Origin of the sequence: Candidatus Poriferisodalis sp., assembly GCF_965208925.1 — a bacterium.
GTDB lineage: Bacteria > Actinomycetota > Acidimicrobiia > Acidimicrobiales > Poriferisodalaceae > Poriferisodalis.
In genome coordinates this window covers 2296589-2757961 of sequence record NZ_OZ242364.1, presented here as the reverse complement: position 1 = coordinate 2757961, position 461373 = coordinate 2296589, and the positions used below count along the sequence as shown (strand labels likewise).

The following is a 461373-nucleotide window of genomic DNA, read 5'->3' as shown; positions in this document are numbered from 1 at the left end:
GCACGTCGAAGCCGGTGGCCAGCACCAGCACGTCGGCTTCCCGTTCGGTGCCGTCCGCAGTGCGGATCGTCTGGCCGGAGATCTCGGCGATCGGGTTGTCGACCAACTCCACATTGGGGTTGCGCAGCATCCGGTACCAGCCATTGTCCATCAACATGCGTTTGCCGAATGGCGGGTAGGTGGGCAGCACCCGGTCTGCCAGCTCGTCGGCCCGGTCGCCCAGTTCGTCGATCACGTACCGGGTGAAGTAGGCGCGGTGGGCGTCGTTCTGCGCGTTGAGGGAGCGCTTAGGGTGCTCCCAGTCGGGGTCCTTCTGCAGGGCCGTGTGGATGCGGTCGTTGAACGTCCAGCCCAAGCGCACCCGGTACCAGGCCCGGTACAGCGGCACCGCTTCGAACAGGGTTCGCATGGCGTCGGGCACCGGCTTGCGGAACTGCTCGAAAGGCGCTGCCCAATGGTTGGAGCGCTGGTAGATCGTGAGCGACTCCACGTCGTTCTGGATCTCGGGGGCAGTCTGCATGCAGCTCGCCCCGTTGCCCACAATCGCCACCCGCTTGCCGCTGACATCGGCGCCGGCGGGCCAGCGCGACGTGTGCCAGGTCTCGCCGCTCCAGGTCTCCAGACCGTCGATGTTGGGGCGGATCGGCGGGTTGAAGATGCCGGCGGCGCTGATGACGACGTTCGCTTCGATGATCTCGGCGGGCCCGTCGGCGCCCTGTGCATGGCCGTTCGCGCCGGGAGCGGTCGCCGCTCCGTCGTCCCGCCGCCGCAGTCCGGTCTCGTCGGGTGTGGCGCTCAGCCCCAGCCGTCCGGTCTCCCAGCGACCTTCATTGTCAGCCACATGGCGCACCTCGGCCCGCCAGACCTGACGCTCGGCGTCGTAGCTGATGCGCTCCACTGACGTGTTGAAGCGGATTCCGTCGCGCACATCGAAATCGTCCGCCACCTTCTCGAGGTAGCCGTGCAGCTCGTCGCGCAAGCAGAAGTACATCTTCCAGTCGTGCGGCGCGAACGAGTACGAGTAGAGGTGGTTCGGCGTGTCGACGCCGGCACCCGGGTAGCGGTTCTCCCACCACACGCCGCCCACCGTGCCGTTGCGCTCGACCATCTCGAAGGGCACGCCGGCCTGCTTCAGGTTGATGGCAGCGCACAGCCCCGAGGCGCCGGCGCCGATCACCAGCACCTTGAAGCCGGCAGGGACATCGATGGCGTCGTGATCCAGGAACTTGGCGAGGCCGAGCTGGGCGGCGGTGAAGGCGCCGTACTCATCGGGCACATGCTCGCCCATCGCCGTGCTGAGCATGCGCACGATCAGTGCGTCATCGGGCTCGGGAATCGCCATCGGGCGGCCGTCGCGCCATGCCGCGATGGCCTCGAGGGCGGCGTCGCGCACCTCCTGCTGATGGGAAGGTGCGAGACCGCCGGTGTCGTTGTCCCCCAAGCCGGGCTGGCGCTGGGGGCGATACGGCTCGTCCAGCCAGTGAAGCTCGCCGGTCATCTGGACCAGCACCATCAGCAGCGTCGGGATGTTGGCCACGGCAACTGCGGCAGCGAGCGTTTCATCGTCCACGTCGGGCCGGCCGGCGGCCGTCGGCGCACCGTACTCAGCCACACCTGCGCCGTTCGATGCGCTTGCCCCGTTGGATCCACTCGTCTGCGACAGCTGCGACATCGCTCCCCCTCTGCCCTTCGAGGATGCGCAAGCGGTGAGCCGTCCGTCGCGCTGCCTCTCGCTTCCCGCTCTTGTTCGCTCCGCTCACGGGCCGCTCGGGCCACGGCTTCGCCTGCCGGCTCAGCCTCTTGCAGCCAGCGTAGGGCGTCGCAGCCGGTCGAACCCGGTGTGCAGGCGGCCTCCGAAGTGTGCTGCGCGCCGATCCGGTGGCGTCAGGCCTGCAGGGTCAGTTCGCCTCGAAGATGGTGCAGCAGTTCGCCGTGCCCCACGGCGGCCATCCACAGCTCGGAGACCAGCGTGGGACCCTCGCCGGAACCCAGCCCGACGATGCTCAGCTCCCGTCGCACCGAGGTGACCTCCTTGGCGGTGGGGCTCAGCCCCACGTGCTCGCTTTCCAGCTCGATCGCCAGGCCGTCGGCGGTGGTGCGCACCATCCCGAGGCAGATCTCGGTGACGCCCGACGGCTGTGCCAGCGAGAGCTCGATCTGGCCGTCGCCCACCGCCCGCAGGTAGCCCGCCTCCGAGTGGAGCGGCTCGCCGGTGACGGCGTTGCGAGTGCGCTGGATCATCGACACGAACGGCTTGCCCACGTGGCCGAACGTCAGCTCCTCGGTATAGGAGAAGTCGTCGATGGTCGGGTACTGGCCTGTGCCGCCGCCCTGCCAGGTTCCCAGCAGCGGGGCGAGGGGCACACAGTTCGGGTGCAGCTCTGCCATTCCCGCAAGCTAGTAGGCGGACTCTGCGGCCAAGCCCGAGCGCAACCTCTAGGGTCTGCCGCCATGAGCGCAGCCTTAGAGGTCGGATTCGGTGTCAGCGAGACACACCGGGTCACCGACGAGATGTCACCGCCGCACCTGCCCAACAAGGTGCTGTCCACCCCTGACATGGTCCGGCTCATCGAGGGCACGTGTCTGTTCGGCGTCCAACCGCACCTCGAGGAGAACCAAACCACCGTGGGGATCCACATCTGCGTGAGTCACCAAGCCGCGGTGTCCTCAGGCGAGGAGGTGGTGGTGTCGGGCGAGATCAGCGAGATCGACCGCCGCCGCCTCGTTTTCGACATCAAGGTCACCCACGGCGACACGCTCATCTCCGAGGGCACACACCAGCGGTTCATCGTGGGCGGGTAACCGCCCAGCAAGAGACACGTAGGCGGGTAACCGCCCAGCGATCAGCACGGGGCGGCTAGCCCTGCCGCTCCCGCATCTGCTGCACGAATCGGATGATGCGCATGGTGTCGAGTGCAGTGAACCGACCGATGGGCCCGGTCGAGTAGCACGCCTGGGCCACCTTGCCACTTGGGGACAGGATGAACCCGGTGGCGTGCAGGATGCCTCGCGCCTCCTCGGTGTAGGCACCGGTGAGCGACGACACCTCGGCCATGTCAGCGCTGTGCAGCATCTTCACCGTGCGCAGCTGCAAGCCGTCTGACAGCCGCTGCGTGGTCTCTTTGTCGTCCACGGAGAGCGCCACAACGCTGGCGCCCAGCGTCTTGAGCAGCGAGCCGGCGCCGTCGAAGTCAACCAACTGTTGACGGCAGTACGGTCACCAGTGGCCCCGGTACACCAGCACCACGCCCCAGCCGTCGCCGAAGACGTCGGGGATCGTGACCTGCTCATCGTCGAGGTCGCTCAGGGTGAGCTCAGGGAACTTGTCTCCGCTGTCGAGCTTCATCGGTTGCCGCACCTTTCTGCCATTGCCGCAGGACACTACCGTCGAATGCTCCGTCGAGTCCCTCCGCTGCACACCGCTGAAGGCAATACTGGCGGTCGGCGCATGCATTCGTGAAAAGGGGTGTTGCTCATGATCGACTGGCTCGGCATCGACCATCTGTTCAAGCTGACTGCCGGCGAGGCGGTGCTGGGTTTCCTCACACCGCTGTTCGTCTGCGCCTTCGTCTTCGTGGCGCACATGATCCTGCCTGCCCGGCGCGTGACGGGCTACGCCACCAACCGTGAGACAGGCGAGCCCCGCAGCTACCGGCTCAACGGCATCCTGGTGTTCGTCCTGGCGCACATCATCTGGGCGTTCGAGCTGTTCGGCCTGCCGCGGGAGTGGTTCTACGAGTCGACCATGTACGCGATCGCCGGCGGCGTGATCATCGCCGCCATCGCGACCGTCTTCGTGGTGTTCACCCAGCCCCCCGGCGAGCACAAGAACCCGCTCAAGGCGTTCTATCTCGGCCGCGCACAAGAGCTGCAGTTCTTCAACAACCGCTTCGACCTCAAGATGTACTTCTACATCGTCGGCGGCACGATGCTGTCGCTCAACGCCTGGTCGGGACTCGCATGGCATGTCGACTTCGTCGATGACGTCAACCCCGGCCTGATCCTCTACGTCGCCATCAACTCCTTCTACGTCTTCGACTACTTCGTGTGGGAGCGGGTGCAGCTCTACACCTACGACCTCATCCACGAGAACGTCGGATTCAAGCTCGTCTGGGGCGGACCGTTCGTGTGGGGCTGGATGTTCGTGCTGCCGCTGTGGGGCTTGGCGAAACATCCCGACCCAGGCTGGGTCGGCGGCTGGATGTACTTCTGGCTGATCGGCAGCGCCGTGCTGTTCGTGGCGGGCTGGGTGATCTCACGTGGCTCCAACATGCAGAAGTACACCTTCAAGCGCTGGCCCGATCGCCCCTTCCTCGGCATCAAACCGGAGATCATCGTGGCCGGCGACCGCAAGATCCTCTGCAGCGGGTTCTGGGGGAAGGCGAGGCACTTCGGCTACTCCGGCGAAGCCCTCTACGGGCTGTCCAACGCGCTGGTGTTCGGGCACTTCACCAACCTGTGGGCCTGGAGCTACTTGATCCTCATCGTGACCTTCTTCGTGCCCCGCCAATTCGAAGACGACAAGGTCTGCGCCGAGAAATACGGCGAAGAGAAATGGGCCGAATACCAGGCCCGGGTGCCGTACCGGATCATCCCCGGCGTCTTCTAGCGGCAGCCGGCTGAGGGGTATCGGAAGGGAGGCCGCTGATGTTCGAGCGCCTCGGCATCGGGCACTTGGTCGAGCTGACCGCGGGCGAGGCGGTACTGGGATTTCTCACACCGCTGTTCGTGATGGCCGCATTCTTCGTGCTGCAGATGGTCATTCCCGGCAAGCGCGTCCCTGGATACGTCATCGACACCAAGACGGGCCAGCCCCGCAGCTACCGCCTCAACGGGCTGCTGGTGTTTCTCGTGGCACAGGTGCTGTGGTGGTTCGAGCTGACGGGCATGCCACGCGACTGGTTCTACCGTTCATCGCTCTACGCCGTCGCCGGCGGAACGGCCTTGGCCGTCATCATGACCCTGATTGCGGTGTTCAGCCAGCCCGAAGGCGAGGTCAAGAACAAGTTCCTGGCATGTTGGTTCGGCCGCGCCCAGGAGATGCAGTTCTTCAACAACCGCATCGATCTCAAGATGTACTTCTACGTGGTGGGCGGCACGATGCTGTCGCTCAACGCCTTCTCCGGCGCCGTCTGGCACTACGAGAACGTCGACAACCCGAATCCGGGCGCCTACCTCTTCGCAGCGTTCTTCACCCTCTACGTGTTCGACTACTTCGTGTTCGAGCGAGTGCAGCTCTACACGTTCGACATCATCTACGAGCGCCTCGGGTTCAAGATGTTCTGGGGCGGCCTGTTCGTCTACGGCTGGATGTTCATCATCCCGATGTGGGGCATGGCAGCGCACCCGGATCCGGGCCACTCAGGGGGCTGGCGCGCGCTCTGGCTGATCGGCGCACCGGCGCTGTACCTGGCGGGTTGGTGCATCAGCCGTGGTGCCAACATGCAGAAGTACACGTTCAAGCGATGGCCCGAGCGCACCTTTCTGGGCATCAAGCCCCAGATCATCGAAGCCGGCGAGCGCAAGATCCTCTGCAGCGGCTTCTGGGGCGCATCCCGCCATCCCAACTACATGGGCGAAGTGTTCTACGGGCTGGGCCTCGCCGTGGCCTGGGGCCACTTCGGCAACCTCTGGGCGTGGCTCTACCTGATCTATGTCTTCGCGCTGTTCAGCTACCGGCAGATGGACGACGACAAGCGCTGCGCGCAGAAGTACGGCCCCGAGAAATGGGCGGAGTACCGGGAGCGAGTCCCCTATCGCATCGTTCCCGGCATCTACTGACTCCGGCTTGCGAGCCGGTCCCACGTGCGACGCCGCGCACGTCGGTGGGCGCTGCAGGACTCGAACCTGCGACCCCCTCCTTGTAAGGGAGGTGCTCTCGCCAGCTGAGCTAAGCGCCCGGTCGGCCGGGTTTCGCAGGCTACCGGCCGTCACCTGACCCGGAGCCCGGCTGCCGAGCGTGTCCGAGCAGTGCTGCCAGCTCGGGCGTGCTGGCAGCGATGGGCCCCCGGCGCTCGCTGTGGCTGAGGTGAAACAGGTCTCTGCCGCCAGCCTCGCCGGTCCATGTGCCCGCTTCGCTGCAGATCAGGATGCCCGCGGCGTAGTCCCAGACGCCGTGGTTCGAGTTCAGGTCCAGGTACGCATCGAGCCGACCGCAAGCGACGGCGCAGAGGTCAAGCGCTGCTGAGCCGAGCACCCGTACCTGCCAGACCGGCAGCTCGAGGCCGGGTCGCCCCGATACGCCGATCACCGCGCGTGCGCCATGCTCTCGCCCACTTGGAGCTATCGGCTGGCCGTTCCGGTGCGCTCCCGCGCCGGCCGCAGCAGTGAATTCCTCGCCCGAGACGAGGTGACGCACAAGCCCGGCGACCGGCACCACCCCGTCGACGACGCAGAGGCTGATGCAGTAGTGCGGGATGCCCCGCGAGGCGTTGGTGGAGCCGTCCACCGGGTCCACGATGACGGTCTCGCTGCCTGATCCAGCCCGCAGGCCGGACTCCTCGCTCAGCACGCCCACGCCTGTCTCGACGAGCACCGAGAGTGCCGCAGCGTCCGCCACCTGATCGGCTGCGTACTGATCGGATCGTTCCCCGCCGTCCTGCCAACGGTCGAATCCGGCAAGCGCCGCCTCAACCGCATCGGCGGTGCTCCGCAGCAGGCCGAGCCAGTCGCTGACGGCCGTCATCGGCTGGAGACTAGCTGCGGCCTGCTGAGCCCTTCCGGCGCAGCCAGCAATTGCGAGCAAATTCTGTCGAGCTTGGCCAACCGGCGCTATAGCCTCCGCGCATCACCTCAGCGCCCCGTGGGGAGCATCCCGATGGCAGCGATTGACATCTCCGGCTACATGGCGAGCCTGAAAGACCATGCGCATGCGCACGGCTTCCACATTCACGACGAGCGGCAGTTCATCGAGACCTACAGCCTGCGCCAGACCTGGGAGGTCGACCTGCACCCGGCGGAGGCGTGCGGCGGTCCGCTCGACCTGCACCTCACGCTGGAGGCCGACCCGCGCACCATGCTGTCGTTCGAAGAGGTGCTGTGGGCGACACCAGAAGACGAACTGCCTCCCGATGAGTTCTGGCTGCCGCTGATGTTCACTTGGGCGCTCCCGCCGCTGGATCGCAGCCCAGACATGCTCGTGCTGGCGACCGACCTGGCCGGCCTCGGCGGCACGGCCCTGCCGGTGGAGGTTTCCGCCATCGATTCGCTCACATCGGTAACCGACGCAGCGAAACGGACGTTGATGATCGTGGCGCGCAAGGACCTGTCGCTGCAGGCACTGCTGCGGGGCGAGGACGACATGTGCGAACCCTTCGACCTGTGCACCAAGATCTGCGACTACCTGCTGCACCACGCCCAGGACTGGTACGAAGAAGTCCCGTCGTAACCGCCTCGGCATGCTCGGCCGCGTCGGCCGGCATCCGCCGCATCGGGGTTGAAGCTAGGTGGGGTTGATCACGACCCCGGCTTCGCTGACCCGGCCGGATGCGATGTTGCGCTCGAACGCCTCGGCTGCCTCGGGCGTGCCGACCGGGTAGAAGCAGCGGTACAGGTGCACACCCGCCGCGGGATCGGACTCCACGTCGTCGATGCTGTCGGTGATGCTCGAGCGAGCGGGCACCGCCGTCGGCACCTCGATGAGCGCCGGCTCTTCGGCGTAGCAGAGGTCCTGCGCGTACTTGCAGCGGGGGGCGAACTTGCAGCCGGACGGAAGGTCGGTCATCTGGGGTGGCTGGCCGCCGATGATTTCCAGACGCGCATGGCTGTCATCGGTGACCTTCGGGATCGACCGGAACAGCGCCTCGGTGTAGGGCATCTTCATGTCCCGAAAGAGCGTCTTGGTTGAGGCGCGCTCCACGATGCGCCCCGCGTACATCACGATGATCTCGTCGGTGCGTCCCGCCACGATCCCAAGATCGTGAGTGATGAGGACGAGCGACATGTCCCGTTCTGCCCGCTCGGCCTCGAGGAGATCCAGAATCTGTGCCTGGACGGTGACGTCCAGTGCCGTGGTGGGCTCGTCCGCAATGAGCAGGCGGGGGCTGCAGGCAAGTGCGATGGCGATCACGATGCGCTGGCGCATGCCGCCCGACAGCTGGTGGGGGTATTCGTCGATGCGTCGGTGGGGCTCGGGGATGCCGACCTCCTCCAGCAGCTCGAGCGCAGCGCTGCGTGCGGCACGCGCCGAGAGATCTCGATGAACGCGTAGGCCCTCGCCCACTTGCTTGCCGATCTTCATCACCGGATTCAGCGAGCCCAGCGGGTCCTGGAAGACCATCGAGAGCTGCGGACCCCACATCTCGAGCAGTTCCCGGCGGCCCAGCGACATCATGTCGACGCCGTCGAAGTTGACCGTGCCCGTCGATGTCACCCGGGACTTGGGCAGCAGCCGCATGATGGAGCGCGACATCACGGACTTGCCCGACCCGGACTCCCCCACCACGCCGAGGCGAGCCCCGGGGCGCAGAGACCACTCGACCCCGTCGACCGCTGCCAACGGTCCCACCGGGGTGTGAAAGGTCGTCCGCAAGTCGCCGACTTCGAGCAGCGGCGGATCGCCAGCCCATGGGGAGCTCTGCGCTGCCGTCTCGCTCATGACGCACCCTCGGTATTCGTCGCCAGATCGACCCGCGCAGGGGCTGGCTCGCCGATGAGCGGCGTGTGGCAAGCCACAAAACGGCCGGGCGCTATCTCGCGCATCTCGGGCTCTTCAGCCGCACAGCGCTCGGCCGCGAGCGGGCAGCGAGTGCGGAAACGGCATCCTGACGGGGGATCCATCGGTGACGGCAGCTCCCCGCCGATGCGTTCGGTGCCCAACTCCGCTTCGGGATCAGGTTGCGGTATCGCAGCCAGCAGCAGCTCGGTGTACGGATGGGCGGGCTGGGCGAACATTGCATCGGGCTCGCTGACCTCGCACAGCTTGCCCAAGTACATGACGGCGACCCGGTCGCTCACGTTCTTGACCACGGCAAGGTCATGCGCGATGAAGACCAGCGTCAGACCCATCAGGTTCTTGAGGTCTTCAAGCAGGTTGAGAATCTGCGCCTGCACCGAGACGTCCAGCGAGGAGACGGGCTCGTCGCAGATGATCACCTGCGGCACGCTCACCAACGCTCGAGCGATCGAGAGCCGCTGTGCCTGGCCGCCCGAGAACTCCCACGGGCGTCGGTCCAAGGCGTCATCGGGGTTGATGCCGACGTATTCGAGCACCTCCCGCACCCGCGGCTCGGCCCGTTCGCGCTCGGCGTCGCGATTCGCGCGGTAGCACCGCAGCACCCACCGAAACAAGAGGGTGTCGATAACGGCTGATGCCACCAGCACCGCCAGCTTGATGCCTCCGTCCAGACCGGCGACATAGAAGACCTGCAGGACCACCATGGCGCTCAGCGTCGTGGCAACCCCGCTGGCGCCGGCCCGTTCTGGCTTCACCATTGACAGCACGAGCCACACCGCCAGCACGGCGGTGAGCAGGCTCAGCCCGCCGGAGTTCAGCCACTGCGCCCAGCCGCCGAAACTCGACCAGGTGCGCCACAGCAAGAACGCGCTGGCGCCGGTGGTGACGACCACGCCCGCGAGCCCGACAGCACTGGAGACCTCGCCGAACTGACGCGACATCAAGCTGAACGGCAGCATCACGGCCAGCAGTACCCAGGTCAAACCCAAGAGGAGGGCGATCGCAGCGGCCAGCAGCAGCAGCGCAAGCGACGGGAAGCCGATGACCGCCGCAGGCACCTGCGTCCACCCCAGCCACGGCTCAGCAGCGCGCTCCTCGACGGTCTCCGACAGGATCCACAGCACGAACGCCACCGACGCCAGCAGGCCCACGATGCGCATCACTCCAGATGCTCGCCGCAGCATGTTCTGCAGCAGCTCGCCGATGCGGTCCTGCCACACTGCCATGGCGGTTCGTCTCGACACGTTCTCGAGGGCAATGAACAGCGGTTCGGCGATGATGTCGCGCACCCTGCGCCGGGGGTTCAGCGACGAGATCGGATCCTGGTAGATCATCTGCAGCCGGGGCCGCACGTCGCGTATGGCGTCCTCGTCGAGCTCGGTCAGCTCCTGGCCGTCGAGCTGCACAGTGCCCGACGTGGGCCGGGGGAGCTGCAGGATGGCCCGTCCCGTGGTGCTCTTGCCGCAGCCCGACTCCCCGACCAAGCCGAGGGTCTCGCCCTCCTCCAGGTCGAGCGACACACCCGAGACCGCGTGCACCGTGCGACCGCCGGCCGCAGGGAACTCCACCACCAGGTCCCGCGCGCTCAGCAGCGCTTCCGGGCGCAGATGGGCGTTGCCGCTGCCCGCCATCAGAAACCCGCCCTCACAACACCGATTCCCGCGGCTCAAAATACTGCTGCAGTTTGTCGCCCACGAAGTTGAGCGCCAGCACCGTCACGAACATGACGATTGCGGGCATCAGGCTGATGTGCGCGGCGACGTCGAGGTTGGTGCGCCCCTTGTTGATCATGTCGCCCCAAGTGGGTGTCGGCGGCGGAACGCTCAGGCCCAAGAACGCCACCGAGCCCTCCACGACGATCAGGCCCGCCATGATGATGAGCGAGTAGCTGACGAACGAGGGCGCCACATTCGGCAGGATCTCACGGAACAGCACCCTGCCGTCCCGGGCCCCCAGCGTCCTGGCGGCAAGCACGAAGTCCTGCCCGGCCCAGCTCAAGGTGGCAGCACGCACCACTCGCGCGATCGGCGCGATCGACAGCAGCACGAACGTGAACACGAGGATGAAGATGCGCCGCTTCGCTTCGGAGTCCAAGAACAGCACCAAAGCGAGAAACAGGATCAGCGGCGGGATCACCAGCGACGCGTTCAGCGTGGCCGTCAGCCAGCGATCGACCCGGCTGCCGTAGTACCCCGAGACCATGCCCAGCAGGCCGCCGATGATCAGCGCCAGCACCGTGCCGACGGTGGAGATCACCAGGCTCACCTGCGCTCCGTAGATCACGCGGCTGAATACGTCACGACCGACGCCGTCGTTGCCGAACCAGTGCGACAGGCTCGGGCCCTGTTTCGAAGTGCCTGGGAACGTCTCGGCAGGATCCTTGATTGGCAGGACGTCGGCGAACACGGCGGCAAGGGCGAGCACGACGAGGTACACCACCGCCAACCAGAAGACGAACCCCAGGCGCTTACGCACGAGCGCCAACCTCCCGGCCGCGCAGTCGCGGGTCGAGCGCCAGATACAAGAAGTCGGACATGGTGAGCACCACGATGTACAGCGTCGAGATCACCAGCACACCGCCCTGCACCGCGATGAAGTCGCGTTGGGTCACGCCCAGGAAGATGTACGCCCCCACACCCGGGATGGTGAAGATGAACTCGATGATCAGCGCGCCGCCGATGAGCAAGCCGACGGTCAGCCCCACGACCGTCAGCAGCGTGAAGCTCGACGGCCGCAGCGCGTGCCGCCACAGGATGCGCCGCGTCGGCAGCCCTTTGCTGCGAGCCAGGTCGATGAACGGCAGGCGCAGCGTGGCGATCATGTCCGATCGAAGCAAGCGCATGAACACAGCCGCCTGGCCCATCGCCAAGGCCAGCGACGGCAACAGCATGTGCTTGAAGTGCAGCACCACGTCCTCGCCGAGCGGCACATAGCGCGCTGCCGGGAGCGCGCGGAATCCGATCTCGTTGCCGGCGACGCTGAGCCCCCCGATCGCGAAGAAGAGCACGAGCATGACAGCGAGCACGAAGTTGGGCGTGGCCAGGAATCCCAGCATCACGTTGTTGATCGTGCCGTCAGTCTTGGTTCCCTGCCGGTAGCCGGCCCAGATGCCCAGCGGGATGGCGAAGCCGAGAGCCAGCACCACCGAGTACGCCATGATCTGCAGCGTCGGGGTCATCGAGCGCGAGATGCCGTCGGCGACGTCCTCGCGCAGCACGATCGAGGTGCCGAGGTCTCCCGTCAGCACGCCGCCCAGCCAATTGCCGTAACGATTGAAGAACGGCTCGTCGAGCCCCAGCTCGGTGCGGACGATCGCAATCTGATCTGCGGTGGCGGCCGGGCCCAGGATGTTGATGGCGGGATCGCCCGGCAGGCTTGCCATCAGCGCGAACACCACGAACGACACCCCGACCAGCACTGGGATCACGCTTGCGATGCGCCGCAGTGCGTAGCGGCCGTCGGCGATGCCGGCCCCGACGGTGCCGATGACGACCAGCACGCCGAAGGTCCAGCTGAACGGGGGCCGCCAGATCCACGCCCACACGATCGTGGCCAGCAGTGCCGCCGCGACGATGCGGCCGAGCTGATCGCGGATGGCCTGCTTCATCGCAACCGCCTGCCTGCGGCTGTTTCCCAACGGCGCACGTTCGTTGCCCTCATCGCCTCAGCCCTGACAGTCGCCGTCGATGCACCAGATCTGCGACAGATGGTGCTTGCCGGTCACCACCGGGAAGACGGGCGCGTCATTGCCGGGTATCGACAGGTTGGTGAGGTTCTGCACGCGCGGATCCGCGACGATCCCCCACAGCGTCCAGGTGACCCACAAGTTCCAGACGTTGCGTCCGAACTGTCGATTCACTTCCTCGGCTGCTTCGCGGCGGGCGTCAGGATCCGGATTGTGGCGGATGATCTGGTACAGCGCGTCGATCTCGGGGTCCTGAAATCGTCCGATGTTCAGAGCGATCTCGTTGACCGGCGCAGCCGAGGCGGAGTGCCACCAGAACCACTGCTCGGAGGGGTCGACGCCTCCGTGGTTTCGCATTCCCGTCAGCTGGTAGTGCCCGGCCAGCATGAGGCCGATGAACTGGCCCTGCTCAATGGTCTGGATGAGCACTGACAGCTCGTCGCCGAAGACCTCCTGCCACATGGCAACCATGTACTCGACCGATTCCACGCCAGCCGGGTCGTTGGGGGTGTTGAACGAGAACGTGACCGGATTCTGGCCGCTGTCCGCCTTGCACTGGGCGAATTCGACAGCGGCGGCCTCAGCGTCGTAGGCGGGATATCCGCTGTCTTCCAGATAGCCCATGGATCCGGGTGGGAACGGCCCATTGGCCGCCCGGACGATCCCGCCGAACAGCTCGTCGACGTAGCGCTCGCCGTCGAATGCGTGGGCCAAGGCCTTGCGGCAGCTCAGATGCACAAGCGGATTGTCTGCGTTGATGCCCAGCGGGTCCATCGGCACCGGTTCATCCACACCCCTGGTCGTCGCCAAGACTGGGTTGGCGCCCGCTGCCACATTCACCATGTTGTAGCCGGTCTCGCCGTAGTCGTTGGCCTGCAGCAGGACGAAGTCGGGATTGCTCTCGTACTTGGCGATCTCGTCCGCGTTCGAGGTGTGGATGATGTCGAACTGGCCCGCCTTGAGGCCGCTGGAGCGGCCCACGATGTCGACCGACACGACGAACTCGATCTCGTCGAGGTACGGGAGCTGTTCGCCCGTGATGCCATTGGCACCTCGCCAGTAGTCCTGGTTGCGCTCGGCTATGAAACTGTTCCCGTTGCCCGGCGTGTAGCTCACGAACTTGAAGGCACCCAGACCCACGGGCGCTGCGGGGTTCCCAGTGGCCCGAGCCATGCCTTCGGCCCGTTCCTGCGGGCTCAGGGGCGAGAACGGCGATGAATACAGCGGATTGTTGGGCAGCGTCTCGAGCCACGCCGGCGAGAACATGAATCCGCAGGACTCGGCTCTGCCGTAGGGACCGAATCCCATGGCAAACGGCAAGGCAGTCCTCACCTTGACGGTCTGACCTTCACCGGTGATTTCCTCAATGCCCAAGAACGCGGTTCCGGTGAGCTGGCCGATCTTGCAGAGATTGAGGTTGTAGGCCACTGCCTCGCCGGTCAGCGGCGTGCCGTCGTGGAACCTGATGCCGTCCCGAATCTGGAGGGTCCATTCGGTGTAGTCCTCGTTGTGCGCTTCGGACTCGACCAAGTACGGCACGACTGCGCCCGTGGCATCGGTGACGTACAGCGAGTCGCTGATCGCGCGGAAGATCATCCGGCAGCTGATCGCGCACGACGACGCATAGTGCACGAACGGATTGGCCGTGTCGGCCTCGATCCCGTACACCAATCGACCGCCATGGACTGGCCCCGCCATCTCGTCACGGGTGTCCTCGCCCGAGGCCTCACCGGCCTCGCGGGCCTCCACAACCGCTTCCTGCTCCTCCGACAGCGTCGTGGCCGGCCCTGATGCCGTAGTGTCCGCCGGTTCCGGGCTCGCTCCGGTGTCCTCGCCGGCGTCACTGCGGCACGCCGATGCGATCAGAGCGAACGAGATCACGATGGCCCACGCCGCAGCCCCGCGGTGCGCGCAATGCTCCAACGGTTTCGTCGCACCGGTCCCCCGGTCGGCCCCGACGTCGCCGATCATTCTTGACAGTCTCCGTCAATGCACCAGATCTGGGCCACATGGTGCGCACCTGAGTTCACTGCAAACGCTCCCATCTCGCTGCCCGGTATGGACAGGTTGGTGAGGTTCTGCACCCGCGGGCTGGCGACGATGCTCCACAGCGTCCAGTGCGTCCAGAGATTCCAGACGTTGCGGCCGAATGCCCGGTTGACCTCTTCCGCAGCTTCGCGGCGGGCAACGGGATCGGGATTGTGGCGAATGACGTCGTATGCCGCATCGATGGCGGGATCCTGGAAACGTCCCACGTTCGACGCCAGCTCGGGCACCCTGGGGTCGATCGGCAGCGCGGTCACCGAGTTCCACCACAGCCACTGCTCGATCGGGTCCACCCCGCCGTGGCTGCGCATGGCCATCATCTCATAGAGGCCCGCGAGCGCCAGGCCGAAGTACTGGCCTTGCTCGATGGGCTGGATCGTCACTGCGATCTCGTCTTCGAACGCAGCCCGCCACATCGACACGATGAGCTCATTCGACTCGACATTGAACGGGTCGTTGGTGCTGTTGAACCCGAACGTCACCGGGTTCTGGCCGCTGTCGGCCTTGCATTGGGTGAACTCTGCGCGGGCGGCCTCGACGTCGTAGGACGGGTATCCCGAGTCAGCCAGGTGGCCCATGCTGCCCGGCGGAAAGGGCCCGTTCGCCACCTGGACCAGGCCGTGATACCGCTCGTTGACGAAGCGCTCTCCGTCGAATGCATGCGCCAGCGCCCTGCGGCAGCTCAGGTGCACCAACGGGTTCGCGGCGTTGAGGCCCAGCGGGTCCATGGGGACCGGCTCGTCGAGGCTGCGCTGGGCCGCGAGCACCGGGTTGGTCCCCGATGCCACATTCATGAAGCTGAAGTGCGTTTCGCCGAAGTTGTTGGCCTGCAGCAGCACGAAGTCGTCGTTGCTCTCGTACTTGGAGATCTCGTCTGCGTTGTCGGTGTGGATGACGTGGAACTGGCCCGCCCTCAACCCGTTCGAGCGGCCCGTGATGTCCACGGACACCACGAACTCGATCTCGTCCAGGTACGGCAGGTTCTCGCCCGTGATGCCATTGGGGCCACGCCAGTAGTCCGGGTTGCGCTCGGCGATGAAGCTGTTGCCGTTGCCGGGCGTGTACTCCACAAACCTGAACGCGCCGAGTCCGACCGGTGCCGACGGATCGCCCGTGGCACTGGCCAAGCCAGCGGCCCGCTCATCGGCCGACAGGGGCGAGAACGGCGAGATGTACATCGGATTGTTCGGCAGCGTCTCCAGCCACGCCGGGGAGAACATGAAGCCGCAGCCCTGCTCCCTCGACGCCGGGCCCGGCCCCGTCGCGAACGGGATGGACGTCTCGTAGTGGACGAGTTGGCCTTCGCCCCAGACGTTCTCGATGCCCAGGTAGCCAGGTCCGGTCTGCTGGCTGAAACGGCACAGGTTGATGTTGTAGGCGACAGCCTCGCCGGTCAGCGGCGTCCCGTCATGGAACGTGATTCCGTCGCGGATCGTCAGCGTCCACGTCAGGAAGTCGTCGCTGGCAGTCTCGGATTCGACGAGATAAGGCACGATGTCGCCGTTGGCATCGGTGACATACATCGACTCGGTGATCGCACGCATGATCATGCGGCAGCTGATCGCGCACAGCGCCGCGTACGGCGCGAACGGGTTCGCCGTGTCAGCCTCGATGGCGTACACCAGTCGGCCGCCATGGACTGGCCCCGCCGTCTCTTCTCGGACGTCCGCGCCCGTGGCCTCGCCTGCCTCGCGAGCTTCGACCACTTCTGCCTGCGCCGCCCCCAAGGTGGTCGACGGCGCAGGCGCAGCGGCATCGGCGGCGTCAGGCTGAGCACCTGAGCCGTCCCCGTCACCGCCCGCGCAGGCGACGGCAATCAGCGCGAACGCTGCCGCTGCTGCCAGCGAACGCGCTCGCGCCAATTGCCGCCTCCCCCTTCGTTCTGGTGGGCCCTCAGCCTTGGCAGTTCCCGTCCGTGCACCAGATCTGCGTCAGGTGGTGCTTGCCGGAGATCACCGGGAAGGTGTTCTCGGCATTGTCGGGGATCGGAAGGTCGGTGATGTTCTGCACCCGCGGGTTGGCGATGACGCCCCACAGGGTCCAGTACGTCCACAGGTTCCAGACGTTCTCGGCGAACGATCGGTTGATCGCCTCGGCAGCCGCGCGCCGTGCCTCGGGATCAGGCACGTGCCGGATGACGTTCAGCGCATCAAAGATCGCCGGATCCAGGAAGCGCCCGAAGTTCAGCGCCAGCTCGGGCACCGACGGGTCGACCGGGCTCGCCGTGAACGGGCTCCACCAGTACCACTGCTCGGACGGATCCACGCCGCCGTGATTGCGCCAGCCCTGCATCTGGAACACGCCGGCCAGTGCGAGGCCGATGTACTGGCCCTGCTCGATCGGCGCGATCGACACCGCCAGCTCGTCTCCGAAGGCGTCGTCCCACATCGACACGATGAGCTCGTTGGACTCCACGTTGAACGCGTCGTTGGTGGTGTTGAACGCGAACGCCACCGGGTTCTGACCGCTGTCGGCCTTGCACTGCTCGAACTCGGCCCGTGCGGCGTCGACGTCATAGGCCGGGAAGCCCGAGTCCTCCAGGTAGCCCACGCTGCCCGGCGGGAACGGCCCGTTGGCCACCTGCACCAGGCCCTGGTGGCGCTCGTTGGCGAACCGCTCGCCGTCGAATGCATGCGCCATGGCCTTGCGGCAGCTCCGGTGCACTAGCGGGTTCGCTGCATTGAGCCCCAGCGGATCCATCGGGATCGGCTCTGCGGCACCTCGAACGGCCTGGAGCCACGGGTTCACGCCGGATGCGACATTGATGAGGTTGTGGCTGGTCTCGCCGTAGTCGTTGGCCTGCAGCAGCACAAAGTCTTCGTCGCCCTCGTACTTGGAGATCTCATCCGCGTTGGCCGTGTGGATGATGTCGAACTGGCCGGCCTTCAGACCGTTCGAGCGGCCTTGAATGTCCACGGCCACCACGAATTCGATCTCATCCAGGTACGGCAGGTTCTCACCGGTGATGCCGTTCTCGCCACGCCAGTAGTCCGGGTTGCGCTCGGCGGTGAAGCTGTTGCCGTTGCCCGGCGTGTAGCTCACGTACCTGAAGGCGCCCAGCCCGACCGGAGCCGAGGGGTCGCCGTTGGCGTTCGCAAGCGCCGCCTCGCGCTGCTGCTCAGTGAGCGGAGACGCAGGCGACACGTACAGCGGGTTGTTCGGCAGCGTCGACATCCATGCCTGGCTGAACATCTGCCCGCACACCTCGGCTCGACCAGCCGGCCGACGCCGGCCGCCAGCGGCTGGCCGGGGCTGGCAGTGACCGTGACGGTCTGGCCTTCGCCGACGACGCTGTCGACGCCGAGGAACGCCGGGCCTGTCAGCTGGCTCAGGCGGCACAGGTTGATGTTGTAGGCCACGGCCTCGCCGGTGAGCGGCGTGCCGTCGTGGAACGTGATGCCGTCGCGGATCGTGAGGGTCCACACCATGTAGTCGTCGCTGTGCGATTCGGATTCGACCAGGTAGGGCACGATCTCGCCGTCGGCATCGGTGATGTAGAGCGAGTCGGTGATGGCACGGAAGATCATGCGGCAGCTGATGGCGCACGACGTGGCGTAGTGGACGAACGGGTTGGCCGAGTCGGCCTCGATGCCGTACACGAGCTTGCCGCCATGTACGGGGCCGGTCTCGGTCTCGCGGACGTCCTCGCCGGTGGCCTCGCCCGCCTCGCGGGCCTCGACCACCTCTTCCTCCTGCTCTGACAGGGTGGTGGTGGGCGCTTCGTCGACGGTCGCCTCGGTGGTGTCCGGCTCAGGTGCAGCGCCATCGCCGGTATCGCCGCCGTCATCTCCACCGCCGCACGCAACGGCGATCAGGGCGAATGCGGCGAGCACCACGCCCAGCCGAATGCCGAGCGAGCGCCGGGACCCGCGGCGGCGGCGCCTGCTCGTGAGTTGATCGGCATGGCGCCGCGATTGACCTGTGTGCATCGTGGAATCTCCTCCCCCACTGCGCCACCGCGGCGCTTTCGGCGAAACCTACTAGCCCCACTGCGGGGCTCTGTACCCGGCCCTGTTCTCGGCTCGGAGCCTCGTATCGCTCGCGACAGGCTTGCTCGCTGGACCGGTACGGTGCGGCCGGGCCGGTAGCTCAGTGGTCAGAGCAGGCGACTCATAATCGCTGGGTCGTGGGTTCGATCCCCACCCGGCCCACCCACTGTTTGAGGTGCAAGACAATCGCTGTGCAGACGGCGCACACTGACCGCGCCGTCGGCGGCGCACATCTACTCAGTATCGTTTCCCCGCACGTTCGGGGCGCTGCGCGGCTCGTTCGGTCCGGGGTAGCTCAGTTGGCAGAGCAGCGGACTGTTAATCCGTTTGTCGTGGGTTCGAGCCCCACCCCCGGAGCACACCTCACTCGCACACAGGCCCTTTCGATAGACCATCTACTGGTCACGAGGCTCGTCTTCAGGCTCGAACACGAGTTCAGGCACGACGACCTCCCAGTGGTCACACTTCAATTCCTGCTTGTACTGGGCCTCGGAGTACTCACTGCTCCACGTCGCGATCGCTGAGACCTTGGCTTCGACGCAACGCATGCCGCTCGGGGCCTCGAACCAACGCGACAGCATCCCTACCTGTACCCCGTTGCTGTCGCGCAGCTCCCACTTACCCTGATGTTCTCGAGCCTGCAGAGGATCGCCTGGCGACAGCGCCCTGATGCTGCGATGCACGCTGTCTCCAGCGGGCATGCGGCCAGCGAAGCTGAGATAGACGTCCTTCAGAGTCAGGCTCCGGTACCGGCGAGCCAGTTCCGGCGTTGGCGGTGGCAGTACGACCGGCGAGCGCCACAGCACCGAAGGCATCCCGTCGAGCACATCGTGAAACCCACGCTCGCCGCGCAGTCGGCAGAGCGTCAGCGTTTGCTTGGCGCGCGTCATGGCCACGTAGTACAAGCGCCGCGGCGCGTCGGCATCTTCATCGCGGCTGAGACGGCTCCATCCCCCGTCGAGCACGATCACGTGGTCGAACTCCAGCCCTTTGGCGCGGTGCGCAGTCAGCAGCAATAGACCTCGTTGACGACGCCGCGCATCTCGGCACCACTCTGCCAGCCACTCGATGAACGACACCGCCGGTACGTCGGCACCACCAGTCTCGATCTCGTGCTCGGCGATTGCCTCTGTCAGCAGGTCGATCCACGGGCCCCGTTGGTCGATGATCCACCTGCGAAGGGCATCGCTTCCCAACAAGCCTCGGTGCCGGCGAGCCTTCTGGATCAGGGCTTGGGTCTCGCGTAGATGCCACAGGCTCAGATCGCCCTCATTGGCAAGCTGCACGGGGATGTCGACCTGCTCGCAGATGCTCCGAACCGGTTCGAGGTAGCTCCACTCGCGGGCGATCACGGCGCAGTTCGCCCAGTTCCAATTCGGCGCCAGACCTTCCAGACGCCTCAACTCGACCATCGCTGCCTGTGCCTGGGTGATGAAATCCTCGGCGGGGTGCAGCATCTGGACTCTGCCTTTCGCAACCGGGTCGAGTGATTCCCAGTCACCACCGGCTGGCTCCCCCCGGCGTGCCCGGTCGATGCGGATCGCGTGGCCTGTCTTCATCCGTGACTTCGCCGGTGCGATGGCTACGTTGGCGGCGTCAATGATGTGGCCGTTCGAGCGGTAGTTGTCCACCAGGAACGCTGGCCTGGCGCTGTAGTCCTCCTCGAAACGGCGGATGAACTTGGGCGAGGTTCCATTGAACGCATAGATGTTCTGGTCGTCGTCGCCCACAGCGAAGATGGTGAGGCGGGTGTCGGCATCGGCAGCCGTTCGTCCGGCCAAGGCAGCGATCAGTTCGTATTCGTCGTCGCCTATGTCTTGGTATTCGTCGACGAGAATCCATCGAAACCCGGTCAGCAGGCGTGCCCGTGAGTCCTCCACCTCGTCCGGTTCGAACTCGTCGCCGCGCAGTAGCGCGATGGCCTTCCTCATAACCTCGCTCAGAAGCTCGTCGAAGCTGCGAGTGCTGGACAGCGCTGCGGTACCTGAGAAGCTGGCCCCGACCAGCCGCATGGCGAGCGCATGGCATGTGAGCACCGTCACGCCGTTGGCGTCGTCGCCTACCAACTCGTGCAGGCGACGGCGGATGTCCGCAGCAGCATGCCGGTTGTAGGCGAGTGCCAGGATGCCGCGCGAGTTCTGGCGTCTCACTCGGATCAGATATGCGATGCGGTGCACCAGCACTCTTGTCTTGCCCGAGCCTGGTCCAGCGAGGACTAGCACGTTTGTGGCTTCGCGATTGTCTGCCACCAGCGCTCGCTGCCGCGGATTCGAGAGGCTCTCGACGATTGCTCGCCACGACTCGGGAGTCGTCTCACGGTCGATCTCACCACGGCGGCCGGGGAGCCAGCGGCGTACAAACTCGTCATCGCCGTAGGTGAAGTAGTCGAGCGCCAAGCACACAGCGTCGGCTACGCGGACAAGACCCTGCTCGGCGTAGGCGGCCATCACATGGATCTGCCGGACAGTTCGGTCGTAGTGATGAGCCAGTTCTGCGAAGTCAGACTGCCAAAAGCCGCGCGTTTCCGGCTCCAGCGTGATGGACATGGCCGAGCGAAACACCGTCAGTCCGCGGTTGAGCCTGACCACCTCTTGCTCGTGCAACCACAGCAATGCCCGCTCCATGAGCCTGCGTTCGGCGTCGGGCGAACCGACATTGAGGCTGGGGTCGGCCTCGATTGCTTCGTCAACGGCGTGCTGCAACTTGCCCAACGTCGTCTCTGCAAGCAAGTCACTGCCGCGGCTTCTCGCTGGCAATACCTCTAGGAGATGGTCAAGCAGTGTTCCCGCAGCTGACCGACGACGTCCCGCGATGCCTTCCAGCTGGTGCCAACTTCGCCTGAGCGTCACTGACATGCTCTCGGCGCCGTGCTTCCGCAACGCGACACTGCCCCCTGATCCACCCGGACCGATCCCGTCGCGAGCAAGTCCCTGCAGCGTGCGTGTTATGTGTTCGGGTCGGACGTCAGCAAGCCCGGCCTCTTGGAGACGTTGGGAAGCGACGCGCAGGTTCATGAGTGCCGATTCGCCCACGTCCAAGTCGTGAGCCATCTCGCGCATCTGCTCAATGAGCAACTGCTCCAGTTCCGCAGCTTGGGCGAGACGTCTGCGGGAGGGTCTGGGTGCCCCCACATGGACAAACGCTGTAACCACAGTGTCATTGGTTGCAAGACCGAGCTGTTCGAGCTTGTGGAGCGCGCCCGACACCTGGTCCGGACCGAGTCCGGACATCGACATCAGCATGTCGGTGGAGATGCCTTCGTCAGGGTTCGCGTCGATCAGCCTTGCCACTACCGACAGCAGCGCAGCCTGGTAAGCGGGGTCGATACCCGAACCGGTCAGCCTGCTCTTGGCTTCCTGGACCGTGTTCACGCGGAGGGAGGAAGGGAACACCATCACCCGGTTCTCGTCGCGGACGAGCAACTCCGCCTCCTCAAGCCAAGCCACTGCCGTTCGGACACGCGTGTCGTCAGTCGCCGAATCCCGTTGGAAATCCTCCGTTTCTTCCTCGACAAGGATCTCGCCTGGCGTGGCAACCACCGCACCACGTCTTCCTCCCCGCCGGTCCAGAGTGCGCAGCGCCCGTAGCACGCCGTGAATCTCCCGTCGGGTGAGCCGTGACATCGCTGACAATCCGAACTGGCGCTCGACGTCTTTGTTGGTGTAGAGCAGCACGCAATGCGCAGGCTCCCGATCGCGGCCAGCGCGGCCCGCCTCCTGCAGGTAGTTCTCCAGCGACGAGGGGATGTCCGCGTGGACCACCAACCGGACGTTCGGCTTGTCGATACCCATCCCGAATGCGTTCGTGGCGGCGATGACCCGAAGCTCACCCTCAATGAAGCGCTGCTGGATCGTTTTCTTCTCTTCAGGCGGCACTCTGGCATGGAAGCGATCGGCCGCGATGCCCTGCGCTTGGAGGAAATCTGCTACTTCCTCGGTGCCTCTGCGGGTCGCGCAATAGACGATCGCTCCACCGTCTGTGTGCGACGGGAGGTGGTGTTGCAGCGTCGCCAAGATGTCCTGCCGCTTGGCGGAAGCAGATGTCTGCACAACCTCGAATTCGAGATTCGCCCGGCGGCTGCCGCCGTCAAACACCCTCATGTCGACACCGAGATGCTCACGGAAGTAGTCGCAGATCTCGGTCTTGACCTCCGGCTTAGCGGTCGCGGTCAAGCACAGCACCGGCGGGATGCGCTCGTTCTGAGCTCGTTCTCGGATGAAGCGGCCTACATAGCGGTAGTCAGGCCGGAAGTCGTGCCCCCACTTCGACAAGCAATGCGCCTCGTCAAGAACCCAGGCACCGATCTCGCGCTGATCGAGGGCGTTGCGCACCGACACACTGCGCAACTGTTCGGGAGAGATCAGCAGGATCGCAGCGTCGCCAAGACGCACCCGCTCCAGTGCCTCAGACCGCTCGGGTGACGACAACAGTCCATTGACGCTCACACATGAAGTGACTCCGAGCTTCTGGAGACCTGCTACCTGGTCTGCCATGAGCGCCACCAGCGGGGACAGGACCACAGTGAGCGCCCCCGTCTTGTCATAGCGGGACAGCGCGGGAAGCTGGTAGCACAGCGACTTACCAGTGCCGGTCGGCAATATCGCCAACACGTCTTCGCTACCCATGACCGCCTCGACGATTGCCTGCTGCATCGACTGCTTCGTCTCCCCGAGAGCCGGCTCGGCCCGGAACGACTCGAAGCCGAACAGGCGCCTGAGTTCCCCGGTGGCGTCGTGGCGGCTGCGGCACCAGGTGCAGCGATCATCGCTGCAGGCCTCGTCGCGCAGGCGCCTCACCAGCCGTCCCGCTTCCGGGAATCGATGGCGCACCCAAGGCGGCATCACCGAGCTTCCGCCCGACTCCCAGATCCATGCCATCGCATAGGCGAGCGCCCAACCGTGCTCGGCCGCGTCGCCAACCGCCCGGTGCAGATGCGACCGGCAAACGCGATTCTCCAAGTGACTCCGGATCGCATCTCGAGCTTGAGCTACATCGGGCCGGGGTACCCCGCGCAACGCAGTGAAAAACCGGTCGAAACCAGCCGACCGTTCCCCGCCAGCCGTCAGCCAGTGCCACGCCACCAAGAGCTCCGACGGCGCCTCCGCCAGCTTCGAGCGCTGATCCGACAGCACCTGCAATGCAAGCTGAGCGTCCAAGCAGGGGTCATTGAGCTCGCTGCGAACGAGTCCTGCGTCCTTGTAGTGCTTCACCAGATGGTGATACGGGTGGCGCGGGAAAGCCAGCGGATTGAGCCACAGCGTGTCCACCGCCGGCAGGGCCAGCAACTGCAGCTCAGGCACGGCAGCCTGCAGGCGCGGCAGGTCGAAATCGATCAGGTTGTGACCGACAACGAATTCCGCACCCTCAGCCAACTTGTCCAGCACAACCAGCGCTTTGTTCGCTGTATTCGCCGGCCTAGTCCAGACGACTCTGTCGCCCTCATAGATAGCGACGCACTCGTTGGGTTGCTCGGTGGACCGGCTCTTCTTCGCCCACACGACGCGCCGGTCTGTATCTGCCGCCACCCCTGCGAAGGCATAGATGCGACCATCCTTGCGAGAGACCTCAAGATCCAGCGCCAAGCAGCGCGACAGCGCATCTGCGGTCGTGGCCATGACCAGGACATCATGACCGAAAGGCACCCACCAGCGGGCAATTGCCACGCCGACCAATGGCGAGCGCACGTGCGGGTCCGTGGCTGTCCATCCGGTCCGAGCTACTTCAGAAGGTAGGGCTATGGCCTCCTAGCCCCTTTGTCCTGTATTCGAATTCCACTTCGAGAGCACTGGATCGAAGTTGACCGCTGACTCAGTAGCGCTCACTCGCCGACATTCGTCAGGGCGAGCAGTAGCTCCGGTGCCTCAACACCTCCCGTGAGCAACCTCGCGAGATCCTGCACGGCACCAATTCGAAGATCTTCCTGGCCCAATTCGCGTTCCCGCTGCATGTGCCACAGCAGCAGCGCGCGGCGCAGCCGATACCACTCGGCCTGCGAAAGCTCACCGCCTGTCGAGACGAATGGGATGTCGCCGCCTTGCTCGATGCGCGAGAGATTGGAACGTACGGCATCCAGCAGCGACTTCGCTACTCGGTCGATGGCCTCTGGTGCGGTCAACTTCTTCGCTTCTTCGGCAACTGATGTCAGGAGCTCGCGCACGATGCCATCGGCCGAATCCGAGTCCTCTCCCTTGACATCTGCGATGGGGTGAGTGGGATCGACACGGGGAAGCCAATTCGGGTCTGATGCAATTCGCGAGAATGCCGCCCGGGCAGCATCGCTGTCGAAGAGCTCTGTCGTCACGAGCGTGATCGCGTCGCCTTCCGGTGCCGCCACTGCCTCGAGCAGCAAGCGCTCCCGCCTCGCTCGGCCCTGGTTGGCATGGTTAATCCGCACTTGCACGCGGCTCGCCAGCGTTGATTCGGGCAGCCTGTCGTTTGCCGAGAGTGCGGGATCCCAATCGCCCGGATACTCAGGCACGAAGTAGTCCTCGCCTGGATCAGGCGGTGGTGGGGCGTCGTAGTAGTCGGGAGCCGAGGACGTGGGACGTCGCGTCAGTCTTTCTCGTGCAGCGTTCACCCGCAGACGTAGGTCGGCCACTTCCATCGGGATGCGACTCGCAATGGGCTCGAAGTCTGCGTCCTTGAGAACATCGGGCGGGTAGACGGCAAGCACCTCGGCCGCTTCGTCTGCTGCGCGATCGCGGCCACTCGGGCTGTCGAGTTCGGAGCGTTGAAGGATTCGTTCGGCGCGGAACGCGTGCAGTGGCTGGGCTTCCTCGAGTGCACGGCGTAGAGCGGGCGGGTTCGTTTCGGCCAATTCGCCCGGGTCGGCACCCGGCGGCAGCGTCGCCACGAAGATGTCGAGACCGTGCTCGCGTTCCCACTGATGCACTCGTTCGGTGGCGGTCTGCCCCGCGGCATCGGCATCGAAGGCCAGCACGATGCGTGTCGCCGAACGTGACAGAAGCTCGGCATGCTGCTGGGTGAGCGCTGTGCCACAGGTGGCCACCGCTTCGGAGATCCCCGCTAGATCGCACCCGATGACGTCGGTGTAGCCCTCGCAGACGACGATCCGCTCAGCCGTTCGCGCTGCTTGCCTGGCGAAATTCAGCCCGTAGAGCACCTTGCTCTTGTCGTAGACCGCTGTGCCAACCGTGTTTTTGTATTTCGGGCCCTTCGGAGCCGGCTCGTCGGGCCGAGGCAGCAGACGTCCGGCGAAACTCACGACCCGACCGCTTGCGTCACAGATCGGGAACATGATTCGATCGCGGAAGAAATCTGATGCGCTGGCAGCATCGCGGGCGGCGACGTCATCGTCTGCGGGTTCGTCACCGGGGTCATCGCAGGGTTCGTCGCTTGCTGTATTGCCGGGTTCGCCGCTAGTAGCTGCGTCGAACGTTGCGCCTATATCTGAGCTAGGGCGTTCCTGCCCCCGCCGCGATGCCGATCGTGCGCGACCCGCTTCGGCGTAGACCAATCCCGCAGCGGCCATCTGTTCGGGCGGCGCGCCTAGATGTCGGCACAGCTCATCCCACCGTGGCGTCGCGTATCCCAAGCGCCACTTCACGACGGTGTCACGGTCGTAGCCACGCCGACGTAGGTAGGCGCGAGCCTGGCCCGCATCGGCGCTGTTCATCAGGCGCTCGTGATAGAAGCGAGCCGCCTTCTCAAGCAGGTCGAGCAGCTCTTTGCGGCGCTGGTTGGCCCGCTGCGCGCCGGGCGCGTCATAGGTCAAGGTGATGTTGGCCGCAGCAGCCAGCTGTTCGACGGCGTCGGTGAAGTCGAGGTGCTCGACCTCGCGCAGGAAGGTGATTGCGTCGCCGGAGGCCTTGCAGCCGAAGCAGTGGTAGAAGCCCTTGGCCGGATCGACGCTGAATGACGGCGTTTTCTCGGTGTGGAACGGGCACAGTCCTACGTGACGGCTGCCGACTCGCTTGAGGCTCACCCTGCGGCCGATGAGCGCAACGAGGTCGGTGGCTTCGCGCACACGCTGCACATCAGAGTCTCGGATACTCATTTGCGCACGACGCTAGTAACTGACTGCGACATGTCCCGCCGAGGGGCAAGCGCCCAATCGAGGCACGCGGCGCATCAGTTCCGCCTGAATGTGCACGCCCGATCATTGAGCACGATTTCGAAGAGTTCCAGGAAATCCATGCCGAGCAGGATGTCGAAGTTGGGTGGCGCAGGTGGCAGCAGCCGCCATACGGAGAGTTGCTGACCGCACTGGATTGGTTGGTCGCGTCCTGGATCGAGTTCGACACCCAACCAGAGCCAAAACGCAGGTGTCGATCGGGCAGAGCTCCCGATCCCACCGACGTCGAGATACTCGACCGGGTCTTGGGAGGATCCCATCGAGTTGATGACGCGCTCAGACACAGCCGATCTTTGGCTTCCGGTGTCCACCAGCCCCAGGAATCGACTGGCCTCGGCCTCGGGTGTAACTGCGACAAGCGTCTCAGCCAGAACCTGTCGGTTCCAAACAGACACCGTCAGTTCGTTCAACGCTCCTGGTCCACCATGGGGAGGCTCACGAAGATCGGCTGTGCACCGATCTCTTCAAAGGAGAACTCGCCAATCCCGTACCTGCTCACCCCGACGGAGTACGCGGCTTCTCTGTCTTCGTAGACGCCAACGACCTCCCCATCGTGCAGGAGGGCAATCTTGCCGGAATGCTCGGCCTCCATCTGCTCACGGTGAAGGCGCCGGTAGGCATAGTGGTTAGACAATGCTTGGGTAGGCATGGGCAACTCCGACGACTACAGCTGCCGACATCCACACCTTGGCACAGCCATCGGTCCCAAGCACGACATTTTCTCGGCTGCGCTCATGTGGCGACAGGCGCACACGTCGCCTCCGCCGGGCTGGTTCACTAAACGGATGCTGCGAGCAGCGCCTGGGCGACGGCGAGGCGGGCGGCCGGCACACGGTAGGGCGAGCAGGACACGTAGTTGAGCCCTGCTAGCACTGCGAACTCGATGCTGGCCGGGTCGCCGCCGTGCTCGCCGCAGATGCCGGCGCGTAGGCCTGGATTGGCCGCGCGCCCTCGGTTCATCGCAGTGCTCAGAAGCTCGCCGACGCCGGCACGGTCCAGTGAGGCGAACGGATCGGTGTCCAGCAGCCCGCCGGCGACATACGGCGCAATGACCTGTGCCGCCGTGTCATCGCGGCTGAAGCCAAACACCATCTGGGTGAGGTCGTTGGTGCCGAAGCTGGCGAACGACACGCCGGTGGCCAACTGCCCGGCGATGAGGCAGGCACGCGGCGTCTCGATCATCGTGCCGATCGGCGGCGCGTCACCGGCATCAGCGCCCGCCCAAGCCGAACGCACAGCGTCGACCGCGGCCGCCAACTCGTCGGCGGTGGACACGAGCGGCACCATGATTTCGACGCGGGGGTCGCCGCCGACGACACGACGGTCGGCCACCGCACCCGCCAAGGCCTCGACCTGCGCGGCGTAGAGCTCGGGGCGCAGCAGGCCGAGCCGGACGCCGCGCACGCCGAGCATCGGGTTGTGCTCGTGCCACTGCGCGGCGTCGTCGGGATCTGCGCCGGCAAGGAACTCATGCATGGGCGCATCGAGCAGCCGAACCGTGACCGGCAATGCGTCCATGGCTGCCAGCAGCTCGCGAAAATCCGCTCGCTGGGCAGCCGCCAGATCGTCGACGTGCTCGTCGTGCCCGCGCAGCACGACGTGCTGCACGACTTCCAGCCGGTCGGGCTCCAAGAACATGTGCTCAGTGCGGCACAGCCCGATGCCCTGCGCCCCAAGCGCCCGCGCCGTCGCTGCATCGGCCGCAGTGTCCGCATTGGCGAGCACAGCAAATCGGCCGGCCGCAACCCGATCCGCCCACCCGAGCACCTCATCGATCTCTGCCGGCAGCGCCGACCCCGGTGACGGGCCGACCCCGGCAGCGCCTACGGCCGACCCGGCAATCTCACGGTCCCCCAGCGTCACCTCGCCCGTGGATCCATCGATCGAGATTGGTGTGCCATTGGCAATGCGCCGGTCGCCGATCACGAAGCTGTCAGCCTCCACGGTGATCTCGCGGGCGTCGCATACAGCCGGAATGCCCCAGCCCCGGGCCACTACTGCCGCATGGCTCGCCAGCCCGCCCCGGGCGGTCAGGATCCCCGCCGACATGCCCATCGCCGCCACATCGGCAGGAGTGGTCTCGGTGGCAACCAAGATCACCGTGCTGCCTGCCGACGCCAGGTCCAGCGCCGCCTCCGAGCCCACCGCCACCAGCCCCGAGGCAGCTCCCGGCGACGCCGCCAGGCCAGTCGTCAGCACCACACCGGCATCGCCTGCAAATGTCGGGTGCAGGGCCGCTGTCAGCTCGTCGCAGCTGAGATCGGCCACGGCCCGCTGCTGGCGAGCGCTCAGTCCGGTCTCAGCGTCCGCCATGGCGCTCAGAGATCCAAGCGGCCGGTGAGATGTTCGACCAAAGCGTCGATCGGCACACGGTCTTGGGCCATCGTGTCACGGTCACGCACGGTCACGCATCGGTCGTCAACGGATTCGAAGTCGACGGTGACGCACAGCGGAGTGCCGATCTCGTCCTGGCGGCGGTAGCGGCGCCCGATGGCCTGGGTCTCGTCGTAGTCGCACATCCAATGCGGCTGGCACATCGCCAGCACGTCGCCGGCCAACCCAGGCAGCGGCTCCTTGCGCGACAGCGGCAGCACCGCCACTTTGTACGGCGCCAGCCGCGGGTGCAGCCCCAGCACCGTGCGCAGCTCGTCGTTGACGACTTCGGTACGGAACGCAGCCAGCAGGAACGCCATCAGTGCTCGCGTCGCCCCGGCAGCCGGCTCGATCACGTGAGGCACATACCGCTCGCCGCTGGCCTGGTCGAAGTACTCCAGCTTCTGGCCAGAGTGCTCGGCGTGCTGGCGCAAGTCGTAGTCGCCGCGGTTGGCGATGCCCTCCAGTTCGCCCCAGCCCCACGGGAACAGGAACTCGACGTCGCTGGTGCCGCTGGAGTAGTGGCTGAGCTCGTCGGCGTCATGGGCGCGCAGGCGAAGCTGATGGGTCGGGATGCCCAAGTCGGCATACCACCGGAGCCGCTCGGCGAGCCAGTACTCGTACCACTGCGGGGCCTCGACGGGCGGCACAAAGAACTCCAGCTCCATCTGCTCGAACTCTCGGGTGCGGAACACGAAGTTGCCCGGCGTGATCTCGTTGCGGAACGACTTGCCTACCTGGGCGATGCCGAACGGCGGCCGCTTCCGGCTCGTCTCCAAAATGTTCTTGAAGTTCACGAACATGCCCTGGGCCGTCTCAGGTCGCAGGTACACCTCGGCGCCCGCGTCCTCCACCGGCCCGGCCTGCGTGCGGAACATGAGGTTGAACGCCCGCGCTTCGGTGAACGTGCCGCGGCTGCCGCAGTTGGGGCACAGGTCGGGGTCGTCGAGCTGGTCTTGGCGGTGGCGGGTCTTGCAGACGGTGCAGTCCACCAGCGGATCGGTGAAATTCTTCAGGTGGCCTGAGGCCTCCCACACCTGGGGCGGGCCCAGGATGGACGCGTCCAGACCCACCACATCGCTGCGCATCTGGACCATGGATCGCCACCAAGCATCCTTCACGTTGCGCAGGAGCTGCGCCCCGATCGGCCCGTAGTCGTATGCGCTGCGGAAGCCGCCGTAGATCTCGGCAGAGCCGAACACGATGCCGCGGCGCTTGCAGAGATTGACGATCTTGTCGAACAGTGCGGGATCGGGGCCCGGCCGTTCAGATTCGGCGCCAGCGGTCTTCGTCACGGGCGGCAAGGGTACTGAGGGCCTGCGGGGCGCCGGAGCGAATTCCGGCGAGAGGCGAAGCCGCGTCCTGAGCGGCTCGTGAGCGCAGCGCACAAGAGCGGGGAGCAACGGGAGCTTCACTGGCTGCGCGCCGCTCATTAGGCTCCGAGTCATGCGGCTGCGCGACACCACCGTGGTCTTCCTGTGTGCCTTCCTCGGCATGATGGTGCTGTTCATGCCGCTGCCGGTCTTCGGCGGCCCGTACGAGGACATTCAAGAGGGCCAGGTCGACTGGACCTGCTCGATGCCACTGCTGAGTCTTGCGCCGCCCGACGTGGATCTGGACGAGGTGCGTACCGCGGTTGACGAAGCGATCACGGCGAACCGCACCACCGGGCAGGCCTATGTGCCGCCCGAGAGCCGGCATCCGCTCTGTGGCGGCTTGGCCCGCACCCAAGTGGTGCTGGCCCTGCTGGCGTTCGCGGGCGCCTTCTGGCGGGGCCGCAAGTGGTGGCGCTCAACCGCCGACGTACGGGCAGAGAAGCGCTTCAAGCGGCTTCACGAGAGCGTCGAGAACCCCCAGGGCCGCAGCCGCATCTTCCGCTAGCCGAGCAAATCGGCGCTCCGCAGGCGCCGGACCGAGTCCGATGGGACCGGCGCCGACCCGCCGCTCAGCCGAGCAAGTCCGCACTCCGCAGGCGCCGGTCCATGTGGTACTCCCACATGCGGGTGACGGCTGCTGCGGCCTCATGCGTGTCAGAGAACGGCTCGACGTCGAGCACGGCATTCACCCGCCCGTCGATGATCGAGCGCAGCATTTCCAGCGCGCCACTGGACAGCTGGCGGCCGCGACGGTGAGTGGCGCAGGTCACGCCGCCGGCGGCGGGGTCGAATGCCACGATGGGGGCATCATCGCAGTCGGTGCCCACCACGCACCGGTCGAGCATCGGCGCGGTCCCCTCGTGTGCCAGCAGTCGCAGCAGGAACGCAGGCAGCAGCATGTCTGAGTGAGCCCGGTCGAGGCGGCCCAACGCTCCGATCAGCATCTGGTACGGCACCGGGTCGTCGGCCCGGTCGTGAACCGACTGGTCCACCGCTTCGGCGAGCGTCATGGCCGTACCCAGCCGGTCGAGATCCGAGCGCAGCGCCGGCCAGCGGTCGAGCGTCACGGCTCCGGTCACGATGTCGAGCTCGCCGCGTCCCCGGTAGAGCTGCAGATCGACATGGCGCAGCGGTTCGACGTGGCCGGCCAGCTTGCTTCGGGTGCGCCGCGCACCCTTCGCCACGGCGCGCACTTTGCCGTGCCCGGAGGTGATGATCGTGATGATTCGATCGGCCTCGCCGAGCTTGGTGGTGCGCAGCACCACCCCCCGGTCCCGGTACTGCATCTTGCGGGGGCTTTCCCTTCGCTGTGTCGGATGGGCTGTGTGGGACTGGCGCTGCTCGGATGCCTCCGCAGCGTCGGGGACGTGCGGCCTCAGCGGTTCAGGCCGCCGAAGCGCCGGTCGCGGGCCTGGTAGATGCAGATGGCGTCGAACAGGTCTCCCCGCCGGAAGTCGGGCCAGAGCGTGTCGGTGAACACCAGCTCGCTGTAGGCCATCTGCCACAACAGGAAGTTTGACAGCCGGTTCTCGCCAGAGGTCCGGATCATGAGGTCGACCTCAGGCATCTCGGCGTCGTACAGATGCTTGGCGAGCGCTGCCTCGTCGACCTCGTCCGCGGGGACGCCCGAGCGCACGAGGCCCGCGGCGGCGTCCACGATCTCGGCCCTGCCGCCGTAGTTGAACGCCACCGTGAACGTGAGGCCGGTGTTGGCTGCTGTCAGCTCGACGGCCTCGTCGATGCGCGCCCGGACCCGTCGCGGGATGCGGGCGTCAGGCCGGCCGACGAAACGGATCCGCACGTTTTGCTCGTGCAGCTCATGGCTGCGCCGCACCAGCAGCGACTCGTTGAAGCCCATGAGGAAGCGCACCTCGGCCGGCGGGCGACGCCAGTTCTCCGTGCTGAACGCGTACACGGTGAGCCACGACAGGCCGATCTCGGCCGCGCCCTCGACGGTGTCGATCAGGGCTTCTTCGCCGGCTGCATGACCTTCGGTTCGTGGCAGCCCACGCGCCTGGGCCCAGCGTCCATTGCCGTCCATCACACAGGCCACGTGAGTCGGCAGGCGCGACACATCGATTCCCGCACCTCGGTTCACACTGCGCAGGGTAGAACCAGAGCGGGAAGGAGGGTGAGCAGATGTCCGACGAGCCAACCGATCTTGCCCCGGCAACGGGCGAGGGGGCATCAGACATCGGCGACGTCGCTGCCGCACTCGGCGAGGTGATCGCAGGGCTTCCCGGCGGCGGCGAGCAACGAGACGGCCAGGCCGAGATGGCAGCCGCGGTGCATGACGTGATAGCCGCCGGGGGCACGCTGCTGTGCCAGGCAGGCACCGGCGTGGGCAAGTCGCTCGCCTACCTGGTACCTGCTGCGCTGGCTGCGGCTGCGGGCAAGCGAGTGGTGATCGCCACCGCGACGCTGGCGCTGCAGGACCAGCTCGTCGGCAAAGACCTCCCGCTCGTGGCCTCCGGGATGGCCCAGCGGCTCGGACGTCCCGTCCGGTGGGAAGTACTGAAGGGGCGCAACAACTATCTCTGCCGCCACCGCCTTGGCGAGCTCGCCCAGCAGCAGTTCGACTTGGGTGACGGCCCGGCCACGCCCGCCGAGCTGGCCCGGCAGCAGCAGCTCGCCGAGGTCTCACAGTGGGTGACCCGGACGCGCACGGGAGACCGTGCGGAGTTGGCCATCGCGCCCGACGCGCGCGTGTGGTCGTCGGTGTCGGTGACCAGCACCGAGTGCATCGGCGCCGAGCGCTGCCCCGAGGGTCACCGCTGCTTCGCCGAGGAGGCTCGGGCCCGGTCGGCGAAGGCCGGCATCGTGGTGACCAACCAGCACCTCTACTGCATCGACCTGTTCGGCGACGGCTACCTGTTCGGGCCGCACGACGCCGTCGTGTTCGACGAGGCCCACCAGCTCGAGCCGGTCGTCACCCAAGTGGCCGGCCTCGAGATCACTCCGGCGGGCTTCACGCGGCTGGCTGCCGAAGCACGCTCGGTGGGCGCTGCGGGCACGGCTGCGGATGCCGTCGCTGATGTATCGAACCGTCTGGCCGACGAGCTCGGCCCGTTGCGCGACACCCGCTTGGGCGCGATCACTGGCGACTTGGCCAGCCTGCTAGAAGTCGCCGACAGCAGGGTCGTCGATCTCGCCGCCGAGCTGCGATCGGCTGGTGACGACGCAGCCGACCTGGAACGGCTGCGGGTCGGCCGGATCGCAGCGGAGTCGCTTACTGCGTTGCGTGCTGCGCTCGACCCCCCGCAGGGAACGGTGATCCTCGTTGAAGGCCGCGGCCGGCTCCGCCTCGCGCCGCTCGACGTCGGAGACCTGCTCGCGAGCCGGCTGTGGGGCCGTCAAGCGTGCGTGCTCACGAGCGCAACGCTCGGCCCGCACTTCGTCGGGCGACTCGGCGTGCCCGCCGCCGACCACGCGTATCTCGCAGTGGACAGCCCGTTCGACTACCGCACCAACGCGCTGCTGTACTGTGCCCGGCACCTGCCTGCGCCCACCAACGATGCGTACCGGGCGGCGGCCATCGACGAGCTGGCTGAGCTCGTGGCCGCGATCGGCGGGCGCACGCTCGCGCTGTTCACGAGCTGGCGTGCACTCAATGACACAGCCGACGCGCTCACCGAGCGGTTCAGCGGCATCCGGGTGCTGCGCCAGGGAGGCGAGCTGTCGAACGCCGCGCTGCTCGATGCGCTCGGAGGCGATCCCGCGACGGTGGTGTGCGGCACGATGAGCTTCTGGCAGGGGGTGGACGTGGCTGGGCCGGCCCTGTCGCTGCTCGCGATCGACCGTCTCCCGTTCGCCCGGCCCAACGAGCCGCTCGCGGCAGCCCGGCGCGAAGCGGCAGGCAGCGATGCCTTCATGACCGTCGACGTACCGAACGCGGCAGACATGCTGGCACAAGGAGTGGGCCGGCTGATCCGCACTACCGCTGACCGGGGGGTGGTGGCGGTGCTCGACTCACGGCTCGCCACCGCCGGCTACCGGCCGCGCCTGCTCGATCCGCTGCCGCCCATGCGCCGCAGTGTCGATCAGGCCGATGCAGTCGAGTTCCTCGCCTCCATCCGCAACCAGCACGCCGCCCAGAGGCTGAGCCGTTAGGCGAAACCGTGGCCCGAGCGGCCCGTGAGCGCAGCGAACAAGAGCGGCAAACAGCGGGATGGGTCGTCAGTTGAGGGGCTCGGAGGGAGCCTCAGGTGCGAGCATGCGGGCGACTGCGTCGGGGGTGCGCTGCCAGTCCGGCTCGACTCGCACCCGCAGCTCCAGATACACACCGTCGAGGCCGAGCGCACGGCGTGCCGCCGTGCCCACCTCTCGCAGCATCCGGCCGCCGCGGCCGATCACGATGCCCTTCTGCGAGGGTCGCTCCACGGCGATATCGCAGCGGATGCGGTCAGGTTCCCACTCGGTGACGCGGACCGCGATGCTGTAGGGCAGCTCGTCGTCCAGCCGCGTCAGCAACTGCTCGCGCACCGCCTCGGATATTCGCCACGCATCGGGCAGATCGGTGATGCTCTCGGGAGGAAAGTAGGCAGGACCCTCGCCGAGGCCGGCCGCCAAGTGGTCGAGCAGGGCATCGGTGCCCTCGCCGGTCAGGCCCGACACAGGGAAATACGCATCGGCGTCGAATTCCGCAGCGGCGGCCAGTTGAGCCAGCACCTGGGCCTTCGACGCCCGATCGCACTTCGTGACCGCGACGACAGTGGACATGCCCGGCGGCAACGACTCCCAGATGAGCCGGTCGCCGCGGCCGAGTGGCGCTGTGGCGTCGAGCACCATGCAGATCACGTCCAGCGGCTCCAGTTCGGCGACAGCGATACGCGCGGTCTCGTTGAGCTGCTCCCCCAGCGAAGTGACCGGCTTGGCGATGCCGGGCGTGTCGACGAAGACAACCTGCGCGTCGGGCAGGTGCCGCACACCCATGACACGCAGCCGTGTGGTCTGAGGCTTGGCAGAGGTGATGCTGATCTTGCTGCCCACCAAGCAGTTCAGCAACGTCGACTTGCCTGCGTTCGGGCGCCCGACGAGGGTCACAAAGCCTGAGCGCACCGCCCGCTCCGGGCCTACCCCGAACCCACCGGATCGGCACCTCGACGGGCGCCGACGAGGTTGATGCGCCGACCCTCCACTTCGAGGGCAGACAGGCACCATCCGTCGAGATCGGTGGTCTCTCCCGTCTCGGGCACGTGACCCATGCGGTCGAGCACGAGCCCGCCGACCGTGTCCCAGTCGCCCTCAGGCAGCCGAAGCTCCAGCACCTCGGCCAGCCGCGACGCCGGCAAGCGCCCGGAGAACATGAACGCACCGTCGCCCACTTCCTGCACGAGTGCCTCGTCGGCGTCGTACTCGTCGGCAATCTCCCCGACGAGCTCTTCGATGATGTCCTCGAGCGTGACCAGCCCTGCCACGCCGCCGTACTCGTCCACGGCGACGGCCAAGTGCGACTTGGACTCCTGCATCTCGCGCATCAGGTCGCTGACTCGCTTCGTCTCGGGCACAAAGGTGGCCGGCCGCAGCACCTGCGCGCAGGTGGCCGATCCATCCGAAGGGGTGCCGTGCAGGTAGGCCGCAACGAGATCCTTGGCCAGCACGATGCCCCGGAGGTCGTCGACGCTGGCGGCTGTCACCGGCAGGCGCGTGAAGCCCGACGCGATGACCTTCTCCAGCGCATCGGCGACGCTGTCATCGAGACTCACTGTGACCATGTCGGGGCGAGGCACCATCACTTCACGCACGATGGTGTCGCCGAGCTCCATGATCTGACCGATCAACTCTGCCTCGCTGTCCTCGATCAGGCTGGCCTGCGCGGCAGCCGATGCCAGTGCCACCAGCTCATCCTCGGTGACCTCGCCGCTGTCGCCCTGTGTAACAGCAGGCCCCACCGCCCTCGCCGGGAACGCCAGCAGCCGCGCCACCCAAGCGAGCGGCCCGGTGCGACTCAGCACCCGGGCAACTGGCGCGAGCACCCGCGCCATGCGGTCGTTGGCCTCGACCCCCCAGCGCCGGGGCATCGCCTCGGTCACGCCGAACAGCACGACGGCCGTCACGGCAATGGCGGCCACGATGCCCGCTGGGCCCGTCCGGCTCGCGGCAACCCAGGTGACACCGCCTACCAGCGCCACCTGTGCCAGCACGCGCAGCAGCGAGACGGGTCCCAGCACCACCTCGCGATCCGCCACGAGCTGTTCCAGCGAGGCCTTCGGCGTGGGACTCGGGTGCCCGTTGTCGCGGTCGCCGTTGTGGCGCTCGCTGTTTCCGTTGGATTCATCCAAGCCTGAAGCGCGGGCCCGGCCCAGACGCACGAACGTCGCCTCGACCAGTCGCAGGAACATGGCCGCCGCGAGCAGGATCGCCGCCGCGACAGCGCCCAGCACCCAGTTCATGAATGGCTCCACAATCGGCGCAAGTGCTCAGTCTCGCGGGCGCGCATCGCTGCGGCTTCGGTGGGCTCTGCGTGATCCATGCCGAGCAAGTGCAGCACGCCGTGCACAACGAGCAAATCGATTTCCGCGCTGACGCTGCCGTCGTGTCCTGGCCGAGACCCCTTGCCTGCGGTTGCGTTCACCGCAGCGACGGCTGGGCACACGACGATGTCGCCGGCCAAGGCTGCGCCGGCGGGATCGGCACCGATCCCCGTATCGCTGGCCGGCGTCTGCGGACCCGGCACGAGGTCCAGCGGGAAGGCGAGCACGTCGGTCGGCCCGGTGTGGCCCATGTGAGCTTCATTCAGCTCCGCCATCTCGTCGCGGCCCACGAACGTCACGGCGGTCTCGGTGCCCGGCGGCACACCCTCGGCCTCCAGCACCTGCCGCACCAGCACGCGGTAACGGCGGGAATCGATCTGCACGTCGCTCTGGCGATCTGCAATCAGCACGCCGTCGTCGCCGGTGCAGCCACCAGCCACTCGTTCACTCGCTGCCGTTGCGTTTCGCGTCACGCCGGTCATATGCCGCCACGATGTCGCCGACGATGCGATGCCGGGTGATGTCCCGCCTGCCGAGGCGGGCGAACGCAAGCCCCCCAATGCCGTCGAGCGCCTGTTCCACATCGATCAGCCCGCTCTTGCCGCCGGGCACGTCGATCTGCGTGCGGTCGCCGGTCACGACCACCTTGGAACCGAAGCCGATGCGGGTCAGGAACATCTTCATCTGCTCGGGTGTGGTGTTCTGTGCCTCGTCCAGGATGATGAAGCTGTCGTTGAGCGTGCGGCCGCGCATGAACGCAAGCGGCGCCACGTCGATCGTCTTGCGCTCGAGCAGCTTGGCGGCCGTCTCCACGTCCAGCATGTCGTAGAGCGAGTCATAGAGCGGAGCCAGATATGGATCGATCTTGGCCATCAGATCCCCTGGCAGGAAGCCGAGCCGTTCACCCGCCTCCACAGCCGGACGGGTGAGCACGATGCGTCGCACCGCCTTTGACATCAGCGCATCGACGGCAAGCGCCACCGCCAACCACGTCTTGCCGGTGCCGGCCGGCCCGACGGCGAAGGTCACGATGTTGGAGCGGATCATCTCCACGTAGCGCTTCTGTCCGGCGCTCTTCGCCCGCACCACCCGGCCGTTGGGCGCTCGCACGATCGGCGCGGACAGCACATCGCTCGGGCTCTCGTCGGCCTCGACCATGTCGATGACGCGGTCGAGCATCTCGGGCTCGATGCGCTGGCCGGCCTCGAGCACGTGCACCATCTCCTCGAAGACCTGCCCGACGAGCGCTGCGCTGGGCCCCGCCACGGTGATCTCGTTGCCGCGCACGTGAATGTCGGCATCTGCGAAGTGGTCTGCCACCAGCCGCAAGTGCTCGTCGCGATGTCCCAGCACCCCGACCATGAGGTGATTGCCCGGCACGTGTATCCGGACCTGTGTGTCGGTCACTGGGCTCCGGCGCAGTAAGTCGTCAGCGCAGCGCTCATGAGTCGATGGCGCGCAGACGGCAACCAGACTTGCCGACGGTTGGTTCGGTCACGATGGTCGCAAGGCTAGTCGCGTCCCGCGATCTGCCATTGTCCAGTTTCTTGCGTCACGAACGCAGGCCGGCATAGATCTCCTTGCAGGCCGGGCACACCGGGTAGCGCTCGCCGTCTCGCGTCGGCACCCACTTCTTGCCGCACAGCGCCACGACCGCTTCGCCGCTGACGGCCGAGCGAGTCAACGCCGTTTTGTTGACGTAGTGAGAGAAACGGTCGTGATCGCCCTCGGTCGTGCGGGTCTCGGGGCGCTCGATGACGTCGGGACTGCCCGCGGCAGAACCGCTGGCGACCGGACTGCTTCTGGCGCCGTCGCAGAGGCTCTGGGCGGTCATCTCGCTGGTCCCCTCCGAAACGTAGTCGGCTCCTGCCGGTGCAACGGTACGGCAGTAATGTGCCCGTTCGCGCCGGAACCGCAGCAGCGGTGCACGCGTGTGTCGAAGGGCAGCCCACACCCAGCATGGCCAACACGTCTTCCACGACCGTCGAAGGCGGTCGACTCGACTCGGCTGCTGGATGGGCGGTCGCGCTGTCGGCCTCGCTCGCCACCTTCGCTGTCTTCGCCGTGGCATACAGCTTCGGGGTAGTGCTCGCCTCCGTCCGCGACGAGTTCAGCATCGGCACCGGCCTAGCTTCGCTGCTCTTCGCGATTCCGACGTTCCTCTATTTCGTGCTCGGTGTGTTCACCGGTCGCCTCGGCGACCGCTACGGACCCCGACGTGTGCTCTTCGCTGGCGCCGTCGCCCTCGGAGTCGGCCTCTGGGCGACCAGCCTGGCCCAGAGCCTGTGGTTGGCGATGACGACCTACGTGCTCGGCGTGGGGATCAGCGTGGCGTGCGCATACGTCCCGATGGTCTCGGTGGTCGGCGGCTGGTTCGAACGTCACCGCACAGCGGCACTGGGCGTGGCCGTGGCTGGAATCGGACTGGGTCATTTCGCCGGTGCCTGGGCTGCGCAATGGCTCATCGAGCTCTACGGCTGGCGCGACACCTACCGGGTGCTGGCTGTCGTGTCGACGGGATTGCTCATGCTGGCTGCGATCGCCGCTCGGCGACCGCCCTATGTCGCGCCCCCGAGCGAGATGCCGTCGCTGCGCAGGCTCATGCACAACCGGCGGTACACGCTGCTCTATTTCTCGATGATGCTGCTGAGCGCCAGCCTGTTCGTCCCGATCATCTACATCAAGGACTACCTCGACGACCTCGGCAAGCCAGGCGGTCAGTGGCTCATCAGCATCATCGGCCTGGCCTCGCTGCTCGGACGGCTGGCACTCGGTGCACTCGGCACCGTGCTGCCGCTCATGCGGCTGTACCAGCTCTCCTTCACGATCATGGGGCTGAGCTACCTGATCTGGCTCTTTGCCGGCGACAACTACACGGTGCTCGTGATCTACACGTTGGTGATGGGCTGCAGCTACGGCGGCTTCATCGCCCTGTCTCCTGCGGTTGCCGCAGAGCTCTTCGGGCTCGCCGGACTCGGCGGCGTTTTGGGTGCGCTGTACACCGCTGCAGGCATCGGCGGGCTTGTCGGGCCACCGTTGGCGGGGCTGCTGATTGACGGCGCTGGTTACCGCGTGACGATCGTGGCGGCGATGATCATTGCGCTCACATCGGTGCCGTTGCTGGTCGCTTCCGGGCGCGCCCGCGTCGTTCCCCTCGCCACCGTCGGCGCCGGTGAGGCTGCCGCCCGTGCCACGACGCCGGCACAGCGCGAACAGTTCCAGACGGCGTCGGCGGCTCGTGCGGGCGATGTCACTGCCGCAGGCGCTCTGGGCAATGCAGCGCCCGCCGCTGGACACGGGCGCCGCAGGCCGGTCACGGTGCAGTCTTTCCGGGCGGCACCGGCCCAATCAGCAGCCGGGCCCGCGTCGATCGACTCCGTGCTCCTGCTGTCGTTCGGGGGGCCGGAAGGCCCCGACGAGGTGATGCCGTTCTTGCAGAACGTCACCCGGGGACGCGACGTCCCAGCAGAGCGGCTTGCTCGAGTCTCCCAGCAGTATCTGCGGCACGGCGGCGTGAGCCCGATCAACGAGCAGAACCGCGCTTTGCTGGCGGCACTGTCGGGCGAACTGGCTCGCCGGGGCACGCCGTTGGCGTGCTACTGGGGCAATCGCAACTGGCACCCCTACTTGCGCGACACCGTCGAGGTGATGGCCGGCGAAGGCCGCCGCCACGCCGCGGTGATCGTGACCTCCGCATTCAGCTCGTATTCGGGCTGCCGCCAGTACCACGAAGACCTCGCACGGGCTGCCGACGAGGTGCCCCAAGCACCGCTCATGTCCCGCGTGCGCGTCTACGGCAATCACCCCGGGTTCGCCGGCGCCCTGGCCGAACGCATCCGTGAGGCAGTCGAAGGCGCTCGACTGCGCAGCGATGTGCACACACTGTTCACAGCGCACAGCCTGCCGATCCGGATGGCCGCGTCGTGCGACTACGAGGCGCAGCTTCGCGACGCCGCTGAGACCGTCGCCGCCATGGCAGGCCTGAGGGGCGAGATCGAGGTGGTGTACCAGTCGCGCAGCGGACCGCCGCAGGTGCCGTGGCTGGAACCCGATGTCAACGACCGTCTCGCACAGCTCGGCTCGGCGGGCTGCCGTACCGCCCTCGTCGTCCCGCTCGGATTCGTCTCCGACCACATGGAAGTGCTCGTCGATCTCGACACCACGGCACGCGCCACCGCCGCCCGCGCCGGTATCGCCATGGTGCGGGCCCGAGCGGTCAGCACGCATCCATTGTTCCTGGAGGCGCTGGTGGACCTCGTGGAGGAGACGGCAGGCTTGCGAGCCGACCGGCCCGCGGTCGGACACCTCGGTCCTCACCCTGACAGGTGCGCTCCGGGATGCTGCCCGATCGAGCGAGGCGCCTGACTGCTGGCTTGGCAGCTCGACGTTCAGCCGCAGCCGCTGGTTGCGCCGCAGGAGCGGCAGGCGAAGCATGAGCCAGCGCGCACCATCCGGTCGCCGCACGTCATGCACAGCGGCGCATCGGCATATCCGCGGGCCTCGGCGCGGTGCGACGGCGGGTCTGGTGCCGGCTCGGCGCCGATCGCGCTCTCGACAGATGCGCTCTCGAGCCCGGGCAGCGGTGGATCGGTGCGCTCGTCGACGCTGAGCACGCCTAGCTCGGTCCGCTCTTCAAGCGACAGGTACTCGAGTGCCAAGCGGCGGAAGATGTAGTCGACGATGCTGGTGGCGATCCGCAGCTCGGGGTCGTCGGTAAGCCCCGCCGGCTCGAACCGCATGTTGGTGAAGGCCTCTACGTAGGAACGCAGCGGCACCCCGTACTGCAAGCCATGGCTGACCGATATGGCGAATGCATCCATGATCCCGGCCAGCGTGGAACCCTGCTTCGCCACGGTGAGGAAGATCTCGCCAGGCCGGCCGTCGTCGTACTCGCCCACGGTCATGTAACCGTGGCAGTCGGTCACCCGGAAGGAGAACGTGCGTGACCGCCGGCTGCGCGGCAGCCGGTTGCGCGGCGGCACCGCGGCTCCCCCCAACGCGGCGGAAACGGATGCCGCAGCCCTGTCGGCCGATACACCCATGTCCTGTGAGCCAAGAGCCGTTGCGCCAACGGACGCCGCCGGTCCGACCGACAGCGGCTGGGACACCTTGCAGTTGTCGCGATAGATCGCCACCGCCTTGAGCCCGAGCCGCCAGGAATCGACGATGAGGCTCTCGATGTCGGCGGCGGATGCTGACTCGGGCAGGTTGACGGTCTTGGAGATCGCACCCGAGACGAAGGGCTGGCAGGCAGCCATCATCGCGATGTGGCCCTGCGGCGAGATGGCATCATCGCCGATCGAGCAAGCGAACACCGCCCGGTGAGCCTCGGTCAAGTACGGCGCGCCGGCGAGGTGGCCCGCAGCGAGGATGTGCGCCTCGATGTCGGCGATCTCCGAGAGCGAGTATCCGAGCCTGCCCAGGGCCACGGGCACCGTCGAGTTCACGATGCGCAGATCGCCGCCGCCGACCAGCTTCTTGTGCTTCACCAAACCCAGATCGGGTTCGATCCCGGTGGTATCGCAGTCCATCATGAACGAGATCGTTCCGGTGGGGGCGATCACCGTGGCCTGGGAATTGCGAACGCCATGAGACTCGCAGCCCGCCACGGCATGGTCCCAGCGAGCACGCGCGGCGGCACGCAGGTCCTCGATCAGCATCGCCAGACCCGCGCCGGCGTCCGGCGGGTCGGCACACGGCTCGATGCCATCCAACGAATCGCGGTGGCGGCCCAGCACGCCGCACATCGCATCGGCATTCGCGTCGAAGCCGTCGAAGGCCCCGAGCCGCTCTGCCAGATCGGCTGACGTGGCGTACGCCTCGCCGCACATGAGCGCAGCGAGCGAGGCCGCGAGCGCTCTCGCCGGCGGCGAGTCGTAGGGAACGCCCGCTGCCATCAGCAACGCACCCAGGTTGGTGAAACCCAGCCCGAGCTGGCGGAAGTTCCGGGAGGTCTCGCCGATCAGCTCCGTCGGATAGTCGGCGTGGCTCACCAGCACGTCCTGGGCGATGAACGTGATGCGCACCGCCTGACGGAAGCCCTCGATATCGAAGTCGCGACCGGCGGCGTGGTCCCCAAAAAATGGCAGCAGGTTGACGCTCGCCAAGTTGCAGGCCGAGTTGTCGAGGTGGACGTACTCGCTGCACGGGTTGCTGGCGCTGATCGGGCCGTGGGCCGGTGCCGTGTGCCAGCGATTGATCGTGGTGGAGAACTGCACGCCCGGGTCGGCGCATTCCCACGCCGCCTGGGCGATCTGGCCGAGGAGGTCGCGCGCACGCATGACCGAAGTGACCTCGCCTGTCGTGCGGGCCCGCAGCTCCCAAGTGCCATCGGCGGCAACCGCCTCCATAAACTCGTCGGACAGCCGGACCGAATTGTTCGCGTTCTGGTACTGCACCGAGAACGAATCGGCGCCGTCGAGATCCATGTCGAAACCGGCGGCGGCCAGTGCCCGTGCCTTGCGCTCCTCGGTTGCCTTGCACCACACGAAGGCCTCGACATCGGGATGGTCGGCATCGAGCAGCACCATCTTGGCGGCGCGCCGGGTCTTGCCGCCGCTGCGGATCGTCCCCGCTGATGCATCGGCACCGCGCATGAAGCTGACCGGGCCGCTCGCCGTGCCGCCGCCCGACAGCGGCTCGCACGACGCCCGCAGCGCCGACAGGTTCACTCCGGCGCCCGAGCCGCCCTTGAAGATCCGTCCTTCAGTGACGTACCAGTCGAGGATCGATTCCATCTCGTCGTCGACGGCGAGGATGAAGCACGCCGACGCCTGCTGGGGGACGCCCTTCACGCCGATGTTGAACCACACCGGGCTGTTGAAGGCCACCCGTTGATGAACCAGCAGCCACGCCAGCTCTGCGGAGAAGGTCGCCGCCTCGTCCGGCGATGCGAAATAGCCGTCGCTGGCTGCCCAGCCGGTGATGGTGCCCGCAACGCGGTCGACGACCTGGCGCAGCGACTGCTCCCGCTCCGGCGTGCCGAGGGTGCCCCGGAAGTACTTCTGGGCAACGATGTTGACTGCGGTTGGGCTCCAGTCGGCGGGGAATTCGACGTCGGGCTGGGAGAACGCGATCGATCCGTCGACCGCGTTCGTGATGGACGCATCGAAGCGCTCCCACCGCACGGAGTCATAGGGATGGGTGCCGTCAGCGGTGAAATGCCTGCGCAGCCGCAGCGGCGCGCCGGCAGACCGGCGCCCGGAGCCATCGCCCCGCACCTGCTGCGCCTCAGTCATCGCCACGTACCGCTGACCTCCTGCTCCAGTGTCGCAAACCGCAGTCGGCGCGCTACGCGGTGCCTGCCGAGCCGTGCGGCCGCCGGCAACAGGCGCACGCTACGAGCACTCCCCTGTGGAAGGAAAGTGGGCAACGAACGGACCTTCATGGGGACTTTCCTGTGCATAACCGCCGGTTGCTGTGGATAACCGCCCACGACTGCACCCGCTAGAGGCACCGGGTGGCAGACTCGCCGCGTGCACCGGCTGTACCCGCTGCCCTCCGAGCCCATCGATGCTGCGCGAGCCGCCGGCGCGCGGCGCGCACCGCACGCCGATCGTCCTTGGGTGATGCTCAACATGGTTGCGAGCATCGACGGCGCCGCTGCGATCGACGGCGTGTCGGGGGGACTCTCGGGCGAGCCCGACAAGACGATGTTCGCGGCGCTGCGCTCGCAGGCCGACACGATCTTGGTCGGTGCGCGCACGGCAAATGCCGAGCGGTACCGCCCGGCGCGGCGATCTGGCGCCCGCATTGCTGTAGTCAGTGCATCGCTCAGCATCGACCCGGAGCTGCCGCTGTTCAACCAGGCGCGGGATCGACCTTCAGCGCCGTTGCCCCTGGTGGTGACCACCGCCGATGCAGACTGCGACACCGCAGCACGGCTGGCAGATCGCGCAGAGCTCGTGCGCACCGGCACCGGGTCGGTGGATCTGCTCGCGTGCTTGAGGCACCTGGGTTCGCTGGGAGCGCGCGTCGTGCTCTGCGAGGGAGGGCCTGCGCTCAACGCCAGCCTGCTGGCAGCCGATCTCGTGGATGAGGTGAACTTGACCAACGCGCCGCTGGCCGTGGGGACCGACGCCCCGCGCATCGCCTCTGCGCCCAGCGGCGGTTCACCGGCGGCTGAACCCCGCGAGTTCATGCTGGAGCACGTGATCGCCCACGACGACGTGCTCTTCGTGCGCTGGGTGCGCTCCAGGCACTGACGCTTCGAACAAATGCGCGCAATTCGGAACATTTGTTGTTAGTGTACTGGCCGGAACGAGAGTTCCTTCCCGTCGACGAGATCACCAGAGCAGACCGGGCAACCGATGCCGGACATGCAGATACTGAGAAAGGTTCACCATGCCAGGAACCAGCGCCGCAGACCAGCGGGTCGCACATCTCAACGAGCGTCAGCGCGCGATGCTCGAATTCATCGACGTAATGCAGCGTGAGCGCGGCTATCCCCCTTCCGTTCGCGAGATCGGCGACGAGGTCAATCTCAATTCGCCTGCGACCGTCCACCGCCACCTGCGGACGCTCGAGGCCGACGGATGGATCCGGCGCGACCCGTCGCGACCCCGGGCGCTCATCATCAATTGCGACTGGCAGACAGGAGTGAAGGGCGAGCGGCGGCCGGCCCGTCACGTGGCGCTCGTCGGAGACGTCGCGGCGGGCACCGACGTGCTTGCTCAGCAGAACGTCGAGGAACTGCTGCCGCTGCCGGCCGACTTCACCGGCAGCGGCGAGCTCTTCATGCTGCGAGTGCGAGGCGACTCGATGATCGATGTCGGCATCTGGGATCGCGACTACGTAGTAGCGCGCCACCAGCCCGAAGCGGAGCCAGGCGACATCGTCGTCGCCGGCATCGACGGCGGGGAAGGCACCGTCAAGCGCTACCGGCGCGAGGGCGACAACGTCGTCCTCGAACCTGCCAACCAAGACCATCGTCCCATCGTCCGCCCCGCCGACGAAGTCACCATCTACGGCAAAGTCGTGACGGTCATCCGGCGGCTGTAGCGGCGGACCATCAAACACAGCGGCGGCTGTAGCCGCCGGTGCATCAAACACAGCGCCGCCTGTAGCACTCCAGCCGCGACGTACAGATGTCATAGCTGCGGAGGCGGCAGGAAGCTCTGCGACGTTGCGACCTGCCGGATCGCGGGAGCAGAGAATCCTGCCGCCGCCGCAGCGGGCACAGCGTTTCAGTGCACTGTGTGCTCAACTTGACCGGTGTTCACGGTTCTGACCCAGCCGCCTGACGAACTCGACGAATCGTCGCGGGTGTGGATCCCCATCCGTTCTGGAACGGTGTTCACCGAGCCGGGCAGCGGCCTGTGCGCGAGTCCCACGGCGCCCGTCGGTGACGGTTCACCCCCCGCTTCATTCCTCGGCGTGCTCGATGGCGTCGGCGTGTGGGCTGTCGACATGGATCCAGCCGAAGGGCCGCCGCTGGACGAGGGCGATCTGGAGCCGGTGCCGCTGCGCAAGCTCTACGGCCGCATTCCCGACGAACACTGGCAGATCGCCGGCCGCGCCGCACAGATCGTGGAGTTCGAGCGCACTCACCGCTATTGCGGGCGCTGCGGGCACCCGACGAGCACCAATGCGTCCGACCGCGCAAGGGTTTGCAGCAACTGCGGTCACATGGCGTTTCCGAGGCTCAGCCCCGCCATGATCGTTCTCGTTGAACGCGGTCCTGAGGTGCTGCTCGCATGGGGCAGGCAGTTCCCCGGCCGCTTCTACAGCGCGCTCGCCGGATTCGTAGAACCCGGTGAGAGCCTCGAGGACGCCGTGGCCCGGGAGGTCTACGAGGAAGTCCAGGTGACGGTCGGCAACGTCCGCTATTTCGGAAGCCAGCCGTGGCCCTTCCCGCACTCGCTCATGTGCGGCTTTACCTGCGAATGGCGAGCCGGCGAAATCGAGATCGATCCCGAAGAGATCGTCGAGGCCGGTTGGTACACCGCCGACAGCCTGCCGCCGTGCCCGCGCGGCGGGATGTCGATCGCCGGCTGGCTCATCGACGACTGGCTGAAGCGAACCGGCGCCGGCTGATCAGGCGCGGTGCCAGATGGCGCCCGCGGCTCCGTCGGAGACGACGATGCCGGCTGCTGCCAGCTCATCGCGAATGCGGTCGGCGGTGTCGAAGTCGCGAGACGAACGCGCCGCTGCCCGCTGCGCCAGCAATGCGTCCACCTCGGCATCGGAGAGCCGGCCGTCGAGATGGTCTTCGCTGCGGTCATCACCGCAGGTGAGCCCCACGACGCTGAGCAGGTGCAACGCAGTGCGAGCCGATCGGGAAGCCTCGGCAGGTACGGCACCGTCAAGCGAGGCGTTCGCACGGCGCACGAGCCGGAAGATCACGTCCAGCGCTGTGGGCGTGGAGAAATCGTCGTCCATGGCCGCTGCGAACGCCGCCACGGCGTCGACATCCACATCGGCAACGGCGCCGCGTTCGATGTCGGGCCGCCGCATCGCAGCGTGAGTGCCGATCGGGATGCCCGCAGCAGTGGCCCGGCGGGCAAACGCATCGAGCCGGCCGACGGCACTGCGGGCCGCTTCCAGCGCGCCGGTGCTCATCTCCATCGTCCGCCGGTAGTGGGTCTGCAGCACCAGCAAACGCACAGCGCGGGCGCCGGCAGCGTCGATCGCGTCGGCGAGCTGGGTGTAGTTGCCCAGCGACTTGGCCATCTTCTGGCTGCCGACGTTCACCATGGCGCTGTGCACCCAATAGCGGGCGAACGTCTCGCCGGTGGCGGTCACCTGCGCCCACTCGTTCTGGTGGTGCGGAAAGACCAAGTCGTCCCCCCCGCCATGGATGTCGAAGCCGGGTCCGAGCGCGCTGAGCGACATCGCCACGCACTCGGTGTGCCAACCGGGCCGGCCCTCCCCCCACGGCGTTTCCCAGCTCGGCTCCCCCGGCTGCGCGGCCTTCCAGAGCGCGAAGTCCAGCGGCGAACGCTTGTCGGGATCGACGTCGATGCGCGCGCCGGCATCCGCGTTGAGCTGTTCGGTGGTCCGGCCCGCCAACTCGCCGTACCCCCGAACCGTGTCGACAGCGAAGTACATGCCCTTGCCCGGCACGTCGTACGCGGCACCGAGCGAGCGCAGCTCGGCGATCACATCGATCATCTGCGAGATGAAGTGGGTGGCATGGGGCCGCGAATGGGGCCGAAGCACGCCGAGTCGATCCATCTGCTCGTCATATGCGACCGTGAACTCAGCGGCGACGTCGGCCTCGGAGCGCTGCTCGCGCTGGGCGCGTTCCACGATCTTGTCGTCGATGTCGGTGACATTGGACGCCACCGTCACCTCGTATCCAGACCACTCCAGGTAACGCCGGATGACGTCGTAGGTGAGCGCAGTGCGGCCATGGCCGAGATGCGGCACGTCGTACACCGTCGGTCCGCAGACATACATCGAGATCTCGCCCGGCGTTCGCGGGACGAAGGCGGTCTTGCGCCGTGTCATCGTGTCGAAGATCTGCAAGCTCACTGATGCCGGAGTCCCGATCGGGCTGCAAGGGTACCGATGAGCCGCCGGACGAGCCCCGGGATTTATCAGCCGAGAGCGCTGGTCACGCTCCAGACCGCAAGATTGTGGAACGCGTGCAGCACCAGGCCTGCCCACCAGCCGTAGCGCACCCGCGCAATGGTGAACATGAGGCCCAGCCAGATCTGCGGGCTCACTACCAGGGGTGCCACGACGATCGTGGCGACGGTCCAACCCACTTCGTAGTTGGCGAGATGCACGACGCCGAACGCGGCGATCGAGAACCACACCGGCCACTGCGGGTGAGCTTCCCACCAGCGAGCAACGTCCTCACGCCAGGCCCCAGGCCCGGACTCGCCCGAAGCATCGGGCCGCCCCACGCCGGCGACGAGTGACTGGATCCACAGTGCGCCCGACAGCAGCACCATGAGGGCGAAGACGGCCGCGACGACGATGACGGGACCGTCGCCTCCCGCAAAGTTCAGCAGTCCGAATGCGCCCGTGATCGCCAGCACCCCCAGGCGCAGGCGGGCGGTGAGTGCGAGCCGGAAGACGAGTTCTTCGATCAGCGGGGCCAGCAGCACAACGAGCAGAAGCTGCTCGACGAGGGGCCGGTCGAGCAGTTCAGTCTCGAGCGTGTTCACATAGCCGGTTCGCGCTGCGAGCAGCGACACCGCAAGCAGCGCGATCGAGCCGCCGAGCCCGATGACGAACAGCAGGGCCAGGCCTCCGGGCCAGCGCCTCTGATTCGCGGCGGCCCGCCAATCGGGAGACGCGCCAAAGCGCGGGCTGATGGTGCTCCACACGCCCCCTGGCGCGGCGGCGTCAGCGGGTGGAATGCCCTCGTTGCTCAAGCGCCGTCGACCTACCCGGCTGCTGGGTCGTCTGGGTCGTCTTCGTCGGGATCGTCCGCGCGGGCTTCGGGGTAGAGATGCTCAAGGCTTCCCGGCTCGACTCTGCATTCCTCGATGAACCTGTCCACGTCGCTCAGCCGCAGCCGGATGACCCGTCCGAACCGGTACGCCGGCAGGTCGCCCCGGTCGATGAAGCGGTACAGCGTGCGGGTGGTGATGCCCATGCGGTCTGCGGCCTTCAGCGTGGACAGCCAGATGATCTCGTCGTAGGGAACCTGATGCAGTTCTTCGTCTGCTGCACCGTCGTCGCCTGATTCGGTCGGCTCCTCAGCCATCTCGCACCTCGCAGTCGGTCGGCTGTTGGCGCTCGAGGGACGTAATCGATCCCTGCGGGCCAACGCTAGTGCGCGTACCGGTGGCCAACGTGCATTTCGACATCAATCATTGATATTACGCGCTATACCGTCATATCTCTGCGACCCACTGAGTAAGTTTGCTGAACTTTTGATAATTATTTGGTGACTTCATGTGAACGTGGTTAAGTCTCCAGCGTGCCCACGGATCCGCCGTCGCAAACCGGTCATCGGGCCCTGCCGCCCGCACCTGCCGCGAGCCGCCGCAGCGGCGGTGGCCGATCATCGCTTCGCCCACGCGTCATCGCGGGTGGGGTCCTGTGCGGCGTTGCAGCGCTCGGCATGTGGTGGGCGTTCGAGCGCTCAGCTGCTGGGCCCGAGACCAGCTATGTCGTCGCACGGACGCGCCTCGCCCCGGGCAGGGTGATCGAACCGGCAGATGTCGCCTGGGTCTCCGTCCGCTTGCCGGCCGAGATCGAAGCAACCGTCTTCGGCGATGGTGACGGCAGTGACGTGGTGGGCAGCCTGGTGCTCGAAGCCATTCACGCCGGGGAGTTGCTGACCCGGGGTGACATCGGCACGCGCCGGGCAGCGACCGATCGAGTCGCGGGCTACGCCGTAGCTGTTGAGCTCGATCGCCCCGGGGCCCTCAACGGACTGATCGCAGCCGGCGAACGAGTCGACGTCGTCGCCACGGATCGCAATCTCGCGGCCCCAGCCGACCCGCAGGCGCTAGGTCTGGTAGCTGCCGACGCCCTCGTGCTTGACGTGGATGACCTCGCTGCTGCCCCGCAGCCATCGGACATGATCACCGTCACCCTGCAGGTGCGCGACCGCGCCGCCGCCGTCTCGGTTGCCGCAGCCGCCGATGCCGATGCGATCACCTTGATCCGGCCCTGGGGGGCTCCGACGCAGGTCGCGCCATGACCGATCCGGCGGTCCTCGCTGAGATCGAACGGTCGGTATCGGAACGCGCCCGTCACAGCGGCTTGGACCCGCGTGCGCCCGGCGCGGTTCGGGCAGTCACCGGTCTCGCTCACGAGGAGATCCGGCGCTGGAATCTCGGCTTCAAGAGCGGCGTTCACGACCATGCGATCGACGACGCCGACGCCCTTGCCCACCGGACGGTGCGCAACCTGCTCGGATACGGACCGCTCGAAGCGCCGCTGGCCGACGCCGATGTCTGGGAGATCATGGTCAACGCGCCCCATGAGATCTTCGTCAAGCGCCACCGCGGTCCGAGCGGTCAGCACGGCGAGTCGTTCCACGATGATGAGCACGTCCGCCGCACTCTCACGAGAATCATCGATGACGCGACGGCATCCCATCGCAAGCTGGATCCCAGCGAGGGATTGCAGGATGCGCAGCTCGACAACGGCGCCCGCCTGCACATCGTCCATCCCGACATCGGCCGCGACGGTCACCTGATCTTCAACATCCGCAAGTTCACCGGGATCTCCTTCTCGAATCTGAATGACCTGACGGCGGTCGGGACGCTGACCGGTGAGATCGCCGAGTTCCTGCGCGGTGCCGTGCGCGCCCGGCTGTCGATCCTGTTCGCAGGCGCACCCGGCAGCGGCAAGACGACGCTGCTGGGTTGCTGCGCTGCCGAACTCGACCCGCGCCTGCGGGTGGTCACCGCCGAAGAGGTGTTCGAACTCGACATCCCGCTGCCCAACGTTGCGGGGATGCAGACGCGGCCGGGCCGGACTGAGCGAGCGCCCGTGGACCTGCGGCGCCTGGTGGCCGGCTTCCTGAGGATGGCGCCGGATGTGGCCATCGTGGGCGAGGTGCGGGACCGCGAGGCGGTGCCCTTGCTGCTGACGCTCTCCAGCGGGGTCACCGGCTACGCGACCATCCACGCGGGATCCGCACGCCAGGCGCTCAGCCGGCTGCGGCTCATGTGCCAGCTCGCCCCGGACATGGGTGAGATGCCTGCGACGGCGATCACCCAGCTCGTGGCCGAATCGATCGACATCGTGGTGCACCTGCGGCGCGGTCCCGCTGGCGTGGAGGTCACCGAGGTCGTCGCGGTAGAAGAGCCCAACGGCGACCGAAGCATCTCGTTCGACACGACGCCGCTCTATGCACCGAGGGATCACGGCCAGCCCGCTCAGAGAACCTCGGGCGTCTCGGGGCGGGTGGCGTCACGGTTCGCGGCGGCCGGAATGGAGATGCCAGCGCCCGGCGGGCAAGAAGCGGGTGCGCCGGCATGACCGCGATTGCATTCATCGCGGCCGGCGCTGCGGGTGTGTGGCTGCTGTCCACGCCCGGCGGCGGCCCGGTCACCGGAGCCGCTCGTCGACGCGTATCAGTGCACCGGACAGCGTCGACATCTCCGCCGACTTCGGCGACCCTGCTCGGTGGCGTGCTGACTGGCGCCGCTGCGTGCGTCACGGGATGGATCGGTGCTTGGACGCTGTTCGGCGGCGTCGCAGCACCCACGCTCGTGGCACTGATCAGCGCAGCGATTCCCCCATGCGCTGCAACGCAACGGCGCCGTCGCCGCGCAGCCAGCTCGTGGCAGGCGTGGCCGCGACTGCTCGCAGAGATCCGGATCCTGGTGGCTCACCGGGGTCAGTCGATCCCGGCCGCACTGTTCGCAGCGGGAACGCACGCCCCACCTGGCATGCGTCAAGCATTCTCCGAAGCGGCGCGCACGTGGTCGTTGAGCACCGACTTCGAGGCCTCGCTGCGCATTCTCAAGACATCGCTCGCGGACCCGACCGCAGACGCCGTTTGCGAGACGCTGCTGGCGGCACACCAGATCGGCGGCGTGCGGATCGACGCTCGACTGCGTGCGCTGGCCGAGGCGGCCCACGCTGAGGCTGCTGCTCGATCCGACGCCAGTGCCAAGCAGGCCGGCGCCCGGTTCGCACGCAGCTTCGTCGCGTCGGTACCTGCATTCATGGCTGTGATCGGCCTGAGCATCGGGCGCGGGCGGCAGGCCTACGAGTCGGGCGACGGCCAACTGCTCGTGGCGTTCAGCGTGCTCGCCGTGGCCGGCTGCTGGCTGTGGGCTGGGCGGATCATGGCGATCCCCGCGCGCAAGCGAGTGTTCCTGCAGTGACCGCTGCAACTTCGTGCCTGCGGCGCATCGCCATGCTGGCGAATGCCGATGCCGAACTCGCAGCCCGGCTGCGCGAAGCCGGCATGGCCGGATCTCCGTTCGAGTTCCGCTTGCAGCAGGTCGGCGGTGCTGCAGCAGGCCTCGTCGCTTCGGGCACAGCACTGGGAGTCATGGGGGTCAGACTGCTGCTCGCGCTTGCCGGAGCGCTCGGTGTGGCTGCCGCTGTCTACGGCACGTCCGAGTACCGCCTCGGGCGATCGACGGCGTTGCGGCGAACTCAGATCACCGAGGAGCTGCCGATCATGGCCGAGCAGATCGGCATGCTGCTCGCAAGCGGTATGTCGCTGACCAGCGCCCTGGACACCGCTGCCCGGCGGGGGAACGGCATCTGTGCCGAGGGATTGGAACGTGTCGGCGCCCGCGTCGCCGGAGGCGCAGCTGTCGAGGTGGCACTGGCCGAATGGGCTGACGACGCCGGATCGGCCGCGATCCGCCGATTCGCCGGCGTACTCACCCTGCACGAGGATGCGACTGACGTCGCCGCGCTGGTGTCAGACGAGGCTCGCGCGGCGCGCATGGAGGCGCACCGGCGCCTCATCGCCCACATTGAGCGTCGCAGCGAGCAGGTGTGGATACCGGTCACCGTTGCAGCGCTTGTGCCCGGGTGCGTGCTGCTCGCGATCCCGTTCAGCGACGCACTGAGCGGGTATGCGGCGCTGTGAGTCGGCAATGAAAGGACAGACCCATGTACGACAGCCTGATGTACGCCACTCCGATAGCGGCAGTGCTCAGCGCGGCATGTGCCGTTGCACTCGCCGCTGCGGGGGCCGCTCGGAAGCGCGCCAGACACAGCGAGCCCAGGCACGACGAGCGAGGCGAGGGAGTGATCTCGGCGGCGATCGCCGTGCTGATCATCGCCTCGCTCGGCGCCCTCATGTGGGTCGGCTTCAAGACGCTCTGGGAAAACGCCGAGGAAACGACGAACTCAGAGATAGCGAAGATCGGCAAGTGAACCGTCTGCATGCGAGCCCGAGCCGCGATGAGCGCGGCGCCGGCCTGGTCGCCTTGCCGTGGGCCGTCTTGGCGTATCTGACGTTTCTCACGCTGGCGGTCCAGGCTGCCGTGTACTTCTACAGCACCTCGGTTCTGACGGCCGTGGGCCATGACGCGACGCGCCGAGCAGCGTTCGGCGGTGGCAGCCCAGCGGCAATCGCCGATGCTGAGCGGTGGCTGCGCTCGAGCATCGGCGCTGCAGTGGACATCGAGCTACTCCGCTGGAGCACCACCACCGAGACCGTCGCTCTGGAGTTGGCAGCGAGGCCGCCGACGGTCCTCTTCGATGCCTCTGCGCTGGTCGGCCTGCAGCACATCGAGCGCCGGTTCGAGGTGCGGCGCGAGCTGGCTCGCTTCGCTGGTTGACCATGAGGCAGTTCGCCCCCAAACGCGCCCGCCATGACGCTTCCGGCGTCGTCGGGGCCGAGGTGCTGCCGTTCATCGTGCTCGTCTTCGTCGGGGGCACGCTGATGTTCGCCCAGGCAGCCGCAGCGCTGGACGCCAAGATCACCGCAGTCGCCGGCGCCCGTGAGGCAACGCGGACATTCGTCGAGCATCGCGGGCCTCGCTCCGGCGATGCCGTTGACGCAGCGGTTGCCGCCGGCACGCGGGCAATGTCCGGCTATCGGCTGAGCGGCGAGGCATCGGTGCTGCCGGTCGGCGCTGCCCGGTTGCACCGCTGCGAGCAGGTGACGTTCGAGGCCACGCGGGAGGTCCCCCGCTTGGCTCTGCTCGGCGGCGGATGGTCGCCCGTGACGGTTGGCGCTCGCGCCAGCGAGACCGTCGATCCCTTCCGGCACGGCCTCAGCGGGCGAGCGCCCTGTGGGCAGTGAACGCGGCTCGGCACTGCTGCTCGTGCCAGCCGGCGTGCTGATCGTGGCACTGCTGGCCAGCATCGCCATCGACAGCACGGCTGCATTCCTGGCGCAACGCGAAGCACAAGCAGCAGCGTCTTCGCTCGCGAACGACCTCGTCTCGCTGGGCCTCGACGAATCCTCGCTTCGCCATCACGGGTCCTACCGCCTCTCCCCTTCCCGGCTCCGGCGGCTGGGGCCGTGGAGCCTGCAGACGACGCAGGAGCGGTTGTCGGCGGTGTTCGAGCCCGGATCCGTCTCGGTGGCAGTCAGCGCGGTGGGCCCGGCAGCCGTGCGCGTGTCGGTGCAGGGTTCGGCACGGCGGGTCATCGGCTTGATCGGGAAGGTCAACGGGCAAGCGAGCCGGTCGGTCGCCGCAGAGGCGATCGGGCGCGTCCGGCTGTCGGGTTGACCGCATGTGCGGCTTCGCCTCCCGGCTCAGCCCAGCACTCCCCGCTCAGGTTCGCTTCGCTCACGGGCCGCTCGGGCCACGGCTTCGCCTGCCGGCTCAGCCTCCTACTGCTCGGAAGGAAGGCCGAGCCTCACGGCCACCTCGTTGGCCAGGAGACGCCCTCGCGCGGTCAGCCTGAGGCGGCCCCCGGCGGCAGGTTCCAGCAGATGCTCCACCTCATCGGGCACCGCACCGGCGGGGACACCGATCGACGTGCGCAGCGCAAGCTGCAAGGCCTCCACACGGCGCTCGTCAGGTCCTAACTCCTCGCTGCCTGCCATGGGTGGGGTGCCGGCCGAGATCGCCGCGATGAACCGCTCAGGTGTGCGAACGCTCCAGAAGCGGCGCCCACCGCGATGGCTGTGCGCGGCACAGCCGATGCCCGCGTAGGAGCCCTGCTGCCAATACAGCAGGTTGTGCCGGCATTGCGCACCGGGCCGAGCCCAGTTGGAGATCTCGTAGATCTCGTAGCCCGCGCGGGAGAGCAGTTCGTCGGCGAGCAGGTACTTGTCGGCCATCTCGTCGTCATCGGGATGTCGTGACGGGTCGTCGCCGAGCGGTGTTCCGGGCTCGGGCGTCAGGCCGTACACGCTCAGGTGGTCGGGCCCCAGATCGATGGCCTCGACCAGAGTGCGCTTCCAGTCGGTCAACGACTCAGTCGGCGCGCCGTAGATCAGGTCGAGGTTGAGCTGGCCGATGCAGGCCCGCCGGACAGCGTCGACCGATGCCGCCACCATCTGCGGATCATGGCGACGGCCCAGCGCGTCGAGCACATGGGGAACAGCGGATTGCACGCCGAGGCTGATGCGATTCACGCTCAAATCCCGGTATGCCTGCATCTGTTCCGGCGTGACCAAGTCTGGATTGCACTCCACTGTGATCTCGGCGCCCCGTGCCAGGGGCAGCTCCGCCAACAAATCGCCGAGCAACGAGGGCGGCACCAGGTTCGGCGTACCGCCACCGAAGAACACCGAGGTCACCGGCGGCATGCCGTCAGCCAGCTCCTGAGCCTGCCGGCGGCAGCTCGCCATGTAGTCGCCGATGAGGTGGCTGCGATCGGTCCAGGTCGCGAACGCGCAGTAGTCGCAGCGGTGCGTGCAGAACGGGACATGGCAATAGACGCCGAAGGCGGGCGGCGCGCAATCAAGCTCGGTCACAGCACTGAATCGGGTGGGTAGCGCGGCGACGTCCCCGGGACTTGGCCGCTGTCCTGATCGCCATCGGGCAGCAGCTCGGCAGGCGCCACTCCGTAGAGCTGTGCCAAGCGCAGCAGCCGGTTCACCGCCAAACCCCGTTCGCCGCGCTCATAGGCGCCCAGCACCGACGTTCGGAACTCGCCGTCGGAGGCCGCCTCGACCTGCGCCAGCGTCATGCGCCGCCGTTTGCGCACTGCCCGCAGCCGCTCCCCCACCAGCGCGTCGATGTGCCGGCGGTCGACGGACATGTCAGCCCTTGCCGCGACGTGCGCGACGTTGCCGGGCTTCCGTGCTGCCCCGCGCCTTGGATCGATCAGCCCGAGCCTCGACACGTGCTCGTTGACGATCGTGCGACTCGGCCGGCGCGGACCGATCCGCGACGATCCCGTCCACCTGTTCGCCACGTTCGCTGGCGACGTCTCTCAGCTTGGCCGCCTCCGATTTCGACAGCTTTTTCGGGATGTCCACCCGCACCACCACATGCAGGTCGCCGCGCCCGCGCCCGTTGGCGCGCGGCACGCCCAGCCCGTTCAGGCGGATGGTGTCGTTCGGCTGGGTGCCGGCCTTCACCGCCAGATCGCGCGGCCCGTCCAGCGTCTCGAACGTCACCGTTGCTCCCAGGGCAGCCTGCAGCATCGTCACCGGCAGCTCGGCCACCAGGCTGTCGCCCTGCCGCACGAAAGCGTCGGATTCGGCGACTCGCAGGTGCACGTACAGATCGCCAGCAGGACCGCCGCGGGGTCCCACCGATCCGCGGCCGCCCAGGCGAAGCGTCGCGCCCGAGTCGACTCCGGGCGGCACCCGCACGACCAGTGACACATGCTCAGCCCGGCGGCCTTCGCCCCGGCAGGACCTGCACGGATCGGCGATCTCCTCGCCGATCCCGCGGCACCGGCCGCAGGGCGCAGCGGTGACCATCTGGCCCAACAGGCTCTGGCGCACCTGGCGCACCTGCCCCACGCCCTCGCAGACACCGCACACCGTCGGCGACGTGCCCTCGGCGGCACCCGAACCGCCGCAATCGTCACATGACACCAGTGTCCGCACGTCGATCGGCCGGTCGACGCCGAAGACGGCTTCCGCGAAGTCCAGATCGACAACCGTCTCGTGATCGTCGCCACGCGGCGGGCCTGACGGGCGGCGGGATCGGCCCCCGCCGAAGGGGTTCCCCCCGAAGAACGACTCGAAGATGTCACTGAGGTCGAAGTCGAAAGCCGGGCCGCCCATGCCGCCCCGCAGGCCCTCATGCCCGAAGCGGTCATACCGAGCGCGCGCCTCAGGATCAGAGAGCACGGCATACGCCTCGCTGATCTCTTTGAAGCGGGCCTCGGCCTGCGCGTCGCCCGGGTTCGCATCAGGGTGGTGCTCACGCGCTTTTTGCCGGTACGCGCGCTTGAGCTCGCTCTCGCTGGCATCGCGGCCTACGTCGAGCAGCTCGTAGTAGTCGGCAGGCATCCGTGGCAGGTCTACTGCGAGATCGATGGCGCGATGTCCGCCGACGCATGCGCGCTGTCGCCGTCTCCGAGCGAGGCCGACAGCCGCCGGCTCACCGTGTGCACCGCTGCCAGCGCCTTCGAGTAGTCCATCCGGGTCGGACCCAGCAATCCCACGCTGCCGACCGTGCGACCGTCGACCTCGTAGGGCGCGACCACCACGGAGCAATCTGCCAGCGGCTTCATGCCCGTCTCGGACCCGATGGCCACGCTGAGGCCGCGGTCGACGAGGCTGCGCAGCAGCGTCACCACCATCAGCTGCTCTTCCAGCACCGACAGCACCGAACGGAGCGACGATACGGCTTCGAACTGCTCGGTGATCTTGGACGTGCCGCCTACGTAGAGCTCGCCGGGGTGCGATTGGTCGTCGGCCAGCGCGGCCAGCGCCGCCGCCACCAGCGCATCGGTCGCCGCATCGCCAGTCTCGGGGACTGCCGGCGGTTGCGACCGGGTGCGCCCCACCAGCGCTTCGGCCAGGATCGCGGAGGCCGCCCCCGCGGCCGGACCCTGGGCTGCGTCGGCCAGTTCCCGGTTGTCATACACGTCGACGTAGGTGCGCTCCACAACACCCGACGACATCACCAGCACCACCAGCAGCCGGCCGCCGCCGAGGTCCACCAGCTGAGCCGACCTGATGCTGTCTCGATCATGGCGGGGCGCGACCACCATCGCCGCGTACTCGGTCAGATCCGACAGCAGCCGGCTGGTGTCGGCGAGCAGTTCCTCGATCTGCCCCTGGGCATGGGCGAAGAACGCCCGCACCTGTCGGACTTCGGTGTTGTCGAGGGATCCCGGCCCGAGACCGTCCACGAAGTACCGGTAGCCAGTCTCGGTCGGCACCCGACCGGCGCTGGTGTGCGGCTGCATCAGGTAGCCGCCCGCCTCGAGCGCTGCGAGATCATTGCGAACAGTCGCAGGCGATACATCGAGGCGGGTCATCTCGAGCACCGCGGCCGATCCGACCGGCTGCGCGCTCTCGATGAAGTTCTCGACTACCGCCTGCAGCACCGTGGCTCTGCGCTCGTCCATCACTCCTCCGCAGGCCGCACCCGCAATAACCCGATGCTACCGATGCCCCTCCTACCCAACAGGGGGAGCACTCACTGGTCGAGACGCAATGCGGAGACAAAGGCCTCATTGGGCACCTCGACGCGCCCAATCGCCTTCATCCGCTTCTTGCCCTCCTTCTGACGCTCCAGCAGCTTGCGCTTGCGGGTGATGTCGCCGCCGTAGCACTTCGACAGAACATCCTTCCGCTTGGCCTTGACCGTCTCGCGGGCGATGATCCGCCCGCCGATGGCGGCCTGGATGGGCACGTCGAAAAGCTGGCGCGGGATGAGCTCGGCCAGCTTCGCCGTGATGGCCTTGCCGTACGGGTAGGCGCCGTCACGGTGGCAGATGGCCGAGAACGCATCCACCGGCTCGCCGTTGAGCAGGATGTCCACCCGCACGAGGCGTTCGGCGCGGTAGCCCGCGTGGTCATAGTCGAGGCTGGCGTATCCCTGGGTACGGCTCTTGAGCTGGTCGAAGAAGTCGGTCACGACCTCGGCCAGCGGCAGCTCGTAGCGCAGCTCCACGCGTTCGGGCGACAGGTAGTCCATGGAGCTCATCGAGCCCCGGCGCGACTGGCACAGATCCATGACCGCTCCCGTGTAGGCGCTCGGCGTCAGCACCGACACCGTGAGCATCGGCTCTGCTATCTCGGCGATCTGGCCGGCCGCCGGCAGTTCCGACGGGTTGTCGACCTCGAGTTCCTGGTCGTCGTCGGTGCGCACCCGGTAGGCCACCGAGGGCGCAGTCGCGATCAGCGAGAGCCCGAACTCGCGCTCGAGCCGTTCACGGACGATCTCCATGTGCAGCAGGCCCAGGAAGCCGCAACGGAAACCGAATCCCAGCGCACCGGAGGTCTCGGGCTCGAACGTCACCGATGCGTCGTTGAGCCTCAGCTTCGCCAGCGCCTCGCGCAGGTCGGGGTATTCGTCACCGTCGACGGGGTACAGGCCGCAGAAGACCATCGGCTTCGGGTCGTCGTAGCCGGCCAGCGGCGCATCCGCCGGCGCTGTCGCCGAGGTCACCGTTTCGCCCGAGCGGGCCTCTGCAACGTCCTTGATGCCGGCGATGAGGTACCCCACCTCGCCGGGGCCCAGCGCATCGGTCGGCGTCACCGCAGGCAGGCGCAGGCCCACCTCCTCGCACAGGTGCAGACCGCCGGCGTGCATGAAGCGCAGCCGGTCGCCGGCGCACAGCCGGCCGTTCACCACACGGACCGAGGAGACCACGCCGCGGTACTGGTCGAAGTGGGAATCGAAGATCAGGGCTTGGAGCGGGGCGTGCGGCACGCCGCCCGGCGGGGGGATCCGCTCGATGATCGCGTCGAGCAGCGCTTCCACGCCCTCGCCGGTCTTGGCCGAGATGGCCAGCACCTCGCTCGAGTCGATGCCCAGCACACGCTCGATCTCGGATGCGTACAGATCCGGTTGAGCCGCGGGGAGGTCGATCTTGTTGAGCACCGGGACGATGGCGAGATCCGACTCGAGGGCCAGGTAGCAGTTGGCCAGCGTCTGCGCCTCGATGCCCTGCGCCGCATCGACGAGCAGCACGACGCCTTCGCATGCCGCGAGCGACCGGCTGACCTCGTAACCGAAGTCGACATGTCCGGGCGTGTCGATGAGATGCAGCGTGTGGCCCCGCCAGCTCACCCTGACGTTCTGGGCCTTGATGGTGATGCCGCGCTCGCGCTCGAGCTCCATCGAATCGAGGTACTGGGCGCGCATGGAGCGCTCCTCCACGGCACCGGTCAACTCCAGGATCCGGTCCGACAGCGTGGACTTCCCGTGGTCGATATGGGCGATGATCGAGAAGTTCCGAATCAATCCGATTCCGGCGCCGCCGTCGGGGCTCAGCCTCTTGGGTGGCACGTGGGGCATCGCAGGCCGCACGGTACCCTGCGGGGCCGGTTTCGAGACGGAGAGCATGCCTTCGTGGCCAACATCAAGAGCCAGATCAAGCGCAATCATCAGAACGAGGCACGGCGGGTGCGCAACCGTGCCGTGCGCTCGGAACTGCGTACACGCGAGAAAGCGGTGATCGCAGCCGCTGAGGCGGGCGAACCCACCGATGAGCTCATCCGTCTGGCTCAGAAGCGTCTCGACAAGGCTGCCGCCAAGGGTGTCATCCACCGGAATGAGGCCGGCCGGCGCAAGTCGCGCCTCATCACTCGCTCGGCATCCAGGGGCTGAGCCCCGGGCCCGAGCGGCCCGCGAGCGCAGCGAGCTAGAGCGGGAAGCAAGCGGCTGAGCCGGCAGTCAGCGGGCGCCGGAGGCGAGCCGCGCACAGAGAATCTCGGCAACGCAGCGAGCGTCGAGTCCCGACCGTCCACGCATGTCCATGTCGGCCGCCGCGAGGAGCTCGACGGCTCGGGCAATTCCCTCGCTGCCTCGCCTCCGGCAGCCATCCAGCGCCTTGCGGGCCGGAAACGTGGAACCGCGCAGGCCCAGCAGCGCAGCAGCCTCCTTTTCGTTCGTGGCGTCGGCGCCATCGAGGCGGGCCATCCGGGTGATGTGGTTGGCCACGGTGGCCGTGACCGCCAGCGGGTGCCGGCCCGCACCCCACATGCGTTGCAGCACTGCGAGGGCCGCATGCACGTTTCCGCGGTCGATCGCGTCGGTCAGCTCCCACGGCGGGACATCGCCTTCGGCACCGAGGTACGGCAGCACATCGTCGGCGTCCAGCCGGGCGCCTTCGCCGAACACCGCTGCCAGCGTGTCGAGCAGCGCCCCGAGTCGGCTGAGCTCAGCGCCGAGGTGTTCGGCGACGATCGCACGGGCTCGCGCATCGAGCTGGACCGGTGCCCCCGCGAGACGCTCTTCGAGCCAGGTCCGGCGCTGGCGTGCCCCGCCGGGCACATCGGATGCGACCCGGTGGCCGCCGCCGGCCTCGACCGCCTCGGCCAGCGGGCGGGGCACGCGGCCTGAGTCCCACTCGAGCACCAGGTCGGTGGTGGGGCAGGGATCGTCCAGCCACGCGATCAGCGGGGCAAGGTCTGCCGCGCCGAATCGGCTGAGCCCCCGGGCCACGACGACCCGATGGGTGGCCAGCATCGGCGGCGTCGATGCTGAGATGAGGACATCGTTCAGCGTGTACTCATCGCCGGCGAACTCATCGAGCACCTCTGCGCGGTCGGCATCGCCCACAAGCTCGGCGACAGCGGTTCGCACGGCTTCAGCCGTGAGGATCTCGTCGGCTCCGCTGACCAGTCTCACGGCACCGCCTGCCATCCGGCCGACGCTAGTTCTGCTGAGACGTGCAGGCGCTCCGCGGCAGGCTCCACCGTGAGCCCTGCGACGACGACGGGCTCGGTCACTGTCTCATGCGGGACCCGGCCGCCGAGACCGGCCGGCGCGAGCACATGAGCGACGTCGTGCCGGGCGTCGAGGGCGCGCACCGCTTCACGCCCTGCCCGGCTCGCCGAGCGCGCCACGAGCACGTCGATGCGGTCGATCCCCGCAGCATGAAGCTGGCCCAGTGCACGCGCAGGATCGGGGCGATCCACCACCACCACAACCGGGTCGGTGTGCTGAACGGCGAGATGGGACCCCGCTGGAGGCGCAGGTCGGTGGGTGCTGGCCACCGCCCAGACGCCGACGCCGGCCGCCACGACCGCCAGGCTGCGCAGGGTTCCGGCAAGGTGCCCGAACAGGTGCGGCGCCAACGCGAACACTCCAGCGCAGCATCCGACAACCGCAGCCGCGGCGGTCAATTCAGCGGCCTCGATCTGCGGCCAGCCCAGTGATGCGCCCCAGCGTGCCACCCCCGCGACCCACCCCATCATCAGCTTGGTCGGCAGGTGCAGCACCGATGCGACTGCATCGCCGGCCAAGCCGCCCACCAGGCCGCCGACGAGGCCCCAGACCATCGCCGGGCCTGCGACCGGTCCGGCCAGAACGTTGGCGGGAATGCTCACGAGCGGCAACGAGCCGAAGACGGCGATCTGAACCGGCAGCACTCCCGCCTGGGCGCACAGGGTCGCGGCGAGCGCCAGGCGCAGCCACGGCGGACCCCACAGCAGACGTGAAATGCGGCGGGCCCCGATCACGATGGCGGCCGTCGCAGCAACCGACAGCTGGAAGCCGACCGAGCGGACGAGCAGCGGGTCGACGAGCAGCAACAGGATGACCGCCAATGCCAGCAGCCGCGTCGCCGATGCCTGCCTGCCGACTGCGTGCGCGCCGACAGCGAGGGTGGCGAGCACACACGCCCGCAGCACTGAGGGCTCGCCCCTGGTCAGCACGGCGAACTGGATGAGCAACACTGCCACGGCGACCAGCCGGACCCGGGGTCGAAGCCCGGCCAGCAAGGGCGCGAACAGCAGCAGCACGAATGCCACGTTCGAACCCGACACGGCGAGCAGGTGGGTGAGCGATGTCGCTCGGAAGTCGTGCACGACCTCAGGAAGCTGACCCCGGTCGTCGCCGTACACGAATCCGGCGAGCAGCGCTGCATCCCGCGGCGACAGCGATTCACCCGACGCCTCCACGAGCCCACGCAGCGAGTTCGCGACGCGGAACGGCGCGCTGCCGCCGTCGAGGCGGAGCGCAGTGCGGATCTCCGCAGTCCCTGCGAGATGCCGGGGCCACAGGAAGGGACGGCCGGCGGGCTCGGTCGGTTCTGCGGTCGCCTTCAGGAGCCAGCGCTCTCCCATTGCCGCGTGTTCCAGCCGCCATGCGGGTGGGCCCCGTGCCCAGCCTTCCCACCGGTGCTCGGCGCCGTCGATCGTCACGCTGAACGGCACGACCAGGGCACCGGCACGCCAGCGGGGATCTCCGACCAGCTGCACCTCACCCTCGAAGCCCCCTCCCGTCACTGCGCTGAGCTGGGCGAGCTGCGCTCCCATGGCGGCCGCAGCCAACATGAGCAGACCGGCCGGGATGAGCACCCGCGCACGACTCGCGATGCCCGCGGCACCGAGCCCGATTCCCAGTGCAACGCCCCACCACCACGAGCCCATCCACAGCGACGCCGGGGGCGCCCACAGCGCGCCGGCCGCTGTGGCGATGGCACCTGCCACCAGCCACCGGTCAGCAACAGCGCTGAGGCCTCCGAACCGTCGAGGCCCTGCCCGTGGCGGTCCCAGCCGGTGCCGCGGAGGGGGCGAGTCCGGCCAGCGCGATGGCATCGGCCGCTCGGGCGGGTCAGACGGTCGCATGGGGCCGCAGCCGGGACAGCTTGGACGGCCCGATCCCAGGCACCTGTTCGAGCGCGTCCAGGGTGGCGAACGGCCCGTGCTCGACCCTGTAGGCGATGATCGCCGCAGCCAGTGACGGGCCGATGCCCGGCAGCTCGTCGAGCTGCGCTGCCGTGGCGGTATTGACGTCGATCGGCCCGGCCGAGTCCGAGTTCCGTGCCCCGGCGGCGGGCAGTTCGCCCTCCACCGGCACATAGATCTGCTGCCCGTCTTGCAGGCGCTCCGCCAGATTGATCGCTGCATTGTCGGCATCGACGTCCAGCCCGCCGGCCCTCTCGACGAGGTCGCCTGCGCGGAAACCGGCGGGGACCTCATACAACCCAGGCCGCTGGACGGCACCGGCAAGGTGCACCCACAGCATCGACGGTTGCGTGGTGGCCACTGGCAGCGGAGCGCCTGCTGCTGCCGAAGGCAGATCGATGGGCGCAGGCGCACCGTGCCGCACGCCCGCCAGAAAGCCCACGCCCACGACGGCGACAAGTGCCCCGGCGGCAACCAGCACCGGCACCAAGCCGACGCGACGGGCAAAGCCCGCCAACTCTGCCAGCACAAGACGCCAGTCAGTTGACCGCCCGTGTGCTGAACGCCCCTGTGCTGAGTGCCCGTCTGCTGAGGGACTTGGGCCCGGCGCCCGCATTCAGGCGAATTTAGTGACTAACTTTCACAATCTTTGGGGGAATTTCCACTGTTTTCATTCGCCACATGGCCAGCAGGGCCAGAACCAGGCAGACAGCCGCCCAGCCGCCGAAAAGCCAGCGCGACCCGATCAGGCCGTACAGCGGAGGGCCGCCGAACGCGGCGACCGATGCGACCGTCAGACCGACCGCCTCCAACACGCCCGTTCCCGTCGCGGCCCGTTCGGCACCGGTCACCTCCAGCACCAGCACCTGCGCTCCCATCACGCCGTACGACTCGGTCACGGCCTCAGCCAGGCCGACCAGGATGAATGTCAGCAGACCACCGATCCAGCCGTAGAGCAGCACCGCCGGAACGAAGAGCAGCAGCGCCGGCACAGCTACACGCCCGCCGCCGAGACGCTCTGCCAGCGCACCGGTGTAGGGCGGCAGCGCCATGAGCGGGACGCCGATGATGAGCAAGCCGACGGCCAGCTCCACCGACGACACACCGATGTCGGTGAGGTAACGGTCGACGGTTGCGTCGAAGATGCCGATGAGGCCCCAGATCCCCACGTGCACGCAGATTGCGGCCTGCACCCGGGGCCGGCGAAGCAGGTCCGCTAGGTCCGAGTAATCCACCACCGCCGCGGCGATCGGCGACCTTGAGATCTGCACCGCCGCGATCGGGCCGAGCAGCGCCATCACAGTGCCGGTGAACAGGAACGGGGCTTCGAATGAGATGCCGCTGAGGGCCGCGCCGATGGCCGGACCGCTGATGAAGCCCGCCACCGCGCACGACAGCAGGCCGCCCACCTTGGCACCGCTGCCGCTGACGTCGCGTCCGATCAGCGCTTTGCGGGCCACCAGGCCGAACAGTCCGAACGCGAGGCCGGCAAAGGCCCGACTCGTCACCAGCGACCACGTGGACTCCGCGAACACAAAGCCGTACGCCCCCAGCACTGCAGCCGCCAGTGAGAGCCACACCACAAAGCGATGGTGGCCGCGGTCGATCAGCGGCGAGAGCAGCAGTTGCGCGGCCAGACCTGCGATGAACCCTGCGGCCGCGACGAGTCCCAGCTCCCAGTGGCTGAGGCCGAAGCGGTCTTGCAGGTCCGCCAGGTAGGCGAAGATCACACCCATCGATGCCGTGACGAGGAACTGCGTCGTGTAGATCGTCACATACAGCACCGGCGCAGCGTATTGGCGCACTTCTGTTCCCGGCGCGATCCTGCTCTGTGGAGAGACCGCCGACTCGCGAGACACCCCGGTTCCCCTGAGGCCATGATGTTGTCGGCTCAACTGACCGCGGGAGGCAACGACGGTGACAAGTTCAGCCCACGCCGCAGACGACGGCACCGTCGCGGGCATCGATGCCGCGCCGGTCACTGCGTGGCTGGCCGAGCGAGTCGAGCTCAGCCCGCCGTTGTCGTTCGAGCTGATCACCGGCGGTCACTCGAATCTGACCTACTGGGTCGCAGATTCTGAAGGGCGGCGGTGGGTGCTGCGCCGCCCGCCGCTGGCGCACCTGCTGGCCAGCGCGCACGACATGGTCCGCGAGCACCGCATCCTGGCGGCGCTCGAGCCCACGCCGGTCCCCACTCCCCCAGTGGTGGGCCTGTGCACCGATGCAGACGTCAACGGTGCCGACTTCTATGTGACCGGATTCGTGGACGGCACGGTGCTGCGGTCCGTGGCCGATGCCGAGCTGCTCACGCCCGAGGCCCGGGGAGAGCTCAGCCGGCAGCTGGTCGAAGTACAGGCCACCATCCACGACACCGACCTGGAGACCACTGGCCTGGACACGCTCGGCCGCCCGAACGACTACGTCGCCCGGCAGATTCACGTGTGGCGCCGGCAATTCAACGCCATGACCTCGCGAGACCTGCCGATCATCGAGCGAGTCCACGACATGCTCGTGGCCTCCATCCCGCCTCAGACCGAGGCCACGCTGGTGCACGGCGACTACCGCTTGGACAACTGCCTGTCGAGGCACGACGGCGAGCTGGCTGCGGTGCTGGACTGGGAGATCTCCACGCTGGGCGACCCGCTGGCCGACTTCGGGTTCTCGCTGGGCTACTGGGTGGAGCCTGGCGACGGCTTCAACCCGCTGGGTCACGACGCCACGACGGCTGAGGGCTTCTGGACGCGCGAGCAGCTGGCGAACGAGTACGCGGCGTTGACGGGCCGCGACGTCAGCGCCATGCAGTGGTTCTTCGCCTTCGCGAGCTGGCGACTGGCATGCATTCTCGAAGGTGTGCATGCCCGCTACGTGGGCGGCGCCATTCCGGACATCCCGCCTGAGGTGCATGAGTTTCCCGACGGCATCGTGGCGCTTGCCGAACGGGCGGAGTCGGTGCTGGCCGATCTCTGAGCAGGACGCGCCGCCGCACTGCGCCTGTCTCCTCCGCAGACACGGCAAACGGAGGCCACTATCGTCCCCGCCATGAAGGTAGACGGCGGTCTCGGAGTCAGCAGCGGATTCGACAACCTCATGGAGTCGAGTCGAGAACAAGAAGAGTTGGGCTACGACGGCCTGTGGGTGCCGGAGACCAGCCACGACCCGTTCACGATGCTCCCGCTCGTAGCGCACGCAACCGAGTCGGTGGATCTGGGAACGAACATCGTGGTGGGCTTCGCCCGCAATCCGATGTCGCTGGCCTACAGCTCCAACGACATCCAGACGCTGTCGGAGGGGCGATTCGTCCTTGGTCTCGGCAGCCAGATCCGCCCGCACATCACCCGGCGATTCTCGATGGAGTGGTCGAAGCCTGCTGCGCGCATGCGCGAGATGATCATGGCGATCAAGGCCATCTGGGACTGCTGGAACAACGGCGAGAAGCTGAACTTCCGCGGCGACTTCTACGAGCACACGCTGATGACGCCGTTCTTCGACCCTGGGCCGAATCCGCACGGACCGCCCCGCCTGGCGCTGGCGGGCGTCGGGCCGCTGATGACCGAGGTGGCCGGCGAGACCTGCGACATGTTCCTCTGCCACGGATTCACCACCGAGAAGTACCTGCGCGAGGAGACGATCCCGGCGCTCGAGCGAGGCGCCGCCCGGGCCGGGCGTGACCCCAGCGAGATCACGATCTCGGGGCCGTCATTCATCGTCACCGGCAACACCGAAGAGGACATGGAGAAGGCCCGGCAGGCCACCAAGCAGCAGGTCGCGTTCTACGGCTCGACGCCGGCGTACCGGCCCGTGCTCGACTGCCACGGCTGGGGCGACATGCAGACCGAGCTGAATGCCATGTCCAAGGAAGGCCGCTGGGTGGAGATGGCCAACCTGGTCGACGACGACATCCTCGATGCGTTCGCCGTCGTGGCCGAGCCCGAAGGCGTCGCCACCGAGCTCAAGCGCCGCTTTGACGACGTGGTGGACCGCATCAGCTTCTACGCGCCCTACAAGGGCGACCGCCAGCGCTGGCAGACGATCTTCGACGACCTGAAGAGCTAGCGCCAGTCGGCGCCCGGCATCGAGTCAGGAACTCAGCGGGGCGCAGTCCGAGCTGCAGTTGGGGTTGGCGGCCGGGGTAGCCGGTGTTGCGGGCCGGTGCAGGACGCCCGAGGTCGGCCGCAGTTCCAGTTCGAGACCGTCGTCGCCGTCGACGGTGCGGGCCTCGGCGTCCACGATCATCGAGTAGCCACCCGGCTCGAACGGCGGCCACAGCAGCGAGATCGTCGGCCGCTGCGCCACGTTGGCGGCAGCGGATCGGCTGGCGCCGCACCGAAGCACGTCACCGTCGAGCCGCATGTCCAGGTGGGCGATGTGCGGCGTTGCGTCGTCGCGCACCGTCAGCACGTACGCCGCAGTACCGAACTGCTCCATCTGCTTGCCGATATCGGCCGGCTCCACGGGGATGCTCATGAGCCTGACGATATGCCCGCAACAAGCCGCACGCGCACTGATATGCCGTCCGATCAACTCTCGAATCCCGCCAGCGCGCTGGTATCGTCGTGAGGCCTCGGGGCTATAGCTCAGTTGGTAGAGCGCTTCCATGGCATGGAAGAGGTCAGGGGTTCAATTCCCCTTAGCTCCACCCGAGAGACTTGTAGCGGACCTCAGCGACGAGGCGGCAACACGTGGCGCGCCATGTAGTCGACCTCGCGGGGCCACGCTTCCTGACCCATCGTGAGCACCTGACGCTTGCAGATCCTCCAGCCGGCGTCGGTGCGCACGAACGAGTCGACGTAGCGTCCGAAGACCCAGGCGTTGTCGATGTCCTCGTGGAACTCGTGCCACGCGTCGAGATAGGTCACCGTCTCGGCCGAGTCCTCGCCGTTGAAGCTGACCTCGATGTTGCTCACGTAGTGCGCAGACCGCTTGTAGATCTTGTCGGTCCCGGCCCGGAAGAACTTGTACGCATACGCCTTGTCGTTGAACGTCCCGAGTTCGCCGCCGTAGTCGTACTCGCAGTCATCGGTGAACAGCTCGACCACGTCGTCGGGACGGTTGTCATCGATGGCGCGGCAGTACGAGTGCAGGACGTCGCGGATGTCCTGGAGGTCCGACAGTTGTTGTGCGGTGTAGGGCATTGGCTTCTCCTACTGGTCGGGGAGTTCTCTGAACGCCAGACCCCGAGTCGGATCAGGCTCTTTGGGAAGACCGAGCTCGCGCTCACCGATGAGGTTGCGCTGGATCTCGTCGGTACCGCCGGCGATGGCCATGCCCTGGGCGAACAGTGCCGTCTTCAGGAAGTGACCGCCGTCGGGCTGATCGTCGCGGCCGAGCTGTGCGGGCATTCCCTTGCCGAAAAAGCCCAGATCGCGCAGGGTGCGGCACAACAGCGAGTTGCCGAGCTTGCCGAGCGACGGATTCACCTGTCGAGCGCCGTTCCAGTCCAGGACAGCTCGTTCGATGTGTGCGTTGGCCAACGCCTGTCGCAGCAGCGGATCGGTTCGATCCTCGTCATCGAGCAACGATCGGACGACCTGGTCTTTCATGGCGCCTGTGGTGTAGCTGAAACCCGAGATGCCGGTGCTGGTGGCCTGGGAATGCTGGACCACTCCGACAGGTGCCGAGAGATCGACGTCGTTGACGACGTCACCGCCGCCGTCGTGGCCCACCGCATCGAGCTCGCGCTCGACGGCCAGCATCGTCATGGCCGCCCGCCAGCCGTTGTTCAGCCCGCCGATCGCATCGTCGTGACGCACGCGGGCGTTGTCCATGAAGACCTCGTTGAACTCGCAATCACCGGTCATGTCCCGCAAGGGGCGAACCTCGACGCCGGGCTGGCCCATGTCGATGCAGAAGAACGAGATGCCCTGGTGCTTGGTCACGTCGGGGTCGGTGCGCGCCATCACGACGGCCCGATCGGCCGTGTGAGCAGCAGTGGTCCAGACCTTCTGGCCGTTGATGATCCACTCGTCGCCGTCTCGCTCGGCGGTGGTCCGTAGCCCCGCCAGGTCCGATCCGGCGCCGGGCTCGGAGAAGAGCTGACACCAGAGCTCTTCGCCTGTGGCGATCTTCGGCAGGTAGCGATCGAGGAGCAGGTCGGGACCGTGCTCAAACAGTGTGGGCGCCACCAGCGTCACCGCCACCCCGTTCGGAGGCCCGAACGCCCCGACGTCATCCCGGGCGCGGTCGGCTTCGGCTGCTTCGACGTGGCTGAGGCCGCGACCGAACCGATCGGCCGGCCAGAACGGATAGCCCCATCCGGACTCGGAGATGAGCCGCCACCAGTCCCCCACGGGCATCTCGGCATCCCAGTGCGTCGAGTACCACTCGTGCGCCTCGTCGTAGACCGTCATGTTCGAGCCTGTCCCCCGCGGCCTCCGCTGAGACACTAGTGCCATGGCGTTGGTCGGGATCTTGGGCGCGGGCCTCAGCGGCGTGGTGATGGGCATCCAGCTCAAGCGTCTGGGCATCGACGACTTCGTCGTCTACGAGAAGCAGTCCGATGTCGGCGGGACGTGGCTGCGCAACACCTACCCCGGACTGCACTGCGACATCCCGTCGCACATCTACTGCTACAGCTTCGAGCCCAACCCCGACTTCTCGATGGTGTTCTCCGGCCATTCCGAGATCCAGGCCTACATCAGGTCGTGCGCCGAGAAGTACGGCATCGCCGACCACATCCGGCTCAACACCACCGTCGACCGGGCATCGTGGCAGCCTCACGACACCTGCTGGGAACTCGAGTTGGCAGAGGGCGAACGGCTCCGCCACCGCTTCGTCGTCTCAGCCACTGGCGGCCTCACCGAACCCCACTACCCCACCCTCGACGGCTTCGACTCCTTCGAAGGCCTGGTGTGGCACGCCGGTTCGTGGCGCCACGACGTCGAGCTCGCCGGGCGTCGGGTCGCGGTGGTGGGCAGCGCAGCGGCCGCGGTCCAGGTCGTTCCCGAGGTGGCGAAGGACGCGGCCGAGGTCTTCGTGTACTCGCGCACGCCCAACTGGGTTCGCCCTCGCCGCAACCGCTTCTACACCGATGAGGAGAAGGCGGAGCTGGCCACCGACGAGGGTTGGCACCGCGCTCGGCGCCGGCAGTACCGCGACACCATGCTGTGGCAACGGGCGTTCGAGAAGAAGACCGACGCCATCGAGGAGCTGCGCGCTGAGGTCATGGACCAGATGCGCGCCGCGATCTCGGATCCGGACACGATCGCCGCACTGACACCCTCGTTCGAGCCGGGATGCAAACGCATCCTGGTCTCCGACGACTACTACCCCGCCCTGGCACTGGATCACGTGACGCTCGTTCCGCACGGCGTCACCGCGCTGACCCCGAGCGGCGTGGTCAGCGCCGACGGCACCGAGGTCGATGTCGACGTCGTCATCTTCTGCACCGGGTACAAGCTGGGTGGCCGGGCCGATGGCGGGCCTGCGCTGGAGATCTACGGACGCGATGGCCTCGACCTGCGGACAGCCTTCGGTCGGGCGCCCGAATCATTCCGGGGCGTCGCCATCCCGGGCTTCCCGAACTGGTTCACCGTCGCTGGTGTCAACGGATCCCCAGGCCATGCCCCTGTGTTCATGACGGCCGAAGTCGCCACCGACTACATCGGCCGCTGGATCCATCACATGCTCGCCCGCGGCGCGAACGCCATCGAGGCTCGCCGAGACGCCACCCACGAATGGGGCGAAGCCACCCAAGCGGAGCTGCAGGAGATGAGCTGGGCGGGCGACTGCCCCGGCTGGTACCGCGACCGCAACGGTCGCATCCTGCCGTTCTTCCCCGGCAGCTGGACCCGCTTCCGTCGCGAGATGCGCGACCTTCACCTCGATGCGTTCGAGGTGCGCTGACACCGACTCACATCCCGCAACTCCCGTGAGGCGTCCGCGCCAATAGTCTCGGGTGCAAGTGCTGTTGGCTGCGTCGGCACCGCCGTTGTTCACTGAGCTGGCGATCCTGCTGGTTGCGGGGACGCTGATCGCCTTCGTGTCATCGCGTCTCGGGGTGGTGCCGATCGTCGGGTTCCTCGCGGCGGGCACGGTCATCGGGCCCAGCGGCGTCGGCCTCATCAGCGACATCGACCTCGTCAACCAGTCGGCAGACATCGGTGTGATGCTGCTGCTGTTCACGCTCGGCATCGAGTTCAGCCTCGAACGGGTCCGGCGGCTGGCATCGCTGTTCCTGATCGGCGGGACAGTCCAGGTGGGCCTCACCACGGGCATCGTGGCCGGGGTTGTCGCGGCCTTCGGCGTCGAATGGCGAACAGCAGTCTTCACGGGACTGCTCGTGTCGCTGAGCAGCACGGCCATCGTGCTCAAGGTGCTCGCCGAGCGGCGGGCCACCACGTCGCCCGTCGGCAACGTCTCGGTCGCGCTGCTCATCTTCCAGGACCTGGCGATCGTCGCCATGGTGCTGGCGGTGCCGCTGCTGGGCGGCCAGACCACCGGCCCCGCCGACGTGCTGATCGCCTTCGCCAAGGCAGCCGGCATCGTCGTGGCGGTGATCGTGGTGGCGCGGACGCTGGTGCCGGCGGTGCTGCAGTACGTCTCGCGAATCCAGTCGGGCGAAGTGTTCCTGCTGACCGTGCTGGCCATCTGCTTCGGGACCGCGTACGCGACCAGCCTGCTCGACGTCTCGATCTCGCTCGGGGCGTTCCTTGCGGGACTGATGGTCAGCGAGAGCCGCGTGGCCGCGCGAGCGCTCGGCGAGGTGATGCCGCTGCAGATCCTGTTCTCGGCGACGTTCTTTGTGTCGATCGGCATGCTGCTCGACGTCGGCTACCTCGCGCGCAACCTGCCGCTGGTGGTCGGCTTGGCCCTGGCGGTGGTGGTCGTCAAGATGCTGACGACCACTGCTGCGGCGCTGCTGGTGCGCCAGCCGCGGGCGGTGGCGCTCTCGGGGGCGCTGGTGCTGGCACAGATCGGCGAGTTCTCCTTCGTGCTCGAACGAGCCGGAGAGGAAGTCGGACTCGTCCCGGCGGGACTCGCCGACGGCACCGACGCGTTCATCGCCGTGACCGTGCTGCTGATGGCATTCAGTCCCTTCGGCGCTCGCTGGGGCCAGTCGCTCGCCGCACGATCCGACGCCGACCGCCGCGCCCGCCAGAACGATCGCGCGCACGACGGCGATGCCCCTCAATTCGATCCCAGCGAGCACGAAACGCTGGTCGATCACGCCGTCGTGAATGGCTTCGGCCCGCGGGCACGCCGTATCGTCTCCGCGCTCGAGCTGGCGCACATCCCCTACACCGTCGTGTCGCTCGACCCCGAGGCGCAGCGATGGGCCGCATCCACAGGACGGAGAGTGCTCGTGGGCGACGTCTCCCGTCACGTGATCGCCGAGCGCGCCGGCCTGCGTGACGCCCGGATCGCGCTCGCGGTCGACAGCCCGCCCTCAGCGGTCGAGCAGTTCGCCCGTATCGCCCGCGAGCACAACCCCGACATCGCCGTGCTGGCCTGGGCCGCCGATCCCGCTGATGCCGCCGACCTCGAACGCGACGGGCTGGTCGATCACGTCGTCGCAGAGCGCCAAGCCGCCCACGACGCGCTCATCGCCCACGCGCTCGGCCACTTCGAGCTGCCCGAGCCCGACACCGAAGCGGTCACCCACGCCGTCCTCCACACCGAACTCGGTCCCGACTCAACCGCCGACGACGGCACTGACGATGGTGATGACACCTACCGCCACGAAGACGACGGCGCCGATCCGGGCAAGTCTCGGACCTGACAGGCGCTCGACAAGCTGCTGACCGACCACGACAGCGAGCCCGGTCGCCGCGACCATGGCAGCAAACGAGCCCAGCCACACGAAGACAGCCGAGCGCTCAGCGGCAAGTGCAGCGGTCGCGATCATGGTCTTGTCGCCGAGCTCGGCGAGCAGGAACAACCCGGTCGCGCCGAGCAGGCTCGCCCGGCCCAATCCCTTGGGCATCTCCTCCTCATCCCCGTCCGCCGACCACCACGTCCACAGTCCCAGCACGACGAACAACCCGCCGACGACTGCCGTGGCAGCCCGGCCCCCGAAGATCGACCCGACTGCCGATCCTGCAGCGACCGAAATGGTCTGCAAGAGCGCGATGGCGGCAACGAATGCCGCGAGGGTCTTGACGGCGCCGTGACGTCCCGCGGTTGTCAGAGCGACCAGCTGGGTCTTGTCGCCGATTTCCGCCAGGAACACGATGCCGAACGCAACGCCGACGTCAGCCACCGCGGCACCCTACGTCGAGCGTCAATTCACCGGGCCGGTTCGAGGCTCACGAGGGTGCCGTGCACGGCACTGCAGCCCTCGATGTCGGCCGAGTTGCCCTCGTGCAGCGCATTGACATTGCATCCGCCCGGCTCGAGCTTGGGCCAGCGCCCCTTGTAGGCCACGAGCACGCCGCGAGGTGCGATGTCGCCGATGGCCGTCGCAAGCGTGATCTCTCCGGCGCCATTGCGGAGCTGCACCAGATCGCCGTCGGAGATGCCGAGATCGGCCGCGTCGGCGGGGTGAACGGTGACGGTTGCCGGCCCTGACCGCCGACCGATCGTCCGGTCATTCGCATGCGAGTCGTTGAGACGCCAGCGAGATGCCGGCGTCAGCAGCCGAAACAGGCCCTCCGGTCGGGCGGGATCGGTTGCCGGCGTCGGCACCGGGTCGAGGCCGACCTCTGACAACGATGCCGAAGCGATCTCAATCCGCCCCGAAGGTGTGCGGAACCTTCGAGCCGCGAAGTAATCGAACGGCTCCTCGGTGAGATAGACGTGACCCCGTTCGGCCAGTTCTTCGAACGAGAGCCCCAGGTCGAGCCCGTCCAGGAGCCGCTCGATGAGCACTTCATCGGTCTCGTGCAGCTCGGGTTCGTGGTATCCCATCGCTGCGGCGAGCCGGCGGAAGATCTCCTGGTTGGGCAGCGAGTCTCCGACGGGTTCGCGGACCTTGCACTGTGCTCCCACGATGGGGTTCATGTAGCTGAAGGTCAGATCGTCGAACTCCAGGAAGCTGGCCGCCGGCAGGACGATGTCGGCATAGTCGACGGTGTCGGTGGGGAAACAGTCGACGACCACCGTGAACAGGTCCTCACGGCGGAACGCCTCCCGCAGCCTGAGCTGTTCAGCGGCCGAGGCCAGCGGGTTGGTGTTCCAGCTGAACATGGCGCCGAAGCGATCGGGATCTTCGAGCGCGCCGGCGAGACCGATGTGGTTCATCTGGCGGGCCTCGCCGTCCACGAGCGACGCTCCGGCGAGCTCGTCGAAGTCGGCTCCGAGCAGCGCTGCTGCGACGTTGAGGTAGCAGATCCCGGCCCCTGGTTTGCCGATGTTGCCGGTGAGCGCGGGCAGCAGGCCGATCGCTCGCATCACGTTGGCGCCGGTGGGCTGGCGCTGCAGCCCCTGTCCCGCCCACAGCAGCGCGGGGCCGGACGCATAGAGCTGCGCTGCTCGCCGGATCTGTTCAGCCGGGACACCGGTCTGTGCCTCGCCCCAGCTTGGCGAGCACGTCTCGATGGTCGGGAGCACATCGGGGGCGCCATGGACATGTGCTGCGATGAACTCGTCGTCGAACGCCCCGAGGGCCCTGAGCTCGTGCGCCATGGAGAACGCCAGCGCAGCATCGGTGCCCGGGAACGGCTGGAGGTGCAGATCGGCCCGCGCGGCGGTGTCAGTGCGGATCGGGTCGACAACCACCACCGCGCCGTCGAAGTCGCCCAGCCAGTGTTCGTCCATGTGAGGACCGCTGTGGGACGGATTCGCACCCCACACCACAATGCACGACGAGTCTGCAGCGGTCCGGGGGTCGAAGCCGGCGACCGAGATGCCGAACATCGCCGACCAGGCGATGTGCCCTGCCAGATTGCAGATCGAGTCCGGCTCGACTTCGGTGGCGCCCAACCGGTTGAAGAACCGCATCGGGAACATGAATGCCAGCATCGACAGCGTCCCCGAGTAGTGGGTGTGAACCACGGCCTGAGGCCCGCGTTCGTCGACGACCTGCTGGGTTCGCTCGGCGACCTCGCTCAGCGCAGCCTCCCAGCTGATGGCCTCGAACGCTCCCTTACCCTTCGGTCCGACGCGACGGAGCGGCGTGGACAAGCGCTCGGTGGGGTCCTGCCACACGCCGTTGTACGCAGTTGCGCACTTGGTGCACAGCGTTCCCCGGTTGATCGGATGTTCCGGATCGCCGCGCACGATGACCCGGCCGTTTCTTCCCGGACGCACCACGATCCCGCAATTGTCGTAGCAGTCACGGGGGCAATTCGTTCGCAGCTCGGTCATGCCGCACCCCGCCGCTCATTAGACCACAGCCGTTGGCGAGCGGAATGCGGAACTAGTTTCCGCGTCACCATGACGCTGCTGTCGCCGTACCGGGTGCTCGATCTGACCGACGACCGGGGGCACATGGCCGGGTTCATCCTGGCGCGGCTCGGCGCCGAGGTGATCGCTATCGAGCCGCCGGGAGGCTCCCCTGTTCGGCGGCTCGCACCGTTCGATGCGAGCGGCGCCTCGCTCACCTACGCCTCCTACGCACGCGGCAAGAGGTCGGTCGAGCTCGACATTGCCAACACTGCAGGCGCCGATTCGCTGCGGCAGCTCGCGGCTGGCGCTGACGTGCTCATCGAGTCAGCCCCGCCAGGCCATATGGCATCGCTCGGCCTCGGGCCCGACGCGCTTGCCGAGATCAACCCTGCGCTCGTCGTCGCCTCCATCTCGCCGTTCGGCCAGACAGGACCCAAGGCCAGTTGGGCGGCGACCGATCTGACCGTGTGGGCGTCGGGCGGACCGATGCACATGTGCGGCGACGAGGACCGCTCACCGCTGGGCGTCGGTGTGCCGCAGGCATTCCTGCACGCAGCCGGCCAGGCCGCTGCGGCGGTGACGCTGGCGCTGGTCGAGCGCAACCAGTCCGGGCTCGGCCAGCACATCGATGTGTCGGCGCAGGCCGTGGCGATGAACTCGACGATGTCATCAGTGCTGTGCTCGCTGGTCAACGCCCCGCTGACGCTGCGAGGAGGCGGCGGCATCCGCAGCGGGCCCATCCGCCTGCGTGTCGTCTATCCGGCCAAGGACGGGTACGTCTCGTTCACGCACGTCTTCGGGGCGGCCATCGGGCCCGCAACGGCCCGGATGATGGCGCTGGTGCACGAGGCCGGCTTCTGTGACGAGGCCACGGCCGGCAAGGACTGGGTGCAGTACGGCATGGCGCTCGGCGACGGCAGCGAGACGCTGGAGGACTTCGAGCGGATCAAGGAATGCGTGGCGGCGTTCACGGCGTCCCGCACCAAGGACGAGCTGTTCGCGCTCGCTCTTGAGCGCCGCCTGCTGCTTGCCCCGGTTGCGACGACGGCCGACCTCACGGCATCCGAACAGCTCGCCTCCCGCGACTACTGGGACATCGTCGATGGCGAGCGCTACCCGGGCCACTGGATGAAGCCCGAACCGGGCGACGGCTCGGCCGCCCGAGTGCCAGCCGTCGGTGAGCACAGTGCCGAGGTGCTGGCCAGCGAGCGGTCGCCCGCCGTCTTCGCGCCCGCGACCCCGGTCGCCCCCGAACGCCCGCTCGAGGGGCTCAAGGTGCTCGATTTCATGTGGGCGGTGGCCGGGCCGACGGTGTCCCGCCTGCTGGCCGATGCAGGCGCCACGGTGATCCGGGCGGAGTCGTCGATCAAGCTCGACGCCGTCCGCACGTTCCTGCCGTTCATCGACAACGACCCCGGACCCGAGAACGGCGCCACGTTCAACAACATGAACGCCGGCAAGCTCGGCATCACGCTGAATCCCGCCACCGACGCGGGCCGCGAGGTTGCATACGACCTCGTGCGCTGGGCCGACGTGGTGTGCGAGTCGTACACGCCGCGCATCATGCGCTCGTGGGGGCTCGACTACGACAGCGTGCGCGACATCAACCCTTCGGTGGTGATGCTGTCGAGCTGTCTCTACGGCCAGACCGGCCCGCTGGCCAATTTCGGCGGCTACGGCAACCTGTCGGGCGCCATGGTCGGCTTCTACAACATCACCGGCTGGCCGGATCGTGCCCCGGTCGGCCCCTACGGCGCAATCACCGACTACACGTCACCCCACCCGGCGACGGCCAGCCTGCTCGCGGCCATCGACCACCGGAGGCGCACCGGCGAGGGCCGCTACCTCGACTTCTCCCAAGCAGAGGCCTCGGTCCATTTCATCGCGCCGGCAGTGCTGGAGTACCTGCGCAATGGCAACGTCGTGGGCGGACGAGGCAACCAGAGCGAGCACCACTGCCCCCATGGGGTATTCCTCGCCGCCGGCGACGACCGATGGGTGGCTGTGGTGGCCCAGAACGACGACGCCTGGACAGCGCTGGCCGACCTCATCGGGTGCGCCGAACTTGCGCCGCTGCCGCTCGCCGACCGGCTGGCGCGCCGGGAAGAAATCGAGGCCGCGGTCTCAGCGTGGACCGGCCAGCTCGACGAAGCCGACGTCGAGGCGCAGTGCCAGGCTGCAGGCATCGCCGCGCACCGGGTGCAGAACAGCCCCGAGCTGGCGGTCGATCCCCAGCTCGCGCACCGGGGCCACTGGGTGGAAGTCCCCCACTCCACGCACGGCACGACGGTCATCGAGGCGCCCCGGTTCACGATGTCACGCAGCCGTGTGTGGCCCGAGCGAGCCGCTCCGGCTCTCGGTGAACACCTCTACGAAGTGCTCACCTCCCATCTCGCCTACGACCCCGACAAGATCGCCGAATTGGCCGCAGCAGAAGCCTTCGACTAGCACAGCCGGCACTGACTGGCCTGCCACCCGTGGCTAACGTGCCCGCATGGCAGCAATCGATCACATCGTCGTCGCAGCACCCGACCTGGCGGCCGGCACGGCCGCCGTCGCAGAGCTCGTCGGGATGCAGCCCGCGCCAGGCGGGCCCCATCCCGGCGTCGGCACCCGCAACACGCTCCTGTCGCTCGGCGACGAGGTGTACCTCGAGATCATCGCCCCCGATCCGGAACAGCCCGAGCCAGCGAACCCGCGTCCGTTCGGCATCGACAGCCTCGGCGGGCCGAAGCTGGTGACATTCGCCATTCATGCCTCCGCGGGCGAGACCATCGAAGACGTCGTGGCTGCGATGCGCGGCTGCGGCGAAGACCCGGGCGAGATCATCTCGATGAGCCGGGTCAAGCCCGACGGCGAGGAGATCCACTGGTCGCTCACCCTCTCCCCCGCCGGCCTTGCCGATGGTGCCGGCCTCGCTCCATTCGTCATCGAGTGGGGCGACACCACCCACCCCGCCAAGGTGACGCCGACCGGCTGCACGCTCGTGTCGATGTCGGGCACCCACCCCGACCCTGACCACATCCGGGCCCTCTACAGCGCGATCGGCATCGACGTGTCGGTCGAGGCCGGCGACGACGTCAGCGTCGAAGCCGTGCTCGACACCCCCAACGGGCAGGTCACCCTGCGCTAGCTCACAGCGCTGAATCAGTCGGCGATGCGCCAGTCGACCGGCTGGCGGCCACCGGCTGCAAGGGCCGCGTTGGCGCGGCTGAACGGCTTGCTGCCGAAGAAGCCGTTGTGCGCGCTGAGCGGCGACGGGTGAGCGGACTCGATGACGACGTGCCGGGTCAGGTCCACCAGCGACTTCTTGCGACGCGCAAAGCCGCCCCACAAAATGAACACCACGCGCTCGGGCTTCGCACTGACCGCCCGGATCACCTCATCGGTGAAGGTTTCCCAGCCTGCCGAGCGATGTGATGCGGCCTGGCGGGCACGGACTGTCAGGAACGCGTTGAGCAGCAGCACGCCCTGGCTCGCCCATCCTTCGAGATTGCCGTGGGACGGCGGCTCGATCCCCAGGTCGTCGCGCAGCTCGGCGAAAATGTTCTGCAGCGACGGCGGCTGCGGGATGCCGCGGGGCACCGAGAAGCACAGCCCGTGCGCCTGCCGCGGGCCGTGATAGGGGTCCTGGCCCAGGATCAGCACCTTCACGTCGGCATAGGGCGTCAGGTGCAGGGCTGCGAACACCTGGTCATGCGGCGGGTACACGGCGCCCTGCGCTCGCTCGTCGGCCACGAACTGCTTTAGGATCGGCCAGTAGGGCTTGTCGAACTCGCCCCGCAGGATCGGGTTCCAGTCGGTACGCGGCATGCCCCGCAAGGACCTCGGTGCTAGGAGATCGTCTCGGCGGCGGCCGCGGACAGCTCGATGCCGCGCCCGATGCGAGCCCGGTAGAGGTCGAGGTCGACATCGTCGGCGGGCTTCTGGCCGCGCATGTAGCGGGCATACACGCCGTGGATGATGCACGCCGACTTCCAGTGGTTGAAGCTGACGTAGTACGCCAGGTCCGACAGGTCGGCACCGGTCTGCTGCTCGTAGCGCTCGACGAGGTCAGCACGGCCGACGAAGCCGTCCACCAGCGTCGGCGGGTCGGAGCCCTCCAAGATCTCATCGCTGGGCTCGGTCCAGCTGTTCAGCGCATAGGCGAAATCGGCCAGCGGGTCGCCGAGCGTGGAGATCTCCCAGTCCAGCACGGCCTGCAGCTCGCCTGCGGGGTTGAACAGGCAGTTGTGCAGCCCGTAGTCGCCGTGCACCACCCGGGCCGGGCCCTGTTCAGGCTTGCGATCCTGCAAGAAATCGTGCAGCTCGTGCACGACCGGCGTGTCGTAGCTCGCCGACTCTGCCGAGGCCGTCCACGACCGGTACCACGTCCGGATCTGCCGCCCGACGTAGTCCTCCTTCTTGCCGAGTTCGCCCAGCCCGACATCATCGGGGTCCACCGAGTGCAGTGCGGACAGCACGTCCATGAACGACATGCCCACGTGTGCCCGGCCCTCGGCGGTGAGGTGCTCGCGGGCATCGGCGGATTCGAAGAGCGGCTTGCCCTCCACGTAGCTCATCACGTAGAAGTGCGCCCCGGTCACGTCAGGGCTCTCGCAGTAGCCGTAGGCCTTGGCCACCGGCACATCGGTGGGCCCGAGACCGCTGATGATCGTGAACTCGCGGCCCATGTCATGCGCCTTGGGCAGCAGCTCGCCCATCGGCGGGCGGCGAACCACCGCCGTGGTGCCGTCGGCGGTAGTCAGCTTGTAGGTGAGGTTGCTGTGCCCGCCTTCGAGCTGACTCCATTCGAACGGCGGCTCGAGGCCGTCGACGTTCGCGTCGATCCACGCCTCCACCGCGGGAACGTCATAACCCAGAATGCCCGAAGCCACAGCGCCGTTCGTCGCCCCGTCCGCCATCTCGCCCCTCCTTCTCGCTCAGCCCGCACACACTACGGCAACCACCTCACCCGACGGCAGGCTGTGCACGACCGCGCCGATGGGCCACGAGGGGCAGCGAATGCGCCACGAGACGCCACGACGCTGACCGGTAGCGTCGGCGCCATGGATGAGATCGATCCAGAAGTCACCTCGCCGCCTGCACACATGACGCCGGAGGAATTCCGGCGCCACGGTCGTGAGGTGATCGACTGGATCGCCGACTACTGGGAGCGCATCGAGTCGCTGCCGGTGGCTTCCACCGTCCAGCCCGGCGACATCCGGGCACTGCTGCCAGACTCCGCCCCCGAGCAGCCCGAACCCTTCGAGCACCTGCTGGCCGACTTGGATCGGGTGGTCGTGCCCGGGGTCACCCATTGGCAGCATCCCGGCTGGTTCGCCTACTTCCCCGCCAACAACTCGCCGCCCTCGGTGCTGGCAGACGCTGTGTCGTCTGGGCTCGGCCTGATCGGCCTGCTGTGGTCGGCATCCCCGGCCATGACCGAGATCGAGAGCCACATGCTGGACTGGCTCGTGGACCTGACGGGCCTGCCGAGCCACTGGAAGACGACGGCCAGCGGGGGCGGCGTGCTGCAGGGCAGCGCGTCGGATGCAACGCACGTCGCGCTGGTGGCGGCTCGGCACCGTGCCGCCGAGCGCAGCGGGCAGCCGGCGACGCAGATGGTCGCCTACACCTCTGCTCAGGCACACAGCTCGGTGGAGAAGGGCGCCAATATCGCGGGCTTCGGCCACGTCCGGCTGGTCGAGGTCAACGAGCACCAGGCCATGCGATCTGACGCTCTGGCCGCCTCGGTAGAAGCCGACATCTCAGCCGGCCTGGTGCCGACATTCGTCGGCTCGACCGTCGGCACCACCGGCACCACAGCGGTCGACCCCGTGCGGGCAATCGCTCAGATCGCCGTCGAGCACAGCCTGTGGCACCACGTCGACGCTGCCTACGCGGGCACCGCCATGATCTGTCCCGAGTTCCGTCACCACAACGACAGCGTCGAGCTCGTCGACAGTTACGTGTTCAACCCCCACAAGTGGATGATGGTGAACTTCGATTGCTCGGCGTTCTACGTCTCCGACAAGGCCGCGCTCACTGATGCCCTGTCGATCGACCCGCCGTATCTGCGCAACGCCCAGAGCGACGCCGGCAACGTGATCGACTACCGCAACTGGCAGGTGCCCCTGGGTCGTCGCTTCCGGGCGCTCAAGCTGTGGTGGGTGCTGCGCAGTTACGGCGCTGCTGGCATCCGCCAGATGGTGCGCCACCACGTGGCGATGGCTCAGGAGTTCGCGCAGCGGCTCAGCGAAGACGCCCGGTTCGAGATCGTGGCCCCGCACCCGTTCTCGCTGGTGTGCTTCCGCTGCCGTGCTGCGGACGACTCACCGGCCGCCCAAGACGCTGCCGACAGCGCCACCGATGCCATAGCGGCCGCCGTAAACACCAGCGGCATCGCCTACCTGACTCCCTCGAAGCTGGATGGGCGCAGCATCATCCGCGTCGCTGTCGGCCAGTCGCGCACCGACCGCTCGCAGATGGACATGCTCTGGAAGCTGATCAGCGAGGCAGCCGTCTAGCTGCGGCCAGCCCGACCAGCCCAGTCAGCCGGCCCGACTCAGCCTGGCCAGCTCGGCCGGCGCAACTCAACCGGTGGGGTCGATGTCGCCCAGCGCGGCTAATAGCCGGTCGTTCTGCCCAGGAGTGCCCAAGCTGATCCTCACGCCCTCGCCCTCGAACGGGCGAGTCACCAGACCCCGCTTCTCCAGCCTGACGAACAGATCCATCGCGCTGTCCACGACTGGCAGGTACACGAAGTTGGCCTGCGACGGCACCACGGGCCAGCCCGCCGACACCATGGCGGCGCTCACGCGTTCGCGCTCGGCCAGGATGCCGGCGACCCGCTCGTCCAGCTCGGCGCTGGCCTGGGGTTCCAGCGAGGCAAGCGCCGCGGTCTGCGCGAGCCCGCTGACGATGAACGGGAGCGCCACCTTGTCGAGCGCCCCGATGACGTCGGGGTGCCCGACGCCGTAGCCGACGCGCAAGTTGGCCAAGCCGTACGCCTTGGAGAAGGTCCGCAGCACCAGGGCGTTGGGGTGTTCCGGCACGATGGCCTCAATCGGATCGGCCACGTCGGGGTCGGTGACGAATTCCCGGTATGCCTCGTCGATCACCACGATCACATCTGCGGGCGCTGCCGCCAGGAGACGCTGCAGCTCAGCCGTGGTGCACACCGTGCCGGTCGGATTGTTGGGGGTGGACAGCACGATGATCTTCGTGCGATCGGTGACCGCCGCGGCGACAGCGTCGAGATCGAACGCATGGTCGACCAGCGGCACCGTCACCGCCTCTGCCGCAGACACAGCGCAGAACACCGGGTGCACTTCGAACGAGCGCCACGGGTACACCACCTCGTCACCCGGGTCGACGTATGCGGCGAACAGCTGCTGCAGCACACCCACCGAGCCCGAGCCGACCGTGACCTCGTCCAGCCCGACACTGTGCCGATCGGCCAGCGCCTCCCGGACGTCCATGCAGCGATGGTCCGGGTAGCGGTTCATTCCCAACGCGGCCTCGGACACCGCCTTGGCTACCGAAGGCAGCGGGTCGTTGGCGTTCTCGTTGGATGCCAGCTTGATCGCCTCGGCCAGGTTGTGCTCGGCCTCTGCCTGCGCCGCCGAGCGACCCGGCTTGTACTGCGGCAGACCCTCCACGGCCGCCCTGGGTCGTCCGATCATGCGCTGGCTCCTAGCTCGCTGCGGGGGTTCGTGAGTGGCCGCAAGCTACAGGCGGCGATTGGCGCCGTCCCCCGGCGTGGCGGCGGCCCGGAAGTCGTCGGCCACCTGCTCCATCGTGGCGAAGGTCACTCCTGGCCGGGACGCCATGTGGTCGATGAGCCGCTCGAGCATCAGCATGCGGCTTCCCCGCCCGATGCACTGCGGGTGCATCGTCAGCACGAACACCCCGCTGCCGATGCGGTCGTGGAGGTAGTCGAACTCGGCTGACCACACGTCGTAGACGTGATCGGGCGTGCGCAAGCCCTGCACCGTCGGGCCGTCGTAGCTGAAGTACGGCCAGTCGTCCAAGACGTACTCGAAAGGCAGCTGCACCAGGTCCACCTCGTCGCCGAACTGGTGCGGGCCGTCAGTGGTGGGCACGTCGCCGAGGCGGCACCAGGTGGGCGCATAGTCGTGGCGCGCCATCGAGGAGTCGTAGGAGAAGCCGTGCTCGATGAGCAGGCTGATCCAGCGGTCGCCGCAGTTGCCTCCCGGCACCCGGTGCCCCACCGGGGCGCTGCCCGACAACCGCTCCAGGCAGTCCATGGACCGGGTCAGGATGGCACGCTCGTCGGCCTCGTCCCGCTTCGACGACGGGGCTTCGTGGCAGTAGCCGTGGTAACCCACCTCGTGCCCGTCGGAGACCACACGGGCGCACACGTCGCCGAACGTGTCGATGGTGTGCCCGGGGATGAACCAGGTGGACGGGAGGCTGCGTTCGTCGAGCAAGTCGAGCAGCCGGTGCGCCCCGATCGAAGAGAACTCGCCCCTGGCGGTGAGGTTCGGCGACCGTGAGCCTCGCGGTCCCGTCCAGATCGAGATCGCATCGAAGTCGAAGCTCAGACAGACCGTGACGCCGGTTTCCTGGCCGTTGGATGGTTGTGCAGCGCTCATCTGCGGACCCTACTGAACCCCTGGTTCGCACTGCCACGCCCGACGGCCGGGCGATACCGTGGCCCGATGCCCGATCCGGCCGATACGTCAGCTGCCTCGGAGCCGCCGCTGGCAGGGATGCGGGTGCTGGAGCTGGCGACCGGCATCGCCGGGCCGTTTGCCGGCCGGCTGCTCGCTGGTGCCGGCGCGACAGTGGTCAAGGTGGAGCCGCCCAGCGGTGACCCAGCGCGGCGTCAGCCCGTCGACGACGTGCCGCTGCAGCCTGGCGAGCTGAGCCCGCTGTATGTGCACCTGAATGCCGGCAAGCTCAACTGCCCCGCCAGCGACGTCGACCCGTCCTGGCCCGATGTGGTCATCGCGAGCGACACCGTCGCCGGTCTCGCCGGCGGCCCCTGGGATCCACAGCGATTGGCCGGCCGCAGCGCAGCGGGAGAGCGGGTCCCGAAGCTCGTGACCGTCACGGCTTGGGGGGCGGACGCCGACAATCCGGGCGTGATCGCCGACGAGCTGCTAGTGCAGACTGCCACGGGCTTTCTGGGCTTCAACGGTGACGAGGGCGCCGAGCCGCTGCGGCTGCCCGGTTGGCAGGCCCAGTACACGGCGGGCGGGCTCGCCGCGTGGGCCGCACATCTGATCCTGCGACGGCCCGAGGCGCACATGGATGTCTCATGGCTGGGGGCGCTGCTCACCGCCGTCGAGCTCTGCTACTGCGACGCGCTGCACTGCGAGCGGCCACGGCCGCTCGTGGGGCCGCACCCGCCCACGGCGTACCCCTCTGGTGCCATCCGCTGCGCTGACGGCTACGTGTGCCCCGGTTCCCTTCGCCGGGACGACTGGGAGATGCAGTGTTTGCACATCGGCGTGCCCGAGTGGATCGACGACCCTGAGCTGAGCCACCGCCACCGCCGCGCCCGGCACATCGAGGTGATCCGCGAGGTCATCGAGCCGTGGTACGCAGCACGAACCAAGCGCGACCTCTTCCAGTTCGCTCTGGACACACCCTGGGCGGTCGGCATGGTGATGACCCCGCTCGACGCGTTGAACGACGAGCATCTCGCCGCTCGGGGTTTCCTCGGCGACGTGGCGACTCCTTCCAGCACGGTCACGGCGCCGATCCGGCCCTTCGCCGCAGCTGGCCTGCCAGTGCCAAGCCAACGAGTCAGCGATCAGGGCATTGACCCGTTTCCCGCTGTCAGTTCAGCGCCCGAGAGCTCAGCAGCCGCTGGAGCTCTTGACTCGCATCGAGCGGTTGGGTCTAGCCCGGCGGACGGGTCCACAGCCACGCTGCGCCCGGCGCACCGGCTGCGTGTCATCGAGATGACTATCGCCTGGGCCGGTCCCTACATCGGCAACCTGCTGACCCCGCTGGGCATCGACGTGATCAAGATCGAGGCGCAGAATCCCTTCGACGGCTTCCGGACCCAGCGACCGTACGACCACGGCATGGCGCCCGGCCTCGAGCATCTGGTCAACGACAATCGCTTCTTCGAAGCAGGCGGCCACTTCAACGCGGTCAACAAGGGCAAGCGCGACTGCGTGGTCACACTCGCCACCCCCGAGGGTCGGGCAGCATTCCTGGAGCTCGTGCGCAACTGCGACGGGATCGTGGCCAATTTCTCAGCGCACGTGCTGCCACAGCTCGGGCTCGATTTCGACACGCTGGCCGAGGCCAATCCTCGCATCGTGCTGGTGCGCATGCCTGCTTTCGGCGTCGACGGTCCCTACTCGAACGCGGTGGGCTACGGCTCGATCATCGAGGCAATGGGCGGCTTGGGTCACCGTCAGGGCTATGAGCACGAGGGCGCCCGCATCTCCAACATCTACTTCCCCGATCCCATCGCAGGCATCGCCGCCGGCTTCGCCCTGCTGAGCGGCCTGCAGCACGCAGAGCGCACCGGTCGGGGCATCGAGATCGATGTCTCCCAGCAAGAGGGCACCTGGCAGCACAGCGGCGAGGCCATCGTGCTGGCGTCGCTGGCGGGCCGGGACATCGGAAGGATGGGCAACCGCGAGCCAGGCGCTGCCTGGAGCGGCTTTATCGAGGGCACCGACGGCTGGCTGGCCGTCATGGCAGAGGGTTCTGCCGACGATCCGTCGCTCGGGTTCGACGTGGTCAATGTGATCTGCGGCCTGCTCGACGAGATCGAGGCCAACGGCAGCCGGCCCACCCGCACTCGGGACGGACTGCAGGCAATCCTGCACCCCGCAGGTGCTCGCACCGAGATCTGCCGCGACCCCTGGACAGCCCCGGCTCACGAGCCGCTGGCCAGCCACATCGAGGTGGTCGAGCACCCGGTCACCGGCGATAGGCGGCACATAGCCAGCCCCTTCACGCTCGACGGGACCCGCCCCTCCCAAGCCGGCCCATCCCCCCTGTTCGACCAGCACACCGACGAGGTCATGGCCGAAGTAGCCGGCCTCACGCCAGGCCAGATTGCCGACCTGCGAGCCGGCGGCCACATCGGCGGCGAGCTCCCACCCCCCGCCGAGCTCGGCTTCGTCTACGACTGACAGGCGCACGAGGGGTGTGCGAGGGCAGGGGCGGCCGCGCGCAGTTATGCGGCGCCCCTGCGACCCCGCGACCGGGCAAAGGCGCCGCATCTGTTTGAAGCACGGACGCCCCTGCCCTCGCACACCCCGGAGTCGAATGCACACCGCGGACTACCGTGCTCGGATGCGTATCGAACCATTCCAGATCGACGTCCCGGACGAGCAGCTCACAGATCTCCGGGACCGCCTGGCAAGAACCCGCTGGCCGGACGAAGAACCGGTCGACGACTGGTCCCAGGGCATACCCCTGGCCTATGTCCAGGAAGTGTGCGACTACTGGGCCAACACCTACGACTGGCGGGCCCGCGAAGCCGCGCTCAACCGGTTCGACCAGTACATGGCCGATGTGAACGGCATGGACGTGCACTTCGTCCACGTCCGCTCTCCCGAGCCCGAGGCCATGCCGATCGTCATCACGCACGGCTGGCCCGGCTCGGTGGTGGAATTCCACAAGGTCATCGAGCCCCTGGCCGATCCGGTCGCCCACGGCGGCAGCGCATCCGACGCCTTCCACGTGATCTGCCCGTCGCTGCCCGGGTACGGCTTCAGCGCCAAGCCGACCGAACCCGGCTGGGGCATCGAGAAGATCGCCGATTGCTGGGCAGAGCTCATGACCGGATTGGGCTACGACCGCTTCGGCGCGCAAGGCGGCGACTGGGGATCAGCGGTCACCAGCGCGCTCGGCAGCCGGCACCCCGACCGCTGCATCGGCATCCACCTGAACATGGTGATGCGCGGCAGCCGCCCCAAGGATCGCGAACCCAACGATGAGGAGATAGCGGCCCTCACAAAAGCGAAGCACTACAACGATTGGGACTCCGGCTATTCGAAGCAGCAGTCCACCCGTCCCCAGACACTGGGCTACGGATTGACCGACTCGCCCGCCGGCCAGGCAGCGTGGATACTGGAGAAGTTCTGGGCATGGACCGACTGCGACGGCCACCCGGAGAACACGCTGGGCCGCGACGAGATGCTCGACAACGTCATGCTGTACTGGCTGAACGCCAACGCAGCCTCGTCGGGCCGCCTGTACTGGGAGAGCTTCCGGCAGCTCCCTCGCATGACGGTGGACGTTCCGACCGGCGTTGCCAAGTTCCCGGCCGAGATCATCCCGCCGGTGCGCTCATGGTCGGAGCCGATCTACTCCGACATCCGCCACTGGACCGACATGCCCGCGGGCGGCCACTTCGCGGCCTTCGAGCAGCCCGAGCTGTTCGTCGACGACGTGCGCGCCTTTTTCAGCCTGTTCCGATGAGCGCGAGACCGCAGCGACTGGCGCGGATTCGCTGCAGATGACGGCAGAGCCCGTCGAGCCCATGCTGCCCGGCAACACCATGGATCGGCCGCTGCTGGTCTCGAGCCTCATCTCCTATGCGGCCCGCAGCCATGCCGGCACCGATGTGGTTTCTGTCGACTCTGCGGGCGTCACCACCCGCAGTTCCTGGGGGAAGGCGGCCGAGCGGGCCCGCTTGGTGTCCGGAGCGCTGGTCGCCGATGGCATCACGCCCGGCGACCGGGTCGCCACCATCGCATGCAACGATCACCGCCACCTGGAGGCCTACTACGGCATCACCGGCATCGGTGCTGTGCTGCACACGGTCAACCCCCGGCTCCACGACGACCAGCTGGCATTCATTCTCAACGACGCCGCCGACAGCGTGGTGCTCGTCGACCAGTCGTTCGTCGACATCGCTGCACGCCTAGCGCCGCTCACGCCGACGGTCCGCCGCTGGGTGGTGCTCGGCCGGCTCGATGCCCCTGCCGGCCTGCCCGGCGAGATCGCTTACGAAGACTGGATCGCAGCCGCACCGGGCCCCGCTGCGTGGCCCGATTTCGACGAGCGTGCGGCCGCAACCCTCTGCTACACGTCGGGCACCACCGGCAACCCCAAGGGCGTCTTGCAGAGCCACCGGTCGATCGTGCTGCAGACCTGGGCCACCTGCACCGGCGACGGCCACGACGTGCACTCAGGGCATGCCGTGCTCGGCACTGTGCCGATGTTCCACGTAAACGGCTGGGCGCTGCCGTTCGCCACCGCGATGAGCGGTGCCAAGCTCGTGCTGCCCGGTCCCGACCTGAGCCCCGAGGCCATCGTGAACCTCATCGAAGCCGAGGACATCACGTTCTCGGCCGGGGTGCCCACGATCTGGCTCGGCGTTGTGCAGTACCTGCAGGACACGGGTCGCAGCGTGCCCTCCCTGCAGAAGGTGGCCGTCGGAGGTTCGGCCGCGCCGCGGGTGCTCATCGACACGCTCGAGGACGACTACGGCGTCACGGTCAGCCACGTCTGGGGCATGACCGAGATGACCCAGGGAACATCGGGGCGCTTTACGCACCGGGTCGACCGTGCCAGCCGCGACGCCCAGCGCGACCGCCAGGCCAAGGCCGGCCGCGAGCTGTACGGCATCGAGCTGCGTGTGGTCGACGCCGACGGCAACGTCTTGCCCCGTGACGGTCGCAGCGTCGGCGAGATACAGGCGCGCGGTCCGTGGATGTGCGGCGCGTACTACCTCGGCGAACTCGCCGACCCCGACGCATTCGCCGATTCGTTTGTGGACGGAACTGACGGCGGCTGGCTGCGCACAGGCGACGTGGGCGCACTGGATGCCGAGGGCTACCTGACCCTGACCGACCGATCGAAGGATGTCATCAAGAGCGGCGGCGAGTGGATCAGCTCGATCGAGCTGGAGAACGCTGCGCTCGTTGCGCCGGATGTGACGGCGGCTGCGGTCATCGGCCTGCCGCACGAGCGCTGGGGCGAACGGCCGCTGCTCATCGTCGAACTCGCCGCTGGTGCCACCCTCGATGCCAGCGCCGTGCTGGATGCGATCAGGCCCCGGGTGGCGTCGTGGTGGCTTCCCGACGACATCGTCGTCACAGACGAGATCCCGCTGACAGGCACAGGAAAGATCGACAAGAAACTCCTGCGTACCCGCTATGCCGACCACGCCTGGCCGGGGACCTGAACCACCGACCTGCACCCGGAATCAGGCAGGTCGCCAGTAGCATGGTCCGCTGGACAGACGCGAGGTATTGACATGGCTGCCGGTCGCACAACGTTCGAGAAACTGCAGAGGGACCGGGCCAAGAAGGCGAAGGCCGAGGCCAAGCGCGCCAAGCGCATGGGCAAGATCCCCCAGAGCGGTCCGCTGGTCAACGAGACTCCTGAGCCCGAAGGCACGGGTGCCGTGCTCGACGGCAACCTCGACGAGGAACTGTCGGCGGCTGATCTGATCCGCTTGGTCGAAGAGGTGCAGACTCAATTCGACAACGACGAGATCAGCTTCGACGAGTACGAGGAGCGCAAGATCGAGCTCCTCGCCCGCCTGCCCACCGACTGAGCCACTCCGGCCGACCGAGCCTCAGCCGGAACGGCGGTGAACTGAGACCGCGTAGTCACCGCCCTCGAACGGGGCGCCTTCCCATGTGGAGTAGCGGGCGTCGAGCTCCAGCCCGTTGCGCTCCGCGAGCGCGTCGTAGACGTGCAGCTGCATGTAGCCGTCGCTGAGCTGGAAGCCCGCCACGAGCACGCCGCCCGGACGCAAGTGCGCTGCGATATTGGCCACCACCGCGGCCTCGGTGCCGCGTTCGAGGAAGATCATCACGTTGCCCGCAGCGACCGCAGCGTCGAACAGCCGCCGCTCGCCGGTGTCGCTCGATGTGCCGGCATCCCTCGATATGACGGTGCTGGCCAGATCGCCCTGGATCCACGCGAGCTCGGGCGCCTTGTCGCGCGCCAAGTCGAGCATGGCGGGGTCCAAATCGACGCCGACGAGGTGGTGGCCGCGCCGGGCCAGCTCGATGGCAACCCGGCCGGTGCCGCACCCCGCGTCGAGCACGCTGCTGCCCGGCGGCAACAGCGAATCGACCAGGTCGGCTTCGCCGTGAATCGACTCGCCGCGCGCAGCCTTGCGGGCCCAGCGGTCGTCGTAGTCGGCGCCGCGGGGTATGTCGCCTCGCTCGGCCCAGCGGCTCAGCGGTCCTCCCAATTCGGGTCACGTCGCTCGGCAAAGGCGGTCGCGCCTTCGATGGCATCGGCCGACGCGAAGACATCCTCGAGCGCCGGCTGCTGGAACGCCCAGAAGTCGTCCTCGGACACGCCCAGCACGTTGCGGATCAGCGCCTTGGAGGCGCGCACGCCTTTCGGTGCATTGCGGGCGATGCGCTCGCCGAGTTCGACGGCCACGTTCACGGCCTCGCCCTTCGGGCACACCCGGTTCACCATGCCGTGCTGGTGCGCGACCTCGGCCGTGATCGGCTCGGCAGTCAGCGCCATCTCCATGGCAAGGCTGTAGGGAAGCTGGCGTGGCAGGCGCAGCAGCGCACCGGCACCAGCGAACAGCCCGACGCCAACCTCAGGAATGCCGAGCATGGTGCCCTCTGACGCCACGATCAGATCGCACGACAACGCCACTTCCAGCCCTCCCGCCAGCGCGAAGCGCTCCACCGCGGCAATGAGCGGCTTGGCCGCGCTGCGCTCGGCGATGCCGCCGAAGCCGCGGCCGGCCGGGTTCGGCATCGCATCGATCCCGCCGCCGCTGACGAACGCCTTGAGATCCATGCCCGCGCTGAAGCCCCGTCCGGCGCCGGTGATCACCCCGACGCGTGCATCAGGGTTCGCATCGAGCTCGTCGAGTGCCTCGCCGAGCGCTTCTGAGAGCGCCATGTTGAATGCGTTCATTGCATCCGGACGGTTCAGCGTGAGGATCTGCACGTAGCCGCGCTGTTCGACCAGGACCAGGGGTTCTTCGCTCACCGGAATTCCTCTGTTTCAGGCGGGCGTGCCGGAGTGCGCCCGCGTGCGGCGCCGCTGCGCCGGTGCCGGCGGCCCCGGCAGCGGTTCAGGCGCCGACAGTAGCCTCGCAACGCGATCAGGGGACAAGCGGTCCCGGGACGCGTGGGCTCGGGCGGAGGGCGGCATGGACGAAGTGGGCGACCTGCTGACCCGGATCGAGATGGCCGAGCCTGCCGAAGTGCCCATGCTCGTGCAGCTGCTGGCCCGCACCCCGGAATTGCAGCAGGCACAAGGAGCGAACGCACTTCGGGCTGCCCGGGCGCTGAGCGTCCATGGGGGCCCGCAGTTGTTCTCCATCGCCGGTGAGCTGGCGGCCCGCGCCCACCGAGAGGGCGTGCCGGGCGCCGGCGCCGTCTTCGCCGAATGCGCCGACAAGATGAGCCTGCTGAGCGGCAGGCCCCAGCAGTTCGGGACGGTGGTCACGACGCACTTGGGCGATCTGGTGCTGGCGCCGACCGATGACAGCGTGGACGACGAGTCGCGCTCCCGGATGGGGCTGCCCACGCTGACCCAGCGGCGCACCGAGATCGATCGACGCAACCGGGAGCTCGCCCGCGAACGCGCCGCAGACGGCGGTCTGCCGCCGGGCCAGCGCATGTGCCGTGTGTGGCGTGACCCGTCTCCCGAATTCCTGAATGCACAGCTCGCCGCCCACCCCGAAGGCTGCTGGGCCGACGGCGACGAACTGACCTTCGCATGTCACAGCGACGCTGCCGGCCTGCTGCCCGGCCCGGTCATCGAGCTGCCCATGTGGCGAGTCGGCGACGGCAAGGACAGTGACGGCGACCTGTGGGCACTCAGCGTGCGCATCGAACGGCTGCCAGAAGCGGTCATCGGCTACGGCTTCTGGCCGCTTGACTCCGGCGGCGGCCTGCTGGGCGGCCAGCGGGGCCCGGTCCCGCACCGCTTCCGGGGCCCCGAAGCGCCTGCCGAGCTGCCATCCCATCCAGACGACGAACTGCGCGGCGTCACCCAGACGCACACGGTCGACAGCACCTCGCTGCGCACCAAGCGCACCGTGACCGTGTACCTGCCTCCCGAGCACGCCCCCACAGAGCGATTGCCGGTGCTGTACGCCACCGACGGCGGCATGATCGGCCCCTACATCCGCCGGCTGGACGCCGGCATCACGAACGAGACGGTTCCCCGGTTCGTGCTGGTCGCCGCCCACTCAGCGCCCATGGGCGGCTACGGGAATGAACGAGCCATGGAGTACCTGCCGGGCTTCGACAACGATCGCTTCGACCGCCACCAGCGCTTCTTCGTCGAGGAGCTGTCGGCGTGGGCCGAGCAGTCATTCGGCGTCTCCAGCGACCGAAGCCAGCGCGGCGTGTTCGGCGCGTCGGACGGCGGCGGTCACGCACTCGCGGTCGGCCACATGCACCGCGACAAGTACGGCCACGCCATGGCGTATTCGACGGGCATGCCGCCGAACGAGCAAATGAACTGGAATGCCGCCGAGGCGCCGTTCGTGCACCTGTGCGCCGGCACGCTCGAGGGCGGTTTCCACCAGGCGACCGAGGCCTGGGCGGCGTGGCTGCACTTCGCCAAGTCGCCGCACGACTGGACCGAGCGGGTCTGCGGCCACGATCTCATCCAATGGATCGAGGAACTCCCCCGCGCCGTCACACGCGCTTGGGGCTAAGCACATGACCTAGCTGCGGAGGCGGCGGGAAACTCTGCGACGTTGCGACCTGCTGGATCGCCGGTCGCAGAGGGTCCTGCCGCCTCCGCAGCGGGCGCACCGCCTAGTCGCGGAGCAGGTAACGCTTGACCTTGCCCGTGGCGGTGAGCGGCAGCTCCTCAACCACATCCACCCACCGGGGGTACTTGTACGCCGCAAGCCGCTCGCGCACGTGCGCCTGCACCCGCTCGGCCAGCGTGTCGCGCTGCGCGCCCGCCGTCGGAACCACGAACGCGTGCGGCTTGGTCAGGCCGGCCGCATCGACATCTCCGACCACAGCGGCCAGCACCACGTCATCCATTTCGAGAATGCAGCCCTCGACCTCGATCGGCGACACCCAGATGCCTCCCACCTTCAGCATGTCGTCAGAGCGCCCCTGGTACGTGTAGGTGCCGTCGGGGTTGCGCACATAGGTGTCGCCGGTGGCGAGAAAGCGTCCCTGGAGTGCCGCGCGGGTTCGCTCCGTGCGGTTCCAGTAGCCGGTCATCACCGAGCCGCCCGCGACATGCAGCGCACCCGGCTCGCCGTCGGCCACCTCATTGCCGTGCTCATCGCGCAGCGACACCTCGTAGCCGTCGAGCGGCGTTCCGGTGGTGCCCGGCACCGAGGCGCCCCGCCGGTTGGAGATGGCGATGTGGGCCAGTTCGGTGGTGCCGATGCCGTCGAGAATCTCCACGCCGAAGCGCTCGGCGAAGCGCCGGTGAATCTCCGGAGGCAGCGGCTCGCCGCCAGAGATGCCTTGCCGCACCGACGAGAACGTGTCCTCCGGCAGGTCTGCGGCCAGCAGCTGCGCGTAGTTCGTGGGCACGCTGAAGAACAGCGTGGGCCGGTGGACGCGGACGTGGTCGGCGACGGCCGCGGGTTCGGGCCGGTCGGGGTTCAGCACTGCTGTCGCGCCCGTGCCGGAAGCGAAATAGCCGGAATTGCCCAGCCCGTAGGCGAAGAACAGCTTGGGCACCGAGTAGATGACATCGTCGGGCCCCATGTCCAAGACGCCACGGGCGTAGCTGTCGGTGCAGACCGACATGTCGATGTGGCGGTGCATGGCGCCCTTGGGCTGCCCGGTCGTGCCCGAGGTGTAGAGCCAAAACGCAACATCGTCGTCGGTTGCCGGGAAGGGCTCAGGGGCCAGGCTGGGATCGCCCAGCGCGCCCGTGTCGGCGTCGCCGAGCGTCCAGCGCAGGAACGGCTGACTGTCGGCTGCGGGCACCACTTCGGGAGCGAACGGCGGCGAATACACCAGCCCGACAGCACGGCTGTCCCGCAGCAGGAAGTCGTAGTCGTGCTGGCGGACCATGGTGGAGACCGGCACCGGCACAGCGCCGATCCACATGGCACCCCAGAACCACCACAAGAACGCAGGCGTGTCGGCCGCGCACATCATCACCCGCTGCTCAGGCTGCACGCCGCGCTCCGCCAGCGCTGCCGCCGCTGCCCGGGCGCCCGCGACCATCTCGGCTCTGCTGGTGTGCCGCCCGCTTGCAGCGTCGATGATTGCCGTGGCGGAAGGCGCGGCCTCCGCGGGTTCGATGACAAATCGATGCACGGCGTTCGCACTCACGCTGCCCTCCCCGTCCGGTCGGCACCTGTTGGGACACGCGGGTGTCGAAGCGAACACTAACGATGCACACTCATCGTGTGAACACCGCAGAGACCCGGCCGGCAGGCGCCGGGGTGTATCTCGACTTCTTCGGCGACCTTCGGCCGTGGCGGCACTGGGCGCTGCACGTTGACGGCGCCGTCGCCACGCTGTCGATGCAGGTGCAGCCGGACGGCGGCATCTTCGACGGTGCCGAGCTGAAGCTCAACAGCTACGACATGGGTGTCGAGCTGGAGTTTGCCGACGCCGTCCGCCGCATCCGATTCGAGCATCCCGGGGTGGGCTGCGTGGTGATCAGCAGCGGCTATGAGAACGTGTTCTGCGCGGGAGCCAATATCCGGGCGCTGGCTGCGGCGACTCACGCCCACAAGGTGAACCTGTGCAAGTTCACCAACGAGACCCGGCTGGAGCTCGAAGAGGCCTCCGCCCACAGCGGCATCCGATTTCTCGCCGCCGTGGGCGGCGCGTGCTCAGGAGGCGGGTACGAGCTGGCCCTCGCGACCGACCACATCCTGCTGGTGGATGACCGGAACACGGCAGTGTCTCTTCCCGAGGTGCCCTTGCTGGGCGTCCTGCCGGGAACCGGCGGGCTGACCAGGCTGACCGACAAGCGCCACGTCCGCCGCGACCGCGCAGACGTCTTCGCCACCCGAGCCGAAGGGCTGCGAGGCGAGGTGGCACTGGAATGGGGCCTGGTGGACGAGTTGGCACCGCGCACGTCCTTTGCCGACGCGGTCGGCGCTCGGGCGGTTGCATTGGCCGAGCACAGCCGAGCCTCGGGGCGTTTCGCCGGCGACGAGGCGGTCGTGCTGGAGCCGCTGGGACTCGCCCCCACTCCTGACGGCAGCGTCGTCGGCGAATTCGTTGCCATGGCGCCGGATCGCGACCGGGCCTGCGCCGAGGTGCTGATCAGCGCCAGCGCCGAACCCCGCTGGCCGCTGCGAGCGGCGCGAGAACTCGATGCACTGCTGTGCCACCTGCGCTTCAACGAGCCCGAGCTGGGCACGATCGTGCTGCTGGCAGAGGGCAGCCACGCAGATGTCACCGTCCACGACCGGGCGCTGTGCAAGCCCGCCAGCCATGCCGAGCAGGAAACAGCGCTGCTGTGGCGCCGCACCCTGTCCCGGCTTGACCTCACGGCACGCACGCTCATCGCGGCCGTCGAGCCCGGCTCATGCTTCGCCGGCGTGCTCGCCGAGGTGGCGCTGGCCGCCGACCGCACCTACCTCCTCGACGGCGAGTTCGTGGACGACCGTCCCGACGACGCTGTGGGCATGGCCGTGCGAGCCCTGCGGGGACCCCAGGCGGCAGAGGCGGGCCCGCCGGTGCTGGCGATGACCCAGGTCAGCCTGGGCTCGATGCCCATGGCGAACGGCCTCACCCGGTTGCAGTCTCGTCTCTGGGGAGACGACAAAGCCATCGCCGCAGCCAGCGGCACGGTCGGCTCTGCCCTTGACGCTCAAGCTGCGACCGAGGCGGGGCTGGTGACCGCAGCCCCGGATGATCTCGACTGGGACGACGATCTGCGCCTCGCAGTCGAGGAACGTGCCGCCTTCTCGCCCGATGCGCTCACCGCCATGGAAGCCAACCATCGCTTCTGCGGCCCCGAGACCATGGCGACGAAGATCTTCGGCCGGTTGTCGGCCTGGCAGAACTGGATCTTCATCCGGCCGAATGCGACAGGCCCTGACGGCGCGCTGACCCGTTACGGCACGGGAACTCGCCCGAGCTACGCCACAGGCCGTGTGTAAGGTCAATCCCCGCGGTGACGAGGGGCAACGCCCGTGAGCAAGATCGACTACAGCGAGCGCATCCCCAACAACGTCGGGCTCTCCGAGGACCGCCGGCTGCAGCGGGCGCTGGAAGGCTGGCAGCCCAAGTTCGCTCGCTGGTGGGATGAGCTGGGCCCCGCCGGCTTCTCGGGAAACGACGTCTATCTGCGCACCGCCACCGACACCAGCGCCGAGGGCTGGGCTCACTTCGACTACGTCAAGATGCCCGACTACCGCTGGGGCATCTTCCTGTCGGCTCCCAAGCCCGACCGTCGCATCGGATTCGGCGAGTCAGCGGGCGAACCCGTGTGGCAGGAAGTGCCCGGTGAGTTCCGCAGCGACCTGCGCCGGCTGATCGTGGTCCAGGGCGACACCGAACCGGCCTCGGTCGAGCAGCAACGCCACCTCGGCCACACAGCGCCGTCGCTGTACGACCTGCGCAACCTCTTCCAGATCAACGTCGAGGAGGGCCGCCACCTGTGGGCCATGGTGTACCTGCTCCACGCGCATTTCGGCCGCGACGGCCGGGAGGAGGCCGAGGCACTGCTCGAGCGGCACTCGGGCGATCCCGACAATCCGCGCATCCTGAATGCCTTCAATGAGAAGACCTCCGACTGGCTCTCGTTCCTCGCCTTCACCTACTTCACCGACCGTGACGGCAAGTACCAGCTCGGGGCGCTGGCCGAGTCGGCGTTCGATCCGCTCAGCCGCACCTGCGAGTTCATGCTGCGCGAGGAGGCGCACCACATGTTCGTGGGCGCCACCGGCATGGGGCGCGTTGCCCAGCGCACCTGCGAGGTGATGGTGGAGCACGACACCGACGATGTCCGTCCCTTCGGCGTCGTCGACTTGCCGACGCTGCAGAAGTACATCAACTTCCACTACGCAGTCTCGCTCGACCTGTTCGGCGCCGAGGCTTCGACCAACGGAGCGAACTTCTACACCGCCGGCCTCAAGGGCCGTTTTGATGAGTCGGCCTACGACGACGATCATGTGCTCACATCCACGACGTTCGCCTGCACCGAGGTTGTCGACGGCGCCCTGGCAACCGTGGAGCGGCCATCGCTGCAGGTGGTGAACCTGCAGCTGCGCGACTCGTACTCCGACGACTGCGCGAAGGGGCTGCGGCGCTGGAACCGACTGATCGCCGAGGCCGGTGTCGATTTCGAGCTGACGCTGCCGCATCCGGGCTTCAACCGCGCCGTGGGCGTGTTCGCCCCGCACGACATCACGCCCGACGGCAGGGTCGTCAGCAGGGCCGAATGGGAGGCGTCGTCCGGCGACTGGCTGCCCACCGACGACGATCGCGACTACGTCAACTCGCTCATGTCGCCGGTGTACGAGCCAGGACGCATGGCCGGCTGGATCGCTCCCCCGGCCCGCGGCATCAACACCAGGCCGGTCGAATACGACTACGTGCGCCTGTAGTCGCCATGGGCGCTGCATCCGGCGACATCGACCCAGGCGCCATCCTCCCGGGCGCAATGGACTCCGCCGAGACAGTCACGCTGGGCGGCCGCCTGCAGGTCGACACGGTCGGCATCGCCTACCGCCGCTTCTCTCCCCGAAACGCCAGCGGCGCCAACCTTCCCGTGATCGTGATGCTGCACGAGGGTCTCGGCAGCATCACCCAGTGGCGAGACCTGCCTGATGTGCTAGCGCGCCGTTGCCGGCTCGAGGTCATCGCCTACGACCGCGGCGGCTACGGCCGCTCCGACCCTGAGCCCGAGGTCTACGGCGACGGGTTCATGGAACGCGAGGCCACCGAGGTGCTGCCTGCGGTGCTCGACCAACTCGGCATCCGCCGCCCCATCCTCATCGGGCACAGCGATGGGGCATCCATCTCCCTGATCGCAGCAGGGCTTGGGTCGGTGATGCCGCTCGGCGTGGCCGTGATTGCGCCGCACTCCTTCATCGAAGACATCTGCATCGACGGCATACGCGGCATCGACGGCCAGCGCGAGCAGGTGATCTCGGGACTGGCCCGCCACCACGACCATCCGCGTCTCGCCTTCGAACGCTGGCGAGATGTCTGGCTGACCCCGCGATTTCGCCACTGGGACATACGACCGCTGCTCGAACGCATCGCCTGCCCGGTCCTGGTGCTGCAGGGTGAGGGCGACCAGTACGGCACCGAAGCGCAGGTGTCAACGATCGTCCAGTCGGCCCCTGACGCGGTCGGCCACCTGCTTGCCGACTGCGGCCATGTCGCTCACCGCGACCAGCCCGAGCGCATCGCCGACTATCTGGCCGACTTCGTCTCGGAATGTGCGACCGCCGGATCCTGACCGAGCACTGTCGCCAGTGCGTCTGACGCGATCACGTCGGGTGCCTCGAACGGTCCGAAGTGCCCCAGGCCGTGGTAGGCGATGAGTCGCGAGTTGCCCAATGCCTCATGCGCGGGCACACCGATGTCCTCAAAGGTCATCTCGAGCCCCTTGCCGATGACCACCGGCGTCTGACTGCCCTCAAGACGAGCCGTCGTGGAGACCCACTCGCCGTCATAGGTTGCTGCCTCGTCCGCGGCGCGGCAGCGCAGCCGCACAGAGCCGTCGGGCAGATCCTCGAACCCGTGGGCGACGTAGCTCGCCAGCGCATCGGCGCGCACACCGCTGAACGGCGGCCGCGACGCGAAGCGCTCGAAAGCCTCGCCACGCGAGACGAACTCCTCTCGGCGCTTCGTCGTGAGAGCGATCAGCGGGTTCTCGCCCGGACCGAATTGATCTTCGATGCGCCACACGACCGGCTCGTAGCCGTACATGCGCCGGATGGTGCCGGGCCGCTGCGCATCGGCCAGCAGCAGCGTCGCCGCGCCGATGGAATGCCCGACGCAGTCCAGCTCGCCGTGGGCGATGCCCAGATGGTCGACGATGCCCAGCAGATCATTGGCCAGCGTCGTCCAGAGGAAGTCCCGATCAGCGGGCGGCGGACTCCAGCCGTGCGCACGGAGGTCAGGCGCCCAGACGGTGAAGTGCTCCGTCAGGCGATCTGTGAATGGTCCATAAGCACGGCCGTTGAAGCCGGTGGCATGCACGAAGAGCAGCGGCGGCCCGTCGCCGCCCAGTCGATGCAGCGCAAGCTCCACGCCCTCGGCCACTTCGACCATCTCCGGCGCCGGCGCGTCGGTGTCGGGACCACTCATGTCAGCTGGGTCCGTGTGCTAGCCATGCGCGCATGAGTACTACAGACCACGTGGCAGGTGCTGAAACAGACGCCGACCGCCCGCATGATCTTGAGTTCTTCTGGGATCCGGTGTGCCCATTCGCCTGGATCACGTCGCGCTGGGTCGAAAAGGTGGTTGCGCAGACCGGTTACTCGGTCGACTGGCGCTTCATCTCGCTGCGCATCCTGAACAAGCACCGCGACTACGACACTGAGTTTCCCGTCGGGTACGAGCAAGGCCATACCGCGGGGCTGCGGATGCTGCGCGTCGCTGCGAAGGTCCGAGCCGAGCTGGGCCGCGACGTCATGGGCCCGCTGTACGACGCCATGGGCCAGCACTACTGGGAGATGCCCAAGGGCTCGGGTCTGCGGGACCGCATCGGCACCGCAGAGCACACCGCCGAAGCGTTGGCCACTGCAGGCTTGCCCACGGAGTACGCGCTGGCAGTCGACGACGAGACGTGGGATGCCGAGATCTCCGACGAGACCGAGCTGGCCCTGAGCCGCACCGGGCGTGACGTCGGCACGCCGATCATCACCGTGGAGCCACCTGATGGCCTGTCGTTCTTCGGCCCCGTCATCTCGCGAGTCCCCACGGACGAACAGGCCGTGCCGCTGTGGAACGCGGTCATCGAGCTGGCGCGCTTTCCTGGATTCGCAGAGCTGAAGCGCTCGATGCGCGAGGCACCGCAGCTGAATGTGCTTGGCACGATCACCGACAACCCAGAGATGGAAGATTGGGAAGCAGGCTCCCGCAAAGCCCACAAGCCCAGCTGAATCCCCGACGGTTCAGCTATCGAATTCAGGAATCGAAACGGTAGGCCTCGGCATGAGGCTTCAGCGGGCGCGCCAGCCACGTTGGCCGACGCAGCCCCCCAGGACCGGGAGCCGGTCGCGTCATCGCCAGCCACTCTTCGTAGGCCTCACGGGCCAGCGCAGTGTCGACCACGACGTCGCCGTAGCGGTCGCCGGGTTCGGCCGGCCCCACACGCACCCGCTGGTGCCAGCACTGCATGCCGGAGATCGGGTCAGGTTGCACCGAGAACGTGAGATTCTGGTGGACGCCGGTGTCGTTCCACCACACCCGGTCAGAATCGGGATCATCAGAGGCGAACGGTGCCATCGTTCCCGTGCGCCGAAGCCGCCATGTGGTGCCCTCCCGATCGATCTCTGCCGGTCCGCCGGCCCACGACTTCGGCGCGCCGCCGTCAGCGCGGCCAGCCGATCCGCCGGAATTCGCTCCGGGATCCAGCCGCCAGCGGCCCATGTGGTGCGACGCAGCCACCACGCCTGGCCGGATGCCTTCGGTGCGCCAGGCCGAGATGACGAAATGGCCGATGCGGGTGCTGATCCGCACGAGGCCGCCCATCTCGATGCCGAGCGCCTCGGCATCGGACGGGTGGATCCACAGCGGATGACGGTGGCTGATCTCCGCCAGCCACTTGGCGTTGGCCGACCTGGTGTGGATGAGCGTCGGGATGCGGAATGTCGGCACCAGGATCCGCTCGTTGCCGGCCAGGTCGAGCTGCTGCCAGTGAACGTGGCTGGGAATCCAACCCGGCGTCGCATGCTCGGGCCAGCCCCATTCGGCCAGCGTCGTGGAATACAGCTCCAGCTTGCGCGAGGGCGTCGGGAATCCCTGACGAGCCGCCCCGGCGACCTGCACCGCCACTGAGCCGTCGCCGAGCGGCGGCAGCGCCGCGGCGGCGCCGCGGACGGTGTCGCGCGACGGCCGGTAGACGGCATCGTCGCCGAGGACGGTGCTGGCCAGCTGCTCCGGTTGAACGACCCGCTCATGGTGGCCGTAGGGATCGCCGCGCACGGCGTAGGCGCCCCGGTCGCGCATGAACTCGAGCGGCGTCTGCCCCGCCGCAGCGGCGTCGTCGGCCAGGCCCGGCACTTCGTCGGCGAAGATCGCCTCGTAGTACTCGTCGATGCTGATGGGCTCGCCCAGGCGCGCTGGGCTCTCGAACCACTGGCGGATGCCGAGCGAGCCATCGGGATCGATCCGCCATGACAGGTCGATCCAGAACTCGTTCTCCTCCCAGACCTCGCCTGGGTTGAATTCGTGAGTCCGGCTCTCGGGGCCGAGCTCGGCTCCCCGCAGTTCGGCATAGCGGCGCATCACCGGCTGGCGGAAGCCCAGCCACTGGCCTGCGTGGGTCTCGAACGACGCCAGGTCATGGCGTTCCGAGCCGACGCCCATCGGCAGCACGTAGTCGGCGAACCAAGCGGTCTCCGACCACGTCGGCGTCAGCGCCACATGGCAGCCCACTCGCTCGGGGTCGCTCAGCGTCTCCAGCCAGCTGAACCCGTCGGGATTCGTCCACACCGGGTTGTAGACGCGGGTGAAGTACGTGTCGAGCTTGCCCCTGCCCTCGCGCAGGAAGTGCGGCAGCAGAATCGACATCTCGTGGTGGCAGAGCGGGTACTCACGCGGCCACGACAGCTCGTTCCAATGCTCCACCGGCGGCGGTCGCAGCGGCGGTGCCGGCTTCATCTTGTGCCAGCCGGCCCCCGTGGTGCCCCCCACCGTGCCGACCGACCCGGTGAGCACGTTGAGCAGGAACAGGCACCGTGCGGTCTGCCACCCGCCGAGGTTGCCCGCGCCGGCCGCGCGCCAGTTGTGGGATGCGAACCGGCCCAACGCCCCGCCGATGGCGCGTGCGATCTCGCGCAGATCGCCGGCATCTACCCCGCACAGTTCTGCGGCCCGCTCAGGGGTGTAGTCCGCGTAGGCGTCGCGCAGCGCCACCTCGACTGACTCGAACGTCGGCGGAAGATCGGGCCGGGTCTCGGCCAGGTAGGTCTGCCAGTTCGTCCAGCGGTGCATGAAGGCGCGATCCCATGTGCCAGCTTCAAGCAACAGGTGGGCCAGGCTCAGCAGCAAGACCGGTTCGGTGCCGGGCCATGCCGGCAGCCAGTGATCGGCCTTGGCGCCCGTATTCGAGAGCCTCGGGTCGACACAGATCACCGTCGCCCCCCGCTGCTGGGCCTCGATGATGCGCTGGGCGTGCGGATTGAAGTAGTGCCCAGCCTCGAGGTGACTCGAGATCAGGAAGATCACCTCGGCATTGGCGAAGTCCGACGAGGGCCGATCGTGGCCCATCCAGGTCGCGTACCCGACGCGGGCGCTGGACGAGCAGACGTTGGTGTGGCTGTTGTGCCCGTCGACGCCCCAGGCGGTGAGCACACGCTCGGTGTAGCCGTCTTCGCCCGGTCGGCCGACGTGGTACATGACCTCGTCGCGGCGGCCTTCGACGATGGCCGTCCGGATGCGTGCAGCGATCTCGGTCAGCGCTTCGTCCCAGCTGACGCGTTCCCATCCGCCCCCGCCGCGCTCGCCCGTGCGTCGCAGCGGGTACAGGATGCGCTCTGTGTCGTGAACCTGGTTGATCGTGGCGGGGCCCTTGGCGCAGTTCCGACCCCGCGAGGCGGGGTGCTCGGGATTGCCTTCGAAGCGAACGACCTCGTCGGTGTCACGGTCGATGTACGCGACCAGGCCGCACGCCGCCTCGCAGTTGAAGCACGTGGTGGGCACCAGCGTGTAACGGCGCTGGATGCGCTCGGGCCACGAGGCCGCGTCGAGCTCGGTCCAGTCATGCCACGCCTCGTGCGGCGGCGTCGCCGACAGACCGGCCGCGCCGGCCCGGTCAGATGTCTGCTCCGGGGCAGTCATGACAGGGGCACCGCCTGGGCGGCACGCAGGTACGCGCGGTCGTGCCGGTAGAGCCACACCAGGACACCCGCAGCGATGACCGGAGTCCAGGCAAACACCGCAGCGTCTGCCCGCAGGGCCACGAAGGCTCCCCACACCGCGCCGCCTCCCAGCGCGGCCTCACCGGCCAGACGGCCGATGAGCGCTAGCACCGGACGGTCCGCCCACATCACGCGGCCTCGGCACTGGCGCAGCAGCAATGCGGTGTACGCCGCGGTCAGCAATGAGAACGCTGCCGTGGGGCCGATCAGCACCACGAACCACGTCGAGCCTCCCCACAGGCCCGCTATGCCCCAGAGCGTCACCAAGGCCGCGTCGATCATGATCACCCAGGCACCGGCGGTGATCCAGCTGCGAAGCCGTCCTTTGGCGAACAGGTACCAGAAGCGCTCGGGCCGTTTCAGATCGGCGATCAGCAGAATGCCCGTCACCGCCAGCGCCACCAGGGCGATCAGGGCCGGACCGGTGGCGACGGCGGCACGATCTTGCCAGCCCAGCAACGCAGCGGCGGCCGCCCACAGCATCACGCCGGCCGCCACGCCCTTGGTGACCATGTAACCGGCCACCTTGGCACCCCATGGCTCGTCATGGGGCACCGTGTAGGCCGTGCGTGCCGCCGGTTCGGCCTGAGAGACGTTCTGCGCTGCCTGGGAGGCAGGAGGCCAGGCGGCACTGCCAGTCCAGTCCGCCCAGATCAGGCCGTCATCGGCGACCGGTCGAGTGAGCGGGTCGAGCGCTTCGGGAACGGTGCCGGCGTAGTGAACCTTCGGCAGGGTGCGTCGCTCGGGCGCACGTACGGGGAGCTGCTCGGCCTGGATGCGTTCGGCGACCGCGTCATCGGGGTCGTCATGGTCGACCACCGTGATCGCGCGAGTCGGGCAGACAGTGACGCACGAGGGTTCCAGCCCGACCTCGAGCCGGTGCTGGCAGAAGTTGCATTTGTGCGCTGTTCCGGTGGCCGGCGAGATGTAGAGCGCGTCGTAGGGGCACGCGTTCATGCAGCCCTTGCAGCCGATGCAGCGGGAATCGTCGAAGTCCACCACGCCGTTCGACGCCCGGAAGAGCGCGCCGGTCGGGCAGATCGAGATGCAGGGCGCGTCGTCGCAGTGGTTGCAGCGCATCACCGCGAAGTGCCGTTGCGTCTGCGGGAACTCCCCGGTCTCCACGTAGTTGACCCACGTGCGGTTGACGCCCAGCGGCACGTCGTGCTCGCTCTTGCAGGCCACCGTGCACGCATGGCAGCCGATGCACGCGCCGCTGTCCAGCAGGAACCCAAGGCGCGTCACGGCCAACAGATTGGCACACGCTCACCCGACGCCCGTTCTTTCGCGACAGCACTCGGAGCTCGAACCAGCCCTGCCCGCCAGTTCGTTCTCACAGCCCATCGCCGCAGCGAGTCACACGCGCTCACGGATTACCGACCTGCTTCCGCGGCGCGCCTAACGTGGCACGGGACACATCAGGGGGACTCATGAGCGACGACGCCAACAACCTGGGCAATGGCGCTGCTGAGGGCGACGAGATCATCCGCCTCAGCGAGGTGTACAAAATCTTCGGGCCGCAGCCCAGGGGCCGTGCGTTCGAGCTCGCCCGTTCAGGCGTGCCCAAGAACGATGTGCAACGGCTCTCGGGTCATGTTGTCGGGCTCACCGACGTCAACTTCTCTGTCAACCGCGGCGAGATCTTTGTCGTGATGGGCCTCTCCGGCTCGGGCAAGTCGACGGCGATCCGGATGGTCAACAAGCTGCACGACGTCACTCACGGCGAGGTGCTCGTGGACGGCGTCGACGTGCAGAAGCTCGACGGCACCGACCTGCAAGAGTTCCGCCGCGAGAAGATGGGCATGGTCTTCCAGCATTTCGCCCTCTTCCCGCACCGCAGCGTGATCGACAACGTCGGCTACGGACTCAAGGTGCAGAAGGTCGACCGCACCATGCGAAACGACGCCTCCATGCGGGCGCTATCGCTGGTGGGGCTCGCCTCATTCGCCGATCATCGGCCCGCGCAGCTCTCCGGCGGCATGCAGCAGCGTGTCGGACTCGCTCGAGCACTGGCCTCGGATCCAGACATCCTCCTCATGGACGAGGCGTTCAGCGCGCTCGACCCCCTCATCCGGCGCCAGATGCAAGACGAGATGATGGAAATCCAAGCCGAAGTCCACAAGACGATCCTGTTCATCACCCACGACCTCAACGAGGCTCTGCGCATCGGCGACCGAGTCTGCATCATGAAGGACGGCGCTGTCGTTCAGATCGGCACGCCCGAGGAGATCCTGACCGAACCCGCCACCGGCTACGTGGCCGAATTCGTCCAAGACGTCGATCAGGGACGGGTGATCAAGGCACACGAAGTCATGAGCGAGCCCCGGCCGATCCCTTCCGACATGTCACTCAGCGATGCACTCACGCTCTGCCAGGACATCGCCGGCCGGTTCTGCTGCGATGCGTCGGGCAAGCCGATCTCGCTGCTGACCGCCGCCGACGGCTTGCGAGCTCGAAGCATGGGCAGCAACGACCTCGCCAAGGCGCTGCGAACCGACTTCGACAAATGCGGGCCCGACGCCACCCTCAATGAGCTGTACGCGGCGGCGGGCCGCGGCCTGTCCATCGCAGTCATCGACGATGACGGCAAGCTCATCGGCAACGTCGATCCCCGCTTGATCATGGAGGAGATGGGCCGGGTCGAAGGGCTCATAGAAGGCTTCGAGCGGGAGGTGTTCATGTGAGCGCCGCCGTGCTCCTCGCCCAGGCCGACGGCGACGTAGCAGACGATTCGGGCCACTTCATCGACCAGTTCATCGACACCGTGACCAGCCCCGAGGCGGGTGATCGAATCGCCGACTGGACAGCGACCGTGATCGAGTGGGGGTTCTTCGTAGCGATCTTCGCTGTCCCGTTGCTGCTGCTGGGGGTCGGAGCGTGGAAGCGCCGATACGGGCTGGCGGCTGGCGGCTTGGTCGGGCTGATTTTCGCGTTGTGGTACCGCAGCACGCCCGAGCAGATGGTCGCCTCCGGGGTGCGCAGATACCGGGTTAACGGCGAGGCCATCGAGTGCCGGGACGCCGTCGTCGACGCCGAGGGCGAGTTTGTGAACTGCTCGTCGAGTGTCATCGCACAAGTTCGGCAAAGCACCGTGCTCGACAACTGGCAGATCTCCTTCGGCGAGTGGTTCGAGCAGTCGGTGTTCTGGGTAAACAACAACATGAAGGCCACCCTCGAGATCGTCGAGTGGCCGTTCCGGACCTTGACCAACATCATCGTGAACCAATGGCTCCTGAGCATGTCGTGGCTCACGATCTGCATCGCGATCTTCTTGCTCGGCTGGTTCTTCCGCAATCTCCAAGTCGGCCTCATGGCGTTCACCGGACTGCTCATCTGCGGCCTGCTGGGAGAGGCCTACTGGCGGGAAACGGCGCTGACGCTCGGTTTCATCGGCGTGTCCGTCTTGCTGTGCGTGGTCATCGGCATACCCATCGGCGTCCTGTGCGGTCGAGTCGACGCAGCTTGGAACGTGGTACGGCCGGTGCTGGATGCCATGCAAGTGGTCCATTCGTTCGTCTACATGCTGCCGTTCGTCTTCTTCTTCGGCGTCGGCAATGTCACCGGCACGATGCTCACCATGACGTTCGCCTTGCCGCCACTGATCCGTCTCACGAACCTGGGAATCAGGCAAGTGCCCGAAGATGTCGTGGAGGCGTCACGTGCCTACGGCGCCCCCGAGTGGCGCGTCCTCACCGACGTGCAATTGCCGCTCGCACGCCCGGCGATCATGACCGGGCTCAACCAGACGCTGCTGTTGGCGATCTCCATGCTGGGCGTGGCCGCCATTGCTGGCGTGGGTGGGCTGGGTCGATTGCTCTTGCAGGCCATCTCCAATAGCGACGCTGCCCAAGCGGGTGCTGGCGGCCTCGCGTTCTTCCTGGTGGCAGTGGTGCTGGACCGGCTCAGCCAGCCCGAGGCAGGCGACAGCGGCAACCTTTTGAGCCGGATTGCGCAGGCATGGCGGCACCGCAGAACGCCCGAAGAGCTGCTCGTCGAAGCCGACGACTCACCGGACGCTCAGAGGGGTGCTGAGTCGCCCGATCCCGATGAGGCATTCGTGGAGACAAGCGGTCGCGAGCGGACCGCCGTGATGGTGACCGCCGTGGGCTCGCTGGTGGTGCTCATCTCGCTGCTGCTGCCCTGGAACATCAACGCCGGCTTGATATCGGGTTACGCCCGCTCTGTCGATGTCGATCTGCGAACCGAGGAATGCGCCGGCAACTGGGTGGAAGCACGCGAGCTCGACCCGCTGGCAGCGAACGGCACCGAGCTGATCTGCGACACCGGTAGCACGTCGTTTACCTCGAACAGCTTCAACGGCATATCCGCCTCTGGCGGCTCGTGGTTCGGCATCACCATCGGCGTTTTGTCGGCGTTCTCGCTGATCGCTGCTGCACGAACGCTGCGACGACCCGGCGAAGGGTCGCGCTGGATGTCGAGTCACGGCGCCGTCGTATTTTCTGCCGCGTCCGCAGTCGTGGCCATCGCGCATCTGTTTGCACGCCCCGCGAACGACATCGCGGCTCTCGGCATCTTCAGCAGGGGCGTTGGTGTGTATGTGGCGGTGGCTGGAGCGCTCATCGCCATCGTCGGCGCCGTCTCCTGGTTGTGGCGCGCGCCGATGACCGCTCGCACCCCGTTGCCAGCAACGGTGAGTTGGGGCCGCATGTTCGGAGCGATGTTTGCTGTGGCACTGCTGGTGATGGGCGGCTACTCGGGCTGGAGCTTCGACACGCGCATCGAGCGAGTGATCGACGACGACCTGGCCGCCCAGATCGAGCAGATCGAGACCAGCGGCCGGGAAGCCGCTCAACGCGCCGCAGCAGCCCGCATCGCTGCGGACGAGGCGGCAGAGGCTGGCGATCTCCAACGCGAGGAGGAATTGCGCAGAATCGTCACCGAGGCGCAGAGGGAGGAAACCGCGGCCTCGGCTGAGCTGGCCAGCGCAATCTCGACAGCGCAAAGAACACGCGACGTCATTCACGACGGCTTCGAAGAAGAGGGCGCAGGCATCGGCATCTGGCTGTTGATCGCAGGGCTCGCCGCGGTCGCCATGAGCGCGCCAGCGATCGGGTTGGCGGGCATCGACGAGACGCGCAGGTACCGCTGGAGCGCACTGGTGGGAGCGGCTGGCGCCGGCATCACTGCCGTATCGCTGGCGTGGATCCTTTCGATCACACGCGTCGCGGACACAAACCTCGTTACCGGCGTCGGCGTGGCGCTCGTCATGGCAGCCGGCGTGACCATCTTCGCGACTGCCAGAGGAACGCTGTCGGAATTCGAGCGGAACAAGATCTACGGCGATATTCCCGCCAACACGGGCTAGTCACCGTTTCGTGCTGCGCAAAGCACTCCGAACATGTATGCGCGGTCTAGGGTGTTAGGCGCGCATATGACCCGACTACGCTGCTGCGCAAGGAGCCCTCGTCGAGCCGGGCGAACGGCGCCGCACATGCGTGGTCGCAGCACGATGCGCCGCGTGACGCAATCTGTCGCAGATCAGGGAGGATCTCCGAGATGAAAACAAGACGATTGACCAAGCTGCTGTTGCTACTAGCAGCCTTCGCTTTGTTCGCTGCAGCGTGCGGCGACGACGGTGACGGCGATGCCACGGAAACTGCCGAGACCGAGGCTCCCGCCGCTACGACTGAAGCAATGGTCGAAGAAGAGCCGATGGAAGAAGAGATGTCGATGACGCCTGGCGAGGGCGTCACCGTCACCATGGGCCGTGCAAACTGGAGCACCGGCTACTTCCAGGCGGAGCTCTACCGCCAGCTACTTGAGGAATTGGGCTACGAAGTCACCGATCCTGCTGAGCTCGAGCTGGGACCGAACAACGCTTATGTCGCCATGGCACAGGGCCAGATGGACTTCTGGGCCAACAGTTGGTACCCGGGGCACCTTGCTTGGCTTGCCGGTGAGCTGACCGACGGTTCACTCGTCGGCGACCACCTGACGGTGCTAGGCGAAGAGATGATCGCCGGCGGGTTGCAGGGCTTCCTGGTGACCAAATCGTTCGCTGACGAGTTCGGCGTCTACACCATGGACGCGCTGAACAACAACCCTGACGCCATCGCTGCCTTCGATGCGAGCGACCCCGTGCCAGGCAACGGCATCGCCGACATCTTCGGCTGCCCGGAGTCGTGGACCTGCGACAACATCATCACCAACCAGATTGCATTTAGCGGTTGGGACAATATCCAGCAGACGATTGCTGGCTACGACGCCATGTTCGCCCAAGCTGTGGACAGCGCCAACGAGAATGTGCCAATGGTGGCCTACACGTGGACACCCTCGGCGTACATCACCCAGTTGCGCCCGGGCGACAATGTGTACTGGATGGGTGTTGACGACATTCTCGACGACTCCAACCCGGCCAACCAAGAGGGCGGCGAAGAGCACTCGCAGCGCGGCGAGGACGGCTCCGGCGGCTACGCAGCCATCGGTCCCGACCAGTGTCCGTCAGCGGCGGACAATGCTGACGGGCTGTGCCCGATCGGCTGGATTGCCGCTGACATCCTGGTTACCGCCAACAACGATTTCCTCGCTGCCAACCCGGCCGCTGCCGCACTGCTCGAAGCAGTGAAGCTGTCGGTGATCGAGGTGTCGCTGGCCAACGTGGAGCAGGGCGAAGGCGCTGCCCCGGGCGATCTCGCGACTGACTGGATCGCCAACAACCGGGCCACGGTTGACGCCTGGCTCGACGCAGCACGCGCCGCTGCGTAAACAACTGAACGCAGCCCCAGCCCGGCAGGGCTGACGGCTCAGGCGCACATCGGAGGGCGCCGGACTGCGGTCCGGCGCCCTTCGCGCGTCCGGAACGCTGCTCAGTCCTCAAGCTCGGGCAGTGCCGGTGGGGCGGCCGATGCCGTCACGCGGGCCAGCCCGCCGTCCACCACCAGCGTCTCGCCGGTCACGTAGCGGGATGCATCCGACGCAAAGAACAGCACCACGTCGGCGATGTCGTTGCCGAAACCCCAGCGCTTGAGCGCAATCTGCCCGGCAAGATCCTCGATGAGGCCCGGCACGTTGTTGCGCGCATCCTCCCAGATGGCGGTCGCAATCAGTCCTGGTGCGATGGAATTAACCCGGATGCCGTCGGGACCCCAGTCCGCTGCGAGCGCTCGGGTCATGGCGTCGACAGCACCCTTGGTGCCGGCATAGGCGACGCGGCCCAGCGGACCGTGCACACCGGCGACCGAGCTGATGTTGATCACCGATCCCCCACCGCGAGCGATCATCGACGGTGCCAGCCCGACGCTCAGCATGACCAGCGACCGCACATTGATCGAGAACACCAAGTCGAAATCGTCCTCAGTGAGCTGAGCCGGCGTGCGCCGCATCGGGATGCCGGCGTTGTTGACCAGTACATCCACGCCGTCGACTTCGCCGAGGATTCGCCGGGCCAAATCGGTGCCCGCACCAGCCGGCGCCAGATCGGCCGTCAGGATGACCGGATCATGCGTCAGTTCCGCTGCGACGCGCTCGAGATCTGCCGTCGTACGACCGGTCAGCACCACCCGAGCACCCGCGGCATCCAGCGCTCGTGCGCTCGCTTCGCCGATGCCCCGGCTCGCTCCGGTGACCACCGCCACTTTGCCGTTCAGCCGGTGTTCGGCACCCTGGGAACTGTCTGTGCTACCTGCGGAAGTCATGCGCGCAAGGTACTGCTCAAAGGGTCATAACACCCGTGACGCATAAAGAAGCGTCGCCTCAATCTCTACGTTGGCCTTGTCAGGGTCTCGCAGTCGACGGCTACTCGAGCACTGGCATCAACTCCGTGCGCAACCTGCTCAAGCTGCTGCGCACGGCGTTGCAGGAGACTGGCTATTCCTTCCACTTGCTGTTCCGGATGCCACATCGACAGCCGCAAGTGCCTCGACCGAACTCCTGGCTGGCGCGTGAGGCCATGCATGTCACTAGGGGCGCGTCATACTTCAGAGGGTCCATGGAGGATGCCATCGTTCAGGAGCTGCACGCGGGTCAGCAGGTCAAGCTGTACGGAGATCCCGCATCCGAGCAGCCGGTCGTCGGATACGGCGGACGTGCTGGTTCTCATCAACCTTCTGACGAACTTGTACTTTCTCCCTTGGGTGGGTCCGTAGACACATCGGCGTCGGTTGCCGTGTCACATGTCCAGCAGTGCACTTGCTGTCGAAGCCCTAGCACTCGCGCATGGAAATGGCATCGCCGTCATGTCTGTGCCCTCTCGACCGATTGAAGGCGTCGGTAGGGTACCGCCGCTGCGTCAGTCATCTCGGCCGAGACGCGCGCTTATGCGGCCACCTCGTCAATGAAAGTGCCGTTGACGGCAGCCACTTCGATTCGCCCCTCCAGCCGGATTAGGAGCGTGCGCCGATAGGTGGGTCATCGGAGTTGCCAGCGGTTTCGGTGGTCGATGAGTTTGATGGTGATGATCAGGGCAAGGGCGAGGGCGATCTGGGCGAGCCGGCGCTCGGGTCTGCGGTCGGTATCTCGGCGGAGCTGGCCGTAGTTGGAGAGCCATGAGTTGGTGCGCTCGACGCTGCTGCGCAGTCCTAGCCGCGCCGGTTCGGGCTCAGCAGAGCCGTCGCCGGGGCTTGCGTCTTGGGGGCCGCACCAGGTCGGTGATGCCTGCCGCTGTGGCTGTGTCGTCGACGCGGGCGCCCGAGTAGCCGCGGTCGAGGTGAACGGTGTCGACGTCGTGGTGGAGGCCGCGTGCGACGATCTGGTCCGCGGTGGGGTCGAGCAGGGTGATGTCGTTGCGGTTCGCGCAGTCGGCGGCCCACCCGACCGGGATCCCTGATCCGTCGACCGCTATCGAGGTCTTCCAGCCCAGTTTGCGCCGATCAACAGGGCCTCTTGCCGGTCCGTTCGCCTCCGCAGGTGGCTTTGTCGATCGACCCGTCGATGCACAGGTCATCGAGCCGCAGGCCCATGATCCGGTCCTAGGCGGTGAGCGCTTCGGCAGCTATGTGGTCGGACACCCCAGCGGCGACCCACTCGTCGCGGCGGCGCAGCGTCGTGTTCGACACCCGGTTGTCCAGCAAGGTCTCCACCGAGGCACACGAGCAGCCCAGCACCAGCCGCCAGACGATCCCCGGCAGGCACAGCCGGTCGCTGACGCGGAGCCGATGACAGCCCAACGGGTGATCGTCGGGCGGCCCCAGCAGCAGCGGCTCGACCGCCGCCCAGATCACATCCACCACAGCCTTCGTCAGAGCGCGCGTGATGAACAGGCACCTCCACCACGTCCTCGGTTCGATCAGCAACCCGCATCACAGTGAACCCAACCCGACGACTGGTCGATGGTCGCCTATCGGCGCGACCTCTAAGGTGCCATCTACATCCGGCAACGAGAGAGGACAGGGGCCGAGAGCATCCGCTATGCGAAGTCGCAGCAAGTCAGCCCTCACGCATTTCATGAGCGGACCGTTCAAGGGACTTCCGCGCCCGCCACTGAACGCCACCTGGCCGGATGGGTCGCCACTTCATCAGCTTCCTCACAGCCGTTCGCGGCAGAACCCGCGCAGGCAGAAGCTCATCTACCTCGGATTGACGCTCGGCATTGCAGCATCTCTCTTGTTGCGGGCCGCTGACAACGCAATCGCAGATGCTCTCAACGTCTCGGGCAGCGCCCTGAGCTGGGGCGTTGTATTGGTTTGCGTTGTGACGGCCGCCACAATCTGGGGCGTCGGTCGTCAGAATGCCCGACAGCAGTACGTCGAACGTCTCATCGAAGTGAGGAAGGAACGACAAGAGAACATTGGCGGCGGAGACACATCACCGCCTTCCTGACAGGGCGAAACTGGCTCAACCGTCGAATCACCCCAGCTCGTCCCGCTTAGAGGCCGCGCCGATAGGTGACCATCCAGCAGTCCTCGGGTTGGGCTCGCTGTGATGCGGGCTGCTGGCCGAGCCGACGACGTGCCGGACACTGCGGGATATGCCATGGCAGCTCACTGCTACGTCAGGGGGTGTGTGCGGCCAGGAAGGCGGCGAACTGTTCCATCGCGGCTGTTCTGCCGCTGCCGTCCATCCAGTCCTCGATCATCGTGGAGTTGGGTGCGGCCTCGTGAACAATCCGAGACGACGACTCGGGGTGGTACAGGTCGTTGCCGAGCAGCACCAAGAGCGGCGTCTGGACGGTCGCAACGAAGTCCCGGTCCACGTTGAACAGGAAGTTGTCGCCGTCGTACATGTTGGAGCGGAACCGATTCCAAGCTGCATCGTCCGCCTCGGGATGGTCGTCGCGGATCGCTTGCGCCCAGTCGTCGAACATGTCGTAGAAGGCGTGACGGTTCTCGTCGAGCCCGATGGTCTGGAACAGCGTGGCGCTGGCGACCCTCTCGGGTGCTGCCTGGATCAACCCCATGATGTACGGGCCGCCGATGCACATGCCCGCCAGGTGGAACTGCTCGCAGCCGAGATGGTCCATGAGCGCCAACTGGTCGGCCGTGTAGGTGGCCCAGCCATCATCGGCGGAGATGGGTGCCGTGGAGCGTCCGGCGTTGCGCTGGTCCATCGCGATCACCCGGTAGCGGTCGGACAGCTGGGTGACGGGGTTCCACGGTGTGTGCTCCCAGAAGGACGCCGCCGAGCGCATCCCTCCCGGAGCGATCAGCAACAGGGGGAAGCCCGAGCCGTAGTCGTCGTAGTGGATGTCCACGGAGCCACGTGTGAAGTTCGCCATGGCGCCAGTCTGCCGCAACGATGCTCCCGCGGCCGAGGCGACCCGCGAGTGCGGCGCAGCGCTGCACTATCGTGCGGCGGCGATGATGCGCCTGACCACCTCTGACGGCGAGCACGCCGTGCTCCACGATCTCGGCGGCCACGGAACGCCGCTGCTCATGACGCATGGCAACGGCCTCAACGCCGGCATGTGGGCCACCGTGGTGCCGCACCTGCAGGACACGTTCCGGTGCTGGGGGCTGGACTTTCGCGGCCACGGGGCTTCGCGGCCACAGCATGACGGGATGTCCGTGGAGCGGTCACACTTCGTCGAAGAAGTGCAGAGCGCGGTGAACGCACTCGGCGGCGAGCCGATGCTGGCTGTCGGTCATTCGCTGGGCGCCGCCAGCTTGCTGCTGGCCGAGCTGAATCACCCGGGCACCTACCGGGGCCTGTACCTCTACGAGCCCGTGCTGGTCCCCGACGGTTTCCCCATGCCCGATTCCGATCACGAGCTGGTGGTGGCATCGAGACGGAGGCGCATCCGGTTCGCAACGGTCGACGAGGCCTACGAGCGGTTCGTTTCCAAGCCGCCCTTCTCGCACTGCGAGCCCGCCGCAGTCAGGGCCTATGTCGAGATCGGCACCTATCCCTCGGGCGATGACGCAGTGCGGCTGTCATGCTCGGGTGACACCGAGGCCCGCATCTACGAGTCAGGCGAGCCTGTGGACTACAGCACCTTCGGTGCCGTGACCTGCCCGACGGTCGTCGCACGCGGCGACTCCCCCGCTATGTGGAACACGATCCCGCCGCAGGTCGCGCAGCCCATTGCCGAAGCCCTCGGCAACGGTCGCCTGGAGGCGTTCGCTGAGCTGAGCCACTTTGGCCCGATGGAGAACGGCGAACGAGTCGCCAAGGCCATCCGCGCTCACCTGGAGCCCCTCGTCGCCGCGTAGGCGGCGAGCAGCAAGCACAGCGGCGCAGCTGCGAGCAGCAGGCACCGCGCTGCAGAGATCTAGGCGGCTGCGGGAAGCGAGTCCGGGTCGAGGTCGTAGAGCTCGAGCACGTTGCTCCAGACCATCTGTTCCTTCTCGTCGTCGGGAACGCCCGAGAGGATCTCGTCGAGGATCGGCCGCGAGTTCGGCCAGATCGAGTCGTGGTGCGGGTAGTCGTTGCCCCAGAGCAGATTGCCGACGCCGATCGAATGCCGCGTCGCGACGCCTTCCACGTCGTCCTCGAAGGTGACCCAGAAGTTCCGGTCGAAGTACTCCGAGGGCTTCATGGTGAGCTCGTCGGACACCTCCCAGGGTGTGCGATACGCCGCATGGTCGAGGCGCTGTTTGAAGTGGCCAACCCAGCCGGTCTCGTACTCGGCGCACACGAACCGCAGGTCGGGGAATCGCTCGACGACCCCGCCGCAGATCAGATCGATGATCGTGTTGGCGATGGTCGTATGCGCGAGCGTGTAGCCCTTCAGGTGGCCTCCCGGCGTGCCCCAGTGCTCGGGCATCCCGCCCTCGAGGCTGGACCCGGTGAAGATGTGCATAGTGAGCGGCACGCCGAATTCCTGGGCACGGGCCCAGAACGGGTCGAAGTCGGGGTGGCAGTACGGCTTGGCGGGGTCGACGTGGGCGGGGATGGCGAAGCCGCGCACGCCGAGCTGGGCCGAGCGGTCGATCTCGGCGATGGCCCGCTCCACGTCGGGCAACGGCAGGCAGCCGACGCCGATGAGCCGGTTGCGGTCCACCGAGCAGTAGTCGAGCACCCAGTCGTTGTGGTTCCGGAACGCCGCGTCGCGAACCTCGTCGTCGGGAATCGCGAAGGTGAACATCGACAGGCTCGGGTACATGACTTCGCCCACGATGCCGTCCTGGGCCTGCTCGTCGAGCCGTGCTGTCGGGTCCATGACGCCGGGGTTGAAGCCGTCGTAGCCCTGCTCGATCCGCGCGTGGGTGGCCGGGTCGGACAGGCTGGCACCGGCGATGCCCAAGCGGCCTACCGGGACCGGGCGGATGCCGCCCGGAAGCACGAGCCAGGTGCCCGGCTTGTCGTTGTAGTCCTTGCTGATGAACGGTGCCCGATCGCCGAACCTGTCCGTCAATCCCGCATAGATCTCGGCTGCCTCGACTACGTGCGAGTCGCACGAGTAGTACCGCATCGCTCTCCCCTATCGGCGCTGGCGCGCCTGACCAGCGTCCGCGGCCAACAGTACCAGCGGCCCCGATCGCGGTCCTGAGCGTGCGCGGCCGTGCGGAGTCTCCCATGGTGACGCCCATCGTCTCCCGCTCTTGTTCGCTGCGCTCACGGGCCGCTCGGGCCCCGGCTTCGCCTCCTGTGGCACAGTGACGCGATGCGTGCATTGGAAATCCAGTCCCTCACAGGCCCAGCCGGCGTCGCCGTCGTGAATGCTCCCGAACCGGTGGCCGATGGAGACGGCGCCTCGGTCATCGTCGACATCGTCTGCGGTGGCGTGTCGTTCCCCGACCTGCTCCAGAGCCAGGGTCTCTACCAGTACCGCCCCGACCCGCCCTTCCGGCCGGGGATCGAGGCCGCGGGCGTCGTGCGCTCAGCACCTGCCGACTCGGGCTATGCGGCGGGTGACCGAGTGTGCGTGTGGTCGAACGGCTGCCTGGCCGAAGTCGTGGCGGCCAAGCCACGCGACCTCTTCGCCCTGCCCCCGGAGCTGAGCTTCGAAGAAGGCGCCGCTCTGGTCATGAACTACCAGACCGCTGTGTTCTGCATGATCGACCGGGCAGGCTTGCGCGAGGGCGAATCGGTGCTGGTGCTGGGCGCATCGGGCGGCGTGGGCACCTCGGGCATCCAAGTGGCGAAGGGAGTCGGTGCCGGTCCCGTGATTGGCCTGGTTTCGACCCAGGCCAAGGGCGAGATCGCCCGAGCGGCCGGGGCCGATCACATCGTGCTCATCAGCGACACTTGGAAGGACGAGGTGCGCGAACTCACCGGCGATCGCGGCGTCGACATGACCTACGACCCGGTCGGAGGCGATCGCTTCCTCGACGGCATCCGGGCGCTGGCGCGCTTCGGACGGCTCGTCGTGGTCGGGTTCGCGGCTGGCGAGATCCCGACCGTGAAGGTCAACCGGCTGCTGCTGCGCAACGTGAGCCTCGTCGGCGCCGCCTGGGGCGAGGCCGTGGCTGCCGACCCGACGATCCCCGCCCGCATCCACGAACGCCTGCTCGGCATGATCGCGTCGGGTGCGGTGAAGCCGCCCATCGGGCAGGTGCTGCCCTTCGAACAGAGCGCCGAGGCCTACCGGCTGCTCGACGAACGCGAAGCCGTCGGCAAGGTGCTCGTGCGGATGCGCCCCGACCCTTCGTAGCGCACGCGTCCGGTTGCTCAGCCGGCAGGAAAGTCGCGGGCGAGCAGGGCCATCGACACCGCCACATAGGCAGCGTCCTCACCGACATTGTGGCCGCCAGCGCCCTCGCTGCGGGTCACGGCCTGTTCGCTGTTCTCCACCGTGACCAAGCCGAAGCCAACCGGCACGCCAGTCTCCAGCTGAACGGCCATCACACCCTGTGCGGCGCCCTCGCTGACCAGCTCGTAGTGGGTGGTCTCCCCGCGGATCACGGCCCCGATGACGACGATGGCATCGACCTGCCCGCTGCGAGCGAGCACCTGTGCCGCGAACGGGATCTCGAAGCACCCTGGCACCGTCACCTCGGCGGTGCGAATGGCCGCTAGCTCGTGGAGTCCCCTCTCCACCCCTGCAGCCAGCCGGTCCACGATCTCGGGATTCCACGTCGCTCGCACGATGCCGACACGGAGTCCCGCACCGGCCCCTGCCGCTGGCCTGCTGGCACGCTGATCGCCGCTCGCCACGCCTGCACGGTATCCCCCACAGCGCAGGGGGCGGCCCCAGACGGCGCGCCTACGCTGGGCGGATGGCCCCCAGGCGCGCCCGGCTCGCAGCCGACATCGGCGGCACCTTCACGGACATCGCGCTCGAAGTCGGCGCCGACGGCGGTCCCGGCGAGCTGCACACCACGAAGGTGCTGACGACCTCGGAAGCACCAGCCGATGCCGTGCTCGACGGCGTCCAGACGGTTCTTGCAGCCGCCGGCGTGGAGCCCGCCGACGTAGAAGTGTTCATCCACGGCACGACGCTCGCCACCAACGCGCTCATCGAGCGTCGCGGCGCTCGCACAGCGCTGCTCACGACTCAAGGCATTCGCGATTCGGTCGAGATGGCCCACGAGAACCGGTTCGAGCAGTACGACCTGTACATGCGACGGCCCGAGCCGCTCGTGCCGCGCAACCGGCGTATCGGCATTCCCGAGCGGCTCGCGGCCGACGGCAGCGTGCTGCTGCCCCTCGATGAGGACGCCATCCGGGACGCTGCCGAGAAGCTTGCCGCCGACGGCGTGACGTCGGTTGCGGTGGGCTACCTGCACTCATACCTCGACGACCGGCACGAGCAGCGCACTGCCGAGATCCTGGCGGATTGCTGGCCCGAGGCGACCGTCACGCTGTCGGCCGAGGTGTGCCCCGAGATCCGCGAATACGAGCGGTTCTCCACCGCCTGCGCCAATGCGTACATCGCACCGCTCATGCGGCGGTACTTGACCGACCTCGACGGGCGACTCACGAAGCTCGGCCTGGGCTGCGAGCTGTTTCTCATGATGTCGGGCGGGGGACTCGGGACGCTCGCTGAAGCACTGCGCTTCCCGGTGAGGCTGATCGAGAGCGGTCCCGCCGGTGGGGCGCTGCTGGCCGCAGAGCTGGCTCGGGGACTTGACTGCGAACGGGCGCTCAGCTTCGACATGGGCGGCACCACCGCGAAGCTCTGCATCGTCGAGTCGGGCCAGCCCCGCACCAGTCGTGAATTCGAAGTCGGGCGCGAGTACCGGTTCCTGCCGGGCAGCGGGCTGCCGCTGCGCCTGCCGGTGATCGAGATGGTGGAGATCGGCGCCGGCGGCGGATCGATCGCCAGCGTGGACGCACTGGGTCGGATCACGGTGGGTCCGGCCAGCGCGGGTTCCGAGCCTGGTCCTGCTGCGTACGGCCGCGGCGGCACTGAGCCCACGGTGACCGATGCAGATGCGGTGCTGGGCAGGCTCCTGCCGGAACGCTTCGCCGGCGGCACGCTGACGTTCGACACCGAGGCTGCTGCCAAGGCGGTCACTGCGGCTGTGGCAGAGCCGGCCGGCCTGCAGACCACGGTTGCTGCCATCGGCATCTCCGAGGTCGTGGACGAGAACATGTCCAACGCCGGCCGGGTTCACGCCGCCGATCAGGGCTGCGACATCAGCCGCGGCACGCTGATCGCCTTCGGCGGGGCCGCCCCGCTGCACGCCGCCGGCGTAGCCGCCAAGCTCGGCATCGACGACATCGTGGTCCCTGCGGGAGCCGGTGTCGGATCGGCGATCGGCTTCCTGCGCGCCCCGGTGTCCCACGAGTCGGTGCGCACCCGTCACGCCCGCGTCAGCGAGCTGACAGCGACAGCACTGGCTGACCTGCTGGGTGACATGGCCGATGAGGCTCTTGGCATTGTGCACACCGCTGCGCCTGGCGCTCCCACCAGCACCCGGGTCCGGGCGCTCATGCGGTACCGCGGCCAGGGCCACGAGATCAACGTCGACATCGACGCAGCTGGGCTGCTCGCCGGTCGTGACGGCGGCGACATCCCGGCACCAACCGATGCCGAACTGCGCGCCCAGCTGCAGACGGCGTTCACCAAGGCGTACCAGCAGCTCTACACCCGCCATATCGGCAATCTCGAGGTCGAGGTGCTGAGCTGGCTGCTCGAAGTTCGCACTCCCGGACCCCAGGCGGCACCGCTGCGCTTCAAAAAGAACGCCGAGGCCGTCACATCGTCGGTGACCACGCCGGTCATTGACACGAGCACGGGCCGGGCAGTCGACCATGCGACGTTCGAACGAGACGCGCTCAGCGAGGGCAGTTGGCTGGTCGGACCTGCGCTCATCACCGAGGACCAGACCACCACGGTTGTGCCCGCGGGATTCGTGGCGACGGTCACTGCCGGTGGGCACCTGCGGCTCAGCAGTGCGACGGTGCCGGACGGTGCCGTACAGCGCGCCGGCGCCCACGCAAACCCTCAGGCACGCAGCGGTGCCGCCAGCACGGTCGATCTGGACGCTGTGCGCCTCGGCGTGCAGTGGAACCGCCTGATCTCGGTGACCGAGGAGCAGGCACGGGCACTCGTGCGTGCCGCCTTCAGCACGTCGACCCGCGAGGCCGGCGATCTCTCCGCGGGCATCTTCGACCCGCACGGCCGGATGCTCGCCCAGTCCGTCACCGGCACGCCGGGCCATGTCAACTCGATGGCGTACTCGGTGCTGCACTTCCTGGAGCGCTTCCCGGCCGCCGAGATGCGCCCCGGCGACATCTTCCTCACCAATGACCCGTGGAAGGGCACCGGGCACCTCTTCGACATCGTCGTGGTCACGCCGGCGTTCCGCCACGGCGAGCTGGTGGCACTGTTTGCCTGCACCAGCCATGTCGTCGACATCGGCGGGGCAGGCTTCACCACTGACTCGAAGGAGGTGTACCACGAGGGCCTGTACCTGCCGATCCTGAAGTTCGCGACCGACGGCGTCTTCGACCCGAACGTGGTGGCGATCATCGAGGCCAACGTCCGCGACCCCGTACAGGTCATCGGAGACATCCACTCCCTGGCCGCCTGCAACGAGACCGGCGCGGCCCGCCTCATCTCGATGATGGACGAGTACGGCATGGCCGACCTGGACGAGCTTGCCGGCCACATCATCACGTCATCGCACCGGGCGATGCTCGACGCCATCGGCGAGCTGCCGTCGGGCACGTGGCATTCGACGATGCGGGTCGATGGCATGGAACAGCACATCGACATCGTGTGCGCGCTGACGGTCGCCGATGACGGCATCGAGGTGGACTTCGACGGCACCGGGCCCCAGTCGGGCTGGGGCATCAACGTGCCGATGGCCTACACCGACGCGTACACGTCCTTCGGCGTGCGCTGCATCATCGGCCCCGACATCCCGAACAACACCGGTTCGCTCGACGCCGTGCGCGTTGGGGCACCCGAGGGCTGCATCCTCAACGCTCCGCATCCGGCGGCGGTGAATGTGCGCCATGTCATGGGCCAGCTGCTGCCCGACGCCGTGTTCGGCTGCCTGGCGCAGGTCGTGCCCGAGCGGGTGCCGGCCGAAGGCACCTCGTCGCTGTGGAACCTGCTAGGTACTGGCATGTGGGAGCCCGACACAGGCGTCAGCACCACGAATCGTTCGATCACGAGCGTCGGCCAGCAAGACAGCGAGAGCGCCCGCAGCAGGCTCGAGCGGTACATCCTGATGAGCTTTCATTCCGGCGGCGCCGGCGCTCGCCCTCGTGCGGACGGGTTGTCGGCGACGGCGTTCCCCAGCGGGGTGCGCAACATGCCGGTGGAGGTCAACGAGATCGGCACGCCGCTGGTGTTCTGGCGCAAGGAGTTCCGCACCGATTCGGGCGGCCATGGAAAGCACCGTGGCGGGTTGGGGCAGGTCATCGAGCTCGAGAATCGTCAGGGACGCGACTTCTCGATCAGTGCGACGTATGAGCGGACGGTGTTCGCTGCTCGGGGTCGACACGGCGGCGGGCCTGGTGCGCTGGGTCGCCTGTCGCTCGACGACGGAACTGAGATGCGCGCGAAGGGACGCTCGGTGATCCCGGCAGGTCGGCGCCTGATCGTGGAGTCCCCCGGAGGCGGCGGTTACGGCGACCCGTCCGATCGCAGTCCCGACGCCGTGGCACGTGACCTGCAGCTGGAATTCACTTCTGCTCGGCCAGATACAGCGCGATAATCCTGCGTTGGCGTTGGTCTTCAGCGCCTGAATCCCCGACGAGCGCTAGGAAACCCTCTCGATGAACGCACCAGCGGACGCCACCACCGTCGCCGAGACTGCGGACAGCGATCCCACCCGCCATCGCAGCGCAGCCGAGCTCACCGCAGCACTCGGTCACATTCGCGAGGCCCCTGCCGACAGCGGCACGATCGAGCTCATCGTCCGGCGCCCAGCGGAAGACGCCCGCGAAGTGCTCGACGTGGCCGAGATCAACGAGGCCGAAGGCGTCGCGGGCGACACGTGGAACCAGCGCAGCTCCCCGAGATCACCCGATGGCGGTCCGCACCCAGACGCGCAGCTCACCATCATGAACGCCCGTGCGGCAGCCGCCGTCATCGGACCGGTCGAACGCTGGCCGCTCGCGGGCGACCAGATCTACGCAGACCTCGACATCAGCCACGAGACGCTGGTAGCCGGCACCCGGCTGGGCATCGGCGACGCCATCGTGGAGGTCACGGCCAAGCCGCACAGGGGCTGCGCCAAGTACGCAGCCCGATTCGGCAGTGACGCCCTGCGTTTCGTGAACACCGGCGAGGGCCAGGCCCTGCGCATGCGCGGCGTCAACTGCCGCGTCATCCAGCCCGGCACCGTCCGGGTCGGCGACGCCATCACCCGCCTCTGACAGCTGGCTTCCGTCCCAGAAGCATCTCGCAAGCCCAAGGGCGCACCTACAGCACCGATCGGTGTGTCACCGCTGCTGCCCGACGGCTGCGGCGCTGGCCGCGCACCACGCCACAGCGCGTTCTGAGAATGATCCATAGCGCGTTTCGGGAGTTAGTCTAGTCATTGGACTAAGCTAGACAAGACCATAAACGTGAAATCCATTTGGAAGGGCTGAGATTTCATGGAACCATCGGGTGTTGTGAATGTGCACGAAGCCAAGACGCATCTCTCGAAGCTGTTGAGCCGGGTGGAGGCAGGCGAAGAAATCGTGATTGCACGAGCCGGCAAGCCCTGCGCCCGCCTCGTGCCCTACGTGCCGCCGCCATCCCGGCGGATGCCTGGCAGGTTCCGCGGGATCAAGATCCCTCCCGAGTTCTTCGACCCGTTGCCCGACGATGAACTTGCCCTTTGGGAGGGCGAATGAACGACCTCCTGCTTGACACGCACGCGTTGTTGTGGTGGTGGACTGATCATCCGTCACTCTCAGCAGTCGCCCGCGAAGCGATCTCAGACGAAGAAACCCTGGTGTTTGCGAGCGCCGTGAGCGCATGGGAGATGGCAACCAAGGCGAGGATGGACCGGCTGGGTGAATTCAGCGACCTCGTTCCACACTTCGGCGAGTCAGTCACCGCAGACGGCTTCTTGCATCTTCCAGTCATACACGAGCAAGCACTGATGGCAGGCAGCTATGAAGCTGCACACAAGGATCCGTTCGACCGGATGCTGGCAGCGCAGGCCGAGCGCGAGTCGCTGACCCTCGTGACCGCCGACCGTGCGTTCGAGGACTTCCCCATCGCCACACTGTGGTGAAGCGACGCAGCTTGTGATGGCCGTGCCGGCCGCGTTCAGGTCAGGGGGGCGGTGGCGGGGAGTTGTGAGGGGCGGCTGAAGACTTCGTCGAGCAGAGGGCGGAAGTCCTCGACGGCCAAGTTGGGGTATCTCGGGTCGAAGCAGTTCTGGTCGTAGTTCTCGCAGAAGTCCACGCAGGCGTCGTAGTGGGGCGACTCCTGATACTGCTCGCGGGCGTCCCGGTCTCCGCCGAGATGGTGGAAGTAGTAGTAGCCCTGAAAGAGCCCGTGGTGGGCAATCACCCAGTGGGTGCGCTCGTCGACGTAGGGCTGCAGCACCGCAGCGCCGGCAGCGCTGTGATTCTCCGGCGCGAACGCATCGCCGATGTCATGCAGCAGCGCTGCGGTCACCAAGTCAGTCGATTCGCCGTTCCTCAGCGCCCTCGTTGCCGACTGGAGGCTGTGGTCGTAGCGGTCGATCGGGTAGCCCAGCGTCGGTCCGCGCAGGCACTGCAAGATGTTCAACAGGTTGTCGACAAGCCCGGATCGCACGTGTGCGTAGTGCTGGCTGTCCAGGAACGCATAGTCCTCGGCAGTCCCGTGCTCCATGGCGGTCCAGGACACCGTTCGGCTGGCGTCCTGGCTGGCCACGAGGCTCAACCCTTCACTGGGGTGCGCCAGCCGAACGGATCGGGTGCAGCGCCGATCTGGATGTCGACCAGCGCCTGGCGCAGCCGCATCGTATTGCTGCCGGGTTGCCCGTCGCCCACGGTGAGCGTCTTGCCCTCGTACAGGATCGTGCCGACCGGCGCCAGCACGGCGGCTGTCCCCGACAGGAAGGCCTCGCCTCGCTCGGCCCACTCGACGAGCTCCTCGGGGTCGATGGATCGCTCCTCGACTTCGTAGCCCAGCGATGCGGCAAGCTCGATGACCGACGACCGGGTGACGCCATGGAGGAACGACTCATCGAGGTGGCGAGTCACCACCCGCTCGTCATCGGCGAGGAAGAAGTTCGATGCCCCGGTCTCGGTGATGTCGCCGCCGGTGGCAAACAGCATCTGATCGATCGCCTCGTTGCCGGCCATCGCATCCAGCGTCGGCGCCAGCGCCATCGCGTAGTTGCCGCCGCATTTGACCATGCCGAACTGCGGGACGGTCCGGGGGATCTCAGTCTCCACCAGCAACGTGAGTGGCCGAACGCCGCCCTTGAAGTAGTCGCCCACGGGGCAGTTGACGACGTACAGCAGCGCGCTGCGCGTCGGGCGGGCGGCGGCCCCGATGTCGGGCTCGGTGCCGATCAGCGTTGGGCGAATGTAGAGAGAGCCGGGCGGGTCCGGCACTTCGCCGGAGTTGGCCTCGACGGCGTCGATGGACATCTGGTACAGCACATCGCCGTCGATCGCGGGCAGCCGGAGCCGTTCCGCGCTCGCGACCATGCGTGCAACATGGCTGTCCAGCCGGAAGATCGCCAATGACCCGTCGACTTGGCGGTGCGCCTTCAGCCCCTCGAAGATGGCGCTGCCGTAGTGCAGTACGTGCGCTGCGGGGCTGATCGAGAAGTCGCCGAACGGCTCTGCTACGCCGCCGTAGACGTACGGCCCGTCATCGGCGCGCGCCGTCGTCATCCAGTCGCAGAAGATGGTCCCGAACGGGACCGTGAACGGGTCGGGCTTTTCGGTCACCGGCGCTCCATTCGATGCGGCTCGGGGCCCGCAGGCTCCCAGGACATTCGCAGCGTATCGCCGGGCTCCGCCTGCACCGGGGAGAATTCGGAGCCGAGCCGCCCGGCCCGGTCCGGTACGGCCGTCGTTGCGTACGCTGCGGCCCATGACACAGAACGATCCGATGCAGTTGACCGAGTCGGTCCGCCTTGAGCGCCGTGACGATGTGGCGCTGCTCATCGTGAACAACCCGCCCGTCAACGCGCTGAGCTATCACGTGCGCCAAGGCCTCATCGATGGCATGGCAGCGGCCGAGGCCAGCGACGCCGCAGCCATCGTGCTGATCTGCGACGGGCGGACGTTCATCGCCGGCGCCGACATCACCGAGTTCTCCCAGCCGCCGAAGCCCCCTGGCCTCGTGCCCGGCCAAGAGGCCATGGAGAACTGCAGCAAGCCGGTGGTAGCAGCAATCCACGGCACCGCACTCGGCGGCGGGCTCGAGGTAGCGCTGTGCGCGCACTTCCGGGTGGCGATCAGCTCAGCCCAGTTCGGCCTGCCCGAGGTGAAGCTGGGTCTGCTGCCCGGCGGCGGCGGCACGCAGCGCCTGCCGCGCATCACCGGTCCTCAGCGGGCGCTCGAGATCATGGTCAGCGGCGATCCCATCGGGGCTTCTGAGGCGCTGGACTGCGGTCTGATCAATGAGATCGTGGGCGAGTCGCTGGCCGATCTCGAGGCCGGGGCGGTGGCATTCGCACGCCGGGCGGTGGCGGAAGGCATGCCCCGCCCGCGCATCCGAGACCGCAACGACCGCCTCGAGGGCTTCGGCGCCGAGCAGTTCGCAGCGTTCCGAGCCTCGATCGCCCGCCGCACTCGCGGCTTCGAAGCGCCCGACTGCATCGTGCGCTGCGTAGAAGCAGCCGTCGAGACCGGTGCCAGCGGCGACTTCGAGGCCGGGCTTGCCGCCGAGCAGCGCATCTTCGGCGAGCTGATGGGCAGCTCGCAGGCCAACGCGCAGCAGTACTACTTCTTCGCCGAGCGAGCCGCGCAGAAGGTGCCCGACGTGCCGCGGGACACGCCACAGGTCGACATCGGACGTGTCGGCATCCTGGGAGCGGGAACGATGGGCGGCGGCATCGCCATGAACTTCGCCAACATCGGCATCCCGGTCACCCTGGTCGAGCGGGACGAGGCCAGCCTCGAACGGGGTCTCGGCGTGGTGCGGCGCAACTACGAGCGCACCGCAGCGCGCGGCGGCATCTCCTCCGACGACGTGCAGACCCGTATGGATCTGCTGCATGGCTCGACGGACATGGGCGATTTCGCGGACTGCGACCTGATGATCGAAGCCGTCTTCGAGAACATGGATCTCAAAAAGAACGTGTTCGCGCAGCTCGACAGCATCTGCAAGCCGGGCGCAGTACTGGCCAGCAACACCTCCGCGCTCAACGTCAACGAGATCGCCTCGGCGACGTCACGTCCCGAGGACGTCATCGGCATGCATTTCTTCTCCCCCGCCAACGTCATGCGGATGCTCGAAGTCGTGCGCGGCGACGCCACCTCGCACACGGCCATCGCCACTGCCATGTCGATCGGCAAGCGCATCGGCAAGACACCGGTGCTGTGCGGCGTCTGCTACGGCTTCATCGGCAACCGGATGCTGTTCATGCGCGGCATCGAGGCCGAGAAGATGCTGCTGGAGGGCGCCACGCCGGCCCAGATCGACAAGGTCGTGTACGACTTCGGCTTCCCGATGGGGCCGTTCGCCATGAGCGATCTGGCAGGGCTCGACGTCGGCTGGAACGAGGCCACCTCGTCGAGCTCGACGGTGCGCGAGGTGCTGTGCGAGTCGGGCCGCCGCGGCCAGAAGAACGGCCGCGGCTACTACACCTACGACCCCGATACCCGGGCGTCGACCCCCGATCCGGAGGTCGAGCAGATGATCCGCGATTTCGCCTCTGAGCGGGGGGCGGTGCTGCGCGATGTCACCGACCAGGAGATCCTCGAACGCTGCCTGTACCCGATGGTCAACGAGGGCGCCAAGATCCTCGACGAGGGCATCGCGCTGCGGGGCAGCGACGTCGACGTCACCTGGATCAACGGCTACGGCTGGCCCATCTACACCGGCGGGCCGATGTACTGGGCCGATGAAATCGGGCTCGACGAGGTGCTGGGCCGTATCCGCCACTACGACGAGACGCTGGGCGGCGACCACTGGACGCCGAGCCCGCTGCTCGAACGGCTGGCGGCCGACGGCGGCTCGCTCGCCCGTTACGAGAGCTGACGGAAGGGACTGGCGACCGGTCGTCGCGGCCAGAATTGACGCTGGAGTTGCTGTGCCGCATCCAGCAGGGGGGAGATGCCAGTGCTGACGTTCGAGCCCATCCATCCCGATTTCGGCGCCAAGGTCAGCGGCATCGACCTGTCGAAGCATCTCGACAGCGCCGCTGTTGCCGGGCTGCACGACGCCGTCGACACCTACTCGCTGCTCCACTTCGCGGGCCAGCAGATGTCCGACGAGGCACAGCTTGCGCTCACCCGCAGCCTCGGCGAACCCGAGCCGAACCATGTGGTCTTCGGCAAGACCGGCAAGGTGGAGTACTTCGGCACGATCGGCAACGTCATCGACTCCCAGGACAAGCGCGACGAGCGCCACCCGCTGACGCAGAACCAGAAGGGCAACAACCTCTGGCACTCCGACTCGTCGTTCCGCCTGGTGCCGTCGTACGTGTCGATCCTGTGCGCCTACGAAGTGCCCGGCGAGGGCGGCGAGACGCTGTACGCCAGCCAGCGCGCCGCCTACGCCCGGCTCAGCTCCGAGCGTCAGGCCGAGATCGACGACCTCGTGGTGCTGCACGACTACGTGTTCAGCCGCACCAAGGTCGCCCCGGTCGATCCGAACCACGCTGCGTCGCTGCCGCCGATCCCCCAGAAGCTGGTGCGCACCAACCCGAACAACGGGCTCCGGAACTACTACGTCGGCTCGCACGCCCGCTCGATCGTGGGCTGGCACGGCGTCGACAGCCGCCGACTGATCGACGAGCTCAACGAGGCCGCGACCCGCTCACAAGACGAGTACGCGCACCGGTGGAGCCCCGGCGACGTCGTCATCTATGACAACCGCTGCCTGCTGCACCGCGGCGCCGGCTACGACGCCGACCGGTGGCGTCGCTACATGCGCCAGACCCGCGTCCAAGGCGCCGGCCCCACCCTCGAGGAATAGGGCACCGGCGTCACGTCGCGACGTTCTCAGCCAGCATCACCTCTGCGCAAGGGTCGATGGCTCGACCCCATGGCTCGCAAGGACGCGAGCCACACCATTGTGCTTGCCTGCACGGCGGGTGCATCCGCTGGGCGATTCTCAGATATATGTGGCAATACACATTTAGTTTTCATTCATATGAACTAGCTTCATATGAATGGTTCGAGCGTTCGGAAGTTGGCCGCCGCAGCTGCGCGTGATTGCGGGGCCCGTCCTGCGGGGGGGGGGGGGTAGCGGCCGCAATGGTCTAGCCGGCGTTCGGCAGCAAGGCCGCCGTTGGGCGGCGGTGCTGTTGTCAATCGTGCTGTTGGGAGCCGCGGCACCTCCTGGAGCGGGGGCGCAGTCCGACGGTGCTGATGCGCCGGCGTTCGCGGTGGCGTTGGGGTCGTCGTTGGCTGACGTGGGCGCCGCAACGCTGCTGGTAGCAGCGGGCCAAGCAGATGCGGTATTGATGGTCGATGCGCCTGACATGGCCGGTGCCGCAGCCACCTCACTGGTAGGCGAACACGGCGCGTCGGCCTTTGTGCTTGTGGGCGGCTCTGCCGCGGTCGGGCCCGAAATCGAGACTGAGCTGGCTGCTTTGGCGCCGCGCGCGGCGATGTCGAGAGTGTGGGGCGCGGACCGCGAAGCGACCGCGGCGGAGGTGGCGCGTCAGGTGCTGGACGTGTGCCCGGACCCTCGCGGCGCGGTGGTGGCGCTGGCGAACGGCTGGTCCCCTGCTGACACCGCAGCAGCAGCCGCGGCGGTGGCTGCAGGAACCGTCGACGCAGTGCTGTGGACGTCTGCAGACAAGCTGGGCGACGCCGCCACGGAGGCACTCAAGGAGTTCAGCGTGAGGCGGGTTCTGGTCGTGGGTGGTCCCGCCGCGCTCAGCGAGCAGATCGTTGATGCTGCGAGCGCCGCGGCAGGGCCTGCAGCGCAGATTCGGCGCGTGGGCGGCGCGGATCGCGCCGATACCGCCGTGATGGTGGCGCGCGTCGCCACCGCAGGGCGCGCCTCCGCGGCGGTGATCGCGGACGGCTGGGACCTTCCCACGGCCGCGCAAGCGGCGGCGCTCGCAGCCGCCGCCACCGACGCTGTAGTGCTGTTCAGCGAGCCCGGCGGAACCCTCGGTGACGCAGCGGTGCAGTTCCTAGCCGACAGTAAGCCCGAGCGGATCTGGGCGCTCAGCAGCGACGAAGCCACCCGAGGCGCACTCGCCCAGAACGCCGAACAGGCCGCATCCGAAGCACGAGTCACCAAGATCGACAGCCCAACTGCCGCCACAGCGGCAGCAATCCAAGTCTCCCGCCAACAAGACAGTCAGGCCGGCGGCTGCATCGACGCCGGTGACAGCGCTGGGGTCGGATCGTCCGGATCCGGCGGCGGCAGCGGTAGCGGCAGTGACGGCGGGACACGGGCGCGGAACCCGATTCCGCCCAACCCGACGGGAGTCGATGCCTCGCCTCAGGGACCCAACACCGTCCTCATGACTTGGGATCGCTACCCAACGGGTCACTCGGTGATCGAATTGACCGTCGCCTGGAACCCGGCTGTGCACCCCCCCACAGGCATGGTCACCACGGTTGTCGTCGGTTTGTCTGACACTCAGTACACGGTCACAGGGCTGACCCCCGGCGTGGAGTACCAGTTCAGCGTCTTCGCGCGCAACAGCTACGGCGAGAGACGTGGCACCGCTGTGTTCGCCACGACCCCAACGTCATAGTCCCGTGCTCACAGTGACGAGGAACCGGCAGCGGCGATCGTCGATTCGGGGACGCCGGCGGCGCGGGCGCCGCCGCAGATGCTCTCCCAGGTCTCGGCGGGCAGCGTGATGCCGTTGGCCATGCGGTGCTGGCGCCGCTCGTGCTCGACGTCGCCGGGAAGCTTCACCCCCTCGGCGGGATCGATGGCATCGGCGTCGTAGAACCAGTCCAAGTAGTCGGCCGCGATGCCGTTGTAGCCGTCGTCGGTCTCGCCGACAGCCGCGTCCACTTGTGCCGGGTCGACGTAGACCGACAGCATCCCGTTCGCGAAACGAACCCGGCGCGGCCCCGCCGTGCCGGTGCCGGTGAGCGCCCCGGCCAACAGCTCGCACATCACCGAGATGCCTGAGCCCTTGTGCTCGCCCATGGCCCGCAGCGCCCCGGGACCGTCCATCGAGTTCGGCCGCTGGCCCTCGGCGAACGTGTACAGCACCCGCGGATCGCCGGTGATCTCCCCGTCGCCGGAGACCAGCGCGTTGTCAGGGACGGCCGGGCCGCCGTGCAGTGCCACCATGGCCTTGCCCTCGGCCACGACCGATGTCGCGAAGTCGTGAATGACGGGCCGGCGACCGGCCACGGGCGCCCCGTAGGCGCAGGGATTGGTGCCCATGCGTCGGGCTTTCGCACCGAACGGCGCCACCAACCGGCTGTTGGCGACGTTCACGAAGTGCACCGAGACGAGGCCTTCAGCGGCAGCCATCTCGGCGTACTCGCCGATGCGGCCGAGGTGCCCGGCGTTGCGCAGCCCCACCACGGCGACGCCGAGCTCGGAGCAACGCTCGATGCCGAGCTTCACCGCAGCGGGACCGACGGTCTGGCCCATGCCGTACTGGCCGTCCACCAGCAGCAGCGAGCCCGAGTCGATCAGCACCTTGATCTCCTGATCGGCGAGCTGAACGCCGTTGGCCAGCAGCTCGACATACAGCGCCGAGCGGATCACGCCGTGGCTGTCGTGACCGGCCAGGTTGGCCCCCACGAGGCTCGTGCCGATGCGCTCGGACTCGGCGTCCGAGCATCCGGTGTGGCGGAAGATCTCGGCGATGAAGCTCGCCAGTCGTTCGTGGTCGATCACCACCGGCGCATCAGAGCCGGCCTCCGCGGATGTCTGGGTCTCGCTCATCGCCGCAGCGTAGGTCGCCGGCCCAGGGTGTACCGCTCTGGCTCGCTTCGCTCGAGGGCCACTCGGGCCCAGCGCTCAGCCTCATAGGCTCGCCCGGCGTGAGCGAGACCGGTGTGGCTGCGCAGGAGCGACCGCAGCAGTACGACGTGGTGGTGGTCGGTGCGGGCAACGCTGCGATGTGCGCGGCGCTCGCGGCGCACGAGAGCGGCGCCAGGGTGCTGGTGCTGGAGCGGGCGCCGGAGGCCGAGGCCGGCGGCAACAGCCGCTTCACCGCCGGTGCGATCCGCTTCGCCTATGACGGCGTCGATGACCTGCGGGCGCTGATGCCCGATCTCACCGACGCCGAAGTGGCAGTGACCGACTTCGGCACCTACACCGAAGAGCAGTTCTACGCCGACCTAGGCCGCATCTCCGACTACCGGTGCGATCCCGAACTGGCCGACACGCTCGTCACTCGCAGCAAGGACACGCTGATGTGGATGGCGAGCCACGGCGTGCGCTTCGCACCGATCTGGGGCCGTCAGGCCTTCAAGGTGGACGGGCGCTTCACATTCTGGGGCGGCCTCACGGTGGAGTCGGTGGGCGGCGGCGAAGGACTCGTGGAATCGCTGCGGGCGGCGCTTGACCGGAATCGGATCGACCTGTGGCACGAGGCAGCCGGGCGTTCGCTGCTGACCGACGACGCCGGATCCGTGTGCGGCATTCGGGTTCGGCTGCACGACGCCGGCGGGCGGGCGGCGGCGCGTGCAGCAGCGGCGCGCATGGTCGACGTCCAAGCGGACGCTGTCGTGCTGGCTGCGGGCGGCTTTCAGGCGAATGCCGAGTGGCGCACCCGCTACCTGGGACCGGGCTGGGATCTCGCCAAGGTGCGCGGCACCCGTTTCAACACCGGCGACGGCATCAATATGGCGCTCGAAGCGGGCGCGATGCCATACGGCAACTGGAGCGGCGCCCACGCCGTGGCGTGGGATTACAACGCGCCCGAGTTCGGCGACCTCGCCGTCGGCGACGGCTTCCAGAAGCACAGCTACCCGTTTGCGATCGTGCTGAACGCCGACGGTCGGCGCTTCGTGGACGAGGGTGCCGATTTCCGCAACTACACCTACGCCCGCTACGGCCGAGAGATCCTGGCCCAGCCGGGACACTCGGCGTGGCAGGTGTTCGACGCCAGCACCGAACACCTGCTGCGGGACGAGTACCGCATCCGCCAGGTCACCAAGGTGACCGCCGACAGCATCGAAGAGCTCTGCTCGCGCATGGACGGCGTGCACACCGAGCAGGCGCTGGCGACCATCAGCGAGTTCAACGCAGCGGTCGACCGAAGCGTCGGTTTCGACCCGAACGTGCTCGACGGCCGCCGCACTAGGGGCCTGAGCCCCGACAAGACGAACTGGGCGATGCCGATCGAGACGCCTCCCTTCGCCGCGTACCACGTGACCTGCGGCCTGACCTTCACGTTCGGAGGCCTCCGCATCGACGAGACCGGGTGCGTGATGGACACTGACTTGCGGCCAATCAAGGGCCTGTATGCCGCAGGTGAGTTGGTGGGCGGCCTGTTCTACGGCAACTATCCCGGCGGATCGGGCCTGTCGGCGGGCGCAGTCTTCGGCCGCTTGGCGGGAGCCTCCGCTGCGGCGCACGCCACCGGCTGAGCCGCCGCTGCCGAGCGGGCGACGACTCCCCGGCGGGCGATAGCGTCCAATCGCTATGTCCTCTTCGCCCCAAGACGCTGACTCCATGAACACTGGCTCGAAGATCGTCTACACGCACACCGACGAGGCCCCGGCGCTTGCGACGTACTCGCTGCTGCCGATCATCACCGCATTCACCGAGGCTGCGGGTGTCGATGTCGAGACCCGGGACATCTCCCTGACGGGCCGCATCCTCGCGGTGTTCAGCGACCTGCTCGAGCCCCACCAGCGAACCGGCGATGCGCTGAGCGAGCTCGGCGAGTGGACCCAGGATCGCGACGCCAACATCATCAAGCTGCCGAACATCTCTGCCTCGGTGCCCCAGCTCAAGGCCGCCGTGGCCGAGTTGCAGTCGAAGGGTTACGCAGTCCCCGACTATCCCGACGATCCCGCCGACGCATCCGAAATCGAGATCCGCGAGCGCTACGACCGGGTCAAGGGCTCGGCGGTGAACCCGGTGCTGCGCGAGGGCAACTCTGACCGCCGTGCCCCCCGCGCCGTCAAGGAGTACGCCCGGCAGTACCCGCACTCGATGGGCGCCTGGTCGCCGCAGAGCCAGAGCCACGTCGCCACGATGTCTGCCGGCGACTTCCGCTCCAACGAGCAGTCGGCGACGGTGCAGAATGCCGGCTCATTGAGCATCGAGCACATCGACGCTGACGGCAACATCCGCCTGATGCGCAAGGTCGCCGTCGATGCGGGCGAAGTGGCGGATTCCACGTTCATGTCGGTCGCCGCCCTGCGCGAGTTCCTCGACGCCCAGATCGCCGACTCGCGCTCGTCGGGCGTGCTGTTCTCGCTGCACCTCAAGGCCACGATGATGAAGGTCGCTGACCCGATCGTGTTCGGGCATGCAGTGCGTGCCTTCTTCGCTCCCGTGTTCGAGCGGCACGGCGAGGCGCTCGCGGCGGCCGGGGCTGATCCGAACGACGGCTGGGGCAACGTGCTCGCCGCAGTCGAGTCATTGCCAGCGACAGCGCGCGAGGCGATCGAGGCCGACATTGCCGCGGTCCTCGGCGACGGGCCCGGGCTGGCGATGGTCGACTCCGACCGCGGCATCACCAACCTGCATGTGCCGAGCGACGTCATCGTCGACGCGTCGATGCCTGCGATGATCCGCGCCTCCGGCCAGATGTGGAACGCCGAGGGCAACCAGCAGGACACCAAGGCCGTCATCCCCGACTCCAGCTACTCGGGCGTGTTCCAGGCGGTCATCGACGACTGCCGCGAGCACGGCGCGTTCGACCCCACGACAATGGGCTCGGTGCCCAACGTGGGCCTGATGGCGCAGAAAGCCGAGGAGTACGGCAGCCACGACAAGACCTACGAGGTGGACGCAGCGGGGACCATGCGCGTCGTCACCGAATCCGGTGAGGTGCTGATGAGCCACCAGGTCGCCGAGGGCGACATCTGGCGCATGTGCACCACCAACGACGCGGCCATCGCCAACTGGGTGGACCTGGCGATCGAGCGGGGACAGCTCACCGGCGCCGCCGTGGTGTTCTGGCTCGATTCGCAGCGGCCTCACGACGCCCAGCTCATCTCCAAGGTCGATGCCCGGCTGGACGAGCGTCGGTCCGCAGACCCGACGATCGACGAGCTGGACATCCGAACACTGGCGCCAGCCGACGCGTGCCGCTTCTCGCTGCAACGCATCCGGCGCGGGGAGGACACCATCTCGGTGACCGGCAACGTGCTGCGCGACTACAACACCGACCTGTTCCCGATCCTCGAATTGGGCACCTCGGCCAAGATGCTGTCGGTCGTGCCGCTCATGGCCGGCGGCGGTCTCTTCGAGACCGGAGCCGGGGGCTCGGCGCCCAAGCACGTGCAGCAGATGGTGGCCGAGAACCATCTGCGCTGGGACAGCCTCGGCGAATTCCTCGCGCTGGCCGTCTCGCTCGAGCATTTGGCCCGTGTCGCCGACAACGCCGCCGCCCAACTGCTGGCCGACACGCTCGATGCCGCCATCGGCACGTGGCTGGCCGAAGGCCGCGCTCCGAGCCGCCGGGTCAACGAGCCCGACAACCGGGCCAGCCATTTCCACCTCGCCAAGCACTGGGCCGACGAGATGGCCCGCCAGGGATCAGATGCCGATCTGGCCGAGCAGTTCGCCCCGCTCGCAGCGGCGCTGGCCGCCAACGAGCACCAGATCGTCGCCGAGCTGGTGGAGTGCCAGGGCGCGCCGGTCGATCTCGGCGGCTACTACCTGCCCGATCCCGCGCTCGCCGAAGCCGCCATGCGGCCCAGCACCACCTTCAACGAGATTCTCGACAGCTTCCGAAACGGGTAGCCGACGGTCAGGTGTCCAGCTCGGCCAGTCCGCCGGGCCCCAGTCGGCCCGCGTCCCGGTAGGCAGCCAGCTTGTCCCGGCTGTCGGCGATGTCCAGGTTCGCCATGGTGAGCTGACCGATGCGATCGGTCGGACCGAACGCAGCATCCTCCACTCGCTCCATCGACAGCCGGTCCGGCTCGTAGGTCAAGCCCGAACCGGTGGTGTCCAGCACCGAGCAGTCGTCACCACGGCGCAGCCGCAGAGTGACCTCGCCAGAGACGGACGAGCCCACCCAGCGCAGCAGCGAATCGCGCAGCATCAGCGCTTGGGGATCGAACCAGCGACCCTCATAGAGCAGTCGGCCCAAGCGACGGCCCATGGTGCGGTAGTTGTCGATGGTGGCCTCGTTGTGAATCGCCGACAGCAGTCGCTCATACGCGATGTGCAGCAGCGCCATGCCGGGCGCCTCGTAGATGCCGCGCGACTTGGCCTCGATGACGCGATTCTCGATCTGGTCGCTCATGCCGAGCCCGTGCCGTCCGCCGACGGCGTTCGCTTCGAGCACCAGCGCTACGTGGTCGCTGCCTTCGGCACCGTCTGCGTCGAACGTCCGACCGCCGATGGCCACCGGCCAGCCGCCGGCGAAGCGGATCGTCACGTCCTCGGTCTCGATATGGACTGCCGGGTCCCAATGCGCCACGCCCATGATCGGCTCGACGATCTCCATCGACGTGCTCAGGTCCTCCAGTTGCTTGGCCTCGTGGGTGGCGCCCCAGATGTTGGCGTCGGTCGAGTACGCCTTCTCGGTGGGGTCTCGGTACGGCAGGCCGCGCGACACCAGGAACTCGCTCATCCCCGCTCGCCCGCCCAGCTCGTCCACGAACGCGGCGTCCAGCCAGGGCTTGTAGATGCGCAAGCCGGCATTCACCAGCAGGCCGTAGCGGTAGAAGCGCTCGATGTCGTTGCCCTTGTAGGTCGAGCCGTCGCCCCAGATGTCCACGCCGTCGTCAGCCATCGCGGCCACGAGCATCGTGCCCGTCACCGCGCGGCCGAGCGGCGTCGTGTTGAAGTAGGTCCGGCCGGCGGTCGAGATGTGGAACGCGCCGCATTGCAGCGCCATCAGCCCCTCGCGCACCAGCTCGGCACGGCAGTCCACCAGGCGCGCCGCCGCTGCCCCGTAGTCGAGTGCCCGCTGCGGCACCCCTGCCAGGTCCGGTTCGTCGTACTGGCCGAGGTCGGCCGTGTAGGCGCACACCTGCGCGCCTCGCTCGGTCATCCACGCCACCGCGGCTGACGTATCGAGTCCGCCGGAGAACGCGATGCCGACGCGCTCCCCCACGGGCAGTTCGGCCAGCACGCGCGAGCCACCGACGGGCGCAGAACCGTTGGACATAGGCGATAACGGTACGGCTTCGAGTCCCTGAATCGGCCGTGCATTTCGGCCGGCCTCACGCCGTCGTTCACCGCGCTGCCCTCACGTTGCGCGTACGCTCCGCGCCAAGAGGACGGGCATATGGGCACAACCATGAACGACGGCACCCACAACGGCACGGCGACAGGACAGTCGATAGCCGAGTTGCTGAGCGAGATGGTGCGCATCCCCAGCGTCAACCCGCTGCACCACGGGCCGCGTTCAGGCACCGTCGCCGAAGCCGACATGGCCGACTGGGTGGCCGAACGAGCAACGGCCCTCGGCGCAGACGTAGAGCTCGACGAGGTCGAGCCCGGTCGGCCCAACGTGTATGCCCGCTTCGCCGGTCAGACCGAGCGCATGCTCGCCGTCGACGTGCACCTCGACACCGTCGGGGTCGAGCACATGGAGGGCGACCCCTTCGACGGCCGCATCGGCGAAGGACGAGTCTGGGGGCGAGGCTCGGTCGACACCAAGGCGACCATGGCCGTGGTGCTCGCCGTGCTGGGCGAGATGGTTGCTGCCGGACGCCAGCCGATGTGCACCATCGAGCTGGTGGGCACGGTGTCAGAGGAAGGCGGCGGCCTGGCGGGAGCGGGGGCATATCGGGACCGCTTGCTGGAGCGAAACGAACGCCGTGAGCAGATCGTCGTCGCCGAGCCGACGATGTGCGTCCCGGTGTACGGCCACAAGGGCGGACTCGGCCTCGAAGTCGAGGTCGAGGGGCGTGCAGCCCATTCCTCCAAGCCCCACCTCGGCATCAATGCGCTGTCCGCAGGCGCCCGGATCATCGCCGCCATCGACGCCGAGCAGGAACGCTTGGCGAGCCAGCGCGAGGTCGGCGTGCTCGGGGCCGGCACGGTGTCGGTCAACGAGATGGCCGGCGGGAGGGCCCGCAACATCATCCCCGACCATTGCGAGCTGTACATCGGCAGGCGCATCGCCGACGGCGAGGACTACCAAGCCGAGTTCGCTCGCCTCACCGAGCTTGTGCGCGCCGCAGCGCTGCCGGCCCGGGTGAAGGTCCAGCTCGCGAACGACATGGGCGAGAACGCCTTCTTCCAGGCCCCCGGAAGCGATCTGGTCACGGCGATGGCGGAGATGTCAGGCAACGAGCCTGCAGTGGCCGACTTCGGCACGAACGCGCTGCGCTACGGCGAGGTGGCCGACCAGATCGTGGTGTTCGGCCCGGGTTCCATCGATCAGGCCCACCAAGCGATCGAATGGGTCGAGATAGCGGAGCTCGAACGAGCGGCGAACGTCTACCGCCAGCTGCTCGCCCGCTGACTGACGGTCTTGGCTGCCGGATCAGCCTGCTTGATCAGTCGGGGCGGGCCGAGATGAAGACCGGGATCTCGCGGTCTGTCTTGGCCTGGTACTCCGCATAGGGCGGGAAGGCCTCGACGCACCGCTCCCACCACTGCTCGCGCTCGGCCCCGCTGACGAGGCGCACGGTCGTCTCGAAAGGCTCGGGGCCGTCCTGGATCAGGACAGTCGAGTCGGCCATGAGGTTGTGGTACCAGCCCGGATGCGCCGGCGCTCCGCCCTTGGAACCGACGATCGCGTACTCACCGTCGTGCTCGACACGCATCAGCGGGACCTTGCGCACCAAGCCGGTGCGGTGCCCGACGGTGGTCATCACGATGATCGGCAATCCGGTGTCGCGCAGCGTGTTGGCTTCGCCGCCGTTCGACGCCTCGTAGGCGTCTGCCTGCTCCCGGACCCAACCCCATGTGCTCGGTCCGTATTCGCCATCGAACTTCTCGCTCTGTGCCATGCCGGGCAATCTACGAGGCTGAGCCCCAGGTCCGAGCGGTTCGCCCAAATGCGTTCGCCTGTCAGGTGTGCGACACGCCTACGATCCACAGCGTGCAGATCATGTCCGCGCTGTTCATCGAGCACTTCGACATGCGCCAGGCCGCGGGCGGCGCTGCGCGCATCGATCTGGGCGGCGTCCACTTCTCGATGGCGGCCCCCGGGCCATTCCCCGTGACGATCAACCCGCACATGCTGGTGCTGGTGCGCTGCCCCGCGTCGCACACCGGATTAGCAGCGCTCGAGGTGCGGTTCATGCGCGGCGACGAGCAGGTGGCGCGCAACGTGCAACCGCTCAGCGTCGAACCCGGGAAATTCGGCTACAACCTCGTGCAGGCTGAGCTCAGCTTCGACGAGCCGTCGACCGTCGAAGCCCACTGCCGCATCGACCAAGGCGATGTGGTGGTGGTCCCCTTGACCATGAATCCTCCGGCAGATGATCCCGCTCCAGCGCCGACGGCACCGGCCGCGGGCGGGTGGACTGGCACGCCCGCTGCCGAGAACGGCTAGCCGGACCGCACAACGATGCCGTTCACCGTCGGGCTGTCCCAGCACTCCGATCCCGGAGCAGCAACCGGTGAGATCGTGGGCCACGTGCTCGAGTCATTGGGCGTGCAGCCCGACGTGGCCCTGCTGTTCACCTCGGGTGATCACATCACCCACACCGAGGAGATCGCGGCGACCGTCGTCGAGCTGCTCGCGCCGGCAGCGCTCGTCGGTACAACGGCCGTCTCGGTGGCAGCTGGCGAGCGCGAGATCGAAGAACAGACCGCGGCAGTGCTGTGGGCCGGGAGCCTCGGTTCAGGCGTCCGCAGGCGTGCACGCGCAGTCCAGCTCTCGGGCGTGCCAGATCCGGCTGCCGACGACGAGGCCCTCGCGGCCGCGTTCGACGAGGTCGACGCCGTCAGCGATCCCTCGATGATCCTGCTGGCCGACCCGTACTCCTACCCGGTTGATGCGGCGCTGGGCCACTGGGCCGAGCGATGGCCGCACGTCAGCGTGCTGGGCGGTCTGTCCTCCGGGGCGCCGATGCCGGGTGGCAATCGCATCGTGGTTGACGGCGGCGTGCATCGCTCAGGCGCCGCGGCGCTGATCGTGGGCGGCAGCGTGACGGTCACGCACCTGGTCTCCCAAGGATGCCGGCCCATCGGTCAGCCCTACATCATCACCGAGGCTGAGGGGAACGTCGTCCGCTCGCTCGGCGGGCTGCCCCCCTTCGAGCGGCTGCAGCAGATGTTCTCCAAGCTCGATCCGGCCGATCAGCGGCTGGTCCAGCGGGGCCTCCATGTCGGTCGAGTCACCGATGAGGCCAAGGTCGAATTCGAACGAGGCGACTTCCTGATCCGCGGCGTGCTCGGCGCCGACCGCGAGAGCGGCGCGATTGCCATCGGTGACGAGGCGCCGATCGGCGCGACCGTGCAGTTCCATGTGCGCGACGCCGTCACGGCCGACGAGGACCTGCACGAGGCGCTCAGCTACTCGACGCCGGCCGCACGCGCAGCGGCAGGCGCTCTGCTGTTCACCTGCAACGGACGCGGCACCCACCTGTTCGAGACCCCTCACCACGACGTCTCGGTGCTGGCCTCCCACGTCGGGGCTCAGGTCGGCGGCATGTTCTGCGCCGGCGAAATCGGACCGGTCGGGACGCGTTCGTACGTGCATGGATTCACTGCGTCAATGGCGCTGTTCACCGACAGCGACGCGCCATGATGAACCGAGCGTCATGAACCCAGCCGCATGAGTCCCGACGTCACGGACACCGCCTCCATGAACACCTCGCTCGAAGCCCGGCAGATCAACACCATCCGGGCACTGGCGATGGACGCCGTGATGCGCGCCAACAGCGGCCATACCGGAACGGCCATGGCGCTGGCACCCACGGCACACGTGCTCTTCAGCCGCATCCTGCGCTACGACGCCAGCGCACCCGACTGGCCCGACCGCGACCGGTTCATCCTGTCCGCGGGCCACGCCTCGATGCTCGTCTATGCAATGACGCACTTGCTGGGCTACGGCGTCACGCTGGACGACATCCGCGACTTCCGCCAGCTCGGCTCCATCACTCCCGGACATCCCGAGCGCGGCCTCACTCCCGGAGTCGAGGTCACCACCGGTCCGCTCGGGCAGGGGTTCGCCAATGCCGTCGGCATGGCCCTGGCCGAGCGCGGGCTGCGCGCCCGGCTGGGCGCGGACCTCGTCGACCACCGCACGTTCGTCATCGTCAGCGATGGCGACCTGATGGAGGGGATCAGCCACGAGGCGGCGTCGCTTGCCGGCCACCAGCAACTCGGTCGTCTCATCGCGATCTACGACGACAACCGCATCACGATCGACGGCACCACCGACCTGGCGCTCAGCGACGACGCTGCCCGACGCTTCGAGGCCTACGGCTGGCACGTCACCGACCTCGGCGAAGCAGCCGAGGATCTCGAAGCGATCGAACGGGCGCTGCGCTCTGCGATGCTCGTCGACGACCGGCCGTCGATAGTCATCCTGCGCACACACATCGGCTACCCGATGCCCACCGCCATCGACACCTCGGCGGCGCACGGCGCCATCACCGACCCGGCCGAGATTGCTGCCGCCAAGCAGGCCATGGGCATGGATCCTGATGCCGAGTTCGCTGTCGACGACGACGTTGCGGAGGCCTACCTGACCGCCGGCGCGCGGGGCACCGCAGAACGCCTCGAATGGGAGGCTCGACTGGCGGCCAGCGGTCACGACCGCGACTGGCTGGAAGCGCTGTGGTCGGCCCGCTCCACCAACGGCGACCCGGCCGCCGGCCAGACGTTCGAAGCCGGCACCCAGATGGCGACCAGGGTTGCCGCCAACCGCGTGCTGGACGCTTCGTTGGACAACGTGCCCGCTCTCATCTGCGGCGGTGCCGACCTGACCGGCAACACCGGCACCAACATCGCCGCCGAGGTGCTCACCGCGGACAATCCCGGTGGCCGCAAGCTCTTCTACGGCGTACGCGAGCACGCGATGGGCGCCGTCGCCAACGGCATGGCCCTGCACGGCGGGGCGCTTCCCGTGGTCGGCACGTTCCTGGTGTTCAGCGACTACATGCGGCCTGCGGTGCGGTTGGCTGCGCTGAGCGGGGCCAAGACCGTGTTCGTGTGGACACACGACTCGATTGGCGTCGGCGAGGACGGGCCCACCCACCAGCCGATCGAGCACCTCGCGTCGCTGCGTGCGATCCCGGGGTTGAGCGTGATCCGCCCAGCCGATGCCAACGAGACCGCGCAGGCATGGCAGCTCGCGGTCGACCGCGACGGACCGACGGCGCTCGTGCTGACCCGCCAGAACGTCCCCGTGCTCGACGGCACCGATCGCGACGCGCAGGTCGCCCGGGGTGCGTACATCCTGATCGACACTCCGGCCCCCGCGGTCATCCTGGCCGGCACCGGCAGCGAGGTCCAATGCTGCACGGCAGCCGCTGCACTGCTCGCCGCAGACGGCATCGCCAGCTCGGTGGTGTCAATGCCGAGTTGGGATCTCTTCGAGGCCCAAGATCCCGAATATCGAGCCGCTGTGTTCCCCGACGGCGTACCGGTTCTGGGCGTGGAGGCCGCCTCAGCGATGGGCTGGGACCGGTACGCCCACGCCACCGTCACCATGAACCGATTCGGTGCGAGCGCACCGGGCGGGGACCTCATGGATCACTTCGGCTTCACGGCAGCAAGCATCGCCGATGCAGCCCGCAAGCTGCTCTAGAAAGAGACTGCGGAGCTTGATCTCAGAAGGCCCGATCTCAGGAAGATGACCATGATCGACGGCGGCAGCGGCAGGACCACGAACGGCAGGCTCGCCTCGCTGTACTCCGAGTGCGGTCAGAGCCCGTGGCTCGACAACCTGCGCCGGGGCTGGATCACCGGCGGCGAGCTGGACGCCTGGGTCGAACAGGGCATCCGCGGCCTCACATCGAACCCGTCGATCTTCCAGAAGGCCATCGAGTCGTCACCCGACTACGACGAGCAGTTCGGCGACCTCGTGTGCGGAGGCGTCTCGGTTGACGATGCGTACTGGCAACTGGTCACCAGCGACATCCGGGGCGCCCTGCGAGCGCTCGAAGGCGTCTACGCAGCATCGGACGGCACGGATGGCTTCGTATCGGTCGAGGTGGATCCATCGCTCGCCCACGACACTGCAGCCACGGTCACGGCTGCCCGGGAACTGCACGAGGCCATCGCTCGGCCGAATCTGATGGTGAAAATCCCCGGGACGATCGAAGGCCTGGCTGCCATTCGCCAGATGATCGCCGAGGGTCGCAGCATCAACGTGACGCTGATCTTCTCGGCGGCTCGCTACGAGCAAGTTGCTGAGTCGTATTTGCAGGGCCTCGAGGACCGGGTCGAGTCCGGCGTGAACGACCTGTCGGATGTGGCCAGCGTGGCCTCATTCTTCGTGAGCCGCACCGACACCGAGGTGGATCGACGGCTCGACGCTGTGGGCACTACCAGCGCGCTGTGCCTGCGCGGGCGCACGGCGGTCGCGCAGGCACAGGCCGCATACGGTCGCTTCGGCGAGATCTTCAGCGGGCCTCGCTGGGAACGCCTCGCTGCGCTCGGCGCGCAGGTCCAGCGTCCGCTGTGGGCATCGACGAGCACGAAGAACCCCGCTTATCCCGACACGCTGTATGTCGACGAGCTCATCGGCCCGCACACGGTGAACACGATGCCCGACGCGACGCTCGAGGCCTTCTGCGACCACGGCAAGCTGCGGCGCAGCGTGGATGCCGACCAGTCTGCGGCCCGTTACGTGCTCGACGCAGTCACCGCGCACGGCGTCGATCTGGATCATGTCGCGGATGTGCTCGAAGCACAGGGCGTCGCAGCCTTCACCAAGAGCTTCGACGAGCTACTGGTGTCGCTGCAGACGAAGGCTGACTCGCTCGTCTGACGACTCGCCCGGGTTTTGCGGCTGAGTCAGTTGCAAACCGAAACTGACTCCTCTAGGGTGCGCGGCCGTGAAGACCGCCACGACGGGCCAGCCCAGCTGTTCCATCCAGGCAACCCTCGACATCGTGGGCGATCGCTGGACGCTGCTCATCCTGCGTGACCTGTTCCGCGGCGTGCGCCGTTTCAGCGCCATGCAGCATGACCTGGGCATCGCGCGCAACATGCTTGCCGATCGGCTCAGTCGCCTGACCGACGCCGGCGTGGCGGCCAAAGTGCCATACCAGCATCGGCCCGTCCGATACGACTACGTCTTGACTCCCAAGGGCCTCGACCTGTCGAACAGCCTGCTCGCGCTGATGGCCTGGGGTGACCGCTGGTGCCACGACGGCGACGCACCGACGGTCTTGGTGCATGCCGACTGCGGCACGCCGCTGGAGATCGCCACCCGTTGCCCCGAGTGCGACGAGCCCGTCACCCCCACACGCATACGCAGCCGCGCCGGCCACAGCGAACCGCCGGCCAGCGACGTTCTCGCCGCCGCCGGCGCGGCCCGAACCTTCCAACAGCACCCCACAAACGGAGGGGCCCTGTGACCATTCTCGACCGACCGCACAGCGTCGCCAGCGATGCACCGCAGCCCACGGCGGAATCACTGGCACTCGCGGCCTTGCCGCTGCCCGAGCTGGCCGCGCGCGCTGCCGAGGTGCGCGATCGTTCCTTCGGCACGCGCGTCACCTACAGCCCGAAAGTGTTCATCCCGCTCACCATGCTGTGCCGCGACAAGTGCGGCTATTGCACGTTCGCCCAGCCTCCGGCACGGCTCGACTCGCCGTATCTCACACCAGAGCAGGTGCTGGAGATTGCGACCAACGGCGCCCGGGCGGGCTGCCACGAAGCGCTGTTCACCCTCGGCGAGCGTCCCGAGCTGCGCTACCCCGCAGCGGCGGACTGGCTTGCAGAGCACGGCTGGGAATCCACCGTCCACTACCTCGTCGAGATGTGCCGTCTCGTGCGCGACGAAACCGGGCTGCTCCCCCACGCCAATCCGGGGGCCATGACCGCAGACGAGTTGGCGGCACTGCGCGAGGTGTCGCCGAGCCAGGGGATGATGCTGGAGTCGCTGAACCCCCATCTGGACTGCCATCGGGGATCGCCGGACAAGGAGCCGGCTCGACGGCTTGCAACGCTCGAGGCTGCCGGCGAACTGGCCATCCCGTACACGACCGGAATCCTCGTCGGCATCGGCGAATCGCTGGCCGACCGGCTGGCGGCGCTTGAGGCCATCGCCACGAGCCACGCCCGCTGGGGCCACATCCAGGAAGTCATTGTGCAGAACTTCCTGCCCAAGGCAGGCACGTCCATGCACAACATGCCTGCCTGCCCGCCCGATGAGTACGCGCAGGCCATCGCGCTGGCGCGGCTGATCCTGCCTGCCGACATCCACCTGCAGGCACCGCCGAACCTGACGGAGGATTTCGGCGGCCTGCTCGATTGCGGCATCGACGACTGGGGCGGCGTCTCGCCGATCACTGCCGATCATGTGAACCCCGAGCGCCCATGGCCGGCACTGGACCGGCTGCGCGAGGTAACCGAAGGCTGCGGCTTCACGCTGGCACCCCGGCTCACCATCTATCCCGAATTCGTGTACCCCGGCGGTGCGTATCCCACCTTCGCCGTCGAACAGCACCCGTGGCTCGCCGAAAGCAACCGTTTCGGCGTGCTCGACCGGGCCGACGCCGAAGGTCTGGGCCGTGACGACCCCGGCAGCCAGATGCCGGAGCGGACGATGGAGAACCTCGACGCCGGCTCCGGTGCGGACGTGCTGGTGGCCGACGAGAATTCCACCCAGTGGTATTCAGGCGGCGCCGGCCACCGGCCCATGAACATCATGGACGGCCCCTCGTTCGCCCGCGGGGCCGTGCGGGAGGTGCTCGACGGGGTCATGGCCGGCCAGCAGGTCGGCCACGACGAGATCGTGACGTTGTTCAGCGCGCGCGGACCCGAGGTGGTCGCCATCGGCGAAGTGGCCGACGAACTGCGCCGCGAAGCCGTCGGCGACATCGTGACGTGGGTGCACAACCGCAACATCAACTACACGAACGTCTGCACGTTCAAGTGCAAGTTCTGCGGCTTCTCCAAGGGGCCCCTGTCGCTGAATCTGCGGGGCACGCCCTACATGCTGACGCTGGCCGACATCCAGGAGCGAGTGATCGAGGCCGCCGAGCTCGGCGCCACCGAGGTGACGCTCCAAGGCGGCATCCATCCCAGCTTCGACGGCGACTACTACATCGACGTCTGCCGGGCCATCCACGATGTCGTGCCCGACATGCACCTGCACGGGTTCACGGCCCTCGAGGTCATCGAGGGCGCCAAGCGGCTCGGCGAGTCGCTTGTGGACTACCTGATGCGGCTGAAGGAAGCCGGTCTGAAGTCCTTGCCCGGCACCGCCGCAGAGATCCTCGACGACTCGGTGCGGGCGGTGCTGTGCCCGGACAAGATCAACACCGCCGAGTGGCTCGAATGCCATGAGGCGGCGCACGCCGTGGGCCTGCATTCGAACATCACGATCATGTTCGGATCGATCGAGCAGCCCGAGAGCTGGGCGAACCACATCGTGGCCACCCGGGAGCTGCAGAAACGAACAGGCGGATTCACTGAGTGGGTCCCGCTGCCGTTCGTGCACATGGCCAGCCCCATCTACCTGCGCAAGGGAGCCCGCCGGGGCCCGACGTTCCGCGAGACGCTGCTCATGCACGCCGTGCCGCGGATCGCCTACCGGGGACTCATCGACAACGTGCAGGTGTCGTGGGTGAAGATCGGTCCACCCGGAGCGCAGCAGATTCTGCGAGCGGGTGCCAACGACTTGGGCGGCACGCTGATGGACGAGAACATCTCGCGCGCTGCGGGCGCGCAGCACGGCCAGGGCCTCACCGAGCAGGACTTCCGCGACCTGGCCGAGCCCCTCGGACGCCGCACACGTCAACGGCTTACCGGCTACCAGAGTGCCGACGGTGCTCCCGAGGTCCGCAGCCGTGTGCTGCGTCCGACCGACAACGCCACCGATCGAAAGCTCATCCCGCTCGAATCGCTCGGCAGTCGCGTCTAGCGACTGCGCATCGGACACAGCAGTCGCGTCTAGCGACTGCGCATCGGACACAGCAGTCGCGTCGAAGTAGTTGATCGGGTGGGGCGTACGCTGCGCCCCAGATGAAGTCATCGCTCTCGCGCTCTGTCGCAGTTGGCGTCTTGCTCGCAGGTGTTGCGCTGATCGTCTGGACGGCTGTCAGCGATCCTGACGATGAGCTGGGTGTCACAGCGACTGCAAGCACGCCGACCGCGGCCACGCAGGCCGAGCCGAGCGACGCGCCCGCGACGACTGCGGCGGTGGAGGCGGCGCCGCGTGCAACAACAACGGCTGCTCCGGCATCGACGACCACGACGACTGAAGCGCTCGAGCCCATCCCGGTGCTGGGCACCGCATTCACCCTCAGCAAGCTCGACGGCTGGCTGAACACCGATGCCATGTCGCTTGAGGAGATCCGGGCGGACAACGAGATCACGGTGGTGCAGTTCTGGACGTTCGGCTGCCGGAACTGCAAGAAGACCCTCGACGCGCTGGGCCAGCTGCATGCCGACTTCCGGGATCGAGGCGTGGAGGTGGTGGGGGTCCACTCCCCTGAGTTCGGCTACGAGGCCAACGTCGACAACATCATCAAGGCTGCGGCCGAGCTCGGCGTGGTCTGGCCGATCGCTCTCGACACGACCAAGTACAACTTCCATGTCTGGCAGGAGGGCCCCACCGGCTACTGGCCCCGCGTCTACATCATCGACAGCGACAACCAGATCCGCTTCGATCGCCGGGGCGACGGCGCGCACACCTACCGGGAGCTCTACGCAACCGTCGAGCGACTCCTCGCCGAGGCCTGATCGGCGAGCCGGCGGCCGTGGGCACCCTCATCGACACCCTCACCGAGGGCATCAGGGTGATCACGTGGGCCTGCACGCTCACGGCCCTGGTGCCGGGGCTGGCGCTGGTGCTGGTGGCCCGCCGGGCGCGGCTGACGGTGGCGCTGTACTACACCGCGGGTGCGGCGTTCCTGGCCTGGGCGCAGGCAGCCGGTCACTGGTGGGTCGCAGCACGAGGCACAGCGGTGGTGATCGCCGGCATTGTCGCCGCCGGCACCTATGTGGCGGCGTGGCGGGCGCCTGGCCATTCGTCGCCGCTCGCCACTGGCGCGGGGCTCGTCGGCGGAGCGCTGGCCGGATGGCTGTGGCGACCCTGCGTCGGCGACCGCCTCGGCGACATCCTCAACGACGCTTCCACCGCCGGACCGCGCACGCTCGCACTCATGGCGGTGTACATGGTCGGTGTCCTGTTGCCGCTGCTGCTCATCGCCATCGCTGCCTACGCGGTACCCGGGGTGGGCCGGCTGCTGGATCGGCTGCCGTTCGCCATTGCCGGCGCCGCTGTCGGCGCGGCGTACGCCGTGGCCCTGGCCATCGGCCAGTACGACGACCTCATCGGCGAGCTGTACCGGATCTCGGCTGGCTACTGAGCGGCCAGCTTGGTCGGGGCCGCTCGTGGGCCTCTAGTCGTCGAACGGCTCTGACGGGCCCACGGACTCCCGCAGGATCGATGCGGCCTTGATCGTGGCCCTGCGGGCACGGGTCACGCTTCGCTCGAGCCGGGATCGCTCGTCACTCGTGTCTGCATCGGCAAGGGCCCCCTGCAGCAGCTCGATGCTCAGCTCGGCCAGCCGCTCGGCCGTGTCGTCGAGCCGATCGGCGAGTTCGGTGACCTCGTCGTGCACGGCTCAGGCCCTCCGGGCGGGCAGGTGCTCGGCCACGATCTCCAGCGGGTGACGGACGTCGAGGCCCACTGCTCGCAGGTGCAAGGTGCATCCAGGGTTTGCGCTGGCCACGACGCTCGCGCCGGTGCGCTCTATGGCGGCCACCTTGCGCTCCCGCACGGCTGCCGCAACATCGGGGTGCTGCTGGGAATATGCGCCGCCGGCGCCGCAGCACAGGCCGTCGTCGTCCAGCTCGACAACGTCGAAGAACCGGCTCAGCACGGTTCGCACCGGCAGGTGCGCCTGCTGGACGTGGCGGAGATGGCACGGGTCTTGCACCGCGATCCGCAGGCGTTGTGCTGCACTGACCGCACCCGGGCCACCGGCATCAGGGGCAGTCGCTTCGTCCGCCGGCAACTCGTCGACCCTGGCGGCAAGCCACTCGTGCACGTCCTGTACGCGTGCTGCGAAGCGGCGGGCCTCGTCGGTGCCCAGCAGGTGACCGTACTCCTTCATCGTGGCGCCGCAGCCGGCCGAGTCGATCAGGATCGGGGCGTCGCCGGGCAGCGCCGCCATCACCTTGCGCGCCAGTCGCCGGGTGTCGGAGGCCAAACCAGCGTGAAGGTGCAGCGAGCCGCAGCAGGCAGCTCCCGCGGGCGGCAGGGCCACGCCGGCGCCGGTTGCCTCGATCACGGATTGCACCGCCCGGTGGGTGTCACGCATCCATGCGTCCATGACACATCCGGTGAACAGCCAGACGTCGTCGCCGCTGGCCGTGAGCGGTGCCTGGCGCACTGGCACTCGCGGCAGCGAGGCGGTCATGGCATCGAGCTGTCGAAACGGCCGCACACGACCCAGCAGACTCAGCATGCGCATCAGGCCGAGCCGTTGTGACAGACCCAGCAAGCGGGATCCGAATCCGAGCAGCCGGGGCATGCCCAGCACGCGGTAGGCGAGCCGTCGCAGCCGGGGCTGGTAGCGGGTCTGCGCTGCCAGCGCCTCGCGGGTGACCTCCATCATGTGGCCGTAGTGGACGCCGGCTGGACAGGCCGTCTCGCAGCCACGGCACTGAATGCAGGCGTCCATGAACTCCACGAACGCAGCGTCGGCCTCGCCTCGCTCGGCGACGTCACGCATCAGAGCTATGCGTCCGCGCGGCGATGCCGACTCCTCGCCGGTCACCCGGTAGGTCGGGCAGTGAGGCAGGCACATGCCGCAGGCAACGCAGGAAGCAAGCGTGTCGCCGTCGATATCGAGCTGCAGCGGAAACGTGTCGGAAGAACTCACTGTGCCCGTCGGTTCGCCCACGGGGCTCACTGTGCCCGTCGGTTCGCCCACGGGGCTCACCAGGCTCTCCGGCCGGGGTTGAGCCGTTGGTCAGGATCCAGCCGTTGCTTCAGCTGGGACATCAGCGCCGCATTCGCCGACGAGACTTGTGCCGCTTGCACTGGTGCGGCGCGATGCACCAAGCCGACACCGACCTCCGCAATCCACCCGCCTGGCGTGCCGGCGAGCGTTCGCAGCGCCGAAGGCCGCATCGATTCGCGCCCCGCACTAGGGATCGGCGGCGGACCGTCGCACGCAGCGAATCCCGCTGGCTCCAGCTTGTTCGCCTCTGCCGCGACATCGGCCGGGTCGCCCTCGAGCAGGATCCAGGTCTGCAGACCATTCCACAGGATGCTGCTCGGCCGGTACAGCAGGTCGAACGCCGCGAACGGGTCGCCGTCGCCTTCCAGCCACTGCGCAGCGGGTGGTATCGGCAGGGTCCGCAGAATCACCTCGGCCAGGAACCCCAAGGTTCCCAGCGAGCCCACCAGCAAGCGGGGCAGGTCGTAACCCGAGACGTTCTTGACCGTGGGGCCACCCGCAGTGACGACCTTGCCTGCGGCGTCGACGTGACGCGTCTGCAGCACGAGATCGCGCACGTGCCCGTAGCGAAGTCGCCGGTGCCCGCTGAAGCCGCACGCCAGCACCCCGCCCACGGTCGCCGCGCCGTCGGCAGGGTCGAGCGGCACCATCTGGCCGGTGCGAGCGAGATGTGCCGCCAGCTCAGCCACCGTCGTGCCGACACCGCAGCGAACCGTCATCTCCGACGGCTCGTGTTCCCACACGCCCGCAGGTGCGCAGACCTCGCGTGTCCCCGCGAGCGCAGCGCCGCCGACACCCCAATGCGTTCGGGCGCCCACGACTGTGACCGGATCGTCGCTGCCGACCTCGCCGGCAAATGCGGTCACCTCCGCAGCAATATTCGCCGCCAGGCTCGGCCCCGCTTCGGCCGCTCCGGTACTCGCTCCCGCTGCCGGCGTCACACCGGCGCTGCTCGGCTGTGAGCTCACACCCAAGCGCCTTCGGGCACGTGCTGGTGGAATGAATCGCTGCAACGCGAACCCGTCGGGATCACCTTGAGGGGGTTGGCGAACCCATCGGGATCGAACGTCTCGCGCACCACGTCCTGGGTGTACATGTCGTGGGTGCTGAACAGCATCCCCATGTAGTCGCGCTTCTCCAGACCGATGCCGTGCTCGCCGCTGAGCACCCCGCCGGCCTCGATGGAGGCCGCAACAATGTCGCGGCCGGCGGCTTTCACCCGCTCGTCCACGCCGGGCTCGCGCCGGTCGAAAGCCAAGATCGGGTGCAGGTTCCCGTCCCCAGCGTGGAACACGTTCACCGCGATCAGGTCGTAGGCATCGGCGATCCGGTACACCTTCTCGAGCACCTCGGTGAGCCGTGACCGCGGCACCACGGTGTCGTGCAGGTAGTAGTCGGGCTTGATCCGCGCCACCGCTCCGAACGCGTTCTTGCGGCCCTTCCACAGCAGCGCTCGCTCCTCGTCGTCAGCGGCAACACGTACATGGCCGACATGGTGCTTCAGCGCCACCTCGCGCACGATCTCCACGCCCGCCTCCACCCCGCCCGGCAGGCCGTCCAGCTCCACGAGCAGCACCGCAGCAGCCCCGGTCGGGTAGCCGGCGTGGGCGAATGCCTCCACGATCTCGATGGCGCGCTGGTCCATCATCTCCAGCGCAGAGGGCACCAGCCCGGCGGCGATGATGGCGCTGACCGCCGCAGAACCCTCGCTGACGTCGTCAAAGTCGAGCAGCAGCGTGCGCACCGACGGGGCGTTGGGTGTGAGGCGCACGGCGGCCTTGGTGGCGATGCCCATCGTGCCCTCAGAGCCCACGAACAGCCCCCGCAGATCGAGCCCGGCCGGTTCTGCCTCGACACCGCCCAAGGTGGTGGTCTCGCCGGAGGGAAGCACCACCTCGAGCGCTGCGATGTGCGCTGTCGTGACGCCGTACGCCAGACAATGCGGCCCGCCGGAGTTGTTGGCGATGTTCCCGCCGATCGAGCACACCTGCTGAGAGGAGGGATCCGGGGCAAAGTGGAAGCCCAGCGGCGTCAGTGCTCGCGACAAGTCCAGGTTCAGCACGCCGGGTTCGACCCAGGCCACCCGGTTGTCGGTGTCCACCTCGACGATGCGGTCCATCTTCGCGGTGGCGACCACCACCGGCCTGCCGACGGGCACGGCGCCCCCGGCCAAGCCGGTCCCCGATCCACGAGCCAGGAAGGGCCGACTGTGGCGCCGGCAGATACGCACGATCTCGGCGACTTCGGCAGCAGTCTCGGGCAAGCACACGATTGCCGGCGAGCTGCCTTCGATCGAGCCGTCACGGCTGTACAAGCCCCGTTCGAAGTCGTTGTCACGGGCGCGTTCACCCAGCACCCCGCGCAGGTCGGCAAGCAGGGCAGCATCGGCCGCGCCGTCCTCTGAAACCACGCCCCGACCGTACCCCACACGCGCCGCAGATCGACTGGGCGATTCGGCGCGGCTTGATGCTGCCCGCTCTTGTTCGCTCCGCTCACGGGCCGCTCGGGCCCCGGCCTCGCGAGCTCGGCCTCGTAGGCTCGCCGCGGATGGCATCTGAGACTGCGTTGGACTTCGATGGCCAGAATCTCGGTGACGACACGCGGGAGTGGCTTTCGCTGGAAGATCCGCTCGAACACCGCACCTGGTTGTTCGATGTGACGTTTCTGGCCAGCTCCTGGATGTGCATCTACGGCGCTGGATGTCCGGGGATTGAAGACATACCGGCCCCCGAGTCGGCTCTGGGCTGCTGCAGCCACGGCGCCTTTCTCAACGGTCATGACGATCTCGCACGTGTCCGGGAGATGATCGCCGAATTGGACGCCGAGATCTGGCAGCACCATTGCGGTCCCGACGAAGCACTCACCCAGGACGGCGAGGGCTGGTGGCGCACCCGGGTCGTCGATGGTGCGTGCGTGTTCGCAAATCGGGCCGATCACCCTGCTGGCGCAGGCTGCGCATTCCACCTGCTGGCCGAGCGCACCGGCCGGCGGCCGATGGACACCAAGCCTGAGATCTGCTGGCAGGCGCCGCTGCGCCGCGAGGACCACGAGACCGTCACCGGGCACGTCTACACGATGGTGCGGGAATGGGAACTGCGCGACTGGGGCGGCCCCGATACCGACGTCGCCTGGTGGTGTACATCCGCCGAGAGCGCCCACATCGGCACTCAACCCGTGTTCAGGGCACTTCGCGACGAGTTGACTGCGATCTGTGGACCAGCGATCTACGCCGAGCTGCACTCCCGACTCGACGAGCGCATCGCCTCAACCCAGCTGCTGCCCCACCCAGCAGTTCGCCGCACTAGCTGCTAGTCAGGCGCTTTCGCGCTGGGGAGCCCCGGTGTTGGCGTCAGAGTCAGGGTCGGCGTCGGAATCGAAATCGGCGTACTTGGCCTCGAGATCCGAATAATCGTCGTACTTGTCGGCCAGATGGCCGTACTGGTCATCGGGCGCCGATTCCTCGTCAGCCAGGTCGCGATCTCCAGGGTCCACTCCGAAACGGTCGGAGTTGTCGAAGTCGTAATCCTCAATGGTGAAACGCTCCGCCGTGGCCCGCTGAAACTTGCGGGCCTCCTCATAGCGGCGATGTCGACCCTTCTTCACCGGCTGGCTCCTCGTGCTCGACTGCGAGGCTTCGCTTGCCTGCATCCGGACATGCCCCTCTCCGCGGCGGATGGGGCATCTGTGTTCTACGAAGTGCCCTGCCACCCTACCGTTTGAGGCGCGATGCTGCGTGTCATTGGGCTGCGTGTCCGTCGCATCCCTCAGGCACGCTGCGCGACCGCGACTCGAGCTGCAGGCCGGCCGAGGGATCGAACGCAAGTGCGGCCTCGCCCGCCAGCAGCGACCTGATCCCGTCGCCCACGACTTCAGCCCGCCAGCCCGAGCTCAGCCTCGAGGCCGGATCGCCCGCAAGCAGTGCGGCGATGTCCGAACGGGTCGCCAACAGGCTCCGATCGATGTCCTCGGCACGTGCTACCTCGTCCACCCATGCGCCCACGAGTGGGACTGCCGGCTGCAGAGACGCATCCACGTTCGGCCCCGCCGGCAGCGCACTGGCCGGAATGTCGCCCGGCGCCATGTCGAGTCCGCGCTGCACCTCGGCCATGATCCGATCACCGGCCGCCCCACGGAACTGGTTGCCGTCCACCCCCCGCAATCCTCCGAGCTGATCGATGCTGCGAGGGCGGCGCTGCGCGATCGACAGCAGCGCCATGTCCGACAGCACGAAGCGCACGGGGATATCGCGCTCGCTGGCCGTTCGCTCGCGCCAGGCAGCCAGCCGGTATGCCACCGCTCGCTGGCGCCCGCGCAGCTGGCGTGCCCCCTTGATGCGGGTCCACGCTTGGGCAGGATCTGGTGGCGGCCCGGGAGGCCGGCGCCACTGCTCGCACTCGTCGAGCGCCCACTGCCAGCGATCCCGCGCCGTCAGGCGTGAGCGCAGTTCGTCGAGCAGGGGGATCAAGTACGCCACGTCATCGGCTGCGTAGCGCTGCTGGGCTGGTCGCAGCGGCCGCTCGAACCAGTCAGTCAGGCGGTTGCCCTTGGCCAGCCGCACGCCGAGCAAGCGGTCGGTCAGCGCCGCCAGCGACGGCGTGCTCATGCCCAAGAAGCCAGCGGCCACCTGTGTGTCGAAGAGCCTCGACGGGATGGCGTCGCACTCCTGAGACAGCACCTCGATGTCCTGCGCGCAGGCGTGCATGATCACCAGGACATCGGCTGCCAGCACAGCACCCAGCACCGAGACGTCGGTGGTGGTGGGATCGATGAGAGCGATCCGCTCGCCGAACGCAACCTGCACCAAGGCCAACTGCGGTCGGTAGCTGCGCTCACGGTGGAACTCGGTGTCGACGGCCACGCAGTCAGCGTCCAGCAGGTCGGCGACCAGCGCTTCCAGGCCAATTTGATTGTCAACCCATTCGTGCCGGGGTGCATCCTGGCGAGACGAGTCGCTGCGGCGTCGATCGCTGCGAGACGAGTCGCGGCCGCGGCGTTCGTTGCGAGGTGCCATGCGCGTCAGCTCACTCCTGGCTGGCCCGCTTCACGTGCAGCCAAGATCGCCTCGGCTGCTGCCAGATCGGCAGGCGTGTTCACGTTCAGCACATCAGACGGCGCCACCGGCACGGTCGGGACACGCTCGATGTCGAAGGCCTCCTTCGGCCCGCGCGCGCCGGCCTGCTGGCCTGCGCGCAGCATCGAGAGCGATTCGCGGGCGTAGTGGCCGATGAGCGGCTCCGGCCGGTCGCTGCGAGCCAGCACGACCGGCGCACCCGTGCTGCGGGCGCGCTCAACCAGCGTGGCCAGCAGCTCGGCGGGAACTGTCGGCACGTCGGTCGGGCACACGAGCACCTCGCCATGGCGCTCCAGCGCATCGATCAGGGCCGACAGCGGACCGGCTCGTGGCGAGCTGTCGGGTTCGGCCACGAGCGGCGGCGGCGGGTTGCCGCCCTGCGCCACGACCGGTTCTGCTCCCGCGGCCGATAGCGCATCGGCTACCCACAGCGCCAGCGGCCGGCCCGCTAGTTCCAGGCCCGTCTTATCGCTGCCCATACGCGTGGATGCGCCCCCGCACAGCACGACGCCGGCGGGCTTCACGCCTGCGGCCACTCACCCGTCGACGGCTCGCCTCCGGGGTCGAGCTGCATCAGGAAACCGGCACACCGGTCGGCCTCGTCATGCTCGCCGATGGCACCAGCGCAGCGCCCCAGGCCCAGCAGCGACCACAGGAAGCCGCTGTTGGTGGGCTGCGCCCAGCGGACGTAACCGCTCCCCCGCCATCCGGCGGCGCGCAGAGCGTCGAGTCCCCGGTGGTATCCCACCCTGCAGTAGGCGTAGGACTCGATGTGACGGCCCGCGCTCGCCGCCCAACGCCCCAGTTCCGCCCAGGCCTCCAGCAACCGCGGCCAGCGAGCCGCCACCTCCGACAGCGCGGCGCCCCGTTCAGCCGCCGGCTGAGCCATCGCCGCTTCGAGTGCCGCTACCGCGACGGGAGGGGCCGGATCCAGCACTGTCTCGGGCAGACCGCCCGGACGCAGATCAATGGGTGTGGCCGCCATACGCGGAACCTCGCGGATCGTCGAATCTGCCACTCGGACTCTACTGAGCGCCTTGGCGCTGGCCCGGGAGCGATCCACGGGCGCTGCCGGGACGCTGCGTACTCTCTGTTGAAGTGCTGCCCGAATGGCTCGATGCCGACCGCTTGAGCATCGCTCTGGCCGGCGGGATCGCCGCTCTGGCTGTCGCGGCCTTCATTGCGCTCCGATTGATCCGCCGGCTGGTGCTGGCCGTGCTGATCTCAGTGGTGCTGGTGGGCGGGGCGGCAGTGCTCGCCGTGCAATGGACCGGGCTGCGAGACTGCCAAGAGACCTGCTCATGCGAGGTCTTCGGCCGTGCAGTGCAGGTGCCCCAGAACCCGTTGTGCGGACCTGACCGCATCGACCCATCCCGTATCGACGTCGACATCGACATCGACACCGGCTGATCCGATCTCAGGGCACGCGCATGGCGCGCAGGTTGTCGGTGGCGTGCGACTCGGGGCTCGAGCCTGACACCACCACCACCATGTCGCCGCTGCGGACGAGGCCGGTACGCGACGCTGCGTGCACCGCTTCGAGGGCTGATTCGGCAGGGGTCAATCGTTCGCCGAAGACCAGCGGGCGCGTCCCCCAGGACAGCGAGAGCTGCATCGCGGTGCGAGGCTCGGGCGTGAGACCCAGCAGCGGCATCGACGGACGGAACCTGGCCATGCTGCGGGCGGTGAACCCCGACCGGCTCAGGCAGATGATGGCTTGAGCGCCCAGCTCGGTCGCCAGCCGTGACGCCGACTGGGTGATGCCGTCGGTCACGCGAAGGTAGTCAGCAGCGCGTTCGTCCAGCCTGCGCACTGACAGCAGCCGGTTCCACCACGCCTCGTAGTCGAAGCGCTCATCTGCTCGCTCGGTGATGCGCGCCATGGTCCGCACGGCGTTCACCGGATCGTGGCCGATCGCCGTCTCGCCGCTCAGCATCACTGCTGAGGTGCCGTCGAATACCGCATTGGCGATGTCGGAGGCCTCGGCGCGCGTCGGTACGGGCGAATGCAGCAGCGACTCCAGCATCTGTGTCGCGGTGATGGCCGGCCGGCCGTGTGCGACGCAGGCCTCGATGATGCGCTTCTGCAGGTGGGGCAATTCTTCGATGTCGCACTCCGCACCCAGGTCGCCGCGGGCCACCATGACTGCCGAAGAGGACTCGATGATCCCGTCGAGATTCTCCACTGCGGCATTTGTCTCGATCTTGGCCACCAGCAGCGGGCCGCGCGGATGGGGCTCGACGCCCAGACGCCGCATGTCATGTGCCGAACGGACGAACGACAGTGCGACCATGTCGGTGCCCAGGTCGATGAACGTGTCCGCCAGCTTCAGGTCCTGGGGGGTCGGCGTGCTCATGCGCAGCTTGGATGAGTCGACATGCAGACCAGGCCGGCCTTCGAGGTGCCCGCCGTGCAGCACACGGGTCTTGAGGGCGTTGGAGGCACGGTCCTCGACCACCAGCACGACGTTGCCGTCGCCGAACGACAGCCGGTCACCCGGGCCCACGTCGGTCAGCAATCCCTCGTAGTCGACGACGAGCCGATCGGCGGTGCTGGCGTCGCCGTCAATGGTGAGCGAGAGCAACGCGTCTTGAGCGACGTCGCAGCCGCCCTCGGGGAAGGGCTTGCAGCGCACCTTGGGACCCGGCAGGTCCACGAGGATCCCGATATGCCGTCCGGACTCTTCCGATACAGCGCGCAGCCGCCGGAAGGTGTCGACCTGCTCGTCGAGCGTGCCGTGTGCCAGCCCGAGACGCCAGACATCGACGCCTGCTTCGATCATGGCTGTCATGGTCGCCTCGTCGCTGCAGGCTGGTCCGACGCTGGCGATGATCTTGGTCCGTCTTGCCATGTGTCACCACGGTACCGCTCCCGTCAAGGCACTCAGCCATTGATTTCGCCCTCTAGGGTCACCCGCCGTGGAACTCGTCTTCGTCCGCCACGGCCAACCTGAACGAGTCGTACGGCACGACGGGCAGCCCGCAGACCCGTCCCTGTCGGAGATCGGTCAGCAGCAGGCCGCGGCGGTTGCCGGGTGGCTCGCCGAAATGGGCATCGATGCGTTGTACAGCAGCCCGATGCGCCGGGCAGTGCAAACGGCCCGAGCGATCTCCGAAGCGACTGGTCTCGAGCCGTCAGTGCGCGACGGGCTGAGCGAGTTCGACCGCGACTCACCGGCGTACGTGCCCATGGAGGTGCTCAAGGAGACCGACCGGGAGCGGTGGGACGAGTTGGCGACCGGTTCGTTCGGGGATGCAGAACGCACCGCCCAGTTCATCGCCATCGTCAACCACGCAGTCGACCAGATCGTCGCCGACCACCGCAGCCAGCGGGTGGCGCTGGCGTGCCATGGCGGCGTCGTGAACGCCTACCTGGCCCGCTGCCTGGGCTTCGACCCGGGCTCATTCCTGAAGTTCGACGTGGACTACACCTCCGTCACGCGTGTCTTCGCGTCGAGCCATGGCCACCGCAGCGTGCTCTCGGTCAACGAACGCACCCACCTGCGCGGCCGTCCCGACCTGGCCATCGGCTTGTAGCCCGCGCTGCCGGCCTCGGCCCAATTGAGATCGGCAGGGTCGGTTAGGTTGCCGTGATGCTCTCGTGGAACGAGATCAGAGTGCGCGCTGCCCAGTTCGCTTCGGAGTGGTCTGACGCCTCGTACGAGAAGGGCGAGACGCAGACCTTCTACAACGAGTTCTTCGAGGTGTTCGGCAAGCGACGGCGCGACGTGGCGCGCTACGAAGAGCATGTCAAGAAGCTGGACAACTCACATGGCTTCATTGATCTGTTCTGGCCCAGCGTGCTGCTGGTGGAGCAGAAGAGCGCCGGCCGCAGCTTGTTGGCGGCAGCTCAGCAGGCGGGCGACTACTTCGATGCAGTCTCGGAGCGGGAACGGCCGCGCTATCAGCTGCTGTGCGACTTCAAGACGTTCGAGCTGCTCGACCGCGATACGCGCGATGAGATCCGGTTCTCGCTCTCCGAATTGCCGGACCACGTCGAGGACTTTGCGTTCATCGTTGGGCAGCGGCGCCGGGCGCTGCGTGAGGAGGACCCGGTCAACATCGAAGCGTCAGAACTCATGGGGCGGCTGCACGATGCGCTCGACGAGTCGGGCTACCAGGGCGAGGACCTCGAGCAATTCCTAGTGCGCATGGTGTTTTGCATGTTCGCCGACGACTCGGGCATCTTTCCCCGCCAGGACATGTTTCTGCATCTCGTGGAGGAACGAACCTCGGTGGACGGCACCGACCTGGGCTCACGGCTGACGCGGCTGTTCGGAGTCCTGAACACGCCGGCTGAGCGGCGGCAGCACAAGCTGGACGAGGACCTGGCCAAGTTCCCCTATGTGAACGGCGAACTCTTCGCCGCGCGGCTGGAGATCCCTGACTTCGACAGCGAAATGCGGACAGCCCTGCTGGACGCGTGCCGATTCAACTGGTCCAAGACATCGCCGGCGATCTTCGGCGCGCTGTTCCAGTCGGTGATGGAGCCGATTGAGCGCCGTTCCCAAGGCGCGCACTACACCACCGAGCAGAACATCTTGAGGGTGATCGAACCGCTGTTTCTTGACGACCTGCGATCCGAGTTCGACGACCTCGCCTCCAAGCAAAGCGGCGATGTCGTAGCTGAGCTCTACCGCTTCAGGGACCGGCTAGGAGAGCTGCAGTTCTTCGACCCTGCGTGCGGTTGCGGCAACTTCCTAATCATCGCCTACCGCGAGCTGCGCCTGCTTGAGATCGACATTCTCGACGAGATCGCAGCCCGCACCCGGGTGTCGGCCCAGCAGGTAATGCCATTCGAAGTGAAGTCGGTGATCGACGTCGACCAGTTCTACGGCATCGAGATCAGCGAGTTCCCGGCGCGCATCGCCGCCACCTCGTTGTGGATGATGGATCACCTCATGAACCGGGAGCTCGCTGACACCTTCGGCGAGCCCTATGTGCGTATCCCGCTTGAGAAATCGCCGCACATCGAAGTCGGCGACGCACTGGAACTTGACTGGGCGACGTTCCTGCCGCCCGCGGAGTGCTCCTATGTGTTCGGCAACCCGCCCTTCATCGGCGCCAAGTACCAGAGCACCGAGCAGCGAGCGCAGGTGCACCGCATCGCGCAGCTCGGCGGCAGCGGCGGAACGCTCGACTACGTCACTGCATGGTTCATACGCGCCGCCGAATACGTCCGCCGAACGGACACCGCAGCCGGTCTCGGCCACCGACCTCCGCGGATCGGGTTCGTCGCAACCAACTCCATCACCCAAGGCGAACAGGTCGCGCAACTTTGGTCAGTCATCTTCGAACGGCACCAGATGGAGATCTCATACGCCCACCGGACATTCGCGTGGGGCTCCGACGCCCGAGGCAAGGCACACGTCCACGTGATCATTCTCGGCCTCGACCCAGCCGAGCACGCGCCACCGGACAGGCCGCTCTACACCTACCCCAACATCAACGGGGAACCCCTCGTCGGCACCTGCAAAGTCATCACGCCCTACTTGGTCGACGGCACGAGGCTCAACAATCCGCACCAAGTCGTCAGCGAAGTGGGACGTTCCATCAACGGCATGAGGAGACTGCTGACTGGCTCCCAGCCCATTGATGGCGGTGAGTACATCTTCGATGGTGACCAACTGGCGGAATTCCTGGCACAAGAACCCGACGCCACGCCATTCATGCGTCCTTTCGTCGGAGCCCGCGAGTACCTCCGAGGCAGCGAGCGCTGGATACTCGCCCTGCAGGAAGCATCCCCAGCCGTGCTGTCAAGCTTGCCGCTGGTTCAGCAGCGAATGAAAGCGGTGCGCGAGACTCGGCAAGCGAGCCAGCGAGCATCAACCCGTCAGCTGGCACAAACCCCGCGGGCGTGGCAAGTCGAAGTACTCCCGGAGCAACCGTTCCTGGTGATTCCCGAAGTGAGTTCGGAACGACGCGAGTACGTGCCATTCGGCTGGCTCGAACCGCCAGCCATACCCAGCAACAAGCTGAGAATCCTGCCCGACGCATCTCTCGCCGAATTCGCGCTCTTGAGCTCCGCGATGCACATGGCTTGGATGCGGACGGTCGCAGGACGCCTCGAGAGCCGCTACCAATACTCGGTCGGCATCGTCTACAACACGTTCCCCGTGCCCCAAGGCTTCAGCGACGGCAGTGCATCAGCCAAGCTCGACGCTCCCGCCCAAGCAGTGCTCGACGCGCGCGGAGCATCGCGACGCCGCGCTCGCCAACCTCTACGACCCCGACCTCATGCCCACTGATCTGCGCAAAGCGCACCGCAACCTCGACCGAGCCGTCGACCGCCTCTACCGCACCCGGCCCACGTTCAAGTCGGAATCCGAACGCGTCCAACACCTCTTCGGCCTCTACGAACAAATGACAGGCACCCTCCGCGCTTGATCCTGGGGGCCGATGCTGCGCTGCTCACCGTTTCGGTGCGCTTGGCAGCGGCCCGCTGTGCAGCCAGCATCCACTTCCGCTGCCTGCACCGACTTAGGTGTGCCGTTCAGCCTCTGCGAGATCTGTGAGCCTTGTTCAAGCCGGCGCCGATTCGACCTGCTGCTTCGTCAGACAAGCACATGTCGAAGCGGCCGAGAGCTCAGTTGCCGTGGTCTCCTGCGTTCAGGGCTTGCCGAGGTTCGATTCTCGAGGCCTCTCACCTCGACCTGATGACGACCAAGGTCCCAGAGCCTGGCGCACTCGTTGGCAACAATGGGCGAATGCGCGCACCACGAAGCGGCAGCAATAGGGCCGTAGAGACTACGGTCACGATCGGAGCGAGGTGAACACTCGGGTCCGTTGGCCGCTGGTGGGCGCCCTCGCTGCCGTCGCCTCCGGGTTTCTGCTTGTTGGAGTCGCAGGCGGCGGGTGGACGCTTGCGTCCTGGTCGAGCGCATCGCTGGCAATTGCGACGGGGATCGTGGTCTTGCTCATTGGCGCGTTCGTGGAACCACGTCTCGTCCGTCGGGTCGAGGCTGCCGTAAGCGACGCTGTCCAAGCAGGGACAGCACCGTTGACAAGGCGCGTCATGGACTTGGAGTCACTGGCAGCCAGCCAGAACGAGCAACGCCGAGCTGTCGATGACGAGATAGCGGCTGCGGTCGCGGCGCTACGTTCTGCTGTCTCTCGCGATGCCATCGCCGATGCGTTGAGGCTCGGCGAGGAGCTACGGCTGTTCAACCCGCACATGTTCCGACTGCGCACCTCCGGGAACGAAGCTTCGCCGGACCTGTACGCCTTCCTGATGGAGTACGGCCAGGTATCGGAACTCTGGTTGAATTTTGGTCCCGTGCTGTTTGGCTCGCTTGACCCGACACAGTGGGACCCCCGCTACGGACCGGATGAGGAGAACCCAGTCGGCACCATCTGGCGACCTGAGGAGTCCGCCGCCGAGATCGTCAGGGTTCTTGAACGCCAGCTACTTGCCAATGACGTCGTGGGGCGCGACCTGTTTGACTTCGCCAGGGCGGTCGACATGCTGGCGCTCAGTCTCCAGGTCGCGTTTGCCGCGCGCTCTGGAAACGGTGGACCGGTCAAACTTAGCGCGCCGCTCATCTGCTTGGTCAACGCCCAATGGGCCCTCACGGATGAGGGTCTTGAATCGCTATTGGCCGACTGCCGCCACCCGATAAGCGATGAACTCCCGGCCGGCGTGCCGTGCCCCCCTCAGCATTCAGCTGATCTCTGGGCAGACGCCATCGGATACTTCGGCGCTCGCCAACGAGACATCGCAACCATGTTCGAGGGCATGGCTGCGTACGAGCTTGCCAACTCTTAGCTGGCGAGTCCCTTCCGTAGGGACCGTCGGTTAGAACGGTGGCGGGCGTTTGAGCCGCTTGGGACCGTGATCGGACAAACCGGAACTAGGCCCATCGGAGCCAAGTCAGAGACCACTGTCGAGCGACTCGAGCCACGGCCGGTAACGCTCGACGTCGTACCTTGCCGCTGTCAAGAGCCCCTCCATTTCGACGACTAGACCCTCATGTACGTCCGAGTCGGCTTTAAGTATCGAGTCGATGTCCTTGCGACGTGCCGCGCGCCTGACGATTCTCTTCGCGGTCTTGCACTCGTCGAATGGCTGCGGAGGTGTCGGAGACAGCGCGTTCGCGGGGCGGGAAAAGATCGGTTCACATCGCAGCGCGATCGAAACGAGATCCTCGCACGGCGCGCTCTTGACTACCCGATAGCCGAGGGTGCTAGCTAGCACCACCTGGCTGCTTCTCGATGCCTGAACGAGTTCCGCAAGCCACTTGCCCAAGGCGACGATCATGAGCTTGAGGTAGTCGAGGTCACTGCAGGTCGAGGGTTCAATCGCCGTTGCATTGAGGCCCAAGTGTTGCTGGCACTCTTCGATAAATCCGTCGCAAGTGCCGACGTTGTCGCGAAAGCGCTGAAGAATCGCCGCTTCGGCATTGGGGTCAAACATGCGCGGACCGATTCGAGTGGTGATGAGCAGCAGCCACGGTGTCAAGCTGTGGCTCTGCAGAGCAGTCACCTGACCCAGCGCGTCATAGATCGACTGACGGATTGTTGGCGAATCGGATGCCAATCCGTCGCACAGGTCCAAGTTGACAACATCGAAGGGCCCGATCGCCCTTGCACGTTTCCATGCAATCGAGGACTCGTCGCTGATGCGCCGGAAGTCGTCGTGGATGACATCAGACTGCCGCTGCTGGACGTTCGGCAGCCGACCTACCTCGTAGAGCGAGATGTTGAGCTCGTCTCGAGCTGGGCTGTTTGGTTGTGCTTCTGAATTGAATCCGAGGAAGATCAGCGGCCGGTCAGCCGGCCTGCATACCTCATCGTGCAAATATCTCAGGTCGATGAGGTCCGTGCCTGGCAAACCCAAGTAGCGAAGCGGGTCCGTAGGTGGCCGATCGGCATAGAGGCCTCTGACCTGCTTGGCCCACTGTTCACGTCGGACGAATTGCTTGCGGGGTCGGTGCCATGGTCTGAATTCTCTTCGCTTCAGTTCAGCGATCCCGTACTCGAGACCGCCGAAGATCCCCGCGACAAGTTCATCGTTGTTGTCCGAGACATCGCTCACTATGCGGATGCCTCGAGAATCTTGCGAATGCCCGCCAGGAGCCGTTCCTGCTGTTGCTCCGACAGATTGTCGAGCACATCGAATGCTGCGAGCAACTGTACGAGCGCCTCCATCTGCTTCTCGGTCGTCGTCTCCGCAGCCGTGGGCCGAGCGGCCTTGTCGCCAAGAACCGGCGCCCGTCGGAATCGGTAGGTGCCGGACTCTTCGAACATCGGTTCCTCGGGAGCATCATCAAAAACGACATGAGGAGGCTCCGCACCTGGGTCGTCCGACTCCTCTCGCCAGGCCCTTCGAGCGACGTCCGACACTGCAGCCTGCGTCTCTGCTGCGGCAGTTGCACGACGTCCGGCCCGTATCTCGCCGGCAACTCGCTTCTGCTCCGTCGCGACGCGGCGAAGCGCGGCGTGCAGCCACTGAGTGAGGTACACAACATGCGGGTGCGCGAAGTTGAACGACTCTCGGTCGATATTCAGTGCTGCTTCGAGGCCGCGCGTGACGAAGATCTCGCAGGTGATCTGCTTGAGCCGGGTTTGCTCAGACACCTGGTAGCGCATGAACGTCGGGTCGAATGGCGTTCCGCTGGAACCGTGAACGCGAGCGAGGACGCCTTGGTGCTCAGTGGGAGCAACCTTGGGTGTCCAAATCAGGTACGCCTCGAACTCAAGTGGACCGGCGGACAACTCATGTGGGATGCCTTTGAATTGCTCACTGCAGCGACCCACGAACAAGATTGGTTTGCGGACGGCGTGCGCCGTATTCGGCAGGTCCGTGAACTTGAGGGGGCGTCTGAGACGCAAGTCATCAAAGTAGACGGCGAAGTCACTGCCGACGTTGGCGCTATGGCCGATCGACCGCGTGCCAAGAATCGTTTCCCCCTCGTCCAGCTCAAAGCTCTCAGCCGCGGCCTTGGTGGCCATCGGGATTTCGTAGAGGTACATCCCATCGCCGAAAGCCAGTTCGAAGGGGCTCCCGAACACGTAGGGCGCTGGTATGGACAGGCTGAGCTGCCAGACCATGCGCAGGTAGTAGTCGAAGATGTCGCTGAGTCGCGGGTTCTTCGCTTTCCCCTCGACTTGTTCCCAGACGGCGTTGACCAACTTCTCAAAGGCGACATCAGGAATGTCGCCTGGAGACCAAGGAAGCTTGTCGAAGGGGTCTGCATCGCCCTCAAGGCTTGATGGGTCGTCATGCTTGACTCGTCCGATGTGGAACGTCGGCGGTTCGACCGCTCGCGATTCTTCCGGGTCCAGCGACGGGTCCGCGTCGACGACCGCCCACACCTCATTACTACGCAGCGTGTCACGGGTTTGAGGCCGGATGTCGGTCAGGGTGACTGTCGTGCCGTGGGCCTCCGGGTCCGAGGCTGGCTCGCGCCAGATCTTCACTAGACCTGCTTGGTACTTGCCTTCGTCGTCGGTCTCTGCTGGGCTGTGGTCCGAGTACTGGCGAAGCACCACGGATGCGATCGTGAGAGAGTCATCACCTTGAGTCTTCGTGACGAGGTGAAACCGGTTGGTGAGCTGGCTCACCGAGAACAGGCCGATTCCGATTTTGCCGATCAGCTTTCGGCCATTCGGGCTGCGCATCGGATCATCCCGATCCGTGATACCTAGGTCGCTGCCACCCGGTGATCGCTTCGCACTCCCCCCGATGTGATGAAGCAGATAGGCGAGCGCATCAGGCGTCATGCCGTTGCCGTTGTCTTCGATCGTCAGCGTTTCGAATCTCGGACGATCGGTCTTGATGATTACTTGGGTCGCGTCAGCGTCGTACGCATTTGACACCAGTTCTCGAATGGCTGACCCCGGCTGTCGATAGATCCCGTCGGTGACTCGGGCCAGTACACGCTCATCGGTTCGCAAACGGGCGCTGACCGGCTCGTCTCGCGTGCTGGCCCTGATATCGGCGGTCAGTTCGGCGTCCGTGGCCGCCTGAGTTTCTGGTGCGGAACTCACACCGCCTCCAACGACTTCAGCAGTTGCCGAGCGACAGCCTCAGAGAGCGCAGGAGGCACGGCGTTCGCTACCTGAAGCGGCTGCGCCGAGCGCGGACCGCAAAAGAAGTAGTCATCAGGAAAGCCTTGGATGCGGGCCGCCTCACGAACTGTGATCGTACGATCCTGGTCGGGATGCACGGGCAGCGCGCGGTGGCCCGCGACCAATGTGCGCGCCACGTCGCTCTCAAGCCGACGGTAGGAGATTGGGCCGCCGCCAGCCGGTATCGCGTTGATTTTCGCAACCACTCTCGGCGAATGCGCCATCGCTTGAGAGTTCAGCACGACACGTCCATCTGGGAGTCGCAGTCGTTCTGCCCCCGCGCCAGGCGCGAGACGAGGCAGACCTTCCAAACGCTGTGCCAAGGAAGGCGTCCGCAGCAGCGTCGAGTCGACGGCGGCGCCCCCATACGGAGCGTGCGTCGGCACCGGGGCTTCGGGTAACTCAATCCCGCCCTTGACGCCTACGAAGAAGAGTCGCCGACGGTTCTGCGGCACGCCATAGTCGGACGCTCGGAGGGCAACCGGCTGCTTCCATGGCCGATAGCCACATCGTCGCAGTGAATTTGTGATCTTGTCTGTGTAGGTGACGCCGTTGACGCGACGCAAGCCAGGAACATTCTCGATGACGACTGACTGAGCCCCAAGTCGACGAGCGAGACGTCCTACATGTCGGAAGAGCAGATTGCGCCGATCGTCGGAGTCACGTGAGCCAGCCGCCGAGTAACCCTGGCACGGCGGCCCGGCGATGACCGCCGACGGGGCAGTCAAGGCCGGCAGCCACGCCTGCAACTCGTCTGCAGTGACGTTCTCGACAGAAGCCTCGAGCACGGGCACACCGGGATGGTTGAGCCGATATGTCTGTGCGGCATCTCGATCGATCTCCACAGCCGCCACGATGCTGAATCCCGCCGACCTGAATCCCAGCCCGAGCGCGCCAGCACCACCGAAGAGATCAACCACCGTGGCCGTCGCTTGTTCAGACCTGATACGACTGCGACCGGTTTCACAGAAGGAGACGAGAGGACAACTTGCGCAGCGCGGTTCGGGATCGGTGCACACCACGCGGCTGTGGGCCATCAGATGCCGCGCCAAGTCGGAACGGTCCTTCTTCGGAGCCGAATCCACAAACGCGCGAACCTCACCGATTGTGTTGTGATGGCCGATCATGCCGAGACGGCCAAGCATTCGGTTCACGTGCATGTCGGTGTCGAGGTTGCACTTGCGGGACGTCTGACCGGATCCTGACCTGTCGGCTTCGAATGACACCGAGGATGTGCCTTCCACGCCGTGAACTGCACCACCGGCGACGGCGATGCCTCGAGAAGCGGCTCGACGGCCAACGCCGCGAGCGTCCTCGCAATCCGCATACGTCGCCGCAAGGAGTTCGGCCATACGTAGGGCAACAGCGCTCGTGGACATCTCGCCCAGTTCGATCAGCCCAGCACGCGTCCTCATCGGCGAGGTATCCCAGCACATGAGATCTCGATCTGATGGAACATCACGATCTCCATAACACCACTGTCGTCACCATATTGGTGCTCTCCGCCGGTGCAGTTCTCGTCGGTCGATGGCCGTTCATGTTCGCAGGGGGGTGTAACCGAGTGAATTTCCGACGGGCCTGGTCAGTTCAGCTGGGCCCACAAGCGCGTCGCTGCGTGCCGCAGGTGCTCGCCGTCGCGGCTGCCGAACCGGTCTGCGGCGTCTTCCAGCGCTCGCGCGCCCTCGTCGGGCCGTCCCAGCGTCGCGAGCGCTTGGCTGAGGCGCAGGAACTCGTCGGGCGGGCAGCCCGGCAGCTTGGTCAGCAACTCCAGCACGGCCAGCAGCGATGGCGCATCGGGTTGGCGCAGGTGCAAGGTGCGCAGGTTGTTCAGCATGCGCAGCAGGATCGCTTCAGGCGGTGTCGGCTGCAGGAAGGAGTCGTCGAATGCCTGGCGTGACTCGAAGCGGGCGAAGATCGCAGCGGCACCGGCCCGGTCGATGAGGCGACCTTCGAAGGCGTCGATGAACATGCCGGCATCCGGCGTGCCCACCAGGAAGTGCCCGGGCATGCCGACCCCGTGCAGCTCCAGTCCCGCGCGGCGTGCCACCTCGATGGTCACGACCGCGAGCGTGATCGGGATGCCCAGCCGTCGCGAGACCACCAGGTCCAGGTAGCTGTTGGCAGGATCGGCGAATCTTCCGCGGTTCGGGCCGAAGCCCTCGTCGCCGAAGAGCAGACCGACGACCGCTTCGGGGACGGGTTCGCGCACAGCGGCACCGAGACGGTCCAGCTCGGCCAGCGCCGCAGCCTCGTCGACCGCATCCGTCCGGCAATGGGCGGCGATAGCCAAGGCCGCCCGGTCGAGCGGAACCGGCTCGCTGGCCGCCCACTTGCCGAAAGCGTCCGCTGGCGACAGGTGATCACTTGAGGGTTCCTGCGCCCCTTCACCGTCTGACATCGACGTGACGGTACCGGTGACAACGCCGAGCTCGGTGCGGCGCACTCGATGCAGCCGGAAGCCGAGCGGCGATACTGGCGCTGTGGGGGCAGCACACGGAGGTCATCCGCTCTTGAGCTTGCCGGGACCTGTGCCGATCGCCCATCGGGGTGGCAGCGCTGTGTGGCCGCAGAACACGATGGCCGCCTTCGAGGGTGCCATCGGGCTCGGCTATCGCTTCCTGGAAACGGACGTGCAGGCCACATCCGACGGTGTGCTCGCCGTCTTTCACGACGACGCGCTCGCACCGGTCTCCGATCGCGAGGGACGGATCTCGGAGATGACCTGGAGCGAGGTGTCGGTGGCTCGCGTCCGCGGCGAGCCGATTCCCCGGCTCGAAGAACTGCTCGATGCATTCGACGATGTGCGGATCAGCATCGACCCCAAGACCGATGCCACTGTCGAACCGCTCATCGAAGCGCTGAAGCGGCCCGGCGTGCTCGACCGGACGTGCGTCGGCTCATTCTCCGACGCACGCCTGGAGCGAATCGACGAAGCCTTCGGCGAAGCGGTCTGCCTCAGTTTCAGCCCACGCGAGATAGCCCGGCTGAGACTGCTGAGCGCTGCGGGACTTCGGCCCCTGCCCAGCCGGCAACCACGGTCCGGCACGAAGCGCCCGCAGCGACGCGATCGCCCGTTCCGGGGACGCATCGCTTCGATCCCGCTCCGGCAAGGTCTGATCCCGCTCGCAACCCGCCGCTTCGTCCAGCACGCTCAACGTGCGGGGGTGGCGGTGTATGTCTGGACCGTCGACGATCCCGTCGAGATGGGCCGTCTCCTCGACATCGGTGTGGACGGCATCATGACCGACGAGCCGGAAGTGCTACTGGAGGTCATGGTCGAACGCGGCCTCTGGCCTGCAGGCGGCGAGGCCAGCACATGAGCGCCGCCGCGATCGCTCCCGATGTCATGGACGAGCTCGCGGGCATCGTCGGGACAGCGCACGTGCTGCACGACCCGGAGATGACCGCCGGCTACAGCATCGATTGGACCCGCCGCTTCGCCGGCGCAACGCCGCTGGTGATCCGACCCGGCGACACCGCGGAAACCGCCGCCGTGATGGCCGTGCTGGCGGCTGCCCGCGTGGCCGTCGTGCCCCAGGGAGGCAACACGGGCCTCGTGGGCGGCAGCGTGCCCCTCGCCGGTGAAGCCGTGCTGTCGATGCGGCGGCTCAACAAACGCGAACCGGTGGACGAGCTCGCGTCGCAGGTGACGCTGGGCGCTGGCGTGACGCTGGCCGATGCCCAAGCTCATGTCGCCTCGTCAGGCCTCAGCGTGGGCGTGGACCTTGCGGCGCGCGACTCGGCCACAATCGGCGGGATGGTCGCCACCAACGCGGGCGGCATCAACGTGCTGCGCTATGGCGCCATGCGGGCCCAGGTCGTCGGCATCGAAGCGGTGCTCGCCAACGGCACGGTGGTGAGCCACCTCGCAGGCCTCGAGAAGGACAACACCGGCTACGACCTCGGGAGCCTGCTGGCGGGCAGCGAGGGCACGCTCGGCGTCATCACCCAGGTGCGCCTGCGATTGCATCCCACCCAGCCTGAGCGCGCGACCGCCCTGCTGGCGTTCGAGACGGCAGCCGATGCCGTCAGCGCAGCCGCCGCACTGCGCCGCAGCGTCGCCTCGCTGCACGCGCTGGAAGCTGTCTTCGAGGGAGCCATGACGCTCGTCTCGCGCCACCTTGGCGTCGCCCCGCCGGTCGGCAGCCTCGGCGGCGATTCGCATCGCAGCCGCGACGGCGGCGGAGCGTGGCTGATCGCCGAAGCTGCGGCACGCACCGATCCCAGCGACGAGCTCGGCACTGCAGTCGAAGAACTGACGGATCTCGTGGTCGATGCGGCGGTGGCGCTCGATCCCGCGTCACGGCAGCGGCTGTGGGCATTCCGCGAGAACGTCACCGAGGCGATCTCGGCAGCTGGCATCCCCCACAAGCTGGACGTGACGCTGCCCGCGGCTCGTCTTGCCGAGTTCGTCGACGGCGTGCCCGACGTGATCCGCACCGCGGATTTCGATGCCCAGCCACTGCTGTTCGGCCACCTCGGCGATGGCAACGTGCACGTCAACGTGCTGGGTCCAGACGGCACCGAACCGTCCGAAGACGTGGATGACGCCGTGCTGCGCTACGTCGCAGAACTCGGCGGCAGCATCTCGGCCGAGCACGGCATCGGCACCGCCAAGCTCTCCCAGCTGCACCTCAACCGCAGCGAGGCCGAGCTGGCCGCCTTCGGCGCAATCAAGCGGGCGCTTGACCCTGCCGGCCTGCTCAACCCCAACGTCTTGCTGCCCTGAGCGACAGTCGGTTCAGCCTCTAGCGTTCGAGGTGTGAGCCGATCCCGACCGCAGGTCCCGTTTGCCACCCGCTACGCCCGCAGCGGCATGGTGTGCAGCGTCGACCATCTCGCGAGCGAGGCCGGCGTGTCGCTGCTGCGTGCCGGCGGCTCGGCGGCAGACGCAGCGGTGGCGGCCTCATCCGTGCTCGCCGTGACCACCCAGCACATGTGCGGCATGGGCGGCGACCTGTGGGCGCTGGTCCATCACGCAGACGGGACGGCCCCAGCAGCGCTCAATGCGAGCGGCCGGGCCGGCAGCGGCGCCGACCCCGACGCGCTGCGCGCCGAGGGCCGCACACGGATGCGCTTCCGAAACGACATCCGCAGCGTGCCGGTGCCGGGATGCGTCGACGGGTGGCTGAGCCTGCACGAGCGGTTCGGGCGAGCCCCGCTGGCGGAGGTGTTCGCACCCGCCATCGACCTCGCAGCAGGCGGCTTCCCGCTCTCGCCCCACGGCGCTGCCGCCGCAGCACTGCTCGACGGCGTCGCCAACACCGACGACTATTCACCCCAGAGCAAGCCGGGAGACCTCATCATCCGGCCCGGCGTCGCTGCCGCCCTGCAGGAGGTCATCGACGGCGGCCGGGATGCCTACTACGAAGGCGATTTCGGCCGTGACCTCATCGAGCTGGGCAGCGGTGAGTTCACCCCCGCCGACCTGGCTCGATCCCAGGCCGACTGGGTGACGCCGCTGCAGGCCGATGCCTGGGGGCACAGCTTGTGGACCGTGCCGCCGAACTCGCAGGGCTACCTGACGCTCGCCGGCGCATGGATCGCCGCCGGGCTGGACCTGCCCGCAGACCCCGACGATCCGCTTTTCGCCCACCTCCTGGCTGAGGCAGCCAAGCAGGCAGGATGGGATCGGCCCGCGGTGCTGTCGGCCGACGCCGACGGCGCAGCGCTGATCGCGCCCGAGCGGCTCGCACCACGCCGCGGCGCCATCTCACCCGATACGGCGGCGGTGCTCGGCGCCGGAACCAGCACCGGCGACACGATGTACCTCGCGGCGGTGGATTCCGAACGCATGGGCGTCTCGCTGATCCAGTCCAACGCGGGCGGCTGGGGCATCGGCCTGTGGACCCCGACGCACCGGATCAGCCTGCACAACCGGGGAATCGGCTTCAATCTGGTCGAGGGCCATGCTGCGGAGTACCGGCCCGGTCGACGCCCCCCTCACACGCTCGCCCCGGCCATCGTCCAGCGCGCCGACGGATCGCTGTGCTCGGTGGTGGGGACGATGGGCGGCGACGCCCAGCCTCAAGTGCTGCTGCAGGTGCTGGCCCGGTTGCTGTGTGCAGGCGAGGAGCCAGCGACGGCCATCGGATCGGGTCGCTGGCGCTGGGGCGCTGCGGAGGGAACCGGCTTCGACACGTGGGCCGATCCCGGCAGCCTGCAGCTGTATATCGAGGGTCATGCTGCGTGGGCAGGCCCCGACGGCGTCGCCGATCTCACCCGGCGGGGCCACCGCGTCGGAACCGACAGCCCGCATGACAACTCGTACGGGCATGCGCATCTCATCGAGGTGCACGACAGCGTGCTCGCCGGGTCTTCGGATCCCCGGGCCCTCACCGGCGGCGTCGCCGGCTATTGACTACAGACGGCTCAGCGCTAGTGCGGCAGCGGCTCGGCCACCTCCAACCGGGAGGGGCCGAGTGACCGGGCGACGAAGAGAGCCGCGTACGCACGGTCGCGCAGATCGGCCGCTTCCAAGGCGTGAGTGGGATAGCTGGCCACTCCCATCGAGAGCGTGACGCCCGTGTGATACGAGCGGGCGGCCACCTCACGGCGCACACGATCAGCGGCCCACACAGCACCACCGTGAGGCGTGTCGTCGAGCACGGCGGCCAGGATTCCGTCGGCGCAATGGCAGACGGTGTCCGATTCGCGCAGCGTGCCGCGCACCAGCCGCGCCGAGAGCCGCTGAGCCACCCGAGCCTGCGTACTGCTCAATGCCTCGAAACCATCGACCTCGAAGAACACCACGGAAAGCGGCTGGAGTGCCCGCCGAGCCAATGCCAGCTTGCGGTCGAGCAGGACCGCAAAGACGCGCACATCGGGAAGTCCCGTCACGGGATCCAGCACAGAGTCGAATACGCCGGGGGTGGAGCCCCCGGCGCCATGGCGAGCCATGGAGCGCCAGAGTGCCACTGTCGAGCGATTCGCACAATGCCGAACCGCAAAACGGCGCTGTCTCCGGGGCGGGGGCTAGCGTCGGCGCATGCGCATCGCACGACATCTTGTGGACGGTCAGCCCGCGCTGGCCGTGGTGACCGACGAAGGAATTGCAACGCTGGAATGCGACCACACCGACCTGCCGTCGCTGCTCGAAGCATGCGACGGCGCCGTGCGGGCCGCCGTCGAAGCCATGCCGACGGGCCCGGTCACGCCGATCGAGGAGGCTGATCTGCTGTCCCCGGTTGGCCGTCCGCCCGCAATCCTCGCCGTCGGGCTGAACTACCGCGCCCATGCGGCCGAGGGCGGGCGCGAGCCTCCGAAGGTGCCGATCATCTTCAATAAGCATCACAACTGCATCGTCGGGCCGGGTGACCCCATTCACCTGCCCGCAGCTGCACCCGACATGGTGGACTACGAGGGCGAGCTGGCGGTCGTGATCGGGCGCCCCGCCCGTGCAGTGCCTGCGGTTGAGGCTGCCAGCTACATCGCCGGCTACACGGTCATGAACGATGTCAGCGTGCGCGATTGGCAGCGCCGCAGTCCCACCATGACGATGGGCAAGTCATGGGACACTCACGGCCCGTGTGGCCCGTGGATGGTGACCGGCGACTCGCTCGACCCCCATTCGTGCCGCTTGGTCACCAAAGTGAGCGGTGAGGTGCGCCAGGACGCCAACACCGATGACCTCATCTTCGACTGCTTCGCGATCGTGGAGCACCTGTCCACAGCGTTCACACTCGATCCCGGCACAATCATCGCCACAGGGACGCCGGCAGGCGTGGGAGCGTTCACCGATCCGCCCAGCCTGTTACGCGACGGCGACGAGGTGGCAATCACCATCGAGGGCATCGGCACCCTGACAAATCCCGTGATCGCGGAGCCCATCGCCTAAACAAGACAGATGATGCGCCTCGGCACCAATGCTGCTGTCGCGCCGGGCATAGCTCCGCCCGACGTGCGCCAGCACTTCGAGTTCGACTACTCGCTGGACCCTGGCAGGTCGCTCGGGCGCGTCGGTGGCAAGGGCACTGTTGGCCCGGTGCTCTACGACGGCCCCAACATCTGGCGCACCCAGGACACACCTGCGGGCGAGGCCACGCTGCGCATCACGCGCTCGGGGCACATCGCAAGTGTGGCCGCATGGGGACCTGGCGCCGAGGTCGCTGCGGCCGGCGTGCCGGCGCTGCTCGGCGCCCATGACGATCCCTCGGCACTCGTGCCCCAAGATGCCGTCGTGGCCGGCTGGGTGCGCCGCTGGCCTGCACGCCGGCTGACCGCAACCGGCACGATCTGGGAGCACGTGGTTCCCACCGTGTGCGGCCAGAAGGTGCCGGGGCTGAATGCCAAGAACTCGTGGCAGGGAATCCTGCGACGCTGGGGCAGGCAGCCGCCCGGCCCCGCCCCGAGCGCGCTGCGGCTGCCGCCGACCGCGGAGCTGATGGCCTCGCTCGCGTACCACGAGTTCCACCGCTTCGACATCGAGCGTCGCCGTGCCGAGGCGATCATCGCAGTCGCCCGCCGCGCCGACACGCTCGAGCGCCTGGCCCAGTGCCCGCCGCAGCCAGCTCGTGAACGCCTGCAGAGCGTCAGGGGAATCGGCCCGTGGACTGCGTCGATCGTTGTGCTGCTCTGCCACGGCGATCCCGACTCGGTGATCGTCGGCGACTACCAGATCCCAAGTTACGTCACTTGGCACTTCGCCGGCGAGCGACGCGGCGACGATGACCGGATGCTCGAACTCCTCGAGCCGTACCAGGGCCAGCGCGCCCGGGTCCAAGCGCTGGCCAAGTCAGCCGGACCGCCGCCGCGCCACGGCCCCCGCATGCCCCTGCAAGACCTGCAGAACCGCTGACGAAACGCGTCCGCTACCGCAGCAGCACCTCGGGAACTTCGACGATCTTGGCGCGCAGGTACTCGCCCAGCGCCTTGGCCTGCGGATCCTGCCGCGTCGACGCCGCCACACCCTCTTCCAGCAGCCCATGGAAGATGAAGTTGAGGCTCCAGATGTTGGGAAGGTCGTAGCGATCCACCCGGTGCTCGGCAGCCTCGGGCATCAAGGTGGCGAGCCGCTCGACAGTCAGAAAGTCGGACAGCCACCAGAAGGCCTCAGCCGAGCGGGCAAAGATGCCCAAGTTCGCGTTCGGCCCTTTGTCTCCGGACCGGGTGCCGTACAGCGTGCCGAGCGGTACCGCCTGCGTCGGCCCTGCGGGCGGATCCACCCGTTCGGCCCGTGCGGTCTCGACCGCGCCGGACGAAGCCCCCGCAGACGGAACATCCGGAGGCGTGCTGTCGACCACGGTTCGACGACCGTCCACCACCACCTGCATGGGCACCAGCGATGCGTCCACGAGCGCCGGCCAGTACACACCGAAAGGCTGGCCCGGCCCCGGGCCTCCCCCCGTGCCGAACATCCCGGGAATGGAGCACAAGCCGATCTCTGTGCCCGCATTCGAGAATGCCCGACCCACCTTGCGCTCGTCGGGGTCCTTCACGATGATCTTGTAGACGGCGACTGCTTCCTCGTTGGTGCCAGGGTCGGCCTTGTGGGTGGGCAGAAACTTGCGCACCACGGTTTCGTAGTCGTCGGGGCCGTAGGGGCATGCATGCCAGAACTGGCGCTCGATGAGCTCGGCCTTTGCCTCGATGTCCAATCCCGTCAGCCCGATCGAGATCTGGTTGCGGAAGCCGCCCTGATAGTTCATGGCCACCTTCAGCGTGGGAGGCGCCGGCTCGCCCCGTGTTCCGCTGATGCGCACCCGATCTCGCCCGACCTGGTCCAGCTCGATGGTGTCGAAGCGGCTGACCACATCGGGGTTCAGGTAGCGCTCGCTCTGGATCTCATACAGCAGCTGGGAGGTGATCGTGCCCACCGAAACCTCCCCGCCGGTGCTGGCGTGCTTGCCGATCACGCTGGAGCCATCGGCTGCGACCTCCGCCCACGGGAAGCCCGGGTAGGTCATGTCGGCAATCTCGGTGAAGAAGCTGTAGTTGCCGCCGGTGGCCTGCCCGCCGCACTCGATCACGTGCCCGGCGACGATGGCGCCAGCAAGCGCATCCCAGTCGTCACGGGTCCAGCCGTGATGCCACGCAGCGGGGCCGGCCACCACGGCTGCGTCGGTGGCTCGCCCGGTGATGACGATGTCTGCACCCTGGTTCAGCGCCTCGACGATCCCCCAGCAGCCGATGTAGGCGTTGGCGGTCACGATCCGATCGGCCAGCTCGCCCAGGGGCTGGCCGGTGTCGAGATGGGCGAAGTCGTTGCCGGCTGCGATCAGCTCACCGAGCCGGTCGGTGAGATCGTCACCGTCTACGTAGGCGATCGACGGGCGCAGCCCCAGCCGGTCCGCCACCTCAGCTACGGCGTCGGCGCACCCGGACGGATTGAGGCCGCCGGCGTTGGATACCACCTTGATGCCCCGGTCCAGGCAGGTGCCCATGACCTCCTCCATCTGCGTGACGAAGGTGCGGGCATAGCCAGCGCCAGGCCGCTTGGCGGCGATGCGCGACAGGATCAGCATGGTCAGCTCGGCCAGCCAGTCGCCTGTGAGGGCATCGATCGGGCCCCCAGACACCATCTCCTGAGCGGCAGAGAGCCGGTCTCCGAAGAAGCCGCTGCAGTTGGCGATCCGGATGGGCGGTGCGGTCGTCGTGCTCATATTCGGTGCCTGTCCCCTATTGGCTCCGATGCAGGGTAGGTCACCGCTCTGCGAGACTTCCGGCCATGGCGAATCCTGTGCTCCTGCTTCACGGCTTCACCGGCTCGGTAGCGAGCACTTGGCAGCCGACCGGCATCATCGATCTGCTGTCCGACGGCGGCCGTGAGGTCATCGCGTGGGATCTGCCGGGCCACGGCTCGGCTGAAAAGCACCGCGACCCGGCTGGCTACGCAGACATGGAGGCCAAGCTGGTGGAGCGGCTGGCAGCCGAGGTCGGCGAGCAGATGGTCGACGGCGTCGGCTTCTCCATGGGGTCACGCACGTTGCTGGCCATGGCGGCGATGGCACCCGGTCGCTTCGGCCGACTCGTGGTCTCGGGCGTCGGACGGAATCTGTTCGAACGCGACGACGAGCAGGCCGAACGCATCGCACGCGGCGTTGCCGGGGAGGCCGAAGCTGACGACGTACATGCCCAAACCTTCGCCCGGTATGCCGCCGAACCGGACCAGGACGGCCAGGCGCTGGCCGCGTTCATGCGCCGCAAGCACGCACCGCTCGGAAGCGACGAGTTCGCACGCATCACCCATCCCGTTCGGGTGGTGCTGGGCACCGAAGACTTCGCCGGCCCTGCCGACCCGCTGCTCGACGCCCTGGCAGATGCATCGTTCACCGGGCTGCGTGGCTGCGACCACTTCGCCACGCCCAAGAACTTCGGCTTCATTGACGCGGTGATGGAACACCTCGAGGTCTTCTGAGCCCTGCCGCCCGCAGCCGAGCCACCAGTTCACGGCTGTTCACTGCAACAGCGCCCGCTCGCAGGGCCAGCTGCCGCTCGGTCTCATCGACGTCGTAATGGTCGCCCTGAAAGGCGGCCCGTCGCTTGCCGATAAGCGCCGCGAACCGGTGCAGCTCGTCGTAGCTCTCGTCGGAGACAAGATGAGCCCAGCGGCGACCGCGCCAGGGCCAGCGGGCGTCGTCAACGAGAATTGTCACGTCTGCCGAGCGCCCTTCTCGGCTGATGGCTGAAGTGCATTACTGAAGTGAATTAGAGTTGTTCCTTTTCCGGGGCGCCTGCAGGGGGGAGGCGCGACGTGAATGCGTTCTGGCATGACATGCGCCGGTGGGCCAGACGGCCTTGGCGCGCTCTGGCCGCCGTCATGCTCGCCTGCACCATCGCGTTCGCCGGTACTCCCAGCGTTCAGGCCACCGATCTCTCGATCGAAGTGCCAAGTCCCAACCTCCACCTCAACGCCTGCTTCCCCGAACCCCCGCTGCCCGCGCTTCCTCACCTGGGTCCTGCGATCGAGAACGCCCTCATCTACGACGACTGGCTCGCCACCGTCATCACGACGGTGCAGGGCTGCGAACCGCTGCGCGTCCCGCTCTTCGGCGAACTGCGCATGCCGCTCGCCGATCCGGTCATGACCTCGGCGTTCGGAAACCGCTACCACCCGCTGCGCAGACGCTGGTTGCCGCACACGGGTGTCGACTTGGTCGACCGGGAGCGGCGCTGGCGAGTGCCGGTCCTGGCGTCCGGCAAGGGAACGGTGATTGCGACCGGGGACTTCGCTGCATACGGACGCACGATCGTCATCGACCACGGAGCACGGGTCGCGACGATGTACACCCACCTGAGCAGCATCAGCGTGCGGGACGGCGACACCGTGGACGCCGGTGAGCGCATCGGCCGACTCGGTTCGACGGGCGCGGTCACCGGGCCCCACCTGCAGTTCGAATTGCGGCTCGGAGGTGCTGCGGTCGATCCGCTCGATTACGTCGCACCGTGGTCTCAACCCCCCGGAGGCCATTGGTAACCGGTGCCGGAGGGGTGCGAGCACCTCAGCCCGCCGACGACGGGTCGGTTTCGGGTGCCCCGTCAGGGTCACGAGATCGGGAGCTGGAGGCATCGACAGACTCCGGCTCATCGGTGGCGTCTGGCTCCGCCGTCTCGTCCGGATCTGTCTCGTGCGTCTGGAACTGAGCTGACTCGAATAGGTCCGATTCGATGAGCTCGTGCCGCTTGATGTAGGTCGACACGAACGCCTGAACCGTCGCGGCCGCCGGCACCGCCAGCAATGCGCCTGCCGAGCCCAGCACAGCCGCCCCCACCAACACTGCCCCGAAGGCCACGGCGGGATGGATGTTCATGGTGTGGGCGGTGACTCGCGGCGCCAGCAGGTAGTTCTCGATCTGCTGGTACGCGAGCACCACCACGGCGACCCAGAGAGCTGAGATCGGTTCGTCGAGCAAAGCGATAAGCAATGGCAACAGTCCCGCCAGGTACGTGCCGACAACCGGCACGAATTGCGAGAGCACACCCACCCACATCGCCAGTGGAATCGGGAACGGCACACCGATGATGGCAAAGGCAGCCCAGTGCGCCCCGAATGCCGCAATGGCCAGCAGCGTGCGGGAGTAGATGTAGCCGCCGGTCTTGTCGATCGCCAGTTCCCAGCCGCGCATCACGGCGGCCTGACGGGCGGGTGCCAGCGCCGAGCAGACCAAGCGTCGCAACCGCGGTCCGTCCGCAACCAAATAGAACGTGAACAGTGCAACAGTGAGCATCTGTATTGCCACGTTCACCACGGTCGAGCCGACCGACACCAAGTTGCCGGCGACATCGCCTAGCAGCGATGCTGCGCTCCCGCCTTCGATGAACTGGGCTCTCAGGTCGTCGGTGCTGATCTGAATGCCGAATTGTTCGTCCGCCCACTGCTCGATGTCGGCCAGATAGCCCGGAGCCGCGTCGATCAGCTTCGTGATCTGGTCGGCCAGCACTGAGGCCATCGCCGCGACAAACCCGGCGGCGGCCGCGGTGAAGGCCAAGAAGACGACTGCAGTGCCGAGCCCCCGCTTCCAGCCCCGGCGCGCCAGCCAATTCACTGCCGGCTCCATCGCAAACGACAGGAAGAGCGACACGAGCAGCACCACCAGCAGATCGCGCAGCTTGTCGAGCAGCCACGCTGCGGTCGCGAGGCCGACCACCGCGGCCATGAGCAAGCCGATGGCGCGCGGCACCCATCGCGGCATCCGATCGCGCTCGGGCAGTTCGAGATCGGCGCGGCGTCGTGCTTCACTCACCATGTGCGGCTCCCTGCGGACGCCGCGCCGCCGCCTGGCTGTCGCTCGGCCCCTGCATCGCGTCGAGCACCGCTGCGTGCACCAGCCCATTGGTGGCGACGCCGTTGCGGTTGCGGTACTCGGGCTGACCCGCGACATCGGTGAAGGTCCCGCCTGATTCGGCCATGATCACCGGCATCGGCGCCAGATCCCAGGTCTCGCACACCGGGTCGATCATCGCCTCAGCCTGTCCGGTCGCCACCAGGAAGTAGCCGTATGCGTCGCCCCATGTGCGCATCATCGCGCCACGAGAGCACAATGCCTCGAATTGGGATGGCTCGAAGGTGTTGTAGTCGGAGGTGTTGACGAGTGCTCCGTTGAGCTCGGGGTGATCGCTCACCGAGCAGCGGTGGTCGCCGAACCAGCAGCCGGCGCCTCTCCCGGCGGCGAGCGTCTGCCCGAGCACCGGCAGATCGATGACTCCCACCAGCGGGCCGTCAGGATCCACCAGTGCCACGAGCGTCGCGTAGAGGGGGACGCCGCGCACGAAGCCCCGCGTCCCATCGATGGGATCGACGATCCAGGTTCGGCCGTCGGGCCGGATCGAGCCGCCCTCTTCCTCGCCGAAGACCGCGTCGTCGGGAAACTGCTCGGCGATCCGGTCGCGAACGAGGCGCTCTGCCGCCCGATCGGCCTCGGTCACCTCGGTGCCGTCGCGCTTGTGGGCGACGCCGAGGTCGTGCCGGCCGAACCATCGCAGCGTGAGCGCACCGGCCTCGGCCGCGATGTCGCGCGCAGCCTCCACCAGTGACTCCCCCGCTGGGCCGCCACCTGCCTGCGGCGTACTCACTCGCCGCGGCCTGTGCCTTGCCACGGCAGCCGTCGCTGCCGCGGCGTCTCGTCGGCATCGTCAACGACGTCCTGGTTCAGCGGAAAGTTCAGCACGGGCACGGGGAGCTGCCGGGCAATCCGTTCCGAGGGCAGCAGCACCAGGCGTGACGCACCCGTCGGCGGGCGCTGGGAGAACAGCACCACTAGGTCCGCATGGTGCTGGCTGCGCGAGCGCACCACTGCGCCAGTGAAGCTCTCGTTGCGCAGCGAGCGGAACTCGAAGTCGACATCGCGGCTGCCGCAGAGCTCGCCGATCTTGACGGCATGCGGCTCATCACGCTCGCCTGGCATCAACACGACCAGCGACGACCGCCATCGCGCTGCTTGGTCGATCAGCCATTCGGGAAGATCCACCGGCACCGGCGCTGCTACCAGCACACGATGGGGCAGTTCGAATTCCTCAGGCGCGGCACCGTCCGGGTCTTCAGCCGACGACCAGCCGCGCAGATCGCGGGCCACGAGCAGCGGCCCCACCAGCTCGAACAGCACGACGGCGCCCAGCACCACCGTGGCGGCCTCTGCTCCCGGATCTCCGAGCCGCTCCGATGCGATGACCGCCAGGCCCACGGCAACGCCGGCCTGCGGCGTCAGGTTGACACCCAGTCGCAACGAAGTTCGCCAACCCAAACCGCCCACCAGACCGCCGCCGAGACCTCCGACGATCTTGGCTGCAACGCGCACCACGATGTAGGCGACACCCACCAGGCCCACCTTGGGCACGTCGGAGAGGTGGATCGAGGCGCCGGCCAGCGCGAAGAACAACAGGTACAGCGGCTGCTCGATGGTCTTGATCGTCCGGAACAGCCGCACCGAGAACGCCTGCGGCGACACCGTTGCCGCCGTGGCGCCCGCCACCAGCGCTGCCAGCGGCAGCGAGATGTCCAGCCAGCCGGCGATGGTCCACCCGATGACGATGTGCACCAGCACGAACAGCAGGAGCTCGCCGGAGGTCTCGATCTGGAACCCGAGACGCGAGATGAACCAGCCCCCGAGCAGTCCCAGCACCGCGCCGCCGATGCCGAGCTGCACGAAATCGAGCACGGCACCGCCGACATCGGCAGCCTCGTCGGAGAGCACCACGGCAATGGGCAGGACTGCCGCGAACGTGGTGGTGGCCAGCGCATCAGACACCGCGTGGGTGCCGACGATGCCGGTGGGATAGCTGCCGCGGGCGCGCACCGAGCTCACGATGTGCGCGATCGTCATCGGGGCGCCCGCTCCTGCAAGCGCTCCCAAGACCAGCGCCACCGGGCGGTCAGCCCCCAGCCTGCTGGTGACCCAGAAGACGGCCACGGCGCTCAATGCAAACTGCACCACACCCGTGGTCAGCGTCCAGCGGGCAGCGCGCAGTGCCCGTACCGAGACGCGCTCGCCGATCACGAACATGAGCACGGCCAGCGCCACCTCGGTGACCGGACGCAACGCGATCAGCGAAGGCTCGTCGATGAGGTTGATGACGGGCGGCCCCGAGGGGCCCAGCAGGGCACCGACGATGAGGAACGCGACCAGTTCGGGCAGGTGGTGGCGTGCCAACAGCCTGCTGGCGAGGTACGCCAGCCAAGCCAGGACGGCGAAGGCGACGAGCGTGTCGTTCATCGCCGGCTCATGCCGGAGGGCCGACTAGCCGTCGGAGACCACGGGCGCGAAGTTCGGATCGCGCTGTTCGACGAAGCTCTGCACGCCTTCCTTGAAGTCGGGTCGCTGCAGCGATTCGCGCATGATCGCGTTCGACTCCTCGAGCGCATCGCTGCGTGCCTCGTCGAGCTGGCCCCACACCTGCCGCTTGATCTGTGCCATCGACCACGGCGCGCTGAAACGGCCGAGATCGCGGGCATAGGTGACCGCTTCGGCAAGCAGCTCCTCGCGGGGGAAGACCTTGCTGACAACGCCCATGTCCTTCGCCTCTTCGGCCAAGAAGACCCGACCGGACATGAGGATGTCCAGCGCATGCGAGGGGCCGACGACCCGTGGCAGCATCCATGACACACCGTGTTCGGCGATGAGGCCTCGGCGAGCGAATGCACTGGTGAACTTGGCCCCTTCGGCGGCAAAGCGGACATCGCACATCATGGCGTGCACGAAGCCGAGCCCAGCACATGCTCCGCTGATCGCTGCCACGACCGGCTTGGGAATGCTCAGGGCGTAGTCGTGACGCTCGGCGCGCAGCCGCGGCGCATCTTCGTCTCCGCCCTCGCCCTGCCCGCTGGAAATGCCCTGCAGGTTGTCCATGTCGGCGCCGGCGCAGAATCCGCGACCTGCCCCGGTCACGACAACGGACCGAACATCGGGATCGGCCGCGGCACGGTCGAGAGCGTCGAAGTAGCCGGTGCCCAGCTCGCCAGTCCACGCATTCAGGCGTTCGGGACGGTTCAGCGTGACAATCGCCACACCGTCGTCAACCTCGTACAGCACCACCGCATTCGATTGGGGGTCGTTGGTTCGGCCGCTCATCCGGGTCCTCCCTGTTGATTCCGATGCGCCAAGCGCACCGGTGCTTGTGCCGACGCATCCAATCGCATCGGTGCAGACACCGCCGCGGTCACGCTACTCGCGCTAGTTGCGAGCCATCTCTTCCACAGTCACGGTGTCCATGGTGTCGCCGACCGCGATGGCGAGTGCGACATCCATCCCCTCGGTGACGTAGCCGAACAGGTTGTAGGCAGGCTGCAGCTTGGCGCGGCAGTCGTCGATGCAGATGAAGAACTGGCTGCCGTTGGTGTCTGGCCCGGCATTGGCCATGGCCACGGCACCGAGCGTGTACTCGCCCTTCACGGGTTCGTCAGCGAACCGGTACCCCGGGCCACCGCGGCCCGAGCCCTCCGGGCAGCCGCCTTGGATGACGAAGTCGGGAACGACTCGGTGGAAGGTCAGCCCCGTGTAGTAGCCGTCCTGCGCCAGGTTGACGAAGTTGTTCACCGTCACAGGGGCGAGCTGGGGGTCGAGATCCATGACGATGCGACCTTTGGACGTGTCGAGGGTGACGCGCCAGATCGCATCGGTGTTGATGTTCATTGCGGGTGCAGAAGCCATAAGGCGCCGACCCTATTGGGTGAGCGCCCTAATCAGTTGAACGCAAGGTGCGGCCGGCGAGTGCGCCGGTGTGCTCGCCGTTGCGCATGAACACCTGCCCGTTCACCAGCGTGGCCTCATAGCCGGTGCCGCGCTGGATGTAGCGGCCCGCGCCGCCCGGGAAGTCGTACACGTACTCAGGACCCGACAGCGAGAGGCCGTCGACGTCGATGACGTTGATGTCGGCGAATCGCCCGGCCTCGAGCCGCCCCCGGTCGACCAGCCCGAACAGGTCGGCGGTGTCCGAGGTGATCCGGCGGACGCCCTCGGGCAGCGAGAAGAACCCGTTGTCGCGCACCCAGTGACTGAGGAAGAACGTGGGCTGGCTGGAGTCCATGATCTGCCCGACGTGAGCGCCCGCATCGGCGAGGCCCATCACGATGGAGTCGTGGGAGAGCATCCGCTCGATCGCATCGAAGTCCTGGTTCAGGACCGGCAGGCTCAGCATGACGGTTCCGTCGGAGCGATCGGTTGCATCCAGGAACAGCTCCACCGGCGACACGCCGGCCGCCGCGGCCTGTGCCTCGAGCGTGCCGTCTGGCCCGATCCGGTAGTTCGGATTGACCGCATCGAGCAGGTACAGGCGGCTCAGGTCGACGAGCGAGTTGGCCATGCCGGTCGAGTTCTGATCCGACGAGTTGGCCTCTGCCACCAGGGCCGCACGAGTCGCAGGGTCGCGGATCGCCTCAAGTCGCCCGGCGACATCGAGGCTGCGCAGCGAACGCCACGTCTCGCCCGCCCGATCCCACGGCGTCCGGTGCTGGATGCCGAGCACGACGCCGATGGCACGGCAGGTGGTCTGCGGTCGCAGGTTCGCTCCGGCGGCGTTCTGCTCGCTGACGTAGCCGAGCACCAGATCGCTCATCTCGGGCTTGCGAGCGGAATACACCAGGCCGAAGGTGCTGGGCCGGCCGCTGCGCCGCGTGATCTCGCCGAGCACCTCGATCTCGTGACGGCCGCCGGCGAAGTCCGGACCGGCAGCCTCGAAGCGCGGCGCCGACTCGAACACGCCCCGGCCGTGGCGGCCCAGGACGTCGCCGAAGGCGTACAGCTCGTCGTCATCGGCGAAGGTGCCCGGGATCGGGCGACCGTCGGGTGTGCGATGAAGCAAGGTGCGCGACGTCGAGAAACCCAGCGCGCCGGATCCCATCGCCTCGTCCACCAGCTCGCACATCGCCGTGATCTCCGACTGCGATGCGGGTCGTTCGTCGAGGCTGTCGGGGCCCATCGTGTGCCAGCGGACGGCGACATGGCCGACCATGCCGCCGACGTTGAGGCCCTTGGGCATGCCGTCCAGGAACGCCAGATACTCGCCGTAGGAACGCCAGTCCCACGGCAGGCCCTGCATCATCGACTGCTTCGGGATGTCCTCTACCGACTCCATGACCTCGGCGATGTACTCGATGTCTTCGGTCTTCACGGGAGCGAATGTGACACCGCAGTTGCCCATCACCACCGAGGTCACGCCGTGCCAGCACGAGCTCGAGCCGATGGGATCCCAGGCGAGCTGCGCGTCGAGGTGTGTGTGGATGTCGACGAATCCGGGCGTCACCACCTTGCCGGCGGCGTCGATCTCGGTGCGTCCTGGCGTCTCCACCGTGCCGACCGCGGTGATCCTCTCGCCGTCGATGGCGACGTCGGCGACCTCGGCATCGCTGCCGCTGCCGTCGACCACCAAGCCGCCTCGAATGACTGTGTCGTGGGACATCGCGCGCTCCCGTTCGTGTGAGGTTCCCGACGCGTGAGCTTACGCCCGCCAGGACTCGGCCCGCCGTGTCTCCGCGCCCCGGTGCTGGCTTCGGTACTCTCGAATGGATGCCGACTCCCCAGAGGGCTGTGACTGGAAGGGCGACTGCCGTGCACGAACTCGACTCCCGCCAAGACGCTGAGCCGCATGGCAACACCGCACGCTGGCGTGTGCTTGCGGCAGCGCTGGCCGCTGCGATGCTGGTCAGCGCCTGCGGCCTGCTGAGCGACGACGACACCGACGCGACCACGACCACCGCCGCTGATGACGCAATGATGTCGGACGCAGACGATGAGCCCACCACGGTCGTGACGGCCGCGCCCACGACGACTGCAGCCGGCGATGCCATGGCCGAAGACGAGGCCGGTCCCGACGTGACGCCGGAATCGAAGCTGTCGACCGCCGGCTTGGGACCCGTGCAGATCGGGCACTCGCTGGAAGATGCCCGGACGGCCGCCGGCGCACTGATGATCGCCGTCCCAGGCGGTTCGGACGCCTGCCGCTACTACACGGTTCAGAACGGTCCTGAAGGAGTCCGATTCCTGGCTGTCAACGCCGAGATCGTGCGCGTCGACATCGAATCAGGGCCGATCACGACGATCTCGGGCTACGGCATCGGCTCCACCCGGAGCGAGATCATCGAGGCCTTCGGCGACCGGATCGAAGACGGGCCTGGCCTCTCCGCGATCCAGTACGCGCCGGTGGATGCGCCCGACATCGACAAGCGCGTGGTGTGGGAAGTGGACGAGTCCGGCGCGGTGATCTCACTGCGAGCCGGGCGCCTCCCCCACATCGAGCCCCGGGTTGCCTGCACCGGCTAGGCACATCGGTCTGCATCAATGTGACCGCTGCGGCGGCGACAGGGACTAGCGGTTCGCCACATCGCCGAGATTGCGGATCACGTCAATCCACAGCTGCGTGCTGAGTGCGAGCGAATCGACGTCGACTCGCTCGTCGTTGCCGTGGAAGCGCAGCATGAAGTCGTTGGAGTTGACCCGGTTGCTGAACAGGCCCGCCCCGTAGGCCACGGCGCCCTTGAGGCGGAAGAAACGGGCATCGGTCGCGCCCACGATCAGCTGCGGGATTACCGGTGCACCCGGGTGCGCCTTGGCCACGAGCTCGCTCAGCAGCTGCCACATCGGCGTGTTGGTCGGCGAGGAGCTGGCCGGATCGTCGTGGAGATGCTCGATCTCGACCTCGTCGAACAGCTCCCCGAGTGCCGCCCGCAGATGCTCGTTCACCTCGACGGGATCGCCGGGTGCGGTGCGGATGTCGACCTCGATCTCCACCTTGTCCGGGATGATGTTGGTCTTGTTGCCGCCGCCCACGACATTCGGGCTGAAGGTGGTGTGGCTGCATGCGTGCAGATGGCGAGCGAGGCCCGGCGAGTCGATGCCGGCCACGGCGTCGTAGACGCGGGCCGGGTCGAGCAGCGCTTCGCGGGTCTCGTCGTCGACCCTCAGCGTCGAGACATGGTGCTGCCACATCTCGGTGAGCTGGGGCGCTGGGCGGTACTCAGCGATGCGACGCACGATCTCGGCCGCCTTGATCAGCGCATTGTCGGTGCCGAACGGCATCGAACCGTGACCGGGCGTGCCGCGCACGGTGAGGCGCCGCCAGCCGATGCCCTTCTCGCCGGCTGCGAGCGTGATCTTGGTGCCCTGAGGCGTGTGGTTCGGCATGCCGCCGAACTCGGTGAGCACGTAGTCGCATTCGATGGCATCCCAGTGGTGCTCCGCCATCCACTTGGCGCCGTAGGTTCCGCCGGCTTCCTCGTCGGCGACGCCGAAGTAGATGACGTCGCCCCTGGGGCGATAGCCGCTGCGGACGATGTGCCGGAATGCCACCGCCATCGACGACGTGAGGTTCAGCATGTCGACGGCGCCGCGTCCCCACACTTCGCCGTCCACCAACTCGCCGCCGAACGGGTCCCGGCTCCAGCCGTCTGGGTTGACAGGCACCACGTCGGTGTGGCCCATCAGGCACAGCTTCGGCGCGGCAGGATCGGTGCCGGAAAGGCGCGCCACGAGCGACCGGCGTCCCGGCTCGGACTCGAAGCTCTCGACATCGACGCCGGCGCCCTCCAAGAAGGTCTCCAACAGGTCGCTGTTGCGAACCTCTTCGCCTGATTCGACGGTCCCGTCGTTGACGCAGGCGTTGCGGATCAGCTGCTGCAGCAACTCGATGGTCTCGTTGGTCAGCGCTGGATCGGTGTGGTCGAGTTCGCCCATGAGAGCGATGTTATGGCTGCGGCCGATCCCCGGATGGCGAGCGGAGGCCTTCGGCCCTGCGTTCCCGGTCACGGCTACGGTGAGGGTCATGAGCGCCGCGGTTACATCTGCTGGCACGTCGACAGCCGAGAGTCTCGAGGCATTCAGAGGCACGACGGCGGCGTTCCTGCAAGAGGCTGTCGCAGCCGGCGAGGCCTGCCCCGCGTACGGCGCAATCTTGGTGCCCGCACTGCACGATCATGCGCGCCGGTGGCAGGAGTTCTGCTTTAACCACGGCTGGGCCGGGCTGCATTGGCCAGCCGAATACGGCGGCCGCGGGCTGAGCCGGGCGCACACCGGGGTGTGGATGGAGGAATGCGAGCGGGCCGGCGTTGCCCCTTACCTGAACCTGCAGGGGATCGTGCTGGCCGGCGAGGCAATCATGCGCACGGGCACTGATGCCCAACGTCAGCAGTTCCTGCGTCCGATCCTGACGGGCGAAATGCTGTGGTGTCAGCTGTTCAGCGAACCCGGGAACGGCTCGGACTTGGGCGGACTCACCACCGCAGCAGTGCCCGACGGCAGCCACTTCGTGCTGAACGGCCAGAAGGTGTGGTCGTCGAACGCCCAGTTCGCCGAGTACGGCATCCTGATGGCCCGCACCGAACCTGATGCCCCCAAGCACCGCGGCATCAGCTTCTTCCTGCTCGACATGACACTGCCCGGCATCGAGGTGCGGCCGATCAAGCAGATGACCGGCGACAGCGAATTCTGCGAGGTCTTCTTTGACGACGTCGCTATGCCGGGGGACGCACTGCTGGGCGAGCGCGGCGGTGGCTGGGGCGTCGCCATGGCCGTACTGGAAGACGAGCGGGGCGGCGCCGGCTCCTCCGGGGTCATCAGCCTCCGTAAGCGCCTCACCAAGATGATCGATGCGGCAGGCGATGCGGGACCGCTGGGTCGGCAGTCACTCGCTGAGCTGCACGCCCGGGGAAACGCTCTGGCAGCGCTGATGGAGCTGCACGGCGCCGATCCGCGCATGGCGCCAGTGGCCAAGCTGGCGAACAGCGAGCTCGGTTACGACGAAGTCGCCACCGGCGCCAGCCTGCGCGGCGCCGAGGCCATGTTGGCTTCAGACGAGACCGAGGCGTTCCTGTATGCGCCGGGCATGCGCATTGCTGGCGGCACCAGCGAGATCCAGCGCAACATCATCGGCGAGCGGGTGCTCGGCCTGCCGCGCGAGCCATCCTCCTAGAGTTGGCGGGCTGGCCAACGTCGTGCGGCCGAAACACAGCCCTGCACAGAGCACCGAGTGGCGAGGGAACCGACATGGCGATTGCAACCGAGTCTGAGCGGGAGGAATGGCGAGCAGGCGGCGCGGTGAATCCCGATCGAGAGCAAGCGCACTTCGGCGCGGGCGTCGGGGCCGCCTCCGATCTCACCATCGATGAGATCAACCCGCTGAATCCTCATCTGTTCCGCGAGGATCGCTGGCACGATCACTTCGCACGCCTGCGTCGCGAAGATCCCGTCCACTTCAACGAGCTGGGATCGGCCGGGCGCTACTGGTCGGTCACGAAGTGGACCGACGTCCGTGACGTCGAGAGCGACGACGAGACGTTCTGCTCGGCTCACGGCATCACCGTCGGGCCGCCCGCAGACACCGACTTGCCTCCGACGACTCCGCTGGACTCGTTCATCACCATGGACGCGCCCGAACACCGGCGCCAGCGCCGCACCGTCCAGCCGATGATGGCCCCCACCAACCTGCGAAACCTCGAGCCGCTCATCCGGGAACGCGCGACGAGGGTGCTCGACTCCCTGCCGGAGGGCGAGACGTTCGACTGGGTCGACACGGTGTCGGTCGAGCTGACCACGCTGATGCTGGCGACCCTGTTCGACTTCCCGCTGGAGGACCGCCGCAAGCTCACCCGTTGGTCCGACTTGGTCACCACCATCCCCGGTCCGGAGGGCATCGTCGAGACCAGCGCCCAGCGGCGCGAGGAGTTCTCCGATTGCCTGCCGTACTTCGAGCGGCTCTGGGAGGAGCGGCGGACGAACCCCGGCAACGACATGATCTCGATGCTGGTGCACGGCGAAGCCACGAGTCACCTGCCCGCCGCGGCCCACCTCGGCAATCTGATCCTGCTGATCGTCGGCGGCAACGACACGACACGCAACACCATGTCGGGCAGCGTGTACGCACTCAACAAGCACCCCGATCAGTACGACAAGCTCAACGCGAATCCCGATCTCATCGCCGGCTTCGTGCCGGAGATCATCCGCTGGCAGACGCCGCTGGCCTACATGCGGCGCACTGCCACCGCCGACTGCGTGATCGGCGGCAAGCAGATCCGCAAGGACGATCAGGTCCTGATGTGGTACGTCTCGGCCAATCGAGACGAGGAGATCTTCGGCGACAACGCCGACGACCTCGACATCGAGCGTCACAACGCCGCCAGTCACCTCTCGTTCGGCTACGGCTTTCACTATTGCCTTGGCAGCCGGCTGGCCGAGCTGCAGCTGAGGGTTTTGTGGGAGGAGATCCTGCCGCGCTTCGAGCGAATCGAAATCCAGGCTGAGCCCCAGCGCTCGCTCTCCTCGTTCATCCACGGCTACACCTACCTGCCGGTCCGCGTCACCCGCCGATAGCCCAGACTGTTGGCTCGCCTGCGACCGTTTCGTCTGAGACTGTCTCGTCCGAACTCGATCCTCGAAGGAGCCCCCGCATGACCGTCAAGTTCTGCTGGTTCAACCTGATGCCATGGCCCGACCTGCCCGACGACTTCAAGACCGAGCACCGGTCGGTTTGGGTGGACATCGACGGCTCGCTGTTCGACCCCGAGCGCGCCAACGGCGTCTACCACGAGTACATGGACCAGCTCGAATTCGCTGACGAGCTCGGCTTCGACGGCATCGGTGTCAACGAGCATCACCAGAACGGCTACGGCATCATGCCGAGCCCCAACATCATCGCTGCGGGCCTGGCCCGGCGGACCTCACAGGCGGCAATCTGCGTGATCGGCAATTCGATCGCGCTCTACAACCCGCCACACCGGGTGGCCGAGGAATTCGCCATGCTCGACTGCCTCAGCGGCGGCCGGCTGGTTGCCGGGTTCCCGGTGGGCACGCCCATGGACACCAACTTCACCTACGGGCAGATCCCGGCACTGACCCGCGAGAAGTACTACGAAGCTCACGACCTGATCATGGAGGCGTGGACCAACCCGGACGTGTTCGCCTTCGACGGCAAGTACACCCAGCTGCGCTACGTGAACTGCTGGCCAAAGCCGATCCAGCAGCCGCATCCGCCCATCTACATCCCCGGCGGCGGTTCCATCGAGACGTGGGACTTCTGCCTCGAGAATGACTACAACTACTCCTACCTCAGCTTCAACGGGTACCTGGCCGGCCAGACGCTGATGGACGGCTACTGGAACCGTGTCGGCGAGATGGACAAGTCCATGTCGCCCGGCCGCGCCGGCTTCGCGCAGATCATCTGCACTGCGGCCACCGACGCCGAGGCGGAAGAGCTGTACAGCGAGCACATGCTGTACTTCTTCAACCGCTGCCTGCACGTGTTCCCGGGCTTCGCCGACCCGCCCGGCTACCGGACCGTCAAGACCATCCAGGCGGGCAAGCTGGACCAGTTCCGCAAGGAGAACCAGGAGCTGTTCAAGCGGCTGACCTGGAAGGACCTGGTCGAGGGCGGCTACGTGATCGCCGGCTCGCCCGACACCGTGCGCGAGCGCATGGAGGACATGATCAAGCGGCTGCGGGTCGGCACGGTGTTCTGCCTGCTGCACATGGGCAACATGCCCGACTGGAAGACCCGCTACTCCAGCCAGCTGTTCGCCGAGAAGGTCATGCCGGGCCTGCGCGGCATCTGGGGCGACGAGTTCGCCGACGCCCCCGACTGGTGGTGCAAGCCGATGGACGACCGGGTGCGTCCCGAGGACACGATGGCTGACGCTCGCCGCTATCCCGAGGCGCCCAAGGGCCCGGTGGCATGAGCGCAACCGATACTGCACCCGCGCCGACCTTTGAAGAGGTTCTCATCACGACCCGGCGATCAGTGACTGCGCCGGTGCGCGTCTACGAGCCAGCCGGCGCTGATGTCGCTGGCACTGCGACCGTGTTGGCGCTGCACGGCGCAGGCGGTTGGCTGCCGGGCGAACCGGTGCTCGACGGTTTGGTCGCGGCTGGGCTGCGAGTGGTTGCGCCGGTGTGGCCCGCATGGAGCGAGCACGGCGACGAGGACCGCCTGTCCGACATGCAGGACTTCGCCCTGCACGGCTGGGACGTGGCCACCGAGATGGGCCTGCTTTCAGGCCCGGGAGCCGGCGAACTGCACCTGATGGGCCACTCGATGGGCGGCATGATCGCCGCCGATATGGCGGCGCTGGCACCGCAGTCGGTGGATCGCATGGCTCTGCTGTGCCCCGCGGGGATGTGGCTGGGCGATCACCCGATTCCCGACATCTTCGCCATGCTCCCCTACCAGCTCGCCGAGGTGCTCTTCGCCGACCCGAATGTGGGCGAGGAAGTGCTGACGGGCGGTGCCGACTTCTCAGACAACGCCACGCTGACGCGCTTCATGGTGGCCAGAGCCCGCCAGCAGGGCATGGCCGGCAAGATCCTGTTCCCGATCCCGAACCGACGCTTCTCGGAGCGGGCATACCGGGTGACGGTGCCGACTCTGCTGGTGTGGGGCCGTCAGGACCGGCTGATCCCGCCTGCGTACGCCGACGCGTGGCAGGCGGCGCTGCCCGAAGCGGCGGTCGAGCTCGTCGACGGGGCCGGGCACATGCTCCCCTATGAGCAGCCCGCGGCCGTAGTGGCGGCGGTCACGGCCCACTTGGCTGGCTGAGGAGTGCTGCCAGGAAGGCAGCCGCCTCAGTGAGGGCCTGGTCGGCCTCTGGCAGGTGGTGGTAGTGCCATGTGTGCCACAGGTGCTCCCACAATTCGAGCGTGATGTTGGTGCCCACGGCGGTCGCGCGAGCCTGCAGTTCGACGGCCTGAGACGCGAGGGGCTCATCGGCCCCTGCTTGCACGAGCACCCCAGGCAACCCGCTGAGATCGGCGCGTAGCGGCGACAGGCGAGGGTCATCTGGATCGGCACCGCCGACGTAGTGATCGATGAGGCGTCGTCCCTCGCCGTCGACGAGCGGGCTGCCGGGTACGGCAGCGTGGTCGAGCAAGGGGCTGAACAGCGCGACCGCTGCCGGCCGAGCGCCTCGAGCGGTGGCCACCACCGCAGCGCTGAGCGCGAGCGCTCCACCGGATGAATCGCCGGCGAGCGCCACCGGCACACCGTCTGCAGCAGGCGCGGCTGGCATATCACCAGCGGCAGGAACTGCCGGCCCACGCTCAGCAGCCAGCACCTGATACACAGCCAAAATGTCGTCGAGGGCGGCCGGGAACGGGTGCTCCGGCGGTTGGCGGTAGTCAACTGAGACCACCCGCAAGGTCCGGCCCAGACGAGCGGTGATCGGGGTCGCCACCGCTGCGCTGCCCAGCACGTAGCCGCCACCGTGCGCATACAGCACGACCGGGGCGCCGGAATCCGGCGGTGGGCCAGCGACGAGGCACGACACGCCTCCGATTTCCTCCCGTCGGTGCGGAATCTGCGGATCGTCGTCTTCGCCCCACAGCGCGTTGGTCGCCGCACGCCAACGCGCGACCGCCGCATGGTCGCAAAGATCGGGCATCTCGATCGGCACCGACGGCTTACGCCGGGCCCGGTAGGCAGCAGCCTCGGGCGACAGCTCGTGCCTCCGGACGAACGGAACGGCGGCTGCGTCCGCGCTCACGCTGACCCGGGATTGGAGCGGGCAAAGAGGCCGTGCTGCAACGCCGGTCTAGATCTCGTGCTCATGGGCCGTGACTTCGGCCACTGCGTCTGAGCTGTAGGCCATCGGGACGAGCTCGCAGTCCAGCCAGGCCTGCCGCTGGTCGAGGTCGTGGCCGCTGCCGCGTACGCCCGACACACCATGGGGGACCACCCAACCGGAGCTGTCCCAGTCGCCGAGATCGAATGCGTACCGGGCTACGGAGCCGTGAATGGCTCGCTCGCCAGTCTCGGGCGCGGTGCCGCCTTGGCGAACGGTGTCACCGTCGCCGGCGCAGCCGTCGATCGGCGGATGCAAGTCCCGTGCCGCGGAGAGCGCCGAGGCCAGCGGATGCGGCGATGCCATGCGATGCACCCGTCCCCAGGTCCATTTAGTCGGGTCGTCGCCGAGTCGCTGCGACAGCTCTGCTGCCGTCTCGTCCACGCACGCGCTGGCCGCCATACGGCGCCCGATGGGGTTGTCCAGCCCCGGCACCACGTCGAGATTGCGCTCGCAGAGCATGCGTGTAGCCGCAGCCGCCGCCATGCGGCTGGCCTCCGCAGCGGGAGGCCATCCGGCAGCGCCAAGCTCCGCGCCGGCGATGCCGAGCCGCTCGACGATCGCCTCGACGAGCCGGCGCTTGACGACCGCGTAGATGGTTGCCGGAGCCGAATCGGCAGTCATGCGCTGATCCCACTCGGCCAGCATGTCCAGCAACCCATGGGACAGCTCATGGCCGCACTCCACGGCGTACTCGGTGATCAGGCCGAGCACCTTCGGGGCCACCAGCGAGGTGACGTCACCGTGGACCGCGCTCATGTCGGCGACGGCGGCATCTGTCATCGGCATCACCAGCTCGCAGATGCGGTCGTGTCGGCTCGGGCCGGCGAAGTCCAGCGAGATGTACGGGCCACCGTCGGCGGTGCGGTTGTTGGCCGTCACCAGGAAGCCACGCTCGGGATCGGCCCATTCAGGAAGGTCCTCGAACGGCACCGGCTCGAGTCCGTCCCAAGCGAATTCGTCGGTTCCGGGCACAGGTGTCCAGCGGCTGGCCGCAGAGCGCTCGATGACGCGCCCGCGGATCTTGAAGGCGATCGAACCTGCCCGGTCGGCGCCCAGCAGGTTGTTCACCGGCAGCACCCACGGTCGGACTGCCTCGATCAGCTCAGCCGTCGAGCCCGCAACCAGCATCGGCCAGAGGGCATCCAGCGTTGTGTCGGCGCCATACATGCCGGTCCACTGCATCGAAAGCGCGACGCCGTCGGCAGGGTCGCCGAGTACCACTGGGCCCCTCGGCGTGGCGCCGCAGAGCACCTCGACGGTGCCCTCGCCACGGATCTCGAGTGTCTCCGTGCACCAGTCAACGGGCATGCCCTCACCCAGCCGCCACGAGCCAGCGTCTTCGTCGAAGCGCTCCACAAACACGTCGGTGTCGTCGCACATGCCGTGGGTGATGCCCCAGGCCACCTCGGCGTTGTGGCCGAAGTGCGGGAAACCGGGAACACCCGGGAAGCCCATGCCGATCGCATCGAACTCGTCGCAGCGCAGGTGGCACTGGTGGTACACGTTCGGGAACTCGATGCCCCGGTGCGGGTCGCCCGCCAGCAGGGGCTTGCCGCTGGCAGTGCGGTCACCGCTGAGCGCCCATGAATTCGACGCCCCGTCGGAGTCCATCGCCGCGGCCAATGCCGCCATGTCAGCCGCGCACGCATCAAGCACGCTCGCTGCATCGGCCAGCAAATCGGGACGGGGTCCGTCGCCGGGCACCATCGCCGCATCAGCCTCGATGTCCCCAACCGTGGCCATCACAGCTTCGGAGCCGGCTTGAGCCATGATCCGCCCCCGCCACAGCTTGCGGGTGAGGGTTCCCATGAAGATATGCCGCAGCTTGTACACCGCCACGCAGTGCCACGGCTCCCAAGGCTCCGGCGGTGCTGGATGATGCTCGAACTCGGCGGGCAGGCCATCGCCGTGATCCGCCAGCCACCGGTTCACGCCTTGCGTGTAGGCCTCGCACATCGCCTGGGTGTGCCCGTTGAGCGCTGCGTAGTCGGCTCGGGAGATCGCGGCGACCCCCAACCGGCGGAAGAAAGCGTCCTCACGGGCGCCAGCCATGCCGACGACTTCGGCCCAACGTCCGAGAGCCCGGCGACGATCCCACTCCATCTGCCAGATCCGGTCGTCGGCCGCCACCCAGCCCTGAGCCGCGAACGCTGCCGCTGTCGTCGGGGCCTCGATGTGGGCGATCCCCCACCGATCCCGACGGACGGTCGCTCCTAGCGAGCTGACGGTTTCGCCACCCCGGTCACTGCCTTGGGTCATGGCAGCCACGCTAGAAGCCTGAGCATCACGCGTGGTCGGTACCGCGCGAACAGTGTTGCCGACGTCGTAGTCGCAGTAGATGTATGCGAATCCTCTCATTTGAGCTGACAATGCACTGTTTGCACACAGGACCTAATCTCCCCGCATGGCCTGCCTCAGAACTGTGGCGGCGCTTGCCCTCGTCCTGACAGTCGTGACTGGCTGCGCTGACGCCGCCACCGCTGAAGACTGCCGAGCTCTCGAAGCAGCGACAGCAAGGTCCATCGACACTGCCATCGAAGCGGCGACCGGAATGAGCGAAGCCGTCTTCAGCATGGAACTTCCCAAAGCCCAGGACCACTACCGCGACCTCGAACGGGTGCTCCGCGACTTCGAAGACGAAGCCGACGACATGCTCGACGCGTGCGCACCCCACAAGACAGTCGAGGAGCTCGACGCACTCAGCGACGAAGTAGACGAAATCTTGTCATCGTGGGACGAAATCCAGCAGTGGTGCTACGAACTCTCCTCCACGTTCGGCCGCGTCTGCTAGGCGTCACATTCCTACGAAACCGCCCTGCTCGACGCTGTGGTCTGCGTGTTCAGCCCTATGACGAACTGACCAATCACTCCGTCAATTCGCGCCGACGGTCGCAGCGCCAAGTCAGATCGCGTCGGCGAGCGCGTCTGCGAGATCGGGATGCCCGAAGCTGAAGCCGTCGTCAGTGAGGGCATCGGGAAGCACGCGGGTCGAGTCGAGCAGCAGCGCTTGGCCCATCTCGCCGAGCGCCGCACGGATCGCTAACCGGGGCGCCGACATGAACGACGGGCGTCGTAGCGCCGCGCTCAGTGCCCGCTGGAAATCACGCTGCCGGACGGGGTTGGGAGCCGTCAGGTTGAACGCCCCGCTCGCATCGCTGTCGATGAGATGCCGGATTGCCCGCACTTCGTCGTCCAGGCTGATCCAGCTCCACCACTGCCGGCCACCTCCCAGCGGACCGCCAGCGCCGAGCCGCGTGATCCTTGCCATCCGCTCGATGGCCTCGGCCCCTGGGCCCACGACGAGACCGGTGCGAATGCGCACGAGCCGCACCCCGGCGTCCGGGATCGGCACCGCTGCGCGCTCCCAGCGCATGCACACGTCGGCCAGGAAGCCCTCGCCGGGCAGTGATCGCTCGGTCAGCTCCTCGTCGCCCCGGTCGCCGTAGAAGCCGATGGCCGAACCGCAGACGAACACCGACGGCTTGGCATCGAGCTCGCGGATGACCCCTGCGAGCAGCCTGGTGGATTCGACGCGGCTGGACATGATGGCCGTCTTGCGCCTGTCGGACCACCGCCCGCCGATGCTCTCGCCCGCCAGGTGAACGATGGCGTCGAGGCCCTCCAGCGCAGATGCGTCGATGGTCCCGGCGGCCACGTCCCATGCCAGCGTCCGCTCGGCCGTGTCATCGGCAGCGGCTGGCGCACCGACCGGATCGGGCCGCCGGGAGATGCCGACGACCTCGTGGCCATCGGCACGCAAGCTCGCGGCCAGCGCTCCTCCGATCAGTCCCCGAATGCCCGTGATAGCGACTCGCATTGGGTTCATCACGTCCATCATGTCGCGCCAGCCCGCCCCCGCAGGGACGCGCAGAGCGGTTGCGAGGATTAGCGGCCGAGGAGTCTGATGCTCGGGTCAACGCCCGACGTGTCGGATGCTCGAGCTATCGCCCGACGAAGTTCCCCGCGCGGCGTTCCGACACGGCCTTCATGCCTTCGCGGGCGTCCTCGGTGCCCGACAGGCGCAATTGCTCTGCGGCCTCGCGCTGGGTGATCTCGCGCACCTTGTCGCCGAGGCCCAGCCGCAGCGTGGCCTTGATGGCCCGCACGGCCAGCGGCGCATTGGCTGCGATCTCGCTGGCCACCTCGATGGCGCGCTCTCGCACCTGATCGGCCGGCACGCATTCGTCTGCCAGACCCAGCTCGACAGCCTCGTCGCCCTTGTAGCGCTTGGCACCCAGCAGCACCTTCGCTGCACGTTCGGGCCCCAGCAGCAGCGGCATCGTGGCGCTCATGCCGAAACCCTGATGGATGCCCAGGGAAGCGAAGTTGGCGCAGAACCGGGCCTCCGGACAGGTGATGCGGATGTCGGGCACCATGGCGAGACCCAGACCCCCGCCGATGGCCGGGCCGTGAATCGCCCCGACAATCGGCAAAGTCACATCGAACAGCCGACCCGAGCCCTGGTAGAGCTGCAGGGTCGCGCTGCCGCCGACCTTCTCCTCGGCACCGCCGCCGACGCCCTCGCCGCCCAGGTCAGCGCCCGCGCAGAACGAACGGCCTTCGGCGGCCAGCACAGCACAGCCGATGCTCATGTCGTCTTCCAGCTCCACCATTGCGTCTGCGATGTCGTGGACCTGGCGGTAGCTCAAGAAGTTGTGGGGCGGGCGATCCATGATCACCAGGCCGACACGCCCGTCCCGCTCGACTCTCAGTCCGTCTGCCATCGACCCGTCTCCTGTCACCTTGTCTTCGGTAGCTCAGCCTGCGCTTGCTCGGCGGCTCACGCTAGTGGTCGCCGAACTAGCGTGACCTCTCGAACGCAGCTGTCCGCGATTCCGCGAACGACAGGGCGGCCGTGCGCACGAGGCTGAGCCGGATGGCGCAGCCGTGGCCCGAGCGGCCCGTGAGCGAAAGCGAACAAGAGCGGGAAGAACGGGGGCAGCCGTGACGCAAACCGAGACAGCCGAGGCAACCACCGAGACTGCAGCGCACGTGCGCACAGCGTCCATCGACTGGGACGAGCTGCTGGCGCGCCTGAATGCAGTGTTGCGGATCCGCACCACCCCGATCGGGATGAAGCTCTTCGAGTCCGAGGCGGCAATGAACGAGGTGCCGCGAGTCCGCCGCCCGAGAGACATTCACACCACCGATCAGCTCGTGGGCATGGCATGCCGGCTGAACTGGACGGTGGGCTTCACCATGGACGATCTCGTGGGAGCGCAGTGCGGCGCCGTCATCGGCCTGCATCCCCAGGACGACGAGTGGCTCTCCGGCGATCGGATGGCAGGTGTGTGGTACGAGACGCTCGAGGACGCCTCGGCGCACCAGCACGCCATGGACTTCGTGCCGTATGGGTCCTATGAGGCCATGGTGGTGTCACCGCTGTCGGCCAAGCGCCTCAACCCGCCCGACGTGTGCCTGATCTACGCCACCCCGGCGCAGATGATCATCCTCATCAACGGCCTGCAGTGGCGCGGCTACAAGAAGATGGAGTGGGGCTGCGTGGGCGAGTCGGCGTGCGCTGACTCCTGGGGCCGGGCGCTGCGCACCGGCGAGCCGAGCGTGTCCATCCCGTGCTTTGCCGAACGGCGCTACGGCGGCGTGATGGAAGACGAGCTGCTGATCGCGCTGACCCCCGATGATCTTGTCGTCGCAGTCGAGGGCATGGAAGCGCTGTCACGCAACGGCCTGCGCTACCCCATCCCGCCGTACGGCATCCAGACCGATGCGCGGGCCGGCTTGGGCGTCAGCTACGACTGATCGCGCCCTGCCAAACACGGCAAGCTTCAACCCGGACTCACCGACCGAGACAAGGAAAGAGATCAACGTGGCACTGCAACCCACCAAGGAAGGCTTCGACCTGGGCATCGTCACCGACAACGGCGACGAGATGCTGGCGTTCTACCGGGACGTGCTCGGGCTGGAGTTCGAAGCGACGCTGAACATGGAGCAGGTCGGCATCGCCCAGATGCACCGGCTGTGGGCGAACAAGAGCCTGCTCAAGCTGGTGGTGCCCGTCGCTGACGTGCCCGCCGGAGCGGGGGGCGGCATCACCGGTGCCACCGGGCTGCGTTACTTCACGTTCAACGTCGGCAACTTCGAAGAGGTCATGACCGCCTGCGAGGACGCCGGGGCCAACATCATCTGGCGACGGCTGGAAGCCCGACCTGGCGTGGTGGTCGGAATGGTCGAGGATCCCGACGGCAACTGGGTGGAGTTCATCGACAATCCCGCCTGATCGCCAGAGTGTCGGCTGCAACTGCGGACCGGCGTGCCGTGGGCGCAGCAGAGCCTGCGAAGATCTTCTGCAGCGCAGCAATGGGAGGCCCGCGCAATGCCTGAACCTCGGCGCACGACAGTCCACCAACTGCTGGCGCAGGCGCGCTCGGGCCTGGAGCGGGTCGGCCCCGCCGAGCTCGCAGAACTGATGGCGGCCGCTGGTTCCGCCGAGGGCGGGCGACTGCGCGTCATCGACATCCGGCCGCGAGACGACCGGGAGCGAACCGGCGTCATCGAGGGCTCTGAGCACATCGGGCAGCTGGTGCTGGAATGGCGTCTCGACCCCGACTCGGGCGCCTCGGAGGGAACCGCTGCAGACTTGGATGACCACCTCGTCATCCTCTGCAACCAGGGCTACAGCTCCAGTCTCGCCGCGGCTCAACTGCAGCGGTTGGGCTTCGCACGGGCCACTGACCTAGACGGCGGCATCGAGGGCTGGATCGAGCACGGTTTGCCCGTGGTGCCGCCGCATGACAACAGCGGCGGATCGGACGGCTAGTCGATCAGAGCCTCGCCGGGCGCCGAGAGCCGTGAGGCATCCCTAGCCCGCCGGCGGTGCCGGTCGCTCGCGCAGTCTCGTGATGACGTCGGCCATGAAGTCGTCGTCCTGCGCGCCCGGGATCACGAGCCGACCGTCGAACAGCCAGCTCGGCGTGGCGCTGATCCCCCACTCATTCGCCCGGGCCATCGACGCCCGCAGTGCAGGCAGCAGCTCGTCGTCGGTGACCACTCGCCGCAGAACGTCGGGGTCGATGGCTACGTCGGACGCCAGGCTGACGAGCACCTCAGGGTCAGCGACGTCGAGCTCTTCTTCCCAGTAGGCGGCGTAAAGCCGGTCGTGGTAGCGCTCGCCGGCGTCGGGGTCGGCGTGCTCGACGGCCAGCGCGGCCTGGTGCGCCTTGGCGCTGTTGCGGAGGCGTTTCGGCACCACGAACGTGATGCCTTCGGCTTCGGCCATCGCAGCGATTCGCTCGAAGCTCATGCGCACCTCGACGCCCTCGGGCGGCACTTCGGGGTGGATCTCGTACGCCAGCCAGGTGATGTCGAGGTGGTGACGCTCAGCCAGTCGGACCGCCCGGGCCCGTGCCAGGTGGCACCACGGTCACAGGTAGTCCGACCACACCAGCACAGACATCGAAGTCGGCGTCGACATCTCGCTCACCTCCGTCGTCCATCCTCGCACACGGCCGCTGGGATGCAGGCGGGAGCAGCACAGGCCCATCCGGCGGGGCTACAGGCAGCCGGGTAGGTTGCCGCGCATGGACTTCACCATCCCCGCCGACATCGCGCAGTTGCTCGACGATCTGGACACGTTCATCGACGACGTCATCAAGCCCATCGAAAACGAAGACGACAACATCCGCTTCTTCGACCACCGCCGGGAGGACTCGCGCACCGACTGGGAGCGCGACGGCCTGCCCAACGCCGAATGGGAAGCACTGCTGGTGCGCATGCGCAAGGAGGCCGACAAGGCGGGATTCCTGCGCTGGCATCTGCCCAAGCGCTTCGGCGGCAGCGACGGCACCAACCTGGGTATGGCGATCATCCGGGAGCATCTCGCCCGCCGCGGCCTGGGATTGCACAACGACTTGCAGAACGAGAACTCGATCATCGGCAACTTCCCGACCGTGCTGATGATGGAGCGCTACGGCTCAGAGGCTCAGCAGGAGCAGTGGATCCCCAAGATGCTGGAAGGCCAGGCGCGCATCGGGTTCGGCCTGACCGAGCCATTGCACGGCTCAGATGCCACCTGGATGGAGACCACGGCCGTGCGTGACGGCGACGAGTGGGTGATCAACGGCGAGAAGTACTGGAACACCGGCCTCCATCACGCCACCCACGACTACATCTTCGCCCGCACCTCCGGCAATCCCGGCGAGGGGCACGGCATCACCTGCTTCATCGTGCCGGTGGACACGCCCGGCTTTGCAGTCGAGAAGTTCATGTGGACGTTCAACATGCCCACCGACCACGCGCATGTCCGGCTGACCGATGTGCGGGTGAGCAACGACGACATCCTGGGCACCGAGGGCCGGGGCCTGCAGACGGCGCAGCTGTTCGTGCACGAGAACCGGATCCGCCAAGCGGCGTCATCGGTGGGCGCAGGCCTGCACTGCATTGACGTGGCCGTCGACTATGTGAAGAACCGCACCACGTTCGGCAAGCCCCTGGCGCAGAACCAGGCCATCCAGTTCCCGCTGGCCGAGCTCTACACCGAGGCCGAGATGACCCGGGCGCTCATCTGGAAGACCGCCTGGCAGATGGACGAGGGCGTCGACCACATGGAGATCACCGACAAGGTGGCCATGTGCAACTACCGCGGCAACCGGTTCTGCTGCGATGCGGCAGATCGGGCCATGCAGAGCTGCGGCGGCAACGGCTACGGGCGCCACATGCCCTTCGAGCACATCTACCGGCACCACCGCCGGTACCGGATCACCGAAGGCTCAGAGGAGATCCAGATCCGCAAAGTCGCCGGCAAGCTGTTCGGCTTCGCCGGACGCGCAAAGGGCTAGCGCCGGGCCCAGAGGGCCAAGAGCTAGTACGGCGCTGGACGCGCCGAGGGCTAGTGCCGCTCAGTCGTCGAGGCGGGCGGTGGCCTGGCCGGTGAGGACTGGGCGGTCGTCCTGATTGGTGGTGGTGATGGTGAGGTCGACCAGCTTCTGGCCGTCCTCGTCACGAATGTCGGCGACCTCGGCCTTTGCGGTGAGGGTGTCGCCTGGCCACACCTGGCTGGTGAACCGCACGCCGTAGTAGGTGAGGCGGCCGTCGCCCACGAAGTTGGTGACCATGCGGCCGGTCATGCCCATGGTGAGCATGCCGTGGGCGAATACCGTCGGGTAGCCGGCTACCTCGGTGACGAACTTCTCATCGGTGTGGACGGGGTTGTAGTCGCCCGACGCGCCGGCGTACTGGACGATCTGGGTGCGGGTGAGGTCGTCGACGATCTGCTCGGAGTAGCTGTCGCCGACGCTGAGCTGCGATGCGCTGAGTGCCATGTCTGTCTGCCTTCCTAGTCCTCGATGACCTTCTCGGTGACGACGCCGACGCCCTTGGCCGTGATGACCAGCTCGTCGTCCTCGTCGCGGTACTCGGTGACGGCCTCGGAGAACTTGAGAATGCCTGCCCGCTTGGACTGCTTCTCCCACCGCTCGCCGTCGTAGGTGACCGTGTGCAGCACGTCACCGGGCCTCAGGTGCCGGTGATAGGTGAAGTGCTGCTCGGCGTGCAGCCCGCCCGCAGCCGCGCCGGATTGCTTGTCATCCTCGCGCTCGTCTTTGACGTCGTCGCCGTCGGCCTCAGACAGGTCGCGCACCAGCGTTCCCGACGCCGTACGGCCGCTGCCGAACCACTTCTTGTCGGGCTTGGGGCGCAGGAAGTAGTCGGGGTCGAACTGCGCGCTCGACTGCGCGAACGTCGGTGGCGCGATGATCGAGCCGACCTCGGTGCCGGCCGCATACTCAGCGTCGCTGTAGATCGGATTCGTGTCGCCGATGGACCTCGCGAACATCAATATGTGCGTGGCCTCCACCGGGAATCGCTCGACTGCCATGTCCGGCTCCTTTTGCGGCAGGTTGCGTCAGAATGCCGCCGGCACATGATGGCAGCCGCGCCGCAAGCGCGCACAACCAGCACAGCGACAAGCGCGCTCGGCCGACCGGCTAGGCGAGTGCTTTGGCCAGAGCCGTCCGGACGGCGGCAGGATCCTCGTTCATCATCATGTGACCGGCTCCGGCGAGGTGAACGACGTCGCAGTCCGCGAAATCGGCGATCAGTGCTCCCGCCGCTCGTGGCGGGGTCATCTTGTCCTCGCTTCCGACGATGACCGTGACCGGGCATTGGACGCGGGCGGCGACGTCGCCGGCCTCGTAGGCCGCGCAGGCCGCCAGATCGGCGTGGATCACGCCGTCATCGGCGCGTTCCAGCAGGGCCACGCTGCCGCCGAGCATCCACAATCCCGGCGTGGGGTTGGTAGCGACGTGAGCGCGGTTGCCGTGTCCCCATGCCGTCATGAGCTCTGGTGCCAGCAGCTCGTTGTTCTCGGCTGCGCCCAGCAGCGCCGGATGGACGGGCATGCCGGCGGCAGTGCCCAGCAGAACCAGCCGGGCGATGCCATCGGGATGGGTCGCGGCCGCCTCGGTGCACACCAGCGATCCCATCGAGTGACCCACCAGTCGGACTTCGTCGCAGCCAAGCTGCTCGCGCACGGCCGCGATGGCTTCGGTGAGCCAGGCAGCCATCTCGGCGACCGAACCCAGCGGCTCGCCGTCGCTGTTGCCGTGACCCGGCAGGTCGATGGCGAGCGGCGTGTAGCCGTGGTGCGCCAGCCAGCGGGTCTGCAGCTGCCACACCGTCCGGTTCATGCCTGCGCCATGCACGAGCAGCACCACCGGCGCTTCAGCTGCCGACGCCGCGTCGGGAACCACGCCCCCGGCGGCCACGCCGACGGCCTGACCGCGAACATCGAGCGAGAAGGCTTTGGTAGCTGTCATCGGTTCAGCCCTTCTGCGATGCCCGCAGGGCGCGGGACAGGTCCGAGATGATGTCGCCCGGGTGCTCGAGGCCCACCGACAGCCGCACCAGGTCCTCGCCGACGCCGGCAGCAGCCAGATCCTCAGCGCTCATCTGCTGGTGAGTGGTGCTGGCGGGATGGATCACCAGTGTCTTGGCGTCGCCCACGTTGGCCAGATGCGACGCCAGCCGCACCGCCTCGATGAACCGCCGTCCAGCCTCGCGGCCGCCTTCCACGCCGAAGCTCAGGATCGCACCGGCGCCCCGCGGCAGCAGGCGCTTGGCCAGCTCGTGGTCGGGGTGCGACGGCACCGACGGGTGGCTCACCCAGCTCACGGCGTCGTGCGAGGCGAGGAACTCGATGACCGCCTCGGTGTTGGCAACGTGACGATCCATGCGCAACGGCAGCGTCTCGACGCCCTGCAGCAGGTGAAACGCCACCGCCGGGCTCATGGCGGCGCCAAAGTCGCGCAGACCTTCCGCCCGGGCCCTCATCGACAGTGCCTGGGGCCCGTACTCGTCGGTGAAGGCGATGCCGTGGTAGCCCGCATACGGCTCGCTGAGCGTCGGGAACTTGCCCGAGGCGGCCCAGTCGAAACGGCCGCCGTCCACCACGACGCCGCCGATCGCCACGCCGTGCCCGCCGAGGAACTTGGTGGCGCTGTGCATCACGATGTCAGCGCCCAGCTCGATGGGCCGCATCAGGTGCGGCGTGGTGAACGTGGCGTCGAGCATCAGCGGCAGGTCGGCCTCGTGCGCCACTGCGGCCACAGCCGGGACGTCGAGCACGTCGATGTTGGGATTGCCGAGCGTCTCGGCGAACAGCACCTTGGTGTTGGGCCGTATGGCGCCGCGCCATGCGTCGAGGTCACGGGGATCGACGAACGTCGTGGTGATGCCGAACCGGGGCAGCGTCAGACTCAGAATGTTGTGCGTGCCGCCGTAGATGTTGCGGCTGGCCACGATGTGGTCGCCCGCAGAGGCGATGGTGGCGCACGCCAGGTGGAACGCTGCCATGCCGCTGGCTGTGCACACGGCCCCGACGCCGCCCTCGAGCGCGGCGATGCGCTCTTCCAGCACGGCCACGGTGGGATTGGAGATGCGGCTGTAGATGTGGCCGGGAATCTCCAGGTTGAACAGGCTGGCCGCCTGCTCGGTGTCGGTGAAGCTGAACGAGGTGGTTTGGTAGATCGGCACGGCGCGAGCCCCGGTGGTCGGATCGGGCCGCTGCCCGGCGTGCAGCGCAAGCGTGTCGAAGTGCAGGAAGTCTGGCTCGACCATGGGTGCCTCCCAAGCAGTGTGCGAGAACCCAAGTATTCAGCACGCGTGCAGGCGTGCCACCCCACCCGGCTGCCGCGCGCCCGCCAAGAGGCGTCAGTTCAAGTCGCGGCAGCCTCGGCGGAGGTGACGGCTTCCCAGACGCGCTGGGGGGTGACCGGGATGTCGATGTGGGTCACGCCGAGGTGCGCCAGCGCGTCGATGACAGCGTTCTGCACGGCGGGCGGGGCGGCAATGGCGCCGTTCTCGCCGATGCCGCGGGTGCCCAGCTCGTTGCGGTCGGTCGGGGTGCCCAACCGGGCTGTGCGGATGGAAGGCACATCGGCAGCAGCGGGGATCAGATAGTCAACGAGCGTCGTGGTGCGAGGAGTGCCGTCATCGTCCCACTGCCCCGCCTCCATCAGCGCCTGGGAGATGCCGGCCACCGCACCGCCGTGCTGCTGGCCTTGCACCGATGTCTCCGACAGCATCCGTCCGCAGTCGTCCACGGCGGCGAACGCCACGAGGTCGACACGTCCTGTCTCGACGTCGACTTCGACGACTGCAGCGTGAGTTCCGTAGGGATGGGTCACCTCGGCACGGCGCTCGGTGACCGTTGCGCTGATTCCCGCTGGCGCGGCCGCGGCAATGTCGGTCCAGCTGGTCAGCCGGGACGGCACACCGGCAACGTGCGCGCCATCGGGAGTGACTTCCACGTCGTCAGGACTGGCCTCAAGCAGTTCTCCTGCCACTTCGCAGATGCGGGCACGCAGCTCGGCCGCTGCCTCGGCGATCTGGCTGCCCAGCACCGTCGCTGTGCGGGAGCCGCCGGTAACGCCTCCGTAGGACGACGTCACCGAGTCGGCGTCGTTCACCCGGACGGCGCCTTCGGCGACCCCGACCCGGGCGCTCGTGATCTGGGCCCACAGGCTGTGATGACCTTGGCCGTGACCGTGGCTGCCGCAGGTCACCAGCACGCTCCCGTCTGAGCCCAGCTCCAGCGAGGCGTAGTCGGGATCGTCGCCGCTGCCCGCGCTCTGGCTGTAGCAGCCATAGCCGATCCCGATCAGTGCCGATCGGCTGCCTGCTGTACGACGCTCAGCTGCCAGCGTCTGCCAGCGCTCGACGTCGATGAGCTGTTGGGCAGTGTCGAGCGCGCGGTGCGGATCGCCGCTGTCGAGGGTGATGCCGGTGCCGGTGTCGAACGGCAGCTCGTCGGCGCGCAGCAGGTTCCGGCGGCGCAACTCGGCCGGGTCGAGACCGAGCTCGCGGGCACCGGCATCTATGGCTCGTTCGAGTGCAGCATTCACTTCGGGCTGGCCCGCGCCGCGGTACGCGCCGGTCGGCGGCGCGTTCGTGACCGCGGAGCCGATGCGGTAACGCAGCCGCGGCACCCGGTACAGGCCGGTGCTCTGGCGGTAACTCGCGGCGGTGAGCATCGGCGCCATGTGCGGGTAAGCACCGGCGTCGCACCACATGATCACGTCGATGCCGATGATGTGTCCGTCAGGGTCGAATCCCATGCGGATGCGGTGCCGCTGACCGCGCCCGTAAGGCATCGAGACGAACTGCTCCTGGCGGCTCTGCACCCAGCGCACCGGGCGTTCCAACAGCTGGGCGGCACGCGCCACCACGAAGAACTCCGGCATCGGGTCGCCGCGACCGCCGAAGCCGCCGCCGACGTGCGGCTCGCGTACCCGCACCGCTGTGACCGGGATGCCCAGCAGGCGCCGGTACAGGTACGGGGCGCTGTGCACACCCTGGCCGGTGCTCCAGATGTCCAGCTCGCAGTCGGGTGATGCCCCTTCAGCCAGCGGCGTGCCGCGGATCAGCTCGAACGGCGTCGCGACGATGGCGCACGGCTCGATCGGCAGTGAGGTGATCCGGTCGTTCTCGCAGGTCAGCTGCACCACGCAGTGAGCACCCGCACACGGGTCCTCGCCGGGCTGGGCAGGGGGCGCTGCAGGGTTGTCGACGCTGGACGGCTCGGACAGGAAACCGCCCTCGGTGGGACTGTCCAGCGGGCGCACCACGTTGGTGTCGGCATCACCGAACAGCAGCACGTCGTCTGTGGCGGCGCGCTCGACGTCGATGACCGCGGGCAGCTCATCGATCTCGACAGCAACCAGTTCCGCCGCGTCGAGCGCGCGGGCGGGCGAGTCGGCCAGCACGACGGCGATCGGCTCGCCGACGAAGCGGACCCGTTCAGTCGCCAGCAGCGGCCGGGCCATGCGACCGCCGAGCGTGGTGGCCCGGTAGTACTCCAGCGGCTCCAGGTCGAGCAGCGCTGCATCGAGCACGGCAACGACTCCGGGCGCCCGCTCAACCTCGCGGAGATCGACGTTGCGCAGCTCGCCATGGGCCACCGTCGAACGCACGAAGGCGGCGTGCAGGCAGCCGTCGGGCTGTGGCAGGTCGGCAGTGAAGGCCGCCTCGCCGCGCAGCATCGGCAGGTCCTCGGAAGCGAGTCGCGCCGTCGCCATGCCGTCACCGTACCGAGGTTGATTCGCGTCTTCGAGCCGCACCCGGCGAGCCTCAGTCGGCGGCGGCAGGCGGCGCGCCCGCGCCCGGGAGCGCTGCGAGCTCCGCCTCGACCTCCGCCCGATGCTCATCGAGGAAGGGAGCCCTGCGCATGGCCACTTCGATGCCGCCGACGAGCGAGCCGACCTGGTTCATGGGTCCCCATTCAGTCTCGGGCAACTCCACCACGTGGCTGTTCTGGAGTGCGACCGCTGCGCCCACGAAGCCGCGCCGCTCGGCTGGCAGTTCGCTGGTGCCTTCCGGCGTCGACTGGCGCCAGAACCACTCGGGGCCGCCGGCACCCGGCACCTCCAGGTAGGTGCGGTCGGGGCCGGCTCCCCGGTAGTCCATGCCGCCTGCGAGGGCGGGCGGCCGCCCCTCGAAGGAAACGAACTCGGCAGCCTGAGCCGCCATGACGGTCTGGGTGAGCGATGTGCGCACGGTTCGGCCCACGCCGTCGGCCACGCGCCGGTACAGCGAGCACAGCACGCCGAACGCAGCGATCATCGGCGTGGCGGCATCGTGGACCGGCACGGTCAGGAACACGGGCTCGTCATTGCCGCCCTGCGCGGCCATGATCCCGCCGAGCGCCTGCAGCAGCGGATCGAAAGCCGGCACCTCGGCCATCGACTCGTCTCGGCCGTAGCCAGGACTCTTGACCAGCACGGCATCTGGCCGGATGCGTCGCAGGTCGCTGTCGGCGACGCCGAGGCGTGCTGCGACGCGAGGCCGGAAGTTCTCCACGATGACATCGGCCTCGGCGACGAGCTGCGCCATGACCTCGTGGTCGGCTGCGTCCTTCAGGTCGAGGCAGATGGAGCGCTTCGACTGGTTCCAGCCGTTGAAGTAGGGCCCGAGCACGCGGAACGGGTCGCCGCCGGGCTGCTCGATCTTGGTGACCTCTGCGCCGAGCATCGCTAGATGGCGGGTGATGACCGGCCCGGCGATGAACGAACTCAGATCGACTGCCTTCACACCGCGCAGCGGCGCCGTGGCCGGCATCGGTGGATCCGGTGCCGGCTGGGGCGGCCACGCCCCGCCGTCCAGCTCGGCTTCGACCTCGGCGGTGTGCTCGCCCAGTCGCGGGGCCGGCTGCAAGGCGACCTCGTCGCAATCGTCGATCCACATCGGCTGGGGCGGGGTGCGCACCGTCCCGAGTTCCGGATGCTCGACTGTTGTCACGAGCCCGTTGGCCTGCGCAAGCGCCGAGCTCACGAACTCCTCGCGGGTCTGCGTCGGCTGGCACGGCACGTCATGCGCAGCGAAGACCTCCAGCCACTCGGCGAGCGGCCGGGCTGCGAAAGCCTGCTCCAGGATCGGCGTGATCTCTGCGAGCGGTTCGAGGTCGAGCAGTCCCCACGGCGGGTCACCGAAGCGCTCGTCGCCCAGCAAGTCCTCGCGGCCGATTGCTCGCAGCATCGCGACGTAGAACGGCAGCGTCCCGCAGGCTACGAACATCCACCGATCGTCGGCGGCCCGGAACAAGCGGTACACCGGCAGCCGGCCTGCCGAGCCCAGCGGGCACGATCCGTCCCGGTCGAGTTCGGCCATCTCGGGCGTCTCGAAGTCGCCGATCTGCATCGCACCCGAACCGGACACCTCCGAGACCGTGTAGGTCGGCGCCGAGCCGTGGGCCCTCCGTGCGTACAGGCCCGCTGCGGCCGCCATCGCTCCCAGCATCCCGGCCCCGTACGAGGCCAAGGGCACCACCAGCTCGACCGGCCCCTCCGAATAGCTGATCTGGTTCCAGCCGATGCCGGTGACCGCGGCGACCTGTGACGGGGTGCCCCTACGGGTCGCGTAGGGCCCGCTGTCGCCCCACGTCGGGCACGAGATGATCACTGCACCCGGCGCAATCCGGCGCGCGGCTGACGCAGTCGGGCCGTCGGGCACGAAGACGAGATCTGCGCCGCCCAGCAACGCGGCGAGCGCTGGCGCAGCGATCGACTCGGCAGTCGGCCGCAGAATGCCGGGCAGTTGCGCTGGCGCCCCGTCGACCGCGGCTGGGAGCGGGGCCCGTTCCCATTCGATGCCGTCGGGCACCACCGAGCGCTTGTTCCGGCTCACGGCCTGGAATCCCGGATCGCTTCGGTACGGATCGCCGCCGGGCGGTTCCACCTTCACCACATCAGCGCCCTGGTCGGCCAGGAAGCGTGCCGCGTACGGTCCCGCGATACCAGTCGCCATCTCCACCACCCGCACGCCTTCGAGGCAGCGCACAGGTGCCCCGCCGTCTCGGGCCGCCACAGCTGTGCTCACCGGCGCGACTGTAGGGGGACCGCTCGCAAGCCCGCCCGACGCACCGCGGACGACGCAGTGGAGCTCATGCGGGCGGGGCGACGTGCAGAGCACCGCTCTCCGGCCGAGGCAGCCTGAGCGTCGTACGATGATCGCCGTGACGACGACAACCGACTCCCCCGCAGATCCATTCACCGAGATCCCGATGCCGCAGGCGCCGAGCTTCGACACGATCGAGGCCGAGCGCCAGCATCGCAAGGAGCGCCTCGCGTCGGTGTACCGGGCGTTCTCGCTGTTCGGATTCGAGGAGGGCGTAGCCGGCCATGTGACCGCCCGCGATCCCGAATTGACCGATCATTTCTGGGTCAACCCCTTCGGCGTGGGTTTCGGTCAGATCAAGGTGTCCGACCTGCTGCTGGTGGATCACGACGGCAACATCGTCGAGGGCCGCTACCCGCTGAACCAAGCCGCCTTTGCCATTCACAGCGAAGTGCACAAAGCACGGCCTGACGTCGTGGCCGCAGCGCACACCCATTCGCTCTACGGCAAGACGTGGTCGAGCCTGGGCCGCCTGCTCGACCCGCTGACCCAGGACGCGTGCGCCTTCTACGAGGACCACGCCCTGTTCGACGACTTCACCGGCGTGGTGCTCGACACCTCCGAGGGCAAGCGCATCGGGCAAGCGCTGGGCAGCTGCAAGGCCGTGATCCTGCAGAACCACGGCCTCCTCACCGTCGGTCGCACCGTCGACGAGGCGGCGTGGTGGTTCATCACCATGGAGCGGACCTGCCAGAGCCAGCTGCTGGCTGAGGCCGCCGGCACGCCGATCCCGATTCGCCACGAATCGGCCAAGGTCACGGCGTCGCAGACGGGCAGCCCGCTGGCCGGCTGGTTCAGCTACCAGCCGATCTACGACAAAGTGCTCGAGCGAGATCCCAGCTTCCTCGACTGAGCGGCTGCGCCGTCCCGGCGCGGACGTGCGCCGCCTACCACTCCGCGGCGATGTACTGCGTCTCGCAGAACTCGTAGATGCCCTCGCTGGCACCCTCGCGGCCCAGGCCGGACTGCTTCATGCCGCCGAAGGGCGCAGCCGGGTCCGACACGGCACCGCGGTTCAGCCCGATCATGCCGGCCTCGATGCGCTCGCTGACCGCGAGACCCTTCGCCAAGTCCTGCGTGTACACGTAGCCGATGAGGCCCATCTCGGTGTCGTTGGCCGCTGCGATCATGGCGTCGGTATCGGAGAAGCTGGAGATCGGCGCGACCGGCCCGAAGATCTCCTCGCGGGTGATGGGTGCGCCAGCTTCCACGCCACCGAGCACGGTCGGCTCATAGAAGAACCCCGGTCCGTCAATGGATGAGCCGCCGGTGACGGCCGTCGCTCCCCCGTCGACCGCTGAGCGAACCAGGCGGTCGATGTTCTCCACTGAAGCGGCGTTGATCATCGGTCCGCAGGTGACGTCGGGGTCGCTGCCGTTGCCGACCTTCATGGCACCCATGGCCGCCGCCAGCCGTTCGACGAACTCGTCGTGAGCGGGCGCTTCCACGAAGAATCGATTGGCGGCCGTGCAGGTCTCGGCGGAGTGACGCATCTTGGCGACCATGGCGCCGGCCGTGGCTGCCTCCAGGTCGGCGTCGGCGAACACGACGAACGGGGCATTGCCGCCCAGCTCCATCACCACCTTGAGCACTCGGTCGGCGCAGCGCTTCAGCAAGACTCTGCCGACTTCGGTGGAGCCGGTGAATGACAGCATCCGCACTGCCCGATGGTCGACGACGGCATCGAGCCAGGCCCCGGAGTTGGCGGTGGGCACCAGATTGACGACGCCAGGCGGCACGCCTGCCTCGCCCAGCAGCTCGGCGACCCGCAGCGAGGTGAGCGGCGCTTCCCGGGGCGGCTTGATGACCACCGCGTTGCCCGCTGCGAGGGCCGGGGCGAGCTTGCGAGTGATCATGGCCGCCGGGAAGTTCCAGGGCGTGATCATCGCCACGACGCCGACGGGAGGGTGACGGGTGATGATGCGGTTGGCACCAGACGGGGCGACGCTGATCGAGCCGTGGATACGCACCGCCTCCTCGGCGTTCCAGCGGAAGAACTCCGCGGCGTAGGCGACCTCGCCGATGGCATCGGCACGGGGCTTGCCGTTTTCGAGCGTGATGAGGTCGGCCAGCTCGTCGGTGTGCTCGATGAGGATGCGGTGGGCGTCCCGCAGGACTTCGGACCTGACTCGCGGCGCAGTGGCCGCCCATCCGGGCCGCGCTGCCGCGGCTGCATCGCATGCGGCCACTGCGTCCGCGGGTGTTCCGGCCGCGACGCCTGCAGCTGTGTCGCCGGTGGCCGGGTCGATGACGTCGATCAGCTCGCCGCCAGCGGCCCCCCGCCAATCGCCTCCGATGAGCATCTGCGTTTGCATCACGCCAGCATCGCAAATCAACCGCTCATTGCGCGCCGCCGTGTGCTTCTGGGTTCTGCGATTCGAACAGCGAGGCTGCTGGTCAGCCGCCGTAGTGCAGCAGGCCCTTCTCGCCGGCGCGCATCTCGTCGATGGCTCGCTGCGCGTCGCCGATGGCGTCTTCGAGCTGGGCGATGACCGCATCGCGGTCCGGGGTGAACTCCAGTTCGTCGATGAGATGGGCGAGGCGATCCTTGCTGCGCCAGGCCGCGAACTTGGCCCACTCGGTCCACAGCGTCTCGTGGTCGTCAACGCCGACGAGGTTCTTGGTGCGGCTCTGCTCGTCGGCGGTGGTGTCCAGGGACACGTAGCCGTTGACCATCGAGATGCGCTCGCACAGCTCGTCAAGCGGGCCGGCGCGGTGCACCACCATGTCGCCGTGCAGTGCGACGGCGTAGCCGGGCCCTGGGAATTCAGGAGCCACCGTGCGTTCTGCGGGCACCGGTTGACCGGCGTCGGCCAGCGCAGCGGCTTCGTGCTTGGTTCCCTCGAACCACTCGAACCGTCCGCCGGCAACCTCGGCCGGATCGGTCACCGCCAGCACGTAGTCGAGCGGCAGCGTGTCGTGGTGCCATTTGTCGATGCCGACGTCGATCTGCGAGGGCTCGTAGTTGAGGTGGCCGAGATGCACCGGCATCGGGTGCGGGGCGATCTCGATGCCGTAGATCGTTTCCAGATGCGCCGTCACCTCGGGGCTCAGGCACAGGTCGCGCAGCCAGCGTGAGCGGTAGCAGCCGCCGCGCACGGTCCGCTCGATTCGCTCCCCCGCCGGACGGGTGAAGCACCGCAGGCGGCGGGCTGTCTCCAGCATGAGCGCCGCGCCTTCGTCGCTGAGCATGCGGAACGGCGACGACAGCGCCACCGGCGTGGCCTTCGTGGCGATCTCGGCGTCGTCGTAGCCCAGATCGGCCAGCATCAGCACCTCTGCGGGCTCCTCCAACTGCAGATGCCGCTCGGGATCGAACGCCGGCTCGCCTTCCAGCCACTCGTAGCCCCTCGGCTGGCTCTGCGGAAACGGAATCGCCTCGCCCATCAACGCCTGCCTTCCCGGTTGATCTTGGCGGCGACCGCGGCCAAGAACTCGTCGTCTGCCCGGCTGGCTGCGATCTCGGTGGTCACGTAGCCGGGGTATGCCTCAAAGTACTGGTGGCTGCGGGCAGTCGTCTCCGGCTCAGGACCGGGCGGCACGCCGGCCGTGTGATGCAGCGGGATGACCTTGGCGTGCAGGTGGTCGATCATCATCCCCTCGAACACGATCGCGCAGCGATCTACATCGTCGTAGGCGTCTGCGATCTTGGCCGCAACGTGGCGGGCTGCCTCGAACAATCCCGCGGCCATCTGGCTGTCGGCGCGTGCAATATCGCTGGCGAGGTGCTGCTTGGTGATCACCACGCTGAACGCTTCAGTGTTGGGGAAGATGTCCAAGAATCCAAGATGGCGTTCGTCCTCGTAGACGACGTGGCAGGGCTCAGCGCCAGCCACGACCCGGCAGAACACGCACTCGTCCACTCGCTGCATTGTGGCCCACGTCGACGCCGACTCGAATCGTCCGGTCGGCCCCTTAGCGAACGTTTCGGCACAGTTGGAGGCTTCGCGCAGTTATGCGGACAAGGCTGCGAGGAGCTCTTCGGCTCGGTCAGTGGTGACGGAGAGCTTGCGGGGTGTGCCGTTTCGGTGGAATTCGACGGTGACTGCAGTGGTGCCGCCGACCGAATAGAGCACATCGCGCCGTCTGGTCCTGACGCCCCAGCCCCCGTACTGCCTCAGCGGTCGCACCTGGCGCACGTAGGCCAGCGTGATTGCCTCCCGCGGAACCTTCGACTTGAACGGCAAGGGCCACAGTTGAAGCCTGAACAGACGGTCATCGACCTGGATGCGTACGGCCGCTCTCGACCAGAGAGCGAGCACCAACAGCACAACGAACGCTCCCGGCACGATGCCGATGAATTCGAACTCAATCGACCCCGAATCGGCCAGCAGCACGGCCATCAGGATCACCGCCACGATTGCCACTGCAACCACGACGATGAACGACACCATGAGGCGACGCATCCGTTCGGACAATCTCTGATCGTGTTCGAAGGCTGCGGGCGTCTCCACGCGAACCAGTATGGACGACAACCGGTAAACGTCGGCAGTGACCGTTGCCGGGCCAGGCGCAGCGAAACGTGACTCCCCCGAAGCCCCACTTGGTCAGCGCCCGCACGCCTAGTTGCCGTCACCCGACCAGACGAGAGTCGCATCGTCGCTCAGGGCGCAATTCGACCTCTCACTAGCCTCGATGGTGTCGAGCGCAGGAGGCTAGGCGTGGTGAGCGGCTCATTCTGCGGGAGATCCGCGCCTCGCCTCGTGCGCTGTTTCCTTCCGGTGATCGCTGCCGCCATAGTGCTGGGCGCATGCTCGGCGCCGGTTACCGACACTGAGCAATCCTCGGTTCCCACAGCGCGGACCGAGGTCTCAGGTACCGATGCCGATGCGGAACCCCGAACGGATTCCGCGCCGATCAAAGCGGCACCACCTGAGACGGTCGCCACACACCCAACGGCAGCCGTTGGTCCCAGTAACCCGGACACAGCGCCCGATGGAGCCGGCGACAGAGATGCCGCCGATTCTGCGGATCACACCCCGGCTGAGTCCGATCCCGCCGACGAGTCCGCACCGGGCGCAGAGCCCGCCAGCGACCCAGATTCCGAGCCCACCGAACCGGGAGCTGGCGAGGATCCCGACGGAACGGCTGCCGAGCCGGACGACGACGGTGAGCCGCGAACGCCGGAGCCAGATGAATTCCCATCTGAGCCCAACACGACAGCGACCTATGTCCGCGAGACGGAGGCCTCCGTCTTGGTCGGGGGCCACGGCAGCACCGAAACGACGGTGCACCTCCCCTCGGGCCTTTGGACTGCGCACCTGTACGTCCGCAACAACGCCGGCGAAGTCGTCATGGTGCTCGGCAGTCACAACTCGGAGTGCCAGAACTGGCCGCGAGGAATCACGCTGATCGACGACGTCATCACCGATGGCGACCGCGGCTTTGCCGTTCGCCCATTCAGAATCGGTCACGAACGGGCCGATTGGTGCCGTCCCGGCCCCTTCTCATTCGAAGTCACTGCGACCGGCCAGTGGAGCGTGGTGTTCGAGCACTACTCCGAGCAAATCGTCGAGCGAGATGCTGTCGACGACTCGGGCACCATCCTCACGATCGAGGGACATGATGCAACCCAGTTGCCGCTGACGCTTGCGAGCGGCTCATGGACCGCTGCCTTCTCATCGGTTGACGGAGAGAGCTCGGCTGACTTGGCGTACGTCGGCCCCCACTACTCGGACCTGCCCGAATGTCAGAACGGGGCCGAGGACCGAGTCGCCGGCGGACTGAGCGGAGAACTCTCGCCCCGCAGCACGGCGACCCTGACCATCAGCCCACCCGATCATGAGTGGTGCGAGGTGATCGTCTTCACGCTGAGGGTCAGTGCATCCGGCGACTGGACTCTCGAACTGCGCGAAGGGACCGGAGAGGCCCGCAAGGACGCGGACAACAAGCTCATGATCGCGGAGTCCGACGGGTCGGTCACGGTCACGGGCTCCGGACCGGTCGGCACGCCGGTAGATCTCAGTGCAGGCAGCTGGATTGCAGAGTCATCAGTCACCGGGAATGACGGCAAGGCGTTCAGGGTTGTGCTGCACGGCGCAGCCATCTACTGCGGGCATCAGCCGCGCCTCGTGACCCTTGCGGACCTCAGGGGTGATTCGACTTCCGGCAACAGCACGCTGCCGGTGCTGATCGGCGAATCCGAAGATGCCCTCTGCGAACCCGGGACGTTCATCTTGGGAGTCGATGCGTTCGGCGACTGGAAGGTGGTGTTCACCGACGTATCGGATCCTTCGGACGCCGACGATCGAGCCACCGTCGGAGGCATCGAGCTCAGACCCGTTCGACGGCACGCGAAGACAGGACCAGAACCTCAGGATCCCACGTTCACCCAGATATCAGTGGGCGACAGATACGCCTGCGGGGTGACACTGGATCACGAAATCGAATGCTGGGGCTCCAACAACACCTGGGGCCACGCGAGCGCCCCCAGCGGCAAGTACCTGCAGGTGGCAGCCGGCGACAACCACACGTGTGCACTGACCGTTCAGAGCACCGTGCACTGCTGGGGCGACGGCTACTACGGCCAAACGGCGTCGCCGGACGGCGAGTTCATACAAGTGATGACCGCAGACGGAATCTCGTGCGCACTTCGCGCTGACGGCAGCTTCGCCTGCTGGGGCTCCCTAGGCGGCTATTCGCTCGGAGATGTCGAGTCACCCCCGGATCTGCGACTCTCCTCGCTCGGCGAGGGAAGCCTGTGCGGTCTGCGAGACGATCAGACGATGGCCTGCTGGTACTTCGCCCGGGGCGAGTCCTACAACGACCCGCGCGAGATACGTCTCACCGAGTCTCTGCCGGGGAGATTCGCCCACGTCGGGAGCAGGTGCGGCACCCGCACCGACGGCAGTGTTGCCTGTTGGTACGCGAGTCCGCCCGATCCCGCGTCACCCCCAGGCGGCGGCGAGTTCGTCCAGACCTCTGATCTCTGCGGCATCACCGCCGACGGCCACATCGAATGCTGGGGATCGGGCCAGTACGGCTATGCGAATCGGCCGGCGCTGGCACCGGCTGGGCGATTCATCCAGATCTCCTCTGGCGGATTTCATGCGTGCGCGCTGCGAACCGACGGCAAGGCGCGCTGCTGGGGCAACGGATACGGCGACGGTCCTCAACCGCCATCGACCGGATTCGCCCAGGTATCCGTGGGGTCCACTCATCCTTGCGGCATCACGGTCAAGGGCGCAGTCGAATGCTGGGACCGCGAATATCTCGGCATATCGCTCAGCGTCGAAGGGTGGCGGCCGCCCGATCCCGGGGCTCTGCCCGAAGGCAGCTTCAGCCACGTCTCTGTCGGCGGCTTTCGCGAAGCCAGCAGCGTGGCGTGCGCCGTCGGGGCCGGCGGACGCCTCGCCTGCTGGGACTACTACGGCGACATGACCGTGCCTGACGGCGAGTTCACTGACGTTTCGGTCGGCCGCGGTCAGACCTGCGCTGTGCACTCGAGCGGGAAGGCCGAATGCTGGGCCTGGTCGAGCGACGACACAGTGCCACCGCCGAGCGACGACCAGCGATTCAGTTCGGTGTCGGCCACGATCGGCTATGCGTGCGGGGTGCGCACCGACGGAACGCTCGCCTGTTGGGGCAGCAGTGAGGCATGGCCTGACGATCCGCCGTCGGGCACATTCACCGAGGTGTCCGTCGGCTGGTACCGCGCCTGCGCAGTGACAACCGCGAACCGGCTCGAGTGCTGGACCTGGCGATCCGAAATCCTCGAGACGACCAAGCTGCGGACGCCTGCCGATCCTCCGTCGGGTTCCTTCACGGCGGTGTCGGTGTCGACGTACTACGCGTGCGCTCTGCGGACCGACGGAACCGTCACCTGCTGGGGGTCGGGGACCATCGGCAGGGCACGTCCTCCGGGCGGCAGAATCACGCAGATATCGGCAGGCCCTGACTACGCATGCGGGGTTCGCTCCGACGGATCCGTCCGCTGCTGGGGCTGATCGCAGCGTCGAAGACCTGATGCGCCAGCGGTAGCGTGCGGCGCTATGGCGAGCAGCACGGGTTCGGAACGGGGAACGCTGGCGGTCACGGGCGATCCGGCGTCCGATCAACTCGTGCGGGACGACCCGTTCTCGCTGCTGCTGGCCATGATGCTCGACCAGCAGATCCCCATGGAAAAGGCCTTCAAGGGGCCGGCTGTGCTCGCCGAACGACTGGGAGACCGGTATTCGGCGGCATCCATCGCCGAGATGGATCCCGACGAGCTTGAAGCGGCGTTCAAGGAAAAGCCGGCGCTGCACCGCTTCCCTGGGTCGATGGCGAAGCGCTGCGGCCAACTGGCCCGCTACATCGTCGAGAACTATGACGGCGATGCTGGCGCCGTCTGGGCCGATGTGCGCAGCGGCAAGGCGCTGTATGACCGGCTGAGGGCTCTTCCCGGCTACGGCGACGAGAAGGCCAAGATCTTCGTGGCGATCCTGGCCAAGCGCTTCGGCGTCGCGCCTCGGGGTTGGAAGGCGGCCGCGGGACCATTCGCCGACGGCCACCCGCGCTCGGTGGCTGACATCGATGGCCCCGATGCCCTCGCCGAGGTCCGCATCTGGAAGAAGAACCAGAAGGCCGCCGGCAAGTCCAAGCAGGACTGAGCTTCAGGCCAGCCGGTCGGCGGCCCAGTCGCGCAGCTCGGTCTTGAGCACCTTGTTGGAGGGGTTCAGCGGCAGCGCTTCCACGTTCCAGAAGTACCGGGGCACCTTGTAGTTGGCCATCTGCTCGCGGCACCACGCACGCAGCTCGTCCGCATCGGGCGCCCCCGCAGGCGACGGCACCACGAACGCAGCGCCGGCTTCGCCGAGCCGCTCATCAGGCACCCCCACCACGGCCACCTGGCCGATCAGCGGGTGCTCGGACATGACGTTCTCCACCTCGGCGGGGTACACGTTGAAGCCGCCGTTGATGTACATGTCCTTCTTGCGGTCGGTGATGTCGATGTAGCCGAGGTCGTTCATCACGCAGATGTCCCCGGTGTGCAGCCAGCCGTCGGAGTCGATGGTCTTCGCCGTCTGGGCAGGGTCGTCGAGGTACCCCGACGTCACGCAGTACCCGCGCACAAGCAGCTCGCCCGGCTCGCCGACCGGCACGTCTCGACCGTCGTCATCCACCACACGCAGCTCGATGCCCCGCAGCGCCTTGCCGCTCGTGGAAGCCACCAGCTCGGGAGGATCGCCTGCTGAACAGATGGTGGCGATGCCGTGCGTCTCGGTCATGCCGAATGCGGTGATCGCCGTCTCGAATCCGAGCCGCTCGCGCATCGCTACGACGGTCTCGACGGGAACGGTGGCGGCGCCAGTGACGGCTGAGCGCAGACTGGACGTGTCGTAGTCGTCGAGGCCGGCGAAGTTGACCATTGACTGGAAGATCGCCGGCGGGCCCGGCAGCACCGTGATGCGCTCGGACTCGATTCGTGCCAGCACTGCTTCTACGTCGAAGACCGGATGCGGCAGGATCGTCGCACCCCGCACGATGCAGGGCGTGATGGATCCGCAGAATCCGAACGCATGGAAGAACGGGTTGATGACCAGCATGCGGTCGCCCTGACGCATGCCCAGTTCGTCGGCGTACTGGCTGAAGCCGCGAATGATCGCCCCCGGCCGGATCATGACGCCCTTGGGCAGCCCGGTCGTGCCGGAGGTGAACATCACCAACCCGAGGTCGTCGCCGGCGGCGGCCGCGGCACGGCGGGCAGCCTCTTCGTGTCCCTCGGCCGTCGCCGCAGTGACGAAGTCCTCGAACGAGGTCGTGCCCGGCGGGGTGTCACCGCGCAGGATTACCGTGCGTTCCAGCGAATCGACGGTGTGACCCTCGGCCGCGGCGGCCTCAAGGTCGCGCACGTAGTCGTACCCGAGGAACCCCACCACGGTGAACAGCAGCTTCGCCCGCGCCCGATCGAGCACGTACGCCGCCTCACGACCCCGGAAACGCGTGTTGACCGGCACGATGACGCCGCCCGCCCGCAGCGTCCCCATGGCCGCGATCACCCATTCCCACGCGTTCGGTGCCCACAGGCCGACGGCGTCGCCTGGCTCGAGGCCATTGGCCACGAGTGCCGCCGCGCATTCGGCGGTGCGGTGGGCCAACTCGGTGTACGTCATCGACATGTCGCCGTCGCGAATCGCCTCCGTGTCGCCGAACGCTGCTGCGGCCCGTTCCACCAGCGCGGGGTAGTTGTCGGGAATCGTGCTGTCCACGGCGGACAGTCTCGCGGTTGACACCTGCCGTTTCATGGCCGCTGCCAGCGAGACTGCCCCGATGGAGTCCCGGCGGTGATCGTCTGCTGCGGCGAAGCACTGGTGGACGTGCTCGACGGAGACGAATCGCGTGCCGTACCCGGGGGCGGTCCGATGAATGCCGCCATCGCCGCGGCGCGCCTGGGGGCACCGAGCGCATTCGTGGGACGGGTGTCCACCGACGGTGCAGGCCAGCTCATCTGGCGCCACTTGCAAGGCAGCGGCGTCGACCTGCGGGCGTGCGAGCGGGGCGCAGAACCCACGGCAAGAGCGATCATCAGCTTGACGCCGCATCCGTCGTTCCGCTTCGAAGGAGACAGCACCGCCGACACGGCTCTCGAAGCGGCGGACCTCACCGTTCTTGACGAAGGGTCTCACATCCTGCATGGCGGCACGCTCGGGATGTTCCGCGGGCGCACCGCCGGAGTGCTGGCCTCGCTGGCCGAGCGTCATGACGGCCTCGTCTCGCTCGACCCCAATGTCCGGCCCGCCATCATCGAGGATCGAGATCGGTGGGATCGTTTCCACCAGCGCTGGCTGCATTCGGCCGACCTCTACCGGGCCTCCGATGAGGACCTGGAGTGGATCTGGCCCAGGCGTGCCGCCGAGGACTGCGCCGCTGAGCTGCTTGCCGGCCACGTCGCGACGGTGATCGTCACCCGCGGCAAGGGCTGCGTCACCGTGTTCACAGCCGAGGGCCAGCTCGATGTGACGGCCCCGCAGGTCGATGTCGTCGACACCGTCGGCGCCGGCGACTCGTTCGTGGGCACTGTGCTTGCCTCGCTGTGGGAGCTGCTAGGTGCCGACCGGACTGCATTCGCCGCGCTCGAACTGGGGCAATGGCGAGACATCGCAGAACGTGCAGCCGCGGCAGCCGCACTCACCTGCACGCGCGCAGGCGCAGACCCGCCCACTGCCCGCGCTCTGGAGACGGCAGTCACGGCACACCGGAGCGGCGGGTAGCACGCAGGCCGCTGCGGGCTCAGGCGACCTGCGCCAGTGCCTCGCTGTGAATGAAGTGGAAGTAGCCGTCTGGATGGTCGGCCCACGCTCGCCAGCCGGCGGCAATCTGTTCCATCTCGGCTGACGTCGCGTAGCCGTAGTCGACGGCTTGGCGAGCGAAGCTCGTGTTCAGGCACCGATCGGCCCACGAGTAACCCCAATTGCGCCGCGTCTCGGGCGTCCAGAACTGCCACACCGACGCCGACATCTGCACCTCGGGCAGGCCCGCGGCGCGGAACCACGCAAACAGATGCCGGCCGGCATCGGGTTCGGCGTCGTTGTGGCGGCAGACCTGCCGGTACACCTCTCGCCATCGTGTGATCTCGGTGCTTGAGGGATAACCCCGCATCGTCGAGTAGTCCGAGTCGCGCACTGCCACCCAGCCGCCTGGGCGGACCACCCGGGCCATCTCGGAGATCGCCGCCACCGGGTCGGACAGGTGCTGGCAGACCTGGTGTGCATAGGCCACATCGAAGCTGCTGTCGTCGAACGGCAGCTCGTACACCGACTCGTTCGCCAGCGTCACATTCGCGACGCCGGCTTCAGCGACCGTGGCCGCGGCAGTCGCCAGGATCTCGTCAGTCACTTCGATGCCGATGACGTGGCCGCGCTCAGCCCATCGAGCCAAGCCGACGGTGATCGAGGCCGGACCGCAGCCGACATCGAGGATCCGGGAGTCCGGCTCGATCACGTGACGCACGAATGCCGCACAGTCCTCAGCGGTACGCCTCGCATGCTGGGCCACCACCGCGGGCTGATGGCCGTGGGTGTACACGTCTCCGCCGGTCACGGCGGCAGCGTACGGCACAGTGCCGCCGGTCACGGCGGCAGCGCAACGACCGCACCCGTCCGGACCGGCGTGACGGCCCGTCGATAGCCTCGCCGCCCATGGCCGGATCGATCCTGGGCAACGAGGTACGACGCAACGAGGACCCTGAGCTGCTCACCGCGGGCGGGCGCTACGTCTATGACCACGACGCCGACGGCATATGCCATGCGGTATTCGTGCGCTCCCCTGTCGCCCACGCGCATATCGGCGGCATCGACACCAGCGAGGCGAGTCGGGCGCCTGGCGTGATCGAGATCGTCACCGCAGCAGAGCTCGGCGTGGCCCCGCACCACGGGTTCGTCAAGGTGGCCGACGAGTTCGCCCGCGCCCCGCTTGCGGACGGCAAGGTGCGCTTCGTGGGCGAAGCAGTGGCCGTTGTCGTGGCCGAGACCCTGGTCCAGGCCGTCGACGCCGCCGAGCTCGTTGCCGTCGACTACGAGCCGCTGCCCGCTGCCACCGACGCCGAGGCCGCGCTCGCCCCCGGAGCGCCAGCGCTCTTCGACGAACGGCCCAACAACGTCGCCACCGAGATCACCGATCCGCCGGGCGTCGATCCGCTCGACGGCGCCGCCCATGTCGTGCGGGGCCGGTACGTCAACCAGAAGATCGCCGCGGTGCCGCTCGAGCCGAACTCGTGTGCAGCCGTGCCCGGCGACGACGGCCGCATGACCGTGTACTGCGCGACGCAGATGCCGCACCTCACGAAGATGCAGCTGGCAGGCGCGCTCGGCTGGGATGCCCAGCGCCTCCGTGTCATCGCTCCCCACGTCGGCGGCGGTTTCGGCGCCAAGGCCGGCCTGTACCACGAGCACACCGTCGTGGCGGCGCTCGCGGACCGGCTGAACCGTCCCGTCACCTGGACGCCGGGGCGCAGCGAGGACATGACCACCCTGGCGCACAGCCGCGCGCAGGTGCAGTACGCCGAGCTCGGCGTGCGCGACGACGGCACGTTCACCGGGCTGCGGGTGCGTCTGGTGGGCGACACGGGCGCCTACCCCAACATCGGCACGATGCTGCCGGCGGGCACTAAGCGGATGTCCAACGGCACCTACGCCTTCCCCGCGATCCGGTTCGACGTGGCCACGGCGGTCACCAATACGACGCCCACCGGCGCCTACCGGGGCGCCGGGCGGCCCGAGGCGGCCGCCCTGCTCGAGCGGCTCGTCGATCAGGCCGCCATCGAGACCGGCATCGATCCCATCGAGATCCGGCTGCGCAACTTCATCTCGCCCGATGCCTTCCCCTTCGACACGCTCACCGGCGTCACCTACGACAGCGGCGACTACGCGCTGCCGTTGCGCCGAGCTGTCGAGCTCGCCGGCTACGACGATCTGCGAGCCGAGCAGCGCGTGAGGCGCGAACGCGGCGACGTGCGCCAGCTCGGCATCGGCATCGCCAGCTTCGTGGAGATCACCGCCGGCGGCCTCACCAGCGAGTTCGCTGCGGTGCGCATCGAACCCGACGGCGGCGCCACCATTCGGGTCGGTACCAGTGCCCACGGCCAAGGGCATCACACGACGTTCGCCCAGATCGTCTCGGCCCGCACCGGCATCGATGTGGAGCGCATCGGGTTCATCCAGTCCGACACCGATCTGGTGCCCCGTGGCGGCGGCACCGGCGGCTCCCGCTCGGTGCAGGTGGGCGGCTCGGCGGTGGCCAACGCCACGGACGTACTGATCGACCGGGCCCAGCGGCTCGCGGCGCACCTGCTCGAGGCCAGCGTGGACGACATCGTGCTCGATGCCGCAACGGGCACGTTCAGCGTGGCCGGCGTGCCGGCCCGATCGGTCGACTGGGCGCAGCTGGCCGGGACGGTCGACGACGCGCCTGACGGGCTGCTCGGCGACCCGACCGAGGCTGAGATCAACGCTGCCGCGCGAGGCGAGCCCGTCGACCCGGGACTCGCGGCGCAGCTCGACTTCGACCAGGGCGAGGCCAGCTTCCCGTTCGGGGCGCACGTTGCGGTCGTGGAAGTCGACACCGACACCGGCGAGATCGGCTACCTGCGCCACATCGCCGTCGACGACGCGGGCACGGTGATCAACCCGCTGCTGCTGCGGGGCCAGCAGCACGGCGGCATCGCCCAGGGCGCAGCGCAGACGCTGTACGAGGAAGTGGTCTTCGACGACGACGGCAACCCGCAGACCGGCACGCTCATGACGTACCTGTTCCCGTCTGCCGCCGAGTTCCCGAGTTTCGAGGTGCACAGCACCGAAACGCCCTCGCCGCTCAATCCCCTGGGTGCGAAGGGAATCGGCGAGGCCAGCACCATCGGATCCACGCCGGCGCTGCAGAACGCCGTCATCGACGCCGTAGCGCACCTCGGCATCCGGCACATCGACATGCCCATGAGCCCCCAGCGGGTGTGGGAAGCAATCGAGGCGGCCAGAACAGGCAATCCAGCGGAATCGTGGCGCGAGCCGCCCGAGATCTTTGCCGCCATGGCGGCCGGTCAGGACGTCGATCCCGAAGGCCTCGCGGCCGCCGAGAGCATCTGAGCGAACACCGCATCGGCAATTCAGTACACGGCTGCATGGGTCGGGCCAGATGGACCGGTCAGCCGGGCGGGCTGTGAGACAATCTGCCCAGTGACCGAGCGGGTTCCTGCCCATCCGCCCACACCGGACTGGCCCGCTGCGGACTGGCCTACGCCGGACTACTACACGTACCCGTGGGCGGCGCTGGCTTCAGCCAGTCTCGCCGCAAGCGGTGCTGCGGTGCTGGAATGGCCCGACGGGACGACACTCGAGTGCCATCCAATGTGGCTGCGAGAGAACGCACCCGGTGCCGGCGGCATCGACCCGGTGACCCGCGAGTGCGAACTGGACCCCGCTCATATCGATGCCCATCTGTCACTCGGCCGGATCGAACTGGACGGCGGGGCGCTCGAGGTGACCTTCGAGCCCGAGCACCGCGACGCCAAGTTCCATCCCGGGTGGCTGCGCCATGTCGCCGACCAGATGCACCGGCCCTTTGCGGTCATTCCCGCTCCCGTGGCGTGGACCGCGGCCGAGCACAGCGAGCCGGTCACCCACGACGGCCCAGCCCTTCTTGATGACGACAGCGCGCTCGCCGCGGCACTGTGCGATCTAGCGCGCTACGGGCTCATCCGCCTCGCCGACAGCGGGAACGGTCCCGACACTGTCGCACAGATCGCGGGACTCATCGGCGCCATGCGCGACTCCAATTTCGGACTGACCTGGCACGTCGATGTGGACATCACGCCGACCTCGCTGGCCAACACCGGGCAGCGGCTCGCGCCCCACACCGACTTGCCGACCCGGGAAGTCCCGCCCGGACTGCAACTGCTGCACTGCGTGGAGAACAGCGTGGAGGGCGGATGGTCGACCATGGCCGATGGGTTGGCCATCGCCGAGCATCTGCGTGTGGCTGAGTCCGACGCGTTCGAGGCGCTCACCATGCTGGAGTGGGTGTTCTTCAACCGTTCGCCCGACCACGATCATCGCTGGCAGGGGCCGGTCATCGATACGGGCGACGGGCGGATTCCGTACACCTACCGGGCGTTTCATCCCGTGAGAGCCTTCCCCGCCATGCCCGCCGCCGAGGTGAACCGTGCGTATGCAGCGATGCGCCTGCTGAGCGAGACGGCCGTCTCGGACCGGTTCCAGATGCGATACCCGTTCCGGCCGGGCGACATCGTGGTGTTCGACAACCGCCGCGTGCTGCACGGACGGGATGCCTTCGAGCCGCGTCCGGGAACCCGCCGGCGGCTCATCGGCACGTACATGGACACCGACGAGTTCTATTCACGGCTGCGCGTGCTGCTGCGCCGCAGTGCTCATCAGGAGGATCCAGCTGATGCCTGACGTCTTCATCACCTGCGCGGTGACCGGAGCCGGCGACACGGTCGGCAAGTCCGACAAGGTGCCCTATACGCCCGCCGACATCGCCCAGAACGTGATCGATGCTGCCGACGCAGGGGCTGCCATCTGCCATGTGCACGTGCGCGACCCGATCACCGGCGACGCAGGCCGCGATGTCGACTGCTACCGCGAGGTGGTCGAACGCGTGCGGGCGTCGAGCACCGATGTCGTGCTGAATCTCACTGCCGGCATGGGCGGCGATTTCGTGATCGGCTCGGTCGAGCAGCCGCTGCCTCCCGACCCGCTGCGGTCCGACATGGCCGGCGCCACCGAGCGCCTCGCTCACGTCCGCGAGCTGCTGCCGGAGATCTGCACGCTCGACTGCGGCACCATGAACTTCGGCGAGGGCAATTACGTGGCCACCAACACCCACGACACGCTGATGGAGATGGCCCGCCAGATCCAGGCGCTCGGCGTGCGTCCCGAGATCGAAGCCTTCGACACCGGGCAGCTGTGGGAAGCCAGGGCGTTGGTGGACGCCGGGGTCATCGAAGCACCGGTCATGGTGCAGCTGTGCATGGGCATCCGCTGGGGCGCCCCGCCGGACCTGAACACGTTCATGGCGATGGTCAACAACGTGCCCGACGACTGGACCTTCTCTGCCTTCGCACTGGGACGCGATCAGCTGCCGTACGTGGCACTGGCGGCCGTCGCGGGCGGCAACGCCCGGGTCGGGCTCGAGGACAACCTGTATCTCGAACGCGGCCGACTCGCGACCAACGCCGATCTCGCAGCCCGGGCGAAGCAGATCCTCGAAGCCATGAACTACCGGGTCATCGGCCCCGAAGAAGTCCGCGACAAGCTCGAACTGAAGCGGCATTGACTGACCCGTCGCCTGCCGGCGGCCTCGCCGCAACCGACGGGAGGCTTCCCGAACGCGTCACCGTCGTGGGCGCCGGTGTGATCGGCGCGGCGTGGGCCGCACGCTGGGCGCTGTGCGGTATCGACGTGGCCGTGGCGGATCCGTCGCCTGACGCTGCCCGCATGATCGAATCAACCCTGGTTGCAGCGCGAACGGCATGGCGACGCCTGAGTTTGCTCACTGACGACACGAGCGCAGCCGAAGGCGTCGTCCGCATTGCCGATCCGGATGCCGGCTGTGCGGCCGCCGTGGCGGGTGCCGAGCTGATCCACGAGTGCGTGCCCGAGCGCCTCACGGTCAAGCAGGCCGCCTACGCAGAGATCGAGGCCGCTGCGGCGCCGGATGCCGTGATCGCCTCGTCCACGTCAGGCATCCGCCCCAGCGATCTGCAGGCCGAGATGCGTCACCCTCGGCGTCTGGTGGTCGGCCACCCCTTCAACCCCGTGTACTTGCTGCCGCTAGTGGAAGTGGTAGGCGGCGCTCGCACCTCCGAGGCCGCGATCGGACGGGCAATGGGTTGGTTCAGCGCAGCGGGAATGTCGCCGCTGCGGGTGCGCTCCGACATCGACGGATTCGTGGCCGACCGTCTGATGGAGGCCCTCTGGCGGGAAGCACTGTGGCTGGTCCACGACGGCGTCGCCACGGTTTCGGAGATCGACGATGCCATGCGGCTCGGGTTCGGACTTCGCTGGGCGCAGATGGGCGTCTTCCAGACCTACGCCACTGCCGGCGGGGAAGGCGGTTTCCGGCACTTCGTGGAGCACTTCGCCCCGACACTCGACCTGCCCTGGACCAAGCTCACCGACGTGCCGGAACTGACTCCAGAATTCGTCGCCACGCTGATCGCCCAGTCCGACGAGCAGTCGGGCGGCCAACCAGTCGCCGAACTCTGTGCAGCGCGAGACCGCAATCTCGTCGACTTGCTCCTGGCCTTGGAAGCGAACGATTGGGGTGCCGGCCGCAGCTTGGCTGCGCTGCGTGAGCGGCTCGCCGACAGACGCTGACGACGCGCCGCCGCCGGTAGCTGGAGGCGACGCTGTCGTGCCCGAGGCGCTGTGGGCTATTCGGTGATGATGACCGCGTACTCGGGACAGTTCGCGGCGGCCAAGCGGGCCTTGTCCTCCAGGCCCGCAGGAACTTCGCCGTCGCCGGCCGCAGTGGCGTAGCCGTAGTCGTCCACGTCGAACAGCTCCGGCGCCAGCGAGTAGCAGCGGTTGTGACCTTGGCACTTGTCGGCGTCAACGCTGATCCGCACGAGCAGTCCTTCCTGCCAGCCACCGCGGCTGGCGTTCATCGAGGCCGGGCACGGCATCCCGGTCGGCCCGAAGCTAGCGCGGCGCCATGCAATGTTCGCAACCGGTCGACGCGAGGGGGCTTCCCGGCAACGACCACTACGGCCCCCTACGCTTTCATGTTCGAACTGCCGCCACGGCAGAGCCGCATCGCCGCACCACAAGGGGACGCCATGTCCGACGCTCAGGACCGACTCGCAGCACTTCGAGCCAAGCGCGCCGGCGCGACAGCCACCAAGGCGCCGTCGAATGGCGCGGACACCGACCCCACCAAGGTCTGGCACAAGACCGCCTGCGTGCTCTGCTCCAACAACTGCGGCATCGAGGTGCGCCTGGACGGGCGCAAGATCACCCGTGTGCGCGGTGACAAGGAGCACCCCGCCTCGAAGGGCTACACCTGCGAGAAGGCCCTGCGGATCGACTACTACCAGAACGGGCGCGATCGCCTCACGACGCCGCTTCGCCGAAAGGACGACGGCACCTTCGAGGAGGTGTCGTGGGACGTCGCGATCGCCGAAGTCGCCGAGCGCCTCACCGGCATCCGCGACTCGGTCGGCGGCGACAAGATCCTGTACTACGGCGGCGGCGGACAGGGCAATCACTTCCCGGGTGCCTATGCCCGCGGCGTGCTGCAGACGCTGGGCGTGAAGTACCGCTCGAACGCGCTGGCGCAGGAGAAGACCGGCATGTTCTGGGCGCAGGGCAAGATGTTCGGCAAGCAGAACCTCGGCGCCCTGGGCGACTTCGAGCACACCGACTGCGCGGTGTTCATCGGCAAGAACCCGTGGCAGAGCCATGGCTTCCCCGAGTCGCGCAACGAGCTCAACAAGATCCGCAACGACGACGAGCGCAAGCTCGTGGTGATGGACCCGCGAGTGTCCGAGACGGCAGCGATGGCCGATCACCACCTGCGCGTCCGTCCCGGTACCGATGCATGGGCGCTGGCGGCGCTGCTGGCGATCATGGTCGAAGAGGGACTCACCGACGAGCGATTCCTCGCCGAGCACTGCACCGGCTGGGATGAACTGCGAGGCCTGATCTCGGGCGCCGACATCGCCGAGTGCGCTCGCAAGTGCGGCATCGACGAAGCTGAGCTGCGCGCCGCCGCCCGCACCATGGGCAATGCACGCTCGCTGTCCACCGAGGAGGACCTCGGCATCGAGATGGCGCCCCATTCCACGCTGAATTCCTGGCTGCAGCGCCTGCTGTATCTGATCACGGGCAACTTCGCGAAGGCGGGCGGGATGAACCTGCCGCTGCGCCTCGCCCCCATCTGCGGGCATTCGGGCGAGGGCGAGACCGACCCCGTCACCGGCAGCGCCATGCTGTCGGGTCTCCTCGCATGTGCCGCGATTCCCGACTGCATCGACACCGACCACCCGAACCGGTTCCGGGGCATGATCGTGGAATCGGCGAACCCGCTGCACACGCTGCCCGACTCGAAGCGGTTCCGCGAGGCCTTCGCCAAGCTGGAATGCCTGGTGGTGATCGACGTCGCCATGACCGAGACTGCCCGTGCGGCCGACTACGTGCTGCCGGCGTGCTCGCAGTACGAGAAGCCCGAGGCCACATTCTTCGCCGGCGAGATGCCCGCCAACTACTTCCAGGTTCGCCACCCGATCCTGGAGCCGCTGGGCGATTCGCTGCCCGAGGCCGAGATTCACAGCCGGCTCGTGGCAGCCATGGGCGGGCGTGCAGCATCCACCGAAACGCTGGCCGGCGCAGCCCAGCAGAGCCGTGAGTCGTTCATCGAAGCACTCGGCGAGGCCTCGAGCACTGATCCCGACGTCGGCGCCAAGCTGCCGGTGGTGCTGTATGACGCCCTCGGGCCCACGATGGGCGACATGGCACCAGCGGCGATCATGTTCGGCGCCTCGATGCAGGCCTCGATGCGCTATCCCGACGAGGTACGCGCCGCCGGCGTCGAGGGCGACGGCTTGGAGCTGGCCAACAATCTGTTCGACAAGCTGATGAACTCGCCGTCGGGAATGATCTACAGCGTCAGCGAGTACTCCCAGACCTGGGACCGCATTGCGCACCCCGACGGGAAGATCCACCTCTTCATCGAGGAGCTGGTGGACGAGTTCAGGTCGTTGAACGACGAGGAACCCACTGGCGCTGCCAGTGACCGTTTCCCGTTCGTGCTCTCTGCTGGTGAGCGTCGTTCCTCCAACGCCAATGACGTCGTGCGCGACCCCGACTGGCGCAAGAAGGACAAGGACGGCTCGTTGCGCATCAGCCCCGACGACGCCACAGCGCTCGGCGTGGTCGACGGCGATCGGATTCGCATCATCTCCAAGCGGGGCGAGGCCGAGGCTCCCGCCGAGGTCACTGACACGGTCATGGCCGGTCACGTGACGCTCCCGCACGGTTTCGGCACCGAGTACCCCGACCCCGACGGCGAGCACAAGATCCACGGTGTGGCCGTCAACGAGCTCACCGACATCGAAGACCGCGACTGGCTGTCGCTCACCCCGCACCACAAGCACGTACGAGTCGCCCTCGAACCTGCCGCCGGCTGACGTCGCCGGCCGTCGGCTTCACTTACGGAGTCGGCGGATCAACGGCAAAACCGTCGAGAAGATGCGATGACGACTCGCTGTCGAATGTCGCTTCGCGGTTCAGGCGCAGGCAGTCGTCTGTCACGATGCTCACCGCCTCGGATGCGCCGGTGAGCGGGAAGATGACCCTTTCCGGCACCAGCTCCTCGGGTTCCGCGTCCTCGCCGTCAGGCAAGACAGTCATCTTGGCTTCGAGCCAGAGCTCGTAGGGGCGGCCGAAACGGACCCCGTTCGCGTCGCCGAAGAGCACCAGCCGTGCGTCTTGCCCCCCGATGAGTTCATCCACCAAGTCGTCTGGCGCGAATGCAACCCGTACCGGATGGGGACCGCCGCTGGGCTGTTCCACAATCGCTTCGGCATCGTCGTCTGAGTCGAGACCGCCGAGCGGCTCCTCGGCCGCCTCGGCAACGCCATCCGCATCGAGATCACCGAGCAGCTCCGCGATCGCATCGCCAACTCGGTCCGCGTCGAGAGGGCCTGTCAGCAACCCGTCTTCTGATTCTGTCCAAGGAGACGGGCTTGGAGCCGGGACCTCCCAGTCCACCCACGGATCAGATGCATATTGAGTGATGGGAAGCACCCAGTACCGCATGCGGACATCAGTGATCTCACCTGCTCCAGCGAAGGGCGGCAGTACTGCGAACACATGCATCGCATGCTGGCGCGGGCCGACCCAGCGACACACCAGACCGAAGGCAGTCGTCGGCCCTTCCGTGACGTAACCGGCGCAAGAGCCATCTCGGATTCTGCTCACGGTCCAATGGCCGTATTGGGCTTCGGCGCATGCGGTCAGGTCGCGGTGCTGCGCGGTGACTCCCCGGGAAGCGCTGGTGGTCCGACCAGGCGGTCCAGGCTCATGATCAAGCGCGCCGACCCCATCGACAGCCTCACCGGCTGCGCTCAATGCGGCGACGGCGTCAGTGACCAGGTTGTCGCCGGACAAGGCGGCCAGCGCCGTGTCAAGTTGCGGGATGACGACGAGAGGCGACGCCTCGGACGTGGCAGGGACCTCACCGGAAGCTCCTGCTTCGTCAATCGGGAGCGACGCCGCGCCGTTACCCCCCCCCCCCCCCCATTAGGCCGCAACCAGCGAGGAGAGCGGTGACGGCAAGCGTGGAAGCGGCAGCTCGCCTCATGGCGGTCCCGGAGGCGCTCATCGCAAGCCGGATGCGTTGGCTGGAGGCATCTGCACGCTTGAAACAATAACCACGACTCTTCCACGGGATCTTCACTGAATCGGCCACAGGGCGATTCCCGCGAGTCTGCGCGTGCCACTCGCTTTGGAGGACACTGATTCCCGCTCTCGATCGCGGCCCGCGCCAACGGAGAGAGGAGGCGCCGAGAGTGGCCGTGCGGTGGGCTGGTCGGCAACGAACCGCTTCTTTGATGTAACACCCTCTTCGTACGGTTGTTCTATGACAAGCGGCAGCAAACTGGCGCCTGGCGCCAGCACATCCGGCAGTGGCCCGGGAGCCATGAACACCCCGATGGCTGGCGGTGCTGCGGGTACTGCGGAGTCGAGTGGGGTACGCGTGGATGCGGTGGAAATCGCCGGACTGTGCGGGGAGGGCCTGCGGGCCCGGCTGGGTGAGATCGCTCGGGCCGAGTCGCGACTGGCGGTGATGAAGGCCGACGCGTGGGGCGAGATAGCCCGTCGCAGCGGCGATGGTGCCGCTGCCTGGGCTGCAACCGATGCGATGTCGGTCTCGGGCCGGCGGGCGCGCAGCGAGGTCCGCGACGCGGTGAGGCTCGGCGAGTTGGAAGCGACCCGGGAGGGGCTCGCTGCGGGCGCGGTTCCGGTGGGTCACGCGCAGCTGATCGCCCGTGCCGCCGGTGACGCACCGATCGATGAGAGATTGTTGGCCGAGCGGGCAGCTCAAGAGGGCTATGACGAGTTCCGTCGCACAGTTGCCCGTCACGTCGCCGACATCAGCCGCGACGACGGCGCATCGGTGCTCGAGCGGCAGCGCCAGGCGCGCAGCGGGAGGATCTACACCCGCAAAAGCGACGGTATGACCGTGCTCGACCTCGTCGTCGACCCCGTCACCGGCGCCCGGCTCGGTACCGTGATCGCCGCTGCCGAGCGGCGCCTGTTCAAAGACGAAGACCCCAACGCGCGGCGCACTCCCCCACAGCGCGCTGCCGACGCCGTCGTCGAGCTCATCTGCGAGCCCGACGCCAAGCGGCCCTCAGGCGCGTCGCTGATCGTGGTCGCCGACTACGACACGGTCAACCACCAGCTCACCGGCGGACGGCTCGGCGACGGCACACCGATCCCCATTGGGGAAATCGCCAAGCTCGCAGTCGACGCCGAAGTGCTGCCGTCGATCTTCGAGGCTGCCACCGGCGACCTGCGCATGGGACGCAGCCGCCGCACGGCCACCGATCTCCAACGCGCCGCCCTTGCACTGCGCGACAAGGGCTGCGTGGGGTGCGGCATCGCCCCCGAACGCTGCCAGCATCACCACATCGACCACTGGCAGCACGGCGGGCACACCGACTACGACAACCTGCTCACCGTTTGCCACCATTGCCACAACGACAAAATCCATCTACAAGGCCACACCCCCAGCTGGCACCCCGGCAACCCCACCCAACCCGGCCAGCCACCCAGCCTCGGCCGCTACGAACTCGAACCGCCCACAACGCCGCTCAACGACACCACCACCGGCTCCAAGAGCCACCCGGAGCGGCCAGGGCCAGAGCACCCCCACGCTGACCGCGGCGGGCGCCGTCCCGGCCCCAGGAAGCATCGGGCAGCTACGAGTCCCCCACTGAGTCCTGCCGGGGGGACTGTCGGGTAGCCAGCAGCCGGCAAGTCGGTCTGTAGACAGCACACGCCCTGACTCGAACTCCCTTGCCCGATCCCGGGGGGAGGAAGGAATAGGCGCAGCTCGGCGGGCTGCGGAGATGCGCGCCCGGTGGGCGGACTGCAGAAAAGCGAGCCGGGTGGACAGGGGCTAGCTGGCTGCGGTGAGGGCGGCGTAGTGGTCGCGGACTTGGGCGGGGCGGTGGGCTCGGACGTAGTCGGGATTCTGTGACAGCGCCAGATCGAGCAGCTCGAGCCGATCGGGGGTCTGCAGCCACGGCACCGGCACATACAGGGGCAGGTCGAAGCGGCGCAGTTCCCCCAAGCCGCTGTAGATGGCTCGCTGGTAGGCCGCCCGTTCGGGCCAGTCCATGTCGTGGGGGCCGAAGCCGACGCCGCAGTCGAGCAGCAGCCGCTGGGTGACGCCTGCCTGGCGCAGCCGTTCGATGCGCGACGCGAACCACTCGACCATCACCGTGACGGGATCGCCTCTCACATCACGCACGCTGCGGAAATCTCGCCCCAGCATGAACGGCAGCACCACCGGTACGCCGCTCTCGGCCGCAAGCTCGACCATCTCCGGCGACTGCAGGGCGTCCCCGGCATTCAGCACCGTGGCCCCCGCGTCCAGAGCCCGACGCGCTATCTCGGGCTTGCGGGTGTCGATCGCCAACTCTGCGCCCAGCGAGAGCAGCCCGCGCAGCGGCCCTTCGACTCGCTGCCACTCGTCGTCCGTGCTCACCTCGTCGCTGCCCGGCGTGGAACCCTCCCCGCCGAGGTCGAAGTGATCGGCACCCTCGGCCAGCAGCTCGGCTCCTCGCGCGGCTGCTTCGGCGCAGCCCTGAACAACCGAGAAATCAGCCTTCGAGTCCGGAGAGGCGTTGACCACGCCGAAAATCTCCACGGCCGCAACATAGTCAGGGCACCAAAGCCCTGACCGGGGTCGGCCCTAGGACTGGGGCCGATGATGAAGATCGTCTCGAGATCTCAGGCGAGGTCGCGGTGCCGAAGGGCTTCCGCAGACTGCCGGATGTTGATCACGTGGCCGACTTGGGACGGCAGTGGCAGATGCTGATGTGCCTCCCAGATCTCGCCGAGCCGCCGGTACGGCTCATCGGCCATCGGCCCGACGCGTCGAGTCGGACCGTCGATGTGCAACGACATGACTTCGCAGGTGGCGACGAGGTAGGCGTCCCGAGTCTGGGTCATGGCCTGGAATGCATGAATTCGCTTGCGATCGAAGCCCAGCAGCTGGACCGAGATCACGTACGGCTCGTCCGGCCCGATCTCGCGTACGTAGGTGATGTGGTTCTCTGCGGAGAACGTCGTGATGTCTCGAACTTCTCGGTGTGCGGTGCCCAGACCGATGAAATCCATCCATGGTGCGATGGCGTCGTCGAAGGCCACCAGGTAGTAGCCGGCGTTGAGGTGGCCGTTGTAGTCGATCCAGCCCTCCTGCACGGTTCCGCCGAGCACCTCGACTGGTGCCCGGAACACCGCATCGGTCGGTTGGGGGTTCAACAGCTCGTCGCTCATGACTGTCCGTTCGGCGAGACGGCCTCATCGGGAACCGGCCAGAACACCGACGGCGGAGCATCTTGCAAGGCGGCGGAACGCGGCCGTGACATCGCAACCACGAGTCCATCGTGCAGCGGCCGCGTTCTCGGGATCGCGGAGGGAGCCGGCGACGACGCTGTCGTACTCGCTGTCAGCGGCGGTCGCTGCATGGATCTTGCCGTCCCCGGGACGGGTGCCGTCCCCGGTGACCGCACCGGCGCAAGCGGCCGCGGTGCCACGGCAGTTGGCGGAGGCGTGGGTGACGGCATCCCTCCAGGCCCGATGTAGGTCGGCAGTGCCAGCGGATGCCGGGTCATCGGCAGGAGTACCAGGACACCTGCGAGAGCAATGACCCCCACCATGAAGATGGGCACGCCGGGACCGCCGCTCGCGTCGTGCGTGAAGCCCAGCAATGGCGGGCCGATCAATGCGCCAGTCCCGGAAAAGAAGAAGAAGATGCCGACGACCGCACCGATGTTCGCCAATCCGAACAGGTAGGCGGTGACATCGCCCAGAAGCGCCACGAATCCGCCGTAGGAGACGCCGAGCACGGCGGCGAATACCACCAGCAGCCCGTACTTGGTTCCGGGCGCGTCGACCCGCGTTGTGATGAACCAGATGGCGTAGGCCACCGGCAGTCCGCCGAAGGCGATCTTCAGCAAACGGATCGAACCCAGCGGTCTCGCCAAGCTGGTGAGGGCGAGCCGACCCACGATGCTCGACAGGCCGACGACGAACACCAGCCATCCCGCCGCGAGCTCAGCCACTCCGTCGTCGATCGAGAACGGGATGATGAGACCGATGGTGCCGATCACAGCGATCGTGAACAAGATGCCGGAGGTTCCCATCTGCCAGAACGTCGCGGTCCTCACCACCAGCGAGAGGTGACGGCGGGGGCTGCCGACGTGGGTTCGCGGCGGCTGGCGAATGACCAGCAGCCCGAACACGAGAATCGCCGCAGCGATCACGGCCAGCCAGCGCATGCCGACACGCCAGCCGTACTCAGCGAGGAGCCGCTGCGCGAACGGGACGTAGATCATCGTCCCGAGGCCTGAACCGGTCGCCACCAGGCCCTGGGCCATGGCGCGGTGCTTGTCGAACCATGTGGCCGTCAGAGCGAACAGCGGTGCATTGAACAGCCCGCCGCCGAACCCCAGCCCGACGCCGTACAGGACGTACCCATGCCACAGCACCGTCACCTGCGAGGTCGCCACCAGCCCGCCGACGAACAGCGCGCCGCCGACGATCAGCAACGGCACGATGCCGAACCGGTCGTAGAGGCGGCCTGATACCAGGGCGCTGCCGAAGTACAGGAATACCGTGATACCGAACACGATCGAGATCGGACCCAGGCCGGTGTCGAACTCCTCAGCCATGTCATTGGCGAAAGCCGTGAAGCTGTAGATGCTGCCGAAGCCGGCCATCACGACAATCGCGGCGCCGCAGGCCGTCACCCAGCCGCGCGCTGAGTCCAAGTGGACTGCAGGACCTTCGGCTGTGTCGACAGCGGTCACCGGAGTGAGATTACGGCGCTGTGCTGATCCGAGTCAGGGGTGCGCCGGCAAGCGCACTCAGCCCAGCAGCGAGAGGTCGCGCACCGCGCCCCGGTCGGCGCTGGTCGCCATGGCGGCATAGGCGCGCAGGGCCGTGCTGACCTGGCGTGGCCGGGGTTCCGCCGGCTGCCAGCCTGCGGCGTCCTGGGAGACACGGCGCCGTTCCAGCTCGGCATCGTCGACGGCCAGGTTGATCGTGCGGTTGGGGATGTCGATCTCGATGATGTCCCCACTGCGGACCAGCCCGATGAGGCCGCCTGAGGCCGCCTCGGGCGAGACGTGGCCGATCGACAGTCCCGAGGTGCCGCCGGAGAAGCGGCCGTCGGTGACCAGTGCGCAGGCCTTCCCGAGACCCTTCGACTTCAGGTACGACGTGGGGTACAGCATCTCCTGCATGCCCGGGCCGCCCTTGGGGCCCTCATAGCGCACCACCACGACGTCACCGGCCACGACCTCGCCGTCGAGAATGTGCTCGACCGCTTCGTCCTGGCTCTCGACCACATGAGCCGGGCCGGAGAACACCCAGATGGATTCGTCCACACCGGCGGTCTTCACCACACAGCCGTCGGGGGCCAGGTTGCCGTACAGGATGGCCAGCCCTCCGTCGGCGGAGTATGCGCTGTCGACCGAGCGGATGCAGCCGCGGTCGCGGTCGAGGTCCAGCGTGCGGTAGCGCTCGGACTGGCTGAACGCCACCTGCGTGGGGATGCCCGCCGGACCGGCCCGGAAGAACTCGTGGAGCGACGCATCGTCGTTCGTCGCCACGTCCCAGCGGGAGATGGCATCGAACATGGTCGGCGAGTGCACGGTCGGCACCTGGTTGGCGATGAGCCCGGCCCGATTCAGCTCGGCCAGGATCCCCATCACACCGCCGGCGCGGTGCACATCCTCGACGTGGAAGAACTCTGATGCTGGCGCCACCTTGCAGATGTTGGGCACCTTGCGAGACAGCCGGTCGATGTCGGCCATCGTGAAGTCGAGCTCCGCTTCCTGGGCAGCTGCCAGCAGGTGCAGGATGGTGTTGGTGGAACCGCCCATCGCGATGTCGAGCGTCATCGCGTTCTCGAACGCCTCGAAGCTGCCGATCGACCGCGGCAGCACCGATTCGTCGTCCTCCTGGTAGTAGCGGCGGCACAGCTCCACCACGAGACGCCCTGCCTCCAGGAACAGCTCACGACGGTCTGAGTGGGTCGCCACCACGGTCCCGTTGCCGGGCAGCGACAAGCCGAGCGCCTCGGTGAGGCAGTTCATGGAGTTGGCGGTGAACATGCCCGAGCACGAGCCGCAGGTGGGACAGCCCGACCGTTCCATCTCGGCCACGTCCTCGTCGCTGACCGAGTCGTCGGCGGCCACCACCATCACGTTGATCAGGTCCACCTTCTGCGTCGCCAGCTTCGTCTTGCCGGCCTCCATCGGGCCGCCCGAGACGAACACCGTGGGAATGTTCAGCCGCATGGCGGCATTCAGCATGCCCGGTGTGATCTTGTCGCAGTTCGAGATGCACACCAGCGCGTCAGCGCAGTGGGCATTCACCATGTACTCGACCGCGTCAGAGATCAGATCTCGCGACGGCAGGCTGTAGAGCATCCCGTCGTGGCCCATGGCGATGCCGTCGTCGACGGCGATGGTGTTGAACTCCTTGGCCACGCCGCCGGCGGCCTCGATCTCGCGGGCAACCAGCTGGCCGAGGTCTTTCAGGTGGACGTGGCCCGGCACGAATTGGGTGAACGAGTTGGAGACGGCGACGATCGGCTTGCCGAAGTCCTCGTCGGTCATGCCGGTGGCCCGCCACAACGCCCGGGCCCCGGCCTGATTCCGGCCCGCGGTGGAGGTGACAGATCGGTAGCTCGGCATATGTTCAGCCTACGCCCCGGCCGCCTGTTCGCTTCGCCTGAACGCCCGTGCCCGAGTTTCCGCCCGCACCGGCGCAAGGGTCCATGTTCTGCATTCATGACGGGCATTCATGGCACGATCTTGGCCCGATTCGAGGGCGAAGTAGCCTGCGCAAACCAATGAACCCGGATGACCAGGCAGCGCCGAGGGACACGATCCTCATCCGGGTGACCGGCCCCGACGGCCCGGGCATCACCACCGACCTGCTCAGCCTGCTTTCGAATGCGGGCGCTGACGTACAAGACATGGAGCAGGTCGTCGTCCGCCGCCAGCTCACCCTCGGGCTCGCGATCACGGTGCCTGCAGGCCGAGACCTGGTCAAAGAAGTGCTGCTGTTCGGCTACGAGCGGGGCTTGGAGATGAACTTCGAGGTCGTCGACGCCACGCCGACCCGGCACGCGGAGCGCCTCGTGGTCACTGCCCTCGCTCCCGAGCTCAAGCCGGCGGACCTGTCCGTCGTGACCGGCGCCATCGCCACCAGCGGCGGGAACATCGATCGCATTCACCGACTCTCACGCTTCCCGGTCTGGAGCTACGAGTTCCTGGTCGAGGGCGCGCAGGGCGACAAGCTCCGTACCGATCTGATCGAGGTGGCCGCCGATCGGCGCATCGACATTGCCGTCCAGCCACACGGTCTGTCACGGCGCTCGACCCGCATGATCGTGATGGACGTCGACTCCACGCTCATCCGCAACGAGGTCATCGATCTGCTGGCCGCGGAAGCAGGGCACGAGGCGCGCTCGGCCGAGCTGACCGCAGCCGCGATGGCCGGCGAGATCGATTTCGAGACGTCCCTGCGGCAACGGGTGAGACTGCTGGCCGGCCAGCCTGAGGGGATCATCGAGGCCGCGATCGTGCACATGTCGCTGACGCGCGGCGCCCGCACGTTCGCCCGCACGCTGAAACGACTGGGCTACAAGGTCGCAATCATCTCCGGCGGCTTCACGCACTTCACCGATCACCTCGCGCAGCGATTCAAGTTCGACCACGCCTACGCCAATGTGCTCGAGATCCGCGACGGCCGGCTGACCGGCGAAGTGGTCGGCGATGTGATCGACGCCGAGGCCAAGGCGCGGCTGCTGCGGCAGCTCGCGTACATCGAGGGCGTGCCGCTGGAGCAGATCGTGGCAGTGGGCGACGGCGCCAACGACCTGCCCATGCTGACCGCAGCCGGGCTCGGCATCGCCTTCAACGCCAAGCCGGTCCTGGCCGAGTCGGCCGACGCCACCGTGAACGTGCCCTACCTCGACGCGATCCTGTTCATGCTGGGCGTCACACGCGAAGAAGTCGAAGCCGCCGACGCCTCCACGACCCCGCTGAGCGCTGAGCGGCCGCTGTCGAAGCTGTTGCCCTGACGTACGTTGCCGCGACGATTGCTGCAGTGACATTCATGCCCGCATGTCCATTGTTGGGCGGCTCGCGCAGGTAACTTCGGCCTCATGGACGAGGTGACCATCTATCACAACCCGCATTGAAACTCTTCCCGGAATGCCTTGGCGGTCGCCGAGGAAGCTGGGGTCGAGGCCGACGTCGTCCTGTACATGAAGACGCCGCCCGACCGGGAGACGCTCGAGCACTTGGTGTCGATCCTCGAGGATCCCGTCGAAGACCTGGTGCGCAAGGATTCGCAGTTCAAGAAGCTGGGGCTCGACGCCGACGACTACGTCGGCAATGCCGAAGCTGTGGTGGACCTGCTGAGCCAGCGCAAGGCGCTCATGCAGCGCCCTGTCGTCGTACGCGGCAACCGGGCCATCGTCGGACGTCCGAAGGGTCGCATCGCCGAGCTGCTCGCCGACTGAGACGCACCGGTAGAAATCCCTGAATTGATGATTGACCCAGACACCGGGGGTCTTCGCACCCCGCTGTTCGACCTGCATACCGAGCTCGGCGGCCGGATGGTCAACTTCGGCGGCCACGCGCTGCCGATGCGCTACGGCGACGGCACGGTGGCCGAGCACCGCTCGACCAGGACCGCCGCCGGCCTCTTCGACGTGAGCCATATGGGCATCGTCGAACTGCACCCTGCGGACGGTGGTGAGCCCGGCGCTGCCGCGAACTGGCTGGAACAGTGCGTGCCGGGGTCGATCGTGAACCTGGCACCTGGCCGGATGCGCTACACGCTGTTCACGACCGCAGCAGGCGGGGTGCTCGACGATCTCATCGTGTCGAACCTCGGGAGCCACCTGCGCATCGTGGTCAACGCCGTGCGAACCGAGGCAGATCTGGACATGCTGCGGCGCGCCAACGGCGGCAGCGACGACGGCCTCGTGCGCATCAGGCTTCGGACGGACCTAGCGCTGCTGGCGGTGCAAGGCCCCGCTGCTGCGCAGGTCGTCGCCCGTTGGGCCCCTGCAGCCGCCGATCTGGCGTTCATGTCGACAGCCACCATGTCGATCGGCGGCGTCGAGTGCGAGGTCGCACGTTGCGGCTACACGGGCGAGGACGGCTTCGAAGTCGCTGTGCCCGCTGGACAGGCGCCGCAGATCGCAAGGCTGCTACTGAGCTCCGATGAGATCGTCCCCGCAGGTCTCGGTGCTCGCGACACGTTGCGACTCGAAGCAGGCCTTCCTCTGGTGGGCCATGAGCTCACCGAGGCGACGACGCCGGCTGAGGCCGGCCTGGGCTGGTCGATACCGAAACGCCGGCGCGCCGAGGGCGGTTTCCCCGGCGCTGCTGTCATCGTGGCCCAGCTGACCGCAGGGCCACCGCGACAGCGTGTGGGCGTCTCGGCCGATGGTCGCCGTCCGATTCGTGACGGTGCCGTGCTGGCAGATGCCGGCGGCAATCAGGTCGGCATGGTCACGAGCGGCGGGTTCGGGCCGACAGTCGATGCGCCCGTCGCCATGGCCTACGTGGGAGCCGAGCACTCGGCCGACGGCACTGAGCTGTTCGCCGAGGGCCGCAAGGGTCTCGAGCCGTGCCATGTGGCCCCGCTGCCGTTCACCGAGCACCGCTACTGGCGGCCGACGTGACTGACGGCTGTGACCGAAGGGCGTGATCAGCAACCGTGATCAGAAGAGGCACTACCCATGAGTGAGCCCCATGTAGGTACGAGCGCAGGCGGTGAATTCGCATCGCGTCACATCGGCCTGCGACCCGACGATGTCACCGCCATGCTCAAGCGCCTCGGGTTCAGCTCGCTCGGTGACCTCGTCGACGCCGCGGTTCCTGCCGAGATCCGGATCGACGAGCCGATCGTGCTCGACGGCATCGACCGGCCGTTGACCGAGACCGAAGCCACCGCAGCGATGCGCTGGCTGGCGAACGCCAACACACCGGTGCACTCGCTGATCGGGCTGGGCTACTACGGCACGCTCACCCCGGCGGTCATCCGGCGCAGCGTGCTCGAGAATCCGTCGTGGTACACCGCGTACACCCCCTACCAGCCCGAGATCTCCCAGGGACGGCTGGAAGCGCTGCTCAACTACCAGACGATGGTCTGCGATCTGGTGGGCATGGAGATCGCCAACTCGTCGCTGCTGTGCGAGGGCACTGCAGCAGCCGAGGCAATGGCCATGGCGCGTCGCATCACGCGCAGCGGCCCCGACCGCTTCTTCGTCGATGCCGACTGCCATCCGCAGGTCATCGACGTCATCGCAACTCGCGCCGCCCCGCTCGGCATCGAACTGGTCATCGGCGATACCGACGCCGATCTGCAGCCGGCCGAGGTGTATGGGGCCCTGCTTGCGTACCCGGGCAGCAGCGGTGCCATCCGCAACCTTCAACCGGTGATCGAGGCGCTGCATGGCACCGGCGCGATCGCGGCAGTCACCGCCGACCTGCTGGCGTGCTGCGTCCTGCAGCCACCCGGCGAGCAGGGCGCCGACATCGTGGTCGGCAGCTCGCAGCGCTTCGGCGTGCCGTTGGGCTTCGGCGGCCCGCATGCTGCGTTTCTGGCCACCAGCGAGCAGCACCGGCGCTCGATGCCCGGACGGCTCGTGGGCGTCTCGGTCGACGCCGCGGGCAGACCCGCCTATCGGCTGGCGCTGCAGACCCGTGAGCAGCACATACGGCGGGAGAGGGCCACCAGCAATATCTGCACCGCACAGGTGCTGCTCGCGGTCATGGCGTCGATGTATGCGGTCTGGCACGGCCCCGAGGGCTTGGCCGAGATCGCCGGGCGGGTACAGCGCCTGACCGCAGCGCTTGCCGCCGGTCTGCGGTCCATCGGGTCAGATGGCATGCCGCGCGGCGCCTTGGGTGGTACCTCAGGCGGACTCTCGGTGCGCAACGACACCTTCTTCGACACGCTGACGGTGGAGGTTCCCGGCGCCGCCGACGCGGTGGTGGATGCCGCACGCACGGCGGGCTTCAACCTGCGTCGCGTCGATGCCGACACGGTGAGCGTCTCGCTGGACGAGACCTGCGACGAGGCAACGGTGGCGCACCTCCTCGACGCGTTCGGCGCACTGCCCGACGGCAGGACGCTCGATGTCAGCACCGTGGCCGAGTTGGCCGCCTCGGCGCCGTCGGGAATCGCCGGCGAACTGGCGCGCACCAGCGAGTACCTCACCCATCCCACCTTCCACTCCTACCGCTCCGAGACCGAGATGATGCGCTACCTGCGCCGTCTTGCCTCGGCCGATGTGGCCCTGGACCGGTCGATGATCCCACTCGGCAGCTGCACCATGAAGCTCAACGCCGCTGCGGAGATGACGCCGGTCACCTGGCCCCAGTTCGCCGACGTCCATCCCTTCGCGCCGCCCGACCAGTGGGAGGGCTACCGCCAGATCATCGCCGACCTCGAGCGATGGCTGGCAGAGGTCACCGGCTACGACGCCGTGTCGCTGCAGCCCAACGCCGGCTCCCAGGGCGAGCTGGCCGGGCTGCTCGCCATCCGCGGCTACCACGACGACCGCGGCGACGCACACCGCACGGTATGCCTCATCCCCTCATCCGCGCACGGCACGAACGCAGCGTCGGCGGTGATGGCCGGCATGCGGGTGGTGGTGGTGGGCTGCACCGACGACGGCGATGTCGATCTCGACGACCTCGACGCCAAGATCGCCGAGCACGGCGATCAGCTCGCCGCGTTCATGGCCACCTACCCCTCCACGCACGGCGTCTATGAGGACGGCATCCGGCAGGTCTGCCTGAAGGTGCACGAGGCGGGCGGGCAGGTGTACGTGGACGGCGCCAACCTCAACGCCCTCGTCGGGCTCGCCGCACCGGGCACCTTCGGCGCCGATGTCAGCCACCTCAACCTGCACAAGACGTTCTGCATCCCCCATGGCGGGGGCGGGCCGGGCATCGGGCCGGTGGCCTGCCGGCTGCACCTGGCCAAGTACCTGCCCAACCACCCGCTGGTGCCCACTGCCGGCCCCGACACCGGTCCGGGAGCCATCTCGTCGGCACCCTGGGGCTCTGCGGGCATCCTGCCGATCCCGTGGATGTACATCGCGATGATGGGTGTCGAGGGGCTCACGCAGGCCACCCAGACGGCAATCCTGTCGGCCAACTACCTGGCCTCCCGGCTCGGCGAGCACTTCCCGATCCTGTACCAGGGGCGCTACGGCCTCGTCGCGCACGAGTGCATCGTGGACCTGCGGCCGTTCTCGGACTGGGCCAGCGTGGACGACGTGGCCAAGCGGCTCATCGACTTCGGTTTCCACGCCCCGACCATGTCGTTCCCGGTCGCCGGGACCCTGATGATCGAGCCGACCGAGAGCGAGTCGCTCGCGGAGATCGACCGGTTCTGCGATGCGATGGCAACGATCCGATACGAGATCGACAAGATCGCCTCGGGCGAGTGGCCGGCCGACGACAATCCCCTCGTCAACGCACCGCACACCGCGGTGGATGTGCTCACCGGCGAGTGGGATCACCCGTACTCGCGCACCGAGGCCGCCTACCCGGCCGGCACTGATGTGGCGACGCTGGTCGCGGACAAGTACTGGCCGCCGGTGAGCCGCATCGACGGTGCCTACGGGGACCGCAATCTCATGTGCGCCTGTCCCGACCCCCGCGCCTTCGAAACCTCCTAGCGTTCGAGCATGGCGCGAGTCGATCCTTCCGTGCTGGAGATGCCGGCCGACGCTGCGGCCGGCACGATGCCGTACTTCTCCCATGTCGACACTTGGCTGCGCGCCGAGATCGACGGGCTGAGCGACGAACAGCTCGACCTCGACGACCAGTCCCCTGATCGGGAACTGATGTGGTGGTCGATCCGCCGGCAGATCAGCCACATCGCCTGGGTGTCGCTGATCTTCTCGAAGCGTCGCTGCGGGTCCCTGCTGTGGCCCGACGGCAACATCCCCGAGCCGATCGTGTGGTCCGAGCATCACCAGGGGCGCAACAACAAGCACGGGCTGCGTCTCGACCCCAAGCTGTTCTGGGACGTGCCGGACCTGCTCGACAAGCTGGATCTCGGACTGAGCTGGATGCGTTACGTGGTGGCGTCTCACCCGATCGAGACATTCCGCGAGATGGTCGAGTCACGCCACAGCACGCACTTCTGGGACGACGCCATCACCGTGCTGCCCAGGGGTGCATGGCACGACCCCGATGACGAGCGCATGATCGTCAACACGCTCGAGTGCGCCGTCTGGATGCTGTTCTACGAGATGGCCTCGCACATCCGATCCATCCAGCGCATCAAGGAGATCCAGGGGCTGCTGCCGACCGTCGAGCTGACACGCTTCGGCTACCTGCGCCTCCCCCACTACTGGGGTGAGACGGACGCGCCGGCACCCAGCATCACCAAGCTCTAGTCCTGATCTGCACATGCTGTAGTCATGGCGAAGCCGAAGATCATTCTCGACTGCGACCCAGGTCACGACGATGCAGTGGCGATCCTGCTGGCAGCCCGCCAGTGCGAGATGCTGGCCATCACGACGGTGTCAGGGAACGCCCCGCTCGAGATGACCACGGCGAACGCCTTGATCATGTGCCAGCTCGCCGGGCTTGACATTCCGGTGCACGCCGGCGCGGACCGGCCGCTGCTGGTGCCCGCGGCCCACGCCTCGCGTGCCCATGGGGCAACCGGGCTCGACGGACCGCCGCGACCCGGCGTGCACCTGGAGGCAACAAGCAACGATGCCGTCGGCGCCATCATCGAGACAGCGCGAGCCCACGACGACGTGTGGCTCGTGCCGGTCGGGCCGCTCACCAACATCGCGCTGGCCATTCGCCAAGCGCCAGACATCGTCGATCGAGTGGCGGGCATCTCGCTCATGGGCGGCGCAGTCGGTCCAGGCAATGTCACGCCGACGGCCGAGTTCAACATCTGGGCAGATCCCCATGCCGCCCAGATGGTGTTTGCCGCCGGGGTGCCGCTGGTGCGCATGGCCGGGCTCAACCTCACCCACCAGCTGTGCGTCGGTCCGAACGAGACCGCCTCTTTGCGGGCGCAGGGCGGCATGGTGCCCGAGTTCGTAGCGGCCCTCTTCGACTTCTACCTCGCCGGCTACCGCGAGCGCGCCGGGCTCGAGGCCGCGCCTATGCACGACCCGTGTGCGGTGCTCGCCGTGACCCACCCCGAGCTGCTCACCTTCGGCGCTCGACATGTCGATGTGGAAACGAACGGCCAACTCACGCGAGGGATGACGGTGGCCGACGAGCGGCCCGGCGCCGAGGCCACGCCGAACTGTGAGGTCGCCTACAGCATCGATGCCGCCGCCGCGCTCGAGCTCATCGTCGACGCCGTCAGCAGTTACGACTGAGACTGCTGGCCCCGACGCTGGCGGCCAACCGAGCCGTCACGTCGGTACCGTTGCCGCTGTGCCGACCCACAGCGCTGAGACGAGTTCAGCGAACAGCCCGGCGTTCAGGCTGAGCCAGTACAGCCACGGTGCGGGCTGAGCGTGCAAGCTCGGGCCATCCGAGCTGGCGCAGGTCCTGCGCCATCTGACCCCCCCGTCGCATCCGGATCTGCTGGTCGGCACCGACACCAGCGACGACGCCGCTGTGTGGCGGCTCGATGGCGGCGCGCTGCTGGTGACATCGACGGACTTCTTTGCGCCCATCGTGGACGATGCCCGCACGTGGGGACGCATTGCGGCAACCAACGCCGCCAGCGACATCTACGCGATGGGCGCCAGCCCGCTGTTCGCCCTCAACGTGGCGGCGTGGCCCCGCGACGTGCTGCCCTTGGACCTGCTGGGCGAGGTGCTCGCCGGCGGCGCGGACGCGGCCAGTGACGGGGGCTGGGTGGTCGCCGGCGGTCACACGATCGACGGGCCCGAGCCCCTCTACGGCATGTCGGTCACTGGCACCTGCCGGCCGGCCAGCGACGGCACCGGGCTGCTCACCAATGCCGGCGGTCAGCGAGGACAGGCACTCGTGCTTACCAAGCCGCTGGGCACCGGCCTGCTCGCAACGGCACTGAAACGCTCCGAGCCCGAGGCAGTCGCCCAGGGCGGCGCGCTGGCGGGCACCTACGAGGCCGGCGTGGCCGAGATGTGCAGGCTCAACAACACGGCTGCCGCTGTGGCCATCAAGGCCGGAGCAACGGCAGCCACCGATGTCACCGGCTTCGGACTGCTGGGCCACCTGGCAGAGCTGGCCGCGGCCAGCGAAGTGAGTGCCGTAGTGGATGCCACCGCGGTGCCGACGCTGCCCGATGTCACCCGGCTCGCGACCGGCGGCCATGTGCCCGGCGGCACCGGGCGCAACCTCGACCATCTTGCCGAGCGCCTCGACGGCGGCGACGAGCTGACCCGCACCGTGCTCGCAGATCCGCAGACCTCGGGGGGCCTGCTGTTCAGCTGCGATCCCGGACGCGCCGAAGGCGCCGTGCGCGAGCTGCGAGACAGCGGTCACGGCGCTGCGGTGATCGGCGAGTTGGTCGCCGGCAGCAGCGGCACGATCACAATTGCGGGTGCCATCACCGCAGACTCCGCCTCCGACGCGGGCTGAGGTTCACCGTGGTCGCTTCGGAGGGGACGACCAAAGACCCTGCAGGGGCGCCGGCCGCTGCAGCACCGCCCGCGTCGGCTGCAGGCACGTCACGAAGGGGCGTTTTTCCCGGCTCGTTCAACCCGCCTACCATCGCTCATCTCGCCATCAGCGAAGCCGTACTGGTGCAGCGCCGCCTCGATGTGCTCGTGTGGTCGGTGAGCCGGGTGGCGCTCGCCAAAGAAGACGTGCAGCGCCCGCGCCTGGCCGACCGGATCGCCGTTCTGGAGGACGTTGCCGACAAACTCGACTGGCTCAAGATCAGCGTCACCGATGCGCAGCTGCTGTCGGAGATCGCCGCGGGATTCGACGTCATCGTCATGGGCGCCGACAAGTGGCAACAGATCCACGACCCGGTTTTCTATGGCAACGACCCAGCACGCCGGGACGCCTCCATTGCAGCGCTGCCGACGGTCGCCATCGCGGCCCGCCCGCCGCACGACTGCCCCGTCGAACTGGTCCTGCAGCTGCCGGACTGGATCGGCACCGTGTCGAGCACCCAGGCCCGTACCACCGACCCCGCGCTGATGGCGCCCGAGGCAGCCCGCTTCGACAAAGAAACCGGCGCCTGGACCGACCCGGCCCGCTACGAGGCCTGGCTGAGGGGCGAACAAGGAGACTGAGGCGCCCAATGGACGAGATTCTTGATGTTGACCTGCTGGCCTTCGAGCAGGGTTCGGCGGTGCAGCGCAGGGCCGTCACCGATGGTGTCATGGCCAGCCTGCGGACCGGTTTCGTGTACACCGCGCACGATCTCCCGGGCGGGCTGCTTGACGACGCCTACGACGTGCTGGGCAGGTTCTTCGCACTCGAGCCCGACGCCAAGAGGCAGTACGTCGACGCGGAATCCTTCGGCGCCCGCGGCTACACGGGCCGCCTGACCGAGACCGCCGCGATCTCCGACCTGCCCGACTGGAAGGAGATGTTCAACTGGAGCGACCAGCCCCCGGCTGGCCATCCGCTCACGACCAGGTACGGCCGGTGGTACCGACCATCGATCTTCCCCGACGCTGACATCGCCGATGCCGGCGACATCCTCACCGAGTTCCACCGGCGGCTCGTCGAGCTGCAGCGGCGCTTTCTGCGGGTGATCGCGGAGGGCATCGGTGCCCACGAGACCTACTTCGACCGGATGACCACCTACGGCACGCACCTGTCCCGGGCCATTCACTACCCGCCAATGTCGCACGCCCCCGGCGGCGGCAGCGAGGGCCACATCTGGGCGGACGAGCATGCCGACATCAACCTCATCACTGCCCTGCCCCGGGCGACCGACCGTGGGCTGCAAGTCCGCATCAATGGCGAGTGGGTGGATGCGGCGCCGCCGCACGACCACGTCATCGTCAACTCGGGGATCATGCTGGAGCACGTCACCAATGGCCTGATCGGCGCCGGCTGGCATCGCGTCAAGGCCGATCCAGACCAGCACACCAGCCGGCTCAGCGTGGTCCAGTTCTGTCACCCCCGCCCGTCCACCATCCTCACGCCAGCGCCGCCGACGGTCACACCAGCGCGGCCGTGCCGTTACGAGGCGGTCTCGGCCGAGGACCGGCTCGAAGAGGTGATCTGGGAGATCAACCTGATCCCCGACGCCCGCCGCATCGACTAGCCGGTACCGAGCCCGCTAGAGCTCGAGCAGGGCGTTCTCGATGACCCCCCGAATGGGCACGCGCGAGACGCAAAGACGGCCTGAGTCCTGCTAGAGCTCTAGCAGGGCGTTCTCGATGACCTCGGTGAGGGCGGGGTGAATGTAGAACTGCTCGTGGGCCATCTGATCGACGGTCTGGCCGAACGCCATGCCCTGGATCAGCTGCTGGATCAGGGTGGAGGCCTGCGGACCGATGATGTGGGCGCCGAGCAGCTCGCGGGTCTGCGCGTGAGCGATCAGCTTGGCGAAGCTGGCGGTGTCCTCCATCGCCCAGCCGTAGGCGGTATGGCCGAACGGCTTGTTCGCCACCGAGATCGGCAGACCTGCTGCGCGGGCATCGCGCTCGGTGAGACCCACTGACGCGACCTGCGGGTGCGAGAACACCGCATGGGGCACCAGCCGCTCGTCCACGCTGCACATCGGCCCGTCCGCGTGGCCCTCGGCCACCAGCAGGTTGTGCCTCAGCGCTTTTGCCTGCGCGTTCGCCAGGTGCTTGAGCTGGATCTCACTGGACAGGTCGCCGAAGGCCCACACGCCCGGCGCTGAGGTGCGAAAGAACTCGTCAGTCAGCACGCGGCCGTCTTGGTCCTCCACGCCTCCGAGGTCGAGCGCGAGCTGGTCGCCATTGGGCACCCGCCCGGTGGCCACAAGCAGCACATCGGCGTCGACTGACTCGGCGCGGCCGTCACGGCTGAATTCGACGGTGTAGGTGTTGCCGCTGGCACTGGGTGAGCCGTCGGCGGCAAACGTGAAGTCTCCGCGCACTGAGCTGCCGGTCGCGGCGCCGCCGCGCACTGAGGTCACCGTCGCGCCGAGTCTCAAGTCGAAGTGGCGCTGCGCCGCGGCAGTGAATGCCACCGAGACATCGTCGTCCTCGGCGCGCAGCAGGCGCTCCCCCCGGTTGACGACAGTGACTTCGGTACCCAGAGCCGAGAACACGTATCCCAGTTCGCATGCGATGTAGCCCCCGCCGAGCACGATCATCGACGCCGGCAGGGCATCGAGTCGCATCACCGTGTCGGACGTGTGGTACGGCACGGTTCCGAGGCCCCGATAGGGCGGGACGAAGGGCCGGGCACCGGCACCGAGCACGATGTGACGGCCCGAGACTGACTCGGTGGTCCCGTCGTGCATGCGCACAGCCAGACGCCGGTCGCTGACAAATCGCGCATCGCCCTCGAACACAGTGACGTTGGGACACTCGTCGCCGATTCGGTAGCCGCGACCGCCGCCGGCAATCGGATCGATCCGCCCGAACACGCGGTTCCGGATGGCGGGCCAGTCGGCGCTGTCAAAGCTGGCGGCAATGCCGTAGCCGGCCGCCGTTGCGATCGTGTCGGCCACGTCGGCCGCGTACACGAACATCTTGGACGGAATGCACCCCACGTTCAGGCAGGTGCCGCCGAAGACGCCCCGTTCGACGATTGCGATCGACCAGTCGTCGAACTCGGGGCCGGGAATGGAATTGGCCGAGCCGGTGCCGACGATGACCAGGTCGAAATCTGCCATGTGCGCAGTCAATCAGCGCCCCGCATCACACGAGTGCTTGGTACACGAGGGCCTTCAGCTCAGGCCGGATCGGGTGGACGCTGGAGGGCAGCAGCTGCGTCAGGAAGACGAGGGTGATGTCCTCGACCGGATCCACCCAGAAGGCCGTCGACGCGGCCCCTCCCCAGGCGAACTCTCCCTTGCTGGAGACGACCTTCGCCTTCGCAGGATCGAGCACCACCGAGAAACCGAGGCCGAAACCCACGCCGTCGAATGCCGCCTCGGAGAACAGGGCCCGACCGCACTCGGTGAGGTCGGTCCCGCCCGGCAGGTGATTGCTGGCCATGAATTCGAGGGTGCGCCGGCCGATGACGCGGGCACCGTCCAGCTCGCCGCCGTTACGCAGCATCTGCGTGAAGCGGTGGTAGTCGCCCATGGTCGACACCAGGCCGCCGCCGCCGGAGAGGATCTTGGGCGGTCCCAGATAGGCCGACGTGCGCGGGTCGTCCATCAGCGTCCGTTGCAGGCCCGGATCGTCGGGCCGGTATGCCGGCACTGTCGGCCCCGTGTTGCCCGCGGCCTCGCGTGCCGCCAACGTTGCCGTCGTGTAGTTGGCTGCGAATCGCTCGACATCGGCAGCAGGAACCTCGAAGCCGGTGTCGACCATGCCGAGCGGCCCGGTCACGTGCTCGACGAGGTACTCGTCGAGCGACTGGCCCGAGACGAGCTCGACGACACGACCCAGCACGTCGGTGGAGTAGCTGTAGTTCCATTCGGTGCCCGGATCGAACAGCAACGGGAGCGATGCGAGGGCTTCGCAGGTCTCTTCCAGGTTGCCCGGAGCACCCCAGTTGAAGCCGTTGGCCCGGTACAGCGCGTCGACTTCGTTGGCAAAGTGGAAGTCGTAGGTGAGGCCGGAGGTGTGGGTCAGCAGGCTGTGCACGGTCACTTCGCTCGCCGGTTCTCGTGTCTGGTACTGCATCACATTGCCGCCGGCGAAGACGCGTGCATTGGCGAATTCCGGTATCCAGCGCGAGACCGGGTCCTTTAGCTGGAAGCAGCCCTGCTCGTAGAGCTGCATCGCAGCAATCGACACGATGGGCTTGGTCATCGAGTAGATCCGGTAGATCGTGTCGGAGGTGACCGGCAGCGACCGCTCGCAATCCCGTTCGCCGTAGCGATGGGTGTAGGCGATCTGGCCGCCACGCGTCAGCAGCACTGACACGCCCGGCAGGCGCCCGTCGTCGACATAGCGATCCAGATGGGCGGCGATGCGCTCCAGGCGGCCGGCGTCGAAGCCCACATCTGCCGGATCGACGGTCGGTTCGATATCGGGCGTGCTCGATGCCATCACTGCCTCTGCCTTGTCTGCCTGCGGCGCTGACGTCCTATGTCACGCGTCCTCGGGCCGCAGGCTACGGCGCTGGCGTCGGCCGACGGCCCTGTCAGTGGCTCTCAATGGCTCTCGGGCAGGTTCAGGACGCAGCAGCTGACGGTGGCCGCGGCCGGGAGCTGCTCAGTGGCCGCGAGGCCGCGCTCGACGACCGCCTCGGCCAAGTCGGGGTCAGACCAGCTGGAGACGATCTGGAAGCCCCGCTCCTCGTAGACCTCGACGGGTTGGCCGCCCATGAAACCCATCACCGGCCGCAACGACGGCGACGCCTTGGCCACGACGGCCGCCGCGCCAGTGGAGGCCGCCCACTCCAACAGGTGATCGAGCAGCCCGGCCCCGATGCCCCGACCGAAGTAGCTGCTGTCGCGGTCGTCGGTGTCGTCGAGCTGGCCGACGTGATAGCAGAAGACGCTGATCGTGCTGGGGGGAAGAGTCGGTGCATGGCCGTCGAAGTCCATCCAGTACAGCGGGTCCCAAATGCTGTCGGGACTTCGCTGTCCCCTGATGTATCGCCGGAACTGCAGTTGCCCGACGTGGCGGTCTCCGTCGAACGCCAGGATCGCAGCAGAGCCAAGGCTGGCGATCCGCGCTTCCAGCTCGTCGGGTCCGCCCATGCAGCCCACAGGCACCGAGCCGACATCGGAGGCCGACATTGCTCGGTAAGTGATGTGCTGCGTGGCCGATATTCCCGTGCCGCTTGTCATCAGGCCGCAGGCTACACCGCTAGAGACAGCTTCCTAAACTACACAATAACTATGGAAATAGATTGAAAATAAAGCTCTTGACAGCAGCCAAGCAACGGCAACTAGAGTGCCGCAGACCTGTCGGACGCTCGGCCATGCGACCGGGGCTTCCGGCATCAAGCAATGCAGCGAGAGGTGAGACGCCTGTGATGACCACACATGAGTTCTGTTTGTTTGTCGACGGCGCCGACTTAACCGCTGCAGCAACGGTTGAGCGACTCGAATGCGCCGGCTACTCCCACCCGGCTGCTGCGGCCCACGACGGCGTCCAGGCACTCGTGTTCTCGCATCGAGCGGAGCGTCTCGTCGACGCGGTGACCGCTGTCGTGACAGCAGCCGAGGACATTCCCGGGCTCTGCATTGCCAGGGAGGCGAAGAGTGGCGCTGTACCGGTATTCGACGCGGCTTCGCTGGAGCTTGCGACGACCTGCGTGGTCACCACACCGACCGATCCCGTCGGCGCCGCACCCGGGCGGACACGCCGCCGATCAATCCTCCCGCGACATGCCGACAGCCTGAACTCTGTGAGCTGACGCAGGGCGAGCCAGCAGAGTCTGCCCGTCGGCACGGGACGCGCGCTCGTAGAGTTCTGCGGTGTGGATGTCCGCGGCAGGCGACATGGCTGAGCACGAGCTGCTCTCGCGCCTGCTCATTGTCCGCCATGGCGAGTCGGTGGCCATGGCCGAGGGCATCGTCGGCGGGCCCAACGGATGCCGGGGGCTCACTGAGCGGGGCCGGGCACAGGCCAGCGCTCTGCGGGACCGGTTTGCCGCGGGCCGGGAGCCTGCCGTGGACGTCGTGTACACCTCCCCGCTGCCGAGAGCACGCGAGACCACAGAGATCGTCCTGCCGGCGCTGGGGAACGGATCGGGGTGCGGCGAGCTCGAAGTGCTTACGCACGCCGAGCTCGAGGAGATGCGCCTCGGACCTGCCGACGGCATGACGTGGGAGGCCGCACGCGAGCGCTTCGGATTCATCCAGCCGATGGACCAGCCGTATGCGCCCGTTGTGGAGGGCGGCGAGAGCCGGGCGGGCTTCCGCCACCGCGTCGCGCAAGCTCTGAACGACATCGCCGCGGCGCACCCGGGAGACACCGTGTTCGTGGGATGCCACGGCGGCATCGCTTCCGCCGCGATGGCCATGGCATTCGGCATCCCGCCCAGCCATCGCGGCGTCGGCGTCGTGACGGCGGTGACGTCCATCACGGAGCTGGAATTGCTTGCATTCGAAGGCAGACGCCTGTGGCAGGTCCGCCGATTCAACGACGCTGCGCATCTCGCTGCCGTCGAAGCAGCCTGAGGGGTTTCTCGCCGAACAGCAGCAACTACAGCGCCTCCGAGGCTCTAGCTTGGCCTTGGCTGTGTTGTCGGACGCAGGCTCATGACGTCTCCGGGAGGACCAGATGCTGGTTGAGCGAATCGAGGCCAAGTGGATCGACACGTTCTCGTCGGTTTTCGAGCTGTGCGGAGTCGAGGAATCCCAGACCGCCGCCATCCTCTCGGAGAGTCAGAGCCGGGCGGTCAACGTGAACCTGGCAGAGCTGGCGCTGGATCGCCTGGGCACACCGCCGATCCATGTCGTCGTGCCCACGCCGCGCCAGTCCGCACCTGTGCCGGTGCGCTCCACCGGCGCGTCCGATGCGATCGCCGGCTCGCCGGCAGTGATGGCAGCGCTGAGCGCGGTGGACTTCGTCGTCGACTGCACCGTGGAGGGCCTGCTGCACGCGCCCGAGCTCCCGTCGATTCTGAGCGAGGGCACGCGGATTCTCATGGTCTCCAATGAGCATCCCGAGGCCCTGGAGCGGCTGCGTCCCCAGCCCGACCTAGAGCCGAAGGTCAAGGTCGGCATCAAGAAGCTGATCGGGGCATCGGAGATGAAGGTCACCTCGGCGGCCGGCACCGATCTCACCGTCGACGTCAGCGGGGCGCCGTGCGGGGGCGGCTGGGGCTACACGTCACGACCGGGGACGATCAGTCACTGGCCCGGCGGGCTGTGCCTCGCATTTCCCAAGGCCGGGACGGTCAACGGCACCATCGTGATGGACCGCGGCGACATGAACCTCACGTTCAAGCGATACATCGAGTCGCCGGTCACGTTGCACATCGACGACGACTACGTAGTCAACGTGGAGGGCGCCGGCACCGACGCTGCGCTGTTCCGCAGCTACACCGATGCCTGGGGCGACCGCGAGGCGTACGCCACCAGCCACGTGGGATGGGGCATGAATCCCGGCGCTCGCTGGGACACCATGTCGATGTACGACCGCAGCCAGACCAACGGCACCGAGCAGCGGGCCTTCGCAGGGAACTTCCTGTACTCCACCGGAGCCAACGAGCACGCCGGCCGGCACACGCTGGGCCACTTCGACCTGCCGATGCGCAATCACAGCGTGCTCCTCGACGGCGAGGCGGTTGTGATCGACGGTCAGCTGCAAGGCGAACTTGCCTGAGTCGGGCTACGGCCGGCCCCTCGCGGCCGGCGCCGATCTTGCGGCGCGTGTCGAGCGCTGGGCCAACCATCGCCCGGAAGCCGTTGCGGTGTCGTTCGAAGAAGCCGAGCACAGCTACCGTTCCTTCGCCGACCAGATCGCGGCGACCACCGGCTGGCTGGCAGATGCCGGCATCGGCGAGGGCGACCGGGTGGCATGGCTCGGTCCGAACCGGCCCGCGGCGCTGCGGCTGCTCCTCGCGTGCTCGTGGCTCGGCGCCATCTACTTGCCGCTGAACTCGCGCCTGGCGCCGCCCGAACACCGCTGGATTCTCGACCACGCCATGCCGAGCCTGCTGGCGACCGATGCAGCGTTCGCCAGCCATGCGGCGTCTATCGGAGCTGCGTGCGAGACCCGGGTCGTGCCGGACGAGCCCGACTGCTTCAGCGCGCCGGGCACAGCCCGGCCGCGCCGTGGCACGCCGGCTCACCCAGTGCTGCTCGCCTACACCTCGGGCACCACCGGGCATCCCAAGGGTGCGCTGCTCGATCAGGCGGCGATGTCGGCGAATGCCGTCAACTCGACTCACGCCCATGACCTCACCAGCCGGGACCGAGTGCTCACGACGATCCCGCTGTTTCACGTGGGCGGGCTCAACATCCAGACCCTCCCGGCCCTGCTGGGAGGGGCAGCCGTACGGCTGCAGCGCGCCTTCGATGCCGGAGTGTTCCTGGATGACGTCGAGACATGGCAGCCCACGTGGACGGTGCTGGTCCCGGCCGCCCTCGCCGCCGTGTCGGCCCACCCGCGATTCGCCGGGGCAGACCTCAGCTCGCTGCGCGGCATCATGACCGGCTCGTCGCCGGTGCCCGCGGCCGTCACCCAGCCGTACTTCGACCGCGGGCTGCCGGTCGGGCAGATCTACGGTTCCACCGAGACCGCCCCGATCGCGGTGCATCTGCGCTGCGACGAGGCAGCCGGCCATCCGGGTTCGTGCGGCAAGCCGTCGACCATGTGCGAGGTGCGGATCGTCGGCGACGCCGGGACAGATGCTGCCGCGGGCGAGCACGGCGAACTGTGGGTGCGCGGGCCGAGCGTGCTGCGGGAGTACTGGAACGACCCGCAGGCCACCGCCGAGGCCCTCACGGACGGCTGGTTCCACACGGGCGACATCGGGCACGCCGACGCCGACGGCTGGATCTTCATCGACGATCGGCGCACCGACTTGATCATCTCCGGAGGCGAGAATGTCTACCCCGCCGAGCTCGAGGAAGTGCTCTCCGGTACCGACCTCGTCGCAGAATCGACCGTCGTGGGTGTGCCCCACGAGCGCTGGGGGGCGGTACCCGTGATCGTGGCGGTGCGAGCTTCCTCGGACGCTGGCGCGCCCGATGCCGACGACGAGACCGCTGCCGAGCTGCTCCGGCTGTTCGACGGACGGCTGGCACGCTTCAAGCGTCCCAAGGCCGTCATCTGGCTGGACGAATTGCCGCGCACCGCCTTGGGGAAAGTGCGCAAGCACGAGGTGAAGGCGCTGCTCGCTGCACGCCGCTCGACACACGACGACGGGAGAACCCCCCATGAGCGATGACCCGACCAGCTATCAGCCCGGCGACAGCCCCACAGAGCCGGCGCAGGAGTCGGCCGACGTCGCCTTCATCGGACTCGGCGTCATGGGCTACCCGATGGCCGGTCACCTCGCTGCGTCCGGTCACCGGGTCGCTGTCTTCAACCGAACCGCCAGCGTCACGCAGCGGTGGTGTGGCGAGCATCCGGGTCGTGTCGCCACGACGCCTGCGGATGCGGCTAGCGGCGCCGAGTTCGTGTTCATGTGCGTGGGCGCCGACGACGATGTGCGAGCGGTCACCTACGGCGACGACGGGGCGTTGGGGGCTATGAGCGAGGGCGCTGTGCTGGTGGATCACACGACCGCCTCGGCCGATCTGGCACGCGAGCTGGCCGCTGCCTGCGCGAAGCGAGATGTGGGCTTTGTCGACGCGCCGGTGTCCGGCGGCGAGGCCGGAGCACAGGGCGGCGTGCTGACCGTCATGTGCGGCGGCACCGATGAGCATTTCGAGCGAGCCCGACCGGTCATGGATGCCTACGCCCGAGCCGTCACGCTCATCGGCGGAGCCGGAGCGGGACAGCTGACCAAGATGGTGAACCAGATCTGCATCGCCGGGCTGGTTCAGGCCCTGTCAGAAGGCCTCGAATTCGGCCGCCGCGCCGACCTCGACCTCGACGCCGTGCTGAACACCATCGCCCAGGGCGCCGCAGGGTCGTGGCAGATGTCCAACCGCGGCACAACGATGAAGGCCGACGAGTTCGACTTCGGCTTCGCGGTGGACTGGATGCGCAAGGATCTCGGCATCGTGCTCGCCGAGGCGCAACGCAATGGCGCTCCCCTGCCGGTCACCTCGCTCGTCGACCAGTTCTACAAGCGTGTCCAGGAGCTCGGCGGCGGCCGCTGGGACACCTCCAGCCTCATCACCCTCCTGCGCCCCCTCGAAGAGCGCTAGCGCTGAGTGCGCTCGAACGTCACCGGTGTGCGACCGGTACCGTGCGGGCCCGTGACACACAGCGACCGCATCCTGATGGGGCCGGGACCGTCCAATCCCTACCCCGAAGTCATCGAAGCCTTCACTCGGCCTGTGCTGGGTCACCTCGATCCCGAGTTCATCGCCCTGCTGGATGAGATCAATGACCGGCTGCGGACCGTGTGGCAGACGGAGAACTTGCTCACGTTTCCTGTCAGCGCCACCGGCTCGGCGGGCATGGAAGCTGCGTTCTGCAACTTCGTCGAACCCGGTGACGTTGTGGTCATCGGCGTCAACGGCGTCTTCGGCACGCGCATGTGCGACGTGGCAGCACGGTGCGGTGCCGACGTCGTGGAGGTGAACGAGGACTGGGGTCGCGCCATCGATCCCCAGCGACTGATCGACGCCCACCCGTCGCCGAAGCTGATCGCCGTCGTGCACGCGGAGACGTCCACCGGCGTGCGCAATGACATCGCACCGCTCGGCCAGGGCAAGGGGGAAGCACTGCTGCTCGTCGACTGTGTCACGTCGTTGGGGGGCATCGATGTCGACATCGACGGCTGGGGCGTCGACATCGCCTACAGCGGCACGCAGAAATGCCTCGGCGTCCCCCCAGGTCTGGCGCCGCTCACCGTCAGCGATCGGGCGCTGGAATCGCTCGTCGAGCGACCCCAGAGCTGGTACCTGGACCTGAACATGATCCGGGCGTACGTCGTCGGTGAGGGCGCCCGCGCCTATCACCACACCGCGCCGATCTCGATGCTCTACGGGCTGCATGCCGGCCTCGGCGCGGTGCTCGACGAGGGGCTCAAGAACGCCTGGGCTCGCCATCAGGCCTGCGGCGACGAACTGCACGCGCGCCTGCCGGAACTCGGCTTCGAGCTCTGGGCCCAGGAGGGCCACCGCCTGCCCGAGCTCACCACCGTCACCCTGCCGGACGGCCTTGACGATGCCTCCGGGCGCCGTGCCCTGCTGGAGCGCTACGGCATTGAGGTGGGCGGCGGGCTCGGACCTGTCGCCGGCAAGGTGTGGCGGATCGGCTGCATGGGGCACACAGCCCGGATGCGCAACGTCAGGATGCTGCTGGGAGCACTCGAAGAACTCGTGGACGGCTGAGCGCCTGGCAGCGAGATGGACCGCGACGCCCGTTCAGGGTGTCGGGTGCAGCGGCAGCAATTCCTGTCCGAGCGCGGCCCTGTACGTGTTATGGAAATGGTGCAGCGCGGGCTCGTTGCGCCCGAACACGACGTGTTCGAGTGCCCCGCTGTTGGCCGAGCGCTGCTGGCTGGCGCTCATCACGTAGTCCTCATCCCGGATGACGTTGCTGAATGCCCGCGACGCTTGGGCCAGGAAATCGAACTCGGCGTCATCGCGCGCAATGTCGGGCCGCAAGTAGAAGGAGATCTGGCTGGTGTGACGGCCGGGTTCGGTCGGATGGGGATACGCCCGCACCAGGAACAGCACCTCGCGCGACGGGATCAGCTGCACGTTCGGGAACAGCCAGTACACCGGCAAGCCGTACCGGGTGATGTCCCACTCCGAGGGCGGCCGCTCGCGAGCCTCCTCGATGACGCGGCGGCACAGGATCAACCGGTGGTGGCGCCCGAACTCGTCGTAGCACTGCACGTTGCCGTAGAAGTCATTCGACAGCGTTTCCGAGTGCAGCACGGGGAAGTGGTAGGTCTCGCCGAACGTGTCCATGGCGAGCTTCCAGTTGCAGCCGACCTCATAGGTGTCACAGCCCAGCCATTGCAGGTTGCCGAAATCCCAGCCGGCGATGTCGGCGGTGAGCTCGTCGCCCAGCAGCGCATCGGGATCGAGCGTGCCTTCGGGTTGCGGGTGCACCCACAGCAGGCCATGACGTTCCGCTGCCGGCAGCTCCACCAGTCCTAGGTCGTCACGATCGAGCTCGCCGAAGTGATCTGACTTCGGCAGACCGACCAGCGCGCCGTCGGCGTCGTAGGTCCAGTTGTGGAACGGGCAGGCAAACCGGCGCTTCCGCCCGCGCGGCTCGGTCTCGATGACCACGCCGCGGTGGCGGCAGGCATTCACGAACGCTCGGAACCGGCCGCTGGGCGACCGCACCAGCAGCATCGGCGTGCCCAGATCGTCCTGGGTCATGAACGAGCCGGGTTCGGGCAGATCGCCCGACAGCCCCACCATCTGCGGATGGGTGTCGAAGAACTCCCGCCGCTCGATCCGTGCGAGCTCGCAGTCGGTATAGGAGGATGTCGGGTTGTAGCGCACGCCGCCGGCATCGACGTTGGTGCCGGAGTCAAGCCGTGCGAGCAGCGTCTTGATGTGACTGATCTGTTCGGCGTGGTCCACGGTCGGCAGTATGCCAGCATGCGGCGCCGCGGAGCAGCCCTGTGCTTCCCGCTCTAGCTCCCAGTTTCGATTGACTACGGGCTCGCGGGCCGCTTGGGCCCAGGGTTCAGCCAGTCGTTGAACTCAGGCGGCCGCTTGGCCAAGAACGCCGAGACACCCTCAGCCGCATCGGGCAGGTGATCGGTGATGGCCGTCTTGGAGGCGATCTCGTCGAGGGATTGCTCCCAGGTCATCTCTGCGGCCAGCAGGATCGACCGCTTCAGCATGCGCATGGCCACCTGCGGGCCGTCGGCCAGTTCGGCCGCGAGCTCGGCGGCAGCAGCAGGCAGCTGTTCGTCGTCGACCACTTCGTGCACCAGTCCGAGCTCGTGTGCGGTGTCAGCGTCCACGATGCGCTTGCGCATCATGAAGTCAGTCGCCTTGGCGACACCCATGTGCTGCACCAGCAGCCACTGGCCGCCCTCGTCGGGCAGCAGGCCGAAACGAAGCGTCGCCGAACCCATGCGAGCCGATCGTGCTGCGATCCGGAAATCGCACGCGAGGGCGAAGCTGAAGCCTGTCTGGATGGCGAAGCCGTTGATGGCCGCGACCGTCAGCTTGTCCAGGCGGCGCACCGCAGTGTTCACTGCTTGCGAGATGGTCCGCAGGCTGTTGTAGGTGCCCGCGGCGTTGTGGTGACCACCGAAGATCTCGGGCATCGCCGAGGGACGCTCGACCTGGTAGCCGCCCAAGTCGTCTCCAGCCCAGAACGCACGCCCCTGCCCAGTGAACACCACGACCCGCACGGCGTCGTCCATCTGTACCTGGGTGACCAGCTCGATGAGGTCTCGCTTCATCGCGTGGTTCGAGGCGTTCATCGACTCGGGCCGGTTGAACGTCACGGTGAGCACTCCGTCGGATCCCAGTGCTTGGGAGAATCCGAAATACTCGGTGTCCAAGTAGCCCGCTTCTTCGCTTGCCATTGCTCGATACCCCCTGTGTGAGTCGATCCGCTCCGGGGCGGCTCGCATGCCGAAACTAGTGAAATCTCGACTCCTCGGTACGCTGCCCGCCGTGGCTGTCGAGACCGGCGACGCAGGCGGTGCGTCGTTCGCTCCTTTTGCTCCCTATGACGGCGTGCTCATGCTGCGACTCGACACCCAGACGCCGACCGGCGACCGCACCTACTACGTCACACCGTTCGTCACCGACGGCAACCGGATGTTCGTCTTCGACGAGCCCGGCGACCGCAGCGACGCGCTCGAAGAACTGCTCATCGGCAATCGCACGACGATCAGCTCCGCCTCCACCGGCGAGCTCAGCATCAGTGCTGTCGGGCGCTACCCGACATCGGACGAGGAGGCATGGGCGCGTGACGCGTGCTCGGCGCGCTTCTTCTACGACCAGGCCTTGCAGGATCTCGCCCAGCTCGGCGGTCTCGTCACTCTGACCCCCGAGATCTAGGGTTCCGGGCGTGCGGACAGCTATTGGATTCGGCGGGCCGGCGTCGGGAAAGCGCCGGGACTGGGATGAGCAGGTCGACTTCCTGCGGGAGGCCGACCGCTTAGGCGTGGACATCCTGTGGTCCGCCGAGGCATGGGGCATGGACGGGGTCAGCACGCTGGCCTACCTCGCTGCGGTAACGGAACGCTGCCAGCTCGGCACGGGCATCTTGCAGATCTCGGCACGGACGCCGGTGATGACTGCCATGACGGCGCTGTCGATGGCTGCAATCAGCGGCGACCGGTTCATCCTGGGTCTGGGCGTCAGCGGGCCCCAGGTGGTCGAGGGGCTCCACGGCGTGCGCTTCGCCGACCCGCTGGGACGGCTGCGCGAGACGGTGGACATCTGCCGCCAGGCTTTCGCCGGCGAGAAGATCGCCTACGAAGGCCGCCACCATGTGCTCCCGCTGCCGGACGGGCAGGGCAAGTCGCTGCGGCTGGCGCAACCGGCCAACGACTCGATCGAGATCTGGCTCGCAACGCTCGGACCCAAGTCGTTGCGCTACACGGGCGAGGCCGCCGACGGCTGGGTCGGCGTGTGCTTCGTGCCGAGCCGTCCCGAGGTCACCTGGGGCCAGGTGCTGGACGGTGCTGAGGCCGCGGGGCGCCCGCCAGGCTCGGTGGCCTGCCAGGCTGGCGGTGCCATCGAATTCGGCGACGACCTCGAGGCGCTGATCGAGCCGAGGCGGCCAGGCATCGCCTTCACGCTGGGCGCGATGGGATCGGCCACGGCCAACTTCTACAACGACGCCTACCGCCGAGCGGGCTTCGAGGAAGAATGCCGTCACGTGCAGCGCCTGTGGCTCGATGGCGACCGGGCCGCCGCAGCCGCCGCGGTCCCGGATCGGCTGATCACCGAGACCAACTTCCTGGGCAGCCACGAACAGGTCATCGCCCAGGTGCGGGCGTATCGAGACGCCGGCGTGGACGTGTTGCGCCTGCAGCCAGAGGGGCCGACCGCTGCTGACCGGCTGGACGCCCTCGCCCAGATGATCGACATCGTTCAGGCCGTGAATGCGGAGGCGTCAGACGGGGCGCCCTAGTCGCACCCTTCACCCCATCCGCAGGCGACCCAACCGCCGTCTGCTGCATCACTACCGTGGTGCCCATGACTGGGCAATCTGAGACTGCACGCACTGTCACCTTCTCCGAATCGGAGCTGCGGGAACGGCTCACGCCGATGCAGTACCACGTCACTCAAGAGGCAGGGACTGAGCGACCGTTCACGGGCGAGACCTGGGACAACCACGACAATGGTGCGTACCACTGCGTCGTGTGCGGCGCCGAGCTGTTCGACTCAGAGACGAAGTTCGAGAGCGGCTCCGGTTGGCCCAGCTTCACCAAGCCGGTCTCGGAGGACGCCGTCGACACCGAGGTCGACCGCAGCTACGGCATGATCCGCACCGAGGTGATGTGCAAGGCCTGCGGAGCTCACCTCGGTCACGTGTTCCCGGATGGTCCCCGCCCGACAGGCGACCGGTTCTGCATGAACTCGGCGTCGCTGCAGTTCACGCCCACGCCCGACGTCGACGCCGACTGAACACCGCCGACGACGTGCTTGGGGCCCTCAGCCGGTGCCGTCGCCGCCAGAGTTGCCCCCGATATCCAAGCTGAGCTGAACAGCAATCGGCTCATCGGGGAACAGCTTCACCACATCGGCATCAAGCTCACGGCGCACTCCCGCCACCGGCAGCACCGTCAGCATCGCCGCCTGACCCTGGCGCAACAGGCTGAGCACCTGATCGTCGTCGACCAGCAGCACATCGCTGCCGCTGATGACGATGTTCGCCGAGGCAACCTCGCCCCCGAGCTGGTTGCGCAGGTAGTCGAATGCGCGGGCGATCGACTTCAGGTCGATGCCCTGGTCGCGCATCGTCTTGGCGATCTTCAACTCGACCAGGTCGTTGTAGGAATAGCGACGCCGCGAGCCGCTGCCAGCGGCTTGGGCGACCGACGGCTTTACGAGCCCCTGACGGGCCCAGTGGTCGAGCTGGCGGTAGCTGATCCCGACCAGTTCCGCGGTCTGCGGGCCGAAGAACCCTTCGGCCAGCGCACCGGCCGCCTCGGGTGGTGCCGGGGAGTCGGATTCGGTGGATGGCTCGGGCAGGGGCGCCGGTGTGCGGTCGCTCCCGGAGTTGATCGCTACAGATGAAGCGGACCGCTGCTGATCGGCCATCGTTCTCGCCTCCCCGTTGTGACAGGACCTCTCAAATCACACCCCGCGAACTACCTGGCTGTGATCTGCACTCCCTCAAAGCGTACGAGCACTCTCCACCGCTGCGCAAGGGCGACGCAGCGAGAGCGTGCGGCGACCGATCGGGCCGCAGCGGCCCGATCGCCACACCTCACTCTTTGTCGCCGGCCTCCGCCGCCGGCCCGAAGTCGTCAGGCTGCACGTCGTCCAGGAATTGCTTGAACTCGTCGAGCAGCTCATCGGGGTCGACGTCGTCGGGGGGATCCGCGGGGAGCTCGATGATCTGCCCCGCTTCGTCCAGCACCGATTCGCTGGCGAAGATGGGGGTGTCGGCCCGCACTGCCAGCGCGACGGCGTCGCTCGGCCGGGCGGAGATCGTGTGGGTGTCCGAGCCGATGGTGACCTCCATCTCGGCGAAGAAGGTGCGATCCCGCAGGTCGGTGACTGTCACCTTGACCAGCGTCGCTCCGAGGACATCCAAGATGGCTGCCATCAGGTCGTGCGTGAGGGGCCTCGGCACGCGAATCTGCTCGATGCCGCGGTAGATCGCCTGGGCCTCGGGCGTGTCGATCACCACCGGCAGCACTCGCTGAGAACCGCCAGTCTCACGCAGCAGCATGAGCGGGCTCTGCGAGGGCATCTCCACCTGCACGCCAAGCAGCTCCATCTCGACCATGCCCGCACACTACTTCGGCCCCTGTGAGCAAAGAACAGTGACGCTCTGCGACTAGCGCCGATAGCGGCGCAGCGCCTCCCCCATCACGACCGACCGCAGGCGCTCGCACAGCGCCATCAAACGGCCCAGCGAACGCTGCGCGTCGAGGTCTGCCGAGACGCCGCCGGCATGCAGAATCGGCTGGATGCCCTGCTCGAACATGGATGCATCCCGCGCCGCGGCATTGCGGATGACACGGAGGTGGCGGGCCTGCAATCCGTAGGTGGCAAACTCACGCGAGATACGGGCGATGAGCAACGCAGTGCTGCCGTAGCGCGGCTCGGGCGGTTCGAGCCCCAACGAGGCCTGCACTGGATCGGGTTGCGCCGCGCCGGGCTGTGGCGGCAGTAGCCGCGTCGCGTCGTCATCGGCGAGCGGCACGAGCAACCCGAAGTCGGTCAGCTCAGCGATTTCGGCGACGGTGAGTCCGCTCTCGGCACTCAGCTCCGCTGCGGAGTACGTCAGCGAGTCGTCGGCTGCAATCCAGGGCGACGGAATGCTGGCAGCGGTCGCAGGTGCATCGGGCTCGCCAGCCGATCCGCCGGTGACGTCGGCCGCCAGCGTCTCGGGGGTATCGACCGCCGCGGGTTCGCCGAGGAGTTCCGGCTCGGAAGCCCCGGCTCCAGACAGCTCTGCGGGCTCGGGAATCCCGATGCCCCAGATGTCGGCCAGATGCTCACCTCGATCGATCCGCTCCCCGATGATGCTGAGCGGCAGGTACTGATCGCGTTGACGGGTGAGGATCCAGCGCAGCACTTCGATGTCATGGGATCCAAAGCTGCGGTAGCCGCCCGGCGTGCGGGCAGGCGAGATGAGCTTGCGATCTTCGAGGAACCGGATCTTGGAATCGGTCAGATCACTGAACTCGGGCCGCAGCAACGCGACGACCTCGCCGATCGACAGTCGTGCTCCAGGTGAGGAAGGCTGGACCCCGGTGCTCACAGCCCGACCGAGGCAACCAGGTAGAGCAGTTTGAACTTGCCCACCTGCAACTCGTCGCCGCTGTGCAAGATGACCTCGCCGTCGGTGCGAACGCCGTTGATATATGTGCCGTTCAGCGACCCCACGTCGTACAGGATGTGACCCGCCGTGGCGAGTTCGAGCACCACATGACGGCGCGACACGGTGATGTCGTCCAAGAACACATCGCTGTCGGGATGGCGGCCGACGGTGACCCGGTCTCCGGCAAGCTCGAATCGCGTCCCCGACCGATGGCCGGAAGTGACCACCAGTTCCGCCTGACCGCTGTACGGCGGGACCTCCGTGACGCCGACAGGCGAGAGCACCTCGGTGGGCGCATCGGCAGAAGGGTCGAGACGCATCCCGCAGCCCGAGCAGAAGCGTGCATCGTCGGTGTTCGAGTACCCGCACCTTCCGCAGACGATGGCCATGACGATCAGACGTCCTCGGCGATCAACGCGGCATAGCCATCGGCATCGAGCAGAGCCTCCATCTCGGCGGACGCCTGCGCTGCGTCTTCGGCCGGGGCGATGACGCAGATCCACCCGTCGCCGTAGGGCGATTCGTTCACCAGCTGCGGCTCATCCTCGAGGGCGACGTTCACCTCGACGACCTCGCCCGAGATCGGGGCGAAGATGTCCGAGACCGACTTGGTGGACTCAATCTCGCACATTGGCTCGTCGGCAGTGACCTGAGCGCCGACCTCGGGCAACTCCACGTACACGACATCACCGAGCGCATCCTGTGCGAAGTCGGTGATGCCCACCTGCACCCCGCCATCGGCGGGGCGCACCCATTCGTGATCGCTCGAGTAGCGAAGCTCGGCGGGAATCTCCATGCTCGTGAAGCTACCGGATGGCTGTCACACAGATAGCTCAGCCGCTGGCGCTGCCGGCACGCCCCTCACGCACGGCATCGAAGGCCTGGGGGATATAGCCCACCGCCGACCAGTAGTGGACCGGCAGGCCGGTCGCCACGAACACCCAGGCGGCCACGCCGAAGGCCTCCGCCACGACGATGTCGCTGTGGGAGGCCAGGAAGCACGGCACTGCGAACATCATGAGAAACGTCCCGGTCTTGCCCCACCAGGTCACGTCGATCTTGCGAGCTCCGAGCGCACCGAGCACCAGCGCCGCCACCGCAACCACTCCCTCGCGGAACAGCGCCAGCACCGCGACCCACAGCGGCAGCGAACCGTCCACGATCATCACCACCAGCGCCACCAGCAGCAGCAGTCGATCGGCAGTGGGGTCCAGGATCTTGCCGAGCTCGGAAACCTGATTGAAGCGCCGCGCCACCCAGCCGTCGACCCAGTCAGTGGCACCGAGAGCGCCGAGCAGCAATGCCGCGGCCCAACGGTCCTCGGCGCCGAACACCAGCCACACGAACCACGGCAGGCAGCACAGGCGAGCCAGGCTGATCAGGTTCGGAACCGTGAACGGCCGCCACCCGCCCTCGGGGGCCGGCGACGCGCCCGGGCACTCGCTCACGCGGCTCACAGTACCGAGGGCATAGGAGCCGCGCGGGTGGGTGCGCCCGCTGCGGAGGCGCCAGGACCCTCTGCTCCCGCGATCCGGCAGGTTATGAGATCGGCACCTCACCGCATCTCTTGACCGATGTCATCCACGCGTCTCCGTGCATCTGAGAGGCGACTGGTCGCAACGTCGCAGAGTCTCCTGCCGCCTCCGCAGCTATGGCATCTGTGCCAACTGGCCGGAGTCCTTAGGCTTCGCGCATGAGCACCGTGTTCACGCGGATCATCGAGGGCGAGCTGCCCGGGACGTTCGTGTGGCGCGACGACCGGTGCGTTGCATTCCTGTCGATCAATCCGCTGTCGCCGGGTCACACGCTGGTAGTGCCGATCGCCGAGATCGACCACTGGCTGGACGTCCCGGCGGACCTGCAGGCTCACCTGTTCGACGTGTGCAGGCGCATCGGCCAGGCGCAGATGCAGGCTCTGAAACCCGAACGCATCGGGCTGGTGGTCGCCGGATTCGAGGTGCCGCACTGTCACATCCATGTGTGCCCGGTGAATTCGATGGCCGACATGAACTTCGCCCGGCCCCTGCCGATGGCCCCGGCCGAGGAGCTACGCGGGCCCGCCGAGGCCATCCGCGCCGCGCTCGACGGCTGAGCCGGTCCGCTCGCAGCGCGGGGCTAGACGAGCCGATCCGGCTCCGCTGGCTCGATGAGACTCGGGTCGCGATTGCGGACGTTGCCCACCTCTCGACCCACCTGGTGCGAACGCAATGTGCCCTCATCCGCGGGCACGCACAGAGCCGACAGCATCTCGACGTGGTCGTTGGCAGGGTCGAGCCAGGCGTCCCACTGCGAGCGTTCCAGCAGCACCGGCATGCGGTCGTGAATCGGCGCCATGAAGCTGTTCGCGGCAGTGGTCAGCACCGTTGCCGAGTGCAGGGCCTGGCGTGGACCGGTCGGGGCATCCGCGTTCGCTCCGTCGGCTGCATCACCGGCAGGGGGCGGCAACCAGCGCTCCCACAGGCCCGCCATGGCCAGCATGGCGCCGTCGGCGCGGGTGATGTAGTGCGGAAGCGGTCGGTCGTCGCGGCTCGTCCCTTTCGGGGTCTTGGGCCACTCGTAGAACCCGTCGGCAGGAACGATGCAGCGGCGCCGCTTGAACGCGCCACGGAACGAGTTCTTCGTTGCCGCTGTCTCGGACCGGGCATTGAACAGCGGCGGGCCCTGAGCAGGATCCTTGGACCATTGAGGCACGAGGCCCCACCGAAACGTCTCGATCCGGCGGGCATCGTCGTTGCCCACGACCGCCACGATGTCGGTCGTGGGTGCCACGTTGTAGCTGCGAGGTGCGTCGAAACCCGGCAGTGGGGTGTCGAAGTGCGCCGCAATCTGCTCGAGACTGGCTGCTGAGACAAACCTCCCGCACATGGGTTTCCGCCTCGTCGGGTGCTGTCGCGCCGCTACACGTAGGTGGAGCCCTTCATGGCTCCGCGGTCCTGGCGGATCTCCACGTTCACCAGTGCAGGCAAACCCGAATCGAACGCCCGCTGAAGCGCAGGTGCGATCTGGCCGGGCTCGGTCACGTGCTCGCCATGGCCGCCCATGGCCTCGACCACCTTGTCGTAGCGGGTGTAGTTGAGCTCGGTGGCCACCACCCTGTCCTGGCCGTAGAGGCTGGCTTGGGGACGCAGCATCTGACCCCACGCCGCATCGTTGCCCACGACTCCCACGATGGGCAGCCCGAAGCGAACCGCTGTGTCGTATTCGAAGCCGTTGAGCCCGAATGAGCCGTCGCCGTAGACGATCAGCACCCGCTTCGACGGGTGCGCCTTCTGCGCCGCGAGGGCGAACGGCATTCCGACGCCGAGCGTTCCGAGCGGTCCCGGATCCATCCAGGTGCCGCGCCTGGGCACCCGGATCACCTTGGACGCCTGCGCCACGATGTCGCCGCCGTCGCCGATCACGATCATGTCGTCGGTGACGGCGTCGGCGATCTCGCGGCACAGTCGCAGCGGGTCGATCGGCACCTCGTCGCTGTTGAGCTCGGCGCTGCGCGCCTCATCCAGTTCGGCCTCACGCGTCGCGAGCACGGCAAGATGCGCCGATGCATCCACCGCGACGCCGGTCGACTTGAACACCTCAAGCAACCCATCAAAGTTCCGACCCAGATTGCCGACGAGGCTCACTTCCGCTGCACGGTTCTGGCCGATGAGCGTCTCGTCCAGATCGAGTTGCACGATGCGGGCGTCGGCTGGGATGGCGCGGCCGAACTTCATGCGAAAGTCGAGTGGCGTGCCGGCCAGGATCACCACATCAGCGACCGCGAGGGCCTCAGCCCGTGTCAACGACAGGAACGAGGGGTGATCCCAGTCGATCTCACCGCGCGCCATTCCGTTCACGTAACACGGGATGGCCGTGGCATCCAGGAAGGCCGCCAGTGCGCCGCCGCCCTCGCTCCATTTCAGCGACGTGCCGGCCATCACCACAGGTGTGCGGGCACCGGCAATGATCTCTGCCGCCTGTGAGAGCACATCGGGATGTGCGGCCGAGGCGACCCGGTAGTCGCGGAACTGGGGCATCTGCACGGCGTCGAGGTCCACCTTGCCGTGCAGCACGTCCATCGGGATCTCCAGGAAGGACGGTCCGGGCACACCGCTGAGTGCCGTGCGCACGGCCAGCTCGATGTACTCGGCGATGCGGCGGGTCTCCCCGCACGCACCGGACCATTTCGTCACCGGTCGCATGAGCGACACGTGGTCCATTTCCTGCAGCGAGCCGCGGCCAGCGTGCTTGAACGGTCCCTGGCCGCCAAAGACCAGGATCGGCGAGTTGGCTCGCCAGGCATTCGCGACGCCGGTGACGCCGTCGGTCACCCCGGGGCCCGCGGTGAGAATGGCCACGCCCACCTTGCCCGGGTGCAGGCGGGCCCATGCATCGGCGGCATGCGTCGCGGCTTGCTCGTGACGGACGTCGACTACCTCAATGCCCTCGTCGAGGCAGCCGTCGTAGATGCCCATGACATGCCCGCCCGACAGGGTGAACACGCATTCCACGCCGGCTGCGGCCAGTGCCTTCGCGGCGAGCTTGCCGCCATGGGCTTCGGTTGCCGTCACACCCAGCGCTCGCCGTTCCTTGTCGCTCATGTCGTCCTCCCGCTCCCGCCAGCACGTGTCCGATGCTGCTGGCTTATGCCAGCACGTGTTCGATGCTGCTGGCTTATGCCAGCACGTGTTCGATGCTGCTGGCTTATGCCAGCACGATGTTCACCAGCTTGCCCGGTACGGTCACGACGCGCCGGATGTCTGCACCGGCAGTGAGCTGGGCGATGCGTTCGTCGGCCTTCGCGGCAACTTCGAGGTCGGCCGGCGAGATTCCGGCATCGACCGTGATCCGGCTGCGGACCTTGCCGTTCACCTGCACTGGCACCTCGATCACCTCGGCTGCCAGCATCGCAGGGTCCGCCTGCGGGAACGGCGCGTAGACGACCGTGGTCGAATTGCCCAGTTTCGACCACAGCTCCTCGGCCAGGTGCGGCACCAGCGGCGCCAGCAGGCGCACCAGCACATCGGCGACTGATCGGGGTGTCAGCCCACCGCGCCGCGTCAACTCGTTGTTCAGCTCGGTGATGCGCGCGATCGCCGAGTTGAAGCGCAGATCGGACATGGCATCGGTGACCGCGTCGACGGTTCGATGGACCATGCGCTCGAGGTCAGCGTCGGGTTCGACATCGGTGACCGTGAGCTCACCGGTTTGCTCGTCGATCAAGCTTCGCCACACGCGCTGCAGCAGACGGTGCGAGCCGATCACCGAGTGTGTCTCCCATGGACGCCCCTGGTCGAGCGGGCCCATGAACATCTCGTAGGTCCGCAGCGTGTCGGCCCCGTACGCGCTGTAGATGTCGTCAGGCGTGACCGCGTTGCGCAGCGACTTGCCCATCTTGCCGAAATGGCGGGTGACCTCGACGTCGCCCCAGAAGAACTTGCCGTCCCTCTCGGTCACCTCGGACGCCTCCACGTACACGCCCCGGTGGTCCTGGTACGCAGCCGCCTGGATGTATCCCTGGTTGTACAGCCGGCCGAACGGCTCGGGGCCGCTGACGTGACCCAGGTCGTACAGCACCTTGTGCCAGAAGCGCGCATACAGCAGGTGCAGCACGGCATGCTCCACGCCGCCGACATAGAGGTCGACACCCCCGACCCCGCCATCGGGGTCAGCCATCCAGAACCGTTCCACCTCGGGATCCACCAGGGCGTCGTCGTTAGCGGGATCGAGGTAGCGCAGGTAGTACCAGCACGATCCGGCCCACTGCGGCATCGTGCTCAGCTCACGGCGGTATATGCGCTCGCCGTCGCCCAGGTCGTAGGCGGCGGTGGCCCACTCGGTGGCGCGGCCGAGCGGCGGCTCCGGATCCGATGACTCGTCGAGCGCGCGGGGCGCCCAGTCGATCAGGTCAGGCAGCTCCACCGGCAGCTCGCTTTCGGGCACCGCCAGAGGAAGCCCCGTCTCGTCGAACACGATCGGGAACGGCTCGCCCCAGTAGCGCTGCCGGCTGAACAGCCAGTCCCGCAGCTTGTAGGTGACCGTGCGGCGGCCGCAGCTCCGCTCCTCCAGCCAGTCGCAGATGGCATCGACGGCATCGGCCTTTTCCAAGCCATTCAGGAAATCGCTGTTGATGGCCGGACCGGGACCGTCGTAGGCCTCGCCGTCGAAGTCTGGCGGCGGCTGCACCGTGCGCATGATCGGCAGCCCGAACCTGACGGAGAAGTCCCAGTCACGCTGGTCCTCCCCCGGCACCGACATGACCGCGCCCGTGCCGTAGTCGATCAGCACGTAGTCGGCGACGAACACCGGCACTCCCTCACCGGTGGTCGGCACCACGCAGTTCACGCCCAGCCACACTCCGGTCTTGTCGCGCTCGGTCTGGCGCTGCAAGTCGGTCATCGCTGCTGCCTGCGCCCGGTATGCGTCGAGAGCCTCACGGGGTGTAGCGGCACCGCCGGTCCAGCGCGGATCGGTATCCGGTGGCCATTCGTCGGCGACCAGCTCGTCGACGAGCGGATGCTCGGGTGCCAGCAGCATCGCCGTCGTCCCGTAGATCGTGTCGGGACGGGTGGTGAACACCTCGATGGCTGGGCCGGACGGTCCCGCTTCGGCGTCGGTCGCGAAGCTGATATAGGCGCCCTCGCTGCGGCCGATCCAGTTGCGCTGCATGATCTTGACGCTCTCGAACCAGTCCACCCGGTCGAGGTCGGAAAGCAGCCGGTCGGCGTACGCAGTGATGCGCATCATCCACTGCTTCATCGGGCGGCGGAAGACCGGATGGTTGCCCCGGTCGGAACGCCCCTCGTTGGTGACTTCCTCGTTGGCCAGCACCGTTCCCAGCGCGGGGCACCAGTTGACCGGTGCCTCGCCCAAGTAGGCCAGGCGATGCTCGTCGAGCTCGGTGCGCCGCTCGACGTCGTTCATCTCGGCCCACGCAGCACCGCTGGTGGTGGCCTTTTGCCCGGTCTCGAACAGCTCGATCAGCTCAGCGATCAGGCGGGCCCGCTGCGCATCGGTGTCGTACCAGGAATTGAAGATCTGCAGGAAGATCCACTGCGTCCAGCGGTAGTACTCCACATCGGTCGTGGCCAGCGATCGCTGGTCGTCGTGCCCGAGTCCCAGTCGGGCCAGTTGGCGCGACATGTTGGCAATGTTCCGCTCGGTGTTGATCCGGGGGTGCTCGCCGGTCTGGCGGGCATGCTCCTCAGCAGGCAGGCCGAACGCGTCATAGCCCATCGGGTGCAGCACCACGTAGCCGCACATGCGCTTGAAACGTGCATACACGTCAGTGCCGATGTAGCCCAGCGGATGCCCCACATGCAAGCCCGAACCCGACGGGTACGGGAACATATCCATGATGAAGAGCTTCGGCCCTCGTGGGGCCGAAGCAGTCAAACTCAGGTTGTTGCCAGCAGGCGAGTCCGCCGACGGCCCGACGGGATTGGATGTTCGGTACGTGCCGTCGGCCCTCCACCGCTCCTGCCAGCGCAGCTCGATCTCGTTCGCCATCTCGGCGTTGTAGCGATACGGAGGGAGATCGCTCCCCTCAGCTGAGTGCGCGACAGCGACATCGGCCGATGAGGAGGGATTCATGCGGGCAAGGATGCCACGGTCACCCTCGAATCACTAAGAGAGCGCCACGGGAGAGCCACATTCCCGTCTGGAAGGCGACCGCTACCCTGCGGACCGTGGCTGAGACGCCCACATCGCAACACGACGCCGCGCTCAGCGATCCCGATTTCGCCGATGTCTCCGGGAGCGACTGGGAAGCTGCGGCCGCAGGCGCGCTGCGGGGCGAGCCGCTGTCGTCGCTCCACACGATGCTGCTCGGCGGCATCGAGACTGCCCCGCTGTACACGGCGCATCGCCACGGCACCGAAGCTGACCCCTCCGGCTTGCCCGGCAGTGCACCGTTCGTCCGCGGAGCCGCCGCCGCGAGCGGCGCACGGGGCTGGGAGATGCGCCAGATTCACGACGTACGACTCGCGGGCACACCCGATGCCGTCGCGGTGGACACGACATCGGGCGTGGATGCCGTCACAGTCGCCAGGGGCTGGGATGCCGACGGTGACGCTGCCGCACTCGCCGCAGGCATCGGCGACGCGGCCGGAGCTGGCGTCACGATCCACCTGCAGTCCGGCGCGTCGCCCGCGCAGGCCGCTGCGCTGCTGGATGTCTTTGCCCATCACGATGTGGATCTCGCAGGCCTGCGCTCATGGTTCGGGCTCGACCCGATCGCCGCGGCCGCAAGCGGTTGGCGCCCCGCCGATTCCGGTGACAGCGCCGCACTCGTCTCCGCTATGTGCAGCACAGCGCGCAGCGCGGCCGGGATCGCACAGCGCTCGCCTCGGGCCGTGCCGCTGGAGGCTGACGGGTCGGTCTTCGCAGATGCCGGCGCGAGCGACACCACCGAGCTGGCTGCGATGCTCGCGACCGGGGTGGCGTGGCTGCGGGTGATCTGCGACAACACCGACGGGCCGGGGCTCGACCCCGCTGCGGCTGCCCGCCTGGTGGGCTTCACGCTGTCCGCGGGGCCCGACGCCTTCCTGGTCACCGCCAAGTGCCGGGCGATGCGGATGTGCTGGACGCGTGTGCTGGGCGCCTGTGGGGTCGACGTTGGCGGCGACGATGGACCGCCGATGCGGCTCCACGCCGTCACGGCGATGGCCATGCTGAGCGCTCTCGATCCGTGGGTGAACATGCTGCGCGCCACCACCGCGTCGTTCGGCGCCGCGAACGGCGGTGTCGACGCCATCACCGTCCGACCCTTCGACACCGTCAGCGCCGGCCAGGCGTCCAGCAGCTTGGGTTGGCGCGTCGCCGCCAACACGCAGCTGATTCTGCGCCACGAGAGCCGTATCGGGTCGGTCATCGATCCCGCCGGGGGATGCTGGTACCTCGAAGACCTCACACGCAAGCTGGCGCACGCAGCCTGGGACCGCTTCCGAGAGATCGAAGCGACCGGTGGCATGTGTGCTGCGATGGCCGGCGGCGAGCTGGAGACATCGATCGCCGCCGAACGAGCGATGCGCAACGAGCGGATCGCCACGGGCGAGCACGTGCTCGTCGGCGTCACCGACTTCGTGGACTCACAGGCCGAGCAGGCATCGGCCGTGAGCGTCTCCGCAGGCGATCCGGCCGGCTCGCCTGCGGTCGGGCTGGGCGTGCACCGCTGGGCGGCGCCCTACGAGGCCGGGACGACGGGCCAAGCCGCGACGGGAGCGGCAGGGTCATGAGTGTCATCAGGAACTTCTCGAACCTCCAGCTCGATGACAGCGGGCCGGCCGGGGCTGGTTCGAACGGCGCCAGCAGCCCTGGATCGTCGGCCCAGCCTGAATCGTCGGAAAGAGCGGAGTGGGCGGAACGATTCGCCTCCGAGACCGGCCGTGCTCCCACTTCCAGCACCACGCCTGAAGGAATCGACATCGCGCCGCTGTACGTCGCTGCGGACGTCGCCAACCTCTACGACAGCGGATCTGATGCCAGCGGGAACGATCCCCGAAGCCGCACGTACCTCGACGGCTACCCCGGCTTCGCCCCGTACCTGCGGGGCCCGTACCCCACGATGTACACGAACCAGCCGTGGACGATCCGCCAGTACGCCGGGTTCTCCACCGCCGAGGACTCCAACGCGTTCTACCGGCGCAATCTGGCCGCGGGTCAGCGCGGCCTGTCGGTTGCCTTCGACCTCGCGACCCACCGCGGCTACGACTCGGACCATCCCAGGGTGAGCTCCGATGTGGGCATGGCGGGTGTCGCCATCGACTCGATCCTCGACATGCGCACGCTGTTCGACGGCATCCCGCTCGACCGCATGAGCGTGTCGATGACGATGAACGGGGCGGTACTGCCGATCTTGGCGCTCTACGTCGTGGCGGCCGAGGAACAGGGCGTCGCTCCGGCCCAGCTGACCGGGACCATCCAGAACGACATCCTCAAGGAGTTCATGGTCCGCAACACCTACATCTACCCGCCCCAGCCATCCATGCGGATCATCAGCGACATCTTCGAGTTCACCTCCGCCGAGATGCCCCGCTTCAATTCGATTTCCATCTCCGGCTATCACATGCAGGAAGCAGGGGCGACTGCCGACCTCGAATTGGGCTACACGCTGGCCGACGGCCTGGAGTACCTGCGCTGCGGCATCGGCGCCGGCATGAGCATCGACGACTTCGCGCCACGTCTGAGCTTCTTCTGGGGCATCGGGATGGACTTTTTCATGGAGGTGGCCAAGCTGCGTGCGGCCAGGCTGCTGTGGGCCAAGCTGGTCGCCGGCTTCGAGCCCGAGAATCCACGATCGCTGTCGTTGCGGACTCACTGCCAGACCTCGGGTTGGTCGCTCACCGCCCAGGACCCGTACAACAACGTGGTGCGCACCTGCATCGAGGCCATGGCCGCCGTCGACGGCCATACCCAGAGCCTCCACACCAACGCATTCGACGAGGCGTTGGCGTTGCCGAGCGACTTCAGCGCCCGCATCGCCCGCAACACACAGCTGTTCCTGCAGCATGAAGCCGGCTCGACTCGGGTGATCGACCCCTGGGGCGGGAGCTACTACGTGGAACGGCTCACCGCCGAGCTGGCGCAACGGGCCTCCGCGCACATTGCCGAGATCGAGCGGCTCGGCGGCATGGCGCGCGCGATCGAGGCCGGCATTCCCAAGATGCGCATTGAAGAGGCCGCGGCGCGCACCCAGGCTCGCATCGAGGCCGGGCAGCGCACGGTTGTCGGGGTCAACCGCTACAGGTCTGAGCTGTCCAATGAGGTCGACATCCTGCGGGTCGACAACGCTGAGGTGCGCGCCGCCCAGCTGGCGAAGCTGGATCGGCTGCGCAGCGGCCGCGATGCCGATGCGGTTCGCCGCTCATTGGATGCTCTGCGCGACGTGGCCCGCAGCGGCGAGGGCAACCTGCTGGCCGCATCCGTCGACGCGGCGCGCTGCCATGCCACCGTGGGGGAGATTAGCGCGGCGATGGAGGACGCCTTCGGGCGGCACACTGCCCAGATACGCACCATCAGCGGCGTGTACGGGAGCGAGATGGCTGGCGACAGTTCGGGCGACGACAGCACCGCCGCAGGCGACGGCAGCACGAATCCGATTGCGGCAGCCGTCGACGCCGTGCGCAACCGGGTAGCTGCCTTCGGCGAGCAGACCGGGAGGCGGCCGCGCATCCTCATCGCGAAGATGGGTCAGGACGGCCATGACCGCGGCCAGAAAGTGGTGGCCACGGCCTACGCCGATCTGGGATTCGATGTCGACATCGGCCCGTTGTTCAGCACGCCTGCCGAGACGGCTCGCCAAGCCGTCGAGAACGACGTCCACGTCGTCGGCGCCTCGTCGCTCGCCGCGGGACACTTGACGCTCGTGCCGGCGCTGCGGGACGCACTCGCAGAACTCGGTCGGCCCGACATCGTGGTCGTGGTCGGCGGCGTCATCCCAGCACAGGACTTCGACGCGCTGCGCGCTGCAGGCGCAGCCGCGATCTACCCGCCAGGAACGGTCATCGCCGAAGCTGCGGCCGAGATGCTGGACCTGCTCGAGGGGGCTGGATAGCACCCCGCCGCCACCGCCGGCTCAGCGGTGGCGACGTCCCACGTTGCGGACCTTCTTCTTGGCCCGAGCGGCGCGGTACGCGCTGCTGGAAGCCGCTCTCATGCTGCGCGGCGCAGCGGCGAGCCGTGCATCGGCGTCTTCAAGGTGGCTGTGGTAGCGGCGGTGCACCCACAGCTTTTCGCTGCCGACGACGATCTGTCCCCACGCCGAGCCGCGGATGTCGAACGGCTCGACACGCTCGATGCGGTCGAGCAGCTCGACCGGCTTGGCCGGCCGCAGGGCCCGGGTGCGCATGACCACGATGTCGGCATCGGTCAGTGCGAGCAGGCGGTAACGCGACATGGTCAGCACTGCCGCTGTCGCAAAGACCGTCGTGGAGATCAGGCTGACCTGCACCCACGGCAAGTCGACGGTCAGCACGATGCCAGCCAGCGCCGCCACGCCGATCACCAGCATCGAGAAGGGGTGCATCCCGCCCTGCGCCGGCACGAGTGCGTGCAGGTGGTCGCCTTGGTTCAGGTACTGCTCGGCGGGGTGGGAACGGTCCCCAGTGCGCATCCGCTTCAGCAATCCCACCCGCACATTGTGCCCGAAGCGCCGATGCGCGCAGGCAGGCCGTCGCCGTGGCTCCCGGTACCTTGCTACCGATGGCCGAAGTCGATGTCGCCGAACTTGCCGCCGGTGTACGGGCGTGCGACCGCGCCGCCATCGGCAGGGCCATCACCCTCGTCGAGTCCCGGCTGGCGGACGACGCCGAACCAGCACAGGAACTGCTCGCCGAGCTGCTGACCGACACTGGCGGTGCGCACCGAGTGGGCATCACCGGTGTTCCCGGCGTAGGCAAGAGCACGCTCATCGAGACGCTCGGCACTGCGCTGACGGAGCAGGGTCACCGTGTCGCCGTGCTGGCCGTCGACCCGACCTCGGCGATGCACGGCGGCTCCATCCTCGGCGACAAGACCCGCATGACGGCACTCGCCAACGATCCCGCGGCCTTCGTGCGACCGTCTCCGACGCAGGGAGAGCTCGGCGGTGTCACCAGGGTGACCCGCGAGACGATCCTCGTCGTCGAAGCCGCCGGGTTCGATGTCGTGCTCGTGGAGACCGTGGGAGTCGGCCAGTCAGAGACAGTCGTTGCGGACATGGTGGACTTCTTCGTCGTGCTCATGCTGTCCGGCGCCGGCGACGACCTGCAGGGCATCAAGAAGGGCATTCTCGAAATCGCCGACTTGATTGCCGTGAACAAGGCCGACGGCGACAACACTGATCGTGCCGCAAACGCGGCGCGCGACTACCAGCTCGCTCTGCACATGACCCAACCGGCCTCGCCGACGTGGACGCCGCCCGTGATCACCTGCTCGGGCTTGACCGGCGACCGCCTCGAGGTGCTCTGGGACCATGTGGTCACCCATCGCCGGCTGATGTCGGCCTCGGGCGAGCTCGACGCACGTCGAGCCGACCAGCGTGTGCGGTGGATGCGGGCGATGCTCACCGAGCGCATGCGCTCCCGCCTCGCTGCCGGCGTTGCAGGCCTGCTGACCGACCTCGAGGCCCAAGTGCGAGCAGACGAGCTGACGCCCACCGCTGCTGTGGACCGGCTGATGGCAGCCTTCGACGGATCAGAGGCGAGCGCTCGGCATCGCTGATTCCTCATGCACAGCCATTGAATGTGCATTACTACATTCCAAGACTTGTTAGGTTTCCTGGCGTTGCCATCACGTGACCTCTGAGCGGCGTCTGCGCTGCCGCACGGTCTCACTCGACCAGGAGCAAGCCAATGACCCCCCTCCCCCCTCCCCGCGGAATGACCCGAGGGCGACGCTCGCGGCGGGTGACCGCTGCCTTCGCCGTGCTCCTCGCCGTCACGACAGTCCTTGCATCACCGGCGGCGGCACACGAGCCGTCACCGCGTACGCCACCACAGGCGAAGTCGGGCAACTGCAACGATGCTCTGCCGATCGTGGTCGCGTCCGACGCGGGCGCCCAGTCCGACATGTACTCGGCTGTCACGCTGGCCGGCGCACTCGGCACCCAGTGCATCATCCTCGCCGGCGCCCGAGGCGCTGCATTCCCCGCCGCCGAGCTGGAATGCCTCAAGGCCGCAGCGAAGGGCGGTTATGTGGTCGGCGGCAAGACCGCAGTGCCCGACAGCAAGCTCGCCGGCCGCAGCATGACCCGCATCGCCGGACGCGACCGTTGGGCGACCGCCGAGGCGGTCGGCGCCGAAGTGCAACGCGTGCTCGGCACACTCAGCGCCGCCGCACGCAAGCAGAACGCCGGCACACCTGTTGCGAGCGGCGGCCGCGGCTGCGGCACCACAGCCGACAGAGCGCTGTCAGCGAGCGAGATCCTCGCCAAAGTCGGACCATCGATACCGGCAGTGGCGGGGTGCCTTGAAACCGGCAGCGGCATCTTGATCGACGGCGGCTACGTCCTCACTGGTTACCAGACAGTCGGACAGTGCGAGACCGTCAATATCTTCTTTCCTGACGGCAGCGAGCATGCAGACGTACCGGTAGCCGCGCGCGTGCCCCTAGGCGACTACGCCGTGCTCGGACCCATCCGGACGACAAAGAAGGCGTTGACGCTCCACGACGGAGAGCAGTTGCGCAGCGGCAGCCGACTGTACGGAATTGACGGCCGCGACACGCGGCCATCGATTCAGCCTGGTCGCTTGGCGCAGGTCCCATATGTGGACTCCAACGGCTTTACGCTGTTGAAAACCGATGCGGCGCTCAAGGACTTCTCCAGCGGCGATGTGCTCGTCGATGAGCAGGGGCGGATCGTGGGCGTATTCACGTCGCGCTGGGGTTCGACTGCTTACGGCCTCGCCTTCTCTACCGCCATCCACGCCGAGGCCATCCCATCCTTCGTGCAAGATGATCCCGTCGACGGTGGTTGGGTTGGTCTCGTCGACGCCAGCGCCGGTGCCAAGCGGTGGAATATCGATCTGACCGCAGGCGCATCCCAGAGAACCTTCGTCATCGACAACTCCTACGACGGCGAGGTCGACATCAGGCTGAGCGGTTGCGTTGGCGGCGCCGTCTGGGTGGCGGACTCGCATGGGTCGTGGACTGAGCCAGGTGATCGCAGCGCTAGGTACAGCCAAGGCCCGATCCCTGGCGCAGAGTTTCCAGCACCGAGTCTTCCCACGTTCGCGACGGTGTACCGATACGGCTCAGGCTCTGCGTCGTGCCGGTTGACCAGCAACGTCAACTTGTACGAGTACTTCGCCGGTTGGAATGGCTCCGAAGTGATCTTGGACGAAGGCGGTTCAACCTCCGTCTCTGGCCTGATTGAGCACGACGGATGGGCAGACTTCGTCGCCGTCCGCCTCGCTCGAGGCGACACGCTTCGGGCCTGGGCCGACTCGTTCACTGCCGACACCAACCTCGTTGTGTACGACGACGCTGGCAACCAAGTCGCCGGGGACGACGACAACGGCCCGCCGGACATCTTCGGCAACGCCCTCAATCCCGAGCTCAGTTACCGCGTGCCCGCAAGCGGCCTCTATTTCATCGAGGTTGGACACCTGCCCGGTTCAGGTGTCCCGGGCGCGGGCTCGTGGACGCTCTTCATGGAGCGCACCCGTTGAGGTTGCGCACCCAGCTTCACGGCAACTGGCAGCGTCACGCAATGACCTCCATCCGGGGCAAGCGCTGGAACCGCTTCCGGCGTGCCATGGCGCTGCTGCTTGTCGTGGGGCTCGCCGCGTCCGCATGCTCGGCGGTCGAATCCGATGACGGCGCCGACTCGGCTGGTGCCGCCGACACCGGGTCGGGAGCGCCGGTGCTCGACATCGACGATGACACCACTTGGGTGCAGGTGGCCGCAGCCATCGCCGGCGAGGACAAGGCGGACTGCGCCGATGACGCCTACGAAGACGACGGCGTCGACGGGTTGCTCCAGTCTCCGATGCTCGTTCTCGGCGAGTTCGACGGCTGGCCAACCATCAAGACAGAGTTGCTGGGCATCGGCATCGGCGGTGACAGCTGGCCGCACAAGTCCTGGCGTTGCCTGTCAGATCGCGACGCGACTGCGCTGTATCTCAGCGCGTTCATCCAAGAGCTAGACGTCGAGGTTGCGGGGCTCGCAGACGGCGATCGGGCGTGCATCTCACTGCTCCCCCAGGGGAAGAGCCTCACCAGGACCGCCGCGCTGGTACTCAAGAACGAGCATGAATTCGCCGGGTCCGACGCCTCGGAGTTCTTTGACGAACTGGCCGCCATGGCACTGAGTCGCTTGTTCTGGTGCCTGCCTGACCTCGCCGGAGCCGCGCTTGAGTCGTCGATCGCTGAGCTCTACGACGCAGAGCTCAGCGGCGCGGAGCTCCGATGCATGACCGACGCCGCGTTGGCCGCCGCCCGCGGCCCCGACATAGACCGCGACGCCATGTTTGTCATGCTCACGAGTGACGACGCTGATGTCGACGCCGACGCACTTGTCGACTTCTTGGGTCTCTTGGAATCCGGTGCCGAGACCTGTCTCGGCGTGCCGGACGGCACCGGCAGCGGAACCGAACCGGACGGCACCGTCGATCGGAACGAGGAAGACGACGAAGCCGGTGGAGACGTCGACGCGGAGGCAGTGCAAGCGTCGCTTGGCCAGCCGGTTCATGGCTATCTGGACGACGACGGCGACGTTGACGTGTTCTTCTTCGAGGCCACCGGCGGCGAGTTCTACGAGATTGCGGTGTCAGCGGGCACGCTGGACGACCCGACGATGACGCTGTACGACGCCGACGGCGCATGGCTCGACCAGAGCGACGACTACGGGGATTCACTGGAACCTCTCCTGATCTGGGAGGCGCCGGAATCGGGATTCTTCTACGTCGACGTGAGCGGCTACGGCACAGGGGGGTCGTACACGCTGAGTATTGATGTTGCCGACATCATCGACGATCACGCCAACTCACAGGCGAGCGCGACGTTCACGGCGGTGGGGAGATCGGTGGAGGGCAGTCTGGACTACGACGGTGACGCCGACTACTTCGCTTTCGCGGCCGTGCAGGGCGAACTCTATGAGATCACTGTGACGTCGGGCACACTGAGCGACCCGAGGCTGACGCTGTACGACATCGACGAATACTGGCTCAACGGCAACGACGACTACGGGGATTCGCTGGCGCCCCGCATGTTCTGGGAGGCCTCAAGCACGGACCCTCTCTTTGTCCTGGTAGGGGGCTACGGCGTCGGGACGTACACCCTGACGATCACCGCCCTCGTCACCGACGACGACACCCGTCCCGGCGAGGGCGTGAGGGTCACCATGGGCCGTGCCAACTGGAGCTCCGGCTACTTCCAAGCGGAGGTCTACCGGCTGTTGCTGGAGGAGCTGGGCTACACCGTGAGCGACCCGGCCGAGCTCGAACTCGCGCCCGACACCGCCTACGTCGCCATGGCCGAAGGCCAGATGGACTTCTGGGCCAACAGCTGGTACCCGGCACACCTCGGCTGGGTGGCAGCCGAGCTGCCTGACGGTTCGCTGATCGGCGACCACCTGACGATCCTTGGCGAGCAGATGACCGCGGGAGGCCTGCAGGGTTTCGTGGTCAGCGCGTCATTCGCGGACGAGTACGGCGTCTACACGATGGACGACCTGGACTCCGACTTCAGGGCCCTGGCAGCATTCGATGCCGCCGACCCGATGCCGGGCAACGGCAAGGCCGACATCTTCGGATGCCCCGAAGCGTGGTCCTGCGACGACATCATCGAGAACCAGATCCTGTTCTCCGGCTGGAACAACATCAGCCAGATCACTGCCGACTACGACGCCATGTTCGCCCAGGCTGCGGACGCCCTCTGGGACGACATCCCGATGGTGGCCTACGTCTGGACCCCATCGGCCTACAGCTTCGAGCTGTTCGCAAGCGAAGGTGTGTACTGGATGGGCGTCGGGCGCATCCTCGATGACTCCAACCCGTCGGGCGGCGAAGGCGGCGAGACTCACTCGCAACGCGGCGCTGACGGCACCGGCGGCTACGCACCCATCGGCCCGGACCAGTGCCCGTCAGCGGCAAACAATGCAGATGGGCTGTGCCCGATTGGCTGGATTGCCGCCGACATCCTGGTTACCGCCAACAACGATTTCCTTGCTGCCAACCCGGCCGCTGCGAGGCTGCTCGAGGTGGTGAAGCTGCCGGAATCCGAGGTGTCGATGGCCAATTTCGAGCAGGCCCACGGCGCCGCACCCAGCCAACTGGCCGCTGACTGGATCGCCTGGAACCGCGGCACTGCCCGTGTATGGCTGAGCGCAGCTCGCGCAGCAGCGTGACAGGCCCGGCCGGTGACGGCCACATGGCTCCGGTAGTGCTCAGCCGTGCAGCCGGCAGTCAGCGACTCGGCTTGCGACTCCTCAATCGCCATGACATCTGCCCGGAGTGAGCGGCGGGGACGCTTCGGAAGCGCCGTGGCCCTGTTGCTCGTTGCAGTGTTCGCCGCAGCGGCCTGTTCGGCGAGGGCTGGCGACGAAACCAGCACAGACGTCGGAGCGGCCAAGGCAAAGCTCGGTTCCAGCACCGCGGCAGACGATCAGCACGCCAGCGGTGCCCTGCGGGCGGAGGGCGCTTCTGCCGCCGTTGCCTACCCGGACGGCAGCGAGATCGGCCTTGACACGACATGGCTCCAGTTCCTGCGGGCCATGGCGGGCGAATCGGAGATCGAGTGCATCGAAGACGAGATCGGCCATGGAGTGCCTGAAGGGCTGATCGAACTCAAGATTCTCGACGACGTCTCCCATCTCACAGCGTGGCCGCTGATCAGGCCGGTGCTGTTCGGCGCCGAGTTCGGCAAGGACCGCTGGCCCCATGAGATGTGGGCGTGCCTGCGTCCCGCGACTGCGGCTCAGGTGTACGTGACTTTGGAGCTGCACGACTTTGAGCAGCACGGCTATGCGATCCCGCACGCCGAACGGTCATGCACTGAGATGCTCGCGAGCGACGCGGCCTACGCCGCCGGCGTATCACGCGTGATGCACCGACCCCAGCGATTCGACAACGACGCTGACGCCGAACAGTTCGTCGCCGAGCTGCGTCATGCGGGGCGGCCGGAGGTCATGGGCTGCGTCAGCGAATCGGCCGAAGTATTGCTCAACGCACTGGGGCCGAGGTACATCCCCATCGACTCCTCGTTCGAAGAACTGGAGTGCATGATTCAAGCCGCCGTGAATGCCACGCGCGAGCCGAGTTTCAACTATGCCGAGTTCTACCGCTCGCTGATGGTCGAGGACGCAGACGACATCGATGACGAGGCGTACGCACATCTGATGGCGGTTGTAAACGCAGGCGCCGACGAATGCCTGAGCGCGGACCCCTGGGACGCGGTGGACATGACCGCCGGGGGATTCCTCACCGAGGGGGCATCGCGGGCTTGGGTGGGTCAGCCGGCTGACGGTTGGCTGCTCGAGGAAGGCGAGGCCAACTACTTCGCCTTCGAGGCAGCCCGAGGCGAGCTCTATGAGATCACCGTGTCGCCAGGAACGCTGGAGGATCCCATCCTTGCGCTCTATGACGGCGAGGGGACATGGCTGGACGGCAACGATGACTCCGGGGATTCGCTGGCGCCTCGCTTGTACTGGCGAGCCCCAAGCTCGGGGCACTTCTTTGCCGAGGTGAGTGGCTACGGAACCGGGTCCTACACGCTGTGGATCCACCCGAGCGATGCCGCCGGCGATTTGCAGGCAGAACACGCAGAGCGGATCTGGGAGACAGTCACCAACTCTGATGCGACACCCGTCGTGGTGTCGCCGGATGTCTGGGGCAACCTCGTCGTCGCGACGGACTACTCGGGTGCCGTGTGGGCACTCGACGGGGCCAGCGGCGAAACGATGTGGGCTCGCGATGTCGGCAGTGAGATCAGCACGCCGGCCGTGATCAGCGGCGGCGTGGTGCTGGTCACCGGCCTGACGACCCACTACGGGATCGATGCACTCTCTGGAGACATCGTGTGGCAGATCCCGGGCGGCGAGCACCGGCGCGGTCGTCCGGCGGTGGCGGGTGGCAGGGCGTTCTACCTCGCTGCCGGGCAGGCATCCGACTCCGCCGTCGTCGCCGTCGAGATCGCGACCGGCGTGCAGCTGTGGAAATCCGACGTGAGAACCAGCCGGTTGCCGCTGCTGGCTCCCCTGACGGCGCATGGCGATCGCTTGTACGTCTCCGACGATCGCATGATGCATGCGCTCGACACCGAGACTGGGATGCTCATGTGGTCCGCCGAGGTGATGCCCGCAGCGCAGCCGCATGCCTCGCCATCGAGTCTCGGCATCATGGGCACCGTGGACGCTGCGGATGCAGCCGACAACGAGGCTGCGCCGACCTCGTGCCTGCGCGGCGCCGACACGGGCTACTGCCCGACGGTGGTGGACGCCGAGACCGGACGGCTGCTGTGGTACTGGGATCAAGCCGAGAAGCTGTACGGCCACGCCGAGCTGCCCGATCGGCCCGACGGTGCGTACCTCGCCGCCGTCGACGGCCTGCACGCCGTCGACGCTCGCACCGGCGAGCTGCTGTGGTCGGCGCCGTACACGATACTCACCGGCACGCCGCTCGCAGCCGGCGACACGCTGTACATCGTGGACCTGTGGGAGGGCCTGGCAGCCCTCGACGCATCCGCCGGCGCAGAGCTGTGGAGGCTGCCCGATGTCGACGCCTCTCCAGGCGCGATGGTGCTCGACGACGGGGTGCTGTATGCAGCGGCATCGACGCGTCAGGAGCTCTACGCGGTCAACGCGGCCACCGGCGAGCTGCTGTGGACGACCCGGGCCGTCGTCGCCGGCGGCGACCATCGAGGGTTCGCCGTCCACAACGGCACCGTGTTCATCGGATACCAAGACGGTGATTCAAGTGGCGTACGCGCCCTGGCCGCACCCGACCCCGACGCTCGTTGAGCGTGGGCAGGCAAAACAGCACTCGACACAAGGAGACAACACCATGAACGCTGAGTCAGACGATCACACCGGGCAGGCAGCGCCAGGCGAGCGCGCCGAACAGGCGGCCGAGCGTCCTTCGGCGTGGAGACGCCTGGCTGCGCGCTTGATCGACTGGGCGATCCACACCCTGATCGTCGCGGTCGTCGCGACGATTCTCCTGACGACGAGCATCGGTGAGGACTGGTCCGGCAGGGCATTGGGGACGCTGTTCTTCGGCCTGACGGCATTGCTGCGAGGCATCTTCGAGATCGGCTTCGTCGGCGCAAAGGGAGCTACCCCGGGCAAGCTGGTGATGAGTCTCCGAGTGCGCACGAGCGACGACGGGACCAGTTTGGTTGGCTGGTCGGCAGCGACGGTGCGCGGTGTCCTGATCGACCTTCCCACGCTCTTCGGAGGTCTGTACTACATCGTGCTGATCGCCGCGCCGAACTTGAACGACACGGCCTTCGCGCTCTGGACGATCCTGTGGGTGGCCACATGGGTGTTCTGGCTCGTCGAAGTGCTCAGCATCTTCGGCAATTCCGCACGACAGGGGCTGCACGACAAGGTCGCGAAGTCGGTGGTCGTCTCGAAATGAACGCGAGGCGGCCTGCGAGCGCCGGGCCACCCGCCCGGAACGCTTCGGTAGCTGAGCGATCCGTATCCCCGCCGGACTCTCCGGCATACACCGCCGGGTCAATCTCCGCTGCCTGGGCGACCGCCCGCGCCGCCGCGATCGTTGCCGCGTCCATCGGCCGGGCCAGCGGCACGATTTCATTTTTGATCGAAACTTACTTGAACTCATTTGAAATTATTTAAACAATATGAAAAGATCTGCAACAGATTTGTAATGAACCAACATCCATATGGGAGCGTTCGTGTGACACGTGTCCGGTAGGATGAACGTATGTTCTCGCAGGTGCAGCAGGCGCTCGAATGCCTCGTCGCAGCGCTCGACGGCGTCCAAGCGGCGCCCACCGGCGAGCTGCGCCGCACGCTCGAGATGGCCAAGCAGCTGCGCTCTCGCGTCGAGCTGCTGGAGACCAAAGCCGCTTCGGCGGTCGCCCAGCGAGAGCGTCACGGCGACGGCGGCGCGGGACTGCTGAATCAGGTCGGCGGGCGGTCGCGTTCCGAGGCCGCCCGCAACGTCCGCACCGACGCGGAACTCGCAGTGCTGCCTGAGGCTCGCACTGCGGTCTCGGAGGGTGAGATCTGCCTCGCGAATGCCTCCAAACTGGCGCAGGCGGCGCGCAAGACCAGCCCCGACGCCGTGCAGGCAGATCCCGAGCTGGTCCAGATGGCCAAGACGCTCCCCGAGGACGAATTCGCGCAGGCTGCGCAGCGCTGGACGATCCGGCACCAGAGCGCCGACGATCTCGCCGCGCAGCATCGTCGCAATCGGCGCAACCGCAGCGTGCGGTTCTGGAACGGCGAAGACGGCTCAGTGCAGATGCGCGGTTCGTTCGATGCCGAGATGGGCGCCCGCATCCAACAGCGCCTTCGCCGTCAGGCCGAATTGCTCCGCCAAGCAGACCGGCGTCGCCAGACCCACTCGCAGCCCCCGGGGACAGCCCGTGACGGTGGCGACAGCGACGCTGGCTCCGTGCCTGAAGCGGCCGTGCGCACACGCGACCAGCGCATGGCCGACGCCCTCGACACACTCCTCGCCAACAGCGCGGCAGCGACGCACGCCGCCGATACCCCAACACCGCGCAGCGAGCCCGCCGGCACGAGCGAGTCGACACAAACTCCCCAGACGAACCTCCTGGCGCCGCCAAAGAGCGACACCACCATCGCTCGTGGCGACTGCGAGACCGACGGCGTCCACCGCGTCGGGCCGCAAGCTCGAGGCGAGCACACTGCCGAAGCCGGGCCGCAGCCGTCCGTCGGGCACAAGGCGACGGCTGCGGAGATCATCGTGCGAGCCGACCTCGCAGCATTCGTCGGCACGCCGGGCGGCGTCGCCGAGATCTGCGGAATCGGCCCGATCCCGCCCGACACCCTGCAACGGCTGGCCTGCAACGCCGACGTCTCGGTCGAGATCTTCGGCGACAACCTCACACCGCTGTATGAGACTGTCGCCAGCCGAGCCCCTACTGCGGCACAACGACGTGCGTTGATCGCCCGCGACGGGGCGTGCATCGGCTGCGGTGAACCGCCGGGCGAATGCGAAGCCCACCACATCACACCCTGCCAACGCGGCGGCAAGACCCGCCTCGACAACCTCGTGCTGGTGTGCTGGCGCTGCCACGACCTCATCCACGACCACAACTGGCAAGTCACCATCCGAGACGGCCGCTACCGGCTCGCACCCCCCGACCCCGCACACGCCGCCGAACCCGCGCCCCAGCGCAAACCCAAACGCCGCGCCCCTCAGCATTCGCTCGAACTGATCGGCTGACTCCCGCTGAGGCTGTGGATCGACCGACGCCGGCGACCTCGCCTAGAAGTCCTCGTCGAAGGCGACCTCGCCTTCGATGCCCACCTGGTAGCTGGCGACGGTGCGCTCGAAGAAATTCGTGAGCTCCTGTACGTCCTGCAGTTCCATGAACGAGAAGGGATTCTTCGAGCCGTACTCCTTCGCCAAGCCGAGCTGGGCGAGCCGCTGGTCAGCCACGAACTCCAGATACGCCCGGGTGTCGGTCACCGACATTCCCGCCACGCCGCCGGACAGCACATCGTGCGCGAATTGCGTCTCGACGTCGACCGCCTCAGTGATCATCTGCCGGATCCGGTCGGCGAGATCCTGGTCGAACAGCTCGGGCTCCTCGGCCCGGATCGTGCGAACCACCTCGAAAGCGAAGTTCATGTGTGCCGACTCGTCCCGGAACACCCAATTCGTGCCGGCAGCCAAGCCATTCAGCAGCCCCTTCGACCGCAGGAAATACACGTAGGCGAAGGCTGCGAAGAAGAAGAGCCCCTCGATGCATGCAGCGAAGCAGATGAGGTTCAGCACGAAGGCCTTGCGGTGCTCTGCGGTCGAGAGTTGGTCCAGCGACCACACGCTGTCCATCCAGCGGAAGCAAAAATCTGCCTTGGCGGCAATCGAGGGAATGTTCTCAATGGCCGCGAATGCCGCTGACCGTTCGTTCAGGTCTGGGATGTAGTGGTCGAGCAGCGTCAGGTAGAACTGCACGTGCAGCGCTTCCTCGTACAGCTGCCGGCTCAGATACATACGAGCCTCAGGGCTGTTGATGTGCTGGTACAGGTTCAGCACCAGGTTGTTCGCGACGATCGAGTCGCCGGTGGCGAAGAACGCCACGAGCCGGTTGATGAGGTGCCGTTCGGCGGGCGCCAGCTTGCGGTTCAGGTCGACAATGTCGTCGGAGAAATCGATCTCCTCGACCGTCCACGTGTTACGGATGGCATCGCGGTACATGTCGAAGAACTGCGGGTACCGCATCGGCCGGAGTGTCAGCTCGAAGCCCGGGTCCAGGATGTTGCCGCGCTTGAGCGCCCCGTCGCCAGCGGGGTCGACCGCGGGCGCGCTGCCAGACGCCGGGTCACTGAGAGGTGGGACGAATTCGGGTTCTGACTGGACGAGTGCCATGAGGATCCTCTGTCGGTCGTGGGCCTCTTGGTGTCAGCGATGCCTCATTCGCAGGCTTCGCAGGTCTCGGGGTTCTCGAGCGAGCACGCAACGGCCTCGGCCGCCGCAGCGTCAGGCATCGCTGCGACCGTTCCCTGCCGAGACGGCAGAGCCGCATCGGGCGCGGAGTCGGTGGTGGTCTGGTTGATGCGGGTGGCTGGACGGGAGCGCAGGTAGTAGGTGGTCTTCAGGCCCGACTTCCAGGCGTGCATGTACATCGAGGAGAGCTTTCCGATGTTGGGGCTCTCCATGAACAGGTTCAGCGACTGGCTCTGGTCGACGAAGGCGCCGCGTGCTGCGGCCATGTCGATGAGCGCCCGCTGAGGCAGCTCCCACGCCGTGCGATACACGGAGCGGAGGTCATCAGGGATCTCCGCGATGTTCTGCACAGAACCCTCGGACATCTTGATCTTGTTGGCCATGGCCTCGCTCCACAGGCCGCGCTGCTGCAGCTCGCGCACCAGGTAGCGATTGATCTGCATGAACTCGCCCGAGAGCGTCTCGCGCTTGAACAGGTTCGACACCTGCGGTTCGATGCACTCGTAGCAGCCAGCGATGGACGCGATGGTGGCCGTGGGTGCCACCGCCACCAGCAACGAGTTGCGCAGTCCGTGCTGGCCGATCCGCTCTCGCAATTCTGCCCAGCGCTGAGGCTGAGACGGCTCGACGCCCCACAGATCGAACTGCAGCTGCCCTGCTGCCGCGCGTGTGTCGCCGAATGCTGCATGCGGACCGTGCTTGCGAGCCAGCTCGCAGCTCGACCAGACCGCCCAGTAGTAGATCTCTTCGGCGATCCGGGCCGCAATCTCGACTGCTTCGGGCGAGTCGAAGTCGAGGCCGAGCTGGAAGAACACGTCCTGCAGGCCCATGACGCCCAGCCCGACGGGACGCCAGCGCTCATTCGACCGGGCGGCCTCGGGCGTCGGGTAGTAGTTGATGTCGATGACGCGGTCCAAGTAGGGCACCGCTGTCCGCACGACCTCTCCCAGTGCCTCGTAGTCGACGGTCTTGGCGTTGTCGTGGTCGTCGCGCACGAACTTGGCGAGATTGACCGAGCCGAGATTGCAGACCGCCGTCTCGGCGTCGCTGGTGACCTCCAGGATTTCCGTGCACAGGTTCGACAGGTGGATGACATTGCCAGGCTCACCGGTCTGGTTGGACTTGGCGTTCGAGGCGTCCTTGAAGGTCATCCAGCCGTTGCCGGTCTGGGCGAGCGTGCGCATCATGCGGCTGTAGAGCTCGCGGGCCGATACCTGCCGTTCGTACTGGCCACTCGCTTCGGCCTCGCGGTATGCATCGGTGAACTCGTCGCCGTACAGGTCGGTGAGATGCGGCACCTGCTTGGGATCGAACAGAGACCATTGCCAGTCGTTCTCGACCCGGCGCATGAACTCGTCGGGCACCCAGTTCGCCAGGTTCAGGTTGTGGGTGCGACGGGCATGGTCGCCGGTGGAGTCCTTCAGCTCCAGGAATTCCTCGATGTCAGCGTGCCACGACTCGAGATACACGCACGCAGCCCCCTTGCGCCGGCCGCCCTGGTTCACGGCAGCAACCGACGAGTCGAGCGTCTTGAGCCACGGCACGATGCCGTTCGAGAGGCCGTTGGTGCCGCTGATCAGCGAGCCGCGTGACCGCACCCGGTGCCAGCCCACGCCGATGCCGCCGGCGAACTTCGACAGCTTGGCGATGTCGGAATAGCGGTCGTAGATGCCTTCGAGCGAATCGGTGGGACTGTCGAGCAGGTAGCACGACGACATCTGCGGATGGGCCGTGCCCGAGTTGAACAACGTGGGCGACGACGGCAGGTACCGCAGGCTGGAGATGAGCTCGTAGAACGAGATGGCCTCTTCAGCCGTCTGCGACAGGCCGCAGGCGACCCGGAGCAGGAAGTACTGCGGCGTCTCGATGACCGTTCGGCGCTCGGGATGGCGCAGCAGGTAGCGGTCGTAGACGGTGCGGAGCCCGAAGAATTCGAAGCCGCCGTTGCGCCCGGACAGGACGGCATCGTTGAGCTTGCGGGCATTCGCAGCCACGAATGCCACCACATCGGGGTGGATGAGCCCGCACTCGCCGCCTTCGGATATGGACTGGCTGAACGAGTAGATGTTCTGGTTCTGGACTTCCTTGTCGATGTAAGTGGCCAGCAAGCGGGCGGCCAGCTTCGAGTAGTTCGGTTCCTCAGAAATCAGCGCGGCGGCTGTGCGAATGGACAGCTCGTCGAGCTCGGTGGTAGTGGCGCCGTCATGGAGACCTGAGATGGTGCGTGTCGCGACCCGCATGGGGTCGACGCCGCCTAGCTCGATGGCGCAACGTTCGACGGCACGCACGATCTTGTTGACATCCACGGCCTGCATGGAGCCGTCGCGTTTCTGCACGCGCATGCCGGGTGTGTCTGTGGTTTGCTGCTGCGTGTCCTTCGTCGGCGCCTCGGTGACGCTCATCTGCCCGCATCCTGATGTGGACAGGCACCGAGATGCACTGTGGGATGCACTGTGCGACGTGCGATGTTCATGCCGGCCTCGTCCCTCTCATCCCGCCGATTGCAGCGCCGCCCCGGGTGTTTGCAGGCCACGACAACTGCTTGAATCACACTGTTGTAATTACAGGTGTGAGGAACAGTTATAGCGCGGTCGGATCGGTACTGCGCGCCTTGGTCCGATCCCTTGGCAACTGGCCTCTTACAGGACCACCGCCAACGCGCCGCCGCGCGGTCTGCCCGCGTCAGGGCTGTGCCGCCAGTCTTGTTCTCTCTCAGAGATGACACACTGCTCGCGTGTCGAACACACCGAATCGCATTGTCATCGTCGGCGCTTCCCTGGCGGGTGCGCGTGCCGCGCACAGCGTGCGCTCTGCGGGCCATGACGGACCGCTGACGCTGATCGGTGCCGAGCCGCATCTCCCCTACGACCGGCCTCCCCTCTCCAAGGAGTTCCTCACCGGCGATCAGGACCCGGGTTCACTGGCCCTGGATCCCGATGGCGCCTACGACGAACTCGACGCGGAGGTCATGCTGAGCACGCACGCCGTCGGCCTCGACACCGAGGCCCGTACGGTCGCCATCGCCCCAGCGGCGGGCGGGACCGCCGAGACGGTGCCCTTCGACGGCCTCGTCATTGCGACCGGCGCTGCAGCTCGGCCGCTGCCCAGAGTCGGGAACCTCGCCGGCGTGCACACGCTGCGGACCCTCGACGACGCGCAGGCCATCCGTGAAGGCCTCGACGCGGGCGCGCGAGTCGCCGTAGTAGGCGGCGGCTTCATCGGCTCTGAGGTAGCGGCCTCGGCCAAGGCCCGGGGTTGCGAAGTGACGGTGATCGAAGCGGCCTCGGCCCCGCTGGTGCGCGGGCTGGGCGCCGACATGGGCACGCGCGTCGGTGCTCTGCACGGCCAGAACGGTGTGGAACTGCGACTGGGCGTCGGGGTGGACGGCGTTCTGGGAACCGACCGCGTCGAAGCGGTCGCCATGGCTGACGGCAGCCGTGTCGAGGCCGACTTGGCAGTGGTAGGCATCGGAGTGGTGCCGAACACGGCGTGGCTGGAAGGTTCAGGACTGCGGATCGACAACGGCGTGGTCTGCGATGAGACGCTGTGCTGCGGCCCCCCGGGCGTCTACGCCGTCGGTGATGTGGCGCGTGCGCCCAACGGGTGGCTCAGCCCATGGCACGGCGACCGTCCGATCCGGGTCGAGCACTGGACGGCAGCGGTAGAGCACGGCATGGCGGTGGGCCGCAATCTGGTGGCTCCGGCGGAGGCGCAGCCCTACAACTCGGTGCCATTTGTGTGGTCGGATCAATATGACGCCCGCATCCAGATCGCCGGGCACCCGGACGCCGACGACGACGTTGAAGTGCTCGTCGGCTCGGCCGAAGCCGGTCCCGCTTCGGGCAGCCAAGACTCGGGCAGTCGAGATGCAGACCGCTCCTTCGTGGCCGGCTACCGGCGTGATGGCCGCCTGAGCGCGGTGATGGCGCTGAACGCGATCCGGCCGTTCGTGCGATTCCGCCGGCTCCTGGCGTCTCACCCGTCGTGGGAGGACGCGCTGGAACTAGCCGCCACGCTCAATTGATGCATGCGATCGTGACGCGCGCAGCGCACGCAATCGTCACGTGACGGTCTGGTCCACCTTGTCACGCTCGGCATAGAAGCTCATCAGCCCGGCGATCTCCGCCATCTCAGGGATGGGATCGGGATAGGACCACACGACATCGTCGTAGCGCTGACCATTCACTGCTACTGACCAGTAGCTGGCATCGCCCTTCCACGGTCAGTGCGTGGACAGCACGGTCGGGTGGAGCAGTTCCGTCATCACGTCTGAGGCCGGCAGGTAGTGACGCGGCGGCAGCCGCCCCTCAGTCAGCACCACGGCGGCAGTCGAATCCGCCACGACCACTCCGTCCACCCGGACGGTGACCCGTCCTGGCTCCGGCAGGATCGCAATCTCAGGCTTGCGATGTTCTGTCGCCGTCTCGCTCATCAGCGCTCCCTTCGCTCCGTCAGGCACATTGTGACACCGTGCTCACCAGCCGTGTGATGCTCCGTGCGGCCCTCCGGGAACACTGGGCGATCAGTTGATGATCTTGAGGCCGAGCAGTTCGCACAGATAGGGATGCTGACTGCGGAGGCGCTCCTCGACGGCGTCCATCCTGACGTCGTCGTTCAGCGCCTGCAGCAGCAGCAGCTCGAATGCCGGGAGTTCCAGGCTGCCCCCGACGCGCTCGAGGAATCCGATCACCGCCGTGGCTCCGGACCGCTGCTGGAATCGCCGCAAGGCCGCATCGTCGCTGCCCATGATCTCGCACGAGCTGAAGTAGATGATCCGTCCACCGGCCCGTCCGTCGAGCACGTCGGCGAGCTCCTCCAGCGTCACCTTGGTCGAGCCGCTCAGCCAGAGCTCTCCCGGCTTGCCGTGAAATCCGAAGTGCCCGATCTGATAGTCGCGGTAGCGCTGCTGGGTCCATTTGCGGACGTAGTAGAAGAGCTCGGGCGCCGTGCCGATGTCACGCCGGATGAACTTCAGGCCGCTGAGCTCGCGGACAGTCTGCAGGAGCGTGGCCACGCCGAACTGCTGACGGAGATCCGCATCGGAGTCGTCGCCTTCAAATGCAAAGACACCCGTGGCGAGCCGTCGTCTCACATTTCCGCCCGGAGCAACCGCGGGCACGTCCTTTGCCATGACACACCCCGCCGTGGTCGGGCTGAGAGGATTTGAACCTCCGACCCCTGGTCCCCCAGACCAGTGCGCTAACCAGACTGCGCCACAGCCCGTACCGCAGGCACGATACCGGCTGGGCTGGATCGGAAGTTCATCAGCGAGCCACTCAGCCGATCCACTGGATCAGCCACACGACGCCTTCGACCGCACGCCAGCCCAAGTACACGGTCGCCATCACCACAACGAGCCAGAAATGCCACGGTGCCCCCGCACCCCGTTGTTGGGGTTGGTCGTCTTTGCTGCTCTGATGCCTGCCTGGATGGACAGGTTCGCCCAGCGAGGGGCGGCGATTCTGCCGCTGGTCGGTGGGAGCCGCCCCGCGTCTGGACAGCGGCCTCATCGTCGGCGCACTCGCAGCTTGAGGGGCGTTTTGGCGAGGCCCAGCTCTTCGGACAAGCGGCGCTCGAGGTATCGCAGGTAGGTGGCCGGGAGTTCCCGGTTGACGAACAGCGTGAACGTCGGCGGCTGTGTTGCGGCTTGGGTGGCGTACAGCACCCGTGCTCCTCCGGGTGCCGGCTGTGCGGACTGCGCGAGCTGGACGATCTCGTTCACCTTGGCGGTCGGCGCTCTGGACTCGTACGCCTCCATCGCAGCGGAGACGGCGGGCACCAGCCGGTGCACGCCTCGACCCGTCAGCGCGCTGATACGCAACACAGGTGATTCGCCGACGAAGTGCAGGCGACGCGCCAGCTCTCCCAAGACGCGTTCACGATGCTCGGCATCCAGCGTCTCCCACTTATTGAGCAGCACCACTATCGGGCAGCCGGCGGCGTCAATGCGCTCGGCGAGACGCTGGTCCTGTGCGGTCACGCCTTCGGTGGCGTCGATGACCAGCAGCGACACGTCGCAGGCGTCGATAGCCCGCAGCGCCCGCAAGTTGGCGTAGTACTCAGTGTCCGCGTCGACCCGGGCCTTGCGGCGCATGCCTGCGGTGTCCACGAATCGCACCGGGCCCGCCTCGGTCTCCACGAGGGTGTCGATGGTGTCGCGGGTCGTGCCGGGCCGGTCATGCACGACCGATCGTTCGTCGCCGATGAGCCGGTTGAACAGGGTCGACTTGCCGACATTGGGCCGGCCCACGATCGCCACTGCGGGCACGGCCGCTTCGCCTTCGACGGGGACCTCGTCCTCGCTGGCGAACTCGTCACAGCCTGGATCTGTGCCTTCGGCAGGATTCGCGGCCCCGTCGGGGCTGCCGGGAATGCTGGCGGAGGGGTCGTTTCCATCAACGTCAGCATCGACATCGAGCAGGTCCAGCAACCGATCAAGCACATCGCCGACGTTGCGGCCGTGCAGGGCCGACGCTGCCCAGGCTTCTCCGAGCCCTAGTCGATTGAACTCCCACCGCCCGTCGTCACGCGTTCGGCTGTCGGCCTTGTTGGCAACCACCAGGGTCGGTCGGCCTCTGCGCCGCAGCAATGCAGCGAGACGGGCGTCGGGCTCGGTGATGCCCACGGTGACGTCGACCACCAGCAGCAGCACATCGGCATCGTCCATCGCGCGCTCGCTCTGCTCGGACACTTTGCCGTCGAGCGTGTCGCCGTCTGCAGACCACCCTCCGGTGTCGACCACAATGAAGGGGTGGCCGCGCCAAGCGGCCTCGGCTGCCTTGCGGTCCCGCGTCACGCCGGGCTCGGGAGCCACCACGGCCTCACGACGCCCGACGAGCCGGTTGAACAGCGTGGACTTGCCGACGTTTGGCCGGCCCACGATCCCGACGACGGGCAGGCTGGCGCTCATTGCGGTGCCCCCGCCGGCCGGCGTGCCGACGGTTCATCGGCAGCACGTCCGGGCTCGACGCCCGCCGCGGCGTCGAGCAGCTCCCGCAAGGCGCTGCCGTTGGTCGGGACGATCTCGACAAGCCGGGGCAGCTCGGCGGGCGTCACGCCGTCGAGGAACTTCCCGCCCGACAGGCACACGTCGGCCAGCAGGTAGCGGTGAGAGGCTGGCTCGTCTTCGAGCGTGGCTGCGATGTCCGCTCCGGCGAGCAAGCCTGTCACGCCAATGTTGCCGCCGAAGAACCTGTTGGGCACCTCGATGACCCGCGCCGCAGCCGCACTCCCGCACTGTTCGGGCATGGCCTGGGCGTTCCACCGGCTCACCAACGGCGCCAGCACTGCAGCTCCGTAGGTTCCCGTCAGGATCCCGATGGGCTGCCCGGTGGGTTCAGGGCTGATCGGACGGATCGTTCCAGATGGGCCATGGCGGGGTGACCCCGACAGTGTCACGGCCACTGGCATCGGCGTCGGCCCGAGACTGAGCGGCAGACCGTCAACGTCGATCTCGCCGCTGCGGTTCGCGCCGTGCCCGGGCATCCGTACTGCGCGGTAGCCCTGCGCTGGTGCCCCATCCACCCACGAGAAGAATCCAGCGGCCGGCGCACGCTGCCTGATGCCCCCGTCTGGCGTACGCTCGCCGACCGCCCAGAACTCCTGCTCGAACGCCCGCGCCATGCCGATGCCGTCCTCGTGCATCGGGAAGCCGCCATAGGTCGATGCCGCCGGAAAGTCGCGGTCTGCGAGCAGGTAGTACTCATCGGCAGCAAATACCAGGCGGCGGCCGAGCACGTCCAGATAACGCTGCTGCCACTCGTCGCAGAGGTCCACGACCGCCGCAGCCTCCGCAGCGGTGTGGGGGCGCATGGCCGCCTCCCGCTGGTGGGAGCTGACCCCGAGCGGCACTACCGCCAGCGTGGCCAGCGACGGGTAGCGGTCCAGCACGCCTGCCAGCGTGTCGGCCAGCACCTGCCCGTCGTTCACGCCCGGGCACACCACCACCTGCCCGTGCACCTCGATGCCCCCGTCGAGCAACGCGCTCAGCCATCGCAGGCTGGTCCCGCCACGCGGATTGCGGAGCATCCGAGCCCGCACCACAGGATCGGTGGCATGAATCGACACGTACAGCGGTGACAAGCGCTCGTCCAGCACTCGCTCCAGGTCCAGCTCAGTGAAGCGGGTCAGCGTCGTGAAGTTGCCGTACAGGAACGACAGCCGGTAGTCGTCGTCCTTGAGGTAGAGACTCCGGCGCAGCCCGGGCGGCAACTGGTAGATGAAACAGAATTCGCAGTGGTTGTCGCAGGTCTGCACCCGATCGAAGATCGCGGCATTCACCTCAGCGCCGAGCGGGACGCCGGCGTCTTTCGGAATGTCCATGGCGATCTCGTGCCCGTCGCGCACCACCTCCAGCGTGGGATCGGCCTCATCGAGCAGCAGCTGCCAGGCAATCACGTCAGTAGGTGTGACACCGGAGATCGACACCACCTCGTCGCCGGGGGCCAGCCCGGCGGTCTCGGCCGCCGAGCCGGGTTCCACCGCCACCACAACCGGCCGGGACATAGGTCAAGAGGCTGAGCCGAACGGCGAAGCCGTGGCCCGAGCGGCCCGTGAGCGGAGCGAACAAGAGCGGGGAGCATCAAGTGACGCAATGAGGAGGTTCTGCAGCCCGCGCACACGTTCAGGATAGGAACCTCTCACCTCGTCGGTATCGTCCAAGCCGTGGCTGTGGACCAGGTGCTGCTGGCAGCGCCTCGCGGCTTCTGCGCCGGCGTCGAGATGGCCATCAAGGCGCTCGCCTGGCTCGTTCGCTCGTTCCCGCCGCCGGTGTACTGCTACCACGAGATCGTCCACAACCGCCTCGTGGTGGATCGCTTCGAGCGACTCGGCGTGGTGTTCGTCGACGACGTCGCCGAGGTACCGCCCGGTCGGCCGCTCATGCTGTCAGCACACGGCTCGGCACCCGAAGTGGTGGAACAGGCCCGTCAGCGCGGCGGTTACGTGGTGGACGCGGTGTGCCCGCTTGTCACCAAGGTGCATCACGAGGTCCGCGTACGCGCCGCCAAGGGCTTCCAAGTGGTGTACGTCGGGCACGAGGGACACGACGAAGCCGTCGGGACCATGGCCGTGGCGCCCGACGCCATCTCGCTGGTCTCCGAGCCTGCCGACGTCGAGGGGCTCGACGACACCGAGGCACCGGTCGCGGTGCTGGCCCAGACGACGCTCAGTCATCGTGACTGGGCCGATGTGGCCGATGCTGCCAAGGCACGTTTCGGCGACGTCTGGATGGCGGGACGCTCGGACCTCTGCTTTGCCACCACCAATCGCCAGAGCGCCCTCGAGCACCTCGCACCCGAATGCGACGCTGTCGTGGTGATCGGGTCGGCCAACTCCTCCAACACCATGGCGCTCGCCAAGGTCGCCGTCGAGTCGGGCTGCGAGCGCGTGCTGCGGGTGAACGCCGCCGCCGAGCTCCCCGACGACCTGCATGGCACCATCGGGGTCACCGCCGGCGCATCGGCGCCCGAAGAACTGGTGGACGCCGTGATCGAGCGGCTCGCACCGGTCCAGGGCACCACCCAGGTCACGATCACCGACGAGGACGAGTACTTCCCCCCGCCCCGCGAGCTGCGAGACCTGCTGGGCGCCATGGAGGCCGCCGTTCATGCCAGCCTGGCCGTGCCCGCGGGCGCACGACTGGGTGCAGCAGACAGGACGACGGCGGCCAGCGGCGTTCTCGCTGCGCTGGTCACCACCGAGCGCTGAGGCGACACCGCGCCGTCAGCGCACGTTGGGCGTGCCGACGTCGGCTTGGGCGCGGTCGAAGACCTCTTGGATGCGCTCGCGCAGCTCTTCGGTGGTCTCGCGGATGGCCCGACGGGAGACTCGCCCGCTCGGTCCTGGCGCTGGCGGGTCCATCGGATCGCCGATGATGAACTTGATTCGCCGCGGATACATGAACCTGGCGCCCCGGGGCATGGCTGCGGCGGTGCCCCCGATCCCGACCGGCACGATCGGGACCTGCGCCCGCGCCGCCAGGTACACCGGACCGTCCATGAGCGGCAGCACGCGCGGGCCGTCCTTGCGCTCGCCCTCACCGAACATCACGACCGGACTGTCGCCGAACTGCAGCGCATCCAGTGCTGTGCGCAATGCGGCCCGATCAGGTGCATCACGGTTCACCGGGAAGCAGCCGATCGTGGTGAACAGCCAGCCCGGGAAGCGGTGCTTCCACATCGAGTCTTTGCCCATTACCCGCATCCGCGCAGGAATCGCGGCATGGATGGGCGTGTCGATGTAGCTGCGGTGGTTGGGCACCCACACGCACGGGCCGTCGGGCAGATTCGCCAGGCCGTCCACGGAGATGCGGTTCCAGGCTCGGAACACACCCCAGATGGCGTACTTCATGATCTTGTAGACGGCCATGTTGAGCGGCCCGTCGCGCAGCTCGGTTTCAGGCCCGCTGGGTCCGTTCATCGGCCCTCGAGATGGTTCATGCGCGTCGGCGCCTGGGGTCCGGTAGCGCGGCGGTAGAACGCAGTGATGGTCTCGACAGCCTCGTCCTCGGACAGCTCGCTCGTGTCGACAACGACCGCCCCGGGCGCTACCCGCAGCGGCGAGTCGGCCCTGCCCGAGTCGAGCGCATCGCGCTCGCTCAGCTCGGCGGCCAGCGCTGCGACTGCATCGTCGGGTGGCATTGCATGGCCGGTACCGCCAGCCCCCACAGCCTGCTGGACCAGCCGGCGGCGGGCCCGCTCGCCCGCAGTGGCGGTGAGGAACACCTTCAGGATCGCATCGGGGAAGACCACGCTGCCGATGTCGCGGCCCTCCATCACTCCCCCGCCCACGCGGTTGGCCCAGTCACGCTGGCGCCGGGTCAGCACCCAGCGCACCTGCGGGTTGGCGGCCACCACGCTGACGCTGCGATCCACCTCTGCGCTGCGTATTGCCGCTGTGGCATCGACGCCGTCGACGGTGACCTGCTGCGCGCCGCTCGCGGTGGAAATCTCGATCTGCGCTGTGCGCGCGATCTTCGCCACCGCTGCGAGGTCATCGAGGTCGACTCCGGCCCCGAGAGCCGCCCAGGCCACCGCCCGGTACATGGCGCCGGTGTCGAGGTAGTCCATGCCGAGCTCGGCCGCCACCGCACGAGCCGCGCTGGACTTGCCGGAGGCGGCGGGGCCGTCGATCGCGATCACCGGAACCTCCGGTGCCGAGTGCATCTCCGGCGAGGCTCTGAGCGTCTCCAGCACGTCGTAGAAGTCGGGAAACGTCTTGGCGACGCAGTCAGGATCGTCGATGTCGATCCCGGCCACCCGCAGACCGATGAGCGACATCGCCATCGCCATGCGATGGTCTCCGTGGCAGTCCACCAAGCCCGCTCGCAGGCCGAATGGGTTGGCACGCACCGTGATGCCGTCAAGCTCGGCAGTCGCGTCGACGCCACGCTTGGCGAGCTCGGCTGCCGTGTTGGCGATGCGGTCGGTCTCCTTGCGGCGGATGAAGCCGATGCCTTCGATGCTGGTCGTGCCGTCGGCGAACGCCGCCACAGCCGCCAGCGTCTGGGCCGTGTCAGAGAAGTCGCGCAAGTCGAAGGTGCCTGCCCGCAGCACCCCGTCCGGCGGTGCGCCGACGGTGGTGGCGTCGTCGCTGATGGTGACGTCGGCTCCCATCTCGCCGAGAACTTCCGCGAAGCGCACGTCGCCCTGGATGCTGTGGCTGCCGAGTCCGTCCACACGCACCTCGCCGCCGCACAGCGCCGCGGCGGCCCAGACGTAGCTGGCGGCAGACGCGTCCGGCTCGATCGGGTAGCGAGCAGCGCGGTAGCTGCCCTCGGTCACCACGTAGCGATCAGGGCTGGGTACGACGACGTTGGCGCCGAAGGCCTCCATGACCGACACGGTCATGTCGATGTAGGGCCGGCTCACGGTGTCGAACTCAGCGTCGATCTCCACATGGATGCCGCCGCGCACCGGACCCGCGAGCAGCAGTCCTGTGGCGAACTGGCTGGACACATCGGCGCGGATGCGCACATGACGCAGCAGCGCCTCGGCGCCGGCAGACTTCACTTCGATCGGCAGGCAGCCGTGCTCGCCGAGCTCGTGCACCTCGACGCCCAGCGAGCGCTGTGCCGCGAGCAGATCGTCCAGCGGACGCGCGCGCAGCTGGGGGTCGCCGTCGAGCAGCCAGCGGCCGCCGAGCGCCGCGACGACCGGCAGGATGAAGCGTGCTGTGGTGCCCGATGACCGCGCGTGGACCATGATCGGCTCGTCACCAGCGTCGTGGGACTCCGAACGCCGGCCGCCGATGCCGTCGATGACGAGCCGGCGCTTGCCGCGGTTGACGCGCACCACTGCGCCCAGGGCCGTGACGGCCTCGATCATCGCCTCGGTGTCGTCCGCGAACAGGACCCCGTCGAGGGTGCTGCGCCCCTGCGCCAATGCGGCGCACAGCACTGCCCTGTTCGTGATGCTCTTGGATCCCGGCAGCAGCGCCGAGCCCGACGCGCCGTTGGTGAAAGGGTCGATGACCCCGATGACATGCCCGGTGCTCATGCCAGATCGCGTGTGGTGGGGTGATATCCCTGCCCGGCCAGCGCCGCCAGAAAACGCTGCGCCTCGGTGCGTGCCACCACGAGCACGAGCACGCCTTCGGACCCTTCGGGCGAGTGGGCCACCTCGATGTCGGCCACATTCACATCGCAATCCGCAGCGAGCATGGTGATGGCAGCAATCTGGCCCTTCCTGTCCGGGATCGGCACCCGCACTTCCAGCAGTTCCTGCGGGCGCACATACCGGGACGGCAGGTTGGTGCGGGCGCGTCGTGCCTGGGTGAGCACGGCACGCAAGCCGTCACGGTCTGCTTCCGCTACCACGTCGCGCATCTCGCTCAGGCGCTCGGACAGCTCGTCGAGCACGTTCACGATGGCATCGCGGTTCTCCCCGCAGATGTCCAGCCAGATGCCCGGGTGACCAGCAGCGACCCGGGTCATGTCCCGGAACCCGCCGGCCGCCAGGCGCAGCAGCGGTGCGTCGTCGAGGGCTCGATCGTCGGCCAGGCACATCAGCGATGCGGCGGTGAGGTGCGGCACGTGGCTCACCACCGCGACGAGCGCATCGTGCCGTTCGGGCGTCATCGTCACGACATCGGATCCGAAGCCCGCCAGCACGGCGCGGCACGCACGCAGGGAGTGGTCGTCGGTGGCCTCATTCGGCGTCAGGGCCCACACGGCGCCGGCGAACATGTCCGGGTTCGCCCCTTCGATGCCCTCCTGTTCCGAACCGGCCATCGGATGACCCGGTACGTAGCGAGGATCGGCGATGGCGCGGGCGACGGGCGTCTTCACGCTGCCCGTGTCGGTCACGACAGCGCCCGCGGCGGCAGTGTCTGCGAGTACGGCGGCAACCTGATCGGCCAGCATCGCGGCGGGAACCGCCACGACGCAGAACGTCGCCTCCGGATCGGTGCCGACAGCATCGAGACAGCCAAGCTCGAGTGCTCGCTGGGCATGGCCGCCGACGGCGTCGCGCCCCGTGACATGCCAGCCCGACTTGCGCAATGCTGCTGCGACCGATCCGCCGATCAAGCCCGTGCCCACCACTTGGGCGCGACCCGAGGGCGGGTCGGCACGCGTCGACGGCGGGGTCGCTTCAGCGGGACTCGAGGCCACGGAACGAAGGGTACCGATGGCCCTCACCGTCGCCGGTGTGGGCCACGGGAGTCCGCGGGCGGCGGTGCCTCAGCCGGGCGGCGCCAGTCCGGCGACATGGGTCGCCAGCTCCGAGCGGAACGTCGCGACGGTGGCCATCTTCACCTCCTCGTAGCCCCGCACCAACTCGGCCAGCCCAGCGACGGCGACGGCCTGCTCGTAGCGGGCCGCGCCCGCATCCCGCTCCAGCGCTTCGAGTGCCGCCTCGAGCGCCGCTGCGTACTCGCCTGGCAATGCACGCTCGGTGCGGCGGACCTCGGTGCGGCCGAACGGATCGCACCAGCGACCGCGAAGGCGCTTGCCACGCGCCAGCAGCACGAACAGCGGCCGCCACGCCATCGAGAACCGGACCTTGCCGGTGCGCCCGAGCGCTCGCAGCAGCGGCGGGTGCAGGCTCCACGACACTATGCCGCCGACCGACGCCGCCAAGTCCCGTGCCGCTGCATGTGCCTGCCGATCCATCATGAGCCGGGCGACCTCATACTCGTCCTTGTACGCCATCAGCTTGAAGTGCCCTGCCGCGGCCGCGGCTGTCAACCGGCCAGAGCCGTCCCCTGCGGACCCATCCGCTGTGGCTGCCCGTTCGACCGCGTCGAGGAATTGCGCTGCCAGCCGGTCCGATTGGTAGGCACACAGCTCGGCCGCATACCGGCACAGTCCTGCGCGGAGCCCATCGAGGTCGCTCGCGGGTCCCCCGCGGGCCAGCCCGTCGACCAGCGCGTCGACGCGGGCCGACAAGTGCTCCGGAACCGCACTGTGCACACCAGTGCCTTCGGCACTGTGCACACCGGCGCCTTCGGCGCCGCCCGGGTGGCCCGCTGCACCGGCAGGGAGCTGCGCGGCGGCTGCCGTCACCGCCGCCGGATCGCAGATCATCGTCCGGCCCCAGCGAAACGCAGCGAGGTTCTGAGCGACAGCGACACCGTTCAGCTCGATTGCCGCCTCCACGCTGGCCGGTGCGATCGGCAGCGCACCCGCTTGGACAGCCATACCCACGACGAACACGTTCGCTGTCACTGCAGAGCCGCACAGTGCCGTCACCAGCGAGGCGGCATCGGCCCAGTGCTGCCTGCCGTCGATGGTGACCGCAGCCACCCGCTCGAGCAGCTCCGAGGTCGCGGGCGCCTCGATGCTGGGATCGGCGACCATGGCGCCCGTCGGCGTCGGCGACGTCGAGCCGACGACCATCGTCCGGGTCGGGTCGGCGACGTCGAGGCCCGCCGCTGATGCCGCCACGAGCAGATCGAAGGCCACGATGACGTCGGCCTGGCCGCTGCCGAGGCGTGCGGTGGCCGGCCCGCCGATCCGCTTCAGCCGCAGGTCGCCCACCACGGTGCCCGCCTTCTGCGACAGACCGATCTGGTCGAGGCCCCGTACTTCGAAGCCGTCGAACATCGCCGCTGTGCCGAGCACCTGGTTCACCGTCACCACACCGGTCCCGCCGATCCCGCACATGCGCACCGACACCTCATCGGGACCCACGAGCGGCACCGGATCGGGCAGTTCAGCGGGCGGCTGAGGCCGAGTGCCGGCGCCATCACCGCCGCCCGCCGCCGGCTTGCGCCGCAGCGGCGCCAGCATCTCGCGCACCGCCGCACGGAACGGCCCCGGCTCGCTGATGGTCATGAACGACGGGCAGTCGCCGTCCAGGCACGAATAGTCCAGGTTGCACGACGTCTGATCGATGCGGGTCTTGCGGCCGAAGAACGTGTCGACAGGCTGCACCGACAGGCAGTTGCTCTTGGCGCCGCAGTCGCCGCAGCCCTCGCAGATGCGCTCGTTGATCAGCACGCGCTTGGTCGGCGTGGGCTGGGTGCCGCGCTTGCGGCCCCGGCGCGCTTCGGCCGCGCACTGCTGATCGTGGATCAGCACCGTGACGCCGTCGATGCCGGCCAGCATCTCCTGGGCTTCGATCAGGCGATCGCGGTGCCACACCTCGACACCGGCAGGCAGCGCGCGGCCGCGATAGGCAGCGGGATCGTGGGTGGTGACGAGCACCCTGGCCACGCCGCCCGCCAGCAGGCCGGCCGCAACATCGGGCACCTCGAGCTGCCCGGCGGGGTCCTGCCCGCCCGTCATGGCGACGGCTCTGTTCCACAGGAGCTTGTAGGTGATGTTGGTGCCGGAGGCCACCGCACCGGCGATGGCCAGCTGACCGCTGTGGAAGTAGGTGCCGTCACCCAGGTTCTGGAAGATGTGCTGCGTCTCCACGAAGGGCGACATGCCGATCCACTGCGTGCCCTCCTGGCCCATGCAGGTCACGCTCACGATGTCGCCGACCCGCTCGGGCTCCATGAACAGCGCCATGGTGTGGCAGCCGATGCCGGCACCGACCAGGGCGCCGTCGGGCACCTCGGTGGAGCGATTGTGCGGGCAGCCCGAGCAGAAGTACGGCGAGCGGCTCTGGCCGGGCGCCAGCGGCAGCTCGATGCGCACACGCTCGGGCTGCGCAGGCGCCAGCCGATCGCCGATGCGAGCCTCCAGCCGCCCGCGCAGCGGCCCGATGAGGTCGTCGGCGGCCAGCGCACTGTAGGAGCCGAGCAGCGTCCGGTCGTGCTCGTCGGTCTTGCCGACGATGCGGGGGTGGTGCGACTGGTTGTAGAGCGCGTCCTTCAGCAGCGATTCGATGTTGGGGCTCTTCTCCTCGATCACGAACATCTCCGAGACCCCGCGGGCGAAGTGGCGCGCTCGCTCGGCGCTGAAGGGAATCGGCATGCCCATCCGCACCAGCCGGATGCCGGCGTCCCGAACCGCATCGTCGCTGCCGAGACCCAGCCGTCGCAACGCCTCGCGCACTTCGCGGTAGGTGATGCCCGACGCCACGATGGCAATCCAGGCATCCGTCGGGTCGACGGCGGCGTCGTTCAGACGATTGGCCGCTGCGTAGGCAATGGCCAGCTTGTAGCGGACCTCGACAATCTCGCGTTCGATGTCGACCGTGTGCGGGGTGAGGAGGTAGCCGTCGGGCCGGTGACGGTAGGGCTTGCCGTCGACGAGCGGGATGACCGGGTCGAACCGGTCAGGATCCAGCAGCACCGTGGCGGCACCGTCCGCCACGTCGGCCACGATCTTGAGGCCTGTCCAGAGCCCGGTCGTCCGGGACATCGCTATGGCATGGCGGCCGAGGTCGAGCGCCTCGGCGGGCGTGCCCGGGTACAGCACCGGGATGTGCAGGTCGGCCATCGAGCCGGCTGAGCTTGACGGGATCGTGGAGCTCTTGGCTGCGGGGTCGTCGCCGGCGATGGCCACCGCGCCGCCGCGGGGATCAGCGCCGGCGAACACCGCATGCCGCAGCGCGTCGGTCGCCCGGTCGACACCTGGTGCCTTGCCGTACCACAGCCCGACCACACCGTCGTAGGTGGCATCGGGTCGGGTGGTGGCCAGCTGGCTGCCCATGACCGCGGTCGCAGCCTGCTCCTCGTTGACAGCAGGCGAGTGGACAATGGGCAGATCGGTTGCGCTCCGGGCAGCCTCGACGGCGGCGTCATATCCGCCGAGGGGCGAGCCCGGGTAGCCCGACACGAATGCCGCTGTGCGCATCCCGGCGCGCCGGTCGGCGCGCAGCTGCTCGATCGGCAGACGAGCCAGCGCTTGCAGCCCGGTCATGAACGTGGTGCCGCTGTCGTCCGTGTATCGCCCCGACAGCCGGTACGTCTCAGCGAGGCTCATCCGCGTGCTCCCATGTGCTGGCAACGGTTCGGGTCGGTCATGCCACAGGCCCTCCGTGCGTCACGTCCATTGTGGTCGCTGCATGTGACACAGCGAAGACGCCGAACAGCACCCCGCGCCGGCCAAGACGCAGCGCTCTGCTGCGCGAGCGGATGCGCCCGATGCGGCGCCCATTGTTTCCCGCTCTTGTTCCCAATTCCTCTTGGATACGGGCCGCTCGGGCCACGGCTTCGCCTGCCGGCTCAGCCTCTTGCGGCGCGGTGCAGCTCGCGGACCTCGTCGGCAGTGAGCGATCGGTGCTCACCGGGACGCAACGCCGGATCGGTGAGCGGCCCGATGCGAGTCCGCACCAACCGCAGCACCGGATGGCCCACGGCATCGCACATCCGCCGGACCTGGCGGTTGCGGCCCTCGTGAATCACGATCCGCAGCACCGACGGCTGCGGCATCGACACGACTGCGGGCGCGGTCGGCCCGTCGTCGAGTTCGATGCCCGTGCGCAGTTGCGCCAGCGCCCCGCGCGCAGGCACCCCGTCCACGTGAACGAGATACTCCTTGTCGACTCCCCATGACGGATGCGTCAGCCGGTGCGTCAGCTCACCGTCGTTGGTGACGATGATCAGCCCTTCGGATTCGGCATCCAACCGCCCGACCGGGTACACGCGCTCCGCGGTCGGCACCAAGTCGGTCACGCAACGCCTGCCGCGGTCGTCCGATGCTGCACTGAGCACACCGCTCGGCTTGTTCACGAGGTAATGGACCATCGCCGTGTCCCAGATGACGACGGCACCATCGACCTCGATCCGGTCGGCCGGTCCCGCGCGATCCCCGATCCGGGCGATCGTGCCGTTGACCGTGACGCGCCCCGCAGCGATCATCTCCTCGCACACGCGGCGACTGGCGACGCCGGCACGAGCCATGACCTTGTGCAGCCGTTCGGCCTGTTCTTGTTGGCCGTCGTGCGGCACCGCTAGCCGTGCTTGGAAGCTGCGAGGCGATCCATGGCCTCCACGGCGTCAGCGTCCACGCTCAGCTCCGCCAGCGAGGGCAGATCGTCGAGGCTGTCGAGGCTCAATCGCTCCAAGAACGTCGGCGTCGTCCCGAGCAGGGCCGCATTGCCGGGACCCGGATCGCGCGCGACCTCGGCGATGTAGCCCTGATCTGCGAGCGTGCGGACGACGCCGTCGGCGTTCACGCCCCGGATTGCGCTGATCTGCGCTCGTGAGATGGGCTGCTTGTAGGCCACCACGGCCAGCGTCTCCATCGCTGCTGCAGACAGGCGCGCCGATCGGCGGCTTCCCACGAAGCGTTCCACGTACTCCGCGACTTCTGCGGCGGTCTGCAACTGGTATCCACCAGCCACTTGCATCAGGGTGAAGCCTCGCTCGGCCTGGGCGTACTCCCGTGCCAACTCGTTGCAGACCGCTTGGACCGACGTCGCGGGCGCCCCGATGACCGCAGCCAGCACCTCGGCCGGCACCGGCTCGGTCGCGACCATCAGCACGGCCTCGATGGCCGCGTACAGCACGTCGTCGTCGAAAGTCCGCTGCTCACCGAGCCGCATGTCGCCGGTCTCGATGCCCGTGGTGCCCTCTGCGTGGCCGTTCTGCGACATCGACGAGCCATTGACCGTCTGGTTGCGCCCGGAGCGCATCGACGGATGGGAGGGCGGATGCGCCGGGGTCCCCGACGCAGGCGAGCCAGGAGACTGCTCCGGCGGCACAGGCGGATCGGCAACCGTGCGTCCCTCATCGCTGATCAGCCGCAGGCCGCGCGCGGATTCGACCGGCGGGCGCTGCTCGCTCACAGAGCAACTCCGCCGCAGCGGCCCGCCGCGATCTCGAGACGCAAGCGTCCGACGGCCGATATGACAGCGCTCACGCGGCGTCTTTCCCGTAACCGCCGGCCGCAGCCGGCACTGCCGCGCCGTCGCCGATCCAGTCGACGCCGATGTCGCCAAAGCGCTCAGCTTGGGTCAACTCGACGAGCCCCGATCCGAACAGCTCCAGCACGGCCAGGAAGTACACGACCACCACGATGCGCTCGGTCACGTCGCAGGTGAGTTCACGGAAGGTGGCCGTGCCCGTGTCAGCAAGCTGCTCGATGATCTTGGCCGCGGCCTCGTCGACCGTGATGCCGGCCGCCCTCAGGTGGCTGACATCGACGCGCGGCACTGGCCGCGGCGCAAGCACCCGTTCCATCGCCGCGGTGAGGTCGTCTCGTGATGCGCCCGCCAGCAGATCCGGCGCGAACACCAGGAAGCGTTCAGGGGGCCCCGCCGTACGGGGCCATTGCAATGCTGCGGCATCCCAGCGCTCACGCAGCAGTCGTGCGGCTGCGCCGAACGTGCGGCCCTCGACCAGCCGCGCCAATGCGGCATCGCGCAGGCCGTAGGCGGCCAGTTCGTCCTCCAGGTCCAATTCGACCGGCGGGGTGGGCAGCAGCCGGCGCGACTTCAGCTCGATCAGCGTCGCGGCCAGCAGGGCGAACTCGCTGGCTGCATCCATGTCGATCCGGCCGTCACCAGCAGGCGCATCTGCGGCGCCACTGCTCGATGGACCGGCGGCGGCGGGGAACTCGACTGCAGCCATGACGGCGACGAAGTCGTCGACCAGGCGCGTCAACGACACCTCCCAGATGTCCACTTCCTGGGACACGACCAGCTTCACCAGCACATCCAGCGGACCGGCGAAGGCCTCTGTGCGAACCTCGTGGGCCACGCGGCCCGAAGGTACCGCGGCATGTCTGCGGGGCCCGGGATATTTGGCGGGTTTCTTCGGGCGCTACCCGGTACCGTCCGGCGCCATGACACGAGTGCTCTCGGGCATCCAGCCCACCGGCGATGTTCACCTCGGCAACTATCTCGGGGCGCTGCGCCAGTGGGCGATCGACCAGCACGACGCCGACGCCTTCTACTGCGCCGTCGACCTGCACGCCGTCACCGTCCAGCAGAATCCGGACCAGCTGCGCGCTGCCACGTTGGGCACGATGGCCACGCTCATCTCGGTCGGCCTCGATCCCGATGTCTGCACTCTGTTCGTGCAGAGCCATGTGCCCCAGCACACGGAGCTGTCGTGGCTGCTCGAATGCACGGTGTCGCTCGGCGAGCTGCGCCGGATGACCCAGTTCAAGGACAAGTCCGCGCGGTCGGAGGGGGACGAGGGGGGCGGCGACCATGTCTCAGCCGGCCTGTTCACGTACCCCGCGCTGATGGCGGCGGACATCTTGATCTACGACGCCGATCGCGTCCCCGTCGGCGATGATCAGCGCCAGCACCTCGAGCTGACGCGTGATGTGGCGCAGCGGTTCAACAGCCGCTATGGCGACACGTTCGTGATCCCTGAGGCTGCGATTCCCACAGTCGGCGCCCGCGTCATGGACCTTCAGAATCCGACCGGCAAGATGTCCAAGTCAGCCGAGAGCCCCCAAGGCTCCGTCGGCATCTTCGACGACCCTGCCGACATCGCGCGCAAGTTCGCCCGTGCCGTGACCGACTCGGAGTCCGAGGTGCGCTACGACCCCGAAGCGAAGCCGGGCGTCTCGAACTTGCTGTCGATCCTGGGTGCTGCCACGGGTCGCAGCCCTGCCGACTCCGCAGCGGGCTACAGCCAGTACGGCGCCCTCAAGTCCGACACCGCCGATGCGATCGTCGCCATGCTCGAGCCCATAGCAGCGAAGAAGGCCGAACTCGATGCCGACCCCGCCGAGCTCGCCCGCATCATCGCCGCCGGCGCCGACAAGGCCGAGGCCGTGGCGTGCGGCACCTTGGCCCGCGCCAAAGAAGCGATGGGCTTTCTGCCCAAATAGCCGCCTCGACGGCTAGTAGCGGGCGCGGGGGTGGGCTTGGCGGTAGACCTCGGTCAGCCGTTCCTGTGACACCGCGGTGTAGCGCTGGGTGCTCGAGATCGACGCGTGGCCGAGCAGCTCCTGCACGCTGCGGATGTCGGCGCCGCCGTCGAGCATGTGCGTTGCGCACGAATGGCGCAGGACATGGGTAGTGAGCTGGTCGGATCCGAGGCCGACACGGTCGCCGTGGCGGCGCACGATCAGCCAGACGCCCTGACGGGTGATGCGGCGACCTCGGGAATTCAGGAACAACGCTGCGGCGTCGTCTCTTGACCGCCACGCAGCAGGTTCCAGCGCTTCGCGTCCGGCGCCGCTCAGCCATTCGCCCACTGCATCTGCAGCGTGACGCCCCACGGGCACGACGCGCTCCTTGCCGCCCTTGCCCCACACGCGCATGAGCCGCTCGCCGAGGTCGACATCGCCCAGCGAGAGCGCCACCAGCTCGCTTGCCCGCAGACCCATGCCGTAGAGCACTTCGAGCATGGCCCGGTCTCGCCGCACCAGCGGGCCGTCTCCCACGGGGGATGCCAGAAGCTGCTCGACCTGATCGCGCCGCAATGCACGCGGCAACCCGGCAGGCGCACGGGGCATATCGAGCGAGCCGGCGGGATCGGTCGCTGCCAGATCCTCGGCCACCAGGAACCGGTAGAGGCCGCGCAGGCTGACCGCGGCACGAGCCGCAGTGGAAGCTGCCCGCCCGAGATCGTCACGCAGGTGCGTCAGGTATGCCGCTATGTCAGCGGAGCTGGCACCGAGCAGATCAGTGCCTCGTGCCTCGAGCCATGCCGCAAAACCGCCGAGATCGGCCCGGTACGACGCCACGGTGCGCGGCGCTCGGCCTCGCTCGTTCGACAACCAGCCCAAGTAGTCCTCGGCCTCGACCGCCAGCGCAGCGGGCACCGTCAGGCCAGGGGTTCAGTGCCCAACGGCCCGCTTCCAGTGGATGCCGGCAGCAGTTGAGGATTGCGTCCCTCGGCCCGCGCCAGCGCAGCGCCTACCAGTCCGCAGAACAGCGGGGCCGGGCGATTCGGGCGGCTCTTGAACTCGGGGTGGGCCTGGGTGCCCACCCAGAACGCATGACCGTCCAGCTCGATGAACTCCGCCAGCCGCCCATCGGGCGACAGCCCGCTGCACTGCAGGCCCCCCTCCTCCATCCGCTGCCGGTAGGCGCTGTTCACCTCGTAGCGATGCCGGTGCCGCTCGTTGACCAGCGTGTCGCCGTACATCGCCGCCACGCGGCTGCGCGGCGCCAGCCTGGCCACGTATGCGCCGAGCCGCATGGTGCCGCCCTTGTCCTCGATGCCGCGCTGTGCATGCATGAGATCGATCACCGGGTGCAGCGTGTTGGGGTCGAACTCGGTGGAGTTGGCGCCCAGCAGGCCCAGCTCGTTGCGGCAGAACTCGATGACCATGACCTGCAGCCCCAAGCACAGGCCCAAGCACGGTATGTCGTGTTCGCGCGAGTACGCAGCTGCGGCGATCTTGCCCTCGATGCCCCGCGAGCCGAACCCTCCCGGGATCACCATCCCGTCGAGGTGGCGCAGCCGCCCCGCAGCGAGCAACCCCTCGATTTCCTCGGAATGGATCCACTCGATGTCGAGGGCGACGCCGTGGTAGGAGGCCGCGTGGCGGAGCGCCTCCACGACAGACAGGTAGGCATCGGGAAGCGCCACGTACTTGCCGATGATGCCCACGCGCACCGTCGCCTGCGGCGCCTTGATGCGTGCAAGCATCGCCTCCCAGTCGGCGAGGTCGGGCTCGACGTCTTCGAAGCCGAGGATCCCGCACAGGAAGCTGTCGAGACCTTCTGACCGCAGCACCATCGGGATCTCATAGAGGACCGACGAGTCGGGGGCGTTCACCACGCCGGCCAGCTCGACGTCGCTGAGGTTGGAGATCTTGTTGCGCAGGCCGTCCTCGATGGGACCCTCGCTGCGCAGCACGATGGCGTCGGGCTGCACGCCGCGGCTGCGCAGCTCGGTCACCGAGTGCTGCGTGGGCTTGGTTTTCTGCTCGCCTGATGGGCCGATGAACGGCACCAGCGTGACATGGACGTAGCACACGTTCTGCCGGCCGACCTCAAGTCGCATCTGCCGGATTGCCTCGAGGAATGGCAGGATCTCGATGTCGCCGACCGTGCCGCCCACCTCGGTGATGACCACGTCCACGTCGCCGTCGGCCAGCTTGCGGATGCGCTCCTTGATCTCGTCGGTGATGTGCGGGATGACCTGCACGGTGCGGCCCAGGTATTCCCCCCGTCGCTCGTCGGCGAGCACCTTCTGGTAGATCGAGCCGGTCGTCGCATTCGAGTCACGGGTCAGCGAGACGTCGATGAACCGCTCGTAGTGGCCGAGATCGAGGTCGGTCTCGCCGCCGTCGTCGGTGACGAACACCTCACCGTGCTCGTACGGGTTGAGGGTGCCGGGGTCGACGTTGATGTACGGGTCCAGCTTCTGCATGGTGACCCGCAGTCCGCGAGCCGCCAGCAGTCGCCCGAGCGACGCCGCTGTGAGTCCCTTGCCGAGGGAGCTGGCAACTCCACCGGTGACGAAAATGTGCTTAGCCACGCGGCTGTATGGGTGGACTCTCTCGCATGTGTCATCAAGCTACCGTCGCACCGGGCCCCGTTGGCTGATACACGGCTAGCCACTGCAGGGCTGGCTGATGACAGGGAGAGGCCATGAGCGACACCGGTGACCGCACACAGCACACCGGGCCCGATCCTGCGCCGGCGGACCTGGTTGTGCACAGCGCTGACCTGCTGGCGACCTGCGACGATCAGCGCCGCGAGATCGTCGGCGGGTGGGTTGCCATCACCGACGGGCTCGTCAGCGCCGTCGGCGATGCCACCGCTCCGCTGCCGGCTACGAAGGATCGCGTTGACGCAAGCGGCTGCCTGGTGACGCCGGGACTCGTCAACACCCATCACCACATGTATCAAAACCTCACCCGGTCATACGCGCCGGCACTTCGAGGCGGCCTGTTCGACTGGCTCACCACGCTGTACCCCCTGTGGGCTCGGCTCGATGAGCAGGGCGCGTACCTGTCCGCCTGGGTCGGCCTTGCAGAGCTGGCGCTGGGCGGCTGCACCACCAGCACCGATCATCTCTACGTGCATCCGCGGGACGCGGGCGACTTGATTGCCGCGGAGATCGCCGCCGCCGTCGAATTGGGCATGCGCTTTCACCCGACCCGAGGCTCGATGTCGCTTGGCCAGTCCGACGGCGGGTTGCCCCCCGACCAGGTCTGCCAGTCTCCCGACGAGATCCTGGCCGAATCGGAACGGCTGGTCGTTGCCCACCACGACCGCGCGCCCGATGCGATGGTGCGCATTGCGCTGGCCCCCTGCTCGCCGTTCTCGGTGTCGACCGACCTGATGACGGCCACCGCCGAGCTGGCCGAGCGGCTTGACGTGCGGCTGCACACCCACCTGTGCGAGGACCCCGGCGAGGACGGCTTCTGCATCGAGATGTTCGGGATGCGCCCGGTGGACTACTTCGAGCACTGCGGTTGGGGCTCGAATCGTTCGTGGATCGCGCACGGCGTGCAGCCCAACGCAGCCGAGATCGCCCGCTTGGGAGCGTGGGGCACCGGTGTGGCGCACTGCCCGAGCTCGAACCTGCTGCTCGGCGTCGGGCTGGCGCCTGTACGCGAGCTGCGAGCTGCGGGCGTGCCGGTGGGACTCGGCGTGGACGGCTCGTCCAGCACCGATTCGGCGTCGATGTGGACCGAGGCGCGCAATGCACTGCTGGTGGGGCGGCTGCGCGACGGCCAACGGCAATTGAGCGCCGAGAAGGGGTTGGACAGCGGCAGGCCCGCCGATGGCAATGACGGCTGCGCCGAACACACCGGACACGACAGCCCCGGACAGGACAGCACCGTGTACTTCGCCGCTCGCGAAGTCCTCGAAGTTGCAACCCGTGGCAGCGCAGGGTGCCTGGGCCGAGTCGGCGAGATCGGCGAGCTGTCGCCCGGCGCGTGCGGCGATCTCGTGGTATGGCAGCTTGACGGGCCGGCATTCGCAGGCGCCCTCTCTGATCCCATCGAGGCATGGCTGCGCTGCGGCCCACTGTCCGCACGGGACACGATCGTGGCCGGTCGGCCGGTTGTGCGCGACGGCCAGATCGTTCACCCCGGCCTCGACGAGCGCCTCGCCGAGCATCGCCAATGCGCCGCTGCCATGCAGCGGGCATAGCCGCCTCCCCAGCGGGCGCACCTACTTAGTGGCGATGGGGCGAGCCGAGCCGGTCCAGCCAGCGGAGCGGCGGTACTGCATCGATGAGCCGGCTGAACGACCAGCGCTCGCTGGCCAGGTTCACAGCCGACAACACCGCCAGCACGACCCACTCAACAGTTGCCGGATACGCGACGACCGTCGCTATGCCCAAGACGGCGCCTACTGGATTGACGCCGGTGTCACCCTGCATGTGCTGCTCAGCGAGCTCGCTTCGCAGCAGTCCGACTGATGCGCCGACGGCAGCCCCAGCCCACACAGCCCATTCGGTGACCTCGAACCCCAGACCGAAGCGTCCCGCTGAGCCTGGCGCCACGAGCGCCGCCGGCACCAAAGCAATCAGCCACCATCCGAGTGAGGCTTTGGCGGCGCGTCCGGGCGCTCGGTCCAGCAGGTTCAGCAGGTTCGCCGACAAGGCCACGATCAACACCCCGCGCATCAGCGCCATCAGGCTCCATGTGGCGTCGGGATCGGTGCCCAAGCCGACGGCGTGCGGCACCGGATCGAACCAATCTCCAGGATTCGCGCCGGCGAGGTAACGCGCCTCCCCCGGGTCGCCCCACAGGGCGATCTGCACAGCCACGGCCGCAACGAAGAAACCGCCAAGCGCCTTCTGCAGCCCGGTTGTGAAGGCTCGCTGGCGCAAGCTCTGACGAAGGTGTCCGGCGAAGCCGCTCGCGGCCGCTTGGCCGTCTGTGGACCCGCGGGCGTCGTCGCGATAACCGAGCCAGCCGAATCCCCCGAGCAGCACCAGCGCAGCAATTCCGCCGGCGATCGTGGCCGAATCAGGCGAGCGGGCCAGCAGCACAGATTGATCTGGTGCGTGCACAGCCCAGTGCCACTCGCCCTCGGGCAATGAGACGATGACGACTGCTGTGGTCGCAATTGCGATCAAGCTGACGACCAGTACGACCAGACCCGAGACGGCGACGATCGGCTGCCCCCGGTAGTTGGGCCGGATCCAGCGATCTCGGCTCATGCTCGCGCCGAACCAGCGCCAGAACAGCGCTGCAACGAGCAGTGATCCCGCGAATGCCGCGCCCAGCAACGCCCCCGTGTGCGTCGTATTGATGATCAGGGCCAGCGACGGCACCAGCGTCATGGCCCTCGTGTGCGCCGGCGCCGCAATGGACGCCACGACCGCAGGTCCCGAAGCGAGCGCGGCAGTCGGAACTGCCATGCTCGCTGCCATGACTGGCGTGCCGTGCTCCCGATCCGCTGCCCCCGGGCACGCAACGGCACACGGCGTGCTGCGGAGATGGTGCGGCTCAGCAGTGAGGCGACCAGCGAGGAGACCGCCTTCGGCCAGCCGGTGCGAGCCGCCACCGCGCGGTAGACGTGGCGCCCGATGCGCGCCCGATGCGCGAAGCCGCTGAGGTCACGCCCGGTCTGCCGATGGCTGAAGCCGATCTCGACCTCGCTGATACGGGCTCCGCGGTCGGCTGCATCAAGCGTCAGACCGATCTCGAGACCGAACCCGGGCGCCAGATGCAGCGATCGCATCAGCGGACCCCGCACGGCGCGCTGACCCGAAAGGGGTTCGGCCAGTTCGAGTCCCGTCTCAGAACGCAGGACGCGTGCCGCGAACGCCTTGACGAGACCGAACCCGCTTTGGCTCTCAGCAGCATCGAAGACGGCGATCGTCATGTCGGCTTCGCCCAGCGCAACCGGCTGCAGCAGGTCAGCAGCCAACGCGGCGGAGTCGCCCAGATCGGCATCGATGAGGAGGTACACGTCGGGGGCGCCGGACGCCGCGATGCCCGCGGCGACCGCCGCTGCTTTGCCGCGATTGCGTGCGAGCTCGATGACGCGCGCTCCTGCGGCGGCAGCCGCAGCCGCAGTTCGGTCCCGGGACCCATCGTCGACCACGATGACGTCGAGCACATCGGACACCGTCCGCAGCGCCGTCACCGTGGCACCCACCGTGTCCGCCCGTTCGAAGGCGGGCACAATCGCCACGGCATGGGTCATGACGGGCCCAGACCGTGGTTGAGATCAGCTCTCGAGAAGTGACTGACGGCAGGCAGCCGCTCCAGCGCAACCAGCAGCGCCAAGTCGCCAGAGAAGGTCTCGACATCATCGACACTCGCGAACGATCCCGCGAGCACAGGGTCGGACCGGACTCGCTTCAGCACTGCGCCATAGCCGACTCCCGCTGCCCCGGGCGCGGGTACTTCGACGATGACGCCGGTGCCCGCGTGGCCGTCGTCAACGACCGCCCTCAACAGATCGAAAATAAAGTCCTGGTTCAGCCCGGCCGCCGCCGCATCGGTGACCACCACAATTCGCAGTGGCTCGCCGCCAAGCAGGTGCAGCGCGACGGCGCCAGTGCCGTCATGGGTGACCAACTCCAGATCACGGAGCAGGGTGAGCGCCGTACGAGTCGGCGGGACCGCCGAGAAGCCGCGAGCGAAGCCGTCAAGCGCCCCGAAGTCGGTGATTGCGTTGACATCATCGGCGAGCATCTGGCTGGAACCGGCCTCTGTCGGCCTGAACAGCGCCTGAGGCAGCAGGAAGCGAAGCGCTCTGCGCACCGCGTTGCGGCTGTCACCGGCCAGCGAGAATGCCTCGGCGATGCTCTGGCGCACTCCGGGATCGTGCAGGCGGAGATCATCGCTGAGCCACAGCACCCCGCCATGGCGCGCGTCCGTCGCATCGAGGCGTGCGCGGATCGCCGCCACGGCGGCCCGGTCCGTGGATTCCGGTGCCACGATGAGCGTCGTCGTGCCGCTCAGTCGACCTTGGGGAAGGTACGGCCGTACGAGATCCTCGACTTCGAACCGTACGGACCGCGCCGCTTCAACGCTCGCAAGCGCTGCGTCGCGTGCGGCCTCAGCCTCGCCGAGCTCCGCCTCAGCTTCCGCTTGTCGTTCGATCGCCGATTCGGTGTCGGCCTGCAACTGGTCCACGCGTGACTCCAGGTTGCTCACCAGCACCGAGTCCACAAATGTCGAGCCCAGCGCCAGGCCGATCGCCAAGGCCAGGAAGACTGCCGCGATCGACACGATGTGGTAGCGGAGGTTGATCATTCGGCCGACCGATCTACAGGCCCATGTTGATCCACAGGGTGCGCAGCAGGAGCCTGCCCGGCTCCGTCACCGCGGCGATGACGCCGATGGTGACGAGCGCCGAGATGATCAGCATTGCCATGTCGCGCTTGCGCACCTGGGTTCGGTAGAGACGGCTCACGCCTTTCGCGTCGACCAGCGCCGGCGACACCTGCATCCGGGTCAGGAAGGTGGATGCCATGCCGCGGCGGCCCTTGTCGAAGAAGTCGACCATGGACGTGTGCGATCCGACCTCGACGATCTGCTCGGCTCGCTGCTCGAATGCCAGCCGCAAGGCGAGATCCTCGCTGGTTCCGGGCGCGGCGATGACGTCGTAGCTCAAGCCTGCGTCGTCGAGGCGGACCGCACCGGGCGCTCCGCCTTCGGGATAGCCGTGCACGATGAGCTGCGCCCCGCACTCGAGTGCCCGCGGCGATACCGAGTCGAAGTCGCCGATGATGATGTGGGGCACGAGACCGGCCTCGAGCAGCGCATCGGCACCCCCGTCCACACCGATGATGACGGGCCGCATGTCCGACATGTAGCCCGATCGGCGCAGTGCCGCCAGATCTTCGCGGTAGTCGATGCCGCGCACCACCACCAGCACGTGACGGCGTCGCAACTGGTGCCGCAGCGGCGGGATCTCCAGCTCATCGGTGAGGACCTGCGGTTCCCTCTCCAGGTATTCGAGCGTGTTCCGGGCAAAGCTCCCCAGTTCGCCGCGCACCGCCACACGCGCCGATTCCAGCACGCGTTCAAAATGCTCGGCATCGCGGCGGTACCCGGTCCCGATCACCTGGTCGCCGCGCAGCACCTCATCGCCTGAGATGGCCAGCTCCTCGCCGTCTCGGAGCGACGCGAACACGCCCTCGCCGATGTCCTCCAGCACCGGCACTCCGGCCTGCGCGAGCGTGAGGCCGCCCAGTGCCGGGTACCGGCCGGTCATCGTCGGCTCTGCGTTGATCACGGCTATCGCGCCTGCGGCCAGAAGTCCGTCAGCAGCGACCCGATCCAGATCTGCGTGGTGGATGACCGCAATCTCGCCGCGTTCCAAGCGGCGCAGCAGGTTCTTGGTGCGTCGGTCTACGCGGCAACGTCCCGCGATCTCCGCGTGGTTGCCGCCGTGGGTGCGGCGCGAGCGCTGGCGTCTCGACAGCGAACGCGAGCGGAACATGCTCACTCCCGGGCGCCGCCCCGCGCTGCGGCGGCCACCTCCAGCAATTCGGTCGCGTGCTGGCGGCCGCTCGCCCAAGCCGGCTGGCCTGCGAGCATCCGCGCCAGCTCGCTGACGCGATCCGGTCCCGTGACGGCCACGAGGTCTGACTCCACTGCGTTGCCGTCGTCGGTCTTTCGAACGGCCACTTGGTGGTGTGCGAACGCTGCGACCTGCGGGAGATGCGTGACCACCAGCACCTGGTGCTGGCCGGCCAGCGAAGCCAGCGCCTGACCGACCGCAACTGCAGTCTCGCCGCCGATGCCGGCGTCGACCTCGTCGAACACCAGGGTGGGCGGACCGGCGGTCAGCACGAGCCGCAACGCCAGCATGACGCGCGCCAGCTCGCCGCCCGATGCCACCTTCGACAGCGGGCCGGGCCCTGCACCTCGGTTGGCGCTGAAAAGCAGTTCGACGCTGTCGCTCGGCGCCTCGCCGGTGACGCTGACGTCGAGCGTGCCGTCGGCCAACGCCAGCGAAGCCAGGTGCTCGCTCACCGCAGCGGCGAGGCCGGGTGCAGTTGCTCGGCGGGCCGTAGCCACAATGTGAGCCTCGGCTTCGACATGGCGCTGCGCCGCTTCGATGCCGGCCTCCAGCTCGGCAGCCAGCTCGGTGTGACGTTCGAGCTGCGACAGACGCTCTGCTGCTTGGGCGCCGAACGCGCTCACATCGGCGAGCGTGTCGCCGTACTTGCGCGTCAGCTCGCGCAGACGCTGGTGCCTGGCACGGACATCGGCCAGCGCTTGCGGGTCGTCCTCGATCGTGTCGAGCACACCTCTCAGCTCCGCGACGGTGTCATCCAATTCTGCGGCCACAGCACCCAAACGGTCGCTCACCGGCGCGAACGCCTTCCGGGCGGCCAGCAAGGCCACCGCAGCGCCCAGCCTGTCGATTGCGCCCTCGTCTCCTGCAAGTGCTTGGCGGGCTGCGTGACCGTCAGCGAGGACCGCTGCTGCATCGGCGAGCAGGTCCTCACGCTCGGCGATCCAGCTCAATTCGTCAGGGTCGTCCAGCTGCGCCGATGCGATCTCGTCCACCTGATAGCGCAAGAGATCGATCTCTTGCGCCCTTGCTCGCGCGTCACCGCCGAGCGCGGCCAGGTTTTGCGTGAGCGCTCTCAGTTCGTCACGCGCCGCCGCCAGCGGGCGCACATCGATGTCGCCCCAGCGATCGAGTGCCTCACGCTGGGTCCGGGCGCGCAACAGCGATTGGTGCTGGTGCTGCCCGTGCAGGTCGACAAGCCCGGACCCGAGCTCTGCAAGCTCTGCCGCCGAGGCCATGCCGCCGTCCACGTAAGCGCGGCTGCGACCGCCTGCTGGGATCACACGGCGCAGCACGCGCTCCGTCCCACCGGCGTTCACGAACCTGCCCTCGACAACTGCTTCGACTGCGCCAGTGCGCACCATCGCGGGGTCTGCACGCCCGCCCATCAGCAGCTGCACCGCTTGCACCACCAGCGTCTTGCCGGCGCCCGTCTCGCCAGTCAGCGCCGTCATGCCTGCGCCGAGCACCAAGTTGGCATGTGAGATGACGCCAAGATCGTGCACCGCCAGCTCGACGAGCATCAGCGGTCCTTGAGGCCGAACTTGTGCTTCAGCACGCGATGAAAGCTGTCGCCGCCGGCGGTGACGAACCGTGCGTCGTACGGAGCGCGCGTCACAACGAGTTCGTCGCCGGTCGCCAGCAAGCTCGCTGAGCGCCCGTCCACAGCGGCGAGCGCCGGCCGTTCGCTGACCACCCGGATGCCGATCTCGGTGTCCGGCGGCAGCAGCAACGAACGGTCGAAGAGCATGTGCGGCGCGACAGGAGTGACCTGCAACGACGAGTGCGTGGGCGCTACCACCGCACCCCCTGCCGAGAGGCTGTACGCCGTGGAACCCGTCGGCGTCGAGACTATGAGGCCGTCTGCGGCGTAGGTCGCGAATACGTCTCCGTCAAGCCACACTTCCAGCCTGACCGTGTGCCCCGGATCGCGTTTCTCGAGCACAACCTCGTTCAGCCCGGTCCACGCCACCTCCTCATCGCTGTCATCGCGATCATTGCCTGCACCAGGGCGTACTCGTGCGCTGACCATCATCCGTTCCGAGACGTCCAAGGAACCCCTGAGTGCGGCGGCGACCATGTCGGTGAGGTGCGCCGGCTCGAATTCGGTCAGGTAGCCGAGATGGCCGACATTGACGCCGAGTACCGGCACGCCCGCTGCTGCGACCAGGTCGAAAGAGCGCAGCATGGTGCCGTCGCCGCCGATGCTCACGGCGAGATCCGGGACGGTTCGGATCGGTTCGTCGACACCGAGCTCAGGGCGGCCGATTGCCGTGGCCTCCACACCGCCCATTTCCGCGCCGTGACCCTCACCCTCAAGCCACGCGACCAGCTGTTTCGAGGCCGTCAGCGCCTCTGCGCGCTCGGCATGGGCGATGATCAGCACGTCACTCATGCCGATGCCCCCTCAGAAGAAGCGCCGAGTGCATTCTCGATTGCCATGTCTATTGCGCTGTCGAGATCAAACGACCCCGACCTCGCACCTACGTGCGGTTGGCATTCGTGATCGGCAGCACGACGGCAGTGCAAGAAGAACTCGACATTGCCTGCGGCCCCTCGCAACGGCGACGCGGCGATACCAGTGGGCGAGAGACCATGGCGGGATGCGCTCGATGCCACGTCGCCGAGCACCCGCCGCCACACGTCCGGGTCGCGCACTACTCCCTTGCCGCGCGAGGCCTCGCGCCGACCGGCTTCGAACTGCGGCTTGGCAAGCAGCACCGCTTCCCCGCGTCGCGCCGTGCACGCTGCGAGGTTCGCCATCACGGTGCGCAGCGAGATGAACGACAGATCGGCGGTGGTGATGTCCGCCGGGCCGCCGATGTCGGAAGGTCCAATGTGTCGCACGTTGCACCGTTCCCGTACGGTCACGCGGGCGTCGGCCCGCAGGCGAGCATCGAGCTGTCCCCAGCCGACATCGATCGCAACGACTTCCGCAGCCCCCCGCTGCAGCAGACAATCGGTGAAACCGCCCGTCGAGGCGCCGGCATCGACGGCGCGCCGCCCCGCCACGGCGACCCCGAACTCGTCCAGCGCAGCATCCAGCTTCTCTCCGCCGCGTGACACGAACCGAGCCGGCTCGCCGCTGAGCTGGACCGGCTCAGAAGCCGACACCATACGAGACGGCTTCTGCGCGACCGATCCACCCACAAGAACCCGGCCGTCCGAGATGAGTGCTTGCGCCGCAGCCCGAGACGAGACCAGGCAACGGCGCACGAGCTCGTTGTCCAAGCGTCGCCGGGCGGCGTTCATGCAGCCGAAAGTACCAGCGCGCCCACGGCGCACCGCAGTGGTTTACGCGACGAAAGTAGTGTTCTCAGACGTACCAGGTGCCGCGTGAGCGCAGCAACTGCGCGATGTCAGCGGCACCCTGCTTCTGTTGAGCCGCCGCCAGCTGCCGAGTGGAGGCCATGGCGTACTCACTGCGCCGCACGGCGCGGAACACCCCGATCGGTGTGGGCTCAAACGGTCCGCGCGCGAGACGCGCCAGCATGAACGCGGTCGAGGGATCATGCTTCGTCTCGTCGTGAGTGAGCAATTCGTCGTTGCTCACATCGGCTGTGTGGACAACCCGGGCGCAGCCTGACTCGTCGATGACCCCGAACTCGCCGTCAGCTCCGAAGCGAATGGGCTCGCCGTGCGCCAGCGGGATGAGGTTGGCATCGCGGTTCTGTTTCTTGGTGACCCCTTCGAAGGCGCCGTCATTGAAGACGTTGCAGTTCTGGAACACCTCCACAAACGCGGCGCCGTCGTGCTCGTGCGCCCGCCGGAAGGTGTCCATCATGTGCTGGCGGTCCATGTCGTGTGTTCGTGCCACGAACGACGCCTCGGCGCCGAGCGCCACGGCGAGCGGGTTGAACGGCGCGTCGAGCGAACCCATCGGCGAGCTCTTCGTGACCTTGCCGATCTCGCTCGTAGGGCTGAACTGGCCCTTGGTCAAGCCGTAGATCTGGTTGTTGAACAGCAGTACCTTGATCTTGACGTTGCGGCGCAATGCGTGGATCAGGTGATTGCCGCCGATCGACAGCATGTCACCGTCGCCGCCGATTACCCAGACATCGAGATCCGGCCGGGCCATCGCCAAGCCAGTGGCGATGGCGGGTGCTCGGCCATGGATGCCGTGCACGCCGTAGGAGTTCATGTAGTAGGGGAACCGGGCAGCGCAGCCGATGCCTGACACGAACACCGTGTTGTGCGGTTCGGTGCCGAGACTCGGCATCAGCATCCGCATCGCCGTGAGGATGGAGTAGTCGCCGCAGCCCGGGCACCAGCGGACCTCCTGGTCGGAGGCCCAGTCTCCGGGCTGTGTGGTCGGCGTGATCGATGTGTCGGTCATCGTGCTGTCGGCCTCTGTCTGTACTCGCTGGTCTTGCACTCGTTGATCATGTCTCGCCGGCGCCTAGCTGGCTGCCAGTTCCTCCAGGCGCTTGCGAACTGCTGAGGTCACTTCGCCGGTGGTGAACGGCACACCGTCGATCTTGCCGATGTGCTCGACATCGATCAGATACTTCGCCCGCACCAAATCGCACAGCTGCCCCTTGTTCATCTCGGGACACACCACCGCCCGGTAGCGACGCAGTACGTCGCCGAGATTCGCGGGCAGCGGATTGAGGTGCCGCAGGTGCACATGCGCCACCTCGAAACCGGCCTCGCGCAGCCGTCCTGCAGCCGCGTCGATGGCGCCCCACGTGGAGCCCCAGCCCAGCACCACGAGATCGGCGTCTGCATCGCCGGCGATTTCGACATCGGGGACATCGACGCCGTCGATCTTTGCCTGCCGCAGATCGACCATCAGCTGGTGGTTCTCGGGCTCGTAGGAGATGTTGCCGGTGCCGTCCTCCTTCTCGATGCCACCGACGCGGTGCATCAGGCCAGGCGTGCCGGGAATGGCCCACGGGCGAGCCAGCGTGTCGGGATCCCGCAGATACGGCAGGAAGATGCCGTCGCCGTCCTCATTGGTGCCGTTGAACTCCGTCGCGAAATCGACGCCGATGTCCGGCAGGTCATCGACCTCGGGCAGCAGCCACGGCTCGGAACTGTTCGCCAGGTACCCGTCGGACAGCACGATGACGGGCGTCCGATATTTCAGTGCAATGCGAGATGCCTCGATCGCGATGTCAAAGCAGTCGGCAGGACTGCGCGGGGCCACCACCGGCAGCGGCGACTCGGAATGCCGCCCGTACATGGCCATCATCAGGTCGGCCTGCTCGGGCTTGGTGGGCAAGCCCGTCGACGGGCCGCCGCGCTGGATGTCGAGCACCACCATCGGGAGCTCGAGGCTCACTGCGAGGCTGAGCGTCTCGCCCTTCAGCGCCAGGCCGGGCCCCGATGTGGACGTGAACGCCAGCGCCCCGCCGAAGGCCGCCCCCACAGCCGACGCTGCCGCGGCGATCTCGTCTTCGGCTTGGAACGTTCGCACGCCGAAGTTCTTCTTCAGCGACATCTCGTGCAGGATGTCCGAAGCCGGCGTGATGGGGTACGAGCCGAGAAACACCGGCAGGCGTGCCAGCTGGCCCGCCACGACACAGCCCCATGCCAGCGCCGTGTTCCCGTTCACGTTGGTGTATTCGCCGGGTGCCAGCGGGGCTGGCTTCACCTCGTAGTGGGCCTCGAAGATCTCGGCCGTCTCGCCGAAGTTGTAGCCGGCCTTGAACGCCGCTGTATTGGCATTGATGACCTGTTCACGGCCCCGGAACTTGGTGTTGATGAACTCGAGCGTCGGCTCGACCGGGCGGGTGTACATCCAGGAGATCAGGCCGAGCGCGAAGAAGTTCTTGGAGCGTTCCGCGTCCCGTGGCTTGACACCGTGCTCGGCCACGGCGTCCCGGGTGATCTGGCTCATCGGCACCGGGTACGAGCGGTAGTCGTCCAGCGTGCCGTCATCGAGCGGATTGCTCGAGTAACCAGCCTTCTCCAGGTTGCGGTCGTTGAAGGCATCGGTGTTCAAGATGAGCGCGCCGCCCTGCGCAAGGTTGTGCAGCTGCGCCTTGAGCGCCGCGGGGTTCATCGCCACCAGCACCGTAGGGGCATCGCCCGGCGTGGTGATGTCGAAGTCGGAGATGCGCACTTGGAACGCCGAGACACCGGCAAGCGTGCCTTGCGGGGCGCGTATCTCCGCGGGGAACTCCGGCAGCGTGGACAGATCGTTTCCGAGCGCCGCCGAGATGCTCGTGAATTGGTCACCGGTGAGCTGCATGCCATCGCCGGAGTCCCCGGCGAAGCGGATGATGACCTCGTCGATCTCCTGCAGCGGCAGTTCGCGCGATGCGGTGTCGGTCACAGTGTCTCCTGGTCGAAGGGCTTGTGTGGGGAATCGGCTCGCAGTCTCGGAGCCGGGAAATTGCGGCCGCTTCAAGCGACCACGCTAGCCGCGGCCGCGTGCACGCAGCCGGGTCGGATCACGCCTCAGGCGCCCCAGACCTCAGGCGCCCCAGACCTCACGCGATAGTCACCGCCTGGTCCAAGTAGACGTCCTGGATCGCGCCGAGCAACTCGACGCCCTCGGCCATGGGTCTCTGGAACGCCTTGCGTCCCGAGATCAGCCCGATGCCGCCGGCTCGCTTGTTGACCACGGCCGTGGTGACGGCCTCGGACAGGTCGGTGGCCCCCGAACTGGCGCCGCCGGAGTTGATGAGCCCCACACGTCCCATGTAGCAATTCGCCACCTGCCAGCGGCACAGGTCCACCGGGTGATCGGTCGTCAGACGGTCGTACACCGCCGCGTGGGTCTTGCCGAAGCCCGGCACCGAGACAAAAGCCCCGTTGTTCTCAGGCAGCTTCTGCTTGATGATGTCGGCCTCGATGGTCACGCCGATGTGGTTGGCCTGTGCGGTGGCATCGGCCGAAACGTGGTGGTCGACCCCATCGACGTTGATCGCCGAGTTGCGCAGGTAGCACCACAGCACGGTGAACATGCCGAGACGATGGGCCTCGGAGAACGCAGCGGCCACCTCGGTGATCTGGCGGCCGCTCTCAGCCGAGCCGAAGTAGATGGTCGCGCCGACGCCCGCTGCGCCGAGTTCGTGTGCCTGGGTGACCGAGCCGAACATGATCTGGTCGTATGAGGCCGGGTAGGTCAGCAGCTCGTTGTGGTTGATCTTGACGATGAACGGGATGCGGTGGGCGTAGCGGCGAGACACCGCTCCGAGCACGCCGAACGTTGTGGCCACAGCATTGCAGCCCCCTTCGACCGCCAGCTCCACGATGGAGGCCGGATCGAAGTACATCGGGTTCGGCGCGAACGAGGCGGCACCCGAGTGCTCGATGCCCTGGTCCACCGGCAGGATGGAAACGTAACCCGTGCCGCCGAGCCGACCGTGGTCGAACAGCGACTGGAGGCTCCGCATGACCTGCGGCGAGCGGTCGGTGCCGGCGACGACATCGGTCACGAAGTCGGGCCCGGGCAGGGTGAGCAGGTCTCGCCCGATGCCTTCGCACTTGTGATCCAGCAAATAGGAGGCCTGCTCGCCCAGCAGGCGCTCGATGTCGGTAGTCACGATGTACCGCTTGCCTCGCGTTATCTGGCGGCGCCGGTACTGAGGGCTGGTACTGGGGGCGGCGCGTGCCGAATGACGGGATCACTCTATCCGCGCACTCGCGCCGAAGGGCTGACCCTTCGAGCTGATCTCCGCCGGGCCTCGCGGCGGCTGTCCGCTACGGCGGTGTCCCCTACTGCGGTGTGTCTCCGGTTTCAAGCGCGGCCAGCCGGTCAGCTGCATCTACGAACTCGGGTTCGACGTCGGCAATCCGAGCGAATCCGCGGCGGGCGCGCTGCAGGTCACCGACACGGTCGTACAGATCCGCGAGCGCGTACCACAGCCTGAGGTGATGGTCCTTGGGGCGTTTGGGTCGCAGCGGGCCTGCCTCAAGCAAACGGATTGCGTCGCGTGGGCGACCCTCATCGGCCAGCGCCCCCGCAGCCACGATGCGCCCCTCGGTGATCGTCTGGGCGTCAGGATCGGCATGTCTCAACCGGTCCCACACGTCTTGCACGTCGTTCAGACGTCCCAGTGCTCGGTAGCAGTCCGCCAGCACCGGCAGCTGGTCGATGGCACCGGTCATCGCCTCGTATTGCTCGAGCCGGTGTGATGCCGCGGTCCAGCGGCCAAGCCGGTACAGCGTCAGACCGAAGAGTTCCTGCACCTCGGCGACGGCTGCATAGCGGGATGCGAGCGGCCGCAGGATGACGTGCGCGTCACCGAATCGTTCGGCCAGAAAGTCCTCTCCCGCGTCACGCAGGCGCCGTGCCAGCCGCTGCTGCTCCTCAGCCGGCATGCCGCGCAGGCCGGTCGGATCCAATTGGGGAACGTCCAGCCGCACGGCCGGCCGCCGGCGGCGCTGCGCCTCGGTGCGCGCACGCTCCGTACGTTGAGGCCCCTGTGGCAGTTCCGGTCGCGGACTGCGGCGTTCCGGTGCCTTCGCCGCGTAGGCATCGCCCCGATCAGCGCCGGGGATCGGCCGGAGTACCGAGGCGCCCTTGCGGGCGACGCCGCCCCAGTCGGTCCGGCGAGCCGCCTGCTCGGCAACCTCGTCAACCGGCTTGTCGCTCCGGCGAGGAGGGCCAGAGCTGCGCCGCGCCGGACCTTTGCGAGATGGGCCCTTGCGAGGCGGGCCCTTGCGAGACGGGCGCCGGTTCTGCGTCACTCCTCGAGGCTAATGCCGTGTCATGCCACCCTTGCGCGGTCGTCGGCACGCCTTCTTGCAGTGCAGGGTTGCCCGACCCGGGGCTTGGCCTCGCACGCGAAGAACCCCCGCCGTAGACACGACGGGGGTTCAGGGTTCCGGCAGCGACCTACTCTCCCAGGGGAATTGCCCCCAAGTACCATCGGCGCTGGCAGGCTTAACTTCCGTGTTCGGAATGGGAACGGGTGTGGCCCTGCCGCCATAACCACCGGAGATCTGTGCGCATTCGACCAGTCGAATGGTGACAGGCCGAGCGCAGACCGGTGAAGACTGCACAGCGATGCACGCACAGCGCTCGGTCGTGCCGTGCGCTTCCTCGAGGCTGAGTACCGATACCAAGCCCTCGGCCGATTAGTACCGGTCTGCTGAACGCATTGCTGCGCTTACACATCCGGCCTATCAACGTGGTTATCTGCCACGGGCCTTACCTGGTTGTACCAGTGGGAGATCTCATCTTGGAACAGGCTTCGCGCTTAGATGCTTTCAGCGCTTATCCCTTCCGCAGGTCGCCAACCAGCCGTGCTCCTGGCGGAACAACTGGCACACGAGAGCTGCGTCCATCCGGGTCCTCTCGTACTACGGACAGCTTTCCTCAAATCTCCTACGGCTACAGAGGATAGGGACCGAACTGTCTCACGACGTTCTAAACCCAGCTCGCGTACCGCTTTAATGGGCGAACAGCCCAACCCTTGGGACCTGCTTCAGCCCCAGGATGCGATGAGCCGACATCGAGGTGCCAAACCTTCCCGTCGATATGGACTCTTGGGGAAGATGAGCCTGTTATCCCCGGGGTACCTTTTATCCGTTGAGCAACGACGCTTCCACACGCAATCGCTGGATCACTATGCCCTGCTTTCGCACCTGCTCGACCTGTATGTCTCACAGTCAAGCTCCCTTGTGCCATTGCACTCGACGACTGATTGCCAACCAGTCTGAGGGAACCTTTGGGCGCCTCCGTTACCATTTGGGAGGCGACCGCCCCAGTCAAACTACCCGCCTGGCACTGTTCCCGAACCCGATCAGGGTCCTAGGTTAGAGTTCCGACATGAGCAGGGTCGTATTTCAAGGGTGACTCCACGCATGCTGGCGCACACGCTTCCTAGTCTCCGACCTATCCTACACAACACGTGCCACAACCCAATACCAAGTTATAGTAAAGGTCCACGGGGTCTTTCCGTCCTTCTGTAGCCAACGAGCATCTTTACTCGTACTTCAATTTCGCCGGGTCTGTGGTTGAGACAGTGGGAAAGTCGTTACGCCATTCGTGCAGGTCGGAACTTACCCGACAAGGAATTTCGCTACCTTAGGACCGTTATAGTTACGGCCGCCGTTTACCGGGGCTTAGGTTCACAGCTTCGCTCCGAAGAGCTAACCGTTCCCCGTAACCTTCCGGCACCGGGCAGGCGTCACAGCGTATACATGGTCTTACGACTTCGCACGCTGCTGTGTTTTTAGTAAACAGTCGCTTTCCCCTATTTTGTGCCACCCTTTCCGGCTCGGGCAGCTAGTGCCGTCACCATCACAGGGTCATCCTTCTCCCGAAGTTACGGATGCAATTTGCCGAGTTCCTTAACCACAGTTCTCCCGTTCGCCTGAGTATGCTCTACCTGCCTACCTGTGTTGGTTTAGGTACGGGCACCACGTGAACTCGCTAGAGGCTTTTCTAGGCAGCATGGAATCAATGACTTCGCCTGTAGCGGCTCGGCATCGCGTCTCGGACTTCATGGGGCCCGGACTTACCTAGTCCCCGTCCTACTCGCTTACCCCAGGTCTACCATCGCCTGGGTTCACCTATCCTCCTGCGTCCCCTCATTGCTGTCCTCGGTGCGGTGGGTCGGTTCGTCGTTCCCCGAAGGGAGGACAGCCCCTTAGCAACCGCATTTTGGACTGGGCGCGCACGCGGTGGTACCGGAATATCAACCGGTTGTGCATCGACTACGCCTCTCGGCCTCGCCTTAGCTCCCGACTAACCCTGGGAGGACCAGCCTTCCCCAGGAACCCTTGGGCTTACGGCGGAGGGGATTCGCACCCCTCTCTCGCTACTCATGCCAGCATTCTCACTCGGACCCGCTCCACCGGCGCTCACGCTCCGGCTTCGCTGCAGGCACGACGCTCCCCTACCCCTCGAATTCGCTCGAAAGCGAATTCAAAGGCGCGGCTTCGGCGGTGTATTTAGCCCCGTTACATTATCCGCGCAGGACCACTCGACCAGTGAGCTGTTACGCACTCTTTCAAGGGTGGCTGCTTCTAAGCCAACCTCCTGGCTGTCTGGGCAATCCCACATCGTTTGCCACTTAATACACACTTAGGGGCCTTAGCCGGCGCTCTGGGCTGTTTCCCTCTCGTCCAACGAAGCTCATCCCCCGTGGACTCACTGCCGCACTCTGGAGCCATGGCATTCGGAGTTTGACTGGGGTCGGTAAGCTTGTGGGCCCCCTAGCCCAATCAGTGCTCTACCTCCATGGCTGAACGTGCGACGCTGCACCAAAATGCATTTCGGGGAGAACCAGATATCACCGTGTTTGATTGGCCTTTCACCCCTATCCACAGGTCATCCGCCCAGTTTTCAACCTAGGTCGGTTCGGGCCTCCACGGAGTCTTACCTCCGCTTCACCCTGCCCATGGATAGATCACACGGCTTCGGGTCTACAGCATGCGACTGTGCGCCCTGTTCGGACTCGCTTTCGCTCCGGCTTCCCATCACTGGTTAACCTTGCCACACACCGTAACTCGCTGGCTCATTCTTCAAAAGGCACGCTGTCGCGCTTGGGCACAAGTGCCCAGTAGCGCTCCAACTGCTTGTAAACCAATGGTTGCAGGTACTATTTCACTCCCCTCCCGGGGTACTTTTCACCTTTCCCTCACGGTACTAGTTCGCTATCGGTCGCCGACACATATTTAGCCTTACGAGGTGGTCCTCGCAGATTCACGCCGGCCTTCACGGAACCGGCGCTACTCGGGAGCAATCCCAGGAGGCAAGCAGATTTCGCGTACGGGGCTGTCACCCTCTGCGGCCCGCCTTTCCTGTACGGTTCCGCTATCTGCCTGCTTTGTAACTCCTTGACCGATCTGGTGCTCGGTCGGGGATGTCCCACAACACCGATCCGGCAACGCCACCAGGCTTTACCACCGGATTCGGTTTAGGCTCTTCCCATTTCGCTCGCCGCTACTCCGGGAATCGCTGTTGCTTTCTTTTCCTCAGGGTACTGAGATGTTTCAATTCCCCTCGTTCCCTCTACCTGCCCTATAGATTCAGGCAGGAGTGACACCCGATAAAAGGTGCCGGGTTTCCCCATTCGGATATCCACGGATCAAAGCCTATTCGGCGGCTCCCCGTGGCTTATCGCAGCCTATCACGTCCTTCATCGGTGTTCGGCGCCAAGGCATTCACCATTGGCTCTTCGTAGCTTGGTATATCGATACTCAGTCTCGAAGAATCAAATCTCCTCCGCCACGGTCTCAAGTGTGACAGTCGCAGAGGATTTTGATGCTCGTGCATCGCTATGCAGTTATCAGAGAGCCGCGGCATCAAGGCGCGACGCAGCGCTCCCTGGCAGCAGAACAGAGGACGAGCCGGCTGTGGTAAGCCGAAGATGGACTTCGGCAATCAGACTGCCGATTATGGAAATCGGCGGTCAGATACAGACAGCACCAGTGCTCCAACTGGGAATCTCCGTCTGAGATCTGAGACCACGGTGGTCTCATTCTCGGAGGTGACTCCTTAGAAAGGAGGTGATCCAGCCGCACCTTCCGGTACGGCTACCTTGTTACGACTTCACCCCAATCGCTAACCCCACCTTCGACAGCTCCCTCCCTTGCGGGTTGGGCCACTGGCTTCGGGTGTTGCCAACTTTCGTGGTGTGACGGGCGGTGTGTACAAGGCCCGGGAACGTATTCACCCCGGCGTTGCTGATCCGGGATTACTAGCGACTCCGGCTTCATGGAGTCGAGTTGCAGACTCCAATCCGAACTGAGACCGGCTTTTTGGGATTCGCTTGACCTCACGGTTTCGCAGCCCTTTGTACCGGCCATTGTAGCATGTTTGCAGCCCTGGGCATAAGGGGCATGATGACTTGACGTCGTCCCCACCTTCCTCCGACTTGTCGCCGGCAGTCTCCCACGAGTCCCCGCCATTACGCGCTGGCAACATAGGACAAGGGTTGCGCTCGTTGCGGGACTTAACCCAACATCTCACGACACGAGCTGACGACAGCCATGCACCACCTGTGATGGGACCATAAGGAGGCCGCATCTCTGCGGCTGTCCCCAACATGTCAAACCCAGGTAAGGTTCTTCGCGTTGCCTCGAATTAAGCAACATGCTCCGCCGCTTGTGCGGGCCCCCGTCAATTCCTTTGAGTTTTAGCCTTGCGGCCGTACTCCCCAGGCGGGGCACTTAATGCGTTAGCTACGGCACGGATCCCGTTGGATGGGACCCACACCTAGTGCCCAACGTTTACGGCGTGGACTACCAGGGTATCTAATCCTGTTTGCTCCCCACGCTTTCGCTCCTCAGCGTCAGTACCGGCCCAGAGTGCTGCCTTCGCTATCGGTATTCCTCCTGATATCTGCGCATTTCACCGCTACACCAGGAATTCTACACTCCCCTACCGGACTCTAGTCATGGCAGTATCGAGTGGCGTCTCAGAGTTGAGCCCTGAGTTTTCACACCCGACTTACCAAACCGCCTACGAGCCCTTTACGCCCAATGAATCCGGACAACGCTTGCGCCCTACGTATTACCGCGGCTGCTGGCACGTAGTTGGCCGGCGCTTCTTCTGCAGGTACCGTCAATTTCGTCCCTGCTGAAAGGGGTTTACGACCCGAAGGCCTTCTTCCCCCACGCGGCGTCGCTGCGTCAGGCTTTCGCCCATTGCGCAATATTCCCTCCTGCTGCCTCCCGTAGGAGTCTGGGCCGTGTCTCAGTCCCAGTGTGGCTGATCGTCCTCTCAGACCAGCTACCCGTCGATGCCTTGGTGAGCCGTTACCTCACCAACAAGCTGATAGGCCGCGAGACCCTCCCGGAGCACCGGAGCGTTTCCTGAACACACCATGAGGTGCAGGCAGGGTATTGGGTATTAATCCAGGTTTCCCTGGGCTATTCCCATCTCCGGGGTAGGTTTCTCACGTGTTACTCACCCGTTCGCCACTTTCCCATTGAGACCGAAGTCTCGGGTTCGTTCGACTTGCATGGATGAAGCGCGCCGCCAGCGTTCGTCCTGAGCCAGGATCAAACTCTCCGTCGAGATCAAGCCCGCAATGTCGTACGGCTGAGCCGCAATCCATCACCGGCACGATCGAAGAGCCTGTGCCACGATCCGAGGGAATCCCTCTTCCCGCGACGACTGGCTGGAATTGGTGCACCGTCGCACGTGGGCTCGCTCGAGGCGAGCCTGATGAGACGGCACGAACAAGTTGGTCCCCGGTCATGGGTTGACCGCGGACCGGCTGTGTGGTTCGACCAGCGGCTGGAATCCAGCAGCCGATCGCCCGCACTGGCGTTTTCGTCCTCTGTTCTGTTGTCAAGGAGCGCTGCTGAGGCGAGTCCGCCGGCAGCTGACACTCGATCGGCGCCTGCCACTGCCCTCTGTGAAAGAGCGCTGCGGGCGACACCGCCGGAGGTGTCGGACCCCTCTGGACGGCAAATCCGTCCGTGAGGGGGAGGCACGAGAATACAGGCGGCGCCGCACTGCCGCAACCATTCACAGCGGCCGATTCATCGCGGCCGCGTGGGTCTCAGGGAGCAGTCGCGACGTGCCAGCGCTTCTTGCCCCGCCGCAGCAGCACATAGCGGCCGAACAGCAGGTCATTCGACCCGACGAGGCGGTCGGGATCGCTGGTGCGGTCCCCGTTGATGTACACGCTGCCCTCGGCCAGCGCCCTGCGCGCCTCGCTGCGGCTCTGGGCCAATTCGGCATCGACCAGCACATCCACGACAGACGCATCAAGCGCTCGCAGCGGGCGCGATGGCACCTCTGCGGCCACGAACGCCAGCGCCGAGGCGGATACTTCGCTCAGCGAAGCGGTCCCGCCGAACAGCACTTCGCTGGCACCGGCCGCAGCCGCGGCCGCCGCGTCGCCATGCACGATGCCCGTGATCTCGGCCGCGAGACGCCGCTGTCCCTCGCGCCGCCCTGGATCGGCGTCGTGCGCAGCAGCGATCTCCCGCACGTCGGCCATGTCGAGGAACGTGAGCTGGGCCAGCAGCTTCGCGACATCAACATCGTCGACACCGATCCACGCCTGGTAGAAGCGGTACGGACTCATGGCATCCGCGCTCAGCCACAGCGTGTCGCCGCCCGCTGTCTTGCCGTACTTGGTGCCATCGCTGCGCGCGAGCAATGGCCAGGTCAGCGCATGCGCAGCGCGTCCCAGCCGTCGCCGGATCAGGTCGATGCCGAGCACGATGTTGCCCCACTGGTCCGATCCGCCGACCTGCAGCTCGCACTCGACGTTCTCCGCCAACCACAGGTAGTCGTACGCCTGCAGCAGCATGTAGCTGAACTCGGTGTAGGACAGGCCGTCGCCCTCGTCGAGACGGTTGCGCACCGATTCCTTGCCCACCATCTGCTGCACGGTGACGTGCTTGCCGACGTCTCGCAGGAAGTCGAGGACGCCGACGCCGACCGTCCACGCACGGTTGTCGAGGAGCCGCGCCGCGTAGGGCCCATCGTCAAAGTCCAGGAATTGGCGCAGCTGCGGGACGATTCCCTCGAGATTGCCTGCCAGCGCGTCGTCATCGAGCAGATTCCGCTCGGTCGAGCGCCCGCTGGGATCACCGACCATGCCCGTTGCGCCGCCGGCAAGGGCGATCGGACGGTGGCCGCCCAATTGCAGCCGCCGCAGCGTCAGCAAGCCCATGAGATTGCCGACGTGGAGGCTGGCCGCCGTGGGGTCGAAACCGCAATAGACCGTGATCGGGCCGCTCTCCAAGCGCTCCGCGAGCGCCTGGCGGTCGGTCGTCTGATGAATCAGACCACGCGCCTCGAGGTCAGCCAGGACATCCACCGTGCCAGTCTGCCCGCAGCACAGCTGCGGCGCGACAGCCAGCCTGCCCGCAGCACAGCTGCGGCGCGACAGCCAGCCTGCCTGACGGGTAGCGCCATCAGGTCGCGGCGATGCCACCGCCCGTGTGCGGTGGGCGGGTCCCGACGTCGGGCTAGCCGCGGGGCGTCCAGCGGAAGAAGCGCACGGTGACCAGCACGCCGAACACGCCCCACGCCGCCATCACCAGCCAGTTGCCGACCGGTACCGGCACACCGTCAATGAACGGATCAAACGTGTGCCTGAGCGCGTGCGCGAGATGCTTGATCGGGAAGATGTCGCCGATGAGGCCCATCCAGCGAGGCGGGCCCGACGACGTGATGACGAAAACGTCGGAGACGAAATAAAGCGGCAGCACGAACATGTTGGTGATCGCAGGCGCCGCCTGCTCGCTGGGGCACATACAGGTGACTGCCAAGGCCAGCGCAGAGAATGCCGCCGTGCCGATGGCCAGTGAGACGAACAGGCTGGGCAACGCTCCTGCCTGGATCCCGACGCCGTAGGCGATCCGCCCGATGCCCATCACCAGCACCGTCATCATCGCCGTCAGCACCAGCGACGACACGACCGAGCCCCCCACGTAGACCCAGGGCGGCAGCGGTGTTGCCCGCATGGCCTTGAGCACACCGCTCTCGCGCTTGACCACCGTGAAGATGGCCTGGTTCATGAAGGTTGCCGAGACCAGCGCCAGCGCCAGAATCCCGGGCACATACTGCGTGGCGACCCGTGCCCCGGTCGCGTTGATGGTGTAGTTGCCGAAGATCGAGGTGAAGATCACCAGAAAGACGAGCGGCAGGATCACCGTGAAGAAGGTGGCTGCAGGGCTGCGCCGGAATCCCAGCAAGTTGAACTTGGTCTCGCTGCGGATTTGGCTCAGTCTGCTCACGTCGTGACTCCCGTCGAGTCAGCTCCCGGCAACCCGTCTCCCGCAGACCCCTCCCCTGTCAAGGCCAAGTAGGTGTCCTCGAGTGTCGGCGGCCGGACGGCCAAGGAATCCAGACGTATGCCGGCGCCTTCAGCCGCCGCGAGCAGCTGCCGGACGACAGCGTCGACGTCTCGAGTGGCAATCACGAGTCCTTCGGGAACGCGCGCCGACGCCTCTGACGTGCCTGCCGGCCCAGGCGGCCCTCTGGTGTCCAGCAGTTCTCGCAGCCCCTCGGGAAGCTCGTCGTGGCCGAGCTGTGCGGCATCCCAGCTGATTCGCGTCGGCATGGCGACGTGACTGGCGAGTTCCGCAGCGGTGCCATCGGCCACGATCTGCCCGCGCGAGATGACCACGATGCGATCAGCGAGGTGGTCGGCCTCGTCCATGTAGTGAGTGGTCAGCATGACCGTCACTCCCAGCGAGCGCAGACCGCCGATCGTCTCCCAAGCTTCGCGGCGAGCGGCTGGGTCGAAGCCGGTCGTCGGCTCGTCCAGGAAGACCAGCTCGGGGTCGCCGACGAGGGCCAGTGCCACTGCGAGACGCTGCTGCTGACCGCCAGAGAGGCGTCGGGTCCGGGTGCCGGCAGCATCGCTGAGCCCCACTAGCTCGAGCACTTCGGCCACCCGGCGAGGTGAGCGGTAGTAGGCGGACCACATCGTCACGATCTCCGCGGCAGTGAAATCGCCCTCATGCTTGGCCCCCTGCAGCACGACCCCGATGCGCTCTCTCCACTCAGCGCTGGCCGCCGCCGGATCCACACCCAGCACGTGCACATCCCCGGACGTTCGCGTGCGGAGGCCTTCGAGTATCTCGACGGTCGTGGTCTTGCCCGCCCCGTTCGGGCCCAGGAAGGCCACGACCTCGCCGGTCGCGACCGACAGGTCGACGCCGTTGACCGCCTCGAGTGCCCCGTATCGCTTGTGGAGCTGAGTGGCCTCGATGGCGAGTTCTGCGTCGGCGATCATTCGGCGTAGCGCTCGGGATGGATGACCTGTGGCCGCGCTGCTGCTGCGTACAGCAAGACGCCCAGCGGACCGCTGTAGATGATCAGCATGACCCAATGCCAACGACGCTTGCCGGCCAGCTCAAACCGATCGCGACCCAATCGCAGGACATCGACGATGCCGCCGGCCATGATCAGCGCCGCCACAACGGCTGCGACGATCAGCACGGCGCCGAAGTCCACCCGGTCACGCTACCTGTGCCCAGAGGCTGAGCCCGGGGCCCGAGCGGCCTGTGAGCTCCGTCGCGTGAGACGGGGGAAACGAGCGGTGAAGACGACAACGAACCCGTCATCCGCCCAGCGACGTCACTGCGTCGGAGATGTAGAGCCCAGCGCCGGCGACTCCTGCGATGACGAAGCCGATTCCCGCCGTCCAGAACGTGCCGTTGAACAGCAGCCGGCCGCCGGCGGCCAAGACCACGGTGACAGCGACTGCCGGCAGCACCGAGCCCGGCAGAAAGGTGACAGCGATCCATCCCAGCACCAGACCGCAGAGCAGCAAGACGATGTTCTCGACCAGCAGCAGCAGGTGGCGCACGGATTCACCGTACGCGCCAGCAGCAACCCGACTGCTCTACCGGTTCAGTTCACGATGCGGGCGAGGTCGAAGCCATATCGAGCCAGCCGGCGCGTGCTGGCGTCGAGCCCCAGTTCGGGCTCGGTGAGCTCGTCGCGCCCGATCCACCTCAGCTCTTCGGACTCGTGGTTGCCGCGCATCACGGCACAGCGTGGCGCACGAACAAGGAATCGCACGTCGAAGTGAAGATGGTCGGGTTCGGGGTGCCTCCGGTTGACGAACAGGTGCACGTCAATGTCCACGGGCTCGGTCCAGATCTCCAAGCCGTCGATGCCGGTCTCCTCGGTGGCTTCGCGCAGCGCAACCCCCGAGAGCGAACCCTCACCGTCAGCATGACCACCGGGCTGCAGCCAGCGTCCGATCTTGCGATGCAGCAGCACCAACCCCTGTGTCGCGTCGTGGTTCACCACCCACGCCGATGCCGTCAGGTGTCCGGCGGCGCACGAGCGATGCAGCGCATCAGGGTGACGGGCAGCAAAGCCGATCAACCGCCGCCGGTGCAGGGCCTGAATCCGGTCGCGCGGGACAAACGCATTGACCTGTGCGGTTGCGGCCGCGAGGTCACCGGGCCGCGCATCTATGGCCGCCGCCCCCACGAAACCGGGTCCGCTGCGCGTCGGCGAAGCCGACGCGGGTCCGTGGCTCATCGCGTGCTCACGTGCGGGCTGCTGGCGTCGTAGAAACGCCATGGGAGCTCGGTGCCGCGGCTGATGCCGATGCGCGCAGCCTGTGTCACCTCGGCCGGCATCCGGCCGTCGTCGCAGATGCTGATCCCTTCGGCCGACGTCAAGTCGCAGCCGTCGTGGGCACCTTCGATGCCTAAGGCCTGGGTCAGCTTGGCCGGGCCCGAGCAGAGGTCACGGCAGCTCGTCTGACGCCGTGACTGGCTCCGGAGAGCAGCCATGAGCGGTACGCCATGGATCGGCTCGAGTGCGCGCACGAGCACCGCGTCGCCGACACCTGCCGGTGCGCAGACAGCGTTCGCACACCAATGCATGCCATAGATCAAGTACACGTAGAGGTGTCCCGGCGGCCCGAACATGGAGGAGTTGCGAGCCGTCGGACCGCTGCGGGAATGCGCCGCGGGATCGCTTTCGCCGCAGTAGGCCTCGACCTCCACGATGCGGCCCGCGCGCAGCGTCTCGGCGCTGCCATCGGGATCGTGCACCAGCAGCTTGCCGAGCAGATCGGGCGCGACGTCAGTAGCCGGACGCTCGTAGAACGCGCGAGGCAGCGGGTTGCCCGCGGGCACGCTCAATGCCCGTTGCTGTCCGCGGCCAGGGCAGCGTCGAGACGCTCGAGTTGAGCTTCCACGGCATCGGGACCGCCTGCGCCCGGAGTCGAGCGACTGTGGTAGGCCGCGCCAGGCGCGAGCAGTCGTGCAGCCTCCTGGCCGAGATCCGGGTGTGCGGACACCAGTTCCGTCAGGCGGCGGGCACGCATGGAGACCGCTGCGTCGTCCAGCGCTTGACGCACGAGCCCCGCGATGACCCCATGGGCGTCGCGGAAGGGCATGCCCCGGGCCACCAGCCATTCGGCCAGGTCAGTGGCAGCCGTGAAGGGGTCGTCGGCAGCTGCCGCCATGGCCGCGGCATTGAATTCGACGGTCTGCATCAGGCCATCGAGCGCCAAGACCACCAATCGCACGGTGTCGACTGCGTCGAACAGCGGCTCCTTGTCTTCTTGAAGGTCCTTGTTGTAGGCGAGCGGAAGCCCCTTGAGCGTTGCCAGCAGGCCTGTCAGGTGACCGATCAGCCGTCCGGCCTTGCCGCGTGCCAGCTCCGCGACATCGGGGTTCTTCTTCTGCGGCATCATCGACGAGCCGGTGGCGAAGGCATCGTCGAGCACGACAAATCCGAACTCGGCGCTCGACCACAGGACCAGTTCCTCGCCCAGGCGAGACAGGTGGATCCCCGACATCGCCAATGCGAACAGGGTGTCGGCGACGAAATCGCGATCGCTGACTGCGTCGAGCGAATTCTCGAAGACCGCTGCGAATCCCAGATCGGCAGCAGTGGCCGCGGGATCCAGCGGCAGCGTCGAGCCTGCAAGTGCACCGGCACCGAGCGGCGAGACATCCGTGCGCTGCCTGGCTTCGCCCAAGCGCTCGACATCTCGCAGCAGCGCCCATGCGTGCGCTGCCAGGTGATGCGCCAGCCCCACAGGCTGCGCCTGCTGCAGGTGCGTGTAGCCAGGCAGCCGCAGGCCCCCCGCATGTGCCTCTCGTGCCCTGGCCGCGAGCGTTCGCGCCAGACCCAACAGCAGCCCGGTCAGCTCGTCGATCGCACCACGAGTCCACAGGCGCAGGTCAGTCGCGACCTGGTCGTTGCGACTGCGACCGGTATGCATCTTGGCCGCGGCCGCGCACAGCTCGCTTGCGCGGCGCTCGACTGCGGTGTGAATGTCCTCGTCGGTCGGAGCCCAGACCATACGGCCCTCGGCAATTTCGGATTCCACCTCGTCGAGGGCCGCCACGATGTCGTCACGCTCACCATCGGTCAGCAGACCGACGGCGGCCAGCATCGACACGTGAGCCCGCGACGCCGCGATGTCCTCGACGAACATGCGCTGATCGAACGGGAGGGAGTCGTTGAGCGCCGCGAGAGCATCGGCGGGCGCGCCGGCAAACCGGCCGTGCCACAGGGTGGTGGGGCCGGCTCCGGACGGGCCGATCGACTGCGAGGGCGTGTCGCCAGAAGCGGTGCCAGCAGGAGGAGTGCCGTCGGCAGATGTGTCGTCAGCAAACACGGGACCGCACGCTCACAAGTCGGCCAGATCCCGGCAGTGCTCGGCGACTGCAGGACCGCCGAATTCTTCTGTGGCCACGATGAACAGCGTGTCGTCTCCCGCCACGGTTCCGACCACGCCGTCCACCGCGCTGCGGTCGATCGCCGAGGCAACGACGTGCGCCGATCCCGGCGGCGTGCGCAGCACCACGATGTTCTGTGAGGAGCGCACGTCGAGCACCCAGTCCGAGAACACTCGCCGCAGGGTGTTGGGCGGCAGCGAGTCGGGTGCGTCGGCTTCGGGCACCGCGTACACCGTGCGCCCGGCAGTGCGCATCTTGGCGACGCCCAGCTCCTCGAGATCACGGCAGACGGTCGCTTGGGTGATCTCCACTGAGCGCTCCGCCAGCAAGCCGACCAGCTGCGCCTGGCTGCTGATCTCGTGACTCGCCAGCAGCTCGCGGATGAGATGCTGCCGCTGCGCCTTCGTACTCATGACACTGCTCCGGTTGACGCCGCTCCATGCGGCACCGTGCCGCCCGACGCCGCTCCATGCGGCACCGTGCCGCCCGACGCCGCTCCATGCGGCGCCGTGCCAGCCAGGAAAGCCAGCAGGCCCCGCGCAGCGTGCATCCGGTTCTCGGCCTGCTGCCACACCCTGCTCGCCGGACCATCGATGACGTCAGCAGTCACTTCCTCGCCCCGGTGTGCTGGCAGGCAGTGCAGAAAGATGGCCCCGTCAGCGGCACGGGACATCAGATCTGCAGTGACCTGGTAGGGACCGAACGAAGCGAGACGCTCAGCCTGCTCGTCCTCTTGACCCATGGAGGTCCAGACGTCGGTGCAGACCACATCGGCGCCCTTGACGGCTTCGGCCGGGTCGTCGGTGACCGTGAACGTGCCGCCGAGCGCATCGAGTCGCTCAAGCGTTTCGGCGACGGGTGCATAGCTCGGCGGCACTGCCAGCGAGCTCTCGATTCCCAGCATGGCGCAACCGATCGCGAGCGAGCGCCACACGTTGTTGGCGTCGCCGACGAACGCCACGCGCCCGGTGCGTTCGAGCCCGATGCACTGCGAGACGGTCAGCAGGTCGGCCAGCGCCTGGCAGGGATGGGAGTCATCAGACAGCAAGTTGACGACCGGCACCGCCTCGCACGCTGCCATCCGTTCGAGATGGCCGTGTCGAAAGACACGCGCTGCGACGATCGCGTGATAGCAGGCCAATGTGCGCACGATGTCCTCCGCGGTCTCGCGGACATCCATCCCGACTTCTTCCGGCCGGATATAGACGGGATGACCGCCAAGCTGCTTGACGGCCATCTCCATCGAGTTGCGCGTACGGTTCGAGGCCTTCTCGAATACCAAGGCCACGCCATTGCCGTCCAGGACTGCGGGCGCGTCGACTGCAGGACGCGACGATGCGTCCAGCACCCAGCGCAGCTCGTCTGGGGACAGGTCATCGACTTCCAGGAAGTGCCGCATCAGATCAGTCACCCCTTGCTGGCGAGCACGCTCGCGAAGATGGCAAGCCCCTCGTCGATCTGCTCGCTGGACACGACGAGCGGCGGCGCGAAACGCACGGCCGTCGGCGTGATCCCGTTGATGACGAGTCCGGCCTCCAAGCATGCGGCAGCAGTCTCGGGACCGCTGCGACCGGCGGCGTCGGTGTCGATCTCGGCCGCGATGAGCAGGCCGAGCCCGCGAGTGTCGATGACGCCGGGAACGCCCATGAGCTTGCCGGCCAGCTCTTCGCCGCGGGCGGAGGCCACCGCGGGCGCATCGATTGCCTCCATAGTGCGCAGCACGGCACGCGCGGCGCTCGCGGCCAGCGGCTGCCCGCCGAAGGTGGTTGCGTGATCGCCCGGCTGGAACGCGGCGGCGACCTCCCGGCGCGCCCAGACCGCACCGATCGGCACCCCATTGCCCAGCGCCTTGGCCATGGTCACGATGTCGGGTCGAGCAGCGCCGGTCGGTCCTCCGGCCGGGTCGAAGTGGTGGTGCCACCCGAACCACTCGCCTGTGCGCGCCAAGCCGGTCTGCACCTCGTCGACGATGAACGCGATGCCGCGCTCGTCGCAGATCTCACGGACGCGGTGCAGGTAGGCGCTGTCGGCGACGTTCACGCCACCCTCGCCTTGGACAACCTCAAGCAGCACCGCGCAGCAGGCGGGGTCGAGCGCTGCCTCTAATGCGTCCGCGTCGTTGTAGGGCACGTGCCGGAAGCCGTCGGGCAGCGGCTGGAACGTCTCGTGCTTCTCTGGCTGTCCGGTGGCGTGCAGGGTCGCCAGCGTGCGCCCGTGGAACGACCGCAGCGCGCTGACCACGACGTAGCGACCGCGGCCGCCGTACTTGCGCGCCAGCTTGATCGCCCCCTCGAGCGACTCGGCGCCGCTGTTGCAGAAGAACACCTGCCCGCCGCCGCCCTGCAACCGGTCGATGGTCTGGGCAACCTCGACCTGCGGCTCGGTGCCGAAGAGATTCGACACGTGCAGCAGCGTGCGCGCCTGCTCGTTGAGCGCGTCGGCGACTGCCGGGTGGGAGTGGCCGAGCGACGTCACCGCCAGCCCTGCCAGGAAATCCAGGTAGCGCTTGCCGTCGCGGTCGTAGAGCTCGCAGCCGCTGCCTCGCACGAACTGGACCGGCGGCGGCCCGTAGGTCGGCATGAGCGGGCAGTGCTCCAGCCCTGCGGCGCCCATGGCGGCAGCATGGGGCGAGAGCCCGTTACTGGCACTGGTTGCTGTGGTCGTCTGCGTCATGAGATCGTGGCTCGCTCTCGGTTTCTGGAGTACCCAGCAGTTCGGGTTCTCGGTGTTCTGGGCTAGTGGCCGGCTTGCAAGGCTGTCGGCCGATCACGGGTGATCATCGTGCCGACACCGGCATCGGTGAACAGCTCGACGAGCACAACGTGCGGAATGCGGCCGTCGAGCAGGTGCGCGCTGTTCACGCCGTTGCTCACCGCGCTGATGCAGGCTTCGATCTTGGGGATCATCCCGCCGCCGATCCTGCCGCTGGCCAGCCGGGCAGCAAGCGAGTCGGCCGTCGTCCGCCGCACGAGCGACTCCGGGTCGTCGACATCATCGAGCAGACCCGCGACATCGGTGAGGTACACGACCTTCTCGGCTTCGAGAGCCGCGGCCACCGCACCGGCCACCGTGTCCGCGTTGATGTTGTACGCCTGCCCTTTGGCGTCAGCGCCGATCGTGGAGATCACCGGGATCAGCCCCTCGGCAAGCAGGCGTTCCAGCAGGTCGGTGTTCACATCGGTGACCTCGCCCACGAATCCCAGATCGGGGTTCCGGGCGGTGGCGGTGATGACCCGGCCGTCTTCGCCTGAGATGCCCACGGCCAGCGGTCCGTGGACGTTGATTGCACCGACGATGTCGCGGTTGACCTTGCCGACCAGCACCATGCGTGCAATGTCCAGCGTCTCTGCGTCAGTGACCCTCAGCCCGTCGCGGAACTCCGAGGTCTTGCCGAGGCGCGCCATGAGATCGCCGATCTGCGGTCCGCCGCCGTGAACGACGACCGGCGCCAGGCCGATCTGGCGCAGCAGCACCATGTCGGCGGCGAAGCCGTCGGTGAGCGCAGTGTCGACCATCGCATTGCCGCCGAACTTGACAACCACCACCTTGCCTCGCCATCGGCTGATGTACGGCAGCATCTCGACGAGCAGCTCGGCGCGCTCAACCTGCTCGGCGTGCTCAGGATCGCTCATGGCATCAACCCTGTCGTCGGCAGGCCTGCGGTCTCAGGGAGTCCGAGTGCGATGTTGGCGCACTGCACCGCCCCGCCGGACGCACCCTTGACCAGGTTGTCAATTGCACTGAGCACCACCAGCCAGCCAGTGCGAGGATCCACCCTGGCGCTCAGATGGCAGGTATTGGCGCCGAGCGTCGCCTTGGTGTGGGGGGCGTCGCGATGCACCACGATGAACGGCTCGTCCGCGTAGAAATCTGCCAGCACGCCGAGGGCGTCATCGGTGGTCAAGCCCCCCATCGAATCCGGCAGCGGTCTGGCGTAGCAGGTTGCCAGAATGCCGCGCACCATCGGCGCCAGGTGAGGCGTGAACAGCACCTGGCATCCGGTCGCCTGCTCGATCTCGGGCGTGTGGCGGTGGTCCAGCAAGCCGTAGGCCACGAAGTCTTCGTCGACCGCCGAGAACGTCGTGTTGGGCTTGGGCGCCCGGCCCGCGCCGCTGACTCCCGATGCGGCATCGATCACGACCCCGCTCGTCGAGATGTGGCCGCCGCGGGCGAACGGCGCCAGCGCCAGCGCAGCGGCCGTCGGGTAGCAACCGGGCACGGCGACGCCCGCAGCGCCGAACAGCGCCTCACGGCCGAGCTCGGGGAGCCCGTAGGGCAATTCGCCCAACAGCTCCGGCATCGGATGCGCTGCGCCGTACCACTGCGGGTACAGCGTCGGGTCGGTCAGACGGAAATCCGACCCCAAGTCGACCACGCAGCCGACGCGTTTGTACAGGTCGGCAACGACGGGCGCGCTGGCCATGTGCGGCAGGCCCAAGAACACCACGTCGAGTCCGACGAAGATCTCCGGGTCGTATGCGCAGTAGCGAAGATCGCCGAAGTCAGCCGCCAAGCTGGGGTACAGGTCGCGGACCGCTGCGCCGGCCTGCGTGTCGCCGGTGACGGCGACCACGTCGAACGACGGGTGCGCCGCCGCGAGTCGCAGCAGCTCCGCGCCGGTGTAGCCGGACGCGCCCACGATGCCGACGCGCACTGGCGAGAGCGGCCCTGTGTCCTTGCGTGCCGGTGAGGCCGGTCCTGTGTCCGGGCGCACCGGCGAAGCCGGTCCTGTGTCCCTGCGCACCGGCGAAGCCGGTGCGGTGTCTGTGTTCATGGCGGCGTGCCTATCTCTCAGAACGGTGCTCACTCTACCAGGTGCACGGCCCAGATATGCATCAATTTGCAAATTTATTCATCAACCGCGGCCGCCGTCGTGCACTGCCTCGGTACACTGCTTGTTCCCAGGGCCAACGACGTCCCTGCCGCCGCCGAGTTCCGACATCGGAACTCGCTTCGAATGTGCACCGGCCAAGCCGGCGCCGACAGCTCACCGGGACGTCGCCGATGCCCACTCATGACACTGCGGCCGCGCCAGGCGCCCACGATCGTCCTGCCGTGCGTACCGGCCCCCACGCCGGGCCGCCTGCTGCACAGGGCCTCTACGACCCGGCATTCGAGCATGACGCGTGCGGCGTGGGCTTCGTGGCCGACATGTCCGGAGTGCCGAGCCGTGCGGTCGTCGATCAGGCGCTGCAGTGCCTCGTCAACCTCGACCATCGCAGCGCGACGGGTGCCGAGGCCAACGTCGGTGACGGCATCGGCATCACCATCGGGGTGCCTGACCGGTTCCTGCGCGAGGTGTGCGACTTCGAGCTCCCGCCAGCCGGTCGCTATGCGGTCGGCACGGCGTTCCTGCCCCGCGCCGATCCCGACACTGCCGCTGCGTCGATCGAATCGATCATGGTGGACGAGGGGCTCGAGGTGCTCGGCTGGCGCGACGTCCCCACCGATCCCTCGTTGCTGGGCAAGTTCGCGACCGATCCCATGCCCGTGTTCCGGATGCTGTTCGTGGCCGCCCCGTCCCCCGAGGGCCGAGAGGCTGAGCCGAATGGCGAAGCCGTGGCCCGAGCGGCCCGTGAGCCCGTATCAGATGAGAATCGGGAACAAGAGCGGGAAGCAGACGGCCTTGAAGGACTGGCACTGGAGCGCCGCGTGTACGTCGCCCGCAAGCGCACCGAGCACGAGATCGATCCCGCGCCGTACTTCCCATCGCTGTCATGCCGGACGCTCATTTACAAGGGAATGCTGACCTGCAGCCAGTTCGCAGAGTTCTATCCCGACCTGGGTGACCCCCGCATGGAGTCGGCGCTCGCCCTGCTGCACTCGCGCTTCAGCACGAACACGTTCCCCTCCTGGCCGCTCGCACACCCGTATCGCATGCTCGCCCACAACGGCGAGATCAACACCGTCATGGGCAACCGCAACTGGATGCGTGCGCGCGAAGGCACGCTGTCGAGCCCCTTGTTCACCGACGCTGACGGGCGGAACCAGCTGGAGCGCACCTACCCGGTGTGCACGCCGGGCGCCTCGGACACCGCCAGCTTCGATGAGGTTCTCGAACTGCTCCATCTCGGCGGGCGGAGCCTCCCCCATGCCGTGCTGATGATGATCCCCGAGGCATGGGAGAACCATGCCCGCATGCCTCAGGACAAGCACGACTTCTACGAGTTCCATGCCTCGTTGATGGAGCCGTGGGACGGCCCGGCCAGCATCGCTTTCACCGACGGCACCGTCGTGGGCGCAGTGCTCGACCGCAACGGCCTGCGGCCTTCCCGTTACTGGGTCACCGCCGACGGTCTGGTCGTGATGGCGTCCGAGGTCGGCGTCGCGGACATCGACCAAAGCCGCATCATCCGCAAGGGTCGCCTGCAGCCGGGTCGCATGTTCCTGGTGGACACCTCGCAGGGCCGCATCGTGGGCGACGACGAGATCAAGCATGACCTCGTGAGCTCAGAACCGTATGGCGATTGGCTCGCCGATGGGCTTGCACACCTGGAGGACCTGCCGCCGCGCTTCAGCCTGACGCCTCAGCACTCCTCGGTGACGCTGCGCCAGCGCACTTTCGGCTACACCACCGAAGAACTGCGGATTCTGGTGGCGCCTATGGCCCGCACCGGCATCGAGCCGATCGGGTCGATGGGCACCGACACGCCGATCGCCGTGCTCTCGAAGCGGCCGAGACTGCTGTTCGACTACTTCAGCCAGCTGTTCGCGCAGGTCACCAATCCGCCGCTGGACGCGATCCGTGAGGAATTGGTGACATCCACCAAGGCCAAGATCGGCCCGGAAGGCAACCTGCTGGAGCCCGGCCCGGACTCGTGCCGCCAGATCGTGCTGCCCTACCCGATCCTGTCGAATGAAGATCTCGCGAAGATCCTGTACATCGACGAGGACCTGCGGACCGACGCGGTCTCGGGAGGCCCGCAGCACTACCGGCCATTCGCAGTCGACGGCCTGTACCCGGCCGAAGACGGCGGTGCAGGCATGGAGCGGGCAATCACCGAGGTGTGCGAGCAGGTCGACGAGGCCATCGCCGGCGGCTCCCGGATCATCATCCTCTCGGACCGCTACAGCGACGAACAGCACGCGCCGATTCCCTCGCTGCTGCTGACCGGTGCCGTGCATCACCACCTGGTGCGCAACAAGACCCGGACGATGGTGGGCCTGGTGACCGAGTGCGGCGATGCACGCGAGGTGCACCACATGGCCTTGCTGCTGGGCTACGGGGCGAGCGCCGTCAACCCATACCTGGCGTTCGAGTCGATCGATGACATGGTGCGCAGCAGCGTCATCACCGAAGTCGACGAGCGCACGGCAAAGCGCAACTACATCAAGGCGTGCACCAAGGGCGTGCTCAAGGTGATGTCCAAGATGGGCATCTCGACCGTGGCCAGCTACACCGGAGCGCAGGTGTTCGAGGCAGTGGGCCTCGGGGCGGACCTCATCGATCGCTACTTCAGCGGGACGACATCGAAGCTCGACGGCGTAGGCCTCGACGTGCTCGCCGCCGAGGTTGCCGAGCGCCACCAGTTCGCCTACCTCGACAATCCCACCGAGGCCGCACACCGCGATCTGTGGGCAGGCGGCGAGTACCAGTGGCGGCGCGAGGGCGAGTACCACCTGTTCAACCCCGAGACCGTCTACAAGCTGCAGCACTCCACGCGCGCCGGCCGCTATGAGATCTTCAAGGAGTACACGCAGCTGGTGGATGACCAGTCCACCGAGCTGGCGACGCTGCGGGGGCTGTTCGAGCTCCGTCCGGCGCCCGGCGGGCCGATCCCGATCGATGAGGTCGAACCGGTTGCCGAGATCGTGAAGCGATTCTCCACCGGAGCGATGAGCTACGGCTCGATCTCCGCGGAGGCACACGAGACGCTGGCGATCGCCATGAATCGCATCGGGGGCAAGTCCAACACCGGCGAGGGCGGCGAGGACCCGGAGCGCTATGTGCCGGACCCCAACGGAGACCTGCGGCGCTCTGCCATCAAGCAGGTGGCCTCAGGGCGCTTCGGTGTGACCTCGGAGTACCTCACCAACGCCGACGACTTGCAGATCAAGATGGCCCAAGGCGCCAAGCCAGGCGAAGGCGGGCAGCTGCCGGGGCCCAAGGTCTGGCCGTGGATCGCAAAGACCCGCCACTCGACGCCCGGTGTCGGGCTCATCAGCCCGCCGCCGCACCATGACATCTATTCGATCGAGGATCTCAAGCAGCTCATCCACGATCTCAAGAACTCCAACCCCGCAGCGCGCGTCCACGTCAAGCTGGTGGCCGAGGTGGGCGTGGGCACCGTCGCCGCCGGCGTGTCGAAGGCGAAGGCCGATGTGGTGCTGATCTCCGGCCACGACGGCGGCACTGGGGCGTCGCCGCTGACGTCGCTGAAGCATGCGGGTGCGCCGTGGGAGCTCGGCCTTGCTGAGACGCAGCAGACGCTGCTGCTGAACGGGCTGCGAGACCGCATCGTGGTGCAGACAGACGGACAGCTGAAGACCGGCCGCGACGTGATCGTGGCAGCCCTGCTGGGCGCAGAGGAATACGGCTTCGCCACGGCTCCGCTGGTGGTCTCGGGCTGCATCATGATGCGCGTCTGCCATCTCGACACCTGCCCCGTGGGCGTCGCCACCCAGAACCGCGAGCTGCGCAAGCGTTTCGGCGGCCGGCCCGAGTTCGTCGTGAACTACTTCGAGTACATCGCCCAGGAGGTCCGCGAGTACCTGGCGGTGCTGGGCTTCCGATCACTGCCGGAGGCCATCGGGCGGGTGGATCGGCTCGACACCACCGATGCAGTCGCCCACTGGAAAGCGCACGGGCTGAACCTGTCGCCGATCCTGGCGGAGCCCGAGACGCCGTGGCCGCAGGACCGCTACTGCTCCCAGAGCCAGGACCACGGCTTGGAGCGAGCCCTCGACCAGCAGCTCATCGAATTGGCGGCGCCGGCAGTCGAGCGCAGCGAGCTGGTGCGGGCCGAGCTGCCGATCAGCAACGTGAACCGGACTGTCGGCACGATGCTCGGCCACCGCATCACGGCCGCCCACGGCGGCGATGGCCTGCCCGATGACACGGTCGATTTCACGTTCAACGGATCCGCCGGGCAGAGCTTCGGCGCATTCGTGCCGCGCGGGCTGACGATGCGGCTCTATGGCGACGCCAACGACTACCTCGGCAAGGGGCTGTCGGGCGGTCGCCTGGTGGTACGACCGCTGCGTGACACACACCCGGATTTTGTGGCCGAGGACAACATCATCGCCGGGAACGTCATCCTGTACGGCGCCACCGGTGGTGAGGCGTACATCCGCGGCACCGTCGGCGAACGCTTCTGCGTGCGCAACTCCGGAGCGACCGCCGTCGTCGAGGGCGTGGGCGACCACGCGTGTGAGTACATGACGGGCGGCATGGTGGTGGTGCTCGGCGCCGTCGGCCGCAACTTCGGCGCGGGCATGTCAGGCGGGGTGGCATTCGTGTACGACCCCGACGACGTCTTCTGGCGGAACCTGAATGCCGAGATGGTCGACCTCGAGCCCCAGCTCGACGACGCCGACGCGGAAAGAGTGCGCACGGTGCTGCGCCAGCACCTCGCCGAGACCGATTCGGCTCCGGCCCAACGCATCCTGGGTCGCTGGCACCGCGAGGTGCGCAGCTTCCGCAAGGTGATGCCGAAGGACTACCGGCGCGTGCTCGAAGCGCGGGCAGCAGCGGCCGAGCTCGGCCACGACCCCGACGAGGCAGTCATGGCGGCTGCGCATGGCTGAGAACCGCGACCGCTGTCTGGGCGCAGCCGCCAGCAGGCCGACACAGGGGCTGCGCATGGCTAGGCAACCGCGCTCGCTGTCCCGGCGCAGCCGCCGGCACGCCAACACAGGGGCTGGCAATGGGTGATATCCGGGGATTCATGCGGCACGACCGGGAGCTGCCGACGCGGCGTCCGGTACCGGTGCGCCTGCGCGATTGGCGTGAGGTGTACGAGCCATTCGCCGACGAGGACTTGCGTGCCCAAGCCAGTCGCTGCATGGACTGCGGAGTGCCGTTCTGCAACTCGGGCTGCCCGCTGGGCAACATCATCCCGGACTGGAACGATCTCGTGTACCGAGATCGCTGGCGTGACGCCATCGAGCGACTGCACGCCACCAACAACTTCCCTGAGTTCACCGGCCGGCTGTGCCCGGCGCCCTGCGAGGGCGCGTGTGTGCTCGGCATCAACGCCGACCCGGTCACCATCAAGCAGGTCGAGGTCGCGATCATCGACAAGGCCTTCGAGATGGGTTGGGTCCGCCCCGAATTGCCCGCCGTGCGCACTGGCCGCAGTGTGGCAGTGGTGGGCTCGGGGCCGGCAGGACTGGCCGCGGCGCAGCAACTGACCCGTGCCGGTCATGACGTCACGGTGTTCGAGCGTGCCGATCGGCTCGGCGGCCTGCTCCGGTACGGCATCCCAGAGTTCAAGATGGAGAAGCGCCACATTGAGCGGCGGCTCGACCAGATGAGCGCCGAGGGCACGAAGTTTCGCACCGGCGTCGAGGTCGGCGTGGACATCGGTGTGGCGGATCTGCAGGCGAGTTTCGACGCGCTGGTGCTGGCCGGCGGGGCCACCCAGTGGCGTGACCTGCCGATCACCGGTCGAGAGCTCGACGGCATCCACCAGGCGATGGAGTACCTGCCGTGGGCCAACAAGGCTCAAGAAGGAGACCTCGATCCGGCCGACGTGCCGATCAGTGCTGCAGGCAAGCGAGTGGTGATCATCGGCGGCGGCGATACCGGCGCCGACTGCCTGGGCACTGCACATCGCCAGGGTGCTGCGTCGGTGCACCAATTCGAGATCTTGCCTCGGCCGCCCGACGAGCGGTCGTCGGGCAACCCGTGGCCGACCTATCCGATGGTGTACCGGGTCTCCTCGGCCCATGAGGAAGGCGGCGACCGCGTCTACTCGGTGAACACGGAGGAGTTCTTGAGCGACGGCGCAGGTTCGGTGCGGGCTTTGCGAGCGCACGAGGTCGTGTTCAGCGACGGCCGGTTCGCCAAGGTGGACGGCACCGACTTCGAGCTCGAATGCGAGCTGGTGCTGCTGGCCATGGGTTTCCTCGGGCCGCAGCAGGAGGGCTTGCTGGCTCAGCTCGGCGTGGAGACCGACGCGCGCTCCAACGTCGTGCGCGACGACGAGTACCGTACGAGCGTCGATGGTGTGTGGGTGTGCGGTGACATGGGCCGCGGGCAGAGCCTGATCGTGTGGGCCATCGCCGAAGGTCGAGCGTGCGCCGCGGCAGTCGACGAGGCCCTCATGGGTCATACGGCGCTCCCGTACCCGATTCCCCCTTCCGCACGCCCGCTCGACTGAGCGACGGAGGAGATGGCGGTGAGCACGAGCCCGTACCCGGTGAGCGGCGAGCGTCTGTGGGAGACGCTCCATGCCCTGGCAGAGATCGGCGCAACGGCCGCCGGGGGTGTCGCCCGGGTGGCGCTGACCGACGAGGACCGGGCGGGGCGCGACCAGTTCGTGGCGTGGGTGCAGGAGCTGGGCTGCACCGTCCACGTCGACCAGATGGGCAATCTGTTCGCACGCCGTGAGGGCACCGATCCGCTGCGGGCGCCTGTGGTGGTCGGCAGCCATCTCGACAGCCAGCCCACGGGCGGGAAGTACGACGGCGCCTACGGCGTGATGGTGGGCCTCGAGGTGCTGCGGGTGCTCCACGACCATGACGTCAGCACTGCGGCGCCGATCGAGGTCGTGTCATGGACCAATGAGGAGGGAGCGCGCTTCCCACCGGCGATGATCGGCTCCGGCGTCTTTGCCGGGGCGTTCAGCCTGGACGAGGGGCTTGCGGCACCAGGGGTGGACGGCACCACGCTCGGCGGCGAGCTGGCGCGCATCGGCTATGCGGGCGACGAGCCGTGCGGCGCCCCTGACGGAGCAGGCCGCCGGTCGATCGGGCACTACATCGAGCCCCATATCGAGCAGGGCCCGATCCTGGAGGCCGCGGACGTGACGCTCGGCGCAGTGACCGGGGTCCAGGGCATTCGCTGGTACGACGTTGTGATCGACGGGCAGTCGGCGCACGCTGGCAGTACGCCGATGGAACACCGCGCCGATGCGATGGTGGCCGCTGCGCGGTTGATATGCGAGGCCGACGAGATCGCGGCTCGCCGGGCACCGGAGGGCCGCGCCACAGTCGGCACGCTCACGGTGGGCACCGGTTCGCGCAACACCGTGGCTGGTTCGGTATCGCTGACCGTTGATGTGCGCCATCCGGATGCCGCAGAGCTGGAGACCATGCACGACGAGCTGCTGGCGTTCGCCGAGAGTCCTGCATTCGGCCCGCAGCCCAGCGCCGCATCGAGCGGCGTCAACCAGCCCAGCGCCGCATCGAGCGGCGTCAACCAGCCCAGCGCCCGTTCGCTCCCGCGCCCGCAGATCACGCCGATCTGGTACTCGCCGCCGATCGTGTTCGATCCCGCCGTGGTCGACGCGGTGCGGGAAGGTGCCGTCGCGGCGGGCTTCGAGCCGGTCGACATCACCTCGGGAGCCGGTCACGACGCTTGCTACATATCCACGGTTGCGCCTGCCGGGATGCTGTTCATTCCGTGCGCCGACGGCCTGTCGCACAACGAAGCCGAATCGATCCTCCCTGAGCACGCAACAGCGGGTGCCCAGGCGACGTTGAACGCAGTGCTCTTGCTGGCGGGCTGACGCCGCTCAGGTCAGCTCAGCCAACGCCTGGCACTTGAGGATCGCTCGGGCGGACTGCTCCATGGCCGTCCACGCGGGCTGATCGGCCACCTCGCCCTGCCAGCCCATCTGTGCCAGGCGATGGGTGAGCCGCACATCGCCGGCGCCCACATCGGCCCGGGCGAGCCAGCCGGTGGCAGCCTGGACGTCGCGTACCGCTGACCTTCGGGTCTCGATCCACAGCTGCTGGTCGAGATCAGGCAGCGGCTCGGCGGGAATGGCCACGATCATTGCCCTGGCGGTGTTGCGCCAGTGGCGGGCGATCTCCGCCGGCACCGCTGCGGGCCATTCCCCGAAGAGCTGCCGCTCAACACTGCGGTCGTCGGGCGACGCGTCATGGACCACGCTGATGTCGACGTTGCTCAGTGCTACCGCCGCTGCGGTGGTGGCCCTGACGTCGGGGCGCGGTGGTGCCAGCCGCTCTCGCAACTCGCCAAAGGCCGCTGCACCGTCGGGACCCGTCGCCCAGGTAATGAAGTCGCTGCGGGCCCGCGCCCGGAACATCGGCGACGAGAACGTGTCGGCCCACCACTCCACCGGTCGCAGCAGGTGCGCCGTGCGGGGGTCGTACTCCTCCCAGTCGCGGGCGTGCTCTTCCGACCGGAAGAGATTCATGCCCGCTCAGCGGAATGGCCGGCTTGCGGCATCGCCGCCGACCATGCTGCGGGTGTAGCCGACCATGGTCGGCGGGTCGACGGACAGGATCTCCTCGTCGCGCATCTCGATCCGCAGCGGTTCGCCGCCCAGCAGGCACGGCGCATCCACGGTGACCGTGCAGCCCGGAAACAGCCAGCGACACGCCAACGCTTCGAAACCGCATTGGGCAAACCAGCGCTGTTCGCCGTCCACGCTCACCCGGTACTGGGTGGGCTGGTTGTTGAACGGCGGGAACGACGCAATCCAGTCGGTGCCGGGGTGCATCCAGCCGGGCGTGAGGTCGATGACTCGCGTGATCAGCGCTTTGGCGCGCCGCGGTTCGACGCCCACCGTGCGGGCCAACTCGGCGTAATGGGGTGCAACACCGGTCGAGACGATCTCATCCATGATCGCCGCATAGGCGGCGTCGAGTTCTGCCAGCGGAATCTGCTCTGGCTCAATCGCGTCTGCCGCCATATTGCGACTCTACGGCGCGGCCTCCGAATGGGCCGACCTATCAGCATCTCGTTCTCAGTGCCATCAGAAATCTTGATGGTGAGCATCCTCATAGTCACAACTATTTTACGGTACTCCTGTTTGGTCGCATGCCGTCGGCGACGGCTCACTTCGCTGATTTCAGGAGGGCTCGGTGCCCGTTGCGACTTCACAGCACTCGATCTCTCGCGGCGGGCATCGCAGCGCGTCGCGATGGACGGTCGTGCGCCGACAGCGCCGGCGTGCCGCAGCGTTCTGTGCAGTCGTCGTCGCTGCAGCCTCGTTGGCGGTTATCTCACCCCCCGCCGCTGAGCCCGCAGCGGCGCTGAAAGCGCCCCCGCTCGACGCCACCTGCAGCGAGCTCAATGCCATGGTCGGGCACCCGACCAGGACCTACATCGTCCGCCAGGGCATCCGGTTCCTCTCGGACTCCGCCGCCGACGTCGGACCCGGATCGGACGACACGTATGGCAGCGGGGAGACCGTCCGCATCCAGGTGACGCTCAGCCTGAATGCGAGCTGGGGCCGCCGTGACGATCTCTACGCCAGCGCTGAAGAACTGCACATCACATTCATGCTCGGCAGCACCCCCAAGGAAGCCGTCGCAACCCCCGCCGAGGGCCGAGGCTCGAACCTCCTGACGTTCGAGTACACGCTCGACCCAAGCGATGGGAACCACAGCGCCCGCGACGTGTGGATCCCGGAGAATTCGGTCGTCGCCAACGACTTCGCCAAGTCGTTCGGCAGGGACGCCCCCTACGACGACGGTGCAGCGCATCAGTTCATCAGCGGCCCGTGCGGCGGCGCGCAGGTGGAGCACCCAGCGGTGTTCCACCCTCAAACGCCTGGCTCGCCGACGATTGTCAGCCGCCCCAGGATCATGAGCGAGCCGCACAGCGGCGACACCTACTACGAGGGCGAGAAGATCTGGGTCCGGGTGGAGTACAGCGAGCCGGTGACGGTGACAGGTACGCCGGTGATCAAGCTGCGGTTCGGAAGCGACACCGACACAAACCCGAGCTACCGGCACGCTCGCTACGTCTCGGATTCCGCCAGCGACCCGCCCAATGACCCTCGGCGCCGATCCAGCATGCATCGCTTGCTGTTCGAGTACGTCGTCCAGAGCGGCGACAACGACTCTGACGGCTTCAGCATCGACTGGGGCCAGCTGAGCGGCGGCTCGATCGTCGCGATGGACAACGGCGTGGCCGCGACGCGCAATCACGACGGCTTGGCGGCCCGAGTCGAGGCCGAGGCCCGAGGCGGCGGCGACCCCACGGTTGCGAAACACCTTGTTGACGGAAGTCGAGGTCTCAAGACGTCACCGGAGCTGCACGACACCGGCGATCCTGCCGTCATCCAGAGCTACGCGACGCGCGTCGTCAGCGAGCCTCGCAGCGGAGCAACGTTGCACGACGGCGAGTACGTCGTGGTGAGGGCCGATTTCAACGAATCGGTCGTGGTCTCCGACACCCGCCTGGAACTCCCTATCGAGCTCTTCAATTGTCACGACGCCGACTTCAATCACCGAAGCCAGCTGTCTGGCACCGACCTCGACAGCTACGACGCTGAGCTTGCCGAGCTCGGATGCTGGGATGACAGCACTGACACGAAGCTCAATCCGACGCGCAGGTATGCGAAGTACTTCTCGGGTTCAGGCAGCAGCCGGCTGCTCTTCGCCTATCAGATCACCTCGCTGGACGAAGACCGCGACGGCATCGTCGTGCCGGACGACAGCGAGCTCACCTACGACGGCGGCACACAGATCACCTCGTCCATCCAAGACAGCATCATCAGTGCCCACGACGGCGGGTCGCTCCATGTCGGCTATTCGGATGTCTTCAAGAAACCGCTGAAGTACCAGCGCGCAGACGGCCAAGCCGTCGAAGGCCCGCCGATCATCACTGCGCTCACGATCACGAGCGATCCGAACAGCGGAGACAACGACCCCCTCGACTACTACGAGCATCAGGACACCGTCGAGATCCAGGTGACGTTCAACCAAGGCGTGGTGGTCACCGGAACGCCGCTGTTGGCGCTCAACATCGGCGGGGTGCTCAAGAACGCCGAGTACTCCTCGGGCGATGGCACCACATCGCTCCTGTTCCGGTACACGGTGGAAGCCGGCGACGAGGACGCCGTCGGCATCGGCATCAATCGTGACAGCCTGACGCTCGGAAACGGCACGCTCACAGCGCTCGATGACGGCGAAGGTGCATCGTTGGATCATCATCCGCTTTCCCGCCAGCGCGGGCACAAGGTGGACGCCGCAGTTCCGACCATCACCGGGCTGCGTATCGCCAGCTCGCCGCCGAATGGCGGCACGCACTACGGCGTCGGTTTGGCCATCGACATCGAGGTCAGCTACGACGAGGCCGTGACGGTGTCAGGAACTCCGAGCTTCGACTTCGAGGTCGGCACTGTCACCAAGACCGCGTACTACGACCAGACCGAGAGCGACGCAGACAGCAACGGCCGCACCATTGTCTTCCGCTACACCGTCCAGGACGGGGACGAAGATGCCGACGGCATCGCGGCGCCCGACCCCGAGATCGTGGGCGGCACGATCACCGATGCCAGGCAGAACGCGAATCCGCTCCCTGCCGACCGGGACCACCCACCACTCGGAACCCAGCCAGCGCACAGGGTCGAGACCGATCCACCCGAGGTCGATTCCGCAGCCGGTTCGGTCGCGATCACGTCTCAGGGCACCGGCACCGGGGGCGAGTACGTCGTCGATGACCTGATCGATGTGACGGTGACCTTCGACGAGATTGTCTATGTCGATGAGACAGGCGGAACCCCCCACATCGGCATCGACATCGGCGGCACCACGCAGCAGGCGAGCTACGTGCGCGGCAGCGGCGCCGGCAACCGCAAGCTGGTGTTCTCCTACGAGGTCCCCGAAGGCCTCATCGACACCGACGGCATCGAGGTGGTCGAGAACTCCCTGGCCTTCAACAACGGCGACATCACCGACCGCGCCGGCAACCGGGCGATCCTCGACCACGAGGCCGCCGATGGCGTCATCGGCGACACCAACACCCACACCGTGGACTCGATCGTGCCCACGATCACCGGCGGACCGCGGATCTCGAGCTGCCCGCCGAACTGCGCACCCCCGGAAAGCAACGACACCTACGGTCTCGGCGACATCATCATGTTCGAGGTCGACTTCAGCGAGGACGTGGAAGTGCAGGGCGTCCCAGTGCTGCGATTCCAGATCGGCGACGACGCCGTCACGCCCGCGAACAACCACCGAAACGCCCGACTGACGGGTTCATCCGCTGGTTGCACCGAGGCGGATACTGGCACCTGCACCCTGACGTTCAGCTACACCGTGGGCTCGAACGACGATGACAACGACGGCATCAGCGTCGATCTCGATGCCACCCTCTCTCCGCCGGAGACCACCGCCGTCAGCGGCACGATCTCCGACCGCACCGGCAACCGGGCCAATCTGACCCACGACGCGCTGCCCGACGACAGCGACCACAAGGTCGACGCTCAGCCACCGCGCGTCAGCACGATCGAGATCACCTCCACCGCTTCACGGCACAACAGCACGTACCGATCTGGCGACACCATCACGATCGACGTCACATTCGACGATCCGATCAAGCTGACGCTCGACGACGGCGACGCCGACACCGACGACAACCCGCAGATCGCCCTGCGGATGGGTTCGGGCGCCAAGTACGCCGACTACGTGTCGCACCAGGAAACCGACAGCAACGGCGTCGGCGTCGTGACGTTCAGCTACGACGTGGAGGGCGACGACCTGGACATGGACGGCATCGGCATTGGGGCCAATGCCGTGCGGCTGGGGGATGCGACGCTGACCGATCCCCAGGGCCAGACCGCGACGCTCGCCAACATGTCAATCGACGATTCGATGGACCACAAGGTGGATGGCGTCGCCCCGACCGTGACCGGAGTCGGAGTCTCAAGCGAGCCGCCCCGCACGGAAAGCCCGTACCTCAACGACAAGTACGGCGTCTACGACTCGACATCGAACGACCTCCCGATCCTGGTCAAGGTCACGTTCAGCGAAGCCGTGAAACTGTCCACTGGTTCCAGCATCGATGTGACGATCGGGACCACCGACCGATCAGCGATCTGGGTCGAACCCGACGGCTACAGCACCACCGCGGGCACTCGCGAAGCCATCTTCAGATACGAGGTCGCGAGTTCTGACACCGACGACACCGACGGCATCGACATCGTCGAGAACAGTCTGAGCGGCACAATCACCGACCTCGTCGACAACAGCGCGAACTTGACCCACGGCGCGCAGAACAGCTTGGCCGATCACAAGGTCGACACGACCGCGCCCTCGGTGACGGAGGTCTCGATCACCTCTCCCTCCCCTGACGGCAACCTGGAATACGACAACACCTACGCCCGGGGCGACACCATCATGGTGACGGTCACGTTCTCCGAGAAGGTGGCGGTGAACGGCGATGGCACTCCCAAGCTCAAGCTGAATATCGGCGGCGGAACGTCCGAGGAGGCCGCGTTCCAGCCCGGTGACGGCAGCACGAACGGCGACAACACGACGAAGCTGATGTTCACCTACGTCGTGGCGGCTGGCGACGAGGACACCGACGGCATCAGCATCGACGCGGACAGCATCGAGCTGAACGGCAGCACCATCACCGATCTGGCCGGCAACGACGCTGCGTTGACGCACGATGCCGTCCCTGATGACGGCGACCACAAAGTGGACGGGGATCTCAGTCCTCGCGGCCCGTACGCCACTTCGATCTCGATGTACGACGGCCCTGACAAGCTCGGCACCTATCGCGCCGGCGAGCACATCTTCTTCGATGTGACCTTCAGCGAGCCGGTCACCGTCGGCGGCACGCCGATGCTGCCGATCATCGTCGGCAATCAGAAGGAAGCCGGCTACCACTCCAAGCCCAGCAGCACGACGCTGCGGTTCCGGTACACGGTGCAAGCGGGAGACCTCGACGACGACGGCGTCAGCGCCGCTGCGGTCAGCATTGACCTGGACGGCGGGACCATTCGGGCCACCGCGGGCAGTGCCGACGCCCTCCTCGGCGTGCCTGAGCTCGCCGACCAGCCGGGGCACGAGGTGGATGGCGTGGCACCGAGCGTGGCCGGCACCCCGCGCATCACCAGCGACCCGACGCTCAACGACGACGACCCGCCCAACACTTACGAGAAGGACGATGTCATCGAAGTGACGGTTGAGTTCGATGAGGGCGTCATCGTCAGCGGCACCCCGTACATCAACATCGTCTTGAAGACAGGCACCATGCGGGCCGATCAGTCCGGACCCGCGATGATCGATCCAGGCACGGGCACCACCACGCTGACGTTCAGCTACACGGTGAGCGGCGGCGACAAGGACATCGACGGCGTCAGCATTCTTGCCGATCAGCTGCATGGCACCATCACCGACCCGGTCGGCAACGCAGCCAACCGCTCGCACGATCCGGTGTTGGACGACGCCGGTCACCTGGTCGACGGCGGCAACTGGCCCGGGCACGGCAAGCCCTCCGGCACCAGCAGCTCCGGCGGGGGCACTACCGGCAACCAGGGTCGCAATCCGGTCGAACGCGAGAACCACGGCGATGACAATTGGGGGGTCCGCGTCGAGCGCATCGGCGGTGTCGATCGCTTCGAGACCGCCAAGCTGATCGCCGAGCGCTACGTCCGCGAGGTCGCACAGGACACCTCACTCCCCCCTGACATGCGCAAGGTCGATACGGTCATCATCGCCTCGGGACGGGCGTTCCCCGACGCGCTGTCGGCATCGTCGCTCGCCGGCTCGATACTCAGCCCGATTGCGCTCTCAGGGCCTGCCCTCGCCGGCACCCACCAAGCCCCGCTGCTGCTGGTCGAACCACGCGAGCTGACCCGCTTCACGAGGGAGTTCCTGACCGAGAACGAGATCGAGCAGGTGTACATCGTGGGCGGGCCTGCAGCCGTCAGCAATGGGGTCGAGGATGAGATCGCGGCCCTGCCGTCGGTGACCAGCGTCACGCGCTTCGGCGGTGCCGATCGCTACGACACCTCAGTGTCCATCTCGTCAGAGGTGATCGCCATGATGGGCAGTGCTGCAGAATTCTGCGGCACGTCGCTGCGCACCGCCCTGCTGGCCACCGGCACTGATTTTGCAGATGCGCTGGCACTGGCACCGATCGCCGCCAAGGGCCCCCACCCGCTGCTGCTCACCCGCCCCGATGAACTGCCTGCCAGCGTACGGAGTTACCTCGAGGCGGCGAGTGCCGCGCGCAGCATCGAGCAGATCATCATCGCCGGCGGCCCCAACGCTGTGTCCGACGACGTCATCGACGAGCTGACCGCGATGGGCTTCAGCGTCGTCCGCATCGGCGGGGTGGATCGCTACGACACCTCGGTGCGCATCGCCAAGTACGCGCTTCGCGCCGCGGTCAGCGGGCATGGTGCCTGCCTGGACAACAACCGCGTCGGCCTGGCAACCGGCGAGGTCTACGCGGACGGACTGGCGGGAGGACCGCTGCTGGCGTTGCTCAACGGCGCCGGTGTCTTGCTCGAACCCGACGCGCTCCCCCGCGTGGTCAGATCCTTCCTGGCGTGGTACCGCCTCGACCACCAGGACTTGACTCTCACGGTGTTCGGCGGCCGCGCAGCACTCTCCTACGGCGTCATCAGGCTGGCCAAAGAAGCTGCGGAGCGAGGCCTGCCGTAGCTCACGAACGGGCTCGCCAGGCACAAGCCACCAGTAGCTTGCACCCATGGCGTCGCACGTGCCTGGCAACAACGATCTGACGGCCTCGCGCTTCGATGCGCTGATGGACGTGCTCCGGCTGCGGCGATCGGTGCGCAGCTTCGAACCACCGCCTGAGCCGTTGCCCACCGAGGTGCTGCGCGGCATCTGCGAGGCCGGACGGTGGGCGCCGTCGGGGGCGAACACGCAGCCATGGCACTTCGTGATCGCAGCGGAGCGAGCCGACGTGCTGGCCGTCTCCGATGTGTTCGTGCGCCAGGCCGATCGGCTGGTGGAGCACTGCCGGGGATTCCCGCACGTTCACAAGAAGCACTGGCTGCACAATTCACTGGCCATCGTGCTGCTGTTCTGTGATCCCCGCTGGGTCGACTCGTACCCGGTCAGCGACCACGACGGCTGGAGCGACGAGTACGCCGCCAACAACGAGAAGATCCTGCTCGCATCCGTCGGCGCCGCCGCGCAGAACATGCACCTGGCGGCTGCCGCGTACGGCTTGACAACCGCGTGGCTGAGCGGCGGCGGCGAGGAAACTACGGCTCGGGAACTGCGTGAACTGCTGGGCGTGCCTCAGCCGCTGGTGCCGATCGCCACCATCCCGATCGGCTGGCCGCACCGCCGTGCCGAGTCCCGCTATCGCCATCCGCTTGACCAGCTCATCCACTGGGGACGTTGGGACCCGCAGCGCACGCCGGACGACGATGCTGTGCAGACCTACGTCAGCGGTGTCCGGCGACAGGCCATGTACCGCGGGAGCGAAACCCTCGAAGACTGAGCGGCTCAGCCTCTCACAGCATGAAGCGGCTGACCGTGGAGCTGGCCAACCACATCTCGATGTCGCGAATTGCCTGCGTCATGGCTTGCCCGATCAGGTCCAGCTTGCGCACCTGCTCGATGCGCGGCGCAGCCTGCTCCAACTCCGACTTGGACAGCAGCTCGCCGAAGATGCCGCACGCATCCACCAACGCGATGATCACGACGTCACGCGGGCTCGGGATCTCGTCACTGAACAGCACGCCCATGATGCGCAACTTGACCTCGCGCTCAGCCTTGCCGTCGACCATCGGGTAGCGGCGAGATCGGAACACCCACAGGTGGCGATCGTCCTTGCGTTCGAGAATGCCCCGGTCGACGAGACGGGCGAATGCCTCCTCGCGGATGCCCTCTGCTCGCGAGGCCACAAACTCCACCCAATAACGCGAATCGCTCTCGGCCTGCTGAGCGGCGATGTGAGCCAGCGTGGGATCCAGCAGGCCGTCGCCGATCGGTGTCGAGTCGATCAGCATGAGCTTCTCGAGATCGGTGTCGATCCGGTTCTCCATAGCCAGATCCATGAGCACCGAGCCCGCAATCACCCGGTCGAGCGTGCGCTCGGGCACGTGGATCAGCTTGCCGTCGTCGTCTCGCAGCAGCAGGAGCAGAATTTCCTCGGCGAATCTCAGCATGGTCCCGATCCAACTCCTGTCATATCGGCTGCGCGATGGCGCACGAAGCGGCCGCGGCATCGCAGCGTAGTTGGCCGACGGCGCAATCCGGTTTCCATCGCACGCATTTCACGTTCATCTGCCGCAGCACTACTCGACGGTCACTTCGACGAACTCGGCCATGGCGAGACCGATGTCAAAGGCCAGACCGAGCGGGTGCTCGATCGCGATGCGATACGCGCCATCAGGGTGATAGCGCGCACATTCGTCGGATGGCGTCGGTGCCAGGCACGGCACCATGTCGGTCGCTGAGACCACCGAACCGCTCGCGGAGACGAACGTGATGCGCAGCGGCAGGGGTGTGTCGCGCATCCAGAACGCACCCGAGGTGTCGTCTTCGAAGACGAACACCATGGCGGCATAGCCCCCGAGCTCTGCGAAGTCGGCAACACCCATGAGCCCGCGCTGGCGGGATTGCGGGGTGTCCGCGACGATGACCGGCCATACCCGGATGCCATCCGGCCCGGTGACTCCCAGCACACCCTCGCCGAAGCCTCCTGGCGGATCGGCGGCGGCGAGCACCGCTCGAGCGAGTGCAGCCGGATCGAGTTCAGCCAGTGCAGGCTCAGTCAGTGCAGGCGACGTCGCGGCGGGCTCGAGGGCTGACGCGGTGAACACGTCGGTCGACTCGCCCATCACAGTCACGACCGTCGGTGCAGGCGACGTCGCTGTCACGGCAGGACCGGTTGGAGGGATCAGGCCGCCGCTGCGCGTGGATTCCTGCACCGAGCATCCCACCAGAACCACCGCGACGGCGCATATCGCCGTCAACCGGCGGAACTGCTGCACGGCGTCAGTCTGTCGTGACTGCCGGCCCGTGGCGACGGGGTGCGCGGTGGAACGAGCCGGCGTGCGTGATGAGATAGGGGTTGTGAGCAGCACTGCTACAGCGCCTGGATCGCGGCGGGTACCGGCCCGCTCGGTCGACGATGAAGGAGCCGTTCCGTTCGCCGACTTCGCGATCGGCGAGTTTGCCGATCTGGTGGCGATGAGCCGGGAACTCAGTCGCACCGGCGACTGGGTCGTGCGCACCCCGTTCGGGTTGTTCGTCCATGGCTACGACGAGGCCCGAACGATCCTGCGCGATCCCGTGTGGATCTCGATGCTCGCTGGGGTCGCCATGCTCGACGGCACTGGTCAGAATCGCACTGGGATCGGCAGCAACGGGCGTGCGCCGGTGAACTTCAACGCATTCATGGCGCGAGCCCGCCGGGATGCACCCCTCAGCACCGGCGGCGAGGCCATGCGGGCCCGGCCGAACGTGCTGTCACTCGAAGGAGACGATCACCGTCGCCTGAGACGGCTCTTCGGTCGTGCATTCACACCCGCCGCCGCAGACCGGCTCCGGCCCTTCATGGCCGCCCACGCCACGAGACTGCTCGAACCGCTGGTGGCCGGCGGCGGGGGCGAGATTGTCGCGGAGCTGTGCGACCCCTATCCGGTGCCGGTCATCTGCCGCTTGCTCGGCGTGACCGATGACGACTGGGGCCAGTTCGGCCGGTGGGCCGAGACCATCTTCGGACTCTTCGACGGCGACGCCGAGGCCGTCGTCCGCCGGCTCGGCGACATTGCGACAGCCCAGGCCGAGCTCGGCGCATACGTGATCGACCTGATCGAGCGCCGGCGGCGGGAAGGGGCCGACGATCTGCTCACTGAGCTGATCGGCGTGACTGATGAGGGCGACCGGCTGAACGAAGACGAGCTCATCGGCATGGTCGAGGCATTGCTGATCGCCGGCACCGACACCACACGCAATCAGCTCGGCGCCACCTTGGCCGTGCTGGCCGACCGGCCGGAGCACTACGCGGCGCTGCGCGCCGATCCGGATCGGATCCCGGCCTACGTGGAAGAGTCGCTGCGCTACATCGGGGCCGTGCGCACCGCGATGCGCATCGCCACCACCGATGTCGTCGTGAATGACCTGCTGTTCCCGGCGGGCACCGTGGTCATGATCGGCCTGCATGCCGCCAGCCTCAGCGGCGGCTGCCCGGCGCACGCGGCAACCGACGCTGCGACACCGACTCGCGCCGAGAGCCCAGCCGCTCCACAGGATCACCAGAGCGAGCACAGCTTCGACTCCTATGGGTTCGATCCGGCAGTCCCGCGTGAGCATCCGCATCTCGCATTCGGCAGCGGTGCCCACCACTGCTTGGGGGCATTCCTGGCCCGCGCAGAGCTGCAGGAAGCGCTGCGCGTCTTCGTCTCGAGTGTCGAGAGCTTCGAGTTGAGCGAGCCCGTGCAGTGGAAGCCGCTCTCATTGGGCATCTGGGGACCGTCGCGCATGCACCTGCGATTGAATGCGCCGCCGCTGGCCGAACGCGTGCCGGCCGGGACGCTGCCGCCCGCCGACGTCCAGGCAGATCTCGGGACTTCAGCCGAGCGCGATCGCTACCTCGCCTCGATCGCACCTATTCGCCGCGCAATTCACGACAGCGTCCCCGAACTGATCACGCGCCCGCGTTTCCCGCCTGTGCTTCGGCTCGTCGTCACAGCGGCTCGCATCGGCTGGGCCACATACGCCGGACGGCTGCTGGACCGGCGACTCGATCCCGACGAGCGGCGGGAGCAGATTTACCGGCGGCTGCGGCTGGCGGCCACCAAGCTCGGCCCCGCGTACATCAAGCTGGCACAGCTGATCGCGGCCGGCGAGGGGGTCTTCCCCGATGCGCTCGTGGCCGAGTGTCGGCAGTGCCGCGACCAGGTGCCTGCCGAGCCATGGACTGCGATCCGCAGCGTCGTCGAGGCCGAGTTGGGAGATCTCGACTCGCGGTTCGCTGAATTCGACACCGAGGCGACGGCCGCGGCATCCATCGCGCAGGTCCACGCAGCGCGCCTGCCGGACGGCACGAGGGTCATGGTGAAGGTGCAGCGTCCCGGCATCCGCCGGCGGGTCGAGCGCGACCTGGCAGTGCTGGCATGGCTCGCGCCCAAGCTCGTGGGCCGCATCCCGATCACGGCGCTGGCCAACCCGCCGGCACTCGTGGAGCTGTTCGCAGAGACCATCACCGAAGAGCTCGACTTCCGCGTCGAGGTGGCGAACCTCTTCGAAGTCGACCGTGCGCTTCGGGCCACGACCGCTGGCCGCTGGCAGGTGCCCGAACCGGTGCTCGACGGCGTGACCGAGCGAGTGATCGTGATGAGCCCGGTAGCAGGCCGGCCGCTGAGCGAGCTGCGTTCGGAGGATCTTGCCGACGGCGAAGCCGCTGCCATCTTCCGCCAGATGAACGACGCTTTGCTTCACGGTGCGTGCATGAGCGGCGTCTTCCACGGCGACTTCCACGCGGGGAACGTGTTCATCGACACCGAGGGGACGCCGCCGGGTCAGCCGCCGGTGATCGGACTCGTCGACTTCGGCATCACGGGCCGGCTCGAAGGGCCCAAGCGGGTTGCATTCTTGCGCTACGTGGTGGGTCTGCTCACGGGCGACCTGCAGTCGCAGATCGCCGGCATGATCGATCTTGGCGCGTTCGGGCCTGGCAGCAACCCCGAGCAAGTCATCGCCGATCTGCGCCTCGACCGGCCCGGCTTCGACCCGCTCGAGCTCACCGAGGACGAGTTCACCGCCGAGTTCCGGGCTCTCATCTCGGGGCTGCTGGCGAACGGTGCTCGCATTCCCAAGGAATTGATGCTGTTCATCAAGAACTTCGCCTACCTGTGCTCCGTGACCGGCGAGCTGGAACCCGAGATGGAGGTGCTGGCCCAATTCGAGCGCATCGCCTCGTCGTTCTTCGCCCGCAACGGCGTACGGATGGCCACCGAGATCGGCTTCTCCCCTGCCCCCGATGACGTCGACGAACGCATCATCCGCCAAGCCATGGGCATCTCGCCCAAACACGAGCGGGTCACTTGGAGGCTCATCCGGGGGCGCCGCACGGACCTCAAGGATCGGGTAGGCAATTCCGGCTGACGTGCCTGCGGGCGGCAACGTGTTGCTGCCGTGGGGCATGATCTTGCACTGTCGGCGGCACGGACTGATCCGCTGCAAGAGGAGAGACGATGGCTTCGGACACAGCAGGCCGCATGGCGGGCAAGGTGGCGGTGATCACCGGAGGCGCATCGGGGATCGGACGGGCGTGCGGGCTGCGGTTCGCGGCCGAGGGCGCCTCGATCGTGGTCGCCGACCTGAACCCCGAGCGCGCGGCGAACGTCGCCGACGAGATCAACGCGCTGGGTCGCGATGCCGTCGCCGTGCAGGTGGACACCTCCGATCAGGAGCAGAACGACGCCATGGCCGATGCCGCTGTCGATGCCTTCGGACGCATCGACGCCTGCGTCGCGGCAGCAGGGATCTCGCACTCCGGCTACGTGAGCCGCGAGATCGAAGAGCAGGCAGGGCAGGACCGCTTCGACCGCGGTGACATGTTCTTCATCGACAAGTCGCTGGAATCGTGGCAGCGGGTCATCGACGTCAATCTCACCGGGGTGATGCTCACGAACCAGGCCGTCGCCCGCAAGATGCGCGACAACGGCGGCGGCGCCATCGTCAACATCTCGTCCATTGCCGGCACCAACGTGCTCAAGGGCAGTTCGGACTATTGCGTGTCCAAGGCGGGCGTGTGGATGCTGACGCGCTGCGCCGCCCTGGAGCTCAGCCGCTACGGCATCCGCGTCAACGCCGTCGGGCCCGGCTACATCCAGACCTCCATGAGCGGTGCTGTGCTGGGCAACGAGCGGTGGGTGCGCGAACGCGAGCGCGAAACGCCGCTCGGGCGCCTCGGCGAGCCCGGAGACATCGCCAATGCCTGCTTGTACCTGTGCAGCGACGATGCCAGCTTCGTGACCGGCGAGATCATCTTCCCCGACGGCGGCGTCATGGCTGCCGGCCGCTAGACCGCCGACACGCATGCCGCGGGCGGAACCTCAGGAAGAACATACGAGGGCAGCACCATGAGTCGAATGGACGGCAAGGTCGCAGTGATCACCGGCGGCGCATCGGGCATCGGCCGGGCCTGCGCACTGCGCTTCTCCGAAGAGGGGGCGTCGGTGGTGGTGGCCGACCTGAACCCGGATCGGGCCGAGGCAGTCGCCGCGGAGATCACCGATCACGGCCGGCAGGCGACCTGGACGCAGGTGAACACGGCCGATCCTGAACAGAACGAGGCCATGGCCGATGCCGCTGTCGCCGCGTTCGGCCGCCTCGACGCCTGTGTTGCCGCCGCAGGCATCTCCCATGCGGATTACGTCAGCCGTGAGATTCCCGATCAAGTCGGCCAGGACTCCTGGCAGGGGGGCGACCAGTGGCTGCTCCACAAGTCGCTCGAGTCGTGGCAGCGGGTGCTCGATGTGAACCTGACCGGGGTCATGCTCACCAACCAGTCCGTTGCGCGCCGAATGCGGGATGGCGGCGGCGGTGCCATTGTGAACATCGCCTCGGTGGCCGGCTTGATGGCGCTGCCCGGCGGAGCGGACTATTGCGTGTCCAAGGCAGGCGTGTGGATGCTCACCCGCTGCGCGGCGCTGGAACTCAACCGGTACGGCGTCCGGGTCAATGCTGTCGCCCCGGGGTACATCCGCACGCCCATGACGGCGTTCATGACCCATAGCGACGAATGGGTGCGCGGGCGCGAACGCGAGACGCCTCTGGGTCGGCTCGGCGAGCCCGCTGACATCGCCAACGCTTGCCTGTATTTGTGCAGCGACGAGGCCAGCTTCGTGACCGGCGAGATCATCTGCGCCGACGGCGGCCTAGCGGCTGACATCCGCTGAGGACTGCAGACGGTGTGTCACGCGCAGAGCGAACGGGCGACAACGCCATGAGCCTGCTGGTTGCCGTCGAGCCCGACTGCTGGCGGCGCCCCGTGCTGGCCGAGGCGGTGGTGCAAGGCGGCGGCACGGTGAGCACGCCGGACCGAGCATCGGCACTCGTGTGGGCCGAACCCGCCCAGGCACACCTGATCGGGGAACTGGTGGATGCCAATCCCGGCATCGGATGGGTGCAATTGCCGTACGCGGGCATCGAGCCGGTCATCGACATCGTGACCGCCCGGCCCGCCATCGAGTGGTACTGCGGCAAGGGCGTGTACGCAGAACCCGTGGCCGAGCACGCATTGATGCTGGCGCTGGCCGGCATGCGAGGCATGGCCACCTATGCCCGGGCCGCAGACTGGGCAGCCCCCGAGGGCCGCAACTTGCTCGGCGCGTCGGTGACGGTGCTGGGCGGCGGGGGCATCACCGACTCGCTCCTGCGCCTGCTCGGGCCATTCGGCTGCGAGGTGACGGTGGTGCGCAACCGGCCGACATCCATGAGAGGAGCCGCCCACGTCGTCGGGCCAGACGAGCTGACACAGGTACTGCCGAGCACCGATGTGCTGTTCCTCGCGCTGGCGCTGACACCCGCCACCGCGGGCATCATCGCTTCGGCCGAGCTGGCGGCGCTGCCCGATCACGCGTGGATCGTGAACGTGGCACGCGGCGGGCACATCGTGACCGACGACCTCGTCGAAGCACTGCAGGACGGCCAGATCGGCGGCGCCGCTCTGGACGTGACCGACCCCGAACCGCTCCCTCGGAGCCACCCGCTGTGGAGCCTGCCCAACTGCCTCATCACCCCGCACATCGGCAACACGCCCGAGATGGGTCTTGCGCTGCTGGCAGACCGGGTGGCCGTGAATGTGGCCCGCAGGATTGCTGGCGAACCGCTGGTCGGGCCGGTGTATCTGGACCTGGGCTACTGATCTGACGTTGCTCCGAGGTCAGCGGAGGCTCGCGTCGTGGAAGTGCTCCACGGCGTCGATGCAGCGCTGGCGGATGTCGGCTGCCTGCTCGTCGGTGAGCGTGCGGTCGTCGGCTTGGAGGCGCAGGCGGTAGGCCAGCGAGCGGGTGCCCGGATCCATCTGATCGCCTCGGTAGATGTCGAAGAGGCTGACCGAGCGCAATTCGTCGCCGCCTGCAGCGAGCAGCGTGCTGCGCACCTGTGACGCTTGAACGTCATCAGGCACCGCGAATGCCAAGTCGATGTCGCTGGATGGGTAGGTCGAGACCAGCTCGTAGGGCCGGTCGGCGGCCGCCGATGCTGCCGCGAGCAGGGGTTCCACGTTCACCTGGAGCCAGGCGCAGCGTTGTGCGAGACCGTGGCGCTCGCAGACCACAGGGTCGATCTCGCCCACAAAGCCGACCGCCTGCCCGTCAAGCAGCACCTGGGCTGCCCGCACCGGGTGCATGCCGTCGAGGTCGTTCGCGTTCTCGAGATCGAGTTCGAGGCCGAATGCCGATGAGATGAGCTCGGTCAGATGCACCGCGTCGGCCGCTCTGCCACCGGCCCAGATGACGCCGACGTGCTCTGTCTCGGTGGGCAGCACCCGCGCGGCGACATCGTCGGCGCCGTCCGTGGGCGGCGGGCCGAACACCACGCCGATCTCGAACAGCGACACGGTGTCGTTGCGGTGGGAGGTGTTGTACGCGGCTGCGGTGAGCAGGCCAGGAAGCAGCGACGGCCGAAGCACCGACTCTTCGGTCGCGAGCGGGTTCAGCAGCCGCACTGGTTCTGCGCCGTCGATCCCCGCCCGGCGCACGGCATCCGGGGCCAGGAACGGGTTGGGCATTGCTTCGGACAGGCCCGCCCCCACCAGCACACGCCGCAGGTCACGACGCAAGCCTTGGGCCGGCGTCAGTCGACCCGGCTCGGGTGAACGCGGAACGGTGCGGCCCAGCCGCTGGTACCCGTAGTGGCGGGCAACCTCCTCGGCCACGTCGGTCTCGGTGACCACGTCGGGTCGGAAACTGGGAATGGTCACTTCGAGCGCCCTGTCCGCCGCGGCGCCGTCGCGTTGCGCGTCGTCATCAGGCACGACGCACTGCAAACCGATGGGATCGAGCAGGCCGCGCAGCTCATCGGCGCCGAATGGCCTCCCCAGCAAGTGGCTCATGCGGGCAGGGCGCACGCGGACGCGGGTGGCTGGGGGCAAGGCGCCCCGGCCGTCCAGCCGGCCGCTGCACACCGACACGCCGCCCGGGGTCACCCGGTCCAGCAGCTCGCAGAACCGGTCCAATGCGACCGGCACGAGCTCATGGTCGGTGCCTCGCTCAAAGCGCATCGAAGCCTCTGAGCGCAGGCCCAGCCGCTGAGACGTGCGGGAGATCGACAGACGATCCCACCACGCGAGCTCGAGCAGCACCGCTGCGGTGCTGTCGCTGATCTCCGTGTTCTCGCCGCCCATCACGCCCGAGATGCCAATCGGCCGATCGTCACGGTCGACGATCAGGCCGTCGCCCCGGAGCATCTCGCGTTCGCTGCCGTCGAGCGTGACGAGCCGCTCTCCACCCGCCGAACGCCTCGTGCCCAGGTGGCCGCCGGGCACGAGTGCCAGATCGTAGGTGTGGTTCGGCGTGCCGAGCTCGAGCATCACATAGTTCGAGACATCCACCACGGAATTGATCGGGCGCATCCCGCACAGCGTCAGCCGGGCCTGCATCCACAGCGGCGACCGGCCAATGGACACGTCCCGGATGACGCGCACACCGAACCGGCCGCAAAGATCTGCGTCGATGATCTCCACCGATGCCACCGTCGAGATGTCCTCGCCGGACTCGCTGACGACCGGCGCAGGGATCCGGAAGGGCACGCCGAGCCGGGCCGCCAGGTCACGAGCCACTCCGGCCACCGACATGGCGTCGGGACGGTTCGGGTTGACCTCCAGGTCGTACAGCACGTCGCCGGCCAGGCCCAGCTGCGACATGAGCGGAGCGCCGAGCTCAAATTCGTTGGGCAAGATCATGATGCCCTCGGCATCGGCGCCGAGCTCGAGTTCCGCGGCGGAGCAGCACATGCCCTGAGAGAGCTGGCCGCGCATGCGCCGCTCACTGATTTGCATGCCGCCCGGCATCGTCGCGCCGATAGTGGCGAGCGGCACCAGGTCGCCGACCGACATGTTGAACGCGCCGCAGCACACCTGCAGCGCACCGTCGGTTCCCTCACCCGTGAAACCGGGCAACTCGACGTCCACGAGCTGGATGCGGTCGGCCTCGGGGTGAGGCCGCAAGCCGGCCACACGGGCAATCACAACTCCGTCCAGCGACGGCAGGATGCGCGTCTCCTCGACGGCCATGCCGAGGTCGCTCAGGTGATCGGCCAGCTCACCAGGATCGCCTTCGATGGGCGCGAACTCGCGCAGCCAGCTCAGCAGCACCTTCATCGGGCCAGCCCCCCTCGCCGAAGCAATCCTGCGGGCATCAGAACTGGCTGAGGAAGCGGATGTCGTTGGTGTACATGTCGCGCAGGTCGTCGATGCCGTGACGCATCAACGCCAAGCGGTCGATGCCGAAGCCGAAGGCAAAGCCCGTCCATTCCTCGAAATCGATGCCGCAGTTGGCAAGCACGTTGGGGTGCACCATGCCGCAGCCGCCCAGCTCGATCCAGCCGGTCCGCTGGCAGGTCTGGCAGCCGGAGCCTTCGCAGATCACGCAGTTGATGTCGAACTCGGCGGACGGCTCGGTGAACGGGAAGTACGAGGGGCGCAGCCGCGACGAGATCGACTTGCCGAAGTAGGCCGAGGTGAACTCCTCGAGCGTGCCTGCGAGGTCAGCGAACGAGATGCCCCGGTCGACCACGAGGCCCTCGATCTGGTGGAAGACCGGCATGTGGCTGGCATCAGCGGTGTCGCGCCGGAACACACGCCCCGGGCAGATCGTGTAGATCGGCGGCGGCTGCACTTCCATCACCCGGATCTGCACCGGCGAGGTGTGGGTGCGCAGCACCACGTTGGATGCTTCACCGCCCTCGCCGTCGCCGAGCTCGGTGCGCTCGCCGAGGTCCAGGTAGAGCGTGTCCCACATGGAACGGGCGGGATGCGCGGACGGCAGGTTGAGCGCCTCGAAGTTGTACCAGTCGGTCTCAGCCTGAGGCCCTTCGGAGACCGTGAATCCCATGCCGACGAACACGTCCTCGAGGCGTTCGGTGGTCTGGGTGACCAGGTGCAGATGGCCGCGCTCGGGTCCCGGCGGAGTCTCGGTGAGGTCGAGCCACTCTCGCTGCAGCTGTTCGCGGCGCGCCGAAGCGGCCATTTCCCGAGCGGCCTCTGCATGTGCAGAGCGCAACGCCTGCTGGGCATCGTTGAGTACTCGCCCGACAGCGGCTCGCTGTTCTGGCGGGAGCGAGCCCAGGTCCTGCTTGATCTGCCCGAGTACGGACTTGCGCCCGAACAATCCCGACTCCGCCAGTGCCAGCTCCTCGCTGGTCGACGCGGCGCTGACCGCAGCCAACCCCTGGCTGCGCGCAGCGTCGATGCTGGCGAGCAGCGCTTCGGGCGATGCCTCCGCGGGGGTGTCGCTGGCCGGGCTGTTCACGGCAGGCAGGGTACGAGCCGGTACCGGCGAATGGTCGGCATGTTCAGGCGCGCGGCCTCATTGCGTACATCAGCACAGCAGCGGCCACGGCGACGTTGAGCGAATCCACGGGGTGCTGCATGGGTATCGAGACCGCCACGTCGGTGCCCCCGATCGCCTCGGCTGACGGCCCATGCGCTTCGTTGCCCACCACGAGCGTCATGCGTTCAGCGATCGGCAGCCGGTCCACACCGATGTCGCCATCGGGCGTCGCTCGCATGCGCACGTGGCCGGCGCCGGACAGCGCGCTGAGCACCTCAGCCGTCGAGTGTCCGCGGCACACCAGCGGCCCGAATGTGAGCCCCGCTGCGCCGCGCAGCGCTTTCGGGCTCCATAGGTCCGTCGAACCGTGCGTGGCGATGACCGCGCCGAACCCGGCAGCGACGGCGCTTCGTACGACGGCACCGGCATTGCCCGGGTCGCGAACTGCTTCGAGCACCACCACCCGTTTTGCCATCGCCGCCTCATCGAGCGCTGCGTCGGCGAACCGTGCTATGGCAAGCACGCCTTGGGGATTCATGGCATCGGCGAGCGGGTCGAGCACGTCTGCGGGCACCGGATGGATCGCTCCGATCCGCACCCGGTAGCCGGCGCCCAAGCGCCGGGCGTCGGGATGATCGTCACGAGCACCCTGCGGCGCGTAACGGCCGACGAGTTCTGGGCGGGCGAACACAGCTTCGAGCGTTGCCCCGCTGGCCAGCGCTCCGTCAACCGCCCTGGGTCCCTCGACGACGGCCAGGCCGGAGGCATCTCGCTGGCGGCGGTCGCGCACCAAGCGTGACAGCCGCGACAGCGCGGCTTGTGACGGCGGTTGCGGGTCGGAGTGTGTGCTCAGGCTGCTGTGTCGACGGCGCCGTCCGCGACGGCGGCCTCAGCGCGCTCGGCGATCGCAGCGAATGCTGCGGGGTCGCTCACGGCGAGGTCTGCCAGGTGCTTGCGGTCGACCGCGATGCCTGCCAGGTCCAGCCCGTGCATGAGGCGGCTGTAGGTGGTGCCGTTCTGGCGCGCAGCAGCATTGATGCGCTGGATCCAGAGGCGCCGGAACTCGCCTTTTCGGGCCCTGCGGTCGCGGAACGCGTACTGCCCGCTGTGCATGACCTGCTCGTTGGCGGCCCGGAACGACCTGCTCTTGTTGCCGTAGTAGCCCTTCGCCTTGCCGAGCGTCGCCTTGCGACGGGTGCGGCTGGCTACGGATCGCTTGACTCGTGCCACGTTGATCTGTCCTTGCTTGCCTTGGATTGCCTGCGGGGCTTGTCCGCGGATCGTGTGCCTGGGAACCGTTTCGTCCGCGGGTCGTGTCTTCCAGAGTGCGGCTCAGCGGCCGAGCATCCGGTTGACGCGCTTGGCGTCGGCCGCCGACACTTCGCCTTCGAGTGCCAGCCAGCGCTTGCGCGCTGACGACTTCTTCTCCAGCAGGTGATTCCGGTTGCGCTTGCGGCGCACGAGCTTGCCGGAGCCGGTGGTCTTGAAGCGCTTCTTGGCGCCGCTGTGAGACTTCATCTTGGGCATGGTGTTGCTGCCTTGCTTGTGGTGGATCGAACTGTGTGGAACACGCGGGCTGGTTGCGTGGTCGTGAGCGGCGCGCACAACGCTCAGCCTCTCGGCCGCACGCACCACCCGTGTCGCCGCGACTCAGTCGTTGGGCGGATCTGCGGCCTTGCGACGCTGACGTGACACGCGGTCTGGGCTCAGCAACATCGTCATGTTGCGTCCGTCGAGGCGGGGAAACTGGTCGACCTTGCCGACATCGGCGACCGCCTCGGCAACCCGCTCGAGGATCTGGCCGCCGAGTTCGGGATGGAAGACCTCACGCCCCCTGAACATGACGGTGACCTTGACCTTGTGGCCGTCCTCGAGGAACTTGCAGACCTTGGCCGTCTTGGTGCCGAAGTCGCCGGTCCCGATCTTGGGCCGGTACTTCATCTCCTTCAGCCCGGCATGGGTCGCCTTGCGCCGTGATTCCTTCGCCCGCTGTGCCGCCTCGTACTTGTACTTGCCGTAGTCCATGATCCGGCAGACCGGCGGGGCGGCGTTGGGCGCCACCTCGACGAGGTCCAAGTCCATATTGCGGGCGATTTGCAGCGCTTCGGGAACCGACTTGATGCCGATCTGCTCGCCGTCGGGTGCGACCAAGCGGACCTCGCGGACCCTGATGTCCTCGTTGATCCGGGCGTCACCGTCACTTGCGCGTGCTATGGCCGTACTCGCTTGTCCAAAGGACGCTCCTCGTCCACGCGGCGTCCTGTGCGAGCCCGGTACCGGAACGCGCCCTGCGGCGGCCCAGTGGGGGTCAGACCCCGCTTGTTCCTGTTGTAGGGGCCGTAGGGTAACAGCGCTGGGGAAAGCCAGCACAGCCTCAGCAGCAGCGTCGGCATGAGCCAGCACAGCCAGTCGGGGCGGGGAGGTCAGCGATGAGCACGTTGTGGACACCCGAGGGTGAGCATCGGGTACCTCGCGAGAGCACCGGCGAGACGCCGAGCGCTCCGCCTCCCTCGGCCGACCAAGGAGGCGCATTCGATACAGCCGAAGAGGGCGGCGCCTTCGCCGGCGAACTTGACATCGATCCCGAGACCGGGCTGCCGATCGATCCGCGCACGGGCGAGCCATTCGATCCCGAAGAGCTGGCCGCAATGCAGGAGCAGCTGCGCGAGGCGCAGGAACAGCTCGTCTCGGTGCCCGCGGCCGAGATCGTGCAGAACCACATGATGGGGCTGTTCGAGCTCGCGGCATTGCATCTGCGGCGTGACCCGCCCGATCTTGCCGAGGCACGGCTCCCGATCGACGCACTTGGCCTGCTGGTGGACAACCTCGCCGACCAGCTGCCGGCCGGCGACACGCTGCAGGGGGCGCTGCAGCAGATTCGCCTCGCCTACGTCGAGATCCACAAGCGCCAGACTGCAGCCGAATAGACGCGGCGCCCGAGCCCCAGGGCGCACTCATCACGTAATTCGGCACGGTGCCGCGAGGTGCCGCGGGTACCGTTACCGCCCGTGCTCAAGCTCGTGCTCCCCAAGGGCTCGCTCGAAGAGGCGACCCTGCAGCTGTTTTCCGACGCGGATCTGCCGGTACGCCGGAGTTCTGCGGTGGACTATCGCGCCACCGTTGACGACCCGCGCATCGACGACGTGCGGATCTTGCGGCCCCAGGAGATACCCACGTACATAGAGGACGGTCTGTTCGACTTGGGCATCGGCGGACGTGACTGGATCGAAGAGACCAGCAGCAACGTGGTCTCACTGGGTGAGTTGCGATATTCCAAGGCCACGTCACGGCCGGTGAGAATTGTCGTCGCCGTTCCTGAGGACAGCAGCTTTCAGACGCTCACCGACTTGCCCGACGGTGTTCGCGTATCCAGCGAGTATCCCGAGCTCACCCGTCGTCACTTCGCGGAACGCGGCATCGACGCTGACATTCGATTGAGCTACGGCGCCACTGAAGCCAAGGCGCCCGAGATCGTCGACGCCGTTGTGGACGCAACCGAGACTGGGCGGGGGCTCCGGGCTGCCCGCCTGCGGATCATCGACGAGATCCTCACGAGCTACACCGAGATCTTCACCAATCAGGCTGCCTACGACGACCCGGACAAGCGCCGGGCCATGACGCAGATCAAGACACTCCTCGACGGGGTGCTGGACGCGCGTGGTCGGGTGCTGGTGAAGCTGAACGTGGGGCGCGAGCACCTCGACGCCGTAGTGAAGCTGCTTCCCTCCATGAAGGCCCCGACGGTGAACGAGCTGTGGGGCGGCGAGGCCTATGCAGTAGAGACGGTCGTGCCGAAGCACCAGATCAACGTGCTCATTCCCGAACTCCTCGAACAGGGCGCGGCCGACATCATCGAGATGCCGATCTCCAAGATTGTCCCCTGAGGCCGTCCTGCGGCGGCAGAGGCATCAGCAGCCGGCGTCGCGGAACGGGTTGGCGCTGGCCGGGGGGAAACGTTCAGGCTCGAGCGGGAAGGTGACCCAGTCGTCGGAGCAGAGTCCTCCGAACTCGGGCGCCAGGTTCCACAGAATCGGCAGCGAGGGCGCATTCCGCCAGGCAGCCCAGAACTCGTCGCTGCTCGTGATGTTGCGGGTGTACCACTCGGGAACCTTGCCTGCCAAGCCTGCGAGCACCACCTGCTCGTCTTCGAGCGACGGCCGGTCCCCCAGCGTCGGGCAGCCGTCGGACTCGTAGTACGTCAGCCAACCGTGCGGCACCATGAGGTGCTTCACCGTGTCCGCCAGGATCTCGCCCCCTGGGAGGTCGTTGCGGTTGTAGCAGTCCGGATACTTGACGGCGAAGTAGAGCTGCACGGCACCCCACGCCTTCGCGGGCGCGAGGCCGGCCTGGATGTCGTACACGTGCAGGAGCTCGTGGACAACGCCGCCGAAGGTGAGCTGGGACATGGTCATGCCGCGGATCTCGCAGCCGCGCTCGTGCCAGTGGTGGCACGAGCGCCACACGACGCCGCCGCCGCCCGACGCGGCAACGTTCGCCTGGTCACGAATGTGGTCCCATGCGATCTTCAGCCAGGGGTAGTCGGCCTGCCTGCGCCGCGACTCCTCGTCTATCCACGAGTGCAGGATTTCCAGATCGGTGAGGGGAGCCTCCTCAGCCGGTATCGGGACGAACTGCATGGCGAGCCTCGGGCTCGTGCGCCGCACCGTGGTGCCGTCGCCCACTTGGGAGACGCTGTTGTCGCCCCAGCACGACACACGGCCGTTGCGGCGCAGAGCGCACGCGTGAGCGGGAATCGGTGTCGAGCCGAGGCTGATGCCCACCTCGAGGGCATCGGAGATGCCGATGATGCGCTTCGGCGAGGTGCGCGACGTCCGGGTGCCGTCGCCGAGCTGGCCGGATTCGTTGTCTCCCCAGCACGACACCCCGCTATCGCGATGCACCACGCATGCGTTCTTGTCGCTCACCGACACCGAGAGGGCATCGTGCACACCCGCGACGCTTGGTCCCGGGTGTCCGCCTCGCAGGTACCAGCAGAACACCTCGCCACCGCTGCTGACGGCGCAGGCGCGTCGATCTGCTACGGACAGCGACGACACTCGGCTCAGCCCCTTGACGCGCTGCGGGGAATCGAAAAACGAGCCCCCCCAGCACGACACGCCGCCGTCGCGATGCACGACGCAGAAGGAGGTACGGCCGGCCGCGATGGCGACGGCGTCATGGAGACCTGGCACACGTTTTGGCACGTACTGGTTGTGGCGCGTGTCGCGATGGCCGACCTCGCCGCGACTGTTCGCGCCCCAGCACGACACGCCGCCGTCGCCGTGCAACGCGCACGTGGTCTCGATGCTCGAAGCGATGTCGGCAGCGTCGTCGATTCTCGGGATCTTCACCGGCACGTAGCGGTTGCCGGTGCCTCCCTGCCCAAGCTGTCCTTTGGATCCTTCACCCCAGCACGAGACCGTCCCGTCGCCGTGCAGCGCGCAGGCATGCAATGCCAGATAGCTGGTGTTGTCCGATGAGCTCAGTGCAACAACATCGGTGAGCGATGCGGTGGTCAGCCGCTCGAGCAAGCCCTCGGCGCCCCAGCACGACACGGTCGCGTCCAAACGCACCATGCAGGTTCGCCCGCGCGCGACCGTCAGGAACGTCTGGTCGCTGCGGGGCCCATCGAACGCCGGGTACGTAGCCGGCGCAGCGTCGTCGGTGTCTTCGGCGTCCTCCGGCTCCTGTTCGGGTTCGGCTTGCCTGCTGGCGAGGTACTCGTCGAGAGCTGCCTGGGAGACTGCCGCGTCGCCACCGAAGACGTGCAGATCGACCGAGTCGTGAGCACTGCGTGCTGCGTCGAGATACACAGCCGTGCCAGCGGGAATCCGCGCCGGGTCGGCGAGCAGGAGCGGAGCGCACAGTTCGCCCAACAGCGGTGCCGCGCTGAACGAATCGAACGGCACGCGGGCCCGTGCAATGCCCACTGTGGCGGACGTGAAGCATGGCTTTCCGGCAACGTCGCTGTAGCGGTTGTTCATCAGTTCCGCCGCTTTGGCCGCCGTGTCGTAGCGATCTGTGCCGGCCACGCGTGTCACCGACATGCCCATGGCGGTGATCGCGTTCTCGACAGCTTGGCCGAGTGCAGCCGTGCCGCCCATGATGACTACGTGCTCGATTCCTGAGCCGGTCAGGTAGCGAGCCACCTCCGCGTGCAGCTCACCGGGCGGACTCAGCAGCACCGGATGACGGCCGCGGGCAGCGATCGGGCCTGCCACCAGCGCATCAGCAAACACTTCGCTGCTCGCAAGGATCGCTGTGCGGCCCAATCCGGGCATCACACCGGCCGTGACCTGCCGCGCTGCGGCTACCGCAGTGCCGACACGGTCCGAGCCTGAGATCCGTTCTGCCGACACGCCAATGCCGACGAGCGAACGCAGCACAGCCGCGCTCACGCCTCGTCCGGAACCGTGCACCGCGCTGCCCGTCTCCGGGCCCACCACCAGCGCACGGGTCACCCCAGTTCGCTGCAGGAAGGCCGTGGCATCGCCTCGCAGTTCCGTGGGCGGTGTCATCAGCACCGGCGCGCCCAGTGCGCCAGCTACCGGGGCAGCCACGACGGCATCGGTCCAGCGCTCGCCGGACACCAGCACGACCTGCTCGACGGACCCGCCAGCCGCAGCCGCCACCGCCTCGGCAATCTGCAACGAGGTGGCATATCGATCCGCGCCGCCATAGCGGACGATAGGCACATCATCTCCGCTGGCGCCGGCTGCAACCGCCGGCACAACCAGCACGCTCGCCAGCAGCGCCACGGCCGACAGCACCAGACCACATCGTCTTGGCATCGTCAGCAATCTAAGCAACGACTCAGCACCAATGCGGTTATCTTCGCATACGGCCGATCATGTGCGCCTAACTGCATATGGCTGGCATCCCCACAGTCTGCGATCTTTGGAGCTGGAGGAGACAGACCCCATGATCCCGCAAGTCAAGCCTCGACGCTGCAGGAGCGTGCTTGTTGCCATGCTTGTGCTCAGCGCTGCTGCGCTGCTGCCGATCTCCGCCGCCGCGGCACAGTCGGGGGCGTCCGAACTTGCCGATGTCGAACGCGTGCGTTACGGCGGAGCGGATCGCTACGCCACGTCGCTGCTCATCGCTGAGGCAGTCGCAACCCATGCCGGCGGCGAATTGGAGTGGGTCGTCATGGTGTCCGGCCGCAGCTGGCATGAGGCTGTCGTGGCGGCATCGGTGGCGGGCCATCTCGAAGCGCCGGTGCTGATGACACCTCCAGATGCCGTGCGCAGTGACGCGCTGGAGTTCCTGGACCGTGTCGGAGCGTCGAAGGTGCTCCTGGTCAGCAGCGGCACCGGTTCGGCGCGCACGATCACCGACGCGGTCGACAGACAACTGCGCGCGGCCGAAATCGCGGTCGAGCGCATTGAAGGCGGCGATCGGTACCGCACCGGCGTCGCAGTCGCAGAACGGCTCGGCGCAGTTGGCAATCTGGGTGGTGTCAGGACTGCGATCGTCGCCAGCGGCGAGGTGTTCGCTGACGCGCTGGTTGCCGGACCGCTGTCGGCGCACGGAGGCCACCCGGTGCTGCTGACCCCGAGCACCGGGCTGCACCAGTCCGTGGCCGACTATCTCGCAAGCAAGCGCATCGAGCGTGTCGTGCTCATGGGAGGGACCTCCGCGTTGTCCCAGCAGGTGGCAGACGCAATCAGCGAACTGGGTATCTCGGCAGATCGCATCGCCGGTCCATCGCGCTTCGAGACGGCAACACGATTTGCCGTGTATGCGGCCGGGCAGTCGAGCAACGGGTGCTTTGCCGAAGCCAGGGTGGGGCTGGCACGCGCGCGCGTTCCGTTTGACTCGTTCAGCGCGGCGCCGCTGCTGGCTCGCAGGTGCGCAGCGCTGGTGCTCACCAGTCCCAGCCAAATTCCGTCGGCCAGCGCCGACTATCTCGACACAGTCCGCGGCTCAGCCGGCGACGACGCAGCTGAGTTGCTCGTGTTCGGCGGCGAATCGGCTGTGTCCACGTCAGCCATCGACGCCTACCTCGCCCGAGGCGACGACGAAGGCGATGGCTCCGAAGCCGAGGATGCTGACTTGGGTCCGTGTGGCGGCACCCCCACCGATGCACCGGTGCAGCTGCTCGAGAGCCCATGGGCGAGCCAAGCAGATTGGTCACCCGATTGCCGGCACATCGTCTACAACAACGGAGGCGCACTGGTGGTAGCCGACCGAGACGGCAGCAATGGGCGAGTGCTGTCTAGCGGGGTAGGCATTTCGCCTCAGGAACCTGCATGGTCACCCGATGGCACCAAGATCGCCTTCGCCGGCTGGAAGAGCACAGATCCTGCCGAAGGCACCGATCCCTACCGGAGCCACATCTGGACGGTCAACAGCGACGGATCAAACGCAGTCCAGTTGACGAGTGGTGCGGTTGAGGATCGGTGGCCGACTTGGTCGGCCGACAATCGCAAGCTGGCATTCGGACGACACAATTGGGAGCCCTCGGCGTGGTACCTCGTCGCGATGGATGCCGACGGACGCAATCCAGTGGAGCTGGGCCGGAAGTTCGGCTCGGGAGCTGAGCCGGCCTGGTCGCCTGACGGCTCGCTGATTGCGTACAACCGGCACGGGATACTGTCGGTCGTCAATCCTGATGGCACCGACGTGCGATCGTTGCCTCCCGATGACAACCGCGGAGGCAGGCTGAAGCGCGAGGTCGAGAGCAAGCTGTCGTGGTCACCAGACGGCACGCGTCTGGCATTCAGCCTCTGGGAGACACGCGACGGCCGCACAGTGGCGGGCGAGTCGAACATTGCCATTCTCGAGGTCAGCACCGGCGAGATCACGCAGGTCACGGAAATGCCAGGCCGTGAGATCAACCCCGATTGGTCGCCGGATGGCCAGCGAATCCTCTTCAACACCGCCCAGGACAGCGCGGGTCACACTCGCGTCTTCGTGGTGGGTGCCGAGAGATCGGTGTCGCGCTAGCGCTGGCGAGGCCGGATATCAGTCGGCGAGCGGAGGCGCCTCTTCGAGATCTGCCTCGACTTCGACTGCGCCCTCGGCCTCGTCGTCCATGAGGTGGCCCAAGCGCATCTTCTTGGTTCGCAGGTAGGCCCGGTTGTAAGGATTCGCGTTCGATGACGTCGGCACTCGCTCGACCACTTCGAGCCCGTAGCCCGACAGCCCGCCGATCTTGTTGGGGTTGTTGGTCATCAGCCGCATCCGCTGCACCCCGAGCTCGGCCAGAATCTGCGCACCGATGCCGTACTCCCTGCTGTCCACCGGCAGGCCCAGCTCCAGGTTGGCGTCGACTGTGTCGCGGCCGGCGTCCTGCAGCGAGTACGCAGCAATCTTGTGGCCGATGCCGATGCCGCGGCCCTCGTGGCCCCGCAGGTAGACGAGCACGCCCGCGCCGGCTTCGGCGATGGCCTCGAGCGCACTGTGCAGCTGTGAACCGCAGTCGCAGCGCATCGACGCCAAGATGTCGCCGGTCAGGCATTCACTGTGCACGCGCACCAGCACGGGCTCTGCGCCCATCACAGATCCGTATGTCAGGGCCAGATGCTCGGTGTCGTCGAAGTCGCGGAAGACGTGGCCGGTGAACTCGCCGTAGATGGTGGGGATGCGGGCCTGAGATATCGGGTCGACCAAGCGCTCATTGACCCGCCGGTAGCGGATGAGGTCGGCGATCGAGATGAGCAGCAGACCGTGCTGCTCGCAGAACTGGATCAGGTCGGGCACCCGGGCCATGGTGCCGTCGTCGTTGACCACCTCGCAGAGCACGCCCGCCGGATGGCAGCCAGCCAGCCGGGCCAGATCCACGGCCGCCTCGGTATGGCCGGCCCGCTTGAGCACGCCTCCTGGGCGATAGCGCAGCGGCAGCACGTGGCCGGGACGGTTGAATTCGTTCGCGCTGGACTTGGGGTCTGCCAGCAGGTTGAGCGTGAGTGAGCGATCTGCCGCCGAGATGCCCGTCGTGGTGCCCTCAGCAGCATCGACGGTGACCGTGTAGGCGGTGCGCATGGACTCGGTGTTGACCGTCACCATGAGCGGCAGCGCCAGTTCGTCGAGGCGCTCCCCCATCAAGGGTGCACAGATGACGCCAGAGGTGTAACGAACAAAGAACGCCATCGACTCCGGAGTGGCGTGCTCGGCCGCCATGATGAGGTCGCCCTCGTTCTCGCGGTCCTCGTCGTCGACCACCACCACGATCTCACCGCGGCCGATCGCATCGATGGCGTCGGGAATCGCAGCGAACGGCGAGCCGTCCGGTGCGTCTTCGGCTGCGCTGCGGTCGTTCATGCCCGGCTCATTCGCTTTCTGATGCACCGGCGCCGAGTGCGTCGGCTGGTGCGGTTGCAGCACCATTCTGCCCGAGCAGACGCTCGACGTAACGGGCCAAGACATCGGCTTCGAGATTGACCGGGTCGCCGGGCTGCACCGTGCCCATGGTGGTCATCGACATGGTGTGCGGGATGAGCGCCACCGAGAACTCGCAGCCGCCGGCTTCGTCGTCGGTGATGTCGAAGCAGGTGAGGCTGACGCCGTCGAGCGTGACGGAGCCCTTCTCGACGATGTAGCGGCGCAAGCCTCCTTCCGGCGGCACCGCCACGCGCAGGTCAGGGCCGGGCTGGACGACGGTTGCCACGCCGTCGACGTGCCCTTGCACGAGGTGTCCGCCGAGCCGATCCGCATAGCGCATGGATCGTTCAAGGTTGACGGGATCGCCGGGTTGCAGCGAGCCCAGGGCAGTGCAGCGCGCCGTCTCGGCGCTGACATCGGCCTCCCACCAGCCGTCGCCCATCTCCACGACCGTCAGGCAGCAGCCGTTCACTGCGATCGAATCGTCGACCGCTGCGTCGCTCAGCACGATCCCAGCGGTGAACCGGTAGCGGTCGCCGTCGCGGCCGGCGAGGCTTCCGAGTTCCTCGACGAGTCCGGTGTACATCAGGAGTCCTTTCGCCGACTGGCGCTAGGCGCGCGATATTCCGCCGACGGTACCGGTGGAGTCGGCCGGAACCAGACCGAGGCCGGGACGGCGGGCAGGAACGGGGCTGAGGCGCATCTACCGAAGCACCGTGATGCGCAGGTCGCCGCCGACGGTGCGGACATCGGTGAGCTGCCCGCGCCAGAACTCGGCGACGGTTTGAGCGCCCTGTCCTGCCAGCACCGGCAGCCCGTCGTCGCCGCCCGCAATCGCCGGCGCGAGATAGACGACGTATTCGTCCACGAGGCCATCGCGGTGCAGCTCTCCCGCGGTATTGGCGCCGCCTTCCACCAGCAGCTCGACGACGCCGTCATCGGCCAGGCGTGGCACCACAGTCCGCAGCGCTCCGCTGACTTCGATGCACGGCTGCACCTTGGCTTCCGCCGGTGCCATGCCGAGCACGAAGCGGCGCGGATCGAGCCGCTCGGCGGCCGCGCGGGTCAGCGGCAGACCGGCCGGCCCGTCATCTGCATCGCGCATGTCCATCAGCGGCTGATGGGGATCTGCGGGCGGCAGCTCGCGAACGGTGAGCGACGGGTTGTCAGCACGCACGGTGCCTGCCCCCACCAGCACGGCATCGCAGCGGGCGCGCAGTGCGTGAGCATCGGCTCGGGCTTCGGGCGAGGTGATCCACTGCGAGGTGCCGTCGGGCGCGCCGATGCGCCCGTCGAGCGTGGCGGCCAGCTTCAGCACCACCCACGGACGGCCCGTCTGGCGCTGGTGCAGGTAGGGGCGAAGCGAATACGCGACAGCGTCGGCGGCAACGCCCGCCTCGACATCGATGCCTGCGGCCCGCAGTGCCTCGACTCCGCTGCCGGACACCTTGGGGTCGGGATCGGTCACCCCGACGGCGACCCGGCCGACTCCTGCGGCAATGATCGCCTCGATGCACGGCGCGGTGCGTCCCGTGTGCGAGCAGGGCTCCAGCGTGGTGTGCAGGGTCGCTCCGGCCGGATCGGCACCGGCGCTGCGGGCTGCGTCGAGCGCCACGATCTCGGCATGGCGCCCGGGCGGTGGCTCAGTTGCGCCCTCGAACACCGTGCCGTCGGGCAAAACCAGCACGGCGCCCACCCACGGATTCGGAGCTGTGGTGCCGCGAACACTCTCCCCCAGCTGCACGGCACGGTGCATGTGGGCGAGGTCGTCAACGGCATTGGCCGACTCGCCGGTGGGAGCCAGACTCTCGCCGGACATCAGTGCAGCCGTTCGCCTGCCAGCAGGGCCAAGGCGTGAGGCAGCACGTCGGCCACGGCCTCGAAGCACTCGACGCAGCCTTTGGTGGATCCGGGTGTGTTGAGCACGATCGTGCGGCCGATGATGCCTGCGACGCCTCGGGAGAGCCGGCCCAACGGGTTCACCAGCCGCATCGCCTCGGCCAGGCCCGGGGCTTCCCGCTCGATGACGGCACGGGTGCCTTCTGGCGTGAGATCCCGCTCGGTGAAGCCGGTCCCGCCGGTCGAGACGATGAGGCCCTCGAACCGGTCCGACATCGACCGCAGGGCATCGGCCACCGTGTCGACGCCGTCGGCCACGACGCGTCGCTCGACCACCTCGTATCCGGCGCCAGCCAGCGCTTCGCCCAGTGCCTCGCCGCTGCGATCATCACGCGTTCCGGCGATCACGCCGTCGGAGACCGTGAGCACCTTGGCGGCGAGCTGGTGCTCGCCGTCGGGCGGGCTGTGAGCGTGATGATGTGCCGCATGCGATCCGGCCATCGCGGCAGGTTACCGACGCTCATGTGAGCGTTCCCCTGGCCGACTCGCTGCACCCGTCGGCAGACCCGGCGGCTCGCTTCGCCCCGTCACTAGCCTGCGGTCATGGCATACGCGAGCGGCCGGACCTACCTCGATGCCGACAGCCACCTCATGGAGCTGCCGGACTTTCTGCAGTCACACGCTGAGAGCGACATGGCGGACCGTCTCCCGCTGATCGAATTCTCCAGCGCGGGCGAATCGGTGAACAACTTCGAGGCGGCGGGCGGCAGCCGTTCCCACACGCCCGAGACCGTGGCCGATCTTGTCGCAATGGGCGACGACTTGATCCGGGGACCGAAGGGGTACCACGCGCTGGGTGCGTTCAACTCCGCCGAACGCGCGACTGCACTCGACCTGCTCGGCTTCGACCGGCAGTTCGTGTTCGCCACCTTCAGCGCCGGCGTGGTGTTCGACCCCAAGCTGGACCACGATGTCCGCTACGGCGCAGCCCGTGCGCACAACCGCGGCATGGCTGAGTTCTGCGGAGACGACGACCGCATGATCGGCGTGGCGCTGCTGCCGCTCGACGATCCGCAGATGGCCATCGACGAGATGTCGTTTGCCCTCGAGGCAGGGCTCGGCGCCATGTGGGTGCCGCACCGGCCCGCCGGCGGCAGGTCGCCCGGCCACAACGACCTCGACCCGGTCTGGGCCCAGATGGCAGAAGCCGGCGTGCCGTTCCTGCTGCACGTCGGGGGGAACCCGCTGCAGATCGCGCCGGAGTGGATGAACACGGGTCGCCCCACGCCGACGGATTGGCTGGGCGGCGGCGAGAACGTCCGCGGCAAGGACATGGTCGCGCTCCACCATGCAGCCGAGACATTCGTGGGGGTGCTGGTGCTCGACGGCGTGCTGAGCCGGCACCCGAACCTGCGCGGCGGGGTCGTGGAGCTCGGTGCAGCCTGGGTGCCCCAGATGCTGCGCCGGCTGGACGTGACCGTCGAGACCTGGAAGCGCTCCGAGCCCGAACTCGCCGCGTTCAGCGAGCTGCCGTCGCAACAGGTCACACGGCAGATGGCCTTCACGCCCTACCCCATCGAGGACGTCGGCGCCATGATCCGCGAGTCCAACGAGCACCTGTACATGTTCTCGAGCGACTACCCCCACATCGAGGGCGGTCGCAACCCGCTGGGCCGCTTCAACGCCTCGCTCGAAGGCTTCGACGGCGGTGTGCTGGACCGGTTCTTCGCCGACAACATGGCGGAGCTGATCGGCGATCGGTCCTGACCCCGGACGCCCGCCGATCCGTGGTATTCCCGCGGCAGGAACCGTTCCGGCCCTGAGGAGAAATCGAGGTCACCCATGACTGCAATCAGTGAAGTGAGCCGCGTCGTCACGTTCGATCTCGACACCGTCCGCGTTGTGCTGCACGTGCTGGCGGTGACGGTGTGGATCGGCGGCCAGATCGTTGTCGGGGCGGTGGTACCCGTGGTCGGGCGTGCCTTCCCGGGTTCGGGCAAGGTGGCTGCGAAGGCTTTTTCGCGCGTGGCGTGGCCCGCGTTCGGCATCGCCGTCGTGACTGGCCTCTGGTCGATGCTCGCCATCCCCAGCGAGGAGACGAGCACCGGTTGGTCGATGCTGCTCGGCATCAAGATGCTGCTGGTGCTCATCTCGGGCGTGGGTGCGCTGGTGCATCAGAACGCCGGCGACAACGTGGCCAAGCGGGGCGCGGGCGCAGGCGTGTCGCTGCTGTGCGGCCTGACAGCACTGCTGTTCGGCGTGATGCTGTAACGCTGGCACCCGGGGACGAGCGCGGCTACCAGACGGCGCCGGCGACTCGCAGGTCGAGCACTTCGTCGTCGCTGTAGCCCAGTTCGCACAGGATTTCGTCGGTGTGCTCGCCGTAGTCGGCGGTACCGCCGCGCACACCCCGGAAGTCGTCCACATCGAACATGGCCGGCGGGCCGACGAAGCCGTCGTCGAAGGTCACCATGTACTCGTTGGCCAGGATGTCCGGGTTGTTCGCGATATCGGTGACGCGATTCACCGGCGACACCCAGGCCCCGCATCCCCGGATCGTGCGCCACCAGACCTCGGTGGTGTCGGTCTTCATGTGCTCGGCGAACAGCGGCGTGAAGGCGTCACGGTTGGCAATCACGCCCTCGAAGGTCGCAAACCGCGGATTGTCCAGCCACGACCCGATGCCGACGGCGTGGGCCAGCCCCTCCCACTGCGCCTCCTGCAACACGGCGAGCGCGATCCAGCCGTCCGCCGTCTCGTACACCGTGAACAACGGGTTCCAGGCTCCGGAGACATCGAAGCGATCCATGCGCTGACCCACGTTCGCGGCGACGCCCACGGCCTGGCTGGTCAGCCAGAGCAGCGCCTGGGTCTGCGAGGTGCCCACCACGCAGCCCTTCCCGGTGCGCGCACGCTTGATCAGCCCGGCCATCACGGCCGAGGCCATGTTGGATCCCGTCAGGATGTCGCTGAGCGCGCCCGGCGGATAGGTGGGTTCGTCGGTGGGCGCGATCGCATCCATGAAACCGGCGTGCGCCATGCCCACGGTGTCCTGGCAGAGGTCTTCGGCCAGCTCGCCTCGCAGCCCGAACCCGCCGCCCCGGCAGTACACCAGCTGGGGATTGATCGCGAGCAGGGTGTCGGCATCTGCGCCGTAACGGGCGAGACCGGCGGCCCGCAAGTTGGTGATGAATGCATCGGCGCCGCCGATCAAGCGCTCGAATACCGGGCGGCCTGCTTCCGAAGCAATGTCCAGCACCAAAGATCGCTTGTTCCGGTTGACGGATCCGTACAGCCATTCTTGGCCGCGTTCGTCGAAGGTCACGCCGAACAGGCTGGTGAAGCTGCGCAAGTAGTCGGCCTGGCCCACCTGCTCGATCTTGATGACGTCCGCGCCGAGCGATGCCAAGGTGAGGCCGCTTGTCGGGCCTTGCACGTACATCGTCATCTCGACGACCTGTATGCCGGCGAGCGGCGCCTCTGCGGCAGTCTCGTCGTGCATCGACCCTCCAGCCCAGCCTGCATATCGAAGCAGGCTCGTTGCTCACGCGCTTGACTTGTGCGAGCTTGAACTGCGAGCACGACCGGAGGGACGAGCCAATGACCGGATCCGACTACACCTGCTTCGACGTCGAGGTGAGCGACCACATCGCTCGCCTGGTCATGAAGCGCCCCGAGAAGGCCAACTCGATGATCCTGGAGTTCTGGAGGGAGCTGCCCCAGATCACCGACGAGATCTCGTCCGGCACAGACGCTCGGGTTGTGGTGCTCTCGGCGATCGGTCGCCACTTCTGCTCGGGCATGGACCTCGCAGTGTTCGGCGATTTCGACGAACCATCCAGCGGCGTCGGCGGCGGGCACAGCAGCCGGACACGAGCGCAGTTCCGCGACACCGCGTTGCGCGCGCAGCAAACGTTCAACGCCTTCGAGCAGAGCCGGCTGCCGGTCATTGCCGCCATTCAGGGTGCGTGCGTCGGCGGCGGGGTGGACATGGTCTCGGCCTGCGATCTTCGCTACGCCACCCAGGACGCGTTCTTCTCGATCCAGGAGATCAACATCGGCATGACCGCCGACGTGGGAACGCTGCAGCGCATGCCCAAGCTGGTGCCGGAGGGCGTCGTGCGCGAGCTGGCCTTCACCGGTCGTCGCATGAGCGCCGAAGAGGCGCTCGACCGGGGCTTCGTGAACGCCGTGTACGACGACCACGACTCGATGATGAAAGCGGTCGACGACATCGCAGCGGAGATCGCCTCGAAGAGCCCGATGGCGATCTGGGGCACGAAGCAGTCGATGAACTTCAGCCGCGATCACTCAGTGGCTGACGGGCTCGAGTACATCGCCACCTGGAACGCCGCGATGTTCGACACCGACGACATGGGAGAAGCCTTCCGGGCCCAGATGGAACAGCGCGACCCCGACTTCCCCGATCACCGTCCCATGAGCAAGGGCTTCGGCGCCTGACAAGGCGCGCAGACAACACGGCGCCTGACAAGGCGCGCAGGAGGTACAGCGCCTGATGGGGCTCTCGCTCGTTCCGCTCGAATGCGGTTGGCTGTCGACCGCGACTGCGTCGGTGATCGCCGATGCCCCCGGCAACGTGAGGCTGCCGATCCCGAGCTGGCTGGTGCGTCACCCGAGCGGCCAGACGCTGGTGTTCGACACGGGCATGCACCCCCAGGTGCAGGACGGCGTGGGCGCCCGCTACCCGCTGCTGGCGAAGTCCTTTGAGGCCGACTACTCGGCAGACGACGAGGTGTCGGCCCGGCTGCGCAGCGTCGATGTCGACCCGGACGAGCTGACCTTCGCCATCTTCAGCCACCTGCACTTCGACCACTGCGGCGGCACCGAGCTGCTACCCAACGCCCGGCTGATCTGCCAGCGGGCCGAGTGGGAGTCGGGGCATCACCCCAAGCTGATCGAGCACGAGGTGTACAAGCCCGAAGACTTCGACCTCGGCCACGACGTGCTGCTCATCGACGGCGAGCACGACGTGTTCGGCGACGGCTCGGTGACCTGCATCCCCACGCCGGGTCACACCGCAGGCCACCAGTCGCTGCGGGTCGAGCTCGACAGCGGCCCGGTTGTGCTGACCGGCGACTGCGTCTACTGGGAGGACGTGCTGGACCGAATGCTGCTGCCGCCGTTCGGGTTCAACCACGACATGCAGCTCGAGTCGATGCAACGCCTGAGATCGATGCGAGACGATGAGGGCTGCCGCCTGCTGTACGGGCATGACGACGCCCAGTGGGCGACGCTGCCCTACGAAGGCATCGGCCTGACCTAGATCGCTCCCTGGTCCGGCTGCCGGACTACGCCGGCGGGTCGACGCGGTAGAAGCGGCGCGCCGTGCCGGCGAACAGGTCCGCGCGCTCGGCGGCGGTGTAGCCCGCCTCGTCGCAGATCCGCTGGAACGCGTTGAACAGCACGGTGTACGAGCAGCCCTGCTTGTCGACGGGGAAGTTGCTCTCGAACATGCAGCGATCGGGTCCGAACGTCTCGATGCAGTGGCGGATGTCGTCGCTCCAGGTGGCTGCGACGTGCTCCGAGGACGGCGCCTGCGGGAGCCGCTTGAAGCCGACGCCGTAGATGCTCATGCCGATCCCGCCCACCTTGACGGTGACCTGAGGGTGGCGGGCCAGCGCCTCGAGTGCGGGTCGCACAACGGCGCGCACCTCGTCGCGGCGGTCGGCGTAGGGGCCGATGCCCAGCGGGCCACCGAGGTGATCGAGCACGACGGGAGTGTCGGGCACCGCGTGGGCAAGCTCGACAAGCTCAGCGACCTGGGTGTGGAACATCCAGCCATCGAAGCTGAAGCCCATCCGGCCCAGCGTTGCGTAGCCGGCCCGGAAGTCCGGATCTGCGAGAAGCTGGGGCGGCGGCTTGGTGTGGCTCTCGCGGATCTGGTCGCTGCCATCCCAGGCGTTGGCGTGGCGGATGCCGCGGAACAGTCCCTCGCCGGCCTCGTCGTGCGCGGCCAGCACCTCCTCGACGGCATTGCCCAGCGTCAGGTCGGCGAAGCTGACGATGGCCGAGATGGTGGCGCCGTCGGCTTCCGCGGATATTGCAGCCTGCTCCCGGACGAACGCTGTCTCGCCCACGGGCCGCATGTGCTCGGGCCCGCTGGTGTGATAGCCGGCGGCGCATTCCACGAACACGGTCTGTGTGACGTTGTGACCCGCGCCGGTATCAGCGTGCAGCTCCGGCACCAGATACGTGCCGGCGGGGAAGTCCCACAGGTGATGGTGCGGGTCGACGATCTCCTCATCGGCGTCGACCGGTTGCTCAACGGTGGCCGCGAGCCATGCGTCCTTCTCGCTTGCAGTCTCATCGGCCACGGCTGTCCCCCTTCGCCCGAGCTCGCCGCAGGCTAGACGTAGTCCCAGGACTCTGTCGGTTCGAGGCCGCCGGGAGTGAGCTGCCACAACGACGGCGTGGCGATGCCGTCTGCGATGTCGAGATAGCCCACGGTGCCGAGCTGCGCGCTGAGGTTGCGGGGAAACGTCGGCGAACCGGGGTTCACGCACAGCACGCCCGACAGCGTGTCGATGCGGTGCACGTGGGTGTCGCCGTACACGCATACGTCGAGCCGCTCATCGGCACCGAAGTGCCGTTCAATGGCGTCGGCCACGGAGTAGAACGACAGCTCCGGCACCGGCAGGTGGTGGGTGAGGCCGATCCGCACGCCGTCGAACGTGTGCGCCCAGGCGTTGGCGAGCAATGGATGGTCGGGCTGGACATCGCGGCCCGACGAGCCGTCATCGCCGTTGCCGCGGGCAGCCCAGGTGGGAGCGATCTCGTTGAGCTGGTCGACAACAGAGATGTCGTAGATGTCGCCCGCATGAAGGATGGCGTCGCAGCCCTCCATGGCCGCATAGGCCTCGGGCCACAGCTCTGGTGCCGCTTCGGGAATATGAGTGTCGGAGATCAGCCCGATGCGCATCCGACCACGCTACGAGACCAGCCGGCAACGCGACAGGCCGGCCGCACGGCCAATCGGGCCCTGTGCTCAGCCGAAGCGGGCACCGTCGGGCAGGCGGGCACCGTGGAGCCAGGCGTGCGCGTCGATTGCGCCTCGTCCGGCCGGCTGCACGACCTCGAGCACTATGACGCCCCGCCCTGTGGCAACGACGTCGCCAGCGAGCGTGCCGGGAGCGGCATCGTGGGCTGCGGCACTTTCGGGAGGGGCATCGCTGGCTGCGCCTGGCGGCGAGTCGGCCGGTCTGCCGGTGCGGACGACGAAGCGCTGGCCCTCCAGCGTGGTCCATGCGCCGCCGACCCGGATCTGGCGGTCGATGACGGCAGCCCGCTGGGACCAGTCGATCCGCCGGTCTTCGGGCAGGAGCTTGCGGGCGTAGGTCGGCGTGCCCGACTGGGGCCTCGGTGCGGGCAGCCCTTCCGCCAGCGATGCCGCGAGACGAGTTGCGCCCTCGCTGGCGAGCAGTTCGCGCAGCCCCTCCGCTGTGTCGGCGGGCCCGATCGGCACCTCGTGCTGCCAGAAGACGGGCCCCGTGTCGAGCGTGGGTTCCAGCGCCATGAGCGACACACCCGTGCGGCTGTCGCCTGCCAGCACCGCCCGCTCGACGGGAGCGGCACCGCGCCATCGCGGCAGGAGCGAGAAGTGCAGGTTGAGCATCGGGGTGGCAGCCAGCAGCTCGGCGGCGATGAGCTGCCCGAAAGCGACGACCACTGCGCAGTCAGCGCCGCGCCCGGCGAGATCGGCCGGGTCGTGGCTGACTGTCAGGCCCAAGTCGGCGGCGGCCGCGCCCACAGGGCTGGGCGCATCGCTGCCCCGGCGGCTGCGGCGGCGGGGGGCGCCGGTCACCACGACGGGGATCTCGAATCCGGCCTCGGCCAGCGCTCGCAACGTCGGCACGGCGTCATCGGGTGTGCCCGCAAACGCCACGCGACGAGGACGCGGCGGAACGGAAGGCAAGTGCCGGGTCTGCGGGGCCTCGCTGTCCACGTAGACGGTCTGCTTCGGCTCGAACTGATTCAGCCGTCCGCTGCACTGCGGCCCACGAGCGGGACCGGACCGCTGGCCGCCGGTCCGTTCGCGCCGGCTTGCAGCTGCGCAAGCTGGGTGCGCCATTCGCGCAGCGCTTCCTTGCGCTCGGCTCTCTCGAGATGGTCAACGAGCAGGACGCCGTCGAGATGGTCGAGCTCGTGCTGGAACAGCCGTGCCTGCAGCTCGTCGGCCTCGATGCTGACCTCGTTGCCGTCGAGGTCCAAGCCCACGACGTGCACCTGCTTCGGGCGCACGATGTCGAAGGTCAAACCCGGCACCGACAGGCATCCCTCGGTATAGGTCCACTCGCCGTCGCTCTCGACGATCTCAGGATTGATGAGCGTCTGGGGGCCGTCGCCCTCATAGAGGTCGAAGATGAACAGACGGCGCTGGATGCCCACCTGGGGGGCCGCGAGCCCGATGCCTTCGGCCTCGTACATGGCCGGCAGCATGTCGTCGACCATGCGCGCCACGCGGCCGTCGATGTCGGTGATCTCGGCAGCGCGCTGGCGCAGCACCGGATCGCCCATCAGCCGGATCTCGAACGTGCCTCCCATGGGCTTCGGAGGCTACCGACGCCGTCTCGCGCCGCCCGATCGAGGCCTGCCCGAGCGGACGTCAGGCCCGCAGCGGGTCGACCGCGACTCGCATCCTGCCCGGGGGGCGCTCGGCAGCAGCCAAGGCGTCCAGCAATGCGGCGCGATCGTCGCTACGGATGCGCCATGTCCCTTCCGCGGATCCGGCGATGTCCAGCAGGGCGGCGTGCGGGCCTGCGGAGAGCTGCTCGACGTAGCCGGGAGCCGCGGCGCCAGAGACAAGTGCCCACGCCGCTGCCGGGGGCTGGCGCATCTGGACACGGCGTTCCCATTCGCCGCGAACCCAGTCGCTCGGATCGGCTTCGGCCGCGGCGCTGAGCACCGGGTGGGCGGGCAGGCGGGTCTGCACCAGGATCTGACCGTCGCCCGAGCGCGGTCCGGCGAGCCGCGCAGCGCGCACCAGCAGTGCGAATGCCTCCTCTGCGGCGCGATAGCGAGGTGCCATGAGTTCCTGGTCGAAGTCCACGAAGGCCACTGCGTCGGCGGCCCGCACCCGGTGCAGCACGGCTTCGGTGCCGATGTAGAGCGGCGGCCTGCTGCCGGGCGGCCCGTGCGCATCGCCCGCGCGTCCGTCGGCGCCGGTGGCGATGTCTGCGGCAGTGGCGGCCGCATCGCCCACCACCTGAATGACCGGTCGCGACGCCAGGCGCTCCATCTCTTCGGCAACGCCCTTGACGCCGACGCGGGCACGACGGAACTTCGTCGCACCGCACGACTCGCACACTGCCGGCCGCTCCTCGCCCGTGTCGGGATCGGTGAATTGCTGCTTGTCCAATCGCAGCGCACGGCCCGAATGCCGCGAGACCGCCAGCTCGCCGCACGAGTTGCAGAAGGCGAGGCGCGCCCGTCCCGTGCGGTTCAGCACACAGACCACGACGGCGTCGCTGCGCAGCAGTTCGGCGAGGGCTTCGCCGCACCACTCTCCCGTCGCGGGGTCATCGTCGCGGCGGTCGGCGACCTGCAGCCGCGGCCAGGCGTCACGCTCGGCGGGCCGCGGTTCGGCGATCACCGTCACGCTTGCGGGCTCGTCCGTCGCCGGCTGGAGAGCTGCCATGTCTGCAGCGATCGGATCGGCAACAGCCTGTCCGGCCAGCACGAAGGCGTCCGGAGACGGCATCGGCCCGACGAGCAGGCAGTGCGTCCCGTCGCGCCGGGCACGCTCGACCGCCACATCACGGGCGTTCCAGGTAGGCGCTGCCTCGGATTGGTAGGCCTCGTCGTGCTCGTCGAGCACCAGCACCGCGTCAAGCTGCCCGCACGGCACCCATGCAGCGGCCCGGGTCCCCACGATTGCATGTGCCGCGACTGCCCCTGCCCAGTCGCGTGGGGCCAATGACGTCGACACGCCCGCCCGGCGCAACCGGCCCGCGAGCCTGGCCGCCCACGCCACAGTGGGAACAAGCACGAGCGAGCGGCCGCGCCGCAGTGCCTCGATGACCAGCGGCCACTCATCGGCGCACGGTCCCAGCCGAGCCACGCGGGGCATCGGCGGGTCCGTCGTCCACGCCTCCCGCACCCAGTCCGCCGTGCCAGCCAACTCGGGCGAGGGGAGGTGCGGCCAGGTCGCAGGCTCGCTCGGCACTCCGGCGACAGCGCGATCGGGGCTGGCGGTCCGCAAGAAGTGAGCTCGGGTGCCAGCCCAGCGCCACGCGGCCCACTTCGCCAGATCGACCACATGCGGCGGCGGGCCGACACCGACGATGCCGCTGATCGGCGCCAACTCCCGACCGCTGGGCATGGGCGCGTCCAGCTCGGTGACCCACCCCCGCAGGCGGCGGCGGTTCAGCACGACCCGGACAATCGTGCCGACGGCGACCGGCACCCGCCCAGCAGCCAGCTCGGGCGGCAGCAAGTACGTGAATTCGCGGTCGATGGCCGGCTCGTCTACAAGCACTTGCACCGCTTGCCGCATCGTTGCAGTCTGCCCCGCCCCGCTCCGACCCCGAGCGTCGCTTTCGCAGCCCCGCAGCCAGCGCGGGAGCCGCTGATGGCTCGGCCGGGCGCTGGCGCGCTCGGCCGCTACAGACCCAGCGCGGACTTGAGATCGTCGACCCGGTCGAGGCGCTCCCAGGGGAACGTCATGCCAACAGACGGCCTGCCGAAATGGCCGTAGGCCGCCGTGGTCTTGTAGATGGGCTGGCGCAGGTCCAAGTCGGCCAAGAGCGCTGCCGGCCTCAGATCGAACACGTCGGTCACCGCCGAGGCGATGGCGTCGGGGTCCACATGCGATGTCCCGAACGTCTCAGTGAGCAGCGAGACCGGCTCCGCACGGCCGATGGCGTACGCCACCTGGATCTCGCAGCGATCAGCAGCGCCGGACGCCACGATGTTCTTTGCGACCCAGCGAGCACCGTACGCAGCCGACCGGTCGACCTTGGATGGGTCCTTGCCGCTGAACGCTCCCCCGCCGTGACGGGCGTAGCCGCCGTAGGTGTCAACGATGATCTTGCGCCCGGTGAGCCCTGCGTCGGCGACCGGTCCGCCGCTGACGAAGCTGCCCGAGGGATTCACCAGCAACTCAAAGTCGTCGTCCGCGAACTGGGCGGGCAGCGTGGGACCGATGACGTGCTCGAGCAGGTCGGGGCGCATCATGCCGTCGATCTCGATGCCATCGCGGTGCTGGGCGGAGACGACGACGGTGCGGAGCCCGATCGGCTCGCCGTCGCGGTATTCGAAGCTCACCTGCGTCTTGCCGTCCGGTCTCAGGTACGGGATGCAGCCCGATCGGCGCGCCTCGGTGAGCTGCTCGGCCATGCGGTGAGCCACATGGATCGGCAGCGGCATGAACGCATCGGTTTCCCGGCAGGCATAGCCGAACATCATTCCCTGGTCGCCGGCACCCTGCTCGGGAATGAGGTCTTCCGTCGCCGCTGCTTCTGAACTCCCGAACACCCCCGTGGTGATCTCGGGCGATTGCTCATCCAGGGCGATCATCACGCCGCAGGTGTTGCCGTCGAATCCCAGTTCCCCGTGGTCGTATCCGATGCCCGTGATGGTGGACCGCACCACCTTCGGGATGTCGACATAGGCCTCGGTGGATACCTCGCCGGCCACCACGACGAGACCGGTGGTGACCAGCGTCTCAACGGCGACGCGGGCGTGACGATCCTCGGCGATCAGCGAGTCGAGGATGGCGTCGGAGATCTGGTCGGCCATCTTGTCGGGATGGCCTTCCGTCACCGATTCTGAGGTGAAGGTCCACTGACTCACCGTGGCTCCAGATTCGATCGTGCTTGGCCCGCCGCGCCGGCGTGTCGCAACTGCAGATTGCAGCAGCGCGGCAAGGCTAGACGAACAGGATCGCGACGCAGCAGAGGGAATGCTGGCATGCGCGAGCCGCGGCTTCGCTTACCGAAGCGGCCGCTCGCGGAACTACTGGCGCAATTCGGCGACCGTGTCGAGGACGGCGTCGGCAACCTCGCGCTTGGAGCAGATCGGCAGCGGGTGCGCGCTGCCGTCGGCCAGCAGGATGGTCACGATGTTGGTGTCGTGCGCGAAGCCTGCGCCGGCTGCCGAGACGTCGTTTGCGACCATGACATCGAGGTTCTTGCGAGCCAGTTTCTGAGCCGCGTTGTCGAGTACGTCAGCGGTCTCGGCGGCGAAGCCGACCAGCACCTGACCCGGCGGTTTTCTGGCCCCGAGACCGGCGAGGATGTCATGGGTGTGCTCGAGCACGATGACGGGGGCTTCGGCGCTCTCGGCAGGGTTGCCCTTCTTGATCTTCTGCGGGGCAACGTGGGCAGGCCGGAAATCGGCTACCGCCGCAGCCATGATGATCACGTCGGCGTCGGCATGCGCGCCGGTGGCGGCTTCCATCTCGGCCGCCGACTCCACCCGGACCTCTCGCACGCCTTCGGGCGGGGGGAGCGGGGCGCTCGTCACCAGCGTGACCTCCGCACCGCGATCGCGGGCGGCAGTGGCGATGGCGTAACCCTGCTTGCCCGACGACCGGTTGCCGATGAAGCGCACAGGATCGATGGCCTCGCGGGTGCCGCCCGCGGTGACCGTCACGCGGACGCCGGCGAAGTCACGGCGTGCCGGCATCGGCTCGTGGGCAGCGTCTCGTTCCGGAAGTGCAGCGAGCACCTCGCTGACGGCATCGAAGATCGTGGCCGGCTCGGCGAGGCGGCCCGTGCCGATGTCGCCGCCGGCGAGACGGCCTGCCTCAGGCACCACCATGTGCACGCCCCGGCCGGTCAGCACCTCGATGTTGTGCTGCACAGCGTCGTGCTCCCACATCTCGGTGTGCATGGCAGGGCAGACCACCACCGGCGCCCGCGTGGCGAGCAGCGCGGCGGTGAGCAAGCCGTCGGAGATGCCCGCGGCATAGCTGCCGATGACGCGTGCAGTGGCGGGCGCCACGACCACCACGTCGGCCGTCTGGCCCAGCGTGGTGTGCGGGATCGGGTCGTCCTCGCCGAAGATCGAGGTCTGCACGCGCTCGCTGGCGAGGGCGTCAAACGTGGCCCGGCCGACGAAGCGCTGTGCTGCTGCGGTCATCACCGGGATGACGTGAGCACCGGCGTCCATCATCAGCCGGCACAGGATCACTGCTTTGTACGCGGCGATGCCGCCGCTGACGCCGAGTACCACGCGGCGCCCGGCGAACGGCGACGCCGCAGCGTCAGGCAAGTCAGGCCTCGAGGTCGGGAACCACTTCGAGCATGGCCGCGTCGGCCTCCGCCGCGGCAAGCGCTTCGGCCTCCAGCCGTGCCCGCTCTTCGGGGTCGAACCGCTCGAACGTGATCTTGTCGGCGTCGATCTCCTCGAATGCGATCGACAAGGGCTTGCGAGCAACCGATGCAACCTGCGGCGGCACGACCGAGCCGATGCCGCCGTCGAGCTGGTTGTAATACGAGTTGATCTGCCGAGAGCGCATGGCAGCGAGGCTCACCAGCGTGAACTTCGAGTCGACCTTGGCGAGCAGGTCTTCGAGCCCTGGGGTGATCATGGTGTCGGTTGACTCAGTCATCGCAGGTCGCAGGCTACCCAGTGAACTGCCCGGAGCACGGCTTGGCTTGACGGCTGAGCCGCTTGCTGCCCGCTCTTGTTCCCAGTCTCGATACAAGTACGGGCTCACGGGCCGCTCGGGCCACGGCTTCGCCTGCGGCTCAGCCTCTGCGGGACCGGGTGCGCTCCACGAATGCGGCGATCTCCGACACGGTGCTCGCGAGGTCCCGGTTCACAACAATGAGGTCAGCCATGCGGTAGCCGACGGGCAGTTCCTCGTCGGCCTTGGCGAGCCGGCGTGCCACATCTGCATCGGGGTCGCCCCGGCGGCGCATGCGCCGCTCCTGCTCGGCGCGGCTCGGCGGCAGCACCATGATCACCAGCGCGGCAGGATCACGGTTGCGCACCGAGACTGCGCCCTGGACATCGATTTCGAGCACCAGATCTCGCTCGAGATCGGGTGGCGGCATCGGGGTGCCGTAGCGGTACTCGAAGAAGTCCGCCCACTCCAGGAACCCGCCTGCAGAGATCCGGGCGTCGAACTCTTCGGCCGTCACGAACGTATAGGCCTCGGCCGGCTCCCCGACCCGGCGAGGGCGGGTTGTCCACGATCGGCTCAGCAGCAGCGTCGGGTCCTGCGCCACCAGTTCGGCCACAATCGTGCCCTTGCCGGCGCCGCCCGGCCCGCACACCACGTACAGAGTGATGCCCCAAGGCGCGCTGTCGCCTGCTGCGCGCCCCGGCGCGCCAAGACTCGCAGCGCCGCGGGGCGCCGGGTCGGTCATGCGACTGTCTTCACGCGCCTGAGGCGGAATCCTGTGCGAAATGCTCGCTCAAACGGCGCCGCTGCGTCTCGCCGAGACCTCGCAGCCGCCGGTTGTCGGCGATGCCAATCTCAGCCATCAGTCGGCGGGCCTTGACCTTGCCGAGACCGGGCATGGACTCCAAGGCAGCGAGTGCCTTGAGCTTGCCGACGTTCTCGACAGTGTCGGCTTCGGCCAGCAACTCGTCGAAGGTGAGCAGACCCATCTTCAACCGATGCTTGACGTTTGCGCGGACCTCGCGGGCCTCCTTGGCCTTGGCCAGCGCCTCGGCACGCTGCTCGTCACTCAGTTCAGGCAGCGGACTCATTGTCGAGCAGTGTAGCTATGCGGTTGGCGGGCTCTAGGGACACGCGCCCGCGGCGACGGCGGAGGAGCTCTCTGCTCCGGGAATCCAGCAGGTTCCAGTCTCGCAGAGCCCCCCTCCGCCGTCGCCGCTATGACATCTGCGCCGGCCTGGCGACACTCTCATTGCGCGCCCGACTCAGCGGTCACTTCGGCAACGATGGCCGCCGCTGCAGCGTCAGGATCAGGCGCTGCGGTGACCGCTCGGCCGATGACGAGCACATCGGCACCGGCCGCCAGTGCCGACGCCGGGGTGGCGACGCGCCGTTGATCGGCCGACGGCGCTCCGGCAGGGCGAATGCCCGGGACAACCCGCAGCATCCCCGGCACGGTCTCGGTCACCACCCCAAGATCGGGAGCGGCGCAGACGACGCCGCCGCAACCGGCTCGTTCGGCCAGCTGCGCGCGACTCACCAGCACTTCCGACGGAGCATCTGCGTCTGAGGTGAGCACGGTGACGCCGAGCGCGATCGGCGCTTCGGAGCCTGAGTTCGCGCGGGCAGCGCTCGAGCCTGCATCAGCAGCGCCGCTGCGTGCGCTGGCCGCACCATCGCTCAAGCCGCGGGCGCCCGCGGCCAGCATCTCCAGGCCGCCCTGGGTGTGCAGGGTGAGCAGCCAGACGCCCATCTCGCCTGCGCAACGAGCAGCGTGCTCCACCGTGTTGGGGATGTCGTGAAGCTTGAGGTCCAAGAACACGCGACTGCCCGCCGACACAATGTCGCGGACAACCCGCGGGCCCTCGGCGAGGAACAGCTCGAGACCGACCTTCATGACGCCGAAGTCAGCACCGAAGCGCTCCACGAGCGCCATGGCAGCGTGCCGATCGTGCACATCGAGCGCGAGGGCCAAGCGATGACGCGCTGGGACTCGCCCGAGGACCGATGCCGGTGCGGTGGCAGTTGGCGGGTTCACGTGGTCTCCCCTGCGTCGGTTGCAGTCCGGTGGGCGCGCCCCGTCAAATCAGCTGCAGCGCGCACACCGTGCCGCTCGCACCAGCGCCGCAGCTCGTCCAGCACCTTGCGAGGTGCCCTGGGATCCCAGAACGATGCAGTCCCGATCTGGACCGCACAGGCGCCGGCAGCCATGAGCTCCACTGCGTGCTCCCCCTTGGCCACCCCGCCGACGCCCACGATCGGCACGCCGCCGAGCGCCGCACGCACGTCGTAGATGGCCCTCACCGCAACCGGGCGGATGGCCGGGCCCGACAGTCCCCCGCCGCCGATGCCGAGCGTGGGCTGCGCTGTGACTGGATCGATTGACATGCCGAAGACGGTGTTGATGAGCGTGAGCGCCTCGGCTCCCGCGTCGAGGGCCGCTTCGGCGATCTCGACGAGATCAGTGACATTGGGGGTGAGCTTTGCCCACACGGGCACGCCCGCGGCAGTGGAGGCACTGATGGCGTCGGCCGTGGCCGACGGATCGCACGCGAACATCTGGCCCCGCCCTTCCAGGTTCGGGCAGCTGACGTTCACCTCCAGCGCCGTGAGCCCGGCACCGGCGAGCGCCGCTGCGGCCGCGGCGTAGTCGGCGACCGTGCGGCCCCAGATGCTGGCCACCACGCGGGCCCCCGTGCGGGCCAGGCGCGGCAGCTCGCGGTCTGTCCATTCGGCGACTCCCGGATTCTGCAGCCCGACCGCGTTGAGCATCCCCGCAGCGGTGCCCACCACCCGCGGTGCCGGGTTGCCGGCCCAGGAAAACGGCGAGAGCGATTTCGTCACGATCGCCCCGAGCGACGCCAGGTCCAGGTACGAGCCCAGCTCAGTGCCGTAGCCGGCAGTGCCAGACGCCGTCATGACCGGGTTGGGCAGATCCACGCTGCCGACTCGCACTGCCATGTCGACGCCTCCGCGAGGGACGGCCCGGGGCCGTGACTCAGGCATGCTCGGACTCAGGCATGCTCGCGTCGCATCGACGCATCGAGTTCTGCGTGGAATTCCTGCAGCGGCCGTACGGCCAGATCGCTGGCGAGCCACTCGCGCAGACCGGTTGCTGCGGCACGGGCCGCGGCCACAGTGGTCAGGCACGGGACGTGATGCGTGCGTGCCGCCGCCCTGATGTGGCGACCGTCGATCTGTGCCCCCCGGCCCCTTGGTGTATTGACCACCAACTGGATGCGACCTGCAGCGATGAGCTGCACCGAGTCCTCGCCGGGCGAGGTTTCGTGCCCCTCCACTGACAGCTTCGCCACCTCGATCGCGACAGCAACGCCGTTGTCTCGCAGGTATCCGGCGGTGCCGGCTGTCGCAGCGATGTCGAAGCCGAGCTCGGAGAGCACGCGGGCCGCCTCGAGCCCCTCGGGCTTGTCGCGGTCGGCCAGCGTGAGCAGCACCGTGCCGCCGGACGGGAGAGCGTCGCCTGCGGCGATCTGGCTCTTGGCGAACGCCAGCCCGAAGGTGGCGTCGATGCCCATGACCTCACCAGTCGAACGCATTTCGGGTCCGAGCACGGTGTCCACCGAGGGGAACCGGCCGAAGGGCAGCACGGCTTCCTTCACCGCGACATGGCGCGGTCCTGTCGGCCTCTCGGCGGACTGCGCCGATGCGCCGTCGTTGGGCAGCTGGCCGTTGCGTGACCAGCCGGGCAGCATCCCGTCTGCGACGAGCTCGTCGAGCGTTTCACCTGCCATCACCCGCGACGCTGCCTTCGCGAGCGACACCCCGGTGGCCTTCGCGACGAAGGGGACCGTGCGCGACGCCCGCGGGTTGGCCTCGATCACGAACACCTCGCCGGCCTTGACGGCGAACTGCACGTTCAGCAGCCCCACGACGCCGAGCGAATCAGCCAGCTGCCGGGTATAGGTCACGATCGTCTGCTGGGTCTCGACGCTGAGGCTCGGCGGCGGGATGGCGCATGCGCTGTCGCCCGAGTGCACGCCGGCCTGCTCGACATGCTCCATGATCCCGCCGAGCATCCACGCGCCGGTGCGATCGCGCAGCGAGTCGACATCGACCTCGATGGCGTCTTCGAGAAAGCGATCCACGAGCACGGGTCGTTCGGCCGACAGGCCGCCTTCGCGGCCCAGCGAGGAGAACTGCGCCAGCTCGGCCATGGCGGCGGCCAGCTCGTCGTGGTCGTACACCACGGTCATGGCCCGTCCGCCGAGCACGTAGCTGGGGCGCACGAGCGCGGGAAAACCGATGTCGTCGCAGATAGCTGCCGCCTCGGCCGGCCCGGCTGCGGTGCCGCCGGGCGGCTGCGGGATGGCGAGTGCAGCGCAGAGCGCATTCCAGCGCTCTCGGTCCTCGGCCAGGTCGATGGAGTCGGCAGGAGTCCCGCACACGAGCTCGGCGGGCAGCTGCGATGCCAGCTTGAGCGGCGTCTGGCCGCCGAGGCTCACGATGACTCCGACCGGGTCCTCGGCGTCGATGATGTTCAGGACGTCCTCGGTGGTGAGCGGCTCGAAGTACAGGCGGTCAGAAGTGTCGTAGTCCGTGGAGACCGTCTCGGGGTTGCAGTTGACCATGACGGTCTCGTAGCCGGCCTCGCGCAGGGCGAAGCTGGCGTGCACGCAGCAGTAGTCGAACTCGATGCCCTGGCCGATGCGGTTGGGCCCCGAGCCCAGGATGATCATGCGGGGGCGGGTGCCGGCGCGGATCTCGTCCTCGTCCTCGTAGGTGGAGTAGTGGTACGGCGTGCGGGCATCGAACTCGGCGGCGCACGTGTCCACGGTCTTGAACGTGGCGCGCACGCCTGCTTCGATGCGGGCGGCGCGCACCTCGGCCTCGTCGGTGCGCCACAGCCATGCGAGCTGGGCGTCGGCGAAACCGAGCTGCTTGGCTCGCTTCCACGCCCGCCTCCCGAGCCTGCCGGGACCGCCGGCCGCTGCCAGAGCCGCCCGTTCGTCGGTGACGGCGAGCATCTGGTCGACGAACCACGGGTCCACGCCGGTGATGCTGCTGACCTCGTCAGGATCAGCACCCCTGCGCAGCAGCTCGGCCATCTCGAAGACTCGCTCCGGTGTGGGCGTGCTGATCGCGTCGAGCAGCTCGGCCGTCGTGCGCTCGGCGTACTGCGCCTCGCCTGCGTCGGCATTCAGGCCGAAACGGCCCTGCTCCAGGCTACGCAGCGCCTTCTGCAGGCTCTCGGGGAAGGTGCGGCCGATGGCCATCACCTCGCCGACCGACTGCATCTGCGGGCCGAGCACCGGCGCTGCGCCGGGCAGCTTCTCGAAAGCCCAGCGAGGGATCTTGGTGACCACGTAGTCGATGGTCGGCTCAAAGCTGGCAGGCGTCTCGCCGGTGATGTCGTTGGTGATCTCGTCGAGCGTGTAGCCCACGGCGAGCCGAGCGGCGATCTTGGCGATCGGGAAGCCGGTGGCCTTCGACGCCAGCGCAGAGCTGCGGCTGACGCGGGGGTTCATCTCGATGATGATCTGCTCGCCGTTGACCGGGTTCACGGCGAACTGCACGTTCGAGCCGCCGGTCTCGACGCCGATGCGGCGCATGCAAGCGAAGGCCGCGTCGCGCATCTGCTGGTACTCCACGTCGGACAGTGTCTGGGTGGGTGCGACGGTGATCGAGTCGCCGGTGTGCACGCCCATCGCGTCGAAGTTCTCGATGGAGCAGATCACCACGCAGTTGTCGGCGTGGTCGCGCATCACCTCGAGCTCGAATTCCTTCCAGCCCTTCACCGACTGCTCGATGAGGATCTCGCTGATCGGGCTGGCGTCGAGCCCCTTCGCTGCGGCGGCCTCGAACTCGTCGGCTGTGGTGGCGAAGCCGGTCCCCTCACCGCCGAGGATGTAGGCGGGGCGGATGATGACCGGCAGGCCGATCTCGCCGATCGCCCGGCGGGCCTCGTCCATGGAGTGGGCTATGGCCGAGCGAGCGCACCGGAGGCCGATCTCGGTCATCGCCTGGCGGAAGCGGTCTCGGTCCTCGGCGGTGTTGATGGCCTGTTCGGACGCGCCGATCATCTCCACGCCGTAGCGGTCGAGCACGCCGCTGTTGGCAAGCTCGGTGGCGAGGTTCAGCGCCGTCTGCCCGCCGAGCGTGGGCAGCAGCGCGTCTGGGCGTTCGCGGGCGATGATGGCCTCGAGCACTGCCGCGTCGAGCGGCTCGACATAGGTGGCGTCGGCGAACTCGGGGTCGGTCATGATCGTGGCCGGATTCGAGTTGGCCAGGATCACCCGGTAACCCTCCTCGCGCAGCACCCGGCAGGCCTGGGTGCCCGAGTAGTCGAACTCGCAGGCCTGGCCGATCACGATGGGCCCCGAGCCGATGATGAGGATCGAGCTGATGTCGTCGCGGCGCGGCATCAGCCGGCTCCCCTGCCGCAGCCGGCGCTGGCGCCGTTGCCGCCAGTGCCATTGCGCCTGCGGGCATCTCCCCAGAAGCTCGCCATGAGCTCGGCGAAGCGGTCGAAGAGGTAGCGCGAATCGTGCGGGCCAGGACTGGCCTCGGGGTGATACTGCACGGCGAAGGCGGGCAGGTCACGGCAGGCGAAGCCCTCCAGCGAGCCGTCGTTGAGGCAGACATGGGTCTCGTCCACGCCGGGCACCGAGCCGGACTCGATGGCGAAGTTGTGGTTCTGGCTGGTGATCTCGATGCGGCCGGTGGCCTCGTCGCGCACCGGCACGTTGCCGCCGTGGTGGCCGAAGGGCAGCTTGTAGGAGCGGCCCCCGAGCGCGAGCCCCAGCACCTGCTGGCCGAGGCAGATGCCGAAGATCGGCACCTTGCCGAGCAGGTCGCCGAGCGCGGCGGTGACGCTGCCTGCCATCTGCGGGTCGCCGGGGCCGTTGGACAGGAACACGCCGTCCGGCTCGCGGGCCAGCACGTCGGCCGCAGTGGTATGCGCCGGGACGACCTCGACAGTGGCGATGCGTCCGAGATTGACGGCGATGGCGCGCTTGATGCCCAGGTCGTAGGCGACGACACGCCACGGCCCGTCGCCGGCTGTGTACGACTCGGGGGTGGTGACCTCGCTGACGAGGTCGACGCCCGCGGTGCCGGGCTCGGCTTGGGCCGCGACGCTGAGGCGGCTGAGCGAGTCTTCGTCGGGCGCCGGGCCGAACGCGCCCGGCATGGCGCCGCAGTCGCGGACGTGGCGCGTCAGCCGGCGAGTGTCCACGCCGGCGATGCCGGCAATGCCGTGACCCCTCAGGTAGGCGTCGAGGTCGCCGTCAGAACGCCAATTTGATCTGCGGCGGGCGAGATCTCGGATGACGACGCCGCGGCAGAACGGCCGGCGTGACTCGGCGTCGGTCGGTGTGGTGCCGTAGTTGCCGATGTGGGGATAGGTGAATGCGATGATCTGGCCCGCGTAGGACGGGTCGGTGATGACCTCCTGGTAGCCGGTCATGACGGTGTTGAACACGACCTCGCCCGACGCGATGCCGCCCGTGTCGGGGGAGTCCGATGCCAGGGGCGCGCCGATCATCTCGCCCTCGAAGGTCGTGCCGTCGGCGAGCACGAGCGCTCCGGCGACAGGCCGTGCGGTGCTCATGCGCTTGGCTCCTGTATGAAGCGTTGCCATCTGCGGTGGGCGCGAATTGACGCTCGATCAGCGGCAAGGTCGTCGGGCATCTCCGGGTAGCCAGAGCGAACTGCCCAGGCGCCTTCGATGACGGTCTCGGTCACTTGGGCATTCAAGCGTCGCTCGTGGTGCGGCGACACTCGCGCGAAGGACTTGTCACGGGTGATCTGGGTCCACGGCCGGTCAAGATCGATCAGCACGAGGTTGGCCGGCTGTCCCGGCTCGATCGGACCGCCGCCCAGGTGGGTGACGCCGGCCAGCTCGGCGGGCCGCCACGACAGGGCGTCCAAGGCCGCTTCCAACTCGATGTCGGGGTGGCTCAGCACGATCGCGGCGCAGGTCTCCAACGACGCGAAGCCGGGCGGCGCTTCATCGAAGGGCACGTCTTTGTCGTTCGGCGGCAGCAGCGTGTGAGCGCTCACCACCGCGTCGATGATTCGGTCGTTCACAGCAGCAACCAGCGCAGCCCTGTCGATTGCAGTGCGGTACGGCGGCTCGGCACGCATCAGCGTGTCGAAGCCCGCCGCGTCAGCGTCGATGAACAGCAGATGCTCCGCGGTGACCGATGCCGAGACGTCCAGGCCATCCGATTTGGCAGCTCGCACCAGCTCGACCGTCGCCGCAGCGCTGATGCGGTCGAGGTGCAGGCGGCCGCCGGTGCGGCGGGCCGCGCTGATGGCCGCTGCAGCCGCAGCGTGCTCGGCCTCGGCGGGCTCCCCCACGACGCCCATGCGAGCCGAGACAGCGCCTTCGTGCATCGGCGCACCTATGCCGAGCACCGCACCCGACGGGCGCACTGCCACCGTCGCTCCCAGCGGGGCGGCGTACTGCAGCGCCCGGCACAGCAGCTCCCAGTTCAGCTGGGGACCCGTATCGGTGAACCAGCGGACACCGGCCTCTGCCAGTTCGGCCATCGGTGCAAGATGCTTGCCAGCCCGCTCGGCGGTAACCGTCGCTGCGGGAACGATGTGGCAGCTCGGCGCGGACGCCGCGACGCGACGCAGCTCAGCAAGCTGGCCAAGGCGGTCCAGCGGAGGGTTGGTGTCGGGCTGAGCGATCAGCGCCGTGAACCCGCCTAATGCCGCCGCCATGGCGGTGATCTGCATCAAGTCTTCGTCGACGCCAAGTGGCTCGGCGACGCGTGCGCACAGATCCACGAAGCTTGACGCGACGACACAGCCGGTGGCATCGACGAGAGACATCGTTGCCAGCAGTGGTTCTCCCGCTGCGGCATCGTCGCCGAGCATGGGCCCGAGGTCGTGAACCGCATCGACCCAGGTGTGCGCTTCGCCGTCCGCGCGCTGCCGGTTTGCCTCCAGTTGCGCTCGCTCGTGCTCGACGAAATCGGCGAGCGGATGCTGACCCGGCGCATCCACGCGCACGATGCGGCCGTCGATCACGTGGATGTCGGCGCGCCGACGCCGACCGCGTTCGACGATCTCGCCGCCTGCAATGACAAGCCCCGGCCTCCGCGCCGTCTCGCTCGGCGGTGTCCCCAGGTCAGTCACGGTCGTCGGCTCCGAGTGCGGTGCCCGATCCCACGAGCCAGAACAGCGCTGCCATGCGGACGGCCACGCCGTAGGTGACCTGGCGAGTGACGAGCAGGCGGCCGTCGGCTGCGAGGTCCTCGGCGGTGTCGCCGGCGATCTCAATGCCGCGGTTCATGGGTCCGGGGTGGGTGACCACCGCGCTTCGCCGGAGACGATACGCCCGCTCGAAGGTGAGGCCGTAGCGGGCGACATACTCGGGAATCGAGCCGATCAGCCCGTCGATCATGCGCTCGCGCTGGCAGCGCAGCAGCCCGACCACGTCGAGCTCGTCGAGCACATCGTCGAGGTGGTGAGTGATCTCGACTCGCTTGGCGTCGTCAGGCGGCAGCCAGCCGTCGATCCACTCCCGGGGTTGCGCCGGCAGCAGCGTGGGCGGGGCGACGAGCACGATGCTGGCGCCCAACGCGGTGTACGCCTCGATCTCGCTGCGTGCCACGCGGCTGTGGACGATGTCGCCGACGATGCCGATCCGGCGGCCTGCCAGCGTCGGCACATCGGGTGCGGCCGTGCCCGGCGGCTCATCGGGCATCGGGCAGAAGTGGCGCCAGAGGGTGTAGGCATCCTGGAGGCCCTGGGTGGGGTGGGCGTGCCAGCCGTCGCCGCCGTTCAGCACGCTGACCCCGTCTCCCACCCAGCGGGCAACCTGGGCGGGAACGCCCGAACTGCGATGGCGCACCACCATCGCGTCGACGCCCATCGCCTCGATGGTCTCGACGGTGTCGCGCAGCGATTCGCCCTTGGCGAGCGACGAAGACGACGCCGAGAATGTCAGCACATCAGCCGAGAGCCGTTTCGCGGCGGTCTCGAAGGCGAGCCGGGTGCGGGTGGATTCCTCGAAGAACAGCGTGGCCACGGTGCGCCCGCGCAGGGCAGGCACCCTGGGGATCGGTCGCTGGCCGACCTCCACGAAACGGTCCGTGAGCGCCAAGAGCTCAGAGATTCCCTCGGTGCCGAGCTCCTCCAGCGTCAGCAGGTGCCCGCTCACTTGCGCATCTCCCCCAGCAGCACGCCCTCGAGCGTGACGTCCACCATCTCCTCGCGGCTGGTGGGCAGGTTCTTGCCGACGAAGTCGGGGCGGATCGGCAGCTCGCGGTGGCCGCGGTCGATCACCACGGCGAGCTGCACGGCTCGCGGCCGCCCGAAGTCGTTGAGGGCATCGAGCGCAGCGCGGATGGTGCGGCCGGTGAACAGCACGTCGTCGACCAGCACGACGGTCATGCCGTCGAGGTCGAAGGGGATGTCGGTGACGGCCTCGGCCATGACCGGGCGCAGGCCGATGTCGTCGCGGTGCATGACCACATCGAGCGTGCCGAAGGGCACATCGGTGCCGTCGATCTCGAACAGCAGTCGCACGATGCGCAGCGCGATCTGAACGCCGCCGGTCTGCAGGCCCACCACCACGACGTTGTCGAGGCCCTGGTTGCGCTCGATGATCTCGTGGCCGATGCGGGTGAGCGCCCGATGGACCCCGCTGGAATCGAGAATGGTGGTCCGGGCAACGAAAACGCCCCCATACGGGGGCGTCATGCGTCGCTCGCGGTCTGCCACGCGCAGGTCCTTCCTGTCCGTACGAGCCTCACCGGACCCGCTTCACGGTCAGAACCGCACCCTAGCGCGGAGGCCTCACCGGGCGGCGCGCTTTTTCGTGGTCGACGAGCCGCTCAGGGTCGCTGGCCTGCGGCCGCGCCCGCCTCTGCCTGCTGGGCTTCGCCGGAACCGTACTCCTCGCATGCTTCCCGCTCGTCCAAGCCGAGAATCTCCCCGATCCGGTGCCAAGTGGCACCGTCAGCGCGCGCCCTCCCGACTGCGTCGGCGATTTCACGTTCGCATAATGCTCGGGTCCGCGCGGCGCGCTCGAGCAGGTACTCGGCGACCGGAACCTCCTCTAACTCGGAGGGATCGATGCCCTCGAACCAAGCCGCCAGCTCATCTGCCTGCGAGAGGGTTTCCTCGACCGAACGGCGAGCTGTGCTCATCTCAGCAACCTACGCCGTGCTTGAGCGCGCTCGGCGCGATGGATGGGGTCACGGCCTCACTGCGCAGAGTTCGAGGCCGGGCAAGTGGGGAGGATTGCTCCGGCCAGATCGGCGACGTCGAGCGCTTCGAGGCTGAGCGCGTGGCGACCGTGTGCTGGGGCGAGGCCCTGAAGCAGCACGGGAGACCAGTCCAGCGATACGTCGGCTTGGACGGCATCGCCGCGACGGCACACGGCGCAGGCCGGCGCGGCGCAGCCCGGCGGAAGCGTGCAGCGCCGGGAACTGCTGCCGGCGGCTGCGCATGAGTCGAGCGTGCTGGTGGCGACCCGGCGGGCCTCGTTCGCGGCGTGATTGCGCAGACCAATGGCTTGGGCAGTGTCAGCTGCGGCTGCGCTGAACAGCGCGCACATCGCAGCCAGCGCCAGCGCAACGAGCGGTGTGCTCATGATCCCGCAGCTGGCTGCTCTGGCACTGGAACGGCCGCTCGGAAACGGACGGTTTCTGCGAACAACGGCGAGACCGCCAGCGGGCACACCACGTCGACGCTGACTGCCACCGGCTCGGTACGGCCCGGCAGGCGATGCACCGACGCCGAGACGCCGTAGCGAGCGTCGGTGGTGTCGCAGTCGGAGATGGCAGCGGCACCGACGATGCGTCCGGCGATGCCTGCTGCATGGCCGTCCAGCGCAGCGTCGGTGATGCCAGGCGGTGGTGACGCGAGTGCGCTGGCGGCGTACTGGACAGCCTCTACGCCCGCAGCGCGGACGCTGGCAGTGGCGCGAGTGGCGTCGCCCGAATAGTCGACCAGCCAGATGCCGAACACCAGCAAGGTCGCCACGCTCAGCATCCCGACGCTCTCATCCATGCGCCGGTCTTCCCCACCCGAACACCCCACCTGAATGTACCGCGATGCGTCGCGGCCCATGTGCCTGGCTCCGAGACGGAACCGCCTCGTCGCTCAGCACGGTGGTGCCACCGGCGCTCGCAGCGCCGCTCCCTCGGCCGACGGCGGACGGCGGCAGGCAACACCGAGCGCGCCGGTCGACCCGAGCCAGCCCGCGGATTCGACGCGCACCGCGACGATCACCGAGCAGGTGCCGTCGGCACGCAGCTCGACAGCCGTGGGCTGGACGGCGGCAAGCTGCGCGGTGCGGTCCACGGCTGCTCTCGCTGCGATGGCCCCCGCGCCGGCTGGGAGGTTCGCCTCCGTGCAATCCCAGCCGGGCGGCACCAGGTCGGTGACGGCAATGGCCGCGGCGTCGGCAGCGCCCTGCGCCGCGGCAGCGCCCACCTGGTGAACGAACAGCGAGATCACCAGCGCCATGAACACCGCCAGCACGCTGAACAGCCGCAATATCGAGAGCGAGCTGTCCATCGAGGATGCAGACCTCTGTCGATGCGCTCAATGGGCGCAGATCGGCACGGCAGTGGCTGACACGAGCCAGCTCGGTCTCACAGCTAGCTAGCCGCACTTCGGGGTGTTGCTGTCGTCCCAGCTACCACCGACCGCGGCACACAGCTCCGAAGTTGTGATCTTGGACTTGTCGACGCTGCTGTCGTGAGCTTGGGGAGCGTTGTTGCCGAGAGTGGTCCACATCACTGTCACCACCAGAATCGAAGCGGCGACGGCGGCGGCGATGAAGATCAGCTTGGTGACGGGTGAATCCATGTTTCTGCTCCTTGCCCGCTCCTGCGGGCGGTCGGGTTCGGGGCGTTGGGGGTCTCGCATGCGGCGCTCATCGGCTGCCTCACACCGAGGGCAGGGTCATGACGATGGTCACCATGACCACGGCGGACGCCACTACGGCGAGCAGCGAGGCGGAGGCGCCGACCGAGCGGCCGAGGCGGTCGATGGACTCGCGGCGGCGGTCGTCCATGGCTCGCACGACACGGTCCAGCACGCGGTCCAGCAGTTGCGATGCCGCCGCGCCCGAGCGCTCGGCAGCGTCCACCGTGCGCAGCAGCGATGCGGTCGGCGAGTCGGCCAGCTGCGCCGCGACAGCCGACAGCGGGTCACGTCCGCCAAGCACCGCCGCGTTGACGGCACCCGCCGCCGGCGCGAACGCTGGATCGCTGACGCGCTCGGCTGCGTCGAGCACAGCGACGCTGATCGGGTGCCCTGCCGCCACGAACAGCCGGATGCGGCGAAGCCACAGCAGCACGGCACCATCCAGCCGACGACGATTGCCCGACAACGCCGAGCTTGCCACCAGCCCAGGTACCGCCCAGGCGACCGCAACCGCTGCCAGCAACGACCATGCCAACGCCAGCGCGGGCGACGCAGCGGCCTCCGCGGAGAATCGGCTGCTGGCAACGAAGGCGATGCCGACAGCGCTCACGGCGACCACCGTCGCCAGCACGGCCAATCGTGGCGTGGTCCAGCCCAGCGCGGCCAGTCGCCGACGGTTGCGGCGACGCCGCTCGCTGCCCGCAGCCAATCCCACCGCCGCGACGGCGCCCATCCCCACGAGGATCCAGAACACGAGCACCCCCAGCGACGGCGGAACCACGCTCACCGGGTCAGCTCCCAGGCCGAGGCCAGCGGGCGGGCGCAGATCGCTGCCGCGATGGTGATGGCCGCGAGGCCGACCCGTTGGCCTTGAGGCCCGATCAGCCACGCCCAGGCATCGGGACTCACCAGGGCGCTGCCGAGGGCGACCGCCGAGCCCAGTACGGCCGACAGGCCGAGCTGGGGCAGGTTCGCCGCGACGTGACGGTGGAAATGGCGCGCGGTGGCTGCGTCCTCGGCTGCTTCGGACTCGAGCACACCCAAGATGGGCACCCATTCGCCGCCGCTCGACGCGGCAACAGCAACAGCGTCGGCCAGCCATGCTGCGACAGCACCCTCGGTGCCCGCCGCGAACTGCTGCGCGGCGGCATCCACGCCCGCGCTGCGGCATTCATTGACGAACCGGGCGGCCGTGTCGGCAATGGGGCCGGTAGCGAGTGGCGCCGCAGTCTCGAGCGCATCGACCACGGTGCGCGAGACCTGCGCTTGATTGGACAGGATCGACGCGAACTGCGCCACCGATTCCGCCGCGGCGACGCGGCGGCGACTGCGGACGATGGCCGCCGCGCACCAGGCACAGATGCCGACGACTGCACCCGCTAGGCCGGCGGCGGCGGGTCCGAACGCCAGTCCGGCGACGAAGGCCGCTGTGCCGCTTATCGCCCACGGCCAGCGCGTCGGGCTGCCGTCTCGGCGGCGCTCGGGGGCAGCACCCGCGAGCACCAACCACAGCGCCGCAGCGCAGCCGGCCGCCCCGAGCGCCGCGAGCCTCAGCACGCGCCGTCCTCGCCAACGAGCGGTTCGTACGCCGGCGGATCGTCGATCGGCACGAGCGGGCCCGGATCCCACAGAACGCCACCACGCTGTGCACCGCTGCGCCGCGTCGGCTGGAATGCGGGCGCATCATCCTGCGGCGTGACCGGCGCAAGGACGGCTGTCGACGCGGCGGTCTTCTGCGGCGCAGGTGCCTGCACCACAGGCACGGCTGATGACGGCACGGCGGTGGCGGCGGACTCAGGCATGGATCCCTCGTCGGATGCGCGAACCGCCGGAGGCGATGCGGCTCCGGCGGGCTCGGATGCCGCGAGATCCGGAGTCACCGGGACGTCGACGATCTGGGAATACGCGGTTGGCAGTTCGGCGTCGCCGCCGGCCTCGGGAAGGCCAGCGGACGCATACACCTCCGCTATGCGGCCGGCAGGTCGGCCGGCCGGGGTAGCCCATCGGTCGCCCGGCCGCAGCGCCCACAAGCATGTCGTCGAGATGACTCCGGTGAGATCATCGATGCCAGTGAGCTGGGTCACGTCAGCGACGATGCGCTCCCCGGCGTCATTGCGGCCCATCCAAACGCAGAGATCGACTGCAGCTGCAATCTGACGGCGCGCGTAGTCGGGTTCCGCTCCTTCTGAGCAGGCGTACGCCACCAGCTTCTCCAAGACGCCCTTGCCGGGCTGCGAGTGGAGCGTGACCAGGCACCCGTCCAAGCCCGAGGACATCGCATCCAGCAGCGCCTCGCAGCCCTCGCCGCGAATCTCCCCCACTACCAGCTTGGCGGCATTTGCCCGCTTGGCATCGCGTATGTGATCGGCCATCGAATGACGGCCGTGGCCGTCCTGATTGGCATCGCGTGTCAGCCGCTCGTAGGTGTTGGGATGGATGCCGTACTCCGCCAGCCGCAGCTCTGGCGTGTCCTCGATGGTGTCGATGCGCTCGTGGTCGGGCACTGCGGCGAGCAACGCCTGGCACAGCGTGGTCTTGCCGCCGCCCATCGCAGCCGCCACCACCACGTTGGCCCGCACCCTGCCCGCAATGGCCTCGATGAGCACGCTGCCGAGCTCGTTCGATGCGATGCCGAGATCGTCGAGACGCATCCGGCCCGCCATGTTCGAGCGGAGCACGACGTTGGGCGGGCTTGTCACGAACGCCTCGGCGTGAAGGCGCCAGCGGTCGCCGACCCGCACGTCCAGCCGGGGGTCCAACTCGTCAAAGCGCTGGGGTCGATCGCCGGAATAGCTCGCCAGAAATCGCACTGCCTCGATGAGGTCGTCATCGGCAGCGAACGGCGATGGCCGTCTCTCCACCCGGCCGTCCGCATACTGCACGAGCATCGACTCCCCGCCTCGTATCTGAAACTCCTCGATGTCAGGCTCGTCCAGCAGCTCGGAGAGCGCGTCGGTGGCGGCGCGCGCAGCGGTGCGGCGCCGCACCGCACCGTCGGTACGGTCGAGTCGCTGCGGGGCGCATGCCGATGACGCCAGCGAGCGCCCCAACCGGTGAAGCTGCCGGTACGCGCCGCGGGTTCCGACCCGCTTGATGCGCACCACCCGGTTCGCATCCAGCGCAGCGGACAATTCGCCGGTGGGATCTCCGCGCCCGCCGTCTGCGCCCGGCAGCCACACTGCGGTGCGTGGCACCCCGCGCGACACCGCGGCGTGCCATGCATGGGCGGCGTGAGGGCTGCCGGCTGGACGGGTGGCGGCACGAGCTGCGGTCACGCCGAGCAGCAGCACCACCTCGCTGGACGCGGCCGTCGCGGCAGCGATGGCATCGGACTCGACGTCGCTGGTCAACCACACCACGTACGGCTCCCCGCCCTCGTCCGGGCGCGGCATCGACACCACGTCGGCGGCGAACCAGATCTGGCCCGCAACCGCAGACAGACCAGCCCGCATCGCATCGCGCACCCAGTCGCGAGTCGCTGGATCCAGGGCGTCATCGCACAGCACGAGCAGCACTGCTCAGCCTCCCGCCGATCGGCACTGGGGCCAGCCATCGGGCGGTGCGGGCCACACCACAAGCCCGTCGATGTCCGCGGCGCTCGCGTAGCGTGCAGCGCCCGCTGCATCGACGTGAACCACGATGCTCCCCTCGGCGCCGCCCGCCAGAGTTGTCACGTCGAGTGCGCAGCCGCCGAGCACTCCGGCCACGACAGCATGACTGCCGGCTCGGGGGCCCGGTGGCGGCCATGCGGAGGTGTCCGCCCGCAGGCGCATGACGGTCTTCGCGCCGGCAGCAGCCTCAGGCGGACCCAGCAGGGCTGGCGTGACGAAGGTACCTGCGGGGACATCGAAGGCCGTGACGCTGCCCGCCACCTCGTCAGGATCGGCGAACTGGTCGGCAAGATCTTGCGGGACCTCTACCGCGTCGAAGGCACCTGGCGGCTGGCCGGCGAACCACGCCTCGGATGTCACCGCCACGAGCGCCTGTGGCGACCCCTGGTGCGGACGCCCCCACAGCCAGATCGCCGCCACGACAACCGCCACGATCACTGCCGAGACCCCGATCCGCCACGGCTCGATGCCGTGTCGCGTCATGCCGGGCGCACCGGTGAGCTGCTCCTCGGGTCCGAAGCCAGGCCGAGCAGACGCCGTCACGGCCGCTCTCCGCTCTGCGCGACAGTCACGCGGCCGTCTGCGTAGTCCCCGATCGAACGTATCCAGTCCACGCCCGACGCGAGCGGCACCCAACATGGATCGTTGCCACCGGGCTCGCTGCCGCTTCGCAGCCCCGAACCTGATCGGACCGGTGCGCCCTCCAGTTCGAAGCAGACGCTCGCGCCCCAGGCGTACGCCGCCGGGTACGCGAGCACCCATCCGCACAAAGCAGCTGCGCTTGCGCCCGCGGCGTCACTAACTGTGCAGACGACCTCCGCGGGTACTGCACCGGGTCGATGCCACTGGCGTACGAGCAGGCGTTGATCTGCGCTCAGCGCATCCCATCGCATGACCAGATGCCGGGTGCTCGCACCCGCCTCCATCGCGCGGCGCTCGGCAGCCACCCATGGCCGCTGATCCGCCCAGGAGACGCGCACCCACGTGGCGATCCACCGGCACCCGTGCTCAGAGACGTCTACCGCTCCGCGGATCTCGGCCCAACCCTGTCCGGGAGCGACTTGCAGGTAGTGCCCACCGCCGGGAAAGTGCCGCTGGGGCGAACGCTCAGAGTCGGCAGAGCGAACGTGGGACACCCACCTCAGTCCGCCGAGAGCGTCAGCGGCCGCAGTCGTCGGAGGAACCGTTGCGCACTCGTCATCGGGAGGCACCGTGGTATGCGTCGGCGGGATCTCGTCGGTGCCGCCGTCGTCATCATCGCCGTCGTCCTCGTCGAAGTCGTCGTCGTCCTCGGTCTTTTCCTCGTCGTCCTCGGTGTCGTCGTCTTCCTTGTCCTCTTCCTCGTCGTCCTCGTCTTCGGTGTCGTCGTCTTCGTCGTCCTCTTCCTCGTCATCTTCGGTGTCGTCGTCTTCGTCGTCCTCTTCTTCGTCGTTCTCTTCTTCGTCGTCCTCTTCCTCGTCGTCCTGGATCTCGTCGTCATCCTCGTCATCGCCTGCGTCGTCGCCGCTCTCGGCGTCCTCGGTGTCGTCATCGACGGGCCGGCAGGCGTAGTCATACGAGCCGTTGATGCGCGTTCGCACGTACGGCGGCAAGGTGCTGAAGCTCGAGCAGTCGAAGATGCACACCCGGTAGGTCTCTGAACCGCGAGCTGGGTGGGCATGCTCTTGAATCTGGGTTCCCGTGAGCTCCCCGATTGCCGGGCAGTAGGTGCGGATAGTCGTTTCTTCACAATCGCCGGGGGTCGTGCACTTGCTGAGCAGATCGCTGCCGGTGACACAAGTGCCCCCGTGATCGGGGCGGTAGGTCGTTCCCTCGATGTCATCGCAGATGTCAGGGTCGCTGTCCCATGTACGGCCCGGCAGCTTGTCGCAGGACACGTACGACAACAGGCCGTCTGCACACCGATGAATGCCCAGCTCGGCGAGCCGCTCATCGCTCTCGCCGGCCAGGTGATGCAGCGGCCGCGCGTTGCCATCGAGACTCTCGTCGGAGCCGCCGCTGTCGTCCTGCTCGGCGCCGGTGTCGGTGCCGGAGCCAGGCGCCGTCGACTGGCACGTCAACACGGACGGCCCGACGCCGCCGAGCGCATCGCCGTAGCGGGGTACAGATCCGGCTGGACAGCTCTGCTGTGCCGGCGCGGACGGCCCGCCCAGGAAGGTGCGCTGGCACTGACTGCCCACTGCCTGCCAACCCGCCCCGCACGGCCCCTGCGTCGCCGGCGATGTCACCCACTCGGTCACCGTCTCGTAGACGGGCTCCGTGGTGTAGTGGATCGTCGGCACCCGGTCCCAGTAGCCGGTCTCGCGTGTCTCGTAGACCGGATCCTCCCGCCAGTAGCCCGGGATGGTCGACGTGCGGGTCGTCCGCCACTCGTAGACGGGCACCTCTGTCGTGAGGGTCTCAGTGATCGGCGGGCCGGGAATGCAGCACTCGAGACGCGTGCGGGTCTCTGTGTGCGTGTCGGTGACCGTTTCGTTCCAGCACTGCCGACCGGCGAACGGGTCGAACGAGCATCGCCGCACAACACGCTTGGTCTCGACCTGCACCTCGTAGCTGACCTCGTAGAGCACATCGGGCCCGGGGCGGGTCACTGTCTTCGACTCGGTGCGAGTGCCCACCTGCACCCGTACGGGCGGCACCAGCGGCTCGATCATCGTCTTCGGCGGCACCCAGACGCGATTCGTGCCGGTCTGGACCGTCTCGGTGCCGGTCGGCACCCACACGTTTGCATACGTCGTGTGGCTGTAGACCCGCCTCGTCCGCCCGGTGTTCACGGTCTTGGTCACCTTGGTCTGGCATTCATGGCCGCCGTAGTGGCCGCTGACCTTGGTGGAGCCCGCCGGGCAGTACGAGGGGCGCAGCGCAGTCTGGGTGTGCACCGTCAGGCACTTCCCGCTGGCACGGTCGAGCACCATGTTGCCGCTGCAGCTCAGCACGGGTGCCACCGACGTCTGTGCGCCGGCGGAATCGTCGAGAGCAAATGCGACGATGAGCGCAGTCACCACCGCGACACCGCCCGCAATCCAGTGCCGTACGGCTCGAGTGTGTCCGGCACGATCGATTCGGGACTCGGTCGCCGCCGGGGGCCGGGGCGAGGCTGCCGCCGTGCTGCAGATCATGACGGCGCCCCCGCGGTGCTTCCGGCGGGCGCGTCGCCCCGTGCCTCGGCCCCAGACGGCTGCCCAGCCAGCGGGTCGGCCGCGGGCCACCAGAACTGATCGGTCTGCGGCGGCCAGCCGGCGCCGGGGCACGGCGGCATGGGACGCGGATAGGCATGCCCATCGGCAGCGAGCGGGAGCGAGCGCGGCGGCCACGGCTTCTTCGCCCGCCGCTCGACCGGCCGAGCAAGCGCCTCGTCGATGAGGTCAGGATCCGCATGACAACCGAGGACCTGCTCGAGCGATTTGAATGGCGAGAGGTACATGCGCTCGTGCCAGCTCGCACCCGGTTCCCAGTGTGTGGCCGAGAGCTCGCTTGTCACTTCGGGCGCAGCTGCCGCCGCTGCGGCCAGCACCGACCACTGCTCGGGAGTGCAGTGCGACGCCAGCTCCCCTCGCCGCAGCTCGCCATCGACCAGCGCGCCGACCGGGATGCCGGTCTCGCACCAGAATCCCAGGTGCCACCCGTGATCGCGGTGGGCTCGCCACACCTCCTGCTGAGGCACCGCGACCCACTGACGCACAGCAATCCACTGATTGCGCACACCTGAACCCCAAGCGCGGGGTTCGCTCCAGTCGATGGTCGCTGCCTGAGTGTCCTTCTCGCCCTGCAGCCACCGCGTTGCGTGGGCGAAGGCGTCGCTGTCGCAGTCGCCCTCGAACAGGGCATTTCGCAGCACCCGGTAGCTGAGCCGGGACCATGTGAGCCACATGGCCTCGACATGCGCACCGTGATCGGTGCCGGCGTCGAGACGTTCGCCCGTCGATGCGTCCAGCAGGAAGGACTGCCCTGATGGATGGCAGATCACCGCCAGTGCGTGCCCGGCTGCACTCAGATCGGCTACCCAGGCTCGCTCGACGGGGGGCGTCGTGAACTCGAGCCGCAGACCACGAGCCCACAGCGACTCGAGCTGCAAGGTGCGGTGCGAGGTGGTGTAGATGCCCGGGATGATCGTGGCCAGATCGCTGCAGGCTTCCCAGAGGGTGGCGGGGCCACTGCTGACAGCGGCGTGCCCGATGATCGAGTCCGTGACCGCGCCCTGGGCGGCTCGCCGGGTGAGCCAGCGCTTCGCCGGCACCGACCAGTCGCCGGGGAAGAATCCCGCGTCAGTCAGGCTGTGGCCGCCGAGAGCAAGCTCCATCGGCTCGCCGGGGCTGTAGACGAGCAGCTTGGCGACCTCGTTGACCGTCGTACCCCACGAATGCATCGGTCGCCCCCCGGGCGAGCGCATCCCGGTGATGAACGCTTCGATGGCCGCACCGGCCCGTTCCTGCTCGGCGTCTGTGACACCCGGATTCGCGCCGAGTGAGGCGGGTGTGGGATGCGGAGGGCACAGCGATACGTGGTCGTAGGCGACGCTGCGATCCGCATGGATGCGGGTTTCGTAGTCGAGCCCCGCTGGATCTATTGCCAGCTCCCACGCCGTCTCGGTACCTCCGCGACGTCGAGCTGCCCGGGTCCCTTCGGCGAATGCTGTCCGAGCTTCCGGCAGGTAGGGCGGCATCGCTTCCCATTGCGCCCGCTGACGGACGACGTAGTCGTAACCCCGCCCGACATCGTCGAGCAGTTTCGAGTGCGAGCCCACGGCGGCCGGCTGGAGCTGCCGTACCGGGTCGAGATGCGGCTCCGGATACGTCGGCCAGGGGACCCAGACGCGGCCGCCGCCGATCGCTACGGCCGACTGCAGTTCGAGCGACGGGAGATGCGCTCGCGAGCTCGGGTACCCGCCGTTGCCCGCAACGATCAGCCGTGCCTCGCCGGCGGGTTGATCGCCCAGCGCTGAGCGCTGCTCTGTGTCGACGCTGTCGGTGCCGCCGATGGCGTCGCCGGCGGCGGCCGAGATCGACGGGGCAGGATCGACTGGTTCTCCGCCGTCGTCGCTGCACGCTGCCACGAGCGCCCCGACAACGGCTGCCAGCAGTCCCAGTGCGGTCAGGCTGCGGCGCCTTCGAATGGCCATCGCTCAGCTCCTGCGAACTCGTCGTGCGAAATCGTCTTCGCGGTCATCGCGTTCGGTCGGGATCGCCGCGAAGAGTCGATGCGAGTTCTAGGCGCGTTGTTTCAGATGATTCCAATGATTTTCAAGATATGTGATGTACACGGCAGAATCGCTGCGGTCTGGCACTTCCTGCGAGCGCGATGGACTGGCCCCGCTGCTGCGGCGCGCAGGCACGAAAGCAGCCGCTGGCCCTAGGCGCCGGCGGCGAATGATGACGGCCGGTGGCGGCGGGCCCACAGGGCGAAGCCGAGCCCGATCGCCCCGTAGCCGGCATACGCAGTGACCAGCGGGGTCACCGAGCCGGCGATCATGCGGTCGATGAGCAGGGCGAGCACTGCGCCGCCGCCTGTCGAGATCGTGCCGATCACCGCCGATGCGGTGCCGGCCAGGTCGCCCATCGGCCCCATGGCCTGGGCCTGCATCAGCGGGTTGACGAACGTGCGCACAGCGTTGATCACCACGATCACCGCGAACCAGCCGAAGAACGACGGCTGGCCCCCGGCCTGCCACGACCACAGCGCCAGCCCCGCCGACATCGCCACCGTGGCCGGCAGCAGCGTCACGATCATCCGGTCGGCGCCGATCGTGGTGACCAGCCGGCTGCCGGTGAACACCACCAGCCCCATGCACACGCTCATGCCGGCGAAGTAGTAGGCGAACACGTCGCCGCGGCCGTACACGTCATCGAACAGGAGCTGGCTGCTGCCCAGAAAGGCGAAGAACGAGCCCATGTCGAACATGACCGCCAGCGCCGAGCCGATGGTGAGCTTGTTGGTGAACACGGCGACGATGGCCTCGCGCGTGCGCGCAAGGGTGAGGGGGCGTCGGCGCTCAGACGGCAGCGACTCGGGCAGCCGGATGATCCACAACGCCAGCACCACCGTGAGCACCATCGGCGCGCCCATCACCCAACGCCACGACCCGAGGGCCAGCACTGCTTGGCCGAGCAGCGGCGCAATGGCGGGAACCACCATGAACACCGCTGCCACCGCCGACAGCACACGGCCCAGCCGGTCGCCCTCATAGAGGTCTCGGCCGATGGCCAGCGACAGTGCGCGGGGCCCGGCGGCACCGATGCCCCAGATCAGGCGACTGGCGATCAGCACGCCGAACGTGGGCGCCAGCGCTGAACCAAGCGCCCCCAGGGTGTAGAGGGCCAGGCCGGCGTACAGCACCGGCTTGCGGCCGAAGCGGTCGGTGAAGGGGCCATAGAGCATCTGCGCGCCGGCCAGGCCGAAGAAGTACAGCGTGACCGTGAGCGCCACCCGGGGCGAATCGGCTGCGAGACCGAGACCCAGCCGGATCTCGGTGAAGGCGGGCAGCGCCATGTCGATGCCCAGCGCCGTGGTGGCGCTGATGGCGCCCAGCAGGAAGACGAGTTCGCGTTCGGCGATCCGTCGCGGCTGCGGATCGCCTGCCGGGCTCACGTGTCGGCCGTCACGATCCGGCCATCACCGGCCGTCGACTGCGGCGGCGAGCACGCCGTTCACCAGGGCCCCGCTGCGATCGGTGGCGCCCAGCCGGTGTGCCAGCTCGACGGCCTCGTTGATCACGACTGCCGCGGGTGCCGCCCCTCGCTCCAGTTCCAACAGGCCCTGCAGCAGGATGAGCCGGTCGCACACGCCGAGGCGCTCCGGCGTCCAGCCCACGTTCAACAGCCCGGCGAGCCGCCCGGTCAGGATCTCGCGCTGGGCGTCGATGCCGGTGGCCAGCTCGAGCGCGAACGGGTCCAGATCGCTGATCTGCTCGGCGAGCACATCGGCCAGCTCGCACGACTTCATCTCGGCCTCGTACAGCAGCTCCACCGAGCGCTGGCGCGCCTCCCGGCGCCGGGTCGGCTCGTCGGGAGCGGCGAACGGGTCGCTCGGGCGGCTCATGGCTGAAGCTCCGAGCATGTCGCGGCAGCCCGAAGGCCTCAGCCGCGGGCCCGCTCGATGTAGTCGCCGCTGCGGGTGTCCACCTTCAGCCGCTCACCGGTCTCGATGAACAGCGGCACCTGCACCACCAGCCCGGTGGACATCGTGGCCGGCTTGCGCGCACCCGACACCCGGTCGCCCTGCACGCCGGGATCGGTATCGGCCACCTCCAGCACCACCGATGCGGGCAGCTCCACGCCCAGCACCTCGTCGCCGTGACGCACCACCGTTGCCGTCTCGCCCTCCACCAGGAAGCTCGTGGCGCTGCCCGCCGCCGCCCGACTGACCGGGAGCTGCTCGTAGCTGTCGGTGTCCATGAACACCAGCGAGTCGCCGTCGGCGTACAGGTACTGCATGTCGCGCTGGTCGATGACCGCGCGCTCCATCCGCTCGCCCGCCCGGAACGTGCGCTCGAGCGTGGCACCGGTGCGGACGTTCTTCAGCGTGGTGCGCACGAACGCGCCGCCCTTGCCCGGCTTGACGTGCTGGAACTCGGTGAGCTGGAACAGCCCTTCGGCGAGGTCGAGCGTCATGCCGTTGCGGAAGTCGGCGGTGGAGATGGCCATGTCAGCGCCTCGAGGTCAGCCTGGGTGCGTGCAGATTCGCAGCGGGACGGTACAAGCACCACCCGCCGTCACGACAGGGCGTCACGATGGCCGGTCGGCTTCATCGCCGGCATCGGGGTCATCGGCAGCGGCGAGCGCCGCATCGATAGCCAGTGCGACCGCCCGCGGGTAGCCGGCGCCGCCCTCCCCCGCCACCCGGGCAGTCGCCAGCGGCTCCACCACCGAGGTGTGCCGCCACGGCTCGCGCTCGCGTGGCTCCGACAGGTGCAGCTCCACGATCGGGCCCTCGAACGCGGCCAGCGCGTCGTGCAGCGACCAGCCGTAGTGGGTGAGCGCACCAGGGTTCACCACGATGGCCTCTACCCGGCCGATGCCTGCGTGAATGGCGTCGACGAGATCGCCCTCGTGGTTGCTCTGGCGGTGCTCGAGGTCCCAGCCGCGCTCGGTGGCGGCTCGGCGGGCGGCGCGCACGTGATCGAGCAGCGTGTCGGTGCCGTAGATCTCGGGCTGGCGGGTGCCGAGCAGGTTCAGGTTCGGGCCCGACAGCAGCAGCATGACGTGGCGAGACATGCAGCGACTCCTCCCGCTCACATCCGCTCGAGCGCGCTGCGCAGCACGCCGGGGTCGATGCCGGGCACTGCTTCGAGGCCATCGGGGCCGTCGAGGACGAAAGTGATGCCGCCGGCAGCCTTCTTGTCTCGGCCGAACAGCTCGATGATCTCGTCGTGGTCGATGCCGTGGGGCAGGCTCGCGTCGAGTCCATAGGCGTCGAGCACTCGCTCGTGCTCGGCCACACGATCGTCGTCGATGCGTCCGAGCAGGCGAGCGACCATGGCCGCGTACCGCAGCCCGATGGCCACCGCCTCGCCATGGCGCAGGTCGAACCGTCCGGCGATCTCGAGCGCGTGCCCCAGCGTGTGCCCGTAGTTCAGCAACGCCCGGCGACCGCTCTCGGTTTCGTCGGAAGCCACCACTTCGGCCTTGATGGCGACGCACGCCGCCACCAGTTCTGCCCCTTCGAGCGAGCTGAGCGGTTCGCCGCCGTCCAGGCGCTGAGCGAGCGACCGGTGGGAACCGATGAGACGCGCGGCCCGCGGTGAGCAGCCGATGAAGTGGTACTTGGCCAGCTCGCCGTAGCCGGCACGCAGCTCACGCTCGGGCAGCGTGTCGAGCACCTCGGTATCGCACAGCACTGCCGCGGGCTGCCAGAAAGCCCCGACGAGGTTCTTGCCCTCGGCCAGGTTCACACCTGTCTTGCCGCCCACAGCGGCGTCGATCTGGCCCAGCAGCGTGGTGGGGATATGTACCACCGCGACGCCCCGGTGGTACACCGCCGCTGCGAAGCCGGCCACGTCGGTGACGACGCCTCCCCCGACACCCACCACGACGTCACGGCGGGTGAGGCCGAAGCGAGTGAACGCGCTGCACAGCTCGCCCACGGTGGACAGCTCCTTGGCCCGCTCACCGTCGGGAATCTCGAAAGTCTCACATCCGATGCCTGGATCCACGTCGACGTCGATACCCGGCTGGGTGACCACCGCGGCACGCTGCGCGCCGGCAGTCAGCTTGGATTCGCGCAGGACCGAGGCGAGCTCGTGGCGCGCGCCGGCGCCGACCAGCACGGGGTACGAGCGGTCGCCCAGCGGAACATCGACGCGGAGAGTGCCCGACATCGCCTGCGAGGGTACCGATGCATCCCGGCTGGCTCTCTGCGGGAACGACGATGCGCGCAGCGGATGCCTGCCGGGAAGCGAGCGGTATGGGCGAGGACGGCTTCACGCGGCAAGGCCCGGCGGCATGAACCACCAGGCGGCGACGAGCGCGCCGGCGACCAGCGACGGTCCGAGGGCGAACCGGTGGTCGGCGCTCCGGCCCAACGCGACCACACCGAAAGCACCGAGGGCTGCGGCGATGGCGAAGCCTGCGAGCAGGCCGGCCCACACGGCGGAGAGCCCGCCGAGCCCCAGATGCAAGCCGAGGTAGCCGCCGAGCCGCACGTCGCCATAGCCGAGCCCGCCCCGGGCGGCGCGCCAGATGACGTGCATCACCCCCCAGCCGAGGGCTGCTCCGACGGCTGCCGCGGCCGCCGCGCTCGCCAACCCTGCGAAGCCGCCGTCGAGCACCGCGGCCGTACACACCAACGGGACCGCGACGGCGGCGCAGGCACGCAGCAGCCGGGTAGGGATCAGGTGGGTGCGCAGGTCGACCGCGGAGATCATCACGCCGGCCCAGCCGAATGCGAGCAGCGGTGCGAGGTAGGGGTGGGCGCCGATCCGCAGCGCAAGCATCGCGCCCGTCGCTGTGCACGCCGCCATCGTCAACGCCGGCTGCAGGCTGACCGCGAAACAGCGCCGGGCGCATCGGGTGGCAGCCGCACCGGCAGCAACGCCACCCAGCGCGGCCGCCAGCAGGGCCAACACGCCCGCGTCGAGGGCGGTTGCCGTGCTCGGTGCTGCAGAGATCACGCCGTTGGCCCTCCGGTCGCCGGCAGCCGCAGAAGGCTGCGCTGGGCCGGGGAGCTACCCGGCGATGTCCAGGCCGACGGCTGCCCCCATCGCCCTCGTGGGTGCATCGCGGCCGGTCCACATCTTGAACTGCTCGGCAGCCTGGAACAAGAGCATTCCCGTGCCGTTCAGGGTCTGCGCCCCCGCTTCGTCGGCGATTTCGAGAATCGGCGTCACCGCGGGCGTGTAGATGAGATCCACCACGAGCTGCCCGCCGTGCAGCAGTTCCGGTTCGACCGGCAATGGATCGCTCCCGTGCATGCCGAGCGGCGTGGCATTCACGACCAGGTCGGCGTCTCGCACCGCGCCGGGAGCGCCGACCATCACCGACATGGAGCTGCCGACACCGGCCGCCAACGCAGCCGTCTTGCCGAGTTCCGCAGCCCGCATGGCCGGCTCGATGGAGCGGTTCACAATCGTGACCGAGGTGCCCTCGCTCACCAGCGCCACCACCACGGCGCGCGCCGCGCCGCCAGCACCCAGCACCACCGCGTGCTTGCCAACGGGCTCGACGCCCGCTTGGCTGCGCAGCGAGTTCACGAAGCCCACGCCGTCGGTGTTCTCGCCGATCAGCCGGTCACCGCTGCGGCGCACGCAGTTGACAGCTCCCAGCATGGCTGCGGCAGGAGACAGCTCGTCGCAGGCGTCAGCCACCTCCGCCTTGAGGGGCATCGTCACCGACAGGCCGTCGATGCCCAGGGCGCGCATCGCGGCGACGGCAGCCGCGCCGCCGCCGGCCGGCACCTCGAGCGCGACATATGTCCAGTCCAGGCCCAAGTGGGCGAAGCCTGCGTTGTGCAGTGCCGGGCTCAACGAGTGCCGTACCGGGTCGCCGATGACTCCCGCGAGGCGCGTGGTGCCGCTCGGCCGCATCATGGCCACATTCTCGTCGTTGAGCGCCGACGGGTGCGCGATCCCGCGGCCTGCAGCCTCTGAGCCACGCTGCCCTCAGCCGCGCTGCCCTCAGCCGCATAGGCCCAGTTCTTGGCACACCGCTTTGTCGCGCTGGAATTCCTCGTCGGTCTCGGAGAACGACAGCGTGCCGTCAGGAGAGGTGAGCACGAAGTACATCCAGGGCCCGTCGGTCGGATTCAGTGCGGCCTCGAGCGAGGCGCGGCCCGGGGTGGCAATCGGCGTGGGCGGCAGTCCCACGAGCACCCGGGTGTTGTACGGCGAGTTGACCGCCAGCAGCTCTGCGGTCAGCTCGCTCTCGCCCACCACGTAGACGACCGTGGCATCGAGGCCGAGCGACCAGCCCCGCGCCAGCCGGTTGTAGATCACCCGCGCCACCTTGGCCCGGTCCTCGGGCCGCTGGGCCTCCCGCTCGATCATGCTCGCCACGATCAGCGCCTCGTACGGCGTCAGGCCCACACGCCGGGGGGCATCGTCGTAGCCCAGTTCGGTCAGCACCGCATCGAGCCGGTCGACCATCAGCGCGACCAGCTGCTCGGCACTCGTCTGGGAGTCGAAGAAATAGGTATCGGCGAAGAGCTGTCCCTCGGCCGGTTCGATGACGCCGTCGGGCAGCACGCGAGGCACTGGCGCAACCAGCGAGAGCACCGGCCTCTCGCGGATGGCCTCACCGAAGTCCCTGCCGCTGAAGCTCAGGCCCTCCACCTCGTCCAGCAGCGCGGCCATCTGCGCCACCGTCAGGCCTTCGGGAATGGTGAGCGATTGCTGGGCGGCTTGGGCAACCCGGCTCGGCCCCGCCTCGAGCACCGCCAGGGTCTCCCAGACGGACGAGTTGGATTGGAACGTGTACTCGCCGGCCTGAAACGCCGGGCCGCCCTTGAACCTCACATACCACTCGTAGGCCCGCGAACTGGGGACCACACCGTGATCGCCGAGCAGGTCGGAGATGCTCGCTGTGCTCGATCCGGGCGGCAGCGTCAGCACGATCTCGCCGGTGGGATCGCCGGGAGGATCGAGCTGCTCGGACACCCAGCGGTAGCCGCGGCTGCCCGCCATCCAGGCGATGACGCCGAGCACCACGAGAAACAGCAACGCGCCCGGCGTGCCCAAGCCGCGTCGCGTGCTCACCACCTCGAAGTCGACGCCTCGGCGGCCTCCGACCGGCGGCGAGCTCTGCGCACCGGCCCCAGGCACTGATGGCGACACGGAGGCTCCCGGCGGCAGCGCACGTTGGGCGTCCGTGGCCGGCGCGGCCGAACCGTGATCGCCGCCGATCTCCGTACTCGCTGCGAGACCCGGCTCGGCTCGGGGAGATTCGCCGTCGGATGCCAGCCCCACGAGGCCAGCGAGCCGGTCTGCCAGCCGCCGCACGGCCGATGGCGCTCTCACGGCAGTCGCACGGCCGGCGTTGCCGGACGCGTGGCGCACCTCGCGGCCGTCGCGGGGAGCGTCGGTGCTGTCGTCAGTCACGTGCGTCGAGCCACGACTGCAGGATGACCGCAGCAGCCACCTTGTCGATGACCTTGCGGCGAGCGGGGCCCCGCATGCCTTGTTCGGAAAGGATGCGCTCCGCGCTCACAGTCGTGTAGCGCTCGTCGTGCAAGACCACCGGCACGTCGAGCGCCGCCGCTATCTCGCCGGCCTCGGCTCGCACGCCCACCGCAGCCGGTCCTTCGCTGCCGTCGAGCGAGGTCGGCAGGCCGATGACGACCACCTCCGCACCCACGTCAGCGACCATACCTGCGAGCGCTTCGTGGTCTCGGGCACGCTCGCCGCTGCGTTCGAGGACTTCGTAGGGCACGGCCACTGCAGCGTCGGCCGGCGCCACGGCCACGCCGATACGCACCGAGCCCAGATCCACGCCGACAGCCCGCATCATCGGGCCCGGCGCCCCGCTCACTCCCCGAGTGCTGCCGCTCTGGCCTGGGCCAGGGCGTCACCGATGCCGTCGGGGTTGCGGCCGCCGGCCACGACCAGCGGCGGGTCGCCCTTGGCACCGAAACCGCCGCCGACCGTCCGGGCTGCGTCGCGTAACAGGTCGCCCGCAGACAGGCTGCCGTCGGGATCCACCGCTGCGACCAGCGCCACTCCCCCGGCTGCCGGCGCCGAGGCCAGCACCACAGCTCGGATGCCGTCGCGGTCGCGCACCGACACTGCCAGGTCGCGCAATGAGTCCCGCTCGAGGTCGCCGAGGTCGGCGACGACGACGCCGCTGTCGGCCCCGGCCGCCAACTCATCGGCGCGTGACGCCGCCATCGAACGCTGCAGATCGCGTACCTGGCGGCGGAGCTCGCGTGTCTCGTCCAGCCGTCGCTGCACCGCGGCGGCGAGCTCGTCGGGCTGTGCGTTCAGCATCTCGGCCAGCGAGTCCAGCGTGTCTTCAGCGTCAGCGAGCCGATCGACGGTCGCGAGGCCGGTGACCGCCTCGATGCGCCGCATGTTCGAGCCGATGCTCGCTTCCGAGACGATGCGCAGGTGCCCGATGTCGCCGAGGGCCGCCACGTGGGTGCCGCCGCACAGTTCCACCGAGTGCTCGCCCGCTTCGAGCACCCGCACTACGTCGCCGTACTTGTCGCCGAAGAAGGCGATGGCGCCGATGGCCTGTGCGTGGCTCATCGAAGTCTCATAGTGGCGGCAGCGGCCATTGGCGATGATCTCGGCGTTCGCAACGCGCTCGATCTCGCGCAGATGGTCGCGGCTGACACCCTCGTAGTGGCTGAAGTCGAAACGCAAGCGGTCGGGCGCCACCAGCGAGCCCGCCTGCTTGACGTGGTCGCCCAGCACCTCCCGCAGCGCCCAGTGCAAGACGTGGGTGCCCGTGTGGTTGCGCCGGATCGCCGCCCGACGCCCGTCGTCTATCTCGGCGCTGACCAGCGAACCGACCTCGACACCGTCGCCCACGACGCTCCCGACGTGACGGTGCAGGTCGGCGAGCGCGTACGTGCAGTCGAGCACCTCGATGCTGCCGTCGGGACCGGTGATGGTGCCGATGTCGCCGATCTGCCCGCCGCTCTCGGCGTAGAACGGCGTGCGATCGAGGAACACCTCGACCAGATCGCCGCCCGGACCGTCGTCGTCCTGCGGCAGGTCGAACACGGCGAGCACCCGGGCGTCTGCCACCGTCGGTGCATCCCGCACGAAGTCCGTGGGCCCGAACTGCGCCAGGATCTCCCGGTAGCGCTCGTCCGCGAACGTCGGGCCGCCGGCCCGGCCAGCGCGTGCTCGCTCTCGCTGGCGTTCCATAGCGGCCTCGAAGCCGTTGCGGTCGAGGCTCAGACCGCGTTCGGTGAGGATCTCTTCGGTCACCTCCACCGGGAACCCGTGCGTGTCGTGAAGCAGGAAGGCGACCTCGCCGTCGAGCACCATGTTGCTCGAGTCGGCTGATTCGTCGTCTGGATCCGTCGGGCCCAGATCTGCCGTGGCTTCGTCCAGGATCTTCTGGCCCGCAGCGAGAGTGGTCCGGAAACGTTCCTCCTCGCGGGCCACCACGTCGGCAATGAACTGGCGGTTCTTGACCAGGTCGGTGTAGTGATCGCCCATCACGTCCACCACGATCTCGACCAGTCGCGGCATCACGACATCGGTGACACCGAGCACCCAGGCATGGCGCACAGCACGTCGGATGATGCGCCGCAGCACGTAGCCGCGGTCCTCATTGGAGGGGAACACGCCGTCGGAGATGAGCATCGCTGTCGTGCGGGCGTGGTCGGCGAAGATGCGCATCGAGACATCGGTCTCGGGATCGGTGCCGTAGGTCTTGCCGCAGATGCGCTCGGCTTCGGCCAGCAGCGGCGCGAACAGGTCGATGTCCCACGCGGCCGGAACGCCTTGGAGCACCGCCAGGATCCGCTCGAGGCCGGCGCCCGTGTCGATGCCGGGGGCTTCCAGCGGTGTCATCTCGCCGGTGCCGTCGGCCGCGAACTGCATGAACACCAGGTTCCATATCTCGACGAAGCGGTCCTCGCCGCCGTGCGCAGGGCCGCCGCCGTCGCCGAGCTCGGGCCCGAGGTCGTAGAAGATCTCGCTGCAGGGCCCACACGGTCCGACGTCTCCGGCGGCCCACCAGTTGTCCTTGTCGAGGCGCTGGATGCGCTCGGGCGGGACGCCGACGGAGGTCTGCCAGATCTCGGCGGCCTCGTCGTCGCTGACGTGCACCGTCACCCACAGCTTGTCCCGCTCGAGTCCGAGCACCTCGGTGACGAACTCCCAGGCCCAAGGGATGGCTTCGGCCTTGAAGTAGTCGCCGAAGCTGAAGTTGCCCATCATCTCGAAGAACGTGAAGTGACGGTTCGTGCGGCCGATGTCATCGAGGTCGTTGTGCTTGCCGCCCGCCCGGACGCACTTCTGGATGGTGACCATGCGGCGCGTCGGCGGCACCTCCTCACCGAGGAAGTAGGGCATGAACGGCACCATGCCCGCCACCGTGAACAGCAGCGACGGCTCGTGCGGGATCAGGCTCGCGGAAGCGCGGACCTCATGACCTCGTTCCGCCCAGAACGAGTTGAACGCTTCACGCAGTTCGCCGGCGCGCATCGGAGCAAGGATAGCTATGGCCGCTTCGCGGCCTCCGGGGGCGCTGTGTCGCCGAGCGGTCTCTATGACCGCCTAGGCGGCTTCGCGGCGGTGGCGGCGTTCGGCCCAGCGACGGTCCCGCTCGTCGCGCAGACGCTGCTCGGCGTCCTCCATCTGCCGCTTGCCGTCCTCCCACGCCGCGTCAATGCGCTTGCGACCGTCCTGCCAAGCGGTCTTGAGGTCGCGACGCACTTGGCGGGCAGTGCCGAGCGCCGTCGCCGTGCCGCGAACCGGTGCATATCGGTCGAGGAGGTGACGCAACCGCCGCTGCACCCACAGCGAGGCACCAGCACCCAGTCCGGCACCCAGCGTCAGCCATCGCAACCGTTTCAGCATCTCAGCGCCCTGTTTCCTCGCTGCCTGCGGCAGTGCCTTGGCTGCCTGCAGACGTCTCGCTCTCCGTGCCACCGAACTTGCCGCGCAGGGCTTCGGCTGCTGCCCTCACCTTGTCGACCGGCACACCGGCAATCCTCGCGGCGCCAGCCCCGGCGGATTCGGCCAGCCCGGCGACCTTCTGCGCGATGTTCAGCAGGTCCCGCAGCCGGCCGATCTCGGTCTGAGCCATCTCAGCGGTATCAGCCAGCTGGCTCAGCGCCGGCCCGACCTTGGAGTCGAAGTCCTCCAGCTTGCGCCGGAACTCCCGCATCAATGCGAAGGCCTGGGTCAGCACGGCGATCAGGGCCACCAACGCGACCACCACGCAGACTGTCACCACCACGGCGGCCAGATCGCTGCTGCTCACGAATCGACCTCTTCGTCCGAGGCGATGACAGCCAAGCCCAACTCTTCCAGCTGGTCGGCTGAAATGCGGCTCGGGGCATTGGTGAGCGGGTCGGCGCCGGACTGGCTCTTGGGGAACGCGATGACCTCGCGGATGTTCTCCTCGCCGCACAGCAGCGCTGCTAGCCGATCGATGCCGAACGCAAAGCCGGCGTGCGGCGGAGCGCCGAACCGGAACGCATCCAGCAGGAACCCGAATCGCTCCTGCGCTGCAGCCGGGTCGATGCCCAGCAGATCGAAGACCTGCTGCTGGATGTCGCCCCGATGTATCCGGACGCTGCCCGAGCCCAGCTCCCAGCCGTTCAGCACGAGGTCGTACGCCTGCGAGCGCACGCCCAGCAAGGTCTCAGCATCGAAGCCGCCGCCAGATGCCATGCGCGCCGATGCCGCGGCGACAATGTCCAGATCGTCGGCATGGGGCATCGTGAACGGGTGGTGCGCCGGGATCGGGAGGCCATCTGCACTGACGTCCTCGAAGAGCGGAAAGTCGACCACCCACAGGAAGTGCAGGCCGCCCTCGTTCACCGGTGGGCGGCCCAGCTCCAGCCGCAGCAGGCCGAGCACCCCGCTGGCCCTGCGCCAGGTGTCGGCCACCAGGTAGCACATGTCCCCCGCCTCGGCGCCCAGGCGCTCCAGCACGCCGTCGATCTCGGCATCTGACATGAACTTGGCGACCGGAGAGATGACGGCCAGCCGGCCACCGGCCGCGCTGCGGGCGCCGTCGGCCAGCGGCTCGCCAGCGCCGACTCGCATCCACACGAGGCCCTTGGCGCCCCAGCGCTGGCACTGCTTGGTGAGATCGTCGACTGCGTTGCGGCTGATGTCGCCGCCGCCGGGCACCCGGATGCCCCGAACCGCAGGCGCCTTGAACGCGTTGAAGCCGGTCTCCGCGAACAGGTCGGTGAGCTCGACGAGCTCGAGCCCGAAGCGCAGGTCGGGCTTGTCCGACCCGTAGCGGTCGATCGCCTCGTGCCAGCTGATCTCGGGCATCGCTGCAGGGCGCGCTCCGGTGATCTCGGAAGCGGCTTCGGCGACCGCCTCGCTGATCACGGCCCGCACCTCGGCGCCGCTGGCGAAGCTCATCTCGAGGTCGAGCTGGGTGAACTCGAACTGCCGATCGGCCCGCAGGTCTTCGTCGCGCAGGCAGCGGGCGATCTGGTAATAGCGGTCGATGCCGCCCACCATGCAGAGCTGCTTGAACAGCTGCGGGCTCTGCGGCAGCGCGTAGAAGCGCCCCTGATGCAGGCGGCTCGGCACCACGAAATCGCGGGCGCCCTCAGGCGTCGATGCCACCAGCGTCGGCGTCTCGACCTCGATGAACTCAGCCGCCTCCATCGAGCGGCGGATCGCTGCGTTCACCCGTGCCCGATTGACCAGGTTCGAGTGCATGCGGGGGTTCCGCAGGTCGAGGTAGCGATGGCGGATGCGGAGCATCTCGTCGACCTCGGTGCGGCCGTCGATCTGGAATGGCGGCGGCTCGGAGCGCGACAGCACCTCAACCGTCGCATCGCCGATCTCGATCTCGCCGGTGGCCAAGTCGGGATTGGCTGTGTCTTCTGGACGTACGCGAACTGTGCCGGTCACCGACAGCACGTACTCCGAACGCAGATCGTGAGCGTGGTCCACGACGCACTGCACGATGCCGGTGCGGTCGCGCAGGTCGACGAAGGCCAGGTGCTCGCCGTGCTCGCGGCGCCGGGAGACCCAGCCGCAGACGGTGACTTCGCGGCCGATGTCGGCACGGCTCAGCCGCCCGCAGTAGTCGGTTCGCATCGCTGTGCCCATCACGTCCCACCTTCCGCATTGAGCTCGTCGAAGATGCGCCGCAGCGCGCCCAGCAGCTCGGCACGCGGCACGGTCTGCTGCGCAATGTCAGCCTCGCCGCCGTCAGGGCGTCGGAGCGGCCGAACCGTGACGGTGCCGGCGTCGACTTCGTCGCTGCCCACGATGAGCGCTATCTCGGCACCGGAGCGGTCAGCAGCGCGCATCTGCGCCCGCATCGACCGGTCGTCGAATGCTCGGTCTGCCCGGATGCCCACCGAGCGAAGCTCGTGCGTGAGATCGCGTGCCGCAGCGCCTCCCGCCGTGTCGATCACCCACACCTCGGCCCGCTGCGCCGGAACATCGAAGACGCCTTCGGCATCGCAGGCCAGCAGCAGCCGCTCGATGCCCAGGGCAAAGCCGATGCCAGGCGTCGGCGGACCGCCGAGCGCCTCCACGAGCCCGTTGTAGCGACCGCCGCCGCAGATCGTGTCCTGGGCGGCGTCGAGGCTGGCGGCTCGGAACTCGAACGTGGTGCGGGTGTAGTAGTCGAGCCCCCGTACGAGCTTGTGCTCGACGTCGTGCTCGATCCCGAGTGCATCCAGCCCTTCGCGCACCCGCTCGAAGTGGGCTGCCGTGGCTGCCGACAGATGGTCGATGATCCGGGGGGCTTCCGCGGCTACTGCCGCCGTGGCCGCACGCTTGGAATCCAGGATGCGCAGCGGGTGGTGCTCGATCTTGTCCTGATCCTGCGGGTCCACGTCGCCGATGCGACGCTGCAGGTAGGTGCTCAGTGCCTCGCCGTAGGCAGCGCGGGTGTCGGCGTCGCCCATCGAGTTCACCAGCAGCGGTACCCGCTGCAGCCCGATTGCGCGGAAGAACTCGGTGGCGAGGGCGATGATCTCCACATCGGCATCAGGGTCGTCGGTGCCGAGCGTTTCCGCCCCGATCTGGTGGAACTGGCGGTAGCGGCCGGCCTGGGGCGCCTCGTAGCGGAAGAACGGCCCCTGATACCAGACCTTCCACGGCGTGGTGGGGCGGTGCTGGGCGAATGCGCGGCAGACCGACGCTGTGCACTCGGGCCGCAGCGCCAGATGGCGGTCGCTGCGGTCGAAGAACTCGTACATCTCCTTGCCGACCACGTCGGTGCCCTCGCCGATGCGCGCAAACACGCCGATGTCCTCGAAGATCGGCGTCTGCAGATAGCCGAAGCCGGCACGGTCGGCTGCGGCGATGAAGGCTCCCAGCAACGCCACCCAGCGGCTCGATTCGGGCGGCGCGAGATCGTGCGTCCCGATCGGCGTACGGAACGACTTCGGGGCCGCCGCATCGCCGCCGTCGGCAGGGCGCGCGGGCGTCGAAGGCGTACCGGACATGACCAGCGCAGGCTACGGCCCTGCCGTCGCCAGTCCTAGCTGTCCCAGTACGTCAGTATTCGGTGCGGGCGAGGCCTTCGAGCGTGCGGTAGGCGTCGAACACGCCGGGCACCTCGCGCAGGGCAGCCAGCAGCTGATCCAGCAGGATGGGGTCGCCCACCTCCACCTCGAACTGCATCACCGCTACCTGGTCGTCGCCGACGAAGGTGTCGCAGCTCGCGATCGACAGGTCGTGGCGGCCCGACACCACCTGCACCACGTCGAGCAGCAGGCGGTTGCGGTCGAGCCCGCGCACCTCCAGCGCAGCGGCGAACTCGCCCGCCCAGCTCTCGTCCCATTCCACCTCGACCTGACGAGCCCCCGACGCCGTAGCCAGCTCGGCCGCGTTGGCACAGTCGGCGCGATGCACCGAGATGCCGCGCCCGCTGGTCGAGAAGCCCAGGATCTCGTCGCCGCGCACCGGGCTGCAGCAACGGGCCAGGCGCACCAGCGCGTCGTCGTGGCCGTCGACGTGCACGCCGGCGGAACGGCGGCGGCGCGAGCCCCGCTGCCGGGCGGGCCGGGCCGGCAGCTGCACGCCGTCGCCCTCGCCTCGCAGGTGGCTGACGAGCCGCTTGGCCACCGAATGGGGTCGCACGTCTCCCTTGCCGACCGCTTCGAAGAGCTGGTCGAGATCGGCGCGGCTGAACTGCTCCGCTACCGCACGCATCTCATCGCCGTCGATCAGCAGCGACGCTTTGAGCCCCTCGGAGCGCAGCTCGTCCGAGATCGCCTCTCGCCCGGCCGCCTCCCACTCGGACCGGTCCGAACGGGCAAACCAGCGCCGGATGCTGTATCGGGCCCTCGGTGTGACGGCGATCTCCAGCCAGTCGCGCGACGGCCGCGTGCCGGGATCGTCGGAGGTGAACGCTTCCACCGTGTCGCCGGAGCGCAGCTGCCGGTCGAGCGGCACGAGCCGGCCGTCGATCTTGGCGCCGATGAGCGTGTCGCCGATGTCGGTGTGAATGGCGTACGCGAAGTCAATGGGCGTGGCGCCGGTCGGCAGCGTCACCACGTCGCCGTTGGGTGTGAACACGTACACCTCCCCGTGACCGAGGTCGCTAGCGATCGTGCGCATGAACTCGGCCGGGTCGTCGGACTCGGCCTGCCACTCGACCAGCCGGCTCAGCCACGGCATGTCTTCCTCGACGGATGCGCTGCCTTGGCGCTGCGCTTTGCTGCTCTTGCTGCTGCTCTTGTTGCCGTTGCCGTCGCGCTCGGCCTTGTAGCGCCAGTGGGCCGCCACGCCGTACTCGGCACGCTGGTGCATCTCGTCGGTGCGGATCTGTACTTCCACGGCCGTGCCCGACGGGCCGACCACCGTGGTGTGCAGCGACTGGTACAGGTTGAACTTGGGCATCGCGATGTAGTCCTTGAACCGGCCCGTCACCGGTTTCCAGGTCGCGTGTATGGAGCCCAGCGCCGCATACGCGTCGCGGATCGTCGGCACCACCACCCGGATGCCCACCAGGTCGAAGATCTCGTCGAATGAGCGGTTCTTGATGACCATCTTCTCGTAGACGCTCCAGTGGTGCTTCTTGCGCCCGGTCACCGTGGCCTCGATCTTCATCCGGGAGAGCTGCTCGCGGACCTCCTCCAGCACCTGGTCGACGTAGCGCTCCTGCTCGGGAGTGCGCTCGGCCAGCATGCGGTCGATCTCGGCGTAGCGCTTCGGGTACAGCGCCGCGAAGGCCAGGTCCTCCAGCTCGTCGCGCACCTGCTGCATGCCCAGCCGATTCGCGAGCGGGGCGTAGATGTCGAGCGTCTCGCGGGCCACGTCGGCCTGCTTCGCGGCACCGAGCGCCCCGATCGTGCGCATGTTGTGCAGCCGGTCAGACAGCTTGATCATCAGGACGCGGGGATCGTTGGCGATCGCCACGAGCATCTTGCGCAGCGTGGCGGCCTGCTGTGCCTGCTTGGAGGCGAAGCGGACCCGGTCGAGCTTGGTGACCCCGTCCACGATGGCCGCTACCTCGGGGCCGAAGTCGTCGGACAGCGCGACCAGCTCCACGCTGGTGTCCTCCACGGCATCGTGCAGCAGCGCTGCGGCAATCGAGGTGTCGTCGAGACCGAGGTCGGCGACCACGCCTGCCACGGCGACCGGATGGGTGATGTAGGCCTCGCCGGTCTTGCGGCGCTGGCCCTCGTGCGCCTGCGCGGCCGCTTCGTACGCCCGGATGACCAGCTCGGGCGACCGCTTCGGCCAGCGCTGGCGGTAGCGCTCGACCACCGGCGAGATGTCGGCCGCGACCGTGTTCGCGATGCGCCGCCACGGCAGCACGCGCGACACCGCAGGCATGGTCCTAGCCAAGCTTCTCGCAGCGGCGTCCGGCCGGCGCGCAGCCAAACACAGGAAGACTCACACTCTCATTCTGCCGTGCGGCGCCGGCGGTCAGGGTCTTCGGCTCGGCGGCCGGAACTGTGTGCACGATCTCCATCAGTCCGTGGCACAATTGTGGCCATGTCCACTGAATCGCTGCGTACCGTGAGGGATCAATTCTCTGACTTCGTGGAGCGTGTGCACAGCCAGCACGAGCGAGTCGTCATCACTCGCAACGGATCGCCTGCGGCGGTGCTCATGAGCCCTCAGGATCTTGAATCGCTGGAGGAGACGCTCGCGATCCTGACCGACAGCGAGGCACTGCGCGAACTCGCGGCAGCCCAGCACGCCATCGCCGCAGGAGATGTCGTGCGCGGGGTGGAGGCGGTCCGGGCGCTCCGCAACGGATGAGCACAGCGCCCGACGAGGCACCTACCGCGTCATCTACCGGATCGACGACGCACGCCGGAACGTCGAAGTCCTGCGAGTGTCTCATCGCAACGACGCCACTCGCCACGGGTCGCGGCAGCGCACGTCCATGAGCGGCAAGCGACGCCAAGAAATCATCTGAAATGTACGTCGATCTGGCGTACAATCGGCGCATGAGCACCAAGACCGAACGGTGGACGCTGCGGGTAACGCCAATGCAGGACGCGATCGTCCGTCAAGCGCTGCGTGCAACCGGGAAGTCGCTCAATGAGTACGTCGTGAACTGCGCGATTGCTTCCGCAGCCGACGATCTGGCCGACCGCCGCGTTTTCGCGCTGTCATCCGACGAGTGGGATCAGCTCAGAGCCATCTTGGACCAGCCGGCCCGGCACAAGCCCAGGCTCGAAACCCTGCTCGCCGAGCCATCGGTGCTTGAACGCCAGCAGTGAGCGCCTTCCGCGGACCAGAACTCTTCTCGAATTCACATGACATCGAGGCATTCGACTGCGGCGACGAAGCGCTGAACAACTGGCTTCGTCGCCGGGCTGCTCACAATCAGCGCGAGGGTTCCAGCCGAACCTGGGTCGTCGTGCACGCGGATCAAGTGGTGGCGTACTACGCATCGAGCACTGCAGTCGTTGCCCGCTCGGAGGCGACCCGTCGAGCCGCACGCAACCAGCCCGACCCCCTCCCCGCGATGCTGCTCGGCCGCCTCGCCGTCGATCTCCGACATCAAGGCGCAGGACTCGCCGCCGCGCTGTTGAAGCACTTCTTGCAGACCGCTCTCGAGGTAGCCGAGCTCACGGGGCTACGCCTCGTCCTGGTGCATGCGAAGGACGAGCAGGCGAGCAGCTTCTACCGACACTTCGGATTCGAGTCGTCCCCCATTGACGATCTCACGCTGATGCTGCGCATCAAGGACATCCGAAGCTGACGCAAACCTACCTCGAGCGCAACGCACGCGAAGTACGTGAAGTACGTAAAGTACGTGAATCGTGTAGTGTGTCAGGTGCGTGCCAGTCAGGGAGCATCGCTATGGCCTTTCTCTCCTATACCGACACCCGCAACCGGCTTAAGGAGGTGCTCGACACGGCTGACCGGGGCGTGCCGGTGGGCGTCGAGCGCCATGGCCGCCGCGCTGTCGTAATGGACATGGCGCTGCTGTACGAGCTCTTGGCCGCGTCGCCGCGGCTGCGTCGACCGGAGGCCATTGCCGAAGGTGACGGGTGGTCGGTGTTCCTGCCTGGCACCCCGGTCGCTGCCGACGGAGCCGATCTCGACGAGGCGACCGAGGAGTTCGTCGTGGCCCTGCGAGAGTACGCCGAGGACTGGGTCGAGCGGTTGCGACTCGCTCCCAACCACGCGCAGCACTGGCCGCTCGTGCACTTCGTATCGCTGAGTTCGGACGCCGACCTGACCGGATGGGTCCGGGGCGGCGAGTGAGTTTCCCCGCAGCAACCCGCGACGACCATCGCCGCTTCTGCGAGTCCGAAGGCTGGCAGCTCGTACGGTCGGCCACCGGCAGTCGCAGCACGCACCACGAGACCTATGAGCTGGACTTGCCGGACGGAGACGTGCTGAGGACCCGCATCTCGCGCCCGCCAGACCGAACGGTCTATGGCAGCGGGATCTGGTCGCACATCCTGCGTGATCAGCTCCGAGTGAGCCAGCGGGAGTTCTGGCGCTGCGTGAACGATGGCATCCTGCCTCGGCGAGGCCAGCCTGCCGCGCCAGAGCACTCGATCCCCACTGAAGTGCTGTACCTGCTCAAGCAACGAGTCGGCCTGTCGGACGACCAGCTCGCAGGCATGACCGCTGAAGCGGCAATCGAGCGATTGCAGCAGTACTGGACGACCGGCCAGTAGAGCGCTAGCGGCGGCGGCCCAGCCGGGCTCGTAGCCCTTCAGCCACGCAACGGTGGGCATCGCCACGAAGATCGATCTGTACGAACCGACGAGGCCCTGTGCCCGGGGGAAACTCACCGCCGCCGCATCCACATCGAGGCGAAGCTAGGGAGCGGCATAGCGCTCACAGGTGCCGTGAGCTAGCAGCATTTTCCAGCAATATTATATAGCAGTATCTGCTAGCATCAAGTGATGGCGTCGACCCGAGCAACCTTCACTCTCGATGCCGAATTGGCCCGCTCTGCGCGTCGCCTCGGCATCAACGTGTCCGCCGCAGCGCGACGAGGTCTCGAAGCGGCCGTCGAACGGGCGATGGCCGATGCCGATCGGGCTGCGTACATGGCCCAACCGGAGCAACCAGACGAATTCTGGGACGACGCAGAAGCCTGGAGCGAAGCGTGAACCGTGGCGACGTGTGGTGGGCCGAAGTCGGTGGCAAACGACGGCCCGTGCTCGTGCTCACGCGCCCCGGGGTCATCGATGTCCGCCGACTGGTCACGGTTGCAGAGATCACCACCGCCATCCGAGGACTTGCAGTCGAAGTCGCCATCGGTGCCGACGAGGCCGATCTGCCCCAAGAGTCCGTCGTCAACTGCGACGGACTGCATACGATTCGACGCTCATCGCTCGTTGATCGTGCCGGTCATCTCCACGCGTCCACCATGCGCGACATATGCGGCGCCATCGGCTACGCACTCGCCTGCTGACGCCCCGCGCCACGCACAAGTGCACACGCTCACGCTGTTGAGCCAGCAGGGCGCTAGCGGCGGCGGCCCTTCTTTCGGGGGCGGGGCGGGGCGCTGCGGGTGTAGCTCTCGGCGGCGAGCGCCTGTGTGGCAGCCTCCATCGAGTCGTGACGGCCGGCGGCGTCGGCCGCTGCCTGCGCGGCGGCCCAGCCGGGCTCGTAGCCCTTCAGCCACGCCACCGTGGGCATAGCCACGAAGATCGAGCTGTATGAGCCCACGAGCAGGCCGATCATCAGCGCGGTCGCGAACTCCGCCAGGGTGCCTGCACCCAGGAACCCGGCGCCCACCACCAGCAGCGACAGCACCGGCAGCACCGACGTAATCGAAGTGTTCACCGACCGCGTCAGCACCTGGTTGAGCGACACGTTCGCGAGCGCGTGGTACGTGAAGTGGCTGCGCGCCGGCAATGAGCGCTCGTTGGACTTCACGCGGTCGAACACGACGATCGTGTCGTACAGCGAATAGCCCATGATCGTGAGGAAGGCCACCACCGTCGCCGGCGTCACCTCGAACCCGAACAGCGCGTAGGCACCGACGGTCAGCACGATGTCGTGCCCCACCGCAATCAGCGCACCCACCGACATCTTCCACTCGAAACGGAACCACAGGTAGAGCGCGATCAGTACGAAGAACACCACCAGCGCCCGGCGCGCCTTGCCGGCGACCTCATCGCCGAACGACGGGCTGACCTGCCGTGACGACAGGCTCTCCACATCGACGCCGACAGCATCGGCCAGCGCCCCGGCAACCGCTGCGCTGTCCGCATCGGGCGCCAGCACGCCGCGCACCCGGAAGATGTCGGGCGCGCCGGTCACCACCACGAACTGCACGCGCGCATCGGGCACGCCGGCCGCCGCGGCCGCAGAGGCCACATCGTCGGTGGTCACGCCGCCGCCGACTGTTTCATCAGTTGTCAGGCTGTCGCCTGCCGTGTCGCCGGACCCGGCCCCCACCTCACCCGGTTCGGCGCCCTGAGACTCTTCCGGCACCGGTATCTCCCACACCGAGCCGCCTTCGAACTCGATGCCGAGATTCAGGCCTCGCACCAGCAACGCCACCACGCAGACGAGCACCGCAATGGCTGAGCCGATGAGCACCTTGCGCGACAGGCGCAGGATGTCCCAGGCATTCTCGCCTCGATAGAAGGTGCGCAACGCTGCGATCACGACGTGCCTCCTGCCGGTTCTGCGCCGCCCGCTGACACTGGCGCCGGGACGACATCGCCGTCGGCTGCCCGCAGCACGCCCAGACGCCGGGGTTCCTCGTTCACCAGCCGGCGGGCAATGAACACCACCAGCGGCCGCATGAAGAAGTACGAGACTGCCAGGTCGATCAGTGTTGCCAGCCCCAGATACAGAGCGAAGCCGCGGACAGTGCCGCTCGTGAGCTGGTACAGCACGCCCGCGCCGATGAGCGATGCCAGATCGGCCCACACGATGGTCATGAAGGCGCCCTTGAAGCTGGCGTCGGCGGCCGAACGCACTGCCCGGCCGCGGCGCACCTCTTCCTTGATCCGCTCGTAATAGACGATGTTCGAGTCGACCTGGACGCCGATCGACACGATGATGCCGGTGGTGCCGGCCAGCGTCAGCGCCAGGCCCCGGCTCTCGCCGAGCCAGCTGATGAGCGACCACAGGACCGACCCGCTGATGGCCAGGCTGGCCACCGCCACGATGCCGAGCAGCCGGTAATAGACCAGCATGTACAGGCCCACGAGGATCAGCCCGACGATGCCGGCGATCACGCCCGCACGCAGCGTTCCCTCGCCGAGGGTCGCCGACACAGTGCGCACATCGTCCTGCTCGAACTCCACGGGCAGCGCACCGAAGCGCAGTGCGACGGCGAGGTCGCGCGCCCCGTCTTCGTCGAACGTGCCCGAGATGACCGCTGTGCCCCCGAACTCGGTCGCGCGGATGACCGGGGCAGACTCGACGACGCCGTCGAGCACGATCGCGACCTGCTGCCCGAAGTAGCGGGCTGCGATCGCATCGAAGCCGACAGCGCCGTCGTCGGTGAGGTCGACGTTGACGACCCACTCGTTGTTGAACGTCGCTGCAGCCTCGGCGACCGCCTCGCCGGTGAGTTCGGCCGGGCCGAGCACGTATCCCACCGGCTCACCACGGCCCGGCAGCACCACGGCCTGATCGGCAATGTCGTCCTCGGGCAGCGTGAAGTTCGGGAACGCTGCGGGATCGACTGCCTCGGCTTCGGCAGCAGCATCGTCCTCTGGTTCAATCGCGCCGTTGTAGGCATCGGCGAGATCCAGCGCGGAGCCGAACTCGGCCTCGTCGAAGGGGTTGAACGTCAGCAGCACGGGCCGGAACCGCAGCTCCGCTGTTTGCCCCACCAAGTCGACGGCGCGCTGCTTGTCCTTGACTCCAGGGAGCTGCACCACGACCTGCTCGCCTTGACGCGTGATGTCGGGCTCGGCGACGCCGAGCGCATCGACACGCGACCGGATGATCTCGATCGCACGATCCAGCTGCTCATCGTCGGCCGGGGCGGTGGGCCGCAGCAGCACCTCCACGCCGCCCTGCAGCTGCACGCCCAGCACCGGTGCCCAGCCCGCCGCCAGCACGCCAGCCAGCGAGCCGAACCCGATCAGGATCGCGAGAAGGAGCGAGACGATCTGCGAGCGGCGCACGTCAGACCAATGCGCCGATGCCTGCGCGACGCGCTGCGGCCAGGGTCATTCCGATTCGTCGACGCCGTCCGATGCGGGCGGATCGTCTGCGCCTCCGCTGCCGGCAGACGTGATGATCTCGCCGATGGCGCGGCGTTGCACCCGCAGCTCCACGTCGCTGTCCACCTCGATGCAGACAACCTCGCCGGGCTCCTCGACTGCGACGATCTTGCCGATGACCCCGCCGACCGTGGCGATCTCGTCGCCGATGTCGGCGGCGCGCAGCATCGCTGCCCGCTCGGCGGCCCGCTTGCGCTGCGGCCGGATCATCAGGAAATACATGATGGCGAACAGTGCGACGAGGATGATGATCGAACCCATGACGTGCTCCTCAGCGTGGCGTCATTCGGCGGCGCAGCGTACCGGGCTTCCCCCGCTGGCAGCGGCTCAGGCCCAGACTTCGTTGACCTGCTCTCGGAATGCGCTGAATCGGCCTGCTTCGATGGCAGCGCGTGCGTCGGCCACCAGGTCGTTGAGAAATGCGATGTTGTGCAGCGTCAGGATGCGGCTGGCTGTCGGCTCGTTCACGCTCATCAGGTGCCTGAGATAGCCGCGACTGAAGCGGGCACCCGGCCCGATGCGACCGTGCCCGCCGTCTTCACGGGTGTCGAGGGGCGTGGCGTCGCGGGCGAACCGGGCATTGCGAATGTTGATTCGACCCTGGGAAGTGAGCGCGGTGCCATGGCGGCCGAGCCGGCTGGGCAGCACGCAGTCGAACATGTCCACCCCGGCGGCGATGGCGTCGACCATGCGGGCCGGATCGCCCACGCCCATCAGGTAGCGCGGACGGTCGGCAGGCAGCACGTCGGTTGCTGCGTTCAGTGCCGGGCCCATCTCGCTGCGCGACTCGCCCACCGACAGCCCGCCGATGCCGTACCCGTCGAAACCGATGGCCGCCAGCGTCTCGGCGCTGGCGCGTCGGAGGCCGGGATCGATGCCGCCCTGGCAGATGCCGAACAACGCCTGCCCTCCGGCGGTCCCGCCCCGGCGTGCAGCCTCCATCGACGCTGCAGCTCTTGCCGCCCACAGGTGGGTGCGTTCGGTCGCCTCGCGCACCTCGTCGGGAGGTGCGGGCAGTTCGGGGCAGATGTCGAGCGCCATCTGGATGTCCGAACCCAGGCGGCGCTGGGCGTCGACCGCATCTTCAGGTGTCAACCGCATCTGGGTGCCGTCATAGGTCGAGCGGAAGGTCACGCCTTCGTCGTCCACCTTGGACTTCGCATCCTGAGGGGAGTTGCCGGGACGGCGGCCGAGGGACATGATCTGGAAGCCGCCGGAGTCCGTGAGGAAATGGCCGTCCCAGCCGGAGAAGCCGTGCAGCCCGCCGAGCGCTTCCACCACCTCGATTCCGGGCCGCGCCAGCAGGTGGTACGTGTTGGCCAGCACGACCTCGAGGCCGAGGTGCTCATAGTCGGTGGCGTCGAGATGGATCACGGCGCCGCGGGTTCCCACGGGCATGAACACCGGCGTCTGGAACGTCCCGCGGGCGGTTGTGACCCGTCCCCTGCGAGCTGATCCGTCAGTCGCCAGCAGCTCGAACGCCAGCGGGCTGCTCGGAACGCCCGTCACCGGGGCGTCCGCCGGAGCAGCATCGCATCGCCGAAGGACAGGAAGCGGTAGCCCTCCGCGAGCGCTGTCTCGTACAGGCCGCGCCAGCGCGGCCCGATGAACGCGTCGATCAGCAGCAGCAGGGACGACCGGGGCAGGTGGAAGTTGGTGAGCAGCGCGTCTACAGCCAAGAATTCGGCGCCTCGCCGCAAGAACAGGTCTGTCGCCCCGCACACGTCGGCCGTGCCTGCCTGCGCCTCCGGGACGTCGGCCGTGCCTGCCTGCGCCGCCGGGACGGCGGCCGTGCCCGGGGCGCGCCCGTGGCTTTGTCGCTGGCGGGCTGCAGCCTCGAGTGCGCGCACGGTGGTGGTGCCCACCGCGACGACGCACTCGGCCGCAGCGCAGGCGGCGAGCGTCTGCGCGGACACCCGATAGTGCTCGGTATGCATTTCGTGCTCGTCGGCATGCTCGGCGGTCACCGGCGCGAATGTCGCCAGGCCGACGGTCAGATCCACGGTCGCAATGCCGACACCGTTCGAGCGCAGCGATTCCAGCACGCGTTCGGTCAGGTGAAGTCCCGCCGTGGGCGCCGCCGCTGAGCCATCCGAGCGGGCATAGACGGTCTGGTAACGATCCGCCAGCGCCGTTCGAGCTGCATCGCTGTCGGCAACTTCGACGCCGAGGCGCTGGGCGATGGCAGCTCGCGCGACATTCGGGTCGATGTAGGGCGGCAGCGGCGCCTCCCCCGCCCGTTCAAGCAGCCGGGCTTGCGACACATCGGCAAGCGGCGCCTCGCCGACGAGCACACGCACGGCCCGTCGCTGGCGGTCGAGACGCTCGCCCACCACCACTCGCACGCTCGGGTCCCGCTCGGAGACCAGCACCGTTCCGTCCGCAATCCGTCGGGAAGGTCGCACCAGCGCCGCCCAGCGCCGGTCGGCGTCGAGGTCGGCGCTCTGGGAGGTCGAGTCAGGCGCCGCTGCGAGCGGGGCGAGCAGCAGCACCTCGGCCGCCCCGCCGGTGCGCTTGCGCAGCGGCAGCCGAGCGGGCATCACCCGCGTCTCATTGACGACCAGCAGATCCCCGGACCCGAGCATCGAGGGCAGGTCGCCGATGCTCCGGTGATCCGGCGCCTTGCCGGGTCCCCGGTCGGCGAGCATCCGGGCCGAGTCGCGCGGCTCGACCGGAACGTGCGCTATCGACGATGGCGGCAGTTCATAGTCGAACTCGTCCATCCGCAGCCGCGGCTCGTTCATCGCACGCTGAGGCTATGGCCGCGGATGATCTCACCAAGGCGCATCGTCGACCTGCACCGGGGCATCGGCCGGCGCATCCATCGGCCTTGGCGCGCCCTGGGGCGCGCCAGCGGGGTCCGATGCATCGAACAGGGTGGCGTTGGCGTCGGCATCACTGCCGACGTCTTCCGACGGCGGCGCGTCGACGCCGAGGTGCGCGTACGCCGCGGCGGTGGCGATGCGGCCCCGCGGCGTGCGCTGCAGCAGCCCGCGCTGGATCAGGAAGGGCTCGTACACGTCCTCCACCGTCTCGGTCTGCTCGCCCACGGTGATCGCCAGCGTGGACAGCCCCAGCGGCCGTCCCGCATGCGTCACCGCGAGCGCATCCAGGATGGCCCGGTCAACCTTGTCGAGGCCGAGTTCGTCGACGCCGAATGCGGCGAGCCCGTCACGGGCCACGGCTACGTCGACGCCACCGCCGGCGCGCACTTCGGCGAAATCGCGGACGCGACGCAGCAGCCGGTTGGCGATGCGCGGCGTGCCCCGGCTGCGCGAGGCGATCTCCGCTGCACCGTCAGCATCGATCTGCACGCCGAGGATTGCCGCCGCGCGAGTCACGATGGCAGTCAGATCGCCGGTGGAGTAGTAGTCGAGGCGCTCGACCAGCCCGAATCGATCCCGCAGGGGTCCCGAGATCAGCCCGGTGCGAGTGGTTGCACCCACCAAGGTGAACCGCGGCAGCTCGAATCGGATCGAACGCGCCGCCGGTCCCTTGCCCAGCACGATGTCGATCGCGAAGTCCTCCATGGCCGGGTACAGCACTTCTTCCACCACCTTGGGCAAGCGGTGGATCTCGTCGATGAACAGCACATCGCCGTCGGCCAGGTTGGTGAGGATTGCTGCGAGGTCGCCAGCACGTTCCACCGCCGGCCCCGAGGTGAGATGCAGCGCGGCACCCAGTTCGGTGGCGATGATCCCCGCCAGCGTCGTCTTGCCCAGACCCGGCGGGCCGGCGAACAGCAGGTGATCAGGCGACTGGCCTCGGGCCAGCGCGGCTCGCAGCGTGATGGCCACGTGTTCCCGAACCTCGGGCTGACCGACGAAGTCCTCCAGCGACCGCGGACGCAGCGAGGCCTCGGCATCGCCGTCGTCTGCTGCCGAGCGAGCCGGGTCGGTGACCTCGCTGCGGCCTGGTCCTGACGCCGCCGGCTCGTCGCGCCGGTACCCCTCGCTGCGGGCTTGTGCCGCGCTCATCGCGGGCCGAGCTCCTGCAGTGCCACGCGCAGCAGGGCACCGGTGTCGGCATCACCATCGCGCGCCGCCTCCACGCCGACGGCTGCCATGGCCTCGCGCACCTCCGACGGGCTGAAGCCCATCTGGCTCAGTGCGGCCCGCACTTCCGCAACCGCAGATCCTGTGCCGTCGCCGGTCGCTGCCGCAACACCGGCGCCGGCAGTCTCGGGCGCGCCGAGCCGCGACTTGAGGTCGAGGACCATCCGCTTGGACGTTTTGGCGCCGATGCCGGGCACCAGCTCCAGCGCCGCTGCGTCATCGGCAGCCACGGCCCGCCGCAGCTCGTCGGGCGGCAGGTGTGAGAGCACCGCGAGCGCCAGCGCAGGTCCCACGCCGTGTGCGCTGAGCAGGGCCTCGAAGCAGCGCCGCTCGTCGAGCTCGGCAAAGCCGTAGAGATCGGAGGTGTCCTCGCGCACCTGATGGTGGACATACACGAAGCACTCGTCGCCTACCGGCCCGGCACCGGCCAGCGTGGACGGCGCCACGATGACGCGGTACCCCACACCGCCGGCCTCGACCAGCAGCTCGCCGCCGGGATCCTTGTCGAGCAGGCGCCCGCGCACCGAGCCGATCACGGCGGGGACGTCGCTGCGCCAGCAGCAGGAAGCAGCACGCGCGCCCGCGCATGCGGCCCTGCACGGCCCCAAGGCGCCTGGGACAAGTGGCACAGCGCGACCGCAGCCGCATCGGCGGCGTCGGCGGGCTCGGGCGGCTCCTCCAGCGCGAGCAGCTCAGCGACCATGCGCTTCATCTGGTCTTTGTCGGCCCCGCCCCAGCCGGCAACGGCTTGCTTGACCTGGGTCGGCGTGTATTCCGCCACCTCCAGCCCGGCAGCGGCCGCCACCGCCATGGCAAGGCCGGCCACTTGGGCGACGCCGATTGCTGTGCGCGCATTGACCTGGAAGAAGACTCGCTCCACGGCCACCACCGAGGGCCGGAACTCGGCGACGAGTGCCTGCAGCTCGCCCATCTGCGTGGCCAGACGCGCTGCGTGCGGCTCGTCGGGATCGGTGCGGATGACGCCCAAGGCGACCGCTTCAGTGCGGGCGCGCTGTGCCCCCGAGCCCGCAATCTGCTCCACCACGCCGTACCCGCAGCGCGACAATCCCGGGTCGATCCCCAATACGAACATCAGTACGAACCGTAGCCTTTGGCACCGTTCGAACCGGGCATGCGTGCCGGCCCCATTGCCGTGGCTCGACCGCCGCGACACCGGTCACCGCCCTCAGCCGGCGATCGCCTCCAGCAGCGAATCGCTGATGTCGAAGTTGGCGTACACGCCCTGCACGTCGTCGTGATCGTCGAGCGCATCGAGCACAGCCATCACCTGCTTGGCCTCCGACACGCTGGTCAACTCGATCAGGTTTTGCGGCGCATAGGTCAGATCGGCCGATGTCACCGCAATGCCCGCTGCCTCGATGGCCTCACGCACCGCCATCGTGTCGGCCGCAGCGGCAGTGACCCTCCAGGTATCGCCCTCCTGCTCGACGTCCTCTGCGCCCGCATCGAGCGCCACCAGGATCAATTCGTCTTCGTCGGGCGCAGCGCCTGCTCCCTCCGATGAGTCCGGTGCCGCGGCAGGCACCACCACCACGCCCTTGCGTTCGAACTGCCACGCCACCGCGCCCGGCTCGGCCAACGAGCCGCCGGCGCGGGTGAACAGGCTCCGGATCTCCGAACCCGTGCGGTTGCGGTTGTCGGTGAGCACGTCCACGAACATCGCCACCCCCCCTGGCGCGTAGCCCTCGTAGGTGACCTGCTCGTACGACACGCCCTCGAGCTCGCCGGTGCCCCGCTTGATGGCCCGCTCGATCGTGTCCAGCGGCACCGAGTTGTCCCGTGCCTTCTGGTACATGGTCCGCAGCGTGGCGTTGGCGTCCAGGTCGCCGCCGCCCTCGCGTGCGGCCACCTCGACCTGGCGGATCAGCTTGGCGAACAGCTTCCCGCGCGCCTTGTCAGCAGCGCCCTTGCGGTGCTTGATCGTGGCCCACTTGGAATGACCGGACACAGACCCCCTCCCACATGACACGCGCCCAACAGCAGGCGCCAGACGAGTCGGATTCGTCCGACAGTCTGCCCGACCCGCTCGCCCGGTCGGGATGCATGGGAGCGATCGGTGGATCCTGTTGTACGAATATGTGATATTCTTTAAACGCGTGCTTGGGAGTCGAGCATGTGAGTGCAGCCGGGGATCAGGCGTTGATCCCCGGCTGCCCCCCCTCCTCGTGGCCATGCTGCTGCTTGTCGCAGGCTGCAGTACGGGGGTCCAGGCGTTGAGTCCCGCGGTAGTGCCTTCGCTGCAGTCCGAGGAGGCTGCCAGCACCGAGCCTGCCCGCGTCCGGCCGCTGCGAGCTGACGCGACCCCCATTCTCTACACGGCCCCCGACAAGCTGCGTCCGCAACGCCCCGAAGAAGTCGTCGACACGGTGCCGCCCATCACGACAGCGGCCCCGGCACACAGCGAGGTCACGTACTGCACGGCGAAGCTGGATTCGCTGCAATCCCTGTTCACCGCCATCGCAAGTCGCAAACAGCAGGTTTCCGACGATCTGGATCGAGCAGACATCGCAGGCGCGCAGATGGCGTACGACGTCATGCGCTGGGCGACTGAGGATTTCGAGAGCATCGGAGAGTCCCTCGCCGAACGCTGCAACGGCATCGCAGCCGTTGACGCCGCCAAGTCCCAAGCTGCCGTCGACATGGCGCAGGCCCTGTGGCACGCGGCCGAAGGCGATTGTCGCGCCCGCTTCGCCGACCTGGGACTCGACTGCGGGTGATCAGCCGGTCAGCGGGCGCTGTCTGCGACCTCGATCAGCGCATCGGCAAGGCCCTCGAGCAGTGAGGCCTGCAGCGTCGGGTAGTCCTCGCTGAGCTCCGTCAGCTCGTCCGGGTCGTCGTCGAGGCAGAAGAGCTGGTCCTCGCCCGTGGAATGGCGGGTGTACTTCATGCCATCGGCAATGAGCGTCCTCGTCTTGGCGGGCATGTCCCCCCACGAGCGCGCCGCATTGGGAATGTCGTCCTCGATCAGCACCGACTCCCGCACAGCAACTGCCGGGTCATCGAGCACCGGTGCCAGGCTCACGCCCTGGATGCCGTCGTAACCGTCCAGCCCTGCCAGGTCGAGCAGCGTCGGCCCCAGGTCCAGAGAACTGACAAGTGACACTGTGCGCGCCGCGCGGCGGCCGGGGCTGGCGATCACCATCGGAACCTGCAGCGTGCCGCGGTAGTGCATGCAGCCCTTCAGCAGCAGCCCGTGGTCGCCCATCATGTCGCCGTGGTCCGAGGTGAACACCACGATGGTGTTGTCCTGCGCACCGGCGCGCTCCACAGCGGCGAGGATCTGCCCGACGCAGTCGTCGATGAGCTCGATCATGCCGTAGGTGGCGGCGATCGCTGCGCGCGCCAAGTCATGATCGCCGCCGAGGCCGCATGGATAGACCCAGTACGGCTGACGGGACGGGTGCAGACGGGCCGTGCGCCGCAGATGCTCCGGTGCGGCATGGAGCGGGTCGTCGACCGTGCGAGGCAGCGCCATCTCGTCGGGATCGTGACGGTCGAACCACTTCCCCGGTGGGCACATGGGATGGTGCGGATCGGGAAAGGATGCCCAGACCAGCCACGGCTCACTCGCGTGTGCAGCGTCGGCGATGAACGCCGCCGCGCGCTCCGCCACGAAACGGCTCGAGTGCAGTTCTTCCACATAGGTCGGCCGGTAGATCTGCCACCAGCTGTGGTGCCGCCGCTCCGCCGGGCACGCGGGCGTGTAGGGCACCAACAGCGCCTCCAGCGACGCCCCCTTCTCCAGCGCCCAGCGCATGTGATGCCCCGTGATGCGCGAGCCGTGGTCGATGGCCAGCTCCACATGGTCGAATCCGTAGAAGCTGTCGGGAAATTCCGGCTCGCCGTCGAAGTACCGCTCTGCATGCTCCAGCGTGTTCCACCCCGCCGGGTACGGGCTGTCGAAGGCGGCCTGCAGCCCGGTCTCCACCACCGCGTTGCGGCTCAGGCCGTGCTGCAGGTGCGACTTGCCGATCAGCGCGGTCCGGTAGCCGGCTTCGCGGAACTGCCGCACATGGGTGTTGGCGCCCCATTCCAGCGACCGGTCGTTGAAGATCACGCCATGCGCGGAGGGCATCCGGCCGGTCATGATCGACGACCGGTTGGGCATGCACACGGGGTTGGCCACCCAGGCGTTCTCGAACACGGTGCCCCGGTCTGCGATCGAGTCCAGGTGCGGCGTGCGCACCACATCGTTGCCCGCAAAGCCCACATGGTCGGCACGCTGCTGATCGGTGATGATGAACAGCACATTCGGCTGCGTCGAATCGATGCCGCCGGTCACCGCTTGCCCGACTTACCCGCTGCCGAGCGGATGTACGGGATGACCGACTCGCCCGCGAGCATCGGCCCGCTCGTGTGCAGGTGGCAGCGGACGTAACCCCCATGACGTGCGGCCGTGGCATGCGGCATGAGCTCCGAGCAGATGTCCATCGCGACCGGACACCGGTTCGCGAAGGGACAGCCGGGCGGCAGATCGGCCGGGCTCGGCGGCTCGGCATCCTTCTTGAACGTCTGTCTCAGCGCCCTGCGATCGGCCTGCGCTGCGGGGTCGGGCACCGGCACCGAGGCGATCAGCATCTCGGTATAGGGGTGCGCCGGCAGGTCATAGACCCCATCGGCGGCACCCTGCTCGACGAGATAGCCGAGGTACATCACGCCCACGTCGTCGCTGACGTGCCGCACGACGTCCAGATCGTGCCCGATGAACAGGAAGGCCACGCCGGTGTCGGCCTGCACCCGGCGCAGCACATTGATGACCTGGCTCTGGATGGACACGTCGAGGGCACTGGTGGCCTCGTCGGCGATGATGAGATCCGGCTCCACTGCCAGCGCCCGCGCAATCGACACCCGCTGGCGCTGCCCGCCGGACATCTCGTAGGGATAGCGGTCGAGGAATTCGTCGGCCAAGCCCACCTCGTCGAGCAGCTTGACGATGCGTTGCTCGCGTTCGGGGCCGGGCTTGATGCCGAAGTGGCGGGTGATGCCGTCGCCGACGATCGTGCGCACCTGGTGGACCTGGTTCAGCGACGAGTACGGGTCTTGCAGCACCGCTTGGACCCGCTTGCGGAATGCCAGCTCCGATTCCCGCTGCACGTGCGTCACGTCGACGCCGTCGAGCCGGATGATTCCCGCGGTGACGTCGGTGAGCTGCAGGACGGCCCGTGCGACGGTGGACTTGCCCGAGCCCGACTCGCCGACGAGGCCGAACGTGCGGTGGGGCTCGATGGCGAAGCTGATGCCGTTGACGGCCTTCACCGTGGGCATGGTTTCGCGCAGCAGCCGCTGGCGGCCTGCGAAGTGCACATGCAGGTTCTCGACCTCGAGAAATGGCTGCGTCATGCGCTCGTCTCCGCCCCGGGGCCGAACTCGAACTCGGCATGGCGCACGCAGCGCACCAGGTCGGTGCCGATGGCTTCCAGCAATGGCACCGAGGTGCGGCACTGATCTGTCGCGAACTCGCAGCGCGGCGCGAACCTGCATCCGTCGGGCCACGCGGCAGCCGACGGCACGACCCCGCCGATCACCGGCAGGTCCCCGTGCCCGCGGTGGCTCTGCGGCATGGTGCTCAGCAGTGCCTGCGTGTAGGGGTGGCGCGGCCGTGAGAACAGCGTCGACACGGTTGCCGTCTCGACGACCTGGCCGGCGTACATCACCAGCACGCGATCGGCCGCATCGGCGATGACGCCCAGATCGTGGGTGATCAGGATGACCGCCATCTGGTGGCGCTCCTGAACCTCGGCCATCAGGTCGAGGATCTGGCCTTGCACCGTGACGTCCAGCGCCGTCGTCGGCTCGTCCGCGATGAGCAGCTTCGGCTCGCAGGCCAGCGCCATGGCGATGCCCACGCGCTGCGCCATGCCGCCCGAGAACTCGTGCGGGTACTGCTCGAGCCGGCGCTCCGGGTCGGGAACCTGCACCTCCGCGAGCAGCTCGGCGGCCCGTGCCCGCGCCTGCGGCCTGGTCATGTCGGTGTGGACGAGCAGCGACTGCATGAGCTGCCGCCCCACCTTGAGCGCCGGGTTGAGCGCCGCCACCGGCTCCTGGAAGATCACGCCGATGTCGCGCCCGCGGATCTCCCGCCATTCCGACTCGGGCAGGAAGGTGACCTCGCGGCCGTCGAACGAGACGCTGCCCTGGCTCAGATAGCCGGGCGCAGGCGTGAGGCCCAGCGCCGCCAGCATCGTCATGCTCTTGCCGGAGCCCGACTCGCCCACGACGCCGAGCGTCTCGCCCGGGTACACCTCGAGCGACACGTCCGACAGCACCCGGTGAACCGAGCCTCCCGCGGCGGGGAACCCGACCGCCAGATCCCGGATCGACAGGACGGCGCCGCCGGCGTGAAGCTGCACGACGGGAGGCAGCGCGACCTGGCGGGGAACCGTCAGGGAGCTGTTGGTGGCATCACGCCCGAGCGAGTCGCGAATGCCGTCGCCGAGCAGGTTGAACGCCAGCACCGTCAGCACCAGCGCCCCGCCCGCAGGAACGATCTGCCAGATTCCCTCCAAGCGGAAGTCGAGGCGTGCTGTGGCCAGCATGACGCCCCAGTCGGGGTCGTCGAGCTTCGCGCCGATGCCCAGGAAGCTGAGCGTGGCGCCGATCAGGATGACCGCTCCCGAGATGATGGCCACCTGCACGATCAGCGACGGCAGCAGGTTCGGAGCGATGTAGCGGCGCAGGATCGTCGTGGGCGACAGCCCGGTGATGCGAGCCGCGTCGACGTACAGCTCCTCCTTCTCCGCGAGGGTGACCGCACGGGTCAGCCGCGCGAACCGTGTCGCCATGGCGATGCCGACACCGAGCATCGCCGAGGGCAGGCTCGGCTCCAGGATGATGATGACCGCCATCGCCAGCAGCACGATCGGCAGCGAGAACAGCACGTCGTTGATCCACATCACGATGCGGTCGACCCGTCCGCCCCGCCAGCCCGAGAACAGGCCCACCGGCACGCCGATCCCCACGGCGACGACCATCGCGATGACGATCGAGTTCACGGCGAAGCGCGCCCCGTGCACCACCCGGCTGTAGAAGTCGCGCCCCTGCCCGTCGGTGCCGAGCCAGTGGTCCCAGCTCGGGCCTTCGAACGTGCGCGTCAGGGTCACGTCGCCGGCGTAGGGGTCATGGGGCGCCAGCAGTCCCGGCCACAGCCACGCCAGCAGCAGCAGCGTCACCCACACGCTCGCCGCGACGGTCAGCGGGTTGCGGAACATCCGCACCCAGAACTGCGAGCGCGATCGGGCGGGCTGGGTCGGCTGCGGCGCCGACGCCGCCATCGCCGTCGAGGCGTCGCTCACCGCTCCAGCCTCACCTTGGGGTTCAGCAGCCCGTAGCTGATGTCGACCAGCAGGTTGACGACCAGCACCACGATGCCGACGACCAGCATCGAGCCCTGCAGCACGGTGACGTTGCGGGTCTGGATGGCGTTGGTGAGCAGCGTGCCCATCCCGTTGATGTTGAACACCACCTCCACCGTGAATGTCAGCCCCAGCGCTGCGGCTGCGCGGAAGCCGATCGCAGTGACGGTCGGGATCATCGCGTTGGGCAGCGCGTGCTCCCCGATCAGCGACATCCGCCCGACGCCGCGCGCACGTGCGGCCAGCACGTAGCGCGACTGCAGGGCGTTGCTCATGGAGCTGCGAAGCTGGCGCTGCACCAGCGCGACGGTCGGCAGCGCAAGCCCGATGGCGGGCAGCGTGATGCTGCCGAGCCATCCCGTGATGCTCTCCGACGGCCGGGTGTATCCGGCGGGGCTGAGCCAGCCCCACTTCACCGCCAGCCACCACGACAGCAGCATCGCGAGCACGAAGCCGGGGGCGGCGATGAGCGCCGCCGAGGCCACCGAGAGCGCCCGGTCGGCACCTCCGCCGGGCTTGACGCCCGACACGATCCCCATCGCCATGCCGGCAGCCACCCCGATGACGAGGCTGTAGCCCACGATGCTCAGCGTCGGCCCGATGCGGTCGGCGATGAGGCTCCACACCGTGACGCTCTCGTTCGTCAACGACGTGCCGAGGTCGCCCGTGACGGCACTGGCGAGCCAGCGCACGAACCTGATCGGCATCGGGTCGTCAAGCCCGAGCTGGCGCTCCACCTGGGCGATGCACTCGATGGTGGCACCCTCGCCGCAGACCGAGCCAGCGATGGATCCGCGGGCTTCCATCGCGACCGCGATGGCAAACGAGATCACCGCTATGGCGAACAGCAGGGGGATCATCGCCAGCAGGCGGATTCCGATGTAGCGCGCCACGTGGTCCCCTCAGTCCATCGGGTGGGTGCGATGCGCCGGGGGGCGGGGGCGCCCCGGCGCATCGCGACTCCTGACGTCAGCTCTTCGTGACCCCGTGCGGCCAGAAGTGGATCGGGATGCCCTGGGTGTGGTGCACGCCTTCGACACCGTCCTGGTAGGCCACCACTGTCGTCAAGGTGTTGTTGACGATGAAGATGCACTCTTCGAGCATGATCTTCCAGGCCGCCGTGACATCGGCCTCGCCGTCGGCGAAGTTCTTGCCTCTCGCTGCGGCCACCAGCTCCACGACGCCGTCAGGGCTGACCTTCGACGGGTTGAAGCCCGCTTCGCCGGTCCGCGCGACCAGCGACATCAGGGCGTTGGGCTCGTTGAACGGGATGATCTGGACCGGGTGCTGGCCTCGGGCGAGGCGTGCGAACATCTCGCCCCCGCTGGGCGGGTCCAGCGCCTCGTTCTGCATGGTGATGCCCAGCTCGGCGAGCGCGGTGCCCCACGCCGACGACAGCACCGGCCAGAAGCCGGCCGGCAGGTGGCCGTTGGTGAACGTGAAGCCCTCTTCGCCGGTGGCCTCGAAGCGTGCTTTGGCCGCCTCGATGTCGAAGTCGGGAACGTCGAGATCGTCGATCCATGCGTAGTCGGACGGTCCGGTCGCGAACTGGTTGTTCTCCGAGCCCGGCGCGTTCAGCCGCGCCTGGATGCCTTGACGGTTCAGCGCTTGGGCCATCGCGCAGCGCACTTCCCGGTTCGCCAGCTGCGGGATCTGCTGCCCTGTCCAGTCGGCCACCACGAATCCGATGCGGACGGTGAAGTTGCTGGTGACGTCGCCGGTGATCAGCAGGTCCAGGTCGTTGAGCAGCACCACCGACGCGTCGTACTGGCCGGCGTTGAAGGCGTCCACCCGGGCGATCTGGTCGATGGCCACCACGAGCCGCGCGGTCTCCAGCCCGACGAGGCCCGGCTGCCAGTAGTCGGCATTGGCGGCCAGGTCGATCTGGGTCAGGTCGGGGCTCGACTCGGACCAGGCGTAGGGGCCCGTGCCCATGGGAGAGGCGGCGGCATCGCCCAGCGACGCCGGCGAGACCATCAGGCCGGAGTTGCGGATCAGCCCGCTCAGCAGCAGGATCTCGCCGGGACCCTTCAGGTTGAACTTCACCGTGTGCTCGTCCAGCGCCTCGACGGTGTCCACGATGCCGAGCTGGCCGGCGACCGGCGGGATCACCTGCGGCGGGCCCGCGGTCTTCACGAACTCCACGTTCGCGACCACTGCGTCGGCGTTGAAGGGCGCTCCGTCGTGGAAGGTGATGCCCTCGTGCAGGTAGAAGGTGACCTCCGTGCCGCTGTCGTTGGTCTCCCAGCAGCGCGCCAGCCACGGCACGACGCTGCCGTCGGCGTTCTGGCGCACCAGGCCCTCGTAGATCCAGCCGTAGTAGGCGAACGTCGCCGGGGTCTGGTCGTCGTGGGGGTTGAGCGAATTCGCCGGGAGCGAGATCGCATAGACGAAGTCGCCGCTCGGTGCGAACGTGCCCGGCTCCAGCGGCGGGAGGTCCGCCGCGCAGTTGGCGCCTTCGGCCACCACGACCTGCCCCAGGTCTGCGGGCTCGTCGTCTTCCTCTTCGACCGCCGCCGGTTCAGCCGCATCGGCATCGGCCGGCTCGTCGGCGTCGGCCGGGGCTGCGTCGGCACCGGCGTCGTCTGTCGCTGCGTCCTCGACGATTGCAGGCGCAAAGCCGGTGTCGTCGCCGCCGCATGCAGCCGCCGCTAAGCCGAATGCGAACAACAGAGCAAGTGCTCGGGTCCATCTGCTTCGAGTCATCGACTTGTCCCTTCCGCCTGGCTGGTCCGAGCGGAGCTGCCGCATCTGCGTGCTCCCTGCGCTCGACAGCGAGTGTCATGAAGAATAATCGCGCTTCTTCGTCTGTCGGGGACCGGTCTCAGAACGCGTGCCGCGACGCCGCGGAGGCCGCTCTAGGTCAGCGACGAGAACGCTTTGCAGAACCGAAGGGGGTTCTCGTGGAAGATCGCGCCCTTCTCGCTGTCGTCGAGCCAGCCGAACTCATCGATCTTCGCCACGAGGTCGTCGGACGGCCGTCCGGCGCTGTCGCGGGTGGTGCCCGCGGCACTGGGCACCTCGCTGCCGAAGCACATCCGGTGGGGCCCGAGCTGGCGGATGGCGGCGCTCAGGAACTCCGCGTCGTACGCGCAGGTGTCGTAGAACAGGTTGTCGACGAAGTCGTCGGCAACCATGTGCGCCCGGTCGGCTGAGGGGTACCGCTCGATCACCCCGCCGCAATGGCAGATCAGCATCCGCAGGTCGGGATGCCGGTCGAAGACGCGGCCCCGCAGCACGAACTGCTTCGCGTGGTACTCCTCGGCCTGGTAGTCGAGCTGGAAGCCCAGGAAGATGTCGTTGGAGCGCTCGTCGCGGTTGGCCGCCCCATGCACGATCAGGGGCACGTCCAGGTGCGCGGCGCGTTCGTACAGCGGGTCCCAGTAGCGGGTGTGCATGCCCGGCAGCGAACGCGTCCCGCACGGGTTCGGGCTGACGTAGGCCGCGACGAACCCCAGCTCGAGCACGCACCGGTTGAGCTCGGCCAGCATGTGCGTCGAGTCGTCGGCGTCGCGCCGCTGGGGAAGCTGTGCTGCAGCCAGGAACCGATCGGGCGCCAGCCGGCACTGCGCGTCGATCAGGTCGTTGATCAGCTCGGCGCAGGCTTCGATGATGTGCGTCGGCGCCCAGCCGAACTGCATCGGGGGCTTGGGCCCGATGATCTGCGCGTCGATGCGCCGCTTGTCGAGCTGGCGGATGTGCGCCTCCACCGCCGGCTCCAGCTCGCCGATGTCATAGGGAAGGACGGGCGGCATCGGGCCTGTCTTGACGGCGCTCGGCATCGGCGAGTTGGCAGCCAGCATCAGCAGGACCGGCGTGTACAGGCTCACAGGTGCGGAGACGTGCCCGTGCACATCTAGGACCTTGCGACCGTCATGCATGGGCACACCTCGGTTCGGCGCTGTCCGATTGGGGGGGGGGGGGGGGTACTGGGCCGGTTGGGTCGCCGCTGTGCGACATCGGGTCGATGGTTGCCATCTTTCCTCCGGTTTGTTCTGATTTGTCTTGACAATTGCTTTCGGTGCCGGGCCGCCCGGGCGTCATCCGCCAGGCACGACTCCTGAGATCGCCGTCGCCCACAGCAGCGCTGCAGCAGCGCCGGCAGCCAGGTACGGCCCCAGCGGCCGGCTGGCACGAGCGCCGTGCCGCGCCATCACCACCAGCGCCTCGGGCAGCGCTGCAAGGAAGCCCGCGGCGAGGCCCAGCAGCGCGACATGCCACCCCCACCAGCCGCACACCAGCCCGTTGAGCACGCTGAACCGGACGTCGCCGAAACCCATCGACGGCGGGTGGACGAAGTGGATCGCGAACACCGGCGCGCTGGCCGCGAATGCCCCGGCAAGTGCGCCCCACAAGCCCGATGCATCGCCGCGCGCCAACGAGGCGACGGCGTACAGCGCCCAGACAGCACCCGCTGCCGGCCAGATCAGCCGGGTCGGCAGCAGCCGGCTGCGCAGATCGATGACGGCGAGCGCCACCGCCGAACCGAGCCACACCAGCAGTGCGGCACAGACGAGTGCGGCGGTCCAGGTCACGGCGTTCAGTCGATCCAGCTAGCGCTCGGCGCTGCCCGTCGTCCTTCGCGGGCGACGGGCGTGCAATTGGGAGAATAGTCATTCGTCTTCCAACTACATTGGCTGAATCGTGTCCGATCTAACCCAAGCATCAGCAGGCGAGGCATCGGGACAGCCGCGGCCCATCGTCATGCCCGGCGGAACGCGCAAGCGCCGCATGGGTCTTGTGCTGGTGGGCCTGGTCCTGGTCGCCGGCACTGCCTTCGGGTTCTGGTACGTGCTGCAGACCGTCGACGAACGCCAGCCGTTCGTCGTGGCGGCACGTGACATCGCGCGCTGGGAGCGGGTCAGCTCTGCGGACTTCCGGCTTGTCGAAGCGAATATCGGCGATGCCTCCGCCATGGTTGCCAGCCAGATGGGCGGGATCTACGGCCAATGGGCGGCTGGCCCGATCCCCGCGGGCACGTTCATCACACCGGGCATGTTCCGGCCGCCGCCGCTGTCCAGCGAAGCCGAGGCCCGCAGCATCGTCATCCAGGTCAGCCTGCCGGCCGAGGACGTCACCTACGGCGCGCTCGAGACCGGCGACACCATCGCCCTGATCGGCCGCGAAACGCTGCTCGATCCCACGCAGGGTCTCAGCGCCGCAGAGAGCCTCGACGCCGGATTCGCCGCGCAGCCGGAGCTGTCGCTCCTCGGCGTGCTCCGGCTCGACAACGTGCAGGGCGGCAACATCATCTATGTCGTCGAGCCTGCCCGCGCGTTGGAGATCCAGCGCCTGGTGAGTCGCTACCTCGCTGCGACCGATCGTCAGATCTGGCGGCTGGGAATTGACCTCACCGCCGAGGAGGTGCAGCGGGCTCTGGACGGCGGCACCGATCTAGGGGACAATGAGAACGAATAATCAGGACTCTTCGAAAAATGTTGACCGTCTACAGCACGTATGGATCGCCGGGCGCTTCCACCACCGCGATCTATCTCGCTGCCCAATGGGCGTCATCGGGGCGCCAGGTGCTGTTGATCGAAACCGACGCTGCAGCCGGTTCGCTGAGCCAGAAGCTCGGCATCCAGTTCACGCCCGGCACCGCCTCGTTCATGGCAGCGGGCAAGCCGGTGACCTCCGCAGACCTGATCGAGCATGCACAGGACGTGCTGTTCAACGACTTCCACGTCATGCCGACGCCGTCGAGCCCGTCCGGGGCCAAGATGGTCGCGGAGAAGTTCGCCCGGCTCGGCGAGGAGCTGCGCGACATCTCCGACGGCGAGATGGCGATCATCGTCGATGGGGGTCGGCTGACAGCCGATGCGCGCACATCAGAGCTGACCACGAGCGCCGCCGCCGTCCTGATTGTGTCCTGCGACAACACTCAGCTTCCGAGTCTCGAGCATCTCGGCGGCGTCCTCGTTGACGATGCTTCGCTCCCAGGGCCGCTCGGCCTAGTGGCGACGGTCGGGCCGAGCCCGCTGAAAGACGCCGAGTGGAGCAGCAATCACGGCTTGCAGTTCGTCGGCAGCGTCGACCTCAGCACCGAGCGCGGCACCGATCTGTCGATGTTCGTGTCCCGCGGCAAGCGCAAGTCGCGCAAGCTGCGCGGCAGCCTCGAGAAGCTGGCCGACGCGCTGTATGAGTACGCGTGCCCGGCAAGCGCTGCTGCACCGCGGGTACGGCTGCCGGCGAACCGGCCCGAGGCCGACACGGCGCCCGCGGACACTCCCGATGCGACGCCCGCCGTCGACCCAGATGACCTGCTCGCAGGCGTGCCGCCTCCTGCCGCACCCGCACCCGCACCCGCACCGGCGCCACCACTCCCCCCAGCCTCAGCACTGCCGCCGCAGCAGTCTCCTGCCTACGAGCAGTACGGCACCGGAGTGCCCGGGGCGCCGCCGGGCCAACCGCCCCTTCAGTCGCCTCAGTACAACCAGCCGCCACCCGCTCCGGCGGCCCATGAGCCGCCGCCTCAGCAACCCGACTACCCCCAGCAGGGCTACCCCGAAGGCGGCTACGCCGATCCGGGCCACGCCCACGGCCAGCCGCAGCCCCACCCCCAGCAGCCGTTGCAGCCGCCCGGTCATGTCCAGCCGCAGTATCCCGCTCCCCCGCCGGGCTATGCGCCAGCGGCCTACGACCACGGCGTTCAGGGCGCGCCGCGATACGGCCAGCAGGAACCGGTCGCGTACCAGCCCGCGCAGCCGGCTGCAGAACCGCCTCCGGTGCCGCCTGTCGAGATGCCGCCTCCCGAGGCGCCCACCGTGCCGACCGGCTCCTTCCGCAGCTGGGCGGTGCAACTCTTCGGCGAGTCGGCCGGGGGCGATCCCGACGAGAAGCAGCCGCGCCCGGGAACCGGAGCCACGGCGTGAGCGCTGGCCGGCGCGCTCTCGCCGGTGCAGCTCGCGCGCATCGCCGCTCGTAACACCCGGTCATGACCGACACCACCGAACGTCGACCGGGATTCGAGTTCTTCGAGCAGTCGCGCAACGACCTGCTGCGCCACTACCTCGAGCTGCAGCGCCAGAAGCTGCCCGCCGAGGTCA

The 461373-nt window shown here is 67.7% G+C and carries 386 protein-coding genes, 5 tRNA genes, 3 rRNA genes and 6 pseudogenes (2 of these 400 only partly in view); 154 read left to right on the top strand and 246 right to left on the bottom strand.

The features are described from left to right. Both ACOGI5_RS12110 and ACOGI5_RS12105 read right to left on the bottom strand, forming a co-directional pair. On the bottom strand, window positions 1-1612 hold the 5' portion of the coding sequence (locus tag ACOGI5_RS12110; protein WP_419864667.1) for a flavin-containing monooxygenase. 476 nt of this gene lie to the left of the window's left edge; 1612 of the gene's 2088 nt are visible here — the first part of the coding sequence; its start codon is at window positions 1610-1612; the stop codon falls past the left edge of the window. A 272-nt stretch (window positions 1613-1884) separates the two neighbouring features. After that, the gene (locus tag ACOGI5_RS12105; protein WP_419864666.1) at window positions 1885-2388 is read right to left on the bottom strand and encodes an FABP family protein; all 504 of its coding nucleotides are present in this window, start codon (window positions 2386-2388) and stop codon (window positions 1885-1887) included. A gap of 63 nt (window positions 2389-2451) precedes the next feature. Here ACOGI5_RS12105 and ACOGI5_RS12100 point away from each other — a divergent pair, with 63 nt between their 5' ends. Beyond that, a complete protein-coding gene (locus ACOGI5_RS12100) occupies window positions 2452-2802 on the top strand; it encodes a thioesterase family protein (protein ID WP_419864665.1) in 351 nt (116 codons plus the stop codon). A gap of 55 nt (window positions 2803-2857) precedes the next feature. On the opposite strand, the pseudogene ACOGI5_RS12095 reads toward ACOGI5_RS12100, so the two are convergent. Then, window positions 2858-3205: pseudogene (locus ACOGI5_RS12095) on the bottom strand (peroxiredoxin); the annotation flags it as partial. Between the two features lie 12 nt (window positions 3206-3217). Further along, the gene (locus ACOGI5_RS12090) at window positions 3218-3346 is read right to left on the bottom strand and encodes a hypothetical protein (protein WP_419864664.1); all 129 of its coding nucleotides are present in this window, start codon (window positions 3344-3346) and stop codon (window positions 3218-3220) included. Window positions 3347-3475: 129 nt separating this feature from the next. On the opposite strand from ACOGI5_RS12090, the gene ACOGI5_RS12085 reads away from it, so the two are divergent. Further along, window positions 3476-4609, top strand: a complete 1134-nt coding sequence (locus ACOGI5_RS12085) for an ergosterol biosynthesis protein (protein ID WP_419864663.1) — start codon at window positions 3476-3478, stop codon at window positions 4607-4609. A 38-nt stretch (window positions 4610-4647) separates the two neighbouring features. Next, window positions 4648-5781 (top strand): DUF1295 domain-containing protein, encoded by a 1134-nt coding sequence (locus tag ACOGI5_RS12080; RefSeq protein ID WP_419864662.1) that lies wholly within the window; start codon window positions 4648-4650, stop codon window positions 5779-5781. Between the two features lie 45 nt (window positions 5782-5826). Here ACOGI5_RS12080 and ACOGI5_RS12075 read toward each other — a convergent pair. Both ACOGI5_RS12075 and ACOGI5_RS12070 read right to left on the bottom strand, forming a co-directional pair. Continuing rightward, window positions 5827-5900 (bottom strand) — tRNA-Val (locus ACOGI5_RS12075). Between the two features lie 20 nt (window positions 5901-5920). Continuing rightward, window positions 5921-6685: an inositol monophosphatase family protein gene (locus ACOGI5_RS12070; RefSeq protein WP_419864661.1), complete on the bottom strand. Its 765-nt coding sequence runs from the start codon at window positions 6683-6685 to the stop codon at window positions 5921-5923. 132 nt (window positions 6686-6817) lie between these two features. Here ACOGI5_RS12070 and ACOGI5_RS12065 point away from each other — a divergent pair, with 132 nt between their 5' ends. After that, entirely contained in the window at window positions 6818-7387 is a 570-nt protein-coding gene (locus tag ACOGI5_RS12065) for a hypothetical protein (RefSeq protein ID WP_419864660.1), read from the top strand. Between the two features lie 54 nt (window positions 7388-7441). On the opposite strand, the gene ACOGI5_RS12060 is transcribed toward ACOGI5_RS12065, so the two are convergent. From ACOGI5_RS12060 to ACOGI5_RS12020, 9 genes and pseudogenes are all read right to left on the bottom strand, one after another. Then, entirely contained in the window at window positions 7442-8596 is a 1155-nt protein-coding gene (locus ACOGI5_RS12060) for an ABC transporter ATP-binding protein (protein ID WP_419864659.1), read from the bottom strand. Then, window positions 8593-9240, bottom strand: a pseudogene (locus ACOGI5_RS12055) (oligopeptide/dipeptide ABC transporter ATP-binding protein); the annotation flags it as partial. The pseudogene ACOGI5_RS12055 and the gene ACOGI5_RS12060, both read right to left, overlap by 4 nt. Before the next feature lie 690 nt (window positions 9241-9930). Next, window positions 9931-10305: pseudogene (locus ACOGI5_RS12050) on the bottom strand (ATP-binding cassette domain-containing protein); the annotation flags it as partial. 13 nt (window positions 10306-10318) lie between these two features. Beyond that, window positions 10319-11149, bottom strand: a complete 831-nt coding sequence (locus ACOGI5_RS12045; RefSeq protein ID WP_419864658.1) for an ABC transporter permease — start codon at window positions 11147-11149, stop codon at window positions 10319-10321. Then, complete coding sequence (locus ACOGI5_RS12040) at window positions 11142-12281, bottom strand: ABC transporter permease (protein ID WP_419864657.1); 1140 nt, start codon at window positions 12279-12281, stop codon at window positions 11142-11144. The genes ACOGI5_RS12045 and ACOGI5_RS12040 overlap by 8 nt, the downstream gene beginning before the upstream one ends. 57 nt (window positions 12282-12338) lie before the next feature. After that, entirely contained in the window at window positions 12339-14330 is a 1992-nt protein-coding gene (locus ACOGI5_RS12035) for an ABC transporter substrate-binding protein (protein ID WP_419864656.1), read from the bottom strand. Next, window positions 14327-16267, bottom strand: coding sequence for an ABC transporter substrate-binding protein (locus ACOGI5_RS12030; protein ID WP_419864655.1), 1941 nt, complete (start codon window positions 16265-16267; stop codon window positions 14327-14329). Before ACOGI5_RS12030 ends, ACOGI5_RS12035 begins: the two co-directional genes overlap by 4 nt. A 31-nt stretch (window positions 16268-16298) precedes the next feature. Continuing rightward, a complete protein-coding gene (locus ACOGI5_RS12025; protein WP_419865480.1) occupies window positions 16299-17549 on the bottom strand; it encodes an ABC transporter substrate-binding protein in 1251 nt (416 codons plus the stop codon). Beyond that, a complete protein-coding gene (locus tag ACOGI5_RS12020; RefSeq protein ID WP_419864654.1) occupies window positions 17444-18334 on the bottom strand; it encodes an ABC transporter substrate-binding protein in 891 nt (296 codons plus the stop codon). Before ACOGI5_RS12020 ends, ACOGI5_RS12025 begins: the two co-directional genes overlap by 106 nt. Window positions 18335-18483: 149 nt before the next feature. Here ACOGI5_RS12020 and ACOGI5_RS12015 point away from each other — a divergent pair. Continuing rightward, window positions 18484-18556: transfer RNA gene (locus ACOGI5_RS12015), tRNA-Ile, on the top strand. 122 nt (window positions 18557-18678) lie between these two features. Then, window positions 18679-18751 (top strand) — tRNA-Asn (locus tag ACOGI5_RS12010). Window positions 18752-18789: 38 nt separating this feature from the next. Here ACOGI5_RS12010 and ACOGI5_RS12005 read toward each other — a convergent pair. The 6 genes from ACOGI5_RS12005 to ACOGI5_RS11980 form a co-directional block, all read right to left on the bottom strand. Further along, on the bottom strand, window positions 18790-24078 hold the full coding sequence (locus ACOGI5_RS12005) for a RecQ family ATP-dependent DNA helicase (RefSeq protein WP_419864653.1): 5289 nt from the start codon (window positions 24076-24078) through the stop codon (window positions 18790-18792). A 134-nt stretch (window positions 24079-24212) separates the two neighbouring features. Beyond that, window positions 24213-26411 (bottom strand): CHC2 zinc finger domain-containing protein, encoded by a 2199-nt coding sequence (locus tag ACOGI5_RS12000; RefSeq protein ID WP_419864652.1) that lies wholly within the window; start codon window positions 26409-26411, stop codon window positions 24213-24215. A 74-nt stretch (window positions 26412-26485) separates the two neighbouring features. Continuing rightward, window positions 26486-26899 carry a hypothetical protein gene (locus tag ACOGI5_RS11995; RefSeq protein WP_419864651.1) on the bottom strand — a complete coding sequence of 138 codons (414 nt, stop codon included), beginning with the start codon at window positions 26897-26899 and terminating at the stop codon, window positions 26486-26488. Further along, window positions 26896-27081 (bottom strand): hypothetical protein, encoded by a 186-nt coding sequence (locus ACOGI5_RS11990; protein ID WP_419864650.1) that lies wholly within the window; start codon window positions 27079-27081, stop codon window positions 26896-26898. Before ACOGI5_RS11990 ends, ACOGI5_RS11995 begins: the two co-directional genes overlap by 4 nt. A 185-nt stretch (window positions 27082-27266) precedes the next feature. Continuing rightward, window positions 27267-28802: a putative PEP-binding protein gene (locus ACOGI5_RS11985; RefSeq protein WP_419864649.1), complete on the bottom strand. Its 1536-nt coding sequence runs from the start codon at window positions 28800-28802 to the stop codon at window positions 27267-27269. Between the two features lie 5 nt (window positions 28803-28807). After that, a complete protein-coding gene (locus tag ACOGI5_RS11980) occupies window positions 28808-30157 on the bottom strand; it encodes a glycine--tRNA ligase (protein WP_419864648.1) in 1350 nt (449 codons plus the stop codon). A 151-nt stretch (window positions 30158-30308) separates the two neighbouring features. On the opposite strand from ACOGI5_RS11980, the gene ACOGI5_RS11975 reads away from it, so the two are divergent. Beyond that, window positions 30309-30743 (top strand): hypothetical protein, encoded by a 435-nt coding sequence (locus tag ACOGI5_RS11975; protein WP_419864647.1) that lies wholly within the window; start codon window positions 30309-30311, stop codon window positions 30741-30743. A 64-nt stretch (window positions 30744-30807) separates the two neighbouring features. Here the strand turns inward: ACOGI5_RS11975 and recO are convergent, their stop codons facing one another. Both recO and uppS read right to left on the bottom strand, forming a co-directional pair. Beyond that, window positions 30808-31524 (bottom strand): DNA repair protein RecO, encoded by a 717-nt coding sequence (recO, locus tag ACOGI5_RS11970; protein ID WP_419864646.1) that lies wholly within the window; start codon window positions 31522-31524, stop codon window positions 30808-30810. 89 nt (window positions 31525-31613) lie between these two features. Further along, entirely contained in the window at window positions 31614-32336 is a 723-nt protein-coding gene (uppS, locus tag ACOGI5_RS11965; protein WP_419864645.1) for a polyprenyl diphosphate synthase, read from the bottom strand. Window positions 32337-32377: 41 nt separating this feature from the next. Here uppS and ACOGI5_RS11960 point away from each other — a divergent pair, with 41 nt between their 5' ends. Continuing rightward, complete coding sequence (locus ACOGI5_RS11960; RefSeq protein ID WP_419864644.1) at window positions 32378-34348, top strand: ATP-dependent DNA helicase; 1971 nt, start codon at window positions 32378-32380, stop codon at window positions 34346-34348. A 66-nt stretch (window positions 34349-34414) separates the two neighbouring features. Here ACOGI5_RS11960 and era read toward each other — a convergent pair whose 3' ends face one another. The 5 genes from era to ACOGI5_RS11935 all read right to left on the bottom strand — a co-directional run bounded on the left by era (window position 34415) and on the right by ACOGI5_RS11935 (window position 38545). After that, window positions 34415-35296 (bottom strand): GTPase Era, encoded by an 882-nt coding sequence (gene era, locus ACOGI5_RS11955; RefSeq protein WP_419864643.1) that lies wholly within the window; start codon window positions 35294-35296, stop codon window positions 34415-34417. Between the two features lie 14 nt (window positions 35297-35310). After that, the gene (locus ACOGI5_RS11950) at window positions 35311-36630 is read right to left on the bottom strand and encodes a transporter associated domain-containing protein (protein WP_419864642.1); all 1320 of its coding nucleotides are present in this window, start codon (window positions 36628-36630) and stop codon (window positions 35311-35313) included. After that, on the bottom strand, window positions 36627-37151 hold the full coding sequence (gene ybeY, locus ACOGI5_RS11945; RefSeq protein WP_419864641.1) for an rRNA maturation RNase YbeY: 525 nt from the start codon (window positions 37149-37151) through the stop codon (window positions 36627-36629). Before ybeY ends, ACOGI5_RS11950 begins: the two co-directional genes overlap by 4 nt. A gap of 4 nt (window positions 37152-37155) precedes the next feature. Then, window positions 37156-38118, bottom strand: coding sequence for a PhoH family protein (locus ACOGI5_RS11940; protein ID WP_419864640.1), 963 nt, complete (start codon window positions 38116-38118; stop codon window positions 37156-37158). Between the two features lie 145 nt (window positions 38119-38263). Then, complete coding sequence (locus tag ACOGI5_RS11935) at window positions 38264-38545, bottom strand: DUF3039 domain-containing protein (RefSeq protein ID WP_419864639.1); 282 nt, start codon at window positions 38543-38545, stop codon at window positions 38264-38266. 125 nt (window positions 38546-38670) lie between these two features. On the opposite strand from ACOGI5_RS11935, the gene hemH reads away from it, so the two are divergent. Next, window positions 38671-41076: a ferrochelatase gene (hemH, locus tag ACOGI5_RS11930; protein WP_419864638.1), complete on the top strand. Its 2406-nt coding sequence runs from the start codon at window positions 38671-38673 to the stop codon at window positions 41074-41076. A 23-nt stretch (window positions 41077-41099) separates the two neighbouring features. Here hemH and ACOGI5_RS11925 read toward each other — a convergent pair whose 3' ends face one another. Further along, the gene (locus ACOGI5_RS11925) at window positions 41100-43949 is read right to left on the bottom strand and encodes a vitamin B12-dependent ribonucleotide reductase (RefSeq protein WP_419865479.1); all 2850 of its coding nucleotides are present in this window, start codon (window positions 43947-43949) and stop codon (window positions 41100-41102) included. Between the two features lie 237 nt (window positions 43950-44186). On the opposite strand from ACOGI5_RS11925, the gene ACOGI5_RS11920 reads away from it, so the two are divergent. The 3 genes from ACOGI5_RS11920 (at window position 44187) to nudC (ending at window position 46746) form a co-directional block, all read left to right on the top strand. Further along, the gene (locus ACOGI5_RS11920; protein WP_419864637.1) at window positions 44187-44915 is read left to right on the top strand and encodes a dihydrofolate reductase family protein; all 729 of its coding nucleotides are present in this window, start codon (window positions 44187-44189) and stop codon (window positions 44913-44915) included. 139 nt (window positions 44916-45054) lie between these two features. Next, window positions 45055-45711 carry a transcriptional repressor LexA gene (gene lexA, locus ACOGI5_RS11915; protein WP_419864636.1) on the top strand — a complete coding sequence of 219 codons (657 nt, stop codon included), beginning with the start codon at window positions 45055-45057 and terminating at the stop codon, window positions 45709-45711. 213 nt (window positions 45712-45924) lie between these two features. Beyond that, entirely contained in the window at window positions 45925-46746 is an 822-nt protein-coding gene (nudC, locus tag ACOGI5_RS11910; protein ID WP_419864635.1) for an NAD(+) diphosphatase, read from the top strand. Here the strand turns inward: nudC and cysS are convergent, their stop codons facing one another. From cysS to ACOGI5_RS11895, 3 genes are all read right to left on the bottom strand, one after another. Continuing rightward, window positions 46747-48186: a cysteine--tRNA ligase gene (gene cysS, locus ACOGI5_RS11905; RefSeq protein ID WP_419864634.1), complete on the bottom strand. Its 1440-nt coding sequence runs from the start codon at window positions 48184-48186 to the stop codon at window positions 46747-46749. A 65-nt stretch (window positions 48187-48251) separates the two neighbouring features. Then, window positions 48252-49037 carry a hypothetical protein gene (locus ACOGI5_RS11900; RefSeq protein WP_419864633.1) on the bottom strand — a complete coding sequence of 262 codons (786 nt, stop codon included), beginning with the start codon at window positions 49035-49037 and terminating at the stop codon, window positions 48252-48254. An 11-nt stretch (window positions 49038-49048) separates the two neighbouring features. Then, window positions 49049-49372 carry a helix-turn-helix domain-containing protein gene (locus tag ACOGI5_RS11895; protein WP_419864632.1) on the bottom strand — a complete coding sequence of 108 codons (324 nt, stop codon included), beginning with the start codon at window positions 49370-49372 and terminating at the stop codon, window positions 49049-49051. Between the two features lie 216 nt (window positions 49373-49588). On the opposite strand from ACOGI5_RS11895, the gene ACOGI5_RS11890 reads away from it, so the two are divergent. From ACOGI5_RS11890 to ACOGI5_RS11855, 8 genes are read left to right on the top strand one after another with little or no spacing between them, the layout of a single operon-like run. After that, entirely contained in the window at window positions 49589-50317 is a 729-nt protein-coding gene (locus ACOGI5_RS11890; RefSeq protein WP_419864631.1) for an RcpC/CpaB family pilus assembly protein, read from the top strand. Then, window positions 50314-51606 carry a CpaF family protein gene (locus tag ACOGI5_RS11885; protein ID WP_419864630.1) on the top strand — a complete coding sequence of 431 codons (1293 nt, stop codon included), beginning with the start codon at window positions 50314-50316 and terminating at the stop codon, window positions 51604-51606. The genes ACOGI5_RS11890 and ACOGI5_RS11885 overlap by 4 nt, the downstream gene beginning before the upstream one ends. Further along, complete coding sequence (locus tag ACOGI5_RS11880; RefSeq protein WP_419864629.1) at window positions 51603-52460, top strand: type II secretion system F family protein; 858 nt, start codon at window positions 51603-51605, stop codon at window positions 52458-52460. Before ACOGI5_RS11885 ends, ACOGI5_RS11880 begins: the two co-directional genes overlap by 4 nt. Further along, window positions 52457-53182 carry a type II secretion system F family protein gene (locus ACOGI5_RS11875; RefSeq protein WP_419864628.1) on the top strand — a complete coding sequence of 242 codons (726 nt, stop codon included), beginning with the start codon at window positions 52457-52459 and terminating at the stop codon, window positions 53180-53182. Before ACOGI5_RS11880 ends, ACOGI5_RS11875 begins: the two co-directional genes overlap by 4 nt. A gap of 23 nt (window positions 53183-53205) precedes the next feature. Beyond that, complete coding sequence (locus ACOGI5_RS11870) at window positions 53206-53472, top strand: hypothetical protein (RefSeq protein WP_419864627.1); 267 nt, start codon at window positions 53206-53208, stop codon at window positions 53470-53472. Next, window positions 53469-53879: a hypothetical protein gene (locus ACOGI5_RS11865; RefSeq protein WP_419864626.1), complete on the top strand. Its 411-nt coding sequence runs from the start codon at window positions 53469-53471 to the stop codon at window positions 53877-53879. Before ACOGI5_RS11870 ends, ACOGI5_RS11865 begins: the two co-directional genes overlap by 4 nt. Window positions 53880-53881: 2 nt before the next feature. Beyond that, window positions 53882-54346, top strand: a complete 465-nt coding sequence (locus ACOGI5_RS11860) for a hypothetical protein (RefSeq protein ID WP_419864625.1) — start codon at window positions 53882-53884, stop codon at window positions 54344-54346. Next, window positions 54336-54779, top strand: a complete 444-nt coding sequence (locus ACOGI5_RS11855; RefSeq protein WP_419864624.1) for a hypothetical protein — start codon at window positions 54336-54338, stop codon at window positions 54777-54779. Before ACOGI5_RS11860 ends, ACOGI5_RS11855 begins: the two co-directional genes overlap by 11 nt. A gap of 104 nt (window positions 54780-54883) precedes the next feature. On the opposite strand, the gene hemW is transcribed toward ACOGI5_RS11855, so the two are convergent. From hemW to lepA, 5 genes are all read right to left on the bottom strand, one after another. Then, a complete protein-coding gene (gene hemW / locus ACOGI5_RS11850; RefSeq protein ID WP_419864623.1) occupies window positions 54884-55975 on the bottom strand; it encodes a radical SAM family heme chaperone HemW in 1092 nt (363 codons plus the stop codon). Continuing rightward, window positions 55972-56262, bottom strand: a complete 291-nt coding sequence (locus tag ACOGI5_RS11845; protein WP_419864622.1) for a helix-turn-helix domain-containing protein — start codon at window positions 56260-56262, stop codon at window positions 55972-55974. The genes hemW and ACOGI5_RS11845 overlap by 4 nt, the downstream gene beginning before the upstream one ends. A 1-nt stretch (window position 56263) precedes the next feature. Continuing rightward, window positions 56264-57469 (bottom strand): molecular chaperone DnaJ, encoded by a 1206-nt coding sequence (gene dnaJ / locus ACOGI5_RS11840; RefSeq protein WP_419864621.1) that lies wholly within the window; start codon window positions 57467-57469, stop codon window positions 56264-56266. An 11-nt stretch (window positions 57470-57480) separates the two neighbouring features. Then, complete coding sequence (gene hrcA / locus ACOGI5_RS11835) at window positions 57481-58536, bottom strand: heat-inducible transcriptional repressor HrcA (protein WP_419864620.1); 1056 nt, start codon at window positions 58534-58536, stop codon at window positions 57481-57483. 71 nt (window positions 58537-58607) lie between these two features. Next, window positions 58608-60434: a translation elongation factor 4 gene (gene lepA / locus ACOGI5_RS11830; protein WP_419864619.1), complete on the bottom strand. Its 1827-nt coding sequence runs from the start codon at window positions 60432-60434 to the stop codon at window positions 58608-58610. A gap of 54 nt (window positions 60435-60488) precedes the next feature. Between lepA and rpsT the strand changes: the two genes are divergently transcribed. Then, window positions 60489-60746 (top strand): 30S ribosomal protein S20, encoded by a 258-nt coding sequence (gene rpsT, locus ACOGI5_RS11825; RefSeq protein WP_419864618.1) that lies wholly within the window; start codon window positions 60489-60491, stop codon window positions 60744-60746. Between the two features lie 66 nt (window positions 60747-60812). Here rpsT and holA read toward each other — a convergent pair whose 3' ends face one another. The 4 genes from holA to ACOGI5_RS11805 form a co-directional block, all read right to left on the bottom strand. Continuing rightward, entirely contained in the window at window positions 60813-61784 is a 972-nt protein-coding gene (gene holA / locus ACOGI5_RS11820; protein ID WP_419864617.1) for a DNA polymerase III subunit delta, read from the bottom strand. Continuing rightward, window positions 61766-63574, bottom strand: a complete 1809-nt coding sequence (locus ACOGI5_RS11815; RefSeq protein WP_419864616.1) for a ComEC/Rec2 family competence protein — start codon at window positions 63572-63574, stop codon at window positions 61766-61768. The genes holA and ACOGI5_RS11815 overlap by 19 nt, the downstream gene beginning before the upstream one ends. A 124-nt stretch (window positions 63575-63698) precedes the next feature. Next, the gene (locus tag ACOGI5_RS11810; protein ID WP_419864615.1) at window positions 63699-64301 is read right to left on the bottom strand and encodes a helix-hairpin-helix domain-containing protein; all 603 of its coding nucleotides are present in this window, start codon (window positions 64299-64301) and stop codon (window positions 63699-63701) included. A gap of 97 nt (window positions 64302-64398) precedes the next feature. Beyond that, window positions 64399-65577 (bottom strand): MFS transporter, encoded by a 1179-nt coding sequence (locus tag ACOGI5_RS11805; protein WP_419864614.1) that lies wholly within the window; start codon window positions 65575-65577, stop codon window positions 64399-64401. A 112-nt stretch (window positions 65578-65689) separates the two neighbouring features. On the opposite strand from ACOGI5_RS11805, the gene ACOGI5_RS11800 reads away from it, so the two are divergent. Both ACOGI5_RS11800 and ACOGI5_RS11795 read left to right on the top strand, forming a co-directional pair. Next, window positions 65690-66739, top strand: coding sequence for a phosphotransferase family protein (locus ACOGI5_RS11800; protein ID WP_419864613.1), 1050 nt, complete (start codon window positions 65690-65692; stop codon window positions 66737-66739). Window positions 66740-66811: 72 nt separating this feature from the next. Next, on the top strand, window positions 66812-67825 hold the full coding sequence (locus tag ACOGI5_RS11795; protein WP_419864612.1) for an LLM class F420-dependent oxidoreductase: 1014 nt from the start codon (window positions 66812-66814) through the stop codon (window positions 67823-67825). Window positions 67826-67849: 24 nt separating this feature from the next. Here the strand turns inward: ACOGI5_RS11795 and ACOGI5_RS11790 are convergent, their stop codons facing one another. After that, window positions 67850-68236, bottom strand: coding sequence for a hypothetical protein (locus ACOGI5_RS11790; protein ID WP_419864611.1), 387 nt, complete (start codon window positions 68234-68236; stop codon window positions 67850-67852). Window positions 68237-68335: 99 nt separating this feature from the next. Between ACOGI5_RS11790 and ACOGI5_RS11785 the strand changes: the two genes are divergently transcribed. After that, window positions 68336-68408: transfer RNA gene (locus ACOGI5_RS11785), tRNA-Ala, on the top strand. A gap of 22 nt (window positions 68409-68430) precedes the next feature. Here the strand turns inward: ACOGI5_RS11785 and ACOGI5_RS11780 are convergent. Both ACOGI5_RS11780 and ACOGI5_RS11775 read right to left on the bottom strand, forming a co-directional pair. Then, the gene (locus ACOGI5_RS11780; RefSeq protein WP_419864610.1) at window positions 68431-68904 is read right to left on the bottom strand and encodes a nuclear transport factor 2 family protein; all 474 of its coding nucleotides are present in this window, start codon (window positions 68902-68904) and stop codon (window positions 68431-68433) included. Between the two features lie 9 nt (window positions 68905-68913). After that, window positions 68914-70119 carry an acyl-CoA dehydrogenase family protein gene (locus ACOGI5_RS11775; protein WP_419864609.1) on the bottom strand — a complete coding sequence of 402 codons (1206 nt, stop codon included), beginning with the start codon at window positions 70117-70119 and terminating at the stop codon, window positions 68914-68916. Between the two features lie 43 nt (window positions 70120-70162). Between ACOGI5_RS11775 and ACOGI5_RS11770 the strand changes: the two genes are divergently transcribed. Beyond that, the gene (locus tag ACOGI5_RS11770; RefSeq protein WP_419864608.1) at window positions 70163-71614 is read left to right on the top strand and encodes a flavin-containing monooxygenase; all 1452 of its coding nucleotides are present in this window, start codon (window positions 70163-70165) and stop codon (window positions 71612-71614) included. A 58-nt stretch (window positions 71615-71672) separates the two neighbouring features. Further along, on the top strand, window positions 71673-73490 hold the full coding sequence (locus tag ACOGI5_RS11765) for a cation:proton antiporter (protein WP_419864607.1): 1818 nt from the start codon (window positions 71673-71675) through the stop codon (window positions 73488-73490). Here the strand turns inward: ACOGI5_RS11765 and ACOGI5_RS11760 are convergent. Then, window positions 73404-73970 (bottom strand): TMEM165/GDT1 family protein, encoded by a 567-nt coding sequence (locus tag ACOGI5_RS11760; protein ID WP_419864606.1) that lies wholly within the window; start codon window positions 73968-73970, stop codon window positions 73404-73406. The genes ACOGI5_RS11765 and ACOGI5_RS11760 overlap by 87 nt on opposite strands. A gap of 26 nt (window positions 73971-73996) precedes the next feature. Next, a complete protein-coding gene (locus ACOGI5_RS11755) occupies window positions 73997-76015 on the bottom strand; it encodes a molybdopterin-containing oxidoreductase family protein (protein WP_419864605.1) in 2019 nt (672 codons plus the stop codon). Window positions 76016-76084: 69 nt separating this feature from the next. Between ACOGI5_RS11755 and ACOGI5_RS11750 the strand changes: the two genes are divergently transcribed. Further along, window positions 76085-78484 carry a CoA transferase gene (locus ACOGI5_RS11750; RefSeq protein ID WP_419864604.1) on the top strand — a complete coding sequence of 800 codons (2400 nt, stop codon included), beginning with the start codon at window positions 76085-76087 and terminating at the stop codon, window positions 78482-78484. A gap of 46 nt (window positions 78485-78530) precedes the next feature. Then, window positions 78531-79169: a VOC family protein gene (locus tag ACOGI5_RS11745; RefSeq protein WP_419864603.1), complete on the top strand. Its 639-nt coding sequence runs from the start codon at window positions 78531-78533 to the stop codon at window positions 79167-79169. Between the two features lie 14 nt (window positions 79170-79183). Here ACOGI5_RS11745 and ung read toward each other — a convergent pair whose 3' ends face one another. Both ung and ACOGI5_RS11735 read right to left on the bottom strand, forming a co-directional pair. Then, window positions 79184-79849, bottom strand: coding sequence for a uracil-DNA glycosylase (gene ung / locus ACOGI5_RS11740; protein WP_419864602.1), 666 nt, complete (start codon window positions 79847-79849; stop codon window positions 79184-79186). Between the two features lie 20 nt (window positions 79850-79869). Then, window positions 79870-80940: a phosphotransferase family protein gene (locus ACOGI5_RS11735; RefSeq protein WP_419864601.1), complete on the bottom strand. Its 1071-nt coding sequence runs from the start codon at window positions 80938-80940 to the stop codon at window positions 79870-79872. 144 nt (window positions 80941-81084) lie between these two features. On the opposite strand from ACOGI5_RS11735, the gene ACOGI5_RS11730 reads away from it, so the two are divergent. Then, window positions 81085-82545, top strand: coding sequence for a pyridoxal-dependent decarboxylase (locus tag ACOGI5_RS11730; RefSeq protein ID WP_419864600.1), 1461 nt, complete (start codon window positions 81085-81087; stop codon window positions 82543-82545). Between the two features lie 66 nt (window positions 82546-82611). Here ACOGI5_RS11730 and hisC read toward each other — a convergent pair whose 3' ends face one another. Both hisC and ACOGI5_RS11720 read right to left on the bottom strand, forming a co-directional pair. Next, window positions 82612-83703: a histidinol-phosphate transaminase gene (hisC, locus tag ACOGI5_RS11725; RefSeq protein ID WP_419864599.1), complete on the bottom strand. Its 1092-nt coding sequence runs from the start codon at window positions 83701-83703 to the stop codon at window positions 82612-82614. Between the two features lie 45 nt (window positions 83704-83748). Next, window positions 83749-84636, bottom strand: coding sequence for a polysaccharide deacetylase family protein (locus tag ACOGI5_RS11720; protein WP_419864598.1), 888 nt, complete (start codon window positions 84634-84636; stop codon window positions 83749-83751). A 66-nt stretch (window positions 84637-84702) separates the two neighbouring features. On the opposite strand from ACOGI5_RS11720, the gene ACOGI5_RS11715 reads away from it, so the two are divergent. From ACOGI5_RS11715 to ACOGI5_RS11700, 4 genes are all read left to right on the top strand, one after another. After that, window positions 84703-87147 carry a CoA transferase gene (locus ACOGI5_RS11715; RefSeq protein WP_419864597.1) on the top strand — a complete coding sequence of 815 codons (2445 nt, stop codon included), beginning with the start codon at window positions 84703-84705 and terminating at the stop codon, window positions 87145-87147. Window positions 87148-87310: 163 nt separating this feature from the next. After that, a complete protein-coding gene (locus ACOGI5_RS11710) occupies window positions 87311-88441 on the top strand; it encodes an epoxide hydrolase family protein (RefSeq protein ID WP_419864596.1) in 1131 nt (376 codons plus the stop codon). Window positions 88442-88478: 37 nt separating this feature from the next. Continuing rightward, a complete protein-coding gene (locus tag ACOGI5_RS11705; protein WP_419864595.1) occupies window positions 88479-90152 on the top strand; it encodes a long-chain fatty acid--CoA ligase in 1674 nt (557 codons plus the stop codon). 72 nt (window positions 90153-90224) lie between these two features. Continuing rightward, a complete protein-coding gene (locus tag ACOGI5_RS11700; RefSeq protein WP_323672729.1) occupies window positions 90225-90527 on the top strand; it encodes a hypothetical protein in 303 nt (100 codons plus the stop codon). 21 nt (window positions 90528-90548) lie between these two features. Here ACOGI5_RS11700 and ACOGI5_RS11695 read toward each other — a convergent pair whose 3' ends face one another. Further along, window positions 90549-91175, bottom strand: coding sequence for a class I SAM-dependent methyltransferase (locus ACOGI5_RS11695; RefSeq protein ID WP_419864594.1), 627 nt, complete (start codon window positions 91173-91175; stop codon window positions 90549-90551). Further along, window positions 91160-91942, bottom strand: a complete 783-nt coding sequence (locus ACOGI5_RS11690; RefSeq protein WP_419864593.1) for a crotonase/enoyl-CoA hydratase family protein — start codon at window positions 91940-91942, stop codon at window positions 91160-91162. Before ACOGI5_RS11690 ends, ACOGI5_RS11695 begins: the two co-directional genes overlap by 16 nt. Before the next feature lie 163 nt (window positions 91943-92105). Between ACOGI5_RS11690 and ACOGI5_RS11685 the strand changes: the two genes are divergently transcribed. Continuing rightward, entirely contained in the window at window positions 92106-93626 is a 1521-nt protein-coding gene (locus tag ACOGI5_RS11685) for an alpha/beta hydrolase (RefSeq protein ID WP_419864592.1), read from the top strand. Between the two features lie 103 nt (window positions 93627-93729). Here ACOGI5_RS11685 and ACOGI5_RS11680 read toward each other — a convergent pair whose 3' ends face one another. Continuing rightward, window positions 93730-95226, bottom strand: coding sequence for a benzoate-CoA ligase family protein (locus ACOGI5_RS11680; protein ID WP_419864591.1), 1497 nt, complete (start codon window positions 95224-95226; stop codon window positions 93730-93732). Window positions 95227-95288: 62 nt separating this feature from the next. Here ACOGI5_RS11680 and ACOGI5_RS11675 point away from each other — a divergent pair, with 62 nt between their 5' ends. From ACOGI5_RS11675 to ACOGI5_RS11665, 3 genes are read left to right on the top strand one after another with little or no spacing between them, the layout of a single operon-like run. Further along, window positions 95289-97016, top strand: a complete 1728-nt coding sequence (locus tag ACOGI5_RS11675) for an enoyl-CoA hydratase-related protein (protein WP_419864590.1) — start codon at window positions 95289-95291, stop codon at window positions 97014-97016. Window positions 97017-97049: 33 nt separating this feature from the next. After that, window positions 97050-98465, top strand: coding sequence for a benzoyl-CoA 2,3-epoxidase subunit BoxB (boxB, locus tag ACOGI5_RS11670; RefSeq protein WP_419864589.1), 1416 nt, complete (start codon window positions 97050-97052; stop codon window positions 98463-98465). A 5-nt stretch (window positions 98466-98470) separates the two neighbouring features. Then, entirely contained in the window at window positions 98471-99325 is an 855-nt protein-coding gene (locus tag ACOGI5_RS11665; RefSeq protein WP_419864588.1) for an alpha/beta fold hydrolase, read from the top strand. Here the strand turns inward: ACOGI5_RS11665 and ACOGI5_RS11660 are convergent. Beyond that, the gene (locus tag ACOGI5_RS11660) at window positions 99280-100179 is read right to left on the bottom strand and encodes an alpha/beta fold hydrolase (RefSeq protein ID WP_419864587.1); all 900 of its coding nucleotides are present in this window, start codon (window positions 100177-100179) and stop codon (window positions 99280-99282) included. The two genes, ACOGI5_RS11665 and ACOGI5_RS11660, sit on opposite strands and share 46 nt — an antisense overlap. 32 nt (window positions 100180-100211) lie before the next feature. Between ACOGI5_RS11660 and ACOGI5_RS11655 the strand changes: the two genes are divergently transcribed. Further along, on the top strand, window positions 100212-100976 hold the full coding sequence (locus ACOGI5_RS11655; RefSeq protein ID WP_419864586.1) for a hypothetical protein: 765 nt from the start codon (window positions 100212-100214) through the stop codon (window positions 100974-100976). 25 nt (window positions 100977-101001) lie between these two features. Here ACOGI5_RS11655 and ACOGI5_RS11650 read toward each other — a convergent pair whose 3' ends face one another. Together ACOGI5_RS11650 and ACOGI5_RS11645 are read right to left on the bottom strand one after the other, a co-directional pair. Further along, complete coding sequence (locus ACOGI5_RS11650) at window positions 101002-103878, bottom strand: molybdopterin-dependent oxidoreductase (protein WP_419864585.1); 2877 nt, start codon at window positions 103876-103878, stop codon at window positions 101002-101004. Beyond that, window positions 103875-105203: a 4Fe-4S dicluster domain-containing protein gene (locus ACOGI5_RS11645; RefSeq protein WP_419864584.1), complete on the bottom strand. Its 1329-nt coding sequence runs from the start codon at window positions 105201-105203 to the stop codon at window positions 103875-103877. The genes ACOGI5_RS11650 and ACOGI5_RS11645 overlap by 4 nt, the downstream gene beginning before the upstream one ends. Window positions 105204-105388: 185 nt before the next feature. Here ACOGI5_RS11645 and ACOGI5_RS11640 point away from each other — a divergent pair, with 185 nt between their 5' ends. From ACOGI5_RS11640 to ACOGI5_RS11630, 3 genes are all read left to right on the top strand, one after another. Further along, complete coding sequence (locus tag ACOGI5_RS11640; protein ID WP_419864583.1) at window positions 105389-106642, top strand: quaternary amine ABC transporter ATP-binding protein; 1254 nt, start codon at window positions 105389-105391, stop codon at window positions 106640-106642. Continuing rightward, entirely contained in the window at window positions 106639-109284 is a 2646-nt protein-coding gene (locus tag ACOGI5_RS11635; RefSeq protein WP_419864582.1) for an ABC transporter permease, read from the top strand. Before ACOGI5_RS11640 ends, ACOGI5_RS11635 begins: the two co-directional genes overlap by 4 nt. Window positions 109285-109475: 191 nt before the next feature. Further along, a complete protein-coding gene (locus ACOGI5_RS11630; RefSeq protein WP_419864581.1) occupies window positions 109476-110684 on the top strand; it encodes a glycine betaine ABC transporter substrate-binding protein in 1209 nt (402 codons plus the stop codon). Between the two features lie 101 nt (window positions 110685-110785). Here the strand turns inward: ACOGI5_RS11630 and ACOGI5_RS11625 are convergent, their stop codons facing one another. From ACOGI5_RS11625 to ACOGI5_RS11615, 3 genes are all read right to left on the bottom strand, one after another. Then, window positions 110786-111613 (bottom strand): SDR family NAD(P)-dependent oxidoreductase, encoded by an 828-nt coding sequence (locus ACOGI5_RS11625; protein WP_419864580.1) that lies wholly within the window; start codon window positions 111611-111613, stop codon window positions 110786-110788. A 902-nt stretch (window positions 111614-112515) separates the two neighbouring features. Continuing rightward, window positions 112516-112860 (bottom strand): transposase, encoded by a 345-nt coding sequence (locus ACOGI5_RS11620; protein ID WP_419864579.1) that lies wholly within the window; start codon window positions 112858-112860, stop codon window positions 112516-112518. A 25-nt stretch (window positions 112861-112885) separates the two neighbouring features. Next, window positions 112886-113143: a hypothetical protein gene (locus ACOGI5_RS11615; protein ID WP_419864578.1), complete on the bottom strand. Its 258-nt coding sequence runs from the start codon at window positions 113141-113143 to the stop codon at window positions 112886-112888. 217 nt (window positions 113144-113360) lie between these two features. On the opposite strand from ACOGI5_RS11615, the gene ACOGI5_RS11610 reads away from it, so the two are divergent. Then, entirely contained in the window at window positions 113361-113735 is a 375-nt protein-coding gene (locus ACOGI5_RS11610; RefSeq protein ID WP_419864577.1) for a hypothetical protein, read from the top strand. Window positions 113736-113907: 172 nt separating this feature from the next. On the opposite strand, the gene ACOGI5_RS11605 is transcribed toward ACOGI5_RS11610, so the two are convergent. Then, the gene (locus ACOGI5_RS11605; protein ID WP_419864576.1) at window positions 113908-114630 is read right to left on the bottom strand and encodes an alpha/beta fold hydrolase; all 723 of its coding nucleotides are present in this window, start codon (window positions 114628-114630) and stop codon (window positions 113908-113910) included. On the opposite strand from ACOGI5_RS11605, the gene ACOGI5_RS11600 reads away from it, so the two are divergent. Further along, entirely contained in the window at window positions 114617-115564 is a 948-nt protein-coding gene (locus ACOGI5_RS11600) for an alpha/beta fold hydrolase (protein ID WP_419864575.1), read from the top strand. The genes ACOGI5_RS11605 and ACOGI5_RS11600 overlap by 14 nt on opposite strands. Before the next feature lie 59 nt (window positions 115565-115623). On the opposite strand, the gene ACOGI5_RS11595 is transcribed toward ACOGI5_RS11600, so the two are convergent. Beyond that, on the bottom strand, window positions 115624-116766 hold the full coding sequence (locus ACOGI5_RS11595) for an amidohydrolase family protein (RefSeq protein ID WP_419864574.1): 1143 nt from the start codon (window positions 116764-116766) through the stop codon (window positions 115624-115626). Window positions 116767-116958: 192 nt separating this feature from the next. Between ACOGI5_RS11595 and ACOGI5_RS11590 the strand changes: the two genes are divergently transcribed. Next, window positions 116959-117948: an NADPH:quinone oxidoreductase family protein gene (locus ACOGI5_RS11590; RefSeq protein ID WP_419864573.1), complete on the top strand. Its 990-nt coding sequence runs from the start codon at window positions 116959-116961 to the stop codon at window positions 117946-117948. Between the two features lie 17 nt (window positions 117949-117965). On the opposite strand, the gene ribH is transcribed toward ACOGI5_RS11590, so the two are convergent. Then, window positions 117966-118451, bottom strand: coding sequence for a 6,7-dimethyl-8-ribityllumazine synthase (ribH, locus tag ACOGI5_RS11585; RefSeq protein ID WP_419864572.1), 486 nt, complete (start codon window positions 118449-118451; stop codon window positions 117966-117968). A gap of 62 nt (window positions 118452-118513) precedes the next feature. Here ribH and ACOGI5_RS11580 point away from each other — a divergent pair, with 62 nt between their 5' ends. From ACOGI5_RS11580 to ACOGI5_RS11565, 4 genes are all read left to right on the top strand, one after another. Continuing rightward, entirely contained in the window at window positions 118514-122410 is a 3897-nt protein-coding gene (locus ACOGI5_RS11580; RefSeq protein ID WP_419864571.1) for a hydantoinase B/oxoprolinase family protein, read from the top strand. Window positions 122411-122471: 61 nt separating this feature from the next. Next, entirely contained in the window at window positions 122472-123074 is a 603-nt protein-coding gene (locus tag ACOGI5_RS11575) for an MOSC domain-containing protein (RefSeq protein ID WP_419864570.1), read from the top strand. Window positions 123075-123296: 222 nt separating this feature from the next. After that, on the top strand, window positions 123297-123539 hold the full coding sequence (locus ACOGI5_RS11570; protein ID WP_419864569.1) for a type II toxin-antitoxin system Phd/YefM family antitoxin: 243 nt from the start codon (window positions 123297-123299) through the stop codon (window positions 123537-123539). After that, complete coding sequence (locus ACOGI5_RS11565; RefSeq protein WP_419864568.1) at window positions 123536-123925, top strand: type II toxin-antitoxin system VapC family toxin; 390 nt, start codon at window positions 123536-123538, stop codon at window positions 123923-123925. Before ACOGI5_RS11570 ends, ACOGI5_RS11565 begins: the two co-directional genes overlap by 4 nt. Window positions 123926-123960: 35 nt before the next feature. Here the strand turns inward: ACOGI5_RS11565 and ACOGI5_RS11560 are convergent, their stop codons facing one another. Beyond that, window positions 123961-124554: an HD domain-containing protein gene (locus ACOGI5_RS11560; RefSeq protein ID WP_419864567.1), complete on the bottom strand. Its 594-nt coding sequence runs from the start codon at window positions 124552-124554 to the stop codon at window positions 123961-123963. Between the two features lie 5 nt (window positions 124555-124559). Continuing rightward, window positions 124560-125585, bottom strand: coding sequence for a branched-chain amino acid aminotransferase (locus ACOGI5_RS11555; RefSeq protein WP_419864566.1), 1026 nt, complete (start codon window positions 125583-125585; stop codon window positions 124560-124562). 145 nt (window positions 125586-125730) lie between these two features. Here ACOGI5_RS11555 and ACOGI5_RS11550 point away from each other — a divergent pair, with 145 nt between their 5' ends. The 3 genes from ACOGI5_RS11550 to ACOGI5_RS11540 all read left to right on the top strand — a co-directional run bounded on the left by ACOGI5_RS11550 (window position 125731) and on the right by ACOGI5_RS11540 (window position 130528). Continuing rightward, window positions 125731-127845, top strand: a complete 2115-nt coding sequence (locus ACOGI5_RS11550; RefSeq protein ID WP_419864565.1) for a 3-hydroxyacyl-CoA dehydrogenase NAD-binding domain-containing protein — start codon at window positions 125731-125733, stop codon at window positions 127843-127845. Between the two features lie 81 nt (window positions 127846-127926). Continuing rightward, on the top strand, window positions 127927-128784 hold the full coding sequence (locus ACOGI5_RS11545) for a TauD/TfdA dioxygenase family protein (protein ID WP_419864564.1): 858 nt from the start codon (window positions 127927-127929) through the stop codon (window positions 128782-128784). 340 nt (window positions 128785-129124) lie between these two features. Then, window positions 129125-130528, top strand: coding sequence for a fibronectin type III domain-containing protein (locus ACOGI5_RS11540; protein ID WP_419864563.1), 1404 nt, complete (start codon window positions 129125-129127; stop codon window positions 130526-130528). Between the two features lie 8 nt (window positions 130529-130536). Here the strand turns inward: ACOGI5_RS11540 and ACOGI5_RS11535 are convergent, their stop codons facing one another. Next, window positions 130537-131688, bottom strand: coding sequence for an Ldh family oxidoreductase (locus ACOGI5_RS11535; protein WP_419864562.1), 1152 nt, complete (start codon window positions 131686-131688; stop codon window positions 130537-130539). 98 nt (window positions 131689-131786) lie between these two features. Between ACOGI5_RS11535 and tcuA the strand changes: the two genes are divergently transcribed. After that, window positions 131787-133340: an FAD-dependent tricarballylate dehydrogenase TcuA gene (tcuA, locus tag ACOGI5_RS11530; protein ID WP_419864561.1), complete on the top strand. Its 1554-nt coding sequence runs from the start codon at window positions 131787-131789 to the stop codon at window positions 133338-133340. 85 nt (window positions 133341-133425) lie between these two features. Then, window positions 133426-135672, top strand: coding sequence for an NADP-dependent isocitrate dehydrogenase (locus tag ACOGI5_RS11525; RefSeq protein ID WP_419864560.1), 2247 nt, complete (start codon window positions 133426-133428; stop codon window positions 135670-135672). 7 nt (window positions 135673-135679) lie between these two features. Here ACOGI5_RS11525 and argG read toward each other — a convergent pair whose 3' ends face one another. Beyond that, window positions 135680-137047 (bottom strand): argininosuccinate synthase, encoded by a 1368-nt coding sequence (gene argG / locus ACOGI5_RS11520; RefSeq protein WP_419864559.1) that lies wholly within the window; start codon window positions 137045-137047, stop codon window positions 135680-135682. Window positions 137048-137167: 120 nt separating this feature from the next. Here argG and ACOGI5_RS11515 point away from each other — a divergent pair, with 120 nt between their 5' ends. Next, window positions 137168-138352 carry a M20 family metallopeptidase gene (locus tag ACOGI5_RS11515; RefSeq protein ID WP_419864558.1) on the top strand — a complete coding sequence of 395 codons (1185 nt, stop codon included), beginning with the start codon at window positions 137168-137170 and terminating at the stop codon, window positions 138350-138352. A 34-nt stretch (window positions 138353-138386) separates the two neighbouring features. Here the strand turns inward: ACOGI5_RS11515 and ACOGI5_RS11510 are convergent, their stop codons facing one another. Further along, on the bottom strand, window positions 138387-138842 hold the full coding sequence (locus ACOGI5_RS11510; RefSeq protein ID WP_419864557.1) for a nitroreductase family deazaflavin-dependent oxidoreductase: 456 nt from the start codon (window positions 138840-138842) through the stop codon (window positions 138387-138389). A 92-nt stretch (window positions 138843-138934) separates the two neighbouring features. Between ACOGI5_RS11510 and ACOGI5_RS11505 the strand changes: the two genes are divergently transcribed. From ACOGI5_RS11505 to ACOGI5_RS11470, 8 genes are all read left to right on the top strand, one after another. Further along, window positions 138935-139390 (top strand): hypothetical protein, encoded by a 456-nt coding sequence (locus ACOGI5_RS11505; protein ID WP_419864556.1) that lies wholly within the window; start codon window positions 138935-138937, stop codon window positions 139388-139390. A gap of 15 nt (window positions 139391-139405) precedes the next feature. Continuing rightward, complete coding sequence (locus ACOGI5_RS11500; protein ID WP_419864555.1) at window positions 139406-140590, top strand: FIST signal transduction protein; 1185 nt, start codon at window positions 139406-139408, stop codon at window positions 140588-140590. A 27-nt stretch (window positions 140591-140617) separates the two neighbouring features. Then, on the top strand, window positions 140618-142597 hold the full coding sequence (tkt, locus tag ACOGI5_RS11495; protein ID WP_419864554.1) for a transketolase: 1980 nt from the start codon (window positions 140618-140620) through the stop codon (window positions 142595-142597). 51 nt (window positions 142598-142648) lie between these two features. Continuing rightward, complete coding sequence (gene tal, locus ACOGI5_RS11490) at window positions 142649-143782, top strand: transaldolase (protein ID WP_419865478.1); 1134 nt, start codon at window positions 142649-142651, stop codon at window positions 143780-143782. A gap of 67 nt (window positions 143783-143849) precedes the next feature. Continuing rightward, window positions 143850-144374, top strand: coding sequence for a winged helix-turn-helix transcriptional regulator (locus ACOGI5_RS11485; RefSeq protein WP_419864553.1), 525 nt, complete (start codon window positions 143850-143852; stop codon window positions 144372-144374). Further along, entirely contained in the window at window positions 144371-146887 is a 2517-nt protein-coding gene (gene cofH / locus ACOGI5_RS11480; protein WP_419864552.1) for a 5-amino-6-(D-ribitylamino)uracil--L-tyrosine 4-hydroxyphenyl transferase CofH, read from the top strand. Before ACOGI5_RS11485 ends, cofH begins: the two co-directional genes overlap by 4 nt. 101 nt (window positions 146888-146988) lie before the next feature. Beyond that, window positions 146989-147708, top strand: coding sequence for a redoxin domain-containing protein (locus ACOGI5_RS11475; protein WP_419864551.1), 720 nt, complete (start codon window positions 146989-146991; stop codon window positions 147706-147708). 17 nt (window positions 147709-147725) lie between these two features. After that, the gene (locus ACOGI5_RS11470; RefSeq protein ID WP_419864550.1) at window positions 147726-148337 is read left to right on the top strand and encodes a hypothetical protein; all 612 of its coding nucleotides are present in this window, start codon (window positions 147726-147728) and stop codon (window positions 148335-148337) included. A gap of 33 nt (window positions 148338-148370) precedes the next feature. Here the strand turns inward: ACOGI5_RS11470 and ACOGI5_RS11465 are convergent, their stop codons facing one another. The 4 genes from ACOGI5_RS11465 to ACOGI5_RS11450 are packed head-to-tail and all read right to left on the bottom strand — an operon-like array spanning window position 148371 to window position 152349. Beyond that, entirely contained in the window at window positions 148371-148592 is a 222-nt protein-coding gene (locus ACOGI5_RS11465; RefSeq protein ID WP_419864549.1) for a hypothetical protein, read from the bottom strand. A gap of 3 nt (window positions 148593-148595) precedes the next feature. After that, window positions 148596-149879 carry a (Fe-S)-binding protein gene (locus ACOGI5_RS11460; RefSeq protein WP_419864548.1) on the bottom strand — a complete coding sequence of 428 codons (1284 nt, stop codon included), beginning with the start codon at window positions 149877-149879 and terminating at the stop codon, window positions 148596-148598. Window positions 149880-149914: 35 nt separating this feature from the next. Then, window positions 149915-150907 carry an FAD-binding oxidoreductase gene (locus tag ACOGI5_RS11455; protein ID WP_419864547.1) on the bottom strand — a complete coding sequence of 331 codons (993 nt, stop codon included), beginning with the start codon at window positions 150905-150907 and terminating at the stop codon, window positions 149915-149917. Further along, window positions 150904-152349, bottom strand: coding sequence for an FAD-binding oxidoreductase (locus ACOGI5_RS11450; protein WP_419864546.1), 1446 nt, complete (start codon window positions 152347-152349; stop codon window positions 150904-150906). Before ACOGI5_RS11450 ends, ACOGI5_RS11455 begins: the two co-directional genes overlap by 4 nt. Before the next feature lie 137 nt (window positions 152350-152486). On the opposite strand from ACOGI5_RS11450, the gene ACOGI5_RS11445 reads away from it, so the two are divergent. Continuing rightward, complete coding sequence (locus ACOGI5_RS11445) at window positions 152487-153251, top strand: hypothetical protein (RefSeq protein ID WP_419864545.1); 765 nt, start codon at window positions 152487-152489, stop codon at window positions 153249-153251. Here the strand turns inward: ACOGI5_RS11445 and ACOGI5_RS11440 are convergent, their stop codons facing one another. The 4 genes from ACOGI5_RS11440 to ACOGI5_RS11425 all read right to left on the bottom strand — a co-directional run bounded on the left by ACOGI5_RS11440 (window position 153252) and on the right by ACOGI5_RS11425 (window position 156028). Then, window positions 153252-153542: a hypothetical protein gene (locus ACOGI5_RS11440; protein WP_419864544.1), complete on the bottom strand. Its 291-nt coding sequence runs from the start codon at window positions 153540-153542 to the stop codon at window positions 153252-153254. 133 nt (window positions 153543-153675) lie between these two features. Continuing rightward, the gene (locus tag ACOGI5_RS11435; RefSeq protein WP_419864543.1) at window positions 153676-154950 is read right to left on the bottom strand and encodes a ribonuclease D; all 1275 of its coding nucleotides are present in this window, start codon (window positions 154948-154950) and stop codon (window positions 153676-153678) included. A gap of 5 nt (window positions 154951-154955) precedes the next feature. Beyond that, window positions 154956-155546 (bottom strand): molybdenum cofactor guanylyltransferase, encoded by a 591-nt coding sequence (mobA, locus tag ACOGI5_RS11430; RefSeq protein ID WP_419864542.1) that lies wholly within the window; start codon window positions 155544-155546, stop codon window positions 154956-154958. Next, window positions 155531-156028 (bottom strand): DUF3151 family protein, encoded by a 498-nt coding sequence (locus ACOGI5_RS11425; RefSeq protein WP_419864541.1) that lies wholly within the window; start codon window positions 156026-156028, stop codon window positions 155531-155533. Before ACOGI5_RS11425 ends, mobA begins: the two co-directional genes overlap by 16 nt. An 80-nt stretch (window positions 156029-156108) precedes the next feature. On the opposite strand from ACOGI5_RS11425, the gene ACOGI5_RS11420 reads away from it, so the two are divergent. Continuing rightward, window positions 156109-156420: a hypothetical protein gene (locus tag ACOGI5_RS11420; protein ID WP_419864540.1), complete on the top strand. Its 312-nt coding sequence runs from the start codon at window positions 156109-156111 to the stop codon at window positions 156418-156420. Between the two features lie 7 nt (window positions 156421-156427). On the opposite strand, the gene pyk is transcribed toward ACOGI5_RS11420, so the two are convergent. Beyond that, the gene (pyk, locus tag ACOGI5_RS11415; protein WP_419864539.1) at window positions 156428-157861 is read right to left on the bottom strand and encodes a pyruvate kinase; all 1434 of its coding nucleotides are present in this window, start codon (window positions 157859-157861) and stop codon (window positions 156428-156430) included. Window positions 157862-157928: 67 nt separating this feature from the next. Between pyk and ACOGI5_RS11410 the strand changes: the two genes are divergently transcribed. The 4 genes from ACOGI5_RS11410 (at window position 157929) to ACOGI5_RS11395 (ending at window position 162774) form a co-directional block, all read left to right on the top strand. After that, entirely contained in the window at window positions 157929-158546 is a 618-nt protein-coding gene (locus ACOGI5_RS11410; RefSeq protein WP_419864538.1) for a histidine phosphatase family protein, read from the top strand. Between the two features lie 56 nt (window positions 158547-158602). Beyond that, window positions 158603-161257 (top strand): class I SAM-dependent DNA methyltransferase, encoded by a 2655-nt coding sequence (locus ACOGI5_RS11405; protein WP_419864537.1) that lies wholly within the window; start codon window positions 158603-158605, stop codon window positions 161255-161257. Further along, a complete protein-coding gene (locus ACOGI5_RS11400) occupies window positions 161247-161396 on the top strand; it encodes a type IIL restriction-modification enzyme MmeI (RefSeq protein ID WP_419864536.1) in 150 nt (49 codons plus the stop codon). The genes ACOGI5_RS11405 and ACOGI5_RS11400 overlap by 11 nt, the downstream gene beginning before the upstream one ends. Before the next feature lie 628 nt (window positions 161397-162024). Further along, window positions 162025-162774: a hypothetical protein gene (locus tag ACOGI5_RS11395; RefSeq protein ID WP_419864535.1), complete on the top strand. Its 750-nt coding sequence runs from the start codon at window positions 162025-162027 to the stop codon at window positions 162772-162774. A gap of 105 nt (window positions 162775-162879) precedes the next feature. Here the strand turns inward: ACOGI5_RS11395 and ACOGI5_RS11390 are convergent, their stop codons facing one another. From ACOGI5_RS11390 to ACOGI5_RS11375, 4 genes are all read right to left on the bottom strand, one after another. Next, window positions 162880-164043 carry a PP_RS20740 family protein gene (locus ACOGI5_RS11390; protein WP_419864534.1) on the bottom strand — a complete coding sequence of 388 codons (1164 nt, stop codon included), beginning with the start codon at window positions 164041-164043 and terminating at the stop codon, window positions 162880-162882. Continuing rightward, a complete protein-coding gene (locus tag ACOGI5_RS11385; RefSeq protein ID WP_419864533.1) occupies window positions 164043-165998 on the bottom strand; it encodes an ATP-binding protein in 1956 nt (651 codons plus the stop codon). The genes ACOGI5_RS11390 and ACOGI5_RS11385 overlap by 1 nt, the downstream gene beginning before the upstream one ends. Next, on the bottom strand, window positions 165995-167305 hold the full coding sequence (gene dcm / locus ACOGI5_RS11380) for a DNA (cytosine-5-)-methyltransferase (RefSeq protein WP_419864532.1): 1311 nt from the start codon (window positions 167303-167305) through the stop codon (window positions 165995-165997). The genes ACOGI5_RS11385 and dcm overlap by 4 nt, the downstream gene beginning before the upstream one ends. A gap of 356 nt (window positions 167306-167661) precedes the next feature. After that, complete coding sequence (locus ACOGI5_RS11375) at window positions 167662-168477, bottom strand: SirB1 family protein (RefSeq protein WP_419864531.1); 816 nt, start codon at window positions 168475-168477, stop codon at window positions 167662-167664. A gap of 82 nt (window positions 168478-168559) precedes the next feature. Here ACOGI5_RS11375 and ACOGI5_RS11370 point away from each other — a divergent pair, with 82 nt between their 5' ends. From ACOGI5_RS11370 to ACOGI5_RS11360, 3 genes are read left to right on the top strand one after another with little or no spacing between them, the layout of a single operon-like run. Next, entirely contained in the window at window positions 168560-169399 is an 840-nt protein-coding gene (locus ACOGI5_RS11370) for a glycerophosphodiester phosphodiesterase (protein WP_419864530.1), read from the top strand. Next, window positions 169396-170808 carry an FAD-binding oxidoreductase gene (locus tag ACOGI5_RS11365; RefSeq protein ID WP_419864529.1) on the top strand — a complete coding sequence of 471 codons (1413 nt, stop codon included), beginning with the start codon at window positions 169396-169398 and terminating at the stop codon, window positions 170806-170808. Before ACOGI5_RS11370 ends, ACOGI5_RS11365 begins: the two co-directional genes overlap by 4 nt. A 33-nt stretch (window positions 170809-170841) precedes the next feature. Further along, the gene (locus ACOGI5_RS11360) at window positions 170842-172440 is read left to right on the top strand and encodes a gamma-glutamyltransferase (protein WP_419864528.1); all 1599 of its coding nucleotides are present in this window, start codon (window positions 170842-170844) and stop codon (window positions 172438-172440) included. A gap of 17 nt (window positions 172441-172457) precedes the next feature. Here ACOGI5_RS11360 and ACOGI5_RS11355 read toward each other — a convergent pair whose 3' ends face one another. After that, window positions 172458-172979 carry a GGDEF domain-containing protein gene (locus ACOGI5_RS11355; RefSeq protein WP_419864527.1) on the bottom strand — a complete coding sequence of 174 codons (522 nt, stop codon included), beginning with the start codon at window positions 172977-172979 and terminating at the stop codon, window positions 172458-172460. A gap of 88 nt (window positions 172980-173067) precedes the next feature. Between ACOGI5_RS11355 and ACOGI5_RS11350 the strand changes: the two genes are divergently transcribed. Both ACOGI5_RS11350 and ACOGI5_RS11345 read left to right on the top strand, forming a co-directional pair. Next, entirely contained in the window at window positions 173068-173916 is an 849-nt protein-coding gene (locus ACOGI5_RS11350; RefSeq protein WP_419864526.1) for a fumarylacetoacetate hydrolase family protein, read from the top strand. A 9-nt stretch (window positions 173917-173925) separates the two neighbouring features. Further along, window positions 173926-174876 carry a DNA-3-methyladenine glycosylase family protein gene (locus ACOGI5_RS11345; protein WP_419864525.1) on the top strand — a complete coding sequence of 317 codons (951 nt, stop codon included), beginning with the start codon at window positions 173926-173928 and terminating at the stop codon, window positions 174874-174876. Window positions 174877-174889: 13 nt separating this feature from the next. On the opposite strand, the gene ACOGI5_RS11340 is transcribed toward ACOGI5_RS11345, so the two are convergent. Beyond that, window positions 174890-176680: an acyclic terpene utilization AtuA family protein gene (locus tag ACOGI5_RS11340; protein ID WP_419864524.1), complete on the bottom strand. Its 1791-nt coding sequence runs from the start codon at window positions 176678-176680 to the stop codon at window positions 174890-174892. A gap of 65 nt (window positions 176681-176745) precedes the next feature. Here ACOGI5_RS11340 and ACOGI5_RS11335 point away from each other — a divergent pair, with 65 nt between their 5' ends. After that, entirely contained in the window at window positions 176746-177435 is a 690-nt protein-coding gene (locus ACOGI5_RS11335) for an alpha/beta fold hydrolase (RefSeq protein WP_419864523.1), read from the top strand. On the opposite strand, the gene ACOGI5_RS11330 is transcribed toward ACOGI5_RS11335, so the two are convergent. Continuing rightward, window positions 177398-177673 (bottom strand): DUF4031 domain-containing protein, encoded by a 276-nt coding sequence (locus tag ACOGI5_RS11330; protein ID WP_419864522.1) that lies wholly within the window; start codon window positions 177671-177673, stop codon window positions 177398-177400. The two genes, ACOGI5_RS11335 and ACOGI5_RS11330, sit on opposite strands and share 38 nt — an antisense overlap. A 98-nt stretch (window positions 177674-177771) precedes the next feature. On the opposite strand from ACOGI5_RS11330, the gene ACOGI5_RS11325 reads away from it, so the two are divergent. Beyond that, on the top strand, window positions 177772-178494 hold the full coding sequence (locus ACOGI5_RS11325) for a M23 family metallopeptidase (RefSeq protein ID WP_419864521.1): 723 nt from the start codon (window positions 177772-177774) through the stop codon (window positions 178492-178494). Between the two features lie 25 nt (window positions 178495-178519). Here the strand turns inward: ACOGI5_RS11325 and ACOGI5_RS11320 are convergent, their stop codons facing one another. The 6 genes from ACOGI5_RS11320 to ACOGI5_RS11295 all read right to left on the bottom strand — a co-directional run bounded on the left by ACOGI5_RS11320 (window position 178520) and on the right by ACOGI5_RS11295 (window position 185408). After that, the gene (locus ACOGI5_RS11320; protein WP_419864520.1) at window positions 178520-179764 is read right to left on the bottom strand and encodes an AI-2E family transporter; all 1245 of its coding nucleotides are present in this window, start codon (window positions 179762-179764) and stop codon (window positions 178520-178522) included. Next, window positions 179754-180545: an inositol monophosphatase family protein gene (locus tag ACOGI5_RS11315; protein WP_419864519.1), complete on the bottom strand. Its 792-nt coding sequence runs from the start codon at window positions 180543-180545 to the stop codon at window positions 179754-179756. The genes ACOGI5_RS11320 and ACOGI5_RS11315 overlap by 11 nt, the downstream gene beginning before the upstream one ends. A 41-nt stretch (window positions 180546-180586) precedes the next feature. Further along, the gene (locus ACOGI5_RS11310; protein ID WP_419864518.1) at window positions 180587-182227 is read right to left on the bottom strand and encodes a cation:proton antiporter; all 1641 of its coding nucleotides are present in this window, start codon (window positions 182225-182227) and stop codon (window positions 180587-180589) included. A 24-nt stretch (window positions 182228-182251) separates the two neighbouring features. After that, entirely contained in the window at window positions 182252-183082 is an 831-nt protein-coding gene (locus ACOGI5_RS11305) for an enoyl-CoA hydratase (RefSeq protein ID WP_419864517.1), read from the bottom strand. Window positions 183083-183184: 102 nt separating this feature from the next. After that, window positions 183185-183661: a peptidylprolyl isomerase gene (locus ACOGI5_RS11300; RefSeq protein ID WP_419864516.1), complete on the bottom strand. Its 477-nt coding sequence runs from the start codon at window positions 183659-183661 to the stop codon at window positions 183185-183187. Between the two features lie 28 nt (window positions 183662-183689). Beyond that, complete coding sequence (locus tag ACOGI5_RS11295; RefSeq protein ID WP_419864515.1) at window positions 183690-185408, bottom strand: N-acyl-D-amino-acid deacylase family protein; 1719 nt, start codon at window positions 185406-185408, stop codon at window positions 183690-183692. Between the two features lie 149 nt (window positions 185409-185557). Between ACOGI5_RS11295 and ACOGI5_RS11290 the strand changes: the two genes are divergently transcribed. Beyond that, window positions 185558-186268: a hypothetical protein gene (locus tag ACOGI5_RS11290; protein ID WP_419864514.1), complete on the top strand. Its 711-nt coding sequence runs from the start codon at window positions 185558-185560 to the stop codon at window positions 186266-186268. Window positions 186269-186313: 45 nt separating this feature from the next. On the opposite strand, the gene ACOGI5_RS11285 is transcribed toward ACOGI5_RS11290, so the two are convergent. Continuing rightward, window positions 186314-187768, bottom strand: coding sequence for a M20/M25/M40 family metallo-hydrolase (locus ACOGI5_RS11285; RefSeq protein WP_419864513.1), 1455 nt, complete (start codon window positions 187766-187768; stop codon window positions 186314-186316). On the opposite strand from ACOGI5_RS11285, the gene ACOGI5_RS11280 reads away from it, so the two are divergent. The 4 genes from ACOGI5_RS11280 to ACOGI5_RS11265 all read left to right on the top strand — a co-directional run bounded on the left by ACOGI5_RS11280 (window position 187767) and on the right by ACOGI5_RS11265 (window position 192527). Beyond that, window positions 187767-188912, top strand: a complete 1146-nt coding sequence (locus tag ACOGI5_RS11280; RefSeq protein ID WP_419864512.1) for an acyl-CoA dehydrogenase family protein — start codon at window positions 187767-187769, stop codon at window positions 188910-188912. The genes ACOGI5_RS11285 and ACOGI5_RS11280 overlap by 2 nt on opposite strands. A 74-nt stretch (window positions 188913-188986) precedes the next feature. Beyond that, window positions 188987-190309, top strand: a complete 1323-nt coding sequence (locus tag ACOGI5_RS11275; RefSeq protein WP_419864511.1) for a cytochrome P450 — start codon at window positions 188987-188989, stop codon at window positions 190307-190309. Between the two features lie 77 nt (window positions 190310-190386). Beyond that, window positions 190387-191670, top strand: a complete 1284-nt coding sequence (locus ACOGI5_RS11270; RefSeq protein ID WP_419864510.1) for an LLM class flavin-dependent oxidoreductase — start codon at window positions 190387-190389, stop codon at window positions 191668-191670. Continuing rightward, the gene (locus ACOGI5_RS11265) at window positions 191667-192527 is read left to right on the top strand and encodes an alpha/beta fold hydrolase (RefSeq protein WP_419864509.1); all 861 of its coding nucleotides are present in this window, start codon (window positions 191667-191669) and stop codon (window positions 192525-192527) included. The genes ACOGI5_RS11270 and ACOGI5_RS11265 overlap by 4 nt, the downstream gene beginning before the upstream one ends. Here ACOGI5_RS11265 and ACOGI5_RS11260 read toward each other — a convergent pair. Next, window positions 192505-193470 (bottom strand): alpha/beta hydrolase fold domain-containing protein, encoded by a 966-nt coding sequence (locus ACOGI5_RS11260; protein WP_419864508.1) that lies wholly within the window; start codon window positions 193468-193470, stop codon window positions 192505-192507. The genes ACOGI5_RS11265 and ACOGI5_RS11260 overlap by 23 nt on opposite strands. A gap of 48 nt (window positions 193471-193518) precedes the next feature. Then, a complete protein-coding gene (locus ACOGI5_RS11255) occupies window positions 193519-195810 on the bottom strand; it encodes a penicillin acylase family protein (protein WP_419864507.1) in 2292 nt (763 codons plus the stop codon). Window positions 195811-196102: 292 nt separating this feature from the next. Between ACOGI5_RS11255 and ACOGI5_RS11250 the strand changes: the two genes are divergently transcribed. Beyond that, window positions 196103-196342: a hypothetical protein gene (locus ACOGI5_RS11250; RefSeq protein ID WP_419864506.1), complete on the top strand. Its 240-nt coding sequence runs from the start codon at window positions 196103-196105 to the stop codon at window positions 196340-196342. Between the two features lie 111 nt (window positions 196343-196453). Here the strand turns inward: ACOGI5_RS11250 and ACOGI5_RS11245 are convergent, their stop codons facing one another. Continuing rightward, complete coding sequence (locus tag ACOGI5_RS11245) at window positions 196454-197377, bottom strand: TIGR01777 family oxidoreductase (RefSeq protein ID WP_419864505.1); 924 nt, start codon at window positions 197375-197377, stop codon at window positions 196454-196456. A 115-nt stretch (window positions 197378-197492) separates the two neighbouring features. Beyond that, window positions 197493-198275 carry an enoyl-CoA hydratase/isomerase family protein gene (locus ACOGI5_RS11240; RefSeq protein ID WP_419864504.1) on the bottom strand — a complete coding sequence of 261 codons (783 nt, stop codon included), beginning with the start codon at window positions 198273-198275 and terminating at the stop codon, window positions 197493-197495. A gap of 268 nt (window positions 198276-198543) precedes the next feature. Here ACOGI5_RS11240 and ACOGI5_RS11235 point away from each other — a divergent pair, with 268 nt between their 5' ends. The 3 genes from ACOGI5_RS11235 to ACOGI5_RS11225 all read left to right on the top strand — a co-directional run bounded on the left by ACOGI5_RS11235 (window position 198544) and on the right by ACOGI5_RS11225 (window position 200329). Then, the gene (locus tag ACOGI5_RS11235; RefSeq protein WP_419865477.1) at window positions 198544-199311 is read left to right on the top strand and encodes a DUF169 domain-containing protein; all 768 of its coding nucleotides are present in this window, start codon (window positions 198544-198546) and stop codon (window positions 199309-199311) included. A gap of 67 nt (window positions 199312-199378) precedes the next feature. Continuing rightward, complete coding sequence (locus tag ACOGI5_RS11230; protein WP_419864503.1) at window positions 199379-199789, top strand: VOC family protein; 411 nt, start codon at window positions 199379-199381, stop codon at window positions 199787-199789. Between the two features lie 96 nt (window positions 199790-199885). Beyond that, a complete protein-coding gene (locus ACOGI5_RS11225) occupies window positions 199886-200329 on the top strand; it encodes a rhodanese-like domain-containing protein (protein ID WP_419864502.1) in 444 nt (147 codons plus the stop codon). 42 nt (window positions 200330-200371) lie between these two features. On the opposite strand, the gene ACOGI5_RS11220 is transcribed toward ACOGI5_RS11225, so the two are convergent. Continuing rightward, window positions 200372-200920 carry a DsbA family oxidoreductase gene (locus ACOGI5_RS11220; protein WP_419865476.1) on the bottom strand — a complete coding sequence of 183 codons (549 nt, stop codon included), beginning with the start codon at window positions 200918-200920 and terminating at the stop codon, window positions 200372-200374. 169 nt (window positions 200921-201089) lie between these two features. Between ACOGI5_RS11220 and ACOGI5_RS11215 the strand changes: the two genes are divergently transcribed. Continuing rightward, window positions 201090-202346, top strand: a complete 1257-nt coding sequence (locus ACOGI5_RS11215; RefSeq protein ID WP_419864501.1) for an acyl-CoA dehydrogenase family protein — start codon at window positions 201090-201092, stop codon at window positions 202344-202346. A 60-nt stretch (window positions 202347-202406) separates the two neighbouring features. On the opposite strand, the gene ACOGI5_RS11210 is transcribed toward ACOGI5_RS11215, so the two are convergent. The 6 genes from ACOGI5_RS11210 to ACOGI5_RS11185 form a co-directional block, all read right to left on the bottom strand. Continuing rightward, a complete protein-coding gene (locus ACOGI5_RS11210; RefSeq protein WP_419864500.1) occupies window positions 202407-202829 on the bottom strand; it encodes a MaoC/PaaZ C-terminal domain-containing protein in 423 nt (140 codons plus the stop codon). A 14-nt stretch (window positions 202830-202843) separates the two neighbouring features. Continuing rightward, the gene (locus ACOGI5_RS11205) at window positions 202844-203383 is read right to left on the bottom strand and encodes an FAS1-like dehydratase domain-containing protein (RefSeq protein WP_419864499.1); all 540 of its coding nucleotides are present in this window, start codon (window positions 203381-203383) and stop codon (window positions 202844-202846) included. Between the two features lie 109 nt (window positions 203384-203492). Next, window positions 203493-204323, bottom strand: a complete 831-nt coding sequence (locus ACOGI5_RS11200) for an alpha/beta fold hydrolase (RefSeq protein WP_419864498.1) — start codon at window positions 204321-204323, stop codon at window positions 203493-203495. A 4-nt stretch (window positions 204324-204327) separates the two neighbouring features. After that, entirely contained in the window at window positions 204328-205623 is a 1296-nt protein-coding gene (locus ACOGI5_RS11195) for an O-acetylhomoserine aminocarboxypropyltransferase (RefSeq protein ID WP_419864497.1), read from the bottom strand. Between the two features lie 98 nt (window positions 205624-205721). Next, window positions 205722-208082, bottom strand: a complete 2361-nt coding sequence (locus tag ACOGI5_RS11190) for a xanthine dehydrogenase family protein molybdopterin-binding subunit (protein ID WP_419864496.1) — start codon at window positions 208080-208082, stop codon at window positions 205722-205724. Window positions 208083-208134: 52 nt separating this feature from the next. Beyond that, a complete protein-coding gene (locus ACOGI5_RS11185) occupies window positions 208135-210378 on the bottom strand; it encodes a CoA transferase (protein WP_419864495.1) in 2244 nt (747 codons plus the stop codon). Window positions 210379-210505: 127 nt separating this feature from the next. Between ACOGI5_RS11185 and ACOGI5_RS11180 the strand changes: the two genes are divergently transcribed. After that, the gene (locus tag ACOGI5_RS11180) at window positions 210506-211309 is read left to right on the top strand and encodes a class II aldolase/adducin family protein (protein WP_419864494.1); all 804 of its coding nucleotides are present in this window, start codon (window positions 210506-210508) and stop codon (window positions 211307-211309) included. Between the two features lie 34 nt (window positions 211310-211343). Here the strand turns inward: ACOGI5_RS11180 and ACOGI5_RS11175 are convergent, their stop codons facing one another. From ACOGI5_RS11175 to ACOGI5_RS11160, 4 genes are all read right to left on the bottom strand, one after another. Further along, complete coding sequence (locus ACOGI5_RS11175; RefSeq protein WP_419864493.1) at window positions 211344-212771, bottom strand: NAD-dependent succinate-semialdehyde dehydrogenase; 1428 nt, start codon at window positions 212769-212771, stop codon at window positions 211344-211346. 82 nt (window positions 212772-212853) lie between these two features. Continuing rightward, window positions 212854-213843 (bottom strand): hypothetical protein, encoded by a 990-nt coding sequence (locus tag ACOGI5_RS11170; protein ID WP_419864492.1) that lies wholly within the window; start codon window positions 213841-213843, stop codon window positions 212854-212856. Next, the gene (locus ACOGI5_RS11165; RefSeq protein ID WP_419864491.1) at window positions 213843-214319 is read right to left on the bottom strand and encodes an HIT family protein; all 477 of its coding nucleotides are present in this window, start codon (window positions 214317-214319) and stop codon (window positions 213843-213845) included. The genes ACOGI5_RS11170 and ACOGI5_RS11165 overlap by 1 nt, the downstream gene beginning before the upstream one ends. A 90-nt stretch (window positions 214320-214409) precedes the next feature. Then, window positions 214410-214910: a hypothetical protein gene (locus ACOGI5_RS11160; protein ID WP_419864490.1), complete on the bottom strand. Its 501-nt coding sequence runs from the start codon at window positions 214908-214910 to the stop codon at window positions 214410-214412. 210 nt (window positions 214911-215120) lie between these two features. On the opposite strand from ACOGI5_RS11160, the gene ACOGI5_RS11155 reads away from it, so the two are divergent. Together ACOGI5_RS11155 and ACOGI5_RS11150 are read left to right on the top strand one after the other, a co-directional pair. Further along, on the top strand, window positions 215121-218402 hold the full coding sequence (locus tag ACOGI5_RS11155) for a hypothetical protein (RefSeq protein WP_419864489.1): 3282 nt from the start codon (window positions 215121-215123) through the stop codon (window positions 218400-218402). A gap of 45 nt (window positions 218403-218447) precedes the next feature. Next, a complete protein-coding gene (locus ACOGI5_RS11150; protein WP_419864488.1) occupies window positions 218448-219047 on the top strand; it encodes an HhH-GPD-type base excision DNA repair protein in 600 nt (199 codons plus the stop codon). A gap of 3 nt (window positions 219048-219050) precedes the next feature. Here the strand turns inward: ACOGI5_RS11150 and ACOGI5_RS11145 are convergent, their stop codons facing one another. Beyond that, window positions 219051-220646, bottom strand: coding sequence for an AMP-binding protein (locus ACOGI5_RS11145; protein WP_419864487.1), 1596 nt, complete (start codon window positions 220644-220646; stop codon window positions 219051-219053). Window positions 220647-220721: 75 nt separating this feature from the next. On the opposite strand from ACOGI5_RS11145, the gene ACOGI5_RS11140 reads away from it, so the two are divergent. Beyond that, entirely contained in the window at window positions 220722-221648 is a 927-nt protein-coding gene (locus tag ACOGI5_RS11140; protein ID WP_419864486.1) for a carbohydrate kinase family protein, read from the top strand. Window positions 221649-221667: 19 nt separating this feature from the next. Here the strand turns inward: ACOGI5_RS11140 and ACOGI5_RS11135 are convergent, their stop codons facing one another. Continuing rightward, window positions 221668-222477 carry a methyltransferase domain-containing protein gene (locus tag ACOGI5_RS11135; protein WP_419864485.1) on the bottom strand — a complete coding sequence of 270 codons (810 nt, stop codon included), beginning with the start codon at window positions 222475-222477 and terminating at the stop codon, window positions 221668-221670. A 98-nt stretch (window positions 222478-222575) separates the two neighbouring features. On the opposite strand from ACOGI5_RS11135, the gene ACOGI5_RS11130 reads away from it, so the two are divergent. The 4 genes from ACOGI5_RS11130 to ACOGI5_RS11115 all read left to right on the top strand — a co-directional run bounded on the left by ACOGI5_RS11130 (window position 222576) and on the right by ACOGI5_RS11115 (window position 228266). Next, on the top strand, window positions 222576-225014 hold the full coding sequence (locus tag ACOGI5_RS11130; protein WP_419864484.1) for a xanthine dehydrogenase family protein molybdopterin-binding subunit: 2439 nt from the start codon (window positions 222576-222578) through the stop codon (window positions 225012-225014). A gap of 90 nt (window positions 225015-225104) precedes the next feature. Then, complete coding sequence (locus ACOGI5_RS11125; RefSeq protein WP_419864483.1) at window positions 225105-226343, top strand: TauD/TfdA family dioxygenase; 1239 nt, start codon at window positions 225105-225107, stop codon at window positions 226341-226343. Continuing rightward, window positions 226336-227223 (top strand): 3-keto-5-aminohexanoate cleavage protein, encoded by an 888-nt coding sequence (locus ACOGI5_RS11120; RefSeq protein WP_419864482.1) that lies wholly within the window; start codon window positions 226336-226338, stop codon window positions 227221-227223. Before ACOGI5_RS11125 ends, ACOGI5_RS11120 begins: the two co-directional genes overlap by 8 nt. Next, window positions 227220-228266 (top strand): 3-hydroxyacyl-CoA dehydrogenase NAD-binding domain-containing protein, encoded by a 1047-nt coding sequence (locus ACOGI5_RS11115; protein ID WP_419864481.1) that lies wholly within the window; start codon window positions 227220-227222, stop codon window positions 228264-228266. Before ACOGI5_RS11120 ends, ACOGI5_RS11115 begins: the two co-directional genes overlap by 4 nt. Window positions 228267-228322: 56 nt before the next feature. Here ACOGI5_RS11115 and ACOGI5_RS11110 read toward each other — a convergent pair whose 3' ends face one another. Beyond that, window positions 228323-228517, bottom strand: coding sequence for a ferredoxin (locus tag ACOGI5_RS11110; RefSeq protein WP_419864480.1), 195 nt, complete (start codon window positions 228515-228517; stop codon window positions 228323-228325). Between the two features lie 210 nt (window positions 228518-228727). Here ACOGI5_RS11110 and ACOGI5_RS11105 point away from each other — a divergent pair, with 210 nt between their 5' ends. Further along, complete coding sequence (locus tag ACOGI5_RS11105; RefSeq protein WP_419864479.1) at window positions 228728-231076, top strand: molybdopterin-dependent oxidoreductase; 2349 nt, start codon at window positions 228728-228730, stop codon at window positions 231074-231076. A 22-nt stretch (window positions 231077-231098) separates the two neighbouring features. Here ACOGI5_RS11105 and ACOGI5_RS11100 read toward each other — a convergent pair whose 3' ends face one another. Further along, entirely contained in the window at window positions 231099-231602 is a 504-nt protein-coding gene (locus tag ACOGI5_RS11100) for a hypothetical protein (RefSeq protein ID WP_419864478.1), read from the bottom strand. Window positions 231603-232530: 928 nt separating this feature from the next. On the opposite strand from ACOGI5_RS11100, the gene ACOGI5_RS11095 reads away from it, so the two are divergent. Beyond that, window positions 232531-233919, top strand: a complete 1389-nt coding sequence (locus ACOGI5_RS11095; protein ID WP_419864477.1) for an HNH endonuclease — start codon at window positions 232531-232533, stop codon at window positions 233917-233919. A gap of 156 nt (window positions 233920-234075) precedes the next feature. Here the strand turns inward: ACOGI5_RS11095 and ACOGI5_RS11090 are convergent, their stop codons facing one another. The 4 genes from ACOGI5_RS11090 to ilvD all read right to left on the bottom strand — a co-directional run bounded on the left by ACOGI5_RS11090 (window position 234076) and on the right by ilvD (window position 238888). After that, complete coding sequence (locus ACOGI5_RS11090; RefSeq protein ID WP_419864476.1) at window positions 234076-234828, bottom strand: dihydropteroate synthase; 753 nt, start codon at window positions 234826-234828, stop codon at window positions 234076-234078. 83 nt (window positions 234829-234911) lie between these two features. Next, the gene (locus tag ACOGI5_RS11085; RefSeq protein WP_419864475.1) at window positions 234912-235460 is read right to left on the bottom strand and encodes a thioesterase family protein; all 549 of its coding nucleotides are present in this window, start codon (window positions 235458-235460) and stop codon (window positions 234912-234914) included. Continuing rightward, window positions 235457-236995 carry an MFS transporter gene (locus tag ACOGI5_RS11080; protein ID WP_419864474.1) on the bottom strand — a complete coding sequence of 513 codons (1539 nt, stop codon included), beginning with the start codon at window positions 236993-236995 and terminating at the stop codon, window positions 235457-235459. The genes ACOGI5_RS11085 and ACOGI5_RS11080 overlap by 4 nt, the downstream gene beginning before the upstream one ends. A gap of 57 nt (window positions 236996-237052) precedes the next feature. Beyond that, window positions 237053-238888, bottom strand: a complete 1836-nt coding sequence (ilvD, locus tag ACOGI5_RS11075) for a dihydroxy-acid dehydratase (protein ID WP_419864473.1) — start codon at window positions 238886-238888, stop codon at window positions 237053-237055. Window positions 238889-239046: 158 nt separating this feature from the next. Between ilvD and serB the strand changes: the two genes are divergently transcribed. The 9 genes and pseudogenes from serB to ACOGI5_RS11030 all read left to right on the top strand — a co-directional run bounded on the left by serB (window position 239047) and on the right by ACOGI5_RS11030 (window position 249431). Further along, on the top strand, window positions 239047-240282 hold the full coding sequence (serB, locus tag ACOGI5_RS11070; RefSeq protein WP_419864472.1) for a phosphoserine phosphatase SerB: 1236 nt from the start codon (window positions 239047-239049) through the stop codon (window positions 240280-240282). Window positions 240283-240417: 135 nt separating this feature from the next. After that, window positions 240418-240726: pseudogene (locus ACOGI5_RS11065) on the top strand (arsenate reductase family protein); the annotation flags it as partial. A 27-nt stretch (window positions 240727-240753) separates the two neighbouring features. Continuing rightward, window positions 240754-241899: a glycine cleavage system aminomethyltransferase GcvT gene (gcvT, locus tag ACOGI5_RS11060; protein WP_419864471.1), complete on the top strand. Its 1146-nt coding sequence runs from the start codon at window positions 240754-240756 to the stop codon at window positions 241897-241899. 57 nt (window positions 241900-241956) lie between these two features. Beyond that, entirely contained in the window at window positions 241957-244911 is a 2955-nt protein-coding gene (gene gcvP, locus ACOGI5_RS11055; protein WP_419864470.1) for an aminomethyl-transferring glycine dehydrogenase, read from the top strand. A gap of 9 nt (window positions 244912-244920) precedes the next feature. Further along, window positions 244921-245637: a hypothetical protein gene (locus ACOGI5_RS11050; RefSeq protein ID WP_419864469.1), complete on the top strand. Its 717-nt coding sequence runs from the start codon at window positions 244921-244923 to the stop codon at window positions 245635-245637. 24 nt (window positions 245638-245661) lie between these two features. Then, window positions 245662-246588: a nucleoside hydrolase gene (locus ACOGI5_RS11045; RefSeq protein WP_419864468.1), complete on the top strand. Its 927-nt coding sequence runs from the start codon at window positions 245662-245664 to the stop codon at window positions 246586-246588. Window positions 246589-246646: 58 nt separating this feature from the next. After that, window positions 246647-247783: a selenide, water dikinase SelD gene (gene selD, locus ACOGI5_RS11040; RefSeq protein ID WP_419864467.1), complete on the top strand. Its 1137-nt coding sequence runs from the start codon at window positions 246647-246649 to the stop codon at window positions 247781-247783. An 8-nt stretch (window positions 247784-247791) separates the two neighbouring features. Further along, on the top strand, window positions 247792-248445 hold the full coding sequence (locus ACOGI5_RS11035; protein ID WP_419864466.1) for a hypothetical protein: 654 nt from the start codon (window positions 247792-247794) through the stop codon (window positions 248443-248445). 8 nt (window positions 248446-248453) lie between these two features. Next, window positions 248454-249431, top strand: a complete 978-nt coding sequence (locus tag ACOGI5_RS11030) for an isopenicillin N synthase family dioxygenase (RefSeq protein WP_419864465.1) — start codon at window positions 248454-248456, stop codon at window positions 249429-249431. A 90-nt stretch (window positions 249432-249521) separates the two neighbouring features. On the opposite strand, the gene ACOGI5_RS11025 is transcribed toward ACOGI5_RS11030, so the two are convergent. The 3 genes from ACOGI5_RS11025 to ACOGI5_RS11015 all read right to left on the bottom strand — a co-directional run bounded on the left by ACOGI5_RS11025 (window position 249522) and on the right by ACOGI5_RS11015 (window position 253055). Continuing rightward, on the bottom strand, window positions 249522-250979 hold the full coding sequence (locus tag ACOGI5_RS11025) for a mycothione reductase (RefSeq protein ID WP_419864464.1): 1458 nt from the start codon (window positions 250977-250979) through the stop codon (window positions 249522-249524). 25 nt (window positions 250980-251004) lie between these two features. Then, the gene (locus ACOGI5_RS11020) at window positions 251005-252309 is read right to left on the bottom strand and encodes a serine hydrolase domain-containing protein (protein ID WP_419864463.1); all 1305 of its coding nucleotides are present in this window, start codon (window positions 252307-252309) and stop codon (window positions 251005-251007) included. A gap of 104 nt (window positions 252310-252413) precedes the next feature. Then, complete coding sequence (locus tag ACOGI5_RS11015) at window positions 252414-253055, bottom strand: hypothetical protein (protein ID WP_419864462.1); 642 nt, start codon at window positions 253053-253055, stop codon at window positions 252414-252416. Between the two features lie 188 nt (window positions 253056-253243). On the opposite strand from ACOGI5_RS11015, the gene ACOGI5_RS11010 reads away from it, so the two are divergent. The 6 genes from ACOGI5_RS11010 to ACOGI5_RS10985 all read left to right on the top strand — a co-directional run bounded on the left by ACOGI5_RS11010 (window position 253244) and on the right by ACOGI5_RS10985 (window position 259175). Beyond that, window positions 253244-253627: a hypothetical protein gene (locus ACOGI5_RS11010; RefSeq protein WP_419864461.1), complete on the top strand. Its 384-nt coding sequence runs from the start codon at window positions 253244-253246 to the stop codon at window positions 253625-253627. Between the two features lie 67 nt (window positions 253628-253694). Further along, entirely contained in the window at window positions 253695-254393 is a 699-nt protein-coding gene (locus tag ACOGI5_RS11005) for a histidine phosphatase family protein (RefSeq protein ID WP_419865475.1), read from the top strand. A 103-nt stretch (window positions 254394-254496) separates the two neighbouring features. Beyond that, a complete protein-coding gene (locus tag ACOGI5_RS11000) occupies window positions 254497-255543 on the top strand; it encodes a peptidase M29 (RefSeq protein WP_419864460.1) in 1047 nt (348 codons plus the stop codon). Beyond that, window positions 255536-257113, top strand: coding sequence for a class I adenylate-forming enzyme family protein (locus ACOGI5_RS10995; RefSeq protein WP_419864459.1), 1578 nt, complete (start codon window positions 255536-255538; stop codon window positions 257111-257113). Before ACOGI5_RS11000 ends, ACOGI5_RS10995 begins: the two co-directional genes overlap by 8 nt. Continuing rightward, entirely contained in the window at window positions 257103-258041 is a 939-nt protein-coding gene (locus tag ACOGI5_RS10990) for an NAD(P)-dependent oxidoreductase (protein ID WP_419864458.1), read from the top strand. Before ACOGI5_RS10995 ends, ACOGI5_RS10990 begins: the two co-directional genes overlap by 11 nt. A 75-nt stretch (window positions 258042-258116) precedes the next feature. Further along, a complete protein-coding gene (locus ACOGI5_RS10985) occupies window positions 258117-259175 on the top strand; it encodes a pyridoxal-phosphate-dependent aminotransferase family protein (protein WP_419865474.1) in 1059 nt (352 codons plus the stop codon). 33 nt (window positions 259176-259208) lie between these two features. On the opposite strand, the gene ACOGI5_RS10980 is transcribed toward ACOGI5_RS10985, so the two are convergent. Continuing rightward, complete coding sequence (locus tag ACOGI5_RS10980) at window positions 259209-260387, bottom strand: aromatic ring-hydroxylating oxygenase subunit alpha (protein ID WP_419864457.1); 1179 nt, start codon at window positions 260385-260387, stop codon at window positions 259209-259211. A 74-nt stretch (window positions 260388-260461) separates the two neighbouring features. Next, window positions 260462-261349, bottom strand: coding sequence for an enoyl-CoA hydratase/isomerase family protein (locus ACOGI5_RS10975; RefSeq protein ID WP_419864456.1), 888 nt, complete (start codon window positions 261347-261349; stop codon window positions 260462-260464). Between the two features lie 91 nt (window positions 261350-261440). On the opposite strand from ACOGI5_RS10975, the gene ACOGI5_RS10970 reads away from it, so the two are divergent. The 3 genes from ACOGI5_RS10970 to msrB all read left to right on the top strand — a co-directional run bounded on the left by ACOGI5_RS10970 (window position 261441) and on the right by msrB (window position 263408). Then, complete coding sequence (locus ACOGI5_RS10970; RefSeq protein WP_419864455.1) at window positions 261441-261830, top strand: hypothetical protein; 390 nt, start codon at window positions 261441-261443, stop codon at window positions 261828-261830. Window positions 261831-261840: 10 nt separating this feature from the next. After that, window positions 261841-262911 (top strand): LLM class flavin-dependent oxidoreductase, encoded by a 1071-nt coding sequence (locus tag ACOGI5_RS10965; RefSeq protein ID WP_419864454.1) that lies wholly within the window; start codon window positions 261841-261843, stop codon window positions 262909-262911. Window positions 262912-262976: 65 nt separating this feature from the next. Continuing rightward, window positions 262977-263408, top strand: coding sequence for a peptide-methionine (R)-S-oxide reductase MsrB (gene msrB, locus ACOGI5_RS10960; RefSeq protein ID WP_419864453.1), 432 nt, complete (start codon window positions 262977-262979; stop codon window positions 263406-263408). 27 nt (window positions 263409-263435) lie between these two features. Here msrB and ACOGI5_RS10955 read toward each other — a convergent pair whose 3' ends face one another. The 6 genes from ACOGI5_RS10955 to ACOGI5_RS10930 form a co-directional block, all read right to left on the bottom strand. Further along, on the bottom strand, window positions 263436-264044 hold the full coding sequence (locus ACOGI5_RS10955; RefSeq protein ID WP_419864452.1) for a MerR family transcriptional regulator: 609 nt from the start codon (window positions 264042-264044) through the stop codon (window positions 263436-263438). Between the two features lie 169 nt (window positions 264045-264213). Beyond that, a complete protein-coding gene (locus tag ACOGI5_RS10950; protein ID WP_419864451.1) occupies window positions 264214-264738 on the bottom strand; it encodes a bifunctional nuclease family protein in 525 nt (174 codons plus the stop codon). A 51-nt stretch (window positions 264739-264789) separates the two neighbouring features. Beyond that, a complete protein-coding gene (locus tag ACOGI5_RS10945) occupies window positions 264790-265719 on the bottom strand; it encodes a MerR family transcriptional regulator (protein WP_419864450.1) in 930 nt (309 codons plus the stop codon). Then, entirely contained in the window at window positions 265716-266168 is a 453-nt protein-coding gene (locus tag ACOGI5_RS10940; protein ID WP_419864449.1) for an FHA domain-containing protein, read from the bottom strand. Before ACOGI5_RS10940 ends, ACOGI5_RS10945 begins: the two co-directional genes overlap by 4 nt. Window positions 266169-266173: 5 nt before the next feature. Beyond that, on the bottom strand, window positions 266174-266575 hold the full coding sequence (gene gcvH / locus ACOGI5_RS10935) for a glycine cleavage system protein GcvH (protein ID WP_419864448.1): 402 nt from the start codon (window positions 266573-266575) through the stop codon (window positions 266174-266176). A 37-nt stretch (window positions 266576-266612) separates the two neighbouring features. Further along, complete coding sequence (locus tag ACOGI5_RS10930) at window positions 266613-267227, bottom strand: CDP-alcohol phosphatidyltransferase family protein (RefSeq protein WP_419864447.1); 615 nt, start codon at window positions 267225-267227, stop codon at window positions 266613-266615. 245 nt (window positions 267228-267472) lie between these two features. Between ACOGI5_RS10930 and ACOGI5_RS10925 the strand changes: the two genes are divergently transcribed. Continuing rightward, complete coding sequence (locus tag ACOGI5_RS10925; RefSeq protein WP_419864446.1) at window positions 267473-267871, top strand: HIT family protein; 399 nt, start codon at window positions 267473-267475, stop codon at window positions 267869-267871. A gap of 23 nt (window positions 267872-267894) precedes the next feature. Here ACOGI5_RS10925 and ACOGI5_RS10920 read toward each other — a convergent pair whose 3' ends face one another. The 3 genes from ACOGI5_RS10920 to leuS all read right to left on the bottom strand — a co-directional run bounded on the left by ACOGI5_RS10920 (window position 267895) and on the right by leuS (window position 273351). Beyond that, on the bottom strand, window positions 267895-268644 hold the full coding sequence (locus tag ACOGI5_RS10920; protein ID WP_419864445.1) for an SOS response-associated peptidase: 750 nt from the start codon (window positions 268642-268644) through the stop codon (window positions 267895-267897). Between the two features lie 32 nt (window positions 268645-268676). Next, window positions 268677-270359: a thiamine pyrophosphate-binding protein gene (locus ACOGI5_RS10915; RefSeq protein WP_419864444.1), complete on the bottom strand. Its 1683-nt coding sequence runs from the start codon at window positions 270357-270359 to the stop codon at window positions 268677-268679. A 103-nt stretch (window positions 270360-270462) separates the two neighbouring features. Beyond that, window positions 270463-273351, bottom strand: coding sequence for a leucine--tRNA ligase (leuS, locus tag ACOGI5_RS10910; RefSeq protein WP_419864443.1), 2889 nt, complete (start codon window positions 273349-273351; stop codon window positions 270463-270465). A 95-nt stretch (window positions 273352-273446) separates the two neighbouring features. Here leuS and ACOGI5_RS10905 point away from each other — a divergent pair, with 95 nt between their 5' ends. Then, complete coding sequence (locus ACOGI5_RS10905; RefSeq protein WP_419864442.1) at window positions 273447-274994, top strand: methylmalonyl-CoA mutase family protein; 1548 nt, start codon at window positions 273447-273449, stop codon at window positions 274992-274994. Further along, window positions 274991-277312 (top strand): methylmalonyl-CoA mutase, encoded by a 2322-nt coding sequence (gene scpA / locus ACOGI5_RS10900; RefSeq protein ID WP_419864441.1) that lies wholly within the window; start codon window positions 274991-274993, stop codon window positions 277310-277312. The genes ACOGI5_RS10905 and scpA overlap by 4 nt, the downstream gene beginning before the upstream one ends. 21 nt (window positions 277313-277333) lie before the next feature. Here the strand turns inward: scpA and ACOGI5_RS10895 are convergent, their stop codons facing one another. After that, window positions 277334-277888 carry a hypothetical protein gene (locus ACOGI5_RS10895; RefSeq protein WP_419864440.1) on the bottom strand — a complete coding sequence of 185 codons (555 nt, stop codon included), beginning with the start codon at window positions 277886-277888 and terminating at the stop codon, window positions 277334-277336. A gap of 62 nt (window positions 277889-277950) precedes the next feature. On the opposite strand from ACOGI5_RS10895, the gene meaB reads away from it, so the two are divergent. From meaB to ACOGI5_RS10865, 6 genes are all read left to right on the top strand, one after another. After that, window positions 277951-278958: a methylmalonyl Co-A mutase-associated GTPase MeaB gene (gene meaB, locus ACOGI5_RS10890; RefSeq protein WP_419865473.1), complete on the top strand. Its 1008-nt coding sequence runs from the start codon at window positions 277951-277953 to the stop codon at window positions 278956-278958. A 185-nt stretch (window positions 278959-279143) separates the two neighbouring features. After that, window positions 279144-280907, top strand: coding sequence for a serine protease (locus tag ACOGI5_RS10885; RefSeq protein ID WP_419864439.1), 1764 nt, complete (start codon window positions 279144-279146; stop codon window positions 280905-280907). A gap of 41 nt (window positions 280908-280948) precedes the next feature. Continuing rightward, the gene (locus tag ACOGI5_RS10880) at window positions 280949-283585 is read left to right on the top strand and encodes a glycine betaine ABC transporter substrate-binding protein (RefSeq protein ID WP_419864438.1); all 2637 of its coding nucleotides are present in this window, start codon (window positions 280949-280951) and stop codon (window positions 283583-283585) included. 135 nt (window positions 283586-283720) lie between these two features. Continuing rightward, the gene (locus ACOGI5_RS10875; RefSeq protein WP_419864437.1) at window positions 283721-286195 is read left to right on the top strand and encodes a PQQ-binding-like beta-propeller repeat protein; all 2475 of its coding nucleotides are present in this window, start codon (window positions 283721-283723) and stop codon (window positions 286193-286195) included. 43 nt (window positions 286196-286238) lie between these two features. Next, on the top strand, window positions 286239-286814 hold the full coding sequence (locus ACOGI5_RS10870) for an RDD family protein (protein ID WP_419864436.1): 576 nt from the start codon (window positions 286239-286241) through the stop codon (window positions 286812-286814). 309 nt (window positions 286815-287123) lie between these two features. Then, window positions 287124-288617: an HNH endonuclease gene (locus tag ACOGI5_RS10865; RefSeq protein ID WP_419864435.1), complete on the top strand. Its 1494-nt coding sequence runs from the start codon at window positions 287124-287126 to the stop codon at window positions 288615-288617. A 42-nt stretch (window positions 288618-288659) separates the two neighbouring features. On the opposite strand, the gene ACOGI5_RS10860 is transcribed toward ACOGI5_RS10865, so the two are convergent. Together ACOGI5_RS10860 and ACOGI5_RS10855 are read right to left on the bottom strand one after the other, a co-directional pair. Further along, on the bottom strand, window positions 288660-289619 hold the full coding sequence (locus ACOGI5_RS10860) for a ribonucleotide-diphosphate reductase subunit beta (RefSeq protein WP_419865472.1): 960 nt from the start codon (window positions 289617-289619) through the stop codon (window positions 288660-288662). A gap of 191 nt (window positions 289620-289810) precedes the next feature. Next, window positions 289811-292246, bottom strand: coding sequence for a ribonucleoside-diphosphate reductase subunit alpha (locus tag ACOGI5_RS10855; protein ID WP_419864434.1), 2436 nt, complete (start codon window positions 292244-292246; stop codon window positions 289811-289813). Window positions 292247-292578: 332 nt separating this feature from the next. Between ACOGI5_RS10855 and ACOGI5_RS10850 the strand changes: the two genes are divergently transcribed. Beyond that, window positions 292579-293868, top strand: coding sequence for an NAD(P)/FAD-dependent oxidoreductase (locus ACOGI5_RS10850; protein WP_419864433.1), 1290 nt, complete (start codon window positions 292579-292581; stop codon window positions 293866-293868). A 36-nt stretch (window positions 293869-293904) separates the two neighbouring features. On the opposite strand, the pseudogene ACOGI5_RS10845 reads toward ACOGI5_RS10850, so the two are convergent. From ACOGI5_RS10845 to ACOGI5_RS10825, 5 genes and pseudogenes are all read right to left on the bottom strand, one after another. Beyond that, window positions 293905-294276 (bottom strand): annotated as a pseudogene (locus ACOGI5_RS10845) (DUF427 domain-containing protein). A 90-nt stretch (window positions 294277-294366) separates the two neighbouring features. After that, window positions 294367-294975 carry a DUF6642 family protein gene (locus ACOGI5_RS10840; RefSeq protein ID WP_419864432.1) on the bottom strand — a complete coding sequence of 203 codons (609 nt, stop codon included), beginning with the start codon at window positions 294973-294975 and terminating at the stop codon, window positions 294367-294369. A gap of 14 nt (window positions 294976-294989) precedes the next feature. After that, window positions 294990-295067, bottom strand: a tRNA-Pro gene (locus tag ACOGI5_RS10835). A 283-nt stretch (window positions 295068-295350) separates the two neighbouring features. After that, window positions 295351-296754 carry a ribosome biogenesis GTPase Der gene (gene der, locus ACOGI5_RS10830; protein WP_419864431.1) on the bottom strand — a complete coding sequence of 468 codons (1404 nt, stop codon included), beginning with the start codon at window positions 296752-296754 and terminating at the stop codon, window positions 295351-295353. Then, complete coding sequence (locus ACOGI5_RS10825; RefSeq protein WP_419864430.1) at window positions 296751-298349, bottom strand: DUF512 domain-containing protein; 1599 nt, start codon at window positions 298347-298349, stop codon at window positions 296751-296753. The genes der and ACOGI5_RS10825 overlap by 4 nt, the downstream gene beginning before the upstream one ends. Window positions 298350-298508: 159 nt before the next feature. On the opposite strand from ACOGI5_RS10825, the gene ispH reads away from it, so the two are divergent. After that, complete coding sequence (gene ispH / locus ACOGI5_RS10820) at window positions 298509-299552, top strand: 4-hydroxy-3-methylbut-2-enyl diphosphate reductase (protein WP_419864429.1); 1044 nt, start codon at window positions 298509-298511, stop codon at window positions 299550-299552. 15 nt (window positions 299553-299567) lie between these two features. Here the strand turns inward: ispH and ACOGI5_RS10815 are convergent, their stop codons facing one another. The 7 genes from ACOGI5_RS10815 to ACOGI5_RS10785 form a co-directional block, all read right to left on the bottom strand. After that, a complete protein-coding gene (locus ACOGI5_RS10815) occupies window positions 299568-300263 on the bottom strand; it encodes a lysophospholipid acyltransferase family protein (RefSeq protein WP_419864428.1) in 696 nt (231 codons plus the stop codon). Beyond that, the gene (gene aroA / locus ACOGI5_RS10810; protein WP_419864427.1) at window positions 300260-302341 is read right to left on the bottom strand and encodes a 3-phosphoshikimate 1-carboxyvinyltransferase; all 2082 of its coding nucleotides are present in this window, start codon (window positions 302339-302341) and stop codon (window positions 300260-300262) included. Before aroA ends, ACOGI5_RS10815 begins: the two co-directional genes overlap by 4 nt. Next, the gene (locus ACOGI5_RS10805; protein WP_419864426.1) at window positions 302338-303456 is read right to left on the bottom strand and encodes a prephenate dehydrogenase/arogenate dehydrogenase family protein; all 1119 of its coding nucleotides are present in this window, start codon (window positions 303454-303456) and stop codon (window positions 302338-302340) included. Before ACOGI5_RS10805 ends, aroA begins: the two co-directional genes overlap by 4 nt. Window positions 303457-303525: 69 nt before the next feature. After that, window positions 303526-307164, bottom strand: a complete 3639-nt coding sequence (locus ACOGI5_RS10800) for an indolepyruvate ferredoxin oxidoreductase family protein (protein WP_419864425.1) — start codon at window positions 307162-307164, stop codon at window positions 303526-303528. A 242-nt stretch (window positions 307165-307406) separates the two neighbouring features. Then, window positions 307407-308132, bottom strand: a complete 726-nt coding sequence (locus tag ACOGI5_RS10795; protein WP_419864424.1) for a pseudouridine synthase — start codon at window positions 308130-308132, stop codon at window positions 307407-307409. Window positions 308133-308134: 2 nt separating this feature from the next. Then, a complete protein-coding gene (scpB, locus tag ACOGI5_RS10790) occupies window positions 308135-308971 on the bottom strand; it encodes an SMC-Scp complex subunit ScpB (protein ID WP_419864423.1) in 837 nt (278 codons plus the stop codon). Window positions 308972-309041: 70 nt separating this feature from the next. Beyond that, complete coding sequence (locus tag ACOGI5_RS10785) at window positions 309042-309884, bottom strand: segregation and condensation protein A (protein WP_419864422.1); 843 nt, start codon at window positions 309882-309884, stop codon at window positions 309042-309044. 85 nt (window positions 309885-309969) lie between these two features. On the opposite strand from ACOGI5_RS10785, the gene trpS reads away from it, so the two are divergent. Beyond that, window positions 309970-310971: a tryptophan--tRNA ligase gene (gene trpS, locus ACOGI5_RS10780; protein ID WP_419864421.1), complete on the top strand. Its 1002-nt coding sequence runs from the start codon at window positions 309970-309972 to the stop codon at window positions 310969-310971. A 12-nt stretch (window positions 310972-310983) separates the two neighbouring features. On the opposite strand, the gene ACOGI5_RS10775 is transcribed toward trpS, so the two are convergent. Both ACOGI5_RS10775 and ACOGI5_RS10770 read right to left on the bottom strand, forming a co-directional pair. Further along, window positions 310984-311910, bottom strand: a complete 927-nt coding sequence (locus ACOGI5_RS10775) for a tyrosine recombinase (protein WP_419864420.1) — start codon at window positions 311908-311910, stop codon at window positions 310984-310986. 2 nt (window positions 311911-311912) lie between these two features. After that, the gene (locus tag ACOGI5_RS10770) at window positions 311913-313577 is read right to left on the bottom strand and encodes a CTP synthase (RefSeq protein ID WP_419864419.1); all 1665 of its coding nucleotides are present in this window, start codon (window positions 313575-313577) and stop codon (window positions 311913-311915) included. A gap of 113 nt (window positions 313578-313690) precedes the next feature. On the opposite strand from ACOGI5_RS10770, the gene ACOGI5_RS10765 reads away from it, so the two are divergent. Continuing rightward, window positions 313691-315205, top strand: a complete 1515-nt coding sequence (locus tag ACOGI5_RS10765) for an amidohydrolase family protein (protein WP_419864418.1) — start codon at window positions 313691-313693, stop codon at window positions 315203-315205. Window positions 315206-315230: 25 nt separating this feature from the next. Here ACOGI5_RS10765 and ACOGI5_RS10760 read toward each other — a convergent pair whose 3' ends face one another. From ACOGI5_RS10760 to argC, 27 genes are all read right to left on the bottom strand, one after another. After that, window positions 315231-316424 carry a hypothetical protein gene (locus ACOGI5_RS10760; protein WP_419864417.1) on the bottom strand — a complete coding sequence of 398 codons (1194 nt, stop codon included), beginning with the start codon at window positions 316422-316424 and terminating at the stop codon, window positions 315231-315233. Continuing rightward, window positions 316343-317215, bottom strand: a complete 873-nt coding sequence (locus ACOGI5_RS10755; RefSeq protein ID WP_419864416.1) for a glycosyltransferase — start codon at window positions 317213-317215, stop codon at window positions 316343-316345. Before ACOGI5_RS10755 ends, ACOGI5_RS10760 begins: the two co-directional genes overlap by 82 nt. Beyond that, the gene (locus ACOGI5_RS10750; protein WP_419864415.1) at window positions 317212-318273 is read right to left on the bottom strand and encodes a copper transporter; all 1062 of its coding nucleotides are present in this window, start codon (window positions 318271-318273) and stop codon (window positions 317212-317214) included. The genes ACOGI5_RS10755 and ACOGI5_RS10750 overlap by 4 nt, the downstream gene beginning before the upstream one ends. A gap of 13 nt (window positions 318274-318286) precedes the next feature. Beyond that, a complete protein-coding gene (steA, locus tag ACOGI5_RS10745; protein ID WP_419864414.1) occupies window positions 318287-319465 on the bottom strand; it encodes a putative cytokinetic ring protein SteA in 1179 nt (392 codons plus the stop codon). A gap of 2 nt (window positions 319466-319467) precedes the next feature. After that, entirely contained in the window at window positions 319468-321069 is a 1602-nt protein-coding gene (gene recN, locus ACOGI5_RS10740) for a DNA repair protein RecN (protein ID WP_419864413.1), read from the bottom strand. Further along, the gene (locus tag ACOGI5_RS10735; RefSeq protein WP_419864412.1) at window positions 321069-321941 is read right to left on the bottom strand and encodes an NAD(+)/NADH kinase; all 873 of its coding nucleotides are present in this window, start codon (window positions 321939-321941) and stop codon (window positions 321069-321071) included. The genes recN and ACOGI5_RS10735 overlap by 1 nt, the downstream gene beginning before the upstream one ends. Further along, entirely contained in the window at window positions 321938-322798 is an 861-nt protein-coding gene (locus tag ACOGI5_RS10730) for a TlyA family RNA methyltransferase (protein ID WP_419864411.1), read from the bottom strand. Before ACOGI5_RS10730 ends, ACOGI5_RS10735 begins: the two co-directional genes overlap by 4 nt. 64 nt (window positions 322799-322862) lie before the next feature. Next, window positions 322863-323882: a 2-oxoacid:ferredoxin oxidoreductase subunit beta gene (locus ACOGI5_RS10725; protein WP_419864410.1), complete on the bottom strand. Its 1020-nt coding sequence runs from the start codon at window positions 323880-323882 to the stop codon at window positions 322863-322865. 63 nt (window positions 323883-323945) lie between these two features. After that, complete coding sequence (locus ACOGI5_RS10720) at window positions 323946-325826, bottom strand: 2-oxoacid:acceptor oxidoreductase subunit alpha (RefSeq protein ID WP_419864409.1); 1881 nt, start codon at window positions 325824-325826, stop codon at window positions 323946-323948. A gap of 157 nt (window positions 325827-325983) precedes the next feature. After that, complete coding sequence (locus tag ACOGI5_RS10715) at window positions 325984-327042, bottom strand: class I fructose-bisphosphate aldolase (protein WP_419864408.1); 1059 nt, start codon at window positions 327040-327042, stop codon at window positions 325984-325986. A gap of 172 nt (window positions 327043-327214) precedes the next feature. Beyond that, complete coding sequence (locus tag ACOGI5_RS10710) at window positions 327215-328189, bottom strand: tetratricopeptide repeat protein (RefSeq protein ID WP_419864407.1); 975 nt, start codon at window positions 328187-328189, stop codon at window positions 327215-327217. Window positions 328190-328324: 135 nt separating this feature from the next. Further along, a 5S ribosomal RNA gene (rrf, locus tag ACOGI5_RS10705) occupies window positions 328325-328441 on the bottom strand. Between the two features lie 118 nt (window positions 328442-328559). Continuing rightward, window positions 328560-331642, bottom strand: a 23S ribosomal RNA gene (locus tag ACOGI5_RS10700). A 311-nt stretch (window positions 331643-331953) separates the two neighbouring features. Next, a 16S ribosomal RNA gene (locus tag ACOGI5_RS10695) occupies window positions 331954-333473 on the bottom strand. Together the 16S, 23S and 5S rRNA genes form the textbook arrangement of a ribosomal RNA operon. Before the next feature lie 490 nt (window positions 333474-333963). Continuing rightward, window positions 333964-335235, bottom strand: coding sequence for a tyrosine--tRNA ligase (gene tyrS, locus ACOGI5_RS10690; RefSeq protein ID WP_419864406.1), 1272 nt, complete (start codon window positions 335233-335235; stop codon window positions 333964-333966). A gap of 151 nt (window positions 335236-335386) precedes the next feature. Continuing rightward, window positions 335387-336157, bottom strand: coding sequence for an ABC transporter permease (locus ACOGI5_RS10685; RefSeq protein WP_419864405.1), 771 nt, complete (start codon window positions 336155-336157; stop codon window positions 335387-335389). After that, window positions 336154-337161 (bottom strand): ABC transporter ATP-binding protein, encoded by a 1008-nt coding sequence (locus ACOGI5_RS10680; RefSeq protein ID WP_419864404.1) that lies wholly within the window; start codon window positions 337159-337161, stop codon window positions 336154-336156. Before ACOGI5_RS10680 ends, ACOGI5_RS10685 begins: the two co-directional genes overlap by 4 nt. Beyond that, window positions 337158-337382 (bottom strand): hypothetical protein, encoded by a 225-nt coding sequence (locus ACOGI5_RS10675; protein ID WP_419864403.1) that lies wholly within the window; start codon window positions 337380-337382, stop codon window positions 337158-337160. Before ACOGI5_RS10675 ends, ACOGI5_RS10680 begins: the two co-directional genes overlap by 4 nt. A gap of 106 nt (window positions 337383-337488) precedes the next feature. Then, window positions 337489-337737 carry a hypothetical protein gene (locus tag ACOGI5_RS10670; protein ID WP_419864402.1) on the bottom strand — a complete coding sequence of 83 codons (249 nt, stop codon included), beginning with the start codon at window positions 337735-337737 and terminating at the stop codon, window positions 337489-337491. A gap of 44 nt (window positions 337738-337781) precedes the next feature. Beyond that, window positions 337782-338423: an NUDIX hydrolase gene (locus ACOGI5_RS10665; RefSeq protein ID WP_419864401.1), complete on the bottom strand. Its 642-nt coding sequence runs from the start codon at window positions 338421-338423 to the stop codon at window positions 337782-337784. Then, window positions 338420-339034, bottom strand: coding sequence for a DNA-3-methyladenine glycosylase (locus tag ACOGI5_RS10660; protein ID WP_419864400.1), 615 nt, complete (start codon window positions 339032-339034; stop codon window positions 338420-338422). The genes ACOGI5_RS10665 and ACOGI5_RS10660 overlap by 4 nt, the downstream gene beginning before the upstream one ends. Further along, entirely contained in the window at window positions 339031-340524 is a 1494-nt protein-coding gene (argH, locus tag ACOGI5_RS10655; RefSeq protein WP_419864399.1) for an argininosuccinate lyase, read from the bottom strand. The genes ACOGI5_RS10660 and argH overlap by 4 nt, the downstream gene beginning before the upstream one ends. A gap of 12 nt (window positions 340525-340536) precedes the next feature. Continuing rightward, window positions 340537-340998 (bottom strand): arginine repressor, encoded by a 462-nt coding sequence (gene argR / locus ACOGI5_RS10650; protein WP_419864398.1) that lies wholly within the window; start codon window positions 340996-340998, stop codon window positions 340537-340539. Next, on the bottom strand, window positions 340995-341996 hold the full coding sequence (argF, locus tag ACOGI5_RS10645; RefSeq protein WP_419864397.1) for an ornithine carbamoyltransferase: 1002 nt from the start codon (window positions 341994-341996) through the stop codon (window positions 340995-340997). The genes argR and argF overlap by 4 nt, the downstream gene beginning before the upstream one ends. Continuing rightward, window positions 341993-343258, bottom strand: coding sequence for an acetylornithine/succinylornithine family transaminase (locus tag ACOGI5_RS10640; protein WP_419864396.1), 1266 nt, complete (start codon window positions 343256-343258; stop codon window positions 341993-341995). Before ACOGI5_RS10640 ends, argF begins: the two co-directional genes overlap by 4 nt. Before the next feature lie 62 nt (window positions 343259-343320). Further along, a complete protein-coding gene (argB, locus tag ACOGI5_RS10635; RefSeq protein WP_419864395.1) occupies window positions 343321-344217 on the bottom strand; it encodes an acetylglutamate kinase in 897 nt (298 codons plus the stop codon). After that, the gene (gene argC / locus ACOGI5_RS10630; RefSeq protein ID WP_419864394.1) at window positions 344214-345359 is read right to left on the bottom strand and encodes an N-acetyl-gamma-glutamyl-phosphate reductase; all 1146 of its coding nucleotides are present in this window, start codon (window positions 345357-345359) and stop codon (window positions 344214-344216) included. Before argC ends, argB begins: the two co-directional genes overlap by 4 nt. A 230-nt stretch (window positions 345360-345589) precedes the next feature. Here argC and gltB point away from each other — a divergent pair, with 230 nt between their 5' ends. The 3 genes from gltB (at window position 345590) to ACOGI5_RS10615 (ending at window position 353259) form a co-directional block, all read left to right on the top strand. After that, window positions 345590-350332, top strand: coding sequence for a glutamate synthase large subunit (gltB, locus tag ACOGI5_RS10625; RefSeq protein ID WP_419864393.1), 4743 nt, complete (start codon window positions 345590-345592; stop codon window positions 350330-350332). A gap of 119 nt (window positions 350333-350451) precedes the next feature. Beyond that, entirely contained in the window at window positions 350452-351909 is a 1458-nt protein-coding gene (locus ACOGI5_RS10620) for a glutamate synthase subunit beta (RefSeq protein WP_419864392.1), read from the top strand. Window positions 351910-351921: 12 nt separating this feature from the next. Beyond that, on the top strand, window positions 351922-353259 hold the full coding sequence (locus ACOGI5_RS10615) for a M20 family metallo-hydrolase (protein ID WP_419864391.1): 1338 nt from the start codon (window positions 351922-351924) through the stop codon (window positions 353257-353259). Window positions 353260-353265: 6 nt separating this feature from the next. Here ACOGI5_RS10615 and ACOGI5_RS10610 read toward each other — a convergent pair whose 3' ends face one another. Together ACOGI5_RS10610 and merB are read right to left on the bottom strand one after the other, a co-directional pair. Continuing rightward, a complete protein-coding gene (locus ACOGI5_RS10610) occupies window positions 353266-353913 on the bottom strand; it encodes a hypothetical protein (RefSeq protein ID WP_419864390.1) in 648 nt (215 codons plus the stop codon). Window positions 353914-353919: 6 nt separating this feature from the next. Then, complete coding sequence (merB, locus tag ACOGI5_RS10605; protein ID WP_419864389.1) at window positions 353920-354411, bottom strand: organomercurial lyase; 492 nt, start codon at window positions 354409-354411, stop codon at window positions 353920-353922. Between the two features lie 172 nt (window positions 354412-354583). On the opposite strand from merB, the gene ACOGI5_RS10600 reads away from it, so the two are divergent. Next, complete coding sequence (locus ACOGI5_RS10600) at window positions 354584-361129, top strand: cell wall-binding repeat-containing protein (protein ID WP_419864388.1); 6546 nt, start codon at window positions 354584-354586, stop codon at window positions 361127-361129. Window positions 361130-361175: 46 nt separating this feature from the next. After that, window positions 361176-361940 (top strand): nitroreductase family protein, encoded by a 765-nt coding sequence (locus tag ACOGI5_RS10595; protein WP_419864387.1) that lies wholly within the window; start codon window positions 361176-361178, stop codon window positions 361938-361940. A 13-nt stretch (window positions 361941-361953) separates the two neighbouring features. Here the strand turns inward: ACOGI5_RS10595 and ACOGI5_RS10590 are convergent, their stop codons facing one another. Beyond that, entirely contained in the window at window positions 361954-362610 is a 657-nt protein-coding gene (locus ACOGI5_RS10590) for a GOLPH3/VPS74 family protein (RefSeq protein ID WP_419864386.1), read from the bottom strand. 129 nt (window positions 362611-362739) lie between these two features. Then, the gene (locus tag ACOGI5_RS10585; protein WP_419864385.1) at window positions 362740-363438 is read right to left on the bottom strand and encodes a DUF192 domain-containing protein; all 699 of its coding nucleotides are present in this window, start codon (window positions 363436-363438) and stop codon (window positions 362740-362742) included. An 82-nt stretch (window positions 363439-363520) separates the two neighbouring features. Between ACOGI5_RS10585 and ACOGI5_RS10580 the strand changes: the two genes are divergently transcribed. From ACOGI5_RS10580 to ACOGI5_RS10565, 4 genes are all read left to right on the top strand, one after another. Further along, the gene (locus tag ACOGI5_RS10580) at window positions 363521-366556 is read left to right on the top strand and encodes a cytochrome P450 (RefSeq protein WP_419864384.1); all 3036 of its coding nucleotides are present in this window, start codon (window positions 363521-363523) and stop codon (window positions 366554-366556) included. A gap of 89 nt (window positions 366557-366645) precedes the next feature. Beyond that, on the top strand, window positions 366646-367479 hold the full coding sequence (locus ACOGI5_RS10575) for an SDR family NAD(P)-dependent oxidoreductase (RefSeq protein ID WP_419864383.1): 834 nt from the start codon (window positions 366646-366648) through the stop codon (window positions 367477-367479). A 66-nt stretch (window positions 367480-367545) separates the two neighbouring features. Then, a complete protein-coding gene (locus tag ACOGI5_RS10570) occupies window positions 367546-368355 on the top strand; it encodes an SDR family NAD(P)-dependent oxidoreductase (protein ID WP_419864382.1) in 810 nt (269 codons plus the stop codon). Window positions 368356-368402: 47 nt separating this feature from the next. Continuing rightward, the gene (locus ACOGI5_RS10565; protein WP_419864381.1) at window positions 368403-369323 is read left to right on the top strand and encodes an NAD(P)-dependent oxidoreductase; all 921 of its coding nucleotides are present in this window, start codon (window positions 368403-368405) and stop codon (window positions 369321-369323) included. A gap of 18 nt (window positions 369324-369341) precedes the next feature. Here ACOGI5_RS10565 and pheT read toward each other — a convergent pair whose 3' ends face one another. The 6 genes from pheT to infC form a co-directional block, all read right to left on the bottom strand. After that, complete coding sequence (gene pheT / locus ACOGI5_RS10560) at window positions 369342-371780, bottom strand: phenylalanine--tRNA ligase subunit beta (protein WP_419864380.1); 2439 nt, start codon at window positions 371778-371780, stop codon at window positions 369342-369344. Window positions 371781-371817: 37 nt separating this feature from the next. Then, window positions 371818-372930: a phenylalanine--tRNA ligase subunit alpha gene (gene pheS / locus ACOGI5_RS10555; RefSeq protein ID WP_419864379.1), complete on the bottom strand. Its 1113-nt coding sequence runs from the start codon at window positions 372928-372930 to the stop codon at window positions 371818-371820. A gap of 43 nt (window positions 372931-372973) precedes the next feature. Continuing rightward, window positions 372974-373741, bottom strand: coding sequence for a TrmH family RNA methyltransferase (locus ACOGI5_RS10550; protein WP_419865471.1), 768 nt, complete (start codon window positions 373739-373741; stop codon window positions 372974-372976). 59 nt (window positions 373742-373800) lie between these two features. Next, entirely contained in the window at window positions 373801-374181 is a 381-nt protein-coding gene (rplT, locus tag ACOGI5_RS10545) for a 50S ribosomal protein L20 (RefSeq protein ID WP_419864378.1), read from the bottom strand. 102 nt (window positions 374182-374283) lie between these two features. Continuing rightward, the gene (rpmI, locus tag ACOGI5_RS10540) at window positions 374284-374478 is read right to left on the bottom strand and encodes a 50S ribosomal protein L35 (RefSeq protein WP_419864377.1); all 195 of its coding nucleotides are present in this window, start codon (window positions 374476-374478) and stop codon (window positions 374284-374286) included. Window positions 374479-374601: 123 nt separating this feature from the next. After that, window positions 374602-375135: a translation initiation factor IF-3 gene (gene infC / locus ACOGI5_RS10535; protein ID WP_419865470.1), complete on the bottom strand. Its 534-nt coding sequence runs from the start codon at window positions 375133-375135 to the stop codon at window positions 374602-374604. A gap of 245 nt (window positions 375136-375380) precedes the next feature. Here infC and ACOGI5_RS10530 point away from each other — a divergent pair, with 245 nt between their 5' ends. Beyond that, on the top strand, window positions 375381-375878 hold the full coding sequence (locus ACOGI5_RS10530; protein WP_419864376.1) for a hypothetical protein: 498 nt from the start codon (window positions 375381-375383) through the stop codon (window positions 375876-375878). A gap of 81 nt (window positions 375879-375959) precedes the next feature. Then, complete coding sequence (gene hisG, locus ACOGI5_RS10525) at window positions 375960-376835, top strand: ATP phosphoribosyltransferase (RefSeq protein ID WP_419864375.1); 876 nt, start codon at window positions 375960-375962, stop codon at window positions 376833-376835. A gap of 24 nt (window positions 376836-376859) precedes the next feature. Here hisG and ACOGI5_RS10520 read toward each other — a convergent pair whose 3' ends face one another. Continuing rightward, window positions 376860-379742: a cell wall-binding repeat-containing protein gene (locus tag ACOGI5_RS10520; RefSeq protein WP_419864374.1), complete on the bottom strand. Its 2883-nt coding sequence runs from the start codon at window positions 379740-379742 to the stop codon at window positions 376860-376862. 166 nt (window positions 379743-379908) lie between these two features. Here ACOGI5_RS10520 and ACOGI5_RS10515 point away from each other — a divergent pair, with 166 nt between their 5' ends. After that, complete coding sequence (locus ACOGI5_RS10515) at window positions 379909-381900, top strand: cell wall-binding repeat-containing protein (protein WP_419864373.1); 1992 nt, start codon at window positions 379909-379911, stop codon at window positions 381898-381900. 18 nt (window positions 381901-381918) lie between these two features. On the opposite strand, the gene ACOGI5_RS10510 is transcribed toward ACOGI5_RS10515, so the two are convergent. The 4 genes from ACOGI5_RS10510 to ACOGI5_RS10495 form a co-directional block, all read right to left on the bottom strand. Continuing rightward, window positions 381919-383217, bottom strand: coding sequence for a bifunctional 3,4-dihydroxy-2-butanone-4-phosphate synthase/GTP cyclohydrolase II (locus ACOGI5_RS10510; protein ID WP_419864372.1), 1299 nt, complete (start codon window positions 383215-383217; stop codon window positions 381919-381921). A gap of 7 nt (window positions 383218-383224) precedes the next feature. Next, window positions 383225-383863, bottom strand: a complete 639-nt coding sequence (locus ACOGI5_RS10505; protein WP_419864371.1) for a riboflavin synthase — start codon at window positions 383861-383863, stop codon at window positions 383225-383227. A 117-nt stretch (window positions 383864-383980) separates the two neighbouring features. Then, window positions 383981-385096 (bottom strand): bifunctional diaminohydroxyphosphoribosylaminopyrimidine deaminase/5-amino-6-(5-phosphoribosylamino)uracil reductase RibD, encoded by a 1116-nt coding sequence (ribD, locus tag ACOGI5_RS10500; RefSeq protein WP_419864370.1) that lies wholly within the window; start codon window positions 385094-385096, stop codon window positions 383981-383983. Then, window positions 385096-385617, bottom strand: coding sequence for a MogA/MoaB family molybdenum cofactor biosynthesis protein (locus ACOGI5_RS10495; RefSeq protein WP_419864369.1), 522 nt, complete (start codon window positions 385615-385617; stop codon window positions 385096-385098). The genes ribD and ACOGI5_RS10495 overlap by 1 nt, the downstream gene beginning before the upstream one ends. Window positions 385618-385719: 102 nt before the next feature. Here ACOGI5_RS10495 and ACOGI5_RS10490 point away from each other — a divergent pair, with 102 nt between their 5' ends. Next, window positions 385720-386883: an amidohydrolase family protein gene (locus tag ACOGI5_RS10490; protein ID WP_419864368.1), complete on the top strand. Its 1164-nt coding sequence runs from the start codon at window positions 385720-385722 to the stop codon at window positions 386881-386883. Window positions 386884-386958: 75 nt separating this feature from the next. After that, a complete protein-coding gene (locus ACOGI5_RS10485) occupies window positions 386959-387387 on the top strand; it encodes a hypothetical protein (RefSeq protein WP_419864367.1) in 429 nt (142 codons plus the stop codon). Between the two features lie 25 nt (window positions 387388-387412). Here the strand turns inward: ACOGI5_RS10485 and ACOGI5_RS10480 are convergent, their stop codons facing one another. Beyond that, the gene (locus tag ACOGI5_RS10480; RefSeq protein WP_419864366.1) at window positions 387413-388618 is read right to left on the bottom strand and encodes a CaiB/BaiF CoA transferase family protein; all 1206 of its coding nucleotides are present in this window, start codon (window positions 388616-388618) and stop codon (window positions 387413-387415) included. Between the two features lie 98 nt (window positions 388619-388716). Here ACOGI5_RS10480 and ACOGI5_RS10475 point away from each other — a divergent pair, with 98 nt between their 5' ends. Both ACOGI5_RS10475 and ACOGI5_RS10470 read left to right on the top strand, forming a co-directional pair. Beyond that, on the top strand, window positions 388717-389577 hold the full coding sequence (locus tag ACOGI5_RS10475; protein ID WP_419864365.1) for a crotonase/enoyl-CoA hydratase family protein: 861 nt from the start codon (window positions 388717-388719) through the stop codon (window positions 389575-389577). Window positions 389578-389632: 55 nt separating this feature from the next. Next, entirely contained in the window at window positions 389633-390400 is a 768-nt protein-coding gene (locus ACOGI5_RS10470; protein ID WP_419864364.1) for an N-acyl homoserine lactonase family protein, read from the top strand. Window positions 390401-390425: 25 nt separating this feature from the next. Here the strand turns inward: ACOGI5_RS10470 and ACOGI5_RS10465 are convergent, their stop codons facing one another. From ACOGI5_RS10465 to ACOGI5_RS10255, 43 genes are all read right to left on the bottom strand, one after another. Beyond that, complete coding sequence (locus tag ACOGI5_RS10465; RefSeq protein ID WP_419864363.1) at window positions 390426-391451, bottom strand: amidohydrolase family protein; 1026 nt, start codon at window positions 391449-391451, stop codon at window positions 390426-390428. Window positions 391452-391483: 32 nt separating this feature from the next. Further along, the gene (locus ACOGI5_RS10460) at window positions 391484-392056 is read right to left on the bottom strand and encodes a YfcE family phosphodiesterase (protein ID WP_419864362.1); all 573 of its coding nucleotides are present in this window, start codon (window positions 392054-392056) and stop codon (window positions 391484-391486) included. 66 nt (window positions 392057-392122) lie between these two features. Next, window positions 392123-393079: a methionyl-tRNA formyltransferase gene (locus tag ACOGI5_RS10455; RefSeq protein ID WP_419864361.1), complete on the bottom strand. Its 957-nt coding sequence runs from the start codon at window positions 393077-393079 to the stop codon at window positions 392123-392125. A 29-nt stretch (window positions 393080-393108) separates the two neighbouring features. Further along, entirely contained in the window at window positions 393109-393678 is a 570-nt protein-coding gene (gene def / locus ACOGI5_RS10450; RefSeq protein ID WP_419864360.1) for a peptide deformylase, read from the bottom strand. 61 nt (window positions 393679-393739) lie between these two features. Next, window positions 393740-395629 carry a hypothetical protein gene (locus tag ACOGI5_RS10445; RefSeq protein ID WP_419864359.1) on the bottom strand — a complete coding sequence of 630 codons (1890 nt, stop codon included), beginning with the start codon at window positions 395627-395629 and terminating at the stop codon, window positions 393740-393742. A 107-nt stretch (window positions 395630-395736) separates the two neighbouring features. Then, the gene (gene metK, locus ACOGI5_RS10440) at window positions 395737-396927 is read right to left on the bottom strand and encodes a methionine adenosyltransferase (RefSeq protein WP_419864358.1); all 1191 of its coding nucleotides are present in this window, start codon (window positions 396925-396927) and stop codon (window positions 395737-395739) included. Between the two features lie 162 nt (window positions 396928-397089). Continuing rightward, a complete protein-coding gene (coaBC, locus tag ACOGI5_RS10435; RefSeq protein WP_419864357.1) occupies window positions 397090-398349 on the bottom strand; it encodes a bifunctional phosphopantothenoylcysteine decarboxylase/phosphopantothenate--cysteine ligase CoaBC in 1260 nt (419 codons plus the stop codon). Between the two features lies 1 nt (window position 398350). Continuing rightward, window positions 398351-398689 carry a DNA-directed RNA polymerase subunit omega gene (gene rpoZ, locus ACOGI5_RS10430; RefSeq protein WP_419864356.1) on the bottom strand — a complete coding sequence of 113 codons (339 nt, stop codon included), beginning with the start codon at window positions 398687-398689 and terminating at the stop codon, window positions 398351-398353. Between the two features lie 139 nt (window positions 398690-398828). Beyond that, window positions 398829-399452 (bottom strand): guanylate kinase, encoded by a 624-nt coding sequence (locus tag ACOGI5_RS10425; protein WP_419864355.1) that lies wholly within the window; start codon window positions 399450-399452, stop codon window positions 398829-398831. 10 nt (window positions 399453-399462) lie between these two features. Then, a complete protein-coding gene (gene mihF / locus ACOGI5_RS10420) occupies window positions 399463-399798 on the bottom strand; it encodes an integration host factor, actinobacterial type (protein WP_419864354.1) in 336 nt (111 codons plus the stop codon). 158 nt (window positions 399799-399956) lie between these two features. Then, entirely contained in the window at window positions 399957-400745 is a 789-nt protein-coding gene (gene pyrF / locus ACOGI5_RS10415) for an orotidine-5'-phosphate decarboxylase (RefSeq protein ID WP_419864353.1), read from the bottom strand. Continuing rightward, window positions 400742-401668 (bottom strand): dihydroorotate dehydrogenase, encoded by a 927-nt coding sequence (locus tag ACOGI5_RS10410; protein WP_419864352.1) that lies wholly within the window; start codon window positions 401666-401668, stop codon window positions 400742-400744. Before ACOGI5_RS10410 ends, pyrF begins: the two co-directional genes overlap by 4 nt. Window positions 401669-401721: 53 nt before the next feature. Then, window positions 401722-405090, bottom strand: coding sequence for a carbamoyl-phosphate synthase large subunit (carB, locus tag ACOGI5_RS10405; RefSeq protein WP_419864351.1), 3369 nt, complete (start codon window positions 405088-405090; stop codon window positions 401722-401724). Further along, complete coding sequence (carA, locus tag ACOGI5_RS10400) at window positions 405090-406277, bottom strand: glutamine-hydrolyzing carbamoyl-phosphate synthase small subunit (RefSeq protein ID WP_419864350.1); 1188 nt, start codon at window positions 406275-406277, stop codon at window positions 405090-405092. Before carA ends, carB begins: the two co-directional genes overlap by 1 nt. After that, on the bottom strand, window positions 406274-407815 hold the full coding sequence (locus tag ACOGI5_RS10395) for a hypothetical protein (RefSeq protein ID WP_419864349.1): 1542 nt from the start codon (window positions 407813-407815) through the stop codon (window positions 406274-406276). The genes carA and ACOGI5_RS10395 overlap by 4 nt, the downstream gene beginning before the upstream one ends. Beyond that, on the bottom strand, window positions 407808-408842 hold the full coding sequence (locus ACOGI5_RS10390; protein WP_419864348.1) for an aspartate carbamoyltransferase catalytic subunit: 1035 nt from the start codon (window positions 408840-408842) through the stop codon (window positions 407808-407810). The genes ACOGI5_RS10395 and ACOGI5_RS10390 overlap by 8 nt, the downstream gene beginning before the upstream one ends. Continuing rightward, entirely contained in the window at window positions 408839-409384 is a 546-nt protein-coding gene (gene pyrR / locus ACOGI5_RS10385) for a bifunctional pyr operon transcriptional regulator/uracil phosphoribosyltransferase PyrR (protein WP_419865469.1), read from the bottom strand. The genes ACOGI5_RS10390 and pyrR overlap by 4 nt, the downstream gene beginning before the upstream one ends. A 134-nt stretch (window positions 409385-409518) precedes the next feature. Beyond that, a complete protein-coding gene (locus ACOGI5_RS10380; protein WP_419864347.1) occupies window positions 409519-409833 on the bottom strand; it encodes a hypothetical protein in 315 nt (104 codons plus the stop codon). A gap of 56 nt (window positions 409834-409889) precedes the next feature. Next, window positions 409890-410279, bottom strand: coding sequence for a hypothetical protein (locus ACOGI5_RS10375; RefSeq protein WP_419864346.1), 390 nt, complete (start codon window positions 410277-410279; stop codon window positions 409890-409892). Further along, on the bottom strand, window positions 410276-410698 hold the full coding sequence (locus ACOGI5_RS10370) for a hypothetical protein (protein WP_419864345.1): 423 nt from the start codon (window positions 410696-410698) through the stop codon (window positions 410276-410278). The genes ACOGI5_RS10375 and ACOGI5_RS10370 overlap by 4 nt, the downstream gene beginning before the upstream one ends. 93 nt (window positions 410699-410791) lie before the next feature. Beyond that, on the bottom strand, window positions 410792-411208 hold the full coding sequence (locus ACOGI5_RS10365) for a hypothetical protein (RefSeq protein ID WP_419864344.1): 417 nt from the start codon (window positions 411206-411208) through the stop codon (window positions 410792-410794). Between the two features lie 87 nt (window positions 411209-411295). Beyond that, window positions 411296-411502 carry a hypothetical protein gene (locus ACOGI5_RS10360; RefSeq protein WP_419864343.1) on the bottom strand — a complete coding sequence of 69 codons (207 nt, stop codon included), beginning with the start codon at window positions 411500-411502 and terminating at the stop codon, window positions 411296-411298. A gap of 79 nt (window positions 411503-411581) precedes the next feature. Further along, a complete protein-coding gene (locus ACOGI5_RS10355) occupies window positions 411582-412349 on the bottom strand; it encodes a type II secretion system F family protein (RefSeq protein WP_419864342.1) in 768 nt (255 codons plus the stop codon). Next, window positions 412346-413119, bottom strand: a complete 774-nt coding sequence (locus ACOGI5_RS10350; protein WP_419864341.1) for a hypothetical protein — start codon at window positions 413117-413119, stop codon at window positions 412346-412348. The genes ACOGI5_RS10355 and ACOGI5_RS10350 overlap by 4 nt, the downstream gene beginning before the upstream one ends. After that, window positions 413113-415077 carry an ATPase, T2SS/T4P/T4SS family gene (locus ACOGI5_RS10345; RefSeq protein WP_419864340.1) on the bottom strand — a complete coding sequence of 655 codons (1965 nt, stop codon included), beginning with the start codon at window positions 415075-415077 and terminating at the stop codon, window positions 413113-413115. Before ACOGI5_RS10345 ends, ACOGI5_RS10350 begins: the two co-directional genes overlap by 7 nt. A gap of 3 nt (window positions 415078-415080) precedes the next feature. Continuing rightward, window positions 415081-415716 carry a hypothetical protein gene (locus ACOGI5_RS10340; RefSeq protein WP_419864339.1) on the bottom strand — a complete coding sequence of 212 codons (636 nt, stop codon included), beginning with the start codon at window positions 415714-415716 and terminating at the stop codon, window positions 415081-415083. After that, window positions 415713-418178 (bottom strand): hypothetical protein, encoded by a 2466-nt coding sequence (locus tag ACOGI5_RS10335; protein ID WP_419864338.1) that lies wholly within the window; start codon window positions 418176-418178, stop codon window positions 415713-415715. Before ACOGI5_RS10335 ends, ACOGI5_RS10340 begins: the two co-directional genes overlap by 4 nt. A 110-nt stretch (window positions 418179-418288) precedes the next feature. After that, window positions 418289-420292 (bottom strand): hypothetical protein, encoded by a 2004-nt coding sequence (locus tag ACOGI5_RS10330; protein ID WP_419864337.1) that lies wholly within the window; start codon window positions 420290-420292, stop codon window positions 418289-418291. A gap of 230 nt (window positions 420293-420522) precedes the next feature. Further along, window positions 420523-421758: a multidrug effflux MFS transporter gene (locus tag ACOGI5_RS10325; RefSeq protein WP_419864336.1), complete on the bottom strand. Its 1236-nt coding sequence runs from the start codon at window positions 421756-421758 to the stop codon at window positions 420523-420525. A 24-nt stretch (window positions 421759-421782) separates the two neighbouring features. Beyond that, window positions 421783-422208: a transcription antitermination factor NusB gene (locus ACOGI5_RS10320; RefSeq protein WP_419864335.1), complete on the bottom strand. Its 426-nt coding sequence runs from the start codon at window positions 422206-422208 to the stop codon at window positions 421783-421785. Window positions 422209-422246: 38 nt separating this feature from the next. Next, complete coding sequence (gene efp, locus ACOGI5_RS10315; RefSeq protein ID WP_419864334.1) at window positions 422247-422813, bottom strand: elongation factor P; 567 nt, start codon at window positions 422811-422813, stop codon at window positions 422247-422249. Window positions 422814-422894: 81 nt separating this feature from the next. Next, window positions 422895-423383 (bottom strand): type II 3-dehydroquinate dehydratase, encoded by a 489-nt coding sequence (locus ACOGI5_RS10310; RefSeq protein WP_419864333.1) that lies wholly within the window; start codon window positions 423381-423383, stop codon window positions 422895-422897. 17 nt (window positions 423384-423400) lie between these two features. Continuing rightward, on the bottom strand, window positions 423401-424486 hold the full coding sequence (locus ACOGI5_RS10305; RefSeq protein WP_419864332.1) for a 3-dehydroquinate synthase family protein: 1086 nt from the start codon (window positions 424484-424486) through the stop codon (window positions 423401-423403). Between the two features lie 102 nt (window positions 424487-424588). Next, a complete protein-coding gene (locus ACOGI5_RS10300) occupies window positions 424589-425278 on the bottom strand; it encodes a hypothetical protein (protein ID WP_419864331.1) in 690 nt (229 codons plus the stop codon). A 54-nt stretch (window positions 425279-425332) separates the two neighbouring features. Next, window positions 425333-426193 (bottom strand): shikimate dehydrogenase, encoded by an 861-nt coding sequence (gene aroE / locus ACOGI5_RS10295; protein ID WP_419864330.1) that lies wholly within the window; start codon window positions 426191-426193, stop codon window positions 425333-425335. Between the two features lie 87 nt (window positions 426194-426280). Further along, the gene (gene mltG / locus ACOGI5_RS10290) at window positions 426281-427699 is read right to left on the bottom strand and encodes an endolytic transglycosylase MltG (RefSeq protein ID WP_419864329.1); all 1419 of its coding nucleotides are present in this window, start codon (window positions 427697-427699) and stop codon (window positions 426281-426283) included. Beyond that, window positions 427692-428129, bottom strand: coding sequence for a Holliday junction resolvase RuvX (ruvX, locus tag ACOGI5_RS10285; RefSeq protein ID WP_419864328.1), 438 nt, complete (start codon window positions 428127-428129; stop codon window positions 427692-427694). Before ruvX ends, mltG begins: the two co-directional genes overlap by 8 nt. Next, window positions 428126-430762: an alanine--tRNA ligase gene (alaS, locus tag ACOGI5_RS10280; protein WP_419864327.1), complete on the bottom strand. Its 2637-nt coding sequence runs from the start codon at window positions 430760-430762 to the stop codon at window positions 428126-428128. The genes ruvX and alaS overlap by 4 nt, the downstream gene beginning before the upstream one ends. Before the next feature lie 72 nt (window positions 430763-430834). After that, entirely contained in the window at window positions 430835-431137 is a 303-nt protein-coding gene (locus ACOGI5_RS10275) for a hypothetical protein (protein WP_419864326.1), read from the bottom strand. 1 nt (window position 431138) lies between these two features. Then, complete coding sequence (locus tag ACOGI5_RS10270) at window positions 431139-431543, bottom strand: hypothetical protein (protein WP_419864325.1); 405 nt, start codon at window positions 431541-431543, stop codon at window positions 431139-431141. Then, window positions 431540-433366 carry an aspartate--tRNA ligase gene (aspS, locus tag ACOGI5_RS10265; protein ID WP_419864324.1) on the bottom strand — a complete coding sequence of 609 codons (1827 nt, stop codon included), beginning with the start codon at window positions 433364-433366 and terminating at the stop codon, window positions 431540-431542. Before aspS ends, ACOGI5_RS10270 begins: the two co-directional genes overlap by 4 nt. Continuing rightward, the gene (gene hisS, locus ACOGI5_RS10260) at window positions 433366-434718 is read right to left on the bottom strand and encodes a histidine--tRNA ligase (RefSeq protein WP_419864323.1); all 1353 of its coding nucleotides are present in this window, start codon (window positions 434716-434718) and stop codon (window positions 433366-433368) included. The genes aspS and hisS overlap by 1 nt, the downstream gene beginning before the upstream one ends. 52 nt (window positions 434719-434770) lie before the next feature. Beyond that, window positions 434771-437056 carry a RelA/SpoT family protein gene (locus ACOGI5_RS10255; RefSeq protein WP_419864322.1) on the bottom strand — a complete coding sequence of 762 codons (2286 nt, stop codon included), beginning with the start codon at window positions 437054-437056 and terminating at the stop codon, window positions 434771-434773. Between the two features lie 162 nt (window positions 437057-437218). Here ACOGI5_RS10255 and ACOGI5_RS10250 point away from each other — a divergent pair, with 162 nt between their 5' ends. From ACOGI5_RS10250 to ACOGI5_RS10215, 8 genes and pseudogenes are all read left to right on the top strand, one after another. Then, on the top strand, window positions 437219-437488 hold the full coding sequence (locus ACOGI5_RS10250) for a type II toxin-antitoxin system Phd/YefM family antitoxin (protein ID WP_419864321.1): 270 nt from the start codon (window positions 437219-437221) through the stop codon (window positions 437486-437488). A gap of 1 nt (window position 437489) precedes the next feature. Continuing rightward, window positions 437490-437648 (top strand): annotated as a pseudogene (locus ACOGI5_RS10245) (type II toxin-antitoxin system RelE family toxin); the annotation flags it as partial. A gap of 31 nt (window positions 437649-437679) precedes the next feature. Further along, window positions 437680-437955, top strand: coding sequence for a DUF1778 domain-containing protein (locus ACOGI5_RS10240; RefSeq protein ID WP_419864320.1), 276 nt, complete (start codon window positions 437680-437682; stop codon window positions 437953-437955). Continuing rightward, window positions 437952-438440: a GNAT family N-acetyltransferase gene (locus tag ACOGI5_RS10235; RefSeq protein ID WP_419864319.1), complete on the top strand. Its 489-nt coding sequence runs from the start codon at window positions 437952-437954 to the stop codon at window positions 438438-438440. Before ACOGI5_RS10240 ends, ACOGI5_RS10235 begins: the two co-directional genes overlap by 4 nt. Before the next feature lie 101 nt (window positions 438441-438541). Beyond that, window positions 438542-438949 carry a type II toxin-antitoxin system prevent-host-death family antitoxin gene (locus ACOGI5_RS10230; protein ID WP_419864318.1) on the top strand — a complete coding sequence of 136 codons (408 nt, stop codon included), beginning with the start codon at window positions 438542-438544 and terminating at the stop codon, window positions 438947-438949. Beyond that, a complete protein-coding gene (locus ACOGI5_RS10225; protein ID WP_419864317.1) occupies window positions 438946-439371 on the top strand; it encodes a cytotoxic translational repressor of toxin-antitoxin stability system in 426 nt (141 codons plus the stop codon). The genes ACOGI5_RS10230 and ACOGI5_RS10225 overlap by 4 nt, the downstream gene beginning before the upstream one ends. Window positions 439372-439602: 231 nt before the next feature. Next, complete coding sequence (locus ACOGI5_RS10220) at window positions 439603-439812, top strand: type II toxin-antitoxin system CcdA family antitoxin (RefSeq protein WP_419864316.1); 210 nt, start codon at window positions 439603-439605, stop codon at window positions 439810-439812. After that, window positions 439809-440117 (top strand): type II toxin-antitoxin system PemK/MazF family toxin, encoded by a 309-nt coding sequence (locus ACOGI5_RS10215; protein WP_419864315.1) that lies wholly within the window; start codon window positions 439809-439811, stop codon window positions 440115-440117. Before ACOGI5_RS10220 ends, ACOGI5_RS10215 begins: the two co-directional genes overlap by 4 nt. 53 nt (window positions 440118-440170) lie before the next feature. Here ACOGI5_RS10215 and secF read toward each other — a convergent pair whose 3' ends face one another. From secF to ACOGI5_RS10170, 9 genes are all read right to left on the bottom strand, one after another. Then, the gene (gene secF / locus ACOGI5_RS10210) at window positions 440171-441322 is read right to left on the bottom strand and encodes a protein translocase subunit SecF (protein ID WP_419864314.1); all 1152 of its coding nucleotides are present in this window, start codon (window positions 441320-441322) and stop codon (window positions 440171-440173) included. Continuing rightward, window positions 441319-442800 (bottom strand): protein translocase subunit SecD, encoded by a 1482-nt coding sequence (secD, locus tag ACOGI5_RS10205; protein WP_419864313.1) that lies wholly within the window; start codon window positions 442798-442800, stop codon window positions 441319-441321. The genes secF and secD overlap by 4 nt, the downstream gene beginning before the upstream one ends. Window positions 442801-442845: 45 nt before the next feature. Next, complete coding sequence (gene yajC / locus ACOGI5_RS10200) at window positions 442846-443160, bottom strand: preprotein translocase subunit YajC (protein WP_419864312.1); 315 nt, start codon at window positions 443158-443160, stop codon at window positions 442846-442848. A gap of 66 nt (window positions 443161-443226) precedes the next feature. Next, entirely contained in the window at window positions 443227-444408 is a 1182-nt protein-coding gene (gene tgt / locus ACOGI5_RS10195) for a tRNA guanosine(34) transglycosylase Tgt (protein ID WP_419864311.1), read from the bottom strand. Continuing rightward, window positions 444405-445643: an S-adenosylmethionine:tRNA ribosyltransferase-isomerase gene (locus tag ACOGI5_RS10190; RefSeq protein WP_419864310.1), complete on the bottom strand. Its 1239-nt coding sequence runs from the start codon at window positions 445641-445643 to the stop codon at window positions 444405-444407. The genes tgt and ACOGI5_RS10190 overlap by 4 nt, the downstream gene beginning before the upstream one ends. Window positions 445644-445673: 30 nt before the next feature. Further along, entirely contained in the window at window positions 445674-446876 is a 1203-nt protein-coding gene (gene ruvB / locus ACOGI5_RS10185) for a Holliday junction branch migration DNA helicase RuvB (protein ID WP_419864309.1), read from the bottom strand. After that, entirely contained in the window at window positions 446873-447490 is a 618-nt protein-coding gene (ruvA, locus tag ACOGI5_RS10180) for a Holliday junction branch migration protein RuvA (protein WP_419864308.1), read from the bottom strand. Before ruvA ends, ruvB begins: the two co-directional genes overlap by 4 nt. Next, window positions 447487-448047: a crossover junction endodeoxyribonuclease RuvC gene (ruvC, locus tag ACOGI5_RS10175; protein WP_419864307.1), complete on the bottom strand. Its 561-nt coding sequence runs from the start codon at window positions 448045-448047 to the stop codon at window positions 447487-447489. Before ruvC ends, ruvA begins: the two co-directional genes overlap by 4 nt. Before the next feature lie 93 nt (window positions 448048-448140). Further along, window positions 448141-448923 (bottom strand): YebC/PmpR family DNA-binding transcriptional regulator, encoded by a 783-nt coding sequence (locus ACOGI5_RS10170; protein ID WP_419864306.1) that lies wholly within the window; start codon window positions 448921-448923, stop codon window positions 448141-448143. 265 nt (window positions 448924-449188) lie between these two features. On the opposite strand from ACOGI5_RS10170, the gene ACOGI5_RS10165 reads away from it, so the two are divergent. Further along, a complete protein-coding gene (locus tag ACOGI5_RS10165) occupies window positions 449189-449692 on the top strand; it encodes a hypothetical protein (RefSeq protein WP_419864305.1) in 504 nt (167 codons plus the stop codon). 8 nt (window positions 449693-449700) lie between these two features. On the opposite strand, the gene ACOGI5_RS10160 is transcribed toward ACOGI5_RS10165, so the two are convergent. From ACOGI5_RS10160 to ACOGI5_RS10130, 7 genes are all read right to left on the bottom strand, one after another. Next, on the bottom strand, window positions 449701-451257 hold the full coding sequence (locus ACOGI5_RS10160; RefSeq protein WP_419864304.1) for a sulfatase: 1557 nt from the start codon (window positions 451255-451257) through the stop codon (window positions 449701-449703). Further along, on the bottom strand, window positions 451254-452315 hold the full coding sequence (locus ACOGI5_RS10155) for an ABC transporter ATP-binding protein (RefSeq protein ID WP_419864303.1): 1062 nt from the start codon (window positions 452313-452315) through the stop codon (window positions 451254-451256). Before ACOGI5_RS10155 ends, ACOGI5_RS10160 begins: the two co-directional genes overlap by 4 nt. After that, a complete protein-coding gene (locus tag ACOGI5_RS10150; RefSeq protein ID WP_419864302.1) occupies window positions 452312-454267 on the bottom strand; it encodes a dipeptide/oligopeptide/nickel ABC transporter permease/ATP-binding protein in 1956 nt (651 codons plus the stop codon). The genes ACOGI5_RS10155 and ACOGI5_RS10150 overlap by 4 nt, the downstream gene beginning before the upstream one ends. Next, on the bottom strand, window positions 454264-455220 hold the full coding sequence (locus ACOGI5_RS10145; RefSeq protein WP_419864301.1) for an ABC transporter permease: 957 nt from the start codon (window positions 455218-455220) through the stop codon (window positions 454264-454266). The genes ACOGI5_RS10150 and ACOGI5_RS10145 overlap by 4 nt, the downstream gene beginning before the upstream one ends. Before the next feature lie 76 nt (window positions 455221-455296). Continuing rightward, window positions 455297-457033: an ABC transporter substrate-binding protein gene (locus ACOGI5_RS10140; RefSeq protein ID WP_419864300.1), complete on the bottom strand. Its 1737-nt coding sequence runs from the start codon at window positions 457031-457033 to the stop codon at window positions 455297-455299. A gap of 152 nt (window positions 457034-457185) precedes the next feature. Continuing rightward, a complete protein-coding gene (locus tag ACOGI5_RS10135) occupies window positions 457186-458208 on the bottom strand; it encodes an amidohydrolase family protein (protein WP_419864299.1) in 1023 nt (340 codons plus the stop codon). A gap of 159 nt (window positions 458209-458367) precedes the next feature. Next, window positions 458368-458862, bottom strand: a complete 495-nt coding sequence (locus ACOGI5_RS10130; protein ID WP_419864298.1) for a prepilin peptidase — start codon at window positions 458860-458862, stop codon at window positions 458368-458370. A gap of 109 nt (window positions 458863-458971) precedes the next feature. Here ACOGI5_RS10130 and ACOGI5_RS10125 point away from each other — a divergent pair, with 109 nt between their 5' ends. The 3 genes from ACOGI5_RS10125 to ACOGI5_RS10115 form a co-directional block, all read left to right on the top strand. Next, on the top strand, window positions 458972-459745 hold the full coding sequence (locus ACOGI5_RS10125; RefSeq protein ID WP_419864297.1) for an SAF domain-containing protein: 774 nt from the start codon (window positions 458972-458974) through the stop codon (window positions 459743-459745). Between the two features lie 17 nt (window positions 459746-459762). After that, window positions 459763-461199 carry a tyrosine-protein kinase family protein gene (locus ACOGI5_RS10120; protein WP_419864296.1) on the top strand — a complete coding sequence of 479 codons (1437 nt, stop codon included), beginning with the start codon at window positions 459763-459765 and terminating at the stop codon, window positions 461197-461199. 62 nt (window positions 461200-461261) lie between these two features. Then, a protein-coding gene (locus ACOGI5_RS10115; RefSeq protein ID WP_419864295.1) for a CpaF family protein crosses the window boundary here: on the top strand, window positions 461262-461373 show its 5' portion. It continues 1421 nt past the right edge of the window; 112 of the gene's 1533 nt are visible here — the first part of the coding sequence; the start codon lies at window positions 461262-461264; the stop codon falls past the right edge of the window.

Excerpts from the sequence above, each read along its gene's own strand:
- ACOGI5_RS10800 (WP_419864425.1), bottom strand. The coding sequence starts at position 307,164 with ATGAGCCTCGCTGAGACGTACCGGCTGTCGGGGCGATACACGGACGAC.
- ACOGI5_RS10975 (WP_419864456.1), bottom strand. The coding sequence starts at position 261,349 with ATGGCAAGCGAAGAAGCGGGCTACTTGGACACCGAGTATTTCGGATTC.
- ACOGI5_RS10370 (WP_419864345.1), bottom strand. The coding sequence starts at position 410,698 with ATGGATGAGAGCGTCGGGATGCTGAGCGTGGCGACCTTGCTGGTGTTC.
- ACOGI5_RS11610 (WP_419864577.1), top strand. The coding sequence starts at position 113,361 with ATGAGCGGACCGTTCAAGGGACTTCCGCGCCCGCCACTGAACGCCACC.
- ACOGI5_RS10530 (WP_419864376.1), top strand. The coding sequence starts at position 375,381 with ATGAGCACGTTGTGGACACCCGAGGGTGAGCATCGGGTACCTCGCGAG.
- ACOGI5_RS11845 (WP_419864622.1), bottom strand. The coding sequence starts at position 56,262 with ATGTCCGTCGACCGCCGGCACATCGACGCGCTGGTGGGGGAGCGGCTG.
- ACOGI5_RS12090 (WP_419864664.1), bottom strand. The coding sequence starts at position 3,346 with ATGAAGCTCGACAGCGGAGACAAGTTCCCTGAGCTCACCCTGAGCGAC.
- ACOGI5_RS11250 (WP_419864506.1), top strand. The coding sequence starts at position 196,103 with ATGAGCGAAGCCGTCTTCAGCATGGAACTTCCCAAAGCCCAGGACCAC.
- ACOGI5_RS10915 (WP_419864444.1), bottom strand. The coding sequence starts at position 270,359 with ATGAGCGACAAGGAACGGCGAGCGCTGGGTGTGACGGCAACCGAAGCC.
- ACOGI5_RS11310 (WP_419864518.1), bottom strand. The coding sequence starts at position 182,227 with ATGAACGACACGCTCGTCGCCTTCGCCGTCCTGGCTTGGCTGGCGTAC.
- ACOGI5_RS10940 (WP_419864449.1), bottom strand. The coding sequence starts at position 266,168 with ATGGCCATCGTCTGCGGAAGGTGCGGGTACTCGAACACCGACGATGCA.
- ACOGI5_RS11335 (WP_419864523.1), top strand. The coding sequence starts at position 176,746 with ATGGCGAATCCTGTGCTCCTGCTTCACGGCTTCACCGGCTCGGTAGCG.
- ACOGI5_RS11245 (WP_419864505.1), bottom strand. The coding sequence starts at position 197,377 with ATGAACCCAATGCGAGTCGCTATCACGGGCATTCGGGGACTGATCGGA.
- ACOGI5_RS11120 (WP_419864482.1), top strand. The coding sequence starts at position 226,336 with ATGCCTGACGTCTTCATCACCTGCGCGGTGACCGGAGCCGGCGACACG.
- ACOGI5_RS11580 (WP_419864571.1), top strand. The coding sequence starts at position 118,514 with ATGGCCCCCAGGCGCGCCCGGCTCGCAGCCGACATCGGCGGCACCTTC.
- ACOGI5_RS10735 (WP_419864412.1), bottom strand. The coding sequence starts at position 321,941 with ATGAGTGACGTGCTGATCATCGCCCATGCCGAGCGCGCAGAGGCGCTG.
- ACOGI5_RS11255 (WP_419864507.1), bottom strand. The coding sequence starts at position 195,810 with ATGACCCAAGGCAGTGACCGGGGTGGCGAAACCGTCAGCTCGCTAGGA.
- recN (WP_419864413.1), bottom strand. The coding sequence starts at position 321,069 with ATGCTCGTCGAGCTGGCGGTGCACGATCTTGGCGTCATCTCACATGCC.
- aspS (WP_419864324.1), bottom strand. The coding sequence starts at position 433,366 with ATGGGCACAGCGATGCGAACCGACTACTGCGGGCGGCTGAGCCGTGCC.
- dnaJ (WP_419864621.1), bottom strand. The coding sequence starts at position 57,469 with ATGCCTGCCGACTACTACGAGCTGCTCGACGTAGGCCGCGATGCCAGC.
- ACOGI5_RS11595 (WP_419864574.1), bottom strand. The coding sequence starts at position 116,766 with ATGCGGTACTACTCGTGCGACTCGCACGTAGTCGAGGCAGCCGAGATC.
- ACOGI5_RS11535 (WP_419864562.1), bottom strand. The coding sequence starts at position 131,688 with ATGAGCGAGACCCAGACATCCGCGGAGGCCGGCTCTGATGCGCCGGTG.
- ACOGI5_RS11710 (WP_419864596.1), top strand. The coding sequence starts at position 87,311 with ATGCGTATCGAACCATTCCAGATCGACGTCCCGGACGAGCAGCTCACA.
- aroA (WP_419864427.1), bottom strand. The coding sequence starts at position 302,341 with ATGAGCACCGGGCATGTCATCGGGGTCATCGACCCTTTCACCAACGGC.
- ACOGI5_RS10640 (WP_419864396.1), bottom strand. The coding sequence starts at position 343,258 with ATGACGCAGACGACCACAGCAACCAGTGCCAGTAACGGGCTCTCGCCC.
- gcvH (WP_419864448.1), bottom strand. The coding sequence starts at position 266,575 with ATGGAGATTCCCGCCGAGCTTCGCTACTCGAGCGATCACGAATGGGTG.
- hrcA (WP_419864620.1), bottom strand. The coding sequence starts at position 58,536 with ATGGACGAGCGCAGAGCCACGGTGCTGCAGGCGGTAGTCGAGAACTTC.
- ACOGI5_RS10250 (WP_419864321.1), top strand. The coding sequence starts at position 437,219 with ATGTCCACTGAATCGCTGCGTACCGTGAGGGATCAATTCTCTGACTTC.
- ACOGI5_RS11400 (WP_419864536.1), top strand. The coding sequence starts at position 161,247 with ATGCCCACTGATCTGCGCAAAGCGCACCGCAACCTCGACCGAGCCGTC.
- ACOGI5_RS10755 (WP_419864416.1), bottom strand. The coding sequence starts at position 317,215 with ATGACCCATGCCGTGGCGATTGTGCCCGCCTTCGAACGGGCGGACACG.
- ACOGI5_RS11515 (WP_419864558.1), top strand. The coding sequence starts at position 137,168 with ATGGGCACAACCATGAACGACGGCACCCACAACGGCACGGCGACAGGA.
- ACOGI5_RS10490 (WP_419864368.1), top strand. The coding sequence starts at position 385,720 with ATGGCATACGCGAGCGGCCGGACCTACCTCGATGCCGACAGCCACCTC.
- ACOGI5_RS11720 (WP_419864598.1), bottom strand. The coding sequence starts at position 84,636 with ATGAGCGCTGCACAACCATCCAACGGCCAGGAAACCGGCGTCACGGTC.
- ACOGI5_RS10750 (WP_419864415.1), bottom strand. The coding sequence starts at position 318,273 with ATGATCAACCTCCGCTACCACATCGTGTCGATCGCGGCAGTCTTCCTG.
- ACOGI5_RS11365 (WP_419864529.1), top strand. The coding sequence starts at position 169,396 with ATGAGCGCCGCCGCGATCGCTCCCGATGTCATGGACGAGCTCGCGGGC.
- ACOGI5_RS11665 (WP_419864588.1), top strand. The coding sequence starts at position 98,471 with ATGGGCGCTGCATCCGGCGACATCGACCCAGGCGCCATCCTCCCGGGC.
- ACOGI5_RS10590 (WP_419864386.1), bottom strand. The coding sequence starts at position 362,610 with ATGCTGAGATTCGCCGAGGAAATTCTGCTCCTGCTGCTGCGAGACGAC.
- ACOGI5_RS11350 (WP_419864526.1), top strand. The coding sequence starts at position 173,068 with ATGCGCATCGCACGACATCTTGTGGACGGTCAGCCCGCGCTGGCCGTG.
- alaS (WP_419864327.1), bottom strand. The coding sequence starts at position 430,762 with ATGCGCGCCGGCGAACTGCGTGAAGCGTTCAACTCGTTCTGGGCGGAA.
- ACOGI5_RS11215 (WP_419864501.1), top strand. The coding sequence starts at position 201,090 with ATGGACTTCACCATCCCCGCCGACATCGCGCAGTTGCTCGACGATCTG.
- ACOGI5_RS10140 (WP_419864300.1), bottom strand. The coding sequence starts at position 457,033 with ATGACTCGAAGCAGATGGACCCGAGCACTTGCTCTGTTGTTCGCATTC.
- ACOGI5_RS10135 (WP_419864299.1), bottom strand. The coding sequence starts at position 458,208 with ATGCATGACGGTCGCAAGGTCCTAGATGTGCACGGGCACGTCTCCGCA.
- ACOGI5_RS10505 (WP_419864371.1), bottom strand. The coding sequence starts at position 383,863 with ATGTACACCGGACTCGTCGAGGAACTCGGAAGCCTCGCCGGCCGCGAC.
- ACOGI5_RS10480 (WP_419864366.1), bottom strand. The coding sequence starts at position 388,618 with ATGCACGACGAGACTGCCGCAGAGGCGCCGCTCGCCGGCATACAGGTC.
- ilvD (WP_419864473.1), bottom strand. The coding sequence starts at position 238,888 with ATGCCGAGCTACCGATCTGTCACCTCCACCGCGGGCCGGAATCAGGCC.
- ACOGI5_RS10310 (WP_419864333.1), bottom strand. The coding sequence starts at position 423,383 with ATGTCTCGCCACGTCATGCTGCTGCTGTCGGGCCCGAACCTGAACCTG.
- ACOGI5_RS11195 (WP_419864497.1), bottom strand. The coding sequence starts at position 205,623 with ATGGTCGAGCCAGACTTCCTGCACTTCGACACGCTTGCGCTGCACGCC.
- mihF (WP_419864354.1), bottom strand. The coding sequence starts at position 399,798 with ATGAGTCCGCTGCCTGAACTGAGTGACGAGCAGCGTGCCGAGGCGCTG.
- ACOGI5_RS11355 (WP_419864527.1), bottom strand. The coding sequence starts at position 172,979 with ATGGCTCGCCATGGCGCCGGGGGCTCCACCCCCGGCGTATTCGACTCT.
- ACOGI5_RS11990 (WP_419864650.1), bottom strand. The coding sequence starts at position 27,081 with ATGGAGGCCGAGCATTCCGGCAAGATTGCCCTCCTGCACGATGGGGAG.
- ACOGI5_RS11770 (WP_419864608.1), top strand. The coding sequence starts at position 70,163 with ATGGCGTTGGTCGGGATCTTGGGCGCGGGCCTCAGCGGCGTGGTGATG.
- ACOGI5_RS10680 (WP_419864404.1), bottom strand. The coding sequence starts at position 337,161 with ATGATCGCCGACGCAGAACTCGCCATCGAGGCCACTCAGCTCCACAAG.
- ACOGI5_RS11655 (WP_419864586.1), top strand. The coding sequence starts at position 100,212 with ATGAGTACTACAGACCACGTGGCAGGTGCTGAAACAGACGCCGACCGC.
- ribD (WP_419864370.1), bottom strand. The coding sequence starts at position 385,096 with ATGTCCGGCGAGAGTCTGGCTCCCACCGGCGAGTCGGCCAATGCCGTT.
- der (WP_419864431.1), bottom strand. The coding sequence starts at position 296,754 with ATGAGCGCCAGCCTGCCCGTCGTCGGGATCGTGGGCCGGCCAAACGTC.
- gltB (WP_419864393.1), top strand. The coding sequence starts at position 345,590 with ATGCCCACTCATGACACTGCGGCCGCGCCAGGCGCCCACGATCGTCCT.
- ACOGI5_RS10360 (WP_419864343.1), bottom strand. The coding sequence starts at position 411,502 with ATGGATTCACCCGTCACCAAGCTGATCTTCATCGCCGCCGCCGTCGCC.
- ACOGI5_RS11735 (WP_419864601.1), bottom strand. The coding sequence starts at position 80,940 with ATGGCGGACGGGGCGACGAACGGCGCTGTGGCTTCGGGCATTCTGGGT.
- ACOGI5_RS11180 (WP_419864494.1), top strand. The coding sequence starts at position 210,506 with ATGATCGCCGTGACGACGACAACCGACTCCCCCGCAGATCCATTCACC.
- ACOGI5_RS11550 (WP_419864565.1), top strand. The coding sequence starts at position 125,731 with ATGACACAGAACGATCCGATGCAGTTGACCGAGTCGGTCCGCCTTGAG.
- ACOGI5_RS10950 (WP_419864451.1), bottom strand. The coding sequence starts at position 264,738 with ATGGTCGAGATGGAGCTGCTTGGCGTGCAGGTGGAGATGCCCTCGCAG.
- ACOGI5_RS11630 (WP_419864581.1), top strand. The coding sequence starts at position 109,476 with ATGAAAACAAGACGATTGACCAAGCTGCTGTTGCTACTAGCAGCCTTC.
- pyk (WP_419864539.1), bottom strand. The coding sequence starts at position 157,861 with ATGGCAAGACGGACCAAGATCATCGCCAGCGTCGGACCAGCCTGCAGC.
- ACOGI5_RS11755 (WP_419864605.1), bottom strand. The coding sequence starts at position 76,015 with ATGACCGAGCTGCGAACGAATTGCCCCCGTGACTGCTACGACAATTGC.
- hisC (WP_419864599.1), bottom strand. The coding sequence starts at position 83,703 with ATGATCGGACGACCCAGGGCGGCCGTGGAGGGTCTGCCGCAGTACAAG.
- ACOGI5_RS11445 (WP_419864545.1), top strand. The coding sequence starts at position 152,487 with ATGGCATCTGAGACTGCGTTGGACTTCGATGGCCAGAATCTCGGTGAC.
- ACOGI5_RS11150 (WP_419864488.1), top strand. The coding sequence starts at position 218,448 with ATGGCGAGCAGCACGGGTTCGGAACGGGGAACGCTGGCGGTCACGGGC.
- ACOGI5_RS11895 (WP_419864632.1), bottom strand. The coding sequence starts at position 49,372 with ATGGCTGAGGAGCCGACCGAATCAGGCGACGACGGTGCAGCAGACGAA.
- pheT (WP_419864380.1), bottom strand. The coding sequence starts at position 371,780 with ATGAAGGTGCTGCTGAGCTGGCTGCGCGAGTTCGCGCCCATCGAAGGC.
- ACOGI5_RS10575 (WP_419864383.1), top strand. The coding sequence starts at position 366,646 with ATGGCTTCGGACACAGCAGGCCGCATGGCGGGCAAGGTGGCGGTGATC.
- recO (WP_419864646.1), bottom strand. The coding sequence starts at position 31,524 with ATGCAGTACCGGGACCGGGGGGTGGTGCTGCGCACCACCAAGCTCGGC.
- ACOGI5_RS11105 (WP_419864479.1), top strand. The coding sequence starts at position 228,728 with ATGTCCGACGCTCAGGACCGACTCGCAGCACTTCGAGCCAAGCGCGCC.
- ACOGI5_RS11205 (WP_419864499.1), bottom strand. The coding sequence starts at position 203,383 with ATGGCAGTCGAGCGATTCCCGGTGGAGGCCACGCACATATTGATGTTC.
- ACOGI5_RS10840 (WP_419864432.1), bottom strand. The coding sequence starts at position 294,975 with ATGGCAAAGGACGTGCCCGCGGTTGCTCCGGGCGGAAATGTGAGACGA.
- ACOGI5_RS10425 (WP_419864355.1), bottom strand. The coding sequence starts at position 399,452 with ATGACCGACCCGGCGCCCCGCGGCGCTGCGAGTCTTGGCGCGCCGGGG.
- ACOGI5_RS10520 (WP_419864374.1), bottom strand. The coding sequence starts at position 379,742 with ATGCCAAGACGATGTGGTCTGGTGCTGTCGGCCGTGGCGCTGCTGGCG.
- ACOGI5_RS11190 (WP_419864496.1), bottom strand. The coding sequence starts at position 208,082 with ATGGCGACGGCGCGACTCGCTTCCGAGGACCTGCCGATGCTGCGCGGC.
- ACOGI5_RS11620 (WP_419864579.1), bottom strand. The coding sequence starts at position 112,860 with ATGACCTGTGCATCGACGGGTCGATCGACAAAGCCACCTGCGGAGGCG.
- ACOGI5_RS10460 (WP_419864362.1), bottom strand. The coding sequence starts at position 392,056 with ATGCGCATCGGGCTGATCTCCGACACTCATATTCCCGAAGCGGCACCA.
- ACOGI5_RS10275 (WP_419864326.1), bottom strand. The coding sequence starts at position 431,137 with ATGCTGAAACGGTTGCGATGGCTGACGCTGGGTGCCGGACTGGGTGCT.
- ACOGI5_RS10730 (WP_419864411.1), bottom strand. The coding sequence starts at position 322,798 with ATGAACGCCGCCCGGCGACGCTTGGACAACGAGCTCGTGCGCCGTTGC.
- ACOGI5_RS10230 (WP_419864318.1), top strand. The coding sequence starts at position 438,542 with ATGGCCTTTCTCTCCTATACCGACACCCGCAACCGGCTTAAGGAGGTG.
- ACOGI5_RS11170 (WP_419864492.1), bottom strand. The coding sequence starts at position 213,843 with ATGGGCGAGGCGATTCCGTTTCCGCAGAGCCAGCCGAGGGGCTACGAG.
- ACOGI5_RS12070 (WP_419864661.1), bottom strand. The coding sequence starts at position 6,685 with ATGACGGCCGTCAGCGACTGGCTCGGCCTGCTGCGGAGCACCGCCGAT.
- ACOGI5_RS11675 (WP_419864590.1), top strand. The coding sequence starts at position 95,289 with ATGCACACTCATCGTGTGAACACCGCAGAGACCCGGCCGGCAGGCGCC.
- ACOGI5_RS10765 (WP_419864418.1), top strand. The coding sequence starts at position 313,691 with ATGAGCGACACCGGTGACCGCACACAGCACACCGGGCCCGATCCTGCG.
- argG (WP_419864559.1), bottom strand. The coding sequence starts at position 137,047 with ATGTCCAACGGTTCTGCGCCCGTCGGTGGCTCGCGCGTGCTGGCCGAA.
- holA (WP_419864617.1), bottom strand. The coding sequence starts at position 61,784 with ATGGCAGGCGGTGCCGTGAGACTGGTCAGCGGAGCCGACGAGATCCTC.
- ACOGI5_RS11375 (WP_419864531.1), bottom strand. The coding sequence starts at position 168,477 with ATGTCAGACGGTGAAGGGGCGCAGGAACCCTCAAGTGATCACCTGTCG.
- ACOGI5_RS10860 (WP_419865472.1), bottom strand. The coding sequence starts at position 289,619 with ATGCGGTACCCGCAGTTCTTCGACATGTACCGCGATGCCATCCGTAAC.
- argB (WP_419864395.1), bottom strand. The coding sequence starts at position 344,217 with ATGAGCGATCCTGAGCACGCCGAGCAGGTTGAGCGCGCCGAGCTGCTC.
- ACOGI5_RS11660 (WP_419864587.1), bottom strand. The coding sequence starts at position 100,179 with ATGAGTGGTCCCGACACCGACGCGCCGGCGCCGGAGATGGTCGAAGTG.
- ACOGI5_RS11590 (WP_419864573.1), top strand. The coding sequence starts at position 116,959 with ATGCGTGCATTGGAAATCCAGTCCCTCACAGGCCCAGCCGGCGTCGCC.
- ACOGI5_RS10615 (WP_419864391.1), top strand. The coding sequence starts at position 351,922 with ATGGCGGTGAGCACGAGCCCGTACCCGGTGAGCGGCGAGCGTCTGTGG.
- rpoZ (WP_419864356.1), bottom strand. The coding sequence starts at position 398,689 with ATGACTGAGTCAACCGACACCATGATCACCCCAGGGCTCGAAGACCTG.
- ACOGI5_RS11265 (WP_419864509.1), top strand. The coding sequence starts at position 191,667 with ATGAGCGCAACCGATACTGCACCCGCGCCGACCTTTGAAGAGGTTCTC.
- ACOGI5_RS10855 (WP_419864434.1), bottom strand. The coding sequence starts at position 292,246 with ATGAGCGTCACCGAGGCGCCGACGAAGGACACGCAGCAGCAAACCACA.
- ACOGI5_RS11280 (WP_419864512.1), top strand. The coding sequence starts at position 187,767 with ATGAGCGCCGCGGTTACATCTGCTGGCACGTCGACAGCCGAGAGTCTC.
- ACOGI5_RS10920 (WP_419864445.1), bottom strand. The coding sequence starts at position 268,644 with ATGTGCGGGAGGTTTGTCTCAGCAGCCAGTCTCGAGCAGATTGCGGCG.
- ACOGI5_RS11130 (WP_419864484.1), top strand. The coding sequence starts at position 222,576 with ATGGCCGGATCGATCCTGGGCAACGAGGTACGACGCAACGAGGACCCT.
- ACOGI5_RS11340 (WP_419864524.1), bottom strand. The coding sequence starts at position 176,680 with ATGAGCACGACGACCGCACCGCCCATCCGGATCGCCAACTGCAGCGGC.
- ACOGI5_RS11525 (WP_419864560.1), top strand. The coding sequence starts at position 133,426 with ATGAACACTGGCTCGAAGATCGTCTACACGCACACCGACGAGGCCCCG.
- lepA (WP_419864619.1), bottom strand. The coding sequence starts at position 60,434 with ATGCCCCACGTGCCACCCAAGAGGCTGAGCCCCGACGGCGGCGCCGGA.
- argC (WP_419864394.1), bottom strand. The coding sequence starts at position 345,359 with ATGAACACAGACACCGCACCGGCTTCGCCGGTGCGCAGGGACACAGGA.
- ACOGI5_RS10375 (WP_419864346.1), bottom strand. The coding sequence starts at position 410,279 with ATGAGCACACCGCTCGTTGCGCTGGCGCTGGCTGCGATGTGCGCGCTG.
- ACOGI5_RS11750 (WP_419864604.1), top strand. The coding sequence starts at position 76,085 with ATGACGCTGCTGTCGCCGTACCGGGTGCTCGATCTGACCGACGACCGG.
- ACOGI5_RS11395 (WP_419864535.1), top strand. The coding sequence starts at position 162,025 with ATGGACTTGGAGTCACTGGCAGCCAGCCAGAACGAGCAACGCCGAGCT.
- ACOGI5_RS10155 (WP_419864303.1), bottom strand. The coding sequence starts at position 452,315 with ATGACGCAGCCATTTCTCGAGGTCGAGAACCTGCATGTGCACTTCGCA.
- ACOGI5_RS11305 (WP_419864517.1), bottom strand. The coding sequence starts at position 183,082 with ATGAGCGGCCGAACCAACGACCCCCAATCGAATGCGGTGGTGCTGTAC.
- ACOGI5_RS10570 (WP_419864382.1), top strand. The coding sequence starts at position 367,546 with ATGGACGGCAAGGTCGCAGTGATCACCGGCGGCGCATCGGGCATCGGC.
- yajC (WP_419864312.1), bottom strand. The coding sequence starts at position 443,160 with ATGGGTTCGATCATCATCCTCGTCGCACTGTTCGCCATCATGTATTTC.
- scpA (WP_419864441.1), top strand. The coding sequence starts at position 274,991 with ATGAGTGTCATCAGGAACTTCTCGAACCTCCAGCTCGATGACAGCGGG.
- ACOGI5_RS11885 (WP_419864630.1), top strand. The coding sequence starts at position 50,314 with ATGACCGATCCGGCGGTCCTCGCTGAGATCGAACGGTCGGTATCGGAA.
- ACOGI5_RS10220 (WP_419864316.1), top strand. The coding sequence starts at position 439,603 with ATGGCGTCGACCCGAGCAACCTTCACTCTCGATGCCGAATTGGCCCGC.
- ACOGI5_RS11025 (WP_419864464.1), bottom strand. The coding sequence starts at position 250,979 with ATGGCAGATTTCGACCTGGTCATCGTCGGCACCGGCTCGGCCAATTCC.
- ACOGI5_RS10955 (WP_419864452.1), bottom strand. The coding sequence starts at position 264,044 with ATGGCCGATCAGCAGCGGTCCGCTTCATCTGTAGCGATCAACTCCGGG.
- gcvT (WP_419864471.1), top strand. The coding sequence starts at position 240,754 with ATGATTGACCCAGACACCGGGGGTCTTCGCACCCCGCTGTTCGACCTG.
- msrB (WP_419864453.1), top strand. The coding sequence starts at position 262,977 with ATGACTGGGCAATCTGAGACTGCACGCACTGTCACCTTCTCCGAATCG.
- ACOGI5_RS10305 (WP_419864332.1), bottom strand. The coding sequence starts at position 424,486 with ATGTCGGGCACTCTCCGCGTCGATGTTCCGCTGGGCGACCGCTCGTAC.
- ACOGI5_RS10475 (WP_419864365.1), top strand. The coding sequence starts at position 388,717 with ATGACCGGATCCGACTACACCTGCTTCGACGTCGAGGTGAGCGACCAC.
- ACOGI5_RS10190 (WP_419864310.1), bottom strand. The coding sequence starts at position 445,643 with ATGAACGAGCCGCGGCTGCGGATGGACGAGTTCGACTATGAACTGCCG.
- ruvB (WP_419864309.1), bottom strand. The coding sequence starts at position 446,876 with ATGAGCGCGGCACAAGCCCGCAGCGAGGGGTACCGGCGCGACGAGCCG.
- ACOGI5_RS10565 (WP_419864381.1), top strand. The coding sequence starts at position 368,403 with ATGAGCCTGCTGGTTGCCGTCGAGCCCGACTGCTGGCGGCGCCCCGTG.
- ACOGI5_RS10380 (WP_419864347.1), bottom strand. The coding sequence starts at position 409,833 with ATGAGCACAGCTCGCCGTTCGGTCGAGGAAACCCTCTCGCAGGCAGAT.
- ACOGI5_RS10445 (WP_419864359.1), bottom strand. The coding sequence starts at position 395,629 with ATGCGGCAAGCGGTGCAAGTGCTTGTAGACGAGCCGGCCATCGACCGC.
- ACOGI5_RS11345 (WP_419864525.1), top strand. The coding sequence starts at position 173,926 with ATGATGCGCCTCGGCACCAATGCTGCTGTCGCGCCGGGCATAGCTCCG.
- carA (WP_419864350.1), bottom strand. The coding sequence starts at position 406,277 with ATGAGCACCGCACGGCCTGTCGCCGGAGCGCTCGTGCTCGCCGACGGC.
- ACOGI5_RS11295 (WP_419864515.1), bottom strand. The coding sequence starts at position 185,408 with ATGTCCCACGACACAGTCATTCGAGGCGGCTTGGTGGTCGACGGCAGC.
- ACOGI5_RS10410 (WP_419864352.1), bottom strand. The coding sequence starts at position 401,668 with ATGGCAGTGCGAGTCGGCAGCGTGGATCTGCCCAACCCGGTCATGACG.
- ACOGI5_RS10870 (WP_419864436.1), top strand. The coding sequence starts at position 286,239 with ATGAACGCTGAGTCAGACGATCACACCGGGCAGGCAGCGCCAGGCGAG.
- ACOGI5_RS10825 (WP_419864430.1), bottom strand. The coding sequence starts at position 298,349 with ATGTCCCGGCCGGTTGTGGTGGCGGTGGAACCCGGCTCGGCGGCCGAG.
- ACOGI5_RS11935 (WP_419864639.1), bottom strand. The coding sequence starts at position 38,545 with ATGACCGCCCAGAGCCTCTGCGACGGCGCCAGAAGCAGTCCGGTCGCC.
- ACOGI5_RS11010 (WP_419864461.1), top strand. The coding sequence starts at position 253,244 with ATGACCACACATGAGTTCTGTTTGTTTGTCGACGGCGCCGACTTAACC.
- ACOGI5_RS12100 (WP_419864665.1), top strand. The coding sequence starts at position 2,452 with ATGAGCGCAGCCTTAGAGGTCGGATTCGGTGTCAGCGAGACACACCGG.
- ACOGI5_RS12065 (WP_419864660.1), top strand. The coding sequence starts at position 6,818 with ATGGCAGCGATTGACATCTCCGGCTACATGGCGAGCCTGAAAGACCAT.
- ACOGI5_RS11320 (WP_419864520.1), bottom strand. The coding sequence starts at position 179,764 with ATGGTGAGTGAAGCACGACGCCGCGCCGATCTCGAACTGCCCGAGCGC.
- ACOGI5_RS11510 (WP_419864557.1), bottom strand. The coding sequence starts at position 138,842 with ATGGCACAGAGCGAGAAGTTCGATGGCGAATACGGACCGAGCACATGG.
- ACOGI5_RS10985 (WP_419865474.1), top strand. The coding sequence starts at position 258,117 with ATGGGGCCGGGACCGTCCAATCCCTACCCCGAAGTCATCGAAGCCTTC.
- ACOGI5_RS11095 (WP_419864477.1), top strand. The coding sequence starts at position 232,531 with ATGACAAGCGGCAGCAAACTGGCGCCTGGCGCCAGCACATCCGGCAGT.
- ACOGI5_RS11045 (WP_419864468.1), top strand. The coding sequence starts at position 245,662 with ATGGCGAAGCCGAAGATCATTCTCGACTGCGACCCAGGTCACGACGAT.
- ACOGI5_RS11880 (WP_419864629.1), top strand. The coding sequence starts at position 51,603 with ATGACCGCGATTGCATTCATCGCGGCCGGCGCTGCGGGTGTGTGGCTG.
- ACOGI5_RS10620 (WP_419864392.1), top strand. The coding sequence starts at position 350,452 with ATGGGTGATATCCGGGGATTCATGCGGCACGACCGGGAGCTGCCGACG.
- ACOGI5_RS10510 (WP_419864372.1), bottom strand. The coding sequence starts at position 383,217 with ATGAACGACCGCAGCGCAGCCGAAGACGCACCGGACGGCTCGCCGTTC.
- ACOGI5_RS11565 (WP_419864568.1), top strand. The coding sequence starts at position 123,536 with ATGAACGACCTCCTGCTTGACACGCACGCGTTGTTGTGGTGGTGGACT.
- ACOGI5_RS11795 (WP_419864612.1), top strand. The coding sequence starts at position 66,812 with ATGAAGGTAGACGGCGGTCTCGGAGTCAGCAGCGGATTCGACAACCTC.
- ACOGI5_RS11015 (WP_419864462.1), bottom strand. The coding sequence starts at position 253,055 with ATGACAAGCGGCACGGGAATATCGGCCACGCAGCACATCACTTACCGA.
- ACOGI5_RS11270 (WP_419864510.1), top strand. The coding sequence starts at position 190,387 with ATGACCGTCAAGTTCTGCTGGTTCAACCTGATGCCATGGCCCGACCTG.
- ACOGI5_RS11300 (WP_419864516.1), bottom strand. The coding sequence starts at position 183,661 with ATGGCTTCTGCACCCGCAATGAACATCAACACCGATGCGATCTGGCGC.
- ACOGI5_RS12085 (WP_419864663.1), top strand. The coding sequence starts at position 3,476 with ATGATCGACTGGCTCGGCATCGACCATCTGTTCAAGCTGACTGCCGGC.
- ACOGI5_RS11625 (WP_419864580.1), bottom strand. The coding sequence starts at position 111,613 with ATGACTTCCGCAGGTAGCACAGACAGTTCCCAGGGTGCCGAACACCGG.
- ACOGI5_RS11570 (WP_419864569.1), top strand. The coding sequence starts at position 123,297 with ATGGAACCATCGGGTGTTGTGAATGTGCACGAAGCCAAGACGCATCTC.
- ACOGI5_RS11210 (WP_419864500.1), bottom strand. The coding sequence starts at position 202,829 with ATGGCACTCAGCGCATCGCAGCTCAGCGTCGGCGACAGCTACTCCGAG.
- ACOGI5_RS11925 (WP_419865479.1), bottom strand. The coding sequence starts at position 43,949 with ATGACTGAGGCGCAGCAGGTGCGGGGCGATGGCTCCGGGCGCCGGTCT.
- ACOGI5_RS11175 (WP_419864493.1), bottom strand. The coding sequence starts at position 212,771 with ATGCAAACGCAGATGCTCATCGGAGGCGATTGGCGGGGGGCCGCTGGC.
- ACOGI5_RS10330 (WP_419864337.1), bottom strand. The coding sequence starts at position 420,292 with ATGGCCATTCGAAGGCGCCGCAGCCTGACCGCACTGGGACTGCTGGCA.
- ACOGI5_RS10815 (WP_419864428.1), bottom strand. The coding sequence starts at position 300,263 with ATGAACGGACCCAGCGGGCCTGAAACCGAGCTGCGCGACGGGCCGCTC.
- ACOGI5_RS11685 (WP_419864592.1), top strand. The coding sequence starts at position 92,106 with ATGGACGAAGTGGGCGACCTGCTGACCCGGATCGAGATGGCCGAGCCT.
- leuS (WP_419864443.1), bottom strand. The coding sequence starts at position 273,351 with ATGAATCCCTCCTCATCGGCCGATGTCGCTGTCGCGCACTCAGCTGAG.
- ACOGI5_RS11500 (WP_419864555.1), top strand. The coding sequence starts at position 139,406 with ATGCCGTTCACCGTCGGGCTGTCCCAGCACTCCGATCCCGGAGCAGCA.
- rpmI (WP_419864377.1), bottom strand. The coding sequence starts at position 374,478 with ATGCCCAAGATGAAGTCTCACAGCGGCGCCAAGAAGCGCTTCAAGACC.
- ACOGI5_RS11715 (WP_419864597.1), top strand. The coding sequence starts at position 84,703 with ATGCCCGATCCGGCCGATACGTCAGCTGCCTCGGAGCCGCCGCTGGCA.
- ACOGI5_RS11435 (WP_419864543.1), bottom strand. The coding sequence starts at position 154,950 with ATGGCACCTCGCAACGAACGCCGCGGCCGCGACTCGTCTCGCAGCGAT.
- ACOGI5_RS10120 (WP_419864296.1), top strand. The coding sequence starts at position 459,763 with ATGTTGACCGTCTACAGCACGTATGGATCGCCGGGCGCTTCCACCACC.
- tal (WP_419865478.1), top strand. The coding sequence starts at position 142,649 with ATGATCGACGGCGGCAGCGGCAGGACCACGAACGGCAGGCTCGCCTCG.
- ACOGI5_RS11575 (WP_419864570.1), top strand. The coding sequence starts at position 122,472 with ATGAACGCACCAGCGGACGCCACCACCGTCGCCGAGACTGCGGACAGC.
- ACOGI5_RS11650 (WP_419864585.1), bottom strand. The coding sequence starts at position 103,878 with ATGACTGCCCCGGAGCAGACATCTGACCGGGCCGGCGCGGCCGGTCTG.
- ACOGI5_RS11860 (WP_419864625.1), top strand. The coding sequence starts at position 53,882 with ATGAGGCAGTTCGCCCCCAAACGCGCCCGCCATGACGCTTCCGGCGTC.
- ACOGI5_RS10320 (WP_419864335.1), bottom strand. The coding sequence starts at position 422,208 with ATGAGCCGCCCGAGCGACCCGTTCGCCGCTCCCGACGAGCCGACCCGG.
- ACOGI5_RS10880 (WP_419864438.1), top strand. The coding sequence starts at position 280,949 with ATGACCTCCATCCGGGGCAAGCGCTGGAACCGCTTCCGGCGTGCCATG.
- ACOGI5_RS11775 (WP_419864609.1), bottom strand. The coding sequence starts at position 70,119 with ATGACGGTCTACGACGAGGCGCACGAGTGGTACTCGACGCACTGGGAT.
- trpS (WP_419864421.1), top strand. The coding sequence starts at position 309,970 with ATGACACGAGTGCTCTCGGGCATCCAGCCCACCGGCGATGTTCACCTC.
- ACOGI5_RS12000 (WP_419864652.1), bottom strand. The coding sequence starts at position 26,411 with ATGAGTATCCGAGACTCTGATGTGCAGCGTGTGCGCGAAGCCACCGAC.
- ACOGI5_RS11240 (WP_419864504.1), bottom strand. The coding sequence starts at position 198,275 with ATGGCAGACGGACTGAGAGTCGAGCGGGACGGGCGTGTCGGCCTGGTG.
- ACOGI5_RS10470 (WP_419864364.1), top strand. The coding sequence starts at position 389,633 with ATGGGGCTCTCGCTCGTTCCGCTCGAATGCGGTTGGCTGTCGACCGCG.
- ACOGI5_RS11745 (WP_419864603.1), top strand. The coding sequence starts at position 78,531 with ATGGCAGCAATCGATCACATCGTCGTCGCAGCACCCGACCTGGCGGCC.
- ACOGI5_RS11870 (WP_419864627.1), top strand. The coding sequence starts at position 53,206 with ATGTACGACAGCCTGATGTACGCCACTCCGATAGCGGCAGTGCTCAGC.
- merB (WP_419864389.1), bottom strand. The coding sequence starts at position 354,411 with ATGGCGGCAGACGCGATTGAGCCAGAGCAGATTCCGCTGGCAGAACTC.
- ACOGI5_RS10725 (WP_419864410.1), bottom strand. The coding sequence starts at position 323,882 with ATGACCGACACATCGATCACGCCGACCACACAGCCCGGAGACTGGGCC.
- argR (WP_419864398.1), bottom strand. The coding sequence starts at position 340,998 with ATGAGTACGAAGGCGCAGCGGCAGCATCTCATCCGCGAGCTGCTGGCG.
- aroE (WP_419864330.1), bottom strand. The coding sequence starts at position 426,193 with ATGATGCGGCCGAGCGGCACCACGCGCCTCGCGGGAGTCATCGGCGAC.
- ruvC (WP_419864307.1), bottom strand. The coding sequence starts at position 448,047 with ATGTTCGTATTGGGGATCGACCCGGGATTGTCGCGCTGCGGGTACGGC.
- pyrR (WP_419865469.1), bottom strand. The coding sequence starts at position 409,384 with ATGACGCCCCCGTATGGGGGCGTTTTCGTTGCCCGGACCACCATTCTC.
- ACOGI5_RS11225 (WP_419864502.1), top strand. The coding sequence starts at position 199,886 with ATGCCTGAACCTCGGCGCACGACAGTCCACCAACTGCTGGCGCAGGCG.
- ung (WP_419864602.1), bottom strand. The coding sequence starts at position 79,849 with ATGCCGCGTACCGACTGGAACCCGATCCTGCGGGGCGAGTTCGACAAG.
- ACOGI5_RS12105 (WP_419864666.1), bottom strand. The coding sequence starts at position 2,388 with ATGGCAGAGCTGCACCCGAACTGTGTGCCCCTCGCCCCGCTGCTGGGA.
- ACOGI5_RS10485 (WP_419864367.1), top strand. The coding sequence starts at position 386,959 with ATGACTGCAATCAGTGAAGTGAGCCGCGTCGTCACGTTCGATCTCGAC.
- ACOGI5_RS12080 (WP_419864662.1), top strand. The coding sequence starts at position 4,648 with ATGTTCGAGCGCCTCGGCATCGGGCACTTGGTCGAGCTGACCGCGGGC.
- ACOGI5_RS11960 (WP_419864644.1), top strand. The coding sequence starts at position 32,378 with ATGTCCGACGAGCCAACCGATCTTGCCCCGGCAACGGGCGAGGGGGCA.
- steA (WP_419864414.1), bottom strand. The coding sequence starts at position 319,465 with ATGTTCCGCTCGCGTTCGCTGTCGAGACGCCAGCGCTCGCGCCGCACC.
- ACOGI5_RS10595 (WP_419864387.1), top strand. The coding sequence starts at position 361,176 with ATGGCGTCGCACGTGCCTGGCAACAACGATCTGACGGCCTCGCGCTTC.
- ACOGI5_RS10925 (WP_419864446.1), top strand. The coding sequence starts at position 267,473 with ATGAGCACCGTGTTCACGCGGATCATCGAGGGCGAGCTGCCCGGGACG.
- ACOGI5_RS12035 (WP_419864656.1), bottom strand. The coding sequence starts at position 14,330 with ATGATCGGCGACGTCGGGGCCGACCGGGGGACCGGTGCGACGAAACCG.
- def (WP_419864360.1), bottom strand. The coding sequence starts at position 393,678 with ATGGGAGGCACGTTCGAGATCCGGCTGATGGGCGATCCGGTGCTGCGC.
- ACOGI5_RS11700 (WP_323672729.1), top strand. The coding sequence starts at position 90,225 with ATGGCTGCCGGTCGCACAACGTTCGAGAAACTGCAGAGGGACCGGGCC.
- ACOGI5_RS11030 (WP_419864465.1), top strand. The coding sequence starts at position 248,454 with ATGGACGAGATTCTTGATGTTGACCTGCTGGCCTTCGAGCAGGGTTCG.
- ACOGI5_RS11985 (WP_419864649.1), bottom strand. The coding sequence starts at position 28,802 with ATGGCGGACGCTGAGACCGGACTGAGCGCTCGCCAGCAGCGGGCCGTG.
- ACOGI5_RS11000 (WP_419864460.1), top strand. The coding sequence starts at position 254,497 with ATGCTGGTTGAGCGAATCGAGGCCAAGTGGATCGACACGTTCTCGTCG.
- ACOGI5_RS10990 (WP_419864458.1), top strand. The coding sequence starts at position 257,103 with ATGAGCGATGACCCGACCAGCTATCAGCCCGGCGACAGCCCCACAGAG.
- ACOGI5_RS11005 (WP_419865475.1), top strand. The coding sequence starts at position 253,695 with ATGTCCGCGGCAGGCGACATGGCTGAGCACGAGCTGCTCTCGCGCCTG.
- ACOGI5_RS11050 (WP_419864469.1), top strand. The coding sequence starts at position 244,921 with ATGGCGCGAGTCGATCCTTCCGTGCTGGAGATGCCGGCCGACGCTGCG.
- ACOGI5_RS10495 (WP_419864369.1), bottom strand. The coding sequence starts at position 385,617 with ATGGCCGGATCGCATGCGGCACATCATCACGCTCACAGCCCGCCCGAC.
- ACOGI5_RS11730 (WP_419864600.1), top strand. The coding sequence starts at position 81,085 with ATGGATGAGATCGATCCAGAAGTCACCTCGCCGCCTGCACACATGACG.
- carB (WP_419864351.1), bottom strand. The coding sequence starts at position 405,090 with ATGCCGCGCCGCGACGACATCAGCTCGATCCTCATCATCGGCTCGGGG.
- ACOGI5_RS11780 (WP_419864610.1), bottom strand. The coding sequence starts at position 68,904 with ATGCCCTACACCGCACAACAACTGTCGGACCTCCAGGACATCCGCGAC.
- ACOGI5_RS11975 (WP_419864647.1), top strand. The coding sequence starts at position 30,309 with ATGCGGCTGCGCGACACCACCGTGGTCTTCCTGTGTGCCTTCCTCGGC.
- ACOGI5_RS11475 (WP_419864551.1), top strand. The coding sequence starts at position 146,989 with ATGAAGTCATCGCTCTCGCGCTCTGTCGCAGTTGGCGTCTTGCTCGCA.
- ACOGI5_RS11605 (WP_419864576.1), bottom strand. The coding sequence starts at position 114,630 with ATGGCGAACTTCACACGTGGCTCCGTGGACATCCACTACGACGACTAC.
- serB (WP_419864472.1), top strand. The coding sequence starts at position 239,047 with ATGAACCCGGATGACCAGGCAGCGCCGAGGGACACGATCCTCATCCGG.
- ACOGI5_RS10610 (WP_419864390.1), bottom strand. The coding sequence starts at position 353,913 with ATGAATCTCTTCCGGTCGGAAGAGCACGCCCGCGACTGGGAGGAGTAC.
- ACOGI5_RS11950 (WP_419864642.1), bottom strand. The coding sequence starts at position 36,630 with ATGAACTGGGTGCTGGGCGCTGTCGCGGCGGCGATCCTGCTCGCGGCG.
- ACOGI5_RS10365 (WP_419864344.1), bottom strand. The coding sequence starts at position 411,208 with ATGGACAGCTCGCTCTCGATATTGCGGCTGTTCAGCGTGCTGGCGGTG.
- lexA (WP_419864636.1), top strand. The coding sequence starts at position 45,055 with ATGCCAGGAACCAGCGCCGCAGACCAGCGGGTCGCACATCTCAACGAG.
- ACOGI5_RS10255 (WP_419864322.1), bottom strand. The coding sequence starts at position 437,056 with ATGCCTGCGGTGTCGCGCGTGCTGCCGTGGCGGCGCATCGCGAACACG.
- ACOGI5_RS12040 (WP_419864657.1), bottom strand. The coding sequence starts at position 12,281 with ATGAAGCAGGCCATCCGCGATCAGCTCGGCCGCATCGTCGCGGCGGCA.
- ACOGI5_RS12060 (WP_419864659.1), bottom strand. The coding sequence starts at position 8,596 with ATGAGCGAGACGGCAGCGCAGAGCTCCCCATGGGCTGGCGATCCGCCG.
- ACOGI5_RS10240 (WP_419864320.1), top strand. The coding sequence starts at position 437,680 with ATGAGCACCAAGACCGAACGGTGGACGCTGCGGGTAACGCCAATGCAG.
- ACOGI5_RS10665 (WP_419864401.1), bottom strand. The coding sequence starts at position 338,423 with ATGAGCCACGGACCCGCGTCGGCTTCGCCGACGCGCAGCGGACCCGGT.
- ACOGI5_RS11640 (WP_419864583.1), top strand. The coding sequence starts at position 105,389 with ATGAGCGACGACGCCAACAACCTGGGCAATGGCGCTGCTGAGGGCGAC.
- ACOGI5_RS11705 (WP_419864595.1), top strand. The coding sequence starts at position 88,479 with ATGACGGCAGAGCCCGTCGAGCCCATGCTGCCCGGCAACACCATGGAT.
- ACOGI5_RS11085 (WP_419864475.1), bottom strand. The coding sequence starts at position 235,460 with ATGAGCGACGAGCTGTTGAACCCCCAACCGACCGATGCGGTGTTCCGG.
- ACOGI5_RS11790 (WP_419864611.1), bottom strand. The coding sequence starts at position 68,236 with ATGAGCATCCCCGTGGAGCCGGCCGATATCGGCAAGCAGATGGAGCAG.
- ACOGI5_RS11275 (WP_419864511.1), top strand. The coding sequence starts at position 188,987 with ATGGCGATTGCAACCGAGTCTGAGCGGGAGGAATGGCGAGCAGGCGGC.
- gcvP (WP_419864470.1), top strand. The coding sequence starts at position 241,957 with ATGAGTGAGCCCCATGTAGGTACGAGCGCAGGCGGTGAATTCGCATCG.
- ACOGI5_RS11405 (WP_419864537.1), top strand. The coding sequence starts at position 158,603 with ATGCTCTCGTGGAACGAGATCAGAGTGCGCGCTGCCCAGTTCGCTTCG.
- ACOGI5_RS12020 (WP_419864654.1), bottom strand. The coding sequence starts at position 18,334 with ATGCACACAGGTCAATCGCGGCGCCATGCCGATCAACTCACGAGCAGG.
- efp (WP_419864334.1), bottom strand. The coding sequence starts at position 422,813 with ATGGCCATCTCCACCGCCGACTTCCGCAACGGCATGACGCTCGACCTC.
- hemH (WP_419864638.1), top strand. The coding sequence starts at position 38,671 with ATGGCCAACACGTCTTCCACGACCGTCGAAGGCGGTCGACTCGACTCG.
- ACOGI5_RS10865 (WP_419864435.1), top strand. The coding sequence starts at position 287,124 with ATGTTCTCGCAGGTGCAGCAGGCGCTCGAATGCCTCGTCGCAGCGCTC.
- ACOGI5_RS11200 (WP_419864498.1), bottom strand. The coding sequence starts at position 204,323 with ATGACAGCTACCAAAGCCTTCTCGCTCGATGTTCGCGGTCAGGCCGTC.
- ACOGI5_RS11285 (WP_419864513.1), bottom strand. The coding sequence starts at position 187,768 with ATGACCCTCACCGTAGCCGTGACCGGGAACGCAGGGCCGAAGGCCTCC.
- tkt (WP_419864554.1), top strand. The coding sequence starts at position 140,618 with ATGAGTCCCGACGTCACGGACACCGCCTCCATGAACACCTCGCTCGAA.
- ACOGI5_RS10760 (WP_419864417.1), bottom strand. The coding sequence starts at position 316,424 with ATGGCAGTTCCGACTGCCGCGCTCGCTTCGGGACCTGCGGTCGTGGCG.
- hisS (WP_419864323.1), bottom strand. The coding sequence starts at position 434,718 with ATGTCCGGTACGCCTTCGACGCCCGCGCGCCCTGCCGACGGCGGCGAT.
- ACOGI5_RS11020 (WP_419864463.1), bottom strand. The coding sequence starts at position 252,309 with ATGGCATCGAGCACGCCCGATATCGAACCGACCGTCGATCCGGCAGAT.